The organism is Curtobacterium sp. PhB172 (assembly GCF_003752545.1).
Lineage (GTDB): Bacteria > Actinomycetota > Actinomycetes > Actinomycetales > Microbacteriaceae > Curtobacterium.
Window position 1 is genome coordinate 1 of sequence record NZ_RKIF01000009.1, and the last position, 395,995, is coordinate 395,995.

The window sequence follows — 395,995 nt, forward strand, 5'->3', positions numbered from 1 at the left end:
CGGTCACATTCCGAACCCGGAAGCTAAGCCTCTCAGCGCCGATGGTACTGCAAGGGGGACCTTGTGGGAGAGTAGGACGCCGCCGGACTTAACGTATGCAAGACCAGGGAACCCCTGACCAGCACTGGTCAGGGGTTTTCTGCGTTTCCGGGCTGAGCCGTAGGATCAGCCGACGACGGAGGAACGATGACCGAAGCCTGGCCGGCACTGCCCGAGGGTTCCCGCTTGGCACTGCGGGAGATCCTCATCCACGGGACGCTCTCGCGGGCGGAGATCGCACGGTCGCTCGGGCTGTCACGCGCGAGCTTGACCCGGGCGATGCGGATCCTCGTGGCACACCGGCTCGTGGTCGAGGTCGGCACCGACGTACGTGGGGCCACGGGCCGGCCGTCGGAGCTGCTGCAGTCGAGTTCGGGGCAGTGGGAGTTCCTCGGCGTCAAGCTGACCCGGGAGCGCCTGTACGCCGCGGTGACCGACCTGGGCGGACGCGTGCTCGCCCTGCACGAGGAGTCCGTGCCGTCGACCGTGCCGGAGGACCTGGCCGACCAGATCAGCACCGTGCACGAGCGCCTCCGTGCCGTGCACCCCGCGATCTGCGCCGTCGGGGTGTCCCTGCCCGGTGACGTCCTCACCAGGGGCGGAGAGGCCGTCGTGGCGTCGTCGCCGTTCCTCGGGTGGACCGACGTCCCGTTCGCACGGATGGTCCGGGAGCGGACGGGGCTCGCAGCCTTCACGGCGAACGACGTCCACGCCCTGACCGTCAAGGAGCACTGGTTCGGTGCCGGCGCCGGCCGCGGGTCCATGGCCCTGGTCACCGTGGGTGAGGGGCTCGGCCTCGGGCTCATCGTGAACGGGCAGGTCTCCACCGGCGAGCACGGGCGACTCGGTCGGATCGGGCACCTTCCGGTCCTGGGTGGTGGGCCCGACTGCGGCATCGGGCACGCGGGGTGTGCTTCGAGCTATCTGCCGAGTCCGGTGATCGTCCGGAACGCCGGGCGCGAGGGATCGTCGTACGAGCAGGTCGTCGAGCTCGCGCGGAACGGCGACGAGCAGGCCGTGGCGGCGTTCGAGGACGCCGGACGAGCACTCGGTGTCGTCCTGGCCACTGCGGTGCACATCGCCGACCCTGCCGCGATCGTCCTGACCGGCGACGGGCTGCCGGTGTACGACCTGGCACGGACCACGGTGGACGAGTCGCTCCGTGCGGCCCTGGCTCCGTACCGGCAGCCGGTGACCGTCGAGGTGCAGCCGTTCGAGTTCTCGGAGTGGGCGCGAGCGGGGGCGGTCCTGGCGATCCGGCAGCTGCTCGAGACCTGATGCGGCACCACTGACAGCGCGTTAGTTACACACGTTGACAAACACCGCCGGAGACGGGAGGCTGGTGCGGTCCACCCATCGAAGGAGATGCCGTGACCGCTGCCCCCACCGTCCCGTGGCCGACCGACGGCCTGTCGTTCGGCGGCGACTACAGCCCTGAACAGTGGCCGCGCGAGGTCTGGCTCGAGGACGTCCGCCTGATGCGCGAGGCCGGGGTGAACCTGGTCACGATCGGGGTCTTCTCGTGGGCGCTGCTCGAACGGTCGCCGGGGGAGTACACCTTCGACTGGCTCGACGACGTCATCGCCCTGCTGCACGACAACGGCATCGCCGTGGACCTCGCGACGCCGACCGCCGCCCCGCCGAACTGGCTGCTGACCGCCCACCCCGAGGTGCTGCCGGTGGACGCCACGGAGCGACGGGAGCGCCCGGGTGGACGCCTCGGGTGGTGTGCGGCGTCGACGGTCTTCCGCGAGCACGCACTGCGGATCGTCGGTGCCCTGGCCGAACGCTACGGTCACCACCCGGCGGTCCGGCTGTGGCACGTGAGCAACGAGCTCGGTGGCGGGAACGGCCGCTGCTACTGCGAGGAGTCGGCAGCGGACTTCCGACGCTGGCTGGCCGACCGGTACGGGGACGTCGACACCGCGAACGCCGCGTGGGGAACGGCCTTCTGGGGGCACGCCTACACGTCCTTCGACGAGGTCTCACCCCCTCGTGGCGTCGGCGGCGCACCGAACCCCGGCCTCTTCCTGGACTTCGAGCGGTACTCGTCCGACGCCCTGCTCCGGCACTTCGACGCCGAGAAGGCCGTCATCGAGCAGCACTCGGACGTCCCCGTCACGACGAACTTCATGGTCGGTGCGGGCTCGCAGGTCGTCGACTACGCCGAGTGGGCGAAGCACGTCGCGATCCCGGCGAACGACCACTACACGCTCGTCGACGACCCGCACCGCGAGCAGGACCTCGCCCTCGCTGCGGACCGGATGCGCGGCATCACCGCCGGCCGCACCCCGTGGTTGCTCATGGAGCACTCGACGGGCGGCCCGAGCTGGCAGCAGCGCAACCGGGCGAAGGAACCGGGCGAGATCCTGCGCAACTCGCTCGTGCACGTCGCCCGCGGGTCCGACGGCGCACTGTTCTTCCAGTGGCGGGCCTCCACCGCGGGGGCCGAGCAGTTCCACTCCGCGATGGTCCCGCACGCCGGCACCCGCACCCGGATCTGGCGCGAGGTCGTCGCGCTCGGCCGGGCACTCCGCGACCTCGCCCCCGTGCAGGGCAGCCGCGTCGAACCGGCCCGGGTCGCGATCGTCGTCGACGAGCCGTCCGGCTGGGCGCTGCAGTCCGGTCTGAAGCCGCACCGGGCACTGCGGTACTCGCGGGAGCTCCGTGCCTGGTACGCGGCGTTCCACGACCGGCAGGTGCTCACCGACGTCGTGCCCTCGGACGCCGACCTCGACGGCTACGACGTGGTGGTGGTCCCCACGATGCTCGTCGTCGACGACGCCACCGCCGCACGGATCGCCGCGGTGGTCGACCGCGGCGCGACCCTCATCGTCACCTACCTGTCCGGCGTCGCCGACGAGACCGCCCGCATCCGCGCCGGCGGCTACCCGGGCGCGTTCCGGCAGGTGCTCGGCGCCTGGAGCGAGGAGTTCACCCCGCTGCAGCGCGACGAGACCCGCACGCTCGACGACGGCGGCACCGTCACCGACTGGGCCGAGGTCGTCGTGGTCGACGACGCCGACGTCGTGCTCCGGTACACGGACGGACCGCTCGCGGACCGCGCAGCGGTCACCCGCCGCGCCGTCGGCGGCGGCGCCTGGTACGTGTCCGCGATGCTGCCTGCCCAGAGCACCCAGCGGCTCGTGGACCGGGTCATCGAGGAGCGCGCGCTCCCGCGGACGGTCACCGCGCCTCCCGGCCTGGAGGCGGTGCGCCGCGTCCACGACGACGGTTCCGTCTTCCTGTTCCTCGTCAACCACCGCGCGGACGACGTGACGGTCGTCGCGTCCGGTACGGACCTGCTCGACGGCTCCGGCCATGGGCCGGAGACCGTCGTGCCCGCCGGTCGCGTCCGCGTCCTGCGCGAGGAGCGTGCGTCGTGACCGTCGTGGACCGCGACCCGGCGCCGGCGCGGGCGGTCGACGGACGGCAGGTGCAGGTCCTGCGCGGCGGCGGGGTGTCGCTCGTGCTGGCGACCGCCGACGACGGACTGCCCGAGGTGCTGCACTGGGGCCGCGACGTCGGACCCGTCACGGACGGCGACGGCGCCGAACTGCTGCTCGCGCTCGGACGGCCGCTCGGACCGAGCGCCCTCGACGCGGCCTGGCCGCTGACCGTGCTGCCGACCGAACGCGACGGGTGGGAGGGACGACCCGCGATCGCCGGGCACGTCGACGGGCTGCCGCTCGTGCCGCGGTGGCGCGACGTCGAGGTGACCGAGGAGCCCGGCTTGCTGGTCGTGACCGCGGTGTCCGACGAACTGCTGCTGCGGAGTGCCTTCCGGCTCGACGCCGCGGGGGTGCTGCGCGTCGGGCACACCGTGACGAACGGGGCCGCCGTGCCCGTGCACCTGCAGGCACTCGAGGCGACGCTGCCCGTGGGCGAACGGGTCGGTGAGGTGCTCGACCTGGCCGGACGCTGGACCCGGGAGCGCACCCCGCAGCGCCGGACCCTGACCGCCGGGAGCCACGCGCGGGAGAGCCGCCGCGGCCGCACCGGCCACGACGCCCCGACGCTGCTCGTGCTCGGGACGCCGGGGTTCTCGGACGCTTCCGGTGAGGTCTGGGGCGTGCACCTGGCCTGGAGCGCCGACTCGGTGCACCGGTACGACCTGCTCGCCGAGGCGCGACCGCTGCTCGGTGCCGGGGAACTCCTGCGCGCCGGCGAGGTCGTCCTCGGGCAGGGGGAGTCCTTCGCCGCGCCCGACGCCGTCTTCGTCTGGAGCGACGCCGGGCTCGACGGCCTGTCCGACCGGCTGCACGACTCGCTCCGCAGCCGTCCCGGCCACCCGAAGCGCCCCCGGCCGGTGGTGCTCAACACGTGGGAGGCCGTCTACTACCGGCAGGGCCTCGCGCCCCTGGTGGCCTTGGCCGAGACCGCCGCGGACATCGGCGTCGAGCGGTTCGTGCTCGACGACGGCTGGTTCGTCGGGCGCCGCTCGGACTCGACGTCGCTGGGGGACTGGCGCGTCGACCCGACGGTGTGGCCGGACGGCCTCGGACCGCTCGTCGACCGGGTCCGCGGACTCGGCATGGAGTTCGGGCTGTGGTTCGAGCCCGAGATGGTGAGCCCGGTGTCCGAGCTCGCGGCGGCGCACCCCGAGTGGCTGCTGCAGCGGCCCGAAGACGACGTCCGCACCTGGCGGAACCAGTACGTGCTCGACATGGCGAACCCGCTTGCGCGGGCGTACGTGCTCGAGGCGATGTCCGCCGTGATCGGGGCGCACCACGTCGACTTCGTGAAGTGGGACCAGAACCGCGACATCGTGCACGCGGTCCACGCCGGACGTGCCGGCATCGACGCGCACACCCGCGGGGTCTGGACGCTGATGGACGCCCTGCGCGCCCGGCACCCGTGGCTCGAGATCGAGGCGTGCGCGAGCGGCGGCGCCCGGGTCGACCTCGGCGTGCTGGAGCGCACCGACCGGGTGTGGCCGTCGGACTCGAACGACGCGTTCGAACGCCTGCCGATCCAGCGCTGGACCGAAGCACTGCTGCCGCTCGAGCTGATCGGCTCGCACGTCGGCCCCGAGGTCTCGCACACCACCGGCCGGCACCTCGACCTGGACTTCCGGATGGCGGTGTCGCTGTTCGGGTCCGCCGGCATCGAGACCGACGTCACCCGACTGGCGCCTGCGGAGCTCGACCGGCTGCGGGCGTGGACGGCGTTGTACAAGCGGGAGCGTGGGCTGCTGCACACCGGCCGGCTGCGGCACCTGGAGCTCGGCGACCCCGGGCTGGTGGCGACCTCGGTCGTGGCCGTCGACCGGTCGCGGGCGCTGGTGCGGGTCGCACGGACCGAGACCGGGCCGCAGTCGCTGCCGGTGCCCTTGCGGATGCGGGGGCTCGACCGGGCGCGGCGCTACCGGCTCGCCCCCGTCACGGGGCTGCGGGTGCCGCACGGGCTCGACATGGTGCCGCCGGCGTGGCTCGTGCGCGGGCACCTGGAGCTGTCGGGTGCGGTACTCGAGGACGTCGGGGCGCGGCTGCCGTTGCTGGCCCCCGCGACCGCGATCGTGTTCGAGCTGCACGACATCGACTGACGCGACCCTGCCTGCCGCCGTCGGCCTGCCGGCCGCCGACGGCCGTCGGCCGTGGTCGGGCAGGCGCGGCCGGCGAGCGGGCGGAACATCCCGGTTCGTGGCGTGCGCACGCGGGTGTTTCGCCCGCTCGGCGGGACGGCGCGGCCGTACTGGTGTGCTGACGGTTCTGGTTCGCGATCTCGCAGGATCGTGAACCAGAACCGTCACGCCGCTGGCGGAACCCGGCCTCGCCCGGGCGCGGGGCTCGTCAGGGGAGGAGCGAGCCCGCGTGGCGGAGGACGAGCGGGCCGACGAGTGCCTCGGGGTCGATGCCCGGCGCACCCGTCACCGTGAAGGTCACCGACTCGCCGGCCAGCAGGGACGCCAGCCCGTCGTCGACCCGAGCGGCCGGGTGCACGCGGTCCGGGAACAGCGAGACATCCCGCGCGTAGGACGTCGCCGTCACCGTGACGACCGCCCCGTCGTCCGTCCCCGTGACCGACGTGGACAGCGGTGCGCGGGCGAGCACCTGGTCCACGACCTCGGCGAAGTCGAACACCGTGCGGGTTCCGGCTCCGGTGGCGACGAGCACCTCGGACCCGGCGTCCCCGGGCACGGCGAGCGAGGCCGGCAGCGTGACCCGGTCGGCGTCGGCGGGTGCGGCGGCGAGCGAGAACGACGACGAGTCGAGCACCGTGCCGTCGAACGCGACGCGGGAGACCGTGACCTCGTCGGCGACCGGCGCCCCGGACGCGTTCACGAGCACGACGTCGAGCCCACTGCCGCCAGACGGCTGCACGGTGAGCAACACCGGTTGGTAGGCCTGCCGCACCGCGTACCAGACGGGCTTCCGGATGCCGGCGTGGTCGACGAGCGCCCAGGACACCACGGGCCAGTCGTCGTTGAGCTGCCAGACGATCATCCCGGTGTTGTCGGGCGTGCGGGACCGGAACCACTGCATGCCGAAGCGGATCGCGTGCGCCTGGTTGAGCTGCGACGCCCAGTGCCAGTCCTCGATGCTCGCCGGCGTCGGCAGGTGCCCGCGCATGCCGTCGGCGAGCTTCCGGTTGCCCTGGTCGGCCTTCTGGTGCACGAGCATCTCGTGGCCGTCGGGGTCGAGCGGCTCGTCGTGCACCACCGCGGTGAGGGTCGACCACGCGGGCGGCCCCTGGAACCCGAACTCCGCGACGAACCGCGGGTTCCAGTCGGCGTAGGCGCGGTAGTCGAGCCGGTTCCAGACGTCCCAGATGTGCACGCTGCCGTTCCGCTCGTCGTTCGGCGACAGGTACTCGTCGAACGAGAACGGGCTGCCCGGCGTGTACGGGCGGGTCGGGTCGAGCTCGGCGACGATCGACGGCAGCAGCGAGCGGTAGTAGCCGTTGCCCCAGGTCCGACCGACGAGCGACGGCCGCCAGCCCCACTCGGCGTACGCGACGAGGTTCTCGTTGTTGCCGTTCCACACCACGAGCGATGGGTGCGGGCTGAGCCGGGTGACGGCTTCGCGGACCTCGGGCTCGACCTCGTCGGCGAGCCACGGCTCCTCGGCGTAGGCGGCGCAGGCGAACAGGAAGTCCTGCCAGACGAGCACCCCGAGCTCGTCGCAGCGGTCGTACAGGTCGTCGGACTCGTAGATCCCGCCGCCCCAGATGCGGAGCAGGTTGACGTTCGCCTCGATCGCGTCGTCGATCCGGTCGGCGTAGCGCTCGGGCGTCATCTCGGTCAGGTACGCGTGGTCGGGGATCCAGTTCGCGCCCCGCACGATCACGGGCCGGTCGTTCACCCGGAGCAGGAACGGGGCTCCGCCGGCGTCGGCGGCGGTGTCGAGCGTCACGGTGCGGAACCCGACGCGGCCGGTCCAGACGTCGTCGCCGACCTCGACCCGGACGTCGTACAACGGCTGCTCGCCCTCGCCGCGCGGCCACCAGACGGCAACGTCGGGGACCTCGAGCCGCACGACGGCGGAGCCGTCGACGACGGCGCGCACGCTGGTGACGGACGTCGCGCCCGGCGTGGACGGGCGGCCGGGAGGCACGGTGCCGGACCCGACGGGCGTCGCCGCCGCCTCGGTGCCGCTCGCGCCGGGGGCGAACGTGCTCTGCTCGACCAGGGCGGCGCCGTGGCCGTCGACCCCGCCGGGGGTGACGTGCGGGGTCAGGATGACCCGCGCCTCCAGGCCGGCCCGACCGGACACCCCTGCGACCGGAGCCGACCCGATGTGCTGGGAGAAGGCCCCGGTGGAACCTGCGGACTCGACGTCGACGTGCGCGGTGAGCACGCCGGTGGCGCCGTCGACGTCGACCAGGGGGCGGACGGCCGCGATGCGGGCGCCGCTCCACGACTCGATGCCGATCGACTTCCAGATGCCGCTCGTGGCGACGTCGATGCCCCAGTCCCAGCCGAAGTTCGACGCGTTCTTGCGGAGCGCGTTGTACGGATGGTGGTTGACGTGGGGGAGTTCGCCGCCGTGCAGGGCGGACAGCCGCTCGGCCGCGGGCACCGGGGCGTCGAAGGTGATCACGAGCTCGTTCGTGCCGGGGCGCAGCAGGTGCCCGACGGGGAACCGGTACGCGCGGTGCTGGTTGGCGGTGGTGGCGACGACGATGCCGTTCAGCTCGATCGTCGCGAGGGTGTCGAGTCCGTCGGCGACGAGGTCGTGGCGGGCGTGCGTGGTCGGGCCCGTGCCGGTCTCGCCCGGCCAGCCGAAGGTGCGGCGGTACCGCCACACCGTGTCGCCGATCCACTGGGTCGCGGCCTCGTTGTCGCCGTCGAACGGGTCGGGGATCCGGCCCGCCCGCAGCAGGTCGGTGTGCACGCAGCCGGGGACGATCGCGGCGACCGGCTCCCGGTGCGCATCGGCCTGCGCCGGGCCGTGCACCGCCTCGACCGTCCACGTGCCGTCCAGGGTGGTCCGCTCCATTGCGTCTCCTCAATCGTGACGGGGCCGTGACCCGACCCCTTGACCGCCTTAGTTTACGCGTGTAACAATCACGCTCACAACGTGGATCCTGCGACGACGCAGACCGAGAGGACAACGATGTTCAACCCAACCCGTTCACGGCTCGCCATCGGCGCCGCCGTCCTCCTCGCCGCCGGCCTCGCGCTGAGCGGCTGCAGCGCGAGCGGCAACGCCAGCACGAAGGACGACGCCGCCTCGACCCTGGTCGCCTACACCGGACAGTCCGGCGACTACCAGATCAACTTCAACCCGTGGTCGCCGTCCAACATCGGCGGCGTCGGCACGATCTACGAGTCGCTGTTCTTCATCACCAACGTCAACACGAACGACCCGAAGCCGCTGCTCGGCAAGTCGTACGAGTGGAACACCGACGGCACGCAGCTCACCATCACGCTGCGCGACGGGGCGACCTGGAGCGACGGCGAGCCCTTCACCTCGAAGGACGTCGTGTTCACGCTGGACATGCTCAAGAAGCAGAAGGCCCTGAACTCGATCGGCTACGACGGCACCGCGAAGGCCGACGGCGATGACAAGGTCGTCGTGACGTTCGACAAGCCGTCGTTCGTGCTCGGCCCGAACCTGCTCGGCAAGACCTGGATCGTGCCCGAGCACCTGTGGAAGGACATCGACCCGACCACCGACGTCGTGCGCGAGCCCGTCGGCACCGGCCCGTACACGCTCGGAACCTTCAAGGCGCAGGCCTTCACCCTCGAGGCGAACAAGAAGTACTGGGACGGCGCCCCGGCCGTGAAGACCATCCGCTACCTGTCGCTCTCCGGCAACACCGCCGGCGCCGACGCGCTCAAGCAGGGCTCGATCGACTGGCAGACCGGCCCGGTGCCGAACATGGACGACATCGCCGGCAACTACAACGGCTACGACGGCATCACCGTCGGCCAGAACCAGATGGCGCTGCTCACCTGCGCGAACACCGACCTCGGCTGCACCGGCCCGCAGACCGACCCGGCCGTGCGCCACGCCATCGCCGACGCGATCAACCGCAAGCAGCTCAACTCGCTGGCGTTCGAGAACACCGCGAGCGAGATCTCGCCGACCTTCGCGCTCACCACGACGCAGAAGGACACCATCTCGAAGGACATCGAGCCGGCCGTGATGCCGGAGACCGCCGACAAGGCCGCCGCCGCGTCGTCGCTCGAGGGCGCCGGGTGGAAGAAGGGCTCGGACGGCATCTACGCCAAGGACGGCAAGAAGCTGTCCCTGACCGTCGAGGTCGTCACCGGTTGGACCGACTACATCACCGCGATCGACACGATGACGCAGCAGCTCAAGGCCGCGGGCATCGAGCTCAAGGCGCAGCAGTCGTCGTGGAACGAGTGGACCGACAAGAAGACCAAGGGCAACTTCGAGCTCGCGATCGACTCGCTCGGCCAGGGCCCGACGGCGAACCCGTACTACCTGTACAACAACTACTTCACGACGGCGAACACCGCGAAGGTCGGTGCTGCAGCCCCGATGAACATCTCGCGCTACAGCAACCCCGACGTGGACAAGGCCATCGCGAAGCTGGCCACGATCAACCCCGAGGACACCGCCGCGACGCAGCCGGAGCTCGACACGATCCAGCAGCACATCGTCGAGGACCTGCCGTACATCCCCGTGATGACCGGCGGCACGACGAGTGAGTTCCACGCGGCGAAGTTCACCGGCTGGCCCACGAAGGACGACCTCTACGCCTTCCCGGCCGTCTGGGCGAGCCCGGACAACGCCGAGATCTTCAAGGCACTGAAGCCGGCGAAGGGCTGACCACGATGGGATCGCGACCGAGGAGCACTCGACGATGACCTACTTCCTGCGCAAGATCGGCTTCTACATCGTCGCGCTGTGGGCGGCACTGACGCTGAACTTCATCATCCCGCGGCTGCTGCCCGGGAACCCGGTGGACATCCTGCTCGCCAAGCTCCAGCAGCGCGGCGGGCAGGTGACCCCGGCGACACGGCAGGCGTACGAGCTGCTCCTCGGTGGCGATTCATCGGAGCCGCTGATCTCCCAGTACGGCCACTACCTGGTCAACGTGTTCCGCGGTGACCTCGGGGTGTCCGTCAGCTACTTCCCGGCCCCCGTCACCGAGGTCATCGCGAGCTCGCTGCCGTGGACCATCGCCCTGGTCGGCATCGCCACCATCCTGGCCGCCGTCATCGGCGTCGGCCTCGGCGCCTTCGTCGGCTGGCGTCCGGGCACCTGGCTCGACTCGTTCGTGCCGGCCACCACCCTGCTCGCCGCGGTGCCGTACTTCTGGCTCGCGCTGATCCTGGTGTACTTCTTCGCCACCGGCATCCACCTGTTCCCGGCGCAGGGCGGCTACGACGTCATCCTGACCCCCGGGTTCAACTGGGACTTCATCGCCTCGGCGATCCAGTACGGGGTGCTGCCTGCCGTGACGATCGTGCTCGCATCGCTGGGCGGCTGGCTGCTCGGCATGCGCAACATGATGGTGTCGACGCTGTCCGAGGACTACATCACCACCGCCCAGGCCAAGGGGCTGTCCGACGGCAAGATCCTGCGGAACTACGCCGCCCGGAACGCCGTGCTGCCCTCGGTCGCCGGCTTCGCGATCTCCCTCGGGTTCATCGTGTCCGGTTCCGTCGTCACCGAGCAGGTGTTCTCGTACCCGGGCATCGGGTCGAAGCTGCTGTCCGCCGTGACCAACAACGACTACGCGCTCATGCAGGGGATCTTCCTGTTCATCACCCTGGCGGTCCTCGGCGCGAACCTCGTCGTCGACCTGCTGTACGGGCTCATCGACCCGCGGACGCGGGCGCGGAGCTAGGGAGGACACGCCATGACCAACATCCAGCAGGACACCGAACCCACCATCGGCGCACTCGCCGAGGAAGCCGACGCCGGGTCGACGCGGAGCATCGCCACGGCCCGAGCGTCACGACCGAAGGGCGGCATCCGCCGATTCCTGCCGACCCTGACCCCGTGGCTCATCACGGGCATCGCCCTCGTCGCCGGCGTCACGCTGTTCGGCGTCGTCGGACCGCTGCTCGTCGGCGACCCGACCACCATCCGCGACTCCGGACTGCAGGGACCGAGCGGCGAGAACCTGCTCGGGACGACCCAGACCGGGCAGGACGTCCTTGCCCAGCTCGCCTACGCCACCCGCGGCAGCCTGCAGATCGGCCTGATCGTCGGCGTCCTCGCCACGGTGCTGTCCGCGTTCTTCGGGATCCTCGGCGCCTACCTGGGCGGGATCATGGACGAGGCGTTCTCGCTGTTCTCGAACGTGTTCCTCGTGATCCCCGGCCTGCCGCTCGTGATCGTCATCTCCGGCCTGGTCCCGCGCGAGGCCCGCGGGCTCTGGACCATCGCCGTCGTCCTCGCGATCACCTCGTGGGCGGGCTCCGCGCGGGTGCTCCGTGCGCAGACCATGTCGATCCGGAACCGCGACTACGTCTCCGCCGCCCGTGTCGCCGGCGAACGACCCTGGCGCGTCATCGCCGTCGAGATCCTGCCGAACCTGCTGCCCGTCCTGGCGTCGCAGTTCGTGTTCGCGGTGATCGCCGCGATCCTCGGGGAAGCGGGGCTGTCGTTCCTCGGCCTCGGGGCGTCGAACTCGTCGACACTCGGCACCATGCTCTTCTACGCCCAGAACGGCTTCGCGCTGGCGAACGGCGCCTGGTGGTGGTTCGTGCCGCCCGGCCTGCTCATCGCCCTGCTCGGCATGGGGCTGTCCCTGGTGAACTTCTCGATCGACGAGGTCATCAACCCACGACTGGCGAACGTACGTGCCCAGCGGCGGCGCGAACGTCGCGCCAAGCGGGCCGCCCGCGCCTCGCGTTCCGCACGCACCACGAAGGAGTTCGTCCGATGAGTGCCGAAGCCGTGCTGACGATCGACCACCTCGACGTCGTCTACGAGACCGAACACCCCGTGCACGCCGTCAAGGACGTGTCGCTCACCCTGGCCCCCGGCGAGATCCTCGGGCTCGCGGGGGAGTCCGGCTGCGGCAAGACGACCCTGGCCTACGCCATCACCCGGCTGCACCGACCGCCGGCGAAGGTCGCCTCGGGCAGCATCACGTTCCACGACCGCGACGGCACCGACATCGACCTGCTCGGCCTGCCGCACGAACAGCTGCGGGCCGTGCGCTGGTCGAAGCTGTCGATGGTGTTCCAGGGCGCGATGAACGCCCTCAACCCGGTCACCACCATCCGGGCGCAGCTCGACGACGCCCTGAAGGAACACCGGCGCGACCTGGGCCGCAAGGAGCGCCGCGCGATCGCCGAGGACGCCCTGAGCCGCGTCGGCGTCGACCCGTCCCGCATCACCGCGTACCCGCACGAGCTGTCGGGCGGCATGCGGCAGCGCGTGATGATCGCGATGGCGATGCTGCTCGAACCGCAGATCATGATCATGGACGAGCCCACCACCGCCCTCGACGTCGTGGTGCAGCGCGAGATCCTGCGCGAGATCGTCCGACTGCGCGACGAGCTCGGGTTCGCCGTCGTGTTCATCACGCACGACCTGCCGCTGCTGCTCGAGATCAGCGACCGCATCGCGATCATGCTGCGCGGCGAGGTCGTCGAGTGCGACCGGGCCTCGGTCATCCAGCACGACCCGAAGCACCCGTACACGCAGAAGCTGCTGCAGTCGTTCCCGAGCCTGTCGGGGGAGCGCGGCGCGTTCATCCGCTCCGGCGTCGACGACCACGCAGCCGCCGTCCACGAGGAGATCCGATGACCAGCGTGACCGTCAGCCACCTCGGCAAGGACTTCCACACCCGCAAGGGCCTGAAGCGCACCACCCTGCACGCCGTCGACGACGTGTCGTTCGAGCTGCTGCCCGGGAAGACCGTGGCGTTGGTGGGAGAGTCCGGCTCGGGCAAGTCCACCATCGCCCGGATGCTCGCCAAGCTCGAGAGCACCACCCGCGGCTCGATCGACGTGCGGCTCGAGGACGGCACCCCCGTCGTCGGCAGCATGTACCGCCGGCACGTGCAGATGGTGTTCCAGGACCCCTTCGCGTCGCTCAACCCGTTCCACTCGATCGAGCACCACATCGCCCGGCCGCTGCAGCTGCACCACCGAGCCCGAGGTGCCGACGAGACCGCCGAGAAGGTGCGGGAACTGCTCGGCCGCGTCAACCTCGACGAGGACTTCGCGAGCCGCCGCCCGCACGAGCTCTCCGGTGGACAGCGGCAGCGCGTCGCCATCGCCCGCGCACTCGCCCCCGGAGCCCAGGTGCTCATCGCCGACGAACCGGTGTCGATGCTCGACGTGTCGATCCGGCTCAGCGTGCTCAACCTGATGGGCCGCCTGCAGCGCGAGGACCACCTCGCCGTGCTCTACATCACGCACGACCTGGCGACCGCACGGCACTTCTCCGACGAGATCCTGGTGCTCTACCGCGGCCGGGTCGTCGAACGCGGGCCGTCCGACGCCGTCATCCTCGACCCGCAGCACGACTACACCCGGCTGCTCGCCGAGGCCGCCCCCGACCCGGAGCGCATCGACCGCAAGGTGACCTCGGGCAGCGCGCTCGACCGCTCGAAGATCGACAACACCACCTGCTACGACCACGGCGTCGGGGCGTGGGTGTCGAGCGAGCCCGCTCCGGTCGGCGCACGGTGAGCGGAGCCTTCGCCGACTGGGTCACGCCCGGGTTCTCGGCACGGTTCCGGATCGGCGACGACCAGCCCGCCGCCCTCGTGTCGTTCGTGGCGGCCGGCGGAGCGCGCGCCGGCGGAGCACGCGCCGACGGGGCGCTCCTCGATGGGCCGGACGACCCGCAGCCGCTGGTGGAGCTGACGACGATCGGACACGGGCGGTTCCCGGGCGGGTACCGGCACGTGGACTCCACGATCGGGGCGCGACTGCGCCCCGTGTCGTGGCGTGGGTCCGACGACGCGACCGATCCGTGGTTCCGGATCGTGCAGGCGGACGTGGCCACGGGCCTCCAGGTCGAGTCGGTGTTCCGGGCGCGCGCCGACGTCACGGGCTTCCAGACGTGGACCGAGGTGTCCGCCGATGACGGTGAGCACGTCGTGGACTTCGTGTCGTCGTTCGCGACCGGGGCGTTCCTGACCGACTCCGGGGTCGGTGTCGACGACCTGGCCCTCGTGCACGCGGACAACGACTGGGCGGCCGAGAGCCGGTGGCGGACCGATCCACTGCGGTCGATCGGGGTGGCGCGCATCGACCGCGAGGCGCAGCACCACCCGCCCCGCAGCCGCGCCGTCGTGCAGAACCGAGGGTCGTGGTCGACCGGCGAGGCGCTCCCGATCGGCGTGCTGACGCCTGCTGCGTCCGCTGGTGCTGGGCCCTACGCCCTCGTCTGGCAGGTCGAGCACAACGGGCCGTGGTTGTACGAGCTCGGGGAGACCCGACGGCACGCGTACCTGCTGCTGAGCGGGCCGACCGACCAGGAGCACCAGTGGACGGCGGTCGTGGCTCCGGGGCAGCCGTTCGTGTCCGTGCCGGTGTCGGTGGGGATCGCCGGCTCGGTCGGTGGGGCGTTCGCGGTGCTCACGGCGCAGCGTCGGGCGTTCCGGCACGTGCGCGAGGCCGATCGAGCCCTGCCGCTCGTGTTCAACGACTACATGAACACGCTCATGGGGGACCCGACCACCGAGAAGCTGCTCCCGTTGATCGACGCCGCTGCCGACGCCGGAGCGGACCTGTTCTGCATCGACGCCGGCTGGTACGCCGAGGGGCACTGGTGGGACACCGTCGGGGCGTGGGAGGAAGCGGCTTCGCGGTTCCCGACCGGGCTCGGGTTCGTCATCGACCACATCCGGTCGCGGGGGATGCAGGCCGGGCTGTGGCTCGAGCCCGAGGTCATCGGCATCCACTCGCCGCTGGCCGCGACCCTGCCGGACGACGCCTTCGTCCACCACCAGGGAGTGCGGGTCGCCGAGCACGGACGGCACCTGCTCGACCTCCGGTCGCCGGCCGCGCGGGCGCACCTCGACGCGGTCGTCGATCGACTGGTCGGGTCGCTCGGCGTGACGTTCTTCAAGATGGACAACAACACCATGACGGGGCCGTTCTCCGGCATGCTCGACCACCAGCGTGCGCTGCTCGACTGGATCGACGCGGTGCAGGATCGGTACCCGGCACTGCTCATCGAGAACTGCGCCTCGGGAGCGATGCGCGCCGACTCCGCGATGCTGTCCCGGCTGCACATGCAGTCGACCTCGGACCAGCAGGACCCGGTGCTGTCGGCATCGATCGCGGCTGCTGCCCCCGCCGCGATGCTGCCCGAGCAGGCCGGGAACTGGGCCTACCCGGCACCGACGATGGACCCGGAGCTGTTCACGCTCTCGCTCGTGAACGGGGTGCTCGGGCGGATGTACCTGTCCGGGTACCTCAACGAGATGTCGTCGTCGCAGCGGGCGGTGGTGGGCGACGCCATCGCTGCGCACCGGCAGGTCCTGGACGTCGTCGAGGCGTCCGCCCCGGTCTGGCCCCTCGGACTGCCCGCCTGGGAGGACCCGTGGGTCGCACTCGGCCTGCACGCTGCCTCGGGCGACCTGTACCTGTCCGTGTGGTCGCTGCCCGGTGCATCGGCGTCGGTGCCGTTGCCGCTGCCGGCGTTCGCCGGGCAGGCGGTGGTCGTCGAGCCGCTGTTCCCGACGGCACTCGGGTCGTGGTCCGTGGCGTGGGACGCCGCTTCAGGCTCGCTCGAGGTCACGAACGGCGGGTCCACCCCCACAGCGCGGGTGCTCCGCGTCCGACCGGAGGGGGCGGACGCGGAGCACTGAGCGGGGCGCGCGTCGCGATGGCAGGGCGCGCGTCACATGGTGAGCAGAAATGGTCGGGTGGCTCTGGTGCACCCGACCATTTCTGCTCACGAAGTGCGCCGGGGATCAGGGGAGCAGGCGGAGCTCCATCGCGCGGGTCACGGCACGGGTGCGGTCGTTGACGCCGAGCTTCTCGAACACGTGCCCGAGGTGCGTCTTCACCGTCGTCTCGCTGAGGAACAGCGCGCGGCCGATCGCCGGGTTCGAGTTGCCCTGGGCGACGAGGTGCAGGACCTCGAGTTCGCGCGGGGTCAGCGACGGGCCGGCAGCCACGGCCGACGAACCCGTTGCTCGTCGGACCAGCGCAGCGGCAGCCGAGGGAGCGAGTGCGGTCTCGCCCCGCGCGGTCGCCCGCACCCCGGCGAGGATCTCGGACTCCGGGGCCGCCTTGAGCAGGTACCCGGTGGCCCCGGCCTCGATGGCCGCGAGGATCTGGTCGTCGGACTCGTACGTCGTCAGGATCAGGACGCGGACGCCTGGCTCGGCCGCGAGGATCTCCGCCGTCGCCGCATCGCCGTCGAGCTCGGGCATCCGGAGGTCCATCAGTACGACGTCGGGGCGCTCGGCTAGCACCACCGACACCGCTGCACGACCGTCGCTGGCCTGGCCCACCACGTCGATGTCGTCGGCGTCCTGCAACAGTGCGACGATGCCCGAGCGGACGATCGGGTGGTCGTCAGCGACCACGACGCGGATCACCGGGTCACCTCCGTCACGGGGTGGCGAACGGCGGACGGGAGGCCCGGTGCGGCTCCGGTGGGCAGGATCGCCTCGACGACGGTGCCCCGGCCCAGGGCGCTCGTGATCGTGCAGGTGCCGCCAGCGAGGGCGAGGCGCTCCCGCAGCCCGCGCAGCCCGTGCCCGCCCGTGGGCTGCTCGGGGTCGAACCCGGCGCCGTCGTCGGTGATCCGCAGCACGGTCTGCCCGTCCTCGGAAACCAGATGGACCTGTGCCGAGTCGGAGCCGGCGTGCGCGCGGACGTTCGAGAGGGCCTCTTGCGCGACCCGCAGCAGGACCACCTGCGCATCACGGTCGAGCGCGCAGTCGGCCGCGTCGACCGTGACGACCGCGCCGGTCTCGCGGGTGTGCCGTTCGGCGAGGCGGTGGAGGGCACCGGCGAGGCTGTCGCGGGTCATGCCTGCGGCTCCGGCTGCGACGAGGGTGCGGGATTCCTCGAGGGCGGCGCGGGCGGACTCCTCGAGGACGGTGAGTCGTTCTTCCAGCGCATCGGAGCGGTGGTTCGCCAGGTCGCCGCGAGCCCGTTCGGTGAGCATGACGATGCCGGCGAGGTTCTGCGCGACGGTGTCGTGGATCTCGCGGGCCAGGCGCTCCCGTTCGCTCGCGATGCCTGCGGTGCGGTTCGCGTCGGCGAGGGACTGCTGGGTGGCGCGGAGCTCCTCGACGAGCTGGCGGCGCTCCTCGGACAGACCGGCGACGCTCGAGATCCACACGCCCATCGCGCAGGCACCGATCACGCTGATGCCCTCGATGAGCAGGGTGCTGACCAGGGCGTCCGGGCCGCTCGACAGTTGCAAACCGATGCCGCTCGCGAGCCCGACGGCGATGGACAGCAGGACCGCGGTACGGACGCGCTCCGTCTGCACCCACACGAGCGGGAACACGATGCACTGCACGAACGCGGTGCTCGGCACGACTGCCGGCAGCACGAGGGCGGCGGCGATGACGAGCGGCAGGAACGTGGCGGCGGCTCGGGGGCCGTCGTAGCCACGGTGCCCGTACGCGATGTACGCCACGACGAGGACCACCACCGCCAGGTAGGCCGGCCAGCGGGTCGACCACGGGGACCAGCCGAGCGCGGTGATCACGGCGGTGAGGAGCATCGTGCCCGCGAAGAAGACGTGCAACCACCGGTTGCGCACCCACGTCTCACCGCTCATGACGACAGCATCCCACCTGCCCGGCGCCATCAGGAGTCCTTGCGGTTCCAGCGGAAGGTGAGGGCGCAGGCCACCGTGCCCCCGACCAGCCACGCGACCAACACGAGCGTTCCGAGGGCGAGGTGCCACGCGCCTCCCGGCTCGGCGGACGCGAACGCGTCGGGCAGGAAGACGGACCGCATGCCGGACGCCATCCAGCGCAGGGGAAAGACGGAGGCGACGTTCTGCAGCCAGTCGGGCAGCTGGGTGAAGGGCAGGTAGACGCCGGAGATGAACTGCAGCACCAGGACGATGGGGACGATCGTGGCGGTGGCGCGGCGGCCCTCGCGGGGGAGCGCCGAGATCGCGATGCCGAGGACGCAGCTGGTGGCGATGCCGAGGACCATCACGCCCGCGAAGACGCCCCAGTTGCTCGCGTCGGTCGGCAGGTCGACACCGAACACCAGGCTCGCGATCCCGAGCAGCAGTGCCGTCTGCGCGATGGTCGTGACGAGGACCATGCCGATCTTGCCGACGAAGTAGCTCAGGACCGGCAGCGGTGTGCCGCCGAGGCGCTTCAGCGTGCCGTCGCTGCGTTCGGTCGCGATGTCGACGCCGAGGGACTGGGTGCCGGAGAGCAGGATGCCCGTCGCGACCAAGCCCGGCAGGTAGTAGGTGGCGTAGTCGACGCTGATCGGTCGGCCGTTGCTGGCGACGGCGCGGATCGGGTCGGCGTCCGCGAAGGCCACCGAGAACAGCGCCAGCATGATGATGGGGAAGAGGAACGTGAAGAAGACCGCGTCGGGGGCGCGGAAGTAGGAGCGGATCTCGTACGAGATGCGGCTGGTCGCAGTGGTCACTTCTGGCCCACCATTCCGAGGTAGACGTCCTCGAGGGACGGGCGGATGACTTCGAGGTCGTGCATGGCCGTCGTGCCGCTGCGGACGAGGGCTGTCGGGTCGCTCGTGCGCTCGTCGTGCAGGTCGCCGGCGTCGTCGCGCCAGCGGACTCGTGGTGTGCGGGCTTCGGTGCCGCCGATCTCGTCGATCGGGGCGATGTCGAGCAGCTTCCCGTCGGCGATCACCGCTGCCCGGTCGGCGAGCTGTGCGGCTTCGTCGAGGTAGTGCGTGGTGAGCAGGATCGTCGTGCCCTCGGACTGCACCTGGCGCAGGAGGTCCCAGAACTGCCGGCGGGCCTCGGGATCGAAGCCCGTGGTCGGTTCGTCGAGGAACAGCACCTCGGGGCGGCCGATGATGCCGAGGGCGACGTCGACGCGGCGGCGCTGGCCTCCGGAGAGCCGGGCGATGCGGGTGTTGCGCTGGGTCTCGAGTCCCGTCGCGCTGAGGAGTTCCTCGGCGCTGCGGTGCTTCGGGTACAGCGTCGCGAAGTGGTTCAGCTGCTCGGCGACCGTGACGTTCGGGGACTCGGCGCTGGTCTGCAGGACGATGCCGATGCGTGCGTTGTGGCTGCGGCTCGTCCGTGCGGGGTCGTGACCGAGGACGCGGACCTCGCCGGCCGAGCGGGACCGGTACCCCTCGAGGATCTCGACCGTCGTGGACTTGCCGGCGCCGTTCGGGCCGAGGAGGGCGAAGGTCTCGCCGGGCTGGATGGTGAAGCTCACGTCGTCGACGGCGACCTTGCCGGTGGCGTACTGCTTGCTGAGGTGCTGGACCTCGATGGCGGGGGACTCGGGCATGGGTCCAGCCTGGCCGGTGGGGCGCCGCGGGGGATCGGTGGGGGCGGTGATGCTGCATCCTCCGATCGGGGGATGGTGCGGGAAGGACGCGAGCATGTCGTATTCGAGATATCCGGAACTTCAGATTCTGGCGTCGCTCTGCTTGGCTCGGTGCGGGGTCGACGCGGCCCTCCCGTTCCCCCAGCAGAAAGGCCCTTCCATGAAGCGCTTCAGAAAGCTCTCGGCCGTCATCGCGGCTGCAACGCTGTGCGGTGTCCTCGGCGCCGGTGTCGCACACGCTGCTCCGGATGACGCAACCGCCAGTGGCGGCAGCGCGTCCGCCGACGACCTCCGTACCGACGCCACGACCGTCGTCGGCGGCGGCACGTGGTCGTACGGCGTGATCGGCCACCAGGTCGTCTCCGCCTACGACAACCGTCGGTACACCCACAGCACCTCGGTCAAGTCCTCCGGCGTGACCAAGTCGTCGGGACGGATCGCGAAGGGCAAGATCGCCGGCGCGAGCCGCCCGAAAGCACTGTGGGGCAACCAGGCCTTCTGGGCGATCTACTGATCCGGAACTTCGCGGCCGCCACCGTCCTCGCGGTGGCGGCCGTACCGCTCCTGCTCGTCGGCCTGATCGTGTTCGTGGTCGGGAGTGGTGAGGCGAGCGGGTACCTCACCGGCCGGACGACGATCGACATGGTCGACCTGCCGCTCGGTCCGACCAAGCAGGAGCACATCCAGCAGCTCACGGAACTGGCCGAGGACCACGACGTCTCGCTCGCCCTCGTCGTGCCGGATCGTTCCGGCGCGCCGGACACCGTCACCGCGTACTCGTTCGCCGGCTCCGTCCCAGCGCCGGTGTTCTGGGGGAACGTCGTCGACCGGCCGGCGAGCGACATCGGTGACGCCGTCATCGTCTGGTCGTACGCGGTCGACGGATCGGCCGTGCAAGTCGGTGCCTTCCTCGACGCGTTGCGCACTGCGGAATTCGAGTTCGTCGACGCGACCCCGACGGTCCGCGTACTGGCACCAGCGGTGATCGGGCAGCCCGGCGTCCTGGCGATCGTGGCGTGCATCGCGCTCGGAGTCGTCATCGCCGTGGTCGCGGAGTCGGACCGGCGGGACAGCCGACAGCGGCTCCGCGGACTCGCCGGATGGTCACCGAAACGCATCGCCGCTCGTGAAGCCCTCGAGACAGCGGGGCTGTTCGTCGTCTGTTCCCTGGTGGTGTGCGGGGCGCTCGCCGTCTACTTGCTCGTCCGCGGGGCATCGCCGACGATCTGGTCGTTCAGCGTCGGGCTCGCCGGAGTGATGCTCCCCGCCGCCTTCGTCGGTGTCGTCGGACTCCACGTCGTCTGCTCCGTCGTCGGCCGCCGCAGGTGGACGAGCCTCGCGGCCCCGGTCTGGCGCCCGACCGTCGTGGCACTGTGCGGTGTTGCACTCGTCAGCATCCTGACCGTGAGCACCAGTGTCCTCGTCGAGCAGGAGCGGACGGCCTCCGAGCTCGAGCGATCGCTGCGCTCCGAGACCGCCGACGGCGACGACGTGGTCCTGGGGGTCGGGATGGCCTCAATCGCCGACGAGGACGCGTTCGGGCGCGTTGCGCTGGCTGCCCTCGCCACCGGTACCGCCGAGCTGGCGCAGACGACGTTCATGCAGGACGCGCTGCTGGTCGCCGGAGACCGGGCGGAGCAGCTGGTCGGGGACGACCGTGACGGTGTCACCGTGCTGGTCCCCGAGTCGGTGGCGACCGACATCGCCGCGATCGCCGACGGCGTGCGGGAGAGCTTCGACGACGGCTGGGAGGTGGACGACGAGCAAGCGCCCCGAGTCGTCCCGATCCACACCGAGGTCGTCGGATCGACCGCACCGATCGTCGCCGCCGCAGACCGCTGGATCGACTGGGTGCTGCCACGCACCACCACCGGCGCGGACGTGCCCGTCATCGTGGTGACCGACGTGCGGGACCTGCCGCCGAACCGACTCGGCACCGCGACCCGGAACGGCGAGGTCCGGTTCGCCGACCGGACCGCGCTCGTCCAGCAACTCACGGACGCTGACCTGCTCGACGTCGTCACGCAGATCAACCGAGTCGGTGCCGTGCTCGAACGAGCGCTCGCGGCCGTCCGGACATCCCGCGCCGTCATCCTCGCCGCTTCGGCCGGGACGGTGCTCGCGATCCTGTTCGCTGCCGCCACCCTGATCGCCGATCACCGGACGCGGCATCGACGAGCAGCACGGCTGCGCTTCCTGGTCGGCCGGCATCCCGCGGTGCAGCACGCGCGGTTCGTGCTCGTCGCGAGCGGCATCGCCGCCGGGACCACCGCCGTGACCGTACTCGTCGGCGACGACAGCACCGGTGCCGGCAGTGGCGCCTTGTTCGCTGCCAGCACGGCCGGGGCAGTCGGCGTGCTCACCGCAGTCGCGCTGTCCGTCCTGCTCGCCGCCACACACCACCGAAAGAGGCCACGCCGATGACCGAGCACCAGCGACTCAGCATCGAGGGGATCGGCTACGACATCGCCGGGCGGACGCTCTGGAACGACATCACGTTCCAGCTCGGCGCCGGACAGGCCCTTGCCCTGCGCGGACCGTCCGGACAGGGGAAGAGCACGATGCTCCGCTGCCTCGCCGGGTTGGAACGACCGCCGCGGGGTCGGGTCGTCGTCGACGGCACTGACCTGCACACGGCGAGCGAGGGGGAGCGGCGTGGACTGCGCCGAGACACCATCGGCCTCGTCGTGCAGGACCACGCCGTCGTGCCAGAGTGGACCGTTGCCCAGAACCTGCGGGTGCTGCGGCCCCGTGGCGTCACCCGGGCGGCACTCAGCGATCGGATCGACGAGGCGCTGCTGATCGTCGGGCTCGGTGGTCGGCGGGATGCTCGTGCTGGGACGATGAGCGGCGGCGAACAGCAGCGAGTGGCCGTCGCACGAGTGCTGGCGCAGCGGCCACGACTCGTCCTCGCCGACGAGCCCACCGCGTCGCTCGACACCGAGAGCGCGACACGCGTCCGCAGCGGTCTCGACGCGCTGCGTGCATCGGGCAGCGCTGTCGTCGTGGCGACCCATGACCCGGCGCTCATCGCGTGGGCCGGTGCAGAACGGTCACTCATCCGGCTGGGGAGCGACCATGGACGTCCGTGAGACCACGCTGCAAGCTGCGGTGGGCGCGCACCTGGCGGGGACCCACATCCGCAGGACACACCGGGTCCTGCAGGGGAGTGGCACCGTGGCGCCGGGGTTGCGCTGGCCGGACGCCTCGGACGGCCGCGATCCCCGGGCCGTCCTCGAGGCCGAGGGTCCCGCGTTCTCGGCGGGCGGTGGTGTTCTCGTGCCGGAGCGCTGACGGTTCTGGTTCGCGATCGTCGGGGATCGTGAACCGGAACCGTCACCGTCTCAGTACTGCGGCCGGATCCAGTCCGTCGGCTGCACGAAGCGAGCGCGGGGCAGGACCTCGTCCGGCTCGGCGGTCCGCACGATCGTGATGATCGTGGCCTCGCCGTACTCGTACGAACGGCGGGCGATGCCGTCGCGCTCGTCGATCACCAGCGTCGAGCGGAACGCCGGGTCCTCGCCGTGCTCGAAGGTCACCAGGATCGAGTGTTGGCCGATGTGCTGGACCAGGATCGGGTGGACGTCGTCCGTGGCGCGGCCCCACCGGAGCATCAGGTCGGGGACGGCCATCCGGACGACGGGAGACGAGACCATGCTCCGGGCGAACGACACCTCGATCGGGCCGTCGTCGGGCTCGTGCAGCACGCCGTCGCGGTAGGAGACCGGCTTGGCGCGCTGGCGGACCAAGGTCCAGGTCTGCGCGGCCTCGTCGACGTCGACGCGGAACTGCGAGTACTTCTGCCGGGACTCCTGGTGGATGCCCTCGAGGACGTACCGGGCGGGGCGGCGGAGGGAGGCAAGTTCCTCGGCGATCGCGGGACCGTCGGACCGGGTGAGGAGTTCGTCGAAACGCACCGAGCCAGCATGGCGCACCACGTGCCGTGGACCGCACCCCCTGACGGGCGGGAGGCGCGGGGCGGGCTGACGCTGTGCCTCCCGTCCGATGGTGGGTCGCGTCAGGTTGCGTCAAGCAACGTCCGCGTAGACCGGGAGGATGCAGGTCGTCGGAGTCGAACAGTTCGGAGGGCCGGAGGCCCTCGCCGTCCACGAGGTGCCGGAACCGCACGCCGGTGCGGGGTCCGTGCGGATCCGGGTGCAGGCCTTCGCCGTGAACCCGACCGACACGGGGGTGCGAGCCGGGCAGCGGGACAGCTCGCAGGCCTCGCCGCCGTACGTGCCGGGGATGGACGCCGCCGGTGTCATCGACGAGGTCGGGCCCGACGTCACCGGGTGGGAGGTCGGCGACGAGGTCATGGCGATCGCGTTGCCGCTCAGCACGCACGGCGGGGCGTACGTCCAGGAGCTCGTGGCGCCGGTGGGGTCGTTCACGCGGACTCCTCGCGGGACGTCGCTCGAGGCCGCGTCCACCGTGCCGATGAACGGGCTGACCGCGTTGCAGATCCTGTCGCTCGCCGGGCTGTCCCGTGGGGACACGCTCGCCGTGACCGGCGCTGCCGGGTTGCTCGGGAACTACGTGGTGCAGCTCGCCGTCGCCGCTGGGCTGACCGTGATCGCGGATGCTGCTCTGGCCGACGAAGCGCTGGTTCGGTCGCTCGGGCCGGCGCACATCGTGCCGCGTGGTGATGGGTTCGCTGCCGCTGTCCGTGCGCTCGTGCCGGACGGGGTCGATGCGCTCGCCGATGCTGCGGTGCAGCGTGGGGTCGTCGTCGATGCTGTTCGGGACGGAGGAGTGTTCCTGGACGTGCGGGGATGGTCGGGGGACGGCTCGCGGGGGATCCGGTTCGAGCAGGTCGCGGTGTTCTCGGAGTACCGGTCGTTCGACAAGCTCGAGCAGCTGCGGCATGCGGTCGAAGGAGGGACTGTGGTGCCGCGGGTGGCGGAGGTGTTGCCGGCCTCGCGGGCTGGGGAGGCGCATGAGCGGTTGGAGGCTGGGGGGACGCGGGGGCGGTTCGTGTTGGCGTGGTGAGGTGACGACGGTGTGAGGGACGGGAGGCGCGGTGCCGGTTGGTGCTGCGTCTCTTGTGGATCATGCCACGCGTTCGCCCGCCGTCATGCGAAGTCCGCGACGTCTCCCTCGCCGCATCGCGACTGAACCTCGATCGACACCCGTCGAGGGCTTGCGTACACCGAGATCGACTCGACGGCCTGGCCGGTGGTGACCGCAGACCAGAGCGGCCGACCGTCGTCGATCGTGTCCCGCCGGATGGTCACGTCGTAGTCGACCTGCTTCCACGTCTTCTCGACCTTGCGGATGAGCGACTCTGGGTCGTGAGTGCCGGGACGCTCCTGGTCCCATGAGAACGTGACGCCTGCTTTGCTCTCCGCAGTCGAGCACTCTGACGATGCTGGTTTGTCCGAGAGGGGTGTCCATTCGCCACCAGCGGCATGGATGGTCTGTTGGACCAGAGCGACCATGTCGTCTCGTGCATCTGATGCTGATCCTCCACCGCGATCGCTCTGAGTGCACCCGACCAGGGATGCGATCGTGATCAATGTCGTGATGAGGAGGAGTGTTCGTGCGAGGGCGGGGTCAGGGCGCGTCACCCGTCCAGTCTCTCGATCCCGCCAGGTCCTCCGCCACTCGTCTCTCAACCGACAGCGACGCCCTTGCGCCGGTTGCACGGTCCGCAAAGGACCTGGAGGTTCTCCGGCTCGCTGCTTCCACCGCGTGACACCGGGATGACGTGATCGAACTGCAGCTCGGAGTTCGAGCCGCAGGTGCCGCACCGTCCGCCGTCGCGAGCCCAGACGAGTTGCTTCACGTCACTCGGGATTGCGCCGCGGCGGTACTCGACGGGCTGCAAAGGGCTGTTCGCGATGGTGTGCGCCCGAGCGATAGTTGATGCCTGCCGCCGATCTCGTGTCTCGAGGAGCGCGAAGACCTGCTCCGGCAGCAGGTTGTCGTTGTCCCAGAACCAACGGCTCCGGAACCACCAGTACTGGCGTTCCTTCACGCGGCCGATCTTGATCGGCGCGCGATCAGATGAAGCGAAGGCCTCGCTGAGCTCGTCCTTCCGGAGGTTTGCGCCCACGTAGTAGGTCGAACGTCCGACGGTCAGTTCGACCCGGCCCCTGCGCGTGAACAAGTTCACGCGGTGTCTCATCGACACGTTCTCGGCTCTGCGTAGCACTGAGTGTTCCCCTCACATCGTGGCTGTTTTCGGCGTCCATCTTCGCGTGACGCGACCAGTCCGGCCAGCACCCATTCGGGTGGGAGCCGCGTTTCCGCGCCCTCGTCGCTCGTCTGCGTGACGCCAACTGCCTGCTACCGTGCCGACATGACGGATGAGGGGTTGCGCGTGGAAATTCGCGCGTTCGTTGAAGAGCGAGACTGGGCGCAGTTCCACTCACCGGACAACCTGGCGAAGAGCATCTCGATCGAGGCCGGGGAGCTGCTCGAGTGTTTCCAGTGGGCCCCGGATGCCGACGTCGATCGAGTCCGTTCGGAACTCGCGGACGTCCTGACCTACTGCCATCTCCTCGCCGATCGACTCGGCTTCGATCCCGCGGAGATCATCCGCGAGAAGCTCGCCGTCACCCGGGACAAGTACCCGGTCGACCAGGCCCGAGGACGAAGCACGAAGTATGACCAGCTTTGACATCGCGCAGCTCCCGTTCAACGAGCCGCACCTGCGGCTGTGGCGCGAAGAGGATCCTCGGTTCCTGAACTGGCCGGTCGTCTACATCCTCGACGACGGCAAGCGTGTGTACGTCGGCGAGACGCTCAACACGGCTTCCCGCATGCGGCAGCACCTCGACTCCGCGGAACGTCGGTCGTTGAAGGCAGTGCGCCTTGTGCTCGACAGCACCTTCAACAAGTCGGTGTGTCTGGACCTGGAGTCGCAACTCATCGGCCTGTTCGCTGGGGACGACAAGTACACGGTCCTCAACAGCAACAAGGGCGTCGTGGACGCGGACTACTACGACCGCGCGCGGTACCGAGAGACCTTCGAGGAGATCTTCGAAGCGCTGCGCAAGCAGAAGCTCTTCACACGCAGCATCGCCGAGATCGAGAACAGCGAGCTGTTCAAGCTCTCGCCGTTCAAAGCGCTCAACCGTGATCAGGCCGTCGTGATGGAGGACATCCTCGAGGGGCTGTTCGACGACTTGCTGGCCGGCTCCGGCAGCACCATCGTCGTGCAGGGCGACCCGGGCACGGGCAAGACGATCGTCGCCGTCTACTTGCTCAAGCTGCTCCGGGACATCGCGAACGGCGTCGGGGTCGACGAGGTGGACGGTGACTCGATGTTCTCGGACTACTTCACCGAGGACAACCGTGACCTGCTGGCTGGCTTTCGTGTCGGTCTCGTCGTGCCGCAGCAGGCACTCCGCTCCTCTTTGAAGAGGGTGTTCCGCAAGACCCCTGGCCTCGAGAAGACGATGGTGCTCACTCCCTTCGAAGTCGGGAGGAGCACTGAGAAGTGGGACCTGCTGGTCGTTGACGAGTCGCACCGACTGAACCACCGCGCGAACCAGGCATCGGGACTGCAGAACAAGAGCTTCGGCGAGATCAATCAGCAGCTCTTCGGTGCCGACGCTGATCACTTCACGCAGGTCGACTGGATTCGCGACCGGAGCACACACCAGATCTTCCTGATCGACTCGGAACAGAGTGTCCGACCTGCGGACCTACCGCAGGAACTGCAGAAGGACCTCGTGAACGCGGCGAGGCAGCATGACCGTCACTACCGGCTCTTCACGCAGATGCGCGTCCAGGGCGGAGCCGACTACGTGTCCTACGTGCGCGCGATCATGAGGGGGGAGTCGCCAGAACCGAGGACCTTCGGCGACTACGAGTTCCGCATGTTCGACGATCTGGGTGAGATGCACGATGCCATCCGGGCACGCGATGAGGAAGTGGGTCTCTCACGGCTCGTCGCTGGCTACGCCTGGAAGTGGAAGAGCAAGCACGACAAGAGCGCCATCGACATCGAGATCGACGGTCGCGAGTTCCAGTGGAACCAGACACAGACTGACTGGATCACCTCACCGGGTGCCGTCGACCAAGTCGGCTCGATCCACACTGTGCAGGGGTACGACCTGAACTACGTAGGGGTCATCATCGGCCCTGACATGCGCTTCGACCCGGTCTCGAAGGAGATGGTGTTCGACCGGTCGAACTACTTCGACAAGAAGGGCATGGAGAACAATCCGCGGCTCGGGATCTCGTACTCAGACAGCGATCTCCAACGTTTCGTGAGCAACATCTACTCGGTGCTTCTCACGCGCGGTGTCCGAGGAACGTACGTCTACGTGGCCGACACAGCGTTGCGCCGTCGCCTCGCGCAGTTTCTCTGAGCGCTCTGCAACGACATGGGTTCTGGCTTCGAGGAGAAGCCACTCCGTGGGACTCGAGTGACGTGTTTGCCCCGTTCGCCGACTTGGCGATGTTGTTGCGGCTCGATGGTCCGCGCTGAGCGGAAGACCACAGAGACCGCATCGAGGGCCGCGGAGGACTTGGCTCTTCGGAATTCCGTTCGTTAGCCTCTCACCTGTTAGGAAAACGGGCGATGGGGCAAGCGTGCGGATCTTCTGGGTCAACCAAGGGCAGACGTTCGAAGAAGAGCTGAAGGCAAGTATGCTCTGGGCGCCGAAACGTTCGCGTCCGAGAACGGGTCAGATCACGGGAACTGCTCGCGCACATTGGGATCGCTTGCTCGACGCTGACGAGGGTGACGTGGTCATCCACTACTCCCGCAAGGCGATCCGCGGTTGGAGCACGGTTGTCCGGCCGGCGTTTGACGGGCCGCCACCGTTCGACCACTCGAGTACGCCATGGTCAGTTGACGGACGTCTGCTCCAAGTGAGCATCCGGGAACTGGAGCTTCCCATCGTCCTCACCGACATCCCACACGAGCTACGGACCGAGCGGGACGTCACGAGCTGGCCGTTCTCGAGAGATGGCGCGGTCAAGCAGGTGTACCTGTCGGAGGTGACGGGCTCTCTCGCGAACTGGTTGTTGGATGAGGTCGGGCTGCGGGTCGACGCAGCGCAGCTGACCTCCTGGCCGGAGCTCGATGAAGCGGGAACCACTGTCGACTACCGCGGGGACCGACAGGTCGTGGTTCAAGTCCGCGGCGAGCAGACTCGCTTGCGGAGGTACTTGTTCGGGGCCGATGTCGTGGCTCCCTGCGCCCTCTGTGGCCGTGACCTTCCTGTTGCGATGCTCGTGACTGCGCACATCAAACGACGCGCCGAGACGACGAACGCCGAACGACACCGCACAGACACGGTGATGGCCGCTTGCCGGCTGGGGTGCGACTCGATGTTCGAGCTCGGCTACGTGGTGGTCGGGCGGAGCGGAGTGATCGAGCGCGGTCCTCGGAGGACTCCGATGAGCGCGGACCTCGGCCTCGCCGTGGAAGCGATAGTCGGCCGGACCTGCGCTGCTTGGAGTGAGACCACGGAGCGGTACTTCGCCCATCATCGCCGTTGGCAGAAGGCTGAGAGCCGACGTTACGGGCTTGACTGACCTGGACGCAGAGCGGCGACCGCTTTCAGGTCAGGTAGCGCCCAGTGCAAGCCATTCAAGTGTTCGGGGCTCGTCCACCGCATTTCGTCGTGGTCGGTACTCCGTAGCGGTTCGTCGCCGATCAGCGCCGTGCGGTAGCAAGCGAGGTCGATCAGCAAGTCCCCGACAGCTGTCGTGTCCCGAGTGATCAAGTCACCTATCTCTCCCTCGATGGCGAGCTCCTCACGGAGCTCTCGTCTGAGGGCATCTCGGGCGCCCTCGCCCTTCTCGACCTTGCCGCCGGGGAACTCCCACATCCCTGCCGACGCGCGGCCCACGGCGCGCCTGCAAACGAGGATCTTCCCGTCTGCTCGTGTCAGAACTGCCGCGACGACTTCGATGGTCTGCTGCACCGTTCCGTTGTACACGGGCGACGTCGGTTGATGATCGAGCTCCATCGCTCGAGCTCGTGTTCCACGCGATCTGCGGATCGAGAGACGTCGTCGTGCTCCCAGGCTCTGATGACTCGCCAGCCCTCGGCGACCAAGATCGCTTCGTTCTGCGCATCGCGCTGACGGTTGGCCAGCAGCTTCCGGCGCCAAAGGTCGGCATTGGCCTTCGGGAGGTGGGCGTGCTCCTCGCAGTAGTGCCAGAAGCAGCCATCGATGAACACCGCGACCTTGGCGCGAGGGAAGACGAGGTCAGGCCGTACCCGACAACGCGCGCTCACCCGCCGGTCGACGAAGAAGCGCCGCCCACGTCGGTGCAGTTCGCGGCGAACAGCCAACTCGGGCGCCGTGTCGCGACGACCGAATCGGGCCATGTGTCGTCGCCGCGCGTCATCCGCTTCCCAGTGCTCCATTGCCGGAATCTTGGTCGAAGGTCGGCGCCTCGTGGGATGGGCGCGAGGATCAGCGGAATCGGGGTCAGCCGAGGACGATTGTGAGGGACTGGTCTCCCAACGCCGCCAAGGGCACGGTGAGTGCTCCGAGGACGGCGACACGATCGTCAGCAGGCAGGTCCCGCAACGTGATCGCGACCTCGCCGCAGTACCTCCCCGCCGAAGTCAACTGCACGGTGACCGCCCCTGCGGGTCTCGGCTGCCCACCGACCGCGGGCAGCGGCAACCCGGCGAACCGCTCCCGCGAATGCTCCAGCCGGATCATGGCCTCAGCCGCATCAGGCCGGTTCCGATCGGGGACCGCCAGCGCCTCTATGACCACCGGGTGGACACCCGGCGCCGCAACACCGTCGAGCACGACGACGTCATCCCGGACGAACGACCCCAACCGCTCCCACGAGTGATCAGTCAGCGCCGGATCCCCGACGTACACATCTGCAACGCCCACATCGACGAGTTCGAACGCCTGGAACAACGGCGGCATGGTCCGGTGCTCCTCGACGGTCGGCAGCCCCTCGCCGAGCGGCCCACGCCGCACGGAGTCGCCGGCGATGAACGCGCCGACCCGCCAGCCGAACTGCCGAGCAACGGCGACCGACGACGCCACTGACGAAAGCGCCAGCCCGGTCCACTCCCGCGGGTAGAAGTTGTGGATCAGCTCGACGTCCAGGTCAGCGAACGGCGCCAGGTCGGCGGCCCGCAGCGTGCTCGCGTTGAGGGCGATCGGCAAGACGGCAGCGATCGAGAGGATCTCAGGGACCGAGAACCCGAAATCGATCCGCGCCCGGGCCACTCCGATCGACCGCAGGAAGTCCCACGGCGAATCCCCGAGCAACCGAGCGGTGTTCGGGGAGACATCGGCGACGACGGACAGCCCCGAGGACGCAGCAGCCGACACGAGCGCGGTCGCAGCGGCTCGGGCACCCGAGGGCGAATCCTCCGGGATGTGCAGCGAGGTGAACGCGAGCGTCGCACCCGCGGCCGCGGCGGCCTCGAAGGTCGGACCAGCCAGCGGAGCATGCGCCAGGTACGCGCTCGCGCCCAACCGCATCAGCGCGCAGCTCCCACGGAGTGAGCCGGCGTGACCTGCACGTCGAGCGGGGCGTCCGGAGCGACGGGGTCGCCGGACGGTGCGGACGACTGCGCCTCGAGGTCGGCTCGCACCGAGTCGGACACCCCGAACAGCAGCGTTGCCACGAACCCGACGACGTACGCCACGATGAGCCCGGACCCGTACCCGAGAAGGGCCCATCCGTACCCGGACGACCCGTTCAGCAGCGGGAGCAAGGACAGGTCTGAGGCGCCGATGGCGATCGCCCCGACGGAGTGCCCGAGCTGGTCGAACAGCCCGACGACACCGCCACCGAACGCCCCACCGATGCACGCGGTGATGAACGGCCGACCGAGGGGCAGCGTCACACCGTAGATGAGGGGCTCGCCCACACCGAGGAGCCCGGCGGGCAGCGCACCACGGATCGTGCGGGAAAGAGCCTCGTTGCGACGGAAGCGCATCCAGAGCGCGAGCGCCGCACCGATCTGGCCGGCCCCACCCATCGCGAGGACGGGCAGCAACACGGTCCACCCGGTCTGGTCGATCAGGGTGGTGTGGATCGGCGTGAGGGCCTGGTGCATGCCGGTCATGACGAGCGGCAGGAAGAAGCCTCCGAGGACGAAGCCGGCGAATGCACCACCGTTGGCGAGCAGCCATGTCGCAGCGGTCCCGATCGCAACGGAGACGACACCGGCGACGGACATCAGGATCCCGAGGGTGATCGATCCGGCGACCAGGACGGTGACGGTCGGCACGACGATGAGCGCGATGACGTCCGGCGTCACGCGCCGCATGAAGCGCTCGACGTAGGCGGCGAGGATGCCGCCGGCCATGGCGCCGAGCACACCGCCCTGCCCGGGAGCCAGGGTCTCGCCGAACACGGTCACGTTCGCGACACCGGCCGCGACGATGATGCCGCCGACCGCACCGCCGAGGATGGGCGTGCCGCCGAACTCCTTCGCAGCGTTCATCCCGACAAAGACGGCGAGCAGCGAGAGGAAGCCGGACGAGAGCACGCCGAGGAACGGCGTCACGCCGGGCACCCACCCCAGGTTCGTCAGGATGCCGTTGATCCCGGCGATCAGACCGCAGGCGATCAGCGCCGGGATGAGCGGGATGAAGATCGCGGAGATCTTCCGGATCGCACGCATCGTGCGGCCGTCAGAACGAGCCCGCGCGGTCGCCTTGATCTCCGCGCCGCGAGCCGCGAGTTCTTCAGGTGAGGACCCACCAGCCGCAGCCGACGGGGCGGCCGCGCGCAGTGCCTCCAGGCCGTCGGCCACGCGGTCGACGAGACCCGGGCCGAGCACGATCTGCAGGTTCGAGCCGGCCGCCAGCGCGGCCATGACGCCGTCGGTGGACTTGAGCTCGTCGAGCGCGACCGCGTCGGTGGACACGACCTCGACCCGGAGTCGGGTCATGCAGTTCTCCACGTCGGCGATGTTCGCGGAGCCTCCGACGGAGTCGAGGATCTGCTGGGCGAGTTGCTGTGCATCGGGCATTGCTGTGCTCCTCGGGGGAAAGGAAACGGAAAAGGGGGAAAGAGCTCTACAGCACGGCGCGCAAGGAACCGGAAGCAGCGACGAGGCGCTCACGGGCCGAAGCAGCCGAGGCACCGGTGAGGATCACGGCGATGGCGGTCTTCACTTCGCCGTCCGAGGCATCCAGCGCCGCCTGGACCTCGGCCGACGGAGCGCCGGTGACGTCCTGCACGAGCGAGAACGCCCGCGCGACGAGCTTCGCGTTCGTCGCCCGCACGTCGACCATGCGGTTGCCGTACGTCTTGTTGCTGCGCACCATCGCGAGCGTTGTGAGCATGTTGAGGACGAGCTTCTGCGCGGTGCCCGCCTTCAGGCGGGTCGAGCCGGCGATGAACTCGGGGCCGACGACGACGTCGATCGCGATGTCCGCCTCCCGCCCCGCGGCCGAGTCGGGGTTGCACGCGACGGAGACCGACAGGGCGGAGCGGCGACGGGCCTCCAGGATGGCTGCGATCACGTAGGGCGTCCTGCCGGACGCGCTGATCCCGACGACCACGTCGTCGGCCGTCAGGCCGAGCGCGTCGAGGTCGCGGACGGCCGCTGCTTCGTCGTCCTCCGCGCCCTCGACGGCGGTGGTCAGGGCGACGTCGCCGCCGGCGATGACGCCGACCACCTGCGAGGGGTCGGTGCCGAAGGTGGGCGGGCACTCGCTGGCGTCGAGCACGCCGAGCCGGCCCGGCGTGCCGGCGCCGATGTAGACGAGTCTGCCGCCGCGCGCGAACGCTGCGGCGATCGAGTCTGCCGCCAGGGCGATGGCCGGGAGGCACGGCTCCAGTGCCGCAGGCACGCTGCGGTCGCCGGCGTTCATGCGCTGGGCAGCTTCCAGCGTGGAGATCGTGTCGATGTCGTCGAGTGAGTGGTCGGTCGCCTCGGTGGTGAGGGCGGCGAGTTCGTCGCGGAGGGCGTCGTGGGTTTCGTGCGTCTGGTTCATGGTGGTGCTCAGTTCCGGTGGTGGGTGCGGACGGCGTCGCGGCTGCGGGCGAGGAGCGGCTGGGACCGCTCGTCGGTGCGCTGCGCGACGACGATGAACAGGGCGTCGACGATGGCGAGTTGGCTCATGCGGCTGCCCATGGCGGCGGGGCGGAGGGCGCTCTCGGCGCCGGCGACACCGAGCAGGACGTGGTGGGCGGTGGTGGCGAGCGGGGCGTTGGCGTGGCCCGTGATGGCGACGATCGTCGAGCGCTGGGCTGCGGCGGCGTGGGCGACCTCGAGCGTCTCGGTGGTGGAGCCCGAGTGGCTGACGAGCACCAGGACGTCGTGCTCGCCGATGACGCTCGCGAGGGTCAGGGCGTTGTGCGGGTCGTCGGCGATCGAGCTCACGATGCCGATGCGTTCGAGCTTGAGGTGCAGGTCCCGCGCGACGATGCCGCTCGCGCCGACGCCGTACAGGACGACACGGCGGGCACTGCTCACCGCTGCGGCCGCGGCTTCGAGGGCGTGCGGGTCGAGCGCGGCGCGGGTGTCGGCCATCACGGCGCGGACGTCCTCGGTGACCTTCGCGATGACCGTGGCGACGTCGTCGTCGACGGCGACCCCGGCGTGGATCTCGGTGTGCTCCCGCTCGTGGATGCCTCGTTCGACGGCCCGGGTCATGCTGCGCTGCAGGCCGGCGAAGTTCGCGAAGCCGAGGTGCTGGGCGAAGCGGGAGACGGTGGCAGGGGAGACACCCGCGCGGCCGGCGAGCTCAGCGGCGTTCGTGGTGGCTGCGGCTGCCGGGTCCTCGAGGACGGCGTCGGCGATGGCGCGCATGCTCGACGGCATCGTGGCCGACTGGGTGCGGACGAGGGCGAAGGCGTCGGCGCGCTCGACCCGGTCGGGCCGCTCGGTGATCGTCATCCCGCTATGAAAGCGTCTTTCGTGCGCGAGCGCCAGGGGTGAAAGTAAATTGCGGGTTACGGGTGGTGGGGTGGCTGCGCGGCGGAGCTCGCGCGTTCAGTGAGCAGAAAACGTCGAGTCGCCGCAGCGGACTCGACGTTTTCTGCTCACTCGATGAGCAGCGGACGCGAACCCGGGCGGCCGTGCTCGTCAGGCCTGCGGGGCCGGGGACGCCACGACGGTCGCCGCCCGCAGGTACCGCCGCGACCGACGAACCGCTCGCAGCAGGATCGGCGTCATGACCAGTGCGGTGATGAGCAGTGCTGCGCAGAGGAACCGCGAGAATGCCGAGCCGAAGACGTCGTCGTCCGCGAGCCTCGGGACCTGGATGCCGGCGATGCCCACGTAGAGCAGCAGGAACTGGGCGAGGGCGAGCGGTTGGTAGGTGGAGAGCAGTCGTGCGTGCTCGCGCGCTCGGAGGGCGAGGTCGGACTCGGGTGGCTGGATCGGGCTGCCGGTCTTGATCGCTTGCGTCACCATGCGCTTGCCGGCAGGGGAGAGCCCCGCCGTGGTGGCCTGCATCGCGGTCGACATCCCGATCGTCGTGGCGAGGATCGAGAAGGTACCGGTCAGGCCACCGACGGACGCGCCGAAGCCGACGACGGTGAGGACGGCGACGGCACCCGACTCGGTCGTGGCCAGCAACCAGCCGATGGCGGCGCCGACGACGGCTCCGATCAGTGCGAGCAGGGTCGTCCGTCGCCAGGCTCGCCGTGCTGTCAGTTCGAGATCCCCCATGCCCCCACCCTACGAGCGGATCACCGTGTACCTCGTCGCCGGCTTCCCGGGCCCGTCCGCCCGCTTCGTGTCTGTCGCGACCAGCTTCGGCAGCATGGCTCGCCGGAACGAGTCCGGCAGGAGGCGCTCGCCGAGGACCGCCTCGTGCAGCTGCCGCAGCTCCGACATCGTGAACGGCTCGTCGAGCAGCCCGTGTGGATCCGGAGCGTCGCCGTGGACGGAACGGAGCCGAGCGACCGCGAACTCGAGGATGTCGTCGTGCCCGTGCACCATCCCGCGCGCCTCGAACACCGGCGTGAGTCGCACCTGGGGTTCGTCCAGGTCCAGAGCACGAGCCGGCACCACGTCGAGGTGCGCCACCGACAGCACCCACCCACGGTCATCCCGCGAGGGATCGTCGAACACGTGCAACTGCTCCGGCGCGAGCCCCGTCACGCCCGCCTTCGTGGCGAGCGACCGCAAGACGGCCGACGCCAGCCGCTCACCCTCGTGCACGAACGTCCCCGGCAGTCGCCAGTCGCCCTCGGATGCATCGCGGACCTGCACGACGGACAATGGTCCGCCCGCGGGGACGGTCAAGACGGCGGTGTCCACGGCGACGGAGGGTCGCGGGTAGTCCGTCAGGCGTCGGCCGCTCGCGTCGCGGTACTCGTCGGTCATGTTCGTGAGTTTACGCACACTTGCGCAAACATGACGAGTGGTGCAGGATCGGTTTTACGCAATCTCGCGCAAACCCGATCCGGAGGTCCACATGACCACCACGCAGATCCACGACCGAGCAGTCGGCGCCGTCCTCGGCTCCGCCGCCGGCGACGCCCTCGGCGCCGGGTACGAGTTCCGACCGGCAGTGCCCGAGCCGACCCCGATCACGATGACCGGCGGCGGCTCCTTCGGCTGGGCGCCGGGGGAGTGGACCGACGACACGAGCATGGCCGTTCCGATCCTCCGCACGGTCGCCCGCGGCGGCGACCCGGCTTCGGAGCCAGCCCTCGACGGCCTGGTGGCCGCCTGGGCGGCGTGGTCGGTCAACGCGCCCGACGTCGGCATCCAGACGCGCAACGTGTTGACCGGTCTGGAGGCGCGGATCGCCTCCGTCGCGCGGGCTTCGGCCCGGCAGGAGCACGAGTACAAGGGCCGCTCCGCCGGCAACGGGTCGCTCATGCGCACCGCACCGTTGGTGCTCGCCTACCTGCGCGGTGACGTCGGCGAAGAGGAACGGCTCGCAGCGGCGGCTCGCGCGATCAGCGACCTGACGCACTACGAGTCCGACGCGGGGGACGCGTGCGTGCTCTGGTGCGTGGCGATCCGGCACGCGGTGCTGACCGGCGAGCTCGACGTCCTGCGTGGCGTCGACCTGCTCGACCTCGACCGGCGCCGAGTGTGGGTGGACCGGATCGTCACGGCCGAGCACTCGCAGCCGGTGGACTTCACGGAGTCGAACGGGTGGGTGGTGTCCGCGCTGCAGGCCGCCTACGCCGCGGTGCGCCAGAGTTCCTCGCTCGAGGACGCCCTGGTCCGCGCAGTCCGCACCGGCAACGACACCGACACGGTCGCCGCGATCGCCGGCGGGCTCGCGGGTGCGCTGTACGGAGCGTCGTCGTTGCCGGCCCAGTGGCGGGAGCTGCTGCACGGCTGGCCGAACCTGCGAGCCGACGACCTCGTCGCGCTCAGTGAGCAGGCGCTCGCCGTCTGACCGGGCCGGCGTCGGAGGCTGCCGTGGGGGGAGCCTCCGCCGTCGGGCTGGTCGTTCTCGTGGGGCCGGCCCACCGCTCTGGAGGCGACCACATCGGCAGCGCGGGCGGTGGAGCGGAGGTGAGTCGGGCCTCCCGGTCGACCGCCGTCAGGCGATGCCGCGTCGCGGACGGAAGACGCCCGCGCGGACCAACCACACGTAGAGCAGGCAGCCGATGCAGACGTCGAAGACGGCGTTGAGGAACGCGGCGATCAGGGCGACGGCGGCGCCGATCGGGGCTGCGTACGGTACGCCGAGCAGGGCGAGGAGGAGCGCGACGGCGGTGACGAACAGGCCGACTTGCTGGGCGAAGGTCGGGGGTTCGGGAGCCTCGAGCTCGGCGGGTGGGGCGAGCCGCGGCCGGACGAAGCGACGGAAGAGCGCGCCGTAGGGGTGGCGGCGGATGCCGGCGATGCCGCCGATCGCGAAGAGCACCACGATGACCGCGAGCAGGACGATGCCGACGACCCACGTCGCGGGGATCAGCGTCAGGACGATCGTCAGGGCGAGCAGGACCGTGGTGATCGCGGCACCGAAGCGTGGGGAGCGGGGGTCGATGCCGCGGGCGGTGTCGGGGGTGCTGGTCATCGGGACTCCTGTGGGCCGGTGAGGACGGTGTTGAGGGCTGCGGCGAGCTCCGGTGGGCGGGGTGGCCCTCCGAAGCGGGTGCGGACGGCGTGGGAGCCGTCGACGAGCAGGACCGTGGGGGTCTGCAGGACGTTGAAGCGCGTGGCGAGGTGCGGGTGCTCGGCGAGGTCGATCTCGAGCCGTTCGACGCCGGCGTGCTGCGTTGCGAGGGCGTCGAGCTGGCGGGCCGTCGCCGGGCAGCGGGCGCAGGTCGGCGTCGAGAACTGGACGAGGGTGGCGCGGGTGCCGAAGGCGGTCGGGGGAGCGATGTCGGCGACGCTGCTGTTCGGGTTGGCCGGCGTGTTGCGCGCGCGGCCGGTCTGGGGAACCGCTCGGCCCGTTCTCGTGCGCAGGAGCAGGCCGATCACGGTGGCGAGTGCGAGGACTCCCGCCAGGACGGCGACGGCCACGATGACGGTCATGCCGCGACGGTACGTCGTTCCGGTGCAATCTGCTGCGTTCGGTGCCAACGTGACGGCACGTGACGGCGGCAGGGCGCGCTGTCGCGTCGGCGTCGGCGTCGGCGTCGGCGTCGTCGTCAGAGCGCGGCGCGCGCCCGGTCGATCCGCTCGATGAACGCTCGAACGCCCCAGATGACGAAGGTCAGGCGTTGCCCGTCCTGCAGCACGACCTGCATCTGCCGCGAGACGTTGCGTGAGGTGTCGTGGAGCTCCGCGATGGAGTCGAGCGGGATGCCGAACATCGGCCGAACGAAGTTGAACGGGTGCGCGCGGAACCAGAGGACCGCGGGGGGGGTGAGGGTGAGTCGGCCTCCCGCGGCTTCGTGGCGGCGCATCCCGGACCGGCCGGGTGCTGCGATCGAACGGACGAGGCCGGCCTCCGCTGCCGCTTCGTCGATGACGAAGTTCGCGTTCTTGCGTGCCAGTACGGTCTCCGCGTCCCCCAGGCCCATCCGCTGACCGTACCGCGATCAGACTCGGCGGAGCAGCCGGGCGACGGTGCCCTGCAGCACGAGGAGCAGGGCCCAGAGCAGGCCGATGCTCGGGAACACCACCGACAGGATCAGGGCGAGCGACAGCAGTCCGGCGGCGATGAGCCCCCGCGCCGAGTCGCCCAGCGGCGTGGAGAGCAACTCGGGGTTCCGCCGGAGCACCAGTTCGATGCCGGTGAGCGCCAGGCTCGTCACGACCATGCTGCCGAGGTACAGCGCGTGGGCCACACGGTCGTCGTTCTCGCCGCTGTTGAGCAGGTTGGCGGCGAAGGGCAGGAACACGATGCTGATGAGCCACACGAAGTTCAGCTGCATGACCCGGGCGTTGTAGGAGCGGACGTGCTCGAACACCTGGTGGTGCAGGATCCAGAACCGCGAGATCAACCAGAACGTGATGAGGAACTCGAGCAGGGCGGGCCAGTGCTCCCGCAGGAGGTCGCCGGCGCTCTCGCCCGACGACATCTCGCTGGCGATGTCGACCAGCGGCAGGATCAGGAGCGTGATCGCGATGGCGACCGTGGCGTCGGAGAAGTTGACGAGTCGGTCGAGGCCGCGGTCCGTTCGAGCGTGCTCGGTCATGGCCCGAGTGTAGGAGCGCTTAGGGTCGCGGGTGTGAGCGACGACGTGACTCCTGGCCGGTACCGCCACTTCAAGGGCAACCACTACGAGGTGCTGCTCGTCGCCCGTGACGTCGAGACCGAGGAGCCAGTAGTCGTCTACCAGGCGCTGTACGGCGAGCAGGGGCACTGGGTCCGCACGCTCGCTGACTTCACGGCGCACGTGACCCGCGACGGGTACGACGGGCCGCGGTTCGTGCCCGTCGGCGACGGTCAGGTGCGTTCGACACCTCCGCGATGATGGCGACGGCGGTGGTGGAGAACGACGCCGACGAGCTCGCTGCACACGAACACCGCCGCAGTGCCGAGCGTCGCCGTGAGAGCGGAGACGAGTGGCACGGTCGGGTCCACGGCCGCGAGCCACGAGGCATCCACGCCGCTCGCGAACGCGACCAGGGCCACACCGAGGGCCGCACCGAGCCCGATCAGGGACCCGCTTGCGCCGATCGCGACGGCTGCCACGGAGAGTGTGGTGATCGTGCCGCCCTGGGTGGAACCGACGTGCCTGAGCGTGGCGAGGTCGCTGCCGGTCCCGCGGCTCTGTGCGAGCGCCGAACCCACCGATGCTGCGGCAGCGATGCAGAGCGCCGGACCGAGTGTGAGCCCGAGTTCGACCAGGCCCGCTCCGGCCCGTTCGCTCGCCAGGCTGCTCGCGACGGTTGCGGTCATGGTCCTCGTGACCGTCAAACCGACCCCGGCTGCGACGAGCGTCGTGAGCGCGCCGAACAACCCGATTCGGGCTCGGGCCAGGCAGAGTCCGATGAACGGCGAGAGCGGACCGGAACGCAGGAGGCGAGCGGCGATCCCGACCATGGTCTGGGATGCGTCCGAGGCGACGATGGCTGCCGCGCCGACGAGTCCGAAGCCAGCGGCGGACATCACGATGAGCGGACCGTCGGACGAGTCGAGCACGGTCAGGCGGCTGGCAGCTGTCTCGTCTCCGGCGCCGCTCACCACGCTCATCAGGTGCGGCGCGAACGCAACCGCGAGCACCGAGGGCGCCACGAACAACGCTGCCACAGTGAACGCACCGACCGCCCTCCAGGCGCGACCGGACCGGACGACGGCGAACCGGCCAGCTCGGAGCCCACTCCACCAACCTGCTGCACAGACGACTGCGAGCAGACACGTGATCACACCGCTCGGGACGCCGCCTGAACGAGGAGCCGTCACGCCGAGGACCTCCGCCAGACCGACGACCCAGCTCGTCCGAAGCCGTTGTTCGACCACGACAGCGAACAGCACGGCGACGACCGATGCGGAGGAGACGACCACGGCTCCGAACGTCCAGAACGTCATCCAGCTCGCACCCAGTGCTCGAAGGCAGCGCGTCTCCGGCAGCAGCGAGATCGCGAGCCCCCGCGCCGACATGAATGAAGCGACTGTCGAGCTGAGCGCCGTGAGCTGCATGACCGCTTCGAGTGCTCGTGCGGTGTCCGGGTGGGCGCCCGCGAGATCGAGCCCGCCGCCGACCACCACTCCGAGCCCGATCACGGCGGCGACCACCGTGATCACGAACCCGAGCGCCGGACGGAGATCAGCGCGAACCGTGCGAGCCAGAGCGAGGAGAGCGATCACCACGGCACCGCCATGAGGCGGCGGACCTGTTGCTTGCTCGGGCGGTCGAGCAGCGCTGCAGTCCGCCCGTCGACCAGCTGAACGATCCGGTCGGCGTGTGCCGCCAGCCGGAAGTCGTGGGTGACGACGACCACTGTCCTGCCCGAGGTCGCCGCGCCCCGGAGGACCGCACGGACGAGCCCGGCATTCGAGTCGTCCAGTGCAGTGGTCGGCTCGTCGCAGGCCAGCATCGCCGTGCCGGTCGCGCACGCTCGCGCGAGGGCGACTCGCCTCCGCTGCCCGCCCGACAGGTGCTGTACCGGCGTTCGACGAACGTCACGGTCGAGGTCGAGCGCCGCGCACACGCGTTCCGCGAATGATCGGTCGATCCTGCGGGCGAGACGTTGACCGAGCAGGACGTTGTCGTCGACCGACAGGGCATCGACGAGGTCGTCACCTTGTCGTGCTACGGCGAACACCCGCGCTCGCAACCGTGCTCTGGCGGAGTCCGTGGCAGGGTGCATGCGCGTGTCGCCGAGCAGGACCGAGCCGGTCGCTGGCACCTCGATCCCCGTCACCAGGTCGAGCAGGGTCGACTTGCCGGCTCCGGACGGTCCGACGATGGCGGTCAGGCTGCCGGGCTCGGCGCGGAAGCGCACGTCGCTGATGATCCTGCGGCCGTCTGGACGGATCGAGCGTGCCGAGATCCCGAGGACGGAGAGCGCGATCATCCGTGTCCGCCGCGGAGGAACGACGGGACATCGTGTTGCAGGCCGCGACAACGTTCGAAGCCCTCGATCGCGGCCAGGGCGGTGAGGACACCCGCTCCGCCATGGCCCCAACCGTCGTCGACTGCTCGGAGATGCTGGTCTGGGTAGGCAACCCCGTCGGGAGTCTGGAGGCGGTGCAGCGCGAGACGCCGGCGGTGTTCGTCCAAGCGCGTGGCGACGGACTCGGCATCGAACGGTGCGATCCCGATCTCGCCGACGTCCACGAGGAAGTGGATGAGTCCCGCGCGTCCGTCGAGCAGACCCGAATGCGCGGTGAACTCCGGCGACGCTGCTTCGGCCACGCTGTGGAGCACCGGCAGGAGGTCCTGGTCGGTCGTCGCGCGGAACACCTGCACGAGCGCGACCCCGACGCCGGCGGAGCCGGACCCGAGGAAGGGCACGAGTCGGCCGCTGTGGCGGAGCTGCCGGCCCCACCCCTGTCGGTGCTCGAGGCGGTGCAGGTCGATCTCCAGCATGCGTCGGGAGGCCTCGACGGCCGCAGCATCATCGTGCAGGCGTCCGTGCAGCGCCAGGAACAGCCCAATGCCGGACGGTCCGTTGCGGAGGCCGGCAGGCAGGCGCTGAGCACTGTTGCCGTCGTGGCTGAACTCCGTGAGGCGTTCCGCGATCACGTCCACGGTGTCCCGGTGGACGCTCCGGGTCGGAGCACTGAGGAGCGCGAGGCCGATCCCCGCGAGCCCGTCCTCGAGATCGACGCGCAGCGTGCCGAGGACTTCGTCCCGCAGTCGGGCGAAGGACGTCGGCGTTGTCCTGCCCAGGAGTACCTCAGAAGCCCGGCCGGAGAACAGGCCCGCGCCTGAGGGCGCTTCGCTCGAGAGCGGACCCGGGGGAGTTCTCGTGTCGGGCTCAGACCGTTGCAGCGCGAGTGCGAGGCCGTCCGCTCCGTGCTCGAGGCCGGGCCGGCGCTCCGACCCGGTGGCAGCCCTTCTCGATCTGATCGCGTCCCGGAGCTCGGCAACACTGGGTGGCGTCAATCGCGCAGTGTTCCCGTCCGGCAGGGCAACGCATCGGCCGATGACGCTCCGCAGCGCGTCCACCGGCGCGGTCGGGAACCAGACCCGGCCCGCGGCGAGTACTTCATCGATCTTCCCGGGGTCCAGTGGGAAGAGCGTCGTGAGGGGAACGAGTGCGGCGAGGTGCAGGCATGCGATCGCGAACAGATCTCGGTCTGGCCCACGGACCGCGTTCGGCGCGCTGAAGCCCGGTGTCGTTGGCCCGACCGTCCCAGAAAGTTCCCCGACCGTGCACGATTCGAAATCGATCAGCCGCGCTGCTGTCGGAGACTCCACGAGCACGTTCCGCGGTGAGATGTCACCGTGGACGGCTCCGAGCGCGTGCAGTCGCTCGACTTGACGCTCGATCGCGCGCACGGCCTGGCGGACGCTCGTTGCGTGTTCGTCGAGCGCCGTACGGTCAGCCTCGGCGGCGGTGAGCGGGTTCTGCGACATGACCGCACGGTTGAACGGAGTGCCCGGCACGGGTTCGCTCATCATGAACGCCGAGCCTCCGGAGCGGAACGTTCCGTGGACCCGCGGTGCCACCCCTGAACCTTCCAGGTGTCGAAGGGTCTCGTACTCGTCTTCCACACGACCGGCAGCGTCGCGGCCAGCCTGTTCTCCGACGTACTCGCGCCCCTCCTTGACTACCACTTCGCCGTGCTCGTCGTGGGTCGCGCGGTACACGCCGCCAGCGTTCGAGAACGAGTACGCACCAGAGACGCGCATCCGTGAGAGCGCTTCGTTGGCTCCAGCGGATCGATGCCGCTCCGCCGCGACCCAGTTCGGCAGTTCGACCCAGTCGGGTGGGTCGAACACGACCCCTCGGCGGTCCGGCACGAGGGCACCGCTCGGATCTCGGATGGCAGGCTTGCCGTCCCAGTCGGACAGGGACCGGAACGCTCCGTAGCGAACGTGCACCACGGACTTCCGCCACTGGAGGTCGCCGAGTATCCGTGGCCCGCGACAGTCGCCGAAGATCGCAGCCAGATGGTCGAGCAGCGCTTCGTCGACCGCGGACGCCGGAGGGTAGATCGTCACGAACTTCCCGCTGCTCGTGCGAGGCGCATCCTTGGCGTTGGCCCGTTCGAGGACCGTCCTGGTCGTCAGGTACTTGAACGACCACTCCGCGGTCCTGCAGAAGACGGCAGCCAGCGATCGAACCCGCTCGGCATCCTGCAGCCGAGCCGACAAGTGGACCTTCCAGCCCTGGTCGGGCGGTGCCCCCTCGGGCTGCTGATGGTGCGTCCAGTCGAGGTCACTCGCCGTCCGCCACCTTGTCCAATCGCCGCCAAGCCGTGCCCACCCGGTTCCCATATCGAGATCGTGGCAGTGGAGTGTTGACATGTCAAACATGACGTGTGTACGTTCGCACTCGCCAAGCCAACGACGAAAGGATGAATGAATATGAACGCTCATGACCTGCAGGCGATCGAAGCCGACGCACCCGAGGAAGGCGGCCACATCCTGCTCTCCTCCATCAGCTTGTTCATCTGCTGGTAAGCCGAGTGCGCATCGGAACGGGTCGGTTTCCTGAAGGGCCGACCCGTTCCCGTTCCGGTGTCGGCGGGCGGCCCTAGGCTCGCAGGGCACCAGAGAGACGGGGGAACGCATGCAGATCGGCGTCGACGGGCACGTGCTGCTCAGCCCGAGTGACCTCAGCACGTGGTCGGCCTGCGAGTGGGCCTTCCTGCGCCGACTCGACGTCAAGCTCGGTCGGGGGGAACCCCTGCCCGAGGCGCACGACGACATGCTCGAGCGCACCGCCCGGCTGGGAGACCAGCACGAGCTCGACTACCTCGACATCCTCAAGCAGACCCGGAACGTCGTCGAGTTCGACCGCCCCGCCCCGCCGGACTACGCACGTGCCGCAGCCGAAGCGCGACAGGCCTTCGCCGACGGCGCCGACGTCCTGTACCAGCCGACGTTCCACGCGGCATCCACGGCGGACAGCCCGGGCTTCATCGGCTTCGCGGACTTCATCATCCGCAACGACCGGGGCGAGTACGAGGTCTACGACACCAAGCTCGCCCGGCACGCCAAGATCAGCGCCCTGCTCCAGCTCGCCGCCTACGCCGAGCAGATGCAGGCACACGGCATCCCCACCGGAGCCCAGGTGCACCTGGTGCTCGGCGACCGGACGACGACCACGCACGACCTCGCCGACATCGCGCCGGTGTACCGCACGCAGCGCGCCGAACTGCAGCGCGTGATCGCCGAGCGGATCACTGCCGACGCCGAACTGCAGTGGGGCGACCCGCGCTACTCCAGCTGCGGGCGCTGCGACGTCTGCTCGACCCAGGTGGCCGAGCACCGCGACCTCGTCCTCGTCGCGGGCATGCGCCTCGACCAGCGGGCGAAGCTCATCAAGCACGAGGTGCGGACGATCGACGACCTGGCGGTCCGCACCCGGGCAGTGCCGGGCTTGTCCCGCGCGACGCAGGATCGGCTGGTGCGCCAGGCGAGCCTCCAGATCGAGACGGAGACCGCCCGACGGAACGGCGCCGACGGGCCGGACCAGCCCGCGAAGCCGCGCTTCGAGGTCCTCGATGCCCGTGCGCTCGACGCGATCCCGGCACCCGACCCCGGCGACGTCTTCTTCGACTTCGAAGGCGACCCGCTGCACACCGAGGACGGCGTGCACTGGGGCCTCGACTACCTGTTCGGCCTGGTCGACGACCGCGCGGAGTTCACCGCGTTCTGGGCGCACACGATCCGCGACGAACGAGTTGCGCTGGAGCAGTTCCTCGCGTTCATCGAAGCCCGGCGGCAGCAGTACCCGGGCATGCACATCTACCACTACGCCGCCTACGAGCGGACCCACCTGCTGTCGCTCGCCGCCCGGCACGGCGTCGGCGAAGAGGCCGTCGACGACCTGCTGCGCGCCGGCGTCCTGGTCGACCTGTACCCGATCGTCCGCAAGGCCCTGGTCGTCGGCAGCCACAGCTACTCGATCAAGAAGCTCGAGCCGCTGTACATGGGCGACGACCTGCGCGAGAGCGATGTGACGAACGCGGCCGACAGCATCACCGCCTACGTCGACGCGATCGAGGAACTCCGCAACGGGGACCCCGCCGCCGGCCAGCACATGCTCGACGAGGTCGCCGACTACAACGCCTACGACTGCCGCTCGACCCTGCGCCTGCGCGACTGGCTCCGCTCCCTACGCACCGACGACCCGGACGCAGCCGATCCGGCACTCGAGCTCGACGTCCCGCCGATCCCCGTCGAGCGCGAGCCCAACCCGGTCTACGTCGCGCTCGCGTCGCACCTGGAGGACGTCGACGCCCTCGACCGCACGTCCGACGAGACCGCATTGGCGCTCGCCGCAGCCGCGATCGACTACCACCGGCGCGAGGCGAAGACCTTCTGGCAGGACCACTTCGACCGCCTGCGCAACCCGGTCGACGACTGGGCCGACACCCGCGACGTGCTCGTCGTGGAGCGTGCGTCCGTCGAGCGGGACTGGGACACGCTGCCGCGTGCCCGCTCGCAGTCGCGGGAACTCCGGTTGTCGGGGACGCTCGCGCCCGGTTCACGGCTCCGGACTGGAGGCACGCCCCACCTGGTCTACGACGACCCACTTCCACCGTCGGTCATGTCTCCGGGCCCCGGGTCGAAGGGCGCGTCCTCTCGCGCCGTGATCGTGGACGTGTGGGACAACGGTGACGCCGTCGAGGTGCTCGTGAAGGAGGGGCTTCCCGTCGGAGCGGAACCGCACCACGACTTCCCCGTCGCGCTCGCGCCGTCCGCACCGCCCCGCGCGAAGCCGCAGCCCGAGGCGATCGCCGAGTGGGGGCAGCAGGTCCTCGACGAGCTGCCCTCGATGGTGTCGGACCCGGCCTTCGACCTGCTGCGCCGGGTGCCGCCATGCGGAGCGATCGTGCCCGTGCAGGGCGACGACACGGTGTCCGCCGTGGTGGCGACACTGCTCGGCCTCGACCACTCGTACCTGGCGATCCAGGGGCCTCCCGGCACGGGCAAGACCTACGTCGGATCGAACGTCGTCGCACGGCTCGTCCGCGAGTACGGCTGGCGCGTCGGCGTCGTCGGGCAGTCCCATGCGACCTCGGAGAACTTCCTGTCGTCGGTCGTGAACGCCGGCGTGCCCGCGGACCGGGTCGTGAAGGTGCCGAAGTCCGGGGCGACCGAGGACGAACTCGAGGCCGCCGCGTGGACGCCCGTGAAGAACGGTGCTGCCGTCGCCGCGTTCCTGTCGTCGTGCGAGGCATCGGGCACCGGCGGCGTGGTCGGTGGCACCGCGTGGACGTTCGCGAACGCGTCGACGATCGAGCGCCGCTCCCTCGACCTGCTCGTCGTCGACGAAGCCGGGCAGTTCTCCCTCGCGCCGACCATCGCGTCCTCGATCGCCGCGACCCGACTCCTGCTGTTGGGGGACCCGCAGCAGCTCCCGCAGGTCTCGCAGGGCTCGCACCCGGAGCCCGTCGACGAGTCCGCGCTGGGCTGGCTGGCGGACGGCGAGCACGTCCTGCCGCCGGAGTTCGGCTACTTCCTCGCCCGCACTCGTCGGATGGAGCCGGCGCTCACCGAGTCCGTCTCGGCGCTGTCCTACGACGGGCAGCTCGCGTCGATGGTGTCCGGTCGGCACCTCGACGGCATCGACGCCGGCGTGCACCCCGTGCCGGTCGTGCACGCGGGCAACACGACCTCGTCACCGGAGGAAGCCGCCCGCGTGGTGGCCCTCGTCGGCGATGTCGTCGGGCGGACCTGGACCGACGGCTCGGACGCTCGCACCCTGACCGACGAGGACGTCATCGTCGTCGCCCCGTACAACGCGCAGGGTGCCCTGATCCGTCAAGAGCTCGACCGTGCAGGCTTCACCGGTACCCAGGTCGGCACGGTCGACCTGTTCCAGGGCCGCGAGGCCGTGGTGTCGATCGTGTCCCTGGCCGCATCGAGTGCTGCCGACATCCCGCGTGGCCTCGACTTCCTGCTCATGCCGAACCGGCTGAACGTGGCGATCTCGCGGGCGAAGTGGGCGGCGTACCTCGTGCACTCGCCGGCGCTCACCACGGGGCTGCCGCCTTCGATCGCCGGCCTGTCGCTGCTGTCCCGCTTCATCGAGCTCGTCGAGCCCCGGCAGTGACCGGCGTGCGTCAGCCCGATCCGACCGTGCCCACCGTGGAGCTGTAGGTCGCGACGGCACCGAACTCGGCGCCGATGATCGTGACCGACCACGCGGAGCGGTCCGGTGCAACCGAGTAGAGCACGCGGGCGCCGTCCGGAACGGCAGCGAGCCCGGTACCGTCGGGCAGCAGGATCCGCTCCGGCGCGCTCATCCCGACCGACAGCGACGGTGGGAACGGACCGGTACCGAACGACTGCTTCATGACGAAGGCGAGCGTTCCGGCGCTCTGCACGACGGCCGACCGCTCGGTGTCGGCAGTCGTCGCCGCCGGCGGCAGGGCGGGTGCTGGTGCCACTGCTGGGGCTGCGGTCTCCGCCGGTGCGGCGGGTGCCGACCGTTGCGGAACCGCCGCCGCGTCGATGGAGGTGCTCCGGCTGTCGAGGGGGAGCGAGAGCGCCGGCAAGTGGACGCCGGAACCGGCCAAGGCCGACCCGATGACCGCGTACGCCATGAGCGCCGTCCCGACGCTGCCGAGGATCGCCCCTCCGCGACCGAACGCTCGCGAAGCAGCCGATCCCCATCGTGCGGTCTTGACGGCCTGCACGCCGAACACGATCGCCGAGATACCGATGGTCGACACGATGAATCCTGTCTGGATCCCCGACTGTTGCGGCTCGACGAGTGCGACGACCACGCTGCCGGCACCGAGCAGCATGGAGAGCGTCGCGAAGGCCCAGGGCCTCGTCCGCCTGCGTGGCGTCGCGTTCAGCAGCGGCGATGGTGCGTGGAGTGTCGGCAGCCTGCGCGCACTACGTCGCGAGGGCCCTGACGAGTACTCCGGAGGGGACCAATCTCGTGGTCCAGGCCCGCCCAACGGCATCGTCGTTCCCCCGTCCGTTCAGTACGACGAACCCATCCTGGTGGTCGATGCGGAGGTGAGCGATCCCCAGAACTGGGTTGACGGACTGGCCAGGGCTGAACGCTGCGGGCCGGTACGATCAAGGGTTCCCGGCGCTTGACTGGTATGCCTGTTCTAGCGTTCGTCGAGTGGCGACGGCGTGCCGCCGGCACCTGCCCCCGCACTCGCTCGGAAAGGGCCTCAGTCTTCGGCCGTCGGGACGCCACCCTGCATCTGCACCCGCATCTGGGCGAGGACGTCGGCGTGCAGGAAGTTCGCTTCGGCAGCGCTCGTCGGGTCGACCACGATGCCGAACTCCTCGGGCAGCGCGGTCACGAGCTCGGACATCGGAACCGGACGCCCCTCGGCCTCGGGCAGGCCGGCGGCGAGTTCGGCGGGGTCGGTGAAGACGGGCACGAACGGCTTGTCACGGATCATGACGTGCGCGACGCTGCCGGCTTCCGGAGTACCCGATGGCTTCCAGGGGACCCACGCCGCGCTGCGCAGGAAGCCCGCCGGCGAGGCTGCCATCCGGCGGCGGAGTTCGGCGGCCGCGGTCGGCGGGGCCTTGTCGACGCCTCGGCCGAAGGCGGATCCGTTCGTCTCGTCGTTGCTCACGCCAGCCATGCTGTCACGCTGGACGGACACGGCGGGGCTGAGCCGCGCCTCCAGGTCGTCACCCGGCGCACGAGGAGGTGCGCCGGGCGTCGGACCGGTGTGGCTCAGTACGCGGCCGACTGCCCGCCGTCGATCGGGACGACCGTCGCGTTGACGTAGGACGCGTCGTCGGACAGCAGGAACGCGACGACGGCGGCGATCTCGGGGGCTTCGCCGTAGCGCTTCGTCGGGTTGACCTGGATGAACTCCTCGGCGGCCTTGCGGGGGTTCTCCGCGTCGAGCTGCTTCATCGAGTTCTCGACCATGGGCGTCCAGATGGCTCCGGGCGCGATGGCGTTGATGCGGATGCCGTAGCGGCCGTACTCGACGGCGGAGTTGCGGGTCAGCCCGACGACGCCGTGCTTGGCGGCGGCGTACCCGGACTGGTTGCCGATGCCGCGGATGCCGCCGACGCTCGCGGTGTTCACGACCATGCCGGAGCCCTGCTCACGCATGACCTTGAGGACCTTCTCGAGCCCGAGGAACACGCCGCGCAGGTTGATCGACACGACCTTGTCGAACTCGGCAGCGGTGAACGACTCGGTGGGGTTCTGCTTGCCCTCGATGCCGGCGTTGTTGAAGAAGCCGTCGATGCGGCCGAAGCGCTCGGTGGTGGCTGCGACGTAGGCGTCGACCTGGGCCTCGTCGGACACGTCGGCGACGGTGGTCAGGACCTGGGCGTCGGGGGTGGCCTCGAGCACGGCGGCCTTCGAGGACTCGAGTCCCTGCTCGGAGACGTCGACGAGGGAGAGCGCAGCACCCTCGGCGGCCAGGCGGACGGCGGTTGCACGTCCGAGGCCGGAGCCGCCGCCGGTGATGAGGACGACACGGTCGGTGAAGCGGGACGTGCTGGTGCTGGTTTCGGGCATGGGGAGGCCTCCTGAGGTCTTCGACGATGAATTCCCTTTAGGCTACACCTGTCGTTTTGCACGATGATCAGGGGTTGCCGAGGACTGCCCGGTGGCGCCGACCTCAGCTCGTGATGACCGTGGTCGTCGTCGCGGTGGTCGCCGCCATGATGACGATCATCGCCGCGGCCTGGATCTCCTCGAGCACGGCCTTCACCGCGGGGCTCGCCCAGGTACCCGAGGTGATCTCCTTCACCAATCCCTTGTCGACGGCGCCGAACTGCTTGCGCAGCGTGTTCGTCGCGTCGAGCAGCCCGATGACCGCAGCGGAGTACGGTGTCGGGTTCGCCCGCCGAGCCAGGACGTCCGCGATGCCGGATCGCAGCAGTGCCTCCGGAGCTCCGTCGCGCTCGGGGTGCTTCGTGGTGGGGAAGAGCCCGAGCACCTTGCCCTGCTCGACGCTGATGATCCCTCGCTCGACGAGTCCGGCGAAGACGTCGTCGCGGAGTCGCGGCTTCCCGAGCCGGCTCACCCACCACTTCGCCTTGCGCGGCGCGCCGGACGCCGCGATCGAGCCGACGACGCCGTCGAGCACCGGGTCGCCCGTGGCGGCGCCGTCGACGACGGTGACCAGGCCGTTCTGCAGCGAGACGGCACCGCGGAGTGCCAAGTCGGCGAGGACCGCTCCCGCGAGACCGGTGTCCAGCGTCTGCCCGTCGAGGGACTTCCGGCCGTCGGGCTCGACCTGGAGGAGCGCGAACGCCTGCGGGACCGTGAGTTGCTCAGCCATGTCCGCAGCCTGCCACGCGGGGCGGAGGTGCGCCGGGCCTCCAGGTCGACACGCAGCGGCGGCAGAGCGCCCGACGTCAGCAGGCGTTCAGCACCCGCTCCATCGCATCGCGCTCAGCGGGAACGATCCACAGGCGGTACTCGGCCTTCACGGACACCTGGTGCTCGATGTAGGTGCAGCGGAAGGCCTTGTTCGCGGGCAGCCAGGTCGCGGCGTCACCCGAGCGCTTCTGCGAGTTCGACCGGCCGTCGACGGCGAACAGGTTCGACGGGTCGTTCGCCAGGGCCTCCCGCTCCGACTGGCTGAGCTGCTGGGCACCGGTGCGCCAGGCGTTCTCGAGCGCGACGACGTGGTCGATCTGCACGAGGGTCGAGGTCGTGTTGCCGCGCACGAAGTGGATCGTCGCCCCGGTGTACGGCGACACGAGCGTGCCGGTCACCACCTTGCACGGCCCCTGGCGCACGATGCCGCTGAGGTCGCGCGCGAGCACGTCGTTCCGGGTGTCGCAGCCGTTGTGGTCGACGTCGATCCACGCACTGCCGAACTCGCCCGTGCGGTCGTACCCGGTGCCGGCGGCCTTGCCCTTGACGGGCAGCGTGGCGAGGAGCGCGCGGGCATCCGCAGCGTCGGTGTCGGTCGACGTGCTGACGGTCGGATCCGTCGGATCCGTCGCATCCGTCGGATCTGTCGGTCTGGAGGCCCGGCTCGCCTCCGGTACATCGGTCTCCGTGCCGACCGTGGCCGTGGCGACCGCCGTGGGCCCGGCGGCCGCGTCGGCGTCCGGTCCGAGGACGCCGGTGGCGTCGAGCGCGTAGCCCCCGACCGCGAGGGCCAGGACGACGAGGACGGAGGTGAGGCTGATGCGGGTACGGCGGCGTCGGCGGGACGTCATGGGTGCGTGGAACTCCTGGTGGTGCGGTGGTGCGGTGGTGCGGCGGTGCGGCGCCGGGGTAGCCCGGACGATGGTGCCGGAGACCGATGATGCCGCAGACCTCGGACACGGCTGCGGACCGCCACGCTCCGAACGGCCGAACGACCACGGCGTAGACAGGTCCGCATGACCGATTACGCGAATCCGTCCGTGTCCGTCACCGGTGGGTCGATGCCGCTCCTGGGCTTCGGCACCTGGCAGATCCCCGACGGCGAGGCCCCCGCCGCCGTCGGCGAAGCACTGGCGGCCGGGTACCGCCACATCGACACCGCCACCGGCTACAGCAACCAGCGCGGCGTCGGCAAGGCCCTCGCCGAGTCCGGCCTCGCCCGTGACGACGTGTTCGTGACGACGAAGCTGCCGCCGGACAACGCTGACCGGGTGCGCGAGACGATCGAGGAGAGCCTCGACCAGCTCGGCCTTGACCACCTGGACCTCTGGCTCGTGCACTGGCCGCCGAACGGCGAGGCCCGCCCGGACGTGTGGGAGCAGGTCGTCCAGGCACAGGCCGACGGACTGACCCGAGCCGTGGGTGTGAGCAACTACTCGCTCGACCAGATCGACGAGCTCGTCACCGCGACCGGCACCGCCCCAGCCGTGAACCAGATCAAGTGGAGCCCGGTCGAGTACGACCAGACGATCGCGGACGGGCTGGCCGAGCGCGGGGTCGTGCTCGAGGGCTACAGCCCCTTCAAGGCGAGCAACCTGCAGGACCCGACGCTGCTCGACATCGCGGGCGAGCACGACGCCGACAGCGCCCAGGTCATCGTCGCGTGGCACGTCGCGCACGGCTTCGTCGTCATCCCGAAGTCGTCGAACCCGGAGCGCATCCGGTCGAACGCCGCCGGTGCCCGCATCGAGCTGTCGGCGGACGAGGTCACGGCGATCGACGCGCTCGCGCGCTGACGCGCTCGCGCGCTGACGCGCTCGCGCGCTGACAGGCGCGCTCGCGCTCGCCTGACCGCTCCCGCGCGTCAGGCGAGCAGCGAGCGGATGTCGTCGGCGGTCAGGTCGTCGGCGAACAGGGCGTCGTCGTCGATCATCGTGGCGAACAGCTCGGCCTTGCGCGCGGCGAGGGCCAGGACCTTCTCCTCGATGGTGTCCTCGGCGATGAAGCGTTGCACGCTCACCGACCGGGTCTGCCCGATGCGGTGGGTCCTGTCGACGGCCTGGGACTCGGCGGCGGGGTTCCACCAGGGGTCGAGCACGAACACGGTGTCGGCCTCGGTCAGGGTGAGCCCGAAGCCGCCGGCCTTCAGCGAGATGAGGAACGCGGGCGCGGTGCCCTGCCGGAAGCGCTCGATGACCTCGGGGCGCTTGCGGGTGGAGCCGTCGAGGTACTCGTAGCCGACGCCCCGTTCGTCGAGGGCATCGGACACCATCCGCAGGAACGACGTGAACTGGCTGAACACCAGGGCGCGTCGGCCTTCTGCCGCGAGCTGTTCGAGTTCGTCGAGCAGCAGGTCGAGCTTGGCGGACGGGATCGGCGTCGAGGAAGACAGGGGCGAGTCCGACCCGTTCGAGACCAGCGCCGGCGACAGCGCGAGCATCCGCAGCAGCGTCAGCGACCGGAACACGATCATCCGGTTCTTCGACAGGTCGTCGATCAGGTCGAGGACCTTCAGGCGCTCGCGGTTGAGCGTGCGCTCGTACAGCTCGCGGTGCGCTGGATCGAGCGTGACCCGGACGACCTGTTCCTGCTTCGGCGGCAGGTCGGCGGCGACGGCCTGCTTCGTCCGGCGGAGCATGAGCGGCCGGATCCGCCGCCGGAGCCTCGCCGTGAGCTGCTGGCGGGCATCGCCCCGCAGGTCGGGGGAGGCGAGCGGCTTCACGTAGTCGTCGCCGAACCGGGTCCAGGTGGACAGCAGCCCGGGCGCGACGATGTGGAACAGCGCCCACAGGTCGGTCAGCCCGTTCTCGAGCGGGGTGCCGGTGATCGCGAACTTCACGGGTGCCTGCAGCTCGGACGCCACCCGGTGGGTCTGCGACTGCGGGTTCTTCACGAACTGCGCCTCGTCGAGCACGAGCGCCGACCACGGCAGGTCGGTCCACGCCTGCGAGTCGAGCCGCAGCAGCGCGTACGAGGTGACGACGACGTCGGCCTGCGAGGCCGTGCGGGCGACGAGCCCGGGGTCCTTCAGTGACGTCGAGGTGACGGCCGCGACCCGCAGTGACGGCGTGAACTTCGCCGCCTCGGCCACCCAGTTGCCGACGACCGAGGTCGGCGCGACGACCAGGAACGGTGGCCCGTCGGGCTCGGCGGCACGGCGCGCGGCGACCATCGCGAGCACCTGCAGGGTCTTGCCGAGGCCCATGTCGTCGGCGAGCACCCCGCCGATGCCGTGCGCCGCCAGGAACGACAGCCAGGCGTACCCGGCGTGCTGGTACGGCCGCAGTTCGGCGTGCACGGTGTCCGGCACCGGGACGTCACCCGGGGGAGTCGCCCCCATCAGTCCCGCGGTGATCGCCTGCCAGCGCTCGTCGTGCGAGGTCTCGTCGGCGAGCAGGTCGAACTCGGTCCACAGCCCGGCCTGCAGCGGCGTCACCTGGATCGGCTGGTCGGGCTCCCACTCGTCGAGGTCGCGGGCCTCGTCGATGAGTTCCTTGAGCCGGTCGAACGCGGGGTCGGCGAGCGACAGGTACGAGTTGTCGACGAGCTTGAGCCGCCGCTGCCGACCGGCCAGCGCCGTGAGCAGCGGGGTGAACGGGATCTGCTTGCCGTTGACGCTCACGATGATGCCGAGGTCGAACCAGTCGTGCTTGTCCGACGGCATCGTCGTCACGCGGATGTGCGGCCGCCCGCTCAACCGCTCGTAGTCGAGGCGCTCACCCTGCACCACCGTGCGGACGCCGAGCGCCGGCAACTCGGGCAGGAACTCGTTCGCGAACACCGCGACGTCGGCCCCGTCGATGGTGCCGTCCTGGAACCAGTCCAGTCCGCCACCGGGTCCGGCAGGGCGGACGGGAGGCTCGCCAGACGTCGCGTCGTCGGCTCGCGCCGTCGACGTGGCCGGTTCCAGGGCCGCGGGCACGTCGGCCTCGGCGGTCGCCGCCTCGGTGCCGGCCGGAACGTCGGTGCTGGCCGGGTCGTCGGTGCCGGCCGGAACGTCGGTGCTGGCGGGATCGTCCGCGGCGCGGAGTCCCGTCAGGTCGGGCAGCGGCCCGTGCAGCGAGACCGGGTCCTTGCGGCCGTCGACGTGCCAACGCCAGTGCAGGTGCACCCGGTCGTCGGTGCGGGGTGCCCGGGCCGCCTCGAACGTCGCCGTCAGCACGAGCTCCGGCGGCGTGCGCTCGGGCAGCTCGACCGACCCGTCGGAGCTGACCAGGCCGAGGGCACCGCGCAGCCGGGGCGACCAGTCGGCCAGGAACTCGTCGACCTCGGCCGTCGGCACCGTGATGCGGGTGCCCTCGAGGAGCATGCGCCGTTGGTCCTCGGGCACGGGCGCCGGGGTCGGTGCGAGCCCGACGGTGAACTCCGGGCTCTCACGGAACACGTACACGCCGTGGTCGCCGACCATCCGCGCGGCACCGGGGACCACCGGGCGGCCGTCGAGCACCGCGCTCGCGCCGATCACCACGGCGTCGTCGTGCCGGGCGACACCGGGCCGAGAGACATCGAGCAGCACCTGGGCCTGCTCGCCGAGGACCACCCCGCCCTCGCGCTTGCCGGTCACGAAGGCGATGTCGAGCCCCGACGCCTGCCGGAGCAACGGCCACAGCAGCGGGCTGCGGAAGTCGTCGAGGTGCAGCCAGTCGCTCTCGCCGGGCAACCCCGCGAGCTGGCCGGCACGGTGCAGGGCCGCGAGCTGCATGAACCACCCGTGCTGCTCGGCGCCGAGGCCCAGGCGGTTCTGCGAGTAGGGGAGCGTGCCCCAGGTGAGCTGCCCGCGCACCCAGTTGCCGGCGTCGCTCCGGGTCACGGGCCGGACCCCGAGCCGGACCGTGCGGGACGGCGCCGGCAGGGCGCGGCCGGCGGCGCGGGCACGGGCCGCGAGCGCGGCGGGGACCGCGTCACGCAACTCGAACTGCAGACCCATCCGGGTGCCCTGCGGGGCGACCGCCTGCTCGTCGTCACCGGCGAGGCGGGCGAGGTCGTGCCTCCAGTCCGAGGGTGGCGGAGCCGGCGCTTCCGGACGCGGGCCGGCGTTGGCGGCCAGGGCACGCGCGTTGATGGTGAGCAGTGCGGCGGCGACGTGCTTGCAGTCGCCACCGAGGGGGCAGCTGCACGTGCTGCGGACCGGGCGGATGAAGTCGCCGCGCGCCACGGTCATGTCGATGCGGCACTCGTACGGGTCGTCGGCGGTGCCGGAGACGGTCGCCGTGACGGTGCCGTCGTCGGCGTTCCAGACGGCATCGTCGACCAGGCCGGCGCGCACGACGTCGCGTGCGCGCCCGAAGGTCTGCGGCCCGACGAAACGGATGACGTCGACGGCGTCGATCATCGGGGCTGCTGGCACGGGTCAATCGTGCCAGCTGCCACCGACGCGCGGAGCCGCCGACCCGAACGGCACACATCGAGCAGGGCTACCGTCTGCGTGGACGGGCGACGACTGCTCGCCGCTCTCCACTCGATTGGACACGCTCATGCCGGACCGCTTGCGGTGGGTGCACGACTCCGCAGACCACTGGAACGTGTGGCTCGGCTCCGAGGTCGTCTGCGACGTCACCCGGACCGACCAGTTCACGGTGGACTCGCCGGACCACTCGATCAACGGGGCGCACTCGTCGCTCGAGAGTGCTGCGGCGCAGGTGCAGGGCTGGGTGCGCTGGAGCGGACGCTAGCGACGGTTCTTCCTGGACGGGCCCCCTCGTTCTGGGGGTCCCTTCCTGTGGGGTAGAACTGACAGTCTGCTCAGGGGGCGCGAGGGGCGTGCCCCGCAGAGGGGAACTCCATGAGCAGTCCATCCGGTCCATCCGAGGAGGACGGGCACCCAGTGTTCCTCGGGGGAACGAGCAGGCGATCGATGTTGCTCTTCGCAGCCGCGGCTGCCGTCAGTGCGGCGACACTCAGCGGCACATCGCGTGCGTTCGCCGCCGAGCCGTCCAACCTCTCGTATCCGTCCTACCCCGAGTCGACCTCGACGAGGGACCGCGCGTTCTCGACCCGAGCCGCAGAGGACTACCCGAACGGCGAGATCCCGACCAGTGAGTTGACGTACGTCGCAGTGTCGACGAACAACCTGGGCAACCAGTTCCTGCTGGCAAGTGCTGCAACCGCGTTCTTCGCTCTGAGCAAGGCCTTCCAGGCTGGACTCAACAAGCAGCTCACGATGGCCGAGGCGTACCGCGACCTCGCGCGCCAGAAGTACCTCTACAACGGGTACATCACCAACCAGCCCGGGTTCAACAAGGCGGCCTACCCAGGGACCTCGATCCACGGGCTCGGCCGTGCCGTGGACTTCAGCGGAGGCGTCAACAGCTACGGCACCTCCGAGAAGACGTGGATGAACGCGAACGGCCCGACCTACGGCTGGCAGCCCGTCGGCGACGGCTTCGACTCTCGCGAGCCGTGGCACTTCGAGTACGACGGCTCCTACCAGCCGGACGAACCAGCACCGCCCGTCAACGAACGACAGGAAGACACAGACATGAAGCTCATCACCAACAACGGTCGTACCTGGCTCGTCGGCGAGTTCACAGCGGTCGAGATCGACACCGACTTCCTGAACGAGCTCAAGGCGTCCTACAACGTCCCGGGCTCGCTGGGCAACCTGCGCGCCGCACTCGCGGCGCAGTACGGCGACCCGGTTGCGATCCAGGCCGCCGGCAACGTCGAGGGACTCATCGCTGTCGCGAAGAAGAACCGCGCTGGGCTGGTCAGCGAGCTCAAGCGCTGACCGACGACCAACCAACGAACGAGAGCCTGCCGGAACTCCGGCAGGCTCTCGTTCGTGTACGCGAGGCTCGTTCCCTAGCGGTGACCAGCGGGCTCGGAGCCGGCGAGCTTGCTGTGCCTCCGCGAGTACCCGAAGTACACGCCCAGGCCGATCGCGAACCAGACCGCGAACCGCACCCACGTCTCCCACTGCAGGAACGTCACGAGCCACAGCGACGCGATGACGCCGATGATCGGGATGACGGGCATGAACGGCAACCGGAACTGACGGTCGAGGTCGGGCTGGCGGTAACGGAGCACGATCACCGCGGAGCAGACCACCACGAACGCGAGCAGGATCCCGATGTTCGTGAGCTCGGCGACGACACCGATGGGCAGGACGCCCGCCAGGATCGCCGACGCGATGCCGAGGATCCACGTGACGCGGGTCGGGACGTGGCGCTTCGGGTCGGTCTTCGAGAACCACTTCGGCATCAGGCCGTCGCGGCTCATCGAGAACCAGACGCGGCTGGCGCCGAGCATGAACGTGACGAGCACCGTGACGATGCCGACGATGGCGCCGATCGCGATGACGTTCGCGACACCGCCGAGGCCGACCGACGCGAACGCCGACGAGAAGCCCGAGGCCGGGTCGATGTCGGTGTACTTCTGCATCCCGGTCAGCACCAGGGTCGCCAGGACGTACAGGACCATCGAGATGCCGAGGGACAGCAGGATCGCCTTCGGCATGTGCTTGCGGGCGTCGACGGACTCCTCGGCCGCGGTGGACATGGCGTCGTAGCCGAACACCGCGAAGAACACCGTCGCGGCGCCGGTCATCACACCGCCGAAGCCGAACGGGAAGTACGGGGAGTAGTTCGCGCTGTTGATGTGGAACACGCCGAGCACGACGATGAGCACGACCAGCGCGACCTTGATGCCGACGGCGACGAACTCGAACCGGGCGGCGCTGCGGATGCCGCGGGTGAGCACGAACGCGGTGACCAGGCACAGGATGATCGCGAAGACGTCGATCACGTGGCCGTCGCCGGTGCCGGGCGCGCCGAGCATCCAGGCGGGCAGGTCGATGCCGAACTGGCCGACCAGGAACCCGACGTAGCCGGAGATGCCGATCGCGACCACCGCCACGATCGCGGTGTACTCGAGCAGCAGGTCCCAGCCGATGAACCACCCGACGATCTCGCCGAGGACCGCGTAGCCGTACGTGTACGCGCTGCCGGCCTTCGGGATGAGGCCGGCGAACTCGGCGTACGACAGCGCTGCGGCAGCACTCGCGACGCCGGCGACCAGGAAGCTGATGAGGACCGCGGGGCCGGCAACGCCGTTCGCAACGGTGCCGGCGAGGGTGAAGATCCCCGCGCCGATGATGCCGCCGATGCCGATCGCGGTGAGCTGCCAGAGGCCGAGGTGCCGTTTGAGGCCACCCTCGGCTCCGGTGTCGTCATCGATCGTCTCGATGGGCTTCCGTCGGAAGAGCGTGCGTGTCGTCGTCGTCACCCGCCCATGGTGCACCCTGCGGCGGTCTCGTGCGCGGGCGGCGGGCGGCCGGTCGGCGGGCCGAGACTCGGGCTGAGCGACAGTCCTCGCGCCGCCGGGCCCGTGAAGCGTCGCTCACCCCGAGGCTCGGGCCCGCCCGGCCGTGACTCGGGGCCACCCGGCCGAGACTCGGGCCCACCCGCCAGCCCGACCGCAGCCGCACGGCGTAGACACGATCCCATGCGCCATCCCACACGGATCGAACCCGGCCCCGGACAGGAATCGGTCTGGGACTACCCCCGACCGCCCGCCGTCGAGCCCGTCACCGCCCGCGTCGTCGTCCGGTTCGGCGGCGCCGTCGTGGCCGACACGACCGATGCCGTCCGGGTCCTCGAGACCTCGCATCCGCCGGTGTACTACCTGCCGATGGCGGACCTCGACCTCCGCCCCGCCCAGGGGTCGAGCATGTGCGAGTTCAAGGGCCGGGCGCGGTACTTCGACGTGGTCGGCGGGGACGGCACCGTCGCGAGCCGCGCTGCGTGGAACTACCCGACGCCCGAGCCCGGCTACGAGTCGCTGCGGGACCGTGTCGCGATCTACCCGTCGGCGATGGACTCGTGCGAGGTCGGCGGCGAGGTCGTGCAGTCGCAGGACGGTGACTTCTACGGCGGCTGGATCACGTCGGACGTCGTCGGACCGTTCAAGGGCGCGCCGGGCACGCTCGGCTGGTGAGCCGTCGCTCGGCTGGTGACCCGCGTCAGCGGTTCGCGTAGGGCGACCAGAACGGCGGTGGGAACGCCCCGGCGGTCGCGATGACGAGCAGCTGCCAGAGGATCATGAGCAGCCCGGCCGCACCGATGACGATGCCGATCCACGCCCAGACCTGCACCGCCCGGCGACGGCGACCGGCGATGACGATCGCGCGCCAGCCGCTCAGCACGCAGACGATGCCGAACGCAGCACCGAGCAGGACGTGCCGGACCGTGCCCTGCGCCGGCACGATGATGCCGAGGTAGAACGCGACCGGGCCGAGCAGCACGGCGAACGTCGCTGGGGCTGCTGGAGGTTCGTGGTCCCGAGAGGGTGCTCCCATACGTCTGAATGTACCGAGCCGGTCGGGTTCCGTACACGTGCGAGCACCGTTGCCCGGGAGCAGGCACGATGGAGGCATGCGTTCCTTCCTCCGCGTCCTGCTCGGCCTGGCGCTCGTGTTCGCCGGCACGAGTCACCTCACCTTCGCGCGCAAGGAGTTCACGGCCCAGGTCCCGGAGTTCGTGCCGCTCTCCGAGGACACGACCGTGCTGGCGTCCGGCGTCGCCGAGATCACCCTCGGTTCGGCGCTCGTGCTCGCACCGAAGCCGGCCCGACGCTTCGTCGGCTCGGTCGCTGCACTGTTCTTCACGGTGATCTTCCCGGGCAACCTGTCGCAGTGGGTCAACCGTCGCGACGCGTTCGGCCTGGACACCGACGAGAAGCGCGTGGCGCGCCTGTTCGGGCAGCCGTTGCTCATCGCCGCGGCCCTCTGGTCCACGCGCGGCCGGCGGTCCTGATGGACGCGCCCGCCCGGTCGTCCGGTCCGGCTGACGCCGGTTCGGCGCCTCGGTCGGGTCCGGAGTCGGTGCCCGGCTCGGGTCCGGAGTCGGCTCCGGGGGCGCGTCTCGATCCGCTCGGGTCGGCTCCGGCACGGTTCGGACGGGAGGCCCGCCACCCCCTGGCAGGCCGCCGCCGCGTCGCGGACGTGGTCGCCTCCATCGCCCTGCTCGTGGTGCTCACGCTCGAAGCGTTGGCCGCGGGGTGGGGCATCAAGCTCATGTCGTTGGCGTTCGTGTCGTGCGCTGCCCCGGGGAACACCTGCAACGCGGGGCTCGGTGACTCGGTCGTGACGGTCGGGCCGATCCTGATCGCACTGGTGCTCGTCGCCTCGATCGTGGTGTGCATCCTGCGGCTGGTTCGGCGTCGGCTGGCGTGGCCGGTCGTGCTCGTCGGGATGGCCGCGGTCGTCGCGGTGTTCTTCGCGGCGCTGCTCCTCATCGAGAGCTCGGTGACGCACGGCATCTGAGGGGCGCTGCCGTCCCGAGGTTCCGAAATCTCGGCATGTCGGCGCCCTGTTCGTCGAGATCTGGAACCTCGGCGATCAGCGTGCGGCATGTCGTGGAACCTCGCCGAGCCGGTCGGGTTCGGACTGGAGGCCCGACCAGCGACCGCGGGGGCGTCGGGATCGCCGAAGTCAGACGGCTCGCGGCCTCAAGGTCTTCCTCCACAGGTTGCTGCGGCGGCGAGGTTGTCCACAGATGCACACGGCGGCCGTCGGCGGGCGGGCCGGGTTCGCGACGCTGGAGTCATGCCTGACACCGACACCCTCGACCGCCTGATCCGAACCCCTGTCCGTACCGACGACGACGTCGTCCAACTCGTCGCCGCCCTCGTCGACCGCCCGGTGCGCCGGCAGTGCTGGGTGGTGTTCCTCGACGAGCTCGGGATGTCGATCCCGTTCCTGCTGCCCATCGCGGACCTGCCCTACCAGCCCGACGAGCACGTCAGCGACTTCGCGTCGTTGATCTCCGAGATCGTCGGACAGCTCGGCGCGGTCGACGTCGTCCTCGCGTGGGAGCGGCCCGGTGTCGACCGCGTGCACCCGGTCGACTGGGAGTGGGTCGACGCATGCGCCTGCGCCCTCGACGAGCACGCGATCCGGCTGCGGGCGCAGGTCATCGTCCACGACGGCGGTGCCGCGATGGTAGAACTCGACGAGCACGACCAGGACCAGGACGTCGCGTGACCGTCGGACCCGGCGGTCTCGTGCCCGGTCAGCCCTGCGGGGCGGTGTCCGGCACGGTCTCGCCCGTCAGGCCCTCGACGACGGCCTTCGCCGCGGGCCAGGACTTCGCGTAGTGCTCGGGGTCCGAGTTGATCTGCACCGCGTGCGCCATCTGCGTCGGCGTCATCGTCTTCCAGCCGGGGACCTTGACGAGCTTCGCGTAGAACATCGACGCCGCCGTGTACGGGTCCATCCGCTGCTCGTACGTGCCCCAGGCGCCGTTGTCGCGCTGCTGGAACAGGCCGCGGCTGTCCGGTCCCGCGGCGTCGCCGTGGTCCAGGTTCACCAGGCTCGACTCGCCGATCGCCGTCATGACCCCGACGGCCTGGGTGTGCGGCCCGATGCCGACTGCCTTCGCGGCCTGGATCACGGACGCGGCGTTGACCAGGCGGTCCTGGCAGAAGCCCGCGATGGGGCCGGCGGGGACGACCATGCCGCCGACGGTCTTCGAGGCGACCTTCGGGCAAGTGGGGGTGGCGTCGGCGGCGCTGGACTTCGCGATGCCGGCGATCGAGTTGACCGCGATCACGACGAGCACCACCACCCCGATCCCGACGACCACGATGCCGGCGCCGAAAACCGACGCGAGCGTGATGCCGACACGGCGCATGACGGGACCTCTCGACGGACGGGGCGGGGCAGGCGGAGCACGACGAGCGTACGGGCGCCGCCTGGGAACCGCACCCGCCCGATCGGGGGCCGCCGTGACGAACTGACGGTCCTGGTGCTCCGAACACGGGGTTCGGGCACCAGGACCGTCAGTCCCGACGTCAGCGTCGTCCGATCGTCCAGATGACGGCGGTCGTGTCCATCAGACGTCGCGGTGGTCGTGCGGCGGGTGCTGCACCTTCGTCGGTTCGGTGACCATCCCGGTCGGGGCCTTCTCGGGCTGCTTGCGACCGTGCGTGAACCAGGTCAGGATCCACAGCAGCACACCCAGGGCCAGCAGTGCACCGGCGATCTGGTACTGCTGCGGGTCACGGCCGGACGAGAACGGCAGCACGAGCCACAGGCAGGTGATGATGCCGATGACGGGGATGATCACGCCGGCTCGGAAGTGCTTGTGGTCGACCTTGTCGCGGCGGAGCACGAGCACCGTCAGGTTCACGACGGCGAACACGGTGAGCAGCAGGAGCGAGGTCGTGCCACCGAGGACCACCACGATCGGGGAGTCCGGGTCGAGCGAGACCCAACCGATGAGCAGCAGGGAGATCGCGGTGGTGAAGACGATCGCGTTCGACGGGGTGCGACGGGCGGGGGAGATGCGGGCCAGGAAGCCCGGCAGCACGCCCTGCTTGCTCATGCCGTACAGCAGTCGCGACGCCATCATCATGTTGATCAGGGCGGTGTTGGCCACGGCGAACATCGAGATGAACGGCAGCAGGTCGGCGATCGGGAAGTCCGGGGCGGCGGTCTGCACGACGGTCACGAGCGGGGTCTCGTTGCCGGCGAGCTCACCGATCGGCACGACGGCGACGGCGCAGATCGACACGAGCGTGTAGATCACGGCCGTGATGCCGAGGCCGGTGAGCATCACCTTCGGGAAGATGCGCGAGGGGTCCTTGGTCTCCTCGGCCATGTTCACCGAGTCCTCGAAGCCGACCATCGCGAAGAACGCCAGCGACGTCGCCGTGGAGATCGACATGAGCAGGGTCTTGTCCTCCGGGGTCTCGAACATCACGACCCGCGAGAAGTCCGCGTTGCCGCCTGCGATCGCCCAGAAGCCGATCAGGATCACCATGACGAGACCGGACAGCTCGACCAGGGTGAGGACGACGTTCGTCTTCACGCTCTCACTGACACCGCGGAAGTTGATCGCCATCACCGCGAGCATGAAGCCCATGGCGATGAGCATCACGACGGCGTTCGGCAACTCGAGGCCGAACCCGACGCCGAGGTTGGCGGCGAACGCCCGCGACGCCGTCGACGCCGAGGTGATGCCGGAACACATCACGATGAAGGTCACGATGAAGGTGATGAAGTGGACGCCGAAGGCCTTGTGCACGTAGAGCGCAGCGCCCGCGGTCTGCGGGTACTTCGTCACGAGTTCCAGGTACGAGAAGGCCGTCAGCAGGGCGACCGCGAAGGCGATGAGGAAGGGGAGCCACGCTGCTCCTCCGACCTCTGCCGCGACCTGACCGGTGAGCGCGTAGACACCCGTTCCCAGGATGTCGCCGACGATGAACAGCAGCAGGAGCTTGGGACCGATGACCCTGCGGAGCTCGGGCTGCTCCTGCTGTGGTCGGTCCGTCTTGGTGGTGGCCATGCGTCACCCTTGCGCGCGAGACACCTTGCTGTCTAGTCCCACAGGAAGGTTTCTCGCGATCGCAACACGGTCGCTCGGCGACGGATACTCTCCGGGCCATGGACCACGAGTCGAACACCACCGAAGAGCCCGTCGAGTTCGCCGACTTCAACGCGAAGCTGCTGGTGCTCGACGTCCTCTGCTACGACCTCGACGTGCTCGACCCCTACGACCCGGAGACCGCCGACGAGACGGACGAGGACCTCGACGTCGACGGCCAGGACGACCGGGCCCGTGAGTACTACGACGACCTGGAACTCCTGCCGTCGCACCTGTCGCTCGTCACGGAGCTCACCGTCGACACCGAGCTCGAGGTGCTGCAGGACGTGCACCCCGGGTGGGAGGGCTCCGACGACCGCTTCGACCCGCAGAACTGGGACGACGTCCTCGACCTGCCGGCGCTCCGCACCGTGTACGCGGCAGCGCCGCTGCCCGCCCACGTCGCCGAGACCCTGGCTGCGAAGGGCGTCGAGGTCCGCTCAGCCTGACCGGTGGGATCGGCACAGGGAACTACAGCGAGCGGTCCAACGCTCGAAGCTGCTCGGTGAACTGCTTCGCGCCGCCCTGCGCAGGGTGCCGGACGGCGATCGCCTCGATGCCGGCCAACGCGAGCGCACCCTGGGCCTTCCGCCCCACCGCGACCACCCGGACCCGGTCGACGCCACCGAGAGCATCGAGCAGTGCGAGGGCCACGGGTGCTCCCGACCGCACCTCGGCCGGACGGGGTGTGCGGTTCGTCAAGCGGTGCGGCGCGACGAACGGGTGGTGCGGGAAGATCGCCCACGCCACGGGGAGCGGCCCGGCCCAGTCGGACAGCGCCGACTGCACCACGCGCGATGAGGCCTCCCACGGGGCGGTCGGCTCCGGCGGCACCAGGTAGTCGTCGACGAACCGGTCCGTCCCGAGCTCGCGCATGCTCGTGAACGGGAGGCCGGTGTTCGTCATGCCGCGCCACCCGGGTGCCTCGGCCACGAGCAGGGTGTCCGCCGCTGGCCCGAACTGTTCCAGGTACCGCTGCAGGTTCGACCGCCGCAACCGCCCCTCGGCCGAACCGAGGCCGTACAGTGCCTCGGCGTCCGCCTCCACCGGCACGGCGTCGAGCGCTGCCCAGAACGCGTCGAACGCCGTCATCTCACGATCCGACCCGCGACCCGTGGCCGAGCACCCGGCGGTACACGTCCTCGAGCCCCGAAGCCGATCGTTCCCAGCTCAGACGCTCCGCGTGCTCCCGCCCGGCCGAGGACAGCGCGGCCGCGTACCCGGAGTCCGTCAGGATCCGCTCGATCTCGGCGGCCCACACCGACGGCTCACGGGACTCGAGCACGACACCCGTCTCACCGTCGACCACGGCCTCACGCAGCCCCCCGGCAGCCGCGGCCACGACCGGCACCCCGGACGCCGAGCCCTCCAGCGCCACGAGGCCGTACGTCTCGGAGTGCGACGGCACCAGCACGGCTGCCGCGCCACGGAACAGGAACGCCAGGTCGGCACGCGACTGCGGCCCGATGAAGGTGACGCGGTCGGCGATGCCCCGCGCGGCGGCGAGCCGACGCAGTTCGTCCACGTAGTCACCCGCCTCGCTCGAAGCGTCCCCGGCGATGACCAAGGTGGGACGGGCCTCCTGGCTGATGCCCGCGATCGCCTCGATGGCCAGGTCGAGCCCCTTCAACGGCTGCACGCGAGCCGCCGCGACGACGTAGGGCGTGGCGGCCCGGCGCGCACCGGCGGCTGCCGGGCGGAAGACCGACCCGTCGACCCCGGGCGGCACGATCCAGATCCGCGCGTCGGCACCGCCGAGCCGCGTCCGGACCGTCGACGCCTCGGCCTCGGACACCACGACGACCGCATCGGACTCACGCGCCAGCTGCTGCTCGCCCGTGATGCGCCCGGCGGACTCGGGCCGCTCACCCTCGGACAACGGCGTCTCGGGGTCGGCGGCGATCGAGTGGAACGACTGCACGTGCGGGATGCCACGCTCACGGGCGACCGGCAGCGCAGCGGCACCGGAGAACCAGTGGTGCGAGTGCAGGACGTCGAACGGCCCGAGCTGCTCGAGCTCGTGGCGGAACGGCTCGATGAACGCGTCGTGCTCGCCCTTCGGCACCGGCTCCGCCGGACCCGCCGACAGGAACCGCAGGCACACCCCCGGCACGAGCGACACCGAATCCGGCTGCGCCGGCGCCGAACGCCGCGTGATGATGTCGACGTGGTGGCCACGATCGGCCAGCGCCTCGGCCTGGTGCCGGACGACGACGTTCATGCCGCCGACCTCGCCCGAGCCGGGTTCGTCTCCGGGGGAGGTGTGCAGCGACACCAGCCCGATGTGCAGGGGTTCGCTCGTCGTGCTCACCGCTCAACCCTAGCCGCGCGTGCCCCGCTGCGACGGGCGCGCGGGCGCCACGACGACGGGCCGGCGGCCCGCCTCGTCCACCGGGTCGGTGGGGAGGCTCGGATCACCTCCCAGGATCTGCACACGCTGGTCGCCGTGCCGCTCCCAGAACGCCGCCGTCCAGGCACACAGGGCACCGTCGAGCAGGTCCTCGCGGTGCTTGTGCGTCGGTCCGTGCAGCACCGACGGGTCGGCGAGGCCGGCAGTCAGCAGATGCGAGTCGAGCTGCAACGGCGGGTCGAGCGGGGTCTCGCGCAGGCGCCGGACGAGCTCGTCGAAGGCCTCGGCGCGGCGTGCCCGGGCCTCGGCTGCCGGCACCCTGAGGTCCAGGCGCTTGTACCGGGGCCGCTCGACGTCGTACCCGAGCTCCTCGACGCCCACCAGGGTCGTGTACGGGTAGCACTCGAACATCGCCGGCCCGGTCCTGGCGTGCATCGACGCCGTGTCGGACACGTACTCGACGCCCAGTGCGGTGAGCCGGTCGAGCAGGCGGGAGCCGGCGCTCGCCGCGGAGGCCTGGTTCGTCGGGTTCGCCGCGACCTTCCACCGGCCGTAGCGCTGCCCGACCTGCCGTTCGGATTCGCGGATGCCGGTCGGGTTCGTCACGACGAGCGAGGCGTCGACGGCGATGAGCGATCGCGGCCCGAGGTGTTCCGCGATCCATTCGGTGACGTCGTCGACCCCGCGGGCCCATCCGGCGCCGGTGATCGTGCCGTCGGCCTCCATCGCGACCAGTCCGGTCTCGTTGGGTGCGCGGCTCGCGGTGCCGAGTCCCCACGCCAGGTCCACTCCGAGGTACGCGCTCACCCGTCCATCGTGCACCGAGTACCTTCCGCTGCATGGCGAGCGAAGCGACGACGGTGCGGGTGCCCGGTCCGGACGGGGACCGCGCGGTCCGGATCAGCAGCCCGTCCCGGGTGCTCTGGCCGGACGCCGGGATCACCAAGTCCGACCTCGCCGAGTACCTGGTGACGGTGGGCGACGCCTTCGTCCGCGCGAACGGCGACCGACCCATCTCGCTGCAGCGGTTCCCCGGCGGCGTCGACGGCGAGCAGTTCTTCTCGAAGAACCCGCCGAAGGGTGCCCCCGACTACGTGCGGTCGGTCACGGTGACGTACCCGAGCGGCCGGAAGCACCCGCAGCTCGTCATCGACGAGCCGGCCGTTGCGGTGTGGGCCGCGCAGATGAACACCGTGGTCTTCCACCCGTGGGCATCGCGCGCCGAGGACAGCGACCACCCGGACCAGCTCCGCATCGACCTCGACCCGCAGCCCGGCACGGACTTCTCGGACACGGTGCCCGTGGCGCAGGAACTCCGGAAGGTCCTGGACGAAGCGGGTCTGACGGCGTGGATCAAGACGAGCGGCAACCGCGGTCTGCACGTGTTCGCCCCGATCGCCCCCGAGCACGAGTTCCTCGACGTCCGGCACGCCGTGATCGCGGCCGCCCGAGAACTCGAACGGCGGATGCCCGACCGGGTCACGACGGCGTGGTGGAAGGAAGAGCGAGGGCAGCGGGTCTTCGTCGACTTCAACCAGGCGAACCGCGACCGCACGATGGCCGGCGCCTACAGCCCGCGGGCACTGGCGCACGCCTCGGTGTCGACGCCGATCACGTGGGACGAGCTGCCGACGGCGGACCCGACGACCTTCACGATCCGGACCGTCCCCGAGCGCCTGGCGACGATCGGCGACCCGTGGCAGGCGATGCACGACGAGCCGGCGAGCATCGCGCCGCTGCTGGCGTGGTGGGAGCGCGACCTGGAGAACGGCGAGGGTGAACTGCCGTTCCCGCCGGACTTCCCGAAGATGCCGGGCGAGCCGCCGCGCGTGCAACCGTCCCGAGCGAAGAAGTCCTGACGCGGAGCCAGCGCGGACCGTCAGACGGCGGGCAGCGTGTCCGTCGAGCGGTCGGGGTCGTCGACGCGGGACGTCTGCATCGGCAGTCCCACGCTCGCGGTGTGCAGGCGGGTCAGGCGCGACCAGGTGCCGCGGTGCGCGTCGCTGATGCCGTCGACGATCACGAGCCCAGGCCGATCGTGACGAGTGCGAGCGCGGTGGCGGTCACGCCGGCGATGGCGCTGATGACCGCACTGAGCTGCAGGGTGCGCTGGCGGCGTGCCTCGCGTACCTCGGTGAAGGGGTTCCGCTGCGAGTGGCGGACAAGCGTGCTGGTGCTCATGTCGATCCGCTTTCGGTCCTGGGGCTCCCGGGATGGGTGCCTCGTGCTGCTGGTCTCCATCGTGGCAGCGTTTCGCTAGTTCGGCTAACTACTTTCCTGCGATCACCGGCAAGACGACGAAAAACGGACAACCACGTGTCAGGACAGGACATCCCGCAGGTCGTACGCCGACGGCACCTCGAGCTGGTCGAACCCGCACGACTCCGCGTCGCGGTCCGGACGCCACCGTTCGAACTGCACGGTGTGCCGGAACCGGTCGCCCTCCATCTGGTCGTAGCGGACCTCGAGCACGACCTCCGGCGCCAGCCGGACGAACGACGTGTCGCGACCCGACGAGAAACGCGACCGTTCCCCGTCACCGGTGACGGGCCTCCCGTCCGCATCGCGGAGCACGACGGGCTCGAGCTCGTCGACCAGGGCGAGCCGGCGCTTGTCGGAGAAGGCGGAGACGCCGCCGACCTGGCGGAGCTCGCCGTCGTCGCCGTACAGGCCGACGAGCAGCGACCCGACGCCCGAGCCGCTCTTGTGGACGCGGTACCCGATCGCGACGACGTCGGCCGTCCGGTGGTGCTTGATCTTGAGCATGGTCCGCTTGCCCGGCTCGTACGGCTTGGCCCGGCGCTTGGCGACCACACCGTCGAGTCCGGCACCCTCGAAGGTGGTGAGCCACTCGCGGGCCTGGTCGACGTCGAGCGTGGTGCGCGTGACGAACAGCGGGTCGGACATGTCGGTGGCGAGATGCTCCAGCCGCTCGCGTCGTTCGTCGAACGGCAGGTCGACCAGTTCGTCGCCGTCCGCTGCGAGCAGGTCGAACGCGACGAACTGCGCGGGCGTCTCGGCGCTGAGCTTCGCGATCCGCGAGGCCGCCGGGTGGATGCGCTGCGACAGTGCCTCCCAGTCGAGGCGCTCGGCTCCGGGCTCGCCCGAGCGCAGGATCACCTCACCGTCGAGCACCACTGGGTGGTCGCGGCCGCCGAACTGCGCGCGGAAGGCCTCGACGAGTTCGGGGAAGTAGCGCGTGAGCGGCTTCGCCCCGCGGCTGCCGATCTCGACGTCGTCGCCGTCGATCGTCACGATCCCGCGGAAGCCGTCCCACTTCGGTTCGTACCGCAGGCCGCCGGTCACGCTGTCGGGTTCCGGGACGTCGGCGACGGCCTTGGCCAGCATCGGTGCGATCTCCATGCGTCGTGTCTACTCGGGCTCCGGTGGGCGGCGCTGCGCGCTTCGTGGGCAGGAATGGTCGGGTCCGGCGCGACGACCCGACCCCTTCTGCTCACCGAGTGCGGCCGGGAGGCCCGGATCACCCGGGGCAGGTCGGCTCGCGTCAGTACTGTGGTGCGGGTGACGACCGTGCCCCCGTCGGCAGCGCCGACTCCGGAACCGATCAGCCCCGTGCAGGCCGCCGCGCTCCGCGACGGCGTCCTGCCTCCCGTCGAACAGGTCCGGCCGGGCATCTGGACCTTCGCGGTGCCGTTCCGGTTCGGGGTGCCCGACGCGACCCTGGTCTACGTCGTCGAGGGGTCGGACGGATCGCTCGCGCTGATCGACCCCGGGTGGTCGGCCGACGGCGGGCTCGACGAGGTCCGCGCCGCACTGTCGGCGATCGGCCGGTCGCTCGACGACGTGTCCCTCGTGGCCGTGACGCACCTGCACGCCGATCACCTCGGTGCTGCCGCCGCGGTCCACCGAGCGACCGGTGCGCGGGTCGCGATGCACGGGCTCGAGGTGGACGCGCTGGAGCGTGAGCGCACCGACGCGGCGCAGAACGACGCCGACATCGCCACATGGGGCCTGCCGCAGCACCTGCGCGACGGGGTCGTCGCGGCCTGGGGGAGCGGGCGACGGATCGGACTCGGGCGGAGCGAGGCGCCGTACGCCGACCTGCTGCTCGCCGACGGCGAGGTGCTGCCGATCCCGGGGCGCACCATCCGGACCCTCTGGACGCCCGGGCACACCGCCGGGCACGTGTGCTTCCTCGACCAGGCGGACGGTCTGCTGTTCACCGGCGACCACGTGCTGCCGCGGATCAACTCCGGGATCGGCCTCGGTGGTCGGACCGCCACGAACCCGCTCGGGGACTACCTGGCGTCGCTCGGCCGACTCGACGTGCACGCCGGACTCGAGGTCTGCCCGGGCCACGAGTACCGGTTCGCCGACGTCGTCGCCCGCGCGCAGACCTTGGCGCGGCACCGCGAGGAGCGGTCGCAGCACGTCGCCGAGGCGCTCGACCTGCTCGACCGGCCCACGCTGTTCGAGGTCGCCGCACGCGTGCCGTTCAGTGGCGGGATCGAGTCGATGAACGGGTTCCTGCTCGCGAGTGCACTGACGCAGACGGCGTTCCACGCGGAGCTGCTCGGCCGGTCGGGCGAGGTCCGTCCCGCCTGACCGTTCCTCCACACCTGCTCGGGCGATCGTCTTCTTGCACAGGTCGGGGAGGCCTGCGCCGTTCGCGCACGGTCGCTCGTCAGACTCGGAAGCAGGCCAAGTTATCTACTGGCCCTTGATGGACCTGACTAGAAGGGCTTGATATCGTGGTGCGAGCTGTGCAGCACCGGGTGGTCACGACGTTCCTGCGGCATCGGGGATGGTGGTTGGACCGGACCCGCGGGAGCCACGAGGTGTGGCGCGGACCCGAGGGTGGGCGCCCCGGCGTGGTGCGGCAGGTGCTCAGGATCTTCCCGGACGCACCGGACAGCTGGCGATGAACGGAGGAACGATGACGACGACGTACCGAGCGACCGCGTACCGAGAGGGCCGCTGGTGGGCGATCGAGATCCCTGCGGCCGGCGCGGTCACGCAGGCCCGCCGCGTCGCCGACGTCGAGTGGATGGCGCGGGAGTGCGTCGCCCTGACGCTGGACGTCCCGGAGGACGACGTCGCGATCGACGTCGAGTTCGTCCTTCCCGACGACGCCCGCGCAGACTGGGAAACGTCCCGCGCGCTCGCTGAGCAGGCCCGGCAAGACGGAGCTGAAGCGGCCCGGCTGGCGCGGAACGTGGTGACCCGGATGCGGGCCGAGGGCTACACCTACGCCGAGATGGCGTCCGTCCTCGGGCTCTCGGCGCAACGCGTGCACCAGCTCGTGAACGCGTCCTGATCTCAACCGAGGGTGGACGCCAAGCGCTCGATCGTCGTCGTCGCGTCGGCGAGCTCGGCGGACGCGTGCTCGGCGAGCGGGGCGAGGTCGGGCAGCCGGTCGGCCAGGGTCGCACTGACCGTGATCGGGTAGAGCTTCATGCCGAGGGCCGTGCCGAGGATGAGGTGCAGGACCGGCGAGCCGTGGTCCCAGTCCTCGGTCGGGGTGCCGGCGTCGTAGGTCGCGCCACGGCTGACCACGGTCACGACCGGACGGCCGGCCAGGGGCTGCACGTCGCCCGCCAGGACCCCGGGGACGTGGATGCGGTCGATCCAGGCCTTGAGCGTCGACGGCACCGTGTAGTTGTACAGCGGCGACCCGACGACCACGACGTCGGCGGCGAGGAGTTCGTCGATGACCTCCTGGCGCAGGGCCTCGGCCTCGGGAGCGACGGTCTCGTCCGCGGTGCGGTCCGCTGCCGCCCAGTGCAGCGCCGAGGTCTCGAGGTGCGGGAGCTGGTCGACGTGCAAGTCGCGGCGGACCACCGTGTACTCCGGACCACGAGCGCGCCAGGCGTCGGCGAACGCGGCGGTCAGCGCGCGCGAACGGGAGTGGGACAGGTCGGCCGAGGAGTCGATGTGCAGCAGCGTGGGCATGGTGCCCACGCTACCGACGGTGGGACGGAAACGGCCCCGCCGCCCCGGTGCGGGGTCAGGCGGGGCCGAGCCGGGCCTCCCGTCCGTCACGCGGGCACGCGACGGACGGGAGACGACGGGGACCGTCAGCGCTGGTCGTACGTCAGCGCTGTGCGCGGCGACGGCGCAGGGTGCGGGCGCCGATCAGGCCGGCACCGGCGACGAGCAGGCCGAGCGCCCAGGGGAGGGCACCCGTCGCATCGGTTCCGGTGTAGGCGAGCCGGCCCGAGCCGACGTGGTGCGTGGCGACCGCCGCGGGGACGATCGGCTTGATGACGGCGGCCGGGGCGATCGTCGGCTGCACGTCCACCGCGAAGACCGTGCTCGGCACCGCGGCACCGGCGACGGTCAGGGTGTGTGTGGACGCGTGCGGGAACGTGACGGACACCAGGCCCACCCCGCCCAGCTCGGAGTCAGCGGCGATGACGTCGGACGCGACGTCCGAGGTGACGGTCGGCACGAAGAACTCCGGCTCGCCGGTCTCCTCGTCGAAGTCGGGCAGGATCTGGTTGCCGAAGCGGTCGACCTGGGCACCGGAGACGAGCAGCGTGCCGCCCTGCTTGACGGTCACCTTGCCGCCCTTGACCGGCTCGGAGTCGCTGAGCAGGTCACCCGTGTAGACGTCCCCGTTCGGGTGGATGATCCACGCCGTCGTGTCGCTGCCGTCCTCGAGCGCGTTCTGGTTGAGCGTGACGACCTCGATGCCGACGGGGGCACCGGCCTGGACGTCGATGTCGACGAACTGCTGGTTCGAGACGGTGCCGCTCGGGCTCGTCGACGTCGCCGTGATCATGAGCTGGTAGTACTGGTCGGCGTCGGTCAGGGTGCCGGAGAGCACACCGGTCTTCGCGTCGAAGGAGATCCCCTTCGGCAGCGTGGACTGCTCGTCGCCGTCGTCGTCGAACGACGATGCCGACAGCACCGGCGCCGGGGTGCTCAGGGCACGGAAGGTCTGCGAGAAGGCCTCGCCGGCGGTGGCCTCGATGGACGTGTCGCCTTCCTCGTCGGAGAGCGGCTGGCCGTCCTCGTCCACGAAGACGGGGGCAACGGCGGTCTCGGTGGTCGCCGTGGCGGTCTCGCCCGCGACCGAACCCTCGAGCGTGACCGTGATCTCCTGACCGGCGTCGGCGGCCGCGATCGTGTAGGTGGCGCTCTCGGACAGGACGGCACCGGTCTCGGAGGTCCAGACGTACGAGATCTTGCTGCCCTTGGTGAACCCGGACTGTCGCGCGACGAGGTCCGAGCCGACGTACAGGTCGCCGGTGATGGTGACCGACTGCGCGGCGGCGGCCGGGGTGGTCGCGGTGACGGTGGGCTCAGCGGGCGTGGTCGCTGCCGGGGCGGCGGGGGTGCCGGCCGGTGCCGTCGAACCCGAGCCGGTGGTGGCGGCGTCGGTCGGCTCGGTGGTCGGGGCGGTGGTGCCGGTCCCGTCGCCCGCCGGGGCGTCGTCGTCGCCGGTGGTGCCACCGGTCGTGTCGCCGGCGGCAGGGGTGCCGTCGGTCGCACCGGTGTCGGCCGCGGGCGTGCCGGTGCCGTCCGTCGCGGAGTCGCTCGGCGTCGTGCCGTCAGCGGTGCCGGTCGTCGCCGGGGTGGTGACGGCCGTGGTCGGCTCGGCCGCGGTGGCGGCGGTGGCGGTCATGACGCCCAGACCGGTCGTGAGACCGATCAGCGCGACGGTGGTGCCGACGGCGCACGCGCGTCGGACGGTGGAGGTGCTACGGCGCACTTCTTCCCCCAGGTGTTCAGTCCGGTCGGGTGCCGGAACATAAGAATCCGCCGAGAATCCTCGGCTTGCTCGGATCGTATTGGTATCCGCGCGCGGACACGAACGTCTTGATCAGAATGTGACCATGGTTGGGGGTTCCCGCACGATGGACGGGAGGCCCGCTACCAGCTGGCACCGGGCCTCCCGTCCGTTCGTCGGTCGTGTCTCAGGCGCGACGGCGACGCAGGCGGTGGACCAGCAGGCCGCCGCCGGCGGCCAGGAGGCCGAGGGCCCACGCCAACGGCGTGGTCTCGTCGGCGCCGGTGTACGCGAGAGTGCTGCCGGTGCCGCTCGTCGTGGTCGCGACCGCGGCCGCGGCGACGGGTCGGACGGCGACGACGAACGTGGTCGAGGCGCCACCCTGGGTGATGGTGAGACGGTGGTCCGAAGCGTGCGGGAACGTCACCTTCGAGGCGTCGCCCCGGGGATCGGTGACGACCTTGTCCGACGCGACCGAGCTCGTCACCGTCGTGCCGAACCCGGTGCTCACGGAAGCCGGTGCGGTCGGGTTGCCGAACCGGTCGACGGCGAGGCCGGACACCACCAGTGAGCTGCCCTGCTGGACGGGGATCGACGCGACGGTCCCGAGGGGATCGCCGCCGCCGGAGAACGCACTGACGACGCCACCGGGTGCGACCGACCAGACCGTTGCGCCGGGTGTGCCGGTGTCGACGATCGCGCGGACCCCGATGGGTGCGGCCGGCAGGACGGTCAGGCGCACGTACTCCGTGGCGGTCGCGGTGCCGCGGAGCGCGACGACCTCGAAGTCGTACGTGCCCGCGGTGGTCACCGTGCTGGTGAGCACCCCGGTCTCGACGTTGACGGTCAGGTCGGACGCGGGCGCGTCCTGGATCGCGTACGCCAGCGAACCGCTGCCGCCCGTGGTGCGGAACTTGTGCGTGAACGTCGCGCCGGCGGTGGCGGTGAGGGCGAGCGGCTTCGCCTTCGTCGACGGCTCGGTGAAGACGACCGGCGACGGTGAGACGGTCAGGCGGACGTACTCGGTCACCTGTGTCGAGCCGCTGAGGGCCACGACCTCGAAGTCGAACGTGCCGGCGGTCGTCGGTGTGCCGCTCAGCACGCCGGTCTCGACGTTCACCGTGTAGTCCGCCGACGGGGCGTCCTGGATGGCGTACGCGACGGTGCCGTTGCCGCCCGTGGTGCTGAACGTGTGGCTGAACGGCGTGCCGACCGTCGCGGTGAGGGCGACCGGGGCGGCCTGGGTCGACGGCTCGGTGAACGCGAGGTCGCTGCCGTCACCCGGTGCTGCCGCCGGGGTGGTGCTGTCCGTGGCCTTCGCGGCGGGGCCGGCGCCGGGCGTCGGCGTCGGCGTCGACGTCGGCGTCTTGGTCGTCGTCGGGCTTCCGCTGGGTGTCGGGCTGGCGCTGGGTGTCGGCGCCTCCGTCGTCGGGGCGGCGCTCGGTGTCGCGGTGGCCGTGGTGCTCGTCTGCGTCGGCGTCGCCGCCGTCGCGGACGCGCCGACGCCGATGACCGAGCCGATGGCGGTCGCCGCCACGACGATGCCGATCGTCGCCGCGCGGCGGACGGGCGGCTTGGTGGACTGGTGCATGGTTCCCCCCTGGGAGTCCGATGGTGAGCGCGCGGTCCTCGCGCGCTCCTCTGTGCTGACATTACGGTTCGCGGACCCGTTCCGAGTCCGCCGGAGATCACGGTTTCATCTCGGTACTACCGGCTCTCATCTGGGGTTTCTCACAGGGACGCGCGACGGCGGACGGGAGGCGCGGGGCGGTCGTGCCCCGCGCCTCCCGTCCGTCAGGCGGTCGCCGTGACGTGCCTCAGCCGAGTCGGCGACGGAGGCGCCAGACGAGCAGGCCGGCGCCCGACGCCAGGAGGCCGAGGGCCCACGCGAGTGGGCCGGACTCGTCGGCGCCGGTGTACGCGAGGGTGCCCGACGCGGTCGGCGTGTGGGTGGTCGTGACCGTGGTCGTCGCCGTCGGCTGCACCTCGAAGCGGATGGTGCTCGTCACGTCACCGGACGCCACGGTGACCGTGTGCGGCGACGCGTGCTCGAAGGTCACCCACGTGGCCACAGCCTCGGGGTCGTACTCGATGCGGTCACTGGCCACGTCGCTCGTGAAGGTGAGGTCGGTGTGGTCACCGACCGGCTGCCCGTCGGCGTCCACGGCCAGGGCGCGGATCTGCACCCGGTCACCCTGTCGGGCCGGGATCGCGTCGACCCGCTGCGCGTCGCCGTCCGCCGGGTAGTAGGTGATCACGTCGCCCTCGACGCCCCACCGGTCGCCGGACGTCTCGTCCGCGGGGAGCACCCCGACGGCGATGCCGGCGACGGGAGTAGGGGCCTCGGAGACGCGGACCGTGAACGAGGTCGAGACGCCGCCCTCGGACACCGTCAGCGTGCGGGTACCCGGCTCTGAGAACGTCACCGTGTTCGCCGACCACTTCGGGTCCCAGACCACGCCGTCGGACGCGGTGGTGCTCGTGACGGTCGACCGCGGGTACTCGTCGCCCGGGGTGGTGCGGTTGCCCAGCGCGTCGACGGCCAGCCCCGCGAGGGTCATCGAGGAGCCGACGGTGGCGGGGACCTCCGACACCACGGTCTCACCGGTGCCACCCGGCGTGTACTCCCGGATCGTCCCGTCGGCATCGACCTGCCAGCTGACGTCGGAGTCCGAGCTGTCGACGCCGAACGTGACACCCACCGGGGCGCCGGGCTCGATGTCGACCTGGATGTACTGCACCGCGGTCTGGTGCAGGTCGGTCGCGGTGACCTCGAACAGAGCGGGCCCGTCGATCGTGCTCTTCGGGGTGGCGCTCAGGACACCGGTCTGCTCGTTCCAGGACCAGCCGTTGACGTCGTTGTTCGGGAAGAAGTTCAGCGGGTTGAACAGGTACTCCAGTGGGCCGTCGCCGCCCTGGGCGGTGAAGGTGTGCGAGAACGGCTGGCCGGCGGTCGCGGTGAGGACGATCGGCGAGTCCTTGGTCGACGGCTCCGCCCAGGTGACGGGCGTCGATGCCTCGGCGGCGGGTTGTTCGGCGGCGGGGGTCGTCGTCCCCGGGTCCGCGGTGGGCGTCTCGGTCGCGGCCGGGGTGGGTGCCGGCGTGTTGTCCGGCGTCACCGTCTCGGTGGTCGGCCCCGGGTCGGTCGTCGGTGCCGGGTCGGCGGGCGCGTCGTCCGGTGCGCCCTGCTCGGTGTCGGTGTCGGTGTCGGTGCCGGCCGCCGTGGTGTCGGGTGCGGTGGTCGCGGTGGTCGCGTCCTGCGGTGCGGACGTCGCGGTGGTGCTCGGTGCAGCAGTCTCGCCGGTCGCCGCGGAGGCGGCGCTCGCGCCGATGCCGAACGCCGACGAGGCGGTGACGATCGCGATCGCAGCTCCGATCGCCGCGCTGCGGCGGAGCGTGTACTTGCAGGACTGGTTCATGGGATCCCCCTCGGATGCCTGGGCGGGACCCTCGATGAGCGTCCTCTACAAAGGGAATGTCCGGGCGTGACGAGTCCTGACAGCCGTTGTGTCACAGATCGGTCACGACCTGGTGCGTGACGGCGGCGACCGACGTGGCGGGCCCGAGCCGCGCCTCCAGTCCGCTCAGTCTCCGACGACCGCAGCCGCGCGCTCCAGGGCGTGGCGGAGTGCGCGGACCGCAGGGGAGGACGACCCGGCCGACCGGACCACCGTGAAGATCGTCCGGCGCGGGTGCTCGGGCAGCTCGACCAGTCGGCACGTCGTCGTCCGCCCCGTCCACATCAGGTCGGGCATCAGGCTGACGGCGTTGCCGGACTCGACCAGGCGGATCTGGGTCTGCAGGTCGGCGGTCTCGTAGCGGACGTCCGGCTCGAAGCCCCAGCGTCGGCAGACCTGCTCGGCGAAGTGCCGCGACGCGGTCCCGCGGGGCTCCATCACCCAGGGCAGCGCGCCTGCGTCCTCGATCGACGACACCGGTACGAGTGCGGTGTCCACCGGGGGCAGTGCGAGCCGGACCGCGTCGGTGGTCAGGTCCGACCGGTCGAGCCCGGGAAGGTGCGGAGCCGCGTGCGCGGGGTACTGCTCCGCGATGACCACGTCGAAGTCGCGAGCCCAGGTCTCGTGCAGGGCCGTCTCCGGTTCCCGCTGCACCATCTCGATGCGGACGTCGGGGTGCTCGGTGGCCATGGCGTGCAGGGCGTTCGGCATGAGGGCGAGGGCCGCGGACTGGAACACCGCGACACGGATCCGCCCCTGCACGGTCGGCATGGTCTCCTCGACCTGCGACTGCGCCAGCTCGAGGACGTCCAGCACGTGCCCGGCCGCCTGCACCAGGACCTCGGCCTGCGGGGTGAGCTGCAGGCGCCGTCCGGCCTTCCTGAGCAGGGGCACGCCGGCCTCGCGCTCCAGGGTGCTGAGCTGCTGCGAGACAGCCGACGGGGTGAAGTTCACGGCCTCGGCGACCGCGGCGATCGTGCCCCGGATGGAGAGCTCACGGAGCAGGACGAGACGGCGGACATCGAGCACGTGCTCACGGTAGCGGAACTTACGGGTACCCATCACGAACCGTTGCTTCCGCTGATGAGTCGGGCGCTCCACACTGAACCCATGACGACCCTGCACGAGCACCCCGCCACCGACCACGACGCCTTGGCGGACCAGTCCGTCGCACTCGTCCGACAGTGGCTGGCCGAGGCCGAATCGTTCCCGGTGGACGGCTCCGCCAAGCAGCTCGCCGGGGTGCTCGCCGACCCCGCCGGTCTCGACTTCGCGGTCGGCTTCGTGGACGGCGTCGTCCGCCCGGAAGACCTGGCCGTCGCCGCCCGCAAGCTCCGGCAGATCGCGCCCGGTGCCCCCGGGTTCCTGCCCGCTGCGATGCGCGGACTCGTGCGCCTCGGTGGTGGCATGGCACCGGTGCTCCCGGGCGTCGTCGTGCCCGTCGCCCGCCGGGTGCTCCGGGGCATGGTCGGCCACCTCATCGTCGACGCGACCGACTCGAAGCTCGGCCCGGCGATCGCGAAGATCAAGCGGGACGGCGTCCGGCTCAACGTGAACCTGCTCGGCGAGGCCGTGCTGGGCGAGCGCGAGGCCGCGCGCCGGCTCGAGGGCACGCACAAGCTCCTGGCACGCGACGACGTCGACTACGTGTCGATCAAGGTCTCGTCGACCGTGCACCCGCACTCGCCGTGGGCGTTCGACCACGCCGTCGACGACATCGTCGAGCAGCTCCGCCCGCTGTCCGAGCGCGCCGCGGCCTCGACCCCGGCGAAGTTCATCAACCTCGACATGGAGGAGTACAAGGACCTCGACCTGACGATCGCGGTCTTCACCAAGCTCCTCGACGAGCCCGCGTTCCTCGGGCTCGAAGCCGGCATCGTGCTGCAGGCGTACCTGCCCGACGCGCTCGCCGCGATGGAGCAGCTGCAGGAGTGGTCCGCCGCCCGCCGCGCCCGCGGTGGTGCCGGCATCAAGGTCCGCCTGGTCAAGGGCGCGAACCTGCCGATGGAGCAGGTCGAGGCCTCGGTGCACGGCTGGCCGCTCGCCACCTGGCACACCAAGCAGGACTCCGACACCAACTACAAGCGCGTGCTCGACTGGGCACTCACCCCGTCGCGCGTCGAGAACGTCCGCGTCGGTGTCGCCGGGCACAACCTGTTCGACGTCGCGCACGCCTGGCTGCTCGCCGGCGAACGAGGCGTTCGGGACGGCATCGAGTTCGAGATGCTGCTCGGTATGGCGCAGGGCCAGGCGTCGGCAGTGAAGAACACGGTCGGTTCCCTCCTGCTCTACACGCCGGTCGTCCACCCCGGCGAGTTCGACGTCGCGATCGCGTACCTGATCCGTCGCCTCGAAGAAGGCGCCTCGCAGGACAACTTCATGTCCGCGGTCTTCTCGCTGGTGTCGTCGCCGCCGCTGTTCGCCCGCGAGGAAGAGCGGTTCCGCGCCTCGCTCGTCCCGCTCGCCACGCCCGAGGGCCTCGCCGCTCCCGCGTCCCACCGCGTCGCCGACCGCTACGCGGCCGTCGGACGCCCCGGGCCCGGCCGGTTCGAGAACACGCCGGACAGCGACCCGTCGGTCGCGTCGGTGCGCCAGTGGGGGTCGGCCATCACGGGCCGGATCGCGTCGTCGACGCTCGGCGTCCGCGCCGTCCAGGAGGCCCGGGTCGACTCCGCCGCGTCGCTCGACTCGGCGCTGGCTCGCGTCCAGGCCGCCGGTGCGGTCTGGGGGACCTGGTCCGGTGCCGCTCGTGGCGCCGTGCTGCACGCCGTCGGCGACGCACTCGAGGCGAACCGCGCAGCACTCATCGAGGTCATGGCCGCGGAGACCGGCAAGACCATCGACCAGGCCGACCCCGAGGTGTCCGAGGCGATCGACTTCGCGCACTTCTACGGCTCGCTCGCGTCGCAGCTCGACGACCTCGACGGTGCGACCTTCACCCCGGCCACGCTGACCCTCGTCGCACCGCCGTGGAACTTCCCGGTCGCGATCCCCGCCGGCTCGACCCTGGCCGCACTCGCTGCCGGGTCCGCCGTCGTCCTCAAGCCGGCACCGCCCGCCGAGCGCTCCGGGGCCGTCCTCGCCTCGATCATCGAGACCGCGCTCGACGCCCACGGGGCCCCGGCCGACGTGCTCGCGTTCCTGCAGGTGTCCGAGAACGAGCTCGGCCAGCAGCTCATCGCCTCGCCGATGGTCGACCAGGTGATCCTCACCGGTGCCTACGAGACCGCCGAGCTGTTCCGCTCGTTCCGCTCTGACCTGCCGCTGCTCGCCGAGACCTCGGGCAAGAACGCCGTGATCGTCACCCCGTCGTCGGACCTCGACCTCGCGGTGAAGGACGTCGTCGCCTCGGCCTTCGGGCACGCCGGCCAGAAGTGCTCGGCCGCGTCGCTCGTGGTCATGGTCGGCTCGGTCGCGAAGTCGAAGCGCTTCCGCAACCAGCTCCTCGACGCCGTGTCCTCGCTCACCGTCGGCTCCCCGACCGACCCCACCACCCAGATGGGACCGATCATCGAACCGGCCTCCGGCAAGCTGCTCGCCGGCCTGACGACGCTCGGCGCGGGGGAGTCCTGGGCCGTCGAGCCGAAGCAGCTCGACGAGACCGGCAAGCTCTGGAGCCCCGGCGTCCGCCAGGGCGTCCGCCGCGGCTCGGAGTTCCACCGCACCGAGTACTTCGGCCCGATCCTCGGCATGATGACCGCCGACACCCTCGACGAAGCGATCGACATCGTCAACGAGGTCGACTACGGCCTGACCTCGGGCCTGCACTCGCTCGACCCGGCCGAGATCGGGCAGTGGCTGTCGCGCATCGAGGCGGGCAACCTCTACGTCAACCGCGGCATCACGGGCGCCATCGTCCGTCGGCAGCCGTTCGGTGGCTGGAAGAAGTCGGCCGTCGGCGCGGGCACGAAGGCCGGCGGGCTGAACTACCTGCTCGGGCTGGGGTCGTGGGCGCCTGCTGCGTCGACCGCTGCGTCCGTTCCTTCTGCTCCGGTCAGCGCCTTCGTCCGTGCGGCCGGGGTCACCTCGCCGGTGCTCGACCGGTCGCTTGCGTCGGACGAGCAGGCTTGGTCGGCGCTGTTCGGCACCGCGACCGACGTGTCGGCTCTCAGCGCCGAGCGGAACATCGCGCGGTACCTGCCGTTCCCGTCTGTTCACGTGCGGCTCGCTGCGGTTGCAGACTCTGACGCTGACGCCTCGGCGGTCGAGCTCGTGCGCGTCGTCGCGGCTGCGCTCCGGGCCGGCACGACGATCGAGGTGTCGACGGCAGCCGGGCTGCCTTCGTCCGTCGCCTCCGCTATCCGGTCGTTGCCCAACGTGCGCTCCGTGTCGCAGTCGGTCTCCGACGAGTCCTTCGCGTCGTCGATCACGTCGGGCCCGTCGACCCGGGTCCGGCTCATCGGCGGCGACACCTCGGCGCTGTCCTCGGCGATCGGCGGGCGTCCCGACGTCGCGGTGTACGGCGGTCCGGTGACCGAAGCCGGTCGGCTCGAGATCCTGCCGTTCGTCCGAGAGCAGGCGGTCTCGATCACGGCGCACCGCTTCGGCACGCCGAACCACCTGACCGACGACCTCATCTGACCGGACCGCGGCGCTGGCGTTCGGGTCCAGCGCCGCTGTCCGGTCGCCGCACGCTGTCGGGCTGCACCGAGGCGGCAGGGGTTGCCTTGGGTGCGCGTCGCAACCACGGCGCGCACCCGAGGCCCTACGTCGGGTCGAACCCGGAGGAGCTCCACCATGACCGAACCGTTCGCACGCCCGACCGCCCTCGCCCACGTCCGCGTCACCGTGACCGACATCCACCGCAGCAAGGCGTTCTACCAGCAGCTGCTCGGCACCGACCCGGCGATCGACTTCAGCGACCAGGTCGACGAGCCCGGCGTGCGCGAGGATCGTGAGCGCTTCTACGGCGGCTCCGTGTTCCGGCTCGGCGACCAGGTCTTCGGTCTCCGCCCGGTCGCTCCGGCGGGGCAGACGTTCGACCCGGACACCGTCGGCCTCGACCACGTGAGCTTCGTCGTGGGGTCGGTCGACGAGCTGCACCAGGCGGCTGCACGCCTCGACGCCGCAGGGGTCGAGCACGGCGAGGTCACCGACCTCGGTGACGCTGGCATGGTGATCCTGTCCGTGCAGGACCCCGACGACATCAACCTCGAGCTCGCTGCCCTCAAGTCCTGAGCAGTCCTGAGCAGTCCTCGGGCCGCGGGCTAGCATGGGGTGACGAGAGGGGACGTCATGCGCTTCGTGCAAGCCATCGGCCGGGGGATCGGCTTCGTGTTGTCGACCGTGGCGAAGGTGCTCGGGACCCTGAACGGCGCGAAGCCCGCGGGTGACGACCTCGCTGTGCGGCTGGACCAGCCTCGTCGCGACGAATACCGCCCCTGACCTGTTCTCGGTTGCGGGACGACGACGGGCGACGGCGCGCGGGATCAGTCGGCGACGGCGGGCTCCTGGGCGACCATCGTGCCGTTCACGAGCGCGCGCAGCGACTCCGGCAGCGGGATCGGTCGGCGGGCGCCCTCGCGGTCGATGATCACGTGCACGAACTCACCGGTGGCGAGCAGTGCGCCGTCGGACTGACGGAACAGGCCGAACTCCCACGACAGGCTCGTGTTGCCGAGGTGCTTGGACCGCATCCCGACCTCGATGACGTCCGGCCACACGGCGGACTCGACGAAGCGGCAGCTCGACGACACCAGCACCGCGATCCACTCCGACGTGAACGGGTCGAGGCCCGCTTCCTCGCGGAACCAGTACGTCGACGCGTTGTCCATCGCCGAGTAGTAGATCGTGTTGTTGACGTGCCCGAACATGTCGTTGTCGTTCCACCGTGTGGGGTAGAGGCGGCGGAACGGGTACTCGTCGATGGTCATCGGTCTCCGATCGGAGGTGCGGGTGTGGCGTGATCGGCGGCGGGGCGCAGTACGTACTCGAACGCGGCGCGTGCCCGGACGGGGTCGGGGGCCTCACCGGAGATGAACTCAGCGTAGGTGAACGACTCTGAGATCCGGACGAGCAGCCGGGCGAGCTCCTCGGCGGACAGCGGGGCCGGATCGAACTCGCCGGACGACTGCTCCTCGACCACGAGCGCGGTGACCCGTTCGACGAACCGGCTCTGCACGTCACTCTCCGAGGTGGTCAGCAGGCGCATCGCCCGCGCGGGTTCGCGGGTCAGGAAGGCGCGGAAGTAGGTGGCCTCGATGAGGTCGGCGGTGAACCGGTCGAGCACGTCGACGATGCGCGCCGCTCCGGACGACCCGATCGTGTCGGCAGCACGGGACGCCCGGTCGAGCGTCGGGACTGCGAGGGACCACAGGATCTCGGACAGCAACCGGTCACGGTTGCCCACCCACCGGAACAGCGACGTGCGGTCCACGCCGAGCGCGGCAGCCAACGCGCCCATGTCGATCCGCGAGCCGTCGATGAACGTGTGGCGGGCCTCCCGGAAGGCGCGCAGCGCAGAATCCGATGTGTACACGCGGTCCTCCCTTGCAACGTTTTCGAGAATGATGCATCGTTGGTTCCATGTCAACGCTGACGCCCACGACGGGCCTCCTCGAATCGGACTTCTACGGCTTCCAACAGCAGCTGACCGAGCCGGAGCGCGCGTCGATCGGGCGACTCCGCGAGTACCTCGAGCGCGAGGTCGCGCCCATCGCCGACGGGTACTGGGCACGCGCCGAGTTCCCGATGCAGGTGATCGCCCCGCTCGCCGAGCTCGGGATGTACGGGCCGGGGATCCCGCTCGTGCGCCAGTTCGAGAACTCGGCCGTGTACCGCGGGTGGGCGGCGCTCGAGCTCGGACGCGTCGACGCCAGCGTCGCGACGTTCATCGGCGTGCAGTCGGGTCTGGCGATGAACTCGATCGCCGTCGCCGGCAGCGAGGAACAGCAGCGCGAGTGGCTGCCGCGCATGGCCGCCGGCGAGCTCATCGGGGCGTTCGGCCTGACCGAACCGCTGTCCGGCAGCGACTCCGCCCGTGGCCTGCGCACCACTGCCCGCCGCGACGGCGACACGTGGGTGCTCGACGGTGAGAAGCGCTGGATCGGCAACGCCACCTTCGCCGACGTCGTCGTCATCTGGGCGAAGGACGTCGCGGACGAGCAGGTGAAGGGCTTCCTGGTCACCACGGACACCCCCGGCTTCACCGCCACCAAGATCGAGGACAAGATCGCGCTGCGCGGGGTGCAGAACGCCGACATCGTCATGCAGGGGGTGCGCGTGCCGGAATCACGTCGGCTCCAGCGCGCCGACTCGTTCCGGTCGACGGCCGAGGTGCTCCGCCTGACCCGTACCGAGGTGGCCTGGCAGGCTGTCGGCATCGCGGTCGGCGCCTACGAAGCAGCCCTCGCGTACGCCCGCGAGCGGATCCAGTTCGGCAAGCCGATCGCGTCGCACCAGCTCGTGCAGGACCTGCTCGTCAAGTCGCTGTCGAACATCACGGCCTCGATCGCGCTCTGCACGCAGGCGTCGGCCATGCAGGACGCCGGCGTCGGGGGCGACGAGCACTCCGCCCTGGCGAAGGCGTTCGCGACCGCGAAGATGCGCGAGACCGTCGGCTGGTGCCGCGAGGTGCAGGGCGGCAACGGCATCGTGCTCGACAAGGGCGTCGCCCGGTTCTTCGCGGACGCCGAGGCGATCTACTCGTACGAGGGCACGCGCGAGGTGAACACGCTGATCGTCGGTCGTGCGATCACCGGGCAGGCCGCGTTCGTGTAGCGGGCCGGGTCGGGCCGGGTCGGTCGGGTCGGGCCGGGTGGATCCGACCCGGAACGACGTTCTCGATGTCGTGCGACGTCGATCATGTCGTTCCGAGTCGATCACGGCCGCCGCTACCCGAGCAGCGCCGGCCGCTCCCACTCCTGGTCGAGCACGTGCTGCCCGAGGAACGCGAACACCGTCTCGTACCAGACCACCGCGTGCTGCGGGGCGAGCACCCAGTGGTTCTCGTCCGGGAAGTACAGGAACCGGTGCGGCATCGAGCCGTCCGGTGCCGCGTGGTGCTCCGCGAGTTCGGACCACAGTCGCAGCCCCTCGCCGATCGGCACCCGGTAGTCCTTGTCGCCGTGGACCACGAGCATCGGTGACGTGATGTCCGCCACGAACCGGTGCGGGTCGTTCGCCTCGATGCCGGCGGCGTCGAAGATCGACGACCAGTACTGCGACGAGTCCGTCGTGCCGTTGAACTGGTCGAGCGCCCACAGGCTCGCGTGCGTGACGATCGCGCGGAACCGGTCGGTGTGCCCGGCGACCCAGTTCGCCATGTACCCGCCGAACGACCCGCCCATCGCTGCGGTCCGGGACTCGTCGATGTCCGCCCGCGCCTCGACCACGTCGGTGATCGCCAGCAGGTCGGTGTACGGCGCCTGCCCCCACGCGTTCCACCCGCGGTTCACGAAGTCGAGCCCGTAGCCGGTCGACAGTGCCGGGTCCGGCAGCAGCACGGCGTACCCGCGCGCCGCGAGGAGCATCGGGTTCCACCGCCACGACCACTGGTTCCACGAGTTGAGCGGTCCGCCGTGGATCCAGAGCAGCAGCGGGTGCGGCCCGTCACCCTCCGGCACGACCAGCCAGCCGCGCACGCGCGCGCCGTCGGCCGCGGTCGTCTCGACCTCGTCCAGGTGCGCGGGGACCTCGGGCAGGGGTGCGGGCGTCGCGAGCGGGGTCACCACCCCGTCCGTCGCGATCCGCACGGGGTGCAGCGGTGCCGCCCAGGAGGCCCGGAGCGCCACGACCGCGCCGCTCGCCTCCGCCACGCGCAGGCTCGAGTACGCCCAGTCGTCGTGGGTCAGCTGTTCGACGGCTGCGCCGTCGAGCGGGATGCGGAACACGGGTGCCCGGCCGTCCTGGTCGGCCACGGCGAGCAGTGCCCGGTCGCCGTGCTCGAACACGAGCTCGCTCGGCCAGCGGTCCCACTCGGTGGCGATGCGGCGCGGGTCCGAGCCGTCGATGCCGGCGGTCCAGACCTCTTGCTGGTGCGCACCGGCGGGGGTGGAGCGCACCGTCCGGACCCACGCGATCGTGCGGCCGTCGTGGCTCAGGGTGGGCATCTCGTGGTCGACGTCGGCGTCGTCGAACAGCACCGTGCGGTGGCCGCTGGTGCAGTCGATCGTGACGAGCGTCGAGCGGTCCCCACGGGCCTCCCGGACACCCACGGCTGCCAACAGGACGGAACCGTCGGGCGTGAGCGCCCCGGCGACGTGGTCCAGCGACCGGCCGGGAGCCGGCGTGCGGTCGACGGGCTGCGCGATTTCGTCTGGTCCGCCGGCCGTGTCGAGCGTGAGGACGTGCGTCTGGTCCGGGCCGAGGTCGTGGTCCCAGTACCGGACCGGGTAGGTCTCGTGCAGGATCGCGCGGACCTTCTTGTCCGTGCGGGCCTTCCGGAGCTGGGCGTCGGCTTCGAGCACGGTCGCCGGGTCAGAGCCGGCACTCGACAGCAGGTCGGCGGTGAGCGCGACGGTGTCGGCGGCCGCAGCGGTCGCCAGGACGCCGCCGACCCCGCCGGTGAGCCGCGTGAGGGGGCGGGCTTCACCACCGGCCGCCGGGAGGACCCAGAGCTGGGCGGCCTCGACGTCGGTGGCGTCGGCGTCGGGGCGGGCGGAGACGAAGAGCAGGTCGCCGGTGCGGGTGAAGGCGATGCCGCCCTCGCCCTTGGCGGAACGGGTGAGGCGCACCGGGCTGGCGGTGGGTCCGCCCGCGTCGACGGTCGGGGTCGCGGGCACCTGCCAGATCGAGCGGCGGTACCCGGTGCGGTCCGGGTCGAGCGCACTGACCGTCAGGGTGACGCGCTGACCGTCGGGGCTGATCGCGATCCCGTCGACCCGGGGGAGCGCGATGTACTGGTCGAGGTCGGAGAACGGCGTCGTCATGCGACCACGCTCACCAGGTCATCGGCCCAGAAGGCGGCGATCTGCTCGGCGACCGCCGTGCCCTGGGCGCGGCCGGCTTCGGCCGAGGGCGCCTGAGTGGCCAGCGAGAGCGAGTTCGTGCCGAAGGCTTCCTGCGCGGCGCTGTCCGCCACGACGACCTCGACCGAGCTGCCGCCGGCGCGGAGCGACTCGACCGCGACGTCGAGCCACGGGCCGACCGGGGACGGACCCTCGGGACCGCAGGCGATGACGAGGACACGCTCGTGCCCGGCCGCGGCATCGGCGTTCGTGCCGGAGCGGACCCCGCCGTCGACGTACGGTCGGCCCTCGATGCCGACGGGCGACCACACGAAGGGCACGGAGCAGCTCGCGGCGACCGCGCGGGGGAGCGGGACACCGTCGGCCGCGGTCAGCAGTCGGAACGTGCCGTCGGTGGCGTCGACCGCGGTGATGGCGAGCGGCTTCGCCGGCCAGTCGGTGGACGGCAGGGTCTCGGTGAAGGTCGCCACGCGCTCGTCGTCGGACTGTCCGTCGGTGACCTGCTGGGCGGCGAGGCCGAGACGGGCGCGGGCGTCCTGCTCGCCGGTCGCCCCCTCGAGCGCGGCACCGATGCGCTGCTGGACGGCGTCGGTGTCGATGGCCGGCGGCTCGACGTAGGTCGTCGGTGCGGGGGTGTGCTGCTGGTCGTACGCCTGCTGCACCGCGCCGTTCCGGACGAAGGCGCCGACGACGCTGCCGGCGCTCGTGCCGACGACCAGGTCTGCGGCATCGAGGTCGACGCCGGCGTCCTGCAGGGCGGTGAGGACACCGACCTCCCAGGCGATGCCGGCGACACCTCCGCCGCCCAGGACGAGGGCTCTGGATCCGGGAACGGGCGTGCTGGCATCGGTCATGGGTCTTGCTTACCAGCTGCGTGCGACGGGCTGGTGGAGGCCGACAGATCCTGTGGAGAACTGACCTGTGGACAACTCCGTCTGCGTCGGTGGCGTGACCTAGCGTCGTGGTCATGGGGCAACAGCGTTCAGGACGGGTCGGCACGGTCGGGTGGCCGATCGTGGTGGCGGCCGCGCCCACTGCGGCGTTCCAGCTGCCGAACCTGTTCGTCACCCCGGCGGTCCGACTGTCGCTCGTCGTGTTCGGGCTCGTCGTGCTGGCCGGTGCCGTGGCGGTGCAGGTGGTCCGGATCCGACGCAGCGACGCTGCGCGGGCGGTGGCCGAGGAGAACGCGACCGGGGCCGAACTCGAACAGTCGACGGCGGTCCGGTACGCGTTCGGCCAGATCGCCACCCGACTCGTCCGGTTCACCGAACTGCCCCGTTCCGAGCGCCACGGCGAACTCTCCGTCGTCGCCGACCGGGTCGCCGTGGCCCTGGCGTTCTACCTGCTGCCGAAGGTGCCCGACGTCCGCGCCAACGTGTACCAGCTGTCCACCGATCTGCGAGCGCTCGAGCCGATCGGTCACGGGGGTGCCGGCGACACCGCCGGGGTCTTCCGCGCGGGCACGCCCTACGGCGACCGCAACCTCGAGTGGGTGCTGGTCGGGGGATCGCCCCGGATCGTCGGCGACCGCTCGGCCGACGTCGACGTGGACCAGGACGTGCCGGGCTTCGAACCGCAGTACTCGTCGTACGTCTCGGTGGTGATCCGGTCCGACCAGTACTCGTTCGGCATGCTCACCGTCGACTCCCCGGTCCCCGACGCCTTCACCGAACTCGACGCCAAGAACATCGCGATGATGGCGTCGTTCATGGCCGTGGCGTTCTCGTTGACCTACTCGTTCCCCGAGCGCGACCGCAATCCAAGGAAAGGCCCGTGATGCTCACACGCTCTGTCGGACGCTCGACGTACGATGCCCTCATGACGACCGTGAACCCTGCTCCGCCGTCGTTCGGGCGTGCCCGGATCTCATCGCCCAACTGGAACGACACCACCACCGACGCCGACTACGAAGACCTCGACGTCATCGCCGCCAACATCGAGCGCGAGCGCGAAGCAGCCCGGTCCCGGGTCGCCGCAGCCATCGCCGCGCGCCTGGGTCGCTGACCCTTCCCGCATCGTCCACCACGAACGGCTCCCACGCGTGTGGGAGCCATTCGTCGTCTGGGCGTCGTCGTCTGGGCGTCGGGGCTACTGCGCCTCGGGCACGTCGATCAGGACCTTGCCGACGGTGTCGTGTTCGACGGCGTCGTGGGCGGCAGCGGTGTGGGCGAGGTCGAAGCGGGTGAGCGGCAGACCCGCGTCCGCGCCGACCGGCAGCACGCCGTCGTGCAGTGCCTCGGTGACGTCCTCGGCTGCGGCGGCCAGGGCCTCGTCGCCGATCGTGTAGAGCAGCAGGAACTGGTAGCGCGCGTTGACGCTCATGTTCGGGCGGATCGGCAGGGTGGCCTCGTCGCCGCCGTTGTTCGCGTAGATCGACACGACGCCGTGGTTCGCCAGGACGTCGGCGACCAGCTCGGCGTTCTGGGGGATCGACACCTCGACGACGATGTCGACGCCGTCCGGCGCGATCTCGCGGATGCGAGCCGCGGCGTCGTCCTGCCGGTAGTTCACGACGTGGTGGGCACCGGCCGCGGTGGCGAGGGCGGCCTTGTCGTCCGAGCTGATCGTCGTGATCACCGTCGCGCCGGCCCAACGGGCGAGCTGGATCGCCGCGTGCCCCACCGCTCCGGCACCACCCGCGACGAGCACCGTGACGCCGTCGAGCGCACCGGGGCCGAGTCGTGCGGGGCCGTCCTCGTGCGTCGTGAGGGCGCGGTGCGCGGTCATCGCCGGGACACCGAGCGAGGCGCCGATGTCGAAGCTGGTCTCGTCGGGCAGGCGGACCGCTCGGGTCTCCGGCACGACGGTGTACTCCTGCGCGGTGCCGGTCGGGCGGGAGGCGGCGGCCATGAAGAGCCACACGCGGTCACCGACGGCGAGGTCCTCGACACCCTGGCCGACCGCGTCGACGACACCGGCGCCGTCCTGGTTCGGGGTGACCTCGGGGAAGGGCAGGCCGTCGCCGTAGGTACCGCCCGCCCGGGCCTTCCAGTCCGTGGGGTTCACGCCGGACACGACGACGCGGACGCGGACCTCGCCGGCGCCGGGTTCGGGGACGTCCCGCTCGACGAGTTCGAGGACGCTGCTGTCACCGGGCTTCGTGTAGACGATCGATCGCATGTCCCCAGGCAACCACTCGCCGCCGTCGGGGATTCCGAGTGTGCGCGTGGCGGCACTTCGTGAGCACAAATGGTCGGGTGCGTTCGGCGGACCCGACCATTTCTACTCACGAAGCGCCCCCGCCCCCGCACCCGCACCCGCACCCGCACCCGCCCCGCCCAGCCGCCCGCGCCGGGTCAGCGCGCGTCGTACTCCACGCGCGACACCGCGACGTCGTCCATGTGGGACGTCGCCCACGCCTCGAGCGGCTCGAGCACCCGGCGGAGCGACCGCCCGCGATCGGTGAGCTCGTACTCGACGTGCGGCGGGATCTCGGGGAACACCGTGCGGGTGACGAGTCCGTCCCGCTCCAGTGCCCGGAGGGTCTGCGTGAGCATCTTCTGCGACACGCCCTGCACCCGGTTCGCGATCGCCGAGTACCGTTGCGGCCCGTCGGCGAGGGTGCCGATCGTCAGCACACTCCACCGGTCGCCGATGCGGTCGAGCAGCTGTCGGCTGGGGCAGTCCGCCGCGTAGGGGCTGTACTCGAGTGCTGACATCTGGCCTGGCCTCCGTGACGAACGAGCTTCGTTACGCACCGTGAGGTGCCTACTTACTCAAAGAGAGTAACTCTTGTACGGTGAGCAGCACCAGCCCCACGAAAGGAACAGCATGACCAGCATCGTCGTCTTCGGAGGCACCGGCTACGCCGGCTCCGCCATCACCCGCGAAGCCCTCTCCCGTGGCATCGCCGTCACTGCCGTCGCGCGCGACACGAGCAAGCTCGACGCCGCCGAGGGCCTGACCCTGGCGCAGGGCGATGCCTTCGACGCCGACTTCGTGGCCGAGGTCACGAAGGACGCCGACGTCATCGTCGTCGCACTGCACGCGGTCCAGGCGGACGGCAGTGAGCTCAAGGACAAGTTCCAGCACTTCGTCGACGCCGCGGCCAGCGCCGGTGCGCGTCTCGGCATCGTCGGCGGCGCCGGTTCGCTGCTCGTCGCCGACGGTGGACCGCGCCTGTTCGACTCGGCCGAGTTCCCGGACGCGTTCAAGGGTGAGGCGAAGAGCCACGCGCAGATCCTCGACGCGCTCCGGGCCTCGGACACCGACGTCGACTGGTTCTACGTCAGCCCGGCCGCCGGTTACGGCAGCTACAACCCGGGCGAGCGTCGTGGCACCTACCGCACGACCGACGAGGTCCTGCTGACCGACGCCGAGGGCAACTCGAACATCTCCGGCGACGACTTCGGCCTGGCCTTCGTCGACGAGATCGCGAACCCGGCGCACCACCAGGCGCGTTTCGGCGTGGCGTACTGAGGCAACCGCTCACCGGACGGGAGGCGCGTGGCGGGGCCGCCCCGTGCCTCCCGTCCGTCCGGGACCGCGTCCGCGCCCTGTTGCGGGCATTGCGCCCCTGTGTGTCGGGGCGCGACGCCCGCAACAGGGCGCAATGCCTTGGCGCGCCGGTGCGGCATGCGTCCGGTGCGACCAGGCGGACGGGAGGCGCGTGGCGGGGCCGCCCCGTGCCTCCCGTCCGTCCCGGACCGCGTCCGCGCCCTGTTGCGGGCATTGCGCCCCTGTGTGTCGGGGCGCGACGCCCGCAACAGAGCGCAACGCCTTGGCGCGCACCGGACGGGAGGCCCGTGGTGACGCCGCCACGCGCCTCCCGGTCCGCGCGCCGGTGCGCCCACCGCCCCGCTCAGTGGGCGACGATCGCCGGCAGCGGCACGTGGTGGCGCATGCGCACGGCGAGGTGCAGGCCACCGCGGCGGGCGAGGACGAGCGCGATCACGGCCGCGGCCGCCGCGGGCACCCCACCGGCGACCATCATCCCGACGTGCGCCCCGAAGTGGTCGACGACCTGGCCCATGAGCGGCCCGCCGATCGCCTGGCCGCCGAGCAGCACGAGCACGTAGAGCGACATCACCCGGCCGCGGATCGCCACGTTCGACGACAGCTGCACGAGCGAGTTCGACGCGGTCTGGAACAGCAACTGCGACATCCCGACGGCGACGAGCGCCACGGTGAACGGCGCGATCACGGGGATGGAGCCGGAGACCACGAGCAGCACCCCGGTCCAGAACACCCCGCCGACGATGGTCCGGAGCCGCACGACCGCCCGACGTGTGGAGAGCAGGGCGCCGACGAGCGCACCGATCGCCACGGCCGAGTTGAACACGCCGTACCCGGCGGCGCCGACGTCGTACACCTGTGACGCGAAGGCCGACAGCAGCACGGGCATCGTCAGCGCGAACACCGAGAAGAACGCGACGAGGATCACCGGCACGATGATCGTCGGCTTGTTCACGGCGTAGCGGAGCCCCTCGATCAGCTGCCCCTTGCCGCGGGGCGCCGGGGGCGTCCGGTGCAGCTCCGAGACCTTCAGGAACCCGAGCGTCACGACGACGGCGACGCAGGCGATCGCGTTCACGCCGAACGACCAGCCGGCCCCGACCGCGACGAGCAGTGCGCCGGACAGCGCCGGGCCGATCATGCCGCCGAGCTGGAACACCGACGAGTTCACGCTGATCGCGTTGCGGAGGTGCTGGTGTCCGACGATCTCGGTGACGAACACCTGGCGGGCCGGGTTGTCGATCACGGTGACCATGCCGACCAGGAACGCGATCACCCAGATGTGCCAGGCCTCGACCACCCCGGCGAGCGTCAGCACGGCGAGCAGCGCGGACAGCACCGCGAAGGCGCCCTGCGTGATCATCATCAGCGCACGCTTCGAGAACCGGTCGACGAGCACGCCGCCGAGCAGCCCGAACAGCAGCATCGGCGCGAACTGGCAGGCGACGGTGATGCCGACCTGCGCGACCGAGCCGGTCAGCTGCAGGACGAGCCAGTCCTGGGCGATGCGCTGCATCCACCCGGCGGTCATCGCGACGAGGTTGGTGGCCGTGAACAGCCGGAAGTTCGGCACGGACAGGGCGATCAGGGTGTGCCGCCAGGGCGGGCGGGTGGCCTGGATCGGGAGTGGTTCGGTGGGCGGGGGGAGGGTCGTCGATGACGCACTCACGGTGAGGGGTTCTCCGGACGTCGTTGCGGATCTGGTACCCCATCGAAACTACGTGGCCGCGGGCCATTCGACACCCCTATGGTGGCTATCAATCCATTGCGATGTCGAATGACCGCGCGAACGAACGAGGTGCACCGTGCTCGATCCGGTCCTGCTGCAGACCTTCCTGGCCGTCGCCGAGACACAGAGCTTCACGCAGGCCGGAGCCCGCCTCGGCATCAGCCAGCCCACCGTCTCCCAGCACGTCCGGCGGCTCGAGACCGCGGTGTCCCGCACCCTCGTCGCCCGCGACACCCGTGGCGTCACCCTCACGGACAACGGCGACGCGATGGCCGGCTTCGCCCGGACGATCCTCGCGGCGCACGCCACCGCGGACGCGTACTTCTCGGGGTCGGCGACGCGTGGGCGCCTCCGGTTCGGCGCGGCCGACGACCTCGCGATCACGCAGTTGCCGCGCATCCTCCGCGACTTCCGGCGGCTGCACCCGCAGGTGAACCTCGAGCTGACGGTGAACCAGTCGTCACCGCTCCTGCGCCGGGTGCACGCCGGGCAGCTCGACCTGGTGTTCATCAAGCAGACCGCGGGGGAGTCCGCCGAGGGCACCCGGGTCGCGACCGACCAGATGGTGTGGATGGCGCAGGACGGCATCGCGGTCGAACGCGCCGAGCCCGTGCCGCTCATCGCGTACCAGGCGCCGAGCATCAGCCGGCAGATGGCGATCGACGCCCTCGAGGCCGCCGGCCGCACCTGGCGGATCACCTGCAACACCCGCGACGTCAACGGCGTGCTGGCGGCGGTGCGCGCGGGGATCGGCGTGGCGGTGTTTCCGCACTCGCTCATCCCGGCGGACCTGGTGAAGGTGTCGCAGCGGCTCGGGCTGCCGGACCTGCCGGCGGTCGACTACGTCCTCATCGCGAACCCGACGGTGCAGCGCGAGCCGATCGACGCCCTGACGAACGCGATCCTGTCGCGCGGGGTCGTCCGCGCGGTCTGATCCTCGGGGTGCGGCTCGGCAGACGGCTCCAGGAGACGCCGGCGTGTTGCCGAAACGCCTCGCGGCTCGTGAGACGCCGCCGGATTCGGGGGCGTCTCACTGGCCTGACGGCGTCGTGCGCAGACGACGGCGTCGTGCGCAGACGACGGCGTCGTGCGCAGACGACGGCGTCGAGCGCAGAGACCGCTACGGCGCGAGGGTCGGGGTCGTCCCGGTCCCGGTCAGGTCGGGCAGCGTCACCCCGGCGAGCGGCAGCAGCGCCGACGCGACGGCCCACAGCAGCACGAGTGTTCCGACGCCACCGAGCACGACGCCGAGCAGCGCGACCGGCCGCTGCCACGTCGCCGCGCGGTCGCGCAGCGTCACGAGCGACACCACCAGCGCGAGGAGTCCGAGCACGACACCGACACCGTGCACGGTCGCCGGCGCGGTGAACCACCACGCCGCGAGTCCGAGCGTCGCGATGCCCGCCACGGCCCCCAGGATCGCCCCGGGCGTCGCACCGAGTGCACGGCGCGGCTCCGGCTGGGCGGCTGCGGCCACGGGCTGGTCGAGCAGTTCGGTCGGGAGGCCCGGCTCGGCCCCGACGGACGCACTCGCCTCGGCACGGGGGGCGGTCACGGGCACGACCGGGTTCGGCGCCATCGGTGCGGTCGACGAGGCGGTCGGCACCGACGGCGCCTGCAGGTCCGCGTCGAAGGAGCGCACGTGGGCGGACGCCGGCGTCGGTGCCGGGGTCACGACGGCGGCGGCGGCCTGCTGGTGGGCGAAGCGGCGGGGCGTGCGGAAGCCGATCGGGCCCACCGGTTCGGGCTCGGTGCCCTCGACGACGACGTGCTCCAGGCCGGGCACCGAGAACCGGGGCTGCCCGGCGGAGGGCACGGGCGACGGTGCGGGGGCTGGCGCGGTGCGCGGAGCGGCGTCGATCGGCGAGACCGGAGCCGGTGCGGAGGCCACGGCGGCGGTGTCGAACGGCACGGTGTGCACGGTCGGTGAGGTCGGGGCCGGCGGCAGGAGGTCCTGCTGCGGCGGGTAGTCGGGGACCGTGACGTCGTCCTCGACCAGGGTGGCGACGGACGGGGGCTCCGGCGTCGGCGCTGCTGTCGGGTCGAGCGTGGCCGTCGGCTGCGGGGCGGAGCCGACCACGGCGGTGGGAGCCGGCGCACCGTGGGTGGTGCGCGACGTGGCGAGGGTGGGACGGGCCTCCTGGCCGGTGCTCGCTGCGGAGTCGGAGGCGACCCGCCGGGCGGACTCGGCCGGTTCGACGACCGGTGCGGTCACCCAGGACGGGACGGGACGGCGCGGCCGTTCCGAATCCTGCATGCGATGCGACGCCACTGCGGTGCTCCCTTCGTCGACTGATCCATCGTCAGTTCTAGTGGCAACGGTCGCGGATGTCGCAGCCCCAGTTCCGGGGTCGCCGGTACGTTCGGGGCATGACCGGAATCGAACACCGTCCACTGGGTCCCTCGGGGCTCGTCGTCTCCACCGTCGGCCTCGGCTGCAACAACTTCGGGCGGCCGGGGACCGCCTCCGAGTCGCAGGAGGGCACGGACGCCGTCGTGCGCGCGGCACTCGACGCCGGGGTCACGCTCTTCGACACGGCCGACATCTACGGCGGCCGGCCCGGCATGTCCGAGGAGATGCTCGGCCGGTCGATCGCGGGACGGCGTGACGAGATCGTGCTCGCGACGAAGTTCGGCATGGACATGCAGGGCGCGAACGGCCCGGACTGGGGTGTGCGCGGTTCGCGACGGTACGTCCGGTTGGCCGTCGAGTCGTCGCTCCGTCGCCTCGGCACGGACTGGATCGACCTGTACCAGATGCACCGTCCCGACGACGTGACCCCGATCGAGGAGACGCTGTCGGTCCTCGACGACCTGGTCCGCGAGGGCAAGATCCGCTACGTCGGCCACTCGAACTTCGCGGGCTGGCAGATCGCCGAGGCCGAACTGACCGCGTCGATCGCCGGCACCACGGCGTTCGTGTCCGCGCAGAACGAGTACAGCCCGCTCGCCCGTGCCGCCGAGGCCGAGGTGCTGCCGGCCGTCCGCGCCTACGCCCTCGGGTTCCTGCCGTTCTTCCCGCTGTACAACGGGCTGCTGACCGGCAAGTACACGAAGGCCGGGGGTCCGGCCGACGGGCGGCTGTCGACGTCGAAGCCGCAGTTGCTCGAAGACGCCCCGTGGGACGTCCTCGACGACTACCAGCGGTTCTGCGACCACCGCGGCGTCACGATGCTGCAGGCGACGTTCGCGTGGTTGCTGGCGCAGCCGGGGTTGTCCAGCGTCATCGCGGGGGCGACGAAGCCGGAGCAGATCACGCAGAACGTCGAGGCCGGTACCACGTGGGAGCCGAGCGAGGACGACATCGCCGACATGACGGTGATCTTCGACCGGGCGTAGGCGGCCCGCGGCCCGCGGCCGCCCGCCGGCCGCCCGCCGCCCGCGGGCCGTGGGGCCGAGTCTCGGCGTGAGCGACAGTTCTCGCGGCTGTCGGCCCGAGGACTGTCGCCCAGCCCGAGTCTCGCGCCGGCGGGGCCGAGACTCGGGGGCGTCAGCGGGTGGCTGCCTGCAGTGCGTCGCGCAGCTGGTCGGCGGTCAGGCGCGGGCCGTAGCCGGGGGTGTCCCGCTGGATGCGCCAGCCCTCGGCGAGGGGTCCGGCGTCGACGACGTCGAAGCCGAACTCGTCGATGAGGTCCGCGGTGACCTGCTTCGCCTCGGCGTCGTCGCCCGCGATCACGAGGGCGCGGCGGTCCGGGGTGCCGGCCGGGGTGGCGTGGCCGGTGAGGTCCGCGGCGCCGATGTGGTTGAACGCCTTGACGACCCGGGCGCCGGGCAGGTGGTCCTGCAGCAGCTCGGCCGTCGTCGTCGACTCGTCGTCGAGCGCGGCGATGTGGCCGTCGCGCTCCCAGTAGTAGTTGTTCGTGTCGATGACGACCTTGCCGACGAGGGGCTCCGCCGGGATCGTCTCGATGGCGGCGAGCGGCACCGTCACGACGACGACCTCGCCCGCGGCGGCTGCTTCGTCACGGGTGGCCGCACGGGCCTGGTCGCCGAGTTCGGCCACGAGGTCGGCCAGGGTTTCGGGGCCGCGGGAGTTCGCGATCACGACCTGGTGGCCGTGCTGCACCGCGAGTCGTGCCAGTTGGGATCCGATGTTGCCTGCGCCGATGATGCCGATCGTTGTCATGGTGTCCATCCAACGCTCGGTGGCCACGAGCATTCCCGGTGGGGCACGTGCGCCCCGGGCGGAGCATGATGGCGGCATGGACCACGAGTTCCGCGACGAGACCGACCAGGACCGCTACGCGATGTACGTCGGCGGCGAGCTCGTGAGCGTGCTCGACTACCGCGAGAACGGCGACGCGATCGCGTTCCCGCACACGTACACGGTGCCGAAGCACCGCGGGCACGGCTACGCGGCCGAGCTCGTCGAGTACGCGGTCGCCGACGTCGAGACGAACTCGACGAAGCGGGTCGTACCGATGTGCTGGTTCGTCGGCAAGTGGTTCGACGAGCACCCCGAGAAGTCAGACCTGCTCATCCGCAGTGCCGCGGACTGAGCCGACGCGAGAAGAGCGCCCCATGCCCACCATCACCCCCTTCCTCTGGTACGACGACCAAGCCGAGCAGGCCGCCCGGTACTACGTCGACCTGTTCCCCGGCAGTTCGATCGACAGCGTGGCGAAGACCCCGGACGGCGCGACCCTGGTCGTCGAGTTCACGTTGCTCGGGCAGCCGTACCGGGCGATGAACGGCGGCCCCGGACACCCGCACACCGATGCCGTCTCGTTCCAGGTCGACGTCGACACGCAGGACGAACTCGACCGCATCTGGGACGCCCTGCTCGCCGACGGCGGGAAGCCGAGCATGTGCGGCTGGTTGTTCGACCGCTGGGGCGTCGCCTGGCAGGTGACCCCGTCGATGATGGGCGAGCTCATGACCGGGTCGGGCGACCCCGAGGCGAACGCCCGGGTCTTCCAGGCGATGATGACGATGCAGAAGCTCGACATCCCCGCGCTCCGGGCCGCAGCTGCAGGTCACTGAGCCCGAATCTCGCGTACCGACCGGTATGGTGTCGGCACAGAAGACCGCCGGCCGGCGCCGGCACCGAAAGGCTGGAGCCACGATGGACCACCCGAGCTCCGGGATCCGGAACAGCGAGATCGGCCGGGCGTACACCGAGCTCGCCCGGATCACCCGACGTGCGAGCATCCGTGCCCGCGGATCCGACCAGGCACTGAGCGTCGTCGACCAGTCCCTCGTCGACTTCGTGGTGCAGCACCCCGGCTGCATGGCCATCGACATCGCCCGGTACCTGCGCCTGAACCGCTCGACGATCTCGCGGCAGCTGTCCGGGCTCCTCGCCACGAAGCTGATCGAGACGACCGACGGCGGCACCGGCAACGCGAAGCCCCTCGTGGCGACGGATGCCGGTCGCACCGCGCTCGAGCGCTCCGTGCAGCTGCACCGGGATGCGCTGGAGGAACGGCTCGCCGGCTGGTCCGACGACGACATCGCCCTGCTCGCCGGACTGCTCGAACGGCTCGGCGCCTCGGACGAGGCCGGGCTGCCGATGCCCGGACGCACCCCGACGTGACCACGTCGTTCGTCCTGCTCTCCGACACGCACCTGCCGAAGCGGGCGAAGGACCTGCCCGCGGCGCTCTGGGCGGACGTCGACGCCGCCGACCTGGTGGTGCACGCGGGGGACTGGGTCGACCTCGCCACCCTCGACGCCGTGCAGGCCCGATCCCACCGGTTCGAGGGGGTGCGCGGCAACAACGACGGCCCCGAGTTCGACGACCGGCTGCCGCTCGTCGCGCACTTCGCGGTCGAGGACCTGCGGTTCGCGCTCGTGCACGAGACCGGTGCCGCGACGGGCCGTGAGCGCCGGATGGCCACCGAGTACCCAGACGCCGACGTGCTCGTCTTCGGGCACTCGCACATCCCGTGGGACACCGTCGCACCGTCCGGGTTGCGGCTGCTCAACCCCGGCTCGCCGACCGATCGCCGTCGGCAGCCGGACTTCACGTGGATGCGCGGCACCGTGACCGGCGCCGACCTGGTCGTCGAGCTGGTGCGCCTGCCGCCGCCCCCGCGCTGAGGCCGCCAGCGCGCCGGTGCCGCTGCGTGCGCCGGTGCCGCCGCGTGCGCCGGTGCCGCTGCGTGCGCCGGTGCCGCCGCGTGCGCCGTCCGCGAAAGCGACAGACCCCCGCGGAACATCGGCGGACATCTGTCGCTTTCGCGGGGTGCTCGACGGCCGTCAGCGCAGAAGTGTCGCTTCCGCGGCACTGACCGCGACGCCCGCAGCAGCCGCGACCCCGGTACCAGCGGTGACCCCGGTACCAGTGGCACCGAGCGCCAGCGGCATCGCGAAGAACGCCAGCTCCCACTCGGTCGAGCGGCGGAACGCCCGCGCCATCCGGCCTCGCTCGGACGGGGTAGCTGCTGCCGCCATCTCCTCGACCAGCCGGGTCGCCTCGGCACTCGACGCCGCGAAGCCCGGGTCGCCGTAGGCCGTGATCCAGTCCGCGAACGCGTGCCCGTCCGGCGCCGCGCCGAGCTGCGCCCCCACCCAGGCGTAGACCCGGAAGCAGGGGAGCACCGCCGCGGTGAGCACGGCCGCCGACCCGGAGTCCGCCGCCTCCTGCAGGTGTGCGAGGTACCCGGCGCACGTCGGGTGGACGGGGTCGTCGGCGTGGGTGCCGGCGAGGCGTCGGTGGTGCAGGTCGCGGGCCTCGGCGGCGCAGCCCTCGGACGCCGCCGTCCAGAAGGCGGCAGCCACAGGACCACGACCAGCGCCGGCATCCGCAGCGCCGGCGCCAGCGCCAGCAGCTGCAGCGCCGGCAGCCGCAGCGCCGGCGCCAGCGCCAGCAGCTGCAGCGCCGGCACCAGCGCCCGCAGCACCGGCAGCGCTCGCCGCCAACGCCGCCAGGTGCTGCTCGTATGCCCGCAGGTAGTGCACGTCCTGCGCGAGGTACCCGGCGAACACGTCCGCGTCGAGCGTCCCGTCGCGCAGCCCGACCAGTAACCCGCACTCGATCGTGGCCTGCAGCGCGGCGCTGACGTCGGACCACCACACGTCGGTGAAGGGAACCACGGGCAGCAACGCTCGGCTCACGGCGCCGTGGTCGATCGGCCCGTTGCCGGACCCGACCTCCAGGGCATCGGCCCCCCGCAGGGCTGCCGTCAGCCAGGGCTTCGCCACCCCGACCGCGAGTTCCCAGTCCCCGTACCGGGCAGCGAGCGTCGCGATCGCACTCGACAGGGAGCACCCGGTGCCGTGCGTGTTGGCCGTCGCGACGCGGGGAGCGGTGAACTGTCGAGCGGACCCCGACGGCGACACGAGCACGTCGTCGGAGGTCGGCCCCTCGTCGTGCCCGCCCTTCGCCAGCACGAGCACGTCCCACGTCGACGCCACGAGCCGCGCAGCGTCCAGCGACGACAACGAGGCAGGCGCCGGAGCCCCAGCCAGCTCCGCCAACACCTGCAACTCGGCCCGGTTCGGCGTCACCAGGTCGGCCAGTCCGAACAGCGCACCCATCGCCGAGGCGGCGTCCTCGTCGAGCAACCGGTCACCACTCGTCGCCACCATCACCGGGTCCACGACGACCACGGGCGGCCGGTGCTCCCGCAACCAGTCCGTCACGACGCGGACGACCGGTGCTGTGCCGAGCATCCCGATCTTCACGGCGTCGATCGTGACGTCGTCCGACACTGCGTCGAGCTGCTCCCGCAGGAATGCGACGTCCGGCACGTGCACCGACCGCACCCCGTGCGTGTTCTGCGCGACGAGGGCGGTGACCACGCCCATGCCGTACCCGTCGTGCGCGGCGATCGCCTTGAGGTCGGCCTGCAACCCGGCACCGCCCGTCGGGTCGGTCCCGGCGATGGCCAGGACGCGCGGGACGCTCACGACTCCGCCCCGTGGTGCGACGAAGCCCCCGACGGGAGGGACGGATCGCCCGCCGCGAGCCGCCCCGGCTCCGCCCCGTGGCCGGGTCCAGGTCCCCACGCGGCCACGTACGCGGCCGCTGCGGACCCGGGATCGGCCGCGGCGCAGACGCCCGACACGATCGCGACCCCGGCGGCGCCCGCTGCCCGGAGCGGCGCGACGTCGTCGAGGGTCACCCCGCCGATCGCCACGCACGGCACGTCCGTCGCCGCCGCGAGCCGGACGAACCCGTCGTGCCCGAGCGCCGGCGGGTGGTCGGCCTTCGTCGTGGTGGGGTGCACGACCCCGACGCCGAGCAGGTCCACGGTGCCGCGGGGCAGCCGGGCGACGACGGCCAGGTGCTCCGGGGTGTTCGCGGTCAACCCGACGTGCGCTTCCGGCCCGAGCAGCGAACGGGCAGCGGTCACCGGCACGTCCGACTGGCCGAGGTGCACCCCGGCGACCCGGTGTCCCGCGTGCCGAGCGGCGAGGGCGACGTCGAGCCGGTCGTCGACCACCACGGCGGCGCGGTCGCCCACGGCGTCGGCCACGGCAGCGGTCAGGGCCAGCAGGTCCCGAGCCGAGGCGTCCTTGTCCCGCACCTGCACGATCCGGACCCCGGCGTGCACCGCGGCGCGGACCACCCCGAGCACACCGACACCGTGCCGGTCGGCCAGCGTGCCGTCGGTGACCAGGTACACGCCGAAGTCCTCCGGCAGCGCGCTCACGCCGGCACCACCAGGGACGCAGGCGCGGCCTCGACCGTGATCCGGGCCTCGCGGACGACGTCCTCGGGGGTGAGCGACGCCAACCGGTCGAGGAACAGCGGCTCGAAGGTGCCGGGGCCGCCGGCCTCACGGGCAGCGAGCTCCGCGGCGATCGTGTGCACCGCGGTCGCCGCGACGGCGGCCGCACCGGCGTCGTCGGGCGCGACCGACGTGAACGCGGCGACGACCGCACCGAGGGCACACCCGCCCCCGGTGATCCGCGTCAACAGCTCGGTGCCGTTCGCGACCCGCACCACACCGGTGCCCGGCGCGACCAACAGGTCGACGGGACCCGACACGGCCACCGCGGCCACGAGCCTCCCGGCCGCCTGACCGGACACGGCGTCGACCGCGGCCGCACGGGCGTCCTCGGTGCCCACCGTGCTGTCGACACCGCGGCCACCGGCCGAGGTGCCGAGCAGGGCGAGGACCTCGGACGCGTTGCCGCGCAGCACCGTCGGGTGCAGCGCGAGCAGGTCGCGGGCGAGGGCGGTGCGCACCGGCAACGAGCCGACCGCGACGGGGTCGAGCACCCAGGGGGTACCGGTGACGCGGGCGGCGTGGGCGGCTTCGAGCGCCGCGACCCGGGGTTCGGCGTGCGGGGTGCCGGTGTTCACCAGCAGGGCGTCGGCGACCCGGGCGAACGGTCCCGCCTCGGTCGCCACGTCGACCATCGCGGGCGAGGCCCCGAGGGCGAGCAGCACGTTCGCGGTGACGTTCTGCACCACGGTGTTCGTGATGCACAGCACCAACGGGCTCCGGGCCCGGACGGCCTCGAGCAGTTCAGCGGTTCGGTGGGCCCAGGCAGGGGAGGGCGCAGCGGATTCCATGGACGATCCCTTCGCGAGTACGAGCTCGAGCAGGTTCGACGGGTGTGATCTCAGCCGCTGGTTGCGGCACCCCGTGTCTCGATCGACACCGTACACGAGCAGCTGCGCCGGGCCACGGCTCGTCGTCTCCGGCCCCGTCGTCTCCGGTCACATGCCCTGCACCGTGTGACAGGGTTGGTGTGTGCCAGACTCCACGCCTCCCGGACCGCCACCAGGCCCCCGCGACCCCGGCGACGCCTGGGCGGTCGGCCCCGACGGCACCAAGGCCTGGGGACTCTTCGGTGCCGCAGGACTGCTCGTCGACGACGGCGCCGGACGCGTGCTCCTGCAGCACCGCGTCGAGTGGAGTCACCACGGCGGCACGTGGGGCATCCCCGGCGGCGCACGACACCAGGGCGAGGACGCCGTCACCGGTGCGCTCCGCGAGTCCGCCGAGGAAGCCGGTGTGCCGCACGACGGCGTCGACCTCCGCCACACGGCACTGCTCGACCTGGGGTTCTGGACCTACACGACCGTGGTGGGGCGTGCCGCTCGGCCGTTCGAACCGGTGATCGCGGACCGCGAGAGCCTCGCCCTGTCCTGGATCCCCGTCGACGAGGTCGACGACCTGCCGCTCCACCCCGGGTTCGGGAGGTCGTGGCCGGCGCTCCGTGCGTCCCTCACCACCACCCCGCACGTCGTCGTCGACGCGGCGAACGTCGTCGGCAGCGTGCCCGACGGCTGGTGGAAGGACCGGGCGGGAGCCGCCGCACGCCTGCTGTCGTCGGTGACGGCGCTCGCCGAGTCCGGGGTGACCGCCGACGTGCTGGCGCTGCCGTTCGCCCGGTGGTGGCCGCGGTGGACCGTGGTGCTCGAGGGCGAGGCCCGGGGCGCCTCCGGGGCGTCGGACGGCGCACTGCCCCGTGCACTGCCCCGTGCACTCGAGGTCGTCGCAGCGCCGGGTTCGGGGGACGACGCCATCGTGGACGCCGCTCGTGCCGCGGTCGAGGCCGGAGACGGTCCCGTCGTGGTCGTCACGGCTGACCGCGAGCTCCGTGCCCGCGTCGAGGCGCTCGGTGCCGTGGTGCACGGGCCGTCCTGGCTGCGCGACCAGTTCTAGCGGGCGGTACGCCGTTGGCGCACGGTGCGAGGTCGCACGGCGCACAGTGCATGGCGCGAGGTCGCACGGTGCGAGGTCGTTCGGCGCACAGTGCATGGCGTCCGGCGTCCGGCGTCCGGCGCACGGTGCGAGGTCGTTCGTTCGGTGCTGGCTTGATCGCTCCGTGCGCCGCATCAACCTCGCACCGAGCGGCAGGTGTCGCACGGACCGACGCACCGCGCACGGTGCGGCGCCCCCGCACGCCCGCCCGCGCCCGCGCCCCCGCACTGCCGCACCCCCGCGCCCCTGCGCCGCCCGCGCCCCTGCGCGCCTACGCCGTCGGCAGGTACCGCCGCGACGACACGAGCACCGCGCACCACGACACGACACCGAGTCCGACGATCACCCAGAGGACGACCGGCAGCGCCACCACGTTCGCGATCGCCGCGATCACGGCGGGCGCCAGGAACCCCGCGTACGCCGCCGCGTAGAACACCCCGGTCAGTCCGGCCAGGTCGCGGGACCCCGCGATCCGCTGCACCTCGAGCAACGACGACACCAGGGCGAGCCCGATCCCGACGCCGATGACGACGTTCGCGGCGAGTCCGACCACGACGGACTGCAGCTCGATCGCGACGACGACCACGGCGATGCCGGCGGTCATGCACGCGAGGGCCGTCGTGAGCCCGCGGGCCGAGGTCAGCGAGTGCACGCGCCGCGCGAGCGGTTGGACCGCGCTGGACACTCCGAGGGCGACGACGGTCGCGGCGGTGGCGAACACCAGGCCCCACGCGCCGGTGGCCCCGGTGAGCTGGGTCGGCAGGTAGCCGTACCCGATCGCCGCCGAGCCGAAGATCCACGGGGCGGTGACGAGCACCACGCGGGTGAACCGTCGGTGCCCGGCGCTCGGCACCCGCAGCTGGCGCCACCACGGACCGGGGACCCCGCCGGAGCGGTTGGTCTCGGGGGTGCGCCAGACGACCATGGCGAAGGGCAGGGCGACGACGATGTGGACCAGGAAGGGCAGCACCTCGGGGATGGGGCCCCACTGTGCGATGAGTCCGGCCACCAGCGCGCCGGAGGCCGAACCGAGCGTGAACGCCAGCGAGGCCCGGCGGGCACCGGACCCGGCGTCGGCGGATGGGTCGAAGCGTCCCTGTGACAGTTCCTTGACCCAGCTGTTGCCGACGGCCATCGCGATGCCGACGGTGATGCCGGAGAACAGCCGCCCGGCCGCCAGGAACCCGGGGCCGAGCGGTCCGAGCGCGAGCAGTCCGCTGCCGACGACGGCGGACACGATGGCGGCGAGCATGAGGGGCTTGCGGCCGTGCCGGTCGGACAGTGACCCGGCGATGAGCAGCGCCGGCGCGAGCCCGAGCACGTAGACGCCCAGGAAGACGTTGACGACGACCGACGAGTAGTGCTCGCGGCCCTCGTACATGAGCAGCAGGGGCGAGAACTGGTTGCCGCCCCACGAGCAGACGAACACCGCGCCCCACACCGCGACCCAGGGCATGACGCGCGCCGAGGGGACGGACAGCGAGCCGGTGGTGGGGATGCTCCCCGTCGCGCTCACAGGGCGCCCCGGTGCGAGGCGACGTGGTCGTGCAGGACCTCGGCGTAGCGGGCCGCGTCGCCCGCTGCCAGGGCTGCCGCGAGGGCTCGGTGGTCGTCGAGCGAGGCCTGCAGCTGCGACGGCTGCACCCGCATCAGCTGGTGTCGGAGCCGGTTCTGCCGGTCACGGAGCGTCTGCGCGAAGCGCACCGCGATCGCGTTCCGCGACGCGCCGATCACCGCACCGTGGAACGCCGCGTCGACCTCGATGAACCGGTCGACGTCGCCCGTCGCGACCGCCTGCTCCTGCTCCGCCAGCATGGCCTGGAGGCCCGGGGTGACGTCCGCCACGCGGCCGTCGGTCACGACGCGGGTCGCCGCCGTGGCCTCGATCGCCTCGCGCATCTCCAGGACGTCCGCCGCCTCGTTCGGGGACATCGGGCGCACGACGGCACCCTTGCGGGACTCCAGGGTGAGCAGGTCCTCGGCGGCCAGGCGGAGGAAGGCCTCGTGCACGGGGGTGCGGGACACCCCGATCTCCTGGCACAGGGCGTTCTCGCTGATCGCGGTGCCACCGGGGAGGTCGCCGCGGATGATCGCCCGTTTGACGTGGTCGTACGCGCGGTCGGATGCGGCCTGGGTCGTCGTGTGCTGCTCCACGGTGCACGATCGTACGCCCTTGCATGCAACGCTGCATGCCGTCACGTGACGTGTTGTTCACACCACCGGGTCACACGCGGCGGCACACGTCGATACGCTGGCCGGACGTCAACGGAGACGCACACACAGGAGGTTCCCCATGGAGCGGATCACCAGGGCCGACGACCGAGTCCACCGCCCGGCCGGACCGTGGACACCGACCGTCCACCGGCTGCTCGCACACCTGCACGAACAGGGGTTCGTCGCGGCACCGGAACCGATCGAGCACGGCGACACCCTCGAGACGGTGTCGTTCGTCCCCGGGGTCGCGGGGGAGTACCCGTGGACCGAGGACGTCGCGAGCGAAGCCGCCCTCGTCACGAGCGCACGACTGCTCCGGCACTTCCACGACGCCGCGACCACGTTCCCGCGTGACGGGGCACGCGACTGCTGGTCGCAGGCCGAACGCACGCCCGTCGAGACGATCGTGCACGGCGACTTCGCCCCCTACAACTGCGTCTACGACGGCATCCAGGCCGTGGGGCTCATCGACTTCGACACCGCACACCCCGGGCCCCGGGTCTGGGACGTCGCGAGTGCCGTGTACCGGTTCGCCCCGTTCACCACCGGCGCCGTCGAGGGCATGACCGCCCCGGACCTCGACGACCGGCTCGCCCGCGCCGCGGAGTTCTGCCGCGCCTACGACCTCGACGACCGCTCCCGCAGCGTCCTCGCCGAGACGATGGCCGCGTCCCTCGTCGCGATGGTCACCACCATGGAGACCGAGGCCGCCGCCGGCAACCCGAAGTTCGTCAGCGACCTGGCGCACGGGCACGCCGACCTGTACCGGGCCGACGTCGCCTACATCGAGCAGCACGCCGACGCCATCGCCGCCGCCGTCGCGTGACCCCGACCCCTGCGCAGCTCCGCACCCTGCGGCTCGCCGCGCAGGGGATCGCCGTCCCCGGCCTCAGCCCCACCGGTGCGGTCGAACGGATGACCGCCGTGCAGGGGCAGGACCTCGGCCAGGTCCTCTGGGCCATCGGGGTCCGCACACCCGGGGCCACCCGTGACGACGTCCGCGCCGCCTTCGACCGCGGCGAGCTCGTCCGCTCCTGGCCGATGCGGGGCACACTGCACGCCATGCGCCCCGACGACCTGCGGCTCCTGCTCTCCCTGACCGCCGAACGGACCCTGCGCAGCATCGCCCGACGCGCCACCGAACTCGGCATCGACCAGCCCCTGCTCGACCGAGCACGGGACACCACCGTCGCCGCACTGTCCGGCGGCCGCGCCCTCGTCCGCGACGAACTCTTCGACGAGTACCGCGCCGCCGGCATCGACCCCGCCGCCGGCCGCGGCTACCACCTGCTGCTGCAGCTCTCGCAAGAGGGGCTCGTCGCCTGGGGGCCCACCGCCCGCGTCGGCCAGGGACTCGTGCTCCTCGACGAGTGGGCACCGGCGCTCACCGAGGTCCCCGACCGCGACGAAGCACTCCGCCGGGTCCTGCTCGGGTACCTCCGAGGCCGAGGACCCGCCACCGAGGCCGACGCCGCCAGCTGGACGAAGCTCCCGCTCGGCGACCTCCGCCGTGCCCGAGCCGCCGCCGGCGACACCGTCGAGGACCTCGGCGGCGGACTCCTCGCGCTCGCCGACCGTCCCACCACCGGCGGCACACCCACCGGCCACCTGCTGCCCGGGTTCGACGAGTACCTGCTCGGGTACGCCGACCGCTCCGCCCAGCTCGACCCCGCACACGCCGACCGGGTCGTCCCGGGCGCCAACGGCATGTTCCTGCCGATGGCCGTGGTCCGCGGGCGGGTCGTCGGCACCTGGAAGCGGACCGAGCGCGCCAGCGGGGTGACCGTCACCGTCACACCCTTCGCGGCACTCGACGACGCCTCGGTGCGCGCGCTCGAGGCGGCCGCCGCCCGGTACGCGCGGTTCCTCGACGCGCCCGTCGCGTTCGGGGTGGTGGAGGCGACCAGTCGCTGACCGCAGCCGGTGGGGTCGAGTCCATCCGTTCCTCCAGGCCGTCCCCAGCAACCACGCGGCGGACTCGTACCCTGCCTCGGGTAATGTCGCAGGGCCATGACCGACAGCCCGGCCGACGCCACCCCGTACGAAGTCCTCGGCGTCCCCGCGACCGCCGACGACGACGCGCTCCGCCGCGCCTACCGCCGCGCGGCCCGCGAATCCCACCCCGACCTCGGCGGCGACGCCCAGCACTTCCGCCGCGTCCAGCTCGCCTGGGAACGCATCGGCACGCCCGCAGCACGCCGCGCCTACGACGCCGGCTCGCGCGGCGCGTTCAGCAGCGGCGGCGCCGGCCCGTTCAGCGCGCCCGGTGCGTCCGGTTCGTCGACCGGGAGGCCCGACACCGGTCGCGACGCCTACGCACCCCCGTCAGCCCGTCGCGACACCCGCCCCCGCGCCCGGTCCCACGGACACCCCGGCGGACGCTCCCGCGAGGTCTTCCTGCAGGCAGAACGCGAATGGGTCGGACTCGGCGACCCCATCGAGGACCCCTACGACCCCACCCTCATCCGTTCCGCGCCCCGGCACATCCGACGGCTGCTCGGTGAAGCGCTCGCCGAAGAGGCCACCGCCTCGATCGTCTCGGACATGGGCATCGGCGTCACCGTCTGGCACGACCTCGACGCCGGGGCCGAGGGCAAGCTCGACCATGCCGTCCTGACCCCGAGCGGGCTCTGGGCCGTGGAGTCGATCGACTGGGGAGCCCCCGTCCGGGTCGAGCACGGCGACATCGTCGGGGAGACCCTGGCGCCCGGCGAGCGTCCGGTGAAGGAACTCGTCCGCGCCGCCCGTGCCGTGCAGAAGCAGACCCGGGTGCGGTTCACCGGCCGGTTGCTCGTCGTGCCGGACTCCGCGGTCGAGGTCGACGTGCAGCTCGTCGGCTCCCCGAAGAAGCCGACCGCACTCGTCGTGCGCCGCAGCGCGCTCGGGCAGGTGCTGAACGGCGTGTGGTCTCCGCCCGGATCGGTCGACGTGTTCGAGATCCGCGACCGACTGCAGCAGACCGTCCGTTTCGTCTGACGTCCGGCCCGCACGGCGTCGGGGGCCGGCGTCAGTAGCCGCGGAGCTTCTCGAGGTCGCGGCGCTCCCGCTTGCTCGGGCGTCCGGCGCCGCGGTCGCGCATCGGCACGAACCCCGCCTCTTCCTTGGACAGCCGCGGCGGGGTCCTGTCCTCGAAGTGCTTCGCGGCCTCGGGAGCACTCGTCCGCTTCAGGATGATGCCGGTGACGACGACGATCCGGTCGAAGCCGTTCTGGCGGACCCGGACCTCGTCGCCGGGGCCGATCGGCTGCGCGGGCTTCGCGCGCTCCCCGTTCACCCGGACGTGCCCGGCCTTGCACGCGGCGGTCGCAGCGGAGCGGGTCTTGGTGATCCGCACCGCCCAGATCCAGCTGTCCACGCGAGCCTTGGCCATCCCCTCACTCTAGGCGGCCCCTACGCTGGGCGGGTGAGCACCGGGGAACAGGCAGCGATCGCGCGGGCCCGTGCGCTCGGCGTGCTGCACGGTGCCGCGATCGGGGACCGGCTCGTGGTCCGGGCACACCACGGCGACGGTGCACAGGACGCCCTCGGGGACCTCGTCGCCCGCACCCCCGACACCGTGACGATCGCCACCCGCCGCGGCCCGGTCGAGGTCCGGCTCGACGACGTCGTCGCCGCGAAGCCCGTCCCGCAGCCCCCGGCCCCGCGCGCGCCCCGCCGCTGACCTCGCACCGTGCGAGGTTCGCACCGTGCGAGGTTCGCACCGTGCGAGGCTCGTGCGGCGCTGGTCGTGGCCGCACGGTGCAGAGTTGGTCGGGCCGTGCGGGCGTGGCCGCTCGGTGCGAGCTTGCTGCGCTGCACGGGGCGGTCAACCCTGCACCGGTTGACGGCCGACGCACCGTGTACGTTTCGCGTCGTCGCGCCCGCACGGTGCGGACTTCCTCGGCCCGTGCGGGCGAGACAGCTCCGTGCGGCGTTGTATCGGGGCACGGAGCCGCCAACCTCGCTCCCGGCGACGAGACGTGCACCGTGCGTCGCCCGCGCCGCCGCCTGCCGCGCACGCCGCGCCCGCGGCGCGCCCGCGCCGCGCCCGCGGCGCGCCCGCGCCGCGCGCGCACGGCGAGCCGCGCCCCTCCGCACCCCGCACCCGACGTAGCCTCGACCCATGGCAGTCCCCGTCCCGCTCGGCACCGAGGACCGCACCGCCCGCCTCACCCTCCGCCGCCCCGACCAGTGGCGCCGAGAGGACTCTGCCCAGGCGGACCTGCGCGTCACCGGCGACGACATCGTCCTCACCGTCCGATCCCGACCCAGCGACCGCGCGATCGGCGACGAGAACACGGGCCTCCTCGCGAGACTGCCCGGTTCCGTCGAGGGGCTGCTGCTCGTCGGCTGCGACACCTGGACCGCCGCTGGGGCTCCCGCGCGCCTGGTCGAGTACGTCCGTCCCGACGAACACGGCGACGTCGCGGGTGCGCACCTGCTGTTCGTCACCGGGCGGCACCGCGTCGACCTGACGATCGAACGCCCCCTGGCACGCCTGCTCGAGACCGACGAGCTCGTGTTCGCGGTCCTCGAGAGCGTCCGCGCCACCGAGCCGTCCCCGGTCCGCCCCGAGCGTGACCTCGAGCCACTGCCCACCCCGGCGCCCGGCCCGGAGCTCGACGGCCCCCGCCTGAGCGCCGACGCGGTCGGCACGCTCAAGAGCCTCGCCGGACGCCGGTGGAACCCGACGCTCCTCCGCACCGCGGCGGGCCGCGAACTCATCGAAGCGGGCCTCGTCGGCCGACTCGGCACGCTGCCCGAGTCGACCCAGACCCTGCTCGAGCCGTGGCAGGGCGATGCCCAGCCGGTCACGCTGGAACAGCACTTGCCCGACGGTGGCGAGTCGCGCCTCCAGGCCTGGTCGCAGACCGTCGTGGACGGGACCGCCGAGGCGGGCGCGGTGGTCGCGTCCGTCACGCCGGACCGCGCGGTCGCGCTGACGGCCGGGAGGCTCGGCATCGGCCCGACGTGGACCTTCCCGTTCCGCACGGGGTCGCTCCCAGGGCACCTGCTCGGCCGCCGGCTGGCCGGCGGCTCCGACGCACCGGACCTGCCGGAGGCCCTCGTCGAGGCGGACCCGAGGCTCGCGCGCTTCTGGGCCGCTCCGTGGACGGTGTCGTACCTGCGTCGGCCGGGCAAGCCGAAGCCCGTGACGATCGTGCGCGCCGAGGGGATCGGCTTCGCCCGCGTGGGCAAGACGGAAGCCGGGGAGACCGTCTTCCAGACGGACTCCCCGGCCAACGTGTACCGGTCGGTGGTGCGGGCGCTGCTCGGCTGAACGGATTCCAGACACTGTGCCCGCTGGGCCAACGTGTACCGGTCGGTGGTGCGGGCGCTGCTTCCTTCCGCCTAGGCGGCCGGGCCGGCGGTCAGGGTGACGGTGACGGTCTTGGCTGCGCCGGTGCTGTCGGTGTAGCCGACCACGACCTTGTCGCCGACGGAGTGCGACTGCACGGCCGCGGTGAGCTCGTCCGACGTCGTGACCGTCTTGCCGCCGAGGCTCGTGATCGTGTCGCCCTCGGCCAGACCGGCGCTCGCGGCACCGGACCCCTCGACCGTGCCGGCGACGGCCACGCCGCCCGTGGTGCTCGCGGTGCTGCTGACCTGGACGCCGAGGAACGCGGGCAGGCCGATGGTGATCGTGCTCGAGGACTCCCCGGCCAGGATCTTCTCGGCGATCGCCTTCGCGGTGGTGATCGGGATGGCGTAGCCGGTGACGTCCGCGGTACCCGAGGACGCTGCGGTCGCCATGCCGACGACCTCGCCCTCGCTGTCGACGACGGGGCCGCCGGAGTCGCCGGAGACGATGTTCGCGGCGATCTCGATCAGACCGGACAGCGACTCGGTCCCGGTGCCGGACTCGCTCTGCACCTGGATGTCCTGGTCGGTGGCCGTGACGGTGCCCTCGGCGGCGACGAGGTTGCCCGTGCCCTCGGCGTTGCCGACGTCGGTGACGGTGTCACCGGTGCTCGGCTCGCCGTCGTCGTCGAGCGTGACGGTGGACAGGCCGGAGGCGTCCTCGAGCTTCAGGACGGCGACGTCGTTCGTGGCGTCGGTGCCGACCACGTCCGCCTTGTACTCCTTGCCGGTGGTCTCGTCGGTGACGGTGATGCTCGTGGCGCCCTGGATGACGTGGTTGTTCGTCAGGACCGTGCCGTTCGAGCTGAGGATCATGCCGGTGCCGGCTGCCTGCGAGGACTCGTCGTAGTTCAGGACGGTGTTGATCGTCACGACGCCCTTCTTCTGGGCGGCGGTCGCTGCGGTGGCGGCGGACTCGGTGCTCGTGCCGGTGCTGCCGTTGCCCGTGGTGCCGCTGCCGTCGGTGCCGTTGCCGGTGCCGCTGCCGGTGCCGTCTCCGGGGACGGTGAAGCCGTTCGTCCCGTCGCTGTTGCCGGTGTCGGGCAGCGTCGTGGTGCCCTGCGACTGGCTCGACGTCGTGGTCGTGCTCTGCGAGGACAGGCCGAGGGCCGTGCCGCCGGCGGCACCGACGATCGCGAGGGCCGCGATGCCGGAGCCGATCATCAGCCCGAGGCGACGCGGGCGCTTCGTGTTCGCTCCCGGGTGGTTCGCCGTCGCCGCGGTGTGCGCCCAGGCGTGGTGGGTGCCGGTGAGCGCCGGGCTGCCGATCAGGTACGGGCCGCGGCCGTCGGGGGAGTACGCGTAGGGGCCGGAGCCGTCCGGGCCGTACAGGTACGGGCCGGAGCCGTCGAAGGCGTAGGCCGGACGGAGGGTGGCGGGGTCGGCGTGGGGTGCCTCCCAGCTCATCCCGTACGCCTGCTGCTGCCGCTGCTGCTGCGTGCCGTCGGTCCGGGCGGTGCCCTGCTCGTCGTGCTCGCGGTCGGCGTCGGCGGCGGGGTTCGGGGTCTCGTTCATCGGTGCTCTCCGGTCGTCCCTCGACGACCCGGGCGGGTGTCGATGGAGACCAGTACAGGCGGCGATCCAATGACGAGCCTATGAACGGACCCAGCGACTGCTCCGGGCTTGCTCGGGGGACGCCGAGTGGGCTGCCGGTTCGGTCGCCCGGGGTCCGTTAGGGTTGCCTTACTTCCCATGCGCTCCTCCACGTCCGCGCCACCGGCGCCCGCCTCCGTCTCCCGTCTGGTCGGGGCGACCGTGCTGGCCGTCATCGTCCTCGTCGTGGCGTGCGCGCTGTCGATCGCCTACGGATCCCGGCCGATCCCGCTCCACACCGTGCTCGACGCCGTCCTGCACCCGGGGCGGAACGACGAGGTCGGGCTGATCGTGCTCGGCAACCGCGTCCCGCGAACCGTCGTCGGACTCCTCGCGGGTGCCGCCCTCGGTGTCGCCGGCGCGGTGATGCAGGGCGTGACCCGCAACCCGCTCGCCGACCCGAGCGTCCTCGGTATCAACTCCGGCGCGGCACTCGCCGTGGTCGCCGGCATCGCGCTCTTCGGGGTGAGCGGCACGGCCGCCTACCTGCCGTTCGCCTTCCTCGGTGCTGCCCTCGCGGCACTGCTCGTCTACGGGATCGCCGCCGTCGCCCGGCGCGGACTGTCGCCGGTCGGACTCGCGCTGTCCGGTGCCGTGGTCGCCGCCGCGCTGTCGTCGATCACGACGGCGGTGCTCGTCACGAACGCGAGCCTGCTCGACCAGCTGCGGTTCTGGCAGGTGGGCGCCCTCGCCGGCAAGGACCTCGGCACTGCCGGCATCATCACGGCGCCCGTGCTGATCGGTCTCGCGATCGCGTTCGGCCTGGGCCGCTCGCTGAACACCCTCGCCCTCGGCGACGAGCTCGCGGCGTCCCTCGGGCAACGCGTCGTGCTCGTCCGGGCCGTCGGCGGGCTCGTGACCGTGCTGCTCGCCGGCTCGGCCGTGGCCGCAGCGGGGCCGATCGCCTTCGTCGGGCTCGCCGTGCCGCACGCCGTCCGTCGGCTGAGCGGCCCCGACCACCGGTGGACCATCCTGCTGTCCGCGATCGTCGCGCCGGCGCTGCTGCTGGTGGCCGACGTCATCGGACGCGTCGTGGCGTACCCGGGGGAGCTGCAGGTCGGCATCGTCACGGCCCTCATCGGTGCGCCGGTGTTCATCGCGCTCGTGCGGTCGAGGGCGGTGCGGGGCCTGTGACGGTGTCGACGTCCCTTCGGGGTGCGCTCGTCGGTGTCCGACGCGAGCTCGTGGTCCTTGCGGCCGTCGTCGTCGTGCTCGTCGCGCTGGTGCTCGTCGGTCTCGGGGTCGGCTCGATCCCGCTCACCCCGGCGCAGGTGGTCGGCGCGCTGTTCGGCCAGGGCGACCGCATCTCGGACTTCGTCATCGGACAGCTGCGCGGCCCCCGGGTGCTCGGTGCGGTCCTGGTCGGCGCCAGCCTCGGGGTCGCGGGCGCCATCGTGCAGAGCGTCGTCCGCAACCCGATCGCGAGCCCGGACGTCATCGGCATCACCTCGGGTGCCAGTGCTGCGGGTCTCACCGCGATCGTGCTGTTCGGGGCGTCCGGCGGCACCCTGTTCTCGGTCGTGCTCGTCGGCGCGGTCGTGGTGTCGATCGTGATCGCCGGACTGGCCTGGCGGCGAGGGATCACCGGCAACCGGGTCGTGCTCGTCGGGATCGGCGTCTCGGCGATCTGCCTGAGCATCACGGGGTGGATGCTCACCAGCGGCACCGTCACCCAGGCCGGCACCGCGCTGCTGTGGTTGTCCGGCAGCCTGAACGCCGTCGACCGGAACCTGGTCGGCGTGCTCGGCGTCGCGTTCGTCGTGCTGTTCCTGCTCGCCCTGCTGCAGTCGTCGCGCCTGACCGTCCTGACGCTCGGCGACGAGGTCTCGGCGGCCCTCGGGCTCCGGCCGGACCGCGCGAAGGTGCTGCTGCTCCTCACCGCGGTGTGCCTGACCGCCGCTGCGGTCGCCACGGCGGGGCCGGTGTCGTTCGTCGCGCTGATGGCGGCGCCGATCGCCCGTCGGCTCGTCGGCGGCGGCCGCGTCGCCCTCGGGCCGGCCGCCGCGGTGGGAGCGGCGATCACCCTCGGCAGCGACCTCATCGCCCAGTTCGCGATCCCCGGCAACGCCCTGCCCGTCGGCGTCGTGACGGGTGTCGTCGGCGCCCCGTACCTGCTCTGGTTGCTCGCGCGCGGTCGCTGAACCCGGACCGCGCGTTCGCGCACCGCGGACGATCGTCCACAGGCCCAGTTCGGGGCTGCCGCTGGAGCCCTCCTTTCCGATACGCTGGTGGGCCAAGAGGAGGAGGTCCACCGATGCCAGATCCAGTGGTCCCGCAGCCGGACGGTCAGAAGACCCCGGAGCAGCGGCTGGTCGACACCACGTTGACCTTCAGCATGGACATGGGCGCGGCGCTCACCGCCGAGTCCGGTGTCTCAGCGGAAGAGCGCGAGGCGGTCAACGCCCTGCCGTCCGGATCGGCGCTGCTCGTCGTGCGCCGCGGTCCGAACGTGGGTGCGCGGTTCCTCCTCGACTCCGACGTCACGACCGCCGGCCGACACCCCGACGCCGACATCTTCCTCGACGACGTCACGGTGTCGCGCAAGCACGCGCAGTTCCTGCGGCACGGCACGGCGTTCACCGTCAAGGACAACGGTTCGCTCAACGGCACGTACTTCGACGGTGACCGCATCGACGAAGCGCCCCTCACCGACGGGGCAGAGGTCCAGGTCGGCAAGTTCCGTCTGACGTTCTACGCGTCCCGGGTCGACCTGGCGCGCCTGGCGAACGCGTAGTGGCCGCACGGTCCGCTGCGGCCCGGGCGGGGTCAGTGGCACCGGACCTGCTCACGATCGGGCAGGTCCTCGCTCGCCTCAAGCCCGAGTTCGCGGACCTGTCGAGTTCCAAGCTGCGCTTCCTCGAAGAGCGCGAGCTCGTCACGCCGATCCGAACGGCCAGCGGGTACCGCAAGTTCTCGGCGGCCGACGTCGACCGCCTCCGGGTGATCCTCGGCCTGCAGCGCGACCACTACCTGCCGCTCAAGGTCATCAAGGACTACCTCGCCGACCTCGACGCCGGGCGCGAGCCCGTCCTGCCGGGCGGTGGGGACGCCCCGCGCCCCTCGATCCTCGGGCGCGAGCGTCGGTACACCCGTGACGAAACGGCCCGAGCGGCCGGCGCGTCCCCGATGCTCCTGGCCGACGCGGTCTCCGCATCGCTGCTCCCCGCCACAGAGACCTACGGCGAGGACAGCGTGTCCGTCCTCAAGGCACTCGTCGAGCTGCAGCGGACCGGCATCGAGCCGCGGCACCTGCGCACGCTCCGCAGCACCGCCGAGCGCGAGGTCGGACTCATCGAATCCGCGCTCATGCCGGTGTCCCGCCGGGGCGATGCGACGTCGCGGGCGAAGGCCACGGAACTCGCACGCGAGATCGCCGTCCAGCTCGAGGTCATCCGCTCGAGCCTCATCCGCGCGGCGATCGGTCGTCTCGACGCATGATCCGTTCCGGTGGTCCGCGGGGGCTTGTGCGTCGGTGGGTGGGGCGTATCCTCGACACGCCGGACGCGCCGAGTCGGATGTCCCGCGCGGGAGCGGTCGGAGTCGCTACCGTTGACCTCGGAACAACTCTCAACCCGTCGTTGAACCTTCGGGTGGGAGCTCGATCGTCGTGGAAGGCAAGCGCATGAGTGGGAACGACACCCCAGGCACCGAGTCGGACACGACGCGGTACGACCTCGGGCTGCTCTTCACCGACGGCCTCCCCGAGCACGACGAGCAGAACGGCTACCGCGGCACCGTCGCCGCACGTGCAGCCGGCATCTCGTACCGCCAGCTCGACTACTGGGCACGCACCGAACTCGTGCAGCCCACCATCCGCGGCGCTGCCGGCTCCGGGTCCCAACGCCTGTACGGCTTCCGCGACATCCTCGTGCTCAAGCTCGTGAAGCGCCTGCTCGACACCGGCATCTCGTTGCAGCAGATCCGCACCGCTGTGAACCAGCTCCGCGAGTCGGGCGTGTCCGACCTCGCCCAGACCACCCTGATGTCCGACGGCGCCTCGGTGTACCTGTGCACCTCGGACGACGAGGTCATCGACCTGGTGTCCCGCGGTCAGGGTGTCTTCGGCATCGCGGTCGGCAAGGTCCTGCGTGAGGTCGAGACCTCCCTGGTCGAGCTCGACGCCTCTGCAGCGGCCGACCCGTCCGACGAGCTCGCCGCGCGCCGCGCTTCCCGCGCTTCCTGACCGCGCCGCTCGCCCTCGTCCGGACGGCCTCGCGGTCGTCCGTCTGCCCCTGAGGTTCCGAAATCTCGGAACCTCGGCGCGCTCAGGCCTCCGACGTGGAACCTCGGCGAACCTGAGCGGCGAGTCCTGGAACCTCGACGACGGCGGGCAACCTGAGGCGGACCTCGGTGGATGCAGCACTCGAACGCGAGCACCGTGTCGTCCCGCCCCCGAGGTTCCGAAATCTCGGAACCTCGGCGCGCTCAGGCCTCCGACGTGGAACCTCGGCAAACCTGAGCGGCGAGTCCTGGAACCTCGACGACAGCGAATCGACGACGACCAGCGCCGAAGAACCCGACGCCAGGGACGCACGAACGCCCGACGACCGCCTACGCGCCTACGCCCTACGAACGACGCGCCTAGGCGCCTACGGCACCCGAACCGTCGGCGTAGGGCCCGATCTTGCCGGTCCGCATGATGCGCTCGAGCAGCTGGTCGAAGTTCTTCGCCATCTCCTGCGCGGACTCGCCGGGCCACACGTGCAGGGGCTTCGCGGCACCCTGCGCCTGCTGCAGCGACGTGCGCTCCGGCAGCTGCGGCGAGAGCACGAGCGGGCCGAACATGTCGCGGAGTTCCTTGATGCGGAACTGGTGCTCGAGCGACTGGACGCGGGCACGGTTCACGATGATGCCGAGCGGCTGCAGGCGGGGGGAGAGACCGCGGCGGATCTCCTCGATGGCCCGCAGCGCACGGTCGGCTGCGGCGACGGAGAACAGGCCGGGCTCGGTGACGACGGTGACGCGGTCGGACGCTGCCCACGCGGTGCGCGTGAGGGCGTTCAGCGACGGCGCGCAGTCGATGAGCACGAGCTCGTAGTCCTGCTCGACGTTGGCCAGGGCCTCTTCGAGCTTCCAGATGTCGCGGATGGAGGGGTGCGGCCCGTCGAAGTTGATCGCGGAGGGCGACCCGACCATGACGTCGATCTTGCCCTGCGAGCCCTTCGTCCACCCGGAGGGGGCGATCGCCTGACGGACGATCTTCTCCTTCGGGTTCTCGAGGACATCGGCCACGTTGAGGTGTCCGGCGAGGTTGATGTCGAGGCCGGTGGAGACGTCGGACTGCGGGTCGAGATCCACCACCAGCGTGCGCAGTCCCTTGGCGAAGGCGGCCGAAGTCAGGCCGAGCGTCACCGTCGTCTTGCCGACACCACCCTTGAGGGAGCTCACGCTGAGTACATGCACGATCAGCAACGTTACCGCCACTAGGGTTGTCTCACCTCAACCCGGGCTGAAAGGGACGTCGTGTTCAGCAAGATCCTCGTGGCGAACCGTGGTGAGATCGCCATCCGCGCATTCCGTGCCGCGTACGAACTGGGGGCGCGCACCGTCGCCGTCTACCCCTACGAAGACCGGAACTCCCTGCACCGTCTGAAGGCCGACGAGGCCTACCTGATCGGTGAGCGGGGCCACCCGGTCCGGGCGTACCTGGACGTCTCCGAGATCATCCGCGTGGCGCGCGAGTCGGGCGCCGACGCGATCTACCCCGGATACGGCTTCCTGTCCGAGAACCCGGAGCTCGCCGCCGCGGCCGCCGCAGCCGGCATCACCTTCATCGGTCCGGGCGAACACGTGCTCGAGATGGCCGGCAACAAGGTGACCGCGAAGGAGCACGCGATCGCGGCCGGCGTCCCGGTCCTCGCGAGCACCCCGGCGAGTCGCGACATCGAGGAGCTCATCGCCGGCTCCGACGCCATCGGGTTCCCGGTGTTCGCCAAGGCCGTCGCCGGCGGTGGCGGCCGTGGCATGCGCCGGGTCGAGACCAAGCCCGAACTCCGTGCAGCGCTCGAAGCAGCGATGCGCGAGGCCGACAGTGCGTTCGGCGACCCGACCATGTTCCTCGAGCAGGCGGTGATCCGGCCGCGGCACATCGAGGTGCAGATCCTCGCCGACGCGACGGGCACCGACGCGGGGACGATCCACCTGTTCGAGCGGGACTGCTCCGTGCAGCGCCGCAACCAGAAGGTCGTCGAGATCGCCCCGGCGCCGAACCTCGACCCTGCCATCGCCCGGGCTCTGCACCGCGACGCGGTCGCCTTCGCCCGCTCGATCGGCTACGTGAACGCCGGCACGGTCGAGTTCCTGCTCGACACCGAGGGGGAGCGCGAGGGCCAGCACGTCTTCATCGAGATGAACCCGCGCATCCAGGTCGAGCACACCGTCACCGAAGAGGTCACCGACGTCGACCTGGTGCAGTCGCAGATGCGCATCGCCTCGGGCGAGTCGCTCGCCGACCTCGGCCTGTCGCAGGACACCGTCTCCGTGCACGGGGCCGCGCTGCAGACCCGCATCACGACCGAGGACCCCACGCAGGGCTTCCGGCCGGACACCGGCCGCATCACCACGTACCGCAGCCCCGGTGGCGCCGGTGTGCGCCTGGACGGCGGCACGGTCGCCACCGGTGCGCAGATCAGCCCGCACTTCGACTCGATGCTCGCCAAGATGACGTGCCGCGGACGCGACTTCCCGACGGCCGTCGCTCGTGCGAAGCGGGCCCTCGCCGAGTTCCGCATCCGCGGCGTCAGCACGAACATCCCGTTCCTGCAGGCCGTGCTCGAGGACCCGGACTTCGCCCGCGGCGACGTCTCGACGAAGTTCATCGAAGAGCGTCCGCAGCTGTTCAGCGGCCACGTGTCGAAGGACCGCGGCACCAAGGTCCTCAACTGGCTGGCCGACGTCACGGTGAACAAGCCGAACGGTGAGCGGTCTCCGCTGGTCACCGACCCGAGCGCCAAGCTCCCCGCCCTCGACCTCAGCGCCCCGGTGCCCGAGGGCCAGCGCGACCTGCTGCTGGCGCAGGGTCCGGCCGAGTGGGCGAAGGCACTCCGCGCCCAGACCCGGCTCGCCGTGACGGAGACGACGATGCGCGACGCGCACCAGTCGCTGCTCGCCACCCGCGTCCGCACGAAGGACCTCGTCGCCGTCGCACCGTACGTCGCGCGGCTGACGCCGCAGCTGCTGAGCGTCGAGGCCTGGGGCGGTGCGACGTACGACGTCGCCCTCCGGTTCCTCGGCGAGGACCCGTGGGAGCGCCTGGCCTCGCTGCGCGAGGCGATGCCGAACATCCCGATCCAGATGCTGCTGCGCGGCCGCAACACGGTCGGCTACACCCCGTACCCGACCGAGGTGACGGACGCGTTCGTCGCCGAGGCCGCCGCCACGGGCGTCGACGTCTTCCGCGTGTTCGACGCGCTCAACGACGTCAGCCAGTTGCGACCGGCCCTGGAGGCAGTGCTCGCGACCGGCACGGCCGTCGCCGAAGCGGCGCTCTGCTACACCGCCGACCTCCTCGATCCTGCCGAGGACCTGTACACGTTGGACTACTACCTCCGCCTTGCGGAGCAGATGGTCGAGGCCGGAGCGCACGTCATCGGCATCAAGGACATGGCTGGCCTGCTCCGCGCCGGCGCCGCCGAGAAGCTCGTCCGCGCCCTGCGCGAGCGCTTCGACAAGCCCGTGCACGTGCACACGCACGACACCGCCGGTGGGCAGCTCGCGACGCTCCTCGCCGCCGCGCGTGCCGGTGCGGACGCGGTGGACGTCGCCTCGGCGCCGATGGCCGGCACGACGAGCCAGCCGAGCATGTCCGCGCTGGTCGCCGCCCTGGCACACACGGAGCGCGACACCGGACTGTCCCTCGACGCGGTCGGCGACCTCGAGCCCTACTGGGAGGCGGTCCGTCGGGCCTACGCCCCGTTCGAGTCCGGGCTCCCCGGTCCGACGGGTCGGGTCTACCAGCACGAGATCCCCGGTGGTCAGCTGTCGAACCTCCGCCAGCAGGCGATCGCGCTCGGCCTGGGCGACCGGTTCGAGCAGGTCGAGGACTGGTACGCCGCGGCGAACCGGATCCTCGGACGCCCGACCAAGGTCACGCCGTCGTCGAAGGTGGTCGGCGACCTCGCGCTGCAGCTCGCCGCGGTGAACGCCGACCCGGCCGACTTCGAGCAGAACCCGGACAAGTACGACATCCCGGACTCCGTCGTCGGGTTCATGGCCGGCGAGCTCGGTGACCTGCCGGGTGGCTGGCCGGAGCCGTTCCGGACGAAGGTCCTGGCGGGCCGCGACGTCCGCCTCGAGATCACCCCGGTGCCGGACGCCGAGCGCGCGCACCTCGACGCCGCGGGGCCAGAGCGCCAGCAGGCGTTGAACCGACTGCTGTTCCCGCAGCCCACGGCCCAGTTCGAGCGGGTGCGCGAGCAGTACGGTGACCTGTCCGTGGTGCCGACCGTCGACTACCTGTACGGGCTGCGCCCCGGGCAGGAGCACGTCGTGCCGCTCGGCAAGGGCGTCAACCTGTTCGTCGGGCTCGAGGCGATCGGCGAGGTCGACGACAAGGGCATCCGAACGGTCATGGCCACGATGAACGGGCAGCTCCGCCCGGTCTCGGTCCGCGACCGGTCGATCGAGGTCGAGACGAAGGTCGCCGAGCAGGCCGACAAGTCCGACCCGAAGCACGTCGCCGCGCCGTTCTCCGGTGTGGTGACGCTCAAGGTCGCCGTCGGTGACGTCGTCGAGGCCGGAGCGGCCGTGGCGAGCATCGAGGCGATGAAGATGGAAGCGGCCATCACGGCGCCCGTGGCGGGCACCGTCGGCCGTCTCGCGATCCCGGCGACCCAGCAGGTGGACGCCGGCGACCTCCTGGTGGTGCTGCAGTAAATTGACCGTCCGTCCCATCCGCCTGTTCGGCGACCCCGTCCTCCGTTCGCCTGCGGACCCGATCGCTCCGGCGGCACTCGGGTCGAGCGGGGTCCGCGACCTCGTGCAGGACCTGATCGACACCGTCAAGGAGCCTGGCCGCGCCGGTGTGGCCGCGCCGCAGATCGGTGTCGGACTCCGCGCGTTCTCGTACAACGTCGACGGCGAGGTCGGGTACGTGCTGAACCCCGAGGTCGTCGAGGTCTCGGGGGAGCCCGAACTCATGGAGGAAGGGTGCCTGTCCGTCCCCGGGCTCGGCTACCCGACCCGGCGGCACCCGTACGCCAAGGTCCGTGGCGTCGACGTCGACGGCGCCGAGGTGGTGCTCGAGGGCACCGGGCTGATGGCAGAGGCGCTGCAGCACGAGGTCGACCACCTGGACGGCACCGTCTACGTGATGACCCTCGAACCAGAGGTCCGACGGCAGGCGCTTCGGGACATCCGGGCGCAGGAGTGGTTCCACTGATCCGCCGGTCATGAGTGCCTGCTCATGACACCCCCACGGGGGATTGTCGCTTTGTCCTGACGAAGAGGTACCGTATCGGCGTCGGCCTCCCACCGACGACCATCCCATCCCCCCAGGACTCCCGCATGACCAGTCAGACTGACGAGCTGAGCTCGCACCGCACCCGCACCAACCGTCGTCCGGCCGACACCACGGTCGCCACCGGTTCGATCGCCGTCCTCGACGCCCCCGCGACGGAGCAGTCGCCGGAGGCCTGAGCCCCGCGCGCTCCTGCACCCCGCGCGCACCTGCATCCCGCGCGCACCTGGCGGAATCGGGCGTACCTGGTCGGAAGAAACGACCTGGTACGCCCGATCGGTCCCGGTACGCCGAGACGACGGGGTCGCGCCCCGCGCGCACCGCAACCGCCTGGAGGCCCGGGCCCGGTCCCGTGGACCGGCACCGGGCCTCCAGGCCGTTGCGCCTGCACCCCGCGCGCACCTGGCGGAATCGGGCATACCTGGTCGGAAGAAACGACCTGGTACGCCCGAAACGGCCGGGTACGCCGAGACGACGGGGCGCTACGCGCTACGCGCGGCGCGCGCGACGCTCCTCGATGACGGGCGTCGCGGTCGTCTGCACCTTCGACCCCGAGTAGATGTGGTCGATGTCCGCCGCGAAGTCACGCAGGATGACCGACCGCTTGATCGTCAGCTTCGGCGTCAGGTGTCCGGAGCCCTCCGTCAGCTCGGTGTCCAGGATCGTGAACGACCGGACCGACTCGGCTCGTGAGACCCGGCCGTTCGCGGCGTCGATCGCCTCTTGCACGGCGGTGAGCACGCGCTCGTCGTACGCAGCCTCGTGCGCGGAGAGCGCCGGCGTGATCCCGCGGCTCTCGCACCACCCCGGGAGCATCTCGCGGTCGAGCGTGACGAGGGCGGCGATGAAGGGCTTGCCCTCGCCGACGACCACGACCTGCCCGATGAGCGGGTGTTCGCGGACGCCGTCCTCGAGCGGTGCCGGTGCGACGTTCTTGCCGCTTGCGGTGACGATGAGTTCCTTGGCGCGTCCGGTCACCGTCAGGATGCCGTCGTCGTCGAGCCGTCCGAGGTCGCCCGTGCGGAACCAGCCATCGTCGGTGAACGCCCGCTCGGTGGCCTCGTCGTTCCGCCAGTAGCGGTCGAACACGTCGACGCCGCGGATCAGGATCTCCTGGTCGTCGGCGATCCGGATCTCGACCCCGGGGAGTGCCGGTCCGACCGTCCCGATGCGCAGGTCCGCCGCGCGGTTCACGGTGGCGGGCGCGGTCGTCTCGGTGAGTCCGTAGCCCTCGAGGATGAGCACCCCGATCGACCGGAAGAAGTGCGACAACCGAGGCGAGAGCGGCGCCGAGCCACTGACCGCGTACTCGGTGCGGCCACCGAGGGCGTTCCGGAGCTTCGCGTAGACGAGCTTGTCGAACAGCTTGAACTTCAGGCCGAGCAGGAGCGGGACCCGACCGGCGGCCAAGGCCTCGGAGTGGGCGACCGCGGTGTCCGCAGCGGCCCGGAAGACCTTCCCCTTGCCGCCGAGGTCGGCCTTCTGCTCGGAGGCGTTGTAGATCTTCTCGAACACTCGTGGGACCGCCAGCAGGAAGGACGGCTTGAACGACGACACGGCCTGCATGAGGTCCTTCGTGTCCGGCTCGTGGCCGACAAGTACCCCGGCCGAAACGGACATCGCCGCGATGAAGCGGGCGAACACGTGGGCCATCGGGATGAAGAGCAGGGTCGAGGCGCCGTCCGCGACGACCTCGGGCATCGCGACACTGGCGTTCTCGACCGTCGCGGTGAAGTTGTCGTGCCGCAGGACGCACCCCTTCGGGCGTCCGGTCGACCCGGAGGTGTAGATGATCGTCGCGTCGTCGTGGCCGTGCACCGACGCCGTCCGCGCGTCGAGTTCGTCGTCGGTGACGTCCTCGCCGAGCCGGGTCAGGTCGTCGAGCCCGCCGCCGTCGATCGTCCAGTGCTGCCCGAGGTGCGGCAGGTCCGGGGCGATCGAGGCGACCCGACGCGCGTGCTCCTCCTGCTCGACGACGATCGCGACGGCCTCGGAGTCGGAGAGGATCCACCGGACCTGGTCGGGCGAACTCGTCTCGTAGACGGGCACGGAGACCAGGCCCGCCGTCCACACCGCGAAGTCGACGAGGGTCCACTCCAGGCGGGTGCGGGACAGGATCGCGACGTGGGCGCCGGGCTCGAGGCCGGCGGCGACGAAGCCCTTCGCGATGCCGCGGACCCGCGCGAGCACCTCGCCGGCGGTGATCGTCGTCCACGTGTCGCCGTGGCGCTGGGCCAGGATCGGACGCGACGGCGTCAGCCGAGCGCGGTCGCCGAGCAGCCGCGCTGCAGAGCCGTGGTCAGGAGCGACGGGGCCGCTCGTCGGACGCGAGGCGTGCCTCCCGGTCGGAACCTGACTGGCGCGTTCGGGTCGCTGATCGTTCACGGTGACTCCCTTGTCTGCCGGTTCGATTCGAGGGCGCCTCATCCTGCGAGGCGACACAGCCAGCATAGGACGCGTCACCGGGCGTTCCGTGAGTTCGCGGTGAACCGGTAGGCTCTTGGACCGTGCACGCCATCGGAATCGACATCGGGGGCACCAAGATCGCGGGAGCGGTCGTGACGGAACTCGGCGAGATCATCGCCGAGGACCGCGTGGCCACCAACGCTGCGGACCCGAACGCCATGCTCGACGACGTCGTCTCGATGGTCGAGCGACTCAGCTCAGGTCACGAGGTCGGCGCGGTCGGCGTCGCGGCCCCCGGCTTCATCGACGCCTCGCAGTCGATCGTCTACTACACGCCGAACATCCGGTGGCGGAACGAGCCCCTGCGCCAGAAGCTGCAGCAGCGCCTCGGCGACCTGCACATCACGGTCGACAACGACGCCAACGCCGCCGGGTGGGCCGAGTTCCGCTTCGGCGCCGGCCGGCTCGTCTCCGACATGACGATGCTGACCATCGGCACCGGTGTGGGCGGCGCCATCGTGACCGAGGACCGCCTGTTCCGCGGTGGGTTCGGCACCGGCGGCGAGATCGGCCACCTGCGCATCGTGCCGAACGGTCTGCCGTGCGGTTGCGGTGCGCGTGGCTGCATCGAACAGTACGGCTCCGGTCGTGCCCTGCAGCGGATGGCGAACGACGTCGCCGACGCCGGCGGCATCGGCTCCGCGCTGGCCGACGCGCGCGAAGCCAACGGCGGCGAGCTCGACGGGCACATCGTGGGCGACCTGATCCTGGCCGACGACCCGGGTGCCCTCGCTGCGCTCCGTCGCCTCGGCCGTCACCTCGGTGAGGCCTGTGCCTCGCTGTCCGCGGTGCTCGACCCGCAGCTGTTCGTGTTCGGCGGCGGGGTCGCCAGCGCGGGGGACCGGCTGCTCGACCCGATCAAGCAGGCGTACCTCAACAACCTGCCGGCGCGTGGCTACCACCCCGAGCCGGACTTCGTGATCGCCGAGCTGGTGAACGACGCCGGAGTCGTCGGCGCCGCTGACCTGGCCCGCATCCACGCCCGCACGGCGTAACCGCGTACCGGCCCGCACGGCGTAGGGTCGCTCAGGCCCACCCCACCACCTGGAGTCGTCGATGACCTACTGGCTGCTGAAGAACTTCCTGCTCGGCCCGCTCATCCTCACCCTGTTCCGCCCGTGGGTGGTCGGCCGTGAGAACGTCCCCGCCAAGGGCCCGGTCATCTTCGCGTCCAACCACATCTCGTTCATCGACTCGGTGATCCTGCCGGCCGTGCTCGACCGGCGGCTGTCCTTCCTGGCGAAGAGCGACTACTTCACCGGGCGGGGGCTCAAGGGCTGGGCGACGAAGACCTTCTTCAACGCCATCGGCCAGCTGCCGATCGACCGCTCCGGCGGCAAGGCGTCCGAGGCCTCGCTCCGCACCGGCCTGCAGGTCCTGGCCCGCGGCGAGCAGCTCGGCATCTACCCGGAGGGCACCCGCAGCCCCGACGGCAAGCTCTACCGCGGTCGCACCGGCATCGCGCGGATGATCCTCGAGGGCCGGGTGCTCGTCGTCCCCGTCGCCATGGTCGGCACGCGTGAGGTGCAGCAGATCGGGCAGCGCTTCCCGAAGATCAAGCGCGTCGGCGTGGTGTTCGGCAAGCCGCTCGACTTCTCGCGCTTCCAGGGCTTCGAGACCGACCGGTTCATCCTGCGCAGCGTCACCGACGAGGTCATGCACGAGCTCGCGGGGCTGAGTCGTCAGGAGTACGTCGACGTCTACGCGACGAGCGTCAAGGAACGCGCGAGCTCGGCACGCGAGGCAGTCATGCGGGAACGGAAGTCGTCGCCCGCACGTTAGGCTCTGATGGTCCCGGCACTCCGCCAGGACGCCCGTTCTGCCGCCTTCCGGTGGCCAGGCGGGCCGCCCGCACAGAACACCGAGGTAACGCCCTTGTTCGAGTCGACCGACTTCGTCGCCCTGCAGGATCCGGACGTCATCGAGGGTCTCGACTATTGGCGCACGCTCCCCATCAAGCAGCAGCCCACGTGGCCCGACGCCGCAGCGGCCGAGGCCGCCTCGGCCGAGATCGCCACGCTGCCGCCGCTCGTCTTCGCGGGCGAGGTCGACAAGCTCCGCGAGCGGCTCGCCGCCGCCGCACAGGGCAAGGCGTTCCTGCTGCAGGGCGGTGACTGCGCCGAGACCTTCGCCGGCGCGACCGCCGACTCCATCCGCGACCGCGTCAAGACGATCCTGCAGATGGCCGTCGTCCTGACCTACGGTGCGTCGATGCCCGTCATCAAGATGGGCCGCATGGCCGGGCAGTTCGCCAAGCCGCGCTCGAGCGACTTCGAGACCCGCGGCGACGTCACGCTGCCCGCCTACCGCGGCGACATCGTGAACGGCTACGACTTCACGCCGGAGAGCCGGACGGCCGACCCGCGCCGCCTGGTGCAGGGGTACCACACGGCCGCGTCGACCCTGAACCTGGTCCGCGCCTTCACCCAGGGTGGCTTCGCCGACCTGCGCCAGGTGCACTCGTGGAACAAGGGCTTCGCGTCGAACCCGGCGAACGCCCGGTACGAGCACCTCGCCAAGGAGATCGACCGCGCGATCCGCTTCATGGACGCCTGCGGTGCCGACTTCGAGGCGCTCAAGCACGTCGAGTTCTACGCGTCGCACGAGGGTCTGCTCATGGACTACGAGCGCCCGATGACCCGGATCGACTCGCGCTCCGGTCTGGCCTACGACACCTCCGGCCACTTCATCTGGATCGGGGAGCGCACGCGTGACCTCGACGGTGCCCACGTGGACTTCCTGTCGCGGGTGCGGAACCCGATCGGCGTGAAGCTCGGCCCGACCACGAGCGTCGACGACATGAAGGCCCTGGTCGACAAGCTCGACCCGAACCGCGAGCCCGGCCGCCTGACGTTCATCACGCGCATGGGTGCCGGCAAGATCCGCGACGAGCTGCCCAAGCTGCTCGAGGCGATCAAGGGCATGGACGCCAACCCGCTGTGGGTCACCGACCCGATGCACGGCAACGGCCTGACCACGCCCACCGGCTACAAGACCCGTCGGTTCGACGACGTCGTGGACGAGGTCCTCGGCTTCTTCGAGGCGCACCGGCAGGTCGGCACCTACCCGGGCGGCATGCACGTCGAGCTCACCGGTGACGACGTCACGGAGTGCCTCGGCGGGTCGGAGCACATCGACGAGGCCACCCTCGCCACCCGCTACGAGTCGCTCTGCGACCCGCGGCTGAACCACATGCAGTCGCTCGAGCTCGCGTTCCTCGTGGCCGAGGAGCTCGGCGCGCACCCGCACGTGCGCGCGTAGCGCGCAGCGGGTCGGATCAGTCCCGCCAGAGCGACAGAACCCCGCGAACTGTTCGCGGGGTTCTGTCGCTTCCGCGTACCGGACGGGAGGCCCGTGGCGGCCCCGCCCCGCGCCTCCCGTCCGGCGTGCCGGTTGCGTCCACTTCGCGCCCCGCGACGCGTTTCCCGCGCCGGTTCGCGAAAGCGACAGTGTGCCGCCGATGTTCGACGGCACACTGTCGCTTTCGCGGTGCCTTCGGCGACGCCGAGCGGACAGGTGTCGCTTCGGCGGACCGGACCGGACCGGACCGGTCGGGCGGGCGCGCCTACTGGTCGTAGGAGAGCGTCACCGTGTCGCCGCGGTACACCGTGGCTCCGGCGCCCGGGTCGGTGCCGGTCACCGGCAGCGACGACTTCCAGTCGTAGAACCCGCACAGGATGTTCGTGCAGTCGGGCACGGCGACCTTGAGCCCGAGGCCCTCGAGTGTCGCGGTGGCCTCGTTGATGGTCGAGCCGACGACGCCGTCCTCGGGCAGGGTGATCGGCGTCGGGCCCTTCGAGACGACGACGTCGATCGCGCTGCCGCGTACGGCGGGGGAGTCCTGCACCTTCGCGGAGACGATCTGTCCGGAGGGGACGTCCTCGCTGAACTCCTCGGTGCGGGCCCCGAGGATGAGGCCGACCGCGTCGAGCTCCGTGGAAGCCTGGTCGACGGTCTTCCCGACGACGTCCGGCACGGCGCCGAGGGACACCGTGAGCGTGACCGGGCCGGTCTCGCCGTAGGCCTTGACCGACGTCAGGTCGAGCGCCTTGCCGCCGGACGCCCGGCCGGTCGCCGCGATGACGGTGTCCTTCGCGGCGTCGGCCGAGAACTCGTACCGGTTGTCCTGCAGCTCGAAGTCGTCGTCGAGCGCCGCGGTGACGGTCGAGATCGGCTGCCCGACGATCGTCGGCAGCGCGATCATCTTCGGCCCGTTCGACACGACGAGCTGCACCGACGTGCCCTTCTGCACCTCGCGCTTCGCGGCCGGCTTGGTGATGGACACCTGTCCCTTCGCGACGACGGCGTCGAACCGGGTTCCGGTCTTCGACGCCGCGTGCAGGCCCTGGGCTTCGAGCAGCTGCCGGGCCTGCGAGACCGACTTGCCCGTCACTTCGGGGATGCGCACGTTGCCACCCGGCCCCGGCCCGAAGTACCAGCCGAAGCCCGCGCCGATGAGCAGGAGCACGACGAAGACAGACAGAGCGATCCAGCCGCGCTTGCGACGCTTCGCGGAGAGGTCGGCCAGGCGCTGTCCCGCGGGCGAGAGCACCCCGGGCTGCGCGCCCGTGCGGCGCGGGCCCGGACCGGTGGTGCGGTTTCGGGTCGTGGGACGCCCGCGGTCGGGGCTGTCGATGATCGCCGTGGCATCGGTGGCAGCCGGTGCGTCGGCGGCAGCAGCGCGGGCACCAGCGGCAGCAGCGCCGAGCCCGGCAGCGGCCCCGCCGCCGGACGGCAGGATCGCGGTCGCGTTCTCGGGCCGCAGCACGGCGGTCCGGTACTGGCCCGTGGCGCGCTGCTGGTTGCCCGCCATGTGGTCGAGCATCTCGCGGGCGTCGCGCGGACGGTCCTCGGGGTCGCGGGCGGTCGACCAGGCGACGAGTTCGTCGAGCTCGGGTGGGACGCCGGACACCGCGGCACTCGGGACCGGCACCGTGTCGTTCGCGTGCTGGTAGGCGATCTGCATCGGCTGCTCGCCCTTGTAGGGCTGTTCGCCGGTGAGCATCTCGTAGAGCATGATGCCGAGCGCGTAGATGTCGCTGCGCGAGTCGGCGGCGCCACGGGTGACGAGCTCGGGGGAGAGGTACGCGATCGTGCCGAGCAGGGCGGCCCCGGTCGCGGTGTTCGCCGTCGTCGCCCGGGCCAGGCCGAAGTCGCCGAGCTTGATGCGGCCGTCGTCGGCGAGCAGGACGTTCTCGGGCTTCAGGTCGCGGTGCACGATGCCGGCGCGGTGGGCCGACGCGAGGCCCGCCAGCACGGCGCGCAGGATGTCGGTCGCCTGCTCCGGCGTCAGGGCGTGGTGCTCCTGCAGCAGGTCCCGCAGCGTGATGCCCGGGATGTACTCCATGACGATGTACGCGGTGTCGTCCTCGGCGCCCTGGTCGTAGACGCCGACCAGGTTCGGGTGGGACAGCCGCGCGGCGGACCTCGCCTCTTGGATGAAACGCTCACGGAAGGCCTGGTCGTCGGCCAGGTGCCCGTGCATGATCTTGATCGCGACGCGTCGCTCGAGGCGGACGTCGGTCGCGAGGTAGACGGTCGCCATGCCCCCGCGCGCGATGCGGGAGCGGACGCGGTACCGCTGATCGATCATGCGACCGATCATCGGATCCGTGGCGGCGTTGGTGGTCATCGGCGGCATTCTACGAATCGAGACTGCACGGGACCGCACCGGCGCACCGGTCGTGACCCAATCTCGATCTTCCGGATGAGACTCAGAGGGTGGCCAGCCAGCCCTGGGCGGCGCTCGCCCAGTTGGCGTAGGCCTTGGGGTAGGCGGAGAGCTGCACGGCCTGGGCGGCGTCGGTGATGCTCATCGACGACCACCCGGGCACGTCGAGCAGCCCGCGGGTCTTGCCGACGTTCGGGTTGCTGCGACCACCGAAGAACAGCTTCGTCGCGTACGCGGGGTCCTGCAGCTTCGCCGCGCTGCCCCAGCCCTGGCTCGGCCGCTGCTGGAACAGGCCGACCGAGTCGCGGTCGCCGTGGGGCAGGTTGCGCAGGCTCGACTCCTGCATCGCGGCGGCCAGGGCCACCACGATGCCGCGGTCGGACACCCCGAGGGAGCGGCCGACGGCGACGATGGTGGCCGCGTTCTGGCGCTGCTCGGCACTCAGTCCGACGGCGGCGCTCACCGCGGCACGCGACGGCGCCGCAGCGGTCGTCGCAGCAGTGCTCGACGACGGGATGACGAGGGTCTTGCCCGCGTAGATCGTGCTCGTGTACGTCAGGCCGTTCGCCGACAGCAGCGAGGCGACGGAGACGTGGTGGGACGCAGCGATCGAGCCGATCGTGTCGCCCGAGGAGATCTTCACACTCGACTTCGACGAACCGGACGAACCCGACGACGCTGCGGCCGTGGACACCGAGCCGCCACCGGACGAGCCGTGCGGCACCCGGAGCGTCTGACCGGGGTAGATCACGCTGCGCTGCGAGAGCTTGTTGGCGCTGAGGAGCGCTGTCGTCGACACGCCGACCCGCGACGCGATGCCGGACACGGTGTCGCCCGACTTCACGTGGTAGCTCGAGGTGCTCGACCCCGACCCCGACCCCGACCCCGACCCCGACCCGGACGTCGATCCGGCGCTCGTGGTCGTGCGCGCCGTGGTCACCGCGGGCGTCGACGCCAGGTGCAGCGTCTGCCCGGGGTGGATGATCGTGTTCCAGCCGAGGCCGTTCCGTACCAGGACCTCCTGCGCCGACAGGCCGAAGCGGGCGGCGATGCCCGAGACCGTGTCGCCCTGACGGACGGTGTACGTCGTGGGGGCGGCTGCCGTCGTGGGGGCGGCTGCCGTCGTCGTCGCGGCGACCGTCGTGACGACGGTCTGCGACGGACGTGCGACCGTGGTGCCGAAGACCGGACGGTTGCCGACGCCCCGGTCCTGGTCGACGTGGCGCTTGTGGTTCGAGTCCGCGTCGTCGTGTCGCGGTTCGGCGTGCGCGATGGGGCCGGTCAGGCCGGCGGTCACCGCGATCGTGCCCGCGAGGACGATGGGCATGGTCGCGAACCGGGCGGATCGTGCGCGCCGGGCGGCTTCGTCTGCAGCGTTGTCCACGGTTTCTCCTGATCTCGACTGTCCCGTGCGCGTGCATGCGCGCACTCACAGGTGGCACAACGCTGGCATGGTGTGATTCCCAAGTCAACCAGAGAGCCGGATGTGGTGCGTGTGACGAATGTGACGAACGGTACGTACTCACTCGGTGCCTCGCTCTGGCACCATGGGCGTGTGAGTGCTGCACCCGTCGACGACCTCTCCCTCTCCGAGCGCTGGCTGACCGTCCCCGAACTGGTGGACCTGTTCAGCACCAGCCCCGGCCGGATCCACCGCCTGTTCGAGGAGAAGACCCTGCTGGCGGCCCGCGTCGGCGGCGTCCTGCGCGTGCCGAGCGAGTTCCTCGAGGACCGCGAGCCCATGCCCGAGCTGCGTGGCACCCTGACCGTGCTCAGCGACAACGGCTTCACCGACGACGAGGCCGTCCGCTGGATGCTCACCGTCGACGACTCGATGGGCGTCTCGCCCATCGCGGCGCTGCGCGCCGGTCGCAAGGCCGAGGTGCGTCGCGTGGCCCAGTCGCTGCTCTAGACGCGTTCCGAGCAGACGGGAGGCCCGGTGCCAGCTGACACCGGGCCTCCCGTCTGTCCTGGTGTCGCGTCTACGACGACCGGCGGCTGACCGTGTCGGCCAGCGACGCGAGCTGCTCCCGTGCCGACGGCGTCAGCGGCGACGCGTCGAGCGCCGCCTTCGCGCGCTGCACGTGCCGGTCGATGGAACGCTCGACCGCGGCGACCGCACCGGACTCGGTGAGGGTGGCGCGGAGCATCTGCACCTGCTCCTCGTCGAGGTCGGGGTCGCCGAGGAGCTCGTCGAGCAGCTGTCGCGGGCCACTGGCCAGCGCCTTGCGGGCCGAGGCGATGAGCACGGTCCGCTTGCCCTCGCGCAGGTCGTCGCCGGCGGGCTTGCCGGTGACCTCGGGGTCGCCGAACACGCCGAGCATGTCGTCGCGCAGCTGGTAGGCGACGCCGAGGGGGAGCCCGAAGGCGCGGAGGCCCTCGAGCTGCGAGTCGCTCGCGCCGGCCACCAGCGCGCCGATGACGAGCGGTGCCTCGATCGAGTACTTCGCGGACTTGAAGACGATGACGCGCTGGGCGCGGAGCAGGTGCTCGGACTCGTCGATGACGGGCCAGGCGGTCTCTTCGTGCACGTCGAGGTACTGGCCCGCGGTGACGTCGAGGCGCATCGCGTGGAACTCCTGGCGCACGATGCGGGCGCGCACCGGGTCGAGGAGTGCGAGGCCCTCGTCGAACACCGAGTCGCTGAGGGACAGCAGCAGGTCACCGAGCAGCAGCGCCGAGTTCGTGCCGTACTGCCCGCGGTCGCCGACGAAGCCGGACTCCTGGTGGAGGGACTCGAACCGGCGGTGTGCTGCGGGACGCCCACGGCGGGTGTCGGAGCGGTCCATGATGTCGTCGTGCACCAGGGCTGCTGCGTGGAAGACCTCGAGCGCTGCGGCGACCGTGACGATCGCCTCGGCCGTGGTCTGACGGGAGCCCTCCGCCAGCGGGTCGAACGAGCCCGATCGGCCCGCCACCGACTGCCACCCCCAGTAGCAGAACAGCGCCCGGAAGCGCTTGCCGCCGGACAGTAGATCTCGGGCGTACAGGTCGAACGGGGCGAGATCGGGGCTGATCGCGAGGAGCCGTTCACGCTGCTCGTCGAGTGCCCGGTCGATACGCGCCGATACGAGGTCCACTAATCGCGTACTCTCAGCCACAGTCCCTACCCTAGTGGAGCGGTTGGGACATAGAATTGGTCCACTCAACCGAGTGTTTTCCAGCCCGGTTGTTCAACCCCGCGTCGATCCCAGGAACAGAGGGAACCAAGATGCCGCTCTCGGAACAGGAGCAGCGCCTTCTCGAAGAGATGGAGCGCAGCCTCTACCAGAACGATTCCGATTTCGTGGCGCGTGTCACACGTCGACAGGGTCGTCCGACGTACACGGCCATCACGCTCGGAGTGCTCGGTGCACTCGCCGGCGTCGCGATCGTGATCGTCGGTCTCGTGATCAAGGCCCCGCTGCTGGGCATCCTCGGCTTCGTCGTGATGCTCGCCGGTGTCCTCTTCGCGTTGCGCCCGGGCATGCGCGCCCCGAAGGCGAAGCCCGCTCGACCGGGTGCGCCCGCGTCCGGTGGTTCGGCTCGTCCGGCGAGCGGCGGCGGGTCCTTCATGGACCGCATGAACGACCGCTGGGACAAGCGGAACGACCAGGGGCAGTAGCAGCCCTCCACACTCCTCCCTCGTGACGGGGCCGGCCTTCGGGTCGGCCCCGTTTCGCGTGCCCGGGGCGTCCCGCGTCGAGCGTCGTCGAGCGTTCCCGGGGGCGCCCCGCGTCGAGCGTCGTCGAGGTTCCGAAATCTCGGCATCTCGCGCGCTCGGGCGTCCCTCCGTGGAACCTCGGCGACCTGCGCGCGGCATGTCGTGGAACCTCGGTGAGATGGCTCGGGCGTGGTGAGAGCGTGGCAGGGGCGTCGCGGGAGCGATCGGGCGCAGACGCCACGGCGCCGAGCAACGCCGAGCAGCAGCGCGCCACACGCCGCCGCACCTCGCCACACGCCGCCGCACCTCGCCGCGCCACAGGGCGCTCCACTGGCTGCGAAAGTCCTCCACTTTCCTCCACGACCGCCGCTCCCGCCCAGATCCCCGGCACGACGGGCATCCGCCACGGCCGTCCGGGCCTCAGCGCTGCCGAAACGGCCCCAAAAGGGGTGCCATGGGGCGAAAAGGGAGTGGAATCCTGGCCGGGGGGAGGGCAGTGGAGTAAAGTGGGGCTTGCAACGGTCCGGTGGAGCGGAGGGGAGGCCCGACGTGCTGCTCGGTACTCATGCCCCGAAGCTCGACGAGAAGGGTCGCGTGATCCTCCCCGCCAAGTTCCGGGACGAACTGTCCGGGGGACTCGTGATGACCCGCGGCCAGGAACGCTGCGTCGTGGTCTTCAGCGCCCGGACGTTCGAGGAACTCCACGAACGCATCCGGACCGCACCGATGACGTCGAAGCGCACCAGGGACTACATGCGCCTGTTCCTCTCGGGGGCCAGCGCCGAACAGCCCGACAAGCAGAACCGCGTGACGATCCCGCAGAACCTCCGTGAGTACGCGGGGCTCGAACGGGACCTGACGGTCATCGGCAGCGGTGACCGTGCCGAGATCTGGTCGACCACCGCGTGGGAGGCCTACTACGCCGAAGCCGAAGAGGCGTTCGCCGACAACGACGAGGAGGTGATCCCGGGGATCTTCTGATCCGTGGATCGGGACTCCCAGCCGTGAAGCCCTGACATCACTTCCCCGATGTCAGGTCGCATGGATGGGGATCCGGACCCGCGGCCCGGAAGACGAGGGGCTGCACATGGCCGACAACGACAACGGGACACCACGCTTCCCGCACACGCCGGTGATGCTCGAGCGCATCGTCGACCTGTTCACGCCGACGCTCGACGGACCGGGCAAGGTCGTCGTCGACGCCACGCTCGGCATGGGCGGACACTCCGAGGGGCTGCTCGAGCGGTTCCCGGACCTGACGCTGATCGGTCTCGACCGTGACACCGACGCTCTCGGCATAGCAGGGGAGCGCCTGGCCCGCTTCGGCGACCGCGTCCGCCTGGTGCACACCGTGTACGACGGCATCGTCGACGCGATCGAGGGCGAGGGCTTCCGTCAGGTCGACGGCGTGCTGTTCGACCTCGGGGTCAGCTCGCTGCAGCTCGACCGGGCCGAGCGCGGCTTCGCGTACAGCCAGGACGCCCCGCTCGACATGCGGATGGACCGGACCGAGGGGCAGACCGCCGCCGACGTCCTGGCCACCTACGACGAGGGCGAGCTGCGCCGCATCTTCCAGCGCTACGGCGAGGAGAAGCTCGCCGGCCGCTACGCCCGGGCCATCGTCGACCGCCGCGCGAGCGTGCCGTTCGAGATGTCGGGCGACCTGGTGCAGGTGCTCCACGACGCGACCCCGGTCGCGATCCAGCGCCAGGGCCACCCCGCGAAGCGCGTGTTCCAGGCGCTGCGCATCGAGGTGAACGCCGAACTCAGCGTCCTCGAACGCGCGATCCCGGCGGCGCTCGACGCCATCGCGGTCGGCGGTCGCATAGTCGTCGAGTCGTACCAGTCGCTCGAGGACCGCATCGTCAAGCGGGCGCTGGTGGCGCGAACGAAGTCGAGTGCCCCTGCCGGGCTGCCGGTCGAGCTCCCCGAGCACGCCCCCACCTTCTCCCTGATCGTCAAGGGCGCCGAGCTGGCCGACGAGGCCGAGCGCGCCGCCAACCCCCGAGCAACACCCGTGCGCCTGCGCGCGGCCGAGCGGATCCGGAAGTGACATGAGCACGAACCTCGCACTCGTCGACCCCGCCGTCGTCCCGTCCCGCGCACCGCGCCCGGACCGCCAGAGCCGACCGGAGCTCGTCGAGGTCACGCCGACCGCGGCCCAGCGCCGTGCACGGCCCCGCATCGGCTACGCCGTCACCGCGGTCGTCGCCCTCGGCGTCCTGCTGCTCGCCCAGCTCGGCATCAGCATGGTGCTCAGCCAGGGGGCCTACACGCTGAGCGCGCTCGGCACGGAGCAGACGAACCTGTCCCGCACGCAACAGTCGCTGTCCGAGGAACTCCGGGTGCTCGACTCGCCGCAGAACCTGGCCCGCAACGCGCAGTCCCTCGGGATGATCGCGAACTCCACGCCGGTCTACCTCGACCCCAAGACGGGCCGGGTCTACGGCACGCCGACGCCGGCGGTCGCCGACCAGGCCACCGCAGCGACCTCGAACCAGGTGCCGAACTCCCTGCTCAACGACGTCCCCCTCGCTGCGAAGCAGGGTGACACGTCGACGAGCAAGGAGACGGGATCGACCACGGGCAGCGCCAGTGCCGACACGAAGGCCGACGACACCGCCGGCAACAGCACCGCCGGCAGCACCACCGGCAGCACCACCGGCACCGCCGCGTCTGAGAAGACGAGCGGCGCCAGCGCGTCGGACGGGGGTTCCTCGAAGTCCTCCGTAGAGTCCGACGCGAACCAGCTCCAGGCGCCCTCCACCCGGTGACCTGCGGGTCTGAACCACCCTCAGCACCATCCGGGAAGGACCGCACCGCGTGACGAAGACGATCCGCAACCGCCGACTGCGCTACAGCATCGTGATGATCGCCGTGATCGCCCTCGTGGGTGTCTTCGTGGTCCGCCTCGTCGACATCCAGGTCGTGCAGGCCTCGGCCCTCAACGAGCAGTCGACGCAGAAGCGCAGCATCCCGGTGACGATCTACGGCACCCGCGGGTCGATCGTCGACCGCAACGGCACGGAACTCGCCGACAGCGTCACCCGGTACAACATCACCACCGCCCCGCGCCTGGTCAAGGAGTTCAAGGGCAAGCTCGGTGGGACCCGGGTCAAGGACATCAGCGTGTCGACGGCGCTCACCGCCCTGGCGAAGGCCTCGGGCGGCGACGTCGCGACCATGCGGAAGAACATCGCCGCGAACCCGAAGTCGGACTTCGCGTACCTGGTCAAGGGCCTCGACGTGAAGCACTACGAGGCCGTCACCGACCTCGGCATCCCCTGGATCTACAAGGAGCAGCAGGCGTCGCGGGTCTACCCGACGGGTGCGACCACGGGCAACGTCACCGGCTTCATGGGCACCGACGGCGCACAGGCCGGCCTGGAGTACGCCTACAACAAGTGCCTCGCCGGCACGAACGGCTCGGAGACGTACGAGCGCGGCGAGGACGGCGTCCAGCTGCCCGGCAGCACCGTGACGAAGAAGCAGGCCAAGGACGGCGGCACGCTCGTCACGACGATCGACAGCGACCTGCAGTACATGGCGCAGCAGACCATCGCGTCCGCCGCGAAGACCCTGCAGGCCGAGTCCGCGACGGCCACGGTCACGAGCGTGAAGACGGGCGAGCTGCTCGCGGTCGCCGACTACCCGACGGTCGACCCGAACGACGTCGACGCCACGACCGACAAGGGGGCGTTCGGCTCCCGTGCGCTCACCGACTCCTACGAGCCCGGATCGACGATCAAGGCCGCCATCGCCGCGGCCCTGATCGACCAGGGCAAGTCGAGTCCCACCGACCAGGCGGTCGTACCCTACTCGCGCACCTTCCCCTGGGGCGGCACGATCCACGACTCCGAGTTCCACGAGACCGAGAACCTGACGCTGACCGGCATCTTGCAGAACTCGTCGAACGTCGGCATCACCGAGCTCGGCGCGCGGCTGACGGCCCAGCAGCGGTACGACTACATGCAGAAGTTCGGGCTGTTCGAACCGGAGTCGGCGATCGACTACCCGGGCCAGCCGTCGATGGACTACGGCTCGAGTCCGAACTGGGACCAGCAGACGAACATCAACTCGATGTTCGGCCAGGGCATCTCGACGACCGCGGTCCAGGTCGCCAGCGTGTTCCAGACCATCGCGAACGACGGTGTCCGGATCCCGCTGCACTTCGTCAAGGGCTGCACCACGTCGGACGGCACGACCATCGACGCGCCCGACGTGCAGAAGCAGCGCGTCGTGTCCGCCAACGCTGCGACCCAGGTCACCGACATGCTCCAGAGCGTGGTCACGGGCGGCACGCTCGTGGGCATGAAGCCGATCTCGGGCTACAACATCGCCGCGAAGACCGGTACCGCCGAGGTGGCCGAGGGCTCGAAGGGCTACGGCGGTCAGCGCATCACCTCGGTGGCCGGAATGGCACCCGCCGAAGACCCCCAGTATGTTGTCACGGTGACGTTCACGAAGCCGCAGACCAACAAGTGGTCGAGCGGAGCGGCTCCGGCGTTCCGCACACTCATGTCCCAGGTGCTCGAGAAGTACCGAGTAGCCCCCTCCGCGTCCGAGGCGAAGCTCTACCCGTCCACGTGGTGAGGAAGAAGGAACACTTGTCCGCACGGATCCCCCCGGTCCTCCGGCCCGAACACCCGACCCCGAGGGCGGTCGCCGAACTCGCGAACGCGTTCGGCCTCCACGTCGTCGGTTCCCTCGACGCCGTCGAGACGACCGGTGTCACGCTGAGCGCCGCCGAGGTGCAGCCGGGTGACGTCTTCGTCGGCGTGCACGGTGCGAACCGGCACGGCGCGGAGTTCTCCACCGAGGCCGCCGAGCGCGGTGCCGTCGCCGTCCTGACCGACGACGCGGGCGTGGAGAGCGCACGAGCGGCTGGCCTGCCGGTCCTCGTCGTGGACGACCCCCGTGCTGCCCTGGGCGACGTGTCCGCCTGGGTCTACCGCACCCACCCGGACGAGGCCACCGACCTGCCGCAGCTGTTCGCCGTCACCGGCACGAACGGCAAGACGAGCACGTCGTACATCCTCGAGGGGATCCTCAAGCAGCTCGGCCTGGTCACCGGCCTGAGCTCGACCGCCGAGCGCCACATCGGCACGCTCAGCGTGACGAGCCGCCTCACCACGCCCGAGGCCAGCGAGATGCACGCGCTCCTCGCCCGGATGCGCGAGAGCGAGGTGCGCGCGGTCGCCGTCGAGGTGAGTGCGCAGGCCCTCAGCCGTCACCGGGTCGACGGCATCGTCTTCGACGTCGCGGCCTTCACGAACCTGTCGCACGACCACCTCGACGACTACGCCGACATGGAGGAGTACTACCAGGCGAAGCTCCCGCTGTTCCAGCCCGAGCACGCCCGTCGCGGCGTCGTCTCGCTGGACACCGACTGGGGCCACCGCGTGGTGCAGGACTCCCGCATCCCGGTCACGACGATCACCGTGCACCCGGACGTCGAGGCCGAGTGGCACGTCGACATCGTCGAGGCGCACGCCGCGTACACCGAGTTCCGCCTGACCGGTCCCGAGGGCCGCGAGCTCACCACCCGTGTGCCCCTGATCGGCTGGCACATGGCCGCGAACGCCGCACTGGCGATCGTCATGCTGGTCGAGGGCGGTTTCGAGCTCGGTGCCATCGCGCACGCGCTCGACAGCAACCACCGCCGCTACCCGGACGAAGACGACCGCGACGAGCACGAGGCCCGAAGCGACCGTGACCGTGACCGCGACGGCGCCGTGCGCCGCGTGTCCGCCATCGAGTGCTACCTGCCCGGCCGGACCGAGCGTGTCTCGGGCGAGCACGGCCCGAGCGTCTACGTCGACTTCGGCCACAGCGCCGACGCGTTCGAGAACACCCTCGCGGCCGTCCGCCAGTTCACGTCCGGCAAGGTCCTGATGCTGTTCGGCGCCGACGGCGACCGCGACACCACGAAGCGCGGCGACATGGCCCGCGTCGCGGCGGCCGGCAGCGACATCCTCGTCGTCACCGACCACCACCCCCGCTTCGAGGACGCCGCGTCGATCCGGAAGACCCTGGTCGACGCTGCGCGCGAGGCGTTCCCGGACCACGAGCTGCACGAGGTGAGCCCGCCCGAGGCCGCCATCCGCCTGGCCGTCGGTCTGCTCGGCGAAGGCGACTCCATCCTCTGGGCCGGCCCGGGCCATCAGGACTACCGCGACATCGCCGGTGTACGCACCCCCTACTCGGCACGCGACGAGGCCCGTCAGGCCCTGCGCGAAGCCGGTTGGGAGCCGAACTCCGGTCCGGCCGAGGACCTCCGATGATCGCGCTCACCCTCGCCGAGATCGCAACCGCGGTCGGCGGCGAGCTGATCGGCGGTGCCCAGGCGACCGACGTCGCCGAGCCCGGCGACCTGGTGGTGGAGGGCTCGGTCGAGACCGACTCCCGCCTGGTCCGCCCCGGCAGTGTCTTCTTCGCCCTGCCCGGCGAGGTCACGGACGGGCGCCGCTTCGTGCCCGCCGCGACCGAAGCCGGTGCCGCGTTGGTCATCACGCCCGAGCGCGTCGAGACCACCGCGCCGCAGATCGTCGTCGCGGACGGCTACGCAGCACTCGCTGCGCTCGCCCACGAGGTCGTCACCCGGGTCCGGATGGCCTCCGCCGACCGCGTCGACGCCGAGGGGCGTCCGGCACCGCTCAAGGTCGTCGGCATCACCGGCTCGAACGGCAAGACGAGCACCAAGAACATGCTCCGGACGATCCTCGAGCAGCACGGCGAGACCGTCGCGCCCGAGGGGTCCTTCAACAACCACGTCGGGGCACCGATCTCGATGCTCCGCGTCACGGACGACACCCGGTTCCTGGTCGTCGAGATGGGGGCCAGCGGCGTCGGCCACATCGCGGCGCTCGTCCGGATCGCCGAGCCGGACGTCGGTGTCGTGCTCAAGGTGGGCCTGGCGCACGCCGGCGAGTTCGGCGGCATCGAGGCGACGCAGCGCGCGAAGTCCGAGATGGTCACCGACCTGCCCGCCTCCGCGACCGCACTGCTCAACGTCGACGACGACCGGGTCGCGTCGATGCGCGACCTGACGGCCGCCCAGGTGGTCGGCTTCGGCACGTCGGCGGATGCCGACTACCGCATCACCGGCATCGAGACGGACCGCAGCGGCACCCGCTTCACCCTCACCGCGCCTCCCGTCGATCAGGAAGGCGACCGTCCGACGGACGGTACCCAGCCTGGAGGCCCGGATCACGTGGACGTGCGCCTCGCGATCCTGGGTGAGCACCACGCGATGAACGCGGCCGCCGCCCTGACGGTCGCCCACCGCTGGGGCGTCCCGTTCGCCGACGGCGCTGCGGCGCTCGCGTCGATGACGCGCGCCGAGCGCTGGCGCATGGAGCTGCTGCAGGGCGGCCCCGCGGGCGTCACCGTCATCAACGACGCCTACAACGCGTCGCCGGACTCGACCGCAGCGGCGCTGCGGACCCTGGCGCAGATCGTGCGTCCGGGGGAGCGGACCGTCGCCGTGCTCGGCGAGATGGCCGAGCTCGGCGAGTTCTCGACCGAGGAGCACGACCGCATCGGTCGGCTCGTCGTCCGTCTCGGCATCGGACAGCTCGTGGTCGTCGGCCGCGGCGCGATGCCCATCCACCAGGCCGCCACCCTCGAGGGATCGTGGGACGGCGAGTCGGTGTTCATCGAGGACGTCGACGACGCCGTCCGGTCACTCCAGGACATGCTCCGCCCCGGCGACGTGGTCCTGGTCAAGTCCTCGAAGTCGGCCGAACTGCGATTCCTCGGCGACCGCCTCGGAGGTGTCACCGAATGATCGCGCTCCTCATCGCCGGCGCTACGTCGCTGGTGTTCACGTTGCTGCTCACCCCGTTCTTCATCAAGCTCTTCCACCGTCTCGGGTGGGGGCAGTTCATCCGTGACGACGGTCCGCAGTCGCACCACACCAAGCGCGGCACCGCGACGATGGGCGGCATCGTCCTCATCATCGGCGCCGTGATCGGGTACTTCGTCGGCCACCTGGTCGGACGTGACTCGATCACCCTTTCCGGCCTGCTCGTGCTGTTCCTCATGGTGGGGCTGGGCTTCGTCGGGTTCATCGACGACTTCCTCAAGGTCCGGCGCCAGCGGAGCCTCGGGCTCGGCGGGTGGGCCAAGGTCCTCGGCCAGGTCATCGTCGGCGTCATCTTCGCCACGGTCGCCCTCGTGGTGCCGACGTCGAACGGCAAGCCCCCGGCGTCGACCATGATCTCCGCGATCCGGGACATCCCGTGGCTCGACTTCATGGCGCTCGGCACGGTCATCGGCACCGTGCTGTTCCTGGCCTGGATCGTGCTGCTCACGGTGTCGACGTCGAACGGCGTCAACGTCGCGGACGGCCTCGACGGTCTCGCGACCGGCTCGAGCATCCTGGCGATCGGCTCGTACGTCATCATCGGCTTCTGGCAGTCCAACCAGATCTGCGGTGGTGCCCGTCTCGACGCGAACACGGAGCACGCCTGCTACACCGTGAGCAACCCGCTCGACCTGGCGGTCGTCGCGGCCGCGGTCTGCGGTGGGCTCATCGGCTTCCTCTGGTACAACACCTCGCCGGCGCAGATCTTCCTCGGCGACACCGGTTCGCTCGGCCTCGGTGGCGCGCTGGCGGGCCTCGCGATCCTCAGCCGCACCGAGCTCCTGCTCATCCTGATCGGCGGCCTGTTCTTCATCGTCACCGGCTCGGTCATCCTGCAGCGGGCGTACTTCAAGATCACCCACGGCAAGCGGATCTTCCGGATGAGTCCGCTGCACCACCACTTCGAGCTGAAGGGGTGGGCCGAGGTGACGGTCGTCGTCCGGTTCTGGATCATCGCGGGGCTCTTCGTCGCCGCGGGGGTCGGCCTCTTCTACCTCGAATGGATCGCACGCGTTGGTTGACCCGGTGTCCTCGTCCTCCCGCCTCCAGTCCCTCGACAGCTGGTACTCCGAGGGGTGGAAGGGCCTGAACGTCGCCGTCCTCGGGCTCGGCGCGACCGGGTTCTCGGTCGCCGACACCCTGGTGGAGCTCGGCAGTGCGGTGACGGTCTACTCGTCCGACGCGCCGTCGGACAGCGTCGAGCTGCTCGACGTCATCGGCGCGCGCTTCGTGCAGACGCCGCTCGACACCGTGCCGGCCGCGCTGCAGGAGCAGGCACCGGACGTCGTCATCGTGTCGCCCGGCCTGCCGCCGCACAACGCGACCGTCGAGTGGTCCGCCCGGAACAGCACCGTCTGGGGCGACATCGAGCTCGCCTGGCGCGTGCGCGACAAGGTCGTGCGCGGTCCGGTCGCGGCGCCGTGGATCACGATCACGGGCACGAACGGCAAGACCACCACGACGCAGCTCACCACCGCGATGTACGAGGCCGGCGGCCTGCGTGCCGTGGCCTGCGGCAACATCGGCGTGCCGGTGCTCGACGTCGTCCGCGACCCGGACGGCTACGACGTGCTCGTCGTCGAGCTCTCCAGCCACCAGCTGCACTACATGGCGACCTCGGGTGACGGCGCGGTCGTGCCGCTCGCGAGCGCCTGCCTGAACATCGCCGACGACCACCTCGAGTGGCACGGCTCCGCCGCGGCGTACCGCGCCGCGAAGGCCAAGGTCTACGAGCGCACCGTGATGGCGTGCGTCTACAACACCGCCGACGACGTCACGCGCGACATGGTGCAGGACGCCGACGTCGTCGAGGGCTGCCGTGCCGTCGGCTTCACGCCGGGGGTGCCCGCGCCCGGGGACGTCGGCATCGTCGAGGACGTCCTGTGTGACCGCGCCTTCAACGAGGACCGTCGGAACAGCGCGCTCGAGCTGTCGACTCTCGCCGACCTCGAGGTCGCCGGGCTCGCCAGCCCGCACATGACGATGAACGTCCTGGCTGCCGCGGCCCTCGCTCGAGCCGGCACCGTCCAGCCGAGTGCGATCCGCTCCGCCGTCCGGGCCTTCCGCGCCGACCACCACCGCACGGAGCTCGTGGCGGAGTCGGCCGGCATCGCGTGGGTCGACGACTCGAAGGCCACGAACCCGCACGCCGCCACCGCCTCGCTCGCGTCGTTCGACACCGTGGTGTGGATCGTCGGCGGTCTGTTCAAGGGCGTCGACGTCGACGGGCTCGTCGCACGCTTCGGCCCGGAGGTCCGTGCCGTCGTCGTGATCGGCACCGACCGGACCCCCGTCCTGGAGGCATTCGCGCGACACGCGTCCGGGGTGCCGGTGCTCCAGGTGGAGACGACGGAAACTGATCAGGTCATGCCCGAGGCGGTCCGGCATGCCGCATCGGTCGCGAGGCCGGGCGACACGGTCCTCCTCGCCCCGGCGGCTGCGTCGTTCGACCAGTTCGGCTCCTACGCCGACCGGGGGCGTCGTTTCGCGGCGGCGGTCCACGAGCACCTGGGAGGCAACGCCGATGGCGACGACGGATCTTCCGAACAGTCGTAGCACGCCGGCGACGGGCAACCCGCGTCGCACGAACGGCGCACTCGTCGCCGTCAAGAACGTCTTCGTCGCCGAGTCCAGCACCTTCTACACGATCCTCGGCGTCACGCTCTTCCTGGTCGTCTTCGGCGTCGTGATGGTCCTGTCGTCGTCGAGCGTCGAGCAGTACGCCGCGACGCACGACTTCTTCGGTGCAGCGTCCCGCCAGGGTCTGTACGCGGTCCTCGGCGTCCCGCTCATGCTCATCGCGAGTCGTGTCCCGACGCGCCTGTGGCGGAAGTGGGCGATGCGGTTGCTCGGTGCCGCCCTCGTCCTACAGCTGCTCGTGTACACACCGCTCGGCATCGACGTCCAGGGCAACCGGAACTGGATCGGCATCGGCTCGTTCACCGCGCAGCCATCCGAGGTCGTGAAGCTCGGGCTGGTGCTCGGCATCGGCGCGATCATGTACGTCAAGCGCGACAAGCTCGACGACTGGAAAGAGGTGTTCATCCCGATCGGGATCGCCTCGCTCCTGTCGCTCGGACTCGTGATCCTCGGTGGCGACCAAGGCACCGCGATGATCATGCTCATCCTGATCCTCGGTGCGCTCTACGTCGGCGGGGCCCGCGCCCGCCACCTGCTCGTCGGCCTGGCGGCGATGGCGGTCATGCTGCCGTTCGTCACGATGGCCTCGTCCTCCCGTCAGGTGCGCATCAGCGCGTGGCTGTCCGGCTGCACCGACTCGAACCAGTACGCCGACCTGTGCTGGCAGCCCGTGCACGGCATGTGGGCGCTGGCGTCCGGTGGCGTGTTCGGCGTCGGACTCGGCAACTCGAAGGCGAAGTGGTCGTGGCTGCCCGAGGCGGACAACGACTACATCTTCGCGATCATCGGCGAAGAGCTCGGCCTGATCGGCGCCGTGGTCGTCCTCGCGCTGTTCGTCGTGCTCGCCGTCGGCATGATCAAGATCATCCGGCAGTCCCGCGACCCCTTCGTGAAGACGGTCACGGGCGGCATCCTGGCGTGGATCATCGGCCAGGCGCTCGTGAACATCGCCGTGGTGCTCGGCCTGCTGCCGGTCCTCGGCGTCCCACTACCCCTGATCTCGGCCGGCGGGTCCGCGCTCATCATGACCCTGGTGGCGATCGGCGTCGTGCTGTCGTTCGCCCGCGACCTGCCCGGCAAGAACGACCCGCGCACCACGAACGCGCCCCTCGACAGCACCACCACGAACGGACGACTCCGGTGAGCAAGTACCTCTTCGCCGGCGGGGGCACCGCCGGACACGTCAACCCCCTGCTCGCGGTCGCCGACCGGCTGACCGAGCGCGAGCCGGACGCCGAGGTGCTCGTCCTGGGCACCGCCGAGGGCCTGGAGTCCCGCCTGGTGCCGATGCGCGGCTACGAGCTCCTGACGATCCCGCGCCTGCCGTTCCCCCGGAAGCTGAACGGCGCGGCCCTGCGCTTCCCGCAGCGCTTCGCCGCGGCGGTCAAGCGCACCGAGCAGATCATCCGCGAGCACGAGGTCGAGGTCGTCCTCGGCGTCGGCGGCTACGCGGCGGCGCCGGCGTACATCGCAGCTCGTCGCACCGGCACCCCGATCGTCGTGCACGAGCAGAACGCGAAGCCGGGGTTGGCGAACCGCCTCGCCGCGTTCCTCACCGAGCACGTCGGCCTGACCTTCTCGAACACCCGACTGCGGCACGGCCGGGTCGTCGGCATGCCGCTCCGGCGCGAGATCGAGTCGCTCGACCGCCGTGCCAGCCGCGCTGAGGCCCTCGCCGAGTTCGGGCTCGACCCGGCTCGCCCGGTGCTCCTCGTCACGGGGGGCTCCTCGGGCGCGCGCAGCATCAACCGCACGATCAACAAGTCGGCGGCGACCATCGTGGGCGCCGGCTGGCAGGTCCTGCACGTGGTCGGGGCGGCGTCGGACATCGGCCCGAGCGACCTCGACGGCTACCACGTGCTCGCCTACTGCGACCGGATGGACCTGGCGTACGCGGCGAGCGACTTCGTCGTGTCGCGCTCCGGCGCCGGCATGGTCTGCGAGCTCACCGCGGTCGGGCTGCCGAGCGTGCTCGTGCCGTACCCTGTCGGCAACGGCGAGCAGCGGCACAACGCGAAGGACGTCGTCGACGCCGGGGGAGCAGTGCTCGTGGCGGACGGGGAATTCGACCCCGACTGGGTGACGTTCCAGCTCCTGACGATCCTGCAGGACCGGGCCCGCATCGCGGACATGACGGTCCGGGCAGGCAGCGTCGGACACCGCGACGGCGCGGACCGGATGACCGACCTCGTCCTGGACGCAGCACGAGGCACCGAACGAGGTGCCGCACGAGGAACCGCACGAGGCAACGGCGCCGCCAGCACCACGGAGGAACCATGACCATCAAGCCGGACCTGACGCAGCCGATCCCGGACGACCTCGGCACCGTGCACTTCGTCGGCATCGGCGGCGCCGGCATGAGCGGCATCGCCCGGATGTTCCTCGCCGCCGGCCACCGCGTGACGGGCAGCGACTCCCGCGAGACCGAGACGACGGGCATCATGCGCGACCTCGGCGCCGCGGTGCACATCGGCCACGACGCCGCGAACGTCGGTGACGCGGACACGATCGTCGTCACGAGCGCGCTCTGGCCGGACAACCCCGAACTGCTCGAGGCGCAGCGCCGCGGCCTGCCGGTGCTGCACCGGTCCCAGGCCCTTGCCGCCCTCATCGCCGAGCACCGCCTCGTCGCGGTCGCCGGCGCGCACGGCAAGACCACCTCGACCGGCATGATCGTCACCGCGATGGTCGAGCTCGGCCTCGACCCGAGCTTCGTCAACGGCGGCGTCATCCAGTCGCTCGGCACGAGCTCGGCGCCCGGCTCGAGCGACCTGTTCGTGGTCGAGGCCGACGAGTCCGACGGCTCGTTCCTGCTCTACGACGTCGCCGTGGCCCTGATCACGAACGTCGACGCCGACCACCTCGACCACTACGGCAGCGAGGAGGCCTTCACCGAGGCGTTCGTCGAGTTCGCCGCGAAGGCGAGCGAGCGCGTCGTCATCTCGAGCGACGACGCCGGCGCGAAGACCGTCACGGCGGGCATCCGCGCGCGTGCCGACGCTCCCGAGGTGGTGACCTTCGGCGAGGCCGTCGACGCCGACGTGCGCATCGAGCGGATCATCGAGTCCGCGGGCGTCGAGGTCGCGTTCCGCGCCGGTGGCGAGGCACACCACCTGACCCTCCGCGTGCCGGGTCGGCACAACGCGATCAACGCCGTCGGTGCCTTCGCGGTCCTGACCGGTCTGGGCGTGAGCGCCGCCGACGCGATCCGCGGACTCGAGGCCTTCGGCGGCACCCAGCGCCGCTTCGAACTGCACGGTGTCGAGCGCGGGGTGTCGGTCTACGACGACTACGCGCACCACCCGACCGAGGTCGCCGCGGCGCTCAAGGCCGCCCGCAACGTCGTCGGCGACGGCCGCATCATCGCCATCCACCAGCCCCACCTGTACTCGCGCACCCGTCTGATGGCCGGTGACTTCGCGCGGGTCTACGAGGAGCTCGCCGACCACACGGTCGTCCTCGACGTCTACGGCGCGCGCGAGGACCCGGAGCCCGGGGTCACCGGTGCCCTGGTGCAGGAGCGCTTCGCCGACCAGTCCCGCGTGGAGTTCCTGCCGGACTGGGACGAGGCCGCCGCCCGTGCCGCCGCGGTCGCCCGCGACGGCGACATCATCATGACGCTCAGCTGCGGTGACGTGTACCGGATCATCCCGCAGGTGCTGGGAGCGTTGGGCCGGTGAGGCGACCCGAGGGGTTCGACGAGGGGGACGCCCGCAGGGACACCCCGGTCGAGGGCGCCGGCGCGCCCCGGCAGCGTCGTGGCCCCTCGATGCCGCGGCTCCCGTTCCGCGGGCGCACACCCGACGACCGGGAGGCCCGTCCCACGCCCGACGAGTCGGCTGTGGTCGACGAGGCCCCGGCCACCGGTCTCTCCGGAACGCGCCCCCCAGCGGTCGGTGCGCCCCCGAGCGTCGGGGCGCGACGACCGTCCGCGGGCGCGGATCCGACCACCGATGCCGCCGACTCGACGCGCGACCGCGTCGGCACCCTCGCGGGCGCGGCCGGCCGCCGCGTCGGCGCCGGCTTCGGGGCCGTCGCCGGCCGCCTGCGCGAGTACACACCGGACGAGGACCACCGCGACTCGCGCCCCGACGCGGGCAACGCGCCCCGAGGAGACGGGGCGCGACGACCGTCCGGGGGTGCGGCGGGCAGTGCAGGCGACCACGACGCGACCGTGACCGACGTGCTCGACGCGGGGAGTGCCTCCCGGCCGGTCCAGCACGACGACGCACCCATCGGTGCCGGCGTCCGCGCTGCCGAGACGGCGCGCGAGGCGCGCATCGCGAAGCGTCGCCGTCGCCTGCTCGAGCGGGCCGAGGTGCGGCGGTTCACCCGGCGCAGCCGCCACCGTCGCGCCGCCGGGATCACCGCGGCCGGCATCGTGCTCGTGCTCGGCGTCTCGATCCTGGTGGCCGTGTTCTCGCCGCTCATGGCGCTGCAGACGATCGAGATCAAGGGCACCGACCGCGTCGACGAGACCGCGTTGCGACAGGCCCTGTCCGACCAGATCGGCACGCCGCTCGCGCGCCTCGACTTCGACGAGATCAAGCAGGACATCGCGGGCTTCCCGCTCATCGAGAGCTACGTGACCGAAGAGGCGCCGCCGCACACCCTCGTGGTGACGGTGACCGAGCGCACGCCCGTCGTCGCCGTGCAGTCCGGCAGCTCGTTCGACCTCGTCGACCCGGCCGGCATCGTCGTCCAGTCGGCGCCGAAGCGTCCGGACACCATGCCACTCGCCGACATCGCCCGTGCGCGCCTCGGGTCCTCGAGCTTCCGCACCATGACCGAGGTCGTGCTGGCGCTGCCGTCGACCGTCCGCTCGCAGGTCACGCGGGTCGCCGGTTCCACCGCCGACGACGTGACCCTGACGTTGCGCGACACGTCGACGGTGGTGTGGGGGAGCCCGGACGACTCCGAGGCGAAGGCTGCGCTGCTCGCCGCGCTGGTGAAGGACCACGCGGCGCGGAACCCGGGTGTCGTCGTCGAGTACGACGTGTCGGCGCCGGACAACGGCGTGATCCGCGCGAAGGACTGAATTGCCGACCTGATCGGCGACACGCGGCGTGGCGGGGCGACAGTGCGCGGAACCCACCCGTAGCGTCGAAGACAGCACCACATCTACCAGCATTGCCCCTGAACTTCAAGTAGAGGTTGAGGGTTCAACCGGAGGCCTGACTGACGTGACCACGAACCACAACTACCTCGCCGTCATCAAGGTCGTCGGTGTCGGCGGCGGCGGCGTCAACGCCGTCAACCGGATGATCGAACTCGGCCTCCGTGGGGTCGAGTTCATCGCGATCAACACCGACGCGCAGGCGCTCCTGCTCAGCGACGCCGACGTCAAGCTCGACGTCGGCCGCGAGATCACCCGCGGCCTCGGCGCCGGCGCGGACCCCGAGGTCGGCCGTCGCGCCGCCGAGGACCACGCCGAGGAGATCGAAGAGGCCCTCGCGGGTGCCGACATGGTCTTCGTGACCGCCGGTGAAGGCGGCGGGACCGGCACGGGTGGTGCGCCCGTCGTCGCCCGCATCGCCAAGTCGATCGGCGCCCTCACCATCGGCGTCGTCACGAAGCCGTTCAGCTTCGAGGGCAAGCGTCGCCAGTCCCAGGCCGAGAACGGTGTCGCCGGGCTCAAGGACGAGGTCGACACGCTCATCGTCGTCCCGAACGACCGCCTGCTCGAGATCAGCGACCGCGGCATCTCGATGGTCGAGGCCTTCGCCACGGCCGACCAGGTGCTCCTCGCTGGCGTGCAGGGCATCACCGACCTCATCACCACCCCGGGGCTCATCAACCTCGACTTCGCCGACGTCAAGTCCGTCATGCAGGGTGCGGGTTCCGCGCTCATGGGCATCGGCTCGTCGCGCGGTGCCGACCGCGCCATCAAGGCCGCCGAGCTCGCCGTCGCGTCCCCGCTGCTCGAGGCCTCGATCGACGGAGCGCACGGTGTGCTGCTGTCGATCCAGGGTGGCTCGAACCTCGGCATCTTCGAGATCAACGACGCCGCGCGTCTGGTGCAGGAAGCCGTGCACCCCGAGGCGAACATCATCTTCGGTGCGGTCATCGACGACACCCTCGGCGACGAGGTCCGCGTGACCGTCATCGCCGCTGGCTTCGACGGCGGCGAGCCGGCGCAGCAGCAGAAGGAGCGTCGCTCGAGCTACGTCGACCCCGAGTCGAGCGCGACGGCCCCCGTCGCCGCGTCGACCGGTGCGATCGAGGACTCCAGCACGTCGAGCCCCTCCTGGGCGTCGCAGGAACACCAGCCGCCGGTGCAGCGCGCCGCCGACCCGGCGTTCGACGACGACGACGAGCTCGACGTCCCCGACTTCCTGAAGTAACCCCTCCTTGGTAGCAGACACGCGCCTCCAGTCCTCGTCCCACGGCGACGGACTGGAGGCGCGTCTCGCGTCCGTCCGGAGTGGCATCGCCGACGCGGCGCGCGCCGCAGGGCGTTCGGCCGACGACCTCACGCTGATCGTCGTCACGAAGTACCACCCGGCGTCCCTCGTCCGTGCGCTGGCCTCACTCGGCGTCACCGACGTGGGCGAGAACCGCCACCAAGAGGCACAGGCCAAGGCTGCCGATCTCGCCGACCTCGACCTGACCTGGCACTTCATCGGGCAGCTGCAGTCGAAGAAGGCCCGGCAGGTCCGTCGTTACGCGCACGTCGTGCAGTCCCTCGACCGCACGTCGGTCGTGGACGCCTTCGCGCCGACCGAGGCCGAGCCGGATCCGCCGGTCATCGACGGGTTCGTGCAGGTCAACCTGACCGACGATCCCGGTCGCGGCGGCGTGCAACCGGACGACGTCGAGGCGATGGCCGCACGCGTGCTCGAGACCGGCACCATCCGGTTGCGCGGGGTCATGGCCGTCGCGCCGCTGGACGAGGAGCCCCGTGCGGCGTTCGCTCGGCTGCGGGCGATCTCGGACCGGGTCGTTGCGCTCGAGCCCGGCGCCACCGACATCTCGGCCGGCATGAGCGGCGACTACGCCGACGCCGTGCTCGAGGGCGCGACACACCTGCGGATCGGCACCGCAATCACGGGAAATCGGCCGGCGGCACCCTAGCCTCGTTGCAGGGCATCCACGTGCACCAACCTCCGGAGGAACCATGGCCAACCCGCTGAAGAAGACGATGGTCTACCTCGGCCTCGCCGACGAGGAACTCGACTACGAGGACGAGCAGCCGCAGCAGGCCGCGCCCGCGCGCCATCAGGCTCCCGCCACTCCGGCCGCAGCACCGCAGGATGCCCCCGCCCCGGCGGACGCTCCCGCGGCCGCCGCAGCTCCGGCAGCGGCCCCGGCCGCCGCTCCCGCGAAGACGCACACCCACCAGCGCGGCGCCCAGGTCACTCCGCTCCGCCGCTCGCACACGACCGCACAGAAGGCGACCCCGGTCCAGGAAATGAACGAGATCCTCACCGTCCACCCGCGCGAGTACAAGGACGCCCAGTCCATCGCCGAGAGCTTCCGCGACGGGATCCCCGTCATCATCAACCTCTCGCAGATGACCGAGAACGACGCCCGGCGCATGATCGACTTCGCCTCCGGCCTGTCGCTCGGCCTGTACGGCAAGATCGAGCGCGTCACGAACAAGGTCTTCCTGCTGTCGCCCGCACACGTCGCAGTGAGCGGTGAGCCGGCTGAGGTAGAGTCCGACATCGAGGCGAACTTCTTCGCCCAGTCCTGAGCCGTCCCCCGGCCACCCGCCCGTGAGCGTCGTCGCATGACGGCACTCGCCCGAGACGAGCGAGCCCCATCGTGTCCGTGATCCTAGGGATCATCTCCCTCGCCCTCCTGCTGTACTTCTTCGTCATGTGGGGGCGGTTCGCGCTCGACCTCGTGCAGAACTTCAACCGGTCCTGGCGGCCGCGCGGGGGACTGCTCGTGGTCTCCGAGTTCGTCTACACGATCACCGATCCGCCGATCCGCGCGGTTCGGCGGGTCCTGCCGCCGCTCCGCATGGGGCCGGTGGCACTCGACTTCGGCTGGACGATCGTCATGCTCGTCGTGATCATCGCCCGGGTCGTCGTCAACGGCATCGCCGTCGCGGTCTGACACGATCCAGGGTCGATCCAGGTCCGTTCCTGGCTCGATCCGGGCCCGCTCGTGGGCCGATCCAGGTCCGCAACACGCGCCGCGCCGATGCAGCGGTCGTCGTTCCTCCCCGTCGTCGGTGTACGGTGGTCGGGATCGATGCTCGCCTCCGGCGCGGCATCCGCACCACACGTGGCGACTGGTAAGTTCGGTCGCGACGCAAGTGGTTCCACACGTTCAGCAGTTCTATTGAGGTGACGGCAATGGCTTTGACGCCGGAAGACGTAGTCAACAAGCGGTTCCAGCCGACGAAGTTCCGCGAGGGCTACGACCAGGACGAGGTCGACGACTTCCTCGACGAGGTCGTGGTCGAGCTGCGTCGCCTGACCGCGGAGAACGACGAGCTCCGCCAGCGCCTGCAGGCGGCCGAGTCGGCCCCGCAGTCGGCGCAGACCGAGCAGCCCGCTCCCGCGGCAGAGCCCGAACCGGAGCCCGTGCCGGCCCCGGTCGAGGTGGCTCCGGAGCCCGCTCCGGTCGCAGCGGCCGCCCCGGCGACCACGGTCCCGGCGGACGAGGACACCGAGGGCACCACGAACCTCCTGACGCTCGCGCGTCGTCTCCACGAGGAGCACGTCCGCGAAGGTGTCGAGAAGCGTGACGCGCTCATCGCCGAGGGCACCGCCCAGGCAGCGCGTCTCGTGTCCGAGGCCGAGGCCAAGCAGCGCCAGATCATCGCCGACACCGAGAACACGAACCGTCAGCGTGTCCAGGTGCTCGAGCAGGAGCAGCGCCAGCTCGAGGGCAAGATCGACGAGCTCCGGACGTTCGAGCGCGACTACCGCGCCCAGCTCAAGAGCTACATCCAGGGGCAGCTCTCCGAGCTCGACTCCTCGAACGAGCAGTCCGGTCTCACCCCGGCGCCGGCATCGGCGCAGGGCTTCGGCAACTGACGTTGTCGCGACCAGCATCACGAGCGAAGGTCAGTGTCCGCGCGATCGCGGCACTGGCCTTCGCCGCTGTCGTGGTGGTGGCGTTCGACCAGGTCGCGAAGGCGCTGGTCGTCGCGAACCTGCCGTACGGCACCCCCGTCCCGGTCCTGGGCGGGGCGCTCCAGTTCCTGTACGTCCGGAACCCCGGGGCGGCGTTCTCCTTCGCGGTGAACATGACGTGGGTGTTCTCGATCATCTCGGCGGCGGTCGTCGTCGCGATCATCATCTACTCGCGCCGGATCCGGTCGATGTGGTGGGCCGTCGTGCTCGGCATGCTGCTGGGCGGCGCGCTCGGCAACCTGATCGACCGACTCTTCCGTGAGCCCGGCTTCGGCCGCGGCCACGTGGTCGACTTCATCTCGACGCCGTGGATGATGCCGGCGATCTACAACGTCGCCGACTCGTTCATCTGCATCAGCATGGTGGTCTTCGTGCTGCTGGTGATCCTCGGGGTGAACCTCGACGGGTCCCGCACGGTCTCCGCCAAGCGCGCTGCGCAGGCGGACACGACGGAGCCGCTCGACGGCGGGGCCGCGTTCTCGGTGCCCGCAACCGACGCAGCAGCGCCCGCGACCGACGCTGCAGCGCCCGCAGCAGACCTGCCGGAGCCGGAGCGGGCCTCCCGTCCGGCACAGCACGACCGGCGCGACGCGCTGGGGCACGACGCCACGTGAGCGAGTCGCGTTCCCTTCCCGTCCCCGACGGGCTCGCCGGCGAACGTGTCGACGCCGCCATCGCGAAGCTCCTCGGGTTCAGCCGGTCGTTCGCGGCCGACGTGGTCGCCGCCGGTGGAGTCCGGGTCGACGGCGTCCCCGTCGACAAGTCCGACCGCCTGCACGCCGACTCGTGGCTCGAGGTCGAGTGGTCCCCGAAGGAGCCGCCGCGCATCGTGCCGGCGGCCGTGCCCGGGATGACGATCGTGCACGACGACGAGGACATCGTGGTGGTCGACAAGCCCGTCGGCGTCGCTGCGCACCCCTCGCCCGGTTGGGACGGTCCGACCGTGCCCGGGGGCCTCGCCGCAGCGGGGTTCACCATCGCGACCTCGGGCGCCGCTGAGCGCGCGGGCATCGTGCACCGCCTCGACGTCGGCACGTCGGGGCTCATGGTCGTCGCGAAGACCGAGCTCGCGTACACCCACCTCAAGCGCGCCTTCAAGGAGCGCACGGTCGAGAAGGTCTACCACGCGCTCGCGCAGGGGCATCCCGACCCGACCTCCGGCACCGTCGACGCCCCCATCGGCAGGCACCCGTCGAGCGACTGGAAGTTCGCGGTCACCGCCGACGGCAAGCCGAGCGTCACCCACTACGAGACCCTCGAGGCGTTCCGGTCGGCGACCCTGCTCGAGGTGCACCTCGAGACCGGGCGCACGCATCAGATCCGCGTGCACATGGCCGCGACCCGCCACCCGCTGGTCGGCGACACGATGTACGGCGCCGACCCGGTCCTGGCGCAGGAGCTCGGGCTGACCCGCCAGTGGCTCGACGCCGTCCGGCTCGGGTTCGACCACCCGCGCACCGGCGAGTGGGTGTCGTTCCAGGCGGAGTACCCCGACGACCTGCGCCTCGCGCTCGACCGCATCCGAGCCGCTTCGTCCTGACGCGCGCGCCGGTCGCGCCGTCGCGTCGTCGCGTCGTCGCGTCGTTCGCCGAGGTTCCGAAATCTCGGCATCTCGGCGCACTGTGCGTCGGTCTGTGGAACCCCGGCGGAGCGCCCGCGGCGTGTTGTGGAACCTCGGCGGGGGAGCGGCGGGGGATCGATGGGCGTGCCGCATCCGTCACGTTCAGACCCCGGCCGGGAGGCCCGTGGCAACCCCGCCCCGTGCCTGCCGGCCGACACGCGCGGGCTCCACCGCCGTGGGGACACGATCTGCTGACTTCGGCCCCGCCGAGCGACGGTTCATGCACCCTCGCCGGACTGTGCGCGGCGTGTCGTGCGACCTCGGCGTCGGACCGCTCGGACACGCGCGGGTTTGTCCGCGGTCGCGGTTAGGCTGTTCGCGTCCCGCAAGCAGCTCGTTCGACCGGAGGTTCCGTGGCGGATTCCGACTCCTTCGTCCACCTGCACGTGCACAGCGAGTACTCGATGCTCGACGGCGCTGCCAGGCTCGGCGACCTCGTGCAGGAGACCGCTGCGCAGGGCATGCCGGCCGTGGCGGTGACCGACCACGGCAACATGTTCGGCGCCTTCGAGTTCTGGAAGGCCGCCAAGGCCGGCGGCGTCAAGCCGATCATCGGGACCGAGGCGTACATCACGCCCCGGACCCACCGCACGGACAAGACCCGTGTGCGGTGGGGCGACGGCGGTGGGGACGACGTCTCCGGTGCCGGTTCGTACACGCACATGACGATGTTCGCCGAGAACACGACGGGCATGCACAACCTGTTCCGGCTGTCGTCGAAGGCGTCGCTCGAGGGCTACTACTTCAAGCCGCGCATGGACATCGAGTTGCTCGAGGAGTACCACGAGGGCATCATCGCCACGACGGGGTGCCCGTCGGGCGAGGTCCAGACGCGCCTGCGCCTCGGCCAGTACGACGAAGCCGTCAAGGCCGCCGCCGACTACCGCGACATCTTCGGCAAGGAGAACTACTTCGCCGAGGTCATGGACCACGGACTCGAGATCGAGCGTCGGATCATGAGTGACCTGATCCGGCTGGCGAAGGACCTCGACATCCCGCTGGTCGGCACGAACGACCTGCACTACACGCACGCGCACGACGCCAAGTCGCACGCGGCCCTGCTGTGCGTGCAGTCGGGTTCGACGCTGAACGACCCGAACCGGTTCAAGTTCGACGCCGACGAGTTCTACCTGAAGTCCCCGCAGCAGATGCGGCACGTCTTCCGCGACAACCCCGAGGCCTGCGACAACACGCTGCTCATCGCCGAGCGGTGCAACGTCGAGTTCGACACCTCGGCGAACTACATGCCGAAGTTCCCGGTGCCGGCGGGCGAGACCGAGCACTCCTGGTTCGAGAAAGAGGTCGCGAAGGGGCTGGACTACCGGTACCCCGACGGCATCCCGGCCGAGGTGCAGGAGCGTGCCGACTACGAGGTCGGCATCATCAACCAGATGGGGTTCCCGGGGTACTTCCTGGTGGTCTCCGACTTCATCCTGTGGTCGAAGAACAACGGCATCCGCGTCGGCCCCGGCCGTGGTTCCGGTGCCGGCTCGATGGTCGCGTACGCGATGCGCATCACCGACCTCGACCCGATCCGGCACGGCCTGATCTTCGAGCGGTTCCTGAACCCAGACCGCGTCTCGATGCCCGACTTCGACGTCGACTTCGACGACCGGCGCCGCGGTGAGGCGATCAAGTACGTCACCGAGAAGTACGGGTCGGAGCGCGTCGCGCAGATCGTCACGTACGGCACGATCAAGGCGAAGCAGGCGCTGAAGGACTCCTCGCGCGTCCTCGGGTTCCCGTTCGGCATGGGCGAGAAGCTCACCAAGGCGATGCCGCCGCCCGTGATGGGCAAGGACATCCCGCTCACCGGGATCTTCGACAAGGACCACCCGCGCTACAAGGAAGCCGTCGACGTCCGCACCGTGGTCGAGACCGACCCCGAGGCGAAGACCGTCTTCGACACCGCGCTCGGGCTCGAGGGGCTGAAGCGCCAGTGGGGCGTGCACGCGGCCGGCGTCATCATGTCGAGCGATCCGCTCATCGACATCATCCCGATCATGAAGCGGGAGCAGGACGGCCAGGTCGTCACGCAGTTCGACTACCCGGCAGCGGAGTCGCTCGGGCTGATCAAGATGGACTTCTTGGGGCTCCGCAACCTCACGATCATCAGCGACGCCCTCGACAACATCAAGAACAACCGTGGCATCGAGCTCGACCTCGAGACCATGGGGCTCGAGGACCCCGAGGCGTACGCGCTCCTGCAGCGCGGTGACACACTCGGTGTCTTCCAGCTCGACGGTGGGCCGATGCGTGGCCTGCTGCGTCTGATGAAGCCCGACAACTTCGAGGACATCTCCGCGCTCATCGCCCTGTACCGTCCGGGCCCCATGGGTGCGAACTCGCACACGAACTACGCGCTCCGCAAGAACGGCGAGCAGGCGATCACGCCGATCCACCCGGAGCTCGAAGAGCCCCTGGCGGAGATCCTCGGCGGGACCTACGGCCTGATCATCTACCAGGAGCAGGTCATGGCCATCGCGCAGAAGGTCGCGGGGTTCTCCCTCGGCCAGGCGGACATCCTCCGCCGCGCGATGGGCAAGAAGAAGAAGTCCGAGCTCGACAAGCAGTACGCGGGCTTCGAGAAGGGCATGCTGGACAACGGCTACTCGGCCGCGGCGATCAAGATGCTGTGGGACATCCTGCTGCCGTTCTCCGACTACGCGTTCAACAAGGCGCACTCCGCCGCGTACGGCGTGGTCTCGTTCTGGACCGCCTACCTGAAGGCGCACTACCCGGCCGAGTACATGGCGGCGCTGCTCACCTCGGTGGGTGACGCCCGCGACAAGCTCGCGCTGTACCTGAACGAGTGCCGCCGCATGGGCATCAAGGTCATGCCGCCGGACGTCAACGAGTCGATCGGCTTCTTCGCCGCTGTCGGTGAGGACATCCGGTTCGGCATGGGCGCGATCCGCAACGTCGGGTTCAACGTCGTCGACGACATCGTGAAGGCCCGCACCGACAAGGGCGCGTTCGAGTCGTTCCACGACTTCCTGCGCAAGATCCCGATCTCGTCGGCGAACAAACGGACCGTCGAGTCGCTCATCAAGGCGGGTGCCTTCGACGAGTTCGGCGACTCCCGCCGCGCCCTGGTCGAGATCCACGAGGGCGCGGTCGAAGGCGCCGTCAAGGTCAAGCGTGACGAGGCCCACGGCAACGTCGGCTTCGACTTCGACTCGCTGTTCGCCGAGGTCGCCGAGGAATCGCCGGCCACCGGTCCGGTGTCACAGGTGCCTGACCGTCCGGAGTGGTCCAAGCGCGACAAGCTCGCGTTCGAGCGCGACATGCTCGGCCTCTACGTCTCGGACCACCCGCTCGCGGGGCTCGAGATCGAGCTCGCGAAGCACCAGTCGATCACCATCGCCGACCTCATCGCGGCCGACGACTCGGTCGAGGGCGAGACCGTCACGGTTGCGGGTCTGCTGACGAGCGTGCAACACCGGGTGGCGAAGACGAGCGGCAACCCGTACGGCATCGTCGACATCGAGGACTTCGGCGGCCAGATCGGCGTGATGTTCCTCGGCAAGACCTACCAGGAGTTCGGTCCGTCGCTCGTGGCCGACTCGATCGTGGTCCTGCGTGGTCGCGTGAACGTCCGCGACGACGGCAAGGCCCTGCACGCGGTGAGCATGTTCCAGCCGGCGATCGGCGACGCGATGGGCTCCGGCCCGCTCACGTTGTCGCTGCCGGAGCGGCAGGCCACCACGTCCACGGTGACCGAGCTCGCGGCCGTGCTCGGACGGCACCAGGGCGAGACCGAGGTCCGGCTGAAGCTGCTGAAGGACGACGTCGCGCGCACGTTCGAGTTGCCGTTCCCGGTGAACCTGACACCCGACCTGTTCGGCGAGCTGAAGAGCCTGCTCGGGCCGCGCTGCCTGGTGTAGCGGGGGCGTGACCGTGGCCGGACACCGGATCTTCGGGACGCCCTTCGCGGCGGTCTACCCGCACTACCTGGCGAAGGTGGAGCGGAAGGGCCACACGAAGGGCGAGCTCGACGCCGTCATCACGTGGCTGACCGGGTTCGACGACGCAGCGCTCGCACGGCACCTGGCTGGCGAGACCACGTTCGAGGACTTCTTCGCCGCCGCGCAGCTGCACCCGAACGCGCCGCTCATCACGGGCGTGATCTGCGGTGTGCGGATCGAGGAGATCGACGACCCGCTCATGCGGCAGATCCGGTACCTCGACAAGCTCGTCGACGAGGTCGCGAAAGGCCGTCCGATGGCGAAGGTGTTGCGGACCGCGTGACCGGAGCGGGCGGGAGCGCACCCGGCGCCGAGGTGCTGCGTGCCTTCGGGGTCGCCGGGTCCACGCCCGTGCCGCTCGCGGGTGGGCGCGGGCTGACCTGGCGTGCCGAGGGCATCGTCCTCCGGCCCCACGACGGCGCTGCGGTGACCGACTGGCGTGCCGGCCTCCTGGCGGAACTCGAACACGCAACGGAGTCCGAGCACCCGGCCGAGTTCCGGACACCCCGCCCCGTGGTCACCCGCGACGGCAGCTGGCGGTCGGGGGACTGGGAGGCGTGGGAGTTCGTGCCCGGTGCAGCCGACGAGTCCCGCGTCGAGGACGTGATCCGGGCGGGCCGTGCCTTCCACCGGGCGATCGCCGGTCTGGAGCGGCCCGCGTTCCTCGGCACGGATCCTGACGTCGTCACCGACCCGTGGGCCCGTGCCGACCGGATGGCGTGGGGCGAGGAACCGCTGCCGGCGGACCCGACCCTCGCCCGGCTCGCCGCGGCGTTCCGGCCGGTCCGAGCACCGTCACAGCTGGTCCACGGTGACCTGCTCGGCAACGTGCTGTTCGCCGACGCGCAGCCACCGACGATCATCGACTGGCCGCCGTACTGGCGTCCGGCGGAGTTCGGCCCGGCGATCGCTGCCGTCGACGCCGTCTGCTGGCACGGCTTCCCGGTCGGGCGACTGGCAGCCCTCGGCAGGACCGCGCACGGGGCTGCGGCCGAGGCAGACGAGCCGGAATGGACGTCGCTGCTGACCCGGGCGCTCGTGTTCCGCATCGCCACACTGCACCTGCTCGGTGTCTGGGACGCCGCGGCCGTGGCACACCACCGGCCGGTCGTCGACGCACTCGTCGGACGGCGGACGCCCACGTCACCTCGGTAGGCTTGTCCCCTGATGATGCAGCGAATCGACCTCCGTGGCGGCCTGCCCGCCCGTGCCGAACTCCTCCGACTCATGCCGCGCGCCGTGGGTGACGTCTCGCACGCGGTCGACGCCGCCCGCGAGCTCGTCGAGGACGTCCGACACCGCGGAGCGGACGCACTGCACGACCAGGCCGAACGCTTCGACGGCGGCGCCCCGGCGAACGTCCGGGTGCCGGTCGCCGAGATCGCGGCGGCCGTCGCCGGGCTGACCCCCGAACTGCGGGAAGCGCTCGACGAAGCCATCCGCCGCGTCCGAGCCGCCAGCGCCGCACAGGTGCCGGCCGGCTCCGTCACCACCCTCGCCGACGGCGCCGAGGTGCACCAGCGCTGGCAGCCGATGCGCCGCGTCGGCCTCTACGTGCCCGGCGGGAAGGCCGTCTACCCGTCGAGCGTCGTCATGAACGTCGTGCCCGCACAGGTCGCCGGGGTCCGGTCGATCGCACTCGTGTCCCCGCCGCAGCGTGACCACGGCGGTGCGGTCCACCCGACGATCCTGGCCGCGGCCGGACTGCTCGGCATCGACGAGGTCTACGCGATGGGCGGTGCCGGGGCGGTCGGCGCGCTGGCGTACGGCGTCCCCGCGATCGACCTCGAGCCCGTCGACCTGGTCACCGGTCCTGGCAACAACTACGTCGCCGCGGCGAAGCGCCTGGTGCGCGGTGTCGTCGGCATCGACGCCGAGGCCGGCGCGACCGAGATCCTCGTGATCGCCGACGAGACCGCCGACCCCGGGTTCGTCGCCGCCGACCTCATCAGCCAGGCCGAGCACGACGAGCAGGCCGGCAGTGTGCTGGTGACGACGTCGGCGACGTTCGCCGATGCGGTCGAAGCCGCCATCCCGGAACGCACGGCGGTGCTCGGGACGGCTGCGCGCCTCCAGACCGCCCTGGACGGACCGCAGTCCGCGATCGTGCTGGTGGACTCGCTCGCCGACGCCGCGACCGTGAGCAACGCGTACGGGCCGGAGCACCTGGAGATCCAGACGGCGGACGACGACGCGGTGCTCGCCGACATCGACGCCGCCGGAGCGGTGTTCGTCGGGCCGAGCACGCCCGTCAGCCTGGGGGACTACCTGGCCGGGTCGAACCACGTGCTGCCCACCGGTGGCCAGGCGCGCTTCGGTTCCGGCCTGTCCGCGTCGACGTTCCTGCGGCCGCAGCAGGTCATCCGGTACTCGGCGTCCGCGCTCGACGAGGTCGCCGCGCACATCGTCGCGCTGTCGACCGAGGAGCAGCTCCCCGCGCACGGCGCCGCCGTGACGGAGCGCACGAACCGATAGCCTGGGCGACGACATGTTCTGCCCTTTCTGCCGCCACCCGGACTCCCGCGTCGTCGACTCACGGACGAGCGACGACGGAACCTCCATCCGCCGCCGTCGACAGTGCCCGAACTGCGGACGACGCTTCTCGACCACCGAGACCGCGTCGCTCAACGTCGTCAAGCGCAACGGCGTCACCGAACCCTTCAGCCGCGACAAGATCGTCTCCGGCGTGCGCAAGGCCTGCCAGGGGCGCCCGGTCACCGACGGCGACCTGGCCGTGCTCGCGCAGCGGGTCGAGGAGACCGTGCGGTCGTCCGGCTCGAGCCAGATCGACGCGAACGACATCGGGCTCGCGATCCTCGCGCCGCTCCGTGAGCTCGACGAGGTCGCGTACCTGCGGTTCGCCAGCGTCTACCAGGCCTTCGACTCGCTCGAGGACTTCGAGGACGCCATCGGTCAGCTCCGCCGTGACCACCACGGTGCTGCGGCCGCCGGCTCGCCGGCGGGTGCCGGCGCGTGAGCGGCGTCGCGGAAGGCCTGGTCCGGTCCGGGTACGCCGTCGTCTTCCGGTCGGTCTTCGCCAAGATGGACCCCGAGCGGGCCCACCACCTGGCGTTCGCCGTCATCAAGGCGCTGCCGCACGTGCCGTTCGTCGGCGGTCTGGTCGAGCGGTACTCCCGCCCGGCAGCTGCTGACGGCATCACGACGATGGGCATCCACTTCCCGTCGCGCTTCGGCCTCGCCGCCGGGTTCGACAAGGACGCCCGCGGCATCGGCGGCCTCGGCCTGCTCGGTTTCGGCCACGTCGAGGTCGGCACGATCACGGCGAAGCCCCAGCCCGGCAACGAGCGCCCGCGCCTGTTCCGCCTCGTCGAGGACCGTGCGCTCATCAACCGCATGGGCTTCAACAACCACGGTGCTGGTGCCGCCGCCCGACGGCTCGAGCGTGCCCGACGCAACCCGGGCCGCCCGGTCATCGGCGTGAACATCGGCAAGAGCCGGGTCGTCGCCGTCGAGGACGCCATCGACGACTACCTCGAGTCGACGCGTCGCCTCGCGCCGTTCGCGGACTACCTGGCGGTCAACGTCAGCTCCCCGAACACGCCCGGACTGCGCGGCCTGCAGGAACTCGACCAGCTCCGACCGCTGCTGTCCGCCGTCCGCGACGCCGCAGGCGACACGCCCGTGCTGGTCAAGATCGCGCCGGACCTGACCGACGAGCAGGTCGACGCCATCGCCGGCCTCGCGGTGTCGCTCGGGCTGTCGGGCATCATCGCCAACAACACGACGATCTCCCGTGAGGGGCTCACCGCGGACCCGGCCGACGTCGAGGCCATGGGTGCCGGGGGACTCTCCGGTGCCCCTGTCGCCGCGCGCTCGCTCGAGGTGCTGCGTCGGGTCCGAGCCTCGGTGCCCGCCGAGTTCTGCGTCATCGCCGTCGGCGGGGTGACGACCGAGCAGGACGTGCAGGACCGCATCGACGCCGGGGCCACCCTGGTGCAGGGCTACACGGCGTTCCTCTACGAGGGGCCGAGCTGGGCCACGCGCATCAACCGCTTGCGCCGCAAGCGGCTGCGCCGCGCCGCGCGCTGAGCGCGCGGGGGCGCGGGCGCGGGCGCGGCCCGGCCGGCGTTCCCGGTGCCCTCCAGGTTCCGAAATCTCGGCATCTCGCGGCCCTCGGTGGCCGTCTGTGGAACCTCGGCGGCGTGCATGCGGCGAGTCGTGGAACCTCGCCGACCACCCCTGGGACGGGAGGCCCGGTGCGGTCCCGCCACGGGCCTCCCGTCCGGCGGTGCGTGGCCACGCCCGGACGCGGCCGCCGAGTGTCCGAGATTTCGGAACCTCGGCGCGCGTGCGGGCCGTTGGTGGAACCTCGGCGGCGTGCACGCGGCGAGTCGTGGAACCTCGCCGCGCAGCCCGCGCAGCCCGCGCAGCCAGCGCAGCCCGCGCAGCCAGCGCAGCCCGCGCAGCCCGCGCACGCCGGAACGACGAAGCGCCGCCCGGCGAGGCCGGACGGCGCTTCGGGACAGCGACGCTGGGGTCAGAGGGCGGGGTACTCCCCGCGCTTGACCTGGGGCTTCGGCAGGCGCAGGAACCGCAGCTGCCACGCCCGCGTCAGGATGTAGAGGAACGTGCCGCGCTGCATCTCGCCGAACTTGGCGGTGAGCTTGCGACGCATCGAGAGCCAGAGGACCACGCAGTCGATCACGAACAGGGCGACGAACGCCCACACGAGCAGGAGCGAGTACGAGGCGATCGCGGTCTGCGAGGCGGCGAACCCGACGATCAGGAACAGCACGAGCACCGGCATCATGATCTCGCCGACGTTCCACCGCGCGTCGATCCAGTTGCGGACGAAGCGACGCTGCTCACCGCGGTCCTTCGCCGGCAGGTAGCGCTCCTCGCCGTTGGCCATACCGACCCGGGCACGCTCGCGGTCGGAGTTGAGACGCGCGCGGGCGGCCTTCTTGTCGACCGGCGCGTTGCCGACGAGGGGGCGGCGGTTCGCTGCCTCGCGCTCACGGCGGGACGGCGTCGGGCGGCCCTTGCCCTGCTCGAGGAGTTCTTCCTCGGTGGGGTTCACGGTCGTGTTGGTCTTGGGGGCTGCCTTCGCCACGGTGCGTTCCTAACGGCGTTGTGCGTGCGGGATCGTCCTCTAGATTACCGGGCATGACCGACACCGCACAGCCCAGCTCCGCGACCGACCCCGCTCTCCTCGACGCCCTGCGCGAACAGGTGCAGGGTGCACTGCCCACGACGATCGCCGATCTGTGCGCGCTGGTGCGGATCCCGTCGGTGTCGTGGTCGGCGTTCGACGAGTCGCACGTGCTCGCGAGCGCGCGTGCCGTGGCGGACCTGGCGCTGAGCACCGGGGTCTTCGCCGAGGACCAGGTGGAGATCATCCGTTCGGCGATCAGCGACGACGAACCGCTCGAGCTCGGCCAGCCCGCGGTGCTCGCCGTCCGCCCGGCCCGGAACGGCAAGCCGACCGTCATGCTCTACGCCCACCACGACGTGCAGCCGCAGGGCGACGACGCCCTCTGGGAGACGCCGCCGTTCGAGCCGACCCTCCGCGGTGACCGGCTGTACGGTCGCGGCGCCTCGGACGACAAGGCCGGCGTGATGACCCACATCGCGTCGCTCCGGGCGATCCACGCGCAGTTCGGCGACGACCTCGACCTCGGTGTCGTCCTGTTCGTCGAGGGTGAGGAGGAGTTCGGCTCCCGGTCGTTCCGCACCTTCCTGCGTGAGCAGAAGGAGCACCTGGCCGCCGACGTCATCGTGGTGGCCGACAGCGACAACTGGTCGGTGGACGTGCCGTCGATCACGGTCTCGCTCCGCGGCAACGTCACCTTCAAGCTCACCCTGACGACCCTCGAGCACGCCAGTCACAGCGGGATGTTCGGGGGAGCGGCGCCGGACGCCATGATCCCGATGGTCAAGCTGCTCGCGTCGCTGCACGACGACGCCGGTTCGGTCGCCGTCGACGGGCTCACCTCGTACGAGGCGGACGTCCCGGCACGGACCGACGACGAACTCGCCGTCGATGCTGCCCTGGTGGCGGGCGTCCGACCGATCGGCACCGGCGAGGTCCTGTCCCGCATGTGGTTCCAGCCGTCGATCACCGTGACCGGCATGGACGTGCCGAGCGTCGCGAACGCCTCCAACACGCTGCTCCCGACCGTCTCCGCCCGCGTCTCGGTCCGGGTCGCACCCGGCCAGCCCGCCACGGAGGCGTACGCGGCCGTCGAGCGGCACCTGCGGGCACACGTGCCCTTCGGTGCCCGGATGGAGATCTCCGAGCCGGACAGCGGCGACGGCTTCCTCGTCGACACGGCCGGCTGGGCCGTCCAGGAGGCCCGCACGGCCATGCGCGAGGGCTGGGGTGCCGAGGCGGTCGAACAGGGCATCGGCGGCTCGATCCCGTTCGTCTCGGACCTCGCGGCAGAGTTCCCGGAGGCCCAGATCCTGGTCACCGGGGTGGAGGACCCGGACACCCGCGCCCACAGCCCGAACGAGTCGCAGCACCTCGGCGTCCTGCACCGGGCCATCGCGTCCGAGGCGATCCTGCTCGCCAGGCTCGCGACGCGCAGCTGACGGTGCTTACAATCGACGCCAGGCGCGGTGAACCGCACCGCCCGGAGGGAGACGCGCGATGAGCGACACCATCACCACCGACGCACCGGTGACCGAGGCGGCCTCGCACGGCGTCCTCCTGAGCGACGCCGCGGCCGGCAAGGTGGCGAGTCTCCTCGAGCAGGAGGGCCGCGACGACCTGCGCCTGCGCCTCGCCGTCCAGCCCGGGGGCTGCTCGGGTCTGATCTACCAGCTGTACTTCGACGAGCGCCTGCTCGACGGTGACGTCACCGCCGAGTTCGACGGGGTCGAGGTCGTCGTCGACAAGATGAGCGTCCCGTACCTCGACGGCGCGACGATCGACTTCGAGGACACCATCCAGAAGCAGGGCTTCACGATCGACAACCCGAACGCGCAGGGCAGCTGCGCGTGCGGTGACAGCTTCCACTGATCACCAGCCGATCCGACACGCGAGCGGGGAGCGACCGACACGGTCGCTCCCCGCTCGCGTTCGTCGGGGGATGCTGTCGCAGTGTGACCGGGAAAAACGGCCGGTCAGGAGTGCGGATCGCGGCGATGAGCGTGTCGGGTGTGCGCGAGCGGTACCGAGCTGCGAGTAAGCTAGGAGTGTTCCAATCAAGCTGGGAGCCAGCCAAGTGTCGCCTTCGTGCGGCTCGGCGGGTTCGGCTCCGGGCTCACGTCTTTTGCGAGAGGTAACAGTGCGTTCGAATCGCCGTATACGTTGGGCGGCCGTCCCGGTGGCCGTCGGTCTGGTCATCGCACTGGCTGGCTGCACGCAGCAGCAGATGAACGGATGGCTCCCCGGCACGGAGGAGACGAAGGACGTCACCAACCACACGAGCCGCATCGTCGGCCTGTGGACCACCAGCTGGGTGGTGCTCCTCGCCGTCGGTCTCATCGTCTGGGGCCTGATCATCTGGGCCGCCATCGTGTACCGCCGCCGGAAGGGCCAGACCGGCCTGCCCGTGCAGATGCGCTACAACATGCCGCTCGAGATCTTCTACACGATCGTGCCGCTCATCCTCGTGCTGGGCTTCTTCGCCTTCACCGCGAAGGACCAGGCCGCGATCGAGAAGCCGTTCGACGACCCCGACGCCACCGTGCACGTGTACGGCAAGCGCTGGGCGTGGGACTTCAACTACATCAACAAGGACAACCCCGAGGACAGCGTCTACTACCAGGGCATCCAGGCCCAGGAAGAAGAGAACGCCAAGGGCGCCATCGACGAGTCGCAGCTGCCGACCCTCTACCTGCCGCAGGGCAAGAAGGTCGCGATCGAGCTCTCGTCGCGCGACGTCGACCACTCCTTCTGGATCATCGACTTCCTGTACAAGAAGGACATGCTCCCCGGCAAGACGAACTGGGAGTACTTCATCCCGGAGAAGCTCGGGACGTACCAGGGCAAGTGCGCGGAGCTCTGCGGTGAGTACCACTCGCTGATGCTCTTCCAGGTGAAGGTCGTCACGCCGGCGCAGTACCAGGACTACCTCGACACCCTGAAGGACCAGGGCAAGGTCGGGCTCCTCGGCGACGAGTACAACACCAACACGAACGAACCGAACAACAAGGCGCCGGTCGAGGCGTCCAGCGAGAACAAGTAGGGGCTCGTCAGATGACAACGTCTTTCGTCGGCCAACCGACCCAGACTGCTTCGCCGGACTTCCAGGCGTCGAAGGTGGGCCGGAAGGGCAACATCATCGTCCGGTGGATCACCTCCACCGACCACAAGACCATCGGGTACATGTACCTGATCGCGTCGTTCGTCTTCTTCCTGCTCGCGGGTGTGATGGCCCTGGTCATCCGTGCCCAGCTGTTCGAGCCCGGCCTGCACGTGGTCGCGACGAAGGAGCAGTACAACCAGCTCTTCACGATGCACGGCACGATCATGCTGCTGATGTTCGCGACGCCGCTCTTCTCGGGCTTCGCGAACGCGATCATGCCGCTCCAGATCGGTGCTCCCGACGTCGCCTTCCCGCGACTCAACGGCTTCGCGTTCTGGCTCTACCTGTTCGGCTCGCTCATCGCGGTCGGCGGCTTCCTCACCCCGCAGGGTGCGGCCTCGTTCGGCTGGTTCGCCTACGCGCCACTGAGTGACACGACGTTCACACCAGGGCTCGGCGGCACACTCTGGGTCTTCGGACTCGGCATGACCGGCTTCTCGACGATCCTCGGCGCGGTGAACTTCATCACCACCATCATCACGATGCGTGCCCCGGGTCTGACGATGTTCCGCATGTCGATCTTCACGTGGAACACCCTCGTGACGGCGCTGCTCGTCCTGATGGCCTTCCCGGTGCTCGCCACCGCGCTGTTCGGCCTCGGGCTCGACCGGGTGTTCGACGCGCAGATCTTCAACCCGGCCAACGGCGGTGCGCTGCTCTGGCAGCACCTGTTCTGGTTCTTCGGGCACCCCGAGGTGTACATCATCGCGCTGCCGTTCTTCGGCATCGTGTCCGAGGTCTTCCCGGTCTTCAGCCGCAAGCCGATCTTCGGCTACAAGACCCTCGTCTACGCGACCATCGCGATCGCGGCCCTGTCGGTCACGGTCTGGGCGCACCACATGTACGTCACCGGTGGCGTGCTGCTGCCCTGGTTCTCGCTCATGACGATGCTCATCGCGGTCCCGACCGGCGTGAAGATCTTCAACTGGGTCGGCACGATGTGGCGCGGCTCGGTGACCTTCGAGACCCCGCTGCTGTGGGCCGTCGGCTTCCTCATCACGTTCACGTTCGGTGGCCTCACCGGTGTGATCCTGGCGTCGCCGCCGCTCGACTTCCACGTGTCCGACTCGTACTTCGTCGTGGCGCACTTCCACTACGTGGTCTTCGGCACCGTCGTCTTCGCGATGTTCTCCGGCTTCTACTTCTGGTGGCCGAAGTGGACGGGCAAGATGCTCAACGAGCGTCTCGGCAAGATCCACTTCTGGCTCCTGTTCATCGGGTTCCACACCACGTTCCTCATCCAGCACTGGCTGGGCGTCATCGGCATGCCGCGTCGCTACGCGACCTACCTGCCGAACGACGGCTTCACCTGGATGAACCAGCTGTCGACGATCGGCTCGATGATCCTCGCGATCTCGTTCCTGCCGTTCATCTTCAACGTCTACGTGACGGCCCGGAACGCACCGAAGGTCGCCGTGAACGACCCGTGGGGCTACGGCCGCTCGCTCGAGTGGGCCACCAGCTGCCCGCCGCCCCGCCACAACTTCACGTCGATCCCGCGGATCCGTTCCGAGTCCCCGGCCTTCGACCTGAACCACCCCGAGGCAGGTGTGCCGATCGGTGTCGGCCCCGCGAAGGACGCCCCGGATGCCCCGACCTACGACGCCGCGAAGGGCGAGGTGAAGTAAGCCGATGCGCGCGAACACCAACCTGTTCTGGATCCTCTTCGGGTTCTTCATCCTCGCCGACGCCGCGTACACGATCTGGGCGCTGCTCTACTACGGCCACCCGGAGTGGGTCGGCACCGTGGCGATCGGCCTGACCGGCATCATGTCCGCGTTCATCGCCTTCTACCTCGGCAAGGTCATGGCGTCCCAGGGCGGCGTGCTGCCCGAGGACCGCCCTGACGCCAACATCGAGGACGGCGACGCCGAGCTCGGGCACTTCAGCCCGTGGTCGTGGTGGCCCATCCTGCTGGCCGCAGCGGTCGCCGTCTGCTTCCTCGGTGTCGCAGCCGGCCTGTGGATCGTCCCGATCGGACTCGCCCTGGTGGCGGTCACCCTGGTCGGCTGGGTCTACGAGTACTACCGCGGCAACTTCGGGCACTGACCTGACGCTGCAACGCACCTGACACTTCGGGCGGCACCACATCCGGTGCCGCCCGAAGTGCGTCCAGGCCCAGTACGACCCGGCGTTGCCGACGCAGCGCACGACTCGGCGCTGCACACCACAGCGCCCCACGATCTCCGGTCCCCGATCCGGAACAAACGGGCCCGCCCGCGGCTTGACTGGAGCGGACCTCCCACCACAGCGAAAGGAGTCACCTCAGGTGACCGACAAGCGCACCCTCATCATCTTCGGCGCGACGGGCGACCTCGCCTCCCGCCTGCTGCTGCCGGGCCTCGGCACGTTCCTGCAGAGCGGTCGAGCGGTTCCCGTCCAGCTCATCGGCACGGGCCGCAGCGCCCGCAGCGAGGAGCAGTGGAAGGACATCGTCACGAAGTCCTTCGCGTCGCAGGACGTCAAGGGACCCGAGGTCGACGCCACGCTCGCGTCGACCCAGTTCATCCAGGGCGACCCCACCGACCCGGAGCACCTCACGGCACTGCTCGACGCGGCTGAGGCCGAGCCGATCCTCTACTTCGCCCTGCCCCCGCAGATCGCCTCCGACATCTGCGAGGCACTGCAGCAGGTCGAGCTCCCCGCCGGCACCACCCTCGCCTTCGAGAAGCCGTTCGGCACCGACGTCGCGAGCGCCCAGGCCCTCAACGAGACCGTGCTGAAGTTGGTCCCGGAAGAGCGTGTGCACCGCACCGACCACTTCCTCGGACGCACCACGGTCCTGAACATTATCGGTCTGCGCTTCGCGAACCGCCTGTTCGAGCCGATCTGGAACGCCGACAACATCGAGAAGGTCGACGTCTTCTACGACGAGACCCTCGGTCTCGAGAACCGCGCCCAGTACTACGACGAGGCCGGCGCGATGGTCGACATGATCCAGTCGCACCTGCTGCAGATCCTCGGCATCGTGACGATGGACGCCCCGGCGGACATCGACGCGGTCGAGTTCCGCTCGTCCCTCGCCCGGGTGCTCCGTTCGACGCGGCTCAAGGGCGATGACCCGAAGATCGCGTCGCGCCGCGCCGTCTACACGGCCGGCACGATCGACGGCAAGGAGCTGCCGTCGTACCAGGACGAGGACGGCGTCGACAAGTCGCGGAGCACCGAAACGCTCGCCGAGATCTCGGTCGAGGTCGACACGGCCCGTTGGAAGGGCGTCCCGTTCACGCTGCGGTCCGGCAAGGCACTCGGCAACAGCCGGAAGGAGGTGCTGATCACCTTCAAGCCGGTCACGCGCCTGCCCTCCGGCCTGAGCGGTCGCCCGAAGGCAGACACGCTCCGCATCGTCCTGAACCCGGACGAGATCGAGCTGACCGTTTCGGCCAACGGCGGCGGCAACCCGTTCGAGATGGGCCAGGTCACCCTGTCGTCGTCGTTCAGCGACGGCGAGCTGACCCCCTACGGCGAGGTCCTGAACGGCATCTTCCACGACGACCCGCTGCTCTCGATCCGCGGCGACGTGGCCGAGCGCTGCTGGGAGATCGTCGAGCCGGTCGTCAAGGCCTGGAAGGCCGACGAGGTCCCGCTCGAGGAGTACCGCGCCGGTTCGCGCGGCCCGGCGGACTGGGAGTCGTCGTCCTGACGGACGTGACCGTCGCGCCCTGAACGGGCGGATCTGCGGACGGGAGGCACCGTGCCAGCTGGCACCGTGCCTCCCGTCCGTCGTTCCGTGCGTCCAGGGCATCGCAAGACGCCGTCGTGTTGCCGAGACGCCGTCGAATCCGGCGGCGTCTGGGCGACGTGCAGGCGTCCTGCGGGTACGCCGGTGTCAGGCTGGGGTGCCCGCGCGCTCGCCCTCGCCGGTCCACGAGCGAGTGCCGCCGTCGTGCACGGGCAGCCGCGTGCGGTGCCCGGTCGACGCGCCCCGCGCCCGCGCGATCGCGTCCGACGCGGACACGAGCGTCAGGTGCGACAGCACCTGCGGGGTGTTGCCGACGTGGTGTCCGGTGGCGACGTCGATCTCCTCGGAGAGCATGCCGACGTCGTTGGCGTACCCGACGAGCACGTCCATGAGGCGCTCGGCGTCGTCGATCCGGCCCGATGCCGCGTACTGCTCGACCAGCCAGAACGAGCACGCCAGGAACGGGTGCTCCGCGCCGGTGAGCCCGTCGAACCCCGACGACGTCCGGTACCGCAGCACGAGGCAGTCGGCGCCGGTGGACAGGTCCTGTTCGATGGCGGCGACGGTGCCGGTCATGCGGGCGTCGTGGGCGGAGACGTACCCGATCTGCGGCAGGACGAGCAGGCTCGCGTCGACCTCGTCGGTGTCGTAGTGCTGCCGGTAGCTGCCGCGTGCAGCGTTCCAGCCGTGCTCCTCGATATCGGCCCGGACCTGGTCGCGCAGGGTGCGCCAGCGGTCCACGGGCCCTTCGAGACCGAACTCCTCGACCGCGGCGACCCCACGGTCGAACGCGGCCCAGATCATCGCGCGCGAGTGCGTGAAGTGCCGTCGCGGGCCGCGCATCTCCCAGATGCCGTTGTCGGGCTCCTGCCAGTGCTCCTCGACGTAGCCGAGCAGGGCGCGCTGCAGGGCCCACGAGTCGGCGTTCTCCTCGACCCCGAGCTCGCGGGCGTCGTGCAGGGCGGCCAGGACCTCGCCGAACACGTCGCCCTGGTACTGCGTGTACGCACCGTTGCCGACCCGGACGGGCGTCGAGCCGGCGTACCCGGGCAGGTGCGGGAGCTCCCGTTCCGGCAGTTCGCGCTCCCCGGCGATGCCGTACATGATCTGCACGTCGGCGGGGTCGCCCGCGATGGCGCGGAGCAACCAGCCGCGCCAGTGTGCCGCCTCGTCGCGGTAGCCGTGCGCGATGAGCGAGGCGAGGGCGAGGGAGGCGTCGCGGAGCCAGACGTAGCGGTAGTCCCAGTTGCGTTCCCCGCCCGGATCCTCCGGCAGGCTCGTGGTCACGGCGGCCACCACGCCGCCGGTCTCGCCGTGGGTCATCGCGCGGAGCAGCAGGAGGGAGCGGCGGGCGGCGTCGGCGTAGCGACCCTCGGTGCGCGCCGTCGCCATCCAGTCCGTCCACCACGTCACGGTGCGGTGGAGCTCGGCGTCGACGTCGACGGGCTCCGGGGGCTCGCGGTGCGAGGGGTACCAGGTGAGCACGGTGTCGAGCACGTCACCGTCGTGGATCGTCGCGGTGGCCGTGTGCCGGTGGTCCGAGGCCCGGAAACGGGGACCGCGCACGATGACCGACCCGGGGCCCGCGGTGGCGAGCAGTGCCGGGTCCTCGTCGCCGCCGATCTGGCGCACCCACGGCAGCGCGAGGGCGTAGTCGAACCGGATCCGCAGGGTCTGCTGCACCTCGACCGAGCCGCTCAGTCCGCGGACCCGGCGGACGATGGACGGCCGGTGCGCGCCCACGGGCATGAACTCGGTCACCTCGACGGCACCGTCCGCCGTGGTCCACACCGTCGACAGGACGAGGGTGTCGCCGTGGTACTTCCGGTGCGCCGTCGCCGCGGGGTCGCTCGGGCGGAGCGTCCAGTGCCCGTGGTCCTCGGTCCCGAGCAGGGAGGCGAACGTGGCGGCGCTGTCGAAGCGCGGCAGGCACGCCCAGTCGATCGTGCCGTCGCGGCCGACGAGTGCGGCGGTCGAGGTGTCGCCGATGACGGCGTGGTCCTCGATCAGGTTCGGGGGAGTCGCGGGGGGCGCGGGTGCTCGCTCGGTGTCGGCGGTCCGGTCCGTGTCGGTGCTCATGCCCCGATCGAACACCCGGAGGCCGAGCGTCGTGGCCGCGCGGACGGGCCGCCGGCCGTCTGGCGGCCGCGTGCCGTCCGTGTGCCTGAAGCCTCGCTCAGGCCGGGTCGGAGGCGTCCGCCTCGGCGAGCCCGACCCCCGCGAGTTCGGACCAGAGCCCGGCACCGTCCGGTGCGTAGACCCACGGCGCCGAGGTGTCGCGGGAGCGCTCCTGCGCCCGGGAGCGTCCGCCGGCCAGGACCGCCTCGCTCGTGGACAGCTGCCGGATGGCGACGCCCGCGACGTTCTCCGGGTGCTCGCGGGCGAACTCGCCGTACAGCGACTCGTCGTGCTGGCCGTCGTCGCCGACGAGCAGCCACTGCACGTCCGGGAAGTCCTTCGCCAGGCGCCGCAGGTTCTGCTGCTTGTGCAGCTGCCCGCTCCGGAAGAAGCGGTCGTGCGTGGGGCCCCAGTCGGTGAGCAGGAGCGTGCCGGACGGGTACATGTTGCGGGTCAGGAAGCGCTGCAGGGTCGGCGCGACGTTCCAGGCGCCGGTGGACAGGTACACGGTCGGGGAGCCGGGGTGCTGTGCCTGCACGCGTTCGTACAGCACGGACATGCCCGGCACGGGGCGGCGGGCGTGCTCGGTGAGGACGAAGGAGTTCCACGCCGCCAGCATCGGACGGGGGAGCGAGGTCACCATGACGGTGTCGTCGATGTCGGACAGCAGCCCGAAGCGGGTGTCGGGGTGCACGACGAACACGTCGGCCTCGACGTCGCGCCCGCCGCCGGCCGACAACCGGACGGTGCGCCATCCCGGCTCGAGGTCGATCGGCACGATGGTGTCGACGACCCCGCCACGGTCGGTCTCGACGACGTGCGAGACCCCTCCGGCGGTGACGGTGACCTCGGCGTGGTCGACCGCGACGCTCGTGAAGCTCTTCCACCCGCGGACACCCGCGTACGAGACGTCTGAGGCGAGGCCACGGCGGGTCAGCAGGACGCGGCAGAGGATGCGGACCCATCCGGGAGCGCCGTAGCCGGTGTAGGGGACGACGGTCGGGACCAGGCCACGGCTTCGGGCGCGGTGCTCGCGGAACTCCTGGACGGCGTCCTCGATGCGGGCCGCGCGGTGCAGGAGCGGCTCGGCCAACGACGGCTCGTGGGGCGTCGGGTCGGGCATCGCCCCATCATCCCATGCAGGACCCGGAAGTCCACGTCCCGCGGCACCTGTGGTGAGTCGCAGCCATGTTCCAGCCGGTCTCTGCGAAAATCGTCCTCGTCACACCAACGAACCGCGCTGGAGCGCAAGAGGAGAACACGTGCTCGTCACCGAGGTAACGAACGCTCTGCCGGGGGGATCATCACTGCTCAGGAACGAGCCGGTCCAAGCCCGCAGTTCGGCGCGCCTCGCGGGTCTGCTCGACGCTGCTGCCGCGGTGATCGACGAGATCGGGTTCGAGCGACTCACGACCGCGATGGTCGCCGAGCGGGCCGGAGCGTCCATCGGCACCGTCTACCGCTACTTCCCGGACCGCATCGCCGTGGTCGACGCCCTCGCCATCCGCTGCACGCAGCGGCTCGCCGCGCGCTTCGTCGCGGCGCTCGACGCGAGCGGCGCGGAGACCTGGCAGCAGGCCTGCGACGCGCTGATCGACGAGACCGCCGAGCTGTACCGCACCGAGCCCGGGTTCCGCGCGATCCGCTTCGGTGACACCGCGGACACCGGCACCGGTGACGCCGAGGACCGCATGGGAGCGCTCGGCACCGCCGTCGGGCAGATCATGCGCGACCGGTTCGGGCTGCCCGACAACGAGCGCATCGCACGGGCCTGGGTCGTGCTGGCCGAGTCCGGCCACGCCGTGCTGGCGCGGGCGCACCGCGACCGCGAGCACCCCGACACGGCACTCATCGCCGAGTACCGCACGATGAGCCGTGCCCACATGGAGTCGGTGGTCGCCGCCGGCTGACCGCCGCGGGGTCCCGCACCCATCCGACGACGCCCGTGCTTTTCGAACAGGAGGCGCGGGCGTCGTCGTCCGCGCTGGTTCCGTCGTGCGCTCGGTCCGGTCCACGGTGGTGCGCACCTGTCCGGGACGCGCCGTGTGCCGGAACGGGTGAACCGCTGTCGGACCCGACGGGTACTCTCATCCGGAGTCGGGCTACCTCCGAACAGAAGGGCACCCATGATCGAGTTCCGCTCGGTACGAAAGACCTACCCGGACGGCACCACCGCGGTCGACGACTTCGACCTCGTGATCCCGTCCCGGACCACCACCGTCTTCGTCGGCTCCAGCGGCTGCGGCAAGACGACGCTGCTCCGGATGATCAACCGCATGGTCGACCCCACCTCGGGTTCCGTGCAGATCGACGGATCCGACGTCTCCGGCGTCGACCCCGTGAAGCTCCGGCGGAGCATCGGGTACGTCATGCAGAACTCCGGTCTGCTGCCGCACCGCAAGGTCGTCGACAACATCGCGACCGTGCCCCTGCTCACCGGGGTGTCGAAGGCCGACGCCCGCACGCGTGCGCTCGAGCTCATGGACACCGTGGGACTCGACCGGGCGTTCGCCGACCGGTACCCGTCCCAGCTGTCCGGCGGGCAGCAGCAGCGCGTCGGTGTGGCCCGCGGCCTCGCCGTCGACCCGAACATCCTGCTCATGGACGAGCCCTTCGGTGCCGTCGACCCGCTGGTCCGCAACGACCTGCAGGACGAGCTCATCCGCCTGCAGCGCGAACTCGGCAAGACCGTCGTGTTCGTGACGCACGACATCGACGAGGCGTTCAAGCTCGGCGACCAGGTCGTCATCCTGAAGAAGGGCGGCGAGATCGCCCAGCAGGGCACGCCGTCCGAGATCCTGGCCGAGCCGGCGGACGACTTCGTCGCGAACTTCATCGGCGTCGGCCGCGGGCGTCGGTCGTTGCGCGTCGAGCACACCCCCACGGGCCCCATCGTCGTGGACGGCGACGGGCGTGCAGCCGGGGTCCTCACCGGACCGGTCAACGTCGTCGACGCCGCAGCAGCGGTGCAGGCCGACCCCGCATCGAACCAGGCCGGAGCGTCGCTCGACGCCCCGGGTGCTCCGGCGCAGGGTGAGGGCACGCGGTGAAGTGGGTCCTCGCGAACCTCGACACGATCCGTGACGCCACGGTCGCGCACCTGGCGATCGCCATCCCGCCCATCATCATCGCGTTCCTGCTGTCCATCCCCATCGGCTGGCTCGTCGTCCGACTCCAGCGCCCCGGCGGATCGCGGTTCGCCTCGGGTGTCGGCAGCGGCATCGTGACGTTCGCCGGTCTGCTCTACGCGATCCCGTCCCTGGCGCTGTTCGTGGCGCTGCCGGGCATCATCGGCACCGGGCTGCAGAGCCCGGTCAACGTCGTGATCGGGCTGACCCTGTACGGCCTCGCGCTCATGGTCCGGTCGACCGTCGACGGGCTCACCTCGGTGGACTCGGGGACGAAGTCGGCCTCGACCGCGATGGGGTACTCGTCGGCGCAGCGGTTCTTCCGCGTCGAACTGCCGTTGGCCGGGCCGGTGCTGCTCGCCGGGCTGCGGGTGGTCTCGGTGTCCACGATCTCGCTGACGACCGTCGGCGCCGTCCTCGGCATCCAGAGCCTCGGGTCGCTGTTCACGGACGGCCTCGGCCGTGGGATCTACGAGGAGATCATCTCCGGCATCGTCATGGTCCTCGTCCTGGCGTTCGTGCTCGACGGGATCCTGGTGCTGCTCGGCCGGATCGTCATGCCGTGGACCCGGACGACCTCGGTGTCGCGCCGCCGGGCCCGCCGCGTCCTGCAAGCAGCGGAGGTCTCCTCGTGATCATCGGACAGGCCTTCGCCTGGGTCTTCGACCCCACCAACTACTCCGGGTACAACGCGATCCCCGGCCGCCTCTGGGAGCACATCTGGATCACGCTGCTCGCCGTGGTGATCGCCTCGGTGATCGCCGTGCCGATCGGGTACGCCATCGGCCACACGCGCCGCGCACGGGGCTTCTCGATCGCCGTGTCCGGGGGGATCCGCGCACTGCCGACGCTCGGCGTGCTCTCCCTGTTCGGACTCCTGCTCGGCATCGGCCTGCAGGCTCCGCTCCTGGCGCTCGTCGTGCTCGCCATCCCCTCGGTGCTGGCCGGTGCGTACTCGGGCATCGAGTCGGTCGAACCGGTGACCGTCGACGCCGCCAAGGCCCAGGGCATGACGGGCTGGCAGATCCTGTGGAAGGTCGAGGTCCCGCTCGGCCTGCCCCTGCTGATCGGCGGCTTCCGCGCAGCCGTGCTGCAGGTCGTGGCCACGGCGACGCTCGCTGCGTACGTCGGTGCCGGCGGCCTCGGCGGCTACTTCTTCCTCGGTCTGAAGACCCAGGACTACGCCGAGATGCTCGGCGCCTCCATCCTCGTGATCGCACTCGCGATCGCGTTCGAGATCGTGTTCGCCGTGCTGCAGCGGGCGTCGGTGCCCAAGGGCACCGCCGACCCGTCGGCCCGGCAGCGCCCGGGATCGCGCGAGCGAGCCCGCAATCCCATCCCGGAAGGAAATCCATCGTGATCACAGCAAAGATCCGTGCGGGCGTCGCAGCAGCGCTCGCACTGGGCGTCGCCGCCGCCCTGACCGGCTGCGCGTCGAGCGACCCGCTCGACAGCGGCTCCAGCGCGTCGTCCGACTCCAAGACGATCGTCGTCGGCTCGCAGCAGTACTACTCGAACGAGATCATCGCCGAGCTGTACGCCCAGGTCCTCGAGAAGAACGGCTTCGAGGTCAAGCGCAACTTCAACATCGGGCAGCGTGAGGTCTACATCCCGCAGCTCGAGAAGGGCGCGATCGACGTCATGCCCGAGTACAGCGGCAACCTGCTGCAGTACTTCGACAAGGACTCGACGGCGAAGACCGCCGACCAGATCGACGACGGCCTCGAGACGGCGCTGCCGAAGGGCCTCCGGGTCCTCGACGAGGCCGAGGCGACCGACCAGGACAGCTACACCGTCACGAAGAAGTTCTCCGAGGACAACGACGTGACGAGCCTGGCTGACCTGAAGGACGTCACGTCGAAGCTCACCGTCGGCGCGAACTCCGAGTTCCAGACCCGTCCGTACGGTCCGAAGGGCCTGAAGTCGGTCTACGGCGTCGACGTCGACTTCAAGGCGGTCGAGGACTCCGGCGGGGCCCTGACGGTCAAGGCGCTGAAGGACGGCACCGTCCAGCTCGCCGACATCTACAGCGCCGACCCGAGCATCAAGGCGAACGACTTCGTCACGCTCGAGGACCCGGAGAACCTGATCCTGCCGCAGAACGTCATCCCCGTCGTCTCCGACAAGGTGAACGACAAGGCCGCGGACGCGATCGACTCGGTCAACGAGAAGCTGACGCCCGAGGCCCTGATCGAGCTCAACACCAAGAGCACGGCGGACAAGGAGAAGGCGTCAACCATCGCCAAGGAGTTCCTGACCGACGAGGGCCTGCTGTAACAGCAGTCCTCGTGCGTTAGGCGACAGGCGTCGGGCAACTGCCCGGCGCCTGTCGTCGTTCGGCGGAGCGGGAATCGGCACATCCGTGCCGCACGGTTGTGCCGTGCAACACCCTTGCACGTTCGTGCACGGAACATTTCTACAAGTTGTCGAAGTCGGTGGTGACGCGGTACCGTTGAAGAGTCCCAACGGCTGTGACATCTGATGTATCCGTTCCACAGGAAGACACTGACGTGCACCGACTGCGCGCGGCGACCCGACTGGGAAGTGCCGCATGACCGACCTCCTCGACCCGCTCATCCTGTCGCGGTGGCAGTTCGGTCTGACGACCATCTACCACTTCCTCTTCGTCCCGCTGACGATCGGCATGGCCGCCGTGGTGGCCGTGTTCCAGACCGCCTGGTACCGGACCGGTCGCGCGCACTACCTGCAGCTGACCCGGTTCTTCGGACGCATCTTCCTGATCAACTTCGCGATGGGCGTCGTGACGGGCATCGTGCAGGAGTTCCAGTTCGGCATGAACTGGTCGAACTACTCGCGCTTCGTCGGTGACGTCTTCGGCGCCCCGCTCGCGCTCGAGGGGATCCTGGCCTTCTTCTTCGAAGCCGCGTTCATCGGCGTCTGGATCTTCGGCTGGGACCGCTTGCCGAAGGGACTGCACCTGGCGAGCATCTGGTGCGTCAGCGCCGGCACGATCATGTCGGCGTACTTCATCATCGCCGCGAACGCGTTCATGCAGCACCCGGTCGGCTTCTCGATGAACGAGGCCAAGGGGCGCGCGGAGCTCACCGACATCTGGGCGGTCCTCGGCAACAAGGTCGCCCTCGCCGCCTTCCCGCACACGTTGTTCGCCTGCTTCATGGTCGCCGCAGCAGTGATCATCTCGGTCGCCGCCTACCACCTGGCGCGGAACCAGAACCTCGAGACGATGATGCCGGCGCTCAAGTTCGGCATGTGGACCATGGTGGCTGCGGGTGCCCTGACGGTGCTCACCGGCGACCAGCTCGGTCTGACCATGGTGGACACCCAGCCGATGAAGATGGCCGCAGCCGAAGCGCTCTACAACACGGCGACCGGCAAGGACGCCTCGTTCTCGATCTTCACGCTCGGCACCCCCGACGGCGTGCACGAACTGTTCTCGATCCGGGTGCCCTACCTGCTGTCGTTCCTGTCCACGCACACCTTCAACGGCACAGTCGAGGGCATCAACGACCTGCAGGCGCAGTACACCCAGGTGTACGGGCCCGGCGACTACAAGCCGATCATCTGGGTCACCTACTGGTCGTTCCGCTGGATGATCGCGCTCGGCATCGGTGCGGTCATGGTGTCGCTCGCCGGCCTCTGGCTGACCCGCAAGGGACGGTTCCCGACGAAGCGCTGGATCTGGCGCGTCGCCACCTGGACCGTTCCGCTCCCGATGGCCGCGATGATCGTCGGCTGGATCTTCACCGAGATGGGTCGCCAGCCGTGGCTCGTGTTCGGGTTGCTCAAGACCAGCGACGGCGTCTCGCCGAACGTGACCGGGCTCGAGGTCCTCATCTCGCTCGTCGTGTTCACGGTGATCTACGGCTCGCTGGCGGTGGTCGAGTTCAAGCTGATCAAGAAGGTCGCGCAAGAGGGCCCTGCCGCTCCGGCAGAGGTCGACGAGGAGACCGGCGAGGTCAAGCACGAAGTGACGGTGTACTGAGATGGATCTGCCTGTCCTCTGGTTCGCGATCGTCGGCGTGTTCTTCGTCGGCTACTTCGTCCTCGACGGCTTCGACTTCGGTGTCGGCATGTCCCTGCCCTTCCTGGGCAAGGACGACACCGACCGTCGGGTGCTCATCAACACGATCGGCCCGGTCTGGGACCTCAACGAGACGTGGGTCATCGTCGCCGGTGCATGCCTGTTCGCGGCGTTCCCCGAGTGGTACGCCACGATGTTCTCCGGGTTCTACCTGGCGCTGCTCCTCATCCTCGCGGCGCTGATCCTGCGCGGTGTCTCGTTCGAGTACCGGCACCAGAACAAGCACCTCGAGTGGAAGCGTCGCTTCGACCTGATGATCATCGTCGGGTCCGCCCTGCCGTCGTTCCTCTGGGGCGTCGCGTTCGGCAACGTCGTCCGCGGGATCCCGATGGACTCGGGGCACAACTACACGGGCACGCTCTTCGACCTGCTCAACCCGTTCGCACTCCTGACCGGTGTGGCGACGCTGCTGGTGTTCTTCACGCACGGCGTCGTGTTCGTGGCGCTGAAGACCGAGGGCGAGATCCGCGAGCGGGCGAAGCGCCTGGCGACCCGGGCTGGCATCCTCACGATCGTCGTCGGCGCCGCGTTCCTGGTCTGGATGGCGTTCGTCCGGGCGACCCCGGCCTCGCTCGTGCTCTCGGTGGTCGCGGCACTCGCGCTCGTCCTGGCCGTGCTGTGCAACGCCTGGGGCAAGGAAGGCCGGGCGTTCACGCTCATGGCCGTCACGATCGCCGCGATCGTGCTCGCCATGTTCACGGCGATCTTCCCGGACGTCATGCCCGCCACCAACGACCCGGCGAACAGCCTGAACGTGTACAACGCCTCGAGCGGTTCGTACACGCTGACGGTGATGAGCTGGGTGGCGCTGATCTTCGTGCCCCTCGTGTTCGCGTACCAGGCCTGGACCTACTGGGTGTTCCGCAAGCGTGTCTCGCGGGCCCAGGTCACCCAGGCCGCGCACTAGGCAGGCGACGGTGAAGCCGCTCGACCCGCGACTCCTGCGCCTGTCGCGGACGGCGCGCGGCTTCATCGTCGCGGCCGCCGGCACCGGCGTCCTGCGCACGGTCGCGACCATCGCGATCGCGTGGGGGATCGCCGCCGCCGTGACCCTCGGCATCGACGCGGTCCAGGACGGCCGTGTCCCGGGCACCTTCGGGCAGGCGCTCGCGGTGCTGGGCGGCGCGTTCGTGCTCCGTGCCGTGGCGGCCTGGGCGACCGACGACCTGGCGGCCCGCGCCGCGGCGAAGGTGAAGAGCGAGATGCGCACCACGGTGCTCGCCCGCGCCGCCGAGCGGGGTCCGTCCTGGCTGGCGGGCCGGTCGAGCGCGGGGTTCGCCACCACCCTCGGGCCGGGCCTCGACGCGCTCGACGCTTACTTCGGTCGCTACCTGCCGCAGCTCGCACTCACCGCGATCGCCACACCGCTGCTGCTGGTCGCGATCGGCCTCGGTGACCTGACGAGCGGGTTGATCATCCTGTTCGCCCTGCCGGTGATCCCGGTGTTCATGATCCTGATCGGACTCGCGACCCAGTCGTTGCAGCGAAAGCAGTCCGACGCCCTCGCCAAGCTCGGCGGCGCCTTCCTCGAGGCGGTCGAGGGCCTGGCCACCCTCAAGGTGTTCGGTCGCGCCCGGCGCCAGGTCGGCCGCATCGGCGCGGTCACGGACGAGTACCGTCGCGGCACGCTCGGGGTGCTCCGGCTGTCGTTCGTCAGCGGGTTCGCACTCGAGCTCGCCGCGAGCCTGTCCGTCGCCCTCGTCGCGGTGTCGATCGGCATCCGGCTGGTGGACGGCTCGCTCGGGCTCGGCGCCGCGATGTTCGTCCTGGTCCTCGCCCCCGAGGCGTTCGCCCCCATCCGCCAGGTCGGTGCGGACTTCCATGCCGCCCAGGACGGCGTCGAGGCATCGGCAGCGGTCCTCGACGTCCTCGACGACGACACGGAGCCCGCGCCGCACCACGACACGGACCCCGCGGCGACCGTGCCGGCTGCGACGGCGTTGGCCGTGCACGGTCTGACCGTCCGCCGGCCCGACGTGGTGATCGGTCCGCTCGACCTGCACGCCGACCCCGGCACCGTCGTCGTGCTCGCCGGCCCGAGCGGCTCGGGCAAGTCGAGCGTCATCGCCGCACTCCGCGGCGTCCTGCCGCACGACGGCACCGTGGTCGTCCCGGGCGCCGCCGGTACGACCACCGCCGAGCGCACCACCTGGGCCGACCAGCGACCCCGCCTCGTGCGCGGGACCGTCGCCGAGAACGTCGCGCTCAGCGCGACCCCCGACGCCGTGGACGTCCAGACCGCGTTGCGCGACGCGGGGCTGGGAGTCGACCCGGGCCTCCCGGTCGGCGCCGGCGGCAGCGGACTGTCCGGCGGCCAGGCGCAGCGCGTCGCCGTCGCGCGGGCGCTGTACCGCGCCCGCCGCGTCGGCACACCGTTGGTCCTGCTCGACGAACCGACGTCGGCGCTCGACGCCGAGGCCGAGGCCCACGTCGTCGCCGCGATCCGCGGCCTCGCAGCCGACGGCACGGTCGTCTTGGTCGCGAGCCACCGACCGGCGGTCGTGGCTGCGGCCGACGTCCGGGTCGACATCGGTTCCGGTGGGTCGGTCACCGTCCGGACGGGGGTGCGCGCATGAGCCAGGAGGCCCGTGGAGCGTCCGTCCTGCGGCTCGCGATGCCGCACGGGTCGGGTTGGGCGAAGGCGGTCGCCGCCGGTGCGCTCAGTGCGGTCTGCGCCGTGGCGCTCCTCGCCGCGAGCGGCTACCTCATCACCCGCGCCGCGGAGCACCCGCCGATCCTCTACCTGACCCTCGTGATGGTCGGCGTGCGGGCGTTCGCCCTCGGGCGTGCGGCGCTGCGCTACGTCGACCGGCTCGCCGGGCACGACGCGTCCTTCCGGCAGCTCGCGGTGGTGCGCACCGAGATGTACCGGCGGCTCGCCTCGGTCGCACCGGCAGGACTCGGCAGCACCGGCCGTGGCGACCTGATGACCCGCCTGGTCACCGACACCGACCGGCTGCAGGACCTGCCCATCCGCGTCGTCGGGCCGCTGGTGTCCGCCGGGGTCGTCGCCGTGCTGTCCGTCGTCGCGGTGTCGATCGTGTCGGTGCCGGCCGCCCTCGTGCTCGTGCTCGCCCTGGCGGTCGCGGCGCTGCTCGGGTCGGTCGTGACGCGGTCGATCGCCGAGCGCTCCGACCGTGAGACCGCGGCGGACCGTGGTCGGGTCGCGGACCTCGTGCTCGACACCGTCCGGACGCTCGACGTCTTCGCGGCCTACGGCACCCTCGACGAGCGCCTGGCACACATCGCCCGTCTCGACGCCGGCGTCACCCGTGCGGTCCGCCGCCGTGGCACGGTCGAGGCGCTCGTCGGTGCCCTGGTCGGGCTGGTCGGCGGCGGCGCGGCGATCGGGATCCTGGTCGTCGGTGCACCCGCCGTGGTGTCCGGCTCGCTCGACGGACCGCTCTGGGCACTGACCGTGTTCGTGCCGCTCGCGCTGTTCGAGGTCGTCGGTGGCGTCCCGCTCGCCGTCCTCACGCTGCGCCGCGTGCGCGCCGCCGCCGAGCGGGTCGAGCAGGTCGTCCCCGCACGGGTGCCCGCGGGCATCGTGCCCGAACCCGAGCAGGACGCCGACCCGGCCGAACTGACGGTGTCCGGTCCGGTCAGCGTGGAGGTGCGCGACCTGACCGTGCAGTGGCCCGGAGCCACGACGCCGGCGGTCGACGGGGTCTCGCTCGACCTGCACCCCGGCGAGGTCGTCGTGCTCGAAGGGCCGAGCGGCGCGGGGAAGTCCACGCTCGTCGACGCGCTCGTCCGGTTCGTGGACCACCAGGGCTCGTACACGCTCGACGGGGTCTCGGCGAAGGACATGCACCCCGACGCCGTCCGCGCCCGCATCGGGCTCATCGAGCAGGACCCGTTCGTGTTCGACCAGTCCGTCCGACAGAACCTGCTGTTCGCCCGCGAGACCGCGACCGACGACGAGCTGCTCGCCGTGCTCGACCGGGTCGGCCTCGGCGAGTGGGTCGGGCGTCGCGGCGGGCTCGATGCGTCGGTGGGGGAGCGCGGTGGCCTCGTCTCCGGCGGACAGGCGCACCGGCTCGCCCTGGCACGCGCGCTCCTGCACGCGTTCCCGGTGCTGGTGCTCGACGAGCCCACGGCCGACATCGACCCGGACCTCGGCGACGCCGTCCTGCACGACCTCGTCACGACGGCGCGCGCAGCGGGCCGGACGGTCGTGATCGTGTCGCACGTGCCGGTCCGGGCGGACCTGGTCGACCGCACCCTGCGGATGGCCGCCGGCGGCCTGCTCGTCGGATGACCCGACAGGCGGACGCTGGACGGGCCTCCCGGCTTGTATCGTTGACGTCCGTGACCACCGAGCAGCACGCCGAGGACCCGAACGCCTACGACTTCCGTCGTATCCAGGAGAAGTGGCAGCCCCGCTGGGAAGAGCTCGGGCTCTTCACCACCGACCTGGACGACACGCGTCCGCGCAAGTACATCCTCGAGATGTTCCCGTACCCGTCCGGCGACCTCCACATGGGGCACGCCGAGAACTGGGCCCTCGGCGACTTCGTGGCGCGCTACTGGCGCCAGCAGGGCTTCAACGTCCTGCACCCCATCGGCTGGGACTCCTTCGGCCTGCCCGCCGAGAACGCCGCGATCAAGCGCGGGGTGGACCCGAAGGACTGGACGTACGCGAACATCGCGCAGCAGAAGGCGTCCTTCAAGCGCTACGCGCCGTCGTTCGACTGGAGCACCGAGATCCACACCTCGGACCCCGAGTACTACAAGTGGAACCAGTGGCTGTTCCTGAAGATGTACGAGAAGGGCCTGGCGTACCGCAAGGACAGCTGGGTCAACTGGGACCCGGTGGACCAGACCGTGCTCGCGAACGAGCAGGTCCTGCCCGACGGCACCTCGGACCGCTCCGGCGCCGTCGTCGTCAAGAAGAAGCTCACGCAGTGGTACTTCAAGATCACGGAGTACGCCGACCGCCTGCTCGACGACCTCAACCAGCTCGAGGGTCGGTGGCCCGCCAAGGTCATCGCGCAGCAGCGCAACTGGATCGGCCGGTCGGTCGGCGCGGACGTCGACTTCGTCATCGAGGGCCGTGACGAGCCCGTCACGGTGTTCACGACGCGCCCCGACACGATCCACGGCGTGACCTTCCTGGTCGTCGCACCGGACTCGGACCTGGCGGCGTCGCTCGTCTCGTCTGGTCCAGACGACGTCCGTGCTGCGTTCGACTCGTACCTGGTCGCCACCCAGAAGACCTCCGAGATCGACCGGCAGAACGCCGACCGCGCGAAGACCGGTGTACCGCTCGGCCGCTTCGCCATCCACCCGCTGACGGGGGAACGCCTGCCGATCTGGGCCGCCGACTACGTGCTCGCCGACTACGGCCACGGCGCGGTCATGGCCGTGCCGGCGCACGACCAGCGCGACCTCGACTTCGCCCGGGCGTTCGACCTGCCGGTGAAGGTCGTCGTCGACACCAACGCCGCGGTCACCGGAGCGATCCCGGTGATCACCGAGGACACCGAGCTGCCCGACCTCAACCCCGCCACCACGGGCGAGGCACTGACGGGTCAGGGCCGGATGATGAACTCCGGCCCCCTCGACGGCATGTCGAAGCAGCACGCGATCACCGCCGCGATCTCCCTGCTCGAGGAGCGCGGGACCGGTCGCGCCGCCAAGACCTACCGCCTGCGCGACTGGCTCATCTCGCGCCAGCGCTTCTGGGGCACGCCCATCCCGATCATCCACGGCGCCGACGGCAGCGAGCACCCCGTGCCGCTCGACCAGCTGCCGGTGCGGCTGCCCGACACCGAGGGGCTCGACCTCAAGCCCAAGGGCACCTCGCCGCTCGGCGGAGCGACCGACTGGGTCAACGTCCCGAACCCCGTCGACGGCACGCCCGCGCTCCGTGACACCGACACGATGGACACCTTCGTCGACTCGTCGTGGTACTTCCTGCGCTTCCTGGCGGCGAACGACGACACCCAGGCGTTCGACCCCGCGGTCGCTCGCAAGTGGGCGCCGGTCGACCAGTACATCGGCGGCATCGAGCACGCGATCCTGCACCTGCTGTACGCGCGCTTCGTCACCAAGGTGCTCTTCGACCTCGGTTACCTCGACTTCACCGAGCCGTTCTCGGCACTGCTCAACCAGGGCATGGTGCTGTCCGGCGGCTCGAAGATGTCGAAGTCCAAGGGCGGTGTCTCGCTCGGCGACGAGCTCGACGCGAACGGCGTCGACGCGATCCGCCTGGTGATGGGCTTCGCCGGCCCGCCCGAGGACGACATCAACTGGGAGGACGTCTCGCCGTCCGCCTCGGCACGCTTCCTGGCCCGCGCCTACCGCCTGGCGACCGACGTCACGTCGAGCCCCGACGTCGTCTGGGCCGAGGGTGACCGCGCCCTACGCCAGGTGACGCACCGGTTCCTGGCCGATGCGCCGGGCCTGATGGAGTCGTTCAAGTTCAACGTCGTGATCGCGCGGCTCATGGACCTGGTCAACGTGACCCGCAAGGCGATCGACAGCGGCCCCGGTGCCGCCGACCCCGCCGTGCGCGAAGCCGTCGAGACCGTCACGCTCGGCCTCGCCGTGTTCGCGCCGTACACCGGCGAGGAGATGTGGGAGCAGCTCGGGTACGAGGCCACCGTCGCGCTGCACGGTTGGCGGAAGGCCGACCCGACGCTGCTGGTGCAGGAGACCCTCACCGCCGTCGTGCAGGTGAACGGCAAGGTCCGCGACTCGTTCGAGGTGTCGAAGTCGATCGAGCCGTCCGAGCTCGAGGCACTCGCGCGGAACTCGGCGAACGTGCAGCGGTACATCGGTGACCGCGAGATCGTGAAGGTCATCGTGCGGGCGCCGAAGCTCGTGAACATCGCCATCAAGGGGTAGTCCTCGGGCGGCGCGGCCCGTCCACGGGGTGGGCGTCTGGCCGTCCACAGGGTGGGCGTCCGACGCACCTGTGCACAGACCAGCACTACGGAGCCCGGCCGATCGGCCGGGCTCCGTAGCGTTCGGGGCATGTCGTCGCCCTCGTCACCGGACCCTCGGTCAGTGGATGGCGCGCCCGCATCGGGACGCGTGCTCTGGTCGCGACTGGTGCTGTCGCCGCGGGCCGCGGTGGTGCTGGCCGGGGTCGTCGTGGCGGTCGCGCTCGTGGTGGTCCTGGTCGGGTCGCTGACGGGGCGTGGTGGTGCAGGGGCGGGTGGGGTCGTCGTCAGTGGTGCGCCCACCGCCGGTGCACCCACTGCCGGTGCGCCGACCGCCGGTGCGCCCACTGCCGGTGCGCCGACCGCTGGGTCGTCGACCGCTGGTCCTGCATCCGGTGGGGAAGCGGTTGCCACTGGTGCGGCGCGTGTGGTGGTGCACGTGCTCGGGGCGGTCGAGCGCGACGGCGTGGTGCGCCTGCCGCCGTCGAGCCGGGTCACCGACGCGATCGAGCGGGCCGGCGGCGCGACGGCGGACGCGGACCTGGACCGACTGAACCTGGCGCGGGTCCTGACCGACGGCGAGCGGCTGTACGTGCCGCGCATGGGCGAGGACGAGGTGCCGGCGGCGCTCGATCCGGTCGACGGCGGTGCGGCCGCGGCGGGCAGCAGCGGGGGCAGCAGTACGGGTGCCGCGGGTGCCTCGGGAACCGGCGCCGACTCCGTCGTCGACCTGAACAGCGCCGATCAGGCTGCGCTGGAGACCCTGCCCGGCATCGGCCCGGGGTTGGCCGGCCGGATCCTCGCCTGGCGCGACGAACACGGCCGGTTCACCGCGGTCGAGGACCTGCTCGACGTCAGCGGCATCGGCGACGTCCGGTTCGCTGAGCTGCGTGACCGCGTGCGGGTCTGAGCCGTGCCCGTGCAGCTGCGGCCCAGCGCGACGGACCTGCGGGTGGCGGTGCCGGTGGCGATCGCCTGGATCGTGACGACCGTGCTCGTCGGGGGACCCGCGGCAGCGCCCGTGGTCGGGATCGTGGCCGCCGTGCTGGCCGGAGGGAGTGCGATCGTCGCGGGTCGTTGTCGTTCCGGCCGTCGCTGCCGTACCGTGACCGCCGGTGCCGGCCCGGTGCTCGTCGCGGCGGCGCTGACCGCGTTGCTCGCGGTGTCGGTCACCGTGGGTGAGACCCGACGAACGCCGGAGGTGCTCCGGGCCCTCGTCTCCGGGGCGGGCACCGTCTCGTTCGACGCAGTGCTGTCGCGCGACCTGGGCCCGGATGACCGATCCGTGCTCGCGACGCTCGAGCGTGCCGACACGGTGCGTGCGCTCCGGGTACCGGTCCGGCTCGTGCCGCCGGGCGACGGTGTGCTCGTGCCGTCGGGTGACGATCACGACCGCGTGCTGGCCGCGGGAACGCGGGTGACCGGCTCCGGGACGCTCGAGGCCGACGTCCCCGGTTCCGCGACCGCGTTCGTGCTGTTCCTCCGGGGGGTGCCCGCCACCGAGCCACCCGGGGGACTGCTCGGAGCCACCGACACAGCGCGCCGGGCCTTCGTCCGTGCGACGGCGGACCTGCCGGAGCCCGGGGCTGCGCTCCTGCGCGGCCTGGCGATCGGCGATCGGTCCGGCCTCGACGCAGCGACCGAGGCGGCGATGGAGACCTCGGCGCTGACCCACCTGACCGCGGTGTCCGGGGCGAACTGCGCGGTGATCGTCGGCCTCGTCGTGGTGGTCGGGCGACTCTGCGGGATGCCTCTGGGGCTCCGGGCGGCGTCGGCCGTTGCCGTGCTGCTCGAGTTCGTGGTGCTCGTGCGGCCAGACCCGTCGATCGTCCGGGCCACGGTGATGGCGGTCGTCGTGCTGGTCGTGCACCTGTCCGGCCGCCCCGTGCGGGGCGTGCCGCTCATCGCCCTGGCCGCGATCGGCATGCTGGTGGTCGATCCCTGGTTCGCGCGGTCGTTCGGGTTCGCGCTGTCGGTGCTCGCCACGACCGGCATCGTGGTGCTCGCGCCACCGCTCACCACGCTCTTCGCCCGACGGCTGTGGACCCCGGCGGCCGCTGCCCTCGCCGTGCCCGTGGCGGCGCAGGTCGCCTGCTGGCCGGTGACTATCCCGCTGTCCGCGGCGCTGCCGACCTACGCGGTGCCGGCGAACCTGCTGGCCGAGCCCCTGGCACCGATCGTCACCGTCGTCGGCCTCGGTGCGTGTCTGCTCGCGCCGGTCTGGCCGTGGGGTGGGTCGGTCCTGGCAGCCGTTGCCTGGGCCCCCGCGTCGGCAGTCGGTGGCATCGCCCACGGTGCAGCGCTGCTGCCGTACGCCTCGGCACCGTGGCCGGGTGGGACCGTCGGGGTGGTCGGCGCCGTGGTCGTCAGCACGTGCCTCGCGGTCGCCGTGCTGAGCACTCCGACGGTGCGGAGCCGCCTGCTGCTCGTCGCGGGAGTCGTCGTCGTGGTCGGTGTCGTCGCCGTCGCGGTGCCCGTGCTGGTCGTGCGCGGTACCGTCCCGGATGACTGGGCGGTCGCGGCGTGCGACGTCGGACAGGGCGACGCCGTGCTGATCCGTGGCGGCGACAGCACGGCCCTGATCGACACCGGGGACGACCCGGACCGCCTCCGGGCCTGCCTCGACCTGCTGCGGGTCCGCCGGATCGACCTGCTCGTCCTCACCCACTTCGACCGCGACCACGTGGGGGCTGTGGACGAGGTCGCGGGCATCGTCGACACGGCGCTCGTCGGACCCGTCGGGCGTGCGTCGGACAGCCGCGTCGTGCAGGACCTGCAGCGCGGTGGCGTCGACGTCCGGCAGGCCGACGACCGGGTGTCCGGCGTGCTCGGGCCGCTCGGTTGGCGCGTGGTGTGGCCGCGGGCGGGCAGCCCGGACGCCGGCAACGACGCGAGCATCGTGCTCGTGACCGAACCACTGCCGGGCGACGACTGCCCCACGTGCCTGTCCGGGGTGTTCCTCGGCGACCTGGGGGCGACCGCCCAGCGCCGTGTCCGCTCCGGCAGTGCACTCCCCGACGGGCGCGTCGACGTCGTGAAGGTCTCGCACCACGGTTCGGCCGACCAGGACCCCCTGCTGTACCGGCAGCTCGCGGCCCGCGTCGGACTCGTCGGCGTCGGCGCGGACAACACGTACGGTCACCCGACACGGTCGGCGCTGTCGATGCTCGCATCGTCCGGGACCGCCGCGTACCGCACCGACGAACTCGGCACCGTCGTGGTGGGTCGGACGGCCACCGACGACCTGCGGGTGTGGACGGAGCACACGCCGTCGGTGGCCGCCCGTAGGATCGTCGGAGCACTCGTCGCACCGGCACCGTCCGGGTCGGCACCACCGGAAGGACCGCATGCCCGCCAAGAAGCCCGCGCGCGCCGCAGCGAAGATCGACCAGGTCCCCTGGTCGGGGATCCGCCCGGCCCCGGTCGTGCTCGTCACCGGGCCCGAGGCGTTCCTGGCCGACCGGGCGAGCAGTGTGCTCAAGAACCTGCTCGTGGGCGAGGACCCGGCGCTCGAGGTGCACGACCTCGAGGCCGACCAGTACGCTCCCGGGCTGCTCGCGACCCTCGCCAGCCCGTCGTTGTTCGGCGAGCCGCGACTCGTCCGGGTCACCAACGTGGAGAAGTGCACCGACGCCTTCATCACCGAGACCATCTCGTACCTGCAGGCTCCGGCAGACGACGTCACCCTGGTGCTCCGGCACGGCGGCGGGGTGCGCGGCAAGAAGCTGCTCGACACGATCCGCAGCGGGGTCGGCGGTGGGGTCGAGGTCCTGTGCGACGAGCTCAAGCGCGAGACCGACCGCATCGATTTCGTGAACGCCGAGTTCCGCGCCGCCCGACGCAAGATCGCGCCGTCGGCGGTCCGTACCCTCGTGGTCGCCTTCGCGGACGACCTGGCCGAGCTCGCCGCCGCCTGTCGGCAGCTCCTGGCAGACGAGGCGCAGGAGATCACCGACAAGGTCGTCGACAAGTACTACGGCGGTCGTGTCGAGACGAACGCGTTCAAGGTGGCCGACATCGCGCTGGCCGGACGGTCCGCTCCGGCGATCGTCGAGTTGCGGCACGCGCTGGCCACGGGCGAAGCCCCCGTGCCGATCGTCGCGGCGTTCGCGAGCAAGATCCGCACGATGGCGAAGGTCAGCGCGTTCCGCGGGCCGAGCGGTCAGGCGGCGTCGGCGCTCGGCATGGCCCCGTGGCAGGTGCAGCGCGCGCAGCGTGACGTCGCCTCGTGGAGTGAGACGGGACTTGCGAACGCGATCACGAGCATCGCCGAGGCGGACACCGCGGTGAAGGGCGGCTCGCGCGACGCGCACTACGCACTCGAGGTCATGGTCCGCACCATCGCCCGACGCGGCGAGGCGCGCTGAGGCGACCCGCGCCTCCCGGTCGTCGCGCGCTCGTCGCGCGCCCACACCCGCGCACTCTCGCGCACTTGGTGAGCAGAAATGGTCGAGTGCCGACCTGCCACCCGACCATTTCTGCTCACGAAGCGTGCCGCCCGCGACGCAGGCCGCCCGCCCACGCCGCACGCACTGCCCCCGCACATGACGAAGGCCCCGCACCGAACGGTGCGGGGCCTTCGTGCAGCGCTCAGGAGATCAGAGCGATGCAACCTTCTTCGCGATGGCCGACTTGCGGTTCGCGGCCTGGTTGCGGTGGATGACACCCTTGCTCACGGCCTTGTCGAGCTTCTTCGACGCGGTGGCCAGGGCGGCAACGGCCTTGTCCTTGTCGCCAGCGGCAACGGCGTCGTTGGTGTGACGGATGAACGTCTTCAGCTCCGACTTGTAGGCCTTGTTGCGCTCGGTGGCCTTGAGGTTGGTCTTGATGCGCTTGATCTGCGACTTGATGTTCGCCATGTGTAGCTCCTGCTTCGTCTCGTACGGGTGGGCGCGACCGCGGGGTAGAGGGGCCCTCGGTCGCATCGCGTTCCACCCGTGGGCGGGGAACGCGCAAGCCAGCCACCAACATTACCAGGCGAACGGCCCGCCACCAAAGCACGAAACACCGCCGGATCGGCGTGATCTCGCGGCAACACGCACCGGATACGGTGACGGCATGCCATCCCTCGCGCCTCGGATCGACACCGTGCCCGCCTCCGGCATCCGGAGGGTCTTCGAGCAGGCAGCGCTGCTGCAGTCCGCTGGCACCCCGGTCACGATGCTCGTGATCGGCGAACCGGACGTGCCCGTGGCACCGCACATCGGTGACGCGGCCCGTCGCGCGTGGACCGAGGACCGCACCGACTACACGCCGAACGGCGGCATCGCACCTCTGCGCGAGGCGATCCGCGACAAGCTCCGCCGCGAGAACCGCATCGAGGCCGACCTCGAACAGATCTGGATGACGATCGGTGCGACGCAGGCCCTGTTCCAGGCGATGACGCTGACGCTGAGTCCCGGCGACGAGGTCCTGGTGCCGGACCCCGGTTACACGACGTTCACGATGAACGCGCACATCCTCGGGGCCACACCGGTGCCGTACCGGCTCGAACCGCAGCACGGGTTCGAGCCAGACCTCGAGGCGCTCGAGGCGAGCGTCACCGAGCGCACCCGCGTGCTCGTGGTGAACTCGCCGTCGAACCCGCTCGGCTCGGTGTTCGGCGAGGACACCCTCCGCGCGCTGTTCTCCTTCGCGAAGCGGCACGACCTGTGGGTGATCAGCGACGAGGTCTACGAGTACTTCACCTACGGCACCCGCCACGTCAGCCTGGCTGCGCTCGACGAGGACGACCGGGTGTTCTCCGCGTTCTCGCTGAGCAAGACCTACGCCATGACGGGTGTCCGGGTCGGGTACCTCGTGACGCCGAAGGGCCTCGGGCCGACGATGCGCACCACGCAGGAGGCGATGATCAGCTGCGTCGCCGAACCCGACCAGTACGCGGCGCTGGCGGCGATCGTCGGGGACCACTCCGCGGTGCGCGACGCCCGCGAGCACTACCGGGCGAACCTCGAGGTCGCGAAGGAGGTCCTCGACGCCGCCGGGATCCGGTACCTCGACCCGCGCGGCGCCTTCTACCTCTGGGTCGACGTGTCGCACGCCTCGGACGGCGACGTCGCGGCGTGGGCGCTCGGCCTCCTGCAGCGCGAGGCCGTCGCGGTCGCGCCCGGCAGCGCGTTCGGCCGCACCGGCGAGGGCTGGATCCGCGTCTGCCTGGCCGCGACCCCCGACGACCTGCGGCGCGGCCTGGGCGCGTTGCCCGCACCGGCACACGCCTCCGTCTGACGGGCGATCGCGGCCAGGAGGCCCGGAGCCGGTTGGCGCGACAGCGCACGGTGCGCAGTCCTCCACCTGGTGCGAGGATGCTCGCCCCGTGCCGCGCAGCATCCGGTCACGGGGCGGCCAACCGCGCACGGGCCCGCCGACCTCGCACCGTGCGGGGCCGGCACGCCGGCGCGAGGGCGCACCGAGCGCGCGTCGCACGGAACCGCGCAGCCGCGCCGTGCCTCCAGAGCGGGTGAAGCATGGGAGACTGGGCCGACCGTCCGACCCACCTGAGGAACCGTGAGCCCACAAGCATCCGCTCCGCTCGAGCCCGCCGCGACCCCGGCCGGCGCGATCCGCAACTTCTGCATCATCGCGCACATCGACCACGGCAAGTCCACGCTGGCCGACCGCATGCTGCAGATGACCGGCGTCGTCGAGGAGCGCGCGATGCGCGCGCAGTACCTCGACCGCATGGACATCGAGCGCGAGCGCGGCATCACGATCAAGTCGCAGGCCGTCCGCATGCCGTGGGAGCTCGATGGTGAGACCTTCGCGCTCAACATGATCGACACCCCCGGGCACGTCGACTTCTCGTACGAGGTCTCGCGGTCCCTGGCAGCGTGCGAGGGTGCGATCCTGCTCGTCGACGCCGCCCAGGGCATCGAGGCGCAGACGCTGGCGAACCTGTACCTGGCGCTCGAGAACGACCTCGAGATCATCCCGGTGCTCAACAAGATCGACCTGCCGGCGGCCGAACCCGAGAAGTACGCGGCCGAGCTCGCGCAGCTCATCGGCGGCAAGCCGGAGGACGTCCTGCGCGTCTCCGGCAAGACGGGCGTCGGCGTCCCCGAGCTCCTCGACCTGGTGGTCCGGCGTGTGCCGGCACCGGTCGGCGATGTCGAGGCCGCGCCGCGCGCGATGATCTTCGACTCGGTGTACGACAGCTACCGCGGCGTCGTCACCTACATCCGGATGATCGACGGCTCGATCAAGCCGCGCGAGAAGGTCCAGATGATGTCGACCAAGTCGACGCACGAGATCCTCGAGATCGGGGTGTCGAGCCCCGAGCCGATCCCGACGAAGGGGCTCTCCGTCGGCGAGGTCGGCTACCTGATCACCGGCGTGAAGGACGTCCGCCAGTCCAAGGTCGGCGACACCGTCACGAGTGCGCAGAAGCCCGCGACCGAGGCCCTGCCCGGCTACACGGACCCGAAGCCGATGGTGTTCTCGGGCCTGTACCCGATCGACGGGTCGGACTACCCCGACCTCCGCGACGCGCTCGACAAGCTCAAGCTCTCCGATGCAGCGCTGGTCTACGAGCCCGAGACGTCCGTGGCGCTCGGCTTCGGCTTCCGCTGCGGGTTCCTCGGCCTGCTGCACCTCGAGATCATCACCGAGCGGCTCTCGCGCGAGTTCGGCCTCGACCTCATCACGACCGCGCCCAGCGTGATCTACGAGGTCACGAACGAGGACAACTCCGTGACCGAGGTCACGAACCCGTCCGAGTTCCCCGGTGGCCGCATCGTCGAGGTCCGCGAGCCCATGGTCCGCGCGGCGATCCTGGCCCCGAAGGACTACGTCGGCGCGATCATGGAGCTGTGCCAGTCGCGCCGCGGCTCGCTGCTCGGCATGGAGTACCTCGGCGAGGACCGCGTCGAGATCCGCTACGAGATGCCCCTCGGCGAGATCGTGTTCGACTTCTTCGACCAGCTGAAGAGCAAGACGCAGGGCTACGCCTCGCTCGACTACGAGCCCATCGGTGACCAGGCAGCCGACCTCGTGAAGGTCGACATCCTGCTGCAGGGCGACCAGGTCGACGCGTTCAGCGCGATCGTGCACCGCGACAAGGCCTACGCCTACGGCACGCTGATGACCGAACGGCTGCGCAAGCTCATCCCGCGCCAGCAGTTCGAGGTCCCGATCCAGGCCGCCATCGGCGCGCGGATCATCGCCCGCGAGAGCATCCGCGCGATGCGCAAGGACGTCCTGGCGAAGTGCTACGGCGGTGACATCACTCGCAAGCGCAAGCTCCTCGAGAAGCAGAAGGAGGGCAAGAAGCGCATGAAGACCATCGGCCGGGTCGAGGTCCCGCAGGAAGCCTTCATCGCAGCGCTCTCCGGCGACGTGGAAGAGAAGAAGAAGTAGCGACGGGTCAGCGGGTCCGAGTGGCCCGCGCCCGCAGCACGGCCAGGCAGAGGGCCGGGAGGCTCGCTGCGGCCAGTCCAGCCAGTGCGGTCCGCAGGATGACCAGCCCGGCGGCCGCACCGAAGTCCGTCTGCTGGGTCGCGGCGATCCCCGACACCACGGCCCCGAGGGCCAGGACGATCGTCACGGCGCCGAGCCACTGCGGCATCCGCGTGGCCCGGCGCCGCCGCACGGCGGACACGAGGCTGGCGCCGAACAGCAGGACCCCGGCTCCGGCGCAGCACGCACCGACCGCGGCGATCGCGTTCGCGGTGTCGAAGGTGTCCCACTGTGCTGGCGGCACCGCGACGTAGCGCGCGGACGAGCCGATGCCGGCGGTCGTCGCGTCGACCAGGACACGCGCGAGTGCGGCGGCGCCGAAGGCGACGAGCGTGAGCGCGGCGAGCGTCGCGGTCCGACGGTCGACGGACCGCCAGAGCGCGGGGGTGGAGCGGGGCACGCTGCAACGATAGGGGCGGTGCGGGCGGGTGTCGGGCCTCCAGTTCGGGGTGCACGCGAACCGGACGACGCGGCCCGGCCGACGCGACCTGAGCGGTGATCGGTTCGATCCGACGGGGCAGGCGCAAGTAGGCTGGCGGCATGAGCATCCGCGGGAGCTACCGGACCGCCCTGACCTACGGCGCGGTGGGGGCGACCCAGGCGTCGGACCTCATGACGTACCCGCCCGAGGGGTTCACCCCAACCGAGTCGCGTGCCCGGATCGGACACGGAGACCAGCGGTTCGAGACCGCGGTGACGCAGGCCCTGACGTGGCAGATCCAGGAGCGCAGCGGCATCCGCGTGCGCGTCGAGGAACAGCCCGACGACGACGAGGTCCGGTACAACCCGGTGACGTTCGACGACGACGGCGTCCCGATCGCCCCCGCCTCTATCGGCACGCCCCGGGTCGAGAAGTTCGCGCCCGACGGCACACCGCTGGTGACCGCCGGCACGTCGGCGACGCTCACGATGCACGCCTTCGGGCGGACCGTGCAGGCGCCCGTGCGGGTCGTGTCGATCATCGACGAGCACGACCGCAAGGGCTTCGCGTACGGCACGCTCGAGGGGCACCCGCTCTCCGGTGAGGAGTCGTTCGTCGTCGAGCGCACGTCGGACGGTTCCGTGTGGCTGCAGATCCGGCAGTTCTCGCAGCCGTCGAGCCGGAAGTGGCAGTTCGTCGCGCCGCTGCTGCGTCGGCAGCAGAAGGTGATGGCGGAGCAGTACCTGGCGGCGCTGCGGGGCGACTAACGCAGTGGGGGCAGTGCCGCGATCGCGTCCTCGATCAGGGCGGCGTCGACCCGGCAGTCCCGCGCGACCGTGACCGCGTTGGTGACCCGCAGCGCCTCGACGTCGAACACCCCGGTGGCGACCGCCAGGAAGGGGATGCCGGCGGCGTCCGCGGCCTCGCCGTCCCGCGGGGTGTCGCCGACGATGACGGCACGGGTGCCGGCGAGCTCCGCCGCCGCGCGGGTGGTGACGTCCGCGCGCTCCACCTCGGTGTCGCCGAAGTAGGAGTGGTCCCAGTCGAACAGGCCCTCGTCGAACCCGGCACCGGCCAGCTTGACGCGGGCGCGGTACTCGGAGTTGCCCGTGAGCAGGCCGTTCCGCCACCCGAGCTCGGCGAAGCGGGTGAGCAGCGCGGTGGCACCGGGGACGGGGGACCGGTGGTCGCCCGAGGCGTGCCGCTCGGCGGTGAGGTCGCGCAGGTGGCCGCTGACCGTCGGGATGATCGTGTCCTCGAACGCGTGCGCACGGACGTGCTCGGCGATGAGCCCGGCATCGGTCCGACCGTGCTGGTGCCCGACGCGCAGGGTGAGGTCGCGGCCGACCGCCCGCTCGAGCGCGAGGTGGTAGAGGTTGCCCGGGGACGACGCGTTCATCACGAGGGTGCCGTCGATGTCCCACAGGACCGTGGTGGGGACGGGGTGGTGCTCCATGCGTCCATCATGACGGACAATGGACTCCATGCCGAGTGCTCTCCCGATCGCCGATCCGGCACCCGCTGACGGCCTGATCGTGCCACGAGCCGCGGCGGGCTCCGCCGCCGGTTCCGACCCGGCGGCCGTGCCGTTCGGGGTCTACGTCCACGTGCCGTTCTGCCGGGTGCGCTGCGGCTACTGCGACTTCAACACGTACACGGCGTCCGAGCTCCGCGGCGTGCGCCGCGACGACTACGCCGGCCACGCGGTGCGGGAGATCGAGTGGGCCGCGACCGTGCTCGACCGCTCCGGCGTGCCGCGTCGGCCCGTGTCGACCGTGTTCTTCGGCGGCGGGACCCCGACGATGCTGCCCGCGTCCGACCTGGCGATGATCCTGCGGGCCATCGACGACACGTGGGGGATCCTGCCCGGCGCCGAGGTCACGACCGAGGCGAACCCGGACTCGGTCGACGCGTCCTCGTTGCAGACACTGCGCGAGGGCGGGTTCAACCGGATCAGCTACGGCATGCAGTCCGCGGTCCCGCACGTCCTCGCGACCCTCGACCGCACCCACGACCCGTTGCGCGTGCCGGTCGTCGTCGACCTCGCGAAGCAGCAGGGCCTCGACGTCTCCCTCGACCTCATCTACTCGACGCCGGGGGAGTCCCTCGACGACTGGCGCACCTCGCTCGACGCCGCGCTGGCCTGCGAGCCGGACCACGTGTCGGCGTACTCGCTCATCGTCGAGGACGGCACCGCGATGGGCCGCATGGTGGCGCGCGGCGAACTGCCGGCCCCCGACGACGACCTGGCCGCCGACATGTACGAGCTCGCCGACCAGGTGCTCGGCGACGCCGGGTACTCCTGGTACGAGGTGTCGAACTGGGCCCGCGGCGACGCGCACGCGAGTCGCCACAACCTGTCGTACTGGAAGGGCCACGACTGGTGGGGTGTCGGCCCCGGCGCCCACTCCGCGGTCGCCGGCACGCGCTGGTGGAACGTCAAGCACCCGGCCGCGTACGCGAACCGGGTGCTGTCCGGCGAGTCGCCGGCCGCCGGGCGCGAGGTCATCGACGACGAGACCCGCTACGTCGAGCGCCTGCTCCTCGCCGCGCGGGTCCGTGGCGAGCTCGCGACGAGCGAGATCCGCCAGGAGGCCCGTGGCCGGATCGCGGGACTCATCGCACGGGGTCTCGTGGACGGGTCGGCCGCGGTGCGGGGACGCGTCGACCTGACCCTGCAGGGTCGCCTGCTCGCCGACGCGGTGGTGCGGGAGCTGCTGGACTGACCGGTGCTGCCGGTCGACAGCTGCGTCGTGCTCGCTACTGCTTGATGAACTCGATCGACAGGGGGTAGCGGTAGAACTGCCCCTGGTTCGCGGCGACGGCCGCCAGGATGCCGAAGACGATCGTCAGGACGGCGACGATCGGGAACAGCAGTGCTCCGATGAACACCACGGTCAGGATGCCGCACGCGACGTACGCGATCGCCACGGTGATGTGGAAGTTCAGTGCGACCCGAGTGTGCTCGCGGATGAAGCCGCCGCGGTCGCGCAGCACCAAGTAGGCCACGAGCGGGGCGACGAAGTTGAAGAAGATCCCACCGATGTGCGTCAGCGTGGCCCAGAGGCGCTGGTCCTCCGGGCTCATCGGCTGCGGCGGGGTGTACCCGCTCGGGTACTGGGGCCCGTTCGGGTTCTGCGGGCCACCGGGCTGCTGTCCGTAGGTCATGCCGGAAGCGTATCGGGGGTGCAGTCGTGCGGGCGTAGGATCAGCAGTCGACACGTCCGAGTGCCAGGTCGACCAGGAAGGAGCGCTCGTGGTCAGTGAACGCAGCCTCGAGGTCCTGAAGGCCATCGTGCGCGACTACGTGGCGTCGCGCGAACCGGTCGGCTCCAAGACGATCGTCGAACGGCACGCGTTCGGTGTCAGCGCCGCCACGATCCGCAACGACATGGCCCTGCTCGAGGACGAGCAGCTCATCGTCGCGCCGCACACCTCGTCCGGCCGGGTGCCGACCGACAAGGGCTACCGGCTGTTCGTCGACCACCTGGCCGCAGCCCGGCCGCTGACGAGCGCCCAGCGGCACGCCATCGAGACCTTCCTCGGCGCCCCGAACGACCTCGACGAGGTCCTCGGCCGCACCGTGCGCCTGCTCAGCCAGCTCACGAACCAGGTCGCTCTGGTGCAGTACCCCTCGATGGTGCGCGCCCGGGTGCAGCACGTCGAGCTGGTGCGACTCGGCGACGCCCGGCTCATGGTCGTGCTCATCACCGACACCGCCCGGGTCGAACAACGCGTCGTCGAGACCGACGTCGCGCTCGACGAGCCGCTGCTGACCGAACTCCGCACGGTGCTGAACGGCGCGGCCGTGGGGCTCCTGCTGCAGGACGTGCCCACCGCGCTCCGTGCGGTGCCGCAACAGCTCCGGCCCGACGCCCAAGCGCTCGGCGGGGTCGTCGTGGCGACCCTCATCGAGCAGGTCGCGGCGAACCGTCAGGACCGCCTGGTGATGGCCGGCGCCGCCAACCTGGCGAAGAGCGAGCAGGACTTCTCCGGCGGGCTCTTCCCGGTGCTCGAAGCGATCGAGGAACAAGTCACCCTGCTCCGGTTGTTCGGGGAGATGCAGGTGGACGACATCGCGGTGGCGGCCAGCATCGGCGTCGAGAACGCCGAGTACGGGCTCGACGCCACGAGCATCGTCGCCGGCGGGTACCTCGCCGGTGGCGGCGAGGTGGCACGTCTGGGTGTCCTGGGCCCGACCCGGATGGACTACGGCACGAACATGGCTGCCGTCCGGGCCGTCGCACGGTACCTGTCCAAGCTCCTGGGCGAACACTGATCGACTGCAACACCGACCGACCGACCGAACACAACCGACTGAGGGATACGTGGCAGACCACTACGACGTCCTCGGCGTCCAGCGAGACGCCTCCGATGCCGACATCAAGAAGGCCTACCGCCGCCTGGCGCGTGAGCTCCACCCGGACGTGAACCCTGCGCCAGAGGCAGCCGAGCGGTTCAAGGACGTCACGCACGCGTACGACGTCCTGAGCGACCCGGAGCAGCGGCGCCGGTACGACGCCGGGCCCCAGGCCGACAGCCCCTTCGGCGGCGGTGCCGGCGGGTTCAGTGACATCTTCGACGCCTTCTTCGGCGGTGGTGGTGGTGGCGGCCGGGGCAGTGGTCCCCGCAGCCGTGCCGAGCGCGGGCAGGACGCCCTGCTCCGCATCGACGTCGACCTCGACGAGGTCGTCTTCGGCACCCACAAGGACGTCGAGGTCGACACCGCCGTCCTGTGCGAGACCTGTCACGGGTCGTGCTGCGCACCCGGCACCAGCCCGCGCACCTGCGACATCTGCGGCGGTTCCGGCAACATCCAGCGCCAGGTCCGCTCGCTGCTGGGCAACGTCGTGACGAGCGCCCCGTGCGGCACCTGCCGCGGCTACGGCACCGTCATCCCGAGCCCCTGCCCGACCTGCCAGGGTCAGGGCCGCGTCCGCGCCCGTCGCACCGTGCCGGTCGACGTCCCCGCGGGCGTCGACTCGGGCCTGCGACTGCAGATGCCCGGACAGGGCGAGGTCGGCCCCGCCGGTGGCCCCTCCGGCGACCTGTACCTGGAGATCCGGGTGCGGCACGACGACGTCTTCAGCCGCGACGGTGACGACCTGCTCGCCACCCTCGAGGTCGCGATGACCGATGCCGTGCTCGGCACCACCACGACGATCGACGGACTCGACGGGCCCGTCGAACTCGAGATCCGTCCGGGGGTGCAGAGCGCGGACGTCCTGGTGATCAAGGACCGCGGCATCACCAAGCTGCGCGGGAGCGGCCGCGGTGACCTCCGGGTCGGCGTGCAGGTCGTCACCCCGACGAAGCTGTCGCACAAGGAACGCCAGCTCGTCGAGCAGCTCGCGAAGTCGCACAAGGCGTCGGCGCCGCAGCTCGCCCGGTTCCAGCAGGGCATGTTCGGCAAGCTCCGCGACCGCTTCTTCAACTTCTGATGGCATCGCTCTACGTCGTGGAGTCGCTCGACGGCGTCGCCGTCGGTGGCTCCGTGACGCTCGACGGGGCAGAGGGACGGCACGCCGTGACCGTCTCGCGCGTGCGGGTCGGTGAGACGCTGCGGCTCTCGGACGGACGGGGGACCGTCGTGTCCGGTGCGGTGGAGTCCGTCGACCGCGACTCGCTGGTGTTGTCCGTGGCATCACTGTCCGTCGACCCGCTGCCGGTCCCGTCGCTGACGCTCGTGCAGGCCCTCGCCAAGGGCGGCCGCGACGAGATGGCGGTGCAGGCGTCGACGGAGATCGGCGTCGACCGGATCGTGCCGTGGTCCGCAGCGCGCAGTGTCTCCCGGTGGGAGGGCCCGAAGGTCGAGAAGGGTCGATCGCGCTGGACGGCCATCGCGCACGAGGCCGCGAAGCAGGCGATCCGGTCGCGGGTGCCCGAGGTCGGGCCGCTCGTCACGACGACGCAGCTCGTCCCCGCGCTCGGCGCCGGTGCTGCGGTGCTCGTGCTCGACCCCACCGCGACCGTGCGGCTCGCGACCTGGGAACCGACGGCGGACCTCGACGAGATCGCCCTCGTGGTGGGGCCGGAAGGCGGCATCGACGGCTCCGAGCTCGAGCGGCTCGAGGCCGCGGGAGCGATCAGGGTCCGGCTCGGCGACAGCGTGCTGCGGACCTCGACCGCCGGTCCCGCGGCACTCGCGATCCTGCAGGCCGGACTCGGGCGCTGGTGAGGGAAGGCCCGAGGTCGGTCCTGCGTTCTACGATGGAGTCATGAGCACCAGCACGCCCAGCGTCTTCAGCAAGATCATCGCGCGCGAGATCCCGGCGACCGTCGTCGCCGAGGACGACCGCGTGATCGCGATCGAGGACATCGCCCCGAAGGCACCCGTCCACGTGCTGGTCATCCCCAAGACCGAGCAGTACGCGAACGTCGCCGAACTCGCGGCCGGTGACCCCGAGCTCCTCGCCCACCTGGTCGCCACCGCGCAGCGCATCGCCGACGAGCGCGCCGGCGGCCAGTTCCGTCTCGTCTTCAACACCGGCGAAGCCGCCGGTCAGACCGTGTTCCACGTGCACGCGCACGTACTCGCAGGTGAACTGCAGGAAGGCACCCTTGCCGGCTAACGAACCAGCACAGCCCACCACCGACGACGACCAGGTCGTCTCCGTCGCCCTCCAGGTCGACGGCATCGCCATGGTCCAGCTCCTCGGTCCCCAAGACCGCCTGCTGAAGACCGTCGAACGGCAGTACCCGGGCGTCAAGGTCGTCGTCCGCGGCAACGAGGTCACGCTCACCGGGCCCGAGCGCGAGGTCGCGCGGGCGAAGGCGCTCGTCGACGAACTCGTCGGCATGGTCAAGCGCGGGCAGGACATCGGCCCGTCGGACATCCCGATGTCGGCACGGATCCTCGACGACGACCGCAAGCCGTCCGACACCTTCGGCACGCCGATCGTGTCGAGCCGCGGCAAGTCCGTGCGGCCGAAGACCGACGGGCAGCGCGCCTACGTCGACGCCATCGACGAGCACACCATCACGTTCGGCATCGGCCCCGCCGGCACCGGCAAGACGTACCTGGCGATGGCGAAGGCTGTCCAGGCCCTGCAGCGGCGCGAGGTCACCCGGATCATCCTGACCCGTCCCGCGGTCGAGGCCGGCGAGCGGCTCGGGTTCCTGCCGGGCACGCTCACCGACAAGATCGACCCGTACCTGCGGCCGCTGTACGACGCCCTGAACGAGATGATGGACCCCGAGTTGGTCCCGAAGCTGCTGGCTGCGGGCACGGTCGAGGTCGCGCCGCTCGCGTACATGCGCGGCCGGACGCTCAACGACTCGTTCGTCGTCCTCGACGAGGCGCAGAACACGACGCCCGAGCAGATGAAGATGTTCCTGACGCGTCTCGGGTTCGGCTCGAAGATGGTCGTGACGGGTGACATCACCCAGGTCGACCTGCCGGGCAACGTGTCCGGACTCCGGCTCGTGACGCGGATCCTCGAGACGGTCGAGGACATCCACTTCGCCCGGCTCGGCAGCGAGGACGTCGTGCGGCACACGCTCGTCGGTCGCATCGTCGACGCCTACACCGTCTACGACGAGGAACGTCTCGCCGAGCAGGCCGGTCACCGTCCCGGTGGCCGGGGCACCGCGCCGGTCGGCAACCCCGACGGCGCCAACCGTGCCGAGCGCCGTGGTCGGCCGCCGCAGGACCGCCAGCGACCCCCGTACCCCCAGAACGACGCCCGAGGAGGCAACCGGTGAGCATCGAGCTCAACAACGAGTCCGGGGTCGAGGTGGACGAGGCAGCCATCCAGCGCCTCGCCGCGTTCGCCCTCGACGCGATGCACGTGCACGCGGACGCCGAACTCGCGATCGTCCTGGTCGACGAGGGCGCGATGGAGCAGCTGCACGTGCGGTGGATGGACGAGCCCGGCCCCACCGACGTCCTGAGCTTCCCGATGGACGAGCTCCGACCGGGCACCGAAGAGGACCCCACGCCCGCCGGCCTGCTCGGCGACATCGTGCTCTGCCCGCAGGTCGCCGAGGAACAGGCGAAGACCGCCGGGCACTCCAGCACCGACGAGATGCTGCTGCTCACCTGCCACGGCATCCTGCACCTGCTCGGCTTCGACCATGCCGAGCCGGACGAGAAGGCCGAGATGTTCGGGCTGCAGGGCGAGATCCTGACGGCCTTCGCGGCCCAGCGCCGGGGTCGGTAGCCGATGCTCGTCGTCGTCGGTCTGCTCGCGGTCGCGCTCGGGCTCGTCGTGCTCGGCGGGCTCCTCGCCGCGAGCGACGCCGCGCTCTCCGTGGTGTCCCGTGCCGACCTCGACGAGATCGCCCGCGGCAACAAGCGTCGTCGTGCGCTCGAGGCGATCGCGGACGACGTCGGCGCGCACGTCAACGCCCTGAACTTCTTCCGCGTGCTCGCCGAGACCGCCGCGGCCGTGCTCGTCACGATCGCCCTGGTGCGGGCGTTCGACAGCTGGTGGGTGGCGCTCATCGTCTCTGCCGCGATCATGACGGCCGTGTCGTTCGTGCTCGTCGGGTCGAGTCCGCGCAGCGTCGGACGGGCGCACGCCGAACGGCTGCTGGCGTCCACCGGCGGCCTGGTCCGTGCCGTCCGGATCGTGCTCGGTCCGCTCGCCGGTCTGCTCGTCCGGATCGGTGACCGCGTGACCCCGGGCCGCGGCCGCAGCGCCTCGACGGTGTCGAGCGAAGAACAACTGCTGTCCCTCGTCGACGAGGCCACCGAGAGCAACGTGCTCGAGGACGAGGACCGCGAACTCATCCACTCGGTCTTCGAGTTCAGCGACACCCTCGTGCGCGAGGTGATGGTGCCGCGCACCGACATGCTGACGGTCGACGGCTCGGACACGCTCGCCGCGGGCATGGAGCAGTTCCTGGCCGCCGGGGTGTCCCGCATGCCCGTCACCGGCAAGGACAGCGACGACGTCCTCGGCGTCCTGTACCTGCGTGACGTGTCGCGGGCGCTGTACGAGCGACCGGGGTCCGGCAGCGAGCGGGTCACCCGGCTGCTGCGTCCGGCCGAGTTCGTGCCGGAGTCGAAGGCCGCCGACGACACCCTGCGGCACATGCAGGTCGCGAAGAACCACCTGGTCCTGGTCGTCGACGAGTACGGCGGCGTCGCCGGTCTCGTCACGATGGAGGACCTCATCGAAGAGCTCGTCGGGGACATCTCCGACGAGTACGACCGCGCCGTGGTCGACCGGGTCGAGGTCGAGCCCGGCCTCTGGCGCATCTCGGCCCGACTGCCCGTCGACGAGCTCGGCGACCTGTTCGGCATCGAGCTGGACGACGACGACGTCGACACCGCCGGCGGTCTGCTCACCAAGGAGCTCGGCCACCTGGCGATCTCCGGCGACACGGTCACGGTTTCCGGCGTCGTCCTGACGGCCGACCGGGTCGAGGGCAAGCGCCGCCACCTCATCACCGTGCTCGCCGAACGCACCGACGCCCTCGCGGGTGTCGAGGGCGCCTTCGACGACGCCACCACCACGACGGGAACCACGCACGCATGACCGACTCCGACTCCACCCCCACCGCCTCGGGCAAGCCCTACCGCGCGGGCTTCGTCTCGTTCGTCGGGCGTCCGAACGTGGGCAAGTCCACGTTGACGAACGCGCTGGTGGGCCAGAAGGTCGCGATCACCTCGTCGAAGCCGCAGACCACCCGTCGCGCGATCCGCGGCATCGTGCACCGGCCCGACGGCCAGGTCATCATCGTCGACACCCCGGGCGTGCACCGTCCCCGCACCCTGCTCGGCGAGCGGCTCAACGACCTGGTGCAGTCCACGCTCGGTGACGTCGACGTCATCGGGTTCTGCGTCCCCGCCAACGAGCCGATCGGCCCGGGCGACCGCTTCATCAACGACACCCTCGACCAGTACCCGCGGGCCAAGAAGGTCGCGATCGTCACCAAGATCGACCGCACCTCGAAGGACAAGGTCGGCGAGCAGCTGCTGGCCGTCTCCCGGCTCCGCGACTGGGACTCGATCATCCCGACGTCCGGCACGAAGGGCCTGCAGCTCGAGGACCTCCTCGGCGAGATCACGTCGTTGCTGCCGGAGTCGCCCCAGCTGTACGACTCGTCGGCAGTGACCGAGGAGACCGACGAGGAGCGCATCAGCGAACTCATCCGCGAAGCCGCGCTCGAGGGCGTCCGCGACGAACTGCCGCACTCGCTCGCCGTCGTGATCGAGGACATCGTCGAGCCGGACGAGGACGACGACGCCGACGGGCCGCTGCGCATCTTCGCGAACCTGTTCGTCGAGCGCGACAGCCAGAAGGCGATCGTCATCGGCCACAAGGGGGAGCGCCTGAAGGACGTCGGCTCCCGCGCCCGCGTCGAGATCGAGTCGCTGCTCGGCGGTCGGCACGTGTACCTCAACATCCGTGTGAAGGTCGCCAAGGAGTGGCAGCGTGACCCCAAGCAGCTCGGACGCCTCGGCTTCTGAGCGTCGGGCGCCAGGAGTCATCCACACGAGGGACGCGCCCGTGAGCCGAGCGCCGTACCGTGGACGCGTGTTCCGTCCCATGCTGCGCGCGCAGGTCATCACCGACGTCGTCATCGCCGTGGTGCTCGGCTCGCTCGTGCTGATCACCTCGGCGCGGGGCATGGACTCCCCGCTCGCGATCGTCACGGTCGTCGGCATGACCGCTGCCCTCGCGCTCCGACGGCTGTCGCCCGGACTCGCACTGGCCGTCGCCTGGGTGTTCGCGGTCTTCGAGATGGTCACGGGCCAGATGCCCGACCTGTCGAACGCCTTCATCGCCGCGGTGCTCTACACGACGAGCGCCTACGGCAGTCGGCGGGTGCGGCTGGCAGGACTCGTCTCGGCCATCGTCGGGTCCGTCACCGCGGCGCTGTACATCGGCGTCGACGACTACCGGAACCGATTGACGATCGAGACCGCTTCGACGCCGTTCCAGGAGTCGGTGCAGGTCACGGTCTCGTACTTCGCCGTCGTCCTGCTCCTGTTGCTCCTGCCGTGGTTGGCGGGCCTCGTGGTCCGCACCCGTCGGTCGGCGAGCATGAGCCGCGAGGCCCAGCTGCTCGCCGAGCGCGACGCCGCCCGAGCCGACCGAGCGGTCGCGGTCGAACAGGAGCGCGTGCGCATCGCCCGGGACATGCACGACATCGTCGCGCACTCGCTCGCGGTCGTCATCGCCCAGGCGGACGGTGCCCGCTACGCACTGAAGGCCGACCCCGCCGTCGCGGACCAGGCCCTCGGCACCATCTCGACCACCGCCCGCCGGGCCCTCGGCGACGTCCGCGAGCTCCTCGGCGCGCTTCGGCACGAGCAGGGGACCGTCCCGACGCCGGAGATCGACGACATCGACCGGCTCGTCGGCGAGATGCGCCAGGTCGGCCTCGACGTCCGGGTCGAGCGCGAGGGCGACCCGACCGGCCTCCCCACCACGACGCAGCTCGCGGTGTACCGGATCGTGCAGGAGAGCCTGACGAACGCCTACAAGCACGGTGAGCCCGGCACGCCGGTGCACGCATCACTGACCTACCGCCCGGACACCGTCGAGATCGCGGTGGTGAACCGCCGTGCCGACGACGGCACCCGGGGTCCCGGCACCGGGCACGGCCTGGTCGGCATGCGCGAGCGTGCCACCATGACCGGCGGCACGATGACCGCCGGGGTCCGTGGCCCCGACTTCGAGGTCGCCGTCCGAATGCCCGCCGTCCCCGCGAGCGGGCAGATGCCCCGTGGGCGCATCGCCCCGACCGCGAGCCCGACCGCCGAGTCGGCCCCCGCCCCGACCATCAGTCCGACCGAGCAGGAGCGCACCGCCCGATGACCACCACCCCGCCGGCCGACGGCCGCATCCGCGTCGCCCTCGTCGACGACCAGGCACTCTTCCGCACCGGCATCCGGATGCTCATCGGCTCCCAACCCGACCTGCACTTCGTGGGCGAGGCGGGCGACGGTGCCGAGGGCGTCGAACTCGTCCGGCGCACCCGACCGGACGTCGTGCTCATGGACGTCCGGATGCCCGTGATGGACGGCATCACGGCGACCGCGCACATCGTCGAACAGGCCGGCACCGACGGCGCGAAGGTGCTCGTCCTGACCACGTTCGACTTCGACGAGGCCGCGGCGAAGGCCATCCGGGCCGGGGCGAGCGGCTTCGTGCTGAAGGACGCCGACCCGGAGTTCCTGCTCGCCGCCGTGCGGACCGTGCACGCCGGCACCGCGGTCTTCGCGGCCTCGGCGACGCGGGAACTCCTGCGGCGCTACGACGACTCCGTCGAGCAGGCCGCCACCGTGCCGGCGACGTTCGACGACCTCACCCCGCGCGAGCGCGAGATCTTCGACCTGGCGGCCCGCGGCTTCAGCAACAGCGAGATCGCGCAGCACGAGTACGTCAGCGAGGCGACCGTGAAGACCCACATCTCGCGGGTCCTGACGAAGCTCGGACTCCGCGACCGCGTGCGCCTCGTCGTGTTCGCACACGAGCACGGGCTGGTGAGCAAGGCCGACTGACGGACGTCATCCGATCGGATGACCCGTCCACAGGAAGTCGAGCCGAGCGGCTCATCCACAGGAGCCGCCCGACGGACGCGGGACGGGCCTCCCGGACGCCATCGTTGGTGCATGACCACCAGCCACGCTCCGATCATCCGACTCGACCACGTGTCCAAGCACTACGGCGACGCCGCACGCCGGGTGACGGCGCTCGACGACGTCAGCGTCGACATCGGCGCGGGGGAGTTCACCGCCGTGATGGGGCCGTCGGGGTCCGGCAAGTCGACGCTCATGCACGTCGCCGCGGGCCTCGACGCGGTGTCCGCGGGCCGCATCGAGATCGACGGGGTCGACATCACGGGGCTCGGTGACAAGGACCTGACCGAGCTCCGTCGCCGCCGGCTCGGGTTCGTGTTCCAGTCGTTCAACCTGGTGCCGACACTCGACGTCAGCGAGAACATCCGGCTGCCGTTCCTGCTCGGCGGGCACAAGCCGTCGAAGGACGAGAGCGGGTGGATCGACCGGTTGGTCGACCAGCTCGGACTCGGCAACCGGCTGTCGCACCGCCCGCACCAGCTGTCGGGTGGGCAGCAGCAGCGCGTCGCCATCGCCCGGGCACTCGCCTCGCGGCCGGCGGTCGTCGTCGCCGACGAGCCGACCGGTGCCCTCGACTCGCGCACCGGCCGTGACGTGCTCGCGATCCTGCGCGGGGCCGTGCAGGAGTGGGGTCAGAGCGTCGTCATGGTGACGCACGACCCCGTCGCCGCCGCCAACGCCGACCGGATCCTGTTCCTCGCCGACGGCCGGGTCGTCGCCGACCGCCCGGCGATGGACGCCGGCGCGATCTCCACCACGATGCTGGGGATGGAGGCGGCAGCGTGAACGGCGTCCGCTCCTTCGCCCCCACCGTGCTGGTCGCGGCGCTCGGCACCACGTTCGGCTCAGCACTCGTCATCGCCCCGGGCATCGTGACCGAGGCGCTCGGCGCCGCCGGGCTCGCCGACCTCGGGCCGGTCAGGGCGATCCTGTCCGTCGTCGGGTGGCTGTTCCTCGGCATCGCGCTGTACGTCGGCGCGATCGTCACCGCGAACACCTGCGCGACCCTCATCGCCGGCCAGACCCGCATCATCGCGCTGCAGCGGCTCGTCGGTGCCACCGGCGCCACGCTCCGGGCCCGGATCACCCGGACCGGACTGGTCGTCGGGGTGCTCGGCGGACTGATCGGCGCCGTCGTGGGAACCGGGCTGTCCGCGGTGTTCGTCATCGTCCTGCGCGGCAACGGGTTCCTGCCCGACACCGACTACACGCTCCTGCCGTGGGAACTCGTGCTCCCGGTCGTGGCCGTGGTCCTGGCGACCTGGGGAGCGTTCGCAGCGGGCTCCCGCCGGGTGCTGACCGTCACCCCGCTCGAGGCGCTGTCCTCGAGCGTCGAACCGAGCCACGACGACGTCCGCTCCGGCACCGCCCGCAAGGTCTGGGCCATCGTGCTCATGGCCGGCGGCGCGGCGCTCGTGCTCATCGGGCTCGCGGTCAGCGCGAGCTCGCCGATCGCTGTGCTGCCGGCTGCCCTCGGCGGGTTCGTGTCGTTCGCCGGCGTCGCCGTCGGAGCGACCATCGTGATGCCGCCGGTGCTGCAGCTCATCGGCCGGATCGGCTCGCACGACCCCGTCGTCCTGCTCGCCGGCCGCAACGCCATGCGTGCGCCGGGTCGGTCCTCGCGAGCGACGATCGGGCTCGTCATCGGCGTCACCCTGCTCGTCACCTTCGCCGTCGCACTGGGGATCATGCAGCACGTGCTCGAGGCCCAGCTCGAGCAGATGGGACAGGGCCAGATGACGACCGAGATGGTGCAGGCGCAGCGCGACTTCTTCGTGCAGCTGAACGCCGTCGTCAGCGTCATCGTCGGGTTCTCCGCCGTGATCGCCGCCGTCGGGGTCGTCAACGCGCTGGCACTCGGGGTCCTGCAGCGCCGACGCGAGCTCGGGCTGCTGCGGGTGCTCGGACTCACCGGGGCACAGGTCCGCCGGATGATCGTGACCGAGGCCGTGCAGATGGTCGTCGCGGCCGTCGTCTCGGGGCTCGTGCTCGGCACGTTCTACGGCTGGGTCGGCGGGCAGACGCTGCTCGGGTCGCTCGGTCACCCGGTCACGCCCGTGCTGCCGCCGCTCACCATCGGGATCGTCGTCGTCGGGGCCCTCGTGCTCGCGGTCGTCGCGACGATCGCGCCGGTGCGGCGCGCGATGCGCGTGCCCCCGACCGAGGCGCTCGCGGTCGACTGACGCGGTGCCCGGGTCGCACCACGCGGCGGACGGGAGGCTCGGTGCCAGCTGGCACCGTGCCTCCCGTCCGCCGTGCTGCGCGTCCACTGCCACGCCTGCGCCCGACGCGCCGCTCGCGTTCGTCGAGGTTCCACGATCTGCAGTTCTCGGCGGCGCTGGCGTCGATTCGTGGAACCTCGGCGAGCGACCGGCGGCATGTCGTGACCACTCGGGCGCCGACCACTGACGCGCTTGTCACACAGCAGCCCGCCGGTGCTACCGTGGACTCGATGTACTCGGCACTCCTCCTCCTTCGCTGCCGCGACGAGGCCTGACACACCGGCCCACCTCGTCGCGGAGTCCGTCGTGGCCGCCCTCACCCAGAGCACACGAAAGCGACGAACGATGCAGAACACGCAGCAGCCCTCCGGGATGCCGATCCACAAGTACGTCCCCTTCCACGAACAGATCTCGGTCGACCTGCCCGACCGCACCTGGCCGACGAAGCGCATCGAGCGGGCCCCGCGCTGGTGTGCGGTCGACCTGCGTGACGGCAACCAGGCCCTCATCGACCCGATGGACGCCGAGCGCAAGCGCGCCATGTTCTACCTGCTCGTCGGCATGGGCTACAAGGAGATCGAGGTCGGGTTCCCGAGCGCCTCGCAGACCGACTTCGACTTCGTCCGCAGCCTGATCGACGAGGGCGCGATCCCCGACGACGTCACCATCCAGGTGCTGACCCAGGCGCGCGAGCACCTCATCCAGCGCACGTACGAGGCGATCGACGGCGCGAAGCAGGCCATCGTCCACCTGTACAACTCGACGTCGATCGTGCAGCGCGAGGTCGTCTTCCGCACCGACGTGCAGGGTGTCGTCGACATCGCGGTGGCCGGCGCGAAGCTCTGCAAGGCGGCCGAGGCGACGCTGCAGCACGACACGACGGTCTACTACGAGTACTCGCCGGAGTCCTACACGGGCACCGAGCTCGAGGTCGCGCTGCAGATCTGCAACGCCGTGCTCGAGGTCTTCGAGCCCACCCCCGACCGCAAGGTCATCATCAACCTGCCGGCCACCGTCGAGATGGCGACGCCGAACGTCTACGCCGACTCGATCGAGTGGATGTCGCGCAACCTCGCCCACCGCCAGGACGTCATCCTGTCGCTGCACCCGCACAACGACCGCGGCACCGCCGTCGCCGCCGCCGAGCTGGGCTACATGGCCGGCGCGGACCGCATCGAGGGCTGCCTGTTCGGCAACGGTGAGCGCACCGGCAACGTCGACCTCGTCGCGCTGGGCATGAACCTGTTCACGCAGGGCATCGACCCGGAGATCTCGTTCGCGGACATCGACCAGGTGAAGCGCACCGTCGAGTACTGCAACCAGCTGCCGGTGCCGGAGCGTCAGCCGTGGGCGGGCGACCTCGTCTACACGGCGTTCAGCGGCTCGCACCAGGACGCCATCAACAAGGGCTTCGAGGCGATGAAGGCCAAGGCCGCCGCCGCGGGCAAGGACATCGACGAGATCGAGTGGGCGGTGCCGTACCTGCCCGTCGACCCGAAGGACATCGGCCGCTCCTACGAGGCCGTCATCCGCGTGAACTCGCAGTCGGGCAAGGGCGGCGTCGCGTACCTGCTCAAGACCGACCACGCCCTCGACCTGCCCCGCAAGCTGCAGATCGAGTTCTCCGGCGTCGTCCAGCGGCACACCGACACCGAGGGTGGCGAGTTCTCGTCGCAGCGCATCTGGGACGTGTTCCAGGACGAGTACCTGCCCGCCTCGACCGACGACGACAAGTGGGGCCGGTACGAGCTCACCAAGACGGCGACCTCGAGCGACTTCGACGGCACGACCTCGCTGTCGGTCGCACTCCGCGTCGACGAGGGCTCCGTCACCGCCGACGCCGTGGGCACCGGTCCGATCGACGCATTCCTCAAGGTCCTCGCCGAGCAGGGCGTCCAGGTCACGCTGTACGACTACTCGGAGCACACGATGAGCGCCTCCGGTGACGCCAAGGCGGCCTCGTACGTCGAGCTCGACGTCGACGGCGTGCGCCTGTGGGGCGTGGGCATCGACGCCGACATCTCGACGGCCTCGCTCAAGGCGATCGTGTCCGCGGTGAACCGCGCGGTACGCGCCGGTGCTGCTGCCGGCGCCGACTCGCCGGAGCTCGTCTCCGCCTGAGACGCGACCACGCCGGGAGGTGCGGTGCGGGCTGGACTCGCACCGCGCCTCCCGTCTGTGCCCGGTCTTTCCCCCGTCACGCGCGATGGCAGGTCGAATCGGGCGTACCTGGTCGATTCTTCCGACCAGGTACGCCCGATTCCGCTCGGTACCCCTGCGCGCGCCGCGCGCTGCGCGCTGCGCGCTGCGCGCTGCGCGCTGCGCGCCGCGCGCTGCGCGCTGTCGGCGGGGCGGGGGATACTGGGGGCATGCCGCTGTACCGGGACGAGTGCGTCGTGTTGCGCACCCACAAGCTCGGGGAAGCCGACCGGATCGTCACCATGCTCAGCCGGCAGCACGGCAAGATCCGCGCGGTGGCCAAGGGCGTGCGGCGGACCGCGTCGAAGTTCGGCAGCCGGCTCGAGCCGTTCATGGTCGTCGACGCCCAGTTCTACGAGGGGCGCTCGCTCGACATCGTCACGCAGGCCGAGTCGCTCGGGGCCTACGGGGCGCAGATCGTCGCCGATTACGGTGCCTACACGGCAGCCAGTGCGATGGTCGAGACCGCCGACCGCCTGAGCGAGGCCGACGCCGGGCTGCAGCAGTACCTGTTGCTCGTCGGCGCGCTGCGGTCGCTGTCGCGCGGTGAGCACCACTCCAGCGCCACGCTCGACTCCTACCTGCTCCGTGCGATGAGCATCGCGGGCTGGGCGCCCTCGTTCAGCGACTGTGCGGTCACGGGGGAGCCCGGTCCGCACTCCGCGTTCGTGGTGCAGCTGGGCGGGGTCGTCGCCGACCGGGCTGCGCCTCCCGGCACGCCGCGGCTCGACCCGGCGACCCTCGGCGTGCTCGGTTCGCTGCTCGCCGGTGACTGGGCGACCGTGGACGCCACCGACGAACGGACGCGGTCGCGGGCCTCCGGCGTGGTCGCGGCCTACGCCCAGTGGCACCTGGAACGATCGCTCCGGTCCCTGCCGCACGTCGACCGCTCGGAGCACCCGCTGCCCGTGCCGCTGACCCACGACGGACCCGAGGCGACGGCACGCGCGGTGGCCTCGACCCCCGCACCCGCCGTGCCCGAGCCCGATCCCGCTGTCGAAGGAACCCCCACCGCATGAGCCCCCGCCGCCCCGACGACGCCGAGCCGTTCCGCCCGATCGACTGGACCGGTGAGACACCTCCGCCGATCCCGGCCCGGTTCGTGCCGGACCACGTCGCGATCGTGATGGACGGCAATGGTCGGTGGGCCAACGGGCGCGGGCTCACCCGGATCGAGGGGCACAAGGCAGGCGAGGCCTCGCTGCTCGACGTCGTGGCCGGCGGGATCCAGATCGGCGTCAAGCACATCTCGGCGTACGCGTTCTCGACCGAGAACTGGAAGCGTTCGCCGGAAGAGGTCCGGTTCCTGATGGGCTTCAACCGCGACGTCATCCGTCGTCGGCGCGACCAACTGAACGAGTGGGGCGTCAAGGTGCGGTGGGCCGGACGCCGTCCGCGGCTGTGGCGGAGCGTCATCGACGAACTCGACCGTGCCGAGCAGATGACCGCGGGCAACGACGTGCTGACGCTGACGATGTGCGTCAACTACGGCGGCCGGAACGAGATCGTCGACGCCGTGCGGGCGATGGCCGAAGAGGTCGCCGCCGGACGCCTCAAGCCGAGCCAGGTCACCGAGAAGGCACTGGCGAAGCGGCTCTACGTGCCCGAGATGCCCGACGTCGACCTGTTCCTGCGCAGTTCGGGGGAGCAGCGCACGAGCAACTTCCTGCTGTGGCAGTCGGCGTACGCCGAGATGGTGTTCCTGGACCGCCTGTGGCCGGACTTCCGGCGCACGGACCTGTGGGGCGCGATCGAGGAGTACGCACGCCGCGACCGTCGCTACGGCGGTGCGGTCGACGCCCCGACCGCCTGACGCACCCGACCGCCTGACGCACCCGTCAGCCGGGCAGCGGCCCATCGAGCAGGTGTGCCGCCGACCGCACCGCGTCCAGGGCCGCACGGACGCTCGGGACGCGCTCGGCCCCTCGGGCGATGACGACCTCGACCCGTCGGGCCAGGTCGTCGTCCACGGGGTCGACCCGGACCCCTGCGGGGATGACCGTCGTCGCGAGTGCCAGCCGGGGGAGCAGGGCCACACCGAGTCCGGCGGCGACGAGCCCCACCACCGCAGCCGCGTTGTCGGTCTCGAGCACGATGTCCGGGGTGAACCCGGCGGTCGCACACGAGGCGAGCAGGTGGCCACGGCACCGGGGGCAGCCGCCGATCCAGCGGGCGTCGCGGTGCGACGCGAGGTCCACGGCAGAGCCCACGGCGCCAGAGCCCAGGGCACCGGCGCCCACGATGCCAGAGCCCACGGCACCGGCGCTCACGGTGCGGGCGGTGCCCGAGCCTCCGGCCGGCGTCACGAGGGCGAGCGGATCCCGCCCGAGTGCCCGCGTGACGAGCCCGGGGTCCGGGGCGGACCCGACCTCGTCGCCGACGTAGGTGAAGGTCAGGGCGACGTCGACCTCCCCGCTCCGGAGCAGGTCGAGCGCCTCGGGCGGTTCGACCTCGACGTACGAGGTCGTCACCCCCGGAGCCGTCGCCGCCATCCGGGCGAGCACGGCGGGCACGAGGGCCGACGAGGCGCTCGGGAACCCGGCGAGGCGCACGCGGCCGCGGGTCAGACCCCCGACGGCGTCGAGGTCCTCGCGCGCGGCGGTCAGTGCGGCCTGCACGTGCAGGGCGTGGTCTGCGAGCACCCGACCGGCGTCCGTCAGGGTGGCACCGCGCCCGCCGCGACCGTCCTGCCCGGACCGCAGCACCAGGGTGTGCCCGAGCCGACGCTCGGCCCGGGCGAGCAACTGGCTGACCGCGGGTTGGCTCGACCCGAGCGCTGCGGCGGCGCGGGTGATCGACCCACCGTCGGCCACGGCGCGGAGGACCCGGAGCAGCTGGGGATCGATGTCGTCCATCACGCGATGTTATCGGCTGCACAACGAACCCGGCCTGGTGTGATGGGGCACGAGCCGGGACGCTGTCCGCATGGACTCCTTCCCCGCCGGCCGTGGCTACCTCGCGGCGTGCACCGCCGGTCTGCCCACCCGGGCCACGCTCGCCGCCCAGCGGGCCGACCTCGACGCGTGGTCCCGCGCCGAGACCTCGCCGGCCCACTACGGGGCGTTGGTCGAGGAGGGCCGCGCGCTGTTCGCCGCTCTCGTCGGGGTGCCGGTGTCCCACGTGGCGACCGGCTCGCAGACCTCTGTGATGGCCGCGGTCGTCGCCGACGCCTTGCCGGACGGTGCCGAGGTGGTCGTGCCCGACGGCGACTTCAGCTCGGTCGTCTTCCCGTTCCTTGCCCAGGCGCACCGAGGCGTCCGCGTCCGGCACGTGCCGCTCGACCGGCTCGCCGCGTCCGTCGGGCCCGACACCGCCCTCGTCGCGTGGTCCGCGGTGCAGTCCGCCACCGGCGCCGTCACGGATCCGCAGCCGGTCGTCGCCGCGGCCCGGCGGGTCGGTGCTCTCACCCTCTGCGACCTCACGCAGGCGGCCGGCGTCCTGCCCGTCGACGCGGCACTCTTCGACGTGACGCTGACGCACGCCTACAAGTGGCTCTGCGCCCCGCGCGGCGTCGCCTTCATGACGCTCTCCGACACCGCCCTCGGTCGGCTCCGCCCCGTGCAGGCCGGCTGGTACGCGGGGGAGGACGTCTGGTCCTCGTGCTACGGCCCCGACATGCGCCTGGCCGACGACGCCCGTCGCTTCGACGTCTCGCCGGCCTGGCAGGCGTGGCCCGGTGCCGTGGCCGCGCTCGAACACGCGGTCGCGCTCGACCAGCAGGCGGTCTGGAGGCACGCCACCGGTCTCGCGGATCGGCTGTGCGACGCCCTCGGGTCGCCTCGACAGGGCGACGGGCAGGCGATCGTGACGTTCGCGGACGCCGACGGGTCGGCCCTCCGGGCCCTCACCGCCGCCGGGCTCACCGCGTCGGGGCGTGCCGGGCGACTCCGGATCGCGTTCCACCTGTGGAACGACGAGTCCGACGTGACCGACGTGGCGGCCGCACTGCGCGGGGTGGGGGCGACCACGTCGGCGAGGTGAGCGCTGCGGGCGGACGCGGGGCGGGCCTCCTGGCCGACGAACGCCGGTAGTCTTGCCCGGACCGTTTCCGCACCGAGCACCCAGCTCGGCGACCTCTGGAGCACTCTTTGGCACAGCCCACCCGTCTCGACAGCGTCATCGCCCTGGCCAAGCGCCGCGGCTTCGTCTTCCAGTCGGGTGAGATCTACGGAGGCTCCCGCTCCGCGTGGGACTACGGGCCCCTCGGTGTGGAGCTCAAGGAGAACATCAAGCGTCAGTGGTGGCAGCGGTTCGTCCGCGGCCGTGGCGACATGGTCGGCCTCGACTCCGCCGTCATCCTGCCCCGCAAGGTGTGGGAGGCATCCGGCCACGTCGCGACCTTCACCGACCCGCTCGTGGAGTGCCTGCACTGCCACCACCGGTTCCGCGAGGACCACCTGATCGAGGCGTTCGTCGCCAAGAAGGGCCGCGACCCCGAGGGCCGCATGGCCGAGATCGCCTGCCCGAACTGCGGCACCCGCGGTGAGTGGACCGAGCCCCGCGAGTTCTCCGGGATGCTCAAGACGTACCTCGGCCCGGTCGAGTCCGAAGAGGGCCTGAACTTCCTGCGCCCCGAGACCGCGCAGGGCATCTTCGTCGACTTCGCGCAGGTCGTCACGACCAGCCGCATGAAGCCCCCGTTCGGCATCGGCCAGGTCGGCAAGGCGTTCCGCAACGAGATCACGCCCGGCAACTTCATCTTCCGCACCCGCGAGTTCGAGCAGATGGAGATCGAGTACTTCGTGCCGCCGGCCGAGGCGGGCGAGCACTACGAGCAGTGGATCGCCGACTCGATCGCGTTCTACACCGAGCTCGGCATCGACCCGGAGAACCTCCGCCGCTTCGACGTGCCGGACGGCGAGCGGGCGCACTACTCCGACGCCACCGCCGACATCGAGTACCGCTTCGGGTTCACCGGATCGGAGTGGGGCGAGCTCATGGGCGTCGCGAACCGCACCGACTTCGACCTCAACAACCACATCGAGTCGTCCGGCCAGGACCTGCGCTTCTTCGACCAGGCCGCCAACGAGAAGTACGTGCCGTACGTGATCGAGCCGTCCTTCGGCCTGACCCGTGCGCTCATGGCGTTCCTGCTCGACTCGTACCACGAGGACGAGGCACCGAACGCGAAGGGCGGCGTCGACAAGCGCACCGTGCTGCGACTCGACCCGCGCCTGGCACCCGTCAAGGCCGCGGTGCTGCCGCTGTCGCGCAACGAGCAGCTCTCGCCGGTCGCCCGCGGCCTGGCCGACGACCTGCGCAAGAACTGGAACGTGGACTTCGACGACGCCGGTGCGATCGGCCGTCGCTACCGTCGCCACGACGAGATCGGCACGCCGTTCTGCATCACGGTCGACTTCGACACGCTCGAGGACAAGGCCGTGACCGTGCGCGAGCGCGACACCATGGCGCAGGAGCGGGTCGCCCTCGACCAGCTGCAGGACTACCTGGCGCAGCGCCTGCTCGGCGCGTAGGGGCGTCGCGGGCGTCGCGGGCGTCGCAATCGCCGGAACCAGGTTCTGCGGGAATGCGCGCGCGACGCCCGCGTTGGGATCAGCATGAACGACTCCGTGAAGGTCGATGTCTGGTCGGACATCGCCTGCCCCTGGTGCTACATCGGCAAGCGCAAGTTCGAGGCCGGCGTCGCCGCGTTCGGCGCCTCGGCGGACGGCGGCCCGGTCGAGGTCGAGTACCACTCCTTCGAACTCAGCCCGGACACCCCCGTCGACTTCGAGGGCACCGAGGCCGAGTTCCTGTCGGAGCACAAGGGCATGCCCGTCGAGCAGGCGCAGCAGATGCTCGACCAGGTCACCGGCATCGCGGCCTCGGTCGGGCTGGACTACGACTTCGAGGCCGTGCACCACACGAACACCGTGAAGGCGCACCAGGTCATCCACCTCGCCAAGCAGCACGGCAAGCAGCTCGACATGGTCGAGCGCCTGTTCACCGCCTACTTCGAGCGCGGCGAGCACGTCGGCGACGACGTGTCGCTGGCCGACCTGGCCGCCGAGATCGGGCTCGACCGTGACGAGGTCCTCGCGACGCTCCGTGACGACTCGCAGCTCGCAGCCGTCCGCGCCGACCAGGCCCAGGCGCAGGCCTTCGGCATCAACGGCGTCCCCTTCTTCGTGATCGACGGCAAGTACGGCGTCTCGGGCGCGCAGGACCCGGCAGCGTTCGAGCAAGTGCTGACGCAGGTCGTCGCGCTGCGCGGGACGACTCCGGACGAGGTCGCCTCGGCGACCGAACGCGCTGCGGACGACGCGAGTGCCGACGTGGCGGCGACCCGATGACGGGCGCGACGGTCACCGTCGGGGGTGGGGTGGGCCTCCCGTCCGCCCCGTCGGTACCGGATGCGATCTCCGGTCTGGAGGCGCGCCCCGGCCTGCTCACGCTGGTCACGCCCGGCGGTGCGCCGGTCTGCGACGGTGATTCGTGCCTGATCGACGCCGGATCGTTCGCCGGTGCCGAGGGCGACTGGACCGAGGTACCGGACTGACGGTTCCGCCGGTCGCACGTCGCGCGCTGCTGGGGCCGCGCCCCCGTGCGGTCGTTGCGCCCCGACTCTGCGGGGCGCGACGGCTGTGCGGGGGCGCGATCCGTCGGTCGCCGGACCGATCAGGCGCGCTGCGGTTCCTCGTCGGTGATGTCGGCGACCGTCGCGCCGTACGCGGCGACGAGGTCGTCGGCGTCGACGAAGGCGCTCGCGCCGTGCCGGCCCGCGCCGAGGGCGACCCGTCGACCGACGATGCGGTCGTCGGCGTAGACGGGCAGGTCGCCGGTCGCTCCGATGGGCGTGATCGTGCCGCGTTCGTAACCGGACGCCTGGAGCGCGGTCGCCGCGTCGGGCATCGAGAGCTTGTTCACCCCGACGACGGTGCGGAGCTTCTTCCACGCGATGCTCCGGCCGCCCGGCACGAGCGCGAGCAGGAAGCCGCCGTCCTGCCGCTTCACGACGAGCGTCTTGACGATGTCGCCGGGGTCGATGCCGAGCATCTCGGCGGCATGCTGCAGGGAGTCCGCGGCGGGGCGTTCGACGACCTCGACGGACAGGCCGCGGGTCGCTGCGTCGGTGTCGAACCGGGTGCTGGCGTCGATCGTCATGTGGAGAACGCTACCGGCGCGCACCGACGTGGGAGGATGGAGCAGGTATGACGATCACACAAGCCCCAGCACGGCCTCTGCGCATCGGCCCGATCGAGGTCGACGTGCCGGTCGTGCTCGCGCCCATGGCGGGCATCACGAACATGGCGTACCGCCGGCTCTGCCGCGAGTACGGCGCCGGTCTCTACGTCTGCGAGATGATCACCTCGCGCGCGCTGGTCGAACGCACCCCCGTGTCGATGCAGCTCATCCAGCACCACGAGTCCGAGACCCCGCGGTCGATCCAGCTGTACGGCGTCGAGCCGAACACCGTGGCCGAGGCCGCATCGATCCTGGTGGGCGAGGACCGTGCCGACCACATCGACCTGAACTTCGGCTGCCCGGTGCCCAAGGTCACCCGCAAGGGCGGCGGCGCGGCCCTGCCCTGGAAGCTCGAGCTGTTCCGTGAACTCGTCACGAAGACCGTCCGCGCCGCAGGGAACGTGCCGGTCACCGTGAAGATGCGCAAGGGCATCGACGAGGACCACCTGACCTACCTCGACGCCGCCCGCATCGCGCGGGACGCCGGCGTCGCCGCGGTGTCGCTGCACGCCCGCACGGCGAACGAGCACTACTCCGGTCACGCCGACTGGTCGGCGATCGCGACGCTGAAGGAAGCCGTCACCGACATCCCGATCCTCGGCAACGGGGACATCTGGTCGGCTGCCGACGCCCTGCGCATGGTCGACGAGACCGGCGTCGACGGCGTCGTCGTCGGGCGCGGGTGCCTCGGGCGTCCGTGGCTGTTCGGCGACCTGGCTGCGGCGTTCCGCGGCGAAGGGTTGCGGTACATGCCGACCCTGGGCGAGGTCGCTGACGGGTTCCGTCGGCACGCCGAACTGCTCGTCGAGTTCTTCGGGTCCGAAGACCACGGCTGCCGCGATGCCCGCAAGCACGTGGCCTGGTACTTCAAGGGGTACCCGATCGGCAGCGACGTGCGATCCGGTCTCGCACTGTCGTCGAGCCTGCAGGAGATCGACGACCTGCTCGGCCAGCTCGACCGCGACGCACCGTACCCGGGCGAGGGCGCCGAGGGCCCCCGTGGTCGCTCCGGCAACCCGAAGCGCACCGCCCTGCCGGACCGCTGGCTCGAGTCACGCGACGTCGACAGCGAGTTCCGCAAGGTCCTCGCCGCCGCCGAGCTGCACCACAGCGGCGGATGAGCGCCACCGCCTCGTACGGCCCGGCCGACGCCGAGCGCTGGCTCCCCGAAGAGCACGGCAACCGCCGATCGGACTTCGCCCGCGACCGCGCACGCCTGCTGCACTCCAGCGCGCTCCGTCGCCTCGCCGCCAAGACCCAGGTGCTCAGCCCGACGACCGGGCTCGACTTCGCCCGCAACCGCCTGACCCACTCGCTCGAGGTGGCGCAGGTCGGTCGCGAGCTCGCGGACTCGTTGGGCCTCGACCCCGACGTGGTGGACACCGCGTGCCTGGCGCACGACATCGGCCACCCGCCCTTCGGCCACAACGGTGAGACCGCCGTCAACGCCTGGGCGGCCGGCATCGGCGGGTTCGAGGGCAACGCGCAGACGCTTCGGCTGCTCACCCGGCTCGAGCCGAAGGTGTACGGGCTCCGTCCGGGGTCGGGCGCCGCTGCCGGGGCCGACGCGGGGGCCGACGCGGGGGCTGGCGCGGGGGCTGGCGCTGGCGCTGGCGTCGAGCGTCCCTTCGGGCTCAACCTGACGCGCGCGTCGCTCGACGCCAGCTGCAAGTACCCGTGGCCGGCTGCGCAGGGCGTCTCCGAATCGTCATCGGGTCGGACCAAGTTCGGCTTCTACGACGACGACCACGACGCCTTCGAGTGGCTCCGTGCCGGGGCGCCCCGGCGGCAGCGGTGCATCGAGGCGCAGGTCATGGACCTGTCCGACGACATCGCGTACTCGGTGCACGACTTCGAGGACGCCGTCGTCGCCGGGTTCATCGACGTCGCGGCGCTCGGCGACCGGGTCGGCGAGAACGACATCGTCACCGCGATGCACGCGTGGGTGGGCGACGACCTGAGTCGAGAGGAACTGCTCGAGGCCTTCGACCGCCTCCGTGCCCTGCCGCTCTGGATGACCTCGTACGACGGGTCCCGGCGCGACGCGGCACACCTGAAGAACCTGACCTCGCAGCTGATCGGACGCTTCGCGCGGACGGCGACGGCCGCGACCCGCGAGTCCTACGCCTCCGGGTCCCTGGTCCGGTTCGCAGCATCGGTGGTGACACCGCCGGAGATCATCGGCGAGATCGCGGTCCTCAAGGGCATCGTGGCGGCGTTCGTGATGACGCAGGGCGACCGGCAGCCCGTGTACGAAGACCAGCGTCGGATCCTGACGGAGCTGCTCGACGCCCTGGCGGCATCGGGTGCGTCGGACCTCGAGCCCGGCTTCGCCGCCGACTGGCGTGCGGCGTCGGACGACGACGGGCGACTCCGTGCCGTGGTCGACCAGGTCGCGAGCCTGACGGACCAGGGGGCGATCGCCTGGCACCGTCGGCTGGTCGTCGGCGAGCGGGAAGCGGTCCACATCCCGGTGTGAGTGGTTTGCTCCGTCGGCCTCGGTGGCTCGTCCACATCTCGGGCCCGCGGTCGGCCGAGGTCGGTCCCACGAACTAGGATCAGAGGGTGGCTGGCAGGATCGCGCGGAACGACATCGACGAGGTCCGCTCGCGTGTCAACATCGCCGACGTCGTCGGCGACTACGTCACGCTGAAGAACGCGGGCGTGGGCTCGATGAAGGGGCTCTGCCCCTTCCACGACGAACGCTCTCCGTCGTTCCACGTCCGGCCTCAGGTCGGCCGGTACCACTGCTTCGGCTGCGGCGAGGACGGCGACGTCTTCAGCTTCATCATGGCGCAGGACCACACCACCTTCGCCGAGGCCGTCGAGCGCATGGCCGCGAAGATCGGCTTCACCCTGCACTACGAAGAGGGCGACGGGCCGCGCACCGACTACAACACCCGCGCCCGGCTGATCGCCGCCAACGAAGCCGCGCTCGAGTTCTACACGGCGCAGCTCACCACCGCCGCGGCCGACCCTGCACGGCGGTTCCTGGGGGAGCGCGGGTTCGATCCCTCGGCGGCGCAGCACTTCGGTGTCGGCTTCGCCCCGAAGTCGTTCGACATGCTCAAGGACCACCTGCGCGGTCGGGGCTTCACGCTCGAGGAACTCACCTCGGCCGGGCTCGTCAGCCAGGGCGACCGGTCGCCGTACGACCGGTTCCGTGGGCGCCTGATGTGGCCGATCCGCGACGTCACCGGGGCGACGATCGGGTTCGGTGCCCGTCGCCTGCTCGACGACGACAAGGGCCCGAAGTACCTCAACACGCCCGAGACTCCGATCTACCACAAGAGCCAGGTGCTCTACGGGCTCGACCTGGCCCGCCGCGACATCTCGAAGCAGAAGCAGGTCGTGATCGTCGAGGGCTACACCGACGTCATGGCCTGCCATGTCGCCGGCATCACCACCGCGGTCGCCACGTGCGGCACCTCGTTCGGCGTCGACCACATCAAGGTGCTCCGCCCGATGCTCGGCGACCTGGCCGGCGCCGACCCGAACGCCAACGGCGAGGTCGTCTTCACCTTCGACCCGGACGAGGCCGGGCAGCGTGCCGCATCCCGCGCCTTCGCCGAGGAACAGCGGTTCGCCGCGCAGACCTTCGTCGCCGTGGCACCCGGTGGCCTCGACCCGTGCGACCTCCGGCTCGCCCGCGGCGACGACGCCATCCGCCGCCTGATCACGAACAAGCGCCCGATGTTCGAGTTCATGATCCGCCGCACGTTGGAGGGCCACGACCTCGAGACGGTCGAGGGCCGCGTCAGTGCCCTCCGCGCCGCGGCCCCTGTGCTCGCCGGCATCCGCGATCGGTCGCTCACGCAGGGGTACGTCCGCGAGCTCGCCGGCTGGCTCGGCATGGACATGCCCGAGGTCCGTCGATCGGTCGAGACCGCGCGTCGGCGTGCGGGGTCGACGGACGATCGGTCAGGAGGCCCGGGGCGCGACGGCCGCGCCGGTCACGCCACCGACGGGGCCGGTGTGGTCGAGGAGCCCGTCGCCGGGATCCGCTCGCTGCCGAACGACCCGATCAGCCGCATGGAGCGCGACGCCGTCATGGCGATGGTGCAGCAGCCGACCTCGGTCGGAGCGCCGCTGCTCGGGCTCGCCGCGTCCGCCACGTTCTCGGCCCCGATGCTCGCCGTCGTGCGGGACGCCGTGGTCGCCAACGTCGACGTCATCGGGGCGGGGGACTGGCTCGACCGGTTGCTGGCCGACGTGCCGACCCCCTTGCGCACCCTGACGCACGAGCTGGCCCTCGCGCCGATCCCCGCCCGCAACGCCGAGGACCTCGCCGCGTACTGCCGGAGCATCGTCGTCGCCCTGGTCGAGCGGGACCTGCTCGCGCGCAAGGCCTCGTTGCTCGGACAACTGCAGCGTGCGGACCCGCACGAGCAGGCCGAGCGACGCGCCGAGATCCAGCGGCAGCTCGTGGACATCGATGCGCAGCGCATGCGGCTCCGCGCCGACGCCGAGGCGTCCTAGCCCTTCGCTCTCGCCGCCCGAGTGCCAGGCGTCGTGCGACCCGTTCGACCTGCCGCCTGCCGTTCGCCCAGGTTCCGAAATCTGCGCATCTGGCCGCACTCGAGCGGCACTGCGTGGAACCTCGGCGAGCACGAGTGCCGAGGTGACGCGACCGCCGGACGTGACTGAGGCCGTGCGGCGCAACCACGTCGCAGAGGTGACGGTCGCTGCGGAGATGTGCCGGGCCTCCCGGTCGGCGTGCCGAGGTTCCGCAACATGCCGCGTGCGCGATGCCGAGGTTCCAGTTCCGGGCCGTACGGGCGTCGAGATGCCGAGATTTCGGAACCTCGGGGTGCCGCGCGTGCGAGGCGAGGCGGGACCGCAGGCGGGACGTGATCGGTCGGCGGAGGCAAGGGGGCGAGGGCGGGCCTGGCGGTCGGCGTGCCGAGGTTCCACGACATGCCGCGTGCGGGACGCCCAGGTTCCGCTACGGAGCTGCACGAGCGTCGAGATGCCGAGATTTCGGAACCTCGGGGCCGGGGGCGGGGCCCGTTGCACCGCGCAACTTTCGTGTGCGGCGCGCCGGGTCGATGCGCACGAATGATGCATCACGCGCCGGGTGCTTGCATTACAGCGGTGTAAACAAATCGCTCCCGGTTCGATCTGTTCCGTGACAGGGTGATACCAATGAGCGTTCCTGGCCGGGCACACAGACGTACCACCCGCCGGTCCGGACACTTGCACCCAACTTCAAGAGAGGCATCGAACATGGCATCCGTGTTCAAGAAGCACACAGCCACGTGGGGCAGGCGCGGCATCGCGCTCGGCGCCGGAGCAGCAGCGACGGCGCTGGTGCTGACCGGCTGCGCGAGCAGCAGCGTGAGCGACACCGAGCTGAACGGCCTGAGCATCGGGACGACGGACAAGATCACGTCCCTCGACCCGGCCGGCTCCTACGACAACGGCTCCTTCGCCGTGCAGAACCAGGTCTTCCCGTTCCTGATGAACACGCCCGTGGGCAGCCCGGACGTCGAGCCGGACATCGCCACGAAGGCGGAGTTCACGAGCCCGACCACGTACGAGGTCACCCTCAAGGACGGCCTCGAGTTCGCGAACGGCAACAAGCTCACCTCGAGTGACGTGAAGTTCTCGTTCGACCGCGAGCTCAAGATCAACAACGAGAACGGCCCGCAGTCGCTGCTCGCCAACCTCAAGAGCATCGACACCCCGGACGACACGACCGTGGTGTTCAACCTCGACCACGCCGACCAGACCTGGCCGCAGGTGCTCTCGAGCCCCGCCGGCCCGATCGTCGACGAGGACGTCTTCAGCGCGACGAAGCTCACCAGCGCCGACGACATCGTCAAGGGCAAGGCGTTCGCCGGGCAGTACCAGATCAGCTCCTACAAGGAGAACCAGCTGATCCAGTACAAGACGAACCCGAAGTACGACGGCCTGCTCGGCAAGGCGAAGAGCGACGAGGTGACGGCCAACTACTACACCAAGGAGACCGACCTCAAGCTCGCCGTGCAGAAGGGCGACGTCGACGTGGCGTACCGCTCCCTGACGCCGACCGACATCTCGGACCTGCGCAAGGACGACAAGCTCAAGGTCACCGACGGCCCCGGCGGCGAGATCCGCTACGTGGTCTTCAACTTCAAGACGCAGCCGTTCGGCACCGGTCAGGACGACGCCGACGAGGCGAAGGCCCTCGCCGTACGCCAGGCCGCTGCTGACGTGGTCGACCGCGCCGCCCTGGCGAAGGAGGTCTACAACGACACCTTCACGCCGCTGTACTCGATGGTGCCGGACGGCCTCACCGGTGCGGTCCAGCCGTTCAAGGACATGTACGGCGACGGCGACGGTGGCCCCGACGTCGACAAGGCGAAGAAGACCCTCTCCGACGCCGGTGTCTCCGGCAAGGTGCAGCTCGACATCCAGTACGCGCCCGACCACTACGGTTCGGCCTCGGACGACGAGTACGCGCTGCTGAAGACGCAGCTCGAGGACTCGGGCCTGTTCACCGTCAACATCCAGTCGACGGTCTACACGACCTACGCCCAGGAGCGCACGAAGGACGCCTACCCGGAGTACCAGCTCGGCTGGTTCCCGGACTTCTCCGACGCCGACAACTACCTGTCGCCGTTCTTCACCAAGGAGAACTTCGTCCAGAACCACTACGACGACTCGGTCATCCAGGACCTCATCGCGAAGGAGCAGGCGGAGTCCGACCCGGACAAGCGTGCCGACCTGATCGAGCAGGCCCAGGAGCGCGAGGCATCGCAGATCTCGACGCTGCCCCTGCTGCAGGGCAAGTCCGTCGCCGTCGCCGGCAAGGACGTCAAGGGCCTGACCCTCGACGCCTCGTTCAAGTTCCGGTACGCCACCCTCAGCAAGTAGCACCACGCCCCTCGCGCAGGCCGCGGGCGTTCCCACGAGGAACGCCCGCGTGCCTGCGCACCGGCATGAAAGGCACCCCTCCCCGTGACCCTGAGCACCCCCGAGGCGACCCAGGACGTGAACGGCACCGATCCGACCAAGCCACAGGCACAACGTCGTGCCAAGAGCAGTGGCGGCGGACTCGGCCGGTACGTCCTCGTCAGGTTCCTCCTCATCATCCCGACCGTCTTCATCCTGGTGACGCTCGTGTTCTTCCTGATGCGCGTCATCGGGAACCCGATCACCGCGTCGGTCGGCGGCCGACTCACCCCGACGCAGCTGCAGGAACGCCTGCACGCCGCCGGGTACGACCGTCCCGTGCTCGTGCAGTACTTCGAGTACCTCGGCGGCATCCTGCGCGGTGACTTCGGCAACGCGTCGACCGACAACCGCCCGATCACCGAGATCATCCTGCAGTACGGCGGCGCGACCGCCGAGCTCGTGTTCTACGCCCTCATCGTCGCGCTCGTGCTCGGCATCCCGCTCGGCATGCTGGCCGCGTACACGCGCGACAAGTGGCCAGACGTGCTGCTCCGTGCGCTCGCGATCCTGACGTACGCGACCCCGGTGTTCTTCGGCGGCCTGCTGCTCAAGCTCGTCTTCTCGGTGTGGCTCGGCTGGCTGCCCCTCGGCGACCGTGCATCGACCAGGGTGGAACTCATCCTGGACGGCATCCCCGGCGCGAGCGGCATCTACATCGTCGACGCGCTCCGGACCGGCAACGCGGCGGTCATCGGCGACGTGCTGCAGCACGCGGTCCTGCCCGCGTTGACCCTCGGACTGCTGACCGCCGGCATCTTCCTGCGCCTGGTGCGCGCGAACATGATCGGGTCGCTCGGTTCCGAGTACGTCGACGCGGCCCGCTCCCGCGGTGTCCGCGAGTCGCGGCTCGTCCGGACGCACGCGTTCCGCCCCGCCCTCGTGCCGATCATCACCGTGATGGGCCTGCAGATCGCGATGCTGCTGGGCGGTTCGGTCCTGACCGAGACCACCTTCGGCTGGCGCGGCCTGGGCTTCGAGCTCAACCAGTACCTGTCGGCCCGTGACTTCGTCGCGGTCCAGGGCATCGTCGCGATGCTGGCGGTGATCGTCGCGGTGACCAACTTCATCGTCGACGTCGTCGCTGCCCTGATCGATCCGAGAGTGAGGTTCTGACGATGGCCGACACCACCCTCGTCGACCGCCACGAGCCGCTCTGGAAGCGGCTGCCCGTGGTGGTCCAGCTCCGCAAGAGCACCGGCTGGCAGCGCGCCATGCTCATCGTCGGCGTGGTCATCTGCGCCCTGTACCTGCTCGTCGCGGTCTTCGCGCCGCTGCTGGCCCCGTACGGCTTCGGCCAGCTGCAGGGCGCGGACGGCGAGAGCTTCCCACGCACCGGCGCACCGAGCGCCGAGCACATCTGGGGCACCACCGTCGGCGGGTTCGACGTCTTCAGCCGGGTGATCTACGGCGCCCGGACGGCGGTCCTCGTCGTGATCGTCGCCGTCGTCGTGTCGATCATCGTCGGCGTGCTGCTCGGCCTGGTCTCCGGTTACCTGGGCGGCTGGCTCGACCGGGTCCTCGTCGTGGTCGCCGACGCGATCTACGCGTTCCCCTCGCTGCTGCTCGCGATCGTCGTGTCGATCGTGATCTCCGGCGGCAACTCGAGCTACTCGGGCGGCATCATCGCGGCGGCGATCTCGATCACCGTCGTCTACGTGCCGCAGTACTTCCGGGTGGTCCGTGCCGAGGCCGTGCGCCTGAAGAACGACGCGTTCGTCGAGTCGGCGCGCGTGATGGGCACGAACCCGTGGCGCATCATGATCCGCCACGTGCTGCGGAACTCGACCAGGTCCCTGCCGCTCATCCTGACGCTCAACGCCAGCGACGCGATCCTGACCCTGGCCGGCCTCGGCTTCCTCGGGTTCGGCATCGGGCCGACGTCCGGTGCCGAGTGGGGCTACGACCTCAGCCGTGCGCTGTCCGACGTCGCGAGCGGTGTCTGGTGGACCGGTGTCTACCCGGGTGTCGCGATCGTGGTGCTCGTGCTCGGTGTGACGTTCATCGGCGAGAGCCTCAACGACATCTCCGACCCCCGTCTGCGTGCGCGCCGACGGCTGAAGCAGCTGGTGTCCACGCGCGACGCGCGCAACACGGCCACCGCGGAAGGATCGGGCGCATGACGACCGACACCGAGAACGCACCCGTGGTCGTCGTCGACGACCTCACCGTCACCTTCGCCACCGACGGCGGCGCCGTCGACGCGGTGAAGGGTGTCAGCCTCGACGTCCGCCCCGGCGAGGTCCTCGCCCTGGTCGGCGAGTCCGGCTCCGGCAAGTCCGTCACGGCTCGGGCGATGCTCCGACTCATGCCCGAGACGGCGACGCTCGGCGGCGCGGTGCTGCTCGACGGCACCGACGTCGTCACCGTCGGCGCGCAGAAGCTGCGCAGCCTGCGGGGGACCGCCGGTGCGATGGTGTTCCAGGAGCCGTCGACCGCCCTCAACCCGGTCTTCACGGTCGGGTGGCAGATCGCCGAGGGGCTCCGCGCCCACGGTGGCATGTCCAAGAAGGAGGCGCGGGCGAAGGCCATCGACTACCTCGGCCGCGTCGGCATCCCCGACCCCGAGACCCGCGTCGACCACTACCCGCACCAGTTCTCCGGCGGCCAGAAGCAGCGTGTCGTCATCGCGAGTGCCCTGGCCCTCGAGCCGTCGGTGATCATCGCCGACGAGCCGACCACGGCGCTCGACGTCACGGTGCAGGCCGAGATCCTCGACCTGCTCCGCCGCTGCCGCGACGAGTTCGGCACGGCGATCGTGATCATCACCCACAACATGGGCGTGGTGGCCGACCTGGCCGACCGCGTCGCCGTGATGTACCAGGGCGAGATCGTCGAAGAGGCGTCGGCGACGGACCTGTTCGCGCGTCCGCAGGCCGACTACACGAAGCGGCTGCTCGCCGCGGTGCCCCGGCTCGAGGCGTCGACGGGCACCGCTCGCCGCGCCGCGATCACCGAGGACGTCCCCCCGCTGGTCGAGGCGAAGGGGCTCGAGATCGAGTACCCCGGCCGTCTCGGCTCGCCCGCGTTCCGTGCTGTGAAGGGCGTCGACCTGGCGATCCGTCCCGGCGAGGTCCTCGGCCTGGTGGGGGAGTCCGGCTCCGGCAAGACCACGATCGGTCGCGCCATGGCCGGTCTCACGAAGGTCACCGGCGGCTCGCTGAAGGTCCTCGGCGCCGAGATGCTGGGCTACCGGGAGCGCGACTTCAAGCACCTGCGCAAGGACATCGGGTTCGTGTTCCAGGACCCGGCGACGTCGTTCAACCCGCTGCTCACGATCGCCGAGTGCGTCGCCGAGCCGCTGGTCGTCCACAAGGAGGTCTCGAGCCCGCGTGCGGCCCGCAAGCAGGTCGACGAACTCCTCGAGGCGGTCCAGCTGCCGAAGGCGTACGGGGACCGCTACCCGCACGAGCTCTCCGGCGGGCAGCGCCAGCGCGCCTCGCTCGCCCGGTCGCTCGCGCTCCGGCCGAAGCTGCTCATCGCCGACGAGCCGACGAGCGCGCTCGACGTGTCGGTGCAGGCGCGCGTGCTCGAGCTCTTCCTCGAGCTCCAGCAGGACCTGGGCTTCGCGTCGCTGTTCATCAGCCACGACCTGGCGGTCGTGGGCGCGCTCTCCGACCGGATCGCCGTGCTCTACCGCGGCGACCTGGTCGAGGTGGGCACGACCGCGCAGGTCCTCGGAGCGCCGCAACACCCGTACACGCAGCGCCTGCTGGCGTCGCTCCCGGTGCCGGACCCTGCGGAGCAGGCCGAGCGACGGCGTACGCTGGAGCAACTGGAGAACGTCGGGTCCTGACCCGATACGACCCGCGTCTGGTCCTGACCCGGCGCGACCCGTCCAGGAGGCCCGTCCAGCGTCGTCGACGCACGCCGGGCCTCCTGGACGGTCATCTCCACAGCTGTACGCACGACGGTCCTGCCAGCGCGGTCCGTCGCGAACCGCCGCCAGGGGGCGGCGTGGAAGGGGACCCATGATCGCGGTCAACGGACCGGCGGTCGTCGCGGACGACGTGTCGATCGAGTACCGGGGCGGACGGGGGTCCGAGTCGATCCGAGCGGTCGACGGGGTCAGCCTGACGGTGCGGCAGGGCGAGATCCTCGCGCTGCTCGGTGAATCGGGGTCGGGCAAGTCGACCTTCGCCGCCGCGATCGCGGGGCAGCTCGGGTCGCACGGCGAGGGTGACGGTGCGCTGCGCCGGCACATCGTCGGGGGCGAACTGACCGTCCTCGGCCAGAAGACCCGCGGCCTGCGCGGTTCGTCCCGCAAGCTCGAGCGGCTGAGCGGCCGCATCGGCTACCTGCCGCAGGACGGCGCCGACCGGCTCAGTCCGGACCTCACCGTCGGAGAGGCCATCGCCGAGCCGATCTACCAGCGCGACCGCCGCTTCGACCGCAAGGAGGCGGGCCTCATCGTCGCGCGCCTGGTCGACGCCGTGCACCTGCCGCTCGGCGTGATGCGGTTGAACACCTGGGAGCTCTCCAGCGGACAGCGGCAGCGTGTCGCCCTGGCACGGGCCCTCGTGCTCGAACCCCAGCTCCTGGTCGCCGACGAACCCGCCCGCGGTGTCGACGTGCTCGTGCGCCAGTCGGTGCTCGAGGCCCTGGCGACCCTGCAGCGCAACCGGCAGTTCTCCGCCGTCGTGGTGTCCAGCGACCTGCGCGAAGCCGGCGCCCTGGCCGACCGCGTCGCCGTCATGGCCGATGCCCGGCTGGTCGGTCTCGGCACCTTCGACGAGGTCCTCGACAACCCCGTCGATCCCTACGTCAAGACCCTGGCCGCGACCGCGGCCCGCGGCGTGAAGCGTCGCCCGGCGCCCACCGCCCCGCGCCGCTCGACGGCGCCACGCCGACCGGTCGCCGCCGGCACCGGCCCCCGCACGGACCGACAGGAGAACCCGTGAGCACCGCCACCCGAGGCCACCGCGCCGTCGTCCCCACCTCCGGCACCCCGCTGCCGATCGACGCACCGCAGTCCGGCCCCGTCGCCGTGCTGCCGGAGCCGACCGACCTGCACGTCACCGCGGTGACGGAGGCCGGCGGTACCGTCGCGCCGCTCGACGCGGACACCCGCGGGCTGGTCTGGCTGGACCCCCGCGACCCGTCCGGCCTCGCAGACGCGCTCGACGCCGCACCGGGGATCGGCTGGGTGCAGCTGCCGTTCGCCGGGGTCGACGCCTTCGCGCACCTCATCCAGGAGCACGGGGACCGCGTGCTCTTCACCTCGGCGAAGGGCGCGTACGCGGAGCCCGTCGCCGAGCACGCCCTGGCGCTGACGCTCGGGACGCTGCGGGTCCTGCAGAAGCGCGCCCGTGCACACTCGTGGGCCACCGAGCCCGAGGGGGTGTCGCTCTACGGCCGGAACGTCGTCGTGATCGGCGCCGGCGGGATCGCGCTCGAGTACATCCGCCTGCTCGCCCCGTTCGACGTCGACGTCACCGTGGTGCGCCGCTCGGCCGATCCGGTGGACGGTGCATCGCGCACCGTCACCACCGACCACCTCGACGAGGTCCTGCCCGACGCCGACGTCGTGATGATCGCGGCGGCGATGACCTCGGGCACCGCGAAGCTCTTCGGCGCGCGGCAGTTCGCGCTCATGAAGCCGTCCGCCCGGCTCGTCAACATCGCCCGCGGGGGACTCGTGGACACCGACGCCCTGGTCGAGGCCCTGCGCACCGGTGCGATCGCCGCCGCAGGGCTCGACGTCACCGACCCCGAGCCGTTGCCGGACGGCCATCCGCTCTGGTCCGAGCCCGGCGCGGTCATCACGCCGCACCAGGCGGACACCCCGGAGATGGTCGCGCCGCTGCTCGCCGAGCGGGTGCGACTCAACACCACGGCGTTCCTCGACGGCAGCGGCGAGGGCTTCGTCGGCGTCGTCGACCCGGTCGCCGGGTACTGAGGAGCAGCGCTGCGCCGGGGCCCACAGCGCGGCGCGCCCGGGCGGCGTGTCCGATGCGGTGAGGGGCCCTGCGGTGCTGCTATGCTGTTACCCGTTGTTCGCACGACATTCGCCAGCGGACAGTGATCCTCGATAGCTCAATTGGCAGAGCAGCCGGCTGTTAACCGGCAGGTTGTTGGTTCGAGTCCAACTCGGGGAGCAACAGACCCCCACCCGCCCGGGTGGGGGTCTTCTGCGTTTCGTTGCCGCGCGGTGCTAGCTGCCCGGTGCTTGCTGTTAGCGTTCACAGGTGCACCGATCCCGTCCGCCCCGCGCCGTGTTCCTCGGCGTGCTGCTCGCGGCGGTCATCGCGCCCGTGCTGGTCGGCTGCAGCGGTGCCGGACCGGACACCGACTCGTCAGAGGAACCCACGAGCTCGGAGACCGGGCTCGGGTCGGGTGCCTCGCCGGTCGTGTTCGCCTTCGTGTGCGACGACGGCGACCGCGAGACCTACACGACGTACTCGGCGGTGTGGGAGGACGAGCGGACCTCGTGCACCGCGAAGCGGCTCACGGGCTCGGTGCCGTCGACGCAGCAGCAGGCCGCCGTCGACGCGACCCGGGGCGACGCCACCCTCGTCGAGCTCGCGAGCACCTGCGCCGTGACCGGCACGGACCCGTGGACGTCGGCCGTGGCCGACGACGGCGAAGCACACGTCGCTGCCGGCCTCCTGCAGTACTGCCCGGGGCACCCGGAGACCGACCACCTGCGCGACGCGCTGACGACGTACCGGAGCTGAGCCGGGCCTCCCGGCCGTCAGCTGACCACGGCAGGCGACACGCGGACCGGACCGGCCCGTCAGCCCTCGGGGTGGTCGCGACCCGGCAGCCATGACTGGCCGGGGCCGCCCCAGCTGTTCTTGCGGATGGCCTTGGCGACCTGCTTGCCGTAGGGGTGCACCAGACGGTCGGCGTAGAGCCAGCCGTCCAGGTGGTCGTACTCGTGCTGGAAGATGCGCGCGAGCCAGCCGTCGGCCCGGACCTCGAACGGGTCGCCGTGCTCGTCGAACGCCCGGAGCAGTGCGCTGCCGGAGCGTCGGAGCGGGAAGCGCTCGCCCGGCACGGACAGGCAGCCCTCGGACTCGTCGTCCTCGTCGAGCTCGTCGACCGACTCGGGGACCGACGGGCTGATCCAGAGGACCGGGTTCACGGCCGCGGCGCGGTGCAGCACTTCATCGTCGTCGGTGTACGAGTACACGAACAGGCGCTTGCCGACGCCGACCTGGGGTCCGGCCAGACCGACGCCGGGGGCGAGGTCCATGGTCTCGAACATGTCGGCGACGAGGGAACGGAGGTCGTCATCGAACTCGGTGACCTCGGCTGCACGCTCGTGCAGGACGGGTTCGCCGGTGATGCGGATCGGGAGAACGGCCATTCACCCAGGTTATCCGGCGGTGGACGGTAGCCTCGACGCGTGACGACGGACCTCCAGCTGCCCGACGCGGTGAACCTGACGCCGTTCCAGGCCCTCATGATCCCCGTCGCGCTCATCGGTGCGGTGTTCCTGTCGCTGGGAGCGCAGTTCCAGAGCCGGGGCGTGCAGCGGGTCGAGGCGCGGCTGGGGCGGCAGTCGAAGGGCCTGAGCGTCCGGCACGTCGTGGGCTTGGTCTCGAGCGGCTACTGGGTGCTCGGAACGCTGATGCTCGGCATCGCCGTCGTGCTGCAGCTGATCAGCATCACGTACGCGCCGCTCATCGTCGTGCAGCCGCTCGGGGCGGTCGCGCTCGTGATCACCACGTGGTTCTCCTCCCGGTCGTCGGGCGTGCCGCTGGGCCGTCGGGCGAAGCGTGCGGTGTGGACGTGCATCATCGGTGTCGCGATCTTCGTCGGCATCGCGGCGTTCGTCGGGCACGAGAGCGCGATCACCCGGCAGCAGCTGGTGACCGTCCTGATCATCCTGGCCGTGGTGCTCGTGCTCGTGCTGGTGTCGTTCCGGCTCGTGGCCAAGCACAAGAGCGCGCTCTACTACATCGTCGGCGCGGGCATCCTCTACGGGTTCGTCGCGACGCTCGCCAAGGTCGTGCTGAACCGGTTCGTGAACGGCACGTTCGACTGGTTGACGGTCCTGGCGATCATCGGGGTGGTCGTCGCGGCGTCGCTCGGCGGGTACTTCGTGCAGAACGCGTACTCGGCCGGTTCGGCGGACCTCGTCATCGCGGGTCTGACCGTGATCGACCCGATCGTCGCCGTCGGGATCGGCGTGGTCGTGCTCGACGAGGCGTCCGGGGCGCCGTGGGGTGCGGTGGCCGGGTTCGTGGTCGCGGCCGGCATCGCCATCACCGGGGTGTTCCTGCTCGCCAAGCACCACCCGCAGACCCGCGCCTGACCTCAGGGCCGCGGGGGCCGCGGCGGCCGCGGGGGTCGCGGGGGTCGCGGGGGCCGCGGGGGCCGCGTCACCCCGCGGTACCACGGGGTCCTCCGCGCGGCTGACGCGGCCGCGGAACCCGGTGCGGTACCGTCGGCAGTCCGACCAGCAATCGCCCACGAGAGGACGACGCCAGCCGTGTCAGGAGACGTCACCACCGCCACCGCCGAACCGACGGGTGCGACGGGCGGACACCGACCCTTGCGCATCCTGATCGCCGCGGACACCTTCCCGCCGGACGTCAACGGCGCCGCCACCTTCGCCGAGCAGCTCGCCGTCGGCCTGGCCGAGCGCGGGCACGAGGTCCACGTCGTCGCCCCGGCCTCGAGCCGCCACCACGGCACCTTCGACGAGGAGCACCAGGGCGTGACCGTCGTCGTGCACCGCCTGAAGTCGTACAAGTGGCCGCTGCACGCCTGGCTCCGGTTCGTGTGGCCGTGGAGCGTCAAGAAGTGGACCGGCCCGATCCTCGACGCCGTGAAGCCCGACGTCCTGCACATCCAGTCGCACGTCGTCATCGGTCGCGGGATCGTCCCCGAGGCGAACGCGCGCGGCATCCGGGTCATCGCGACGAACCACTTCATGCCCGAGAACCTGCTCGAGTACACGCCGTTCGGCAAGTGGACGCTGCCCATCGCGCTGAAGATCGCGTGGAGTGACGCCGCGAAGACCTACCGGCTCGCCGACACCATCACGACGCCGACGAACCTGGCCGCCGACTACCTGCGGAAGGCCATCGCCGGACAGCGGGTGCTCGCGATCTCGTGCGGGATCGACGCGTCGCGGTACGTCGCGCGCGAGGGCCGTCCGGTGGGCAACGACATCGTGTTCGTCGGCCGCGTGGCGCCGGAGAAGAACCTCGACGTGCTGGTCCGGGCCGTGGCTTTGCTGCCCGGCTCGCTCGCGGCGACCCTGACGATCGTCGGCGACGGCGAGATGATCCCGAAGCTGACCGCCCTGGCGAAGGAGCTCGGGCTCGAGGACCGTGTCCGGTTCCTCGGGTTCGTCTCGGACGAGGCCAAGCGCACCGCCTTGACGAACGGCACCGTGTTCGCGATGCCCTCCACCGCCGAGCTGCAGAGCATCTCCTCGCTCGAGGCGATGGCGTCCGGGCTGCCGGTCGTCGCCGCCGACTCGATGGCGCTGCCCCACCTGATCGACGGCAACGGGTACCTGTTCGCCCCCGGTGACGAGCACGACCTCGCCGCCAAGCTCGAGGCGGTGCTGACGGCGTCGGACGCGGAGTACACGGCCATGCGGGAGCGCAGTTCGGCCATGATCGAGGCACACGACATCAACCGCACGCTCACGACGTTCGAGGCGCTGTATCGTGGGGAACCGGTGGCCTGACGGCCGTCGAGGGGCGGTAGCCAAGCTGGTCAAGGCAGTCGGCTCATAACCGAACGATTCGCGGGTTCAAGTCCCGCCCGCCCTACGTGCAGATGAAACGCAAGCGCGAGGACGACCACGACGGCGCTGGTCCGACGCCGAACGTCACGTTCCAGGTGACGCGCGGTGGCACCGGCGTGCGCGTCAACGCCTTCCGCATCGGGTTCATGGGTGCCATCGGTGTGCTCGTCGCGCTGCTCGCCGGCACCATCATCGGCGAGCTCAGCACCGTCCTCGTCTACATCGGGGTCGCGCTCTTCCTCGCGCTCGGCATCGACCCGCTCGTCTCGTTCCTCGAGCGGCTCATCCCGCGGTGGGCGGCGATCACCGTCGTCGTCGTGGGCGTCCTGGCGGCGTTCGCCGGGGTCGTCTTCGCGGTCGTCCCGATCCTGGTCGAGCAGGCGACGAACCTGATCCAGAACTTCCCCGAGGTCGTCGACGACATCTCGAAGCAGCAGTGGGTGCAGGACCTGTCGAAGCAGTTCGCCGGGTCGTTCGACATCGACCACGCGCTCGAGTCGGTGCAGTCCTTCGTCGAGAACCCGGGCAACCTGCTCAGCGTCGGCGGCGGCATCCTGGCGGTCGGTAGCGGTATCCTGTCGGGGCTCACCGGCGTGCTCATCGTCCTCATCCTGATGCTCTACTTCCTCGCGTCGATGCGGGGCATGAAGCGTGCGGCGTACCGGTTCGTACCGGCGTCCCGCCGCGAGAACTTCATCGACGTCAGTGAGCAGATCACCCAGGCGGTCGGTCGGTACGTCGTCGGCCAGGTGTCGCAGGCGCTCATCAACGGCATCCTGAGCCTGGTGTTCCTGCTCATCATCGGTGCGCCGCTGCCCGTGCTGCTCGCCTCGTTCGCGTTCCTCGGCTCGCTCATCCCGCTCGTCGGCACCCTCGGCGCTGCGGTCGTCATCTCGTTGCTCTGCCTGTTCGCGTCGCCCGCGACCGCCCTCGCCGCGGCGATCTACTACCTCGTCTACATGCAGGTCGAGGCGTACCTCATCTCGCCGCGCATCATGTCGCGTGCGGTGCAGGTGCCCGGGGCCCTCGTGGTCATCGCCGCGGTGGCCGGCGGCACGATCGGCGGCGTGCTCGGCGCCCTGGTCGCCCTGCCCGTCGCCGCGTCGATCATCATCATCGTGCAGAAGGTCATCTACCCGCGCCAGGAGCTGGCGTGACGGACGCCGCCGGCGGCTTCGCCGACCACGTCGCGGAACGCGATCGCTGGGCACGCGGTCCCCGTGGCCCGCTGGCGCTCGTGAACGCCCAGCACGTCGACCACCAGCAGCCGGTGTGGCCGGTCCCCGGCACCTGGGCACCCGCGGTCGGCGGCCTCACGGTGACGGCCGCCGCCACCGACGGTGTCGTCGTGGACGGCGTCCCCGTCGACGGCACCGTGCTCGTCGCCGGTGACACCGCCGTGGTGCCGTCCGCCGTCGCGTTCCCCGACGGCTTCGCGGGCACGGTGTCCGGCTCGACGCTGCGCGTCTGGGGCCCCGCGGCGGAGCCGATCCACCGCTTCGCGCGCATCGCCCGGTTCGACCGGTCCGACGACTGGGTGGGGTCCGGCACGTACGTCCCGCTGGACGCCGGTGCGGGCGACGACCGGGAGGCCCGTGGCAGCGTCCTCGACGCCGCCGGCGACGCCCTGCCGGTCGCCGGGCACATCGAGACGGCCGTCGGGAGCACGACCATGCGGTTCGTCGCGGTCCGGTCCGCCGCGTTCCGGGGTGCTCCGCGGCTGCAGCTCATCGTGCAGGACGCCACGAGCGCCCTCGCCGAGGACGACCCCGGCAGCACGTACTCGATGGGCCGCTTCCTGTACCTCGACGACCCCGGCACCGCGGGCACGGTCGAGCTCGACTGGAACCTGCTCGTGTTGCCGCCCTGCGCGTTCTCGTACCAGTTCGCCTGCCCGATCCCGCCGGCCGAGAACCGCGTGCCCGTGCCGATCACGGCGGGGGAGCGGCACCCCGTCGACCCCGCGGGCACCGTCCTGCACTGAACCGGATCGCGCTCGGCGGGGTCCTTGCCGTTCCCAGCCGGAACGCTGCATAATGGGCGTGTCCTGTCGGGACATCACAATCGCATACCGAATGGTTCCGTGGCTCGCAGCCGCTCGGATCCTCCGCACCAGGTCGATGGGGAAGTCGCACCTGACGTATCGGAGGAACCGTGAACGGAACGACGACAGGAGTGCTCTACGTGCACTCCTCACCCCGCGCGCTCTGCCCGCACGTCGAATGGGCAGCAGGTCGCGCGATCAACCGCGCCGTGAACTTCTCCTGGCTCGACCAGCCGGCACAGGACGGTGCCCGGCGGACCGAGTTCACCTGGACCGGTGCGGTCGGTGCCGGTGCCGCGATCGCCTCCGCGCTGCGTGGCTGGGAGCACCTGCGCTACGAGGTGACCGAGGAACCGACGACCGAGTCCGACGGCGGCCGTTGGATGCACACGCCCGACCTCGGGGTCTTCTACGCGCAGACCGACGTGACCGGGAACATGGTCATCCCCGAGGACCGCGTCCGCTACGCCATGGAGGTCGCGGGCAGCAACGCGCTCGAACTCCACCGTGAGCTCCGGCTCGCGCTCGGACAGGCCTGGGACGACGAGCTCGAGCCCTTCCGCCACGCGGCCGAGGGCAACCCCGTCGTCTGGCTGCACCGCGTCGGCTGACCGGAGCTCGCAGCACACGCCGGCGTGTCGGGTGCGCCAGACGCTGGCGTCTCCGCCGTTTCGCGAAAGCGACACTGTGCCGCCAACATTCGGCCGCAGACTGTCGCTTTGGCGGTGCGGTCGTGAACGTGTGGCCGCGAACTGTCGCCTTCGCGGCACTGAAGCCGGCAACACACACGACGGAAGCCCGCCCCGACGACGCGGGACGGGCCTCCTGGCAGGGTGCGACGGATCAGACGCTGCGGAACGCGACCACGGCGTTGTGTCCGCCGAAGCCGAACGAGTTGCTCACCGCGAGCAGGTCACCGTCGGGCAGTGTACGCGGCTCGCGCGCGACGTCCATGACGATCTCCGGGTCCTGGTCGTTGAGGTTGATCGTCGGCGGCGCGACACGGTTGTGCAGGGCGAGGACCGTGAACGCAGCCTCGATCGCCCCGGCACCACCGAGCAGGTGACCCGTCGACGCCTTGGTCGCCGACACGACGATGTCGTCGAGGTGGTCACCGAAGACGCGGCGCATGGCGTGGTACTCGGCGACGTCGCCCACCGGGGTCGAGGTGGCGTGCGCGTTGACGTGCACGACGTCCTCGCGGCTGGCACCGGCGTGGTCGAGGGCCTGCAGGACCGCACGGGCGGCAGCGCTGCCCTCGGGGTCCGGTGCCGTGATGTGGAACGCGTCCGAGGTGATGCCGGCGCCGGCGACCTCGGCGTAGATGGTCGCACCGCGGGCCTCGGCGTGCTCCTTCGACTCGAGGATGAGCGCCGCGGCGCCGTCACCGAGGACGAAGCCGTCACGGGTGACGTCGTACGGACGCGACGCGGTCTCGGGGGAGTCGTTGCGGCGTGACAGGGCCTGCATCGCCGCGAACGCCGCCAGGGGCAGCGGGTGCAGTGCGGCCTCGGCGCCACCGGTGATGACGATGTCGGCGTCTCCGTCGGCGACGTGGCGGTACGCCTCGGCCAGGGACTCGGTCGACGAGGCGCAGGCCGACAGGTAGGTGCGGGCGCCGCCACGGGCGCCGAACTCCATCTCGATGGCAGCGGCCGGACCGTTCGCCATGAGCATCGGGACCGTCATCGGCAGGACCCGACGTGGGCCCTTCTCGCGCAGGGTGTCCCAGGCGTCGAGCAGGGTGTTCACGCCGCCGATGCCGGTCGCCCAGTCGACGATGAGGCGCTCGGGGACCACGGACTCGGCGTCGATGCCGGCGTCGGCCCACGCCTCACGCGCCGCGACGAGGGACAGCTGCGACGAGGGGTCCAGGCGCTTCGACTCGGGGCGGGTGAGCTGGTCGGTGAGGAACCGACGTGCCTGGCCGGCGAACTCCACGGGGAGTTCGAGCTCGGCGTAGCGCGGGTCCTCGATGCGGGTGATGCCGGACTTGCCGGCGAGCAGGGCGTCCCACGTTTCCGGGGCAGTCGCGGCGAGGGGTGAGATCGCACCGATCCCGGTGACGACGACGGTCTTCTTGGTCATGGAACGACGGTTCTTTCGTTGGGGAACAAGATGAGCGCCGCGGCCGACGGTGACCGCGGGCCGCGGCGCTCAGGAAGCTCGTGTCAGGCCTGGGCCTTGACGATGTAGTCGACCGCGTTGCCCACGGTCTTGAGGTTCTTGACCTCTTCGTCCGGGATCTTCACGTCGAACTTCTCCTCGGCGTTGACCACGATGGTCATCATCGAGATGGAGTCGATGTCGAGGTCGTCCGTGAAGGACTTGTCGGCGGCGACGGTGTCGGTGGCGATACCGGTCTCGTCGTTGATCAGCTCGGCCAGGCCGGCGAGGACTTCTTCGTTGGACAGGGCCATGAGTTTCTCCTTGAGGGGGGTGTCGTTTGACCGTGGACCAGCCTAGGGCACGCAGCGTGCTCGCGCCCGGAGACTCGTCGGGGTGGTCGCTGGTCGCGCGGGATGCGCGGCCGGGTGGGTTCGGGTTCGCCGGGTGGGCGAGTCAGGGGAGCACGACGACCTGGGCGCCGAACACGAGCCCGGCACCGAAGCCGATCTGCAGGGCGAGCCCGCCGGACAGTTCGGGGTGTTCCTCGAGCAGGCGGTGGGTGGCGAGCGGGATGCTCGCGGCGGAGGTGTTGCCGGTGGTGGTGATGTCACGGGCGATCGTGACCGACTCGGGCAGGCCGAGCTGCTTGGCGAACTCGTCGATGATGCGGATGTTCGCCTGGTGCGGCACGAACGCCGCGAGGTCCTCCGGTCGGACACCGGCGGTCTCGAGGGCTTCGCGGGCGACCTTCACCATCTCCCACACGGCCCAGCGGAAGACCGTCTGGCCCGCCTGGCGCATGGTCGGGCGGGGCGCGCCGGCTTCCCACTCGTTGTAGGTCGCCGTCATGCCGATGGCGTCCCACTTCGAGCCGTCCGAGCCCCAGATGGTCGGGGCGATGCCGGGGAAGTCGCTCGGGCCGACGACGGCTGCGCCGGCACCGTCACCGAGCAGGAACGAGATCGAGCGGTCGGTCGGGTCGACGACGTCACTGAGCTTCTCGGCACCGACGACCAGGACGTGGTCGGCGAGGCCGGACTTGATGAACGAGTCGGCCTGGGCGATGCCGTAGGCGTACCCGGCGCACGCGGCGCTGATGTCGTACGCGGCGGCGGGCGTCGCGCCGATCCGCTCGGCGAGCAGCGACGCCATCGACGGGGTCGCGACGGTGTGCGTCACGGTGCTGACGAGCACGACACCGATCTGGTCGGGGGACAGGCCGGCCTTCTCGATCGCCTCGCGCGCGGCGGTCTCGGCGAGGTCGACGGCCTCGACGTCCTTGCCGGCACGCTTGCGCGTGATGATCCCGGTGCGCTGGCGGATCCACTCGTCGGACGAGTCGATGGGGCCGACCAGGTCGTCGTTCGGCACGACGTTCTCGCCGCGGGCGGCGCCGAAGGCCAGGATGCGGGTGAACTCGTGGCCGCGGCGCTGGGAGAGTGCGGGACGTTCGGTCATGCGGTGGCGTCTGCTTCCTGGTCCGCGCGCTGCAGCAGGTCGATCGCTGCGGGCAGGTCCTCGGGGGTCTTGATGGCGACGGACGGCGTGCCGCGCAGGCCGCGCTTGGCGAGCCCGACCAGGGCGCCGGCCGGCGCGAGCTCGATGATGCCGGTGACCCCGGCGGCCGCGAACGACTCCATCACGGCGTCCCAGTGCACGGGGCTCGCGATCTGCCGGACCATCAGGTCCACGAACCGGCGACCGTCGTCGACCCGTGAGCCGTCGGCGTTGGTCCAGATCGGCAGGGTCGGGTCCTGCACCGTGGCGGCCGCGGCGACGGGGGCCACGCGCTCGACCGCGGGGGCCATGAAATGGGTGTGGAACGCACCGGCGACCGCGAGCGGGATCACGCGGGCCTTGGCGGGCGGGTCGGCGACGAGCGCGGCGATGCCGGCAGCCGTGCCGGCGACGACGGTCTGGCCGCCGCCGTTGTGGTTCGCGGGGACGAGCCCGTGGGACTGCAGTGCTGCGGCGACCGCGTCGGCGTCGCCGCCGAGCACAGCGGCCATCGAGGTCGCTTCGAGGGCAGCAGCGTCCGCCATGGCCCGGCCGCGCTCGGCGACGAGCGACACGGCGTCGGTCGGCTCGAGGACCCCGGCGACCGCGGCGGCGGTGAACTCGCCGACCGAGTGCCCGGCGACCCCGCCGACCAGCGCACGGCGGCCGTCGGCCAGCAGCGCGTCGGCGGTGACGAGACCGGCGGCGACGATGAGGGGCTGCGCGAGCGCGGTGTCCTTGATGGTGTCGGCGTCCGACGTGGTGCCGTGTGCGGCGAGGTCCACCCCGATCGACTCGGACCACTGCCCGACACGTTCACGAACGGCGGCGTCCTCGAGCCAGGGGGCGAGGAAGCCGGGGGTCTGGGAGCCCTGTCCGGGCGCGACGACGACGATCACCGGACAATCCTGTCGCTCATGCACCGCGGGGCCCGTGTGGGCTTCCCACACGAAACCCCGCGTGACATTGTCGGTTCCCTACCGGCGTGGGGTGATGCGGCGACGACCCGTGGCCGATTCGGACATCGCGCCGAGGATCAGGGCCGACTGCACGATCAGGGCGTCCCGAGCGTGCGTGGCGTCCCACCCGATGATGTCCGCGACGCGGCGCAGGCGGTAGCGGACGGTGTTCGGGTGCACGAAGAGCTCGCGCGCCGTCGCCTCGAGCGACCGACCGGTGTCCAGGTAGCACCACAGGGTCTGCAGGAGCTCGGTGGACTGGTCCTTGAGCGGCACGTAGATGCGCTGCACCAGGGCGGACCGGGCGAGCGGGTCGCCGGCCAGGGCGCGTTCGGGCAGCAGGTCGTCGGCCAGCGCCGGACGGGGGACCCCGCGCCAGGCACGCGCGACGGCGAACCCGGCGAGGGCTGCCTTCGCGCTGGTCGAGGCGTCGACGACCCCGGGGACCTCGTTGCCGAGCACCAGGTGGCCTTCGCCGAACAGCGGCTCGAGCGCCTGCGCGATGGCCGTGAACGAGACCGGGTCCTCGCCCTCGGGCACGTCGTCCCGCGGGGTCGAGCGCCCGATCACCACGACGAGCCGCGAGCCCTGCACGCCGACGAGCACGTCGGCGTCCATGTGGCGGGCGGTGCGGCGGACCTGGTCGACCTCGAGCTGCTTCGGTGCCGTGCCGACGAGCACCGCGACCTCGCCGTGCCCGTGCCACCCGAGGGCGGCGATGCGGGACGGCAGCTCGTCGTCGTACTCGCCCGACAGGATCGAGTCGACCACGAGCGCTTCGAGTCGGGCGTCCCACAGCCCGCGGGCCTCGGCCGCCCGGGCGTAGACGTCCGCTGCCGCGAAGGCGATGTCGCGCGAGTACTTCAGGATCGCTTCCTGGAGCATCTCGTCGTCGGCGGCGCGTTCCTCGACCACCGTGACGACCACGCGGATGAGCTGCAGGGTCTGCTGCAGGCTCACCGAGCGCAGCAGCTCACGCGGGGCTGAACCGAAGACGTCGGCCGCGGCGATCCACGGCGTCGACGCGGTGCCCTCGAGCCAGCTGATGAACGAGGTGATGCCCGCCTGAGCGACGAGGCCCACAGCGGAGCGGCGCCCCGGCGGCATCTCGCTGTACCAGGGGAGGGTGTCCTCGAGCCGCTTGATCGTGGCGGTGGAGAGTTCTCCGGACACCTGACGGAGCCAGGAGAGCGCCCGCTCGCGCGCGCTCTCCTGGCTCTGGGCCTTCGACAGGCCCTCGGTGTCCGGCTGGACGGGCGTCACCTGCTGATCAGCTCTCGCCGCCCGCGCTGCCCGTGGTGCCGGCGGTCACGTCGTGCAGGCGGTACTTGTCGATCGCCTGCTGGACGAGTGCGCCGTCGACCTTGCCCTGGCGGGCGAGCTGCTGCAGCGTCCGCACGACGACCGAGGGGCCGTCGATGTGGAAGAAGCGGCGAGCGGCCGGACGGGTGTCCGAGAAGCCGAAGCCGTCGGCGCCGAGCGTGGCGTAGTCGGTCGGCACGAACGGGCGGATCTGCTCCTGCACCTGGTGCATGAAGTCGCTGACGGCGACGACCGGCCCCTCGGTGGCGAGCAGGCGCTCGGTGACGTACGGCGTGCGCGGCGACTCGTTCGGGTTGAGGAACGCGTGCTGCTCCGCGTCGAGACCGTCGCGGTACAGCTCACCCCAGCTCGTGACGCTCCAGACGTCGGCGGAGACGCCCCAGTCCTCGGCGAGGAGCTGCTGCGCCTCGAGGATCCACGGCACGGCCACACCGGACGCGAGCAGCTGGGCCTTCGGGCCGTCGTGCTCGCTCGGCTTGAGCAGGTACATGCCCTTGACGATGCCGTCGACGTCGATGCCCTCGGGCTCAGCCGGCTGGACGATCGGCTCGTTGTAGACCGTCAGGTAGTACATGACGTTCGGGTCGCTGTGCTTGGGCGAGCCGTCCTCGTTCGTGCCGTACATCCGGTCGAGGCCGGCCTGCACGATGTGCCCGATCTCGTACCCGTACGCGGGGTCGTACGACACCACGGCCGGGTTCGTCGTCGCGAGGAGCAGCGAGTGGCCGTCGGCGTGCTGCAGTCCCTCGCCCGTCAGCGTCGTGCGACCGGCGGTGGCGCCGATCATGAAGCCACGGGTCATCTGGTCGCCGGCGGCCCAGATGGCGTCACCCGTGCGCTGGAACCCGAACATCGAGTAGAAGACGTAGACCGGGATGAGCGGCTCGCCCTGCGTCGAGTACGAGGTGCCCACCGCGGTGAACGCCGCCATGGCCCCGGCCTCGTTGATGCCGACGTGGATGATCTGGCCCTGCGGGCTCTCCTTGTACGCCAGGAGCAGCTCGCGGTCGACCGACGTGTAGTGCTGGCCGTTCGGGTTGTAGATCTTCGCCGTCGGGAAGTACGCGTCCATGCCGAACGTGCGGGCTTCGTCCGGGATGATCGGCACCACGCGGTTGCCGAAGTCGGGGGAGCGGAGCAGGTCCTTCAGCAGCCGGGCGAACGCCATGGTGGTGGCGATCTCCTGCTTGCCGGAGCCCTTCTTGACGACCTGGTACTTCGCGTCCTCGGGGAGGGTGATCGAGGTGTACTTGGTCCGACGCTCCGGCACGTAGCCACCGAGCGCCTGACGACGCTCGTGCATGTACTGGATCGCCTCGTCGTCGTTGCCCGGGTGGTAGTACGGCGGCGTGTAGGGGTTCTCTTCCAGCTGCGCGTCGGAGATCGGGATGCGCATCTCGTCGCGGAACTGCTTGAGGTTGTCGAGCGTGAGCTTCTTCATCTGGTGGGTCGCGTTGCGGCCCTCGAAGCTCGGGCCGAGGCCGTAGCCCTTGACCGTCTTCGCCAGGATGACCGTCGGCTGGCCCTTGTGCTCGGTCGCAGCCTTGAACGCGGCGTAGACCTTGCGGTAGTCGTGGCCACCGCGCTTGAGGTTCCAGACCTGGTCGTCGCTGTAGCCCTCGATGAGCTCGAGCGCCTTCGGGTCGCGCCCGAAGAAGTTCTCGCGGACGTACGCGCCGTTCTCGGCCTTGTACGTCTGGTAGTCGCCGTCCGGCGTCTGGTTCATCAGGTTGAGCAGCGCGCCCTCGGTGTCGCGGGCGAGCAGGTCGTCCCACTCACGCCCCCAGACGACCTTGATGACGTTCCAGCCCGCACCGCGGAAGAACGCCTCGAGCTCCTGGATGATCTTGCCGTTGCCGCGCACCGGACCGTCGAGTCGCTGCAGGTTGCAGTTGATCACGAAGTTCAGGTTGTCGAGGCCGTCGTTCGCCGCGACCTGGAGCTGTCCGCGCGACTCGACCTCGTCCATCTCGCCGTCGCCGAGGAACGCCCAGACCTGCTGGTCGGAGGCGTCCTTGATGCCGCGGTTGGTGAGGTACTTGGCCTGCTGCGCCTGGTAGATCGCGTTGATCGGGCCGATGCCCATCGACACGGTCGGGAACTGCCAGAAGTGCGGCATGAGCCGCGGGTGCGGGTACGACGACAGGCCGCCACCGGCGTGGGACTTCTCCTGCCGGAACCCGTCGAGCTGGTCCTCGCCGAGACGTCCTTCCATGTAGGCGCGCGCGTACATGCCGGGGGAGGCGTGGCCCTGGAAGAACACCTGGTCGCCGCCGGACGCGTGGTCCTGCGCTCGGAAGAAGTGGTTGTAGCCGACCTCGTACAGCGCGGCGCTCGACGCGTACGTCGAGATGTGGCCGCCGACGCTGATGCCCGGACGCTGCGCGCGGTGCACCGTGATGGCCGCGTTCCAGCGGATCCACCGGCGGTACCGGCGCTCCAGTTCCTCGTCGCCGGGGAACTCGGGTTCGTTCTCCGGCGCGATGGTGTTCACGTAGTCCGTCGTCGGGACCATCGGCACACCGAGGTGCAGTTCCTTGGACCGCTTGAGCAGGCTCAGCATGATCTCGCGACCGCGCTGGTGTCCGTGGGTCTGGACCAATCCGTCGAGGGACTCACGCCATTCGGCGGTCTCCTGCGGGTCCTGGTCGTTCGCCCCGGTGCTGTACGGGTCCTGGTCGTTCACCGTCACCCTTGACCTCGTTCGTTCTCGTGGTGGTGGACATGGTGGCTCCGGTGGTCGGGTCACGACCGGATGGGGCCCCGTCCACTCTAGGCCCCAGCACCGACGGTGATGCTGATGGTGCGGTGCACGTGGCGGGTGCTTGCATTCGGGTGCGGTCGGCGTAGCATGGCCGATCGTGCACACGCGACCCGCGTGCGCACGGACCCGACGGGTACACCCCACACCCGAGGAAGAAGCACACGTCCCGATGGCTCTCGAGATCGGCTCTCTCGCGCCGGACTTCGAGCTCCCGAACCAGTTCGGTGAGCACGTCCGACTCAGCGACTTCCGCGGCAACCGCCCGGTCGCACTCGTCTTCTTCCCGCTCGCGTTCTCGTCGAACTGCACGAACGAGCTCTGCGCCCTGCAGGACAACGTCGCGATGTTCCAGGACCAGCGCGTCGAGCTGATCGGCATCTCCGTCGACTCCAAGGCGACGCTCCGCTCCTTCGCCGAGCTCAACGGCTACGACTTCGAACTCCTCGCCGACTTCTGGCCGCACGGCGCGGTCTCGAAGGAGTACGGCGTCTTCCTCGAGCACAAGGGCTTCGCCACCCGCGCGACCTTCGTCATCGACGTGCAGGGCCGGATCAAGGCCTCGATCATCACCGAGCCCGGCCTGCAGCGCGACGTCGCCGAGTACAAGGCCGCGCTCGACCGCCTCGCCGCCTGCACCGCACCCGTCCCGGTCGGCTAGCGTTCCGAATCCCTCCTGCGACGCATCCGCGTCGACAGCGGACAGGAGGCCCGGTGCACGCCATCGACACGGACGCACGTGACCGTGTGGTCACCACCGAGGCCTACGCCCCCTCCCCGGTGTCGCCCACGCCCGCCACGTGGCACCTCCGGCGTACCGAGGTCCTGACGCCCGCCGGAGCCGTCGTGGTGCACCACCGTGCCGGTCCCGATCCGCTCCTGCTGTTGCACGGCGTCGCGGGCTCCTGGTCGACCTGGACCCCGCTGCTGACCGCGGCGCACGGCGTCGGCGCCCGTGGCCTCGTGCTCGTCGACCTGCCGGGATGGGGATCGTCGCCGGCGCCGAGCGGTGCGTTCGACCTCGACGACGTGACCATGTCGCTGGTGGCGGTGCTGGGTGCACTCGGGATCACGACGGTGGACGTCGTCGGGCACTCGATGGGGGCCTTCGTCGGCATGCACCTGGCGGTCGTCGTGCCCCGGCTCGTGCGCTCGGTGGCCCTGGTGTCCGGCACGACCGTCGCAACCGCGGACGCCGCACGGCACCCGCTCCGAGGGCTCCGGACGCTGCCGTCGTTCACCCTGCTGCGTGCGGGCCTGTCGATCACCGGCGAGGCCGCGCGGCCGATGCTCCGGGCGCTGTCCCGCGTCGGGCTGCTGCCGCTGCTCGCCGCACCCGTGTTCACGCACGTGCGACGCCTCGACCGCAGCGTGCTCGACGCCTTCGTCGAGGAACTCCGGCCGACCCGGTTCACCGATGCGGCGCGGACTGCTGCGGGCTACGACCTCGGCCGCTGGCGGGGGATCACCTGCCCGGTCACCGCGATCGCCGGGCGCGACGACGTGTTCGCGCGCGCCTCGGACCTCGAGGCCCTGCGGGAGCTCGTACCGCAGGTCCGCACGGTCCTGCTCGACGACTGCGGGCACTTCGCGCACGTCGAGCACCCGGACGCCGTGGCCCGGGAGCTCGCACTCGCCTGACCGCGTCCGGCGCCGATGCGCTCGATCCGGGCGCGCCCCGCGCGACAAAGCGGTTGTCGTACGACGTCGACCATGTCGTCCCCGCGTGGCCGCAACAGTTGCGGTCGCGCGGCTACGACACCCTCGATGTCGTACGACGTCGAGGGTGTCGTTCGGAGTCGGGACGCGCGGGTCAGGCGGGGACGGGGAACGTCGCCGCGACGCGGGAACGCACCTCGGCGCGCACGGCGCGACGCATCACGGGGGAGAACAGCGAGTGGTCGCCGTCCTCGACCCGCACGATCGACACCGAACCGCGCCGACCGACACCGCCGTAGCGGCGCAGGGCCTTCTGCCCGCCGAGCCGGTCGAACAGGGCGGCGTCGTCCGGGGCGGCGATCACGACGACGTCGGTGCCGTGCTCCACGAGCGGTCGGACGTGCTCGACGACGCCACCGACCCGGTCCCGCCGGGCGATCCACGCACGCAGGCCCTTCGGCACGACGGCGTTGTACCGCCGACGGACCCACAGCCGACGTGCCGAGGGGGCGTCGACGGCGCGGACGGCGTCCTCGTAGCTGCCCGGTGCCGCCGGCTGTCGGCGGTAGTCGTTCGGGCTGATCTCGACGACCAGACGCGGAGCTTCGTCCGCCGACCGACCGGCGAGCCACGCGCCGGCGCACATGCCGACGAGCACCAGGCGGTCCGAGGGGGTACCGAGGTCGGCGACGACGGCGGACTGGTCCTCCACCCACTCCTGGGCGAAGAGGAAGCTGCGTTCGTCCTCGCGCACGCTGGTGCTCTCGCCGGTGGCACGGCGGTCGACCCGGACGACGCGGGCGCCGTCACGGGCGAGCGCGCGGGCGAGGTCGACCTGGTAGTCGGTGGCGCCGACCCGGTGTTCGGCGGCGCCGTTGTGCAGGACGACGAGCGGGGCGTCGTGGTGCTGGGCTGACGACACGGTCTCGACGGCGAACAACGCGTCGGGGCCGAGGTGGACGATGCGCTCCGACACGCGGCCGTCGACGTCCAGGACCTCGTCGAGCACGGGCGACACCACCGGCGCCGCAGCGGTCGGTGCCCAGGCGTCGAGCCAGGCGACGGCTCGGTCGACCGCGGCTCCGGGGATCCGGGCGTGGATGCTGGTGCCGTCGAGCAACTCGGCGCTGCCGGGCACCTCGACGGTCTCGACGGGTCCGAGGGCCCTCGGCGCGCGGGTCTCGGGCCGCACCAGCGCCACGGTCGGACCGGTGCGCGGCGCGAAGGCGAGGGCGGAGAGCGCCGTCGCCTCGTCGGGTTCGACCTCGATGCCGATCAGGCTCTCGACGCCGTCGACGATCCGCTCGCTGCCGATCGTGATCGTCGCGAGGGCACGTTGCCGACGGAGCCAGCCCCGACCGGACGCCGGGGCGTCCCAGACGAGCAGGGCGTCGGTGTCCTCCGCGGCGGCCGCGGCGACGAGGGATGCGGAGGCGAGTCCGACGAACGCCACGTGCTGCAATCCCGACGTGCGGAGCACGGCGGCCGCGTGGAGTGCGGACCGGACCTGCGCGTCGGGGTCGGTGTCGGGTGCGCCGTCACCACGTCCGGACGGGTCGTAGCGCACCGAGGCGATGCCACGGGCCTCCAGGCGGTCTGCGAGCAGGCGGAGCGTGCGGTACGCGATCACGCCTTCCTGACCCAGCGGCGGGCAGATGACGACGCCGGCCCGCGCCGCGGGCGGCAGCTGCACGGCGGCGCGGACGGCCGGCGAACCGGACCATCCGTGCAGCGTCGTCACAGCTCGAGTGCCGCGCGGACCGACGCCGGCCAGGCGTCGACGTCCGTGCCGTGTGCGGCGAACAGGGCGATGGTGATGCGCTCCAGGCCGAAGGCGATGCAGGCGCTGTGGGCGACCTCGCCGTCGGCGGTGCGGAGGCCGAACGAGGTGCCGAAGTGGTCCTCGTGCAGGTTCGCCGAGCTGATCGCCGTGGTCGGGTGGTCGTCGCCGTAGACGGGCGTGACGAACTCGAACTTGAGCGCCTGCTCGACCTGGTTGCGGGCGAGCATCTGCCCGACGCGGCCGAAGAACGGGTCGTTGGCGGGGACGACGTCGATCTCGAGCCCGAACGACTCGAGCAGCTCGCGCATCACCGGGATCCGGCCGTCGCGGTGCTGCTGGGCCGACGCCGGCGTGCCGATGTGCACGAACTCGTGCATGTGGAAGGCCTGCAGGCGCATCGGGTCGAGCGACGGCTCGCGGCGGAAGGAGTCGCCGACGATGTCGAAGAAGCGGCCCTCCTGCGGGATCGTGTCGCCGACCAGGCCGTACACCGGGTGGCAGACCGCGGGGGTGAGCATGAGGTCGGCGGGCTCGAGGAAGCGCTCCCAGCGCTCACCGCGCTCGCGGGCGGCGAGCAGTGCCCGGTGCGTGCGGTCGTCGCCGGTGAAGCCGGAGATCGACGCGGCGAGGTCCGGGAACGACGCGATGTAGTCGGTGCGCTCGAACGCGGCGAGCGGCTCGACCGGCGGGAACCGCAGCACCTCGGCGTCGAGGTCCTGCTGGCTGCGCACGGCTGCGGCGTCCACGGCCGTGTAGACGCGCTCGAACACGCCGGTGCGGCCGTACAGCCCGGGGGAGCCGAGGTCGATGAGCACACGGTCGGCGAGCAGGCGGGCACGGAGTGCGGCGCGGGCGGCGTCGAGGTCCGGAGCGGTGGGGCTCGTCGTGCTGGTCGTGCTGGTGCTGGGGTCCGTGAGGGTCACAGGATCACTCCCGTCATGAGGGCCAGGTCGGCGTCGTTCTTGAGGAGACGGTCGTTGCTCACCATGACGGCGGCACCGTGGGCGTCTCGGAGGTGTCGGGCGATGCTCATCGGACCGGAGGCCGCGTAGCCCGCGATCCCGACGATCCGCATCGCCTTCGTGACGATGTCGGTGACGCGCTCGGACGCTCCGATCTTCAGGGCGTTCGCGGCGAGGGCGGAGGCGCTCGAGGCGAGCACCTCGGGGTCGTCGGCGGCGGCGTCGAACCGCTCGGCGGCGTGCCGGACGGAGTCGGCGAGGGCCTGCAGGTCGACCAGGAGTTCGGCGAGCCGGAGCGCTCCGGGCGGGGTCGTCCCGATCGCGGCGCGGGCCTGCTTGCGGACGGCCGTCCGGGCGCGCTCGCTCGCCGAGGCGGCGATGCCGAGCCACACCGAGGCCCAGAGCACGTGCGAGACCGGCAGGACCGTCTGCGCCGAGATCGCGGCGTAGTCGTCGCGGAACACCCGGTCGACGGTGGTCTCGGTGTCGAGGATCCAGCCGTTGCTGCAGGTCCCGCGCAGCCCCATGGTGTCCCAGGTGGAGGTCTGCGACAGCAGCATCGAGTCGGTCCGGCAGATGAGCAGCCGCTGGTCGGAGGCCGGGGCGTCCGGGTCGCGGCGGGCGGTGACGAACACCGCGTCGGCCTCGGTGGCGTACGAGATCACCGGCGCGTCCTTGCGCAGGCGGATCCGGCCGTCGTCGGTGGCCTCGATCGAGCACGTGGAACGGCGGGCGTCGCCACCGACACCGCGCTCGGTGGTGGCCGAGGCGACGAGTGCGCCGTCGCGGACCGCTGCGATGGTCTCGAGCACGCCGGCACCGTCGCCGCCGTGCCGCCAGAGCGCCATCACCTGGCCCTGGTGCATCGCGAAGACCATCCCGGTGGCGGCACAGGCACGCCCGAGCTCGGTGGCGATGGCGGAGAGCTCGGACACCGAGGCGCCCTCGCCACCGTGCTCGGCGGGGACGGCAGCGGCGAGCAGACCGTACTCGCGCATCGCCGCGATCGCCTCGCGCGGCGGACGGGCGTCGCGGTCGACCTCGTCCGCGAACTGCGCGGCGACCGCGGCGACGGCGGCGGCACGCTCGGCGAACCGGTCGACGACCGCGGTCGCCGACATGGTCAGGGTCACGAGGCGAGTTCCGCAGCGGCCACGATCGACTCGACGGTGGCGAAGGTGGAACGGTTCAGGACCGAGTCGGGGAACTCGACGTCGAGCTCGGACTCGACGGCGAGCATGACGTTCACCGTGGCGTGCGACGACAGCCCGAGCGCGTACAGGTCGGCGATCGAGGCGACGTCCTGCGCGTCCACGGTCAGGCGCCCGTGGTCGGCGAGGGCCCGGCGGACGGCCTGCTCGATCGCCGGGTCGGCGAGCGTCGCGGTCGTGGTCGCCGTCGGTGCGGTCGTGCTGGAGTGCTGTGGTTCCTGGTCCATGACGGCAACGATAAGGAAGACCGGGCCTCGGGAAACCGCCGTGCGGGTGCGCGAAACCGCACGGCGTCCGACGCCCCTGTGCGGTGGTACAGGGTGGCGCGGAGGTGGGGCGGGGTGGGGTGCGGTGGGGCGACTCGGAACGACGAAGTCGACGTCGTACGACATCGAGATCGTCGTTCCGAGTCGGCGGTGCCGGCGGCGGAGCTGCCGGCGGCGCCCCGTCAGCGGTCGGACAGCGCGACCGCCGTCGCGACTGCGAGCCCCCGCTCGTGCGCGAGCGACACCGCGATCGGGCCGCACCCGACCGATTCGGCCAGCGCGGCGGCGGCCCCGGTCAGCTCCACCGTCGGGGCCCCGTGGTCGTCGAGGACGATCGCCACGTCGCGCAGCGGGATCGCCTGGTCCGGAGCGGGGCGGAGGAGCTTCACGACCGCTTCCTTGCCCGCGAACCGTGCGGCCAGACGCTCCGGGTCGTCGCCCGCGTCGGTGCGCTCACGCACGGTGAAGAGCCGGTCCAGGTACCGCTCACCGTGGGCGGAGATGCCCGCCACGACGTCCTCGACCGCAGCGAGGTCGGTGCCGGTCCGGATCGTGCCCATGGCAGCAGGCTACGCAGGTCGCGGTGGCCGCGCATGCCGGCAGCGGCATGGGCGTCGGAGGGGGTTCGTATGATCGGTGCCAGAGACCACCGAGGGGGAACCGATGGCATCACCGTGGACCGGCATCATCGAGGACGCGCGACACTACCCGTCGCCGCACAACTCGCAACCGATCGTCGTGCGCGTCGAGGACGACCGCACCGCGACCGTGTTCTACGACCTGCGACGGGGGCTGCCGGCAGAGTCCTTCGGCATCCCGTTCGGGCACGTCTGCGCGGGGGTGTTCCTGGCCGGGCTCGAGGTCGTCGCCCGGGCGCACGGCTTCTCCGTGCAGGAGCGGCTCGACCACGCCGAGATGGACTTCGGCCGGCTGGACGCCGCGGCCGACGACCGTCTGCACCGCTTGGGCAGCGTGCGCCTGCGTCCGCGGGCGGTCACGGCGGACGACCGGGAGGCCCTGGCCCGCTTCCTCGCGCGGCGCACCTCACGCAGGCCCTACGACGCCACCCTGGTGGACGACTCAGCGATCGAGGCCGCGTCCGCCATCGCGTCGGCAGCCGGGCAGCGCTTCCGCACCACGTCCGACCGGGCAACCGTCGACGAGATCGTGCGCGTCAACCAGGAGACGCTGTTCGACGACCTGCAGCACGACGCCGTGCACGACGAGATCCTGCACTGGCTGCGGTTCTCGAAGCGGCAGGCCGCGACCACCGGTGACGGTTTGTCGGCCGAGACGATGCTCATGCCCGGACCGGTGCTCCGGTTCGCGATGGAGCACCGCGGGCTGTGGGAAGCCCCCGGCGTCGGCGGGGTCTTCAAGCGCGTGTACCTGTCGACGATGCGCGGGGTCCGGCAGCTCGGCTGGCTCGAAGGGCCGTTCCGGACGCCGGCCGAGTACGTCGAGGCCGGCCGCGTGTTCATGCGGATCTGGCTCGATTTCAGCGCGCGGGGGATCGCCCTGCACCCGTTCGGCACCGTGATCACGAACCCGCGCTCGCACGCCGCCTTCGTCGAACAGGCCGGCGTCGACGAGTCCGACGGCCGGATGGCGTGGATGCTGTTCCGCTTCGGGCACAGCGCGCCACCGCCCCTGGCACACCGCAGACCAGCGGCCGCCATGACGCTCGGGGGTGCACGGTGAAGCGCGCCGCGGTCTTCACGGTCGTGTGGGTCGTCGAGACCTTCGTGGCGCTCTTCATGCCGCGCGTCGGCACCCACAAGCTCCTGCTCACGCCGGGCATCGAGCCGCTCCGCTGGACCCTCGGACGCTGGCGTGCCTGGCGGACCGTGGAGCAGGCTGCGAAGCGGGTGCCTGCGTACGGGGCCTTCCTGGCGGAGGCGGGGCGGGCCTCCCGTCCGTTCCGTCTCGACACGCGTGCCGGGATCGCCGCGGCGATCTCGGGGCTGCCCGAGATGGACAAGGAGTCGTACGTCAAGCGGTGGAGCATCCCCGAGCGCTGCGTCGACGGACGGCTGCCACGGCGCGGGGTCGTCGTCGACGAGTCGAGCGGGTCGAGCGGCACGCCGACCAGCTGGGTGCGCGGTCCCGACGAACGGCAGGCGACACGGCAACTGCTGCAGCTCGGGTTCTCGCGCACCGCGAAGGACCTGCCGAAGCAACCGTTCGTGCTCAACGCGTTCTCGCTCGGGGCCTGGGCCACCGGCATGAACGTGACAGCGTCGCTCACCGAGTCGTCGATGATCAAGTCGATCGGGCCGGACCGCGACAAGATCGTGCAGACGATGCGCGAGTTCGGCACCGACTTCACGTACATCATCTGCAGCTACCCGCCGTTCCTGAAGGCGCTGTTCGAGGACGACCGGCTCGACTGGAGTGAGTACACGATCGTCGCGGCGTTCGGTGGCGAGGGCATCAGCGAGAACATGCGCGCCCACATCGAGCAGTACGCGCAGGCCGTCCTCGGGTCGTACGGGGCGAGCGACCTGGAGATCAATCTCGGCATCGAGACGCCGTTCAGCGTGCAGCTACGTCGGGCGATCGCGGCGTCGCCCGAGCTGTCCGCCGCGCTGACGAAGCAGGCCGAGTACGGCGTGCTGCCGATGGTGTTCCAGTTCAACCCGTTCGGGTACCTGATCGAGACGAACGAACTCGGCGAACTCGTCGTCACGATCACCCGATCCGAGAACATCAGCCCGCGGATCCGGTACAACATCCACGACCGCGGGCACGTCGTGCGGATGCGTCCACTGCGGCAGACGCTCCGCGCACACGGCTTCGACGAACTCGCCGACGCCGCCGAGCTCGACCTGCCGCTGCTCTTCCACTACGGCAGGTCCGACCTGTCCGTCGACTACAACGGCGCGGTCGTCGCGCCCGACGTCGTGCGCGACGTGGTCTACGGCGACCCGGAGCTGCTCGAGGCCGTCGAGAACCACCGGCTGATCAGCTACGAGGACGACCGGGGCGACCGCCAGCTGCACATCGCGTTCCAGCTCGCTGCGGGCGCCGGGTCCTTCGACTCGGACGCGGCGCGCCCCGCGGTCATCGCCGAACTGCGGCGGCTGAACAAGGACTTCTCGAACGCGATCCGCACTGCGCCGCCCGGCACGCTGCCGACGGTGGCGTTCTACCCGTACCGGACGGGGCCGTTCCGCGAGGACGGCAAGAAGCTCAAGAACGAGTACGTGTGGCAGTTGCCGGCCGGCTCCGTCGAGCAGTGGGGGCTCGACCTGGCGTGGGTCGCGCCGAAGGAGGCCTGAGCGGGGGCGGTCCGGTGCTCGCTAGCCGTACTGCGGCGGCCAGTCGAACGGTGCGGGCAGGCGCGGGACCTCGCCGATCGTCGTGACGATCAGGACGACCTCGCGCCGGTTCGTCAGCTCGATGGAGCGTGGGTTGCCGATCGTCCGGCGCCCGTCCACCCACACCGTGAGCTCGCCGCGCAGGCCGCCGACGTGTTCCGGACCGAGCGAGACGCCCCACTCGTCGAAGAACTGGCCGAGCGTGAACGTCTGCTCGGTGGGGGACTCGACGTGCACGATTCCCGAGGTGTCGTGCGTGTGGATCTCGGCGGCGAACTTCCCCCGGTCCGAGTGTCCGATGTTCGCGGGGACCGTCACCGGGGTGTCACCGTCGAGGATCGTCAGGTGGGTGTGGACGTGCTCGGCGAGCCGCTCGCCCCACACGTTCCGCAGGCTCGCCGCGTCGGCTCGGGCGGACAGGTCGGTCGGCCGCGGCCAGGGTGGGGCGTCGCGCGACGTCCCCGCCCCCGGCGCGGCACAGCCCGTCAGCAGCAGAAGTGCGGCCACCGCGACCGCGACGACGCGCGTCCTCACCAGCGGTCGTGGACCGTGGCGCGGAACCACGTGTCGTAGAGGTCGCGCACCGTGGCGTCCAGGCCGTCGATCTCCGGCAGGTCGCCGGCCGCCGCGTTCGACCGAGCCTGCTCCGGGTTGCGGGCACCGGGGATCGCCGCGGTCACGCCGTCCTGCGCGATGACCCAGGCGAGCGCCGCCTGCGGCACCGAGACGGCGTCCGGCAGCGACGCGGCGAAGGTCTGCGCCGCGCGCACGCCGTCGTCGTAGTCCACACCGCTGAACGTCTCGCCCTGGTCGAAGGCCTCGCCGTGGCGGTTGTAGTTGCGGTGGTCGCCCTCGGCGAACGACGTCTCCGTCGTGTACTTGCCGGACAGCAACCCCGACGCCAACGGGACGCGCGCGAGGATGCCGACCCCTGCCTCCCGGGCTGCCGGCAGCACGCGGTCGAGCGGCTTGAGCCGGAACGCGTTGAGGATGATCTGGACGCTCGCGACGCCGGGCCGGGCGATCGCGGCGAGTGCATGGTCGGCCGTCTCGACGCTGACGCCGTAGGCGGCGACCGAGCCGTCCGCGACCAGCGCGTCGAGGGCGTCGTACACGGCGTCGTCGCCGATGACCTCGGACGGCGGGCAGTGCAGCTGCACCAGGTCGAGCGTGTCCTGCCGCAGGTTCGTGCGGGAGCGGTCGACCCACTCGCGGAAGTTCGCTGCGACGTAGTTCGACGGGACCTGCTCGGCACGCCGACCCATCTTCGTCGTGACCGTCACCGGCACGTCGGGGTTCGACGCGCGCCACGAGCCGATGAGTTGCTCGCTGCGACCGTCGCCGTACACGTCGGCGGTGTCGAAGAAAGTGACGCCGGACTCGACCGAGGCGTCCATCACGGCGTTCGCGTCCGCTTCGCTCACCGGGCCCCAGTCACCGCCGAACTGCCACGTCCCGAGACCGATGGGGGAGACTTCGCGGCCGGTGCGACCGAGGGTGCGACTCTGCATGCCGCCGAGCGTAGTCAGTGGGTTGCGGCGGTCGCTCAGCCGATGGTTCCGGCGGTCGCTCAGCCGATGGTTCCGGCGGTCGCTCAGCCGATCGTGGAGACGCCGCGGCGGAGCAGCGCACGGGCCGCTCGAGCGCGGGGGATGACCCACACGGCTGCCCACAGGACCATGCCGGCCCAGAGCAGGATCAACATCGTCGTGATGAGGGCGTCGTGCTGGTCACGCATCGACCACGTCATCGCGATCCACAGCGTGCCGAGGACGACCTTGCCCCAGCCGGCTCCCTCGCGGTCGGCCTGCGCCTGGACGAGTGGGATCCACAGCTCGGCGGGTACTCCGACCGGGATCTGGCCCTCGGCGACCCAGTCGCGGACGAGGACCGAGTTCTCGTACCCGCCCTCGGCGCGCCAGGACCGGAGCTGCAGGTACACGGCGATCGCGGCACCTGCCGCCGCGGACGGGATGCCGACGGAGACCAGGACGGCGGTGGTCGCCTCGGTCCACGACGACAGCACGAGCATGACGAGGACGACCGCGAACGCGGCACCCGTCACCCCGGAGCCGAGGAGCCGCAGCCGCCCGGATTCGTCGAGGACACCGGCACCGTTCACGAGGGAGAGGGTACGCGCCGTTGCTGCCCGCCCGCCCGCCCGTCCTCCTTCGGTCGGTGCTGCCCCGAGGTTCCGAAATCTCGAGGGACGCGGCCGACAGGGTGCGAGCGGACAGGCCCGGGTCAGCTGTGCGCCAGGAGCCAGCACATGCCAGCGGCGGCGAAGGCCATCGCCCAGCTCACCAGGCTGCCGATCAGGAAGTACTCCGCCTGGTAGCCGGTCGTCTCGCGCCGGATCTCGGGGAACCGGACGATGCCCTTGGCCGCGATCAGTGCGGCGACCACCGGGAATGCCCCCGCCACCGCGAACCCGGCCAGCAGCAGCCGTTCGATCGGGCCGATCAGGCGACCGCCCTTGAGGCGCACCGTGCCGTCCCCGGACTGTTCGGCGTCGGCGTCGGAGCGTCGGCGTCGCCCGAACCGGCGGCGGAGGACATCGGCTTCGGCGCCCGTGGTGGCTCCGCGCTGCAGTCCCGGCGGGAGTGCCTGGGCGACGACCACGTTCGCGGAGTCGACGAGGAACAGCGCCGAGCCGACACCGCCCACGACGGCGGCGAGCGGAACGGCGTCGACGAACGCCAGGCCCGAGCCGTCGTGCCAGTCGACCACGAAGCCCGTGCCGTCGGGCAGCGGCCCCCAGAGCAGCAGCACGGCGACAGCGACGGCGAGCAGGACCGCGGGCCAGGACCCGGACCGCCGCAGCAGCCCCCGGGTCGCCGGCGCGTCACGGTCGTCGTCGGCGGTCGCGGCACCGGCTCGGACCGGCGCGGTCGTGGCGATCCACGCGGCCGCGAGCACCACCGTGACCAGGACGCTCCACACGGGGACACCGAGACCGAGCCACGCCACGGCGGACACCCCGGCCCACAGCACGACGACCGCGATGGTGGTCAGCGTGCGCTGCCGGTGCGCGTCGGCACCGGTGCGGGCCCGGACGACGTCGCCCAGACCGATGAGTGCGAGGAGGATCCCGGCGAGCATCAGCGTTCCTGTCCCACGAGGACCCGGAGGCCCTCGACGATCGCGGCCACGCCCGACTTCTGCACCGACTGGGACACCGCTGACGGGGTGACCCCCTCGGCTGCGGCGATCTGTGCCTGGGTCCGCCCCTGGACGAGGCCGAGCGCGATGCGTCTGGCCCGGGGCGTCAGGCGGGCCAGGACGTGGTCGCGGCTGAGGAAGTAGGCGTTCACGAGTCGCTCCTCGGTGCCGTGGCGATCGTCGGACGCGTGGAACCACGACCGGAGGAAGGACGTCCTGCCGTCTTCACGGCGGTGCGTCTCGTTGATGGCGTCGCGGGCGGACCACCAGGCCGGGCCGTCCTGGAGCGGACCGCTCGTGCCGGACCCCACCGTCCGCACCGTCCCGCGACCCATCCCGAGCCGGACCTGCACCGTCGGTGGCAGCGCGAGCATCGCGGCGGTGCTGGCGACGAGCGCGTCGGTGAGCGTGGCGTAGATCACCTGGAACTCGTCGCCGACGGTCGCGTGCACCGGGTCCACCGGGGTGACGTCGGTCGTCTCGCGGAACGCCTGCTCGACATCGCGCTGTGCGGCGGGGCGGTCGTCGAGCGTGCGTGAGTCGACGAGGTCGAGGATCACGGCGTAGACGGACTCGTCGGACATGGGTTAAGTGTACGGCTTACTATCGGCGAAATGAAGCCGAGCGCTGAACTGGCCAGCGGCCGGGCTGTCCAGCGCAACGATACGGGGGATCGACCTCTAGGATCGTGTCGCGGGCTCTTAGCTCAGTTGGTAGAGCACTTCGTTTACACCGAAGTGGTCGGCGGTTCGAGCCCGCCAGAGCCCACCGCACACGCGATCACGGGGGGTCCGATGAACAGCCGACGACACGAGCCGGTCCGACAGCACTCCGTCGACTACTTGCCGGGAACGAGTGGGAACCCGGTCGCGCCGTTCCAGCGCGACCACCAGCCCGGACAAGGTCCGATCCGTCACGACTGGGTGTACCTCGTCCCGATCGGCGCGGTCTTGGCCGGCGGCGTCATCGCGTTCTTCGTGTGGGGGAACTGACCTCGTGAACGGTCGACCCGGGTTCGTCCGACTGTTCGCTGGAGTGATCGGTGCGGTGATCGTGTCGGCCGTCGCCCTCACCGGCTGCTCGGACGGTGATGCCGCACCACGTGCATCGGCGAGTGCGCACCCGACCGGAGCGTCGACGACGCCGCGGCCGAACCCGACGACCGACGCAGCAGACTACTTCTCGATCCTGCGGCAGCCGGTCACCGCCGCGGACGCGCTGCCCGAGGAGGACCAGACGACGGCTGCTGCCGACATGGTCCCGGACAGTGCACGGTTCGCGGTCGAGCGCGACGGCACGAAGTACTGGATCGCTGCCGTCGCCGACGGCGGAGCGTGCCTGATCGCACGGAACGATGACCCCGACAGTGTCGACAACTACGCGGTGTGTGCCGGCGGGCAGGATCTCGAGCCGGCATCGGTCATCACGAGCATGATCGACGAGCAGGAACACCAGACCCTCCTGGTGTCCGACGGCTACACCAGTGGCGGACCGGACCCGTTCCAGGAGCTCGCCCCCAACGTCTGGGTGTCGGCGCCCGGCGACTGACCCACACCGCGATCACGATGCGACGCGGTGCGACGAGGTCGTTGTCGAACGACGTCAACCTCGTCGTTCCGCATCGGGTAAGCGCCGACCAGCGCCCCCAGCGCCCGCGTCAGCCGGCCACCGCGTGCGGGTACTCGTCCGAGCGCCCCTGGAACGCGAGGATCGCCGGGTTGCGAACGTGGCCGTCCTCGATCTCGACGGCGCGTCGGATCGTGTCCGAGTCGGCCCACGCAGTCGCGCCCGCCATCACCGGCCGGAGGAACGGCATCAGCGCGTCGCTGATCTCCCACGTCGTCGAGTTCCAGAGCAGCGACGGGCTGTGGTCGACGGCGTAGTAGTTCGTGCTCTCGCCGACGGTGGTCATCGGTTCGGCGAAGGTCGTCGCCTGCGCCCACTCGAACCCCATCCCCACGTCGATCGAGACGTCGACGATGAGGCTGCCCGGACGGAACACGCCCAGGTCCTCCGTGCGCAGGTACGTGAGCGGCGCGTTCGGGTCCTGGAGCGTGCAGTTCACGACGATGTCGTTCTCGGCCAGGTACGGCGCCAGCGGCACCGGACCGTCCTCGGTCTTGACCGTGTTGCCGCTGGGGTCGTGGTCGTCCTGGCTGATCTGCAGCATGTCGACGGAGGGGATCGGCGACCCCACGGCGGCGATGTCGCGGTTGGTCAGGACGCGGACGTCGTGGATCCCGTGGGCGTTCAGCGCGGTGACGGCACCGCGGGCGGTGGCCCCGAAGCCGATCACGACCGCGGTGAGGCGGCGGCCGTAGTCCCCGGTGGAACCACAGAGCTGCAGGGCGTGGATGACCGAGCAGTAGCCCGCGAGCTCGTTGTTCTTGTGGAACACGTGCAGGCTGAACCCGCCGTCCGACCGCCAGTGGTTCATCGACTCCCACGCGATGAGGGTCAGGCGCTTGTCGATCGCGACCTGGGTGAGGGCGGGGTCCTGCACACAGTGCGGCCAGCCCCACAGGACTTGTCCGTCCCGCAGGTCCTCGAGGTCGGACACCTGGGGCTTGGGCAGCAGGACGACGTCCGACGCGGCGATGAGCTCGTCTCGGTCCGCCATGGCGCCGACGAGGGGTTCGAGTTGGTCGTCCGTGATGCCGAAGCGGTGACCGTACCCGCGTTCCAGGATGATGTTCGCGCGCAGGTCGGGGTCGATGCGCTCAAAGTGGGCGGGATGGATCGGGAGGCGGCGTTCGTCGGGTTTCCGCGACTCGGCCAGCACCCCGAGGTGCAGCAGCGGCGATGCTGCCGGTGTTTGGGTCATGGTGCACTCTACGGCCGCTTGCCGCCGCCGAGCGGCCGAGTGGCCGAGCGGCCGAGCCGCCGAGCGGCCACGTCACCCGCGGCGGTCGGCGAGCGCCGTGAGCACCAGAGCCTCCATGTCGGGGCCGTCCTGGGCCTCGTGGTCGATCAACAGTCCGTGCATCCCGGCGGCCCGGGCCGCCTCCACGTCGTGCGCGACACTGTCCCCGACGAACAAGCAGCCGCTCGGCTCGACGCCGAGTTCGGCGGACAGGGTCTCGAATGCTCGACAGTCCGGCTTCTGCACGCCGATCCGCTCCGAGGTGCACACGACGTCCACCGTGTCGAGCAGGCCGGTCCGGCGCAGTTTGTCGACCTGCTGCGTCTCGGTGCCGTTCGTCAGCACGCCGATGCGGTACCCCCGCACACGGAGCGTCCGCAGCAGCGGCAGGCTCCCCGGGTACGAGCGCCACGATGCCTCGTAGTGGTGCCGGTACGCCTCGAAGAGCTCGTCGAGCCTCCGGTCGTCGGCGGGGATCGGCACGCCGAGCGCGGGCAGCACGGCCCGCAGCCGTTCGCGCCGCTGCTCGGGGAAGCTGATCTGCCCGGCTCGCCACCGCTCGAACTGCTCGGTCTCGGCGGCGAACCAGCGGGCGATGGCGAACGCCGAGGCGGGCACGTCGAGCGACTCGAGGAACCGGGTGGCACCGGCGGTCGCTGCGCCACGGTGGTCGAACAGCGTCCCGTCGAGGTCGAACCCGACCGCTCGCAGATGCACCATGTCCTCAGCGTAGGGACGGCGACCTCGCCGACCTGACGTGCTGCGGTTCTCCGCACGATGTGGGCCGGCCCGTCGGAGTTCGGCCAGGCTGCACTGGGAGGCGTCGTCCTGCCGGAAGAGGAGTCACCCCATGCGGGTCTTGAGCTACGTCCTGCTCATCGTGCTGATCACGGCGCTCACCCTCGGGGGCACCCTGCTGGCGGTGTTCGAACTCAGCGACGTTTCGGACGTCCTGATCATCGCGGTGAGCGTCAGCATCCCGATGTTCGTCGTCGGACCTGCGGTGGTCGGGTCGTTGGCGGGCTACTGGGACCACCGGTCGTCCACGGACAGCTCCCGGTACCTGCGGTGGTGGCTGCTGGGCGTGGTCGCCGTGGACGTGGCGGGTGCGGTGGTCATCGTGCTCGCGTCGGTCTCGGCCGGCGCGCCGGTCTGGGTGCCGGTCGTGCTGATCGGGGGAGCGGCGGTGCTGCTGGTGATCGCGCGGCCACTCGGTGCGCTGTTCCGGCGCACGGAGCCGTCGCCGTCGGCGTACCCGGTCGGCTACCGGTTCGGACCGGCCGAACTCCGCCACACGATCGTGGTGATCGCGGTGACCTTCGGCGTGTCCATCGTCGTCGTGACGATCGGCGTGGCGGTCCTGGCCGCCTTCACCGGGGACGACCCCGTTGGACTCACCCAGGCGGCCTTCCTCGCCGGCCAGCTGGTCTTCACTGCGACCGCGTTCGCGGCCCTGCTCCAGTCGCTGCCGTTGAACGGGCTCTTGCGGGCGTCCGCCGGCCACGACCTCGGTCGACTCCGTCGCTTCGCGAAGATCGTGGCCCGCGGCGCGGACCTGCCGCTCGACCCGGCTGAGCAGGTCGGCGCCGTCCGGTACGCCACGGTGGTCCCACTCGCGCTGCGGTTCCAGCTCGCGTACATCGGGCTGCTCTACACAGCGCTCGCGTTCCAGATGGTGTCGACGTGGCTCCGCGGCGACCTCGGGATCCTGCCGCCGGTGTTCCTCGTGCTCATGGTGGCGGTGCTCGTCTGGGTCGTCCCGCTGACGTTCCGCCGGATCCGCCGTGCGACGGCCTACGCCGCGCGGCACGCGGACCTGGTCGACATCGACCAGACTTGATCCGTGTCCCAGACGATCCACTTCCACCAGAAGCACCACGACGCCGTCCAGCGCGGCGAGAAGGTCACGACGGTGCGCTGGCACGAGGACGTCCGCACCGGCCCCGCGGTGTTCGTCTTCGACGAGCACCCCTCGGCGACGCCGTTGACCGGCCAGGTCACCGAGGTGACCGACCACCGCCTGGCGGAGCTCACCCCTCGGGCGGCGCACCAGCCGGCCGACACCGACATGGTCGACTTCGCCCGGCAGCTGCGCGCCAACTACTACCCGGACATGCCGGACGACGCGGTGGTCCAGGTCGCGGTCATCGCGCTCGACGCGACGCCGGCTGCGTGACGTCCGTCAGGGCGGTGGACGGGACGACCTGACGGACGGGAGGCATGGTGCGGGCCCGTCCCGCGCCTCCTGTCCGCCCGTCGGCCCCGCCCAGGGCACGCGGTCCGGCAGCGCACGGGTCACCGGTGCAGCGTGGCCTTCGGGTACTCCCCGTAGCGGCTCGTGTACTCCGCCGAGAACCGGCCGAGGTGGGCGAACCCCCAGCTGCGGGCGACCTCGCTCACCGAGGTGGTCGCAGTGTCGAGTCGCAGCAGGTCGCCCCGGACGCGCTGGAGCCGGACGGACCGGACGTAGGCTGACGGCGGCATCCCGAACAGCCGCTGGAACGACTCCTGCACGGCACGGACGCTCAAGCCGGACACCGCGGCGAGGTCCGACACGGCGATGGGTTCCGCCGCGTGCTCGTGCACGTGGTCGACCGCTCGCCGGATCCGGGCGTTCCGCGGTGCCCACAGGGCGCTCGACGGTTCGGCGGCCTTCGGCGGGTACAGGGCGAGGAATGCGACGGCGACGGCCCGGGTGGCGTCCGACCACGCGGTCGAGGTCACACCCTGTGCCGCGAGGACCCGACGAGCGGACTCGAGGACCTGCCGCCAGCGCACGACGGCGTCCGCTGCGGGGACGGCGCGCTCGTCGAGGTGCAGGCCGCCGGATGGCAGGCCGTGGCGCTCCTCGGCGACGGACCGCACGAACGCGCGGGTGAGGTGCACCATGACGGCGTCGTGGTTGCTGGCCTCGACCACGGCGCGTCGTTCGGTGGGCATCAGCGCCGGCACGCCGTTGTCGACCGGCCCGCCGCCGCGCAGGAGGTCGAGCGTGACGACGCCGCCGAGCACCAGGACGACGATGTACGCGTCGTCGGGGGCCACGGTGCCGCGGACGTAACCGCGCATCTGCGACCGGCGGAGCGTCACGTTGCCGTCACCGACGGCCAGGTACCGGAACGAGTACGCCCCGGTGGTCGGACGGGTCTGCCAGGAGGTGCCCGTGACGAGGCCCGGCAACTGCTCGAGGGCCTGTTCGGGTGAGGACGCCGATGCCTCCAGGCGGACCGGTGCGGCAGCGGTGGCGGTGCTCGGTTCGGTGGTGGTCGCGGATGACGTCTCGTCGACGGATTGTTGCGGCACGGTGACACTCCCTGATCGTCTCGAGGAACACAGGAGTTCCGGCGACCGGGGTCCGGGGCAGCTGCCGCCAAGCTACGTCGGTCCTGCTCCGGGCACAAGGGCGGCGATGATGCTCCTGTTCCGCGCTGTGCGCGCTCTCCTACGTTCCGTGACGAATCACTGCGTCCCGTTACGTCGACGCTCGTGCGCGTCGCTCGCTCGTGTTTGCATCGCTCCACTGACGAGGGAGTGTTGCATGACGCACGTCGAACGCACCGCCCGCGCGGCCACGGTGCCGTTGCGGATCGCGGTGTTCTCGCACGGCACCGAGGCGCCGCCGGCGACCCGGGCCTACCGCGAGGAGCTCGAGCTCTTCACCGCGGCGGAACGCCTCGGGTACGACGGGGCCTGGGTCCGCCAGTTCCACTTCCGGCACGACGACGCACCGGCGCGCGGCGGACTGCCGTCACCGTTCGTGTTCTTCGCGGCCCTCGCCGAGCGGACGTCCACCCTGCGGCTCGGGCTCGGAGCGGTCACGCTGCCGCACGAGGACCCGGTCCGGGTCGCCGAGGACGCCGCCGTCCTCGACGCGATCAGCGACGGACGCGTGGAACTCGGCGTCGCCAACGGTGGCGGCCCGGAGACCCTCGACGTCTTCGCGCCCGGTCTGGTCGGGGCCGACCACGACACCCGTCGTGCCGCGTTCGACGAGCAGCTCGCACGGCTGCTCGACGCGCTGCGTGGTGCGTCACTCGGCACGGGGCCCGCACGCCTGAACCCGGACGGCAGCGGGCTGCTCGACCGGATCTGGGACGCCACGCTCAGCGCCGAGAGCGCCGCCATCGCCGCCCACCGGGGGCACGGGGTGCTGATCGGCACCACGCAGACCGTGCCGGCCGAGGTCACCGCGGACGCCTACTACACCGCGCTGCCGGACGACGCCGTTCCCCGCGTCGCACTCTCGACGGCGATCTACCCGGCCCTGGACCGCGAGACCGCGCTGCGCGAGGCGCGTGCCGGCATCGAGGCGAAGTACGCGTGGGGCGAGTCGTTCCTGCCGCCGGCGACGACCCTGGCCGAGAAGGCCGCGTCGCTCAACCTGCACTACGGCACGGCCGACGACATCGCGGAGTCGATCGCGTCGAAGCCGTACTCGCGGTACGCGACGCAGCTCAACGTGCAGGTCGACGACGGCTACGCCGACGTCGGTGCACGGACGGACGCCCTCGCGCTGTTCGCCGAACAGGTGGCCCCGCAGGTCGGCGCCGTCCTGGCGCACGAGGCGGTGACGGCATGACCCGCGACGGCGGCCTGGTGCTCGGGGGGATGGTGTTCTACCCCGGTGGCGAGCACGTCACGAGCTGGCGTCTGCCGGGCAGCGAACCGGACGCCTACCTGGACGTCGAGTACTACGTCCGGTTCGCGCAGACGCTCGAGCGCGGTGGGTTCGCGACGCTGTTCATCGCCGACGAGCTGTACGTCTGGGACCGCTTCGCGTCGGGCATCGACCACGCCGTGAACATCCGCACCGAGCCCTTCACCCTGCTCGGTGCCCTGTCGCAGCGGACCGAGCGCATCGGGCTCGCCGCGACGGTCTCGACCACCTACAACGAGCCGTACCACGTGGCCCGGAAGCTGGCGTCGATCGACCACCTGAGCGAGGGCCGGGCCGCCTGGAACCTCGTCACGAGCGCCTCGGACGAAGAGGCCTGGAACTTCGGTCGCGACGCGAACCTCGACCACGCCGTCCGCTACCGCCGGGGTGCCGAGTTCGTCGACGTCGTGCAGGGCCTCTGGGACAGCTGGGACGACGACGCGTTCCTGTACGACCAGGAGTCCGGGTACTTCGCGAAGCGCGACGGACTGCACGTGCTCGACCACGAGGGCGAGTTCTTCCGCGTGCGCGGGCCGCTCAACATCGCCCGGCCGCCGCAGGCCCACCCGGTGCTGTTCCAGGCCGGGGCGTCCGAGGCCGGCCGCGCGCTGGCCGGTGCGAAGGCCGAGGGTGTCTTCACCCTCTGGCAGGACGATCTCGCCGACGCGCAGGCCCTGTACGCCGACTACAAGCGCCGCGCCGTCGAGCACGGACGTGACGCGTCGTCGATGCTGATCCTGCCGGCGGTGTCGCCGGTGATCGGCGACACCGAGGCCGACGCGCTGCGGCAGCTCGACGAGATCGAGGAGCTGACGCCGGACCGCGTCTCGCTCGACCTGCTGTCCCACTACCTGCAGACCGACCTGTCCGACCGGCCGCTCGACGCACCGTTCGAGCACGCCTTCGACGAGACGGCGATCAACCAGTCGAAGTCCGTCTACGAGTCGATCCGCCGCATCGCCGCCGAGGCCACCACGCTGCGCGAGGTCTACCGGACGATCCTGCGCCGTCGGTTCCTGCCGGGCACGCCCGAGCAGATCGCCGACTGGCTGACCGAGCGCTACGAGCAGGACGCCGCCGACGGCTACATGCTTGCGTTCTCGTCGATCCCGGTGAGCGTCGACCGGTTCGTCGACCAGGTCGTGCCGGAGCTCGAACGTCGTGGAGTGTACGACCGCACGTACCGCGGCGACACCCTGCGGGAGCACCTCGGGCTGGCGCGACCGGCGAGCCGGTACGACGGTTCGGCAGCCGCGCCCGCGCCCGCGGCTGTCGACCAGGAGGCGTCCGCATGAGCGACCGCATCCTGTTGGGCGCCTTCGCATTCCACCCGGGCGGCGCGCACGTCACCGGGTGGCGGCACCCGTCCTCGCGTCCCGCCGAGCACCTGAGCATCCGGCACCACCGGCACATCGCGCAGACCGCCGAGCGCGGCGTGTTCGACACGCTCTTCCTCGCCGACGGCCTGTACTTCTGGGACCGGTACCCGTCGGGCGTCGACCACTACGGTGCGCTGCGGCCCGAACCGTTCACGCTGCTCGCCGCGCTGTCCCAGGTGACGTCGCGGATCGGCCTCGCCGCGACTGTGTCGACGACGTACAACGAGCCGTACCACGTGGCCAGGACCCTCGCCTCGCTCGACCACCTCAGCGGTGGGCGAGCCGCGTGGAACCTCGTCACGAGTCGTTACGATGAAGAGGCCCGCAACTTCAGTGGGGACGCCCACATCGACCACTCCCGGCGGTACGAGCGCGGTCGCGAGTTCGTCGACGTCGTGAACGGGCTGCTGGACAGCTGGGACGACGACGCGATCGTGGCCGACCCGGCGTCCGGGGTCTTCGCGCGCCGCGACGGCCTGCACCGTCTCGACCACGAGGGCGAGTTCTTCCGGGTGCGGGGGCCGCTCAACATCGCCCGGCCGCCGCAGGGCCACCCGCTGCTGTTCCAGGCCGGCGGGTCCGAGTCCGGGCTGGAACTCGCCGCCGACACGGCCGACGCGGTGTTCACCCGTGGTGGCTCCACCGCGGACGTCCGACGCTTCGTCGACGACCTGCGCGCCCGCGCCGTCCGGCACGGCCGCTCCGCCGACGCGGTGAAGATCATGCCGTCGGTGATGCCGGTCGTGGGGGAGACCGCCGCCGACGCCCGAGCCGAGGCGGACGCGATCCTCGCCCTGACGCCGGACGCCCTCATCCTCGAGGACGTGTCGCACCAGATCGGGCAGGACCTGTCCGGCCGCGACGTCGACGTGCCGTTCGACTACGCCGAGGAGTTCGACACCTCGAACGAGACCCGCTCGCCGAAGCCCGCGGTCGACCGGCTCCTCGCCGACGGCCCCGCGACGCCCCGCGACGTCTACGCGTGGTCGTACCGCCGCAGCCTGCTGACGGGCACCGGACCGGAGATCGCCGACCGGTTCGAGGAGCTCGCCGACGACGGTGGCGCCGACGGCGTCATCGTGCAGTTCCCGTACCTGCCCGGCGGGATCGACCGGTTCGTCGACCACGTCGTACCGGAACTGCAGCGCCGCGGCCGCACTGCCACGGCGTACGACGACCTCACCCTGCGCGAGCGCTTCGGACACCCCAGGGTGCCGGACCGCGCGCACCGCTGACCGCACCACCCCTCCCAGCACCGCATCCCTGCAACCCGAACCCCTAGGAGTCATCCGTGACCGTCGACCTCACGTCGCGGCGGCGTCGCCTCAAGCGCCTCGCCCTCGCGGCCACCGCGTCCGCCCTCGCCCTCACGCTCGCCGCGTGCTCGTCCGGCGGCGACGCGTCGCCCGGATCGTCCTCGGACACCGGCACCTACACGCTCGGACTCCAGGAGCCCGACAGCACGATCAACCCGCTCACCACCTCGGACTACAACGCGATGTTCATCGTGGGGTTGGCGTCAGAGGGCCTGCTCAGCCAGGACGCGAAGGGCAAGCTCGAGGGCCGTCTGGCCGACTCGTGGAAGGCGTCGTCCGACGGCCGCACCTGGACGGTGCAGCTCCGCGACGACCTGCAGTTCTCCGACGGTGCCGCGCTCACGAGCAAGGACGTCGTCGCGACGTTCGACTCGATCATCGGCAAGGACAGCCAGTCGCCCGGCAAGTCGAGCTTCGACGGCATCCTGCAGTCGGTCGCCGCCGACGGTGCCTCGACCATCGACTTCACGCTCGCCAAGCCGTACGCCGACTTCCCCTACCTGCTCACGGGCTCGAACACGACCATCCAGCCGGCCGGCTTCGACGCCGGCGCGAACTGGGCCAAGCAGCCCGTCGGCGCCGGGCAGTTCGTGCTGACGAAGTACTCGGCGGGTCAGGGCGCCACGTTCACGAAGAACCCCGACTACTGGGACGCGAAGGACGTGGAGCTACAGCAGGTCGACGTGAAGTTCTACGCCGACGACCAGGCCCAGCTGCTCGCGTTCCAGAGCGGGGAGATCGACCAGATCGCCGCCAGCCCCACCGCGACGTCGACGCTGCAGGCCTCGGACTACACCGAGACCGAGCCGTACTTCAACAAGTTCGACGGCATCTTCCTCGACGTCACCAAGGCGCCCTTCGACGACCCGAAGGTCCGTGAGGCCTTCGCCCTCGCGCTCGACCGCGAGGAGATCGTCAAGACGGTCTACGGCGGAGCCGCCGAGGTCGGCAACGACACCACGTTCTTCCCGAGTTCGGCGATCCAACCGAAGGGACTCGAGCAGCGCGAGCAGGACAAGGCCAAGGTCGCGGACCTGCTCGGCGGCAGGACGGTCTCCTTCGAGATCACGACGCTCGACGCCGAGAAGGCCCTCGCCCAGGTGGTGCAGCAGCAGCTCGAGGCGGTCGGCGGGTTCGACGTCACCCTCAAGGTGCTGACGAGCGCGCAGTACTACGCCGACGGCGACGACACCCCGTGGCTGAACGCCCCGGTGACGATCACCAACTGGGCGCAGCGCCTGCCCGCGCAGTACGTCGACCTGATCTACCGCGACGGCGCCGTCTGGAACGCCTCGAAGTACTCGAACCCGGAGCTCGAGCAGCTGACCGACCGGTACGAGTCGACGACCGACGAGTCGGAGCGGCAGGACCTCGCGAACCAGATCGTCGAGATCGAGTGGACCGACCTGCCCGTGATCGTCCCCGCGTTCGCGTCGAGCAGCATCCTGCTGCAGAAGCGCGTCACGGGCACCTTCCGGTCGGGGCAGGACTTCCCGGGCGGGTTCGACTTCCGGGGCATCGGGGTCACCGCGTCATGAGCACCGCGCGCCGCCGTCGTCTGCTGACCCTGGTCGGGCAACGGGTCGTCCAGATCCCGCTCGTCCTGGTCGTGGTCTCCGTCCTGACGTTCTGGCTCGTCCAGGTCGTGCCGGGTGACCCGGGCCGGAACGCCCTCGGGCAGTACGCGACGGCGGCGCAGGTGCGCGCGTGGAACGTCGACCACGGGCTCGACGGGTCCCTCGTCAGCCGGTACCTGCACTGGATCAGCGGGTTCGTCACGGGGGACTGGGGCACGAGCTTCGTCTACTCCGAGCCGGTCCGCGACCTGGTGCTCGGCCGTCTCGGCAACTCCCTGCTGCTCGGTGCGTACGCGTTCGTCATCATGGTGCCGGTCGCGATCACGCTCGGTGCCGTGCAGGCGTACCGGCAGGGTCGCCGCTCCGACCGGGCCGTCACGGTCGGGCTGCTGACGATCTCGGCAGTGCCGGAGTTCGTCGTCGGGATCGTGCTGCTGCTCGTCTTCGCGGTCTGGCTGCGGGTGGTGCCGGTGCAGGCGTCCGGTGCGCTCGACGCCGGGTTCGGCGAGCGGCTCCGGGTGCTCACGCTGCCCGCCGTGGTGCTCGCCCTGGCGTACCTCGCCGTCCTGACCCGGATGGTGCGTGCGGGGACGATCGAGACGATCCGGTCGCAGTTCCACCGCACCGCCGTGCTCAAGGGCCTGACCACCGGCCAGGTCGTCGGCCGGCACGTCGTCCGCAACGCGCTCATCCCGACGTTCTCGGTGCTCGGCATCTACCTCGGCACCCTGCTCGGCGGCAGCGTCATCGTGGAGACCCTGTTCTCCTACCCGGGCCTCGGCGCGCTGCTCGTGTCGGCCGCCGAGCGCAAGGACGCCCTCCTGCTCGAGAGCGGGGTGATGCTCGCCGGGGCGCTCTCGCTCGTCGCGCTCCTGCTCACCGACCTGCTGTTCGTGGTGGTCGATCCCCGGATCCGCTTCGAACGGGCGGCCACCGCATGACCGCCGTCGTCCCCGGTGCCGTCGAGACCGACGGGCTCGCCGGTCGTCCGTCGGCGTCGACCAGCACGGGCACCGCACGGGTCACCCGCCGCGGGTGGCGCGGACTGCTCCGGCGTCCCACGTTCCTGGTCTCCGTGGCGATCCTGCTCTGGTGGGTCGTCCTGGCTGTGGGCTGGCACCTGCTCGGCCTGCAGCCCTTCGCCCGCACCGGCGAGCTCCTGCAGGCGCCGAGCGCCGCACACTGGTTCGGCACCGACTCGCTCGGCCGCGACGTCTTCGCCCGCGTCGCCGCCGGGGCCCGGCCGGCGCTCGTCATCGGCCCGTTCGGCGCGGCGCTGGCGACCGTCGTCGGCGGCACCCTGGGCCTGCTCGCCGGCTACCACCGCGGCTGGGTCGACACCGCCCTGATGCGGTTCTTCGACGTGCTGCTCGCGTTGCCCAGCCTGATCTTCCTGGTCGTCCTCGTCGGTGCGTTCGGGGTGTCGACGCCCGCGCTCGTCCTCATCGTCGGCGTGCTCTTCGCGCCGGGCATCGCGCGGATCGTCCGGGCCGCGGTGCTCGTCGAGATGGGCAAGTCCTACGTCCAGGCCGCACGGCTGCAGGGCGAGAGCGCCGTCCGGGCGATGGTCACGGAGCTGCTGCCGAACGTGACCGGGGTCTTCGTGATCCAGGCGGTCCTGAGTCTCGGTGCCGCGATCTTCATCACCGCGTCGCTGTCGTTCCTCGGGCTCGGTTCGCAACCACCGGCCGCCGACTGGGGGCTCGACATCAACGCGAACCGCGCCTACCTGCAGGCCGCGTGGTGGACGGTCGTGTTCCCGGGTGTCGCCGTGGCGTCGATCGTCGTGTCCGCGAACCTGATCGCCGACAACCTCAAGGAGGTCTCCGAGTGAGCGAGCAGCCCCGGACCACCGGCACGACCGACGCACTGGTCCGCGTCGAGGGGCTCACCGTGTCGTACCGCGGCACCCGGGTGGTCGACGACGTCGCGTTCGTGATCGAGCCCGGTGGCTCGTACGGGCTCGTGGGCGAGTCCGGCTCCGGCAAGAGCACCGTCGCCGGCACGCTGACGGCGTCGCTCGGCCCGGACGCCGCCGTCGGGTCGTCGGCGCTGGTCGTCGACGGCGTCGACGTCGCGTCCCTGCGCGGTGAGCGCCTCCGGCGGTTCCGGCGCGACGTCGTGGCGGTCGTCCACCAGGAACCCGGCCTCGCCCTCAACCCGACGATGACGGTCGGACGCCAGGTCGCCGAGGTCCTGCGCGCCACGGGCTCCGGCCGCGCGGCTGCGGACACCGCGACGATCGAGGCGTTCACGCGGGTCGGGCTGCCGTCACCGACGACGATCGGCGTGCGGTACCCGCACGAGCTGTCCGGCGGTCAGCAGCAGCGCGTCGCGATCGCGATGGCCCTGGTGGCCCGTCCGCGCCTGCTCGTGCTCGACGAACCCACCACCGGCCTGGACAGCACGGTCGAGGCGGGCATCATGGCGCTCATCGACGAGCTCCGGACCGAGACCGGCTTCGCGACCCTGCTCATCAGCCACAACCTGCCGCTGGTCGCCGCGCACTGCGGCCGGGTCGGGGTGCTCCGCCACGGGGTGCTCGTCGAGGAGGGCACCGCGACCCAGGTGCTGCTCCACCCCACCGAGCCGTACACGAAGCAGCTCGTCGACGCCCTGCCCGACATCACGACGGGCAAGGCAGGAACGGCGGGCAAGGCCGACACGTCGGCCGACACCGCGCAGCACGACGTGCTCGCGACGATCAGGGGCCTCCGCAAGGAGTACGACGGCGCCGTCGCCCTCGACGGCATCGACCTCGAGCTGCGCCGCGGTGAGGTGCTGGGCGTCGTGGGGGAGTCCGGCTCCGGCAAGACGACCTTCGGGCGGGCCCTCGCCGGACTGGTCCGACACGACGGCACGATCACGCTGGACGCGGGCGACCGGACGCCGACCGGCACCCCACCCGTGCAGGTCGTGTTCCAGAACGCCGACGCCTCGCTCAACCCGCGACGGACGGTCCGACAGGTGCTCGGACGGGCGATCCGGCTGCTGCACGGCGAGGGCACCGCCGAGCAGCTCGCGGCGCGGGTCGGGCTGCCCGCCGACGTCCTCGACCGCCGGCCGGCCCAGCTGTCCGGCGGGCAGAAGCAGCGCGTGGCCATCGCCCGGGCGTTCGCCGGACCGGTGCCGCTGGTGGTGTGCGACGAACCCACGTCCGCGCTCGACGTCTCGGTGCAGGCGCGGATCCTCGACCTGGTGCTCGACCTGCAGCGCACCACCGGCACGACCTGCGTGTTCATCTCGCACGACCTCGCCGTCGTGCGCCGGGTCGCCGACCGCATCGCGGTCTTCGACGCTGGTCGCGTCGTCGACGTGGGCCCTGCGGAGCGGCTGTTCGACGCGGGCGCGCACCCGCGCACCCGCGAGCTCGTCGCGGCCGCGCTCGACCTGCGCCGGCGCGCCGGTCTGGTGGCTCCCGCGGCCTGAGTGGGGCCCGAGACCTGCGCACAGGGCGGACGGGCGCGGGCCGATCAGCGTGACGCGCCAGCGGCACGCGGGCCGCGCCGACCGAGCCTGCGAGGGAGGGGTGGCGGGTCCGCCACGGGCCTCCCGTCCGCCTGTCGGTCGCGTTCACCGCCGCGGACGCTGAGCGTTCCGCGCTACTTCGCGAGGAACGCCAGCACCACGCGGTTCCACTCGTCCGGGTGGCTGACGTTGACGCCGTGCGGGCCGCCGGACACGACGTGCAGCTCCGAACCGGCGATCGCGGCGTGCGTGCGGGCCCCCGAGCCCTCGTACGGCACGGTCGCGTCGCCGTCACCGTGGATGACGAGCGTCGGCACGGTGACCTTCGGCAGGTCGTCGCGGAAGTCGGTGTTCGCGAAGGACGCCATCGCCTCGAGCGCGGCGGTCTTCGACGCCTGCTTCGCGAGCGTGAGGGCCTGCTGCCGGTCCTCCTCGGAGACGACCAGGGTGCCGTCCACCGAGAAGAAGTCGGTCGTGAACTGGTCGTAGAACGCGTCCTCGTCCTTCGTCAGGCCGGCGGTCATCTCGGCCGCCTGCTCCTTCGGCAGCGGGCCGTCCGGGTTGTCCGACGTCTGCAGCAGGTACGGCGGCACGGCCGAGGCGAAGACGACGCTGTGCAGCCGCTCGGTGCCGTACTTCGAGAAGTACCGGGCGACCTCGCCGCCGCCCATCGAGAAGCCGACGAGGGTGACGTCCCGCAGGTCGAGCTCGGTGAGGATCGTGTGCAGGTCCTCGGTGAGGTGGTCGTAGTCGTAGCCGGTCTTCGGCTTGTCGCTGCGACCGAAGCCGCGACGGTCGTAGGTGACGACGCGGTGTCCGGCGTCGACGAACGCCGGGACCTGCTTGCTCCAGGACTCGCCGGACAGCGGCCAGCCGTGGATCAGGACGACGGTGCGGCCGGAGCCGCCGGTGTCGTCGACGTGCAGGTTCGTGTCCTTGAAGAGCCCGTGGTGGGCGGTGATCTCGGTCAAGAGTCGCTTCCTTCCCGCGCCGCACGGGAGGCGGCACGCACCTCGTTGCTACCAGCGGGATCCCGAGCGACAGCGCGGAGTGGACAGACCCCTCGGCGTCGGCGTCGGCCTCGGTGTCGGCCTCGGCGTCGGCCTCGGTGCCTGTGACGCGCGCGGCGACCACGGCCTACTGTCCAGCAGGATCAGGGAACCGTCACCGCGGCGGATGCCCCTCGTCACGAGGGAGCACCGATGAAGTACGTCAACTACGCGGGGACCGTCCGGGTCCTGACCGGTGACACGGTCGCCGACGCGGTGATCCGGTACGCGGCCGCCCTGCACCAGAGCCGGTTGAGCGACGTCGTGTCGGTCCCGACGACCGACGACTTCGGCGCGGCCAGCACGGTGGAGCTGCTCCTCGCACCAGCGGTGGCGGTCGCCCTGGAGCCGGCGCCGGACGACGACCTGGAACCCGAGAGTGGGGCGTTCCTGGCCGAGCTGAGCCGACGGACCGAGGCGGTCCTGGCGGTCGACGCCAGCAGGTTCCCGACCGACCTCGGGCGGTGAGCGCGGTGCGCGCGGTGGGCGCGGTGGGCGCGGTGCGTGTCGCTCCGACCGCGCTGCGGTCAGGCGACCGGTCCGTCGCCCGTCAGGTCCGAGCGGGTGTCGGCGTGGATCGTCTCAGGGTGGTCGAACGTCCGCGCTGCAGCACGCAGGCGTTCCACGAACTCACCGTTCTCGACCTCGAGCTCGTCCTCGTCCGCGTCGGCGACGACGATCTCGCTCGACGGGCCGATGAGGATCTTCGTGGTCGTCATCGTGCCGTCCTCCGCCACCGTCGGGACCGCGATCGCGTCGGCGCGACTGCCGCCGGCGAGCGCCGCGGCGTACTCGATCACGGCGTCGGCGACGTCGTCGCTCGTCAGGAACGTGGAGCGGTCGTACTGGATGTACTTCATGTCGCATCAGTCAAACGCGCGGATGCTGGTCGTCGTCCAGGAAACCCGGCGCGTCGTGCGTTGCGCGGATGCCGACATGTCGCGAGGATCATCACGTGCCCGAGATGATGCACCGCACGCAGCGGGAGATCAGGACAGACGAGCCGTCGGTCGCGGCCGAGGCACTGTCGGTGACCCACGTGACCCACGGACTCACCGTCGAGGCGACCGGAGAGGGCTTCGTCTTCGAGGAGCGCGTGCGGGGCACCGCCCTGCTCTCCCTGGAGTCGACGCGGTGCACGGGTGCCCTGAGCGGCGCGGTCGAGCCCGGGCGGGCGATGATGATCGTCTGGGTGAAGGCCGGTTCGGCGCAGGTCGACGACAACCCGGTGCAGATCGGCCGCCCCGTGCTCTACCGACAGGACCCGCAGCGGTTCCGGTGGGTGGACTTCCAGCACGACGTGCTGCGCATCGACCGGTCGATCGTCGAGCAGGTCGCCGCCGAGCGCGGTGACTGGGCGCCGGGTCCCCTGGAGTTCCGTCCCCGACACGTGCCAGAGGGTGCGCCGCTCGCCGCCTGGTGGCTCATGGTCCGGTCGGTCGCGCAGGAGGTCCTGCAGGGTCCGACGGACGTGCCGCTCGAGCGGGAGCGCGAGCTCGCCCGGTTCGCGGCCGGCGGCTTGCTGACCGCGATCCCGCACTGGCCGGTGGGGCAGCACGAGCCGGTGATGGCGTCGACCGCGCGTTTCGCCCGTGCCGAGACGTTCCTGCTCGACCACGCGACCGAGCAGATCACCGTGAACGACGTCGCCGAGGCCGCGGGCCTGAGCGTCCGCGGGGTGCAGGCGGCGTTCCAGCGGCACCACGGCATCACGCCGACGATGTACCTGCGCCGGATCCGGCTCCTGCTCGCCCGGGAGCAGCTCGAGGCCGGCGACGACCGCAGCGTCGCCGAGATCGCCCGGGCGACGGGGTTCGCGCACCTGGGCCGGTTCGCGGGGAGCTACCGGCAGGAGTTCGGGGAGCTGCCGCGGCAGACGGCGCTGGCGGCGCGGGAGTAGCGGTCCGGCGTTCTGTCAACCGACGGCCGACGGCCGGCGGTCGGTCGTTGTCGACGGTCGGCGGTCGGTCGTTGTCGACGGCTTCGCGCCGGCTCATCCGTCGGGCGTCAGAGCCGTCCGAGGCCGTCGCCGACCAGGACCGCGCCGACGAGCACGAGGACGACGACGGTCACGGCCCGCGAGTTGTGCCGCAGCCAGGTGCGGAACCGCTCCAGGTCCGCGCGGGCCGGCTCCCCGCCGACCAGTGCGAAGACGATCGGCCCCGTCACCGTGGCCGTCATCAGCAGGGTGCTCGCCCCGACGAGGACGGTCGACGGCACCGCCGGCAGCTCAGCCGGGGCGAGCACGATGCCGACGCCGGACGCCAGCAGCAGGGCCTTCGGGCGCAGCGCGAGCACGGCGCCCACGGCGAGCGCGACGGCGGGTCGGACGGTGCCCACCGCCGCCGTCAGGAGTGCGCTCGTCCGGCTCGGTCCCGCTGCGGCGGGGCGCCGGAACACGACCCCCGCGGCGAGGACCGCGACGACCCCGAGCACGCACTCGCCCAGGCCGAGGCCCGGTGACGCCGTCGCCGGCAGGTCCACGACGAGGACACGGCCGAGCAGCGCGGTCGCGGCGACCGTGACCACGAAGACCCCGGTCACCGAGCCGACGGCGAACAGGACGGCCGGACCGAGGCCGCGACCGCCGAGCAGCAGGGTGAGCACCGCGGCGATGGGGACGGAGCTCAGCGCACCGGCGATGGCGAGGGGCAGGAGCTGGCCGATCACGGCGAGCACGGTGCCGGTCAGACCCCTCGGTCGTCCTCGTCGACCCGGCGGACGACACGCTGTCCGGTCACGGGGTCGATCTCGGTGACGACGCTCGTCGTGGCACGTCGCGGCCGGAGCCGGAGGACGATCCCCAGCACGAGGACCAGGAAACCGGCGACCATCAGGATGTAGCCGATGAGCTGGATGTCGATGCCGACGACCGTGAAGTCGAACGCGAACGCCATGATCGCGCCGACGACGAGCAGGAAGATCCCACCGCCGATGCTCACGGTGTCACCGCGGGTCGTGCTGTCACGGGGTTCATGGACGCAACGATCGACGGCCGGTGCCGGCGGTGCATCACCCGCCCCGGGTGATCTGCGGAGGCGTGCCAGATCACCCGCTCAGGGTGGTGCCCGACCCGTTCCGGCGCGGCTACACCTGGTGCCATGACCACAGGGGAGGCACCGTGACCACCTTCACGTACGGCCCGGCCGAGGTGTTCGTCGTCTCGTTCCGGGGCGAGCTGCCCGACGACGCCGTGCTCGGCGCGCTCGTCGACCTGACGGACGCCGAGACGGTCCGGGTCCTCGACCTGCTGCTCATCAGCCGGGCCGACGACGGCACCGTCCACGTCCGCGAGCTCGACGACGTGACCAGGACCGGCACGTCCGGCTCGGTCGCCCTCGAAGCCCGCGGCCTGGCCGCCAACGACGACGTCGACCAGGTCGCGGACACGCTCGCGCCCGGGACCTCGGCCGCGATCGTCGTGATCGAGCAGCTCTGGGCCAAGGACCTGGCGGAGCGGTTCGCCGACAGCGGGGGCCAGCTGCTCTGGAGCGCACGCGTCCCCGCACCGGAACTCAACGACCTCGCCGCTTCGGCGCACATCGGGTAGGAGACACCATGCCGTTCCGACGATTCGGCCGACCCGGCCTGCTCGGGCTCGCTGCACGGACCGCGGTCGTGGCCGGGACCGCGTCGGCGGTCGGCGGTGCGGTGCGCGAGCACGAGGAGCGTGCGGCAGAGGACCGCGCCGCAGAGGAGCGGGTCGCAGCAGAACGCGCCGCAGCGGAACGCGCCGCAGCGGAACGCTCCGTGGCGGACGTCCCCGCTGCTCCCGACCTGCTGGGCGAGCTCGAGCGACTCGGTCGGCTCCGGCAGCAGGGCCTCCTGTCCGACGACGAGTTCGCCGCCGCCAAGCAGCGCCTCATCGGCGGATGACCGACACCGACCACCTGCAGCACGACCGTTCGACAACCACGAGGAAAGGGAACCCCCATGGCCACCACGACCACCGCCACCGACTCGACCGTCGGTGTCTTCGCCACGAGTGACGAGGCCCTCGGCGCCGCCAAGGCGCTCAAGGACGCCGGGTACGGCGACGACGTCGTCTCGATCGTCGGCAAGGGCGTCAAGGACGAGAAGAAGGTGCACGGCTGGATCCCGGTCGGCAACGAGGCCGGCACGTTCGGCGGGTGGGGTGCCCTGTGGGGCGCGCTCACCGGTTGGCTGCTGCTCGGGTTCGTCTGGCTCCCCGGCATCGGGTGGGTCGCTGCCGCCGGGTGGCTGGCCAGCACGCTCGTCGGTGCCGGGATCGGTGCGGGTCTCGGCGCACTCATCGGCCTGGCGGTCCCCGAGGACGAGATCCCGCAGTACGAGGACGACCTGAAGGCCGACCGGTACCTCGTGATCGTGCACGGTGACGGCGAGACCGTCGACGCCGCCCACCGCATCCTCGACGGTGCCGGCCCGGTCCGGGTCAGCCGCTACTCCGAGTGACGACCACCACCAACGAAAAGGAAACGATCATGGCAGACCTCATCGTGATCTCGTTCGACGACGACGCCAGTGCCGTCGCCGCCTACGAGGAAGTCCAACAACTGCAGAGCGACCTCGTCGTCGAGCTGTCCGGCCTCGCACTCGTCCGCGTCGACGACAAGGGCAAGACGCACGTCGAGACCCCTGGTCCGGCGGGCAACGTCGGGGCCGGTGCCGCCGGAGGTGCCCTGTTCGGCACCCTCCTCGGACTCCTGTTCTTCGTGCCGTTCTTCGGACTGGTGATCGGCGGTGCGCTCGGCGCGCTGTTCGCCGGGCTCGACAAGACCGGGCTGAACGCCGAGTTCCGCGACCGGGTGAAGAGCGCCGTCGCGGACGGTCGTTCCGCGGTCGTCATCTACGCCACGAAGATCACCGAGGACAAGTTCGGTGCAGCCCTCTCCCGCTTCGGCGGGACCATCGTGCAGACCTCGTTGTCGGCGGACGACGAACACGAGCTCGCGCACGACATGACCGGCGCGCGCTGAGCGTGCGCCCCGGGCGACGCGCCGCCGACACCTGACGTCGGCGGCGCGTCGCCACCCCCCACCGTGGAAGGACCGGGCTCATGGGTGCGCTCATCGTCGGACTCATCGCGCCGGCGCTCGGGATCCTGCTCAGCCCACTGGCGATCATGGCCCTGGTGGCCGAGCTGCTCTCGCGGCGGTACCGCGCCAACGGCCTCGCGTTCTTCGTCGGCTGGCTGCTCGCCACCGTGGTCGTCGTGGGGGTCTCCGTCGCGGTGTTCACCGCGATCGACTTCCACCCCCGGACCGACACCCCGCTCTGGACGGCCGTGGTCCGGCTGGTCATCGCACTCGGGCTGATCGCCGCCGCGGTCTGGGTGTTCCGACGCGGCGGCCGTGACCTGCGGAAGATGTCCGAGGCGTCGACACCCGAGCAGGTCGCGGCAGCCGCACCACAGCTGCCCGGCTGGCTGCAGAAGGTCAGCGAGTTCACGCCGGCGCGGTCCCTCGCGCTCGGGTTCGGCATCTTCGCCGTCAACCCCGTCGACGCCTCGTGCGCGATCATCGCCGGCATCGACATCGCGGGCGCCCCGGTGACCGCCGGGCAGGGCGCCGCCGTGGCGATCGCCTTCGTCGTCGTCGGGGTCGCACCGATCGCGGTCCCGGTGTTCTTCGTGTTCGCGCGTGGGGACGCTGCGGCACCGCTCCTCGAGCGCCTGCGCACCTGGATCGCCGGCCACACCAACGTGCTCAACGCGGCGCTCATCCTGGTCATCGGTGTGCTGCAGCTGCAGAAGGCCGTCTCCGCCCTGATCTCCTGACGATCGCCGCTCCCGGGAAGGACCGCAGCACATGACCAGCACCGAGGACGAACTCGCCGCACTCCGCGCCGAGAACGAGCGCCTGCGCCTCCGGCTCGCCGGGCAGACCGCTGACGACACCCCGGTCCGCCGCCGCGGGTGGGGCTGGGCGATCCCGTCCGCCGCACTGATCGTGGTCGGGGCGCTGCTCGCACCGGTGGTGGTGATCACCACCTGGGCACAGCGCGAGGTCACCTCGACCGAGGCCTTCGTGGCGACGTTCGCGCCGCTCGCCCGCGACCGGGCGGTCCAGACGCTGGTCGCGGACCGCACGGTCGGCGCGATCGAGGACCAGCTGGACGTCGCCGGGCTGACCGGGGCGCTCTTCGACGGCATCCGCGGGTTGGACCTGCCGCCCCGAGCGGAGACCGCGCTCTCGGCGCTCGAGGCGCCGGCGACCGCCGGCATCCAGGACCTGGTCTCCGGCACCGTGGACCGGTTCGTGGCGTCCGACCAGTTCGCCGACCTGTGGAAGCAACTGCTCCGCACCGGGCACACCCAGATGGTGGCGTCGCTCAGCGGCGACCGACGGGCAGCGGTCGCGATCGGAGCGGACGGATCGATCGGCATCCAGCTCGGCCCGGTCGTCGCCGAGGTCAAGGAGCGGCTCGTCGACCGGGGCCTCACCTTCGCCGAACGGATCCCCGCGGTCGACCGGACCATCGTCATCGCGACGTCCGACGCGGCGGTCCGGGCGCAGACCGGGTACACCCTGCTGCAGGTGTCCGCCGTGTGGCTGCCGTGGCTCCTGGTCGCCTGCATCGCCGTCGGCGTCGTCATGGCCAGACGCCGGGCCCGGGCGCTCACCCTCGCCGCGGTCGGCGTCACCCTCGCCATGCTCGCCACGCTCGCCGGGATCGGGATCGGACGGGTGTTCGCGGTGCGGGCGCTGGCGCCGGACCTCATGCCCCGCAACGCAGCTCGAGCCGTCTACGACGCTGTGGTGGCCTTCGCCGCGCACGCCGCCGTGGCCGGCGCGGTCCTCGCGGCGTGCGTGGCGCTCGTCGCGTGGTTCGCCGGCTCGTCCGACACGGCCCGGCGTCTGCGAAGCTTCGCCGTCCGCGGTGCCGGGGCACTCCGCCGCCGCGCCGACGCCCTCGGCATCGGCACCGGGCGGGTCGGGGTGCAGCTGTACCGGGGCAGGGTCGTCATCCGCACCCTCATCGCGCTCGGTGCGGCCACCGTCATCGTGCTCGGCCGCCCGCTCGAACCGGCGCTCGTCGTGTGGACACTGGTCGGCGCGCTCGTCCTCGTCGCCGTGCTCGAGGTCCTCCAGCGTCCGGACGGGGCTCGCGGCGACGCCGGGGTCTCACCCGGAACTGACGATCCCGTCGGTTCCGCAGCGCACTAGCGTCCGAGCACGGCATCCGGGGACCGGGGCCGCGAGGGAGACGAGGCCCCGATGTCACTCTGGAAGCGCCGACTGCACCGATCGCGCCGACCGCACCGACCCGCCGATCCGGCGATGCCGATCGATGCGGCGCCGGCCGCCGCGGTCGGGTCCGGTCGCGGGCTGCGCATCATGCTCGGTCTCGCCGCAGCGGTCGTCGTCGCCGTCGGCTGCTCCCGGTTCGCCGGCATCATCGCTCCCACGGCGCTCGCCCTCGTCGTGACCATCTGCGTCCAGCCGGCCCGGGTGTTCCTCGAACGACTCGGCCTCGCCCGGAGCCTCGCCTCGGCGGTCGTCATCGTGGTGATCCTGGTGCTGCTCGTGGGGTTCTCGCTGGCGCTCGTGGTCTCGGTCGCACAGTTCGCCACGCTGTTCCCGCAGTACGCCGACCAGATGCACACGGTGGAGGACCAACTCGGGCAGTGGCTGACGTCGCTCGGCGTCGGGCAGCAGGAGGTGCAGACGCTGCTGGCGGGGCTCAGCCCCGGCACCGTCATCGGCGCGGTGTCGGACCTGGTCGGCAGCGTCTTCGGCCTCGGCGTCGGCCTGGTCGTCGTCCTCGCGCTGATCGTCTTCATGACGCTCGACGCCGGGTGGGGGCGACTCATCGCCGACCGGCTCCGGCCGGTCCGCCCCCAGCTCGTCGAAGCCCTCACCGGCTTCACCGTCAGTGTCCGCCGGTACATGGTCGTCACGGCCGTCCTCGGCGCCGCGGTCTCCGCGCTCGACGCCCTCGCGCTGGTCCTGCTCGGGGTCCCCGGCGCAGCGCTCTGGGGCCTGCTGGCCTTCATCACCGGCTTCATCCCGAACATCGGCTACTGGATCGGCATCATCCCGCCCGTCATCCTCGCCCTGCTCGCGAACGGCTGGCAGAACGCGATCGTCGTCATCGTCGTCTACGCCGTGATCAACGGGGTCATCCAGTCCGGCCTGCAGCCGCACATCGTCGGGTCGGCGGTGTCCCTCAACCAGACCATCGCGTTCCTGTCCGTCGTCTTCTGGTCGGCCGTGCTCGGGCCGCTGGGCGCCGTCCTCGCCATCCCGCTGACCCTGCTGGTCCGCGCGGTCCTGGTCGACGCGAACCCGGACGCGCGGTGGATGCGCCCGGTGCTCGGCGACGTGACCGGCCTCGGGCCCCCAACTCGGCGGACGGAACGCCGCACACCGACCGCTCCCGGCGGCACCACGACGACGAAGGGCACCCCGTGAACACCGCTCCGCTCATCGGCGAGCTCCTACCGCAGGCCGTGACCATCGCGATCAGCCCGATCCCGATCATCGCCGCGATCCTGATGCTGCTCGCGCCGCGCGCCAGGTCGGTCGCGACGGCGTTCCTGGTCGGCTGGGTCGTCGGCATCGCGGTGGCCGTCGTGGCCGTCACCCTGTTGTCGTCCCTGATCCCGGCCGGTGACCCCGACGCGTCGCAACCCGTCGCCGGGGTCGTGAAGCTGGTGCTCGGCGTGCTGCTCGTGCTGCTCGCCGTCCGGCAGTGGCGTGCCCGGCCGGCCCCTGGCACCACCGCGACGCCCCCGAAGTGGATGTCCGCGATCGACTCGATGACGCCGGTGCGCGCCGCCGGACTGGCCTTCCTGCTCGCCGCCGTCAACCCGAAGAACCTCATGATGGCCGTGGCGGCCGGCGTCACCGTCGGCACCAGCGGCGCGGACACCGGGTCGGTCGTCTGGGCGCTCGTCGTGTTCGTCGTCCTCGCGTCGCTGAGCATCGCCGTCCCCGTGGTCGGCTACCTGGTCGCCCGCACCCGGGTGCAGGGAGCACTCGGGGCGCTGCGCGACTGGCTCACCGCCAACAACGCCACGATCATGGCCGTCCTGCTGCTCGTCATCGGTGTGACGACCATCGGCAAGGGCCTCGGTGCGTTCTGATGCGCATCCTGGCCGGGCTCGACCGTCATTCGTGGCGCACGGAGGCACTCTCCGGCGTGACCCTCGCGGCGATCGCCATCCCGCTGAACATCGGGTACGCGCAGATCGCCGGTCTGCCACCGACCGCCGGGCTGTACTCCCTGATCGTGCCGGCGGTGCTGTTCGCCCTGCTGGCCTCGAGTCGGCAGCTGGTGGCGTCGCCGGACGCCGCAGCGGCCGCGCTCGTCGGATCGTCGCTCGCCGGGCTCGCGGCGACGGGCAGCGCGTCGTACATCCAGCTCGCACTGGCGCAGGCACTCGTCGGCGCCGTCGTGTTCGCCCTGTGCGCCGTCCTGAAGCTGGGGTTCCTGGCCAACTTCCTGTCCGCGCCCATCCTGGTCGGGTTCGTCGGCGGGCTCGCGCTCGACATCCTGCTCAGCCAGGTGGCGAAGATGCTCGGGGTCAAGGTGAACAGCGGTGACGAGTTCCTCCCACGGTTCGGGGAACTCGTCACCGGGCTCGGACACCTCAACGTGTGGTCGGTGTGCCTGTCCGTCGGGTCCGTGGCCGTGCTGGTCTTCGGCCGTCGGTTCCGAGCGATCCCGTGGGCACTCGTCGTGCTCGTCCTGACGACCGTCGTCCTGATCGTGTTCCGGCTGGACGACGCCGGCGTGGCCGTGCTCGGCGAAGTGCCGGCCGGACCCCCGACCCTGACGTGGCCGCAGATCTCGTGGCACCAGTGGGTCCAGGTCATCCCGAGCGCCGTCGCACTGACCCTCGTCGCGATGGCCGAGGGGCTGCTCGTGGCCCGCCGGTACGCCGAGGCGCACGACTACACGGACCGGGCGAACCGCGACCTCTGGGCGTTCGGTGCGGCGAACCTCGGCTCCGGCCTCACCGGCGGGTTCACGGTCGGTTCGTCGGCCTCGCGGACGGCGGCCATGGACCAGAGCGGGTCCAGGACCCAGCTGCCGTCGCTGATCGCCGCGGTGCTCACCCTGCTCGTCGTCTGCTTCGGCACCGCGCTGCTCCAGGACATCCCCTCACCGGCGATCGGCGCGATCGTCGCCGTCGCGGTCGTGCCGCTCCTGGGCCTCCGCGACTTCGTCCGGCTCTGGCGGCTCCGACGGTTCGAGTTCGCCGTCGCCGCCGTCTGCTTCCTCGGGGTGCTGCTGCTCGGCCCGATCATCGGCATCGCGATCGCCTTCGTCCTGTCGCTCGTCAACGTCATCCGGTCCGCCGCGAACCCGCCCGCCGACGTCCTGGTGCCGAGCGGCGACCCGGTCGACGTGTTCCGGGCCGCCCGTGACGGCAGCGTCTCGTCGGCACCCGGCGTCGTGGTCCTCCGGTTCTCCGGACCGCTCTTCTTCGGCAACGCCCAGCGCTTCGCATCGGCGGTCCGCTCCGTGCTCGCGTCCCGCGACCAGGCCGTCCCGGTGCACGCCCTGGTGCTCGACTGCAGCGCGGTCACCGGGATCGACACGACCGCGGCGGACGTCGCGGGCGAGGCGCTCGACTGGGCCCGCGCCAACGGGGTCGAGGTCGGCTTCTCGCGGGCGCGGGCGGCGACCCGGGTCGACCTCGAGCACTTCGACCTGATCGGGAGCAGTCGCTTCTTCCCGAGCAACCGGGCGGCCGTCGCCGAACTCGGTCGCTGAGGTCACTGAGCCCCCTGAGTGCGCCGAAGCCCCCGAGGCCGCGTGCGCCCGTCCGGTGTCAGCGCAGCTGCCGGAGCTCGGCGATGTCGAGCCCGAGGTCGGCGATCCGGGCCAGCAGCCCGTGCAGCTGGGTCTGGTCGGACAGGTCGCCGACGAGCAGCGTCTCGCCGGGGCCGATCTGCACCAGCGAGAACTCCGGGAACGCGGCGACGAGGGTCTCCGACATCGCGTAGGGAAGACGGACCTCGTAGCGGCTCATCGTCGGCCTCCTGCTCGTCGTGGAGCCACGATCATCGCGCGCAGGGGCCGGTGCGGGGTTCCCCTGATCCGGGTGAGGTCTCCGTCGTGTCCGCAGCACGCCGGAGGTCCGGCCCGAGCGCGCCGGGGCCGCCGAGAGCCCGCCGGGGCCGCCCGGAGCACGCCGAGTCCCCGGCCGGACCGCCTCAGAGCAGGCCGCGCCGACGAGCAGCCTGGACCGCCTCGGTGCGCCCCGCGGCGGAGAGCTTGCCGTAGATGCTCCGCAGGTGGGTCTTGATCGTGTTCACGCTGAGGTGGTGCTTCGCCGCGATCTCGGCGACGGTCTGGTGCGCCGGGAGCTCGAGCAACAGCTCCTGCTCCTTGGGGGTCAGCGGGACCGTGGCCTCCGGACGCTCCAGTCCGACGCCGATCCGCTCGTGCTCGGCCAGCGCGAGGACGTGGTCGGCGTACGGCTCGAGCGCCCCGTACGACCCGTGGTGCCGGAACACGAGCTGTGCGCCCGCACCCCGGCACGCGAGGAACTCGCGGGCGTAGCCGAACTCCTCGCTGACAGCGAGCGCGCGGCGGACCCGCTCGGCTGCCTCGGCGGGCCGACCGTGGGTGCACGCGTGCTCGGCGAGGGCGAGGTGGGCGTTCACGATGCTCGTGCCGGCCCACGCCGCGTCGTCGCCGTCGACCGCCGCGGCGAGGTCGCGCTCGACGAGGTGGTCGGTCCGTCCGCCGGCCAGCAGCCGGAGGGTGTTCACCTCGAGGGAGTCGGTGCCGAGGACGTCGGCGACGATGCGGCGGACCTCGGCCGCTGCGGGTGCGCCGTGGAGCGTGCTCGACCAGGCGTGCAGGCGCGTCGCGGCCCCGGCGACCACCCGCGGGTGGTCACGGCCGTCGAAGCGGACGAGCTGCACGAGGCGGGCGAGGGCCTCGCGCGGGGCGGGCGAGGCGTCGATCGCCGCGACGAGGAGCAGCGCGCGCACCTGGAAGAGCAGTCCGAGCTCGCTGCCGGTCGGGTCGGCCTGGTCGATGCGGTGCAACGAGGTGAACGAGACCGGTTCGCAGCGCAGGTAGGCGCGTGACGTCGCGAGCAGCAGGGCGCGGGCGGTCGCGCGGTTGTAGGGCGGCGCGGTGTCGAAGGGCAGTGCGCCCATCCGCGCCTCGTACTCAGAGGCCGTCCGCCAGTCGCCGGTGCGGACGGCGAGCGTCGCGGCGGTGTCGCAGGCGATGAGGAAGACCCACGAGAACCCGGCGTGCGCAGCGGCGGCCTGGATCGACCGGAGCAGTTGGTCGGCGTCGCGTCGACGGCCGGCGACGACGAGGCACCAGGCGACCGCGGCCCGGAGCAGCAGCGCGACGTCGAGCGACTCGACGGGCGTCTGCCGCAGGTACGCGCCGAGTTCCTGCAACCGCGCCGAGGCGTCGTCGGGGTCCTCGACGGTGAACGACCGGAGCGCCTCGACCACGGGCCGCCAGGCTCGTGCCTCGTCGGGTGTCGCGGCAGCGAGCTGCACGGCGGCCTGGGCGAACCGTTCCTCGGTGCCGATGCGGTCCGGGAACGACGGGGCGTCCATGCCGATGCGGATCGTGAGCGTGGCCAGTGAGTCCTGGCTCGTCGGGAGGGCGCGCAGTGCCGTCGCCACGATGGCCGCGCGGCCCTGCATGAGCAGGACACCGCCGGACCGCTCCAGCTGCCCGCGCACCGCCGACTGGTCGCGCGCGAGCAGTGCTTGTTCGAGGGCGAGGACGTGCAGGCCCCTGGACTCGTACCACCCGGCAGCCGCGACGTGGTTGCGCACCGCGCCGCACTCGTCGCGGCGACGGAACTCGGCGCGCATGAAGCCGGCGAGGATCGGGTGGAACCGGAAGCCGTCCTGGTCGGCACTCGTGGTCACGAGCACGTTCCGGGCGCTCAGCCGCTCCAGCACCGTGCCGACGTCGGCACGCCCGGTGAGTTCGACAGCGAGGGCGAGCGGGACCTCGGACCCGACGGCCGTCCGCATCAGGACGTCGCGGTGGTCGTCGTCCAGCGTGTCGAGGACCCGTGCCACCAGGTAGTCGGCGACCTGGTGCTGGTCGCCGCCGAAGTGGCGGACCGCTGCACCGCGGTCGGACTGCTCGAGCAGGTACGGCATCGCCAGCGCGAGCCCAGCAGCCCACCCCGCCGTCCGGTGGGTGAGCGTCTCGGCATCCTGGATCGGCAGCACCAGGTCGAAGCGGAGCGCGAGGGCCAGCGTGTCCTCGACGCTGAACGCGAGGTCCTGCGTCGGGACGACGAGCCGCCCGCCGGCCGCCTGCGTCACGGCGGCGAAGCCGCTCGGCTCGAAGCGTCCGGCGACGACGATGCGGGTCCGGGGACCGCACGCGCGCAGGAGTCGGATGAGCGGCGGGACCCCGAGCCCGCCGAGCAGACGGTCGACATCGTCGAGGAACAGCCACTGCTCGATGTCGTCGTGCACGGCCGGCGGCGGGTCCTCCTGCAGCAGTGTGTCCGCGTCGAGCCACCGCACGGCCACGTCGTCCGCCGCGAGGACCTCGGCCCAGGCTGCGAGCGCGGTGGACTTGCCGGCACCACCCGGCGCCCACATGGTGAGCAGGCGTCTGTCCGAACGGCGGAACCGTCGGAGGTGGTCGAGCAGCCGCGGTCGCTCCAACGCATCGGTGGGTGGGACCGTCGTGGTCGGATCCGACCCGACCGGCGTCCCCGTGCCGGTGCGCTGTCCGCTGCTCCTGGTCTGTTGGAAGGTGTACATGTGAGGCCTTTCCCTGAAAAGGCTTGCGTTGCTCACGATAGGTGCGGCGGGCGGTTGAGGCGAGGGATCGTCGTGCGCGTTCAGGACATTCACCCCATCCGGGTGAGGGCGTATCGCCTCATCCCCTCCGGGTGAGGCGGGTGCGGTCCCGACGCCGGAGGATCAGGTCATGCAGACCCTGCTCGATGCCGTCGACGTCGCGGGCGGTGCGTTCCTGATGGGTTCGGACCGCTACTACCCCGACGAGGGGCCGGTGCACGAACGCACGGTCGCCGCGTTCCGGATCGCCGCGCACCCCGTCACCAACGCCGAGTTCGCCGCCTTCGTGGCGGCGACCGGGTGGACGACCGAGGCCGAGCGGGCGCTCGACCCCGTGCAGTACCCCGACCTCGCGCGGGCCGACCGGGCTCCGGGGTCACTGGTGTTCGCGCCCACCACCGGACCGGTGGACCTCGGCGACTGGCGGGCCTGGTGGACCTGGTGTCCGGGTGCCGACTGGCGGCACCCGGCCGGGCCGACGTCGTCGGTGGACGGACTCGAGGAGCATCCGGTGGTCCAGGTCTCGCACGGCGATGCGGCGGCGTACGCGGCGTGGGTCGGTGGGCGACTGCCGAGCGAGGCCGAGTGGGAGTACGCGGCGCGCGCCGGCGGCGACCCGTCGTGGCCGTTCGCGTGGGGGAGGGAGGCGCACCCGGGCGGGCGGACGATGGCCAACACGTGGCACGGGGCGTTCCCGTACCGGAACACCGGAGCCGGCGGGTGGACGGGGACGTCGCCCGTGGGGTCGTTCCCCGCGAACGCGCTCGGTCTGGTGGACATGATCGGCAACGTGTGGGAGTGGACCGATTCGCGGTACACCGAGCGGCACGACCCGTCGACGACCCCGACGCCGCCGGCCGAGGCTCGGGCGACCGAGTCGTCCGCGCACTGCGGCTGCGGCCCGACGGACACCCATCACGACGCCGCCCCGGAGACGCCGTCGACCGTCACGCGGGTCCTCAAGGGCGGGTCGCACCTGTGCGCTCCGGAGTACTGCCTGCGGTACCGTCCGGCGGCTCGGTCGCCGCAGACCAGCGACTCCGCCGCCACCCACATCGGCTTCCGGGTGGTCTGGGACGGCTGATCCCGGCCTCACCCCGGGTCGGCAGCCGCAGCCTGAGCCGTCCGCGCGGCCATCGCGGCGTCGACCGTCGGCAGCACCCTGCCGTCGTCGACGAGCCCGCGGAACCACGCGGTCCGCGTCGCCGTCTCCGCAGCCGACCCGGGGAGGCCCACGAGCAGGAGCACGACGCCGCGTTGCGCGAGCTCGTGATCGAGGTCGGCGAGGCCGTCGAGGACGGTGACGGTCGCCTCGTGCATCCGCGACAGGTCGAGGACGACGGCGTCGGCCCCGTCCACGTCCTCGGCGAGCCGGAGGACGGCGTTCTCGTACGCCAGGACGTTCGCGGTGTACACGGCGCCTTCGATCCGTGCGCTGATCGTCGTGCCGACGACGGGGCCCGGGGCCAGCCGGACACGCTGCAGTTCGCGGAGGACCAGGAAGTACGTCCCGGCGACCCCGGCGACGACGGCTGCCAGCAGTCCGGCGGTCAGTCCGACCGCCGCGGTCACCACGGCGAGCCAGAAGTCGCGTCGGCTGATGCGGGCCAGCCTCCTGAGCGCGGCGACGTCGATGAGTCCGACGACGGCGGTGACGACGAGGGCGGCGAGGGTCGACGTCGGCATCAGGGCCAGGACCGGTCCGAGGACGAGCGCGACCAACACCGCGAGCGCGACGGTCACCAGGGTCGACACCTGGGTGCGTGCGCCGGCCCGCTGGTTGACCGCGCTCTGCGAGAACCCGCCGGCGGCCGGCAGCGTCTGGGTCAGGGACCCGGCGAGGTTCGCCGCGGCGGCCGCGAGCAGCTCGCGGTCGCTGTCGATCGGCGGCTCGCTCGGCTGTCGGATCCCACGCGCCACCGCTGCGGACTCGAGGAACGCCATCATCGCGATGCCGAGGGCACCGGGGAGCATCGCCGGCACGAGGGTCAGGTCGGGCAGCACGGGCACCGGGAGGCCGCTCGGGACGGGGTCGATCACCTCGACGCCGAGGTCGGTCAGGTGCAGGACGGCCGAGGCCGCGATGCCGCCGGCGACCACGACGAGCGGACCCGGCACCGCGGGCACGAAGCGGCGCAGCAGCAGGAGCACGGCGACCGAGGCGACGGACAGCACGACCGTCGGGCCGTGCGCACGGGGAAGCGCCTCGACGACCGCCACCACGGAGCGGATGAACCCCGTACCGGTCGGGTCGTCGGTGAGTCCGAGCAGCTTCGGCAGTTGCCCCACCGCGACGGTCGCGCCGACCCCGATCTGGACGCCGATCAGCGTCGACTTGTTGATGTTCTCGACGAGCGAGCCCAGGGTGAGCAGCCGGGCGACGACGAGGACGACGCCGACGAGCAGGGTGAGGGTCGACAGTGCGCGGAGCGCGTCGTCGGACGAGACCGCGACACCGGCGGAGACGAACGTCGTGGCGCTGAGCGTCGCGATCGTCGACGTCGTGGACACGCTCATCGCACGCGACCCGCCGAGCAGGGCGTAGACGGCCATCGGCGCCATGCACGTGTAGAGCCCGACCTGTGCCGGTAGCTCCGCGATGCTCGCGTAGGCCATGGCCTGGGGGACGACGACCGCGCCGGCGCTCAGGCCGGCCAGGACGTCGCGCCCGAGCCACCGGCGGTCGTACCCCCGGAGGGTGGGGGCGAACCACGTCCGGCTGCGCGCCGGTGCCGCCCCCACCTGCCGGGTCGCCATCTCAGTCGCGCGAGATCGCGGCGGCGAGGTGCGCCTCGAGGTCGACGTAGGCGTCGTCGGCGATGTCGAACACGACCTTGTGGATCGTGCCGTCGTGGAACTCGAACCGCTCGCCCGCGTAGGCCTGCGTGACCGCGTCGCCGCTGTCGTAGCCGATGCAGAGTCCCTCGCCGCAGAGCGAGAAGTGCCCGAGCACGGTCCTGATCGGCGTCTCGGCGACCTGCTCGTCGTCGATGAAGAGCGCGAGCGGTCCGGTGGCCTCGCGGTACTCCCCGGTTCCCTCCTTCGTGAAGGAGACCCCGACGAGGTGCCGCCCGGAGGTGGGAGCCGGGGTGGAGACGACGTTCTCCGGCGGGATGCCGAGGAAGTTGTAGACGTACGTCAGCTGCCCGTCCTTGACGAACAGGGCGTGACCGCCGAACCGCGATCCGTGCGCGAACAGGACCCCCTCGGTGTCCGGCGTGAAGTCGACGTCCGCGACGATCTTGTACGACACCCCGTGCACGTTCGCCGCAGACCGCTCCGGCACCTCGGTGGTACCCGGGTAGTACGTGTACTGCCCGCTCGGCGGGACGGGCACCTTGAACTCCATCGTGATGAAGGTCTCGAAATCCTTCGCGTTCCCGATGATCTGCAGGTCGTTCAGCGGCAGGACCTTGTTCGCTTCGGCTTCCTCGAACCAGCGCGCCACGAGCTCCTCGACCTTGTCCGGGTGGTCCGCAGCGAGGTCGTGCGCCTCGGACCGGTCGACGTCGGTGTGGAACAGCTGCCACCGGTCCCCGTCGAAACCACTCGTCCCCGCCATCGGCCCGTGTTCGGCGACGGCCTTCCAGCCCTCGTGCCAGATGCCGCGGTTGCCGAGCATCTCGTAGTACTGCGTGTGCTTCTCGGTCGGCGCCGCCGCCGCGTCGAAGCTGTACCGCATCGACACCCCGTCCAGCGGTGCCTGTTCAACCCCGGCGTACGTGTCCGGGAACGTCACGCCGCAGGCATCGAGGATCGTCGGCACGATGTCCGTCGAGTGGTGGTACTGGTTCCGGACCTCGCCGCGGGACGCGATGCCGGCTGGCCACGAGATCACCAGCGGGTCGCACACGCCGCCCTGGTAGGTGTAGCGCTTGAACATCCGGTACGGGGTCGAGAACGCCGTCGCCCACCCCGTCGGGTAGTGGTTGTACGTGTCCGGGCTGCCGAGCTCGTCGACCATCGTCAGGTTCTGCGCGAGGTCGTCCGGGTAACCGCCGAACACCTTGCCCTCGTTGACCGATCCGTTCGGGCTGCCCTCGCCGGAGGCGCCGTTGTCCGCGCAGTACAGGACGATGGTGTCGTCGAGCTGCCCGGACTCCTCGAGGTAGTCGACGATGCGGCCGACCTGCGCGTCGGTGTACTCCGAGAACCCGGCGTAGACCTCGGCCATCCGGCTGAACATCGCGCGTTCCTCGGCATTCAGCTCGTCCCAGGGGCGGACCAGGTCGGCCTCCGAGAACGTGCCGGGGGTCATCGGGTTGATCGCGGTCAGCTCGGTCCCCTCCGGCAGGATCCCGCGTTCGATCATCCGGGGGAGAACCCACTCGCGGTAGGCCTCGTACCCATCGTCGAACTGGCCCTTGTACTTGTCGATGTACTCCTGCGGGGCGTGGTGCGGCGCGTGGTTCGCTCCCGGGCAGAACCAGAGGTACCAGGGCTTGTCCGGCTCGGTCTGCTTCGTGTCGCGGATCATCTTCAGCGCCTGGTCGGCGAGGTCCTTGGACAGGTGGTAGCCGTCCTCGGGCAGCGACGGTTGGTCGATGTAGTGGTTGTCCTCGGCGAGCGAGGGGTACCAGTTGTTCGTCTCACCGCCGATGAAGCCGTAGAACCGGTCGTAGCCCTGCGCGAGCGGCCAGTTCTTCTTCGACGATCCGGCCGTCCACTCGTCGATCGGGACGTTGTGGTTCTTGCCGACCCAGAACGTGGACCACCCAGCGTCGCGGAGCACGTTCGCCATCGTCGCGTTCTCGGGCGGGATGTGGGAGTTGTAGCCGGGGAACCCGGTCGACGACTCCGAGATCGTGGCGAAGCCGTTCGCGTGGTGGTTCCGGCCGGTCAGGAACGTCGACCGCGTGGGGGAGCAGAGCGCCGTGGTGTGCCACTGCGAGTAGGTGAGGCCGTTCGCGGCGAGCCGATCCATCGTGGGCATCTGGATCCGGCCGCCGTACGGCGACCACGCTGCCTGCCCGGTGTCGTCGTAGAGCACGACGAGGACGTTCGGGGATCCCTTCGGCGCCTTCGACGGGATGAACGCGTCCCAGTCGGCGACGGAGTCGCGCACGTCGAGTTCGATCTTGCCGGAGAACTGCTTGGCCATGGTCCGCTCCTGTTCGTTGGTCTGTGCGACGAGCCTCACGGCCCGGCACGTCGACGTGCACGCCCGGAACGGGTGAGATCGCACGACCCCGCACGACCCCGCACGACCCCGCCTGACCCCGCACGGCCCCGCACGGCCCCACACGACCCCGCACGGCCCCGCACGACCCCGCAGAACCGTCAGTCCACGGCGTCCACGAGCGCGGTCAGGAACCGTGGTCCGTCCGACGACACCGAGCAGGTCAGGCCGGCGCTGCCGAGCGCCACCGCGACCGCGCGCACCACCGACGACCGGGCGGCCTCGCGGTCGTCGTACGCGGACCAGAACCGGATGGTGATGTCCGCCCAGGCCGGCGTGATCGTGTGCAGGAAGACCTCGGGATCCGTCGACGACACCGAGGACCCGGAGGACACCGAAGCCACCGAGGACACCGAGGCCACCGCGTCCAACAGCACCGGGCAGACCCGGTCGAGGTCCGGCGACCCGTGCAGCCGCGCCCGGACCTCGCTCCGGACCGCCCCCGACTCGCTGGCGTTCCAGAGCGGGTTCTCGAGCAGCATGGTGTTCGGGATCCGGATCGTCCTGCCGTCCGAGGTGGTGAGCAGGACGGCACGCCCCGTCAACTCGACGATGCGGCCGGCCACGCCCTCGACCTCGATCGAGTCGCCGATCCGTACCGGTCGTCGGGCCTGGATGACCAGACCCGCGCCGAAGTTCGCCGCGATCCCGCGCAGGGCCAGGAACGCGACCGCACTGATGATGATCACCGCGGCGAGCACTGGCTGCAACGGCGCTCCGAGCACGGTGAGGACGATGCCGATCGTGAGCAGGAGGATCGAGTAGCGCACGAGACGCGCCACGAGGTTCGTCCCGCTCGGTCCGAGCCCGCTCCACTTCGCCAGCGCCACGACGACGCCCCGTCGGGCCCACACGGACACGAACCACCCGACGACCAGGACGACGACGGCGAGGACCACGTCCCAGGCGCCGAAGGACGAGTTCTGCACCAGACCGTTCACGAACTCCTGCATGTCGCCTCCCAGCCGCAGCACGGTAGGCGAGCACGGTTGCTGCCCGGATCGCACCGACCGGGTGAGATCGCCGTCGTGCCGGCCGGCGGGCGATACCGCAAGGACCGCGCATCCACCAGTGCGTCCGTTGTCGAGCGGCCCTGCAGCGCTTGCGTTTCGGCTGTGCGACCCCGCACCGTCCCCCGAACCCAGGAGGCCGCACGGCCACGCCAGCCGTCCCCGTCCCCTCGACGTTCGCCCGACGCCTCCGCGAGGACGTCGCGCACGCCCGAGAGCACGTCCTGCTCACGGCCCTGCTCGGCGAGCACGACGTGGTCGTCGCGGCCGGCGCGGTCGTCACCAGGCGCCTGCTGGCGCACGGCGTCTACGCCGGCGTGCCGGCGAAGCGCATCCGTGACCTGGCCGGGGCGGACCCGGCCACGGACCGCAGAGCGACCGCCTGACTGCCTGGAGGCGCGGGGCGGCGCCGCCACGGGCCTCCCGTCCGCCTTCCGCAAGCGTCCCAGTGCCCCGCGCACTTCCGTGCACACCCGCCGTCTGCGACGATGGGCGCGCAGCGGGCGACGACGCCCGCCCGTCGTGAGGAGCCCACCATGTCCGTGCGTCTCAACCCGTACCTCGGCTTCCGCTCGGGGGCCCGCGAAGCCCTCGACTTCTACCACTCGGTGTTCCACGGCGAGCTCACGATCGGCACCTTCGGCGAAGCCGGCATGAGCCAGGACCCCGCCGATGCCGACAAGGTCATGCACGGGCAGCTCGAGGGCGAGAACGGCCTGCTGCTGATGGCATCGGACGCGCCGACGGGCATGGAGACGCCGTCGGAGAGCACGATCTCGTTGTCGCTCAGCGGCGACGACCACGAGGCCCTGACCCGCTACTGGAACGGACTCGCCGAGGGCGCGTCGATCATCGAACCGCTCACGACGGCCCCGTGGGGCGACACCTTCGGGATGCTCACCGACCGGTTCCGCGTCACGTGGCTCGTGAACATCACCGGCGCGGCGAGCTGAGGGAGACCGGGACCCCGCCGACGCTCGCCGCGATCGGCCACCGTGGCACCCAGCACCGGACACGGGCGGCGTAGCGGCGGAAGTCGTCGCCGAAGCGGGCCTCGAGGTCGGCCTCCTCGAGCGGCCGGACCACGCAGTTCCACACGATCGACCCGGCGAGCGCGTAGACGACGACCATCCACGAGCCGAGCAGCAGCCCGACGGCGACGCCCTGCGTGATGCCGGCGAGCGCCATCGGGTTGCGCACCGAGCGGTACGGGCCGGCGACGACCAACCGGTTCGCACTGGCGGACGGCAGCGGGGTGCCAGCGCCCTTGGTCGACATCGCCGCCGCCGACGCGATGCCGAGCGCGCTGGCGAGCACGAGGACGACGAGCCCGACCACCAGCAGCGCGGTCACGACCGGTCCGGGCAGTGCGGGGTGCAGCCGCCAGCGGTGCTCGGCGACGGCGATGGCCACGGGGAACACCCCGAGGAACAGCCCCCAGAAGACGACGATCTGCGCGGTCGTCGCGACCACGTGCCGTGACGTCGCGGCACCCGGGTCGGCCGTGCGGAACCGCAGCGGACCGGACGTCAACCACTCGGTCGGTACCCGGCCGAGCAGGACGACGGCGAGGGCCAGCACGGAGCCGACGGTCGCCGCGGTCATGACGACGACGCCCCAGCCGGCCTCGCCGGTGTCGGTCGCCCAGACGGCGAGTCCGGCGAGGACGAGCGCAGTCCACACGGTGGCGACGGTCGCCGCGATCCGCCCGACCGTGCCCGCGGAGACCGCTGCGAGCGCCGAGGCCACGACGAAGAGCGGGACGTCGAGGGCCGCGACGACCACCGGGTCCAGCGAGCCGAGCGTGAGCGTCCGGACGGCGGGGATGGTCGCGACGGTGATCCACCAGGCGGTGCCGCCGACGGCTTGCAGTGCGAAGTAGAGCCGGCCCCAGGACACGTCTGCACGCTAGCAGTGGGACGCGGCGGCGGCGGGCCCGGGGCGCTTCGTGAGCAGGAATGGTCGGGTGCTGCAAGCGAACCCGACCATTCCTGCTCACGATGTGCCGGAGATCAGTCCTCGCGGTTGATCCGCCCGTCGGCGCGCGGTGCAGGTCAGGGCGTGACCATGCCGCCGTTCACGTTGAGCGTCTCGCCGACGACGTAGCTCGACTCGTCCGACGCCAGGAACACGTAGGCCGGTGCGAGTTCGGCCGGCTGTCCGGCGCGGCCCATCGGCGACTCGCTGCTGCCGAACTCGGGCAGCGTCGACGGGTCGACGCCGCCGCTCGGCTGCAGGACCGTCCACGTCGGCCCGGGAGCGACGACGTTGACGCGGATGCCGCGCTCGACGAGCAGCTGCGACAGTCCCTTCGACAGGTTGTTGATCGCGCCCTTCGACGCCGCGTAGTCGAGGCGGTCGGGTGCCGGCTTGTACGCCTCCATGGACGCCGTCGTGGTGATCGTCGCGCCGGGCTCCAGGTGCGGGAGCGCCGCCTTGACGAGGCGGAACAGCCCGAAGACGTTCACGTCGAAGGTCGCCTCGAACTGGTCGTCGGTGATGTCGAGCACGTCCGGCTGCCAGCGCTGCTTGCCAGCGACGCTCACCAGGGCGTCGAGACCGCCGAGTCCGGCGACGGCCTGGTCGACGAGCTCCTGCGCGTACGCCTTGTCGCGCAGGTCGCCGGGGATCGCCACGGCGGTGCGTCCGGCGGCACGGATCTGTTCGAGGACGTGGTCGGCGTCGGACTGCTCCTCCGGCAGGTAGGCGATCGCGACGTCGGCGCCCTCGCGGGCGAACGCGATCGCGACGGCGCCGCCGATGCCGGAGTCACCGCCGGTGATCAGGGCCTTGCGGCCGGCGAGCCGGCCGGTGCCCCGGTAGCTCGTCTCGCCCAGGTCGGGGACCGGGTCCATGGCGGACTGGAGGCCCGGCTCGTCCTGCGTCTGCGGCTTCGGCGTGACGTCGGGGTAGCGGGTGCGCGGGTCACCGTGTTCGTACTGGTCGGTGGGCATGCGAGTTCCTTCCTGCTCGTGCCTCCACGGAACCCGTCCCGGCTGGACGGCGGCGGAGCGCCATCCGCCCTGCGCACCCGTCCAGGACGGCGGGGTTGCCTCGGGGGCATGAGTGACGACGACGACCAGCAGACCGAGCGCGACTTCGCCGACGCGGTGAACATGACCCCGTCGGAGCTCCGCGAGTGGCTCGACACCGACGAGTCGAAGCACGTCGGGCAGAAGCCCCCGGGCGGCGGCGAGTCCACCGGGCACGAGAGCGGGCGGCACGTCATCCGGATCCTCGAGAAGCACAAGGCGGACCGGACCGACGACGACCACGCCCACATGCGGAAGGTGGTCGGCTACGTCGCCCGGCACTCGGAACAGCGGCCGGACGGCGACGTGCACGACACCCCGTGGCGGTGGTCGTTGATGAACTGGGGCCACGACCCCGAGAAGCGCTGAGCCGCCGCAGGCGCGGAATGACGCCGGGCCGCCGCAGGCGCGGAATGACGCCGGGCCGCCGCAGGCGCGGAACGACGCCGGGCCGCCGTCGGCTCGGAACGACGCTGAGCCGCGCGCCGGCTCGGAACAACCCCGGGCCGGCGCGCGTACCGTGACGCACCATGCCGAACCAACTCAAGAAGCCGGACATGTACGAGGAGCTCCGCAAGGAGGGCAACTCGAAGGAGAAGGCCGCGCGGATCAGCAACGCCGCAGCGGCCCGCGGCGAGAAGGCCGTCGGGAAGAAGGGCGGCGAGTCCGGCTCCTACGACGACTGGACCGTCGCCGAACTCCGGAAGCGGGCGAAGGAGCTCGGCCTGACCGGGTACTCGTCGAAGCGCAAGGCCGAGCTCGTCGAGGCGCTCCGGGATCACTGACCGAGGTCGGCGACCGCGTCGATGCCCTCGGCGATCTCCGCCGCGTGCGTGTGGTGCAGGTAGTGCCCGCCGTCGAGCAGGACGACCTGGCCGTCGGTGACCGACGCCGCCTGCGCACGGTGCAGGCGCTCCCACCCCGGCACCTCCGGGTCGTCGCCCACGACGAACAGGCGGACCGGCAGATCGGCGGGGAACGCGAGGGCCCGGGCATGCCGGAAGTTCGCGCCGAGGTGCTCGTACTCGTCCAGGTACGTCGCGCGCATGCTGGTGCGGTGTGACAGCAGGCTCATCTGCTCCTTCTGCGCATCGGTGTAGGGCAGCCCTGCGTACGCGTCGCCGGACACGGCAGTGAGCACGCGGGCGAGTCCGGTGGCCTTCACGAAGCGGAACAGGCCAGACCCGACGGCTTCGTCGATGCCGGGCTGCGTCGGCACGCTGCTGTCGATGCCGACGAACGCCTGCACCTCGTCCGGGTACGTGTTCGTGTACTCGAGCGCGTAGATCCCGGCGACCGAGTGCCCCGCGAGCACGTACCGGTCGATGCCGAGCGTCGACAGCGCCTGGTGCACCTCGTCGACGATGTTCGCGCTGGTCCGGGGCCGGTCGGTGCCGTCGCTCAGGCCGTACCCGAGCGGCTCGACGACCACCACCCGGTGCGTGTCCTGCAACCGGTCGACGAGCGGGGTGAAGTCGATCACGGGGGATGCCGTGCCGAAGCCGGGCAGCAGCACGACGGTCGACGCCCCGGACCCGGTGACGGCGACGTTCACCCGGCCTCCGGTGACCGGGACGAGTTCGCCGTACGAGCGGATGTCGTCCCGTTCCGCCGCCGTCGCGATCGCGTCGTAGGTGGCCGTGCCGCCGAGCGTCAGGGCGCCGAGGCCGACGAGTCCGACGAGCGAGAACCCGATGATCCGGAGCGGGCGACGGCGTCGGCGTGCAGGGCGCACCGGGGTGCTGGTGGGGGTGGCCGTGGGGTGGTGCGTGTCCATGCCTGCACGCTAGGTCGGGCTCGGACCGCCGCACATCGGAGCACGGTACCGACGTGCCTCGCCCGCGTCGTACCGCGGGCTGACGTCGGGCGACCGCACGGCGGGTTCGGCATGGGGGAGAATGGCCGGGTGAACGAGACGGGCATGCCGCGCTTCCGACGGATCTGGTCGACCGTGCAGGTCGGCGTGCTGGCGATCGCCGTTGCCTTCTGCATCGTGATGCTCGTGATCGGGCAGGGGAAGCTCGACCGCGTCTACGCCGTCGCCGCGATCTTCTTCGGCCTGGCGCTCGTCGGGCACAGCACGTACCTCTGGCTGCTCGCCCGGAACGCCCGCGCCGGACGCTGACCCGGGCGCCGACGGCTTTGCTCCGGTTACACGCCGAAGCGCAGTGCGAGCGGCACGAGCAAGCCAGCCACCCAGACGAGCACCATCACGAGCGCACCGATCGCGATGAACCGACGGCGACGACGCAGCTTCGGACTCCGCTCCTCGCCCCACATCTGTGCGCGGACGAGCACCCGGTTCGCCTGCTCGACGACCTTGCGGACCTCGGGGTCGTCCAGCTCGAGGGCACCGGACCGGGCGTGTTCGGCGATGACCGTGGCTTCGTCGACGGTCAGGTCGTCCTTGCGCATGCTCCATCCTCGCACCGGGGCGAGGGGTACGGCCCGTCTGTGCGGGAACGGACCAGCAGCGCGTACCAAGGACGCATGGGACATCGGTACCGCGGGAAGATCGTCGTCGTCACCGGAGCATCGAGCGGCATCGGGAGGGCCGCGGCGCACGAGTTCGCCCGACAGGGTGCGACGCTCGTGCTCGCCGCACGCGGCCACGACTCCCTCGAGGCCGCCGCCGCCGAGTGCCGTGCACTCGGGGCCGATGCGGTCGCGATCCCGACGGACGTCGCCGACGAGCACCAGGTCGAGGACCTCATCGGCACGGTGACGAGTCGGCACGGGCGGATCGACGTCTTCGTCGGCAACGCGGCCCTGTTCGTCTACGGCCTGTTCGAGCAGACCCCCACCGAGGCGTTCAAACGGGTCGTCGACACGAACCTCTACGGCCATCTCAACGCGATCACGCACCTGCTCCCGCACTGGAAGCAGCGCGGCACGGGCACGTACGTGCTCGTCGGCTCGATCCAGTCGCTGCTGTCGGCGCCCTACCAGTCGGCCTACGTCACGAGCAAGCACGCGGCGCTCGGCCTGATCGACGTCCTCGGTGACGAGTTCGCGCACACCGGCATCCGCTTCACCACGCTGCTGCCGTCGACGATCGACACGCCGATCTACCAGAACGGCGCCAACTACACCGGCAAGAACTCGCACCCGCTGCCGCCGACGGTCTCGGTCGAGCGCGCGGGTCGTGCCGTCGTGACCGCCGCCACACACCCGAAGCGGTACCGCTACGTCGGCCGCATCCAGGCGTCGCTCGTCCCGCTGCAGTACGTGTTCCCGGGGCTGTTCCACAAGATCACGAAGCCCATGGTCGAGACCTTCGCGCTGCGCGGGAAGGGCGGCCCGACCGACGGCAACCTCTACGCCCCGGCGGACGCCGGCAACTCCACGAACGGTGGCTGGGTCGCGAAGCGGCGGCGTGTCACGCGCCCGCTCGTGTGGCTCGGCGCTGCCGCGGTCGGAGCGGTCGTGCTCGGCCGCGCACGGCGGTAGCCCGTACGGAAACGGGCGTACCTGCACGAACCGGGCGTACCTGCCGTGTTCTTCTGGGCAGGTACGCCCGTTCTCGCTTGCTACCGCAGCCGTTCTGGGAAGGAACGTGCGGCTCAGAAGAGCTTCGCGCTCGCGCGGCGTGCCCCCTCGCCGAGCGACTCGAGCTTCGCGGCGGCGATCTGCGGGTGGATGCGGCCGCCCAGGCCGCAGTCGGTGCCGGCGATGACGCGCTCACGCCCGACCACCGAGGCGAAGCGCTCGATGCGCTGCGCGACCAGGTCGGGATGCTCGACGACGTTCGTGGCGTGCCCGACGACGCCGGGGACGATCACCTTGCCATCGGGCAGTGGGACGTCCTGCCACACGGTCCACTCGTGTTCGTGGCGGGCGTTCGCGGCCTCGAACGAGTACGCGCCAGCGTCGATGTCGAGCATCAGGTCGACGATGTGGCGGAGCTCGATGTCGGTGGTGTGCGGACCGTGCCACGAGCCCCAGCACAGGTGGAAGCGGACGCGGCTGGTGTCCAGGCCCGTGAGCGCGTGGTTGAGCGCCTCGACGCGGATGCGGGTGAAGGCGCGGTAGTCCTCGAGGCTCGGCTCCGGGTTGATCTGGTCCCAGTTCTCGGCGATCGAGGGGTCGTCGATCTGCAGCACGAGGCCCGCGTCGAGGATGATCCGGTACTCCTCGCGCAGGGCGTCGGCCCAGGCCCAGATGTGCTCTTCGTCGGTGGCGTAGTACTCGTTCGCGACCCGGGCGGCGGAGCCGGGGGAGAGCGCCGTGATGAAGCCGTTCGCGGCACCGGCTGCCTCGACGGCGTGCTCGAGGTTGGCGGCGTCGGTGCGTGCGGCCTCGTGCCCGGTGTAGACGATCGGGCCGGTCGTGGTGGGGAACGCGGTGGCGTTCTTGCCGGTGCCGATGCCCGACGCCGGGTCGGTGTAGGCCTCGCGGAAGATCGTCCAGTCGCGACGGTCCGGGAAGCTGGTCAGCTGCACGTTGCCCGGGCTCGAGCGGACCGGCTCCTGCGTGAAGATGTCGGCGTCCGTGAGCGAGAGCCCGCTGACGCGCTGGAACGAGTAGCCCCACCACGCGCCGTAGTCGACGCTGTTCGACATCGCCTTGCCGAACTCGCCATCACCCGGCTGCGTGATGCCGAGGGCGGTCTGGCGGGCGACGACGTCGTCGACGGCCGCGCTCGTCATCGCGCGGACCTCGTCGGTGGTCTCGAGCGTGAAGCCGTCGGCGCCCACGGGGCGGGCGGCGTTCGCGGCGATGAGCTCCGGCGTGCGCGGGAGCGACCCGGCGGTGGTGGCCTGGACGTGGTCGGTGTTCTCGAAGGGCATGGGCCCAATGTGCCACGGGGCGCCTCCGAGCCGGGCTCCGTTCCGTGGCACGACGCGAGCCGGGGAGAATGGGATCCCTATGCCCAGTGCACGCCCGACCTCCCGCATCCCGCTCAACACCCTCGCCGCACCGTTCGGCCTGGCCGGCTTCGCGGAGACCTGGTCGTACGCGGCACCCGTCCTCGGCGTGCCGTCCGTCGTTCCGCAGGTGTTCTGGGTGGTCGCGGCGGTGGCGTGGTCGTGGTTGCTCGGCGCGCACGTCCTGCGGGGCGTCCGGGTCGACGAACGCCTGGTCGACCAGCTCCGTCACCCCGCGCAGGGCCCGATCGCGGCCCTGGTCCCCGCGACGGCGATGCTCCTCGGCGTCGACCTCGCGCGGTTCTGGGAGATCGGGGGGCAGGTCCTCGTGGTGCTCGCGGTGGCGGTCGCTGCCGGGTTCGCGGCGTGGTTGCTGAGCACGTGGTTCGAGGGGCGCCTGACCCTGGAGGCCGTGCACGGCGGCTACCTGCTGCCGACGGTCGCCGCGGCCCTCGTCGCCGCCGTCGCCACGCACGAGGTCGGTGTGGGATGGCTGTCCTGGGCGTGCTTCGGCGTCGGTGTGTTCTTCTGGGGCGTGATGACCGGACTGCTCCTCATCCGGCTGTCGTTCCGCCCCGCACTGCCCGACCCGCTCGTCCCCACGATGGCGATCCTCGTGGCTCCGCCCGCGGTGGCGACGGTGTCCCTGTTCGCGCTCACCGACGACGCCCGAACCCTGCCCGTGCAGGCGATCGCGGGCCTCGGGGTCCTCATGCTCCTCGTGCAGCTCGCCCTGCTGCCCCGGTACGTCCGGCTCGGGTTCTCGCTCGGGTTCTGGTCGTTCGTGTTCCCGGCTGCGGCGGTCGCGACGGCGGCGATCGAGTGGTTCCGGGTGCTCGACCTGCCGGTGGCGTGGGTGCCCACGACCGTGCTGCTCGTCCTGCTCACCCTGCTCGTCGTCGTGGTCGGGGTGCGGTCGCTGAGCCTGGCCGCGCGGCACCTGCTCGGGCAGGCCGAGTCGGTGCTGCACGCCGCCGACGACGAGGACGCGGCACCCGCGACGCAGTGACGGTGCCGTGGTGCGTCAGCACCCGCTCTGCGACGAACCACGCGTCGAACGACTCGTGGATCGTCGCGGAACGGGTGTGCAGTGCGACGCGACCGCGCGAGGGATCAGGCGCTGACGGTCTCGTCCGCCGTCAGCACCGGGGCGATGGTCCCCGTCCGGGCACCTTCGTACGCCGCCAGGATCATGCCGAGCACCGCGATGCCCTCGCGCTCGGTGTGGATCGGCCGCGTGCCGTCGCGCAGGCACGCCCCGAACGCGCCGATCTCGGCCGCGAAGGTGTCGACCTCGTCGAAGGTGACCGACTCGCTCGTGCCGTCCCGCAGGTCCCACCGCAGCGTGGTGCCGTCGCTCGTCAGGGCGCCGTGTTCGCCGACGACGCTGAACCGCTCGGTGCCGGCGGCCGGATCGTACGCCCAGCTCGTCACGAGCTGGCCCACGGCGCCGTTGTCGAAGCGGAACAGGGCCTGCGCCGAGTCCTCACCCTCCATGAACGCCAACCGGTGCGTGGAGAGCATCGCGGTGGCCTGCACGGGGACGCCGCCGGCCAGGTGCATCAGCAGGTAGCTCGGGTGGTACCCCGTGTCGATGAGCTCGCCGCCGCCGCTCGTCGACGCGTGGGCACGCCACCCCATGTTCGACGGGTCGAACTCGTTGCGGAACGAGTCGGTGGTGCGGACCTCGTAGACGGTGCCGAGGGCCCCGCCGTCGATGAGTTCCCTGGCCTTGGCGACCGCGGGCATGAACAGCTGGTTGTGCGCGCACATCAGGGTGATGCCGGACTCGGAGACCGCGCGCTGCACGTCGGCGGCCTCGTCGGGGCTCAGGCACAACGGCTTCTCGCACAGGACGTGCTTGCCCGCCTTCGCCGCGGCGACGATCGCGTCGCGGTGCAGGTGGTGCGGCAGGCAGATGTCGACGGCGTCGATGTCCGCCTGCTCGAGCATGGCGAGGTAGTCGGTGAAGAACGGGACGCCGAGCTCCGCCCCGCGCTCCTCGGCCGTGGCCGCGAACGCGTCGGCGACCGCGGCGATGCGGATCGTGTCGGGGTGCTCGGCGTAGCCTGCGATGTGCGCGGACGCGATGCCGCCCCCGCCGATGAGGCCGACGCGGATGATGTCGCTGGACATGGTGACTCCTGTGGTTGGTTCGAGGTGCTGGACTGCTGGGACGGTCAGGCGGGTGCGCCGACGAGGGCGTCACTCGTCGCGGGCTGACCCGCGGCGTCGTTCGCGGCGACCACGAGGCGGGTGAGCTCGACGGCGCGGGCGAGGTTGTCGTCGGCACGCGTGTCGGCGGCGATGTGGTCCACCCACTGACCGAAGGCGTCCTCGGTGTCGGCGGGGACGTCGAGGGTGACCGGCTCGTCGCCGTAGGCCGGGCCGCCGGCGGTGAGCCGGGCCTCCTGGTCGGAGTACGCGAGCCAGCCCCGGGTGCCGGCCACGTCGATCGTGAACGGTGTGCCCGCGACGAAGCCGGCCTCGATGACGCCGATCGCCTGCGAGGCGTAGCCGACGGTGACCACGGCGTGGTCCTCGACCGCGCGGCCGGTGTACGAGCGGTAGACGGCCTCGACCGTGTCGGGGCGGGCACCGAGGAACAGCTGCGTCAGGTAGACGGGGTGGCAGCCGAGGTCGGTGAGGGCGCCGCCGATCGCCGTCGCCGGGTCGAAGAACCGCTCCGGCAGCCACGGTGCGACGGCACCGTCGTGCGAGAGCCGGACACGGGAGTACGTGACGTCGCCGAGGCGGCCCGCGTCGAGCTCGCGCCGGATCGCGGCCGTGTAGCCGTGGTACAGCCGCGGGAGCGAGACCACGAGCGTGACCCCGGCGGCGTCGCAGGCGGCGATGACCGCGTCGCACTCCTCGACGGTGGGGGCGAGGAGCTTCTCGGTGAAGACGTGCTTGCCAGCCGCTGCCGCGCGCTCGATCACGTCGCGGTGGACGTCGGTCGAGGTCGTGATCGTGACGGCGTCGACGTCGGTGCGGGCGAGCAACGCATCGAGGTCATCGGTGTACTCGACGCCGAACCGTTCGGCGCCGGCTCTGCCGCGCTCGGTGTCGTCGTCCCAGACGGCCACGAGCTCGGTGCCGGGGTGGTCGACGGTCTGCTGCGCGTAGTCGCCGGCGTGAACGTGCCAGAAGCCGAGGACGGCGACGCGCAAGGGGGTGGAGGGCATGGGTGTTCCTTTCGTGGTGGGCGACCAGAGCGTTCCCGCTCAGATCCGGACCTTGTCGTAGTCCTTGGGCAACTTGAACGGCGAGTAGGTCTGCATCATCGGGTCGACGCGGTTCTGGGCCCGCTCGACGGCTTCCTGCGGACTCGCGGTGCCGAGCAGGACGCTCGAGCGCGCGTCGGCGAGGGAGTCCCACCACGCGCCGCCGACGGGCAGCGGCGGGCGGCAGCTCGACGCACCCATCGACTCGACGAAGAACCGGATCGACTTGGCCGATCCCTTCGGGTCCTTGAGCGCCGCGATGTTCGACGGCACGCTCGTCGCGGGGACGACGTACGTCTCCTGGCCCTGCTTGCTCGTGAAGTACTTCATGAGCTCCCACACGGCCTTGTTCTTCTTCGAGCCCTTCGGCACGCACAGCGCGAAGCCACCGGACCACGTGTACTTGTCGCCGCCGTCCTGCTGGGTCGGCAGGTACGCGGTGCCCCAGTCGAGGTCCTTCGGCCCGTAGTTGTCGAACGTCTGGATCGTCGAGGGGACGCTGACCATGAACGCCATCCGGTCCGCCATGAACGCGGTCTGTCCCGGCGGGTGTCCCGTCGGCTCGTAGGTCGCGATGAAGGTGTCGGCGTCCTTGTAGCCGTACCGCTTCGCCCAGTCCTCGTAGAACTCGAAGATGCTGCGGACGCTCGTCGAGTCCATCGTCATCTTCGAGTCCTGCTGGTCGAAGTACGACGCACCGAGGCCGAGCCCCCACGTGAACGGCCAGCCTTCGCCGTACCAGGGGAGCAGTCCCATGTGGGTGTAGTTGCCACCGGACTTCTTCGTGATGCGTTCGCTGACGTCCCACATCCGGTCCATGCTCACCGGACCGTTGTGCTCCCAGTCGAACTCGTCGGGGTCGATCCCGGCGCCGGTGAGCATCTTCCGGTTCACGAACATGCCGCGGGCGTCGGTGTCGTGGGGGAGGCCGTAGGTCTTGCCCTGGTACGTGACCTCGCCGATCGTGAACCCGAGCCACTGCGCCAGGAACTCGTCCTTCGGCTGGTCCTCGAACTCCTCGATCATGTCGTCGATCGGTTCGATGAGGCCGATCGCCGCGTACTGCGCTGCGCTGAACCGATCGAGGAGCCACAGGTCGGGGGCGGTGCCGCCGCGCACGGCGGTGATGATGCTCGTGGCGTCGCCGGTGCCCTGCGACGGCACGACGTTGACCTTGACGTCGACCTCGGGGTGGATCTTGTTGAAGTCCTTGATCACCTTCGTCTGGAACGGCACGAACGTACCGGTGACACCCCAGATCGTGACCTGGTTCGGGTTGCTCCGGCCGCTCGAGCCGGAGGCGCACGATGCTGCGAGGAGCGCGAGCGCCCCCGCACCGCCCGTCGCGGCCGCACCGCGCAGGAACGTTCGTCGGTCGAATGCGCTGCTCACTTGAAGCTCCCGATCTGGACGCCCTTGATGAACGTCCGCTGGAACACGAAGAACAGGACCACGAGCGGCAGGATGATGAGCACCGATGCCGCCATCAGCTGGTTGAACTGGAAGTCCTGCGAGTTGTTGAGGCGGAAGATCTGGAGCCCGATGGACAGCGTCTGCACGTTCTCGTCCTGCAGGTAGATGAGCGGCCCGAGGAAGTCGTTCCAGGCACCCACCGCCGCGAAGATCCCGACCGTGACGAGCGCCGCCTTGGCCTGCGGGAAGACGATCCGCCAGAGGATGCCCCACTCGGAGGCGCCGTCCATCCGCGCCGCGTTGAGCAGGTCCTTCGGGATCTGCAGCAGGAACTGCCGCAGCAGGAACACGTAGAACGCGGACCCGAACAGACTCGGCACGATCAGGGGCAGGAAGGTGTTGATCCAGCCGAGTCGGGCGTACAGGTCGAACATCGGGATGAGCGTGACGGGGAACGGGATGAACAGCGTGGCGAGCACGATGTAGAACACCTTGTCGCGGCCGCGCCACTCGAGGCACGAGAACCCGTACGCGATCACGAGGTTCGACACCATCGAGAAGAGCGTCACGCAGACCGTGATGATGAGCGTGTTCCGGAAGAACGTGAAGAACGGCATCGCGTCGATCGCCTTGCCGAAGTTCGACCAGTCGAGCCACTGCGGGAACCAGGTGGGCGGGAAGGCACCGAGTTCGGAGTTGCCCTTCAGCGCCGAGATGACCATCCAGTAGATCGGGATGAGGAACAGCAGGCTCATCGCGATGAGGAGCACGCGGGCGAGGACGGACGACCACGGCGAGCGGATCGAGCCGTCGGCGTTCCGGGAGCGGTCGTCGGCACCCTTGCGACCACGGGGCCGGACGGACTCGATCGACGAGGTGACGGTGTCGCGGTCCGGGTGTCGTTCAGTGCGCAGTGTCATCGGTCACTCCCCGGTCACGTCGTAGTTGACGAAGCGCTTGGACAGCCAGTACACGAGCCCGGACAGGATCATGCCGGCCAGGAACAGCAGCACGGCCATGGCGCTGGCGAAGCCGAGCTGCGCGTAGCTGAACGCGTTCTTGTAGAGGTAGAGCATGTAGAACAACGTCCCGTTGTCCGGGCTGCCGAGTCCTCCGGTGCCGGACGAGATCACGTACGCCTCGGTGAAGACCTGCAGGCCGTTGCTGATGCCGGTGATCAGGTTGAACAGGATCACGGGGGAGAGCAGCGGCAGCGTCAGCGCGAAGAACTGCCGGAGCGGTCCGGCCCCGTCCACGCGAGCGGCTTCGTACAGGGTCTTCGGGATCCCGCGCAGTCCGGCGAGGAAGATCAGCGCCGCGTTGCCGGCACCCATCTGGGCGAGCGCGACGATGACGAGCTTCGCCGTGGTCGGGTCGCCGAGCAGGTTCGTGGCCGGGATCCCGACGAGCTTCATGACCTGGTTGACGAGGCCGGTCTGCGGGTTGACGAGCACCACGAAGATGAACGCCAGCGCGAAGGTCGGGATGAGCGACGGGATGTAGAGGGCCGTCCGGTACCAGCCGATCTCGCGGACGTCCTGGTTCATCGCGATGGCGATCACGATGGCGATGACGATCCCGACGGGCACCGCGATGACGGCGTAGAACAGGGTGTTGCCGACCGCGGTGTGCACGAGCGGGTCGATGAACGCGGCGACGTAGTTGGCGAACCCGACCCAGGTGATGTCGGCCATGCCCGAGTACCGGGTCAGGCTGATCGCGAACGAGTAGATCAGGGGGTAGGCGATGAACACCAGCACACCGAGGATCCACGGCGAGATGAACGCGATGCCGACGCGCAGCCGGCGCTTCTCGGCCGGTGTCCACGGGTGCTTCTCGCGTGGTCGTCGTCGGACGGTGGTGTCACCGCCCCGCGCCGTTCGCGGTGGTGCTGCTGTTCCGGATCGTGCGGTCGTCGTCACGAGCGTCCCTTCCGACCCCGTGCCACGACGGTGTGGCACAGGCGAACCCGTCTCCGGACGGGCGAACCGATCGCACCGTCGCGGTTTCAATCCAATTGATTGACAAATTCGTATGACCAGAGATGCTAGGGACCATGTCCGAGCCGCGTCAACCCCTTCCTGACACCGTGGTGCAGGGCAGAACGGGCGGCACGAACCTCGTGCGCGTCGGGGTCCAGAACCGTGCGCTGGTGCTCGATCTCGTCCGTCGCCGGGGACCGTTCGCCCGCGCCGAGCTGATGCGTGCGACCGGGCTCAGCGCGCAGACGGTGTCGAACATCGCAGCCGGACTCGTGGGATCGGGACTGGTGCGCGAGGTCCCCGGCGGTGGGCGGCAGCTCGAGGTCGTCGCGGGGTCGCGGTCGGCGATCGGGGTCCACCTCGACCCGGCGCACCTCGTCGTCGTGCGCACCGACCTGACCGGAGCCGTGCTGGCCGTCGAGCACGTCGACCTGGACGCCACGGACGACCCGGTGCGGACGCTCGACACGATGGCGGCGGCGGTGCACCGGGTCAGCGGCGACGGCAGTCGGGCCCGCTCGCGCACCGGCGTGCCCGCCCCTGCCGGCATCGGCCTCGCCGTCCCCGGCTCCATCGACCCCGACGGCGTCCGGATGGGCACCCCCGCGCAGTTGCCCGCCTGGTGGTCACTGCCGGTCACCGACGAGCTCGCCGCCCGGACGGGTCTGCCGGTGCGCCTCGAGAAGGACGGCGTCGCGAGCGCCCTCGGCGAGGTCTGGTCCGCTGCCGGCGCCGACGACTTGGTCTCCGTGTTCCTCGGCCACGGCATCAGCGCCGCGACGGTCGCCGCGGGCGAGGTGGTCCGCGGCGCCACCGGCAACGCCGGTGAGTTCGGCGGCATGCCGGTCGAGGCGCACGGCCGCTGGACCGAGGTCTGGGAAGCCTGCCAGCCCCTGCAACAGGTCCGGCGCGCCATCGCCGCCGGGCTGCTCCCCACGGGCATCCCGCTCGATCGCGCGAGCGACGTCCGGCACGCGTTCGAGCGGCTCTGCGCGAGGCCGTCCGCAGCGCCGCTGGTCGCCGAGGCCGGTGCAGCGCTCGGATCCGCGCTCGCCCACGTCGTCGAGCTGCTCGACGTGCCGCGCGTCGTGATCGGTGGCAGCGCGGCCCTCGCCGGCGGCGACGGCTTCATCGCGGCCGTCCGCGAGCGGCTCGCGGTCCGCCTGCCGCACGGACCGTTCCCGACGGTCGCGGCGACCGCCTTCGGCGAGGCCTCGGTGGCCCGTGGCGCCGCCTGCGCGGTGCTGCAAGCCGACCTCGCCGTGCCTGCCCCCGTCGGCCGCGGCACCGGCGTCGGTACGGGGCGTCGACCGGGAGGCCCGGTGCACGTCCGCAGCATCGCCCACCCCTGGTGAGCGGGACCGTCCAGGGCCTCGGGTCGGCCGTGCGCGTGACGTCGCGCGACGGGGACGTCGCGTTCGCGGCCCGGGCGTCGTAGCGTCGGGGGCATGAGCACGACGACGCCGACCGCACCCGACTCCGCCACCGAGTGGGCGGCCTGGCACGACGCCCACGAACGAGCCCGGGCGAGCGAGCACGGCTTCCTCGCCATCACGAGCATCCGGTGGCTGACGAGCACGCCCGAGCGGTTCGACGACGCCCCGGGCACGTGGTCGACGGGCGAGGACGGCCCCGTCGTCGAGCTCGCGGACGGCGAGACCATCACGGTCGACGGGCAGTCGGTCACCGGGACCCACCGCTTCGGACCACTGCCCGAGCGCTCGAGCACGAACGTCGTGTGGCAGGACGGCGACGAGACCGTCGTGGTCGAGGTCGCCCGGCGCGGCGGCAGCGACGTCATCCGGCCCCGGCACCCGGGCAACCCGACCCGGACCGAGTACCCCGGCACCCCGACGTACGAGCCATCGGACCGGTTCGTCGTCGACGCGCACTTCGAACCGTTCGACGTACCGCGCGAGGTCACCGTCGGCTCGGTCGTCGACGGGCTGCAGCACGTGTACTCGGCGTCGGGCGTGCTCACCTTCGACCTCGACGGGCCGCGGTCGCTGCTCGCGTTCAACGGGCACGGCGACGGTCTGCACGTCCTGTTCACCGACCGCACCAGCGGCGTGACGACGTACGCCGCGAACCGGAGCCTGGACATCGCCGCCCCGGATGCCGCCGGCGCGACCCGGATCGACTTCAACCGCGCGACGAACCTGCCGTGCGCGTACACCGCGCACGCCACGTGCCCGCTGCCGCCGGCCGAGAACCGGCTCGACGTCGCGGTCGAGGCCGGGGAGCGGCTGCCCGCCTGACCGGTGTCGCTCGGGCAGCGCCGCCGCTCGGTCGCCGTGAGCGGTCCGACGCGGAACGACGTCCTCGATGTCGTACGACGTCGAGGACGTCGTCCGTTGCGCGCGCGGGTCGTTGCAGCCGCGCGGAAGCGACAGGGCCGATGTCGTGCGACGTCCACGGTGTCGTTCGGCGTCGGTGGACGGCGCACGCCTCAGCTGAGGGGAACGCGCTGCCAGGTGCTCGTCGCCCGCCACGCCCGCGCATCGAACGCGAACACGCTGCCCATGCCGGGTTGGTCGAGCGCGCGTGACACCGGCGCTCCCGTCAGGGCAGCGAGGAGCAGCGCCCCGACCGCACCGTGGGACACGATGGTCGCGTCGCCCGCCGCAGTGAGCCGCCGGACCGCTCCGACGATGCGGGCCTGGGCGTCGACGGCCCGCTCCCATCCGCGGACCGATCGGGTCGGTTCTGCGAAGAACCGGTCGACGACACCCTCGAACTCGGCCGGCGGCAGGTAGCCCGTCGCGCTGCGGTCGATCTCGCCGAGCAGGGGATCCTGCGCGGGCACGAGCCCGACCGCGGCCCCGAGCAGCTCGGCGGTCTCGACGGCCTTGCGTTCCGTGCTCGACACGAGTGTCCGGACGCCCGGCTCCCAGGCCAGCGGACCCGACCGCGCTGCGCGTGCGCGTCCCGCTGCGGAGAGCCCCCACGACTCGATCGCGACGGCGGGCTCCACGACGACCTCGGCGTGGCTCAGGAAGTAGGAGACCATCCGCCGATCCTGGCACGGCATCCGCAGTGGTCCGCCGTAGGGTGAGCGCGTGGAGTTCCCGGGGGAGGCGGCCGGCGCGCGTGACGCGTCGACCTCTCCGGGGTCACCCCGGGGCACGCAGGACCAGCAGGACGACACGCCCCGAGCAGGCGAGCGCGCTCCGCGCGCGCCGCTGCACGGCGGCACCGACAGGTCCTCCGGGAACCCCACGCCCCTCTCCGTCGTCACCGCGGCGCTGGCAGATGCGTTCCTGACGGCCGAGCGGTGGGAGCCGGACGAGCTGGCGGCCGTCGGGTACGTGGTCGTCGGCGTCGAGCGCGCGTACGTCGGGCTCGCGGTCGCCGCTGCGCTCGAGGCGTACCCCCGGCCACCGGTGGACGCTCCGCGCCAGCTCGCCGCCGTGCTCGCCCTCGCACCGCGCCTCGTCGCACTGCACCGGTCGCGCGAGGACCGCCGGCCGGTCCGCGTGCTCGTCCACCGGGCCACCGCGGTGCGCGCACGACCGGAGACCGCGAGCCCGTTGCTCGTCGACACCCTGCCGGAGCTCGCCCGGGCGCTCGACCTGACCGTCGGCCGGCTGCTCTGGCTCGCCGACACCCGCGCGTGGAACCGTCGCTCCGGGCCCTCGAGCCCGCTCCACCACTACCGGCACGAGTGGATCACCCGACCCGGTCGAGCACCGCGCCTGCTCGAGAAGCCGATGGACATGCTCCGCCGCACACAACGGACGACCCTCGACGAACTCCTGACGATGCTGCCCGTGCACGATGCCGCGCACGGGTTCGTGGCCGGGCGGAGCGTCGTCACGGGAGCGGCCGTGCACACCGGCCAGCAGGTGGTGGTCACCGCCGACCTCACGTCGTTCTTCGCGAGCGTCAGGGCCCCGACGGTCTACGGCGTCTTCCGGGCCGCTGGGTTCGCTGAACCGCTCGCGCACGTGCTGACCGGGCTCTGCACCCACCGGGTGCCGGTGCACGTGCTCAGCGCGATGCCCGCCGGCGGCTCGCCGGAGGAACGCCACGCGCTGCGCCAGGCGTTGGCGACGGCGCACCTGCCCCAGGGCGCACCGACGTCACCGGCGCTGGCGAACACCGCGCTGCGGCACCTCGACGCCCGTCTGGCCGGGTGGGCCGGCGCCGTCGACGCGGTGTACACCCGCTACGCCGACGACCTGACGTTCAGTGGGGGCGACCGGCTGGCCGCACGACCGGATGCCTTCCTGCGGGGCGTCGACCGGATCGTGACCGAGCAGGGGCACCGCCTCAACCCGTCGAAGACCCGGGTGCGGCGCCGTGGGGTCCGGCAGTCGGTCACGGGCGTCGTGGTCAACGAGCGGCCGTCGCCCGGGCGCCGCGAGGTCGACCGGCTGCACGCCATCCTGCACAACGCCGTGGTGCACGGGCCGGCCTCCCAGAACCGTGCGGGACACCCGGATCTCCGCGCGCACTTGCTCGGGCGCATCGGGTGGGTCGAGCAGGTCAACCCGGGTCGGGCCCGACGGCTCCGCGAGGAGTTCGCGCGCATCGTGTGGTGAGTCAGTCTGCGCACCGTGTGACGTCCGGTTGCGCCCCGTTGCCCCGCGTTGCTGCGCCCGGCCGCGCGCCGCGCGCACTGGGTAGCGTGCCGCCATGTCTCCGAGTGAGCTCCCGGCCGACGACCGCTACGACGCGCTGATCGCGCCGCTCCGGCCCGTGATCGAGCGGATCGGTCTCGACGCCCGCCAGCGGGAACGCGAGGAGCGTCTCGCCACCGAGCAGCTCGGGTGGCTCGTCGACGCCGGCTTCGCACGGTGGCGGACACCGGTCGCGTGGGGCGGGGTCGGTGCCCGTCTGTCCGACGTGTTCCGCGCGATCGCCGAGATCGCCGAGGTCGACCCGAACCTGGCACACGTGTGGCGGAACCACTTCTCGTTCGTCGAGGACCGCGTGCACGCCGAGGGCACCGCGTTCGACCGTGCCATCGTCACGCGGCTCGGCGACGGCGAGTTCGTCGGCGGCGGGTGGAGCGAGTCGCCGAGCCCGTCCGGGGCGGACCTCGCCACGCGGATCGTCCGTGACCCGGGCGGGTCCTGGCGGCTGACCGGACAGAAGTTCTACTCGACGGGCAGCGTGTACGCCCGGTGGATCACGGTGCTGGCCGTCGACGACACCGGCACGAAGTCCGTCGCGCTCGTCGACGCGACCGACCCCGGCGTGCTGATCGGCGACGACTGGGACGGCTTCGGCCAGCGGATCACCGGCAGCGGGAGCGTGACCTACACCGACGTGCCGGTGCCCGACGAACGGGTGCTGCCGTACGCGACCCGGTACCCGTACCAGGAGCAGTACTACCAGACGGTGATGCACGCGATCCTGGTCGGCATCGGCCGCGCTGCCCTGCGCGAGGGCGTCGAGGCACTGCGGTCCCGGGCGCGCGGACACCACAACGGCACCGCGGCGGATCCGACCCACGATCCGGAGCTGCTGAGCGTGATCGGCACCGTCGACGCCCGGGTGCACGCCGCCGACGCCGCGTTCGTCGCGAGCCTCGGCCCGGTGGACGCGGCCGTCGACCGGCACACCGCCCTGCGTGCGGCGGGTGCGGACCCGTCGACGGACCCGGCGCTGCGCGCGGCGCTCGAGCGCAGCTGGGTCGCGGTGGCGCGCGCGCAGACCATCGTCACGGACGCCGTGCTCGACGCCACGACGCTGGTGTTCGACGCGCTCGGGTCCTCGGGGACGTTCCGCTCGCTCGGCCTCGACCGACACTGGCGGAACGCCCGCACCCTGGCGTCGCACAACCCGCGCGTGCACAAGCGCCGCATCGTCGCCGACCTGCTCGTCAACGGTGCGAGTCCGCTGGACCGCTGACGGCAGACCGCTTCGCCGTAACGGACCGTCACGGGGCGCAACCCGCAGACACCTGCGTGCAGCGTGCCGAGGTGAGCACCTACGGTCGGTGCACCGGCTCGCCACGGACGCTGGGGAGGTGACCGTGGCGGGCCGTTCTGCGCACCTCGAACGGGAGGACCACCGTGACCACCGCGCCCAGCGCCCCCGCACCACTCGTCGTCGCCGTCCCGGACGCGGACCTCGCCGCCGCGGCCGCCACACCCGGCGGCATCGCCCGGCTCGCGGCCCGCATCGTCGCTTCCGGAACGGCCGTCGTGGCAATCGGCACCGACCGCTTCGACCCGGCGACGAGCACCGGCCACCGGCTGGACCCGACGACCGCGGCGCTCACCCTCGGCCGTGCCCTGCCGGAGCACGGGTTCCTCGTCGCCGTGGCACCGACCCGCGAGCACCCGTACAACGTCGCACGCCGGGTGCTCTCGCTCGACCACGTCCTGGACGGCCGGGTGGGCATCGTCGTCGGAGCCCGGGACCACGGCGCACCGGCCCCCGGAGCACCGAGCGCCGGCGCACCGCACGACCCCGCCGAGTTCGCCCGCGTGCTCCGCGGGCTGTGGCGCACCTGGCCGCTCGACAGCATCGTCGGTGACCGCACGTCGGGTGTCTTCGCGCACACCGACCGGATCCGACCGCTCGACCACGACGGCGGGCCGGATGGCTACCGCGTCCGGGGACCGCTCACCACGCCGTCGAGCCGGCAGGGCGAACCCGTCCTCGCGGTCTGGCACGACGTCGACGTGCCCGGAGCGGACCTCACGCTCGGGGGCGCGGCGCACCCGCTCGCACCGCTGCCGGGGGAGACGGACGGGGCGGAGCCGCACCGGGCCTCCCGGTCGACCGTGACGCGACCTCCGCGACCGACACGACCGACACGACCGAGGCGCCCGACGCTCCGTGCCCTGCTCGGGCTCGCCGTGCCGGACGCCGCGGCGGTGACCGCGTGACGGGCGCAGGCGGCGACGCCGGCTTGATCCTCGGCGTGAACCTGCAGGGGTTCGGGCAGCGTCCGGCGGCCTGGCGGACCCAGGACGTCGACGCGACCGACCTGCTCACGGCGGAGTTCTGGGCTGACCTCGGGCGCACCGCCGAACGCGGCCTGCTCGACATGGTCTTCTTCGCCGACCACCCGGCGTTCGGCGACCCGAACGTCCGCGCGTACGGACTGCTCGAGCCGTTCGTGGCCCTCGGGGCGATCGCCGACGCGACGAACCACCTCGGGTTGGTCGGCACCGCGTCGACCACCTACAACGACCCGTTCGACATCGCCGAGCGGCTGCTGTCGCTGGACCTCGTGTCCGGCGGGCGCGTCGCCTGGAACGCCGTCACCACCTACGACCGCTCGGTCTCCGCGAACTTCGGTGTCGCGACGAACCCCGACCGGCCCGAGCGCTACGCCCGTGCCGGGGAGTTCGTCGACCTGGTGACGGCGCTCTGGCGGTCCGCCGCGACCGGGGTACCCGTCGTGCACCACGGCGAGTTCCTCGACCTCGAGGGCGTGCTCCGGGTCCCGCCGTCGGCGCAGTGGCACCCGGTCGTGTTCCAGGCCGGGGGATCGCCGCACGGTCGTGACCTGGCGGCGCGGGTCGCCGAGGGCGTCTTCGCCGTCGAGTTGACGCCGGAACCAGCCCGCGAGCACCTGCGCGCGGTCAAGGTCGCCGCCGAGACGTACGGCCGGAGCGCAGCGGACGTCGCCGTCGTGCCCGGACTGTCGCTCGTGCTCGGTAGCACCGAGGCCGAGGCGCAGCGCCGGTTCGACGAGCTCGAGGCCCTCGCGCCGGACGGCTACTCGCTCCGGGCGCTCGGGACGCACCTCGACGCCGACCTGTCAGGGCTCGACCTGGACGCGCCGATCCCGTCGGCGATCCTGGACCGCGAGGTCGACCCGGTCACCTACGGGCCCTCGCTCGGGTACCACGAGACGGTCGTGCGGTGGGTGCGCGCCAACAACACCTCGTTGCGGGACGTGCTGCGGGGCTTCGGCGGGTATGGCGCCCGGATCGTGGTCGGCACGCCCGAACAGGCCGCCGACACCATCGAGGACTGGTACCGCACCGGTGCCGCCGACGGCTTCAACCTGATGATCGACGAGTTCCCGCGGGGCCTCGAGACCGTCGTGGACGAGCTCGTGCCGATCCTGCAGCGCCGCAGGGTGTTCCACCGGTCGTACGAGGACGTGACGTTGCGCGGGCGGTTCGCGGCGCGCGCCCGGGGGCTTTGACCGCGCACCGTGCGAGGTCCGCGGAGCGGCCGCGCTGCAGCACGGTGCGCGAGCGTTGATCTGGTGCGAGGTTGGTCGCACCGTGCGGGCTTGCAGCCGCTCACGGAGCGAGCAACCTCGCACCGACCGACGGAGGCCGCACCGTGCGGACCGCGCCGCGCGCCGCGCGTCCCGCGCCGCGCGCCGCGCGTCGCGCGTGACGCCGTGTGACGGCCGGCCGGCGGCTCCGTGTCACACGACGACACCGCCGGTCACGGTCCGCAACACCCGTCGCCTCGAGGCCCCGACCGCCCTAGCGTCGCCGACATGACCGACTACCTCGACCGCGAACAGGACAAGACCTTCACGAAGGTCTACAAGCAGCAGACCCCGGACATCCTCAAGGCCTTCGTCCAGTTCGACGAGTCGGTGTTCCAGGCCGAGGGCCGCGCGATCCCGCTCAAGTACCGCGAGCTCATCGCCCTCGCCGTCGGCATCACCACGCAGTGCGTCTACTGCATCGACGGCCACAGCCAGCGCGCGGTGACGGCCGGTGCGACCGAGGCTGAACTCGCCGAGGCCGCCTGGGTCGCCACGGCCATCCGCGCCGGCGGTGGGTTCGCGCACGGCCGGCTCGGCTTCAAGTTCGGCGCAGACGCGACCCCCGCCGACGCGACCCCCGCAGACGCGGCCCCCGCCAACGCGGCCCCCGCGTCGGCCGCCGCCGACCACGCCGCGCACACCCACTAGGAGGACTGCCATGCCCGACCGCATCACCCTCGTCACCGCGCTGCAGGGCGCCGGCTGGCACCCCGCCGCCTGGCGCGTCGCCGGCCCGGCCGCGCAGCGCCTGTCGAGCCTCCGGCACTGGCGCGAGGTCGTCGTCGAGCAGGACCGGCTCGGCATCGACGCCGTCACCATCGAGGACTCGTTCACCGCGGGCCCGACGCGCCCGGCAGGCCCCGGCCCGACGGCTGCCGACCACGACCTCGACACCACGACCGTCGTCGGACGCCTCGACGCCCTCCTCGTCGCGAACGCGGTCGCCCCCGCGACCCGCGCCGTCGGTCTGGTGCCGACCGTCTCGGTGACGCACACCGAGCCGTTCCACGTCGCCACGGGCCTCCAGACCCTCGACCACGTCTCGCTGGGGCGAGCCGGGTGGCGGATCCAGGTGAGCCCGACGCCCCGCGAATCGGCCCTGTTCGGCCGTCGACCCGGCGGCGACGACGCGGCCACGCTGTTCGACGAGGCCCGCGAGGCGGCGGAGGTCGTGTCGCGCCTCTGGGACAGCTGGGACGACGACGCGATCATCCGCGACGTCACGACCGGCCGCTTCATCGACCGCGACCGGATCCACAACGCCGAGTACGCGGGCCGTCACCTGTCCGTCCACGGCGCGTCGATCGTGCCGCGGTCGCCGCAGGGTCGCCCGCCGGTCTTCGCCCTGGCCCACCGCGCCGACGCAGCGGCGTTCGCCGTCGACGCTGCGGACGTCGTGCTCGTCACGCCCGGGTACCAGGGCCGGGAGGCGCTGGACCTGGTGGACGAGGTCCGTCACCTCGAGCAGGTGGCCGGGTCGGACGTCCGTCGCCCGGTCCTCGCCGACCTCGCGGTGCTGATCGGGTCGTCGACCGCTGCCGCGGCCGACGAGCTCGCCGCGCTCGACGCCGCTGCCGGTACCCCGTACGCCGTCGGCTCCGGGTCGGACACGTCCGTGCTCGCGACGACGGTGCCCGAACTCGTGTCGCTGATCGGGGATCTGCGGGGCCTCGGCTTCGCCGGCGTCCGGCTCCGCCCCCTGCGCATCCCGATCGACAGCACCGCCATCGCGGGGCAGCTCGTCCCCGCCCTCGTCACGGCCGGGCTCCGCGCCGACGTGGCGTCCCGTCCCACCGCCGACCTGCGCACGCGGCTCGGCATCGCCCCGGCGGTCAGCCGGTACGCCCGTCCGTCCGTCACCGGTCCAGTTCCCTCGGGGGTCTCAGCATGAGCACCAAGCGTCAGGTCCACCTCGCCGCCCACTTCCCAGGCGTCAACAACACCACCATCTGGAGCGACGACCGCGCCGAGAGCCAGATCGCGTTCTCGTCGTTCGAGCACTTCGCCCGCAACGCGGAGCGTGGGTTCTTCGACTTCCTGTTCCTCGCCGAGGGCCTGCGGCTCCGCGAGCAGAAGGGCCGCGTCCACGACCTCGACGTGGTCGGGCGCCCGAACACCCTCGCGGTCCTGGCTGCCCTGGCCGGGGTCACCGACCACATCGGGCTGGTCGGCACCCTGCAGACGACGTTCAACGAGCCCGTGGAGCTCGCGAAGCAGCTCGCTACGCTCGACCACCTGACGGACGGTCGTGCCGGCTGGAACGTCGTGACGAGCTCGGACGCGTTCCACGGCGCGAACTTCCGCCGCGGCGGGTTCCTCGACCACGCCGACCGGTACACGCGCGCCGCCGAGTTCATCGCGCTGTCCCGCGAACTCTGGGACTCGTGGCAGCCCGACGCCGTCGTCGCCGGCACCGCCGCGGTCGGCGAGCTGGCGGACGGCGTGTTCGCCGACCGGTCGCGCATCCGCGACGTCGACCACCACGGTCCGCAGTTCGACGTCACCGGCACGTTCCCGGTGCCCCGCAGTCCGCAGCGGCACCCGGTGATCGTGCAGGCCGGTGACTCCGACGAGGGGCGCGACCTCGCCGCCACGAACGCCGAGGTCATCTTCTCGCTGCACACCGAGTTCGACGACGCGCAGGCGTTCTACCGCGACGTGACCGAGCGGCTCGAACGGGTCGGACGGTCGAAGGACGAGCTGCAGATCCTGCCCGGCGCGACGTTCGTGATCGGGTCGTCGGCGGCGGACGCCGAAGAACGGTCGAACGCCATCCGTCGTGCCCAGGTCAGTCCGGCCACGGCGATCGCGTTCCTCGAGCAGGTCTGGAACCGCGACCTGTCGTCGTACGACGTCGACGGCCCGCTGCCGACGGTCGAGCCCGACTACGAGGGCACCGCGATCACCCGCGGGCGCGCACGGCACACCCGCGACGTCCCCGCCCTGGTGCAGTCTTGGCGGGACCTCGCCGAGGCCGAGCACCTGTCCATCCGCGACCTCGTCATCCGCGCCTCGACCCGCGGCGGGTTCGTCGGGACGGCGTCGCACATCGCCGCCGAGATCGACCGGTACGTGCAGGAGCGCGCCACCGACGGGTTCGTCGTCGTGCCGCACACCAACCCCTACGGCCTCGACGAGTTCGTCGACACGGTCGTCCCGCTGCTGCAGGAGCGCGGCGTCTACCGGCAGTCCTACGACGAGGGTGCGACCCTCCGGCAGACGCTCGACCTGCCCGGCACGATCCGCGACCGATCGGCCGCCGCACGCACGGCCGCATCGGCGGGTCCGGCGCGTGCGGCAGCGTCCGCCGGGGTGCTCGCGTGACGATCTCCAGCCTCGCGATCCTCGTCCCCGGCAACTTCGAGGACGACGCCCCTGCCGACGGTCTCGAGGCCACCCTCGACCTCTTCGCCACGGCCGAGCGGCTCGGCATCGACGGTGCCTGGGTCCGGCACCGACACCTCGAGCACGGCATCGGCTCGGCCGCGGTCTTCCTGGCGGCGGCGTCGCAGCGCACCACGTCCATCGAGCTCGGCGTCGCCGTCGTGCCGATCGGGTGGGAGAGTCCCTTCCGCCTGGCCGAGGACTTCTCGCTCGCCGACGTCCTGGCGCACGGTCGGCTGCAGGTCGGCCTGTCCACCGGCTCGCCGCACGCCGAGATCCTCGGCGATCTGGTGTTCGACGGCGACTGGCGCGCGTTCGACCGTGGGTACGGGCGGGTGTCCCGGTTCGTGGAGAACCTGCGCGGCGCGTTCCTCGGCGCGGACGACACCGTCATCCAGAGCCCCGGGAACCTCCAGCGCCCCCGGTTGCAGCCGTACGCGCCGGGCCTGGTCGACCGGGTCTGGTACGGCGGCGGGTCGCTCCGGTCGGCCGCGTTCGCCGGCAGTTCCGGGCTCAACCTGCTGCTCGGCAACCTCACCTCGGGCGAGGACACCGACGACTACGGCACCGCTCAGCGGAACCAGCTCGCGGCGTACCGCGCCGCGCTGCCGACCGGCCGCACGCCCCGCGTGGCCTGGGGCCGGTGCGTCGTGCCGACCGACTCGGCCGACCGGGTCTCGCGCGAGCGGTACCGCACCTGGTACGAATCCCGTCTCGCACGGCAGACCGCGCCCCAGGGACCGCGGCGGACCCTGTTCTCCGCCGACCTGGTGGGGCCCGCCGAGCAGATCGTCGAGCAGCTCGTGCACGACGCCACGCTCGCCGAGGTCGACGAGTTCCGGATCGAGCTGCCCTACGAGTTCGCCGGTGACGAGTACGAGCAGATCGTCTCGGACGTCGTGGCGAAGGTCGCACCGGCGCTCGGGTGGACGCCCGCCCGGACGGCGGTGGCGGCGTGACCCGCTACGTACTCTCCCGCATCGGTCAGGCCGTGCTCGTGCTCTGGGCGGCGTGGACGATCTCGTTCTTCGTGCTCTACGTGCTGCCGAGCGACCCGGCCCGCATCATGGTCGGCCCGGACGCCACCGACGTCACGGCGGCGCAGCTCGACGCGCTCCGGCACCAGTACGGCCTCGACCAGCCGGTGCTCGTGCAGTACGTCCAGCACCTCGGCGCCCAGCACCTCGGCGCCCTGCTCACCGGCGACCTCGGCCGCTCGATCGGCGTCGGTCGACCGGTCGCCGACGTCATCGGCGAAGCGATCGCGCCGACCGCCCAGATCGCGGTCGCCGGCCTCGTGCTCGCGATCGTGTTCGGCGGCGGGATCGCGGTCCTGGCGACGTGGACCCGGAACCGGGCCCTCGGTCAGTTCCTGCTCCAGCTGCCCCCGATCGGCGTCGCCGTCCCCGGGTTCTGGTTCGCGCTGCTGCTGGTGCAGTGGTTCTCGTTCGGACTGCACGTCTTCCCGGCGTTCGGCGGCGAGGGTCCCGCATCGGTCGTGCTGCCGGCGATCACCCTGGCGCTGCCGACCGGTGCCACGATCGCCCAACTGCTGTCGAAGTCCCTCGTCCAGACCCTCCGCGAGCCGTACGTGGACACCGCGTACGCCAAGGGTGCCGGGCGGTGGCGGGTGCAGCTCCGGCACGCGCTCAAGAACGCTGCGCTGCCCGCGCTCACCGTGACGGGACTCATCGTCGGACAGCTGTTCTCCGGCACCGTCGTCACCGAGACGGTGTTCTCACGCCCGGGCCTCGGCCGGGTCACCGCCACCGCCGTGCAGCAGCAGGACATCCCCGTCGTGCAGGGCATCGTGCTGCTCGCCGCCGCGATCTTCGTCGTGGTGAACCTGGTCGTCGACCTCGTGTACCCGCTGCTCGACCCGCGCGTCGTCGTCGCCGGCAGCCGTCGGAAGCTCCGCGACCAGGACGGCGGGACACCGGGAGGGACACCGGGCACGACGCCCGGCGGGACGCCCGGCGCGAGCCCGTCCAGCGCCAGCCCCTCCAGCGCCACCGAACCGAAGGCGGTCCCCGCATGACCGAGACCACGCAGCTCGCCATCGGGCGCCCCGCGTCGCTCGCCACCGACCGCGTGCCCGGCGGCACCGCGCCCGCCCTCTGCGCACTGATCGCCCGCCCGACGCTCGCCATCGCCCTCGTCTGGCTCGCCCTCGTCGTGCTCGCCGCGCTCCTGCCCGGAGCACTCACCCACCACGACCCGCTCGCCGCCGATCCGGCCGCCAAGCTCACCGCTCCCGACGCCGCGCACTGGTTCGGCACCGACCAGCTCGGCCGCGACCTGTACGCCCGCGTCGTGCACGGCACCGCGCTCACACTGCAGGCCGCGGTCCTCGCGATCGTCATCGGGCTGGTCGGCGGCTCGCTCGTCGGGCTCGTCGCCGGCTTCGTCGGCGGGGTCGTCGACGCCGTGCTCATGCGCGTCGCCGACGTCCTGCTCGCGATCCCGAGCCTGCTGCTCTCGCTGACGATCGTCACCGTGCTCGGCTTCGGCACCGTGAACGTCGCGGTGGCGGTCGGCGTCGCGAGCATCGCCACGATCGCGCGCATCATGCGCTCCGAGGTCGTCCGGGTCCGCACCGCGCCGTACGTCGAGGCGGCGAGCGCGAACGGCAACCGCTGGTGGCGCGTGCTGCTCGTGCACGTGCTGCCCAACGCGGCCGGGCCCGTCCTGGTGCTCGCCGCCCTGGAGTTCGGCACGGCGATCCTCGCCGTCTCGAGCCTGAGCTTCCTCGGGTACGGCGCGCAGCCGCCGCAACCCGAGTGGGGCTCGCTCGTCGCCACCGGGCGCGACTTCATCGCGTCCTCGTGGTGGCTCACGACCATCCCCGGCCTCGTGATCGCCGTCACGGTGCTCGCCGGCAACCGCGTCGCCCGTGCACTCGACACCGAACGGAGGGCCGTCCGATGAGCCTGCTCAGCATCCAGGACCTGACCGTCACCTACGGCCGGGGCAGCAGCGCGCGCACCGCCCTGCACGGCGTCTCGCTCGACGTCGGCCGCGGCGAGCGCGTCGCCATCGTCGGCGAGTCCGGTTCGGGCAAGTCGACGACGGCGCACGCGGTCCTCCGGCTCCTGCCCGCAGCGGCGGACCTGACGGGAGGCACGGTGCGGCTCTCCGGGGCGGCCGACGGATCCGGGGACCTCGACCTGGTCACCGCGACCGACCGCCAGGTGCGGTCCGTGCGCGGCGTCCGGATCGGCTTCGTCCCGCAGGACCCGACGGTGTCGCTCAACCCCGTGACGCGGATCGGCACCCAGGTGGCCGAGGTGCTCCGGATCCACGGACTCGCCACCGGTGCCGAGGCTCGGGAACGCGCCGTCGAGGAGCTCCGCCGTGCCGGAATCGACCGACCCGGACTCCGTGCTCGGCAGTACCCGCACGAGCTGTCCGGCGGCATGCGGCAGCGGGTGCTCATCGCGATCGCCCTGATCGGCGACCCGGAGCTCCTCGTCGCGGACGAACCGACGAGCGCGCTCGACGTCACGGTCCAGCGGACGATCCTCGACCACCTGGACCGGCTCGTCGCCGAACGGGGCACGAGCGTGCTGTTCATCACGCACGACCTCGGGGTCGCCGCCGACCGGGCCGACCGCATCGTCGTGATGTCCGAGGGACGGATCGTCGAGCAGGGCACCCCGGCCGAGGTGCTCGGCGCACCCCGTGAGCCGTACACGCGCGCACTGATCGCAGCGGCGCCCAGTCTCGACGACGTGACCGTGTCCGTGGGAGCCGCCCCGCGCCTCCAGGCCGGTGTGGACGAGCCGCTCGTCGTCGCGACGGGCCTGCGGAAGTCCTTCGCCCGCGTGGCCGCCGTCGACGGCGTCGACGTGACCGTCCCGCGCGGCCGCACGCTCGCGCTGGTGGGGGAGTCCGGTTCGGGCAAGTCGACCACCGCGCGCCTCGTGCTCGGACTCGAACGCCCGGACGCCGGCCGCGTGAGGTTCGACGGTGCCGACGTGGGCGGAGCCCGCGGTGCCGCGCTGCGGGCGTACCGGCGGCAGGCGCAGATCGTGCAGCAGAACCCGTACGCGGCCCTGCACCCGCGGCTGTCGGTGGGAGCGGTGATCGCGGACCCGCTCGCGGCCTTCGGCATCGGCACCCGGCGGTCCCGCGCGGCTCGGGCGGCGGAGCTGCTCGACCTCGTCGCGCTGCCGTCGGCCGTGCTCGGTCGTCGTCCGGCGGAGCTCTCCGGCGGACAGCGGCAGCGTGTGGCGATCGCCCGCGCGCTCGCGCTCGACCCGTCGTTCATCGTCCTCGACGAACCCGTCTCCGCGCTCGACGTGTCCGTCCAGGCGCAGATCCTCGACCTGCTCGCGGAACTGCAGTCGACGCTCGGCGTCTCCTACCTGTTCATCTCGCACGACCTCGCCGTCGTCCGTCGCATCGCGCACGAGGTGTCCGTCCTGCGCGGCGGCCGCGTCGTGGAGCACGGCGACGTGGCGCAGGTGCTGCACGACCCGCAGCACGAGTACACGCGCGCACTGCTCGACGCGATCCCGGGACGGTCCCGGCGCGTCCCCACCACCGAAGGAGTCTCATGACCACCCACCGCACCCCGTTCCGTCTGGTGGCCGCGATCGCGGCCGGCACCGCGGCGGCCCTGGTCATGGCGGGCTGCTCGTCGGGCGGCACCGCGTCGACGTCCTCGTCGTCGTCGAAGCCCGTCGACGGCGGCTCGCTCACGTACGCCATCGCGAACGACCCGATCACGCTCAACCCGGCGGGCACCGGCGCGGGCAACGACACGTTCGCGATCACCCGGCAGCTCGTCGACTCGCTGCTCTGGCAGGACCCGTCCGACGGCTCGCTCACGCCGTGGCTCGCGACCAAGTACTCGGCGAACGCCGACGCCACCGCGTTCACGTTCGACCTGCGCTCCGGCGTCACGTTCTCGGACGGCACCGCGTTCGACGCGACGGCCGTCAAGGACACCTTCGACGACATCGCCTCGGCCGGCGCATCGAGCACGGCGGCCGCGTACTTCTCCGGCTACGAGGGGACGAAGGTCGTCGACGACGACACGGTCGAGGTCGACTTCGGGGCGCCGAACGCCGCGTTCCCGAACGCCACGGCGTCGGTCGCCCTCGGCATCGTCGCCCCGAAGACCACCGAGACCCCGTTCGACGACCGCGCCGACGGGAAGGCCGTGATCGGCACCGGACCGTTCACGCTGTCGTCGTACACGAAGAACACCTCCACCGTCCTGACGAAGCGCAAGGACTACGACTGGGGCCCCGCCGCGCGGTCGAACGCCGGGGCAGCGCACCTGTCCGAGGTGACGTTCCAGGTCGTCCCCGAAGCCAGCGTCCGCACCGGCAGCCTGCAGTCCGGGCAGCTCGACGCGATCAGCAGCGTGCAGCCGAGCGACGTCGACGTGCTCAAGTCGCAGTACGAGCTGGTGACCCGCGCCAACCCGGGCCAGGTGTTCGGCCTGACGTTCAACCAGAAGCGCCCGATCGTGTCCGACCTCGTCGTCCGGAAGGCGATCGCACAGGCCGTCGACCCGAAGGCGGTCCGTGACACCGCACTGAACGACCTGTTCACGGTCGCGGACTCGGTCCTCGGGTCGACGACGCCCGGGTACGCGGACACGTCGTCGGGTTCGGCGACGTACGACCCGAAGGCTGCGGCGGCCGCCCTGGACGACGCCGGGTGGGAGAAGGGATCCGACGGCATCCGCACGAAGGACGGCACGAAGCTGCAGCTCAAGCTCGTCTGGATCACGAACTTCGGACCGAACCAGACGTCGCTCGAGCTGATCCAGCAGGAGCTCGGGAAGGTCGGCGTCGGCGTCACCCTCGAGAGCGGGACCGTGCCGCGGTACCTCGCCAACCTGACGAGCGGCGACTGGGACCTGTCGTGGGACAACAGCTCGCGCGCCGACGGCGACGTCCTGCGGTCGAAGTTCTCCAGCTCGGGTGCACAGTCGATCGGTGCGTCGGACACGACGCTCGACGCGCTCTTCACGAAGGAGCTGTCGCAGTCGTCGGCGTCCGACCGGTCGGCCACCTTCGGGGAGATCCAGCAGCGCATCGCGTCCCAGGTCGACTTCGTCCCGGTGCACGAACTCACCAGCATCATCGCGCCGGCGACGGACGTGCACGGCATCGTCTTCGGCGCCGACACCCGGCTCGACCAGCTGACCGGCGCGTGGAAGGACGCCTCGTGAGCGCCGCTCGCTCCGTCCCGCTCTCGGTCCTCGACCTGGTGCCGGTCACCGCCGGATCGTCCGCAGCCACGGCGCTCCACCGCACCGTCGACCTCGCCGTCGCCGCGGAACGCGCCGGGTACGCCCGCTACTGGCTCGCCGAGCACCACCTCAACCCCGGTGTCGCGGGCAGCGCGCCGACCATCGTGATCGGAGCGGTCGCCGCGGCCACGTCGACGATCCGGGTCGGCAGTGCGGCGACGCTCGTCGGCAACGTCCGCGGGCTGCAGATCGCCGAGACCTTCGGCACCCTCGCTGCGCTGCACGGGCCGCGGATCGACCTCGGGCTCGGCCGCTCCGGGGCGCCAGCACCCGGCACCCCCAAGCCGCCGTCGCTCGCGCCCCGCTCGGACGAGGTCGTCGACGGACTGCTCGTGCCCGCACCGTTCGAATTCCACATCGCACCGGGCAGCCGGTTCGCCCTGCAGGGGGAGCTGCTCGGACGCGTCCCCGGTGACGTCGACCGGTTCGAGGGCGAGCTGTCGCTCATCCGGTCGCTGTTCGCCGGCACCTGGTCGCGGGACGGCGCCGTCGTCGAGGCGCCGCCGGCAGCAGGAGCGTCCGTCGAACTGTGGATCCACGGGTCGACCGGCGGCGAGAGCGCCCGGGTCGCCGGAGCACTCGGACTGCCGTACGGCGCGAACTACCACACGTCGCCCGGCACGGTCCTGGCGTCGGTGCAGGCCTACCGCGACGCGTTCAGCCCGGGGGTGCTCGAGGCACCGCACGTCATCGTGTCGGCGGACGTCGTCGTCGGGCGCACGGAGGCCGAGGCCGCGGAGCTGTCGCTCGGGTACGCGGAGTGGGTGCACTCGATCCGCTCCGGCGTCGGGGCGATCGAGTACCCGACGCCGTCCGCGGCACGGGCTGCGCCGCTCGCTGCGGCGGAGGCGGCGTCGGTCGCCGATCGGCTCGCCACCCGGTTCGTCGGCGATGCTGCGGCCGTCGCGGACCGCCTCGAGGTCCTGCAGCGGGCAACCGGCGCGGACGAGCTCCTGGTGACGACGATCACGCACGACCACGACGCCCGGGTGCGTTCCTACGAGCTGCTCGCGGCGGAGTGGGCGGCGCGGGGTGCAGCTGGTGCTGGTGCTGGTGCTGGTGCTGGTGCTGGTGCTGGTGGTGGTGCTGGTGCTGCGCGTGCGGCGGCTGGCGTGGGTGCCGGGGCGCGCTGACCGTACTGGTCCGTGTCGACCCGGAACGACGAGCTCGATGTCGCACGACATCGGGCTCGTCGTTCGTGCGCGCGTGCAACCGGTGGCGCATGCAACGAGCGACACCGTGGTCGTCGTGCGACGTCGACGATGTCGTTCGGGGTCGGTGCGCGCGGTCGGTGCGCGTGCATGTTCCGACGATGCACGCGTCGATCACCTCGTGGAATGTCGGACGATGCGCGCGCAACGAGCGACACCGTGGTCGTCGTCGGACGTCGACGATGTCGTTCCGCATCGGCGCCGACCACCGCGCGCGCACGGAACGACTCCCTCGACGTCGTGCGACATCGAGGGAGTCGTTCCGAGTCGTTCGGACCCGACGAACCCCGCTCAGCTCGCGTCGAGCGGCAGCCCCTCGGGGTTGACCTCGGAGTGCTCCACGGCCTCGTTCGACAGGTTGTACGACTTGAGCCACTTCGCGTACGTGCCGTCGTCGATCAGCTCGTCGATGGCGTCCGCGATGGGCTCGGCGAGCCCGCTGTCCTTCTTCGTCGTCGCCGCGATGAGCCCCTGCAGGTCCCCGCCCGCGCCGGAGAACGTGCCCGCGGTCTTCGTCGGGTTCGCGCCGTCCGCGCTCAACGTGTTCTGGTAGGCGACCGTCGGGTTCGGCCCGAAGTACGCGTCGATCTTGCCGGAGTCGAGCGCCAGCTTCACGGCGTTGCCGTCCGGGTAGTACTTGATCGTGATCGTCTTGCCCTGCTTCGCGAGGTCGGCCTTCCAGCCGAGCAGGATGAGTTCCTGGTTGGTGCCGGAACTGACGGCGACGGTCTTGCCGGCGAGCACGGACGGGTCGCCGTCGAACGTCAACGAGGAGTCCTCCGGCACCTGGAGCGCGAGGTTGTCCTGGCGGTACGAGGCGAAGTCGTACTTCTCCTTGCGCTGCTCGGTCACCGTGATGTTCGAGAAACCGGCGTCGTACTTGCCGCCGTCGATCCCGACGAACAGGTTGTCCCACGTCGCGTTCTGCACCTGGTCCTCGAGGCCGAGCTTCGCGGCGACGAGCCGGCCGAGGTCGGGCTCGGAGCCGGTCAGCGTCTTCTGGTCGTCGCCGGTGAACGCGAGCGGCGGGAACCCGGCGGGCAGCGCACCGATGCCGACGACGAGCTTGCCGGACTTCTTGATCGATGCCGGGAGTTCGTCGTGCAGCTTCTCGTCCGCGTCGACCGTGACCTTGGTCTCGGTGGCGGCGCCGTTCGACGCGGCGCCGATCGTGACCGTGCCGTCGGACGCGCCGGAGCCAGAGCCAGAGCCGGAGCCGGAGCCCGAGCCGGCGGACGCCGACGTGGCGCACCCGGCCAGGGCGACGACGACTCCGGTGGCGAGGACGAGGGCGCCGGCGCGGTTCCGCCAGCGTGCGGGGGTGGTGGGGGACATGGTTCTCCTGGGATCGGGTGGAAAGGGGAAGAAGGAACGTCGAGGGGACGGCGTCAGCGGACGCGGGACAGGAAGTCCCGCGTGCGAGCGTGCTGCGGATCGTCGAGCACCTGGGCGGGGGAGCCCTGCTCGACGACGCGGCCGTGGTCGAGGAACACGACGTGGTCGGCGACCTCGCGGGCGAAGGCGATCTCGTGGGTGACGATGACGAGCGTGGTGCCCGTGTCCGCCAACCCCCGGATGACGCCGAGCACCTCGCCGACGAGCTCCGGGTCGAGCGCCGAGGTCGGCTCGTCGAGCAGGACGACCGACGGCTCGAGCGCCAGTGCCCGCGCGATGGCCACGCGCTGCTGCTGCCCGCCGGAGAGCTGCCGCGGCCGGGTGTCGCTACGGTCACCGAGTCCGACTCGCTCGAGCAGAGCCGCCGCACGGGCGTGCGCCACGGCACGGGGGACCCCGGCGGCGATCGGCCCCTCGGCCACGTTCTCGAGCGCGGTCAGGTGCGGGAACAGGTTGAAGTGCTGGAACACGAAGCCGATCCGCGACCGCTGCCGCAGGATCAGGCGATCGGGCAGCTCCTTGTAGCGGGGGACCCCGTCGCGCCCGGTCCGGAGCCGGACGCCGATCGTCTCGCCGCCGACCGTGACGACGCCGCGGTCGAGCGGTTCGAGGTGGTTGATCGCGCGCAGCAGCGTGGACTTCCCGGACCCCGACGGGCCGAGCACCACGGTGACGCTCCCGGACGGCAACGACAGGTCGACGCCGTCGACGACGACCGTGTCACCGAACGCCTTGACGGCTCCGTGGATGCTGATCGCTGCGCTCATCAGATGGTCCTGTCGTCGATGGTGGAAGCGGGGCCGGACGCGACCACGCGCGCGCCGGAGGCGGCCTGCCGGGCGCGATCCGGGCCTCCAGGCCGTCCCGACCCACGTCCGGAACCGCGACGCACGGCGGCCCGCACCCGCTGGAACGGCGTGGGCGGCAACGCCCGGACCGAGCCGCGGGCGGTCCACCGCTCGACGTAGTACTGCACGACCGACACCGCGCTGGTGAGCGCGAGGTACCAGAGCGTCGCGACCACGAGCAGCGGGATGATGTCGGTCGGGTAGGTGCTCGACAGGTTCTGCACCACCCCGAACAGGTCGAGCAGCGACACGTAGAACAGCAGCGACGACGCCTTGAGCAGCCCGACGACCTGGTTCACGAACGCCGGCACGATCGACCGCAGTGCCTGCGGCAGGATCACCCGCACGAACTGGCGACGCCGGGGGAGCCCGAGGGCCTGCGCGGCCTCGTGCTGGCCGTGGTCGACGGCGAGCACGCCGGCGCGGACGATCTCGGAGGCGTAGGCGATCTCACTCAGGCTCAGGCCGATCACCCCGATGGCCAGGTCGCCGAGGACGTTGGCCGTGGTGACCTCGACCTGCGGCCCGAACGGGATCCCGATGCCGATCGTCGGGTACAGCGACCCGAGGTTGTACAGGAAGACGAGCACGAGGATGAGCGGCACGGAGCGGAACAGCCAGACGTAGCCCCACGCCAACCCGGACAGCACCGGGTTGTGCGAGAGCCGGGCGATCGCGACGACGATGCCGCCGGTGAAGCTGATGACCGCGCTCAGCGCCGTCGCGACGAGCGTGAGCTGCAGGCCGGTCAGGATCGCCGGGCTGAACAGCCACTTCCCGACGGCCGGCCAGCCCCACGACTCGTTCGTGAACAGCGTCTCGACGAAGTTCAGGAGCACCACCAGCACGACGGCCGCGGCGATCCAGCGCAGCGGGTGCCGCAGCGGGAGGACGGGTCGGTCGAGCGCGGCGCGTCCGGCGGCGTCCACGGACGTGGCGGTCGCGTCGGTTGCGTCGGTTGCGTCGCTCGCGACGGTCGGCCGGGAGGCCCGTGGTGCGTCCGGCGCTCCGGCCGCGTGGTCGACGCCGGTCGCGTCGACCCCGTCGGTGCCGGCGACGGCGCTGGTCGCGCCGCGGGGCAGTCCCGTTCTGGTGTCGGTCATGTCGCGACCGTAGAAGGGTCGCGGTGCCTGGACAACGCACCGTGAAACACACCGCTACGGGGCGGAACGCTGCGTCACAGTCGCCGCGCGCGTGACGTTCCGTGACGCCGGGTGCGCAGTACTGTTCTGCCATGACAGCGCACCGCGTGACCGCTCCAGCGCCCCCGGCGGACGGCAGCACGGCGAAGGGGCCGGCGTCGTACTTCCCGAGCATCGAGAAGACGTACGGCCGCCCGGTCCAGGAGTGGCTCGACCTGGTCGCCGAGCAGCTCGACGACCACCCGCACATGCAGGTCGTCGCCTGGCTGAAGACCGAGCACGGGCTCGGCCACGGCCATGCGAACGCGCTCGTCGCGTACGCGAAGCGGGCCCTCGCGGGCTGAGTGCACCCCGGTTTCCCGCAGTGTCGGTGGCGGTGCCTAGCGTGTGGACGTGGCCGAACCCGTCGACGCGTGGTGGCGCCGCCGACAGTGGTCGCGCGGCGAGGCGGTGCCGTACGCCGTCGGGCAGTTCCGCGCCGACTGGGCGCCGTACCCGGTGCTCATCCGGCAGTACCACCCGGACTGGAACCACGGCGTCGTCCTGACCCAGGTCCCGCCGGCGGCCGAGGTCCTGCTGACGTGGGAGTGCGACGTCGGCCACGTCTTCGTCGCCACGCCGTCCGAACAGCGCTCCCGGCCGGGTCGTGAACGCCGACGCTCGGTGTGGTGCCCGGAGTGCGCGGTGCAGGCGCAACCGCAGCGCTGGCCGGTCCTGCCGTCCGACTGGCCGTCGCAGGTGCCGGTCCCGCAGCGGGTGGTCCGGGCCACCGGTCGCCAGACCCTGCCGGCCGCGCCCTCCCGCGGGACCCCGGCCGGTGCTGTCGCCTCGAGCCGCACCCGCGCACGTCGACCGGCGCCGGGCACGCCGCGACGTCCGAGTCAGCCGGTGCCCCGCACGATCTGCCCGAAGACCCCGCGGCTGCCCTCGGGCGAGTCCTTCACGAGCGTCTGCGCCCCGGCGACGGCCTCCGCGGTCGAGGCCGAGCTCCGCGCGGCGCTGTCCGACCGGTTCGCGTTCACCTACGACCACTCCGCGATCCGCCTCGACCGGCCGTTCTTCGACCACGTCGAGGTCTGGCCGGACATCATCCTGCCCGAGCTGCGCGTCGCGATCGAGTACGACTCGACCGGCCGCCACGGCCTCGAGCACGTCGGCCCGCGGCAGGACACCGACCGCCGGAAGGACCGCGCCGTCCGCGCCGTCGGCTGGGAGGTCGTCCGCATCCGCACCGGACGCCTGCCGGCGCTCGGGCCGTACGACCTGCAGGTGTCCGGCATCTCCGGCCGGACCGTCGATCGGCTCGCCGACACCCTGCGGGAGATCCGCGGCGACCTCTTCGTGGACGCGTACGCACGGTGACCGATCGGGGTACAGGATCCGCCGACGGGGTACACCCCGCCTGGGTCCACCGCGGAGCGACCGGTAGGCAAGAGGAGTGACCCCTGCGTTCTGCCTCCACGCGTTGGGGGCGAGCTCCGAGGAGTTCGCCCTGCTCCGCCGCGCCCTGATCCGCGACGACCTCGAACTCATCGGGATCGACCTGCCCGGCTTCGGCCGCAGCCCGGCGTCGTCCGGCACGACCGTCGAGGAGATGGCCGTGCTCGTCGAGCGCGCGATCGGCGCCAGTGGCGCGAGCGAGTGGGTACTCGTCGGTCACTCCATGGGCGGCAAGGTCGCCACGGTCGTCGCCGACCGCACGATGTCCGGCGCGAACGGCCTGTTCGGGTTGCGCGCCGTGGTGCTGCTCGCGGCCTCGCCGCTCGCGCCCGAACCGATGGACGACGACCGCCGCGCCGCGATGCTCTCCTGGGCGGCGGACGGCTCGATCAGCGCGGCGCACGCCGCCGAGTTCGTCGACGCGAACACCGCGTCCACCCTGGCGCCCGAGCGACACACGACGGCCGTGCAGGACGTCGAGCGCGCCGACCCCGGCGCGTGGACCGCGTGGCTCACGCGCGGCAGCCGCGAGGACTGGTCCGACGCGGCCCCGAACCCCGTGCCGGCACTCGTGCTCGCCGGTGCCGAGGACGGCGACCTCGACGCCGAGGCACAGCGGCGCCTGACGCTGCCGCACTGGCCCGACTCGGAGCTCCACGTCGTCGAGGGTGCTGCCCACCTGCTGCCGTGGGAGCAGCCCGAGGCGGTGGCGGACCGCATCCGCGACTTCTGGACCCGCCGGTTCACCGGGGCGCCCGTCGTGCCCGTCGAGCAGGCACGGGTGATCGCCTCGCCGCGGGTCAGCGCGCGGATGCGTTCCCTGTTGGCGGCCCGCGCGCTGCCCGACGACCCGTCCGCCGAACCGCGAGCACTCACTGCTCGGCAGCTCGACACCCTCCGTGCGATCGCGCGCATCGTCGTGCCGCAGCCCGGCGACGGTCAGGTGGACCTCGCCCTGCGCGTCGACGACCAGCTCGCCGCGGGGCTCGGTGACGGATGGCGGGTCGACGGCATGCCCACCGACGTCGAGGCGTACCGGGCAGCGCTCGACGTGCTCGCCGGGCCAGCGCAGGACGGCGTGCTCGACAACGCCCTGCAGGACGTGGCCGCCGGTCGGTACGGCGCCGACGGTGTGCCCGATGCCGGACGCGACGACGTGGTGGACGCCGTGCTGGACACCGAGGTGGACGCAGCGCAGCTGCGTACTTGGTACGAGGACGCCAGCGTCGACCTCGTGAAGCACTGGCTCGCGCACCCCGCGACGATGGCGGCGATCGATTTCGACGGCTTCGCGAACGGGGGCGACGGCGTCCGCAAGCAGGGCTTCCAGTTGCTCGCCGCCGACCAGCGCGAGGCCTGGGAGCCAGCCGCACCCGACCGCCGCGAGCGCACCCGCGACGACACGCACGACGGCACGCACGACGGCACGCGCAACATGCACGACGACACCACGACGACGGAAGCAGCACGATGAGACTCGACGGACAGCGCACCTACGGCACGGACGACGTCGTCGACGTGGTGGTCGTCGGCACCGGAGCCGGCGGAGCGCCCCTGCTGGCCTCCCTGGCCCGACGTGGCCTGCGGGTCGTCGCCCTCGAGGCCGGTCGCAACACCGAGCCGGGCGAGCACGTGCCCGACGAGGTCGCCGCCCCCGGTGACATCAACTGGATGGACGAGCGGCTGAGCGGCGGCGGCGCACCGACGGCGTTCGGTCCGAACAACAGCGGCACCGGGGTCGGTGGTTCGACGCTGCACTGGGGCGCGTTCACCCCGCGTCCGAGCACGCACGACCTGTCGCTCCGCTCCGCGTCCGGTGTCGGCGAGGACTGGCCGATCAGCCACGCCGAACTCACCGGCTGGATCGAGCAGGTCGAACACGACGTCGGGGTCGCCGGACCCGAGCACTACCCGTGGGACCCGTCCCGCCGCTACCGGATGCGTCCACCGGCGCGCAACGCCTCGTCGGACATGATGATGCGCGGGGCAGCGGCCGCCGGCATCACCGCGACCGACGCCCCCGTCGGCCTGACCACCGAGGACCGCCACCAGGAGCACCACGGCCTGCGGCACGCCTGCGTTTCCTGCGGCTCGTGCCACCAGGGCTGCCGCAACGGCGCGAAGGTCTCGATGGACACCACCTACCTGCCCGCCGCGGTGGCGTTCGGCGCCGAGATCCGGCCGGACTCCTTCGTGCACGGCATCGAGCTCGATGCTTCCGGCGAGGTCAGCGCCGTGCTGTACACCCACGACGGCCGCGAACACCGGCAGCGCTGCCGGGCCCTCGTGCTCGCCGCCGGCGGCATCGAGACCCCGCGCCTGCTGCTGCACACCGGGCTCGCGAACAGCAACGACCAGGTCGGCCGGAACTTCACCGCGCACGGCGCCACCCAGGTTTGGGCGCGGTTCGACGAGTCGATGCGCTCGTACCGCGGTTACCCGTCGTCGATCATCACCGAGGACTTCGTGCGCCCCGCCGACGCGGACTTCGCCGGCGGGTACCTGATCCAGAGCCTCGGCGTGCAGCCGCAGACCTTCGCGAACACGCTCATCCGGGGCGGCGGCCTGCGCGGCGCCGAGCTCGTGCGGGCGCTGCAGGACTACCCGCACTCGGCGGGCGTCGGCATCAACGCCGAGTGCCTGCCCTACGACGACAACCGGCTGGTCCTCGCGGACGAGGTCGACGAGCACGGCGTGCCACGAGCCCGGGTCTCGTTCACCCCGGGCGCGAACGAGGACGCGATCCGCCGCCACGCGATCCGCACCATGACGACCATCGTCGAGGCCGCCGGCGGCAAGGACGTCCGGGTCCTCGAGCGCACCGCACACACCATCGGCACGGCACGCATGGGCGCGGACCGCGAGACCTCGGTCGTCGACCCGGACGGCCGCTCGTGGGACGTCCCGAACCTGTGGATCGCCGACAACTCGGTGTTCCCGAGCGCCGTCATCGCGAACCCGGCGCTGACGATCATGGCGCTCTCCCTGCGCACCGCCGACCGGATGCTCCGCGCGGCCTGACCGGCGTGGGCGGCCCGCCGACGTGGGCGGGCCGCCGGCGCGGACGCGCTCCGGCCCGCTCGGTCAGCCGCGCAGGGCCAGTGCTTCGCTCGTCCACCGGGCGTGCAGGTCCCACGGGTCGTCCACGCCGGCCGCGACGGCGTCGACGTGCGCGAGCAGCTCCGGTGTCGCCCGGAACCACTCGGTGCCGGGGTACCGGGCGGCCGCGAACTGGGCGTGCCGCCGACGTTCGAGCGTCCGGTCGCCCCGCTCGAAGGCCAGGAGGTCCTGGTGCGGGATCGCGGCCAGCCGCTGCTTCGGGTTCATCGTCGTGCCGATCTTCACCCGGTCGCCGAAGTCGTCGCGCATCCGCAGGTAGTACACGACGTCGACCCGCGGGGGAGCGAGGTCGCCATCGGGCACGTCGCCCCACCGCCACTCGCACCGCGCGCAGACGAAGCCCGTCGGGAACCGCACCCCGACGCGGGATCCGCACATCGGGCACGGCCCCGGCAGGGTGTCCTCGACGCCGACGTGCTCGGCCGCGAACTCCGTCACCAGGGCGACGTGCGTCGCGCACAGGGGCACACCCGTGAGCGCGTCCGCAGCGGGACCTGCGCAACCCGGCACGCAGCACGACGAGGTGACCATGCCCGGAACGCTAGCCGGACCCACCGACGCACCCCGTGCCTCCCGTCCGCCCTGCGCACCCGCGCCGGACCGGCGCGTACCTGCCTGAAACGGGCGTACCTGGTCGGTTGGAACGATCAGGTACGCCCGTTTCCGCTTCCCATCGCATCCGCTCTGGGAAGAACCGGGCGTCCCTGCCCGAACCAGGCGGACTCACGCCGAACCGGTGCGCACCTACCGAAACCGGGCGTACCTGGTCAGTTGGAACGACCAGGTACGCCCGTTTCCGCTTCCCACCGCATCCGCTCTGGGAAGAACCGGGCAGGCCGAGACCGATCAGTCGGTGAAGATCACGCCGACCGGCTCGCGCTTCTCCTCCTGGAACTGGTCCTCACCGCGGCCGAGCGCCCAGTACGCCGACAGCGACATCTCGCGCTTCTCGAGCCCCCAGTCGTCCTGCAGCAGCCGACGGATCGCCTTCATCGCGGTCCGCTCGCCGTGTGCGAACACCTGGACCGGCCGGGAGGCACGGGGCAGCGCCCGGGCCGCGTCCAGCAGGAGCGTGCCCGGCTGGGCGCCGGTGGCGTCGCGGTGCAGCCACCGCAGGTCGACCCCCGCCGGGTGCGCGATGTCCTGCTCGTCGGCAGGGCCGGCAACCTCGACCAGGGCGACTCCCGTGGCCGTGTCGGACATCGACTCCAGCGCGGCGCCGATGGCCGGCAGGGCACTGTCGTCGCCGAGGAGGACGTGGGTGACGGCCGGGTCGTCGACAGGCGCGTAGCCACCGCCGGGACCGGACAGGGCGAGTTTGTCGCCGGGCTGCGCCGCTGCGGCCCAGGGCCCGGCGAGTCCGTCGTCGCCGTGCACGACGAAGTCGACGGCGATCGTCTTCGCGGTGTGGTCGACAGCCCGCACCGTGTACGTGCGGCGGGCCGGTCGGTCTTGCTTCGGCAGCGTCTCGCGCAGTTCCTCGAGGTCGTACGGGGGTTCGAGGCCGAGCGACGGCTTGGCGAGCAGGAGCTTGACGTACTTGTCGGTGGCGGCCAGCTTGTCCGGGTCGGCCGTGCCCACGAAGTCGTCGAAGGCCGGTCCGCCGAGGTGGACGCGCACCATGTGGGGCGACAGTCGCTCGGTGCGGTCGACGACGAAGACGTGCTGGGGGCGTTTGGGCTTGGAGCTCATCGGTACGAGCGTCCTCTCTCCTGCTTGACGTTTGTCGAACTAAGGTTAGCCTTACCTCATGGACACGACCGTCATCCCGTTCTCCGAGCTGCTGCGCAAGCGCACGCGTCGCTCGCACGGTTCCTCGGCCGGGAACGGCTTCATGCACGACCTGCTCGGCGGGAAGTGTGACGTCGCCGACTACGCGGCGTTGCTCGGACAGTACTCGTTCGTCTACGACGCCCTCGAACGTGCGGCCGAGCGGATGGCGGACCACCCGGTGGCGGCGCCGTTCGTCACCTCGCAGCTCACCCGGATGCCGGCGATCCGCGCCGACCTCGAGTACCTGATCGGCCCGGACTGGTCCGAGCTGGTCTGCCCGCTCCCCGCCACGACGGCGTACGTGCGGCGGCTCAACGAGGTCGCGGCCGAGTGGCCGGGCGGCTTCGTCGCGCACCACTACACGCGGTACCTCGGCGACCTGTCCGGCGGGCAGGTGATCGGGCGGATGCTCTCCGACCAGTTCGGCTTCGACACGAACGGCGTCCTGTTCTACATCTTCGACCAGGTCGCGGACCCGAGTGCCTTCAAGGACACCTACCGTGCGCAGCTCGACGCGGCGCCGTGGACGGCCGACGAGCAGGAGCGGGTCATCGCCGAGGTCGAACTGGCGTACTCGCTCAACAGCGGCCTGCTCGAGGGGCTCGACGCCCGGCGTCGACCGGTGACCGACGGGGCCGGCGACGTGGCGGTGACCGCGTGACCGAGCCCTTCGACGACGAGGCGCGCCGAGCGATCCTCCGGCACATGAACGCCGACCACGCGGTCGACAACCTGGCGATCGTCCGCGCGAACGGGGCCGCGACCGCCGTGGCCGCGACGATGACCGAGATCGACGCGATCGCCGGTGTCTGGATCGCCCGGCTCGACGACGGCGACGAGGAACAGGTCATCGTGCCCTGGACGTCGCCGCTGACCGACCGCCGTTCGGCGCGGGTGCAGATCGTCGAGGTCCACTCCGCCGCGCAGGCCCAGCTCGCTGAACCGAGCCGATCCGCGCTGATCCGCGCTGATCCGCGCTGATCCGAGCCGAACCGAGCCGATCCGCGCCGACCACAGACCCGCCGGGATCGCGGACCGCGTCGCAACTGCAGGGGTGCTCCCGCCACGCGTCGCGATCCCGGCGTCCTCCGTGCGTGCGCGCGCTGCGCGCGGGTACGCGCTCCACACACCCCGCCCGCTGATCCGTCCGGACGGTCGACGTCACGGGTGGCCGCGGGCCGATACGCTGCTCGGAGCCGGGACGGTGTTCCCGGACGACCCCGAAAGGACCCCATGACGGCGATCGACGGATCGGCGCGCCATGAGCGCGCTCGGGACGACGTCAGCGGCGCGGTCGACAGTGACCTGCGCGCCGACGTGCGCTACCTCGGCAACCTGCTCGGCCGGGTGCTGCGCGAGAACGGTGGCGACGAGCTGCTGCGTGACGTGGAGTCGCTGCGTGCGGCCGTGATCGACGCCTACGAGGGCGACCACGCCGAGGGTGCTGCCCGCGCGCAGACCCTCGTGTCCGCGATGTCGGCCGAGCGCGCCGAAGCGGTGGCGCAGGCCTTCACGACGTACTTCCACCTCACGAACCTGGCCGAGGAGCACCACCGCGTGCGGGTGCTCCGGCAGCGCGGCGACGACGGCGGCCTGGCCGGCGACTCGTTCCCGGCGACCTACGCAGAACTCGTGGCCGAGGTCGGCGAGGCCGAGGCGGCCGAGCGACTCCGGACGCTGCGGTTCCACCCGGTGCTGACCGCACACCCGACCGAGGCCCGCCGTCGTGCGGTGACCACGGGCGTGCGGCGCATCACGGACCTCATCGACGAGCGCGACCGCTCGAAGAACGCCACCGCGCGTGCCGAGAACGAGCGACGGCTGCTCGAGGAGATCACGACGCTCCTGCGCACCTCGCCGCTCCGCACGACCCGCCCGACCCCGCTCGACGAGGTCCGCACCGCCATGAGCGTCTTCGACCAGACGCTGTTCGAGATCGTCCCGCAGGTCTACCGCCTGCTCGACGACCGGCTGCAGGGCGACGACGCCGGACGTGCACCGGTGTCGGCGCCCGCGTTCGTGCGGTTCGGCACCTGGATCGGTGGCGACCGCGACGGCAACCCGTACGTGACCGCCGACATCACGCGCCAGGCTGCGGAGATCGCGGCCGAGCACATCCTGATCGGGCTCACCCGCGCCACCACCCGCATCGGCAGTGCCCTGACCCTCGACGCGAGCGACACCCCGGCCGACGCCGGGCTCACCGCGCTCGTGGCGGCGCAGGAGTCGCTCGACCCGGGCATCGCCGAGCGCATCGGTGTCCGCGCCCCGAACGAGACGCACCGCCGCGCGCTCCTGTTCACCGCCGCGCGCATCGACGCCACCCGCCAGGGCACGACGCCGCTCGCGTACGACGGACCGGACGCCCTGCTCGCCGACCTCCGCACGATCCAGGCGTCGCTCGTCGCCGCCGGCGCGATCCGGCCGGCGAACGGCGAGCTGCAGAACCTCATCTGGCAGGTCGAGACCTTCGGGTTCCACCTGGCCGAGCTCGAGGTCCGGCAGCACTCGCAGGTGCACCGCACCGCCCTGGCGGAGATCCGGGCCGGCGGCGCGCTGAGCGAGACCACCGAAGAGGTCCTCGCGGTCTTCCGGACCATCGCCGACCTGCAGGACCGTTACGGGGTCCGTGCCGCCAGCCGGTACATCGTGTCCTTCACGCAGTCGGCGGCGGACCTGGCGAACGTGCACGAGCTCGCCGTCGCCGCACTCGGCTCGCCCGAGGCCGCGCCGGTGCTCGACGTCATCCCGCTGTTCGAGACCTTCGCCGACCTGCACGCCAGCGTCGACATCCTCGACGAGGCCGTCCGCACCGAGACGTTCCAGCGTCGCCTGGCCGCGACCGGCCGTCGGCTCGAGGTCATGCTCGGCTACTCGGACTCGTCGAAGGACGTCGGTCCGGTCTCCGCGAACCTGGCGCTCTACGACGCCCAGGCCCGCATCGCCGACTGGGCGCGGGACAACGAGGTCGAGCTCACCCTGTTCCACGGCCGCGGCGGTTCACTCGGCCGCGGCGGCGGGCCGGCCAACGAGGCCGTCCTCGCGCAGCCGCCGGGATCGATCGACGGTCGCCTGAAGCTCACCGAACAGGGCGAGGTCATCTTCGCGCAGTACGGCGACCAGGACATCGCGGCCCGTCACCTCGAGCAGATGGCCTCGGCCACCCTGTTCGCGTCGTCGCCGTCCAACGAGTCGCGCACGGCCGCTGCTGCCACCCGGTTCGCCGACCTCGCGCAGCAGCTGGACGACGTGTCGCGCGTCGCGTTCTACGAGCTGGTCAAGGCGGACGGGTTCGCTCCGTGGTTCGCACGGGTCACCCCGATGGAGGAGATCGGTCTGCTCCCGCTCGGCTCCCGCCCGGCCCGCCGCGGGCTGTCGGTCGAGTCGCTCGAGGACCTCCGGGCGATCCCGTGGGTGTTCTCGTGGACCCAGGCGCGGATCAACCTGGCCGGCTGGTACGGGCTCGGCTCCGCGCTCGAGGCGGTCGGTGACGTCGACGTCCTGCGGGCCGCGTACGCCGAGTGGCCGCTGTTCGGCGCGATGATCAAGAACGTCGAGATGTCGCTCGCGAAGACCGATGAGCACATCGCCCGCCGGTACCTCGAGCTCGCCGACCGCGACGACCTCGCCGCCAAGGTGCTCGACGAGATGACGCGGACCCGTGACTGGGTGCTCCGGATCTCGGGCGGCAGCGACGTGCTCGAGGACCGTCCGGTCCTGGCCCGGGCCGTGCGCCTGCGCAGCCCGTACGTCGACGCCCTGTCGCACCTGCAGCTCCGCGCGCTCCGGTCCATCCGGACGACGGGCAGCACCGACCCGACCGACGCCGACCACCGTCTGCTCCTGCTCACCGTGAACGGGATCGCCGCCGGCCTGCAGAACACCGGCTGACGCCGGCCGAGGCGGACAGGAGGCCCGTGGCGGTGCCGCCACCGGCCTCCTGTCCGCCTGCGCGCACGCCGTACCCCCGTCGAATCGATTCGGGTGCGCGTAGCGTGTCGGTCGTGACGACGGAGCGCACCCGGAAGCCGACCACGACCACCCTGCCGCCGATCGTGCCGCTGGCCCTGATCGTCGGGGTGTCGCCGTTCGCCACGGACATGTACATCCCGGCGCTCCCGCAGATCGCCCACGACCTCGGCACGACCCCCGGTGCCGTGCAGTTGTCGCTCACGGCGTTCCTCGTCGCCTTCGCGGTCGGGCAGTTGCTCGTCGGACCCGTCAGCGACGGGGTCGGCCGGCGGCCGATGCTCGTCGTCGGCACCGCGGTGTTCGCGCTCGCCTCGGTCGGGTGCGCCCTCGCGCCGGACGTCGTCACGCTCGTCCTCGCCCGCATCGCGCAGGGGCTCGGTGGAGCAGCCGGAGCGGTCGCCGGCCGGGCGATGGTGTCGGACGTGTCGAGTGGGACCCGGATGGCGAAGGTCTTCGGCACGCTCGCCGCGATCAACGCGATCGGCCCCGTCGTGGCACCCCTGGCCGGGGGCGCCGTGCTGACGTTCGGCACGTGGCGGATCATGTTCGTCGTGCTGGCGGTGCTCGGCGCGATGTTCTTCGCGATGGTGGTGCTGCGGTTCCGCGAGACCCTGCCGCCGGAGCGACGCGGGGGCGTGGGCTTCGCCGCGAACGGTCGACGCATCCGCGAACTGCTGGCGATCCCGCGGTTCCGGGCCTACGTGCTGAGCGGGGTGCTGTCCACCGTGGGGTTCTTCGCGTACATCGCGACCAGCTCGTTCGTGTTCCAGACCCAGTTCGGCTTCTCCGAGGGCATGTACACGCTGGTCTTCGCCACGAACGCCTCGATGATGATCGTCACCACGCTGGTGTTCGGCCGGGTCGTCGGACGGTTCTCCGAGGACTCCCTGCTCACCGTCGGCCTGCTCGTCGGCACCGCGGGTGCGGCGGCGGTCCTCGTCTCGGCGCTGCTCGACCTCGGTCCGGTGCCGGTCTGGTGCGCGCTCGCGGTCGTCACGGGTGCGTGGGGCTTCGTGCTGCCCGCCGCGATGACCCGGACGCAGCACGTCGGGGCGGCGCACCCGGGGACGGCCGCGGCCCTGCAGGGCGGCCTGACGTTCGGGATCGGCGGCCTCGGGACACCGCTCGCCGGCGCGCTCGGCGGGACCGCACTGGCGATGGGCGGGGTCATGGCGGCACTCATGGCCGCAGCCGTCGTGGTGCAGGTCACCGCGACGCGTCGGGACCGCAGTGGGACCTGACACGGCGGAGCCGGTAGGTTGCTGGTTGCAAGGCGCACCGATCAGAGGAGACCACCCGGCATGGACATCGTCGTACACGAAGCGCAGCCCGACACCGCGGTACTCGAGTGCAGCGGGCGCCTCAACATGGTGTCCGCCCCCGCGTTCCGCGAGGCGGTCGCGAAGGTCGTCGACAACGGACGTGCCCGCGTCGTGGTCGAGCTCTCCGGTGTCGAGTTCATGGACTCGTCCGGGCTCGGCGCGCTGGTCGGCAGCCTGAAGACCGCGCGGCAGGCGGGCGGCGACCTCCGCATCGCGGCGCCGTCCGAGCAGGTGCAGATGGTCCTGCAGCTCTCCAACATCGACAAGATCCTCCGCACGTACCCCGACGGGGACGCGGCGGTCACCGACTGGTGATGACCGCCTCGGCCGCCGAGCACACGCTCGCATTGTCGTGCCCGCCGGACGACGTGTCCGCCGTGCACGAGTTCCTGGCGGGCGTGTGGCAGCACGAACCCTCGGTCTCCGTCGAGGACCGGATGGCCCTCGAGCTCGCGATCGTCGAACTCACCTCGAACGTGATCGAGCACGGGACACGCCCGGAGGGAGTCTCATGCCGCCTGCGCCTCGAGATCGGAGCGGACCGGTTCGCGGCACTGCTCTCCGACGACGGCGTCGCCGCCACCGTGGACACCGAGTCGGCCGAGTTGCCCGACGGACTCGCCGAGAGCGGCCGCGGCCTCGCCCTGGTCCGGATGGTCGTGGACGACCTGCGGTACGAGCGGATCGCCGACGAGAACCGGTGGACGGTCCTGCGCGCCCGGCACTGACCGCCACCACGCGACCGGTCGCTTCGTCCGTCTCGCGCACTCCGTGGGCCACAATCCGCAAGGAGCCGCGGGGGATTCCCGGGGTTCCTGGCTGCCGTGTCACGATTCGCGCGATGACAGCCGAACCGGATCCCAGGATCAGCTTCGAGACGTCGGGGGCCGATCTCGACGCTGCCGTGCACATGTACGAGGACGCCTACGCCAGTGTGGGCTTCACCGCGACCCGCACGGAGCGTCCGTTCGCGTACCGGTTCCGCGTCGTCGGCGACGACGTGATGTCGTTCCGATCGACCCGGTTCGACGCGCGGATGCAGGGTGAGCTGGACGTCACCGACGAGTACGTCGTCATGTGGACCACGGACGGCGGCGGGCGCGTCGACATCGGCCGGCAAGAGGTCGCGTTCACGCCCGCCAGCCCGATGATGTTCCCGACCGGCCGGCCCTTCGCCTTCGACCTGCAGGACGTCCGGCAGAGCCTGGTGCAGTTCGACCGCACCGCCCTGGAGCGCGTCGCGGCCGAGGTCCACGGTGCGCAGCCGGGTCCGCTCGTCTTCGACCACACGGCGACGCCGCGCACGGCCGAGCTCCGGGGCTGGAACGCGCAGGTCCAGCGTGCCGCGGCGGTCGTGCTCGGTCGGGCGTCGGTCAGTTCGCTCGCCCTTGCAGAGGTCGCCCGGGACACCGCCCAGTCCCTGCTCCGGACCTTCCCGCACAAGCTGCTGGCCCCGGACGTCCCCCTGCCGCAGGGCGCTACCGGCCGTGTCCGCGAGGCCGTCGAGTACATGCACGCCTTCGCGCACACGCCGATCTCGACCACCGACGTCGCCGAGCACGTCGGGCTGAGCGTCCGCGGCCTGCAGCAGGCGTTCCAGCGGCAGGTCGGCACCGCCCCGAACGCGATGCTCCGCGGGATCCGTCTCGACCGCGTGCGCGAGGAGCTCCGCCGTGCGTCGACGGGCGACCTGACCGTGGCGAGCGTGGCGATGCGGTGGGGCTTCGCACACCTCGGCCGGTTCTCGGCGGCGTACGCAGCGCGCTTCTCCGAGTACCCGCGCGACACCCTGCAGCGCTAGGTCCGTCCGGGGTTCGCTACGCTGCCCGGGTGAGCAGACCTCGACCGTGGGTGATCGTGCCCGGGATCTGGAACTCCGATGCGGAGCACTGGCAGTCCGTCTGGCAGCGGGAGCGCGGTGACGACGCCGTCCGCATCGCACCGGCGTCCTGGGGTGAGCCGGACCCGGAGGACTGGCGAGACGCCATCTCCCGCGCGGTCGCGTCGTGCGCCGAACCGCCGGTGCTCGTGGCGCACAGCCTGGGCGTGCTCGCCGTCGCCGACTGGCTCGCCGCAGACGCCGCAGACGCCGCGGGTGCCGCCGGTCCCACCGTCGCCGGCGCCTTCCTCGTCGCGCCGCCGGACCCCGCGGCACCGGGCTTCCCCGCCGCCGCCGCCGGGTTCCCCGCGCCCCGCCCGATCCCGGCCGGCACCGCAGCGGCCCGCGTTCCGACCCGCCTGGTGGTGAGCGACGACGACCCGTACTGCACCGCCGACCGTGCTCTGGTGTTCGCGGAGACGATGGGGGCCGCGGTGCTCCGGGTCGGCCCGCTCGGCCACGTCAACGTCGCCAGCGGTGTCGGCGCCTGGCCCGCAGGTCGGGAGCTCCTCGGCGCGTTCGAGCAGACGCTCTGACCCGACCCCCGGGGCGACGGGCGACACGCCGTTCACGTTCGGGGCGATATGGCAGGGATTGCTGCGACACACCGCGGATGTCCTGAGTTTCTGCGCGCGCGATATTTATCCTTCGGACATGGAGACCCAGTCCGGTGCACGCACCCCCCTCGTCGACCCGTTCGGTCGCGAGGTCGAGGAGTGGCTCCGCGACGCCCCGGCGACGCGCACGCCGTACGTGGCGGACCTCGTGGTCCCGCCCGTCACCGGCCCGGTGCAGCGCCCCGGCGCCGTGGCCGACGCCACCGCCGTCCAGACGCCGGACCCCAGCACCGCGGCTGCAGCAGTCGCCGCGCCCGAAACCGGCACTGCGCCTGACGCCGGCACCGCGCCTGCAGCCCCCGCGTTCCGCCGCGACCGCGCCCGGCACGCCGCCGTCTGCGCACCGTCGTTCCCGGAACCGCCGGAGCGCCTCGCCCTGCGCATCGAGGACCTCGCGATCGAGGTCTCGTCGTCCACCGGTCGCAGCACCATCGAGCGGATCGTGCTGCTCGAGGACGAGGTCCGTCGCCGCGACGAGGACCTCGCCCGCCTCGCCGCCTGGGAGGCCACCGTCGACGGCGCGGACGACCCCGAGGTCACCGCGGCCCGCGCTTTCGCCCAGACCGTCTTCGCGGACCTGCTCGAGGACGCCGCCGCCGAGTCGGACCGACGCGACCGTGCAGCCGCCCGCCGTGCCGCGACCGCTCCGGTCGCCGTCGTGACCGGCGTCGCTCCCGCTCCCGCTGTCGCCGTGGTCCGCCCCGCACCGACGGCAGCAGCCGCACCGGGAGCCGACGTCGTCACGGCGACCCCGGCCGTGGCGCTGGTCGCCCCGGAACGCGACGAGCCCGTGCGACCGGTGCTGGGCCTCCCGGCCGTGTCGCCGGTGTCCGCGAACACGCGACCCACGCCGCTCGTCCAGCCCGCCACCGGGCCGACGGTCATCGACCGTGCCGCGTTCGCGGCCGCCCTCACCGCCCATCAGGGCACGACCGCGAGCACTCCCGTCGTGCTGCCGGACGCGATCGCCGTGCCCGTCGTCGAGACGGCCGCCCCGGCGAGCGTCGACACCGGAACCGGCACCGACGAGCCGGCCCGGCCCGGCTGGTGGTCGCGACTCGTCGCCGGCCTGCTCCGTGCGCTCGGTCGCCGCTGACCGGGAGGCCCGGATCACCCCGCGCGGACCGGCTGCCGGTGCCGACGCGGTCGGCTCGGTAGACTGACCGGATGCCGACGCTCCGCGAACTCCAGGCCGTGATCGAAGACCTGTGGCCCGCCGCAGGAGCCGAGTCGTGGGACGCCGTCGGACTGGTCGCCGGGGATCCGGACGCCATCGTCGAGCACGTCCACCTGGCCGTCGACGCCGTCCCCGCGACCGCGCGTGAAGCGGTCGAGCTCGGTGCCGGGCTCCTGCTCACGCACCACCCGTTGCTGCTGCGCGGCGTCACGACGATCGCCGAGTCGACGTACAAGGGCAGCGTCCTCGCGACCCTGGTGCGCGGTGGCAGCGCCCTGATCGCGGCCCACACCAACGCCGACGTCGTCACCACGGGGACCTCGGCCGTGCTCGCCGACCGGATCGGCCTGACCGACCAGCGACCGCTCGACGCCGGAGCCGACCCCGCGACGGGCATCGGCCGCGTCGGGCTCCTCGCCGAGGGCACGACCCTCGGCGCCCTGGCACGGAAACTCGTCGACCTGCTGCCGCCCACCGCGACCGGGGTCCGGGTGTCCGGCGACTTCGACCAGCCCGTCCGCACCGTGGCACTGTGCGCCGGCGCGGGGGACTCGCTGCTCGGCCACCCCGCCGTCCTCGCTGCCGACGTGTACATCACGAGCGACCTCCGCCACCACCCGGCGTCCGAGTTCCGCGAACAGGCGCTGCTCGGCGGCGGTCCCGCCCTCATCGACACCTCGCACTGGGCCACCGAGTGGCTCTGGCTCGACGTCGCGGCCGCGCAACTGCGCCAGGCCGCGGGCGTCCGCGTCACCGTGAGCGACCTCCGCACCGACCCGTGGGACTTCGCGGTCCTGCCGGCGGCCGAACCCACCACCCCCACTGAAGGAGTCTGACCATGAAGGCAGCACCCGAGGACCAGGTCATCCTCCTCGACGTCCAACGACTCGACAACGACGTCACCCGCATCGCGCACCGCATCACGTCGCTGCAGAAGGGCGACCAGCTCACCGGACTCGGCACCAAGGCCGCCGGGCTGCGCAGCGAACTCGTCGCCGCGACCGGCCTGGTCGAGGACGCCGAACGCGAACTCGCTCGCCTGGAGTCCGACACCGCCACCGCGCAGGCCCGCGTCGAACGCGACACCACGATGCTGCAGAACGTGTCGAACTCGAAGGACGCGACCGGGCTGCAGAACGAGCTCGAGTCGCTGCAGCGCCGCATCGGTGGCCTCGAGACCGCCGAGCTCGAGGTCATGGAGAACCTCGACGGCCTGCGCGCCCGGGTCGGCGACATCGAGGCGCAGCTCGCCGACGTCGAGGCCGCGCGCTCCGGCCTGGTCGCCGAGCGTGACGCCGAGATCGCGCGCCTGTCGTCCGACCGTGCTTCTGCCGAGCAGGCCCGGACCGACGTCGCCGCGAAGGTGCCGGCCGAGCTGCTCGCACTCTACGACCGGCAGCGTGCCCGCTACGGCTTCGGTGCGTCGCTGCTGCAGGGTGGGGTGTCGACGGCGTCGGGCGTGGCGCTGAACAACTCGGACCTGCAGGACATCCGCCGGGCCGCGCCGGACGACGTGGTGCTGTGCCCGGACAGCGACGCGATCCTGGTGCGCACGGCCGAGTCCGGGCTGTAGGCGCTCGCACGCTGCCGACGGCAGGCGCGGAGCCAGCTGGCACCGCGCCTCCCGTCTGCGGCGCACGGTGCACGGGCGCGCGGTGCGGGGGCGCACGGTGCGGGGTCCGTCGCCTGGTGCGAGGTTGCACGCTCGGTGCGGCCTTGTGGCGCTGCACCGAGCGTGCAACCTCGCACGGGATCGCGAGCGCCGCACCGTGCGTCGGGCACGGGTCTCGTGGAAGTGGGGCGAATGGGCCGGCCGTACGCCGGGTTCTGTCCCGCCGCTTGCACGGCGGTGACGGCCATCTCTCTCGGACCGACGTTGCCGTCGGCCTCCAGCGGTCTACCCGAGGACTCGGCGAGCAGCCTCAGCGTCCTCTGTCTGACCTTGCTCCGGGCGAGGTTTACCGAGCGGATCCGGTCACCCGGACCCCTGGTGGTCTCTTACACCACCGTTTCACCCTTACCGACGTTGCCGCCGGCGGTCTGCTTTCTGTGGCACTGTCTCGCGGATTGCTCCGGGTGGGTGTTACCCACCGCCCTGCTCTGTGGAGCCCGGACGTTCCTCGGCACTCCCGGGGGAGTGACGCGACCGTCTCACCGACCCATTCGCAGGTCCGAGTCTACCGGCCCCGCGCCCGTGCCTCGGCCCGGCCCCGGCCACGGCCCCCGAGGTTCCGAAATCTCGGCATGTCGGCACGTACGAGGGGTCTCCGCGGAACCTCGGCGAACCGCAGACGGCGAGTCGTGGAACCTCGGCGCCAGCGGCCGGGCGCGTCGAATCGCACCGACGCCGCACGGTGCACGGTGCGGGCCGGTGGGAGCGGGGTCGACGGTCCGACCGACCTGCGGGTCAGGCGCTGCGGGCAGCCAGGGTCGCGGCACCGATGATGCCGGCGTTGTTGCGCAGCGTCGCCGGGATGATCTCCGCCTGCAGGTCGAGCAGCGGCAGGAACTCCTCGTACTGCTTCGACACGCCGCCGCCGACGACGAAGAGCTCGGGGGAGAGCAGGGCCTCGAGCGTCGAGTAGTAGGTCTGCAGACGCTTCGCCCAGTGCTTCCACGACAGGTCGTCGCGCTCCTTGGCTGCGAAGGACGCGCGCGACTCGGCGTCGTGCCCGTCGATCTCCAGGTGCCCGAGCTCCGAGTTCACGATGAGCACACCGTCGTTGATGAGCGCGCTGCCGATCCCGGTACCCAGGGTGGTCACGATCACCAGGCCGTCCTTGCCCTTCGCCGCACCGAACTGCTGCTCGGCGAACCCGGCGGCGTCGGCGTCGTTGACGAAGTGGATCGCGCGGCCGAGCTCCTTCTCGAAGAGCGCTTCGGCCTCGAAGCCGATCCACTTCTTCGAGACGTTCGCAGCCGACATGGTCTTGCCGTCGCGCACGATCGCGGGGAAGCACACGCCGACGGGGACGTCGGCCGCCGGTGCGAGCTCGTCGAGGATCGAGGCGACGACGGCGGTGATGTCGTGGGGCTTCCCGCCTTCCGGTGTGGCCTTCTTGATGCGGTCCGTGGTCAGTTCACCGGACGCGACGTCGACGATCGCGCCCTTGATGCCCGTACCACCGATGTCGACGCCGACTGCGAGGGAGGTCATGAGGTTGTCGTGCCTTTCGGTTGCCTGCCGGAGTGCCCGGTCAGGAAGGGGTGTCCGGTCAGGAGACGGTGAGGAGCTCCGCGCCGCGTTCGGTGACGACGAGGGTGTGCTCGAACTGCGCGGTCCACGACTTGTCGCGCGTCGAGACCGTCCAGTCGTCGGACCAGATGTCGGCCTCGATCCCGCCGAGGGTCAACATGGGCTCGATGGTGAACACCATGCCCTGCTCGATGACGTCGTCGTACTGCGGCGCGTCGTAGTGCGGGATGATCAGACCGGAGTGGAAGGCACGGCCGACTCCGTGGCCGGTGTAGTCGCGGACGACGCCGTAGCCGAAGCGCTTCGCGTACGCCTCGATGGCGCGGCCGATGACGTTCACCTGCCGGCCGGGGGCGACGGCCTTGATGCCGCGCTCGAGGGCGAGCCGGGTGCGGGTCACGAGGTCCTCGACCTCCTGCGACGCCTGCCCGACGATGAACGTGCGGTTCGTGTCGCCGTGCATGCCGTCCTTGTAGGCGGTGATGTCGATGTTGACGAGGTCGCCCTCCTGCAGGACGGTGTCGTCGGGGATGCCGTGGCAGATGACCTCGTTGAGGCTCGAGCACAGCGACTTCGGGTACCCGCGGTACCCGAGCGTCGACGGGTAGGCGCCGTGTGCGACGACGAACTCGTGGCCGATGCGGTCGAGTTCGTCGGTGGTCACGCCGGGACGGATCGCCGCCCCGACGGCGTCGATGGCATGTGAGGCGATGCGGCCGGCGGTGCGGATGCGCTCGACCTCGTCGGGGGAGTACGTGTCGCCGAGGCCGTGCTCGTGCGGTTCGACCTTGCCGACGTACTCCGGGCGCTCGATGTCCTTCGGGACGGGCCGGAGCGGGGAGATGCGGCCGGCGGTCAGGTGTCCGTGTTCGTCCCGGGGCATGCCGACCACTCTAGCCGCGGCGCGACGCGCCGAGCGCAACCGCCCCCTGCTGCGGCCGACGGAGTGAGCGCGACTGCCTGGAGGCCCGGTGCCGGTCCGCCGGGCCGGCACCGGGCCTCCAGGCAGTCACCTGGGTACGGTGGGCGACATGAGCGACGAACGCATCGAGTCCCAGTGGTGGTTCAACGACAAGACCGGCCAGGTCGAGCAGGGTCCGCAGTCCCCGCAGCGCGACCGCATCGGCCCGTTCGACACGCGCGAGGAAGCGCAGCACGCGCTCGACCGCATCGCGGCGAACAACGAGAAGTGGGACGCCGAGTCCGACTGACGAGACGACGCCGACGCAGCGCACGGCAGCGGCCGCGTCAACGGTCGGCGGTCAGCGGCCGCTGGGCTGTGGTCGTCACGGTGGTCCGGCCGGAGCGAGGGCGATCGAACAGCCAGCCGAGTCGGGTCAGCGGTGCGACCCGGGCCAGGACGACGGGCCCGGCGACCCCGACCACCGACGCGACCACCAGCACGATGCCGGGCGGCACGTCGATCACCTGCAGCACGATCCGGGCACCGGCCGCGAACACGATGTGCGCGAGGAACACCGGCAGTGTCAGCCTCCCGATGCGTTCGAGCGACGCGCCGACCACCGGGAGCGAAGCCACCAGGACCGCGATGCCGATCGTCACGACGATCCCGCAGAGCACCGCGGCCATCCCTGCGGTGCGCCCCAGCAAATCGAGCGTCGACGGGTCGAGTGGACCGCGCGCACCGCTGGACCACGCGAAGGCGAACAGACCGCCGGCGGCGAACGTGACGGCGACCCACCACGCCGGGTGCCCGCGGGCCGCGGTCGACATGCGCGGGAGCCCGACGGCCGCGCCGAGTGCGACGAAGACCACGAGTCCGAGCGAATCGATGCCGACCACGGGTGGTCGCCACCCCCACGCGGCGAGGGAGATCGCCGCGGCGACGCCGAGGCCAGCGTGCTTCGCGAGTCCCTGCCGACGTCCGAGGAGCAACACCGTGACGGCAGTCGACAGCCACAGCGCTGGCAGGAAGTAGAGCTGCGCAGCGGGCGTCCACACCATCAGGAGCGACAGGTCGACGGGCCGCGGGGCGTTCCGGATCGGGTTGGTCGCGACCTCGACCACGGTCTGCACCGCGGTCCAGATGATGTACAACCACCCCAGCAGGAGCGCGCGGTCAGCCAGGTAGCGCGGTCCGCCGTGACGGGCGAGCGCACGGGGGATGAAGAGCCCGGCGACGAAGGCGATCGCGGGCACCCGGAAGACATGGGTCACGTCGTAGGCGACACCGAGGGCGCCGTCCCGAGGGAGCGCTCCGGAGTCGAAGAGCCCCACCGCGACGTGTCCGATGACGACGCACACCACGGACAGGCCGCGGGCGATGTCGATCGCGGCGACTCGAGTCGATCGGTGCTGCATCTGTGCATTCTAATCCAACATGTCACACGACACCAGGCACTTTCCGGTCAAGGCCCGTTCCCACCAAGGCGCGTCGCACGGCCCCGCGCACGCCGCGGGACCACTAGCCTGGGACGAGGCCCGCCCGCGGCCACCCGATACACGGAAAGGTCGTGCATGGACAAGCAGACGGACTTCGTGCTCCGCACCATCGAGGAGCGCGGCATCAAGTTCATCCGACTCTGGTTCACGGACGTCATCGGGACGCTGAAGTCGGTGGCGATCGCCCCGGCCGAGGTCGAGGGTGCCTTCGCCGAGGGCATCGGGTTCGACGGCTCCGCGATCGAGGGCCTGTCCCGCTCGTACGAGGCCGACGTGCTCGCGCACCCGGACCCCTCGACGTTCCAGATCCTGCCGTGGCGCGGTGAGGTCGACCCGACCGCGCGGATGTTCTGCGACATCACGACGCCGGACGGCCAGCCCGCCGTCGCCGACCCGCGCAACGTGCTGAAGCGCACGCTGGCCCGGGCGAGCGAGCGTGGCTTCACGTTCTACACGCACCCCGAGATCGAGTTCTACCTGCTCAAGAGCCGTGAGTGGAAGGACGGCGGGCCGCAGCCCGTCGACCAGGCCGGCTACTTCGACAACGTCCCCGGCGGCAGCGCGCACGACTTCCGTCGTCGCTCCGTCCGGATGCTCGAGGACCTCGGCATCTCGGTGGAGTTCAGCCACCACGAGGCCGGCCCGGGCCAGAACGAGATCGACCTCCGCTACGCCGACGCACTGACGATGGCGGACAACATCATGACCTTCCGCACGGTCGTGAAAGAGGTCGCGATCGAGCAGGGCGTCTACGCGACGTTCATGCCGAAGCCGATCTCCGGGCAACCGGGTTCGGGCATGCACACGCACGTCTCGCTCTTCGAGGGCGACCAGAACGCGTTCTACGAGGCCGGCGGCGAGTACCAGCTGTCCCGGACCGCCAAGCACTTCATCGCCGGTGTGCTCAAGCACGCACCGGAGATCACCGCGGTCACGAACCAGTTCGTGAACTCGTACAAGCGCCTCTGGGGTGGCGACGAGGCCCCGTCCTTCGTGACCTGGGGCCACAACAACCGTTCGGCGCTCGTGCGTGTGCCGCTGTACAAGCCCAACAAGGGGCAGTCCTCGCGCATCGAGTACCGCGGCATCGACTCCGCGGCGAACCCGTACCTGGCGTACTCGCTGCTGCTCGCTGCGGGGCTCAAGGGCATCGAGGAAGAGTACGAGCTGCCGGCCGAGGCCGAGCACGACGTCTGGAGCCTGACCGACGCCGAGCGTCGTGCCCTCGGGTACAGCCAGCTGCCGTCGAGCCTCGACCACGCCCTCAGCCTGATGGAGGACTCCGAGCTCGTCGCCGAGACGCTCGGCGAGCACGTGTTCAACTTCGTGCTCCTCAACAAGCGCCAGGAGTGGAAGCGCTACCGCGACCAGGTCACGCCGTTCGAGCTCGACACCAACCTCGGCGCCCTCTGAGCGAGCGCACCACATGACCGGTCGGACGACGTCGTCGCGTTCCGAGTTGGCCCGCCTGGGCTTCGCCGAGCTGTCGGAGAGCCTGGAGCGGATCGCCGACCTGGAGGCGCGGTTCGGCTCCGTCGTGCCGCTGCCGGTCAGCGGCACCCCGGCGCTCTGGGGCATCACCGCGGATCCCGACGGCGCGCTGCGGCTGCTGGAACGGCTGCTGGAGCGTGCTCCGGACGAGCTCCGCCCCGTCCTGACGGACGAGGCCGCGACGGAGCGGCTGATCCGCCTGCTCGGCGCCTCGGTCGGTCTCGGCGAGTTCCTGCACCGTCGTCCTGCTGAACTCGCACTGCTGCTCGAGCCCGTCGTCGCACCCTGGTCGCAGGAGCGGTACACGGCGTCCCTGCTCGAGGCGATCGACGGTGCCACCGGTGAGGACGCTCGGATGCGCCTGCGGGTGCGGTACCGCCGGCACCTCGCGCAGATCGCCCTGTACGACGTGCTGCACTCGTCGCCGACCGAGGCGTTCCCGGCCGTCGCTGCCGGACTGGCCGACCTGGCCGGGGCAGCGCTCGACGCCGCGGTCGACGTCGCCCGGCGCGAGGTGCCGTTCCCGGCGGACGACGTCGCCGCGACCCCGCTCGCGGTGATCGCGATGGGCAAGGCCGGTGCACGCGAGCTCAACTACGTCAGCGACGTCGACGTCATCTTCGTCACCGAGGCCACCGACGACATCGGCACCGACCGTGCCGTCCGCATCTCGACGCGGATCGCGATCGCCGCGACCCACGCGATCACCGACCTGGCCGCCGAACCCGCTCTGTGGGAGGTCGACGCGAACCTGCGACCGGAGGGCAAGGACGGCGCCCTCGTCCGCACGCTCGACTCGCACGTCGCGTACTACGAGCGCTGGGCGAAGTCGTGGGAGTTCCAGGCACTCCTCAAGGCCCGGCCGATCGCCGGCTCGGCCGACCTCGGTGCGCGCTACGCCGAGGCCGTCGCACCGTTCGTGTGGAGCTCGTCGGCGCGCCCCGGGTTCGTCGAGTCGGTGCAGCGGATGCGCGAGCGCGTCACCGACCACATCCCCGACGGCGAGGTCGACCGGCAGCTGAAGCTCGGTCCGGGCGGCCTGCGCGACGTCGAGTTCACGGTGCAGCTCCTGCAGCTCGTGCACGGACGTGACGACGAGTCCGTGCGCGTCCGTTCCACCCTCGAAGCGATGGACGCCCTGACCGCCGCCGGGTACGTCGGACGGGCCGAGGCCGCCCACTTCGGTCCGGACTACGCGCTGCTCCGCGTCCTCGAGCACCGCATCCAGCTCCGCCGACTCCAGCGGACGCACCTGATGCCGACCGACGAAGAGGAGCTGCGCGTCCTTGCCCGGTCGAGCGGTCTGGCCACCTCGGCCGCAGCGCTCGAGACGCGGTGGCGTGCGGTGAAGCTCGAGGTCCGCGGGCTGCACGAGCGGCTGTTCTACCGTCCGCTGCTGTCCGCCGTCGCCACGACCGAGGGTGAGATCGTGCTGACCGACGACCAGGTCGTCGACCGGCTCGCGGGCGTCGGGTTCGTCGACCCGCCGGGTGCGCTGCGGCACATCCGGGCCCTCACCCAGGGCACGAGCCGACGTGCGGCGATCCAGCGGAACCTGCTGCCGGTGCTCCTGCGGTGGATGGCCGAGGGGCCGGCGCCGGACCGAGCCCTACTGGCGTTCCGACGGCTCAGCGACACCCTGGGGGAGTCCAGCTGGTTCCTCCGGATGCTCCGCGACTCGTCCGGGGCTGCGCACTCGCTGACCACCGTGCTGTCGGAGTCGGCGTTCCTGTCCGGTCTGCTCGAGCGGTTCCCGGAGGCCGTCGCCTGGCTCGACGAGCCCGAGTCGCTCCTGCGTGCCCGCCCGATGGACTCGTTGCTCGCCGAGATGACCGCGACGACGGCGCGGCACGGCAACGACGTCGACGGTGCGGCCAGCCTGCTGCGCTCGGCGCGCCGCCGCGAGACCCTCCGCCTCGGCATGGCGGCAGTGCTCGGCCACCTCGACGTGGACGCCCTGGGTGCTGCACTCAGCGACGTGACCGAGGCAACGCTCGCCGGGGCCCTCGCGCTCGCCCGACGGGAAGCCCCCGCGGACTTCGAGTTCGGGATCATCGCGATGGGCCGCTACGGCGGGCGTGAGCTCGGCTTCGGCTCCGACGCCGACGTCCTCTACGTGTACCGCGCGCCGGACCTGGCGACCGAGGTGGCCTCGCGGACGGCACAGACCATCGTGCGAGAGCTGAACCGGCTCACCGAGGACACCGTCCACCCGCTCGACCTCGACATCGACCTGCGCCCCGAGGGCAAGAACGGCCCGGTGGCGCGCACCCTCGAGTCCTACGGCGCCTACTACGCCCGGTGGTCGCTGACGTGGGAGGCGCAGGCGCTGCTCCGTGCCCGCGGGGCAGTCGGCGACGACCAGCTGCTCCGGGACTTCGAGCACCTGGCCGACCGCACGCGGTACCCGGAGCGGATCGACGAGAACGAGGTGCGCGAGGTCCGACGCATCAAGGCCCGCGTCGAGTCCGAGCGACTGCCACGCGGGGCCGATCCGGCTCGCCACCTGAAGCTCGGGCGCGGATCGCTCAGCGACGTCGAGTGGTTCGTCCAGCTCCTGCAGCTGCAGCACGCCCTCGAGTTCCCCGCGCTCCGCACGACCTCGACGCTCGAGGCGCTCGACGGTGCCGTGGCCGCCGGGTTCGTCAGTGCCGACGACGGCGAGCGGCTCGGGGCGGCCTGGCGCTTCGCCTCGCGGACGCGCAGTGCGCTGGTGCTCTGGTCGGGGAAGACGACCGACGTCCTGCCCGTCGACCGCGTCCAGCTCGAGGGCGTCGCGCGGCTGATGGAGTACGCGCCCGGCTCGGCGAGCGAGCTGGAAGAGGACTACCTCGGCGTCACCCGACGTGCACGACAGGTCTTCGAGCGCGAGTTCTACGGCGCCTGATCCAGCGGCGACACGCCCGAGGTCGCGCGCACGGCACGGAACCGAGCAGTCATCGGAGGTTAAATCTCCGTGTCGCGCAGTGTCCCCCGTTGCGACGACGGCCGTACCCCTGTTCGGACCGCGCCGGTACTGTTACCACGTCGTGACCGAACTCCCACCGGACCTCCAGGCGCTCATTTCCGGTGCCCCCCGACACGCCACGTGACCACCTGCTGACCGGGGCTTTCCGTCGGAGTCGACCCGCGCCTCCCGGCCCCTGTCCACGTGTGTACCGGCGGCCGATGTCGGGCGGGTGGTCCACAGGAGTGCTGTCAGCACGAGGGGGGACCACCGGTCCCGGTGGCGATGGGGACAAGTGTGTACCCCGTAACGCGCTCGTAACGCCCCCGGACGGGGGTCGCGTTGCGCTGGGGTTCAGGTTTCTGCGTCAATGGGGTCACCCGAACCGACCCTGATTCCCCAACGTCGCGGAATCTCCACCTCGAACGTTGAAGCAGGGATCAGTGTTCACCTTCATTCTGCAGATCAGGCAGATGGTCGAAGGCCACCCCGAGTTCTACCTGTTCGCCGTGTACTCCGCGGTGATCTGGTTGCTCTGGTTGGTCAAGGTCGTCATCTCCGCCCGCTACCGCCCGTTCACCGGCACCTTCGTCGGTACCACCAGCGTCGTCGTCCCCGTCGTGGACGAACCGCTCGACCTGTTCCGCGACGTCATCGGTCGCATGGTCGAGCAGCGACCCGGCGAGATCATCGTCGTCATCAACGGCGCCCGCAACGAGGCGCTCGAAGCCGTCTGCGACGAGTTCGCCCCGCTCGTCCGCTGGACGCACACGCCCATCCCGGGCAAGCGCAACGCCGTCAAGGTCGGCACCGAGATGTCCAACGGCGACATCACGGTGCTCGTCGACTCGGACACCGTCTGGACCCCCGGCGCGCTCGAGGAACTCCTCAAGCCGTTCGCCGACGAGTCCGTCGGCGGTGTCACGACCCGGCAGCGCATCCTCGAACCCGAGCGCAGCTGGATCACCCGCTGGGCCGACTGGCTCGAGAACTCGCGGGCGCTCTACTCGATGCCCGCGCAGAGCGTCCTCGGGCAGATCGGCTGCCTGCCCGGGCGCACGATCGCCTTCCGGCGGAACATCCTGATGCGCGTCATGGACAAGTTCATGCACGAGAAGTTCATGGGTGTGTTCCTCGAGGTCTCCGACGACCGCACGCTCACGAACCTCACGCTCAAGGAGGGGTACCGGACCGTCTACCAGTACACCTCGCTGGTCTACACGGACGCCCCGCTGCAGGTGAAGAAGCTGTTCAAGCAGCAGCTCCGCTGGGCCCGTGGCTCGCAGTACAACACGCTGCGCATGCTGCCGTGGATGCTCGGTCACGCACCGGTGCTGGCGGCGTTCTTCATCACCGACATCATCCTGCCGTTCATGCTCTTCGGCGTGATCGCCGGCTGGATCTACCGGGCCTTCACCGGGCAGGGCGAGAACCTGTACCAGGGCATCCTGTCGCAGTACGGATTCTCGACGGGCTTCGTCTACGTCGCCGCACTGATGGTCGTCTCGTCGGTGCTCAGCATGGCCATCCGGCAGATGCGTCACCTGGCCGAGAAGCCGAGTGACTTCTTCCGCCTGCCGATGTTCATCATCGTGTCGACGTTCTTCCTCATGCCGATCCGGCTCATCGGCTTCTTCCGCCTGGCGCACGCGTCCGGCTGGGGGACCCGCGCCGGTGCCTACGCCGGCGGTCCGATGCAGGAGGACCCGTCCGACGCCGCGCAGCCGTCGTCCTTCGGCACCCAGACCCCGGTCAGCCCGATCGACGCCGCGGACCGTGCTCGGGCCGTCGACGGACGCGTGCCGCTCGGCAGCGACCAGGTGGCCGTGGACCGCGCGTTCGACGAGCTCTTCGGGGCCGACGCCACCACCAACTCCACCACGACCGTGCTCGCGACCCGGCGCGAGGCCGCTGCTGCAGCAGCAGTGCAGCCCGCAGCCCCACGGACCGCCCCCGTGAAGGCCCGCCGGTACAACCCGTACGCCGCGATCCCGTACTGCATCGGCATCGCGATCTTCGTCCTGGAGGCCTTCCTCATTGTCTGACATCATCCGCTCCTCCAGTACCTGGTGGGCGCAGTCGAGCAAGCACGCCCGCTGGACGGCCGTCGGCACGACCGCCATCGTCCTCGCCCTCGCACTCATCACCTGGTCGGTCTGGGTCTCCCCGGCCGGCCCCGTCTCCACCGCCGTGCACCAGGCCCTCGGGGTCACCGCCCCGAAGGCTAAGAAGGTGTCCGCCGCCGAACTGCAGACGCAGCTCGACGCCGCCCAGGACCGCATCTGGGCGCTCGAGGGCAAGCTCGACTCCCGCACCGCCCAGGCCGGGTCGCGTGGCGACCAGATCACGGAGCTCAAGGCGCAGATCGCGTCGCTCCAGTCCCAGCTCGGTGCCGCGAAGGGCTCGGGAGGCTCGTCCTCCGTCAACGCGTCGGGTTCCGGTGCGAACGGGGCCGGCGCCTCGGGCTCCGGTACCGGGTCCGGGTCGGTCGCGTCCGACAACGGGTCGGGCTCCGGGTCGGGCAGCGGCTCCGCCGGTGGATCGGGCACCGGTTCGGGTGGCGGCAACGGTGGGGTGACCAACCCCAACCCCGGCCCCTCGACCGACCCGGGCACCACGCCCGTCGCCGTGCCGACCAAGGCCGAGATCCTCGGGCAGCAGTCGCGCTGGTACGGCCTGTACACGGCGCAGTCCCCGTTCAACTGGGCCGAGTACGACGAGGTCTCCCGGCAGGTCGGCACCGCGTCGAACATGACCGGGTTCTTCCAGGGCTTCGACCAGGCGTTCAACGCGAGTGCGATCCAGCGCTCGTGGGCCAACGGCCGCGTGCCGCTCATGACCTGGGAGACCGCTCCCGCGCAGACCGGCAACGACCAGAAGTACGTCGCCGGCTACACGAACCAGGACATCACCGACGGTGACTTCGATGCGTACCTGACGAAGTACGCCAAGGCGCTGAAGGCCAACGGGCAGCCGATGGTCATCCGTCTCGACCACGAGATGAACGGCTCTTGGTACAACTGGTCCGAAGGCGACGCCCAGCAGAACGCGAAGCAGTCGTACGTGAAGATGTGGCAGCACGTGCACGACGTCTTCCAGGCGAACGGCGCGAACGACTACGTCATCTGGAACTGGGCGCCGAGCCGCATCGACAAGCTCGGCAACGCGAAGTACCAGACGCTCGAGTACATGCAGAACTACTACCCGGGTGCCGACTACGTCGACTGGGTCGGCATGAGCGGGTACTACCGCACGGCGTCCGAGGACCCGACGTACGCGAACACCTTCGCCGCCACCGTGCAGCAGCTGCGCGAGGTCGCACCGGGCAAGAAGATCCTGCTCAGTGAGATCGGCGCCACCGAGAGCGGCACCACCGTCTCGGGCGGCCAGAAGTCGAAGTGGATCAACTCGCTCTTCGATGCCCTGGCCGACCCTGCCAACGCCGACATCATCGGGTTCTCGTACTTCAGCGAGACCGCGACCACGGTCGTGGACGGCGTCCGCTCCACCAACGACTGGCGACTCAACTCGCGAGCCGACTCCCTGCAGGCATTCGCCGAGGGCATCAAGCGCAACGACATCGACTACGACCTGCAGGAGGTCACGCCATGACCGCGTCCAAGAAGTCGCCCGACCAGGCCGACACCCGTCCCGCACCCGTCATCAGCGTCATCGGCACCGGCTACCTCGGTGCCACCCACGCGGCCGCCATGGCCGAGATGGGCTTCGAGACCATCGGCGTGGACGTCGACCCGGCGAAGCTCGCCGCGTTGTCCGCCGGCGAGGTCCCGTTCTTCGAGCCCGGCCTGCCCGAGCTCATCACGAAGCACGTCGCGAGCGGCAAGCTCCGGTTCACCGCCGACATCGCCTCGGCCGTCGCCGCAGCCGACGTCCACTTCGTGTGCGTCGGTACCCCGCAGAAGGCTGGCTCGCACGCCGCCAACCTGGCGTACGTCGAGAGCGCCACCCGCGGCGTCGCCGAGAACCTCACCCACCCGGGACTCATCGTCGGCAAGTCGACGGTCCCGGTCGGTACCGCGGCGCGACTGCGCGGCATCGTCCGCGAGTTCACGCCCTCGGGCATCGACGCCGAGCTCATCTGGAACCCGGAGTTCCTCCGCGAGGGCAAGGCCGTCGAGGACACCCTGCACCCGGACCGCCTGGTCTGGGGTGGCGCGTCCGAGGCTGCCGACGCCGTCATCCGCGAGGTCTACGCCGCGCCGATCAGCGAGGGCACCCCGGTCATCACCACCGACCTCGCCACCGCGGAGCTCGTCAAGGTGAGCGCCAACGCGTTCCTCGCCACGAAGATCTCGTTCATCAACGCGATCTCCGAGATGTGCGCGATCACCGGCGCCGACGTGTCGACGCTGGCGGATGCCCTCGGGCACGACGCCCGCATCGGCCGGAAGTTCCTGAACGCCGGCCTCGGGTTCGGCGGCGGGTGCCTGCCGAAGGACATCCGAGCGCTCATGTACCGCGCGAACGAGATCGGGGCGGGCCAGGTCGTCGGCCTCATGCAGCAGGTCGACGAGATCAACATGGGCCAGCGTCAGCGGGTCATCGACATGGCGATCGACTCGGCCGGGGGATCGGTGCTGAACCGTCGAGTGGCCGTGATCGGTGCCGCGTTCAAGCCCCTGACCGACGACGTGCGGGACTCCCCGGCGCTCAACGTGGCCGCTGCGCTCCACCTGCGCGGCGCCCAGGTCACCCTCTGGGACCCCGAGGCGATGGAGCCGGCGAAGCGCTCGTTCCCGACGCTGAGCTACGCCGCGTCGATGGCGGACGCGATCGAGGGCGCCGACGTCGTCCTGGTGCTCACCGAGTGGGACGAGATCATCACCGCCGACCCGGTCGCCCTCGGTGACCTCGTCGGTCGCCGCGTCGTGATCGATGCGCGCAACTGCCTCCCGGTCCACGACTGGGTCAAAGCGGGGTGGGCCGTCCGTTCCCTGGGGCGGCCCACGCCGGTCACGGGTGCACCCGTGAGCGTCGCAGCGGGGACGAACGACTCGTTGGCCACGGCTCGCTAGTCACCGTTCGCGAAGCGGGGTCCGTGCCGGGCGGCACGGGCCCCGTTCCCGTGTGTGCGGTGCCGGGTCGGATCGGGCGTACTGTGCCGAAACGGGCGTACCTGGTCGGAACTTTCGACCAGGTACGCCCGATCCGGCTTCCCAGTCCGGGTGCGATGGGAAGGAACGTGCGTCGCGACCCGCCGGGAGGCCCGGTGCCGGCCCGCCGGACCGGCACCGGGCCTCCAGGCAGTCGCCGCAACCGCCCGACCCGCCAAAGCGACACATTCCTGCGGATGGTTCGCGGCACACTGTCGCTGTCGCGACACACACACGAAGGCCCCGCACCTGACGGTGCGGGGCCTTCGTGTGTCAGCGAGGATCAGACGCCGAAGTACAGCTCGTACTCGAACGGGTGCGGGCGCTGCGCCAGCGGGAGGATCTCGTTCTCACGCTTGTAGTCGATCCAGGTCTGGATGAGGTCCTCGGTGAAGACGTTGCCCTTCGTGAGGAACTCGTGGTCCGCCTCGAGGAAGTCGAGCGCCTCGTCGAGGGAGCCGGGGACCTGCGGGATGCCCTTGGCCTCCTCCGGGGGGAGCTCGTAGAGGTCCTTGTCGACGGGCTCGTGCGGCTCGATGCGGTTCTGGATGCCGTCGAGGCCCGCCATCAGCTGCGCGGCGAAGGCGAGGTACGGGTTGCCCGAGGCGTCCGGCGCGCGGAACTCGATGCGCTTGGCCTTCGGGTTGGTGCCCGTGATCGGGATGCGGATCGCAGCCGAACGGTTGCCGGCCGAGTACACCAGGTTGACCGGCGCCTCGAAGCCCTTGACCAGGCGGTGGTACGAGTTGATCGACGGGTTGGTGAAGGCGAGCAGCGCCGGAGCGTGCTTCAGCAGACCGCCGATGTACCAACGGGCGAGGTCGGACAGGCCGCCGTAGCCGTTCTCGTCGTAGAAGAGCGGCTTGCCGTCCGACCAGAGCGACTGGTGGGTGTGCATGCCCGAGCCGTTGTCGCCGAAGAGCGGCTTCGGCATGAACGTGGCGACCTTGCCCCACTGGTCCGCCGTGTTCTTGACGATGTACTTGAACTTCAGGATGTCGTCCGCGGCGTGGACCATCGTGTCGAACTTGTAGTTGATCTCCTGCTGGCCGCCGGTGCCCACCTCGTGGTGCGAGCGCTCGAGCTCGAAGCCCGCGTCGATCAGCTTGAGGGTGATGTCGTCGCGCAGGTCGGCGGTCTTGTCGACCGGCGACACGGGGAAGTAGCCGCCCTTGTACGGGGTCTTGTTGGCGAGGTTGCCGCCCTCTTCGTCACGACCGGTGTTCCAGGCGCCCTCTTCGGAGTCGACCGCGTAGAACGACTCGTTCTGGGTGACGGAGTAGCGGACGTCGTCGAAGATGTAGAACTCGGCCTCGGGGGCGAAAAACGCGGTGTCCGCGATGCCCGTCGACGCGAGGTACTTCTCGGCCTTCTTCGCCACCTGGCGCGGGTCGCGGCCGTAGATCTCGCCGTTCCGCGGGTTGTAGATGTCGAAGATCATGATGAGCGTGCGCTCGGCGCGGAACTGGTCCACGTAGGCGGTGGTCACATCGGGGATCAGCTGCATGTCGGACTCGTGGATCGACGCGAACCCGCGGATCGAGGAGCCGTCGAAGAGCTGGCCGACCGAGAAGAAGTCCTCGTCGACGGTCGAGGCGGGGATGTTGAAGTGCTGCTGCACACCCGGCAGGTCCGTGAATCGGATGTCGAGGAACTTGACGTCGGTGTCCTTGATGAAGGCCAGGACCTCGGAGGAATCGCTGAACATGGGGGCCGATCTCCAATGGGTTGGGTGATGTCGGAGGTACCGATCAAGGCACCTCCGACGAGGCTATTGACACGGGGTTTCCCGGACGTGACTGAATTGTTTCGGGCGTGTTACGGGCGGCCGGTCGCCTACGCTTGGGGGCATGGCCCGCAGCTCCTCCAGTCCGTCCGCGCCCCCCGAGCACCCCGACGGCTGGCCGGGCAAGGACCTCGGTCTGCCGGAGGAAGGACCCCGCAGCGTCGGGCGGATCGGACGGCGGATCGTCGCCCTGCTCATCGACGGCGCCCTCGCCGATCTCATCGCCTACGTGACCGGGGTCTGGTCGCCGGTGAACGGTTCCGGGGACATCGCGCACTCGTGGGTGCAGCTGGCGATCTTCGCCGCGCTCCAGGTGCTCTTCATCTGCCTGCTGTCCGGGTCGTTCGGGCACATCTGCGTCGGGCTGCGCGTCGTGCCGATGCGCGGGGGCTACGTGGGGGTGTGGCGTCCGGTCGTCCGGACCGTCCTGCTCTGCCTGGTGGTGCCGGCGCTCATCATCGACCGGGACAGCCGCGGCGCGCACGACCGCATCGCCGGCACGGTGCTCGTCCGCCGCTGACCCCGGGGCCGCGCCCGCGACCGCGCCGCACGGTGCGAGGTTCGTCGCCGGAGCGCGCCGGGATGCGCGCCGCGGTGCTGCTGCGCACGGTGCGAGGTTCGTCGGCACGTGCGAGCTTGCCCGCTCGGTGCAGCGCGACGGGCTCGCACCGAGCGGGCAACCTCGCACCAGGTGGCCGAAGGCGCACGGTGCGCTCAGCGGGCGCGACCGACCGCCACCGACCGCACCGGCCACCACCGCGCCGCACGCAGAACGCCCCCGACCTGGCACGGTCGGGGGCGTTCTGCGTGGTGGTTCGGGGACGGGTCAGCGCGGACGTCCGGCGCGGGCACGCATCGGGTCCATGCCCTTCGGGATCGCGGCGGCGGGGCTCTGCGTGAGCGAGTCGAGGCGGTTCGCGACGGCCAGGACCTCGTTGCGGTTGAGCGACTTCTTGAACTTGTTCATGGCACGGGGGAGCTTGTGCAGCGTGAGGGTGTCGTCGCCGTCACCGACGCTGACCACGTGGACCGCGACGTTCGGGACGATGCGCTGCACCTTGCGACGCTCTTCGTCGACCTGACGCTTCAGGTTGCCGCGCTGGCCCTCGGTGATGAGGACGACGCCGGGACGCCCCACCGCGCGGTACACCGCGGACTGCGAGCGACCGTGCACGGCGACGGGCATCTCGCTGGAGCGCCACTGTCGACGCAGCGAGTTGGAGAGCACCGCACCGACGGCGCCGGGCTGGCCCTCGATCTGCGAGTACGCCGCCCGCTCGGCCAGCCGGCCGAGGACGATGAGGAAGAGCAGCACGCCCATCAGGACACCGGCGACGATCCACAGGATCATCGCGAGCCAGTTCTGGCCCGGGAGCACCAGCGCCAGCACGATGCCGAGGACGACGGGGCCGACGAATGCGAGGGCGAACCACCAGACGGACGACGGGTCGGCCCGTCGGGTCATCTGGAAGACCTGGAACATCTGCTTGAGACGCCCCGGCTCCTTCGCCTTCGTGTCTGTGGAAGTGCTGCGTGCCATGCTGACAGGATACGGCCTCCGCGGTCCGGGGGAGACCGCAGTCGGTCCGGCTGTGCGCGAACACGCGTTGTCCACAGATCGAGCAGGACGGACAGGAGGCCCGGCTCGCCTCCGCCACGCTCGTCACCATGGACACGAGCACCGACCAGAGCATCGACGACGCCCGCAGTGACCGTTGGGTCGCGGCGGCCGACGACGCTGCCGTGGCGGCCTGGATCGCGGACCGGTGCGCCACCGGCCACCGGCACCTGGTGCCCGTCGAGGCGGTGGGCCGGACCGGGGCCGGCGGGCTCGTGACCCTGCTCGACCGCCCACGCGGGACGCCGCTCCCGGTGGCGCTGGATCGCCTCGGCACCCCGACGACCGGGGTCGCGGTGACCCTCTGTGTCCCGCTGCTCGAGCTCCTCGTCGCGGCCGTCGACGGCGCGGTACGGCTCGGCGTCGCCGGCATCGACGATGTCCTGGTGGACGACGCGGGCGCCGTGGTGCTGTGCGACCACCCGGCTGGAGCCGTCCGCGACGGCACGGAGCTGCCCGGTCACGACGCTGCACGGGTCCTCGGGCTCGCCGCCCGGCTCGTCTGGGACCGTGTCGACCCGCGCGATCCGAGTCGCGACGACGTGGACGCTGCCCTCCTCGCAGCGCTCGACGGCGACCGCAGCACCGTGTGTGCGGCGCTCGAGACGGTTCGGGATGCGGCGCCGCCGCGGCCGTTCCGGTGGGCCCCACCGCCGGCCGACCTGGTGTTCGTCGAGGCGGACCCGCCGGTCGACACGACGGGCCCGGTGGCTCGACTGCGCGAGGTCGTCGAGCTCGGCATCCCGCTCGGTGCTGGTCGGCGGTTGCCGCTCCGCCGCGCCGTGGTCGGTGTCGTCGTCGCGATCGGTACGGTCGTCGCCGCGGTGTCCGTGCTCGGTGCCGGAACGGACACCGGTGCCGGTGCGGGTGGTGGTGGCTGACGCGCCCGGACACCCCCGGACGCCCCCGGACGCCGACGAACCGGAACGGGAACGGGAACGGCCCCGGCTCCCCACGAGGGGGAACCGGGGCCGTCGGCCGTGGTACTGGGGTCAGTACCCGAGATTGGGGGCGAAGTTGCCCGCTTCCAGGCGGTTCTTGACCGCGACCAGGTAGCGCGAGGCGTCCGCACCGTCGATGATCCGGTGGTCGTACGACAGCGCGAGGTAGACGAACGAACGGATCGCGATCGCTTCCTGGCCGTCGACCTTCACGACCGCGGGACGCTTCGTGACGATGCCAGTTCCGAGGATCGCCGACTGCGGCAGGAACACCACGGGGGTGTCGAACAGCGCGCCACGCGAACCGGTGTTCGTCAGCGTGAACGTACCGCCAGCGAGCTCGTCGGGCTTGAGCTGGTTGTTCCGGGTGCGCTCCGCCAGGTCCGCGATGGACTTCGAGAACTGCGCCAGGTCGAGCGAGGCCGCGTCCTTGATGACCGGGGTCAGCAGGCCGCGCTCGGTGTCCACCGCGATGGAGACGTTCTCGGACTCCGGGTAGACGATCTCGTCGCCTTCCACGGTCGAGTTGATCTTCGGGTGGGCCTTGAGCGCCTCGGACGCCGCCAGGGCGAAGAACGGCATGAACGAGAGCTTCGAACCGGTCTTCTCGAGGAACTCCGCCTTGTGGGCGTCGCGGAACTGCGCCACCTTCGTGACGTCCACCTCGACGACGCTCGTGAGCTGTGCGGTCGAGGTCATCGACTGCACAGCACGCTCGGCCACGACCTTGCGCAGGCGGGTCATCTTCTCGCGGGTGCCGCGCAGCGGCGAGACCTCGGCGACGAACGGACCAGACGCGGCGGCGGGTGCAGCTGCACCACCGGCGGCCGGAGCCTTCGCGACGGCCGCGAGCACGTCCTCCTTGCGGATGCGCCCGCCGACACCGGAACCGGTGACGGTGGACAGGTCGACGCCCTGCTCGTTCGCCAGCTTGCGGACGAGCGGCGTGACGTAGCCGGAGGCTGCGCCGTCCTGCGTCGGGTTCGGCACCGCGGCGGCGGTGGTCGCGCTCGGCGCGGCCGGCGCGGGTGCAGCAGCGGCCGGCGCCGGGACGGCGGCCGGGGGTGCGGCGGCGGGCGGCGGGACCGGAGCGGCCTGCGGGACCGGAGCGGCGGCAGGAGGTGCCGACGGGGCCTGCGGGGCCGCGGGCTGCGTCTGTCCGGCGGGGGCCGGCTCGGGCTCGGTGGGCTCCGGGGCGGGGGTCTCGGACTCCTGCTCGGTGCTCGGCTCGGCCTCGGGGACCTCTGCCTCGGCAGCGGTCTCGTTCGAGGACTCGTCGGACGAACCGGAGTCGGAGGAACCGGAGTCGGACGAGCCGTCGCCGATCTTCACCAGCGCGGTGCCGACCTCGACGGTCTCGTCCTCCTGCACGAGGATCTCCTCGATGACGCCGGCGACGGGCGACGGGATCTCGGTGTCGACCTTGTCGGTCGAGACCTCGAGCAGCGGCTCGTCGACCTCGACCCGGTCACCGACGTTCTTCAGCCATCGGGTCACCGTGCCCTCGGTGACGCTCTCGCCGAGCGCCGGGAGGCTGACGGATTCGCTCATCGGGTGGACTCCTCTTCGCGGGGGGTTGCAGTTGTTGTGGATGTCATTGTCACAGGGCGCGGACTCGTGCGGGTCACAGCGCGTGCAGCGGCTTGCCCGCGAGGTGCATGAACGCCTCGCCCAGGGCCTCGTTCTGCGTCGGGTGCGCGTGCACGAGCGGAGCGATGTCCTCCGGGTACGCCTCCCAGTTCACGGCGAGCTGGGCTTCACCGATGAGCTCGCCGACGCGGGCGCCGATCATGCTCACGCCGACGACGGGGCCGTCGACGACGCGGACGACCTTGACCGAACCGGACGTGCCGATGATGTGGCTCTTGCCGTTGCCGGCCAGGTTGTACTCGTACGAGTCCACCTTGTCGGCGCCGTACTCGGCCTCGGCCTTGGCCTGCGAGAGGCCGACGGAGGCGACCTCGGGGTCGGAGTACGTGATCTTCGGGATGTTCTTGTCCTCGATGATCACCGGGTTCAGGCCGGCGATCTCCTCAGCCACGAAGATGCCCTGCTGGAAGCCGCGGTGTGCGAGCTGCAGCCCGGGGACGATGTCGCCGACCGCGTAGACGTTCGGCAGGTTGGTGGCGAGGCGCTCGTTCGTGGTGACGAAGCCGCGGTCCATGGCGACGCCGACCTCGTCGAAGCCGACGTTCTGCGTGACCGGGCCACGACCGACGGCGACCAGCAGGACGTCACCATCGAAGGTCTTGCCGTCCTCGAGCGTCACGACGACGCCGTTCTCGTGCTGCTCGACGCCCTGGAACCGGACACCGAGCGAGAACTCGATGCCGCGCTTGCGGAAGGCACGCTCGAGCTGCTTCGACATCGACTCGTCTTCAGCGGGGACGAGGTGGGGGAGCGCCTCGACGATCGTGACCTCGGCGCCGAAGGACTTCCACACGCTGGCGAACTCGACGCCGATGACGCCGCCGCCCAGGATGACGACCTTGTTCGGCACGTAGTCCATGCGCAGTGCGGTCTCGGAGGTGATGACGCGGCCGCCGATCTCGAGTCCGGGCAGGGACTTCGAGTAGGAGCCGGTCGCGAGCACGACGTTCTTGCCGACGATGTTCTGGTCGCCGACCTGCACGGTGTTCTGCGAGGTGAGTCGACCCCAGCCCTCGACGACGGTGATGCCGCGGGCCTTGATGAGGCCCTGCAGGCCCTTGTACTTGGAGGTGATGACGCCCTGCTGGTACTCGATGACCTTCGGGACCTCGACACCGGCGAACTCCGCGATCACGCCGTACTTCTCGGCGTCACGCGTCGCGTCGGCGACCTCGGCCGCGTGCAGCAGCGCCTTGGTGGGGATGCAGCCACGGTGCAGGCACGTCCCTCCGAGCTTGTCGCCCTCGATGAGCGCGACGCTCATGCCGAGTTCGGCGGCCCGGAGCGCAGCGGCGTAGCCACCGCTCCCGCCACCGAGGACCACGACGTCGTAAGTCTGTTCCGTCACCTGGTGCAACTCCCTCGTGCGTGTCGGGCCGATCGGGGCCCTACGTGGACACCGCGGGGGCGGCGTCCGACGGTCGGACCGCGTGGTTCCGGTCCCGTCCCGTGCAGTACCGGTGGGAGGCGCGTCGATGCCCCGTCCCACCGGTACCAAACCTACTACTCGGACTGGAGGTCTTCTGCGAGCGCGATGAGCGTCCGGACCATCACACCCGTCGCGCCCTTGCCGAGCCACCCGTAGCCGCCGCCCTTGTGCTCGGACGGACCGGCGATGTCGAGGTGCGCCCACGGGATGCCCTCGCCGACGAAGCGCTCCAGGAACTTGCCCGCGAGCAGCATGCCGCCGGCCGGGTTGCCGACCGTGGCGTTGACCATGTCGGCGACGTCGCTGGCGAGCCGGGCGTCGAGTTCCTCGGGCAGGGGCATCGGCCAGATCGGCTCCGACACGCCCTCGGCCACGGCACGGAGCTTCGCGACGAGGTCGTCGCTGCCCATCAGGCCGGTGGTGCGGTCGCCGAGCGCGACGACCTGCGCGCCGGTCAGGGTGGCGACGTCGACGATGGCGTCGGGCGTCTCGAGCGAGGCGGCTGCCATGCCGTCGCCGAGCACGAGGCGGCCCTCGGCGTCGGTGTTCGTGACCTCGACGGTCTTGCCGTTCTTGAGGGTGAGGACGTCACCCGGGCGGGTCGCCGTGCCCGACGGCATGTTCTCGGCGAGTGCGAGCCAGGCGGTGACGCGCACGTCGAGGCCCAGGCGTGCGGCAGCGACGGTCGCGGCGAGCACCGTGGCGGCGCCGGTCATGTCGGTCTTCATGCCGAGCATCGACGCCGCCGGCTTGAGCGAGAGCCCGCCCGAGTCGAACGTGATGCCCTTGCCGACGAGGGCGAGGTGCTTCGTGGCGGACTCCGGCGCGTAGCGGACGACGACCAGGCGCGGGGGACGCGCCGAACCACGGCCGACCCCGAGGATGCCGCCGAAGCCCTGCTCCTCGAGTGCCTGCTCGTCGAGGACCTCGACGGTGAGCGGGAGGTCCGAGGCGAGCCCGGTCGCCACGTCGGCGACGTCCTGTGGCCCCAGGTCGCCGGCGGCGGTGTTCACGAGGTCGCGGACCAGCGAGGCGGCATCGGCCACGATCGCCGGACGGACCGCGGCGTCCGTCGCGGCGGACGGCGCGAGGACCGTCACGCGCTGGTCGCCACGCGTCGGCCCGGTCGTGCCGGCGCCCTTGTGCCGCGTGAAGGCGTAGGCGCCGAGCGCTGCGCCCTCGAGCGCTGCCTCGACGAGTGCGTCGGTGTCGGTCGGCAGTGCGAGCGCGATCGACGCGGCGTGCGGCAGCTGGCGGACGGCACTGCCGGCGGCCGAGCGGTACGCGGCGGCGTCGGTCCCGGTGCCGAGCCCGATGAGCGCGATGCTCGCGGCGTCGACGCCCACGGCCGGGATGCGCACGAGCTGGTCCTTGGCGCCCGTCGCGCCGATCGCTGCGAGGTCGAGGTCGTCGAGCGCGGAGAACGGTGTCGTGGCCGGCTGGGCGATCGTCGCGGGGGCACCGTCGGCACCGGGCCGGACACCGACCACGAGGACGTCGGCGGAGATCGAGGAGGGGGCGGAGGAGTCGGTGGAGAGCGTCGGTCGGACCATGCTCCAACCCTATCCACGCACTGTTCGCTGTCGGCGTGGTCGTCCCGCGCGGGGGCGTCGGTGGCCCCGCCTAGCATGGGGACGGTGAACCACCCCGAGGAGCTCTACACGTTCGACGAGGCCGCCCCGACCGTCCCGGCCGGGCTGCACCTGGTCGCCGGGCTCACCGGCTTCGCGGACGCCGGTTCGGCCGTTGCCCAGGTCACGACGTCGGTGCTCGAGGACCTCGACACCCAGATCGTCGCCGAGTTCGACCCCGACGTGCTGCTCGACTGGCGTGCACGCCGGCCCGTCATCACCTTCGAGCACGACCACATCGCCGCCGTCGAGCCGCCCCGGCTGGCGCTGCACCTCGTGCGCGACGAGATCGGCCAGCCGTTCCTGTTCCTGTCCGGGTACGAGCCGGACTTCCAGTGGAACCGGTTCGTGGACGCCGTCACCGGCCTCGCCGCCCAGCTCCAGGTCGCGGACACCACCTGGGTGCAGTCGATCCCGATGCCGGTCCCGCACACCCGCCCGATCAGCCTGACCGTCTCCGGCACCCGCGCCGACCTCGTCGAGCAGATGAGCGTCTGGAAGCCCGAGACCCAGGCGCCGGCGAACGTCCTGCACCTCGTCGAGCACCGGCTCGCATCCACCGGCGCGCAGGTCACCGGGCTCGTCCTGCTCGTCCCGCACTACCTGTCGGACACCGAGTTCCCGGACGCAGCCGTCGCGGCTCTGTCCGGCATCGCCGCCGCCACCGGCCTCATCTTCCCGACGGACGCCCTGCGCGAGGCGGGTCGCGAGTTCCTCACCCGGGTCGAGGAGCAGGTCGCCGGCAACGCCGAGTTGCAGCGACTCGTCGGTGTGCTCGAGGAACGGCACGACACGTACATGGAGGGCAACCCGGTCGCGTCGCCGCTCACGGACGTCGACGGCGAGGTGCCGACCGCGGACGCGATCGCGGCCGAGCTCGAGCGCTTCCTGGCCGACCGGCGCACCCAGGGTGACGGCGGCGAGTAGCCGCGTCGGGCCCTGAACGGTCCGGAACGGCGGTCTGGAGGCCCGGGGCGGGCCCGCACCGTTCCTCCCGTCGGTCGTCCGGTCGCGACCAGGACGCCACCAGCGTCGGCGACACACGTCGCGTATCCGGCTCCGCCGGATCGGTAGCCTGTCGGGGTGAACTCCCGTCGCGCGTACCTGATCTGGGGCATCGCGGTGCTCGCCTACGTCCTGGCGGTCGTGCAGCGGTCCTCGCTCGGGGTGTCCGGGGTGGACGCGCAGGACCGGTTCGCGGTCTCGGCGGCGGTGTTGTCCACGCTCGCGGTCGTGCAGATCGCCGTGTACGCCGGACTCCAGATCCCGGTGGGCGTCGCGCTCGACCGGGTGGGGCCGCGCAAGCTCGTCCTGCTCGGCGCCGCGCTGCTCGTGGTCGGCCAGGCCGTCGTGGCCTTCTCGCCGACGATCGGCCCGGCGATCGCGGGCCGGGTGCTCGTGGGCGCCGGCGACGCGATGACGTTCATCTCGGTGATCCGCCTGGTGCCGATGTGGTTCAGCGGCCGGATCCTGCCGCAGATCTCGCAGTGGACGGGCAACCTCGGGCAGATCGGCCAGATCCTGTCGGCGTTCCCGTTCGCCGTGCTCCTGCACGCCGCGGGGTGGACGCCCGCGTTCGGGGTCGCCGCCGCCGCGAGTGCCGTCGGGCTCGTCCTGGCGTTCGTCTTCGTCCGCAACGGCCCCGTGGTCGTGCGGACCGGAACGATCCCACTGCCGCACTCGTGGGGCGCCGCGTTCCGGACGTTCGGGCACGCGTTGCGTCGACCGGGCACGCAGCTCGGGTTCTGGTCCCACTACGTGACGCAGTCGTCCGGCACGGTGTTCTCGCTGCTGTGGGGCGTCCCCATGCTCCGCGGGCTCGGGTACAGCCCCGCCGAGGCCGCCGGCTTCCTGACGATCATCGTCGCCGTGGGCTTCGTCGCCGGGCCGGTGCTCGGGCTGCTGTGTGCGCGGTTCCCGATGCGCCGCTCGAACCTCGTGCTCGGCGTGGTCTTGCTGCTCGCCGTGGTGTGGACCGCGATCCTGCTCTGGCCCGGCCACCCGCCGACCTGGCTGCTCGTGCTGCTCGTCGTGGCGATGGGCATCGGCGGCCCCGGTTCGCTGATCGGGTTCGACTTCGCCCGGACGTTCAACCCGGTCGGTTCCCTCGGGTCCGCGAACGGCGTCGTCAACGTCGGGGGCTTCCTGGCGGCCTTCGTGATGATGTACCTGATCGGGCTGCTCCTCGACGTGATGTCCCGCGTCACCGGTGAGACCGTGTTCGCGTGGGACAACTTCCGGGTGGCCCTCACGGTGCAGTACCTGGTGGTGGGGTTCGGCGTAGCGATGCTCCTGCACGCGCGGCACCGCACGCGCCGGGTGCTCCACGCGGAGGAGGGAATACGCGTCGGACCGCTCTGGGTTGCACTCGTTGCGCGCCTGCGGAAGCGGCACGTGCAATAATGATCACGGACCCACTCAGGACCCCCATCCTGTCGGAGCGCTTCGGAGCGCCGATCAACCCGGGGGACTTGACATGGGTCTTAGTGCTGCCCGGAACGGTAGGACTCGACGACGCGGGGGACTGCGGCTCGGGCCCTGGGCGGCGAGGGAGGCCACGACCCCACGAACGTGGCACGACGAGAGAGGTGATCGCATGGCTGCCCGGAGCACGACGATCGATCCCACGAAGGACACTCAGCCCGAAGGTGCTGTGGCAGAGGACGCCACGGACGCCGAGGGAACCGCCGCGCCGAAGAAGCGCGCCACCAAGGCCCCCGCCAAGAAGGCCCCGGCCAAGAAGGCCGCCCCGAAGGCGAAGAAGGTCGACCCCGTCGACGAGGCGAACGAAGCCACCGACGAGCCGACCGAGGACGTCGAGGACACCGACGACAAGGCGATCAAGCCCGACGCCGCCGCAGCGGTCGCCGCCGGCGCGCTCGTCATCTCGCAGACCGACGACGACGAAGCCCCGGTCTACTCGACGACCATCACGGGTGCGACCGCCGACCCGGTGAAGGACTACCTCAAGCAGATCGGCAAGGTCGCCCTCCTCAACGCCGAGCAGGAGGTCGAGCTCGCGATGCGCATCGAGGCCGGCCTGTTCGCCGAGGACAAGCTGCAGCACTCGACCGGGCTGACCAAGCCGGCCGAGCGTGAGCTGCGCTGGGTCGCCCGCGACGGTCAGCGCGCCAAGTCGCACCTGCTCGGCGCGAACCTCCGCCTCGTGGTGTCGCTCGCCAAGCGCTACACCGGCCGTGGCATGCAGTTCCTGGACCTCATCCAGGAGGGCAACCTGGGCCTGATCCGTGCGGTCGAGAAGTTCGACTACACCAAGGGCTTCAAGTTCTCGACGTACGCGACGTGGTGGATCCGCCAGGCGATCACCCGCGCCATGGCCGACCAGGCCCGCACCATCCGCATCCCGGTGCACATGGTCGAGGTCATCAACAAGCTCGCTCGTGTCCAGCGCCAGATGCTGCAGGACCTCGGTCGCGAACCCACTCCGGAAGAGCTCGCGCGCGAGCTCGACATGACCCCGGAGAAGGTCGTCGAGGTGCAGAAGTACGGTCGCGAGCCGATCTCCCTGCACACGCCTCTGGGCGAGGACGGCGACTCCGAGTTCGGTGACCTCATCGAGGACACCGAGGCGGTCGTGCCGGCCGACGCGGTGGGCTTCACCATGCTGCAGAAGCAGCTCGAGAGCCTGCTCGACTCCCTGTCCGAGCGCGAAGCGGGCGTCATCCGCATGCGCTTCGGCCTCGGTGACGGCCAGCCGAAGACCCTCGACCAGATCGGTGACACGTTCGGCGTGACGCGTGAGCGCATCCGTCAGATCGAGTCCAAGACGATGGCGAAGCTCCGCCACCCGTCGCGGTCGCAGTCGCTGCGCGACTACCTCGAGTAGGCCGATGCGGTTCTTCATCCCGATCCTGATCGGGCGGGTCCTCCGCGCCCTCGCCCGAGCGCGGGGCGGGGGATCCGCCTACCCCGGGTACATCGTGCTCAAGCTGGTGCCGGACTTCCTGCAGCACGTGACGAAGCAGTTCCCGAACGGCGTCGTCTTCGTGCTCGGGTCGAACGGCAAGTCGACGACCACGCACATGATCTCGGACATCGTCCGGGCGCACGGGCTCCGCGTCTTCACGAACCCGTCCGGGGCGAACCTGCCGCAGGGCATCGCGTCGGCGCTGCTGTCCGAGGTGTCGCTGACCGGTCGCCTGAAGGCGGACATCGGCATCCTCGAGGTGGACGAGGCCTTCGCGGTCGAGCTCGCCGGCATCCTGTCGCCGTCCACGGTGACGATGCTCAACGTGCAGGTCGACCAGCTGTACCGGTTCTTCGAGACCGAACGCGTCGCCGACATGATGCTCGACACCGCGGCACTGTCCACGGCGAACGTCATCACGAACCGCGACGACCAGTTCCTCGATGCCTACGCAGCGCGCACGGGCCAGCGGGTGCTGCGTTTCGGTGCGAGCGCCGAGGTCGTCGCCGCGGCGCCGAACGGCCTGCAGAACGCCGACGACTTCGACCGGCAGGACGCCCAGCCGAACGCCGCTGAGTCAGAGGTCGTCGTGAACACCGGTGACGGTGCGTCGATCCGTTTCGACGGTTCCGACATCGCGGTGCGCCTGCCCGCACGCGGCCTGCACTACGCGGTCGACGCTGCTGCTGCCACCGCCACGGCCAGCGCAGCACTCGGCACGCAGTTCCGCGCCGACGCCGTCACGAAGGCCTTCGGCACGATGAAGCCGGCGTACGGCCGCGGGGAGCGACTGCCGATCGCCGGCGAGTTCGCCGAGTTCACGATGTTCAAGAACGCCGCGAGCCTCCAGCTCAACCTCGACGCGCTGCCGGACCGCCCCGAGCAGGTCCTCATGGCGATCGACGAGGGCACGCCGGACATCTCGTGGATCTACGACATCGACTTCTCGAAGCTCGACCACGTCGACGTCGTCTCCGGTGACAAGGCCTGGCAGATCGCGATCGCCCTCGAGCACGCCGGTGTCCGCATCGGCAGGGTCGACCCCGACGTCGAGGCCGCGATCAAGCACATGGAGCAGCTCGGGTCGACGACCAGCGGGACGAAGAACTTCATCGTCAACTACGAGATCATGATGATCGCCCGCAAGGCCCTCGGCCACCCGGACATGGAGAAGACCGCATGACGGCCGACCGGCTGACCATCCTGCACGTCTACCCCCGGCAGATGGGGGTCTCGGGGGACCGCGGCAACGTCGCAGCCCTCGTCCGCCGTGCCGCCGCAGCCGGCCTCGACACCGAGGTGCTCGAGTACGCGCCCGGCGACGATCTGCCCGCCGCGGCCGACGTCGTGGTCATCGGCAACGGACCGCTCAGCGCGATGCGGTCGCTCGGTGCGGACGTCGCCCGCATCGCCGCTCCGCTCCGTTCGTTCGCGAGCGACGGGGTGCCGGTCATCGCCGTCGGCGGCGGGTTCGACCTGGCGACGAACGAGGTCGTCCCCACCGAGGGTGCTCCGCTCGCCGGGTTCGGCGTGTTCGACGCCCGCGCCGTCCGCGGTGCCGAACGTCGGGTCAACTACTTCGTTCTCGAGACCCGGTACCCGCTGCTCCCCGGTGCGCCGAAGCGGCTCGCCGGCTTCGAGGACCACGCCACCACGATCGAGCTCGCGGCCGGGGTCACCCCCTTCGCCGACGTCGTGTCCGGCTGCGGCAACCAGGCGGGAGCCCCGGTCGAGGGTGCGATCGTCGGCACGTCCTTCGGCACGCACACGCAGGGTCCGATCCTGCCGCTCAACCCGCAGCTGACCGACGGAGTCCTCGCCGCAGCAACCGCACGGCTGGGTCGCGAGTACGCACCGGACCCGGAGCAGACGGCCACCATCGACCGCTACGCACGCGAAGCGCGCGCGACGGTCGACCGCTACGTCGACAAGGCGTTCAAGCGCATCGCGTGACGCTCACGAAGGCCGGTTCCCGACGGGACCCGGCCTTCGTCGTATCCGCGCGTTCTGAGACGGGCAACAGACAGACGGGAGGCCCGGTGCCAGCTGGCACCGGGCCTCCCGTCTTGCTGTGGTCGCGCCTTCGCGCGCTACTTCGACTCGTAGAGTCGGCTGCTCTCGTCGTGCCATTCGATGGCGGTCGCCGCGAGCTTGTCCTTGAACTCTGCGCCGTGGTGCGCGCAGAAGAAGAGCTCGCCGCTCGACATGGTGGCTCGGATGTAGGCCTGCGCTCCGCAGCTGTCGCAACGGTCGGCGGCGGTCAGCTGGTGGTTGCTGACTTCGTCGATGGAGGGGTCCTGCACGGTCTGGGTCATTGCTGTGCTCCTCACGGATCGCAGGTGGTGCCGGGTGGTTGCACCATTTCAACACGTGATGCCTGAGAACGATGCATTGTGCAGCGCTGTTTCGCTGAGCGCGGATCGGTTGTCCCCAGTGCGAGTGTCCGCGCCGAGGGTGTCGGTACCGCTCGGTAGCATCGGACGGTGAGCTCCGACTACTCCGCACGCCATCTCTCCGTCCTCGAAGGGCTCGAGGCGGTCCGGAAGCGTCCGGGGATGTACATCGGCTCGACCGACTCCCGCGGGCTCATGCACTGCCTGTGGGAGATCATCGACAACTCCGTCGACGAAGCCCTGGCGGGGCACGGCGACGAGATCGGCGTCGTGCTGCACGCCGACGGTTCGGTCGAGGTCCGCGACACCGCCCGGGGCATCCCGGTGGACGTCGAACCGAAGACCGGCCTGACCGGGGTCGAGGTCGTGTTCACCAAGCTGCACGCCGGCGGCAAGTTCGGCTCCGGCTCCTACGCGGCCTCCGGTGGTCTGCACGGCGTCGGTGCCTCGGTGGTCAACGCCCTGTCCGAGCGCCTCGACGTCGAGGTCGACCGCGGCGGCAAGACCTACGCCATGTCGTTCCACCGCGGCGAGCCCGGCACGTTCGACGACGCCGAGGGCATCGGTCCGGACGCCCCGTTCAGCCCCTTCACCTCGGGCAGTGAGCTGCGGGTCGTCGGCAAGGTGAAGAAGGGCGTCACGGGTTCCCGGATCCGGTACTGGGCGGACCGGCAGATCTTCACCGCCGACGCGCGGTTCAGCACCGACGACCTGGTCACCCGGGCGCGGCAGACGGCGTTCCTGGTGCCCGGGCTCGGCATCACGATCACCGACGAGCGCGTGTCCTCGATCGAGGCCGCCGCTGCGCGTGCCGAGGCGACGGGGACCGCCGTCGAGGCCGGCCCGGTCGTCGAGCGCTTCCGCTACGAGGGCGGCATCGGCGAGTTCGTCGAGCACCTCGCGGCCGACACCGCCGTCACCGACGTCTGGCGCGTGCAGGGCACCGGGACCTTCACCGAGACCGTCCCGATGCTCGACGACAAGGGTCACATGGTGTCGACCTCGGTCGAGCGCTCCTGTGAGGTGGACCTCGCGCTGCGGTGGGGCGACGGCTACGAGACGGTGTTCCGCAGCTTCGTCAACATCATCGCCACGCCGAAGGGCGGCACGCACCAGGCCGGCTTCGAATCCGGTCTGGTCAAGGCCGTCCGTGCACAGGTCGAGGCGAACGCCCGCAAGCTCAAGGTCGGGCAGGACAAGCTCGACAAGGACGACGTGCTCGCCGGCATGACCGCCGTGCTGACCGTCCGGCTGCCCGAGCCGCAGTTCGAGGGACAGACGAAGGAGATCCTCGGCACGCCGGCGGTCCGCAAGATCGTCGACCAGGTCGTGTCGAAGCGCATCACCGAGATCCTGACGTCGACGCAGCGCACCGAGAAGGCCCAGGCGGCGACCCTGCTCGAGAAGGTCGTCGCGGAGATGAAGACCCGCATCTCGGCCCGCGCCCACAAGGAGACGCAGCGCCGGAAGAACGCGCTCGAGAACTCCTCGTTGCCGACGAAGCTCGCGGACTGCCGATCGCAGGAGACCGAGGGCACCGAGCTCTTCATCGTCGAGGGCGACTCGGCCCTGGGGACTGCGAAGCTCGCCCGCAACAGCGAGTACCAGGCGCTGCTGCCGATCCGCGGCAAGATCCTCAACGTGCAGAAGGCGTCCGTGTCGGACATGCTGTCGAACGTCGAGTGCGCGTCGATCATCCAGGTCATCGGTGCCGGCTCCGGCCGGACGTTCGAGATCGACCAGGCGCGCTACGGCAAGGTCATCATCATGTCGGACGCCGACGTCGACGGTGCCCACATCCGCACGCTGCTGCTGACCCTGTTCTTCCGGTACATGCGACCGATGATCGAGCAGGGCCGGGTGTTCGCCGCCGTGCCGCCGCTGCACCGGGTCGTCGTGGTGAACCGCGGCAAGCCGAACGACACGCTGTACACGTACTCCGAGCAGGAGCTGCAGACCGTGCTGAAGAAGCTCGAGAAGACCGGCAAGAAGTACCAGGAGCCGATCCAGCGGTACAAGGGCCTGGGCGAGATGGACGCCGATCAGCTCGCCGAGACCACCATGGACCGTGCGCACCGGACCCTGCGGCGGGTGAACATCACGCATGCCGAGAGCGCGGCGAAGGTGTTCGAGCTGCTGATGGGCAACGACGTGGCCCCGCGCAAGGAGTTCATCCTGGCCGGCGAGGGTCTGGACCGCGACCGCATCGACGCGTAGTCGCGCGGCGGCGCCTGGCCCGAGTCTCGGCGGTGCTGGGCCGAGTCTCGGCCGCAGCGACTCCTCTCGGGCTGCGAGCTCCGAGTTCGGTCGCTCAGCCCGAGTCTCGGTGCCCCCAGCGCCGCCACCGTGCCGCCACCGTGCGCGGTCCGTACCGCCAACGCGACCGAGTCCTGCGAACTGTTGGCGGACTTCTGTCGCTTCCGCGTCGGCGGAGCGAGCGGTCTGGACGGGGCTGGCCCGCGCCTCCCGGCCAGCGAGTCTCGCGGTGGGCGACCGGACTCGGGTGCCGGACCGCGAACGATGTCGCGCAGACCGAGTCTCGGTGCCGCCAGAGCGACACCGTGGCGCCACCGTGCTCGGTCCGTGCCGCCAACGCGACAGTGTCCCGCGAACTGTTCGCGGGACACTGTCGCTTCGCGGAGAGAAGCCCGCCGGAGCGCTGCCGCGCGCTACGCGTCGCCAGCGGTGCCGTCGAGCGCCGCAGCACTGCCACCGATCGAGCCGATGACCGCCTCGAGCGGCGCCCCCGACCCGTCACGCTTCGACAGCCAGTCGGGCAGGGTCCGCGCGGCGCCGTCCGTACCGACCGCGTGCGGGGGAGCGATGCCCGCCCAGCCCACGGTGAGCCCGTCCTCGCCCTTCAGGAACGCGTGCGCTCGGACACCCTGGGTCGCCCGGCCCTTGGCGGGGAACTCGGACAGGGCGGAGACCTTGGCGCGACCGGAGTCGGTGCCCGGCAGCGCCGTGGAGGTCGTGGACACCGTGGCGACCACGGCGTCGTCGGACCGGGCGACGGAGCCGAACCAGATCACCGAGGACCCGGGTGCCAGCGCCATGCCCGCGACACCGCCTGCCGGGAGCCCCTGGGCACGGACGCCGGACGCGGGGAAGCGCAGGAGCTGGGCGTTCGAGCTGATGAACACCAGGTCGTCGGACTCGGGTGCCTGGGCGGCGCCGACCACCGCGTCGCCGGGCTTCAGGCCGATGGCGACGAACTCGGGCTTGTCGGGCCAGGCTCCGGGGACGACGCGCTTCACGACGCCCTGCGCGGTACCGATGGCGAGGGAGTCCGACGACGCGCCGGACAGGTCGACGAGTGCAACGACCGTCTCGCCCTTGGTGAGCACCAGGAAGTCCGTGACCCGTACGCCGGCGTCGAGGCGGACCGCGGCGGGCGGCACCGCCGGGACGTCGACGGGGGAGAGCCGCAGGACCCGCCCGGTCGAGGTCAGCGCGCCGACCTGGCCCCGGACGGTGCTCACCACGGCGGACCGGACGGCGTCGTGCTTGGAGCGCTTCGGCACGCGGACGATGCTGAGCTCCGACGTCTGGATGTCCACGCGGATGAGTCGTCCGGTGGTCGAGAGGAGCACGCGGCACGGCGAGTCGGCGACCTGGAGCGACTCCGGGTCGACCGCGGCCTTGCGACCGCCCTTGACGGGGGCGTCGGCCTCGGTGAGCAGGGTGCGGCGGGGGGTGGCGAACTTGTCGGAGACCTCGGTGAGCTCGAGCGCGACCTGGGCACGGAGCCGTTCGTCGGACGCCAGGAGTTCCTCGAGCGCAGCGATGTCGGCGAGGAGCTGGTCGCGCTCTGCCTCGAGCTCCATGCGCGAGAACTTCGTCAGGCGTCGGAGCCGCAGTTCGAGGATGTACTCGGCCTGCACCTCGGACAGGTCGAAGACGTCGCGGAGACGGCTCCGTGCGGCCTCGGAGTCGTCCGAGGTGCGGATGACCTGGATGACCTCGTCGATGTCGAGGATCGCGATGAGCAGGCCCTCGACCAGGTGCAGCCGCTCGAGGCGACGCGCGAGCCGGTACTCCGACCGCCGGGTGACGACCGACAGCCGGTGCTGCACGTAGACGTCGAGCAGCTCGCGCAGTCCGAGCGTGCGCGGTGACCCGCCGACGAGCGCGACGTTGTTGATGCCGAAGCCGTCCTCGAGCGGAGTGTGCTTGTACAGCTGCTCGAGCACCGCGGTGGGGTTGAACCCGCTCTTGATGCCGATCACGAGCCGGAGCCCGTGGTTGCGGTCGGTCAGGTCGTTGACGTCCGAGATGCCGACGAGCTTCTTGGACTGGACGCCGTCCTTGATCTTCTCGATGACGCGCTCGGGGCCGACCAGGTACGGCAGCTCGGTGACGACGAGTCCGACCTTGCGCGGGGTCAGGTTCTCGACGCTCACCTTCGACCGGGTGCGGAACGTGCCACGCCCGGTGGCGTACGCGTCGCGGACCCCGGAGAGCCCGACGATGGTGCCGCCGGAGGGCAGATCCGGCCCCGGCACGAACTCCATGAGCTCTTCGAGGGTGGCCTGCGGGTTCATCAGCAGGTGCTTCGCGGCCTCGACCACCTCGCCCAGGTTGTGCGGCGCCATGTTCGTCGCCATGCCGACCGCGATGCCCGACGCGCCGTTGACGAGCAGGTTCGGGAACGCCGCGGGCAGGACGCCGGGCTGCATGATCTGGTTGTCGTAGTTCGGGACGAAGTCGACGACGTCCTCGCCGAGGCCCTCGGTCATCGCCATCGACGGTTCGGCCAGGCGGGCTTCGGTGTACCGGGCGGCAGCGGGACCGTCGTCGAGCGACCCGAAGTTGCCGTGGCCGTCGATCAGCGGCACACGCATCGTGAACGGCTGCGCCATCCGCACCAGGGCGTCGTAGATCGCTCCGTCGCCGTGCGGGTGCAGCTTGCCCATCACCTCACCGGTGACGCGGGCGCTCTTGACGTGCCCGCGGTCGGGCCGCAGACCCATCTCGGCCATCTGGTACAGGATGCGCCGCTGGACGGGCTTCAGGCCGTCGCGCGCATCGGGCAGCGCCCGCGAGTAGATGACGGAGTACGCGTACTCGAGGAAGGAGCCCTGCATCTCCTCGGAGACGTCGACGTCCTCGATGCGCTCACCGTCGGGCAGGCCGACTGCGTCCGTGCGTGCCATGGCACCTTTCTGGAAGACCGGAGTCGTCTGGGAGACCGGGGTCGTCTGGAAGACTCTGTGGAATGGGAACAAGCGTACCGACGGCCCCCGACGCCGCCGCGAACCTCGCCGACGTCTTCCCGAGTTGCCTCGTGGCGCTCGGGGCTGCGGACGGCGCGTGGTCGCGTGACCACGGCCTGGAGGCCCGGATCGCCCTCCGTCCCGCCCGTTCCGCGATCGTCGTCCTGGTCGACGGCCTCGGGAGCGTCGCGCTGTCGGCTCGCGCCGGGCACGCCCGCTGGCTCACGGCCGCGAAGGGGTCCGGCACCGCGAAGAAGCTGCGCAGCGGGTTCCCGACCACGACGGCCGCGGCACTGAGCACCCTGACCACCGGACGGTCGCCCGGCACGCACGGCGTCGTCGGCTACAGCGGCTGGAACCCGGACACCGGTGCTGTCATGAACCTGCTCGGCGGGTGGGACACCGAGGTCCCCGCGGACTGGTTCCTCACCGAGACGCTCTTCACCCGCGCCGCGGAGCTCGGCGTCGACCCCGTCGTCGTCGGCCCCGATCGGTACCGGGCGTCGGGCATGACCGCGAACGTCCTCGGCGGCGCGCGGTACGTGTCGGCGGACACGATCCCGGAGCGCATCGACGCCGCCCTGGCCGAGACCGCCACCGGTCGGTCGCTCGTGTACCTGTACGTGCCGGAGCTCGACTCGATCGGCCACAAGTCCGGGTGGCAGTCCGACCGGTGGACGGCGACGCTCGAGCTGCTCGACGGCGAGCTCGCCCGCCTCGATGCCCGCGGTGCGTCGGACGTCGGCGTCCTCGTCACCGCGGACCACGGCGTGCTCGACGTGCCCGACCACGCGAACATCGCCATCGACCCGCTCCTGTTGACGGACGTCGTCGGGGTGGCGGGCGATCCGCGGTGCCGCCAGCTCACGGTGGCACCGGGCACCGACGTGCGCGGGCTGGTCGGGGCGTTCCGAGCGCGCTACGGCAAGAAGGCGTACGTCGCAAGCCGCGACGAGGCTATCGCCGCCGGGTGGTTCGGTGCGGTCTCGCCGCAGGTGGTCCCGCGCATCGGCGACGTGATCGTCGTGGCGCGCGGGTCGTGGGCGTTCAACGACGACCGCGCGCTGCGTGACGGCGAGGTGCCGAAGCGCATGATCGGCCAGCACGGCGCGATGACCGACGAGGAGACGTTCGTCCCGCTGCGGCTCGCCGGGGCATTCGCGCAGTAGCAGCCGGCCGCCGGTCAGTCCGAGCTGATCAGGCCGGGTCCTCCGGGCGGGTGCCGAAGACGATCTCGTCCCAGCTCGGCATCGACCGACGGTTGCGCTTCTTGCGCTCCGCACGGCCCTCGGCTTCTGGCGCCGATGCCGGACGGGCGTCGGCGGACGGCGGAACGGTGTCGCCCTCGGGCTCGTCCTCGAAGCCCTGCAGCGGGATGTCGACGACGCTGATCGAGGTGCCGCGAGCGGGCTCGTCGCGCTGTTCCCCGAACGATGCGGCCTCGCGCTCCCCACGGCGGCGGCGGAGCGCCTCGAGCAGGTCGGCGGTCTCGTTGCCGGGTGCGCGCTCCTCGACGGCCGCCTGACCGATGCGGGGCAGCGGTGCTCGGAGCGGCGCGCGGTCGGGGACGTCGGGGTTCGTGACGGCCTCGTCCTCTTCCTCGACGCGGAAGGCGCCGGAGTCGAAGCGGGTGCCGTCGTCGTGCTGCTGCTCGTACTCCACGGCGCGCAGGCGGGGCGCGATGCCCTCGTCGTCGGTGTGCGAGAGCCGGTGTGCGTCGCCGTTGTCCGGCACGAGCGTCGAGGTCTTCGGGTCGAAACGCCACTGCGCGTCGTGCTCGACCTCGGCCGCGGTGTAGCGGACCCGGACCTGCCAGCCGCTCTCCGGGTGCTTCCACGAGCCCCAGCTGATCGCGGTGGCCTCGCCGGCCTCGAGCTTCGCGGTGATCGCCGCGCCGAAGGTGTCGGGGGCCTCGTCGTCGACCGGGGTCACCGGGACGCGGTGCGAGGCGTCGAGGACGAAGGCGCGCTCGGCGAGCACCGGGCCCTCGAAGCGTCGGACGTACTCGACGTCGACGTCGAGTGCGGCGGCGACCTCGGCGGCGTCGGCACCGCCACGGATGCGTGCCTGGACGTCCTTGGGGGAGACCCGCTTCTGCGGACCGGCGTCGGGGTTGGCCTGTCGGACCTGCCCCGGCAGCGAGGACGTGACGGGCAACCGGAACTCGGTACCGCCGTCGGTGGCCAGGAGGATCGCGCCTGCCTCGACTCCGATGACTCTCACGTCTTGCATGGTCCAGCCTTCCCAGCGTCGCGTACGGTCGTGCGTCGTACCCCGTGAGTATGCAGTGGTCGCGGACGGTTTCCACGGAGGCGCACGGGCGTGCCGCGGAGTCTGCGCACCAGTGGCGACGGGTGTCGGGAATGTCCCGATCCGGTCACGGGTTGCAGCGCCGTGACGACCCGCCGCAGATCTCGGTTTGCACTCTGGCGGGACGTAGTGCAAACTGTCGCCGCCGATCACCCGGCGACGACCTCTCGATACGAGAAATGGATGGGCATGGCCACCGATTACGACGCCCCCCGGAAGACCGATGACAACTCCGATTCGGAGTCGATCGAGGCCCTCAAGGAGCGCGTTCCCGACAAGATGTCGGGGGTCGTCGACGATGATTCGGACAACCCCGGCAGCTTCGAACTCGCCGGGCAGGACCTGAGCGACGTCGACCTCGACGTCGTGGTGCTGCCCCCGCAGGTCGATGAGTTCACCTGCGTCGAGTGCTTCCTCGTGAAGCACCGCTCCCAGCTCGACCACGAGTCGAAGCTCGGGCCGGTCTGCGCGGAATGCGCGGCGCTCTAGACGCACCGATCACCGAAGGCCCCGCATCCTCCAGGATGCGGGGCCTTCGTCGTGCGGTGCGGGGCGGACGCGTGCCGGGCCTCCCGTCCGCCCGTCGCGGTCCGTCAGGACCGGAGCGCCTCGACCACCTTGCTGGGCTGCCGGACGCTGACCAGCCAGTAGGGCGTCGGGTCGGCGTCGTCGCGGACCTCGACCTTGACGACCCCGCGCACGTAGCCGCGGAAGAGCGTCCACGCTCGAGCGTCGAGCTTCGGTCCGCGCTGCGTGGTAGCCTCAGCGCCCTCGAACGCCTCGACGCTGCCGACGAGTGCGCGGGGGAGGTGCGCCTTGCCAGCGCGGAACTCGCTGTCCGTGACCTCGATGGTGGGTGCGAGTGCCCACAGGAGCACGAGGACGCCGAGCTCCATGCCGATCGCCACGAGCACCCCGGCGAGCACGCTGATGGGCAGGAACACGAGCAGGGTGGCGGGGATGACGAGCGCCGTCGCCAGGTACAGGGCGGGCGGGGCCCAGAGTCGTTCGCGGTACAGGGTCACGGGTCCATTCGACCACGACTCGGGACAGGTCACGGTCGGGTCACGTCTCTGCACTACCCTCGACACGTGATGGAACCAGTCGACGTCCTCTGGACCGGGGAGAACCGCCCCGGACACGCCCACCCCGGCGACGCCGGTGCCGACCTCGTCTCGACCGAGGCCTTCGTGCTGCAGCCGGGCGAGCGCCACCTGGCCGCGACCGGGCTGCGGATCGCGCTCCCCGAGGGGTACGCCGCGTTCGTGGTCCCGCGCAGCGGGCTCGCCGCCAAGCACGGCATCACCATCGTCAACAGCCCGGGCACGGTCGACTCCGGGTACCGCGGCGAGATTAAGGTCTCACTGCTCAACACCGACCGGTCCGAACCGTACGAGGTGCACGTGGGTGACCGGATCGCACAGCTGATCGTCATGCCCGTGCCGCGGGTGACGTACACGCACGTCGAGGAACTCCCCGACAGCGTCCGGGGCCAGGGTGGCTTCGGCTCGTCCGGCTACGGTGACCGGAGCGGTGCCGTGACCGGTGCCGCCGATGATGTTCAGGAAGGAACGCGCGCATGAAGTTCGGTCGACGCAAGCGTGACGAGGTCGAGGGCGCCGAGGTCGAGGTGGCCGAGGCCGTCGCCGACGAGGTCGAGATCGCGGACACGACCCCCGAGGTCGACATCGCGACGGACGCCGACGCGGACCTCGACGAGGTCGACGCGGTCGCCCCGACGGACAAGTCCGCTCCCGAGGACCGCGCCGAGAACGGCCCGCACGACGAGACCGAGGCGAACCTGGTCCGTCCGTACGTCGACCTGGGCGGTGTGAAGGTCCTGCCGCGCGAGGGCCTGCACCTGCGCCTCGAGGTCGAGGAGGGCTCGCAGCGCGTCGTCGCGGTCGGGCTCGACTACGACGACTCGACGCTGCAGGTCCAGCCGTTCGCCGCACCCCGCTCGACGGGTCTGTGGCACGAGATCCGTGCGCAGATCGCCGAGCAGATCGAGCGCCAGGGCGGTGTCGTGACCGAGGTCGACGGCCCGTTCGGCCCCGAGCTCCGTGCGTCCGTGCCGGTCGCGGTCGACGGCGACGGCGGCACCGCCGGCGTCCGTCCGGCCCGCTTCGTCGGCGTCGACGGCCCCCGTTGGTTCCTGCGCGGCGTGATCGCCGGCAAGGCCGCCGAGCAGCCCGACGACGCAAGCGAGATCGAGGAGCTGTTCCGCAGCGTCGTCGTCGTGCGCGGCACGACGCCGATGCCGCCGCGCGACCTCATCCCGCTGCACATGCCGAAGTCGACGCAGACCGCGATCTGACGACCTGACCCGCCCTGGAGGCACGGTGCCGGAACACGACGACACCCACCGACCCGAGACGGCCGGGTCCGAAGCCGTGCCCGCGTCCGCTGGGACACCTGACGCTGCGTCGGCTGCGCCGTCGTTCTCGGCGCAGTTCCGCGACGCGGTGCAGAACGCGGGCATCGCCCGCGTCGCCCCCGGCGAGGCGCCCTCCGGGCGCGCGCTGCTCGGAGCGGTCGGCGGGATCCGCGGGCTCGCCGAGTCGGTGCTGCCCGGGTTCGCGTTCCTCGTCGTCTACGCGATCACGAAGGAGCTCGTGCCGAGCGTCGTGATCCCGGTCGTCGTCGGACTCGTCTTCGTCGTGCTCCGCCTGGTGCAGCGACAATCGCTGACGATGTCCTTCGCCGGCATCCTCGGCGTCGCGGTGTCGGCCGGCCTCGCCCTCATCACCGGACGCGCCGAGAGCAACTTCATCCCGGGGATCATCATCAACTCGGTGTGGTTGGTCGGGCTCCTCGTGTCACTGGCCGTCCGCTGGCCGCTCATCGGTCTGGTCGTCGGGTTCCTGCTGCCGGCGAACGAGGACGGCTCGCACGTCGACTGGCGCGCCGACCCGGTCAAGCGCCGCGTGCTGACGGTCGCCACCTGGATCTGGGTCGGGCTCTTCGCACTCCGCCTGGCCGTCGAGGTGCCGCTGTACCTCACCGCGCAGGTCGAGCTGCTCGCCGGCCTCAAGCTCATCCTCGGCGTCCCGCTCTACGCCGCCGTGCTCTGGGTCACGTGGCTGCTGGTCCGCACCGTGTTCGTGCGGAGGGACGACGCCGCCACGGTGTAGAGTTGTCTCGACATCAAGAGACTTTCCCGTCCGGCGCTCCGGCGCCAGCGGGATTAGGTTTGCCTTGCTGGTGGGACGGACCACGGCCCGCGATGATGAGGGCAAACCGATCAGTAGGGAGGCGGCACGGTGGCTGCAGTCAATAGCTTCGGCTCGAAGGACACACTGTCGGTTGGGGGTGTCGACTACGCGATCCACCGGATCGACACGGTGCCCGGGCACGAGAAGCTCCCGTACAGCCTGAAGGTGCTGCTCGAGAACCTCCTCCGCACCGAGGACGGCAAGAACGTCACCGAGGCGCAGATCCGCGCGCTCGGCTCCTGGCGCCCCGACGCCGACCCGGACACCGAGATCCAGTTCTCGCCGGCGCGCGTCGTCATGCAGGACTTCACGGGCGTGCCGTGCATCGTCGACCTCGCCACCATGCGCGAGGCGATGGCGGACATCGGCGGCGACCCGAACAAGATCAACCCGCTGTCCCCGGCCGAGATGGTCATCGACCACTCGGTCATCGCCGACCTGTTCGGCAGCACGGACGCACTCCAGCGCAACACCGACCTCGAGTACGAGCGGAACGGGGAGCGCTACCAGTTCCTCCGCTGGGGCCAGACCGCGTTCGAGGACTTCAAGGTCGTCCCGCCGGGCACCGGCATCGTGCACCAGGTCAACATCGAGTACCTGGCGAAGGTCACCTACACGCGTGACTTCGACGGCGAGACCTACGCCTACCCGGACACCCTCGTCGGCACCGACTCGCACACCACGATGGTGAACGGGCTCGGCGTGCTCGGCTGGGGCGTCGGCGGCATCGAGGCCGAGGCAGCGATGCTCGGCCAGCCGGTGTCGATGCTCATCCCGAAGGTCGTCGGCTTCAAGCTCTCCGGTGAGATCCCGGCCGGCGTGACCGCGACCGACGTGGTGCTCACCATCACGCAGGAACTCCGCAAGCACGGTGTCGTCGGCAAGTTCGTCGAGTTCTACGGCGAGGGCGTCAGTGCCGTCCCGCTCGCGAACCGCGCCACCATCGGCAACATGTCGCCCGAGTTCGGTTCGACGGCGGCCATCTTCCCGGTCGACGACGTCACGCTCGACTACCTGCGCCTGACCGGTCGCGACGAGGCGCAGATCGCCCTGGTCGAGGCGTACTCCAAGGCCCAGGGCCTGTGGCACGACGCGTCGGTCGAGCCGGCGTACTCCGAGTACATGGAACTCGACCTCTCCACGGTCGTGCCGTCGATCTCGGGGCCGAAGCGTCCGCAGGACCGCATCGAACTGTCCAAGGCGAAGGACCAGTTCGAGGTCGACCTGAACAACTACACGACCCCGAGCGAGCAGACCGACCTCGACGATGCGGTGGAGGAGACCTTCCCGGCCTCCGACCCGATCGCCGCGGGCTCGACCAACGAGGACACCAACCTGCACGAGCACGTCTACGTGTCGAGCGCCCCGTCGACGGCCTCGGCCCCGACGAAGGTCGCGATGGACGGGGCCGACCCGTTCACGATCGACCACGGTGCCGTCGCGATCGCCGCGATCACCTCGTGCACGAACACGTCGAACCCGTCCGTCATGATGGCGGCCGGCATCCTCGCGCGGAACGCCGCCGCCAAGGGCCTGACCTCGAAGCCGTGGGTCAAGACGACGCTCGCCCCCGGGTCCAAGGTCGTCACCGACTACTACGAGAAGGCCGGTCTCACGACCTACCTCGAGCAGCTCGGCTTCTACACGGTCGGCTACGGCTGCACCACCTGCATCGGCAACTCGGGCCCGCTGCCCGAGGAGATCTCGCAGGCCGTGCAGGACAACGACCTCGCCGTCACCGCGGTGCTCTCGGGCAACCGCAACTTCGAGGGGCGCATCAACCCCGACGTCAAGATGAACTACCTGGCGTCCCCGCCCCTGGTCATCGCGTACGCCCTCGCCGGGTCGATGCACTTCGACTTCGACAAGGACGCCCTCGGCAAGGACCAGGACGGCAACGACGTCTACCTGCAGGACATCTGGCCCGACGCGGTGGAGGTCCAGCAGGTCATCGACGAGTCGATCGACACCGAGATGTTCACCCACGAGTACGGCTCCGTGTTCGAGGGCGACGACCGCTGGAAGAACCTGCCGACCCCCACGGGCGACACCTTCGAGTGGGACCAGGAGTCGACCTACGTGCGGAAGCCCCCGTACTTCGAGGGCATGACCATGCAGCCCGACGCGGTGTCGGACATCTCCGGCGCCCGCGTGCTGGCGAAGCTCGGCGACTCGGTCACGACCGACCACATCTCGCCCGCCGGCTCGATCAAGGCGGACAGCCCGGCCGGCAAGTACCTGGCCGAGCACGACGTGGACCGCAAGGACTTCAACTCCTACGGCTCGCGTCGCGGCAACCACGAGGTGATGATCCGGGGCACGTTCGCGAACATCCGTCTGCGCAACCAGCTGCTCGACGGCGTGGAGGGCGGATACACCCGTGACTTCACGACCGCCGACGGCGAGCAGTCGTTCATCTACGACGCCTCGCAGCACTACCAGGAGCAGGGCATCCCGCTCGTCATCTTCGGCGGCAAGGAGTACGGCTCGGGCTCGTCGCGCGACTGGGCGGCCAAGGGCACGAACCTGCTCGGCGTCCGCGCGGTCATCACCGAGAGCTTCGAGCGGATCCACCGCTCGAACCTCATCGGCATGGGCGTCGTCCCGCTGCAGTTCCCGGCGGGCGAGACGGTCGAGTCCCTCGGGCTGGACGGCACCGAGGTCGTCTCGATCTCGGGGTTGACCGAGCTCAACGAGGGCCGGACCCCGAAGACCGTGCACGTCACCGCGACGCCGAGCGAGCACTCGCCCGCGGGCAAGCAGCCGGTCGAGTTCGACGCGGTCGTCCGCATCGACACCCCGGGTGAGGCCGACTACTACCGCAACGGCGGCATCCTGCAGTACGTGCTCCGGTCGCTCGTCTGAGCGACGTGAGCACGGGTCGCTGACGCGACCACACGACGGACTGGAGGCCCGTGGCGACACCGCCACGGGCCTCCAGTCCGTCTGCCGGTCACGCGGATATGGTGGGGGATCAGCCCCACGAAAGGAGCGCCCGTGAGCCTGCTCAGCAGCATCACGTCGCCGCGCGACCTGAAGCGTCTCTCCGACGTGCAGATGACCGAACTCGCCGCCGAGATCCGCCGGTTCCTGGTGGCCGAGGTCGCGAAGACCGGTGGGCACCTCGGGCCCAACCTCGGGGTGGTCGAGCTGACGCTCGCGATGCACCGGGTGTTCGATTCGCCGAACGACCCCTTCGTGTTCGACACCGGGCACCAGTCGTACGTGCACAAGCTCGTCACCGGGCGACAGGACTTCTCGAAGCTCCGCGAGCGGGGCGGCATCGCCGGCTACCCGCAGCGGAGCGAGTCCGAGCACGACATCGTGGAGTCGTCGCACGCGTCGTCGTCCCTGTCGTGGGCCGACGGGATCTCCCGCGCGTTCGGGCAGACCGGACAGACCGACCGCACCGTCGTCGCGGTGGTCGGTGACGGCGCCCTCACCGGTGGGATGACGTGGGAGGCGCTCAACAACATCTCGGACGACAACGACCGTCGCCTGGTCATCGTCGTCAACGACAACGGCCGCTCGTACGCTCCGACGATCGGCGGCATGGCGCGGTTCCTCAGCTCCATGCGCACGCGGCGTGAGTACCGGGCGCTGTACGAGACCTCCCGGGCCGTGGCCGACCGCTTCGGCGCTCCCGGCCGGGCCGTGTACCGCGGGATGCGCGGGGGGCTCCACGGGTTCCTGTCGCGCTTCACGAACAACGAAGCGCTGTACTCGAACCTCGACATCAAGTACATCGGGCCGGTCAACGGACACGACCAGCGTGCGATGGAGGCAGCGCTCCGGCAGGCGAAGGCCTACGGCGCCCCGACGATCGTGCACGCGATCACCGAGAAGGGCCACGGGTTCGAGCCGGCCCTGCGCGACCAGGCCGACCAGTTCCACGCCGTCGGGCACATCGACCCGGAGACGGGGGAGTCGCTCGAGGCCGCGTCGGGTCCGTCGTGGACCTCGGTGTTCGCGGCTTCCCTGGCTGACGCCGGCGCCTCGGATCCCCGGATCGTCGCGATCACGGCAGCGATGCTCCGACCGACCGGACTGCACCTGTTCCAGGAGCAGCACCCCGACCGGGTCTACGACGTCGGCATCGCCGAGCAGCACGCCGTGACGACCGCTGCGGGTCTCGCCTACGGCGGCCTGCACCCCGTGGTGGCGCTGTACGCGACCTTCCTCAACCGGGCGTTCGACCAGGTGCTGATGGACGTCGCGTTGCACAAGGCCGGCGTCACGTTCGTGCTCGACCGCGCCGGCATCACCGGGCCGGACGGGCCGTCGCACCACGGCATGTGGGACCTCGCGCTGCTGCAGGTCGTGCCCGGCATCCGGATCGCGGCGCCCCGCGATGCGGCGACCCTGCGCGAGGAGTTCCGCGAGGCGATCGCCGTCGATGACGCCCCCACCGTGCTCCGGTGGTCGAAGGGCCAGGTCGGGCCGGACATCCCCGCCGTCCGTCGTCTCCCCGACGGTGTGGACGTGCTGCACGCCGCCGCGGACGGCGTCGAGGACGTGCTCTTCGTGGCCGTCGGCTCGATGGTGCCGACGGCGCTCGAGGCCGCGGCGCTGCTCGAGGCGCAGGGCATCGGCGTCACCGTCGTCGACCCGCGCTGGGTGGTCCCGATCCCGGGCTCGCTCATCGAGCTGTCGCGGACGCACCGGCTCGTCATCACGATCGAGGACGGCGTGCGCGTCGGTGGCGTCGGGACCCGGCTGCGGCAGGACCTGCGGGCAGCCGGGGTCGACACGGGCGTGAACGAGCTGGGGTTGCCGGACGAGTTCATCGACCACGCGACCCGGTCGCAGATCCTCGCCGACGTCGGGCTGACGGCTCAAGCGATCGCCCGCGACGTGATCGACCAGGTCGTCGGGACGAAGCTGCCGCAGGCGAAGCCCGCGCGGTCGCGGGAGTCCGCCGACCGCTAGGCGGGTCGTGTGGCGCTTGGTCGGGCGCGCAGGGCGTGCGGACCGCGCGGCAGTCCCGAGTCGCGCCCCCGCGCGGGCGTGGGGGCCCCCCCCGGGGGGGGGGGGGGCCCCCCCCCCCCGGGGGGGGGGCCCCCCCGCGCGCGCGGGCCCGGGCGGGCAAGAACAGGGGGGGGGGGGGACGAACCCAAAAAAGCACCCA

At 71.2% G+C, this 395,995-nt stretch carries 360 protein-coding genes, 3 tRNA genes, 1 rRNA gene, 1 other RNA gene, 1 pseudogene and 1 riboswitch; of the genes and pseudogenes, 234 read left to right on the forward strand and 132 right to left on the reverse strand.

Going from position 1 to position 395,995, the window contains the following annotated elements; all coding sequences use genetic code 11:
* The 4 genes from rrf to EDF42_RS12360 all read left to right on the forward strand — a co-directional run.
* Positions 1-88, forward strand: a 5S ribosomal RNA gene (rrf, locus tag EDF42_RS12345); the annotation flags it as partial.
* Between the two features lie 98 nt (positions 89-186).
* Positions 187-1,317, forward strand: a complete 1,131-nt coding sequence (locus EDF42_RS12350) for an ROK family transcriptional regulator (protein ID WP_123672516.1) — start codon at positions 187-189, stop codon at positions 1,315-1,317.
* A gap of 92 nt (positions 1,318-1,409) precedes the next feature.
* On the forward strand, positions 1,410-3,425 hold the full coding sequence (locus EDF42_RS12355) for a beta-galactosidase (protein ID WP_123672517.1): 2,016 nt from the start codon (positions 1,410-1,412) through the stop codon (positions 3,423-3,425).
* Positions 3,422-5,584, forward strand: coding sequence for an alpha-galactosidase (locus EDF42_RS12360; RefSeq protein WP_260235440.1), 2,163 nt, complete (start codon positions 3,422-3,424; stop codon positions 5,582-5,584). Before EDF42_RS12355 ends, EDF42_RS12360 begins: the two co-directional genes overlap by 4 nt.
* A gap of 247 nt (positions 5,585-5,831) precedes the next feature.
* Here the strand turns inward: EDF42_RS12360 and EDF42_RS12365 are convergent, their stop codons facing one another.
* Positions 5,832-8,480, reverse strand: coding sequence for a glycoside hydrolase family 2 protein (locus tag EDF42_RS12365; protein ID WP_123672518.1), 2,649 nt, complete (start codon positions 8,478-8,480; stop codon positions 5,832-5,834).
* Positions 8,481-8,597: 117 nt separating this feature from the next.
* Here EDF42_RS12365 and EDF42_RS12370 point away from each other — a divergent pair, with 117 nt between their 5' ends.
* Genes EDF42_RS12370 through EDF42_RS12390 form a run of 6 tightly spaced genes read left to right on the forward strand, consistent with a single transcriptional unit; the run spans position 8,598 to position 16,245 of the window.
* Positions 8,598-10,283, forward strand: a complete 1,686-nt coding sequence (locus tag EDF42_RS12370) for an ABC transporter substrate-binding protein (RefSeq protein ID WP_123672519.1) — start codon at positions 8,598-8,600, stop codon at positions 10,281-10,283.
* A gap of 34 nt (positions 10,284-10,317) precedes the next feature.
* Positions 10,318-11,307, forward strand: a complete 990-nt coding sequence (locus EDF42_RS12375) for an ABC transporter permease (protein WP_123672520.1) — start codon at positions 10,318-10,320, stop codon at positions 11,305-11,307.
* A gap of 12 nt (positions 11,308-11,319) precedes the next feature.
* Positions 11,320-12,354 carry an ABC transporter permease gene (locus EDF42_RS18995; RefSeq protein WP_159573964.1) on the forward strand — a complete coding sequence of 345 codons (1,035 nt, stop codon included), beginning with the start codon at positions 11,320-11,322 and terminating at the stop codon, positions 12,352-12,354.
* A complete protein-coding gene (locus EDF42_RS19000) occupies positions 12,351-13,223 on the forward strand; it encodes an ABC transporter ATP-binding protein (protein ID WP_181437678.1) in 873 nt (290 codons plus the stop codon). Before EDF42_RS18995 ends, EDF42_RS19000 begins: the two co-directional genes overlap by 4 nt.
* Complete coding sequence (locus tag EDF42_RS12385; protein ID WP_123340275.1) at positions 13,220-14,113, forward strand: ABC transporter ATP-binding protein; 894 nt, start codon at positions 13,220-13,222, stop codon at positions 14,111-14,113. The genes EDF42_RS19000 and EDF42_RS12385 overlap by 4 nt, the downstream gene beginning before the upstream one ends.
* A complete protein-coding gene (locus tag EDF42_RS12390) occupies positions 14,074-16,245 on the forward strand; it encodes a glycoside hydrolase family 36 protein (RefSeq protein WP_123672521.1) in 2,172 nt (723 codons plus the stop codon). Before EDF42_RS12385 ends, EDF42_RS12390 begins: the two co-directional genes overlap by 40 nt.
* Positions 16,246-16,350: 105 nt before the next feature.
* On the opposite strand, the gene EDF42_RS12395 is transcribed toward EDF42_RS12390, so the two are convergent.
* From EDF42_RS12395 to EDF42_RS12410, 4 genes are read right to left on the reverse strand one after another with little or no spacing between them, the layout of a single operon-like run.
* Positions 16,351-16,983, reverse strand: a complete 633-nt coding sequence (locus EDF42_RS12395; RefSeq protein ID WP_123672522.1) for a response regulator transcription factor — start codon at positions 16,981-16,983, stop codon at positions 16,351-16,353.
* Positions 16,980-18,182, reverse strand: a complete 1,203-nt coding sequence (locus EDF42_RS12400; protein WP_148067772.1) for a sensor histidine kinase — start codon at positions 18,180-18,182, stop codon at positions 16,980-16,982. Before EDF42_RS12400 ends, EDF42_RS12395 begins: the two co-directional genes overlap by 4 nt.
* A gap of 29 nt (positions 18,183-18,211) precedes the next feature.
* Complete coding sequence (locus EDF42_RS12405; protein WP_123672524.1) at positions 18,212-19,021, reverse strand: ABC transporter permease; 810 nt, start codon at positions 19,019-19,021, stop codon at positions 18,212-18,214.
* Complete coding sequence (locus tag EDF42_RS12410; RefSeq protein WP_123672525.1) at positions 19,018-19,857, reverse strand: ABC transporter ATP-binding protein; 840 nt, start codon at positions 19,855-19,857, stop codon at positions 19,018-19,020. Before EDF42_RS12410 ends, EDF42_RS12405 begins: the two co-directional genes overlap by 4 nt.
* A 199-nt stretch (positions 19,858-20,056) precedes the next feature.
* Between EDF42_RS12410 and EDF42_RS19005 the strand changes: the two genes are divergently transcribed.
* The 4 genes from EDF42_RS19005 to EDF42_RS12430 are packed head-to-tail and all read left to right on the forward strand — an operon-like array spanning position 20,057 to position 23,190.
* The gene (locus EDF42_RS19005; RefSeq protein ID WP_185040929.1) at positions 20,057-20,410 is read left to right on the forward strand and encodes a lactococcin 972 family bacteriocin; all 354 of its coding nucleotides are present in this window, start codon (positions 20,057-20,059) and stop codon (positions 20,408-20,410) included.
* A 32-nt stretch (positions 20,411-20,442) separates the two neighbouring features.
* Positions 20,443-22,320, forward strand: coding sequence for a hypothetical protein (locus tag EDF42_RS12420; protein ID WP_123672527.1), 1,878 nt, complete (start codon positions 20,443-20,445; stop codon positions 22,318-22,320).
* Positions 22,317-22,988 (forward strand): ABC transporter ATP-binding protein, encoded by a 672-nt coding sequence (locus tag EDF42_RS12425; RefSeq protein WP_123672528.1) that lies wholly within the window; start codon positions 22,317-22,319, stop codon positions 22,986-22,988. Before EDF42_RS12420 ends, EDF42_RS12425 begins: the two co-directional genes overlap by 4 nt.
* Entirely contained in the window at positions 22,975-23,190 is a 216-nt protein-coding gene (locus tag EDF42_RS12430) for a hypothetical protein (RefSeq protein ID WP_123672529.1), read from the forward strand. The genes EDF42_RS12425 and EDF42_RS12430 overlap by 14 nt, the downstream gene beginning before the upstream one ends.
* 50 nt (positions 23,191-23,240) lie before the next feature.
* Here the strand turns inward: EDF42_RS12430 and EDF42_RS12435 are convergent, their stop codons facing one another.
* Entirely contained in the window at positions 23,241-23,813 is a 573-nt protein-coding gene (locus tag EDF42_RS12435) for a hypothetical protein (RefSeq protein WP_123672530.1), read from the reverse strand.
* A 139-nt stretch (positions 23,814-23,952) separates the two neighbouring features.
* Here EDF42_RS12435 and EDF42_RS12440 point away from each other — a divergent pair, with 139 nt between their 5' ends.
* Positions 23,953-24,885, forward strand: a complete 933-nt coding sequence (locus EDF42_RS12440) for an NADP-dependent oxidoreductase (RefSeq protein ID WP_123672531.1) — start codon at positions 23,953-23,955, stop codon at positions 24,883-24,885.
* Positions 24,886-24,968: 83 nt separating this feature from the next.
* Here EDF42_RS12440 and EDF42_RS12445 read toward each other — a convergent pair whose 3' ends face one another.
* The gene (locus EDF42_RS12445; RefSeq protein ID WP_123672532.1) at positions 24,969-25,334 is read right to left on the reverse strand and encodes a hypothetical protein; all 366 of its coding nucleotides are present in this window, start codon (positions 25,332-25,334) and stop codon (positions 24,969-24,971) included.
* A 173-nt stretch (positions 25,335-25,507) separates the two neighbouring features.
* Complete coding sequence (locus EDF42_RS12450) at positions 25,508-26,011, reverse strand: HNH endonuclease (protein ID WP_243692479.1); 504 nt, start codon at positions 26,009-26,011, stop codon at positions 25,508-25,510.
* A gap of 186 nt (positions 26,012-26,197) precedes the next feature.
* On the opposite strand from EDF42_RS12450, the gene EDF42_RS12455 reads away from it, so the two are divergent.
* The 3 genes from EDF42_RS12455 to EDF42_RS12465 all read left to right on the forward strand — a co-directional run bounded on the left by EDF42_RS12455 (position 26,198) and on the right by EDF42_RS12465 (position 29,391).
* The gene (locus EDF42_RS12455) at positions 26,198-26,518 is read left to right on the forward strand and encodes a nucleotide pyrophosphohydrolase (protein ID WP_123672534.1); all 321 of its coding nucleotides are present in this window, start codon (positions 26,198-26,200) and stop codon (positions 26,516-26,518) included.
* A 142-nt stretch (positions 26,519-26,660) separates the two neighbouring features.
* Complete coding sequence (locus tag EDF42_RS12460) at positions 26,661-28,217, forward strand: DNA/RNA helicase domain-containing protein (RefSeq protein WP_260235445.1); 1,557 nt, start codon at positions 26,661-26,663, stop codon at positions 28,215-28,217.
* Between the two features lie 355 nt (positions 28,218-28,572).
* Positions 28,573-29,391, forward strand: a complete 819-nt coding sequence (locus EDF42_RS12465) for a hypothetical protein (protein ID WP_123939295.1) — start codon at positions 28,573-28,575, stop codon at positions 29,389-29,391.
* Here EDF42_RS12465 and EDF42_RS12470 read toward each other — a convergent pair.
* The 8 genes from EDF42_RS12470 to EDF42_RS12505 all read right to left on the reverse strand — a co-directional run bounded on the left by EDF42_RS12470 (position 29,376) and on the right by EDF42_RS12505 (position 36,136).
* A complete protein-coding gene (locus tag EDF42_RS12470) occupies positions 29,376-29,783 on the reverse strand; it encodes a (deoxy)nucleoside triphosphate pyrophosphohydrolase (protein ID WP_123672537.1) in 408 nt (135 codons plus the stop codon). The two genes, EDF42_RS12465 and EDF42_RS12470, sit on opposite strands and share 16 nt — an antisense overlap.
* Positions 29,747-30,232 (reverse strand): DNA mismatch endonuclease Vsr, encoded by a 486-nt coding sequence (gene vsr / locus EDF42_RS12475; protein WP_123672538.1) that lies wholly within the window; start codon positions 30,230-30,232, stop codon positions 29,747-29,749. The genes EDF42_RS12470 and vsr overlap by 37 nt, the downstream gene beginning before the upstream one ends.
* A gap of 64 nt (positions 30,233-30,296) precedes the next feature.
* Positions 30,297-31,322 (reverse strand): MupG family TIM beta-alpha barrel fold protein, encoded by a 1,026-nt coding sequence (locus EDF42_RS12480; RefSeq protein ID WP_123672539.1) that lies wholly within the window; start codon positions 31,320-31,322, stop codon positions 30,297-30,299.
* The gene (locus EDF42_RS12485; protein ID WP_123672540.1) at positions 31,322-32,824 is read right to left on the reverse strand and encodes a PTS transporter subunit EIIC; all 1,503 of its coding nucleotides are present in this window, start codon (positions 32,822-32,824) and stop codon (positions 31,322-31,324) included. The genes EDF42_RS12480 and EDF42_RS12485 overlap by 1 nt, the downstream gene beginning before the upstream one ends.
* A gap of 46 nt (positions 32,825-32,870) precedes the next feature.
* A complete protein-coding gene (murQ, locus tag EDF42_RS12490) occupies positions 32,871-33,794 on the reverse strand; it encodes an N-acetylmuramic acid 6-phosphate etherase (protein ID WP_123672541.1) in 924 nt (307 codons plus the stop codon).
* An 8-nt stretch (positions 33,795-33,802) separates the two neighbouring features.
* Positions 33,803-34,699 carry a MurR/RpiR family transcriptional regulator gene (locus EDF42_RS12495; protein ID WP_123672542.1) on the reverse strand — a complete coding sequence of 299 codons (897 nt, stop codon included), beginning with the start codon at positions 34,697-34,699 and terminating at the stop codon, positions 33,803-33,805.
* A 189-nt stretch (positions 34,700-34,888) separates the two neighbouring features.
* Positions 34,889-35,476, reverse strand: a complete 588-nt coding sequence (locus EDF42_RS12500; RefSeq protein WP_123672543.1) for a hypothetical protein — start codon at positions 35,474-35,476, stop codon at positions 34,889-34,891.
* Positions 35,477-35,485: 9 nt separating this feature from the next.
* Positions 35,486-36,136, reverse strand: a complete 651-nt coding sequence (locus EDF42_RS12505) for an NrtR DNA-binding winged helix domain-containing protein (RefSeq protein ID WP_123672544.1) — start codon at positions 36,134-36,136, stop codon at positions 35,486-35,488.
* Between the two features lie 91 nt (positions 36,137-36,227).
* Here EDF42_RS12505 and EDF42_RS12510 point away from each other — a divergent pair, with 91 nt between their 5' ends.
* On the forward strand, positions 36,228-37,169 hold the full coding sequence (locus tag EDF42_RS12510; protein WP_123672545.1) for an ADP-ribosylglycohydrolase family protein: 942 nt from the start codon (positions 36,228-36,230) through the stop codon (positions 37,167-37,169).
* A gap of 147 nt (positions 37,170-37,316) precedes the next feature.
* Here the strand turns inward: EDF42_RS12510 and EDF42_RS12515 are convergent, their stop codons facing one another.
* The 4 genes from EDF42_RS12515 to EDF42_RS12530 all read right to left on the reverse strand — a co-directional run bounded on the left by EDF42_RS12515 (position 37,317) and on the right by EDF42_RS12530 (position 39,366).
* Positions 37,317-37,796, reverse strand: coding sequence for a DUF4395 domain-containing protein (locus EDF42_RS12515; RefSeq protein WP_123672546.1), 480 nt, complete (start codon positions 37,794-37,796; stop codon positions 37,317-37,319).
* Entirely contained in the window at positions 37,793-38,257 is a 465-nt protein-coding gene (locus tag EDF42_RS12520; RefSeq protein ID WP_123672547.1) for a thioredoxin family protein, read from the reverse strand. Before EDF42_RS12520 ends, EDF42_RS12515 begins: the two co-directional genes overlap by 4 nt.
* Positions 38,258-38,373: 116 nt before the next feature.
* On the reverse strand, positions 38,374-38,748 hold the full coding sequence (locus EDF42_RS12525) for a hypothetical protein (protein ID WP_123672548.1): 375 nt from the start codon (positions 38,746-38,748) through the stop codon (positions 38,374-38,376).
* A gap of 18 nt (positions 38,749-38,766) precedes the next feature.
* The gene (locus EDF42_RS12530; RefSeq protein WP_123340308.1) at positions 38,767-39,366 is read right to left on the reverse strand and encodes a TMEM175 family protein; all 600 of its coding nucleotides are present in this window, start codon (positions 39,364-39,366) and stop codon (positions 38,767-38,769) included.
* 33 nt (positions 39,367-39,399) lie between these two features.
* Between EDF42_RS12530 and EDF42_RS12535 the strand changes: the two genes are divergently transcribed.
* Positions 39,400-39,645, forward strand: coding sequence for a DUF1653 domain-containing protein (locus EDF42_RS12535; protein ID WP_260235449.1), 246 nt, complete (start codon positions 39,400-39,402; stop codon positions 39,643-39,645).
* On the opposite strand, the gene EDF42_RS12540 is transcribed toward EDF42_RS12535, so the two are convergent.
* Genes EDF42_RS12540 through EDF42_RS12550 form a run of 3 tightly spaced genes read right to left on the reverse strand, consistent with a single transcriptional unit; the run spans position 39,618 to position 44,211 of the window.
* Positions 39,618-40,982 (reverse strand): hypothetical protein, encoded by a 1,365-nt coding sequence (locus tag EDF42_RS12540; RefSeq protein WP_221181025.1) that lies wholly within the window; start codon positions 40,980-40,982, stop codon positions 39,618-39,620. The two genes, EDF42_RS12535 and EDF42_RS12540, sit on opposite strands and share 28 nt — an antisense overlap.
* On the reverse strand, positions 40,979-41,692 hold the full coding sequence (locus EDF42_RS12545; protein ID WP_123672550.1) for an ABC transporter ATP-binding protein: 714 nt from the start codon (positions 41,690-41,692) through the stop codon (positions 40,979-40,981). Before EDF42_RS12545 ends, EDF42_RS12540 begins: the two co-directional genes overlap by 4 nt.
* Positions 41,689-44,211: a protein kinase domain-containing protein gene (locus tag EDF42_RS12550; protein WP_185040933.1), complete on the reverse strand. Its 2,523-nt coding sequence runs from the start codon at positions 44,209-44,211 to the stop codon at positions 41,689-41,691. The genes EDF42_RS12545 and EDF42_RS12550 overlap by 4 nt, the downstream gene beginning before the upstream one ends.
* A gap of 148 nt (positions 44,212-44,359) precedes the next feature.
* Between EDF42_RS12550 and EDF42_RS12555 the strand changes: the two genes are divergently transcribed.
* Positions 44,360-47,854 carry a TM0106 family RecB-like putative nuclease gene (locus tag EDF42_RS12555; RefSeq protein WP_123672552.1) on the forward strand — a complete coding sequence of 1,165 codons (3,495 nt, stop codon included), beginning with the start codon at positions 44,360-44,362 and terminating at the stop codon, positions 47,852-47,854.
* 10 nt (positions 47,855-47,864) lie between these two features.
* Here the strand turns inward: EDF42_RS12555 and EDF42_RS19010 are convergent, their stop codons facing one another.
* The 5 genes from EDF42_RS19010 to EDF42_RS12580 all read right to left on the reverse strand — a co-directional run bounded on the left by EDF42_RS19010 (position 47,865) and on the right by EDF42_RS12580 (position 51,921).
* Positions 47,865-48,551, reverse strand: coding sequence for a hypothetical protein (locus EDF42_RS19010; RefSeq protein WP_123672553.1), 687 nt, complete (start codon positions 48,549-48,551; stop codon positions 47,865-47,867).
* A 384-nt stretch (positions 48,552-48,935) separates the two neighbouring features.
* Positions 48,936-49,352: an SseB family protein gene (locus EDF42_RS12565; protein ID WP_185040935.1), complete on the reverse strand. Its 417-nt coding sequence runs from the start codon at positions 49,350-49,352 to the stop codon at positions 48,936-48,938.
* 104 nt (positions 49,353-49,456) lie between these two features.
* Entirely contained in the window at positions 49,457-50,260 is an 804-nt protein-coding gene (locus tag EDF42_RS12570; RefSeq protein WP_123672555.1) for an SDR family oxidoreductase, read from the reverse strand.
* 103 nt (positions 50,261-50,363) lie between these two features.
* The gene (locus EDF42_RS12575; protein WP_123672556.1) at positions 50,364-51,029 is read right to left on the reverse strand and encodes a GPP34 family phosphoprotein; all 666 of its coding nucleotides are present in this window, start codon (positions 51,027-51,029) and stop codon (positions 50,364-50,366) included.
* 76 nt (positions 51,030-51,105) lie between these two features.
* Positions 51,106-51,921 carry an HNH endonuclease family protein gene (locus EDF42_RS12580; RefSeq protein ID WP_123672557.1) on the reverse strand — a complete coding sequence of 272 codons (816 nt, stop codon included), beginning with the start codon at positions 51,919-51,921 and terminating at the stop codon, positions 51,106-51,108.
* Between the two features lie 165 nt (positions 51,922-52,086).
* Between EDF42_RS12580 and EDF42_RS12585 the strand changes: the two genes are divergently transcribed.
* On the forward strand, positions 52,087-52,866 hold the full coding sequence (locus tag EDF42_RS12585) for an aldo/keto reductase (protein ID WP_221181026.1): 780 nt from the start codon (positions 52,087-52,089) through the stop codon (positions 52,864-52,866).
* A gap of 68 nt (positions 52,867-52,934) precedes the next feature.
* Here the strand turns inward: EDF42_RS12585 and EDF42_RS12590 are convergent, their stop codons facing one another.
* Positions 52,935-56,417, reverse strand: coding sequence for a DEAD/DEAH box helicase (locus tag EDF42_RS12590; RefSeq protein ID WP_148067780.1), 3,483 nt, complete (start codon positions 56,415-56,417; stop codon positions 52,935-52,937).
* Between the two features lie 127 nt (positions 56,418-56,544).
* Between EDF42_RS12590 and EDF42_RS12595 the strand changes: the two genes are divergently transcribed.
* Positions 56,545-56,742, forward strand: coding sequence for a hypothetical protein (locus tag EDF42_RS12595; protein ID WP_123292404.1), 198 nt, complete (start codon positions 56,545-56,547; stop codon positions 56,740-56,742).
* Positions 56,743-56,924: 182 nt separating this feature from the next.
* Positions 56,925-57,797: a D-alanyl-D-alanine carboxypeptidase family protein gene (locus tag EDF42_RS12600; RefSeq protein WP_221180484.1), complete on the forward strand. Its 873-nt coding sequence runs from the start codon at positions 56,925-56,927 to the stop codon at positions 57,795-57,797.
* A 74-nt stretch (positions 57,798-57,871) separates the two neighbouring features.
* Here the strand turns inward: EDF42_RS12600 and EDF42_RS12605 are convergent, their stop codons facing one another.
* Positions 57,872-59,293 (reverse strand): amino acid permease, encoded by a 1,422-nt coding sequence (locus tag EDF42_RS12605; protein WP_123672559.1) that lies wholly within the window; start codon positions 59,291-59,293, stop codon positions 57,872-57,874.
* Positions 59,294-59,512: 219 nt separating this feature from the next.
* Between EDF42_RS12605 and EDF42_RS12610 the strand changes: the two genes are divergently transcribed.
* A complete protein-coding gene (locus EDF42_RS12610; RefSeq protein WP_123672560.1) occupies positions 59,513-60,004 on the forward strand; it encodes a DUF427 domain-containing protein in 492 nt (163 codons plus the stop codon).
* 25 nt (positions 60,005-60,029) lie between these two features.
* Here the strand turns inward: EDF42_RS12610 and EDF42_RS12615 are convergent, their stop codons facing one another.
* The gene (locus EDF42_RS12615) at positions 60,030-60,365 is read right to left on the reverse strand and encodes a hypothetical protein (protein ID WP_148067782.1); all 336 of its coding nucleotides are present in this window, start codon (positions 60,363-60,365) and stop codon (positions 60,030-60,032) included.
* Between the two features lie 76 nt (positions 60,366-60,441).
* Here EDF42_RS12615 and EDF42_RS19245 point away from each other — a divergent pair, with 76 nt between their 5' ends.
* The 3 genes from EDF42_RS19245 to EDF42_RS12630 all read left to right on the forward strand — a co-directional run bounded on the left by EDF42_RS19245 (position 60,442) and on the right by EDF42_RS12630 (position 62,051).
* Positions 60,442-60,822 (forward strand): hypothetical protein, encoded by a 381-nt coding sequence (locus EDF42_RS19245; protein WP_111086844.1) that lies wholly within the window; start codon positions 60,442-60,444, stop codon positions 60,820-60,822.
* Positions 60,822-61,331 (forward strand): DUF6264 family protein, encoded by a 510-nt coding sequence (locus tag EDF42_RS19400; RefSeq protein ID WP_123672562.1) that lies wholly within the window; start codon positions 60,822-60,824, stop codon positions 61,329-61,331. Before EDF42_RS19245 ends, EDF42_RS19400 begins: the two co-directional genes overlap by 1 nt.
* A gap of 282 nt (positions 61,332-61,613) precedes the next feature.
* Positions 61,614-62,051: a hypothetical protein gene (locus EDF42_RS12630; RefSeq protein WP_123292410.1), complete on the forward strand. Its 438-nt coding sequence runs from the start codon at positions 61,614-61,616 to the stop codon at positions 62,049-62,051.
* Between the two features lie 28 nt (positions 62,052-62,079).
* Here EDF42_RS12630 and EDF42_RS12635 read toward each other — a convergent pair whose 3' ends face one another.
* Both EDF42_RS12635 and EDF42_RS12640 read right to left on the reverse strand, forming a co-directional pair.
* The gene (locus EDF42_RS12635) at positions 62,080-62,700 is read right to left on the reverse strand and encodes a hypothetical protein (RefSeq protein ID WP_123340324.1); all 621 of its coding nucleotides are present in this window, start codon (positions 62,698-62,700) and stop codon (positions 62,080-62,082) included.
* Between the two features lie 201 nt (positions 62,701-62,901).
* Positions 62,902-64,356, reverse strand: a complete 1,455-nt coding sequence (locus tag EDF42_RS12640; protein ID WP_123672563.1) for an APC family permease — start codon at positions 64,354-64,356, stop codon at positions 62,902-62,904.
* A 98-nt stretch (positions 64,357-64,454) separates the two neighbouring features.
* Between EDF42_RS12640 and EDF42_RS12645 the strand changes: the two genes are divergently transcribed.
* Positions 64,455-64,883, forward strand: a complete 429-nt coding sequence (locus tag EDF42_RS12645) for a DUF6892 domain-containing protein (protein WP_123672564.1) — start codon at positions 64,455-64,457, stop codon at positions 64,881-64,883.
* Positions 64,884-64,905: 22 nt separating this feature from the next.
* On the opposite strand, the gene EDF42_RS12650 is transcribed toward EDF42_RS12645, so the two are convergent.
* The 3 genes from EDF42_RS12650 to EDF42_RS12660 are packed head-to-tail and all read right to left on the reverse strand — an operon-like array spanning position 64,906 to position 67,591.
* Complete coding sequence (locus EDF42_RS12650) at positions 64,906-65,526, reverse strand: uracil-DNA glycosylase (RefSeq protein WP_123672565.1); 621 nt, start codon at positions 65,524-65,526, stop codon at positions 64,906-64,908.
* Position 65,527: 1 nt separating this feature from the next.
* Positions 65,528-66,745, reverse strand: coding sequence for a glycosyltransferase (locus EDF42_RS12655; protein ID WP_123672566.1), 1,218 nt, complete (start codon positions 66,743-66,745; stop codon positions 65,528-65,530).
* A 9-nt stretch (positions 66,746-66,754) separates the two neighbouring features.
* Positions 66,755-67,591 (reverse strand): DUF429 domain-containing protein, encoded by an 837-nt coding sequence (locus EDF42_RS12660; RefSeq protein ID WP_123672567.1) that lies wholly within the window; start codon positions 67,589-67,591, stop codon positions 66,755-66,757.
* 32 nt (positions 67,592-67,623) lie between these two features.
* On the opposite strand from EDF42_RS12660, the gene ligD reads away from it, so the two are divergent.
* A complete protein-coding gene (gene ligD / locus EDF42_RS12665; protein ID WP_123672568.1) occupies positions 67,624-68,643 on the forward strand; it encodes a non-homologous end-joining DNA ligase in 1,020 nt (339 codons plus the stop codon).
* Positions 68,644-68,663: 20 nt separating this feature from the next.
* On the opposite strand, the gene EDF42_RS19015 is transcribed toward ligD, so the two are convergent.
* The 3 genes from EDF42_RS19015 to EDF42_RS12670 all read right to left on the reverse strand — a co-directional run bounded on the left by EDF42_RS19015 (position 68,664) and on the right by EDF42_RS12670 (position 70,147).
* Positions 68,664-68,807 carry a hypothetical protein gene (locus EDF42_RS19015; RefSeq protein WP_159573682.1) on the reverse strand — a complete coding sequence of 48 codons (144 nt, stop codon included), beginning with the start codon at positions 68,805-68,807 and terminating at the stop codon, positions 68,664-68,666.
* Complete coding sequence (locus tag EDF42_RS19020; protein ID WP_159573681.1) at positions 68,804-68,965, reverse strand: hypothetical protein; 162 nt, start codon at positions 68,963-68,965, stop codon at positions 68,804-68,806. Before EDF42_RS19020 ends, EDF42_RS19015 begins: the two co-directional genes overlap by 4 nt.
* Before the next feature lie 138 nt (positions 68,966-69,103).
* The gene (locus EDF42_RS12670; protein ID WP_123340330.1) at positions 69,104-70,147 is read right to left on the reverse strand and encodes an ATP-dependent DNA ligase; all 1,044 of its coding nucleotides are present in this window, start codon (positions 70,145-70,147) and stop codon (positions 69,104-69,106) included.
* A gap of 159 nt (positions 70,148-70,306) precedes the next feature.
* Here EDF42_RS12670 and EDF42_RS12675 point away from each other — a divergent pair, with 159 nt between their 5' ends.
* Together EDF42_RS12675 and EDF42_RS12680 are read left to right on the forward strand one after the other, a co-directional pair.
* On the forward strand, positions 70,307-71,350 hold the full coding sequence (locus EDF42_RS12675; protein ID WP_185040937.1) for an MBL fold metallo-hydrolase: 1,044 nt from the start codon (positions 70,307-70,309) through the stop codon (positions 71,348-71,350).
* A 331-nt stretch (positions 71,351-71,681) separates the two neighbouring features.
* Positions 71,682-72,062, forward strand: a complete 381-nt coding sequence (locus EDF42_RS12680; RefSeq protein ID WP_123340333.1) for an antitoxin HicB — start codon at positions 71,682-71,684, stop codon at positions 72,060-72,062.
* Positions 72,063-72,064: 2 nt separating this feature from the next.
* Here EDF42_RS12680 and EDF42_RS12685 read toward each other — a convergent pair whose 3' ends face one another.
* From EDF42_RS12685 to EDF42_RS12710, 5 genes are all read right to left on the reverse strand, one after another.
* Complete coding sequence (locus tag EDF42_RS12685; RefSeq protein WP_123672840.1) at positions 72,065-72,697, reverse strand: FMN-dependent NADH-azoreductase; 633 nt, start codon at positions 72,695-72,697, stop codon at positions 72,065-72,067.
* A 142-nt stretch (positions 72,698-72,839) separates the two neighbouring features.
* Positions 72,840-74,462, reverse strand: coding sequence for a putative Ig domain-containing protein (locus EDF42_RS12690; protein WP_123672571.1), 1,623 nt, complete (start codon positions 74,460-74,462; stop codon positions 72,840-72,842).
* A 205-nt stretch (positions 74,463-74,667) separates the two neighbouring features.
* Positions 74,668-76,071, reverse strand: coding sequence for a hypothetical protein (locus tag EDF42_RS12695; RefSeq protein WP_185040939.1), 1,404 nt, complete (start codon positions 76,069-76,071; stop codon positions 74,668-74,670).
* Between the two features lie 226 nt (positions 76,072-76,297).
* Entirely contained in the window at positions 76,298-77,899 is a 1,602-nt protein-coding gene (locus tag EDF42_RS12705; RefSeq protein ID WP_123672573.1) for a hypothetical protein, read from the reverse strand.
* Positions 77,900-78,064: 165 nt separating this feature from the next.
* Complete coding sequence (locus EDF42_RS12710) at positions 78,065-78,967, reverse strand: LysR family transcriptional regulator (protein WP_123672842.1); 903 nt, start codon at positions 78,965-78,967, stop codon at positions 78,065-78,067.
* An 81-nt stretch (positions 78,968-79,048) separates the two neighbouring features.
* On the opposite strand from EDF42_RS12710, the gene EDF42_RS12715 reads away from it, so the two are divergent.
* From EDF42_RS12715 to EDF42_RS19025, 3 genes are all read left to right on the forward strand, one after another.
* A complete protein-coding gene (locus tag EDF42_RS12715) occupies positions 79,049-82,519 on the forward strand; it encodes a bifunctional proline dehydrogenase/L-glutamate gamma-semialdehyde dehydrogenase (RefSeq protein WP_123672574.1) in 3,471 nt (1,156 codons plus the stop codon).
* A 156-nt stretch (positions 82,520-82,675) separates the two neighbouring features.
* Positions 82,676-83,116 (forward strand): VOC family protein, encoded by a 441-nt coding sequence (locus tag EDF42_RS12720; protein ID WP_123292422.1) that lies wholly within the window; start codon positions 82,676-82,678, stop codon positions 83,114-83,116.
* Positions 83,117-83,173: 57 nt separating this feature from the next.
* Complete coding sequence (locus EDF42_RS19025) at positions 83,174-83,323, forward strand: hypothetical protein (protein WP_185040941.1); 150 nt, start codon at positions 83,174-83,176, stop codon at positions 83,321-83,323.
* A 44-nt stretch (positions 83,324-83,367) separates the two neighbouring features.
* Here EDF42_RS19025 and EDF42_RS12725 read toward each other — a convergent pair whose 3' ends face one another.
* Both EDF42_RS12725 and EDF42_RS12730 read right to left on the reverse strand, forming a co-directional pair.
* Positions 83,368-83,811, reverse strand: a complete 444-nt coding sequence (locus EDF42_RS12725; protein WP_123672575.1) for a thioesterase family protein — start codon at positions 83,809-83,811, stop codon at positions 83,368-83,370.
* Positions 83,808-84,416, reverse strand: coding sequence for a QsdR family transcriptional regulator (locus EDF42_RS12730; RefSeq protein ID WP_123292424.1), 609 nt, complete (start codon positions 84,414-84,416; stop codon positions 83,808-83,810). Before EDF42_RS12730 ends, EDF42_RS12725 begins: the two co-directional genes overlap by 4 nt.
* Before the next feature lie 47 nt (positions 84,417-84,463).
* Here EDF42_RS12730 and EDF42_RS12735 point away from each other — a divergent pair, with 47 nt between their 5' ends.
* Positions 84,464-85,657, forward strand: a complete 1,194-nt coding sequence (locus tag EDF42_RS12735; protein ID WP_123672576.1) for an acyl-CoA dehydrogenase family protein — start codon at positions 84,464-84,466, stop codon at positions 85,655-85,657.
* A gap of 113 nt (positions 85,658-85,770) precedes the next feature.
* On the opposite strand, the gene EDF42_RS12740 is transcribed toward EDF42_RS12735, so the two are convergent.
* A complete protein-coding gene (locus tag EDF42_RS12740; protein WP_123672577.1) occupies positions 85,771-87,807 on the reverse strand; it encodes an alpha/beta fold hydrolase in 2,037 nt (678 codons plus the stop codon).
* Positions 87,804-88,700: a patatin-like phospholipase family protein gene (locus EDF42_RS12745; RefSeq protein WP_123672578.1), complete on the reverse strand. Its 897-nt coding sequence runs from the start codon at positions 88,698-88,700 to the stop codon at positions 87,804-87,806. The genes EDF42_RS12740 and EDF42_RS12745 overlap by 4 nt, the downstream gene beginning before the upstream one ends.
* Positions 88,701-88,813: 113 nt before the next feature.
* Between EDF42_RS12745 and EDF42_RS12750 the strand changes: the two genes are divergently transcribed.
* Both EDF42_RS12750 and EDF42_RS12755 read left to right on the forward strand, forming a co-directional pair.
* Positions 88,814-89,623: a GAF domain-containing protein gene (locus EDF42_RS12750; protein WP_148067784.1), complete on the forward strand. Its 810-nt coding sequence runs from the start codon at positions 88,814-88,816 to the stop codon at positions 89,621-89,623.
* 41 nt (positions 89,624-89,664) lie between these two features.
* Positions 89,665-89,850 carry a hypothetical protein gene (locus EDF42_RS12755; protein ID WP_148053868.1) on the forward strand — a complete coding sequence of 62 codons (186 nt, stop codon included), beginning with the start codon at positions 89,665-89,667 and terminating at the stop codon, positions 89,848-89,850.
* A gap of 84 nt (positions 89,851-89,934) precedes the next feature.
* On the opposite strand, the gene EDF42_RS12760 is transcribed toward EDF42_RS12755, so the two are convergent.
* Positions 89,935-90,966, reverse strand: a complete 1,032-nt coding sequence (locus EDF42_RS12760; RefSeq protein ID WP_123672580.1) for an NADPH:quinone reductase — start codon at positions 90,964-90,966, stop codon at positions 89,935-89,937.
* 176 nt (positions 90,967-91,142) lie between these two features.
* Positions 91,143-91,505, reverse strand: coding sequence for a helix-turn-helix domain-containing protein (locus tag EDF42_RS12765; RefSeq protein WP_111086871.1), 363 nt, complete (start codon positions 91,503-91,505; stop codon positions 91,143-91,145).
* Between the two features lie 112 nt (positions 91,506-91,617).
* Between EDF42_RS12765 and EDF42_RS12770 the strand changes: the two genes are divergently transcribed.
* The gene (locus EDF42_RS12770; protein ID WP_123672581.1) at positions 91,618-92,265 is read left to right on the forward strand and encodes an NAD(P)-dependent oxidoreductase; all 648 of its coding nucleotides are present in this window, start codon (positions 91,618-91,620) and stop codon (positions 92,263-92,265) included.
* Between the two features lie 382 nt (positions 92,266-92,647).
* Here the strand turns inward: EDF42_RS12770 and EDF42_RS12775 are convergent, their stop codons facing one another.
* On the reverse strand, positions 92,648-93,970 hold the full coding sequence (locus EDF42_RS12775) for an MFS transporter (RefSeq protein ID WP_123292432.1): 1,323 nt from the start codon (positions 93,968-93,970) through the stop codon (positions 92,648-92,650).
* Positions 93,971-94,106: 136 nt separating this feature from the next.
* Between EDF42_RS12775 and EDF42_RS12780 the strand changes: the two genes are divergently transcribed.
* The gene (locus tag EDF42_RS12780) at positions 94,107-94,964 is read left to right on the forward strand and encodes a LysR substrate-binding domain-containing protein (protein ID WP_123672582.1); all 858 of its coding nucleotides are present in this window, start codon (positions 94,107-94,109) and stop codon (positions 94,962-94,964) included.
* 186 nt (positions 94,965-95,150) lie between these two features.
* Here the strand turns inward: EDF42_RS12780 and EDF42_RS12785 are convergent, their stop codons facing one another.
* Positions 95,151-96,245 carry a hypothetical protein gene (locus EDF42_RS12785; protein WP_123672583.1) on the reverse strand — a complete coding sequence of 365 codons (1,095 nt, stop codon included), beginning with the start codon at positions 96,243-96,245 and terminating at the stop codon, positions 95,151-95,153.
* 155 nt (positions 96,246-96,400) lie between these two features.
* On the opposite strand from EDF42_RS12785, the gene EDF42_RS12790 reads away from it, so the two are divergent.
* Positions 96,401-97,369: an aldo/keto reductase gene (locus tag EDF42_RS12790; protein ID WP_123672584.1), complete on the forward strand. Its 969-nt coding sequence runs from the start codon at positions 96,401-96,403 to the stop codon at positions 97,367-97,369.
* Positions 97,370-97,520: 151 nt separating this feature from the next.
* Here EDF42_RS12790 and EDF42_RS12795 read toward each other — a convergent pair whose 3' ends face one another.
* Positions 97,521-98,156: an NADPH-dependent F420 reductase gene (locus EDF42_RS12795; protein WP_123672844.1), complete on the reverse strand. Its 636-nt coding sequence runs from the start codon at positions 98,154-98,156 to the stop codon at positions 97,521-97,523.
* Between the two features lie 76 nt (positions 98,157-98,232).
* Between EDF42_RS12795 and EDF42_RS12800 the strand changes: the two genes are divergently transcribed.
* From EDF42_RS12800 to EDF42_RS12815, 4 genes are all read left to right on the forward strand, one after another.
* The gene (locus tag EDF42_RS12800) at positions 98,233-98,529 is read left to right on the forward strand and encodes a GNAT family N-acetyltransferase (RefSeq protein WP_111087034.1); all 297 of its coding nucleotides are present in this window, start codon (positions 98,233-98,235) and stop codon (positions 98,527-98,529) included.
* 22 nt (positions 98,530-98,551) lie between these two features.
* Complete coding sequence (locus EDF42_RS12805; protein ID WP_123292436.1) at positions 98,552-99,013, forward strand: VOC family protein; 462 nt, start codon at positions 98,552-98,554, stop codon at positions 99,011-99,013.
* An 82-nt stretch (positions 99,014-99,095) separates the two neighbouring features.
* The gene (locus EDF42_RS12810) at positions 99,096-99,566 is read left to right on the forward strand and encodes a MarR family winged helix-turn-helix transcriptional regulator (protein WP_123353928.1); all 471 of its coding nucleotides are present in this window, start codon (positions 99,096-99,098) and stop codon (positions 99,564-99,566) included.
* Positions 99,563-100,072 (forward strand): metallophosphoesterase, encoded by a 510-nt coding sequence (locus EDF42_RS12815; RefSeq protein WP_123672585.1) that lies wholly within the window; start codon positions 99,563-99,565, stop codon positions 100,070-100,072. Before EDF42_RS12810 ends, EDF42_RS12815 begins: the two co-directional genes overlap by 4 nt.
* 159 nt (positions 100,073-100,231) lie before the next feature.
* Here the strand turns inward: EDF42_RS12815 and thiD are convergent, their stop codons facing one another.
* The 3 genes from thiD to thiM all read right to left on the reverse strand — a co-directional run bounded on the left by thiD (position 100,232) and on the right by thiM (position 103,499).
* Positions 100,232-101,884, reverse strand: a complete 1,653-nt coding sequence (gene thiD, locus EDF42_RS12820; protein WP_185040943.1) for a bifunctional hydroxymethylpyrimidine kinase/phosphomethylpyrimidine kinase — start codon at positions 101,882-101,884, stop codon at positions 100,232-100,234.
* Entirely contained in the window at positions 101,881-102,630 is a 750-nt protein-coding gene (gene thiE / locus EDF42_RS12825) for a thiamine phosphate synthase (protein WP_123672587.1), read from the reverse strand. Before thiE ends, thiD begins: the two co-directional genes overlap by 4 nt.
* Positions 102,627-103,499, reverse strand: a complete 873-nt coding sequence (gene thiM, locus EDF42_RS12830) for a hydroxyethylthiazole kinase (protein WP_185040945.1) — start codon at positions 103,497-103,499, stop codon at positions 102,627-102,629. Before thiM ends, thiE begins: the two co-directional genes overlap by 4 nt.
* Positions 103,488-103,583: riboswitch (TPP riboswitch) on the reverse strand. Its footprint overlaps the gene before it by 12 nt.
* A gap of 97 nt (positions 103,584-103,680) precedes the next feature.
* Between thiM and EDF42_RS12835 the strand changes: the two genes are divergently transcribed.
* Positions 103,681-104,598: an NUDIX hydrolase gene (locus EDF42_RS12835; RefSeq protein WP_123672588.1), complete on the forward strand. Its 918-nt coding sequence runs from the start codon at positions 103,681-103,683 to the stop codon at positions 104,596-104,598.
* Between the two features lie 310 nt (positions 104,599-104,908).
* Here EDF42_RS12835 and EDF42_RS12840 read toward each other — a convergent pair whose 3' ends face one another.
* Both EDF42_RS12840 and EDF42_RS12845 read right to left on the reverse strand, forming a co-directional pair.
* Complete coding sequence (locus EDF42_RS12840; RefSeq protein ID WP_221181028.1) at positions 104,909-106,153, reverse strand: MFS transporter; 1,245 nt, start codon at positions 106,151-106,153, stop codon at positions 104,909-104,911.
* Positions 106,150-106,791, reverse strand: a complete 642-nt coding sequence (locus EDF42_RS12845; protein WP_123672589.1) for a GntR family transcriptional regulator — start codon at positions 106,789-106,791, stop codon at positions 106,150-106,152. Before EDF42_RS12845 ends, EDF42_RS12840 begins: the two co-directional genes overlap by 4 nt.
* 139 nt (positions 106,792-106,930) lie before the next feature.
* On the opposite strand from EDF42_RS12845, the gene EDF42_RS12850 reads away from it, so the two are divergent.
* The 3 genes from EDF42_RS12850 (at position 106,931) to EDF42_RS12860 (ending at position 109,827) form a co-directional block, all read left to right on the forward strand.
* Entirely contained in the window at positions 106,931-107,677 is a 747-nt protein-coding gene (locus tag EDF42_RS12850) for a phosphotransferase enzyme family protein (protein WP_123292443.1), read from the forward strand.
* Complete coding sequence (locus tag EDF42_RS12855; protein ID WP_123672590.1) at positions 107,674-108,765, forward strand: winged helix DNA-binding domain-containing protein; 1,092 nt, start codon at positions 107,674-107,676, stop codon at positions 108,763-108,765. Before EDF42_RS12850 ends, EDF42_RS12855 begins: the two co-directional genes overlap by 4 nt.
* A 96-nt stretch (positions 108,766-108,861) precedes the next feature.
* Positions 108,862-109,827 carry a DnaJ domain-containing protein gene (locus tag EDF42_RS12860; RefSeq protein WP_123672591.1) on the forward strand — a complete coding sequence of 322 codons (966 nt, stop codon included), beginning with the start codon at positions 108,862-108,864 and terminating at the stop codon, positions 109,825-109,827.
* A gap of 31 nt (positions 109,828-109,858) precedes the next feature.
* Here the strand turns inward: EDF42_RS12860 and EDF42_RS12865 are convergent, their stop codons facing one another.
* Positions 109,859-110,221: an RNA-binding S4 domain-containing protein gene (locus EDF42_RS12865; protein WP_071254500.1), complete on the reverse strand. Its 363-nt coding sequence runs from the start codon at positions 110,219-110,221 to the stop codon at positions 109,859-109,861.
* 33 nt (positions 110,222-110,254) lie between these two features.
* On the opposite strand from EDF42_RS12865, the gene EDF42_RS12870 reads away from it, so the two are divergent.
* The gene (locus EDF42_RS12870; protein WP_260235471.1) at positions 110,255-110,512 is read left to right on the forward strand and encodes a hypothetical protein; all 258 of its coding nucleotides are present in this window, start codon (positions 110,255-110,257) and stop codon (positions 110,510-110,512) included.
* 441 nt (positions 110,513-110,953) lie between these two features.
* Positions 110,954-112,111, forward strand: coding sequence for a hypothetical protein (locus EDF42_RS12875; protein WP_123672592.1), 1,158 nt, complete (start codon positions 110,954-110,956; stop codon positions 112,109-112,111).
* A 71-nt stretch (positions 112,112-112,182) separates the two neighbouring features.
* On the opposite strand, the gene EDF42_RS12880 is transcribed toward EDF42_RS12875, so the two are convergent.
* On the reverse strand, positions 112,183-113,706 hold the full coding sequence (locus EDF42_RS12880; RefSeq protein WP_260235473.1) for a S1C family serine protease: 1,524 nt from the start codon (positions 113,704-113,706) through the stop codon (positions 112,183-112,185).
* Between the two features lie 177 nt (positions 113,707-113,883).
* Between EDF42_RS12880 and EDF42_RS12885 the strand changes: the two genes are divergently transcribed.
* From EDF42_RS12885 to EDF42_RS12905, 5 genes are all read left to right on the forward strand, one after another.
* Positions 113,884-114,918 (forward strand): iron ABC transporter permease, encoded by a 1,035-nt coding sequence (locus EDF42_RS12885; protein ID WP_123672593.1) that lies wholly within the window; start codon positions 113,884-113,886, stop codon positions 114,916-114,918.
* Between the two features lie 2 nt (positions 114,919-114,920).
* Positions 114,921-115,925: an iron chelate uptake ABC transporter family permease subunit gene (locus EDF42_RS12890; protein WP_123672852.1), complete on the forward strand. Its 1,005-nt coding sequence runs from the start codon at positions 114,921-114,923 to the stop codon at positions 115,923-115,925.
* Between the two features lie 113 nt (positions 115,926-116,038).
* Positions 116,039-116,518 (forward strand): FHA domain-containing protein, encoded by a 480-nt coding sequence (locus EDF42_RS12895; protein WP_123292449.1) that lies wholly within the window; start codon positions 116,039-116,041, stop codon positions 116,516-116,518.
* Positions 116,518-117,222, forward strand: coding sequence for a MerR family transcriptional regulator (locus EDF42_RS12900; protein WP_123672594.1), 705 nt, complete (start codon positions 116,518-116,520; stop codon positions 117,220-117,222). Before EDF42_RS12895 ends, EDF42_RS12900 begins: the two co-directional genes overlap by 1 nt.
* 184 nt (positions 117,223-117,406) lie before the next feature.
* Positions 117,407-117,967, forward strand: coding sequence for a MerR family transcriptional regulator (locus EDF42_RS12905; RefSeq protein WP_111085817.1), 561 nt, complete (start codon positions 117,407-117,409; stop codon positions 117,965-117,967).
* A 398-nt stretch (positions 117,968-118,365) separates the two neighbouring features.
* Here EDF42_RS12905 and EDF42_RS12910 read toward each other — a convergent pair whose 3' ends face one another.
* A complete protein-coding gene (locus EDF42_RS12910; protein WP_123292451.1) occupies positions 118,366-119,187 on the reverse strand; it encodes a ParA family protein in 822 nt (273 codons plus the stop codon).
* A 60-nt stretch (positions 119,188-119,247) separates the two neighbouring features.
* On the opposite strand from EDF42_RS12910, the gene EDF42_RS12915 reads away from it, so the two are divergent.
* The 3 genes from EDF42_RS12915 (at position 119,248) to EDF42_RS19250 (ending at position 123,420) form a co-directional block, all read left to right on the forward strand.
* A complete protein-coding gene (locus EDF42_RS12915; protein WP_123672595.1) occupies positions 119,248-122,658 on the forward strand; it encodes a pyruvate carboxylase in 3,411 nt (1,136 codons plus the stop codon).
* A gap of 1 nt (position 122,659) precedes the next feature.
* Positions 122,660-123,163, forward strand: coding sequence for a peptide deformylase (locus tag EDF42_RS12920; RefSeq protein WP_123292453.1), 504 nt, complete (start codon positions 122,660-122,662; stop codon positions 123,161-123,163).
* A 125-nt stretch (positions 123,164-123,288) separates the two neighbouring features.
* Positions 123,289-123,420, forward strand: coding sequence for a hypothetical protein (locus tag EDF42_RS19250; protein WP_260213425.1), 132 nt, complete (start codon positions 123,289-123,291; stop codon positions 123,418-123,420).
* Between the two features lie 310 nt (positions 123,421-123,730).
* Here the strand turns inward: EDF42_RS19250 and EDF42_RS12925 are convergent, their stop codons facing one another.
* A complete protein-coding gene (locus EDF42_RS12925) occupies positions 123,731-125,626 on the reverse strand; it encodes a long-chain fatty acid--CoA ligase (protein WP_260235475.1) in 1,896 nt (631 codons plus the stop codon).
* A gap of 122 nt (positions 125,627-125,748) precedes the next feature.
* Between EDF42_RS12925 and EDF42_RS12930 the strand changes: the two genes are divergently transcribed.
* The 3 genes from EDF42_RS12930 to EDF42_RS12940 all read left to right on the forward strand — a co-directional run bounded on the left by EDF42_RS12930 (position 125,749) and on the right by EDF42_RS12940 (position 128,968).
* The gene (locus tag EDF42_RS12930; RefSeq protein ID WP_111085799.1) at positions 125,749-126,702 is read left to right on the forward strand and encodes an ROK family glucokinase; all 954 of its coding nucleotides are present in this window, start codon (positions 125,749-125,751) and stop codon (positions 126,700-126,702) included.
* Positions 126,703-126,763: 61 nt separating this feature from the next.
* Positions 126,764-127,489, forward strand: coding sequence for a 1-acyl-sn-glycerol-3-phosphate acyltransferase (locus EDF42_RS12935; protein ID WP_123292455.1), 726 nt, complete (start codon positions 126,764-126,766; stop codon positions 127,487-127,489).
* Between the two features lie 93 nt (positions 127,490-127,582).
* Positions 127,583-128,968, forward strand: coding sequence for a class II 3-deoxy-7-phosphoheptulonate synthase (locus EDF42_RS12940; protein ID WP_123340362.1), 1,386 nt, complete (start codon positions 127,583-127,585; stop codon positions 128,966-128,968).
* Between the two features lie 304 nt (positions 128,969-129,272).
* On the opposite strand, the gene pknB is transcribed toward EDF42_RS12940, so the two are convergent.
* Positions 129,273-131,339 carry a Stk1 family PASTA domain-containing Ser/Thr kinase gene (gene pknB, locus EDF42_RS12945; protein WP_123672856.1) on the reverse strand — a complete coding sequence of 689 codons (2,067 nt, stop codon included), beginning with the start codon at positions 131,337-131,339 and terminating at the stop codon, positions 129,273-129,275.
* A gap of 82 nt (positions 131,340-131,421) precedes the next feature.
* Entirely contained in the window at positions 131,422-132,762 is a 1,341-nt protein-coding gene (locus tag EDF42_RS12950) for a LysM peptidoglycan-binding domain-containing protein (protein ID WP_260235476.1), read from the reverse strand.
* Positions 132,763-132,933: 171 nt separating this feature from the next.
* Here EDF42_RS12950 and EDF42_RS12955 point away from each other — a divergent pair, with 171 nt between their 5' ends.
* Positions 132,934-133,290, forward strand: a complete 357-nt coding sequence (locus EDF42_RS12955; protein WP_111085815.1) for an Rv2175c family DNA-binding protein — start codon at positions 132,934-132,936, stop codon at positions 133,288-133,290.
* A 70-nt stretch (positions 133,291-133,360) separates the two neighbouring features.
* On the opposite strand, the gene EDF42_RS12960 is transcribed toward EDF42_RS12955, so the two are convergent.
* Positions 133,361-134,479, reverse strand: a complete 1,119-nt coding sequence (locus EDF42_RS12960; protein ID WP_111085795.1) for a polyprenyl synthetase family protein — start codon at positions 134,477-134,479, stop codon at positions 133,361-133,363.
* A gap of 110 nt (positions 134,480-134,589) precedes the next feature.
* Between EDF42_RS12960 and EDF42_RS12965 the strand changes: the two genes are divergently transcribed.
* The 26 genes from EDF42_RS12965 to EDF42_RS13090 all read left to right on the forward strand — a co-directional run bounded on the left by EDF42_RS12965 (position 134,590) and on the right by EDF42_RS13090 (position 164,259).
* Positions 134,590-134,982 (forward strand): DUF3040 domain-containing protein, encoded by a 393-nt coding sequence (locus tag EDF42_RS12965; RefSeq protein ID WP_123340363.1) that lies wholly within the window; start codon positions 134,590-134,592, stop codon positions 134,980-134,982.
* 588 nt (positions 134,983-135,570) lie between these two features.
* The gene (mraZ, locus tag EDF42_RS12970; protein ID WP_071254530.1) at positions 135,571-136,002 is read left to right on the forward strand and encodes a division/cell wall cluster transcriptional repressor MraZ; all 432 of its coding nucleotides are present in this window, start codon (positions 135,571-135,573) and stop codon (positions 136,000-136,002) included.
* Positions 136,003-136,108: 106 nt separating this feature from the next.
* Positions 136,109-137,074 carry a 16S rRNA (cytosine(1402)-N(4))-methyltransferase RsmH gene (rsmH, locus tag EDF42_RS12975; RefSeq protein ID WP_123292832.1) on the forward strand — a complete coding sequence of 322 codons (966 nt, stop codon included), beginning with the start codon at positions 136,109-136,111 and terminating at the stop codon, positions 137,072-137,074.
* Between the two features lies 1 nt (position 137,075).
* Positions 137,076-137,795 carry a hypothetical protein gene (locus EDF42_RS12980; protein ID WP_123672596.1) on the forward strand — a complete coding sequence of 240 codons (720 nt, stop codon included), beginning with the start codon at positions 137,076-137,078 and terminating at the stop codon, positions 137,793-137,795.
* A gap of 49 nt (positions 137,796-137,844) precedes the next feature.
* Positions 137,845-139,614 (forward strand): penicillin-binding protein 2, encoded by a 1,770-nt coding sequence (locus tag EDF42_RS12985; protein WP_123672597.1) that lies wholly within the window; start codon positions 137,845-137,847, stop codon positions 139,612-139,614.
* 14 nt (positions 139,615-139,628) lie between these two features.
* On the forward strand, positions 139,629-141,305 hold the full coding sequence (locus tag EDF42_RS12990) for a Mur ligase family protein (RefSeq protein ID WP_123340366.1): 1,677 nt from the start codon (positions 139,629-139,631) through the stop codon (positions 141,303-141,305).
* Entirely contained in the window at positions 141,302-142,810 is a 1,509-nt protein-coding gene (murF, locus tag EDF42_RS12995) for a UDP-N-acetylmuramoyl-tripeptide--D-alanyl-D-alanine ligase (protein WP_123672598.1), read from the forward strand. Before EDF42_RS12990 ends, murF begins: the two co-directional genes overlap by 4 nt.
* Positions 142,807-143,910, forward strand: coding sequence for a phospho-N-acetylmuramoyl-pentapeptide-transferase (mraY, locus tag EDF42_RS13000; RefSeq protein ID WP_111085789.1), 1,104 nt, complete (start codon positions 142,807-142,809; stop codon positions 143,908-143,910). Before murF ends, mraY begins: the two co-directional genes overlap by 4 nt.
* Positions 143,911-143,914: 4 nt before the next feature.
* Positions 143,915-145,444 (forward strand): UDP-N-acetylmuramoyl-L-alanine--D-glutamate ligase, encoded by a 1,530-nt coding sequence (gene murD / locus EDF42_RS13005; RefSeq protein ID WP_123340368.1) that lies wholly within the window; start codon positions 143,915-143,917, stop codon positions 145,442-145,444.
* A complete protein-coding gene (gene ftsW, locus EDF42_RS13010) occupies positions 145,413-146,672 on the forward strand; it encodes a putative lipid II flippase FtsW (RefSeq protein ID WP_123340369.1) in 1,260 nt (419 codons plus the stop codon). Before murD ends, ftsW begins: the two co-directional genes overlap by 32 nt.
* On the forward strand, positions 146,669-147,808 hold the full coding sequence (murG, locus tag EDF42_RS13015) for an undecaprenyldiphospho-muramoylpentapeptide beta-N-acetylglucosaminyltransferase (protein ID WP_243650002.1): 1,140 nt from the start codon (positions 146,669-146,671) through the stop codon (positions 147,806-147,808). The genes ftsW and murG overlap by 4 nt, the downstream gene beginning before the upstream one ends.
* A complete protein-coding gene (gene murC / locus EDF42_RS13020) occupies positions 147,805-149,208 on the forward strand; it encodes a UDP-N-acetylmuramate--L-alanine ligase (RefSeq protein WP_123672599.1) in 1,404 nt (467 codons plus the stop codon). The genes murG and murC overlap by 4 nt, the downstream gene beginning before the upstream one ends.
* Positions 149,205-150,566, forward strand: a complete 1,362-nt coding sequence (locus EDF42_RS13025; RefSeq protein ID WP_123672600.1) for an FtsQ-type POTRA domain-containing protein — start codon at positions 149,205-149,207, stop codon at positions 150,564-150,566. Before murC ends, EDF42_RS13025 begins: the two co-directional genes overlap by 4 nt.
* A 145-nt stretch (positions 150,567-150,711) precedes the next feature.
* A complete protein-coding gene (gene ftsZ / locus EDF42_RS13030) occupies positions 150,712-151,872 on the forward strand; it encodes a cell division protein FtsZ (RefSeq protein WP_111085783.1) in 1,161 nt (386 codons plus the stop codon).
* 7 nt (positions 151,873-151,879) lie between these two features.
* Positions 151,880-152,602 (forward strand): YggS family pyridoxal phosphate-dependent enzyme, encoded by a 723-nt coding sequence (locus EDF42_RS13035; protein WP_123672601.1) that lies wholly within the window; start codon positions 151,880-151,882, stop codon positions 152,600-152,602.
* A 43-nt stretch (positions 152,603-152,645) separates the two neighbouring features.
* On the forward strand, positions 152,646-153,224 hold the full coding sequence (locus EDF42_RS13040; RefSeq protein ID WP_123340373.1) for a cell division protein SepF: 579 nt from the start codon (positions 152,646-152,648) through the stop codon (positions 153,222-153,224).
* Positions 153,225-153,295: 71 nt separating this feature from the next.
* The gene (locus EDF42_RS13045) at positions 153,296-153,592 is read left to right on the forward strand and encodes a YggT family protein (RefSeq protein WP_111085780.1); all 297 of its coding nucleotides are present in this window, start codon (positions 153,296-153,298) and stop codon (positions 153,590-153,592) included.
* A 242-nt stretch (positions 153,593-153,834) separates the two neighbouring features.
* A complete protein-coding gene (locus EDF42_RS13050; RefSeq protein WP_185003110.1) occupies positions 153,835-154,521 on the forward strand; it encodes a DivIVA domain-containing protein in 687 nt (228 codons plus the stop codon).
* A 2-nt stretch (positions 154,522-154,523) separates the two neighbouring features.
* Complete coding sequence (lspA, locus tag EDF42_RS13055) at positions 154,524-155,234, forward strand: signal peptidase II (protein WP_260235479.1); 711 nt, start codon at positions 154,524-154,526, stop codon at positions 155,232-155,234.
* Positions 155,231-156,160: an RluA family pseudouridine synthase gene (locus tag EDF42_RS13060; RefSeq protein ID WP_123672602.1), complete on the forward strand. Its 930-nt coding sequence runs from the start codon at positions 155,231-155,233 to the stop codon at positions 156,158-156,160. Before lspA ends, EDF42_RS13060 begins: the two co-directional genes overlap by 4 nt.
* 485 nt (positions 156,161-156,645) lie before the next feature.
* A complete protein-coding gene (dnaE, locus tag EDF42_RS13065; RefSeq protein ID WP_395865613.1) occupies positions 156,646-160,128 on the forward strand; it encodes a DNA polymerase III subunit alpha in 3,483 nt (1,160 codons plus the stop codon).
* 13 nt (positions 160,129-160,141) lie between these two features.
* Positions 160,142-160,492 carry a DUF2200 domain-containing protein gene (locus EDF42_RS13070; protein WP_123672861.1) on the forward strand — a complete coding sequence of 117 codons (351 nt, stop codon included), beginning with the start codon at positions 160,142-160,144 and terminating at the stop codon, positions 160,490-160,492.
* Positions 160,489-161,364, forward strand: a complete 876-nt coding sequence (locus tag EDF42_RS13075; RefSeq protein ID WP_123672604.1) for a hypothetical protein — start codon at positions 160,489-160,491, stop codon at positions 161,362-161,364. The genes EDF42_RS13070 and EDF42_RS13075 overlap by 4 nt, the downstream gene beginning before the upstream one ends.
* A 12-nt stretch (positions 161,365-161,376) precedes the next feature.
* Positions 161,377-162,684 carry a histidinol dehydrogenase gene (hisD, locus tag EDF42_RS13080; protein WP_123672605.1) on the forward strand — a complete coding sequence of 436 codons (1,308 nt, stop codon included), beginning with the start codon at positions 161,377-161,379 and terminating at the stop codon, positions 162,682-162,684.
* 13 nt (positions 162,685-162,697) lie between these two features.
* Entirely contained in the window at positions 162,698-163,186 is a 489-nt protein-coding gene (nrdR, locus tag EDF42_RS13085) for a transcriptional regulator NrdR (RefSeq protein WP_123672606.1), read from the forward strand.
* On the forward strand, positions 163,183-164,259 hold the full coding sequence (locus EDF42_RS13090; RefSeq protein ID WP_123672607.1) for a quinone-dependent dihydroorotate dehydrogenase: 1,077 nt from the start codon (positions 163,183-163,185) through the stop codon (positions 164,257-164,259). The genes nrdR and EDF42_RS13090 overlap by 4 nt, the downstream gene beginning before the upstream one ends.
* Positions 164,260-164,707: 448 nt before the next feature.
* Here EDF42_RS13090 and EDF42_RS13100 read toward each other — a convergent pair whose 3' ends face one another.
* Entirely contained in the window at positions 164,708-165,283 is a 576-nt protein-coding gene (locus EDF42_RS13100) for a DUF3043 domain-containing protein (protein ID WP_260235483.1), read from the reverse strand.
* Positions 165,284-165,336: 53 nt separating this feature from the next.
* Between EDF42_RS13100 and EDF42_RS13105 the strand changes: the two genes are divergently transcribed.
* The 6 genes from EDF42_RS13105 to EDF42_RS13130 all read left to right on the forward strand — a co-directional run bounded on the left by EDF42_RS13105 (position 165,337) and on the right by EDF42_RS13130 (position 172,128).
* Positions 165,337-166,764, forward strand: a complete 1,428-nt coding sequence (locus tag EDF42_RS13105) for a dipeptidase (protein WP_123672609.1) — start codon at positions 165,337-165,339, stop codon at positions 166,762-166,764.
* A gap of 58 nt (positions 166,765-166,822) precedes the next feature.
* Positions 166,823-167,194, forward strand: a complete 372-nt coding sequence (locus EDF42_RS13110; RefSeq protein ID WP_111085771.1) for an iron-sulfur cluster assembly accessory protein — start codon at positions 166,823-166,825, stop codon at positions 167,192-167,194.
* A gap of 268 nt (positions 167,195-167,462) precedes the next feature.
* A complete protein-coding gene (coxB, locus tag EDF42_RS13115; RefSeq protein WP_111085770.1) occupies positions 167,463-168,365 on the forward strand; it encodes a cytochrome c oxidase subunit II in 903 nt (300 codons plus the stop codon).
* An 11-nt stretch (positions 168,366-168,376) separates the two neighbouring features.
* Positions 168,377-170,113, forward strand: a complete 1,737-nt coding sequence (ctaD, locus tag EDF42_RS13120; RefSeq protein WP_173168381.1) for a cytochrome c oxidase subunit I — start codon at positions 168,377-168,379, stop codon at positions 170,111-170,113.
* 4 nt (positions 170,114-170,117) lie between these two features.
* Positions 170,118-170,534 carry a cytochrome c oxidase subunit 4 gene (locus EDF42_RS13125; RefSeq protein ID WP_111085768.1) on the forward strand — a complete coding sequence of 139 codons (417 nt, stop codon included), beginning with the start codon at positions 170,118-170,120 and terminating at the stop codon, positions 170,532-170,534.
* Between the two features lie 220 nt (positions 170,535-170,754).
* Positions 170,755-172,128, forward strand: a complete 1,374-nt coding sequence (locus EDF42_RS13130) for a glucose-6-phosphate dehydrogenase (protein ID WP_123340383.1) — start codon at positions 170,755-170,757, stop codon at positions 172,126-172,128.
* A 186-nt stretch (positions 172,129-172,314) separates the two neighbouring features.
* On the opposite strand, the gene EDF42_RS13135 is transcribed toward EDF42_RS13130, so the two are convergent.
* Positions 172,315-174,246, reverse strand: a complete 1,932-nt coding sequence (locus tag EDF42_RS13135; RefSeq protein ID WP_123672870.1) for a glycoside hydrolase family 15 protein — start codon at positions 174,244-174,246, stop codon at positions 172,315-172,317.
* Between the two features lie 97 nt (positions 174,247-174,343).
* Entirely contained in the window at positions 174,344-175,408 is a 1,065-nt protein-coding gene (locus EDF42_RS13140; protein ID WP_123672610.1) for an App1 family protein, read from the reverse strand.
* 256 nt (positions 175,409-175,664) lie between these two features.
* On the opposite strand from EDF42_RS13140, the gene EDF42_RS19030 reads away from it, so the two are divergent.
* The 13 genes and pseudogenes from EDF42_RS19030 (at position 175,665) to holA (ending at position 192,733) form a co-directional block, all read left to right on the forward strand.
* Positions 175,665-176,195 carry a TetR/AcrR family transcriptional regulator gene (locus EDF42_RS19030; RefSeq protein ID WP_395865571.1) on the forward strand — a complete coding sequence of 177 codons (531 nt, stop codon included), beginning with the start codon at positions 175,665-175,667 and terminating at the stop codon, positions 176,193-176,195.
* A 216-nt stretch (positions 176,196-176,411) separates the two neighbouring features.
* On the forward strand, positions 176,412-177,335 hold the full coding sequence (locus EDF42_RS13150) for an ABC transporter ATP-binding protein (RefSeq protein ID WP_123292493.1): 924 nt from the start codon (positions 176,412-176,414) through the stop codon (positions 177,333-177,335).
* Positions 177,332-178,048: an ABC transporter permease gene (locus EDF42_RS13155; protein ID WP_123672611.1), complete on the forward strand. Its 717-nt coding sequence runs from the start codon at positions 177,332-177,334 to the stop codon at positions 178,046-178,048. Before EDF42_RS13150 ends, EDF42_RS13155 begins: the two co-directional genes overlap by 4 nt.
* The gene (locus EDF42_RS13160) at positions 178,045-178,773 is read left to right on the forward strand and encodes an ABC transporter permease (RefSeq protein ID WP_123672612.1); all 729 of its coding nucleotides are present in this window, start codon (positions 178,045-178,047) and stop codon (positions 178,771-178,773) included. The genes EDF42_RS13155 and EDF42_RS13160 overlap by 4 nt, the downstream gene beginning before the upstream one ends.
* Positions 178,770-179,690: an ABC transporter substrate-binding protein gene (locus EDF42_RS13165; RefSeq protein ID WP_123340387.1), complete on the forward strand. Its 921-nt coding sequence runs from the start codon at positions 178,770-178,772 to the stop codon at positions 179,688-179,690. Before EDF42_RS13160 ends, EDF42_RS13165 begins: the two co-directional genes overlap by 4 nt.
* Before the next feature lie 274 nt (positions 179,691-179,964).
* Entirely contained in the window at positions 179,965-181,377 is a 1,413-nt protein-coding gene (locus EDF42_RS13170) for a cytochrome ubiquinol oxidase subunit I (protein ID WP_123340388.1), read from the forward strand.
* 1 nt (position 181,378) lies between these two features.
* Positions 181,379-182,383 carry a cytochrome d ubiquinol oxidase subunit II gene (gene cydB / locus EDF42_RS13175; protein ID WP_123340389.1) on the forward strand — a complete coding sequence of 335 codons (1,005 nt, stop codon included), beginning with the start codon at positions 181,379-181,381 and terminating at the stop codon, positions 182,381-182,383.
* 10 nt (positions 182,384-182,393) lie between these two features.
* Positions 182,394-184,052: a thiol reductant ABC exporter subunit CydD gene (gene cydD, locus EDF42_RS13180; protein WP_123340390.1), complete on the forward strand. Its 1,659-nt coding sequence runs from the start codon at positions 182,394-182,396 to the stop codon at positions 184,050-184,052.
* Positions 184,049-185,737 carry a thiol reductant ABC exporter subunit CydC gene (cydC, locus tag EDF42_RS13185; protein ID WP_123672614.1) on the forward strand — a complete coding sequence of 563 codons (1,689 nt, stop codon included), beginning with the start codon at positions 184,049-184,051 and terminating at the stop codon, positions 185,735-185,737. Before cydD ends, cydC begins: the two co-directional genes overlap by 4 nt.
* On the forward strand, positions 185,734-188,328 hold the full coding sequence (gene leuS, locus EDF42_RS13190; protein WP_395865576.1) for a leucine--tRNA ligase: 2,595 nt from the start codon (positions 185,734-185,736) through the stop codon (positions 188,326-188,328). Before cydC ends, leuS begins: the two co-directional genes overlap by 4 nt.
* A 162-nt stretch (positions 188,329-188,490) precedes the next feature.
* Entirely contained in the window at positions 188,491-189,276 is a 786-nt protein-coding gene (locus EDF42_RS13195; protein WP_260235491.1) for a helix-hairpin-helix domain-containing protein, read from the forward strand.
* Between the two features lie 579 nt (positions 189,277-189,855).
* Positions 189,856-191,091 (forward strand): annotated as a pseudogene (locus EDF42_RS19405) (ComEC/Rec2 family competence protein); the annotation flags it as partial.
* 622 nt (positions 191,092-191,713) lie between these two features.
* On the forward strand, positions 191,714-192,733 hold the full coding sequence (holA, locus tag EDF42_RS13210) for a DNA polymerase III subunit delta (protein ID WP_123672621.1): 1,020 nt from the start codon (positions 191,714-191,716) through the stop codon (positions 192,731-192,733).
* A gap of 231 nt (positions 192,734-192,964) precedes the next feature.
* Here the strand turns inward: holA and rpsT are convergent, their stop codons facing one another.
* The gene (gene rpsT, locus EDF42_RS13215; RefSeq protein ID WP_111085752.1) at positions 192,965-193,225 is read right to left on the reverse strand and encodes a 30S ribosomal protein S20; all 261 of its coding nucleotides are present in this window, start codon (positions 193,223-193,225) and stop codon (positions 192,965-192,967) included.
* A gap of 199 nt (positions 193,226-193,424) precedes the next feature.
* Between rpsT and EDF42_RS13220 the strand changes: the two genes are divergently transcribed.
* Positions 193,425-194,591: a pyridoxal phosphate-dependent aminotransferase gene (locus EDF42_RS13220; protein WP_123340394.1), complete on the forward strand. Its 1,167-nt coding sequence runs from the start codon at positions 193,425-193,427 to the stop codon at positions 194,589-194,591.
* Between the two features lie 279 nt (positions 194,592-194,870).
* Positions 194,871-196,718: a translation elongation factor 4 gene (lepA, locus tag EDF42_RS13225; RefSeq protein WP_123292544.1), complete on the forward strand. Its 1,848-nt coding sequence runs from the start codon at positions 194,871-194,873 to the stop codon at positions 196,716-196,718.
* A 7-nt stretch (positions 196,719-196,725) separates the two neighbouring features.
* On the opposite strand, the gene EDF42_RS13230 is transcribed toward lepA, so the two are convergent.
* Positions 196,726-197,217, reverse strand: a complete 492-nt coding sequence (locus EDF42_RS13230) for a hypothetical protein (RefSeq protein ID WP_123340395.1) — start codon at positions 197,215-197,217, stop codon at positions 196,726-196,728.
* Positions 197,218-197,357: 140 nt separating this feature from the next.
* Between EDF42_RS13230 and EDF42_RS13235 the strand changes: the two genes are divergently transcribed.
* On the forward strand, positions 197,358-198,005 hold the full coding sequence (locus tag EDF42_RS13235) for a DUF1990 family protein (RefSeq protein ID WP_111085748.1): 648 nt from the start codon (positions 197,358-197,360) through the stop codon (positions 198,003-198,005).
* On the opposite strand, the gene EDF42_RS13240 is transcribed toward EDF42_RS13235, so the two are convergent.
* A complete protein-coding gene (locus EDF42_RS13240; protein ID WP_185003103.1) occupies positions 198,002-198,694 on the reverse strand; it encodes an HAD family hydrolase in 693 nt (230 codons plus the stop codon). The two genes, EDF42_RS13235 and EDF42_RS13240, sit on opposite strands and share 4 nt — an antisense overlap.
* A 28-nt stretch (positions 198,695-198,722) precedes the next feature.
* On the opposite strand from EDF42_RS13240, the gene hemW reads away from it, so the two are divergent.
* On the forward strand, positions 198,723-199,964 hold the full coding sequence (hemW, locus tag EDF42_RS13245; RefSeq protein ID WP_123340396.1) for a radical SAM family heme chaperone HemW: 1,242 nt from the start codon (positions 198,723-198,725) through the stop codon (positions 199,962-199,964).
* Between the two features lie 34 nt (positions 199,965-199,998).
* Here the strand turns inward: hemW and EDF42_RS13250 are convergent, their stop codons facing one another.
* Complete coding sequence (locus EDF42_RS13250) at positions 199,999-200,406, reverse strand: DUF4870 domain-containing protein (protein WP_228510551.1); 408 nt, start codon at positions 200,404-200,406, stop codon at positions 199,999-200,001.
* An 88-nt stretch (positions 200,407-200,494) separates the two neighbouring features.
* Between EDF42_RS13250 and hrcA the strand changes: the two genes are divergently transcribed.
* From hrcA to EDF42_RS13325, 15 genes are all read left to right on the forward strand, one after another.
* Positions 200,495-201,517 (forward strand): heat-inducible transcriptional repressor HrcA, encoded by a 1,023-nt coding sequence (gene hrcA, locus EDF42_RS13255; RefSeq protein WP_123340397.1) that lies wholly within the window; start codon positions 200,495-200,497, stop codon positions 201,515-201,517.
* A gap of 49 nt (positions 201,518-201,566) precedes the next feature.
* The gene (dnaJ, locus tag EDF42_RS13260) at positions 201,567-202,679 is read left to right on the forward strand and encodes a molecular chaperone DnaJ (protein WP_111085744.1); all 1,113 of its coding nucleotides are present in this window, start codon (positions 201,567-201,569) and stop codon (positions 202,677-202,679) included.
* The gene (locus EDF42_RS13265; protein ID WP_123672623.1) at positions 202,679-203,416 is read left to right on the forward strand and encodes a 16S rRNA (uracil(1498)-N(3))-methyltransferase; all 738 of its coding nucleotides are present in this window, start codon (positions 202,679-202,681) and stop codon (positions 203,414-203,416) included. Before dnaJ ends, EDF42_RS13265 begins: the two co-directional genes overlap by 1 nt.
* A 40-nt stretch (positions 203,417-203,456) precedes the next feature.
* Entirely contained in the window at positions 203,457-203,810 is a 354-nt protein-coding gene (locus tag EDF42_RS13270; protein WP_123340400.1) for a histidine triad nucleotide-binding protein, read from the forward strand.
* Between the two features lie 70 nt (positions 203,811-203,880).
* Complete coding sequence (locus tag EDF42_RS13275; protein WP_228510585.1) at positions 203,881-204,942, forward strand: PhoH family protein; 1,062 nt, start codon at positions 203,881-203,883, stop codon at positions 204,940-204,942.
* On the forward strand, positions 204,939-205,400 hold the full coding sequence (ybeY, locus tag EDF42_RS13280) for an rRNA maturation RNase YbeY (RefSeq protein WP_111085740.1): 462 nt from the start codon (positions 204,939-204,941) through the stop codon (positions 205,398-205,400). Before EDF42_RS13275 ends, ybeY begins: the two co-directional genes overlap by 4 nt.
* A 3-nt stretch (positions 205,401-205,403) precedes the next feature.
* Positions 205,404-206,723 (forward strand): hemolysin family protein, encoded by a 1,320-nt coding sequence (locus tag EDF42_RS13285; RefSeq protein ID WP_123672625.1) that lies wholly within the window; start codon positions 205,404-205,406, stop codon positions 206,721-206,723.
* A complete protein-coding gene (era, locus tag EDF42_RS13290) occupies positions 206,720-207,658 on the forward strand; it encodes a GTPase Era (RefSeq protein ID WP_123292554.1) in 939 nt (312 codons plus the stop codon). Before EDF42_RS13285 ends, era begins: the two co-directional genes overlap by 4 nt.
* Before the next feature lie 67 nt (positions 207,659-207,725).
* Positions 207,726-209,012: a sensor histidine kinase gene (locus EDF42_RS13295; protein WP_260213431.1), complete on the forward strand. Its 1,287-nt coding sequence runs from the start codon at positions 207,726-207,728 to the stop codon at positions 209,010-209,012.
* Positions 209,009-209,698, forward strand: a complete 690-nt coding sequence (locus EDF42_RS13300; RefSeq protein ID WP_111085737.1) for a response regulator transcription factor — start codon at positions 209,009-209,011, stop codon at positions 209,696-209,698. The genes EDF42_RS13295 and EDF42_RS13300 overlap by 4 nt, the downstream gene beginning before the upstream one ends.
* 111 nt (positions 209,699-209,809) lie before the next feature.
* Positions 209,810-210,562, forward strand: a complete 753-nt coding sequence (locus tag EDF42_RS13305; RefSeq protein ID WP_123672627.1) for an ABC transporter ATP-binding protein — start codon at positions 209,810-209,812, stop codon at positions 210,560-210,562.
* The gene (locus EDF42_RS13310) at positions 210,559-211,959 is read left to right on the forward strand and encodes an ABC transporter permease (RefSeq protein WP_123672629.1); all 1,401 of its coding nucleotides are present in this window, start codon (positions 210,559-210,561) and stop codon (positions 211,957-211,959) included. The genes EDF42_RS13305 and EDF42_RS13310 overlap by 4 nt, the downstream gene beginning before the upstream one ends.
* 384 nt (positions 211,960-212,343) lie before the next feature.
* Positions 212,344-214,119, forward strand: coding sequence for a 2-isopropylmalate synthase (leuA, locus tag EDF42_RS13315; RefSeq protein WP_123672631.1), 1,776 nt, complete (start codon positions 212,344-212,346; stop codon positions 214,117-214,119).
* 248 nt (positions 214,120-214,367) lie between these two features.
* Complete coding sequence (gene recO / locus EDF42_RS13320; protein WP_123340405.1) at positions 214,368-215,216, forward strand: DNA repair protein RecO; 849 nt, start codon at positions 214,368-214,370, stop codon at positions 215,214-215,216.
* Positions 215,213-216,010 (forward strand): isoprenyl transferase, encoded by a 798-nt coding sequence (locus tag EDF42_RS13325; protein WP_123672633.1) that lies wholly within the window; start codon positions 215,213-215,215, stop codon positions 216,008-216,010. Before recO ends, EDF42_RS13325 begins: the two co-directional genes overlap by 4 nt.
* Positions 216,011-216,035: 25 nt before the next feature.
* Here EDF42_RS13325 and EDF42_RS13330 read toward each other — a convergent pair whose 3' ends face one another.
* Entirely contained in the window at positions 216,036-217,052 is a 1,017-nt protein-coding gene (locus tag EDF42_RS13330; protein WP_123672635.1) for a LysR substrate-binding domain-containing protein, read from the reverse strand.
* Positions 217,053-217,122: 70 nt separating this feature from the next.
* On the opposite strand from EDF42_RS13330, the gene EDF42_RS13335 reads away from it, so the two are divergent.
* The 4 genes from EDF42_RS13335 (at position 217,123) to EDF42_RS13350 (ending at position 220,696) form a co-directional block, all read left to right on the forward strand.
* Positions 217,123-218,178, forward strand: a complete 1,056-nt coding sequence (locus EDF42_RS13335; RefSeq protein ID WP_123672637.1) for an aminotransferase class V-fold PLP-dependent enzyme — start codon at positions 217,123-217,125, stop codon at positions 218,176-218,178.
* Between the two features lie 107 nt (positions 218,179-218,285).
* A complete protein-coding gene (locus tag EDF42_RS13340) occupies positions 218,286-219,671 on the forward strand; it encodes a glycine--tRNA ligase (RefSeq protein WP_123672639.1) in 1,386 nt (461 codons plus the stop codon).
* Positions 219,672-219,755: 84 nt separating this feature from the next.
* On the forward strand, positions 219,756-220,490 hold the full coding sequence (locus EDF42_RS13345) for a DsbA family protein (RefSeq protein WP_123672641.1): 735 nt from the start codon (positions 219,756-219,758) through the stop codon (positions 220,488-220,490).
* Complete coding sequence (locus EDF42_RS13350) at positions 220,487-220,696, forward strand: hypothetical protein (RefSeq protein ID WP_123672642.1); 210 nt, start codon at positions 220,487-220,489, stop codon at positions 220,694-220,696. Before EDF42_RS13345 ends, EDF42_RS13350 begins: the two co-directional genes overlap by 4 nt.
* 119 nt (positions 220,697-220,815) lie before the next feature.
* Here EDF42_RS13350 and EDF42_RS13355 read toward each other — a convergent pair whose 3' ends face one another.
* Positions 220,816-221,301 carry an aminoacyl-tRNA deacylase gene (locus tag EDF42_RS13355; RefSeq protein WP_123340412.1) on the reverse strand — a complete coding sequence of 162 codons (486 nt, stop codon included), beginning with the start codon at positions 221,299-221,301 and terminating at the stop codon, positions 220,816-220,818.
* Between the two features lie 47 nt (positions 221,302-221,348).
* Here EDF42_RS13355 and dusB point away from each other — a divergent pair, with 47 nt between their 5' ends.
* The 11 genes from dusB (at position 221,349) to EDF42_RS13410 (ending at position 234,995) form a co-directional block, all read left to right on the forward strand.
* Positions 221,349-222,503, forward strand: a complete 1,155-nt coding sequence (dusB, locus tag EDF42_RS13360) for a tRNA dihydrouridine synthase DusB (RefSeq protein ID WP_123340413.1) — start codon at positions 221,349-221,351, stop codon at positions 222,501-222,503.
* Positions 222,500-223,861 (forward strand): deoxyguanosinetriphosphate triphosphohydrolase, encoded by a 1,362-nt coding sequence (locus tag EDF42_RS13365; RefSeq protein ID WP_123672644.1) that lies wholly within the window; start codon positions 222,500-222,502, stop codon positions 223,859-223,861. The genes dusB and EDF42_RS13365 overlap by 4 nt, the downstream gene beginning before the upstream one ends.
* A gap of 86 nt (positions 223,862-223,947) precedes the next feature.
* Positions 223,948-225,861, forward strand: coding sequence for a DNA primase (dnaG, locus tag EDF42_RS13370; RefSeq protein WP_123340415.1), 1,914 nt, complete (start codon positions 223,948-223,950; stop codon positions 225,859-225,861).
* 747 nt (positions 225,862-226,608) lie between these two features.
* Entirely contained in the window at positions 226,609-228,240 is a 1,632-nt protein-coding gene (locus EDF42_RS13375) for an ABC transporter substrate-binding protein (RefSeq protein WP_123672646.1), read from the forward strand.
* A gap of 117 nt (positions 228,241-228,357) precedes the next feature.
* Entirely contained in the window at positions 228,358-229,434 is a 1,077-nt protein-coding gene (locus tag EDF42_RS13380; protein ID WP_123340547.1) for an ABC transporter permease, read from the forward strand.
* 2 nt (positions 229,435-229,436) lie between these two features.
* Complete coding sequence (locus tag EDF42_RS13385) at positions 229,437-230,441, forward strand: ABC transporter permease (RefSeq protein WP_123340417.1); 1,005 nt, start codon at positions 229,437-229,439, stop codon at positions 230,439-230,441.
* Entirely contained in the window at positions 230,438-232,114 is a 1,677-nt protein-coding gene (locus EDF42_RS13390; protein WP_123340418.1) for an ABC transporter ATP-binding protein, read from the forward strand. Before EDF42_RS13385 ends, EDF42_RS13390 begins: the two co-directional genes overlap by 4 nt.
* Before the next feature lie 175 nt (positions 232,115-232,289).
* Positions 232,290-233,219, forward strand: coding sequence for an ATP-binding cassette domain-containing protein (locus EDF42_RS13395; RefSeq protein WP_123292572.1), 930 nt, complete (start codon positions 232,290-232,292; stop codon positions 233,217-233,219).
* Positions 233,216-234,217: a D-isomer specific 2-hydroxyacid dehydrogenase family protein gene (locus EDF42_RS13400; protein ID WP_185040949.1), complete on the forward strand. Its 1,002-nt coding sequence runs from the start codon at positions 233,216-233,218 to the stop codon at positions 234,215-234,217. Before EDF42_RS13395 ends, EDF42_RS13400 begins: the two co-directional genes overlap by 4 nt.
* Before the next feature lie 126 nt (positions 234,218-234,343).
* Positions 234,344-234,416, forward strand: a tRNA-Asn gene (locus EDF42_RS13405).
* Positions 234,417-234,506: 90 nt separating this feature from the next.
* Positions 234,507-234,995, forward strand: coding sequence for a hypothetical protein (locus EDF42_RS13410; RefSeq protein WP_148067788.1), 489 nt, complete (start codon positions 234,507-234,509; stop codon positions 234,993-234,995).
* A 59-nt stretch (positions 234,996-235,054) separates the two neighbouring features.
* Here EDF42_RS13410 and def read toward each other — a convergent pair whose 3' ends face one another.
* A complete protein-coding gene (gene def / locus EDF42_RS13415) occupies positions 235,055-235,630 on the reverse strand; it encodes a peptide deformylase (protein WP_123340420.1) in 576 nt (191 codons plus the stop codon).
* Positions 235,631-235,669: 39 nt separating this feature from the next.
* Here def and EDF42_RS13420 point away from each other — a divergent pair, with 39 nt between their 5' ends.
* The 6 genes from EDF42_RS13420 (at position 235,670) to EDF42_RS13445 (ending at position 240,685) form a co-directional block, all read left to right on the forward strand.
* Entirely contained in the window at positions 235,670-236,581 is a 912-nt protein-coding gene (locus EDF42_RS13420; RefSeq protein WP_181437562.1) for a DMT family transporter, read from the forward strand.
* A 177-nt stretch (positions 236,582-236,758) separates the two neighbouring features.
* Entirely contained in the window at positions 236,759-237,970 is a 1,212-nt protein-coding gene (locus tag EDF42_RS13425) for a glycosyltransferase (protein ID WP_123672650.1), read from the forward strand.
* A gap of 10 nt (positions 237,971-237,980) precedes the next feature.
* Positions 237,981-238,055: transfer RNA gene (locus EDF42_RS13430), tRNA-Ile, on the forward strand.
* 7 nt (positions 238,056-238,062) lie between these two features.
* Positions 238,063-239,187 carry an AI-2E family transporter gene (locus EDF42_RS13435; protein WP_185040951.1) on the forward strand — a complete coding sequence of 375 codons (1,125 nt, stop codon included), beginning with the start codon at positions 238,063-238,065 and terminating at the stop codon, positions 239,185-239,187.
* Entirely contained in the window at positions 239,184-240,014 is an 831-nt protein-coding gene (locus tag EDF42_RS13440) for a DUF1684 domain-containing protein (RefSeq protein WP_123672652.1), read from the forward strand. Before EDF42_RS13435 ends, EDF42_RS13440 begins: the two co-directional genes overlap by 4 nt.
* A 170-nt stretch (positions 240,015-240,184) precedes the next feature.
* Entirely contained in the window at positions 240,185-240,685 is a 501-nt protein-coding gene (locus EDF42_RS13445; protein ID WP_260235503.1) for a DUF3145 domain-containing protein, read from the forward strand.
* Between the two features lie 232 nt (positions 240,686-240,917).
* On the opposite strand, the gene EDF42_RS13450 is transcribed toward EDF42_RS13445, so the two are convergent.
* The 6 genes from EDF42_RS13450 to aceE all read right to left on the reverse strand — a co-directional run bounded on the left by EDF42_RS13450 (position 240,918) and on the right by aceE (position 248,654).
* Complete coding sequence (locus EDF42_RS13450) at positions 240,918-242,162, reverse strand: beta-ketoacyl synthase (protein ID WP_123672656.1); 1,245 nt, start codon at positions 242,160-242,162, stop codon at positions 240,918-240,920.
* Between the two features lie 83 nt (positions 242,163-242,245).
* Complete coding sequence (locus tag EDF42_RS13455) at positions 242,246-242,494, reverse strand: acyl carrier protein (protein ID WP_017886710.1); 249 nt, start codon at positions 242,492-242,494, stop codon at positions 242,246-242,248.
* 142 nt (positions 242,495-242,636) lie between these two features.
* The gene (locus tag EDF42_RS13460) at positions 242,637-243,641 is read right to left on the reverse strand and encodes a beta-ketoacyl-ACP synthase III (RefSeq protein ID WP_111085698.1); all 1,005 of its coding nucleotides are present in this window, start codon (positions 243,639-243,641) and stop codon (positions 242,637-242,639) included.
* On the reverse strand, positions 243,638-244,579 hold the full coding sequence (locus EDF42_RS13465) for an ACP S-malonyltransferase (RefSeq protein ID WP_123672658.1): 942 nt from the start codon (positions 244,577-244,579) through the stop codon (positions 243,638-243,640). The genes EDF42_RS13460 and EDF42_RS13465 overlap by 4 nt, the downstream gene beginning before the upstream one ends.
* Before the next feature lie 78 nt (positions 244,580-244,657).
* Positions 244,658-245,872, reverse strand: coding sequence for a CdaR family transcriptional regulator (locus tag EDF42_RS13470; protein WP_111085717.1), 1,215 nt, complete (start codon positions 245,870-245,872; stop codon positions 244,658-244,660).
* A 37-nt stretch (positions 245,873-245,909) separates the two neighbouring features.
* The gene (aceE, locus tag EDF42_RS13475) at positions 245,910-248,654 is read right to left on the reverse strand and encodes a pyruvate dehydrogenase (acetyl-transferring), homodimeric type (RefSeq protein ID WP_123292581.1); all 2,745 of its coding nucleotides are present in this window, start codon (positions 248,652-248,654) and stop codon (positions 245,910-245,912) included.
* A 241-nt stretch (positions 248,655-248,895) separates the two neighbouring features.
* On the opposite strand from aceE, the gene EDF42_RS13480 reads away from it, so the two are divergent.
* Together EDF42_RS13480 and EDF42_RS13485 are read left to right on the forward strand one after the other, a co-directional pair.
* On the forward strand, positions 248,896-249,384 hold the full coding sequence (locus tag EDF42_RS13480; protein ID WP_111085695.1) for a peroxiredoxin: 489 nt from the start codon (positions 248,896-248,898) through the stop codon (positions 249,382-249,384).
* 53 nt (positions 249,385-249,437) lie between these two features.
* On the forward strand, positions 249,438-250,364 hold the full coding sequence (locus EDF42_RS13485; RefSeq protein ID WP_185040953.1) for an alpha/beta fold hydrolase: 927 nt from the start codon (positions 249,438-249,440) through the stop codon (positions 250,362-250,364).
* 172 nt (positions 250,365-250,536) lie between these two features.
* Here EDF42_RS13485 and EDF42_RS13490 read toward each other — a convergent pair whose 3' ends face one another.
* The 5 genes from EDF42_RS13490 to EDF42_RS13510 all read right to left on the reverse strand — a co-directional run bounded on the left by EDF42_RS13490 (position 250,537) and on the right by EDF42_RS13510 (position 255,164).
* Positions 250,537-252,123, reverse strand: a complete 1,587-nt coding sequence (locus tag EDF42_RS13490) for an alpha/beta fold hydrolase (RefSeq protein ID WP_123672663.1) — start codon at positions 252,121-252,123, stop codon at positions 250,537-250,539.
* Positions 252,120-253,088 carry an amino acid--[acyl-carrier-protein] ligase gene (locus EDF42_RS13495; RefSeq protein ID WP_123672665.1) on the reverse strand — a complete coding sequence of 323 codons (969 nt, stop codon included), beginning with the start codon at positions 253,086-253,088 and terminating at the stop codon, positions 252,120-252,122. Before EDF42_RS13495 ends, EDF42_RS13490 begins: the two co-directional genes overlap by 4 nt.
* On the reverse strand, positions 253,085-254,260 hold the full coding sequence (locus EDF42_RS13500; RefSeq protein ID WP_221180488.1) for an acyl-CoA dehydrogenase family protein: 1,176 nt from the start codon (positions 254,258-254,260) through the stop codon (positions 253,085-253,087). The genes EDF42_RS13495 and EDF42_RS13500 overlap by 4 nt, the downstream gene beginning before the upstream one ends.
* Positions 254,257-254,565: an acyl carrier protein gene (locus EDF42_RS13505; RefSeq protein WP_123340428.1), complete on the reverse strand. Its 309-nt coding sequence runs from the start codon at positions 254,563-254,565 to the stop codon at positions 254,257-254,259. Before EDF42_RS13505 ends, EDF42_RS13500 begins: the two co-directional genes overlap by 4 nt.
* Positions 254,566-254,786: 221 nt before the next feature.
* Positions 254,787-255,164 (reverse strand): holo-ACP synthase, encoded by a 378-nt coding sequence (locus EDF42_RS13510; RefSeq protein WP_123340429.1) that lies wholly within the window; start codon positions 255,162-255,164, stop codon positions 254,787-254,789.
* A 103-nt stretch (positions 255,165-255,267) separates the two neighbouring features.
* Here EDF42_RS13510 and EDF42_RS13515 point away from each other — a divergent pair, with 103 nt between their 5' ends.
* A complete protein-coding gene (locus EDF42_RS13515) occupies positions 255,268-256,305 on the forward strand; it encodes a hypothetical protein (RefSeq protein ID WP_123672667.1) in 1,038 nt (345 codons plus the stop codon).
* Positions 256,302-257,885: a phenylacetate--CoA ligase family protein gene (locus tag EDF42_RS13520; protein ID WP_260235504.1), complete on the forward strand. Its 1,584-nt coding sequence runs from the start codon at positions 256,302-256,304 to the stop codon at positions 257,883-257,885. The genes EDF42_RS13515 and EDF42_RS13520 overlap by 4 nt, the downstream gene beginning before the upstream one ends.
* A gap of 21 nt (positions 257,886-257,906) precedes the next feature.
* Here EDF42_RS13520 and EDF42_RS13525 read toward each other — a convergent pair whose 3' ends face one another.
* From EDF42_RS13525 to EDF42_RS13545, 5 genes are all read right to left on the reverse strand, one after another.
* Positions 257,907-258,458, reverse strand: coding sequence for a hypothetical protein (locus EDF42_RS13525; RefSeq protein ID WP_123672669.1), 552 nt, complete (start codon positions 258,456-258,458; stop codon positions 257,907-257,909).
* Positions 258,455-259,435 carry an aldo/keto reductase gene (locus tag EDF42_RS13530; RefSeq protein WP_123672670.1) on the reverse strand — a complete coding sequence of 327 codons (981 nt, stop codon included), beginning with the start codon at positions 259,433-259,435 and terminating at the stop codon, positions 258,455-258,457. Before EDF42_RS13530 ends, EDF42_RS13525 begins: the two co-directional genes overlap by 4 nt.
* 83 nt (positions 259,436-259,518) lie before the next feature.
* On the reverse strand, positions 259,519-260,046 hold the full coding sequence (locus EDF42_RS13535) for a hypothetical protein (protein ID WP_123340433.1): 528 nt from the start codon (positions 260,044-260,046) through the stop codon (positions 259,519-259,521).
* A 122-nt stretch (positions 260,047-260,168) separates the two neighbouring features.
* Positions 260,169-261,026, reverse strand: a complete 858-nt coding sequence (locus EDF42_RS13540; protein WP_123340434.1) for a hypothetical protein — start codon at positions 261,024-261,026, stop codon at positions 260,169-260,171.
* Entirely contained in the window at positions 261,026-261,670 is a 645-nt protein-coding gene (locus tag EDF42_RS13545; RefSeq protein ID WP_123340435.1) for a SatD family protein, read from the reverse strand. Before EDF42_RS13545 ends, EDF42_RS13540 begins: the two co-directional genes overlap by 1 nt.
* 111 nt (positions 261,671-261,781) lie before the next feature.
* Here EDF42_RS13545 and EDF42_RS13550 point away from each other — a divergent pair.
* The 3 genes from EDF42_RS13550 (at position 261,782) to EDF42_RS13560 (ending at position 262,634) form a co-directional block, all read left to right on the forward strand.
* A tRNA-Val gene (locus EDF42_RS13550) sits at positions 261,782-261,854 on the forward strand.
* 26 nt (positions 261,855-261,880) lie between these two features.
* Positions 261,881-262,078 carry a hypothetical protein gene (locus tag EDF42_RS13555; RefSeq protein WP_148067790.1) on the forward strand — a complete coding sequence of 66 codons (198 nt, stop codon included), beginning with the start codon at positions 261,881-261,883 and terminating at the stop codon, positions 262,076-262,078.
* Between the two features lie 4 nt (positions 262,079-262,082).
* Positions 262,083-262,634 (forward strand): hypothetical protein, encoded by a 552-nt coding sequence (locus tag EDF42_RS13560; protein WP_123672674.1) that lies wholly within the window; start codon positions 262,083-262,085, stop codon positions 262,632-262,634.
* Positions 262,635-262,743: 109 nt separating this feature from the next.
* On the opposite strand, the gene EDF42_RS13565 is transcribed toward EDF42_RS13560, so the two are convergent.
* Both EDF42_RS13565 and EDF42_RS13570 read right to left on the reverse strand, forming a co-directional pair.
* Positions 262,744-263,910 carry a N(5)-(carboxyethyl)ornithine synthase gene (locus tag EDF42_RS13565; protein ID WP_123672676.1) on the reverse strand — a complete coding sequence of 389 codons (1,167 nt, stop codon included), beginning with the start codon at positions 263,908-263,910 and terminating at the stop codon, positions 262,744-262,746.
* Between the two features lie 72 nt (positions 263,911-263,982).
* Complete coding sequence (locus EDF42_RS13570; protein ID WP_123340439.1) at positions 263,983-264,669, reverse strand: HAD family hydrolase; 687 nt, start codon at positions 264,667-264,669, stop codon at positions 263,983-263,985.
* Between the two features lie 130 nt (positions 264,670-264,799).
* On the opposite strand from EDF42_RS13570, the gene EDF42_RS13575 reads away from it, so the two are divergent.
* Positions 264,800-265,789: a hypothetical protein gene (locus tag EDF42_RS13575; RefSeq protein ID WP_123672678.1), complete on the forward strand. Its 990-nt coding sequence runs from the start codon at positions 264,800-264,802 to the stop codon at positions 265,787-265,789.
* Positions 265,790-265,792: 3 nt separating this feature from the next.
* A complete protein-coding gene (locus EDF42_RS13580; protein ID WP_123340441.1) occupies positions 265,793-266,125 on the forward strand; it encodes an ASCH domain-containing protein in 333 nt (110 codons plus the stop codon).
* Positions 266,126-266,244: 119 nt separating this feature from the next.
* On the opposite strand, the gene EDF42_RS13585 is transcribed toward EDF42_RS13580, so the two are convergent.
* The gene (locus EDF42_RS13585; RefSeq protein WP_123672679.1) at positions 266,245-267,252 is read right to left on the reverse strand and encodes an AraC family transcriptional regulator; all 1,008 of its coding nucleotides are present in this window, start codon (positions 267,250-267,252) and stop codon (positions 266,245-266,247) included.
* A 235-nt stretch (positions 267,253-267,487) separates the two neighbouring features.
* Between EDF42_RS13585 and EDF42_RS13590 the strand changes: the two genes are divergently transcribed.
* From EDF42_RS13590 to EDF42_RS13620, 7 genes are read left to right on the forward strand one after another with little or no spacing between them, the layout of a single operon-like run.
* A complete protein-coding gene (locus EDF42_RS13590; RefSeq protein WP_185040955.1) occupies positions 267,488-268,528 on the forward strand; it encodes an LLM class flavin-dependent oxidoreductase in 1,041 nt (346 codons plus the stop codon).
* On the forward strand, positions 268,525-269,901 hold the full coding sequence (locus EDF42_RS13595) for an LLM class flavin-dependent oxidoreductase (protein WP_123672683.1): 1,377 nt from the start codon (positions 268,525-268,527) through the stop codon (positions 269,899-269,901). The genes EDF42_RS13590 and EDF42_RS13595 overlap by 4 nt, the downstream gene beginning before the upstream one ends.
* Complete coding sequence (locus tag EDF42_RS13600) at positions 269,898-271,220, forward strand: NtaA/DmoA family FMN-dependent monooxygenase (protein WP_123672685.1); 1,323 nt, start codon at positions 269,898-269,900, stop codon at positions 271,218-271,220. The genes EDF42_RS13595 and EDF42_RS13600 overlap by 4 nt, the downstream gene beginning before the upstream one ends.
* Before the next feature lie 56 nt (positions 271,221-271,276).
* Positions 271,277-272,839, forward strand: coding sequence for an ABC transporter substrate-binding protein (locus tag EDF42_RS13605; protein ID WP_123672687.1), 1,563 nt, complete (start codon positions 271,277-271,279; stop codon positions 272,837-272,839).
* Complete coding sequence (locus EDF42_RS13610; protein WP_123672689.1) at positions 272,836-273,819, forward strand: ABC transporter permease; 984 nt, start codon at positions 272,836-272,838, stop codon at positions 273,817-273,819. Before EDF42_RS13605 ends, EDF42_RS13610 begins: the two co-directional genes overlap by 4 nt.
* The gene (locus EDF42_RS13615) at positions 273,816-274,712 is read left to right on the forward strand and encodes an ABC transporter permease (protein WP_123672878.1); all 897 of its coding nucleotides are present in this window, start codon (positions 273,816-273,818) and stop codon (positions 274,710-274,712) included. Before EDF42_RS13610 ends, EDF42_RS13615 begins: the two co-directional genes overlap by 4 nt.
* Positions 274,709-276,307: an ABC transporter ATP-binding protein gene (locus tag EDF42_RS13620; RefSeq protein WP_185040957.1), complete on the forward strand. Its 1,599-nt coding sequence runs from the start codon at positions 274,709-274,711 to the stop codon at positions 276,305-276,307. The genes EDF42_RS13615 and EDF42_RS13620 overlap by 4 nt, the downstream gene beginning before the upstream one ends.
* A gap of 173 nt (positions 276,308-276,480) precedes the next feature.
* Here the strand turns inward: EDF42_RS13620 and EDF42_RS13625 are convergent, their stop codons facing one another.
* On the reverse strand, positions 276,481-277,317 hold the full coding sequence (locus EDF42_RS13625) for an alpha/beta fold hydrolase (RefSeq protein WP_123672693.1): 837 nt from the start codon (positions 277,315-277,317) through the stop codon (positions 276,481-276,483).
* A gap of 231 nt (positions 277,318-277,548) precedes the next feature.
* On the opposite strand from EDF42_RS13625, the gene EDF42_RS13630 reads away from it, so the two are divergent.
* On the forward strand, positions 277,549-277,863 hold the full coding sequence (locus EDF42_RS13630; RefSeq protein WP_123672695.1) for a hypothetical protein: 315 nt from the start codon (positions 277,549-277,551) through the stop codon (positions 277,861-277,863).
* A 59-nt stretch (positions 277,864-277,922) separates the two neighbouring features.
* On the opposite strand, the gene EDF42_RS13635 is transcribed toward EDF42_RS13630, so the two are convergent.
* Complete coding sequence (locus tag EDF42_RS13635) at positions 277,923-278,255, reverse strand: hypothetical protein (RefSeq protein ID WP_123292610.1); 333 nt, start codon at positions 278,253-278,255, stop codon at positions 277,923-277,925.
* A 104-nt stretch (positions 278,256-278,359) separates the two neighbouring features.
* Between EDF42_RS13635 and EDF42_RS13640 the strand changes: the two genes are divergently transcribed.
* Entirely contained in the window at positions 278,360-279,295 is a 936-nt protein-coding gene (locus EDF42_RS13640; RefSeq protein WP_243650021.1) for an AraC family transcriptional regulator, read from the forward strand.
* A 107-nt stretch (positions 279,296-279,402) separates the two neighbouring features.
* Here EDF42_RS13640 and EDF42_RS13645 read toward each other — a convergent pair whose 3' ends face one another.
* Entirely contained in the window at positions 279,403-280,065 is a 663-nt protein-coding gene (locus EDF42_RS13645; RefSeq protein ID WP_185003089.1) for a GAP family protein, read from the reverse strand.
* A 17-nt stretch (positions 280,066-280,082) separates the two neighbouring features.
* Positions 280,083-280,337: a DUF6458 family protein gene (locus EDF42_RS13650; protein ID WP_123340453.1), complete on the reverse strand. Its 255-nt coding sequence runs from the start codon at positions 280,335-280,337 to the stop codon at positions 280,083-280,085.
* A 179-nt stretch (positions 280,338-280,516) separates the two neighbouring features.
* On the opposite strand from EDF42_RS13650, the gene EDF42_RS13655 reads away from it, so the two are divergent.
* The 9 genes from EDF42_RS13655 (at position 280,517) to EDF42_RS13695 (ending at position 288,102) form a co-directional block, all read left to right on the forward strand.
* Positions 280,517-280,945 carry a DUF6325 family protein gene (locus EDF42_RS13655; RefSeq protein WP_123340454.1) on the forward strand — a complete coding sequence of 143 codons (429 nt, stop codon included), beginning with the start codon at positions 280,517-280,519 and terminating at the stop codon, positions 280,943-280,945.
* Between the two features lie 8 nt (positions 280,946-280,953).
* On the forward strand, positions 280,954-281,271 hold the full coding sequence (locus EDF42_RS13660) for an SHOCT domain-containing protein (RefSeq protein WP_123672699.1): 318 nt from the start codon (positions 280,954-280,956) through the stop codon (positions 281,269-281,271).
* Positions 281,272-281,328: 57 nt separating this feature from the next.
* Entirely contained in the window at positions 281,329-281,829 is a 501-nt protein-coding gene (locus EDF42_RS13665; protein WP_123672701.1) for a DUF1269 domain-containing protein, read from the forward strand.
* Positions 281,830-281,858: 29 nt separating this feature from the next.
* Positions 281,859-282,353 (forward strand): DUF1269 domain-containing protein, encoded by a 495-nt coding sequence (locus EDF42_RS13670; protein ID WP_123292617.1) that lies wholly within the window; start codon positions 281,859-281,861, stop codon positions 282,351-282,353.
* An 80-nt stretch (positions 282,354-282,433) separates the two neighbouring features.
* Positions 282,434-283,153, forward strand: coding sequence for a GAP family protein (locus EDF42_RS13675; protein ID WP_123672703.1), 720 nt, complete (start codon positions 282,434-282,436; stop codon positions 283,151-283,153).
* A gap of 31 nt (positions 283,154-283,184) precedes the next feature.
* Positions 283,185-284,543 carry a hypothetical protein gene (locus EDF42_RS13680; RefSeq protein WP_123672705.1) on the forward strand — a complete coding sequence of 453 codons (1,359 nt, stop codon included), beginning with the start codon at positions 283,185-283,187 and terminating at the stop codon, positions 284,541-284,543.
* 51 nt (positions 284,544-284,594) lie between these two features.
* Entirely contained in the window at positions 284,595-285,791 is a 1,197-nt protein-coding gene (locus EDF42_RS13685; protein ID WP_123672707.1) for an AI-2E family transporter, read from the forward strand.
* Positions 285,788-286,465 carry a GAP family protein gene (locus EDF42_RS13690; protein WP_123340460.1) on the forward strand — a complete coding sequence of 226 codons (678 nt, stop codon included), beginning with the start codon at positions 285,788-285,790 and terminating at the stop codon, positions 286,463-286,465. Before EDF42_RS13685 ends, EDF42_RS13690 begins: the two co-directional genes overlap by 4 nt.
* Positions 286,465-288,102, forward strand: a complete 1,638-nt coding sequence (locus EDF42_RS13695) for a SulP family inorganic anion transporter (protein ID WP_260235505.1) — start codon at positions 286,465-286,467, stop codon at positions 288,100-288,102. Before EDF42_RS13690 ends, EDF42_RS13695 begins: the two co-directional genes overlap by 1 nt.
* Positions 288,103-288,160: 58 nt before the next feature.
* Here the strand turns inward: EDF42_RS13695 and EDF42_RS13700 are convergent, their stop codons facing one another.
* Positions 288,161-288,361, reverse strand: coding sequence for a hypothetical protein (locus EDF42_RS13700; protein ID WP_123292622.1), 201 nt, complete (start codon positions 288,359-288,361; stop codon positions 288,161-288,163).
* A 184-nt stretch (positions 288,362-288,545) separates the two neighbouring features.
* Positions 288,546-291,101: a LuxR C-terminal-related transcriptional regulator gene (locus EDF42_RS13705; RefSeq protein ID WP_123672709.1), complete on the reverse strand. Its 2,556-nt coding sequence runs from the start codon at positions 291,099-291,101 to the stop codon at positions 288,546-288,548.
* A 169-nt stretch (positions 291,102-291,270) separates the two neighbouring features.
* Here EDF42_RS13705 and EDF42_RS13710 point away from each other — a divergent pair, with 169 nt between their 5' ends.
* Entirely contained in the window at positions 291,271-292,224 is a 954-nt protein-coding gene (locus EDF42_RS13710) for a formylglycine-generating enzyme family protein (protein WP_123672711.1), read from the forward strand.
* An 8-nt stretch (positions 292,225-292,232) separates the two neighbouring features.
* Here EDF42_RS13710 and EDF42_RS13715 read toward each other — a convergent pair whose 3' ends face one another.
* The 3 genes from EDF42_RS13715 to EDF42_RS13725 form a co-directional block, all read right to left on the reverse strand.
* The gene (locus tag EDF42_RS13715; protein WP_123340464.1) at positions 292,233-293,897 is read right to left on the reverse strand and encodes a SulP family inorganic anion transporter; all 1,665 of its coding nucleotides are present in this window, start codon (positions 293,895-293,897) and stop codon (positions 292,233-292,235) included.
* Position 293,898: 1 nt separating this feature from the next.
* A complete protein-coding gene (locus tag EDF42_RS13720; RefSeq protein WP_123340465.1) occupies positions 293,899-296,241 on the reverse strand; it encodes an arylsulfatase in 2,343 nt (780 codons plus the stop codon).
* Positions 296,242-296,420: 179 nt separating this feature from the next.
* Positions 296,421-297,272 carry a mechanosensitive ion channel family protein gene (locus EDF42_RS13725; RefSeq protein WP_148067792.1) on the reverse strand — a complete coding sequence of 284 codons (852 nt, stop codon included), beginning with the start codon at positions 297,270-297,272 and terminating at the stop codon, positions 296,421-296,423.
* 149 nt (positions 297,273-297,421) lie between these two features.
* On the opposite strand from EDF42_RS13725, the gene EDF42_RS19035 reads away from it, so the two are divergent.
* Together EDF42_RS19035 and EDF42_RS13735 are read left to right on the forward strand one after the other, a co-directional pair.
* On the forward strand, positions 297,422-297,715 hold the full coding sequence (locus EDF42_RS19035) for a hypothetical protein (protein WP_185040959.1): 294 nt from the start codon (positions 297,422-297,424) through the stop codon (positions 297,713-297,715).
* Between the two features lie 150 nt (positions 297,716-297,865).
* Positions 297,866-298,282: a VOC family protein gene (locus EDF42_RS13735; RefSeq protein ID WP_123672882.1), complete on the forward strand. Its 417-nt coding sequence runs from the start codon at positions 297,866-297,868 to the stop codon at positions 298,280-298,282.
* On the opposite strand, the gene EDF42_RS13740 is transcribed toward EDF42_RS13735, so the two are convergent.
* Together EDF42_RS13740 and EDF42_RS13745 are read right to left on the reverse strand one after the other, a co-directional pair.
* Entirely contained in the window at positions 298,263-299,228 is a 966-nt protein-coding gene (locus tag EDF42_RS13740; protein WP_123672715.1) for an isoprenylcysteine carboxylmethyltransferase family protein, read from the reverse strand. The two genes, EDF42_RS13735 and EDF42_RS13740, sit on opposite strands and share 20 nt — an antisense overlap.
* Positions 299,229-299,383: 155 nt before the next feature.
* Entirely contained in the window at positions 299,384-300,283 is a 900-nt protein-coding gene (locus EDF42_RS13745) for an SDR family oxidoreductase (protein ID WP_123672717.1), read from the reverse strand.
* A 108-nt stretch (positions 300,284-300,391) separates the two neighbouring features.
* On the opposite strand from EDF42_RS13745, the gene EDF42_RS13750 reads away from it, so the two are divergent.
* Both EDF42_RS13750 and EDF42_RS13755 read left to right on the forward strand, forming a co-directional pair.
* Positions 300,392-300,730: a DUF3140 domain-containing protein gene (locus tag EDF42_RS13750; protein ID WP_111085659.1), complete on the forward strand. Its 339-nt coding sequence runs from the start codon at positions 300,392-300,394 to the stop codon at positions 300,728-300,730.
* Between the two features lie 161 nt (positions 300,731-300,891).
* A complete protein-coding gene (locus EDF42_RS13755) occupies positions 300,892-301,146 on the forward strand; it encodes a Rho termination factor N-terminal domain-containing protein (RefSeq protein ID WP_123672719.1) in 255 nt (84 codons plus the stop codon).
* Here the strand turns inward: EDF42_RS13755 and EDF42_RS13760 are convergent.
* Complete coding sequence (locus EDF42_RS13760; protein ID WP_123672721.1) at positions 301,140-302,138, reverse strand: alpha/beta fold hydrolase; 999 nt, start codon at positions 302,136-302,138, stop codon at positions 301,140-301,142. The genes EDF42_RS13755 and EDF42_RS13760 overlap by 7 nt on opposite strands.
* Before the next feature lie 144 nt (positions 302,139-302,282).
* On the opposite strand from EDF42_RS13760, the gene EDF42_RS13765 reads away from it, so the two are divergent.
* Positions 302,283-302,486 carry a hypothetical protein gene (locus EDF42_RS13765; protein WP_123672723.1) on the forward strand — a complete coding sequence of 68 codons (204 nt, stop codon included), beginning with the start codon at positions 302,283-302,285 and terminating at the stop codon, positions 302,484-302,486.
* Positions 302,487-302,512: 26 nt separating this feature from the next.
* On the opposite strand, the gene EDF42_RS13770 is transcribed toward EDF42_RS13765, so the two are convergent.
* Entirely contained in the window at positions 302,513-302,776 is a 264-nt protein-coding gene (locus tag EDF42_RS13770) for a hypothetical protein (protein WP_123672725.1), read from the reverse strand.
* 75 nt (positions 302,777-302,851) lie between these two features.
* Here EDF42_RS13770 and EDF42_RS13775 point away from each other — a divergent pair, with 75 nt between their 5' ends.
* Positions 302,852-303,811: an SDR family oxidoreductase gene (locus tag EDF42_RS13775; RefSeq protein ID WP_123672727.1), complete on the forward strand. Its 960-nt coding sequence runs from the start codon at positions 302,852-302,854 to the stop codon at positions 303,809-303,811.
* Positions 303,812-303,924: 113 nt separating this feature from the next.
* On the opposite strand, the gene EDF42_RS13780 is transcribed toward EDF42_RS13775, so the two are convergent.
* A complete protein-coding gene (locus tag EDF42_RS13780; RefSeq protein ID WP_123672729.1) occupies positions 303,925-305,151 on the reverse strand; it encodes a cobalamin-independent methionine synthase II family protein in 1,227 nt (408 codons plus the stop codon).
* A gap of 79 nt (positions 305,152-305,230) precedes the next feature.
* Between EDF42_RS13780 and EDF42_RS13785 the strand changes: the two genes are divergently transcribed.
* The gene (locus EDF42_RS13785; protein WP_123672731.1) at positions 305,231-306,238 is read left to right on the forward strand and encodes a transporter; all 1,008 of its coding nucleotides are present in this window, start codon (positions 305,231-305,233) and stop codon (positions 306,236-306,238) included.
* 104 nt (positions 306,239-306,342) lie between these two features.
* Here EDF42_RS13785 and EDF42_RS13790 read toward each other — a convergent pair whose 3' ends face one another.
* Genes EDF42_RS13790 through EDF42_RS13810 form a run of 5 tightly spaced genes read right to left on the reverse strand, consistent with a single transcriptional unit; the run spans position 306,343 to position 311,788 of the window.
* Positions 306,343-307,365 carry a Gfo/Idh/MocA family protein gene (locus EDF42_RS13790; RefSeq protein ID WP_123672733.1) on the reverse strand — a complete coding sequence of 341 codons (1,023 nt, stop codon included), beginning with the start codon at positions 307,363-307,365 and terminating at the stop codon, positions 306,343-306,345.
* Positions 307,366-307,409: 44 nt separating this feature from the next.
* The gene (locus EDF42_RS13795) at positions 307,410-308,414 is read right to left on the reverse strand and encodes a Gfo/Idh/MocA family protein (RefSeq protein WP_123672735.1); all 1,005 of its coding nucleotides are present in this window, start codon (positions 308,412-308,414) and stop codon (positions 307,410-307,412) included.
* Positions 308,415-308,453: 39 nt separating this feature from the next.
* Positions 308,454-309,845 carry an ABC transporter substrate-binding protein gene (locus EDF42_RS13800; RefSeq protein WP_185040961.1) on the reverse strand — a complete coding sequence of 464 codons (1,392 nt, stop codon included), beginning with the start codon at positions 309,843-309,845 and terminating at the stop codon, positions 308,454-308,456.
* On the reverse strand, positions 309,842-310,786 hold the full coding sequence (locus EDF42_RS13805) for a carbohydrate ABC transporter permease (protein WP_123672739.1): 945 nt from the start codon (positions 310,784-310,786) through the stop codon (positions 309,842-309,844). Before EDF42_RS13805 ends, EDF42_RS13800 begins: the two co-directional genes overlap by 4 nt.
* Before the next feature lie 3 nt (positions 310,787-310,789).
* Complete coding sequence (locus EDF42_RS13810; RefSeq protein ID WP_123672741.1) at positions 310,790-311,788, reverse strand: carbohydrate ABC transporter permease; 999 nt, start codon at positions 311,786-311,788, stop codon at positions 310,790-310,792.
* A gap of 134 nt (positions 311,789-311,922) precedes the next feature.
* Here EDF42_RS13810 and EDF42_RS13815 point away from each other — a divergent pair, with 134 nt between their 5' ends.
* Both EDF42_RS13815 and EDF42_RS13820 read left to right on the forward strand, forming a co-directional pair.
* The gene (locus EDF42_RS13815) at positions 311,923-313,203 is read left to right on the forward strand and encodes an ROK family transcriptional regulator (RefSeq protein ID WP_185040963.1); all 1,281 of its coding nucleotides are present in this window, start codon (positions 311,923-311,925) and stop codon (positions 313,201-313,203) included.
* A gap of 93 nt (positions 313,204-313,296) precedes the next feature.
* Positions 313,297-314,106 (forward strand): DUF1684 domain-containing protein, encoded by an 810-nt coding sequence (locus EDF42_RS13820; protein ID WP_123672746.1) that lies wholly within the window; start codon positions 313,297-313,299, stop codon positions 314,104-314,106.
* A 191-nt stretch (positions 314,107-314,297) separates the two neighbouring features.
* Here EDF42_RS13820 and EDF42_RS13825 read toward each other — a convergent pair whose 3' ends face one another.
* Complete coding sequence (locus tag EDF42_RS13825) at positions 314,298-314,858, reverse strand: histidine phosphatase family protein (protein WP_221181029.1); 561 nt, start codon at positions 314,856-314,858, stop codon at positions 314,298-314,300.
* 49 nt (positions 314,859-314,907) lie between these two features.
* On the opposite strand from EDF42_RS13825, the gene EDF42_RS13830 reads away from it, so the two are divergent.
* The 13 genes from EDF42_RS13830 (at position 314,908) to EDF42_RS13890 (ending at position 330,836) form a co-directional block, all read left to right on the forward strand.
* The gene (locus EDF42_RS13830) at positions 314,908-316,392 is read left to right on the forward strand and encodes a reverse transcriptase family protein (protein ID WP_123672750.1); all 1,485 of its coding nucleotides are present in this window, start codon (positions 314,908-314,910) and stop codon (positions 316,390-316,392) included.
* A gap of 94 nt (positions 316,393-316,486) precedes the next feature.
* Positions 316,487-317,707, forward strand: a complete 1,221-nt coding sequence (locus tag EDF42_RS13835) for an acyl-CoA dehydrogenase family protein (protein WP_123672752.1) — start codon at positions 316,487-316,489, stop codon at positions 317,705-317,707.
* Positions 317,708-317,871: 164 nt separating this feature from the next.
* Positions 317,872-318,693: an LLM class flavin-dependent oxidoreductase gene (locus EDF42_RS13840; RefSeq protein WP_185040965.1), complete on the forward strand. Its 822-nt coding sequence runs from the start codon at positions 317,872-317,874 to the stop codon at positions 318,691-318,693.
* The gene (locus EDF42_RS13845) at positions 318,690-319,967 is read left to right on the forward strand and encodes an LLM class flavin-dependent oxidoreductase (protein WP_221181030.1); all 1,278 of its coding nucleotides are present in this window, start codon (positions 318,690-318,692) and stop codon (positions 319,965-319,967) included. The genes EDF42_RS13840 and EDF42_RS13845 overlap by 4 nt, the downstream gene beginning before the upstream one ends.
* 306 nt (positions 319,968-320,273) lie before the next feature.
* On the forward strand, positions 320,274-320,696 hold the full coding sequence (locus EDF42_RS13850) for a carboxymuconolactone decarboxylase family protein (RefSeq protein ID WP_123672756.1): 423 nt from the start codon (positions 320,274-320,276) through the stop codon (positions 320,694-320,696).
* A gap of 10 nt (positions 320,697-320,706) precedes the next feature.
* A complete protein-coding gene (locus tag EDF42_RS13855) occupies positions 320,707-321,939 on the forward strand; it encodes an LLM class flavin-dependent oxidoreductase (RefSeq protein WP_123672758.1) in 1,233 nt (410 codons plus the stop codon).
* Entirely contained in the window at positions 321,936-323,372 is a 1,437-nt protein-coding gene (locus EDF42_RS13860) for an NtaA/DmoA family FMN-dependent monooxygenase (RefSeq protein ID WP_123672761.1), read from the forward strand. The genes EDF42_RS13855 and EDF42_RS13860 overlap by 4 nt, the downstream gene beginning before the upstream one ends.
* A complete protein-coding gene (locus EDF42_RS13865) occupies positions 323,369-324,391 on the forward strand; it encodes an LLM class flavin-dependent oxidoreductase (RefSeq protein WP_123672763.1) in 1,023 nt (340 codons plus the stop codon). Before EDF42_RS13860 ends, EDF42_RS13865 begins: the two co-directional genes overlap by 4 nt.
* On the forward strand, positions 324,388-325,470 hold the full coding sequence (locus EDF42_RS13870; RefSeq protein WP_123672886.1) for an ABC transporter permease: 1,083 nt from the start codon (positions 324,388-324,390) through the stop codon (positions 325,468-325,470). Before EDF42_RS13865 ends, EDF42_RS13870 begins: the two co-directional genes overlap by 4 nt.
* On the forward strand, positions 325,467-326,360 hold the full coding sequence (locus tag EDF42_RS13875; RefSeq protein ID WP_123672765.1) for an ABC transporter permease: 894 nt from the start codon (positions 325,467-325,469) through the stop codon (positions 326,358-326,360). The genes EDF42_RS13870 and EDF42_RS13875 overlap by 4 nt, the downstream gene beginning before the upstream one ends.
* Positions 326,357-327,994, forward strand: coding sequence for an ABC transporter ATP-binding protein (locus tag EDF42_RS13880; protein ID WP_123672767.1), 1,638 nt, complete (start codon positions 326,357-326,359; stop codon positions 327,992-327,994). Before EDF42_RS13875 ends, EDF42_RS13880 begins: the two co-directional genes overlap by 4 nt.
* Complete coding sequence (locus tag EDF42_RS13885; RefSeq protein ID WP_123672769.1) at positions 327,991-329,622, forward strand: ABC transporter substrate-binding protein; 1,632 nt, start codon at positions 327,991-327,993, stop codon at positions 329,620-329,622. Before EDF42_RS13880 ends, EDF42_RS13885 begins: the two co-directional genes overlap by 4 nt.
* Complete coding sequence (locus tag EDF42_RS13890; RefSeq protein ID WP_123672770.1) at positions 329,619-330,836, forward strand: LLM class flavin-dependent oxidoreductase; 1,218 nt, start codon at positions 329,619-329,621, stop codon at positions 330,834-330,836. Before EDF42_RS13885 ends, EDF42_RS13890 begins: the two co-directional genes overlap by 4 nt.
* A gap of 369 nt (positions 330,837-331,205) precedes the next feature.
* On the opposite strand, the gene EDF42_RS13895 is transcribed toward EDF42_RS13890, so the two are convergent.
* From EDF42_RS13895 to EDF42_RS13905, 3 genes are read right to left on the reverse strand one after another with little or no spacing between them, the layout of a single operon-like run.
* Complete coding sequence (locus EDF42_RS13895) at positions 331,206-332,249, reverse strand: transporter substrate-binding domain-containing protein (RefSeq protein WP_123672772.1); 1,044 nt, start codon at positions 332,247-332,249, stop codon at positions 331,206-331,208.
* A gap of 53 nt (positions 332,250-332,302) precedes the next feature.
* Positions 332,303-333,076, reverse strand: a complete 774-nt coding sequence (locus tag EDF42_RS13900) for an amino acid ABC transporter ATP-binding protein (RefSeq protein ID WP_123340490.1) — start codon at positions 333,074-333,076, stop codon at positions 332,303-332,305.
* Positions 333,076-334,260: an amino acid ABC transporter permease gene (locus tag EDF42_RS13905; RefSeq protein WP_123672774.1), complete on the reverse strand. Its 1,185-nt coding sequence runs from the start codon at positions 334,258-334,260 to the stop codon at positions 333,076-333,078. The genes EDF42_RS13900 and EDF42_RS13905 overlap by 1 nt, the downstream gene beginning before the upstream one ends.
* A gap of 131 nt (positions 334,261-334,391) precedes the next feature.
* Here EDF42_RS13905 and EDF42_RS13910 point away from each other — a divergent pair, with 131 nt between their 5' ends.
* From EDF42_RS13910 to EDF42_RS13925, 4 genes are all read left to right on the forward strand, one after another.
* A complete protein-coding gene (locus EDF42_RS13910; RefSeq protein WP_123340492.1) occupies positions 334,392-334,643 on the forward strand; it encodes a DUF4287 domain-containing protein in 252 nt (83 codons plus the stop codon).
* A gap of 49 nt (positions 334,644-334,692) precedes the next feature.
* Positions 334,693-335,661, forward strand: a complete 969-nt coding sequence (locus EDF42_RS13915) for a hypothetical protein (RefSeq protein WP_123292853.1) — start codon at positions 334,693-334,695, stop codon at positions 335,659-335,661.
* 76 nt (positions 335,662-335,737) lie between these two features.
* Positions 335,738-337,213: an alpha/beta fold hydrolase gene (locus EDF42_RS13920; protein WP_123340493.1), complete on the forward strand. Its 1,476-nt coding sequence runs from the start codon at positions 335,738-335,740 to the stop codon at positions 337,211-337,213.
* Positions 337,210-338,760: a GMC family oxidoreductase gene (locus EDF42_RS13925; RefSeq protein ID WP_123672776.1), complete on the forward strand. Its 1,551-nt coding sequence runs from the start codon at positions 337,210-337,212 to the stop codon at positions 338,758-338,760. Before EDF42_RS13920 ends, EDF42_RS13925 begins: the two co-directional genes overlap by 4 nt.
* Before the next feature lie 63 nt (positions 338,761-338,823).
* Here the strand turns inward: EDF42_RS13925 and EDF42_RS13930 are convergent, their stop codons facing one another.
* Together EDF42_RS13930 and EDF42_RS13935 are read right to left on the reverse strand one after the other, a co-directional pair.
* Positions 338,824-339,390 (reverse strand): GIY-YIG nuclease family protein, encoded by a 567-nt coding sequence (locus EDF42_RS13930; protein ID WP_185003080.1) that lies wholly within the window; start codon positions 339,388-339,390, stop codon positions 338,824-338,826.
* 315 nt (positions 339,391-339,705) lie between these two features.
* Entirely contained in the window at positions 339,706-340,551 is an 846-nt protein-coding gene (locus EDF42_RS13935) for a siderophore-interacting protein (RefSeq protein WP_123672778.1), read from the reverse strand.
* 58 nt (positions 340,552-340,609) lie between these two features.
* Here EDF42_RS13935 and EDF42_RS13940 point away from each other — a divergent pair, with 58 nt between their 5' ends.
* The 11 genes from EDF42_RS13940 to EDF42_RS13990 all read left to right on the forward strand — a co-directional run bounded on the left by EDF42_RS13940 (position 340,610) and on the right by EDF42_RS13990 (position 351,172).
* Entirely contained in the window at positions 340,610-341,293 is a 684-nt protein-coding gene (locus EDF42_RS13940; protein ID WP_123672780.1) for a heme oxygenase (biliverdin-producing), read from the forward strand.
* Positions 341,290-341,613 carry a DUF2470 domain-containing protein gene (locus EDF42_RS13945; protein WP_221181031.1) on the forward strand — a complete coding sequence of 108 codons (324 nt, stop codon included), beginning with the start codon at positions 341,290-341,292 and terminating at the stop codon, positions 341,611-341,613. The genes EDF42_RS13940 and EDF42_RS13945 overlap by 4 nt, the downstream gene beginning before the upstream one ends.
* 252 nt (positions 341,614-341,865) lie before the next feature.
* Positions 341,866-344,523 carry a phosphoenolpyruvate carboxylase gene (locus tag EDF42_RS13950; RefSeq protein ID WP_123672782.1) on the forward strand — a complete coding sequence of 886 codons (2,658 nt, stop codon included), beginning with the start codon at positions 341,866-341,868 and terminating at the stop codon, positions 344,521-344,523.
* 113 nt (positions 344,524-344,636) lie between these two features.
* On the forward strand, positions 344,637-345,845 hold the full coding sequence (locus EDF42_RS13955; RefSeq protein WP_260235506.1) for a multidrug effflux MFS transporter: 1,209 nt from the start codon (positions 344,637-344,639) through the stop codon (positions 345,843-345,845).
* A gap of 60 nt (positions 345,846-345,905) precedes the next feature.
* Entirely contained in the window at positions 345,906-346,241 is a 336-nt protein-coding gene (locus EDF42_RS13960) for an STAS domain-containing protein (protein ID WP_123672788.1), read from the forward strand.
* Positions 346,241-346,654 (forward strand): ATP-binding protein, encoded by a 414-nt coding sequence (locus EDF42_RS13965; protein ID WP_111085614.1) that lies wholly within the window; start codon positions 346,241-346,243, stop codon positions 346,652-346,654. The genes EDF42_RS13960 and EDF42_RS13965 overlap by 1 nt, the downstream gene beginning before the upstream one ends.
* A 113-nt stretch (positions 346,655-346,767) precedes the next feature.
* On the forward strand, positions 346,768-347,727 hold the full coding sequence (locus EDF42_RS13970; protein WP_123672790.1) for an AraC family transcriptional regulator: 960 nt from the start codon (positions 346,768-346,770) through the stop codon (positions 347,725-347,727).
* A 29-nt stretch (positions 347,728-347,756) separates the two neighbouring features.
* Positions 347,757-348,341, forward strand: coding sequence for an alpha/beta hydrolase (locus tag EDF42_RS13975; RefSeq protein ID WP_123672792.1), 585 nt, complete (start codon positions 347,757-347,759; stop codon positions 348,339-348,341).
* Between the two features lie 118 nt (positions 348,342-348,459).
* On the forward strand, positions 348,460-349,518 hold the full coding sequence (locus tag EDF42_RS13980) for a hypothetical protein (RefSeq protein ID WP_123672794.1): 1,059 nt from the start codon (positions 348,460-348,462) through the stop codon (positions 349,516-349,518).
* Between the two features lie 71 nt (positions 349,519-349,589).
* Positions 349,590-350,435, forward strand: a complete 846-nt coding sequence (locus tag EDF42_RS13985) for a Nif3-like dinuclear metal center hexameric protein (protein WP_123672796.1) — start codon at positions 349,590-349,592, stop codon at positions 350,433-350,435.
* Positions 350,436-350,437: 2 nt separating this feature from the next.
* Entirely contained in the window at positions 350,438-351,172 is a 735-nt protein-coding gene (locus tag EDF42_RS13990; RefSeq protein ID WP_123672798.1) for a zinc ribbon domain-containing protein, read from the forward strand.
* A gap of 228 nt (positions 351,173-351,400) precedes the next feature.
* Here the strand turns inward: EDF42_RS13990 and rnpB are convergent.
* The 3 genes from rnpB to map all read right to left on the reverse strand — a co-directional run bounded on the left by rnpB (position 351,401) and on the right by map (position 353,678).
* Positions 351,401-351,761, reverse strand: an RNA gene (gene rnpB, locus EDF42_RS13995) — RNase P RNA component class A.
* Between the two features lie 245 nt (positions 351,762-352,006).
* Positions 352,007-352,756, reverse strand: a complete 750-nt coding sequence (ppgK, locus tag EDF42_RS14000) for a polyphosphate--glucose phosphotransferase (RefSeq protein WP_111087008.1) — start codon at positions 352,754-352,756, stop codon at positions 352,007-352,009.
* Positions 352,757-352,814: 58 nt separating this feature from the next.
* On the reverse strand, positions 352,815-353,678 hold the full coding sequence (gene map / locus EDF42_RS14005) for a type I methionyl aminopeptidase (RefSeq protein ID WP_123672890.1): 864 nt from the start codon (positions 353,676-353,678) through the stop codon (positions 352,815-352,817).
* 148 nt (positions 353,679-353,826) lie between these two features.
* On the opposite strand from map, the gene EDF42_RS14010 reads away from it, so the two are divergent.
* Positions 353,827-354,006, forward strand: a complete 180-nt coding sequence (locus EDF42_RS14010) for an SPOR domain-containing protein (protein WP_123340507.1) — start codon at positions 353,827-353,829, stop codon at positions 354,004-354,006.
* A gap of 37 nt (positions 354,007-354,043) precedes the next feature.
* Here EDF42_RS14010 and EDF42_RS14015 read toward each other — a convergent pair whose 3' ends face one another.
* Positions 354,044-355,117: an acyltransferase gene (locus EDF42_RS14015; protein ID WP_123672800.1), complete on the reverse strand. Its 1,074-nt coding sequence runs from the start codon at positions 355,115-355,117 to the stop codon at positions 354,044-354,046.
* 156 nt (positions 355,118-355,273) lie between these two features.
* On the opposite strand from EDF42_RS14015, the gene glnA (EDF42_RS14020) reads away from it, so the two are divergent.
* From glnA (EDF42_RS14020) to EDF42_RS14040, 5 genes are all read left to right on the forward strand, one after another.
* Positions 355,274-356,611 (forward strand): type I glutamate--ammonia ligase, encoded by a 1,338-nt coding sequence (gene glnA, locus EDF42_RS14020; RefSeq protein WP_111087010.1) that lies wholly within the window; start codon positions 355,274-355,276, stop codon positions 356,609-356,611.
* A 13-nt stretch (positions 356,612-356,624) separates the two neighbouring features.
* Complete coding sequence (locus EDF42_RS14025; RefSeq protein ID WP_123672802.1) at positions 356,625-359,576, forward strand: bifunctional [glutamine synthetase] adenylyltransferase/[glutamine synthetase]-adenylyl-L-tyrosine phosphorylase; 2,952 nt, start codon at positions 356,625-356,627, stop codon at positions 359,574-359,576.
* A 503-nt stretch (positions 359,577-360,079) separates the two neighbouring features.
* Positions 360,080-361,681, forward strand: coding sequence for a glycosyltransferase family 2 protein (locus EDF42_RS14030; protein WP_123672804.1), 1,602 nt, complete (start codon positions 360,080-360,082; stop codon positions 361,679-361,681).
* Positions 361,674-363,248 carry a glycoside hydrolase family 26 protein gene (locus EDF42_RS14035; protein ID WP_123672806.1) on the forward strand — a complete coding sequence of 525 codons (1,575 nt, stop codon included), beginning with the start codon at positions 361,674-361,676 and terminating at the stop codon, positions 363,246-363,248. The genes EDF42_RS14030 and EDF42_RS14035 overlap by 8 nt, the downstream gene beginning before the upstream one ends.
* Positions 363,245-364,672, forward strand: coding sequence for a UDP-glucose/GDP-mannose dehydrogenase family protein (locus EDF42_RS14040; protein WP_123672809.1), 1,428 nt, complete (start codon positions 363,245-363,247; stop codon positions 364,670-364,672). Before EDF42_RS14035 ends, EDF42_RS14040 begins: the two co-directional genes overlap by 4 nt.
* A gap of 361 nt (positions 364,673-365,033) precedes the next feature.
* On the opposite strand, the gene glnA (EDF42_RS14045) is transcribed toward EDF42_RS14040, so the two are convergent.
* Positions 365,034-366,458, reverse strand: coding sequence for a type I glutamate--ammonia ligase (glnA, locus tag EDF42_RS14045; protein ID WP_111087015.1), 1,425 nt, complete (start codon positions 366,456-366,458; stop codon positions 365,034-365,036).
* Positions 366,459-366,600: 142 nt separating this feature from the next.
* Here glnA (EDF42_RS14045) and EDF42_RS14050 point away from each other — a divergent pair, with 142 nt between their 5' ends.
* The gene (locus EDF42_RS14050) at positions 366,601-367,056 is read left to right on the forward strand and encodes an RDD family protein (protein ID WP_123672810.1); all 456 of its coding nucleotides are present in this window, start codon (positions 366,601-366,603) and stop codon (positions 367,054-367,056) included.
* Positions 367,057-367,362: 306 nt separating this feature from the next.
* On the opposite strand, the gene EDF42_RS14055 is transcribed toward EDF42_RS14050, so the two are convergent.
* Positions 367,363-368,076: a DUF4191 domain-containing protein gene (locus EDF42_RS14055; protein ID WP_111087017.1), complete on the reverse strand. Its 714-nt coding sequence runs from the start codon at positions 368,074-368,076 to the stop codon at positions 367,363-367,365.
* A gap of 128 nt (positions 368,077-368,204) precedes the next feature.
* On the opposite strand from EDF42_RS14055, the gene EDF42_RS14060 reads away from it, so the two are divergent.
* Positions 368,205-369,035, forward strand: a complete 831-nt coding sequence (locus EDF42_RS14060; RefSeq protein WP_123340513.1) for a hypothetical protein — start codon at positions 368,205-368,207, stop codon at positions 369,033-369,035.
* Between the two features lie 111 nt (positions 369,036-369,146).
* Here EDF42_RS14060 and sucB read toward each other — a convergent pair whose 3' ends face one another.
* The 3 genes from sucB to EDF42_RS14075 all read right to left on the reverse strand — a co-directional run bounded on the left by sucB (position 369,147) and on the right by EDF42_RS14075 (position 373,727).
* Positions 369,147-370,646: a 2-oxoglutarate dehydrogenase, E2 component, dihydrolipoamide succinyltransferase gene (sucB, locus tag EDF42_RS14065; protein WP_123340514.1), complete on the reverse strand. Its 1,500-nt coding sequence runs from the start codon at positions 370,644-370,646 to the stop codon at positions 369,147-369,149.
* Between the two features lie 73 nt (positions 370,647-370,719).
* Positions 370,720-372,093: a dihydrolipoyl dehydrogenase gene (gene lpdA, locus EDF42_RS14070; protein WP_123292677.1), complete on the reverse strand. Its 1,374-nt coding sequence runs from the start codon at positions 372,091-372,093 to the stop codon at positions 370,720-370,722.
* Positions 372,094-372,248: 155 nt separating this feature from the next.
* A complete protein-coding gene (locus EDF42_RS14075; RefSeq protein ID WP_123340515.1) occupies positions 372,249-373,727 on the reverse strand; it encodes a leucyl aminopeptidase in 1,479 nt (492 codons plus the stop codon).
* A gap of 75 nt (positions 373,728-373,802) precedes the next feature.
* Between EDF42_RS14075 and EDF42_RS14080 the strand changes: the two genes are divergently transcribed.
* The 5 genes from EDF42_RS14080 to EDF42_RS14100 all read left to right on the forward strand — a co-directional run bounded on the left by EDF42_RS14080 (position 373,803) and on the right by EDF42_RS14100 (position 379,686).
* Positions 373,803-374,732 carry a proteasome assembly chaperone family protein gene (locus tag EDF42_RS14080; RefSeq protein ID WP_123340516.1) on the forward strand — a complete coding sequence of 310 codons (930 nt, stop codon included), beginning with the start codon at positions 373,803-373,805 and terminating at the stop codon, positions 374,730-374,732.
* A 156-nt stretch (positions 374,733-374,888) separates the two neighbouring features.
* Entirely contained in the window at positions 374,889-376,208 is a 1,320-nt protein-coding gene (locus tag EDF42_RS14085; protein ID WP_123672813.1) for a nitrate/nitrite transporter, read from the forward strand.
* Positions 376,209-376,401: 193 nt separating this feature from the next.
* Positions 376,402-377,652: an RNA polymerase sigma factor gene (locus EDF42_RS14090; protein WP_123292681.1), complete on the forward strand. Its 1,251-nt coding sequence runs from the start codon at positions 376,402-376,404 to the stop codon at positions 377,650-377,652.
* A 4-nt stretch (positions 377,653-377,656) separates the two neighbouring features.
* Positions 377,657-378,916, forward strand: coding sequence for a MurT ligase domain-containing protein (locus EDF42_RS14095; RefSeq protein ID WP_123672815.1), 1,260 nt, complete (start codon positions 377,657-377,659; stop codon positions 378,914-378,916).
* A complete protein-coding gene (locus EDF42_RS14100) occupies positions 378,913-379,686 on the forward strand; it encodes a type 1 glutamine amidotransferase (protein ID WP_123672817.1) in 774 nt (257 codons plus the stop codon). The genes EDF42_RS14095 and EDF42_RS14100 overlap by 4 nt, the downstream gene beginning before the upstream one ends.
* Positions 379,687-379,823: 137 nt before the next feature.
* On the opposite strand, the gene EDF42_RS14105 is transcribed toward EDF42_RS14100, so the two are convergent.
* Positions 379,824-380,048, reverse strand: coding sequence for a hypothetical protein (locus EDF42_RS14105; RefSeq protein ID WP_071255055.1), 225 nt, complete (start codon positions 380,046-380,048; stop codon positions 379,824-379,826).
* Between the two features lie 168 nt (positions 380,049-380,216).
* Here EDF42_RS14105 and EDF42_RS14110 point away from each other — a divergent pair, with 168 nt between their 5' ends.
* Entirely contained in the window at positions 380,217-382,343 is a 2,127-nt protein-coding gene (locus EDF42_RS14110) for a type IIA DNA topoisomerase subunit B (protein ID WP_123340520.1), read from the forward strand.
* A 452-nt stretch (positions 382,344-382,795) separates the two neighbouring features.
* Here EDF42_RS14110 and EDF42_RS14115 read toward each other — a convergent pair whose 3' ends face one another.
* Positions 382,796-385,282 (reverse strand): DNA topoisomerase (ATP-hydrolyzing) subunit A, encoded by a 2,487-nt coding sequence (locus EDF42_RS14115; protein WP_123672819.1) that lies wholly within the window; start codon positions 385,280-385,282, stop codon positions 382,796-382,798.
* Between the two features lie 62 nt (positions 385,283-385,344).
* On the opposite strand from EDF42_RS14115, the gene EDF42_RS14120 reads away from it, so the two are divergent.
* The gene (locus EDF42_RS14120; protein WP_123672821.1) at positions 385,345-386,511 is read left to right on the forward strand and encodes an alkaline phosphatase family protein; all 1,167 of its coding nucleotides are present in this window, start codon (positions 385,345-385,347) and stop codon (positions 386,509-386,511) included.
* A gap of 28 nt (positions 386,512-386,539) precedes the next feature.
* On the opposite strand, the gene sepH is transcribed toward EDF42_RS14120, so the two are convergent.
* Positions 386,540-387,565 carry a septation protein SepH gene (sepH, locus tag EDF42_RS14125; RefSeq protein WP_185021203.1) on the reverse strand — a complete coding sequence of 342 codons (1,026 nt, stop codon included), beginning with the start codon at positions 387,563-387,565 and terminating at the stop codon, positions 386,540-386,542.
* 276 nt (positions 387,566-387,841) lie between these two features.
* Between sepH and EDF42_RS14130 the strand changes: the two genes are divergently transcribed.
* Positions 387,842-388,141, forward strand: coding sequence for a DUF4193 domain-containing protein (locus EDF42_RS14130; RefSeq protein ID WP_031263038.1), 300 nt, complete (start codon positions 387,842-387,844; stop codon positions 388,139-388,141).
* A gap of 104 nt (positions 388,142-388,245) precedes the next feature.
* Here EDF42_RS14130 and EDF42_RS14135 read toward each other — a convergent pair whose 3' ends face one another.
* On the reverse strand, positions 388,246-388,677 hold the full coding sequence (locus tag EDF42_RS14135; RefSeq protein WP_123672823.1) for a DUF3093 domain-containing protein: 432 nt from the start codon (positions 388,675-388,677) through the stop codon (positions 388,246-388,248).
* A 69-nt stretch (positions 388,678-388,746) separates the two neighbouring features.
* Between EDF42_RS14135 and dut the strand changes: the two genes are divergently transcribed.
* From dut to dxs, 5 genes are all read left to right on the forward strand, one after another.
* A complete protein-coding gene (gene dut / locus EDF42_RS14140; RefSeq protein WP_123340524.1) occupies positions 388,747-389,235 on the forward strand; it encodes a dUTP diphosphatase in 489 nt (162 codons plus the stop codon).
* Positions 389,232-389,969: a DUF3710 domain-containing protein gene (locus EDF42_RS14145; protein ID WP_228510001.1), complete on the forward strand. Its 738-nt coding sequence runs from the start codon at positions 389,232-389,234 to the stop codon at positions 389,967-389,969. The genes dut and EDF42_RS14145 overlap by 4 nt, the downstream gene beginning before the upstream one ends.
* 25 nt (positions 389,970-389,994) lie before the next feature.
* Entirely contained in the window at positions 389,995-390,786 is a 792-nt protein-coding gene (locus EDF42_RS14150) for a DUF3159 domain-containing protein (RefSeq protein ID WP_123340525.1), read from the forward strand.
* Positions 390,787-390,915: 129 nt separating this feature from the next.
* Entirely contained in the window at positions 390,916-393,732 is a 2,817-nt protein-coding gene (gene acnA / locus EDF42_RS14155; RefSeq protein ID WP_123672825.1) for an aconitate hydratase AcnA, read from the forward strand.
* A gap of 132 nt (positions 393,733-393,864) precedes the next feature.
* Positions 393,865-395,796, forward strand: a complete 1,932-nt coding sequence (dxs, locus tag EDF42_RS14160; protein WP_123672827.1) for a 1-deoxy-D-xylulose-5-phosphate synthase — start codon at positions 393,865-393,867, stop codon at positions 395,794-395,796.
* The last annotated feature ends 199 nt before the right edge of the window (positions 395,797-395,995 follow it).

Coding starts and splice junctions, on each gene's coding strand:
- EDF42_RS12350 (WP_123672516.1), top strand. CDS start 187: ATGACCGAAGCCTGGCCGGCACTGCCCGAGGGTTCCCGCTTGGCACTG.
- EDF42_RS12365 (WP_123672518.1), bottom strand. CDS start 8,480: ATGGAGCGGACCACCCTGGACGGCACGTGGACGGTCGAGGCGGTGCAC.
- EDF42_RS12370 (WP_123672519.1), top strand. CDS start 8,598: ATGTTCAACCCAACCCGTTCACGGCTCGCCATCGGCGCCGCCGTCCTC.
- EDF42_RS12375 (WP_123672520.1), top strand. CDS start 10,318: ATGACCTACTTCCTGCGCAAGATCGGCTTCTACATCGTCGCGCTGTGG.
- EDF42_RS18995 (WP_159573964.1), top strand. CDS start 11,320: ATGACCAACATCCAGCAGGACACCGAACCCACCATCGGCGCACTCGCC.
- EDF42_RS19000 (WP_181437678.1), top strand. CDS start 12,351: ATGAGTGCCGAAGCCGTGCTGACGATCGACCACCTCGACGTCGTCTAC.
- EDF42_RS12385 (WP_123340275.1), top strand. CDS start 13,220: ATGACCAGCGTGACCGTCAGCCACCTCGGCAAGGACTTCCACACCCGC.
- EDF42_RS12400 (WP_148067772.1), bottom strand. CDS start 18,182: ATGAGCGGTGAGACGTGGGTGCGCAACCGGTGGTTGCACGTCTTCTTC.
- EDF42_RS12410 (WP_123672525.1), bottom strand. CDS start 19,857: ATGCCCGAGTCCCCCGCCATCGAGGTCCAGCACCTCAGCAAGCAGTAC.
- EDF42_RS19005 (WP_185040929.1), top strand. CDS start 20,057: ATGAAGCGCTTCAGAAAGCTCTCGGCCGTCATCGCGGCTGCAACGCTG.
- EDF42_RS12425 (WP_123672528.1), top strand. CDS start 22,317: ATGACCGAGCACCAGCGACTCAGCATCGAGGGGATCGGCTACGACATC.
- EDF42_RS12430 (WP_123672529.1), top strand. CDS start 22,975: ATGGACGTCCGTGAGACCACGCTGCAAGCTGCGGTGGGCGCGCACCTG.
- EDF42_RS12440 (WP_123672531.1), top strand. CDS start 23,953: ATGCAGGTCGTCGGAGTCGAACAGTTCGGAGGGCCGGAGGCCCTCGCC.
- EDF42_RS12445 (WP_123672532.1), bottom strand. CDS start 25,334: ATGGTCGCTCTGGTCCAACAGACCATCCATGCCGCTGGTGGCGAATGG.
- EDF42_RS12455 (WP_123672534.1), top strand. CDS start 26,198: ATGACGGATGAGGGGTTGCGCGTGGAAATTCGCGCGTTCGTTGAAGAG.
- EDF42_RS12460 (WP_260235445.1), top strand. CDS start 26,661: ATGCGGCAGCACCTCGACTCCGCGGAACGTCGGTCGTTGAAGGCAGTG.
- vsr (WP_123672538.1), bottom strand. CDS start 30,232: ATGGAGCACTGGGAAGCGGATGACGCGCGGCGACGACACATGGCCCGA.
- EDF42_RS12480 (WP_123672539.1), bottom strand. CDS start 31,322: ATGCGGTTGGGCGCGAGCGCGTACCTGGCGCATGCTCCGCTGGCTGGT.
- EDF42_RS12485 (WP_123672540.1), bottom strand. CDS start 32,824: ATGCCCGATGCACAGCAACTCGCCCAGCAGATCCTCGACTCCGTCGGA.
- murQ (WP_123672541.1), bottom strand. CDS start 33,794: ATGAACCAGACGCACGAAACCCACGACGCCCTCCGCGACGAACTCGCC.
- EDF42_RS12495 (WP_123672542.1), bottom strand. CDS start 34,699: ATGACGATCACCGAGCGGCCCGACCGGGTCGAGCGCGCCGACGCCTTC.
- EDF42_RS12500 (WP_123672543.1), bottom strand. CDS start 35,476: ATGGGGGATCTCGAACTGACAGCACGGCGAGCCTGGCGACGGACGACC.
- EDF42_RS12505 (WP_123672544.1), bottom strand. CDS start 36,136: ATGACCGACGAGTACCGCGACGCGAGCGGCCGACGCCTGACGGACTAC.
- EDF42_RS12510 (WP_123672545.1), top strand. CDS start 36,228: ATGACCACCACGCAGATCCACGACCGAGCAGTCGGCGCCGTCCTCGGC.
- EDF42_RS12515 (WP_123672546.1), bottom strand. CDS start 37,796: ATGACCAGCACCCCCGACACCGCCCGCGGCATCGACCCCCGCTCCCCA.
- EDF42_RS12520 (WP_123672547.1), bottom strand. CDS start 38,257: ATGACCGTCATCGTGGCCGTCGCCGTCCTGGCGGGAGTCCTCGCACTC.
- EDF42_RS12525 (WP_123672548.1), bottom strand. CDS start 38,748: ATGGGCCTGGGGGACGCGGAGACCGTACTGGCACGCAAGAACGCGAAC.
- EDF42_RS12530 (WP_123340308.1), bottom strand. CDS start 39,366: ATGACCGAGCACGCTCGAACGGACCGCGGCCTCGACCGACTCGTCAAC.
- EDF42_RS12545 (WP_123672550.1), bottom strand. CDS start 41,692: ATGATCGCGCTCTCCGTCCTCGGGATCTCGGCACGCTCGATCCGTCCA.
- EDF42_RS12555 (WP_123672552.1), top strand. CDS start 44,360: ATGCAGATCGGCGTCGACGGGCACGTGCTGCTCAGCCCGAGTGACCTC.
- EDF42_RS19010 (WP_123672553.1), bottom strand. CDS start 48,551: ATGCTGCTCGGTGCCGGCAGCGTGGTCGTCGCACTCGTCGAGCCGCAA.
- EDF42_RS12570 (WP_123672555.1), bottom strand. CDS start 50,260: ATGCCCGAAACCAGCACCAGCACGTCCCGCTTCACCGACCGTGTCGTC.
- EDF42_RS12575 (WP_123672556.1), bottom strand. CDS start 51,029: ATGGCTGAGCAACTCACGGTCCCGCAGGCGTTCGCGCTCCTCCAGGTC.
- EDF42_RS12580 (WP_123672557.1), bottom strand. CDS start 51,921: ATGACGTCCCGCCGACGCCGCCGTACCCGCATCAGCCTCACCTCCGTC.
- EDF42_RS12585 (WP_221181026.1), top strand. CDS start 52,087: ATGACCGATTACGCGAATCCGTCCGTGTCCGTCACCGGTGGGTCGATG.
- EDF42_RS12595 (WP_123292404.1), top strand. CDS start 56,545: ATGCCGGACCGCTTGCGGTGGGTGCACGACTCCGCAGACCACTGGAAC.
- EDF42_RS12600 (WP_221180484.1), top strand. CDS start 56,925: ATGTTGCTCTTCGCAGCCGCGGCTGCCGTCAGTGCGGCGACACTCAGC.
- EDF42_RS12610 (WP_123672560.1), top strand. CDS start 59,513: ATGCGCCATCCCACACGGATCGAACCCGGCCCCGGACAGGAATCGGTC.
- EDF42_RS12615 (WP_148067782.1), bottom strand. CDS start 60,365: ATGGGAGCACCCTCTCGGGACCACGAACCTCCAGCAGCCCCAGCGACG.
- EDF42_RS19245 (WP_111086844.1), top strand. CDS start 60,442: ATGCGTTCCTTCCTCCGCGTCCTGCTCGGCCTGGCGCTCGTGTTCGCC.
- EDF42_RS19400 (WP_123672562.1), top strand. CDS start 60,822: ATGGACGCGCCCGCCCGGTCGTCCGGTCCGGCTGACGCCGGTTCGGCG.
- EDF42_RS12630 (WP_123292410.1), top strand. CDS start 61,614: ATGCCTGACACCGACACCCTCGACCGCCTGATCCGAACCCCTGTCCGT.
- EDF42_RS12635 (WP_123340324.1), bottom strand. CDS start 62,700: ATGCGCCGTGTCGGCATCACGCTCGCGTCGGTTTTCGGCGCCGGCATC.
- EDF42_RS12640 (WP_123672563.1), bottom strand. CDS start 64,356: ATGGCCACCACCAAGACGGACCGACCACAGCAGGAGCAGCCCGAGCTC.
- EDF42_RS12645 (WP_123672564.1), top strand. CDS start 64,455: ATGGACCACGAGTCGAACACCACCGAAGAGCCCGTCGAGTTCGCCGAC.
- EDF42_RS12650 (WP_123672565.1), bottom strand. CDS start 65,526: ATGACGGCGTTCGACGCGTTCTGGGCAGCGCTCGACGCCGTGCCGGTG.
- ligD (WP_123672568.1), top strand. CDS start 67,624: ATGGCGAGCGAAGCGACGACGGTGCGGGTGCCCGGTCCGGACGGGGAC.
- EDF42_RS19020 (WP_159573681.1), bottom strand. CDS start 68,965: ATGAGCACCAGCACGCTTGTCCGCCACTCGCAGCGGAACCCCTTCACC.
- EDF42_RS12670 (WP_123340330.1), bottom strand. CDS start 70,147: ATGGAGATCGCACCGATGCTGGCCAAGGCCGTCGCCGACGTCCCGGAA.
- EDF42_RS12680 (WP_123340333.1), top strand. CDS start 71,682: ATGACGACGACGTACCGAGCGACCGCGTACCGAGAGGGCCGCTGGTGG.
- EDF42_RS12685 (WP_123672840.1), bottom strand. CDS start 72,697: ATGCCCACGCTGCTGCACATCGACTCCTCGGCCGACCTGTCCCACTCC.
- EDF42_RS12695 (WP_185040939.1), bottom strand. CDS start 76,071: ATGCACCAGTCCACCAAGCCGCCCGTCCGCCGCGCGGCGACGATCGGC.
- EDF42_RS12705 (WP_123672573.1), bottom strand. CDS start 77,899: ATGAACCAGTCCTGCAAGTACACGCTCCGCCGCAGCGCGGCGATCGGA.
- EDF42_RS12715 (WP_123672574.1), top strand. CDS start 79,049: ATGACGACCCTGCACGAGCACCCCGCCACCGACCACGACGCCTTGGCG.
- EDF42_RS12720 (WP_123292422.1), top strand. CDS start 82,676: ATGACCGAACCGTTCGCACGCCCGACCGCCCTCGCCCACGTCCGCGTC.
- EDF42_RS19025 (WP_185040941.1), top strand. CDS start 83,174: ATGCGCTTCGTGCAAGCCATCGGCCGGGGGATCGGCTTCGTGTTGTCG.
- EDF42_RS12725 (WP_123672575.1), bottom strand. CDS start 83,811: ATGACCATCGACGAGTACCCGTTCCGCCGCCTCTACCCCACACGGTGG.
- EDF42_RS12735 (WP_123672576.1), top strand. CDS start 84,464: ATGTCAACGCTGACGCCCACGACGGGCCTCCTCGAATCGGACTTCTAC.
- EDF42_RS12740 (WP_123672577.1), bottom strand. CDS start 87,807: ATGACGACGCCGTTCTCCGACCTCGACCAGTACATCGCGCTCCCCCGG.
- EDF42_RS12745 (WP_123672578.1), bottom strand. CDS start 88,700: ATGACCGATGCCAGCACGCCCGTTCCCGGATCCAGAGCCCTCGTCCTG.
- EDF42_RS12750 (WP_148067784.1), top strand. CDS start 88,814: ATGGGGCAACAGCGTTCAGGACGGGTCGGCACGGTCGGGTGGCCGATC.
- EDF42_RS12755 (WP_148053868.1), top strand. CDS start 89,665: ATGACGACCGTGAACCCTGCTCCGCCGTCGTTCGGGCGTGCCCGGATC.
- EDF42_RS12760 (WP_123672580.1), bottom strand. CDS start 90,966: ATGCGATCGATCGTCTACACGAAGCCCGGTGACAGCAGCGTCCTCGAA.
- EDF42_RS12765 (WP_111086871.1), bottom strand. CDS start 91,505: ATGTCAGCACTCGAGTACAGCCCCTACGCGGCGGACTGCCCCAGCCGA.
- EDF42_RS12770 (WP_123672581.1), top strand. CDS start 91,618: ATGACCAGCATCGTCGTCTTCGGAGGCACCGGCTACGCCGGCTCCGCC.
- EDF42_RS12790 (WP_123672584.1), top strand. CDS start 96,401: ATGACCGGAATCGAACACCGTCCACTGGGTCCCTCGGGGCTCGTCGTC.
- EDF42_RS12795 (WP_123672844.1), bottom strand. CDS start 98,156: ATGACAACGATCGGCATCATCGGCGCAGGCAACATCGGATCCCAACTG.
- EDF42_RS12800 (WP_111087034.1), top strand. CDS start 98,233: ATGGACCACGAGTTCCGCGACGAGACCGACCAGGACCGCTACGCGATG.
- EDF42_RS12805 (WP_123292436.1), top strand. CDS start 98,552: ATGCCCACCATCACCCCCTTCCTCTGGTACGACGACCAAGCCGAGCAG.
- EDF42_RS12810 (WP_123353928.1), top strand. CDS start 99,096: ATGGACCACCCGAGCTCCGGGATCCGGAACAGCGAGATCGGCCGGGCG.
- thiM (WP_185040945.1), bottom strand. CDS start 103,499: ATGGAATCCGCTGCGCCCTCCCCTGCCTGGGCCCACCGAACCGCTGAA.
- EDF42_RS12850 (WP_123292443.1), top strand. CDS start 106,931: ATGGAGCGGATCACCAGGGCCGACGACCGAGTCCACCGCCCGGCCGGA.
- EDF42_RS12860 (WP_123672591.1), top strand. CDS start 108,862: ATGACCGACAGCCCGGCCGACGCCACCCCGTACGAAGTCCTCGGCGTC.
- EDF42_RS12865 (WP_071254500.1), bottom strand. CDS start 110,221: ATGGCCAAGGCTCGCGTGGACAGCTGGATCTGGGCGGTGCGGATCACC.
- EDF42_RS12875 (WP_123672592.1), top strand. CDS start 110,954: ATGGCAGTCCCCGTCCCGCTCGGCACCGAGGACCGCACCGCCCGCCTC.
- EDF42_RS12880 (WP_260235473.1), bottom strand. CDS start 113,706: ATGAACGAGACCCCGAACCCCGCCGCCGACGCCGACCGCGAGCACGAC.
- EDF42_RS12885 (WP_123672593.1), top strand. CDS start 113,884: ATGCGCTCCTCCACGTCCGCGCCACCGGCGCCCGCCTCCGTCTCCCGT.
- EDF42_RS12895 (WP_123292449.1), top strand. CDS start 116,039: ATGCCAGATCCAGTGGTCCCGCAGCCGGACGGTCAGAAGACCCCGGAG.
- EDF42_RS12905 (WP_111085817.1), top strand. CDS start 117,407: ATGAGTGGGAACGACACCCCAGGCACCGAGTCGGACACGACGCGGTAC.
- EDF42_RS19250 (WP_260213425.1), top strand. CDS start 123,289: ATGACCAGTCAGACTGACGAGCTGAGCTCGCACCGCACCCGCACCAAC.
- EDF42_RS12935 (WP_123292455.1), top strand. CDS start 126,764: ATGACCTACTGGCTGCTGAAGAACTTCCTGCTCGGCCCGCTCATCCTC.
- pknB (WP_123672856.1), bottom strand. CDS start 131,339: ATGACCACCAACGCCGCCACGGATCCGATGATCGGTCGCATGATCGAT.
- EDF42_RS12965 (WP_123340363.1), top strand. CDS start 134,590: ATGCCGCTCTCGGAACAGGAGCAGCGCCTTCTCGAAGAGATGGAGCGC.
- rsmH (WP_123292832.1), top strand. CDS start 136,109: ATGGCCGACAACGACAACGGGACACCACGCTTCCCGCACACGCCGGTG.
- EDF42_RS12980 (WP_123672596.1), top strand. CDS start 137,076: ATGAGCACGAACCTCGCACTCGTCGACCCCGCCGTCGTCCCGTCCCGC.
- murF (WP_123672598.1), top strand. CDS start 141,302: ATGATCGCGCTCACCCTCGCCGAGATCGCAACCGCGGTCGGCGGCGAG.
- mraY (WP_111085789.1), top strand. CDS start 142,807: ATGATCGCGCTCCTCATCGCCGGCGCTACGTCGCTGGTGTTCACGTTG.
- ftsW (WP_123340369.1), top strand. CDS start 145,413: ATGGCGACGACGGATCTTCCGAACAGTCGTAGCACGCCGGCGACGGGC.
- murC (WP_123672599.1), top strand. CDS start 147,805: ATGACCATCAAGCCGGACCTGACGCAGCCGATCCCGGACGACCTCGGC.
- EDF42_RS13040 (WP_123340373.1), top strand. CDS start 152,646: ATGGCCAACCCGCTGAAGAAGACGATGGTCTACCTCGGCCTCGCCGAC.
- EDF42_RS13050 (WP_185003110.1), top strand. CDS start 153,835: ATGGCTTTGACGCCGGAAGACGTAGTCAACAAGCGGTTCCAGCCGACG.
- dnaE (WP_395865613.1), top strand. CDS start 156,646: ATGCTCGACGGCGCTGCCAGGCTCGGCGACCTCGTGCAGGAGACCGCT.
- hisD (WP_123672605.1), top strand. CDS start 161,377: ATGATGCAGCGAATCGACCTCCGTGGCGGCCTGCCCGCCCGTGCCGAA.
- nrdR (WP_123672606.1), top strand. CDS start 162,698: ATGTTCTGCCCTTTCTGCCGCCACCCGGACTCCCGCGTCGTCGACTCA.
- EDF42_RS13105 (WP_123672609.1), top strand. CDS start 165,337: ATGACCGACACCGCACAGCCCAGCTCCGCGACCGACCCCGCTCTCCTC.
- EDF42_RS13110 (WP_111085771.1), top strand. CDS start 166,823: ATGAGCGACACCATCACCACCGACGCACCGGTGACCGAGGCGGCCTCG.
- ctaD (WP_173168381.1), top strand. CDS start 168,377: ATGACAACGTCTTTCGTCGGCCAACCGACCCAGACTGCTTCGCCGGAC.
- EDF42_RS13125 (WP_111085768.1), top strand. CDS start 170,118: ATGCGCGCGAACACCAACCTGTTCTGGATCCTCTTCGGGTTCTTCATC.
- EDF42_RS13135 (WP_123672870.1), bottom strand. CDS start 174,246: ATGAGCACCGACACGGACCGGACCGCCGACACCGAGCGAGCACCCGCG.
- EDF42_RS13140 (WP_123672610.1), bottom strand. CDS start 175,408: ATGCCCGACCCGACGCCCCACGAGCCGTCGTTGGCCGAGCCGCTCCTG.
- EDF42_RS13150 (WP_123292493.1), top strand. CDS start 176,412: ATGATCGAGTTCCGCTCGGTACGAAAGACCTACCCGGACGGCACCACC.
- EDF42_RS13170 (WP_123340388.1), top strand. CDS start 179,965: ATGACCGACCTCCTCGACCCGCTCATCCTGTCGCGGTGGCAGTTCGGT.
- cydB (WP_123340389.1), top strand. CDS start 181,379: ATGGATCTGCCTGTCCTCTGGTTCGCGATCGTCGGCGTGTTCTTCGTC.
- cydC (WP_123672614.1), top strand. CDS start 184,049: ATGAGCCAGGAGGCCCGTGGAGCGTCCGTCCTGCGGCTCGCGATGCCG.
- leuS (WP_395865576.1), top strand. CDS start 185,734: ATGACCCGACAGGCGGACGCTGGACGGGCCTCCCGGCTTGTATCGTTG.
- holA (WP_123672621.1), top strand. CDS start 191,714: ATGCCCGCCAAGAAGCCCGCGCGCGCCGCAGCGAAGATCGACCAGGTC.
- rpsT (WP_111085752.1), bottom strand. CDS start 193,225: ATGGCGAACATCAAGTCGCAGATCAAGCGCATCAAGACCAACCTCAAG.
- EDF42_RS13220 (WP_123340394.1), top strand. CDS start 193,425: ATGCCATCCCTCGCGCCTCGGATCGACACCGTGCCCGCCTCCGGCATC.
- EDF42_RS13235 (WP_111085748.1), top strand. CDS start 197,358: ATGAGCATCCGCGGGAGCTACCGGACCGCCCTGACCTACGGCGCGGTG.
- EDF42_RS13240 (WP_185003103.1), bottom strand. CDS start 198,694: ATGGAGCACCACCCCGTCCCCACCACGGTCCTGTGGGACATCGACGGC.
- hemW (WP_123340396.1), top strand. CDS start 198,723: ATGCCGAGTGCTCTCCCGATCGCCGATCCGGCACCCGCTGACGGCCTG.
- EDF42_RS13250 (WP_228510551.1), bottom strand. CDS start 200,406: ATGACCTACGGACAGCAGCCCGGTGGCCCGCAGAACCCGAACGGGCCC.
- EDF42_RS13265 (WP_123672623.1), top strand. CDS start 202,679: ATGGCATCGCTCTACGTCGTGGAGTCGCTCGACGGCGTCGCCGTCGGT.
- EDF42_RS13270 (WP_123340400.1), top strand. CDS start 203,457: ATGAGCACCAGCACGCCCAGCGTCTTCAGCAAGATCATCGCGCGCGAG.
- EDF42_RS13275 (WP_228510585.1), top strand. CDS start 203,881: ATGGTCCAGCTCCTCGGTCCCCAAGACCGCCTGCTGAAGACCGTCGAA.
- EDF42_RS13285 (WP_123672625.1), top strand. CDS start 205,404: ATGCTCGTCGTCGTCGGTCTGCTCGCGGTCGCGCTCGGGCTCGTCGTG.
- era (WP_123292554.1), top strand. CDS start 206,720: ATGACCGACTCCGACTCCACCCCCACCGCCTCGGGCAAGCCCTACCGC.
- EDF42_RS13300 (WP_111085737.1), top strand. CDS start 209,009: ATGACCACCACCCCGCCGGCCGACGGCCGCATCCGCGTCGCCCTCGTC.
- EDF42_RS13305 (WP_123672627.1), top strand. CDS start 209,810: ATGACCACCAGCCACGCTCCGATCATCCGACTCGACCACGTGTCCAAG.
- leuA (WP_123672631.1), top strand. CDS start 212,344: ATGCAGAACACGCAGCAGCCCTCCGGGATGCCGATCCACAAGTACGTC.
- recO (WP_123340405.1), top strand. CDS start 214,368: ATGCCGCTGTACCGGGACGAGTGCGTCGTGTTGCGCACCCACAAGCTC.
- EDF42_RS13325 (WP_123672633.1), top strand. CDS start 215,213: ATGAGCCCCCGCCGCCCCGACGACGCCGAGCCGTTCCGCCCGATCGAC.
- EDF42_RS13330 (WP_123672635.1), bottom strand. CDS start 217,052: ATGGACGACATCGATCCCCAGCTGCTCCGGGTCCTCCGCGCCGTGGCC.
- EDF42_RS13335 (WP_123672637.1), top strand. CDS start 217,123: ATGGACTCCTTCCCCGCCGGCCGTGGCTACCTCGCGGCGTGCACCGCC.
- EDF42_RS13345 (WP_123672641.1), top strand. CDS start 219,756: ATGAACGACTCCGTGAAGGTCGATGTCTGGTCGGACATCGCCTGCCCC.
- EDF42_RS13350 (WP_123672642.1), top strand. CDS start 220,487: ATGACGGGCGCGACGGTCACCGTCGGGGGTGGGGTGGGCCTCCCGTCC.
- EDF42_RS13355 (WP_123340412.1), bottom strand. CDS start 221,301: ATGACGATCGACGCCAGCACCCGGTTCGACACCGACGCAGCGACCCGC.
- dusB (WP_123340413.1), top strand. CDS start 221,349: ATGACGATCACACAAGCCCCAGCACGGCCTCTGCGCATCGGCCCGATC.
- EDF42_RS13365 (WP_123672644.1), top strand. CDS start 222,500: ATGAGCGCCACCGCCTCGTACGGCCCGGCCGACGCCGAGCGCTGGCTC.
- EDF42_RS13375 (WP_123672646.1), top strand. CDS start 226,609: ATGGCATCCGTGTTCAAGAAGCACACAGCCACGTGGGGCAGGCGCGGC.
- EDF42_RS13385 (WP_123340417.1), top strand. CDS start 229,437: ATGGCCGACACCACCCTCGTCGACCGCCACGAGCCGCTCTGGAAGCGG.
- EDF42_RS13390 (WP_123340418.1), top strand. CDS start 230,438: ATGACGACCGACACCGAGAACGCACCCGTGGTCGTCGTCGACGACCTC.
- EDF42_RS13395 (WP_123292572.1), top strand. CDS start 232,290: ATGATCGCGGTCAACGGACCGGCGGTCGTCGCGGACGACGTGTCGATC.
- def (WP_123340420.1), bottom strand. CDS start 235,630: ATGGCCGTTCTCCCGATCCGCATCACCGGCGAACCCGTCCTGCACGAG.
- EDF42_RS13435 (WP_185040951.1), top strand. CDS start 238,063: ATGAAACGCAAGCGCGAGGACGACCACGACGGCGCTGGTCCGACGCCG.
- EDF42_RS13450 (WP_123672656.1), bottom strand. CDS start 242,162: ATGACCAAGAAGACCGTCGTCGTCACCGGGATCGGTGCGATCTCACCC.
- EDF42_RS13455 (WP_017886710.1), bottom strand. CDS start 242,494: ATGGCCCTGTCCAACGAAGAAGTCCTCGCCGGCCTGGCCGAGCTGATC.
- EDF42_RS13460 (WP_111085698.1), bottom strand. CDS start 243,641: ATGACCGAACGTCCCGCACTCTCCCAGCGCCGCGGCCACGAGTTCACC.
- EDF42_RS13480 (WP_111085695.1), top strand. CDS start 248,896: ATGGCTCTCGAGATCGGCTCTCTCGCGCCGGACTTCGAGCTCCCGAAC.
- EDF42_RS13505 (WP_123340428.1), bottom strand. CDS start 254,565: ATGGACCAGGAACCACAGCACTCCAGCACGACCGCACCGACGGCGACC.
- EDF42_RS13510 (WP_123340429.1), bottom strand. CDS start 255,164: ATGGGCACGATCCGGACCGGCACCGACCTCGCTGCGGTCGAGGACGTC.
- EDF42_RS13515 (WP_123672667.1), top strand. CDS start 255,268: ATGGCATCACCGTGGACCGGCATCATCGAGGACGCGCGACACTACCCG.
- EDF42_RS13530 (WP_123672670.1), bottom strand. CDS start 259,435: ATGCAGAGTCGCACCCTCGGTCGCACCGGCCGCGAAGTCTCCCCCATC.
- EDF42_RS13540 (WP_123340434.1), bottom strand. CDS start 261,026: ATGCTCGCCGGGATCCTCCTCGCACTCATCGGTCTGGGCGACGTCGTC.
- EDF42_RS13545 (WP_123340435.1), bottom strand. CDS start 261,670: ATGTCCGACGAGTCCGTCTACGCCGTGATCCTCGACCTCGTCGACTCA.
- EDF42_RS13555 (WP_148067790.1), top strand. CDS start 261,881: ATGAACAGCCGACGACACGAGCCGGTCCGACAGCACTCCGTCGACTAC.
- EDF42_RS13565 (WP_123672676.1), bottom strand. CDS start 263,910: ATGACCCAAACACCGGCAGCATCGCCGCTGCTGCACCTCGGGGTGCTG.
- EDF42_RS13570 (WP_123340439.1), bottom strand. CDS start 264,669: ATGGTGCATCTGCGAGCGGTCGGGTTCGACCTCGACGGGACGCTGTTC.
- EDF42_RS13575 (WP_123672678.1), top strand. CDS start 264,800: ATGCGGGTCTTGAGCTACGTCCTGCTCATCGTGCTGATCACGGCGCTC.
- EDF42_RS13590 (WP_185040955.1), top strand. CDS start 267,488: ATGACGCACGTCGAACGCACCGCCCGCGCGGCCACGGTGCCGTTGCGG.
- EDF42_RS13595 (WP_123672683.1), top strand. CDS start 268,525: ATGACCCGCGACGGCGGCCTGGTGCTCGGGGGGATGGTGTTCTACCCC.
- EDF42_RS13600 (WP_123672685.1), top strand. CDS start 269,898: ATGAGCGACCGCATCCTGTTGGGCGCCTTCGCATTCCACCCGGGCGGC.
- EDF42_RS13610 (WP_123672689.1), top strand. CDS start 272,836: ATGAGCACCGCGCGCCGCCGTCGTCTGCTGACCCTGGTCGGGCAACGG.
- EDF42_RS13615 (WP_123672878.1), top strand. CDS start 273,816: ATGACCGCCGTCGTCCCCGGTGCCGTCGAGACCGACGGGCTCGCCGGT.
- EDF42_RS13630 (WP_123672695.1), top strand. CDS start 277,549: ATGAAGTACGTCAACTACGCGGGGACCGTCCGGGTCCTGACCGGTGAC.
- EDF42_RS13635 (WP_123292610.1), bottom strand. CDS start 278,255: ATGAAGTACATCCAGTACGACCGCTCCACGTTCCTGACGAGCGACGAC.
- EDF42_RS13640 (WP_243650021.1), top strand. CDS start 278,360: ATGATGCACCGCACGCAGCGGGAGATCAGGACAGACGAGCCGTCGGTC.
- EDF42_RS13660 (WP_123672699.1), top strand. CDS start 280,954: ATGCCGTTCCGACGATTCGGCCGACCCGGCCTGCTCGGGCTCGCTGCA.
- EDF42_RS13665 (WP_123672701.1), top strand. CDS start 281,329: ATGGCCACCACGACCACCGCCACCGACTCGACCGTCGGTGTCTTCGCC.
- EDF42_RS13670 (WP_123292617.1), top strand. CDS start 281,859: ATGGCAGACCTCATCGTGATCTCGTTCGACGACGACGCCAGTGCCGTC.
- EDF42_RS13675 (WP_123672703.1), top strand. CDS start 282,434: ATGGGTGCGCTCATCGTCGGACTCATCGCGCCGGCGCTCGGGATCCTG.
- EDF42_RS13680 (WP_123672705.1), top strand. CDS start 283,185: ATGACCAGCACCGAGGACGAACTCGCCGCACTCCGCGCCGAGAACGAG.
- EDF42_RS13685 (WP_123672707.1), top strand. CDS start 284,595: ATGTCACTCTGGAAGCGCCGACTGCACCGATCGCGCCGACCGCACCGA.
- EDF42_RS13695 (WP_260235505.1), top strand. CDS start 286,465: ATGCGCATCCTGGCCGGGCTCGACCGTCATTCGTGGCGCACGGAGGCA.
- EDF42_RS13700 (WP_123292622.1), bottom strand. CDS start 288,361: ATGAGCCGCTACGAGGTCCGTCTTCCCTACGCGATGTCGGAGACCCTC.
- EDF42_RS13705 (WP_123672709.1), bottom strand. CDS start 291,101: ATGTACACCTTCCAACAGACCAGGAGCAGCGGACAGCGCACCGGCACG.
- EDF42_RS13710 (WP_123672711.1), top strand. CDS start 291,271: ATGCAGACCCTGCTCGATGCCGTCGACGTCGCGGGCGGTGCGTTCCTG.
- EDF42_RS13715 (WP_123340464.1), bottom strand. CDS start 293,897: ATGGCGACCCGGCAGGTGGGGGCGGCACCGGCGCGCAGCCGGACGTGG.
- EDF42_RS13720 (WP_123340465.1), bottom strand. CDS start 296,241: ATGGCCAAGCAGTTCTCCGGCAAGATCGAACTCGACGTGCGCGACTCC.
- EDF42_RS13725 (WP_148067792.1), bottom strand. CDS start 297,272: ATGCAGGAGTTCGTGAACGGTCTGGTGCAGAACTCGTCCTTCGGCGCC.
- EDF42_RS13735 (WP_123672882.1), top strand. CDS start 297,866: ATGTCCGTGCGTCTCAACCCGTACCTCGGCTTCCGCTCGGGGGCCCGC.
- EDF42_RS13745 (WP_123672717.1), bottom strand. CDS start 300,283: ATGCCCACCGACCAGTACGAACACGGTGACCCGCGCACCCGCTACCCC.
- EDF42_RS13750 (WP_111085659.1), top strand. CDS start 300,392: ATGAGTGACGACGACGACCAGCAGACCGAGCGCGACTTCGCCGACGCG.
- EDF42_RS13755 (WP_123672719.1), top strand. CDS start 300,892: ATGCCGAACCAACTCAAGAAGCCGGACATGTACGAGGAGCTCCGCAAG.
- EDF42_RS13760 (WP_123672721.1), bottom strand. CDS start 302,138: ATGGACACGCACCACCCCACGGCCACCCCCACCAGCACCCCGGTGCGC.
- EDF42_RS13765 (WP_123672723.1), top strand. CDS start 302,283: ATGCCGCGCTTCCGACGGATCTGGTCGACCGTGCAGGTCGGCGTGCTG.
- EDF42_RS13770 (WP_123672725.1), bottom strand. CDS start 302,776: ATGCGCAAGGACGACCTGACCGTCGACGAAGCCACGGTCATCGCCGAA.
- EDF42_RS13775 (WP_123672727.1), top strand. CDS start 302,852: ATGGGACATCGGTACCGCGGGAAGATCGTCGTCGTCACCGGAGCATCG.
- EDF42_RS13780 (WP_123672729.1), bottom strand. CDS start 305,151: ATGCCCTTCGAGAACACCGACCACGTCCAGGCCACCACCGCCGGGTCG.
- EDF42_RS13785 (WP_123672731.1), top strand. CDS start 305,231: ATGCCCAGTGCACGCCCGACCTCCCGCATCCCGCTCAACACCCTCGCC.
- EDF42_RS13790 (WP_123672733.1), bottom strand. CDS start 307,365: ATGTCCAGCGACATCATCCGCGTCGGCCTCATCGGCGGGGGCGGCATC.
- EDF42_RS13795 (WP_123672735.1), bottom strand. CDS start 308,414: ATGCCCTCCACCCCCTTGCGCGTCGCCGTCCTCGGCTTCTGGCACGTT.
- EDF42_RS13805 (WP_123672739.1), bottom strand. CDS start 310,786: ATGACACTGCGCACTGAACGACACCCGGACCGCGACACCGTCACCTCG.
- EDF42_RS13815 (WP_185040963.1), top strand. CDS start 311,923: ATGTCCGAGCCGCGTCAACCCCTTCCTGACACCGTGGTGCAGGGCAGA.
- EDF42_RS13820 (WP_123672746.1), top strand. CDS start 313,297: ATGAGCACGACGACGCCGACCGCACCCGACTCCGCCACCGAGTGGGCG.
- EDF42_RS13825 (WP_221181029.1), bottom strand. CDS start 314,858: ATGGTCTCCTACTTCCTGAGCCACGCCGAGGTCGTCGTGGAGCCCGCC.
- EDF42_RS13835 (WP_123672752.1), top strand. CDS start 316,487: ATGTCTCCGAGTGAGCTCCCGGCCGACGACCGCTACGACGCGCTGATC.
- EDF42_RS13850 (WP_123672756.1), top strand. CDS start 320,274: ATGACCGACTACCTCGACCGCGAACAGGACAAGACCTTCACGAAGGTC.
- EDF42_RS13855 (WP_123672758.1), top strand. CDS start 320,707: ATGCCCGACCGCATCACCCTCGTCACCGCGCTGCAGGGCGCCGGCTGG.
- EDF42_RS13860 (WP_123672761.1), top strand. CDS start 321,936: ATGAGCACCAAGCGTCAGGTCCACCTCGCCGCCCACTTCCCAGGCGTC.
- EDF42_RS13875 (WP_123672765.1), top strand. CDS start 325,467: ATGACCGAGACCACGCAGCTCGCCATCGGGCGCCCCGCGTCGCTCGCC.
- EDF42_RS13880 (WP_123672767.1), top strand. CDS start 326,357: ATGAGCCTGCTCAGCATCCAGGACCTGACCGTCACCTACGGCCGGGGC.
- EDF42_RS13885 (WP_123672769.1), top strand. CDS start 327,991: ATGACCACCCACCGCACCCCGTTCCGTCTGGTGGCCGCGATCGCGGCC.
- EDF42_RS13895 (WP_123672772.1), bottom strand. CDS start 332,249: ATGTCCCCCACCACCCCCGCACGCTGGCGGAACCGCGCCGGCGCCCTC.
- EDF42_RS13900 (WP_123340490.1), bottom strand. CDS start 333,076: ATGAGCGCAGCGATCAGCATCCACGGAGCCGTCAAGGCGTTCGGTGAC.
- EDF42_RS13905 (WP_123672774.1), bottom strand. CDS start 334,260: ATGACCGACACCAGAACGGGACTGCCCCGCGGCGCGACCAGCGCCGTC.
- EDF42_RS13910 (WP_123340492.1), top strand. CDS start 334,392: ATGACAGCGCACCGCGTGACCGCTCCAGCGCCCCCGGCGGACGGCAGC.
- EDF42_RS13925 (WP_123672776.1), top strand. CDS start 337,210: ATGAGACTCGACGGACAGCGCACCTACGGCACGGACGACGTCGTCGAC.
- EDF42_RS13930 (WP_185003080.1), bottom strand. CDS start 339,390: ATGGTCACCTCGTCGTGCTGCGTGCCGGGTTGCGCAGGTCCCGCTGCG.
- EDF42_RS13935 (WP_123672778.1), bottom strand. CDS start 340,551: ATGAGCTCCAAGCCCAAACGCCCCCAGCACGTCTTCGTCGTCGACCGC.
- EDF42_RS13940 (WP_123672780.1), top strand. CDS start 340,610: ATGGACACGACCGTCATCCCGTTCTCCGAGCTGCTGCGCAAGCGCACG.
- EDF42_RS13950 (WP_123672782.1), top strand. CDS start 341,866: ATGACGGCGATCGACGGATCGGCGCGCCATGAGCGCGCTCGGGACGAC.
- EDF42_RS13960 (WP_123672788.1), top strand. CDS start 345,906: ATGGACATCGTCGTACACGAAGCGCAGCCCGACACCGCGGTACTCGAG.
- EDF42_RS13965 (WP_111085614.1), top strand. CDS start 346,241: ATGACCGCCTCGGCCGCCGAGCACACGCTCGCATTGTCGTGCCCGCCG.
- EDF42_RS13970 (WP_123672790.1), top strand. CDS start 346,768: ATGACAGCCGAACCGGATCCCAGGATCAGCTTCGAGACGTCGGGGGCC.
- EDF42_RS13980 (WP_123672794.1), top strand. CDS start 348,460: ATGGAGACCCAGTCCGGTGCACGCACCCCCCTCGTCGACCCGTTCGGT.
- EDF42_RS13985 (WP_123672796.1), top strand. CDS start 349,590: ATGCCGACGCTCCGCGAACTCCAGGCCGTGATCGAAGACCTGTGGCCC.
- EDF42_RS13990 (WP_123672798.1), top strand. CDS start 350,438: ATGAAGGCAGCACCCGAGGACCAGGTCATCCTCCTCGACGTCCAACGA.
- ppgK (WP_111087008.1), bottom strand. CDS start 352,756: ATGACCTCCCTCGCAGTCGGCGTCGACATCGGTGGTACGGGCATCAAG.
- map (WP_123672890.1), bottom strand. CDS start 353,678: ATGCCCCGGGACGAACACGGACACCTGACCGCCGGCCGCATCTCCCCG.
- EDF42_RS14010 (WP_123340507.1), top strand. CDS start 353,827: ATGAGCGACGAACGCATCGAGTCCCAGTGGTGGTTCAACGACAAGACC.
- EDF42_RS14015 (WP_123672800.1), bottom strand. CDS start 355,117: ATGCAGCACCGATCGACTCGAGTCGCCGCGATCGACATCGCCCGCGGC.
- glnA (WP_111087010.1), top strand. CDS start 355,274: ATGGACAAGCAGACGGACTTCGTGCTCCGCACCATCGAGGAGCGCGGC.
- EDF42_RS14025 (WP_123672802.1), top strand. CDS start 356,625: ATGACCGGTCGGACGACGTCGTCGCGTTCCGAGTTGGCCCGCCTGGGC.
- EDF42_RS14040 (WP_123672809.1), top strand. CDS start 363,245: ATGACCGCGTCCAAGAAGTCGCCCGACCAGGCCGACACCCGTCCCGCA.
- glnA (WP_111087015.1), bottom strand. CDS start 366,458: ATGTTCAGCGATTCCTCCGAGGTCCTGGCCTTCATCAAGGACACCGAC.
- EDF42_RS14050 (WP_123672810.1), top strand. CDS start 366,601: ATGGCCCGCAGCTCCTCCAGTCCGTCCGCGCCCCCCGAGCACCCCGAC.
- EDF42_RS14055 (WP_111087017.1), bottom strand. CDS start 368,076: ATGGCACGCAGCACTTCCACAGACACGAAGGCGAAGGAGCCGGGGCGT.
- EDF42_RS14060 (WP_123340513.1), top strand. CDS start 368,205: ATGGACACGAGCACCGACCAGAGCATCGACGACGCCCGCAGTGACCGT.
- sucB (WP_123340514.1), bottom strand. CDS start 370,646: ATGAGCGAATCCGTCAGCCTCCCGGCGCTCGGCGAGAGCGTCACCGAG.
- EDF42_RS14075 (WP_123340515.1), bottom strand. CDS start 373,727: ATGGTCCGACCGACGCTCTCCACCGACTCCTCCGCCCCCTCCTCGATC.
- EDF42_RS14080 (WP_123340516.1), top strand. CDS start 373,803: ATGGGGACGGTGAACCACCCCGAGGAGCTCTACACGTTCGACGAGGCC.
- EDF42_RS14090 (WP_123292681.1), top strand. CDS start 376,402: ATGGCTGCCCGGAGCACGACGATCGATCCCACGAAGGACACTCAGCCC.
- EDF42_RS14095 (WP_123672815.1), top strand. CDS start 377,657: ATGCGGTTCTTCATCCCGATCCTGATCGGGCGGGTCCTCCGCGCCCTC.
- EDF42_RS14100 (WP_123672817.1), top strand. CDS start 378,913: ATGACGGCCGACCGGCTGACCATCCTGCACGTCTACCCCCGGCAGATG.
- EDF42_RS14105 (WP_071255055.1), bottom strand. CDS start 380,048: ATGACCCAGACCGTGCAGGACCCCTCCATCGACGAAGTCAGCAACCAC.
- EDF42_RS14115 (WP_123672819.1), bottom strand. CDS start 385,282: ATGGCACGCACGGACGCAGTCGGCCTGCCCGACGGTGAGCGCATCGAG.
- EDF42_RS14120 (WP_123672821.1), top strand. CDS start 385,345: ATGGGAACAAGCGTACCGACGGCCCCCGACGCCGCCGCGAACCTCGCC.
- EDF42_RS14130 (WP_031263038.1), top strand. CDS start 387,842: ATGGCCACCGATTACGACGCCCCCCGGAAGACCGATGACAACTCCGAT.
- dut (WP_123340524.1), top strand. CDS start 388,747: ATGGAACCAGTCGACGTCCTCTGGACCGGGGAGAACCGCCCCGGACAC.
- EDF42_RS14145 (WP_228510001.1), top strand. CDS start 389,232: ATGAAGTTCGGTCGACGCAAGCGTGACGAGGTCGAGGGCGCCGAGGTC.